General features: G+C 44.0%; 311 protein-coding genes, 6 tRNA genes, 1 other RNA gene, 4 pseudogenes and 1 riboswitch. Of the genes and pseudogenes, 182 read left to right on the top strand and 140 right to left on the bottom strand.

Annotation, left to right across the window (positions count from 1 at the left end):
• A partial coding sequence (locus MKHDV_RS00005; protein ID WP_256369997.1) for an MBOAT family protein occupies positions 1-907 on the top strand: 907 nt, incomplete at its 5' end.
• Positions 908-1,523: 616 nt separating this feature from the next.
• Here the strand turns inward: MKHDV_RS00005 and MKHDV_RS00010 are convergent.
• The 3 genes from MKHDV_RS00010 to MKHDV_RS00020 form a co-directional block, all read right to left on the bottom strand.
• Positions 1,524-1,600: transfer RNA gene (locus MKHDV_RS00010), tRNA-Met, on the bottom strand.
• A gap of 25 nt (positions 1,601-1,625) precedes the next feature.
• A tRNA-Met gene (locus tag MKHDV_RS00015) sits at positions 1,626-1,702 on the bottom strand.
• Between the two features lie 105 nt (positions 1,703-1,807).
• Positions 1,808-2,617, bottom strand: coding sequence for an undecaprenyl-diphosphate phosphatase (locus tag MKHDV_RS00020; protein ID WP_160710957.1), 810 nt, complete (start codon positions 2,615-2,617; stop codon positions 1,808-1,810).
• A gap of 157 nt (positions 2,618-2,774) precedes the next feature.
• On the opposite strand from MKHDV_RS00020, the gene MKHDV_RS00025 reads away from it, so the two are divergent.
• From MKHDV_RS00025 to MKHDV_RS00200, 36 genes are all read left to right on the top strand, one after another.
• Positions 2,775-2,960: a hypothetical protein gene (locus MKHDV_RS00025; protein ID WP_160710959.1), complete on the top strand. Its 186-nt coding sequence runs from the start codon at positions 2,775-2,777 to the stop codon at positions 2,958-2,960.
• Between the two features lie 39 nt (positions 2,961-2,999).
• Positions 3,000-4,163 (top strand): LptF/LptG family permease, encoded by a 1,164-nt coding sequence (locus tag MKHDV_RS00030; RefSeq protein WP_160711560.1) that lies wholly within the window; start codon positions 3,000-3,002, stop codon positions 4,161-4,163.
• On the top strand, positions 4,151-5,266 hold the full coding sequence (locus MKHDV_RS00035; protein WP_160710961.1) for an LptF/LptG family permease: 1,116 nt from the start codon (positions 4,151-4,153) through the stop codon (positions 5,264-5,266). Before MKHDV_RS00030 ends, MKHDV_RS00035 begins: the two co-directional genes overlap by 13 nt.
• A gap of 59 nt (positions 5,267-5,325) precedes the next feature.
• Positions 5,326-6,150 (top strand): hypothetical protein, encoded by an 825-nt coding sequence (locus tag MKHDV_RS00040; protein WP_160710963.1) that lies wholly within the window; start codon positions 5,326-5,328, stop codon positions 6,148-6,150.
• Between the two features lie 27 nt (positions 6,151-6,177).
• Positions 6,178-8,217, top strand: coding sequence for an elongation factor G (gene fusA / locus MKHDV_RS00045; protein WP_160710965.1), 2,040 nt, complete (start codon positions 6,178-6,180; stop codon positions 8,215-8,217).
• Positions 8,218-8,398: 181 nt separating this feature from the next.
• On the top strand, positions 8,399-8,920 hold the full coding sequence (locus MKHDV_RS00050; protein WP_160710967.1) for a DUF2062 domain-containing protein: 522 nt from the start codon (positions 8,399-8,401) through the stop codon (positions 8,918-8,920).
• Complete coding sequence (gene otsB, locus MKHDV_RS00055; RefSeq protein WP_160710979.1) at positions 8,898-9,692, top strand: trehalose-phosphatase; 795 nt, start codon at positions 8,898-8,900, stop codon at positions 9,690-9,692. Before MKHDV_RS00050 ends, otsB begins: the two co-directional genes overlap by 23 nt.
• 138 nt (positions 9,693-9,830) lie before the next feature.
• A complete protein-coding gene (locus MKHDV_RS00060) occupies positions 9,831-11,261 on the top strand; it encodes a trehalose-6-phosphate synthase (RefSeq protein ID WP_160710981.1) in 1,431 nt (476 codons plus the stop codon).
• Between the two features lie 24 nt (positions 11,262-11,285).
• Entirely contained in the window at positions 11,286-12,104 is an 819-nt protein-coding gene (rsmA, locus tag MKHDV_RS00065) for a 16S rRNA (adenine(1518)-N(6)/adenine(1519)-N(6))-dimethyltransferase RsmA (RefSeq protein ID WP_160710983.1), read from the top strand.
• Positions 12,105-12,278: 174 nt separating this feature from the next.
• Positions 12,279-12,551, top strand: coding sequence for an HU family DNA-binding protein (locus tag MKHDV_RS00070; protein ID WP_160711562.1), 273 nt, complete (start codon positions 12,279-12,281; stop codon positions 12,549-12,551).
• A gap of 15 nt (positions 12,552-12,566) precedes the next feature.
• The gene (locus MKHDV_RS00075; protein ID WP_160710985.1) at positions 12,567-12,749 is read left to right on the top strand and encodes an RnfABCDGE type electron transport complex subunit D; all 183 of its coding nucleotides are present in this window, start codon (positions 12,567-12,569) and stop codon (positions 12,747-12,749) included.
• Between the two features lie 158 nt (positions 12,750-12,907).
• Positions 12,908-13,111: a 30S ribosomal protein S21 gene (gene rpsU / locus MKHDV_RS00080; RefSeq protein ID WP_020001651.1), complete on the top strand. Its 204-nt coding sequence runs from the start codon at positions 12,908-12,910 to the stop codon at positions 13,109-13,111.
• Positions 13,112-13,217: 106 nt separating this feature from the next.
• On the top strand, positions 13,218-13,661 hold the full coding sequence (locus MKHDV_RS00085) for a GatB/YqeY domain-containing protein (protein WP_160710987.1): 444 nt from the start codon (positions 13,218-13,220) through the stop codon (positions 13,659-13,661).
• 4 nt (positions 13,662-13,665) lie between these two features.
• Positions 13,666-15,966 (top strand): endonuclease MutS2, encoded by a 2,301-nt coding sequence (locus MKHDV_RS00090; RefSeq protein WP_160710989.1) that lies wholly within the window; start codon positions 13,666-13,668, stop codon positions 15,964-15,966.
• A gap of 35 nt (positions 15,967-16,001) precedes the next feature.
• Positions 16,002-17,789: a DNA primase gene (dnaG, locus tag MKHDV_RS00095; protein ID WP_160710991.1), complete on the top strand. Its 1,788-nt coding sequence runs from the start codon at positions 16,002-16,004 to the stop codon at positions 17,787-17,789.
• On the top strand, positions 17,776-19,548 hold the full coding sequence (gene rpoD / locus MKHDV_RS00100) for an RNA polymerase sigma factor RpoD (RefSeq protein WP_160710993.1): 1,773 nt from the start codon (positions 17,776-17,778) through the stop codon (positions 19,546-19,548). The genes dnaG and rpoD overlap by 14 nt, the downstream gene beginning before the upstream one ends.
• Positions 19,549-19,606: 58 nt before the next feature.
• A complete protein-coding gene (locus MKHDV_RS00105) occupies positions 19,607-20,272 on the top strand; it encodes a thermonuclease family protein (RefSeq protein WP_160711007.1) in 666 nt (221 codons plus the stop codon).
• Positions 20,273-20,340: 68 nt separating this feature from the next.
• Positions 20,341-21,423 carry a GGDEF domain-containing protein gene (locus MKHDV_RS00110; protein WP_160711009.1) on the top strand — a complete coding sequence of 361 codons (1,083 nt, stop codon included), beginning with the start codon at positions 20,341-20,343 and terminating at the stop codon, positions 21,421-21,423.
• Positions 21,424-21,493: 70 nt separating this feature from the next.
• Positions 21,494-21,635, top strand: a riboswitch (FMN riboswitch).
• 106 nt (positions 21,636-21,741) lie between these two features.
• The gene (ribB, locus tag MKHDV_RS00115; protein ID WP_160711011.1) at positions 21,742-22,386 is read left to right on the top strand and encodes a 3,4-dihydroxy-2-butanone-4-phosphate synthase; all 645 of its coding nucleotides are present in this window, start codon (positions 21,742-21,744) and stop codon (positions 22,384-22,386) included.
• A gap of 291 nt (positions 22,387-22,677) precedes the next feature.
• Positions 22,678-23,136, top strand: coding sequence for a C-GCAxxG-C-C family protein (locus tag MKHDV_RS00120; protein WP_160711013.1), 459 nt, complete (start codon positions 22,678-22,680; stop codon positions 23,134-23,136).
• Entirely contained in the window at positions 23,133-23,747 is a 615-nt protein-coding gene (locus MKHDV_RS00125; protein WP_160711015.1) for a TetR/AcrR family transcriptional regulator, read from the top strand. The genes MKHDV_RS00120 and MKHDV_RS00125 overlap by 4 nt, the downstream gene beginning before the upstream one ends.
• Before the next feature lie 945 nt (positions 23,748-24,692).
• A complete protein-coding gene (gene tssB / locus MKHDV_RS00130) occupies positions 24,693-25,247 on the top strand; it encodes a type VI secretion system contractile sheath small subunit (protein WP_160711026.1) in 555 nt (184 codons plus the stop codon).
• Positions 25,248-25,286: 39 nt separating this feature from the next.
• Entirely contained in the window at positions 25,287-26,762 is a 1,476-nt protein-coding gene (tssC, locus tag MKHDV_RS00135) for a type VI secretion system contractile sheath large subunit (RefSeq protein ID WP_160711028.1), read from the top strand.
• A 2-nt stretch (positions 26,763-26,764) separates the two neighbouring features.
• Positions 26,765-27,199 (top strand): type VI secretion system baseplate subunit TssE, encoded by a 435-nt coding sequence (gene tssE, locus MKHDV_RS00140; protein WP_160711030.1) that lies wholly within the window; start codon positions 26,765-26,767, stop codon positions 27,197-27,199.
• On the top strand, positions 27,199-28,962 hold the full coding sequence (gene tssF, locus MKHDV_RS00145) for a type VI secretion system baseplate subunit TssF (RefSeq protein WP_216846822.1): 1,764 nt from the start codon (positions 27,199-27,201) through the stop codon (positions 28,960-28,962). The genes tssE and tssF overlap by 1 nt, the downstream gene beginning before the upstream one ends.
• Complete coding sequence (gene tssG / locus MKHDV_RS00150) at positions 28,926-29,930, top strand: type VI secretion system baseplate subunit TssG (RefSeq protein WP_160711032.1); 1,005 nt, start codon at positions 28,926-28,928, stop codon at positions 29,928-29,930. The genes tssF and tssG overlap by 37 nt, the downstream gene beginning before the upstream one ends.
• A gap of 11 nt (positions 29,931-29,941) precedes the next feature.
• Complete coding sequence (tagH, locus tag MKHDV_RS00155; RefSeq protein WP_160711034.1) at positions 29,942-31,291, top strand: type VI secretion system-associated FHA domain protein TagH; 1,350 nt, start codon at positions 29,942-29,944, stop codon at positions 31,289-31,291.
• Between the two features lies 1 nt (position 31,292).
• Positions 31,293-31,778 carry a type VI secretion system lipoprotein TssJ gene (gene tssJ / locus MKHDV_RS00160; protein ID WP_160711036.1) on the top strand — a complete coding sequence of 162 codons (486 nt, stop codon included), beginning with the start codon at positions 31,293-31,295 and terminating at the stop codon, positions 31,776-31,778.
• A 4-nt stretch (positions 31,779-31,782) separates the two neighbouring features.
• Positions 31,783-33,117, top strand: a complete 1,335-nt coding sequence (tssK, locus tag MKHDV_RS00165; RefSeq protein WP_160711038.1) for a type VI secretion system baseplate subunit TssK — start codon at positions 31,783-31,785, stop codon at positions 33,115-33,117.
• A 2-nt stretch (positions 33,118-33,119) separates the two neighbouring features.
• Positions 33,120-33,911 (top strand): type IVB secretion system protein IcmH/DotU, encoded by a 792-nt coding sequence (icmH, locus tag MKHDV_RS00170; RefSeq protein ID WP_160711040.1) that lies wholly within the window; start codon positions 33,120-33,122, stop codon positions 33,909-33,911.
• A 10-nt stretch (positions 33,912-33,921) separates the two neighbouring features.
• A complete protein-coding gene (gene tssH, locus MKHDV_RS00175) occupies positions 33,922-36,690 on the top strand; it encodes a type VI secretion system ATPase TssH (protein WP_160711042.1) in 2,769 nt (922 codons plus the stop codon).
• 5 nt (positions 36,691-36,695) lie between these two features.
• Entirely contained in the window at positions 36,696-38,237 is a 1,542-nt protein-coding gene (locus MKHDV_RS00180) for a sigma-54-dependent Fis family transcriptional regulator (protein ID WP_160711044.1), read from the top strand.
• 2 nt (positions 38,238-38,239) lie between these two features.
• The gene (gene vasI, locus MKHDV_RS00185) at positions 38,240-38,959 is read left to right on the top strand and encodes a type VI secretion system-associated protein VasI (RefSeq protein ID WP_160711046.1); all 720 of its coding nucleotides are present in this window, start codon (positions 38,240-38,242) and stop codon (positions 38,957-38,959) included.
• A 9-nt stretch (positions 38,960-38,968) separates the two neighbouring features.
• Positions 38,969-40,375 carry a type VI secretion system protein TssA gene (gene tssA / locus MKHDV_RS00190; RefSeq protein WP_160711048.1) on the top strand — a complete coding sequence of 469 codons (1,407 nt, stop codon included), beginning with the start codon at positions 38,969-38,971 and terminating at the stop codon, positions 40,373-40,375.
• A 16-nt stretch (positions 40,376-40,391) separates the two neighbouring features.
• On the top strand, positions 40,392-43,937 hold the full coding sequence (gene tssM / locus MKHDV_RS00195) for a type VI secretion system membrane subunit TssM (RefSeq protein WP_160711050.1): 3,546 nt from the start codon (positions 40,392-40,394) through the stop codon (positions 43,935-43,937).
• A 48-nt stretch (positions 43,938-43,985) separates the two neighbouring features.
• Complete coding sequence (locus tag MKHDV_RS00200) at positions 43,986-45,221, top strand: type VI secretion system ImpA family N-terminal domain-containing protein (protein ID WP_160711051.1); 1,236 nt, start codon at positions 43,986-43,988, stop codon at positions 45,219-45,221.
• A 134-nt stretch (positions 45,222-45,355) separates the two neighbouring features.
• Here MKHDV_RS00200 and cimA read toward each other — a convergent pair whose 3' ends face one another.
• From cimA to MKHDV_RS00235, 7 genes are read right to left on the bottom strand one after another with little or no spacing between them, the layout of a single operon-like run.
• Positions 45,356-46,975: a citramalate synthase gene (gene cimA, locus MKHDV_RS00205; protein WP_162859815.1), complete on the bottom strand. Its 1,620-nt coding sequence runs from the start codon at positions 46,973-46,975 to the stop codon at positions 45,356-45,358.
• A gap of 16 nt (positions 46,976-46,991) precedes the next feature.
• Positions 46,992-48,206 (bottom strand): aspartate kinase, encoded by a 1,215-nt coding sequence (locus MKHDV_RS00210; RefSeq protein ID WP_160711053.1) that lies wholly within the window; start codon positions 48,204-48,206, stop codon positions 46,992-46,994.
• Positions 48,207-48,264: 58 nt separating this feature from the next.
• The gene (gene tsaE / locus MKHDV_RS00215) at positions 48,265-48,756 is read right to left on the bottom strand and encodes a tRNA (adenosine(37)-N6)-threonylcarbamoyltransferase complex ATPase subunit type 1 TsaE (RefSeq protein WP_160711054.1); all 492 of its coding nucleotides are present in this window, start codon (positions 48,754-48,756) and stop codon (positions 48,265-48,267) included.
• Positions 48,757-48,763: 7 nt separating this feature from the next.
• Complete coding sequence (locus MKHDV_RS00220) at positions 48,764-49,231, bottom strand: CBS domain-containing protein (protein WP_160711055.1); 468 nt, start codon at positions 49,229-49,231, stop codon at positions 48,764-48,766.
• Positions 49,225-50,775: an NAD(P)H-hydrate dehydratase gene (locus MKHDV_RS00225; protein WP_160711056.1), complete on the bottom strand. Its 1,551-nt coding sequence runs from the start codon at positions 50,773-50,775 to the stop codon at positions 49,225-49,227. Before MKHDV_RS00225 ends, MKHDV_RS00220 begins: the two co-directional genes overlap by 7 nt.
• A gap of 25 nt (positions 50,776-50,800) precedes the next feature.
• Positions 50,801-51,175: a holo-[acyl-carrier-protein] synthase gene (locus MKHDV_RS00230; RefSeq protein WP_160711057.1), complete on the bottom strand. Its 375-nt coding sequence runs from the start codon at positions 51,173-51,175 to the stop codon at positions 50,801-50,803.
• 24 nt (positions 51,176-51,199) lie between these two features.
• Entirely contained in the window at positions 51,200-51,925 is a 726-nt protein-coding gene (locus MKHDV_RS00235) for a pyridoxine 5'-phosphate synthase (RefSeq protein ID WP_160711059.1), read from the bottom strand.
• A 390-nt stretch (positions 51,926-52,315) separates the two neighbouring features.
• On the opposite strand from MKHDV_RS00235, the gene MKHDV_RS00240 reads away from it, so the two are divergent.
• Positions 52,316-53,650: a UDP-glucose/GDP-mannose dehydrogenase family protein gene (locus tag MKHDV_RS00240; RefSeq protein WP_160711061.1), complete on the top strand. Its 1,335-nt coding sequence runs from the start codon at positions 52,316-52,318 to the stop codon at positions 53,648-53,650.
• Between the two features lie 258 nt (positions 53,651-53,908).
• Here MKHDV_RS00240 and MKHDV_RS00245 read toward each other — a convergent pair whose 3' ends face one another.
• The gene (locus tag MKHDV_RS00245) at positions 53,909-54,136 is read right to left on the bottom strand and encodes a hypothetical protein (protein ID WP_160711063.1); all 228 of its coding nucleotides are present in this window, start codon (positions 54,134-54,136) and stop codon (positions 53,909-53,911) included.
• Positions 54,137-54,337: 201 nt separating this feature from the next.
• On the opposite strand from MKHDV_RS00245, the gene MKHDV_RS00250 reads away from it, so the two are divergent.
• The 11 genes and pseudogenes from MKHDV_RS00250 to MKHDV_RS00300 all read left to right on the top strand — a co-directional run bounded on the left by MKHDV_RS00250 (position 54,338) and on the right by MKHDV_RS00300 (position 69,101).
• Positions 54,338-54,814, top strand: coding sequence for a chemotaxis protein CheW (locus tag MKHDV_RS00250; RefSeq protein ID WP_160711065.1), 477 nt, complete (start codon positions 54,338-54,340; stop codon positions 54,812-54,814).
• A 125-nt stretch (positions 54,815-54,939) separates the two neighbouring features.
• Positions 54,940-58,401, top strand: coding sequence for a transcription-repair coupling factor (mfd, locus tag MKHDV_RS00255; protein WP_160711067.1), 3,462 nt, complete (start codon positions 54,940-54,942; stop codon positions 58,399-58,401).
• Between the two features lie 9 nt (positions 58,402-58,410).
• Positions 58,411-59,439, top strand: coding sequence for a peptidylprolyl isomerase (locus MKHDV_RS00260; RefSeq protein WP_160711069.1), 1,029 nt, complete (start codon positions 58,411-58,413; stop codon positions 59,437-59,439).
• A gap of 176 nt (positions 59,440-59,615) precedes the next feature.
• Complete coding sequence (locus MKHDV_RS00265; RefSeq protein WP_160711071.1) at positions 59,616-60,548, top strand: peptidyl-prolyl cis-trans isomerase; 933 nt, start codon at positions 59,616-59,618, stop codon at positions 60,546-60,548.
• Between the two features lie 55 nt (positions 60,549-60,603).
• Entirely contained in the window at positions 60,604-61,497 is an 894-nt protein-coding gene (locus MKHDV_RS00270) for a RodZ domain-containing protein (protein ID WP_160711073.1), read from the top strand.
• 5 nt (positions 61,498-61,502) lie between these two features.
• Positions 61,503-62,241: pseudogene (gene recO, locus MKHDV_RS19115) on the top strand (DNA repair protein RecO).
• 68 nt (positions 62,242-62,309) lie between these two features.
• Positions 62,310-63,191 carry a glycine--tRNA ligase subunit alpha gene (glyQ, locus tag MKHDV_RS00280; protein ID WP_160711075.1) on the top strand — a complete coding sequence of 294 codons (882 nt, stop codon included), beginning with the start codon at positions 62,310-62,312 and terminating at the stop codon, positions 63,189-63,191.
• 18 nt (positions 63,192-63,209) lie between these two features.
• Positions 63,210-65,300 carry a glycine--tRNA ligase subunit beta gene (gene glyS / locus MKHDV_RS00285; protein ID WP_160711077.1) on the top strand — a complete coding sequence of 697 codons (2,091 nt, stop codon included), beginning with the start codon at positions 63,210-63,212 and terminating at the stop codon, positions 65,298-65,300.
• A 143-nt stretch (positions 65,301-65,443) separates the two neighbouring features.
• The gene (gene rpsT / locus MKHDV_RS00290; protein ID WP_160711079.1) at positions 65,444-65,710 is read left to right on the top strand and encodes a 30S ribosomal protein S20; all 267 of its coding nucleotides are present in this window, start codon (positions 65,444-65,446) and stop codon (positions 65,708-65,710) included.
• A 537-nt stretch (positions 65,711-66,247) separates the two neighbouring features.
• The gene (trkA, locus tag MKHDV_RS00295; protein ID WP_160711081.1) at positions 66,248-67,645 is read left to right on the top strand and encodes a Trk system potassium transporter TrkA; all 1,398 of its coding nucleotides are present in this window, start codon (positions 66,248-66,250) and stop codon (positions 67,643-67,645) included.
• Positions 67,646-67,652: 7 nt separating this feature from the next.
• Positions 67,653-69,101, top strand: a complete 1,449-nt coding sequence (locus tag MKHDV_RS00300; RefSeq protein WP_160711083.1) for a TrkH family potassium uptake protein — start codon at positions 67,653-67,655, stop codon at positions 69,099-69,101.
• 114 nt (positions 69,102-69,215) lie between these two features.
• On the opposite strand, the gene MKHDV_RS00305 is transcribed toward MKHDV_RS00300, so the two are convergent.
• From MKHDV_RS00305 to MKHDV_RS00335, 7 genes are all read right to left on the bottom strand, one after another.
• On the bottom strand, positions 69,216-71,171 hold the full coding sequence (locus tag MKHDV_RS00305) for a mechanosensitive ion channel family protein (RefSeq protein WP_160711085.1): 1,956 nt from the start codon (positions 71,169-71,171) through the stop codon (positions 69,216-69,218).
• Positions 71,172-71,334: 163 nt separating this feature from the next.
• A complete protein-coding gene (locus MKHDV_RS00310) occupies positions 71,335-72,009 on the bottom strand; it encodes an adenylate kinase (RefSeq protein WP_160711087.1) in 675 nt (224 codons plus the stop codon).
• Positions 72,010-72,092: 83 nt separating this feature from the next.
• On the bottom strand, positions 72,093-73,112 hold the full coding sequence (tilS, locus tag MKHDV_RS00315; protein WP_160711089.1) for a tRNA lysidine(34) synthetase TilS: 1,020 nt from the start codon (positions 73,110-73,112) through the stop codon (positions 72,093-72,095).
• Between the two features lie 24 nt (positions 73,113-73,136).
• Positions 73,137-73,472, bottom strand: a complete 336-nt coding sequence (locus MKHDV_RS00320; RefSeq protein WP_160711091.1) for a hypothetical protein — start codon at positions 73,470-73,472, stop codon at positions 73,137-73,139.
• A gap of 48 nt (positions 73,473-73,520) precedes the next feature.
• On the bottom strand, positions 73,521-74,828 hold the full coding sequence (hemA, locus tag MKHDV_RS00325; RefSeq protein ID WP_160711093.1) for a glutamyl-tRNA reductase: 1,308 nt from the start codon (positions 74,826-74,828) through the stop codon (positions 73,521-73,523).
• Positions 74,829-74,833: 5 nt separating this feature from the next.
• A complete protein-coding gene (gene ccsA, locus MKHDV_RS19120) occupies positions 74,834-75,307 on the bottom strand; it encodes a cytochrome c biogenesis protein CcsA (protein ID WP_371415986.1) in 474 nt (157 codons plus the stop codon).
• A gap of 333 nt (positions 75,308-75,640) precedes the next feature.
• Positions 75,641-76,330, bottom strand: a complete 690-nt coding sequence (locus tag MKHDV_RS00335) for a bifunctional precorrin-2 dehydrogenase/sirohydrochlorin ferrochelatase (protein ID WP_160711095.1) — start codon at positions 76,328-76,330, stop codon at positions 75,641-75,643.
• Positions 76,331-76,520: 190 nt separating this feature from the next.
• Between MKHDV_RS00335 and MKHDV_RS00340 the strand changes: the two genes are divergently transcribed.
• Entirely contained in the window at positions 76,521-77,741 is a 1,221-nt protein-coding gene (locus MKHDV_RS00340; RefSeq protein ID WP_160711097.1) for a glycosyltransferase family 9 protein, read from the top strand.
• Complete coding sequence (locus MKHDV_RS00345; RefSeq protein ID WP_160711099.1) at positions 77,734-78,759, top strand: glycosyltransferase; 1,026 nt, start codon at positions 77,734-77,736, stop codon at positions 78,757-78,759. Before MKHDV_RS00340 ends, MKHDV_RS00345 begins: the two co-directional genes overlap by 8 nt.
• Before the next feature lie 93 nt (positions 78,760-78,852).
• On the opposite strand, the gene ispD is transcribed toward MKHDV_RS00345, so the two are convergent.
• From ispD to MKHDV_RS00390, 9 genes are all read right to left on the bottom strand, one after another.
• Positions 78,853-80,034, bottom strand: a complete 1,182-nt coding sequence (gene ispD / locus MKHDV_RS00350) for a 2-C-methyl-D-erythritol 4-phosphate cytidylyltransferase (RefSeq protein WP_160711101.1) — start codon at positions 80,032-80,034, stop codon at positions 78,853-78,855.
• 84 nt (positions 80,035-80,118) lie between these two features.
• Positions 80,119-80,484, bottom strand: an RNA gene (rnpB, locus tag MKHDV_RS00355) — RNase P RNA component class A.
• A gap of 10 nt (positions 80,485-80,494) precedes the next feature.
• Positions 80,495-81,256 carry a zinc ribbon domain-containing protein gene (locus tag MKHDV_RS00360; RefSeq protein ID WP_160711103.1) on the bottom strand — a complete coding sequence of 254 codons (762 nt, stop codon included), beginning with the start codon at positions 81,254-81,256 and terminating at the stop codon, positions 80,495-80,497.
• Between the two features lie 54 nt (positions 81,257-81,310).
• On the bottom strand, positions 81,311-82,315 hold the full coding sequence (locus MKHDV_RS00365) for a Nif3-like dinuclear metal center hexameric protein (protein ID WP_160711105.1): 1,005 nt from the start codon (positions 82,313-82,315) through the stop codon (positions 81,311-81,313).
• Between the two features lie 398 nt (positions 82,316-82,713).
• Positions 82,714-82,899 carry a hypothetical protein gene (locus MKHDV_RS00370; protein WP_160711107.1) on the bottom strand — a complete coding sequence of 62 codons (186 nt, stop codon included), beginning with the start codon at positions 82,897-82,899 and terminating at the stop codon, positions 82,714-82,716.
• A gap of 430 nt (positions 82,900-83,329) precedes the next feature.
• A complete protein-coding gene (locus tag MKHDV_RS00375) occupies positions 83,330-83,935 on the bottom strand; it encodes a DUF1641 domain-containing protein (protein WP_160711109.1) in 606 nt (201 codons plus the stop codon).
• Between the two features lie 11 nt (positions 83,936-83,946).
• Complete coding sequence (locus MKHDV_RS00380; RefSeq protein WP_160711111.1) at positions 83,947-85,185, bottom strand: NAD(P)/FAD-dependent oxidoreductase; 1,239 nt, start codon at positions 85,183-85,185, stop codon at positions 83,947-83,949.
• 240 nt (positions 85,186-85,425) lie between these two features.
• Positions 85,426-85,836 (bottom strand): Rrf2 family transcriptional regulator, encoded by a 411-nt coding sequence (locus MKHDV_RS00385; RefSeq protein WP_160711113.1) that lies wholly within the window; start codon positions 85,834-85,836, stop codon positions 85,426-85,428.
• A gap of 344 nt (positions 85,837-86,180) precedes the next feature.
• The gene (locus MKHDV_RS00390) at positions 86,181-86,606 is read right to left on the bottom strand and encodes an Rrf2 family transcriptional regulator (protein WP_160711115.1); all 426 of its coding nucleotides are present in this window, start codon (positions 86,604-86,606) and stop codon (positions 86,181-86,183) included.
• Between the two features lie 614 nt (positions 86,607-87,220).
• Here MKHDV_RS00390 and MKHDV_RS00395 point away from each other — a divergent pair.
• Positions 87,221-88,324: a site-specific integrase gene (locus tag MKHDV_RS00395; protein WP_160711117.1), complete on the top strand. Its 1,104-nt coding sequence runs from the start codon at positions 87,221-87,223 to the stop codon at positions 88,322-88,324.
• A 49-nt stretch (positions 88,325-88,373) separates the two neighbouring features.
• Here the strand turns inward: MKHDV_RS00395 and MKHDV_RS00400 are convergent, their stop codons facing one another.
• The 8 genes from MKHDV_RS00400 to MKHDV_RS00430 form a co-directional block, all read right to left on the bottom strand.
• A complete protein-coding gene (locus MKHDV_RS00400; protein ID WP_160711119.1) occupies positions 88,374-88,646 on the bottom strand; it encodes an AlpA family transcriptional regulator in 273 nt (90 codons plus the stop codon).
• 2 nt (positions 88,647-88,648) lie between these two features.
• On the bottom strand, positions 88,649-88,837 hold the full coding sequence (locus MKHDV_RS00405; protein WP_216846823.1) for a hypothetical protein: 189 nt from the start codon (positions 88,835-88,837) through the stop codon (positions 88,649-88,651).
• Positions 88,838-88,841: 4 nt separating this feature from the next.
• Entirely contained in the window at positions 88,842-89,066 is a 225-nt protein-coding gene (locus MKHDV_RS00410) for a hypothetical protein (protein ID WP_160711123.1), read from the bottom strand.
• On the bottom strand, positions 89,066-89,512 hold the full coding sequence (locus MKHDV_RS00415) for a hypothetical protein (RefSeq protein WP_160711125.1): 447 nt from the start codon (positions 89,510-89,512) through the stop codon (positions 89,066-89,068). The genes MKHDV_RS00410 and MKHDV_RS00415 overlap by 1 nt, the downstream gene beginning before the upstream one ends.
• Before the next feature lie 11 nt (positions 89,513-89,523).
• Positions 89,524-89,757 (bottom strand): hypothetical protein, encoded by a 234-nt coding sequence (locus tag MKHDV_RS00420; protein WP_160711127.1) that lies wholly within the window; start codon positions 89,755-89,757, stop codon positions 89,524-89,526.
• A 78-nt stretch (positions 89,758-89,835) separates the two neighbouring features.
• Positions 89,836-89,964 carry a hypothetical protein gene (locus MKHDV_RS19065; RefSeq protein ID WP_256369998.1) on the bottom strand — a complete coding sequence of 43 codons (129 nt, stop codon included), beginning with the start codon at positions 89,962-89,964 and terminating at the stop codon, positions 89,836-89,838.
• A gap of 347 nt (positions 89,965-90,311) precedes the next feature.
• Positions 90,312-91,376: a hypothetical protein gene (locus MKHDV_RS00425; protein ID WP_160711129.1), complete on the bottom strand. Its 1,065-nt coding sequence runs from the start codon at positions 91,374-91,376 to the stop codon at positions 90,312-90,314.
• Positions 91,377-91,504: 128 nt separating this feature from the next.
• Positions 91,505-92,098 carry a helix-turn-helix domain-containing protein gene (locus tag MKHDV_RS00430; protein ID WP_160711131.1) on the bottom strand — a complete coding sequence of 198 codons (594 nt, stop codon included), beginning with the start codon at positions 92,096-92,098 and terminating at the stop codon, positions 91,505-91,507.
• A gap of 29 nt (positions 92,099-92,127) precedes the next feature.
• Here MKHDV_RS00430 and MKHDV_RS00435 point away from each other — a divergent pair, with 29 nt between their 5' ends.
• The 7 genes from MKHDV_RS00435 (at position 92,128) to MKHDV_RS00465 (ending at position 95,334) form a co-directional block, all read left to right on the top strand.
• Complete coding sequence (locus MKHDV_RS00435) at positions 92,128-92,376, top strand: helix-turn-helix transcriptional regulator (protein WP_160711133.1); 249 nt, start codon at positions 92,128-92,130, stop codon at positions 92,374-92,376.
• Between the two features lie 46 nt (positions 92,377-92,422).
• Positions 92,423-92,878 carry a hypothetical protein gene (locus MKHDV_RS00440; protein WP_160711135.1) on the top strand — a complete coding sequence of 152 codons (456 nt, stop codon included), beginning with the start codon at positions 92,423-92,425 and terminating at the stop codon, positions 92,876-92,878.
• Between the two features lie 3 nt (positions 92,879-92,881).
• Complete coding sequence (locus tag MKHDV_RS00445) at positions 92,882-93,106, top strand: hypothetical protein (RefSeq protein WP_160711137.1); 225 nt, start codon at positions 92,882-92,884, stop codon at positions 93,104-93,106.
• Positions 93,107-93,667: 561 nt separating this feature from the next.
• Positions 93,668-93,973 carry a hypothetical protein gene (locus tag MKHDV_RS00450; RefSeq protein ID WP_160711139.1) on the top strand — a complete coding sequence of 102 codons (306 nt, stop codon included), beginning with the start codon at positions 93,668-93,670 and terminating at the stop codon, positions 93,971-93,973.
• A gap of 39 nt (positions 93,974-94,012) precedes the next feature.
• Positions 94,013-94,366 (top strand): helix-turn-helix domain-containing protein, encoded by a 354-nt coding sequence (locus MKHDV_RS00455; protein ID WP_216846824.1) that lies wholly within the window; start codon positions 94,013-94,015, stop codon positions 94,364-94,366.
• Positions 94,367-94,550: 184 nt separating this feature from the next.
• Positions 94,551-94,988: a hypothetical protein gene (locus tag MKHDV_RS00460; RefSeq protein ID WP_216846825.1), complete on the top strand. Its 438-nt coding sequence runs from the start codon at positions 94,551-94,553 to the stop codon at positions 94,986-94,988.
• A 40-nt stretch (positions 94,989-95,028) separates the two neighbouring features.
• Positions 95,029-95,334: a hypothetical protein gene (locus MKHDV_RS00465; protein ID WP_160711145.1), complete on the top strand. Its 306-nt coding sequence runs from the start codon at positions 95,029-95,031 to the stop codon at positions 95,332-95,334.
• A gap of 221 nt (positions 95,335-95,555) precedes the next feature.
• Here MKHDV_RS00465 and MKHDV_RS00470 read toward each other — a convergent pair whose 3' ends face one another.
• Positions 95,556-95,816: a hypothetical protein gene (locus MKHDV_RS00470; protein ID WP_160711147.1), complete on the bottom strand. Its 261-nt coding sequence runs from the start codon at positions 95,814-95,816 to the stop codon at positions 95,556-95,558.
• Between the two features lie 130 nt (positions 95,817-95,946).
• On the opposite strand from MKHDV_RS00470, the gene MKHDV_RS00475 reads away from it, so the two are divergent.
• The 5 genes from MKHDV_RS00475 (at position 95,947) to MKHDV_RS00495 (ending at position 99,397) form a co-directional block, all read left to right on the top strand.
• Entirely contained in the window at positions 95,947-96,516 is a 570-nt protein-coding gene (locus MKHDV_RS00475) for a hypothetical protein (protein WP_160711149.1), read from the top strand.
• A gap of 831 nt (positions 96,517-97,347) precedes the next feature.
• Positions 97,348-97,971, top strand: coding sequence for a tyrosine-type recombinase/integrase (locus MKHDV_RS00480; RefSeq protein WP_160711151.1), 624 nt, complete (start codon positions 97,348-97,350; stop codon positions 97,969-97,971).
• Positions 97,968-98,168, top strand: a complete 201-nt coding sequence (locus MKHDV_RS00485; RefSeq protein ID WP_160711153.1) for a helix-turn-helix domain-containing protein — start codon at positions 97,968-97,970, stop codon at positions 98,166-98,168. The genes MKHDV_RS00480 and MKHDV_RS00485 overlap by 4 nt, the downstream gene beginning before the upstream one ends.
• A gap of 4 nt (positions 98,169-98,172) precedes the next feature.
• Positions 98,173-98,364 carry a terminase small subunit gene (locus MKHDV_RS00490; protein ID WP_160711155.1) on the top strand — a complete coding sequence of 64 codons (192 nt, stop codon included), beginning with the start codon at positions 98,173-98,175 and terminating at the stop codon, positions 98,362-98,364.
• A 496-nt stretch (positions 98,365-98,860) separates the two neighbouring features.
• A complete protein-coding gene (locus tag MKHDV_RS00495; protein ID WP_160711157.1) occupies positions 98,861-99,397 on the top strand; it encodes a hypothetical protein in 537 nt (178 codons plus the stop codon).
• A 186-nt stretch (positions 99,398-99,583) separates the two neighbouring features.
• On the opposite strand, the gene MKHDV_RS00500 is transcribed toward MKHDV_RS00495, so the two are convergent.
• The 5 genes and pseudogenes from MKHDV_RS00500 to MKHDV_RS00525 all read right to left on the bottom strand — a co-directional run bounded on the left by MKHDV_RS00500 (position 99,584) and on the right by MKHDV_RS00525 (position 105,340).
• Positions 99,584-100,063, bottom strand: coding sequence for an AAA family ATPase (locus MKHDV_RS00500; RefSeq protein WP_160711159.1), 480 nt, complete (start codon positions 100,061-100,063; stop codon positions 99,584-99,586).
• Positions 100,020-101,960 (bottom strand): annotated as a pseudogene (locus tag MKHDV_RS18785) (AAA family ATPase). Before MKHDV_RS18785 ends, MKHDV_RS00500 begins: the two are co-directional and overlap by 44 nt.
• Positions 101,961-102,521: 561 nt before the next feature.
• Positions 102,522-103,583: a hypothetical protein gene (locus MKHDV_RS00515; protein WP_160711165.1), complete on the bottom strand. Its 1,062-nt coding sequence runs from the start codon at positions 103,581-103,583 to the stop codon at positions 102,522-102,524.
• Positions 103,584-103,652: 69 nt separating this feature from the next.
• On the bottom strand, positions 103,653-105,017 hold the full coding sequence (locus MKHDV_RS18790; protein WP_160711167.1) for a phospholipase D-like domain-containing protein: 1,365 nt from the start codon (positions 105,015-105,017) through the stop codon (positions 103,653-103,655).
• Positions 105,018-105,085: 68 nt separating this feature from the next.
• On the bottom strand, positions 105,086-105,340 hold the full coding sequence (locus MKHDV_RS00525; protein ID WP_160711169.1) for a hypothetical protein: 255 nt from the start codon (positions 105,338-105,340) through the stop codon (positions 105,086-105,088).
• Positions 105,341-105,640: 300 nt separating this feature from the next.
• Here MKHDV_RS00525 and MKHDV_RS00530 point away from each other — a divergent pair, with 300 nt between their 5' ends.
• Genes MKHDV_RS00530 through MKHDV_RS00610 form a run of 17 tightly spaced genes read left to right on the top strand, consistent with a single transcriptional unit; the run spans position 105,641 to position 124,236 of the window.
• On the top strand, positions 105,641-106,165 hold the full coding sequence (locus tag MKHDV_RS00530; protein ID WP_160711171.1) for a hypothetical protein: 525 nt from the start codon (positions 105,641-105,643) through the stop codon (positions 106,163-106,165).
• Positions 106,166-106,465 carry a hypothetical protein gene (locus tag MKHDV_RS00535; protein WP_160711173.1) on the top strand — a complete coding sequence of 100 codons (300 nt, stop codon included), beginning with the start codon at positions 106,166-106,168 and terminating at the stop codon, positions 106,463-106,465.
• Positions 106,466-106,467: 2 nt separating this feature from the next.
• Positions 106,468-106,971 carry a hypothetical protein gene (locus MKHDV_RS00540; RefSeq protein WP_160711175.1) on the top strand — a complete coding sequence of 168 codons (504 nt, stop codon included), beginning with the start codon at positions 106,468-106,470 and terminating at the stop codon, positions 106,969-106,971.
• On the top strand, positions 106,959-108,482 hold the full coding sequence (locus MKHDV_RS00545) for a terminase (RefSeq protein WP_160711177.1): 1,524 nt from the start codon (positions 106,959-106,961) through the stop codon (positions 108,480-108,482). The genes MKHDV_RS00540 and MKHDV_RS00545 overlap by 13 nt, the downstream gene beginning before the upstream one ends.
• Before the next feature lie 2 nt (positions 108,483-108,484).
• Entirely contained in the window at positions 108,485-108,673 is a 189-nt protein-coding gene (locus tag MKHDV_RS00550) for a hypothetical protein (protein WP_160711179.1), read from the top strand.
• A gap of 1 nt (position 108,674) precedes the next feature.
• Complete coding sequence (locus MKHDV_RS00555; RefSeq protein WP_160711181.1) at positions 108,675-110,408, top strand: portal protein; 1,734 nt, start codon at positions 108,675-108,677, stop codon at positions 110,406-110,408.
• Positions 110,401-110,634, top strand: a complete 234-nt coding sequence (locus MKHDV_RS00560) for a hypothetical protein (protein WP_160711183.1) — start codon at positions 110,401-110,403, stop codon at positions 110,632-110,634. Before MKHDV_RS00555 ends, MKHDV_RS00560 begins: the two co-directional genes overlap by 8 nt.
• Positions 110,634-111,374 (top strand): hypothetical protein, encoded by a 741-nt coding sequence (locus MKHDV_RS00565; protein ID WP_160711185.1) that lies wholly within the window; start codon positions 110,634-110,636, stop codon positions 111,372-111,374. Before MKHDV_RS00560 ends, MKHDV_RS00565 begins: the two co-directional genes overlap by 1 nt.
• Positions 111,375-111,426: 52 nt before the next feature.
• Positions 111,427-112,344, top strand: coding sequence for a major capsid protein (locus tag MKHDV_RS00570; protein ID WP_160711187.1), 918 nt, complete (start codon positions 111,427-111,429; stop codon positions 112,342-112,344).
• Between the two features lie 12 nt (positions 112,345-112,356).
• Positions 112,357-112,746, top strand: coding sequence for a hypothetical protein (locus MKHDV_RS00575; RefSeq protein ID WP_160711189.1), 390 nt, complete (start codon positions 112,357-112,359; stop codon positions 112,744-112,746).
• A gap of 12 nt (positions 112,747-112,758) precedes the next feature.
• The gene (locus MKHDV_RS00580) at positions 112,759-113,202 is read left to right on the top strand and encodes a hypothetical protein (protein WP_160711191.1); all 444 of its coding nucleotides are present in this window, start codon (positions 112,759-112,761) and stop codon (positions 113,200-113,202) included.
• A 53-nt stretch (positions 113,203-113,255) separates the two neighbouring features.
• Positions 113,256-113,834, top strand: coding sequence for a hypothetical protein (locus MKHDV_RS00585; RefSeq protein ID WP_160711193.1), 579 nt, complete (start codon positions 113,256-113,258; stop codon positions 113,832-113,834).
• On the top strand, positions 113,821-115,551 hold the full coding sequence (locus MKHDV_RS00590; RefSeq protein WP_160711195.1) for a hypothetical protein: 1,731 nt from the start codon (positions 113,821-113,823) through the stop codon (positions 115,549-115,551). Before MKHDV_RS00585 ends, MKHDV_RS00590 begins: the two co-directional genes overlap by 14 nt.
• Positions 115,552-116,007 carry a hypothetical protein gene (locus MKHDV_RS00595; RefSeq protein ID WP_160711197.1) on the top strand — a complete coding sequence of 152 codons (456 nt, stop codon included), beginning with the start codon at positions 115,552-115,554 and terminating at the stop codon, positions 116,005-116,007.
• Positions 116,008-116,010: 3 nt separating this feature from the next.
• A complete protein-coding gene (locus MKHDV_RS00600) occupies positions 116,011-116,562 on the top strand; it encodes a hypothetical protein (RefSeq protein ID WP_160711199.1) in 552 nt (183 codons plus the stop codon).
• Between the two features lie 12 nt (positions 116,563-116,574).
• Positions 116,575-118,302 (top strand): hypothetical protein, encoded by a 1,728-nt coding sequence (locus MKHDV_RS00605; RefSeq protein ID WP_160711201.1) that lies wholly within the window; start codon positions 116,575-116,577, stop codon positions 118,300-118,302.
• A 3-nt stretch (positions 118,303-118,305) separates the two neighbouring features.
• Complete coding sequence (locus tag MKHDV_RS00610) at positions 118,306-124,236, top strand: hypothetical protein (RefSeq protein WP_160711203.1); 5,931 nt, start codon at positions 118,306-118,308, stop codon at positions 124,234-124,236.
• 11 nt (positions 124,237-124,247) lie between these two features.
• On the opposite strand, the gene MKHDV_RS00615 is transcribed toward MKHDV_RS00610, so the two are convergent.
• Positions 124,248-124,604: a hypothetical protein gene (locus MKHDV_RS00615; RefSeq protein ID WP_160711205.1), complete on the bottom strand. Its 357-nt coding sequence runs from the start codon at positions 124,602-124,604 to the stop codon at positions 124,248-124,250.
• Positions 124,605-124,670: 66 nt separating this feature from the next.
• Here MKHDV_RS00615 and MKHDV_RS00620 point away from each other — a divergent pair, with 66 nt between their 5' ends.
• Genes MKHDV_RS00620 through MKHDV_RS00630 form a run of 3 tightly spaced genes read left to right on the top strand, consistent with a single transcriptional unit; the run spans position 124,671 to position 127,936 of the window.
• Complete coding sequence (locus tag MKHDV_RS00620) at positions 124,671-127,274, top strand: hypothetical protein (protein ID WP_160711207.1); 2,604 nt, start codon at positions 124,671-124,673, stop codon at positions 127,272-127,274.
• A 9-nt stretch (positions 127,275-127,283) separates the two neighbouring features.
• Entirely contained in the window at positions 127,284-127,601 is a 318-nt protein-coding gene (locus MKHDV_RS00625; RefSeq protein ID WP_160711208.1) for a hypothetical protein, read from the top strand.
• A complete protein-coding gene (locus MKHDV_RS00630) occupies positions 127,595-127,936 on the top strand; it encodes a hypothetical protein (protein WP_160711209.1) in 342 nt (113 codons plus the stop codon). Before MKHDV_RS00625 ends, MKHDV_RS00630 begins: the two co-directional genes overlap by 7 nt.
• Positions 127,937-128,072: 136 nt before the next feature.
• Here the strand turns inward: MKHDV_RS00630 and MKHDV_RS00635 are convergent.
• The 16 genes from MKHDV_RS00635 to MKHDV_RS00710 form a co-directional block, all read right to left on the bottom strand.
• A tRNA-Ile gene (locus tag MKHDV_RS00635) sits at positions 128,073-128,148 on the bottom strand.
• 192 nt (positions 128,149-128,340) lie between these two features.
• Complete coding sequence (locus MKHDV_RS00640; protein ID WP_160711211.1) at positions 128,341-129,066, bottom strand: protein phosphatase CheZ; 726 nt, start codon at positions 129,064-129,066, stop codon at positions 128,341-128,343.
• Positions 129,067-129,328: 262 nt separating this feature from the next.
• Positions 129,329-129,838 carry a hypothetical protein gene (locus MKHDV_RS00645; RefSeq protein ID WP_160711213.1) on the bottom strand — a complete coding sequence of 170 codons (510 nt, stop codon included), beginning with the start codon at positions 129,836-129,838 and terminating at the stop codon, positions 129,329-129,331.
• A 14-nt stretch (positions 129,839-129,852) separates the two neighbouring features.
• Positions 129,853-130,284, bottom strand: a complete 432-nt coding sequence (locus MKHDV_RS00650) for an NIL domain-containing protein (RefSeq protein WP_160711215.1) — start codon at positions 130,282-130,284, stop codon at positions 129,853-129,855.
• A 20-nt stretch (positions 130,285-130,304) separates the two neighbouring features.
• A complete protein-coding gene (ybgF, locus tag MKHDV_RS00655; RefSeq protein WP_160711217.1) occupies positions 130,305-131,216 on the bottom strand; it encodes a tol-pal system protein YbgF in 912 nt (303 codons plus the stop codon).
• 3 nt (positions 131,217-131,219) lie between these two features.
• Positions 131,220-131,492 (bottom strand): PLD nuclease N-terminal domain-containing protein, encoded by a 273-nt coding sequence (locus MKHDV_RS00660; protein WP_371415989.1) that lies wholly within the window; start codon positions 131,490-131,492, stop codon positions 131,220-131,222.
• Between the two features lie 9 nt (positions 131,493-131,501).
• Complete coding sequence (gene lspA, locus MKHDV_RS00665) at positions 131,502-131,972, bottom strand: signal peptidase II (protein WP_160711219.1); 471 nt, start codon at positions 131,970-131,972, stop codon at positions 131,502-131,504.
• A 308-nt stretch (positions 131,973-132,280) separates the two neighbouring features.
• A complete protein-coding gene (gene ileS / locus MKHDV_RS00670) occupies positions 132,281-135,094 on the bottom strand; it encodes an isoleucine--tRNA ligase (protein WP_160711221.1) in 2,814 nt (937 codons plus the stop codon).
• A gap of 174 nt (positions 135,095-135,268) precedes the next feature.
• Positions 135,269-135,520: a HypC/HybG/HupF family hydrogenase formation chaperone gene (locus tag MKHDV_RS00675; RefSeq protein ID WP_160711223.1), complete on the bottom strand. Its 252-nt coding sequence runs from the start codon at positions 135,518-135,520 to the stop codon at positions 135,269-135,271.
• A gap of 67 nt (positions 135,521-135,587) precedes the next feature.
• The gene (locus tag MKHDV_RS00680; protein WP_160711225.1) at positions 135,588-136,076 is read right to left on the bottom strand and encodes a HyaD/HybD family hydrogenase maturation endopeptidase; all 489 of its coding nucleotides are present in this window, start codon (positions 136,074-136,076) and stop codon (positions 135,588-135,590) included.
• 235 nt (positions 136,077-136,311) lie between these two features.
• Positions 136,312-138,000 (bottom strand): nickel-dependent hydrogenase large subunit, encoded by a 1,689-nt coding sequence (locus MKHDV_RS00685; protein WP_160711227.1) that lies wholly within the window; start codon positions 137,998-138,000, stop codon positions 136,312-136,314.
• A 37-nt stretch (positions 138,001-138,037) separates the two neighbouring features.
• Positions 138,038-138,991: a hydrogenase small subunit gene (locus MKHDV_RS00690; protein ID WP_160711229.1), complete on the bottom strand. Its 954-nt coding sequence runs from the start codon at positions 138,989-138,991 to the stop codon at positions 138,038-138,040.
• 273 nt (positions 138,992-139,264) lie between these two features.
• Positions 139,265-139,738 carry a NiFeSe hydrogenase maturation protease gene (hysD, locus tag MKHDV_RS00695; RefSeq protein WP_160711231.1) on the bottom strand — a complete coding sequence of 158 codons (474 nt, stop codon included), beginning with the start codon at positions 139,736-139,738 and terminating at the stop codon, positions 139,265-139,267.
• A gap of 246 nt (positions 139,739-139,984) precedes the next feature.
• Positions 139,985-141,463 carry a NiFeSe hydrogenase large subunit HysA gene (hysA, locus tag MKHDV_RS00700; protein WP_162859816.1) on the bottom strand — a complete coding sequence of 493 codons (1,479 nt, stop codon included), beginning with the start codon at positions 141,461-141,463 and terminating at the stop codon, positions 139,985-139,987.
• A 40-nt stretch (positions 141,464-141,503) separates the two neighbouring features.
• Positions 141,504-142,460 (bottom strand): NiFeSe hydrogenase small subunit, encoded by a 957-nt coding sequence (gene hysB, locus MKHDV_RS00705; protein ID WP_160711235.1) that lies wholly within the window; start codon positions 142,458-142,460, stop codon positions 141,504-141,506.
• A 672-nt stretch (positions 142,461-143,132) separates the two neighbouring features.
• Positions 143,133-143,303 carry a hypothetical protein gene (locus tag MKHDV_RS00710; protein ID WP_160711237.1) on the bottom strand — a complete coding sequence of 57 codons (171 nt, stop codon included), beginning with the start codon at positions 143,301-143,303 and terminating at the stop codon, positions 143,133-143,135.
• Positions 143,304-143,594: 291 nt separating this feature from the next.
• Here MKHDV_RS00710 and gluQRS point away from each other — a divergent pair, with 291 nt between their 5' ends.
• On the top strand, positions 143,595-144,641 hold the full coding sequence (gene gluQRS, locus MKHDV_RS00715; protein ID WP_160711239.1) for a tRNA glutamyl-Q(34) synthetase GluQRS: 1,047 nt from the start codon (positions 143,595-143,597) through the stop codon (positions 144,639-144,641).
• A gap of 114 nt (positions 144,642-144,755) precedes the next feature.
• The gene (locus MKHDV_RS00720) at positions 144,756-145,133 is read left to right on the top strand and encodes a pancreas/duodenum homeobox protein 1 (protein WP_160711241.1); all 378 of its coding nucleotides are present in this window, start codon (positions 144,756-144,758) and stop codon (positions 145,131-145,133) included.
• A gap of 118 nt (positions 145,134-145,251) precedes the next feature.
• Here MKHDV_RS00720 and MKHDV_RS00725 read toward each other — a convergent pair whose 3' ends face one another.
• The 4 genes and pseudogenes from MKHDV_RS00725 to MKHDV_RS18805 all read right to left on the bottom strand — a co-directional run bounded on the left by MKHDV_RS00725 (position 145,252) and on the right by MKHDV_RS18805 (position 146,985).
• A complete protein-coding gene (locus MKHDV_RS00725; protein ID WP_160711243.1) occupies positions 145,252-145,830 on the bottom strand; it encodes a TetR/AcrR family transcriptional regulator in 579 nt (192 codons plus the stop codon).
• A gap of 371 nt (positions 145,831-146,201) precedes the next feature.
• A complete protein-coding gene (locus MKHDV_RS18795; RefSeq protein WP_254060375.1) occupies positions 146,202-146,399 on the bottom strand; it encodes a hypothetical protein in 198 nt (65 codons plus the stop codon).
• 36 nt (positions 146,400-146,435) lie between these two features.
• Positions 146,436-146,486 (bottom strand): annotated as a pseudogene (locus MKHDV_RS18800) (hypothetical protein); the annotation flags it as partial.
• Between the two features lie 25 nt (positions 146,487-146,511).
• Positions 146,512-146,985 (bottom strand): 1-acyl-sn-glycerol-3-phosphate acyltransferase, encoded by a 474-nt coding sequence (locus MKHDV_RS18805; protein WP_254060376.1) that lies wholly within the window; start codon positions 146,983-146,985, stop codon positions 146,512-146,514.
• A gap of 311 nt (positions 146,986-147,296) precedes the next feature.
• Between MKHDV_RS18805 and ettA the strand changes: the two genes are divergently transcribed.
• The 6 genes from ettA to MKHDV_RS00760 all read left to right on the top strand — a co-directional run bounded on the left by ettA (position 147,297) and on the right by MKHDV_RS00760 (position 158,495).
• Positions 147,297-148,982, top strand: coding sequence for an energy-dependent translational throttle protein EttA (ettA, locus tag MKHDV_RS00735; protein WP_160711245.1), 1,686 nt, complete (start codon positions 147,297-147,299; stop codon positions 148,980-148,982).
• A 207-nt stretch (positions 148,983-149,189) separates the two neighbouring features.
• On the top strand, positions 149,190-152,621 hold the full coding sequence (locus tag MKHDV_RS00740) for a metallophosphoesterase (protein WP_160711247.1): 3,432 nt from the start codon (positions 149,190-149,192) through the stop codon (positions 152,619-152,621).
• 55 nt (positions 152,622-152,676) lie between these two features.
• Positions 152,677-153,714, top strand: coding sequence for a pentapeptide repeat-containing protein (locus tag MKHDV_RS00745; protein WP_160711249.1), 1,038 nt, complete (start codon positions 152,677-152,679; stop codon positions 153,712-153,714).
• 453 nt (positions 153,715-154,167) lie between these two features.
• Positions 154,168-155,379 (top strand): pentapeptide repeat-containing protein, encoded by a 1,212-nt coding sequence (locus MKHDV_RS00750; protein WP_160711251.1) that lies wholly within the window; start codon positions 154,168-154,170, stop codon positions 155,377-155,379.
• A gap of 334 nt (positions 155,380-155,713) precedes the next feature.
• Positions 155,714-156,925: a pentapeptide repeat-containing protein gene (locus MKHDV_RS00755; protein WP_160711253.1), complete on the top strand. Its 1,212-nt coding sequence runs from the start codon at positions 155,714-155,716 to the stop codon at positions 156,923-156,925.
• A 262-nt stretch (positions 156,926-157,187) separates the two neighbouring features.
• Positions 157,188-158,495, top strand: a complete 1,308-nt coding sequence (locus MKHDV_RS00760) for a pentapeptide repeat-containing protein (RefSeq protein WP_160711255.1) — start codon at positions 157,188-157,190, stop codon at positions 158,493-158,495.
• Between the two features lie 118 nt (positions 158,496-158,613).
• Here the strand turns inward: MKHDV_RS00760 and MKHDV_RS00765 are convergent, their stop codons facing one another.
• The 5 genes from MKHDV_RS00765 to MKHDV_RS00785 form a co-directional block, all read right to left on the bottom strand.
• The gene (locus tag MKHDV_RS00765) at positions 158,614-159,162 is read right to left on the bottom strand and encodes a BON domain-containing protein (protein WP_160711257.1); all 549 of its coding nucleotides are present in this window, start codon (positions 159,160-159,162) and stop codon (positions 158,614-158,616) included.
• A 26-nt stretch (positions 159,163-159,188) separates the two neighbouring features.
• On the bottom strand, positions 159,189-160,403 hold the full coding sequence (locus MKHDV_RS00770) for a replication-associated recombination protein A (RefSeq protein WP_160711259.1): 1,215 nt from the start codon (positions 160,401-160,403) through the stop codon (positions 159,189-159,191).
• Between the two features lie 13 nt (positions 160,404-160,416).
• A complete protein-coding gene (locus MKHDV_RS00775) occupies positions 160,417-161,148 on the bottom strand; it encodes a 16S rRNA (uracil(1498)-N(3))-methyltransferase (RefSeq protein ID WP_160711261.1) in 732 nt (243 codons plus the stop codon).
• A gap of 93 nt (positions 161,149-161,241) precedes the next feature.
• Positions 161,242-162,330, bottom strand: coding sequence for a glycine cleavage system aminomethyltransferase GcvT (gene gcvT, locus MKHDV_RS00780; protein ID WP_160711263.1), 1,089 nt, complete (start codon positions 162,328-162,330; stop codon positions 161,242-161,244).
• Positions 162,331-162,382: 52 nt separating this feature from the next.
• Complete coding sequence (locus MKHDV_RS00785; protein ID WP_160711265.1) at positions 162,383-164,116, bottom strand: hypothetical protein; 1,734 nt, start codon at positions 164,114-164,116, stop codon at positions 162,383-162,385.
• 330 nt (positions 164,117-164,446) lie between these two features.
• On the opposite strand from MKHDV_RS00785, the gene MKHDV_RS00790 reads away from it, so the two are divergent.
• Genes MKHDV_RS00790 through MKHDV_RS00800 form a run of 3 tightly spaced genes read left to right on the top strand, consistent with a single transcriptional unit; the run spans position 164,447 to position 167,345 of the window.
• The gene (locus MKHDV_RS00790; RefSeq protein ID WP_160711267.1) at positions 164,447-165,502 is read left to right on the top strand and encodes a GAF domain-containing protein; all 1,056 of its coding nucleotides are present in this window, start codon (positions 164,447-164,449) and stop codon (positions 165,500-165,502) included.
• Entirely contained in the window at positions 165,503-166,525 is a 1,023-nt protein-coding gene (locus MKHDV_RS00795) for a rod shape-determining protein (protein ID WP_160711269.1), read from the top strand.
• Positions 166,526-166,571: 46 nt separating this feature from the next.
• Positions 166,572-167,345: an inositol monophosphatase family protein gene (locus MKHDV_RS00800; protein WP_160711271.1), complete on the top strand. Its 774-nt coding sequence runs from the start codon at positions 166,572-166,574 to the stop codon at positions 167,343-167,345.
• Between the two features lie 24 nt (positions 167,346-167,369).
• Here MKHDV_RS00800 and MKHDV_RS00805 read toward each other — a convergent pair whose 3' ends face one another.
• Entirely contained in the window at positions 167,370-167,927 is a 558-nt protein-coding gene (locus MKHDV_RS00805) for an NUDIX domain-containing protein (RefSeq protein WP_160711273.1), read from the bottom strand.
• Here MKHDV_RS00805 and rimI point away from each other — a divergent pair.
• From rimI to MKHDV_RS00825, 4 genes are all read left to right on the top strand, one after another.
• Complete coding sequence (gene rimI, locus MKHDV_RS00810; protein WP_160711275.1) at positions 167,917-168,420, top strand: ribosomal protein S18-alanine N-acetyltransferase; 504 nt, start codon at positions 167,917-167,919, stop codon at positions 168,418-168,420. The two genes, MKHDV_RS00805 and rimI, sit on opposite strands and share 11 nt — an antisense overlap.
• A gap of 17 nt (positions 168,421-168,437) precedes the next feature.
• The gene (gene tpiA, locus MKHDV_RS00815; RefSeq protein WP_160711277.1) at positions 168,438-169,187 is read left to right on the top strand and encodes a triose-phosphate isomerase; all 750 of its coding nucleotides are present in this window, start codon (positions 168,438-168,440) and stop codon (positions 169,185-169,187) included.
• Positions 169,188-169,227: 40 nt separating this feature from the next.
• On the top strand, positions 169,228-169,530 hold the full coding sequence (gene secG / locus MKHDV_RS00820; RefSeq protein ID WP_160711279.1) for a preprotein translocase subunit SecG: 303 nt from the start codon (positions 169,228-169,230) through the stop codon (positions 169,528-169,530).
• Between the two features lie 53 nt (positions 169,531-169,583).
• Positions 169,584-169,669: transfer RNA gene (locus MKHDV_RS00825), tRNA-Leu, on the top strand.
• 89 nt (positions 169,670-169,758) lie between these two features.
• Here MKHDV_RS00825 and MKHDV_RS00830 read toward each other — a convergent pair.
• On the bottom strand, positions 169,759-171,066 hold the full coding sequence (locus MKHDV_RS00830) for a phenylacetate--CoA ligase family protein (protein ID WP_160711281.1): 1,308 nt from the start codon (positions 171,064-171,066) through the stop codon (positions 169,759-169,761).
• A gap of 437 nt (positions 171,067-171,503) precedes the next feature.
• On the opposite strand from MKHDV_RS00830, the gene rsfS reads away from it, so the two are divergent.
• Genes rsfS through MKHDV_RS00845 form a run of 3 tightly spaced genes read left to right on the top strand, consistent with a single transcriptional unit; the run spans position 171,504 to position 173,676 of the window.
• Positions 171,504-171,887, top strand: a complete 384-nt coding sequence (gene rsfS, locus MKHDV_RS00835; protein ID WP_160711283.1) for a ribosome silencing factor — start codon at positions 171,504-171,506, stop codon at positions 171,885-171,887.
• An 11-nt stretch (positions 171,888-171,898) separates the two neighbouring features.
• Positions 171,899-173,431 (top strand): 2,3-bisphosphoglycerate-independent phosphoglycerate mutase, encoded by a 1,533-nt coding sequence (gene gpmI / locus MKHDV_RS00840; protein WP_160711285.1) that lies wholly within the window; start codon positions 171,899-171,901, stop codon positions 173,429-173,431.
• A gap of 2 nt (positions 173,432-173,433) precedes the next feature.
• Complete coding sequence (locus MKHDV_RS00845; protein ID WP_160711287.1) at positions 173,434-173,676, top strand: hypothetical protein; 243 nt, start codon at positions 173,434-173,436, stop codon at positions 173,674-173,676.
• 87 nt (positions 173,677-173,763) lie between these two features.
• Here MKHDV_RS00845 and MKHDV_RS00850 read toward each other — a convergent pair whose 3' ends face one another.
• Positions 173,764-174,189: a hypothetical protein gene (locus tag MKHDV_RS00850; RefSeq protein WP_160711289.1), complete on the bottom strand. Its 426-nt coding sequence runs from the start codon at positions 174,187-174,189 to the stop codon at positions 173,764-173,766.
• A gap of 509 nt (positions 174,190-174,698) precedes the next feature.
• Between MKHDV_RS00850 and MKHDV_RS00855 the strand changes: the two genes are divergently transcribed.
• On the top strand, positions 174,699-176,183 hold the full coding sequence (locus MKHDV_RS00855; RefSeq protein ID WP_160711291.1) for a sodium-dependent transporter: 1,485 nt from the start codon (positions 174,699-174,701) through the stop codon (positions 176,181-176,183).
• Between the two features lie 22 nt (positions 176,184-176,205).
• Positions 176,206-176,307, top strand: coding sequence for a MetS family NSS transporter small subunit (locus MKHDV_RS00860; protein ID WP_160711293.1), 102 nt, complete (start codon positions 176,206-176,208; stop codon positions 176,305-176,307).
• Positions 176,308-176,785: 478 nt separating this feature from the next.
• Here MKHDV_RS00860 and rho read toward each other — a convergent pair whose 3' ends face one another.
• The 15 genes from rho to MKHDV_RS00935 form a co-directional block, all read right to left on the bottom strand.
• Complete coding sequence (gene rho / locus MKHDV_RS00865; protein ID WP_160711295.1) at positions 176,786-178,219, bottom strand: transcription termination factor Rho; 1,434 nt, start codon at positions 178,217-178,219, stop codon at positions 176,786-176,788.
• Positions 178,220-178,435: 216 nt separating this feature from the next.
• Positions 178,436-178,945, bottom strand: a complete 510-nt coding sequence (locus tag MKHDV_RS00870) for a CarD family transcriptional regulator (RefSeq protein WP_160711297.1) — start codon at positions 178,943-178,945, stop codon at positions 178,436-178,438.
• Positions 178,946-179,041: 96 nt separating this feature from the next.
• Entirely contained in the window at positions 179,042-179,647 is a 606-nt protein-coding gene (gene pth / locus MKHDV_RS00875; protein WP_160711299.1) for an aminoacyl-tRNA hydrolase, read from the bottom strand.
• Between the two features lie 81 nt (positions 179,648-179,728).
• Positions 179,729-180,316, bottom strand: a complete 588-nt coding sequence (locus MKHDV_RS00880) for a 50S ribosomal protein L25 (RefSeq protein WP_160711301.1) — start codon at positions 180,314-180,316, stop codon at positions 179,729-179,731.
• Positions 180,317-180,373: 57 nt separating this feature from the next.
• Positions 180,374-181,321: a ribose-phosphate pyrophosphokinase gene (locus MKHDV_RS00885; RefSeq protein WP_160711303.1), complete on the bottom strand. Its 948-nt coding sequence runs from the start codon at positions 181,319-181,321 to the stop codon at positions 180,374-180,376.
• Positions 181,322-181,359: 38 nt separating this feature from the next.
• Positions 181,360-181,435: transfer RNA gene (locus MKHDV_RS00890), tRNA-Gln, on the bottom strand.
• 3 nt (positions 181,436-181,438) lie between these two features.
• Entirely contained in the window at positions 181,439-182,326 is an 888-nt protein-coding gene (ispE, locus tag MKHDV_RS00895) for a 4-(cytidine 5'-diphospho)-2-C-methyl-D-erythritol kinase (protein WP_160711305.1), read from the bottom strand.
• Position 182,327: 1 nt separating this feature from the next.
• Positions 182,328-182,867: an ATP-dependent protease subunit HslV gene (hslV, locus tag MKHDV_RS00900; protein ID WP_160711307.1), complete on the bottom strand. Its 540-nt coding sequence runs from the start codon at positions 182,865-182,867 to the stop codon at positions 182,328-182,330.
• Positions 182,868-182,965: 98 nt separating this feature from the next.
• Positions 182,966-184,429, bottom strand: coding sequence for a M48 family metallopeptidase (locus MKHDV_RS00905; protein WP_160711309.1), 1,464 nt, complete (start codon positions 184,427-184,429; stop codon positions 182,966-182,968).
• Between the two features lie 2 nt (positions 184,430-184,431).
• A complete protein-coding gene (gene cysS / locus MKHDV_RS00910) occupies positions 184,432-185,889 on the bottom strand; it encodes a cysteine--tRNA ligase (RefSeq protein ID WP_160711311.1) in 1,458 nt (485 codons plus the stop codon).
• A gap of 16 nt (positions 185,890-185,905) precedes the next feature.
• On the bottom strand, positions 185,906-186,340 hold the full coding sequence (gene rpiB / locus MKHDV_RS00915; protein ID WP_160711313.1) for a ribose 5-phosphate isomerase B: 435 nt from the start codon (positions 186,338-186,340) through the stop codon (positions 185,906-185,908).
• Between the two features lie 36 nt (positions 186,341-186,376).
• Complete coding sequence (locus MKHDV_RS00920; RefSeq protein ID WP_160711315.1) at positions 186,377-186,685, bottom strand: hypothetical protein; 309 nt, start codon at positions 186,683-186,685, stop codon at positions 186,377-186,379.
• Between the two features lie 103 nt (positions 186,686-186,788).
• On the bottom strand, positions 186,789-187,598 hold the full coding sequence (locus MKHDV_RS00925; RefSeq protein ID WP_160711317.1) for a hypothetical protein: 810 nt from the start codon (positions 187,596-187,598) through the stop codon (positions 186,789-186,791).
• Entirely contained in the window at positions 187,599-189,278 is a 1,680-nt protein-coding gene (locus tag MKHDV_RS00930; RefSeq protein WP_160711319.1) for a tetratricopeptide repeat protein, read from the bottom strand.
• Positions 189,279-189,328: 50 nt separating this feature from the next.
• Complete coding sequence (locus tag MKHDV_RS00935; RefSeq protein ID WP_160711321.1) at positions 189,329-190,384, bottom strand: RNA polymerase factor sigma-32; 1,056 nt, start codon at positions 190,382-190,384, stop codon at positions 189,329-189,331.
• Between the two features lie 224 nt (positions 190,385-190,608).
• Between MKHDV_RS00935 and MKHDV_RS00940 the strand changes: the two genes are divergently transcribed.
• The 8 genes from MKHDV_RS00940 (at position 190,609) to MKHDV_RS00975 (ending at position 199,866) form a co-directional block, all read left to right on the top strand.
• On the top strand, positions 190,609-193,023 hold the full coding sequence (locus MKHDV_RS00940; protein WP_160711323.1) for a homocysteine S-methyltransferase family protein: 2,415 nt from the start codon (positions 190,609-190,611) through the stop codon (positions 193,021-193,023).
• A gap of 5 nt (positions 193,024-193,028) precedes the next feature.
• A complete protein-coding gene (locus MKHDV_RS00945) occupies positions 193,029-193,514 on the top strand; it encodes a TlpA disulfide reductase family protein (protein WP_160711325.1) in 486 nt (161 codons plus the stop codon).
• Positions 193,515-193,519: 5 nt separating this feature from the next.
• Complete coding sequence (locus tag MKHDV_RS00950; protein WP_160711327.1) at positions 193,520-194,011, top strand: N-acetyltransferase; 492 nt, start codon at positions 193,520-193,522, stop codon at positions 194,009-194,011.
• Positions 194,011-194,541, top strand: a complete 531-nt coding sequence (gene hpt / locus MKHDV_RS00955; protein ID WP_160711329.1) for a hypoxanthine phosphoribosyltransferase — start codon at positions 194,011-194,013, stop codon at positions 194,539-194,541. The genes MKHDV_RS00950 and hpt overlap by 1 nt, the downstream gene beginning before the upstream one ends.
• A gap of 30 nt (positions 194,542-194,571) precedes the next feature.
• Positions 194,572-195,387: a DUF3426 domain-containing protein gene (locus MKHDV_RS00960; protein WP_160711331.1), complete on the top strand. Its 816-nt coding sequence runs from the start codon at positions 194,572-194,574 to the stop codon at positions 195,385-195,387.
• A 6-nt stretch (positions 195,388-195,393) separates the two neighbouring features.
• Positions 195,394-196,743 carry a DNA repair protein RadA gene (radA, locus tag MKHDV_RS00965; protein ID WP_160711333.1) on the top strand — a complete coding sequence of 450 codons (1,350 nt, stop codon included), beginning with the start codon at positions 195,394-195,396 and terminating at the stop codon, positions 196,741-196,743.
• Between the two features lie 167 nt (positions 196,744-196,910).
• A complete protein-coding gene (locus MKHDV_RS00970) occupies positions 196,911-198,869 on the top strand; it encodes a chemotaxis protein CheW (RefSeq protein ID WP_160711335.1) in 1,959 nt (652 codons plus the stop codon).
• Between the two features lie 346 nt (positions 198,870-199,215).
• Positions 199,216-199,866 (top strand): NAD(P)/FAD-dependent oxidoreductase, encoded by a 651-nt coding sequence (locus MKHDV_RS00975; RefSeq protein ID WP_160711337.1) that lies wholly within the window; start codon positions 199,216-199,218, stop codon positions 199,864-199,866.
• Between the two features lie 98 nt (positions 199,867-199,964).
• Here the strand turns inward: MKHDV_RS00975 and MKHDV_RS00980 are convergent, their stop codons facing one another.
• Both MKHDV_RS00980 and crcB read right to left on the bottom strand, forming a co-directional pair.
• Complete coding sequence (locus MKHDV_RS00980; protein ID WP_160711339.1) at positions 199,965-200,273, bottom strand: DUF190 domain-containing protein; 309 nt, start codon at positions 200,271-200,273, stop codon at positions 199,965-199,967.
• Positions 200,274-200,282: 9 nt separating this feature from the next.
• Positions 200,283-200,657 carry a fluoride efflux transporter CrcB gene (crcB, locus tag MKHDV_RS00985; protein WP_160711341.1) on the bottom strand — a complete coding sequence of 125 codons (375 nt, stop codon included), beginning with the start codon at positions 200,655-200,657 and terminating at the stop codon, positions 200,283-200,285.
• 44 nt (positions 200,658-200,701) lie between these two features.
• Between crcB and MKHDV_RS00990 the strand changes: the two genes are divergently transcribed.
• The 4 genes from MKHDV_RS00990 to aat all read left to right on the top strand — a co-directional run bounded on the left by MKHDV_RS00990 (position 200,702) and on the right by aat (position 204,889).
• Entirely contained in the window at positions 200,702-201,301 is a 600-nt protein-coding gene (locus MKHDV_RS00990; protein ID WP_160711343.1) for a class IV adenylate cyclase, read from the top strand.
• 91 nt (positions 201,302-201,392) lie between these two features.
• Positions 201,393-201,704, top strand: a complete 312-nt coding sequence (locus MKHDV_RS00995; RefSeq protein ID WP_160711345.1) for an ATP-dependent Clp protease adaptor ClpS — start codon at positions 201,393-201,395, stop codon at positions 201,702-201,704.
• Between the two features lies 1 nt (position 201,705).
• Positions 201,706-203,985, top strand: coding sequence for an ATP-dependent Clp protease ATP-binding subunit ClpA (gene clpA, locus MKHDV_RS01000; RefSeq protein ID WP_160711347.1), 2,280 nt, complete (start codon positions 201,706-201,708; stop codon positions 203,983-203,985).
• A gap of 199 nt (positions 203,986-204,184) precedes the next feature.
• Positions 204,185-204,889, top strand: coding sequence for a leucyl/phenylalanyl-tRNA--protein transferase (aat, locus tag MKHDV_RS01005; protein ID WP_160711349.1), 705 nt, complete (start codon positions 204,185-204,187; stop codon positions 204,887-204,889).
• Positions 204,890-204,962: 73 nt separating this feature from the next.
• On the opposite strand, the gene MKHDV_RS01010 is transcribed toward aat, so the two are convergent.
• The gene (locus tag MKHDV_RS01010; RefSeq protein WP_160711351.1) at positions 204,963-205,454 is read right to left on the bottom strand and encodes a hypothetical protein; all 492 of its coding nucleotides are present in this window, start codon (positions 205,452-205,454) and stop codon (positions 204,963-204,965) included.
• A 183-nt stretch (positions 205,455-205,637) separates the two neighbouring features.
• On the opposite strand from MKHDV_RS01010, the gene uvrB reads away from it, so the two are divergent.
• From uvrB to MKHDV_RS01035, 5 genes are all read left to right on the top strand, one after another.
• Positions 205,638-207,650, top strand: coding sequence for an excinuclease ABC subunit UvrB (gene uvrB / locus MKHDV_RS01015; RefSeq protein WP_160711353.1), 2,013 nt, complete (start codon positions 205,638-205,640; stop codon positions 207,648-207,650).
• Positions 207,651-207,663: 13 nt separating this feature from the next.
• Entirely contained in the window at positions 207,664-208,710 is a 1,047-nt protein-coding gene (locus MKHDV_RS01020; RefSeq protein ID WP_160711355.1) for a TrkA family potassium uptake protein, read from the top strand.
• Positions 208,711-209,104: 394 nt separating this feature from the next.
• A complete protein-coding gene (ligA, locus tag MKHDV_RS01025) occupies positions 209,105-211,453 on the top strand; it encodes an NAD-dependent DNA ligase LigA (RefSeq protein WP_160711357.1) in 2,349 nt (782 codons plus the stop codon).
• Between the two features lie 93 nt (positions 211,454-211,546).
• Positions 211,547-212,326, top strand: coding sequence for a 4-hydroxy-tetrahydrodipicolinate reductase (gene dapB, locus MKHDV_RS01030; protein WP_160711359.1), 780 nt, complete (start codon positions 211,547-211,549; stop codon positions 212,324-212,326).
• Positions 212,326-213,975, top strand: coding sequence for an NAD+ synthase (locus MKHDV_RS01035; protein WP_160711361.1), 1,650 nt, complete (start codon positions 212,326-212,328; stop codon positions 213,973-213,975). The genes dapB and MKHDV_RS01035 overlap by 1 nt, the downstream gene beginning before the upstream one ends.
• Positions 213,976-214,031: 56 nt before the next feature.
• Here MKHDV_RS01035 and MKHDV_RS01040 read toward each other — a convergent pair whose 3' ends face one another.
• Positions 214,032-215,954 (bottom strand): molybdopterin-dependent oxidoreductase, encoded by a 1,923-nt coding sequence (locus MKHDV_RS01040; RefSeq protein WP_160711363.1) that lies wholly within the window; start codon positions 215,952-215,954, stop codon positions 214,032-214,034.
• 233 nt (positions 215,955-216,187) lie between these two features.
• A complete protein-coding gene (locus MKHDV_RS01045; RefSeq protein WP_160711365.1) occupies positions 216,188-216,619 on the bottom strand; it encodes an ACT domain-containing protein in 432 nt (143 codons plus the stop codon).
• Between the two features lie 320 nt (positions 216,620-216,939).
• Here MKHDV_RS01045 and MKHDV_RS01050 point away from each other — a divergent pair, with 320 nt between their 5' ends.
• Both MKHDV_RS01050 and MKHDV_RS01055 read left to right on the top strand, forming a co-directional pair.
• Entirely contained in the window at positions 216,940-217,986 is a 1,047-nt protein-coding gene (locus MKHDV_RS01050) for an FAD-dependent oxidoreductase (RefSeq protein ID WP_160711568.1), read from the top strand.
• Between the two features lie 23 nt (positions 217,987-218,009).
• Entirely contained in the window at positions 218,010-218,513 is a 504-nt protein-coding gene (locus tag MKHDV_RS01055; protein WP_160711570.1) for a 4Fe-4S dicluster domain-containing protein, read from the top strand.
• Between the two features lie 176 nt (positions 218,514-218,689).
• Here MKHDV_RS01055 and bcp read toward each other — a convergent pair whose 3' ends face one another.
• Positions 218,690-219,163 (bottom strand): thioredoxin-dependent thiol peroxidase, encoded by a 474-nt coding sequence (gene bcp / locus MKHDV_RS01060; protein WP_160711367.1) that lies wholly within the window; start codon positions 219,161-219,163, stop codon positions 218,690-218,692.
• Between the two features lie 194 nt (positions 219,164-219,357).
• On the opposite strand from bcp, the gene MKHDV_RS01065 reads away from it, so the two are divergent.
• Positions 219,358-220,614 (top strand): histidine-type phosphatase, encoded by a 1,257-nt coding sequence (locus tag MKHDV_RS01065; RefSeq protein ID WP_160711369.1) that lies wholly within the window; start codon positions 219,358-219,360, stop codon positions 220,612-220,614.
• A 221-nt stretch (positions 220,615-220,835) separates the two neighbouring features.
• Here MKHDV_RS01065 and MKHDV_RS01070 read toward each other — a convergent pair whose 3' ends face one another.
• Positions 220,836-222,152 (bottom strand): M23 family metallopeptidase, encoded by a 1,317-nt coding sequence (locus MKHDV_RS01070; RefSeq protein ID WP_160711371.1) that lies wholly within the window; start codon positions 222,150-222,152, stop codon positions 220,836-220,838.
• A 308-nt stretch (positions 222,153-222,460) separates the two neighbouring features.
• The gene (locus MKHDV_RS01075; RefSeq protein WP_160711373.1) at positions 222,461-222,886 is read right to left on the bottom strand and encodes a CBS domain-containing protein; all 426 of its coding nucleotides are present in this window, start codon (positions 222,884-222,886) and stop codon (positions 222,461-222,463) included.
• A gap of 180 nt (positions 222,887-223,066) precedes the next feature.
• On the opposite strand from MKHDV_RS01075, the gene MKHDV_RS01080 reads away from it, so the two are divergent.
• From MKHDV_RS01080 to MKHDV_RS01140, 13 genes are all read left to right on the top strand, one after another.
• A complete protein-coding gene (locus MKHDV_RS01080) occupies positions 223,067-223,711 on the top strand; it encodes a protein-L-isoaspartate(D-aspartate) O-methyltransferase (RefSeq protein ID WP_160711375.1) in 645 nt (214 codons plus the stop codon).
• 4 nt (positions 223,712-223,715) lie between these two features.
• The gene (locus MKHDV_RS01085; RefSeq protein ID WP_254060378.1) at positions 223,716-224,237 is read left to right on the top strand and encodes a YqaA family protein; all 522 of its coding nucleotides are present in this window, start codon (positions 223,716-223,718) and stop codon (positions 224,235-224,237) included.
• Between the two features lie 142 nt (positions 224,238-224,379).
• The gene (locus MKHDV_RS01090) at positions 224,380-225,282 is read left to right on the top strand and encodes an Mrp/NBP35 family ATP-binding protein (protein WP_160711377.1); all 903 of its coding nucleotides are present in this window, start codon (positions 224,380-224,382) and stop codon (positions 225,280-225,282) included.
• Between the two features lie 231 nt (positions 225,283-225,513).
• Positions 225,514-226,068, top strand: coding sequence for a CDP-diacylglycerol--glycerol-3-phosphate 3-phosphatidyltransferase (gene pgsA / locus MKHDV_RS01095; protein ID WP_160711379.1), 555 nt, complete (start codon positions 225,514-225,516; stop codon positions 226,066-226,068).
• Positions 226,069-226,133: 65 nt separating this feature from the next.
• The gene (locus MKHDV_RS01100) at positions 226,134-226,406 is read left to right on the top strand and encodes a hypothetical protein (RefSeq protein ID WP_160711381.1); all 273 of its coding nucleotides are present in this window, start codon (positions 226,134-226,136) and stop codon (positions 226,404-226,406) included.
• A gap of 2 nt (positions 226,407-226,408) precedes the next feature.
• Complete coding sequence (locus MKHDV_RS01105) at positions 226,409-226,720, top strand: septum formation initiator family protein (RefSeq protein ID WP_160711383.1); 312 nt, start codon at positions 226,409-226,411, stop codon at positions 226,718-226,720.
• Positions 226,717-227,628 carry a M48 family metallopeptidase gene (locus MKHDV_RS01110; RefSeq protein ID WP_160711385.1) on the top strand — a complete coding sequence of 304 codons (912 nt, stop codon included), beginning with the start codon at positions 226,717-226,719 and terminating at the stop codon, positions 227,626-227,628. The genes MKHDV_RS01105 and MKHDV_RS01110 overlap by 4 nt, the downstream gene beginning before the upstream one ends.
• A gap of 30 nt (positions 227,629-227,658) precedes the next feature.
• Positions 227,659-228,435 (top strand): hypothetical protein, encoded by a 777-nt coding sequence (locus MKHDV_RS01115; protein ID WP_160711387.1) that lies wholly within the window; start codon positions 227,659-227,661, stop codon positions 228,433-228,435.
• Between the two features lie 276 nt (positions 228,436-228,711).
• Positions 228,712-229,734: a class 1 fructose-bisphosphatase gene (gene fbp / locus MKHDV_RS01120; RefSeq protein ID WP_160711389.1), complete on the top strand. Its 1,023-nt coding sequence runs from the start codon at positions 228,712-228,714 to the stop codon at positions 229,732-229,734.
• 31 nt (positions 229,735-229,765) lie between these two features.
• Positions 229,766-230,851, top strand: a complete 1,086-nt coding sequence (gene tsaD, locus MKHDV_RS01125) for a tRNA (adenosine(37)-N6)-threonylcarbamoyltransferase complex transferase subunit TsaD (RefSeq protein ID WP_160711391.1) — start codon at positions 229,766-229,768, stop codon at positions 230,849-230,851.
• Between the two features lie 164 nt (positions 230,852-231,015).
• Entirely contained in the window at positions 231,016-231,339 is a 324-nt protein-coding gene (gene trxA, locus MKHDV_RS01130; protein ID WP_020001787.1) for a thioredoxin, read from the top strand.
• Complete coding sequence (trxB, locus tag MKHDV_RS01135; protein WP_160711393.1) at positions 231,339-232,262, top strand: thioredoxin-disulfide reductase; 924 nt, start codon at positions 231,339-231,341, stop codon at positions 232,260-232,262. The genes trxA and trxB overlap by 1 nt, the downstream gene beginning before the upstream one ends.
• Entirely contained in the window at positions 232,255-232,986 is a 732-nt protein-coding gene (locus MKHDV_RS01140) for an outer membrane protein assembly factor BamD (RefSeq protein WP_160711395.1), read from the top strand. Before trxB ends, MKHDV_RS01140 begins: the two co-directional genes overlap by 8 nt.
• 222 nt (positions 232,987-233,208) lie before the next feature.
• Here the strand turns inward: MKHDV_RS01140 and MKHDV_RS01145 are convergent, their stop codons facing one another.
• Positions 233,209-233,898 (bottom strand): Crp/Fnr family transcriptional regulator, encoded by a 690-nt coding sequence (locus MKHDV_RS01145; RefSeq protein ID WP_160711397.1) that lies wholly within the window; start codon positions 233,896-233,898, stop codon positions 233,209-233,211.
• Between the two features lie 231 nt (positions 233,899-234,129).
• Between MKHDV_RS01145 and MKHDV_RS01150 the strand changes: the two genes are divergently transcribed.
• Positions 234,130-235,779 carry a tetrathionate reductase family octaheme c-type cytochrome gene (locus tag MKHDV_RS01150; protein WP_254060379.1) on the top strand — a complete coding sequence of 550 codons (1,650 nt, stop codon included), beginning with the start codon at positions 234,130-234,132 and terminating at the stop codon, positions 235,777-235,779.
• Positions 235,780-235,789: 10 nt separating this feature from the next.
• A complete protein-coding gene (locus tag MKHDV_RS01155; protein ID WP_160711399.1) occupies positions 235,790-236,401 on the top strand; it encodes a cytochrome b/b6 domain-containing protein in 612 nt (203 codons plus the stop codon).
• Between the two features lie 373 nt (positions 236,402-236,774).
• On the opposite strand, the gene MKHDV_RS01160 is transcribed toward MKHDV_RS01155, so the two are convergent.
• From MKHDV_RS01160 to MKHDV_RS01205, 11 genes are all read right to left on the bottom strand, one after another.
• Positions 236,775-236,850: transfer RNA gene (locus MKHDV_RS01160), tRNA-Gln, on the bottom strand.
• A gap of 249 nt (positions 236,851-237,099) precedes the next feature.
• The gene (locus MKHDV_RS18650; protein WP_216846830.1) at positions 237,100-237,258 is read right to left on the bottom strand and encodes a hypothetical protein; all 159 of its coding nucleotides are present in this window, start codon (positions 237,256-237,258) and stop codon (positions 237,100-237,102) included.
• Between the two features lie 251 nt (positions 237,259-237,509).
• Complete coding sequence (locus MKHDV_RS01165; protein WP_160711401.1) at positions 237,510-238,160, bottom strand: S24 family peptidase; 651 nt, start codon at positions 238,158-238,160, stop codon at positions 237,510-237,512.
• 279 nt (positions 238,161-238,439) lie between these two features.
• Positions 238,440-238,883, bottom strand: a complete 444-nt coding sequence (locus MKHDV_RS01170; RefSeq protein ID WP_160711403.1) for a hypothetical protein — start codon at positions 238,881-238,883, stop codon at positions 238,440-238,442.
• Entirely contained in the window at positions 238,870-241,584 is a 2,715-nt protein-coding gene (mutS, locus tag MKHDV_RS01175; protein ID WP_160711405.1) for a DNA mismatch repair protein MutS, read from the bottom strand. The genes MKHDV_RS01170 and mutS overlap by 14 nt, the downstream gene beginning before the upstream one ends.
• 141 nt (positions 241,585-241,725) lie before the next feature.
• Positions 241,726-242,823, bottom strand: a complete 1,098-nt coding sequence (locus MKHDV_RS01180) for a lipopolysaccharide assembly protein LapB (RefSeq protein WP_160711407.1) — start codon at positions 242,821-242,823, stop codon at positions 241,726-241,728.
• A 23-nt stretch (positions 242,824-242,846) separates the two neighbouring features.
• Positions 242,847-243,059, bottom strand: a complete 213-nt coding sequence (locus tag MKHDV_RS18810; RefSeq protein ID WP_254060380.1) for a LapA family protein — start codon at positions 243,057-243,059, stop codon at positions 242,847-242,849.
• Positions 243,060-243,244: 185 nt separating this feature from the next.
• The gene (locus MKHDV_RS01190) at positions 243,245-243,730 is read right to left on the bottom strand and encodes an HIT domain-containing protein (protein ID WP_160711409.1); all 486 of its coding nucleotides are present in this window, start codon (positions 243,728-243,730) and stop codon (positions 243,245-243,247) included.
• Positions 243,731-243,935: 205 nt separating this feature from the next.
• Positions 243,936-246,605: a CBS domain-containing protein gene (locus MKHDV_RS01195; RefSeq protein WP_160711411.1), complete on the bottom strand. Its 2,670-nt coding sequence runs from the start codon at positions 246,603-246,605 to the stop codon at positions 243,936-243,938.
• 2 nt (positions 246,606-246,607) lie between these two features.
• Positions 246,608-247,525 (bottom strand): site-specific tyrosine recombinase XerD, encoded by a 918-nt coding sequence (gene xerD, locus MKHDV_RS01200; protein WP_160711413.1) that lies wholly within the window; start codon positions 247,523-247,525, stop codon positions 246,608-246,610.
• Positions 247,526-247,540: 15 nt separating this feature from the next.
• On the bottom strand, positions 247,541-248,434 hold the full coding sequence (locus tag MKHDV_RS01205; protein ID WP_160711415.1) for a sulfite exporter TauE/SafE family protein: 894 nt from the start codon (positions 248,432-248,434) through the stop codon (positions 247,541-247,543).
• Between the two features lie 266 nt (positions 248,435-248,700).
• On the opposite strand from MKHDV_RS01205, the gene MKHDV_RS01210 reads away from it, so the two are divergent.
• From MKHDV_RS01210 to MKHDV_RS01225, 4 genes are all read left to right on the top strand, one after another.
• Positions 248,701-250,257, top strand: coding sequence for a methyl-accepting chemotaxis protein (locus MKHDV_RS01210; protein WP_160711417.1), 1,557 nt, complete (start codon positions 248,701-248,703; stop codon positions 250,255-250,257).
• Positions 250,258-250,478: 221 nt separating this feature from the next.
• Positions 250,479-251,645: an LL-diaminopimelate aminotransferase gene (locus MKHDV_RS01215; RefSeq protein ID WP_160711419.1), complete on the top strand. Its 1,167-nt coding sequence runs from the start codon at positions 250,479-250,481 to the stop codon at positions 251,643-251,645.
• 8 nt (positions 251,646-251,653) lie between these two features.
• Complete coding sequence (gene folK / locus MKHDV_RS01220) at positions 251,654-252,130, top strand: 2-amino-4-hydroxy-6-hydroxymethyldihydropteridine diphosphokinase (RefSeq protein ID WP_256369999.1); 477 nt, start codon at positions 251,654-251,656, stop codon at positions 252,128-252,130.
• 22 nt (positions 252,131-252,152) lie between these two features.
• The gene (locus tag MKHDV_RS01225; protein WP_160711424.1) at positions 252,153-252,452 is read left to right on the top strand and encodes a transcriptional regulator; all 300 of its coding nucleotides are present in this window, start codon (positions 252,153-252,155) and stop codon (positions 252,450-252,452) included.
• Between the two features lie 923 nt (positions 252,453-253,375).
• Here MKHDV_RS01225 and MKHDV_RS01230 read toward each other — a convergent pair.
• Genes MKHDV_RS01230 through MKHDV_RS01240 form a run of 3 tightly spaced genes read right to left on the bottom strand, consistent with a single transcriptional unit; the run spans position 253,376 to position 256,698 of the window.
• Positions 253,376-254,290, bottom strand: coding sequence for a lysophospholipid acyltransferase family protein (locus MKHDV_RS01230; RefSeq protein WP_254060381.1), 915 nt, complete (start codon positions 254,288-254,290; stop codon positions 253,376-253,378).
• Between the two features lie 9 nt (positions 254,291-254,299).
• A complete protein-coding gene (locus MKHDV_RS01235; RefSeq protein WP_160711426.1) occupies positions 254,300-254,932 on the bottom strand; it encodes a lysophospholipid acyltransferase family protein in 633 nt (210 codons plus the stop codon).
• Positions 254,932-256,698: an ABC transporter ATP-binding protein gene (locus MKHDV_RS01240; RefSeq protein ID WP_160711428.1), complete on the bottom strand. Its 1,767-nt coding sequence runs from the start codon at positions 256,696-256,698 to the stop codon at positions 254,932-254,934. Before MKHDV_RS01240 ends, MKHDV_RS01235 begins: the two co-directional genes overlap by 1 nt.
• A 122-nt stretch (positions 256,699-256,820) precedes the next feature.
• Between MKHDV_RS01240 and yedF the strand changes: the two genes are divergently transcribed.
• Together yedF and MKHDV_RS19125 are read left to right on the top strand one after the other, a co-directional pair.
• Positions 256,821-257,423 carry a sulfurtransferase-like selenium metabolism protein YedF gene (yedF, locus tag MKHDV_RS01245; protein ID WP_160711430.1) on the top strand — a complete coding sequence of 201 codons (603 nt, stop codon included), beginning with the start codon at positions 256,821-256,823 and terminating at the stop codon, positions 257,421-257,423.
• A 3-nt stretch (positions 257,424-257,426) separates the two neighbouring features.
• Entirely contained in the window at positions 257,427-259,523 is a 2,097-nt protein-coding gene (locus tag MKHDV_RS19125) for a pseudouridine synthase (protein WP_371415990.1), read from the top strand.
• Between the two features lie 52 nt (positions 259,524-259,575).
• On the opposite strand, the gene lolA is transcribed toward MKHDV_RS19125, so the two are convergent.
• From lolA to MKHDV_RS01270, 4 genes are all read right to left on the bottom strand, one after another.
• Positions 259,576-260,208 carry an outer membrane lipoprotein chaperone LolA gene (lolA, locus tag MKHDV_RS01255; protein WP_160711432.1) on the bottom strand — a complete coding sequence of 211 codons (633 nt, stop codon included), beginning with the start codon at positions 260,206-260,208 and terminating at the stop codon, positions 259,576-259,578.
• Positions 260,209-260,222: 14 nt separating this feature from the next.
• Positions 260,223-262,592, bottom strand: a complete 2,370-nt coding sequence (locus MKHDV_RS01260) for a DNA translocase FtsK (RefSeq protein ID WP_160711434.1) — start codon at positions 262,590-262,592, stop codon at positions 260,223-260,225.
• Positions 262,593-262,817: 225 nt separating this feature from the next.
• Positions 262,818-263,381: an elongation factor P gene (gene efp, locus MKHDV_RS01265; RefSeq protein WP_160711436.1), complete on the bottom strand. Its 564-nt coding sequence runs from the start codon at positions 263,379-263,381 to the stop codon at positions 262,818-262,820.
• A gap of 45 nt (positions 263,382-263,426) precedes the next feature.
• On the bottom strand, positions 263,427-263,882 hold the full coding sequence (locus tag MKHDV_RS01270; RefSeq protein ID WP_160711438.1) for a type II 3-dehydroquinate dehydratase: 456 nt from the start codon (positions 263,880-263,882) through the stop codon (positions 263,427-263,429).
• 133 nt (positions 263,883-264,015) lie between these two features.
• Between MKHDV_RS01270 and yihA the strand changes: the two genes are divergently transcribed.
• A complete protein-coding gene (gene yihA, locus MKHDV_RS01275) occupies positions 264,016-264,747 on the top strand; it encodes a ribosome biogenesis GTP-binding protein YihA/YsxC (protein WP_160711440.1) in 732 nt (243 codons plus the stop codon).
• Between the two features lie 677 nt (positions 264,748-265,424).
• Here yihA and MKHDV_RS01280 read toward each other — a convergent pair.
• The 3 genes from MKHDV_RS01280 to MKHDV_RS01290 form a co-directional block, all read right to left on the bottom strand.
• Positions 265,425-269,000, bottom strand: a complete 3,576-nt coding sequence (locus MKHDV_RS01280; protein WP_160711442.1) for a PEP/pyruvate-binding domain-containing protein — start codon at positions 268,998-269,000, stop codon at positions 265,425-265,427.
• A 206-nt stretch (positions 269,001-269,206) separates the two neighbouring features.
• Positions 269,207-272,911, bottom strand: a complete 3,705-nt coding sequence (locus MKHDV_RS01285) for a pyruvate carboxylase (protein WP_160711444.1) — start codon at positions 272,909-272,911, stop codon at positions 269,207-269,209.
• A gap of 63 nt (positions 272,912-272,974) precedes the next feature.
• A complete protein-coding gene (locus MKHDV_RS01290) occupies positions 272,975-273,865 on the bottom strand; it encodes a biotin--[acetyl-CoA-carboxylase] ligase (RefSeq protein WP_160711446.1) in 891 nt (296 codons plus the stop codon).
• 73 nt (positions 273,866-273,938) lie between these two features.
• Between MKHDV_RS01290 and MKHDV_RS01295 the strand changes: the two genes are divergently transcribed.
• The gene (locus MKHDV_RS01295) at positions 273,939-275,042 is read left to right on the top strand and encodes a hypothetical protein (protein WP_160711448.1); all 1,104 of its coding nucleotides are present in this window, start codon (positions 273,939-273,941) and stop codon (positions 275,040-275,042) included.
• Between the two features lie 81 nt (positions 275,043-275,123).
• Here MKHDV_RS01295 and MKHDV_RS01300 read toward each other — a convergent pair whose 3' ends face one another.
• From MKHDV_RS01300 to MKHDV_RS01365, 14 genes are all read right to left on the bottom strand, one after another.
• Complete coding sequence (locus MKHDV_RS01300) at positions 275,124-276,038, bottom strand: manganese-dependent inorganic pyrophosphatase (RefSeq protein WP_160711450.1); 915 nt, start codon at positions 276,036-276,038, stop codon at positions 275,124-275,126.
• 136 nt (positions 276,039-276,174) lie between these two features.
• Positions 276,175-276,768 carry a hypothetical protein gene (locus tag MKHDV_RS01305; protein ID WP_254060382.1) on the bottom strand — a complete coding sequence of 198 codons (594 nt, stop codon included), beginning with the start codon at positions 276,766-276,768 and terminating at the stop codon, positions 276,175-276,177.
• Positions 276,769-276,892: 124 nt separating this feature from the next.
• Complete coding sequence (locus tag MKHDV_RS01310) at positions 276,893-277,348, bottom strand: PTS sugar transporter subunit IIB (RefSeq protein ID WP_160711452.1); 456 nt, start codon at positions 277,346-277,348, stop codon at positions 276,893-276,895.
• 3 nt (positions 277,349-277,351) lie between these two features.
• Complete coding sequence (locus MKHDV_RS01315) at positions 277,352-277,786, bottom strand: PTS sugar transporter subunit IIA (RefSeq protein ID WP_160711454.1); 435 nt, start codon at positions 277,784-277,786, stop codon at positions 277,352-277,354.
• A 29-nt stretch (positions 277,787-277,815) separates the two neighbouring features.
• Positions 277,816-278,706: an RNase adapter RapZ gene (gene rapZ / locus MKHDV_RS01320; protein WP_160711456.1), complete on the bottom strand. Its 891-nt coding sequence runs from the start codon at positions 278,704-278,706 to the stop codon at positions 277,816-277,818.
• Positions 278,707-278,718: 12 nt separating this feature from the next.
• Complete coding sequence (locus MKHDV_RS01325) at positions 278,719-279,168, bottom strand: PTS sugar transporter subunit IIA (protein ID WP_160711458.1); 450 nt, start codon at positions 279,166-279,168, stop codon at positions 278,719-278,721.
• 8 nt (positions 279,169-279,176) lie between these two features.
• Entirely contained in the window at positions 279,177-279,713 is a 537-nt protein-coding gene (gene hpf / locus MKHDV_RS01330) for a ribosome hibernation-promoting factor, HPF/YfiA family (RefSeq protein ID WP_160711460.1), read from the bottom strand.
• Between the two features lie 53 nt (positions 279,714-279,766).
• A complete protein-coding gene (rpoN, locus tag MKHDV_RS01335) occupies positions 279,767-281,194 on the bottom strand; it encodes an RNA polymerase factor sigma-54 (protein ID WP_160711462.1) in 1,428 nt (475 codons plus the stop codon).
• Positions 281,195-281,393: 199 nt separating this feature from the next.
• A complete protein-coding gene (gene lptB / locus MKHDV_RS01340; RefSeq protein WP_160711464.1) occupies positions 281,394-282,116 on the bottom strand; it encodes an LPS export ABC transporter ATP-binding protein in 723 nt (240 codons plus the stop codon).
• Positions 282,117-282,644 carry a lipopolysaccharide transport periplasmic protein LptA gene (lptA, locus tag MKHDV_RS01345; protein WP_160711466.1) on the bottom strand — a complete coding sequence of 176 codons (528 nt, stop codon included), beginning with the start codon at positions 282,642-282,644 and terminating at the stop codon, positions 282,117-282,119. It abuts the gene before it with no gap.
• Positions 282,644-283,231: an LPS export ABC transporter periplasmic protein LptC gene (gene lptC, locus MKHDV_RS01350; protein ID WP_160711468.1), complete on the bottom strand. Its 588-nt coding sequence runs from the start codon at positions 283,229-283,231 to the stop codon at positions 282,644-282,646. Before lptC ends, lptA begins: the two co-directional genes overlap by 1 nt.
• Positions 283,232-283,753, bottom strand: coding sequence for an HAD family hydrolase (locus tag MKHDV_RS01355; RefSeq protein WP_160711470.1), 522 nt, complete (start codon positions 283,751-283,753; stop codon positions 283,232-283,234). It lies immediately after the preceding gene.
• Positions 283,743-284,567, bottom strand: coding sequence for a 3-deoxy-8-phosphooctulonate synthase (gene kdsA, locus MKHDV_RS01360; protein ID WP_160711472.1), 825 nt, complete (start codon positions 284,565-284,567; stop codon positions 283,743-283,745). The genes MKHDV_RS01355 and kdsA overlap by 11 nt, the downstream gene beginning before the upstream one ends.
• A gap of 197 nt (positions 284,568-284,764) precedes the next feature.
• On the bottom strand, positions 284,765-286,399 hold the full coding sequence (locus MKHDV_RS01365) for a CTP synthase (RefSeq protein ID WP_160711474.1): 1,635 nt from the start codon (positions 286,397-286,399) through the stop codon (positions 284,765-284,767).
• Between the two features lie 279 nt (positions 286,400-286,678).
• Here MKHDV_RS01365 and MKHDV_RS01370 point away from each other — a divergent pair, with 279 nt between their 5' ends.
• The 3 genes from MKHDV_RS01370 to surE all read left to right on the top strand — a co-directional run bounded on the left by MKHDV_RS01370 (position 286,679) and on the right by surE (position 288,868).
• Complete coding sequence (locus tag MKHDV_RS01370; RefSeq protein WP_160711476.1) at positions 286,679-287,488, top strand: phosphoribosylformylglycinamidine synthase subunit PurQ; 810 nt, start codon at positions 286,679-286,681, stop codon at positions 287,486-287,488.
• A 70-nt stretch (positions 287,489-287,558) separates the two neighbouring features.
• Complete coding sequence (locus MKHDV_RS01375) at positions 287,559-288,014, top strand: hypothetical protein (RefSeq protein WP_160711478.1); 456 nt, start codon at positions 287,559-287,561, stop codon at positions 288,012-288,014.
• 53 nt (positions 288,015-288,067) lie between these two features.
• Complete coding sequence (gene surE / locus MKHDV_RS01380; protein WP_160711480.1) at positions 288,068-288,868, top strand: 5'/3'-nucleotidase SurE; 801 nt, start codon at positions 288,068-288,070, stop codon at positions 288,866-288,868.
• A gap of 36 nt (positions 288,869-288,904) precedes the next feature.
• Here surE and MKHDV_RS01385 read toward each other — a convergent pair whose 3' ends face one another.
• Both MKHDV_RS01385 and MKHDV_RS01390 read right to left on the bottom strand, forming a co-directional pair.
• Positions 288,905-289,741 carry an MBL fold metallo-hydrolase gene (locus MKHDV_RS01385; protein ID WP_160711482.1) on the bottom strand — a complete coding sequence of 279 codons (837 nt, stop codon included), beginning with the start codon at positions 289,739-289,741 and terminating at the stop codon, positions 288,905-288,907.
• A 148-nt stretch (positions 289,742-289,889) separates the two neighbouring features.
• Entirely contained in the window at positions 289,890-290,972 is a 1,083-nt protein-coding gene (locus MKHDV_RS01390) for a DUF1254 domain-containing protein (RefSeq protein WP_160711484.1), read from the bottom strand.
• Positions 290,973-291,510: 538 nt separating this feature from the next.
• On the opposite strand from MKHDV_RS01390, the gene wtpA reads away from it, so the two are divergent.
• From wtpA to MKHDV_RS01410, 4 genes are all read left to right on the top strand, one after another.
• Positions 291,511-292,494 (top strand): tungstate ABC transporter substrate-binding protein WtpA, encoded by a 984-nt coding sequence (wtpA, locus tag MKHDV_RS01395; protein ID WP_160711486.1) that lies wholly within the window; start codon positions 291,511-291,513, stop codon positions 292,492-292,494.
• Between the two features lie 41 nt (positions 292,495-292,535).
• Positions 292,536-293,327, top strand: coding sequence for an ABC transporter permease (locus tag MKHDV_RS01400; protein ID WP_254060383.1), 792 nt, complete (start codon positions 292,536-292,538; stop codon positions 293,325-293,327).
• A complete protein-coding gene (locus tag MKHDV_RS01405; RefSeq protein ID WP_160711490.1) occupies positions 293,324-294,382 on the top strand; it encodes an ABC transporter ATP-binding protein in 1,059 nt (352 codons plus the stop codon). Before MKHDV_RS01400 ends, MKHDV_RS01405 begins: the two co-directional genes overlap by 4 nt.
• Positions 294,383-294,455: 73 nt before the next feature.
• Positions 294,456-294,674, top strand: coding sequence for a hypothetical protein (locus tag MKHDV_RS01410; protein WP_160711492.1), 219 nt, complete (start codon positions 294,456-294,458; stop codon positions 294,672-294,674).
• 54 nt (positions 294,675-294,728) lie between these two features.
• Here the strand turns inward: MKHDV_RS01410 and MKHDV_RS01415 are convergent, their stop codons facing one another.
• Complete coding sequence (locus MKHDV_RS01415; RefSeq protein WP_160711494.1) at positions 294,729-295,826, bottom strand: linear amide C-N hydrolase; 1,098 nt, start codon at positions 295,824-295,826, stop codon at positions 294,729-294,731.
• Between the two features lie 157 nt (positions 295,827-295,983).
• Positions 295,984-296,616 carry a queuosine precursor transporter gene (locus MKHDV_RS01420; protein WP_160711496.1) on the bottom strand — a complete coding sequence of 211 codons (633 nt, stop codon included), beginning with the start codon at positions 296,614-296,616 and terminating at the stop codon, positions 295,984-295,986.
• A 159-nt stretch (positions 296,617-296,775) separates the two neighbouring features.
• Here MKHDV_RS01420 and queF point away from each other — a divergent pair, with 159 nt between their 5' ends.
• Entirely contained in the window at positions 296,776-297,279 is a 504-nt protein-coding gene (gene queF, locus MKHDV_RS01425; protein ID WP_160711498.1) for a preQ(1) synthase, read from the top strand.
• 83 nt (positions 297,280-297,362) lie between these two features.
• On the opposite strand, the gene MKHDV_RS01430 is transcribed toward queF, so the two are convergent.
• Positions 297,363-297,899, bottom strand: coding sequence for a dihydrofolate reductase family protein (locus tag MKHDV_RS01430; RefSeq protein ID WP_160711500.1), 537 nt, complete (start codon positions 297,897-297,899; stop codon positions 297,363-297,365).
• Positions 297,900-298,209: 310 nt separating this feature from the next.
• Between MKHDV_RS01430 and MKHDV_RS01435 the strand changes: the two genes are divergently transcribed.
• The 12 genes from MKHDV_RS01435 to MKHDV_RS01490 all read left to right on the top strand — a co-directional run bounded on the left by MKHDV_RS01435 (position 298,210) and on the right by MKHDV_RS01490 (position 310,228).
• Positions 298,210-299,316: an NADH:flavin oxidoreductase gene (locus tag MKHDV_RS01435; RefSeq protein WP_160711502.1), complete on the top strand. Its 1,107-nt coding sequence runs from the start codon at positions 298,210-298,212 to the stop codon at positions 299,314-299,316.
• A 30-nt stretch (positions 299,317-299,346) separates the two neighbouring features.
• Complete coding sequence (locus MKHDV_RS01440; RefSeq protein WP_160711504.1) at positions 299,347-299,913, top strand: TetR/AcrR family transcriptional regulator; 567 nt, start codon at positions 299,347-299,349, stop codon at positions 299,911-299,913.
• 567 nt (positions 299,914-300,480) lie between these two features.
• Complete coding sequence (locus tag MKHDV_RS01445) at positions 300,481-301,104, top strand: outer membrane lipoprotein carrier protein LolA (protein WP_254060387.1); 624 nt, start codon at positions 300,481-300,483, stop codon at positions 301,102-301,104.
• Between the two features lie 149 nt (positions 301,105-301,253).
• Positions 301,254-301,928 (top strand): hypothetical protein, encoded by a 675-nt coding sequence (locus MKHDV_RS01450; RefSeq protein ID WP_160711508.1) that lies wholly within the window; start codon positions 301,254-301,256, stop codon positions 301,926-301,928.
• 207 nt (positions 301,929-302,135) lie between these two features.
• A complete protein-coding gene (locus tag MKHDV_RS01455; RefSeq protein ID WP_160711510.1) occupies positions 302,136-302,966 on the top strand; it encodes a phosphate ABC transporter substrate-binding protein in 831 nt (276 codons plus the stop codon).
• 369 nt (positions 302,967-303,335) lie between these two features.
• Complete coding sequence (locus MKHDV_RS18815; protein ID WP_254060388.1) at positions 303,336-303,839, top strand: PstC family ABC transporter permease; 504 nt, start codon at positions 303,336-303,338, stop codon at positions 303,837-303,839.
• Positions 303,832-304,704, top strand: a complete 873-nt coding sequence (locus tag MKHDV_RS01465) for a PstA family ABC transporter permease (RefSeq protein ID WP_160711512.1) — start codon at positions 303,832-303,834, stop codon at positions 304,702-304,704. Before MKHDV_RS18815 ends, MKHDV_RS01465 begins: the two co-directional genes overlap by 8 nt.
• Positions 304,695-305,468 (top strand): phosphate ABC transporter ATP-binding protein, encoded by a 774-nt coding sequence (locus MKHDV_RS01470; protein ID WP_160711514.1) that lies wholly within the window; start codon positions 304,695-304,697, stop codon positions 305,466-305,468. Before MKHDV_RS01465 ends, MKHDV_RS01470 begins: the two co-directional genes overlap by 10 nt.
• 261 nt (positions 305,469-305,729) lie before the next feature.
• A complete protein-coding gene (locus MKHDV_RS01475; RefSeq protein WP_160711516.1) occupies positions 305,730-306,425 on the top strand; it encodes a heavy metal response regulator transcription factor in 696 nt (231 codons plus the stop codon).
• Positions 306,403-307,818, top strand: a complete 1,416-nt coding sequence (locus MKHDV_RS01480) for a heavy metal sensor histidine kinase (RefSeq protein WP_160711518.1) — start codon at positions 306,403-306,405, stop codon at positions 307,816-307,818. Before MKHDV_RS01475 ends, MKHDV_RS01480 begins: the two co-directional genes overlap by 23 nt.
• A gap of 122 nt (positions 307,819-307,940) precedes the next feature.
• A complete protein-coding gene (locus tag MKHDV_RS01485; protein ID WP_160711520.1) occupies positions 307,941-308,312 on the top strand; it encodes a hypothetical protein in 372 nt (123 codons plus the stop codon).
• Positions 308,313-308,599: 287 nt separating this feature from the next.
• A complete protein-coding gene (locus tag MKHDV_RS01490; protein WP_160711522.1) occupies positions 308,600-310,228 on the top strand; it encodes a glycosyltransferase family 39 protein in 1,629 nt (542 codons plus the stop codon).
• Positions 310,229-310,714: 486 nt separating this feature from the next.
• Here MKHDV_RS01490 and MKHDV_RS19130 read toward each other — a convergent pair whose 3' ends face one another.
• The 4 genes from MKHDV_RS19130 to MKHDV_RS01510 all read right to left on the bottom strand — a co-directional run bounded on the left by MKHDV_RS19130 (position 310,715) and on the right by MKHDV_RS01510 (position 315,579).
• Positions 310,715-310,897, bottom strand: a complete 183-nt coding sequence (locus MKHDV_RS19130; RefSeq protein WP_216846831.1) for an AAA family ATPase — start codon at positions 310,895-310,897, stop codon at positions 310,715-310,717.
• Between the two features lie 149 nt (positions 310,898-311,046).
• Complete coding sequence (locus MKHDV_RS01500; RefSeq protein WP_160711524.1) at positions 311,047-312,735, bottom strand: arylsulfatase; 1,689 nt, start codon at positions 312,733-312,735, stop codon at positions 311,047-311,049.
• 17 nt (positions 312,736-312,752) lie between these two features.
• Positions 312,753-313,082: a hypothetical protein gene (locus tag MKHDV_RS01505; protein ID WP_160711526.1), complete on the bottom strand. Its 330-nt coding sequence runs from the start codon at positions 313,080-313,082 to the stop codon at positions 312,753-312,755.
• 157 nt (positions 313,083-313,239) lie between these two features.
• Positions 313,240-315,579: a tetratricopeptide repeat protein gene (locus MKHDV_RS01510; protein ID WP_160711528.1), complete on the bottom strand. Its 2,340-nt coding sequence runs from the start codon at positions 315,577-315,579 to the stop codon at positions 313,240-313,242.
• 261 nt (positions 315,580-315,840) lie between these two features.
• On the opposite strand from MKHDV_RS01510, the gene MKHDV_RS01515 reads away from it, so the two are divergent.
• On the top strand, positions 315,841-317,157 hold the full coding sequence (locus MKHDV_RS01515; protein WP_160711530.1) for an OmpP1/FadL family transporter: 1,317 nt from the start codon (positions 315,841-315,843) through the stop codon (positions 317,155-317,157).
• A 44-nt stretch (positions 317,158-317,201) separates the two neighbouring features.
• Here MKHDV_RS01515 and MKHDV_RS01520 read toward each other — a convergent pair whose 3' ends face one another.
• Complete coding sequence (locus tag MKHDV_RS01520) at positions 317,202-319,025, bottom strand: sigma-54-dependent Fis family transcriptional regulator (RefSeq protein WP_160711532.1); 1,824 nt, start codon at positions 319,023-319,025, stop codon at positions 317,202-317,204.
• A 633-nt stretch (positions 319,026-319,658) separates the two neighbouring features.
• Here MKHDV_RS01520 and MKHDV_RS01525 point away from each other — a divergent pair.
• The 14 genes and pseudogenes from MKHDV_RS01525 (at position 319,659) to MKHDV_RS01590 (ending at position 340,370) form a co-directional block, all read left to right on the top strand.
• Complete coding sequence (locus tag MKHDV_RS01525) at positions 319,659-320,546, top strand: dihydrodipicolinate synthase family protein (RefSeq protein WP_160711534.1); 888 nt, start codon at positions 319,659-319,661, stop codon at positions 320,544-320,546.
• A gap of 114 nt (positions 320,547-320,660) precedes the next feature.
• Positions 320,661-321,863, top strand: a complete 1,203-nt coding sequence (locus tag MKHDV_RS01530; RefSeq protein WP_254060384.1) for an FAD-binding oxidoreductase — start codon at positions 320,661-320,663, stop codon at positions 321,861-321,863.
• An 11-nt stretch (positions 321,864-321,874) separates the two neighbouring features.
• Positions 321,875-322,879, top strand: coding sequence for a proline racemase family protein (locus MKHDV_RS01535; RefSeq protein ID WP_160711536.1), 1,005 nt, complete (start codon positions 321,875-321,877; stop codon positions 322,877-322,879).
• A gap of 63 nt (positions 322,880-322,942) precedes the next feature.
• On the top strand, positions 322,943-323,245 hold the full coding sequence (locus tag MKHDV_RS01540; protein ID WP_160711538.1) for a (2Fe-2S)-binding protein: 303 nt from the start codon (positions 322,943-322,945) through the stop codon (positions 323,243-323,245).
• Between the two features lie 2 nt (positions 323,246-323,247).
• Positions 323,248-324,624, top strand: a complete 1,377-nt coding sequence (locus MKHDV_RS01545) for an NAD(P)/FAD-dependent oxidoreductase (RefSeq protein ID WP_160711540.1) — start codon at positions 323,248-323,250, stop codon at positions 324,622-324,624.
• A gap of 61 nt (positions 324,625-324,685) precedes the next feature.
• A complete protein-coding gene (locus MKHDV_RS01550; RefSeq protein ID WP_160711542.1) occupies positions 324,686-326,296 on the top strand; it encodes an L-serine ammonia-lyase, iron-sulfur-dependent, subunit alpha in 1,611 nt (536 codons plus the stop codon).
• A gap of 84 nt (positions 326,297-326,380) precedes the next feature.
• Positions 326,381-327,376 carry a TRAP transporter substrate-binding protein DctP gene (gene dctP, locus MKHDV_RS01555; RefSeq protein ID WP_160711544.1) on the top strand — a complete coding sequence of 332 codons (996 nt, stop codon included), beginning with the start codon at positions 326,381-326,383 and terminating at the stop codon, positions 327,374-327,376.
• 169 nt (positions 327,377-327,545) lie between these two features.
• On the top strand, positions 327,546-328,094 hold the full coding sequence (locus MKHDV_RS01560) for a TRAP transporter small permease (protein ID WP_160711546.1): 549 nt from the start codon (positions 327,546-327,548) through the stop codon (positions 328,092-328,094).
• Positions 328,082-329,385, top strand: a pseudogene (locus MKHDV_RS01565) (TRAP transporter large permease). The gene MKHDV_RS01560 and the pseudogene MKHDV_RS01565 overlap by 13 nt, the downstream one beginning before the upstream one ends.
• A gap of 41 nt (positions 329,386-329,426) precedes the next feature.
• A complete protein-coding gene (locus tag MKHDV_RS01570; RefSeq protein WP_160711548.1) occupies positions 329,427-331,364 on the top strand; it encodes an aldehyde ferredoxin oxidoreductase family protein in 1,938 nt (645 codons plus the stop codon).
• A gap of 50 nt (positions 331,365-331,414) precedes the next feature.
• Entirely contained in the window at positions 331,415-331,639 is a 225-nt protein-coding gene (locus MKHDV_RS01575; protein WP_160711550.1) for a hypothetical protein, read from the top strand.
• Between the two features lie 693 nt (positions 331,640-332,332).
• Positions 332,333-333,244: an SdiA-regulated domain-containing protein gene (locus MKHDV_RS01580; protein WP_160711552.1), complete on the top strand. Its 912-nt coding sequence runs from the start codon at positions 332,333-332,335 to the stop codon at positions 333,242-333,244.
• 1,212 nt (positions 333,245-334,456) lie between these two features.
• Positions 334,457-338,437 carry a DUF748 domain-containing protein gene (locus MKHDV_RS01585; RefSeq protein ID WP_160711554.1) on the top strand — a complete coding sequence of 1,327 codons (3,981 nt, stop codon included), beginning with the start codon at positions 334,457-334,459 and terminating at the stop codon, positions 338,435-338,437.
• Positions 338,438-339,077: 640 nt separating this feature from the next.
• Positions 339,078-340,370: a sensor domain-containing diguanylate cyclase gene (locus MKHDV_RS01590; RefSeq protein ID WP_160711556.1), complete on the top strand. Its 1,293-nt coding sequence runs from the start codon at positions 339,078-339,080 to the stop codon at positions 340,368-340,370.
• A 148-nt stretch (positions 340,371-340,518) separates the two neighbouring features.
• Here the strand turns inward: MKHDV_RS01590 and MKHDV_RS01595 are convergent, their stop codons facing one another.
• Positions 340,519-357,834 (bottom strand): tandem-95 repeat protein, encoded by a 17,316-nt coding sequence (locus MKHDV_RS01595; protein WP_371415994.1) that lies wholly within the window; start codon positions 357,832-357,834, stop codon positions 340,519-340,521.
• Positions 357,835-357,851 lie beyond the last annotated feature (17 nt).

Consider the following 357,851-nt stretch of genomic DNA (forward strand, 5'->3'; position numbering starts at 1 on the left):
ACTTTGCTTCTTTACGTTGGCATCAGTGTTAATTTGGCAATTCTTTTGTACTACAAGTACGGTATGCTTATTATTGGGGGATAGCTTGCAGGCAATTAACGTCTTGCTTCCTAATACCTTAGAGTCTAGCGAAGTTAATATATCTTTGCCACTAGGTGTAAGTTTTTATGTTTTTCAGGCTGCAAGTTATCTTATTGATGTTTATAGAAAAGAAGTGGCACCCTCTAGAAATATAATCAATTTTGGTTGTTATTTGACAATGTTTCCTCAATTAGTTGCTGGGCCCATTGTTCGATATTCTCAAATTGCTGATGAACTTATCACTAGGCATATTTCTCTAGATAATTGTGCCTATGGTATTTCACGTTTTATTATTGGGTTAGCAAAAAAAATATTGATAGCAGACACGCTTGGTCGAGTTGCCGATGCTGCCTTTACCGTTCCTAACGGTGCGTTGAGTGCAGAAGGTGCGTGGATTGGCCTTATTTGCTATGCATTTCAAATATATTTTGATTTTAGCGGATACTCAGATATGGCCATTGGGATAGGAAGGATGTTGGGATTTACATTCCCTGAAAACTTTAACTACCCTTATTCTGCAGACAGTATTCAAAATTTTTGGAAACGTTGGCATATGTCTTTGTCAACATGGTTTCAGGATTATCTTTATATTCCCCTGGGAGGAAACCGCAAAGGGACTTTGAGAACGTATCTCAATCTTATAGTTGTCTTTCTGCTTTGCGGGTTTTGGCATGGCGCAAACTGGACTTTCATGGCGTGGGGAGGGTATTATGGGGTGTTCCTTGTGCTAGAAAGAGCTTTCCCCTCGTTTTATAAGCGGATCCCCAAATTATTAAAACATATTTATGTAATTGTGATCGTTTTTGGAGGGTGGGTTCTTTTTTAGATCTGAAAGATTTATAGATGCGATGTTTTATTATAAGTCATTGTTGGGACATTATGCTGATTCTTTTGAAATGAACAGCGTTTGGCTACAGTGGCATGGAGATGATGTAACGATTGCTCTTTTTTTTGCTTCTGTTTTCTCTTTCCCTATAGTTTCCCTTGTTAGTAAGGTATTAAAAAGAAAAGAGCATGTTTTACATTTTAATAAAAACTATTTTGAATTAACAAGATACATACTTCTTATACTCATTTATCTCGTAACATTTATGCCTCTTTATGGAGCCAGTTATAATTCTTTTATTTACTTTAAATTCTAATCTTAAAGATTTCGTTTTGAGAAAATTAAATTGGCTTACTTTTGCAGAATATTGATTACTTCACGGTTAAAACTCTAATTTTAACTGCCAGCTTGACAGTGAGGCTCACCGTTATCGTTGGATCGTTGTGACGAGAAAAGGGGATATATGGTATTAAGATGCGCTTGAAGCACGTCTTAATACCTTCATAAAAAGTGACATCGAGGATGCTAGAATTATTACTGACACAGGGTGGGGCGACGTCTTAAGAAAAACGAAAAAAGGGTCGTAGATTTTCATCTACGACCCTTGTCTTTTCTTTGGTAGCGAGAGAGAGAATTGAACTCCCGACACTGCGGATATGAGCCGCATGCTCTAACCAACTGAGCTATCTCGCCATCAAAATTTATGGGGAACAAGAAGTGGTAGCGAGGGAGAGAATTGAACTCCCGACACTGCGGATATGAGCCGCATGCTCTAACCAACTGAGCTACCTCGCCATCTCTTGTACGCCGCACTTCGTTGCGACGGAAAAGTGTTTAAGGAAATATCAAACACAATGCAAAGTGTTTTTAAAAAAAAGTTACTTTGGAAGCAAAAAAAGTCTAAGTCCAGAAAAGGTATACTAGTGGTGCGATAATTAATCGGTACCACGCGAAAGGTCTGAACGTCATCTTGCCAACAAGTGTGATGAATGTCTTAACTGCAATTAATGCTGAAAGAAATGAGACTATGAATCCTACAGCAAAAAAAGGAATATCGGCAGTAGTGAATAGTTGATAATTTTTTAATACGTCATAGCCGGTTGCAGCGAACATAATAGGGACGGCAGCTAAAAAAGAATATTCCGCGGCAAGAGTACGACGTGCTCCGAGGAGCATACCGCCCATAATGGTTGCTGCAGATCGGGAAAAGCCAGGCCAGAGGGCGAGGCACTGAAAGCAGCCGATACCGAAGGCAAGTTTTGGAGTAACTTCATCCAAAGTGTGGAATGTTGCTTTTTCCAAATCGTGCGCAGGAGCATACTTTTCGACAAAAAGGATAAAAACTGCACCGACAGCTAGAGCAAAAGATACCGTTACTGGGTTAAACAGGTATGTTTTAATATACCCACTGAGAAGTAACCCAAGAATACTGGCAGGGAGCGATGTGAGAAAAAGCATCCACAAGCCACGCATGCCTGAAAAAGGAATTTCCGGTGTGTTTTTCAGTAATCCTAAAAATCTGTTAAGGTAGAGTATTACAACGGCAAGGATGGCTCCAAGCTGGATGAATACTTCAAAAACTTCCGCTTTAGGACCTGTATAATCGAGAAGGTGTCCTGCGATAATGAGGTGTCCGGATGAAGATACCGGCAAGAATTCTGTTAAGCCTTCAATAATGCCGAGAATAACGGCGGAAAAGAGTTCTGTCATATATATGTCGTATGTGTGTTAGGGTTAATGGCAACAATTGCAGAAAAATACAGTATAGTAGAGCTAGTTGCAAGGTGTTGGTTAGTAAGTTAGATTGCCATGTTTTTCCATGTTAAAGGATTAGGTTGTATCTACCACCAATAACGGGGAGTCGCAGATGACTACAATTATGCCGCAAAGTGAGCTTGTTAGGAAAGCTGCTGCGTATATAGAAGAGCACCGTAAAGAGTATCCGAAAAATTTAAATAAATTGTTGGATAAAGCGGGGATGCGATTTAACCTGAGTCCTAAGGAAGCAGAAATGCTTAAAGATTTTTTTAAACAATCAGAAAGTGACCACTAGGGGGCTGTTCTGTTTAGAGTCAGTTTAGTTCACAGGCAGATTTTTAAGGAGCATATATCCATTTTCTGTCTGGCTATGTTTTCTTTGGTTTTTCTAATCGTAATCGGAAAGGTATTACAGCTTAGAGAGCTGTTTTTAGGACTTGATGTCGGGATACTCGAAATGCTTAAGCTCTTCGGGTTCTTGATTCCTGCCGTTCTGCTTATGATTATTCCCATAGCAACTATGCTATCTGTGTTTCTTACGTTCTTACGTATGAGTTCAGATAGAGAGCTTGTCGCGTTGAAAGCCAGCGGCGTAAGCTTGTACCAACTTCTACCTGCACCTGTTGTGTTCGCGTCGCTTTGTACGTTGCTTACGCTTTGGGTTTCTATGTTTGGCATTTCATGGGGGATGGATAATTTTCGAACATCCGTCTTGGAACTGGCTCAAACTCGCGCAAAAGTTGTTTTGCAGCCGGGTGTGTTCAATAAATCTATCCCGAATTTGATGATTTATTCACGCAGCTCAAGCCTTGCCACAGGTGAACTGGAACACGTATTAGTTCAGGATACCAGTAGGGACTCCGGCGGTGTAACTATTGTTGCTCCGACTGGTAAGATTATTTCTGATACAAAGATGGGTGAAATTCGTTTTGTATTGAATAACGGAAAGCTTTATCGTCAGGATAATAATGAGATTAGTGTGCTCGGCTTTAATCGATACACTGTTCGGTTAGCCTTATCACAACTTGTAAAAGGTGTGCATTTGGGCAAACTTCGCCCTTCCGGCATGTCATATCCTCAGCTTCAAGCGATCAAAAATGATCCATCTCTCGCAGAAAGTGAGTCTTTTATTCGTAAAACAGACGTGGAGATACCAAAGCGCTGGGCAATGCCTTTTGCCTGCCTTGTACTTGGCTTATTTGCAATGCCGCTTGCCTGTGCCTTTGAAGGCATGCGTCAGCAGATGGGGGTCGTTATGGCTCTCGGTAACTTCCTTGTTTACTACAGCCTGCTTTCTATCAGCATGAAAAGTGGTGAAGGGGGCAGTGGTATTTCTCCGTCGATCAGCCTTTGGATTCCGAACATCCTTTTTGCCGGTTTGGCTATTGCAGGGCTGTATTTTACTGCAAAAGAACGAACCATAAATCTTACATCTATGATCACACATGTGATGTTTTTACGACGCAAGGATAAAGGGGGCGGAACATGTCGCTCTTAAGTCGCTACATGCTTAAGCAGAATCTTTTTTTGATGCTGCTTATTCTGGGTATTGGCACCGCGGTATACTTGCTGACAGATTTGTTTGAAAAATTGGATGACTTTCTTGAAGTGGGACTCGGTTTTTCTACTGTTGCTCTGTACTTCATCTGTAAGCTTCCACTTATTGTCTCGCAGATTCTTCCTGCGGTATTTTTGCTTTCCTGTACTGTCCAGTTGTGCGTTATGTCCCGTAACAAAGAACTTGTTGCGTTGCAGGCTGGCGGTGTTTCCTTTATCTCACTTGCCCGTTTTATCGTGTACATGGGGTTATTCTGGGCTGTACTTCAGCTTGGATTTTCACAGTATCTCGGAGTCATGGGTGATGTTGAGTCTCGTCGTATATGGAATGAAGAAGTACGAGGAAAATCTTCTGCCAATGCAACAGTTCGTGATATCTGGTTCCTTGAGGGTGAGTATGTCATTAACTTGGACGTAGCTCATCTGAATGCTGAAAAAGCTGAAGGTGTCACTATTTTGCGCATCTTGCCAGATGGCGACACTATTCAGGAAGTTATTAAAGCGCAGAGTATGAAAGTACAGCCTGAAGGCTGGCTGTTGACCTCCGTTCTTCGTACAGAGCCGGGCAGTTATAGTGAGACAACAATGCCAGAATTGGTATTGCCTATAGAGCAGAGATTGGGTGTGTTTAAGACTGTAGCCGCGGATGCAGATTTAAATAGGCTGGCTTTATGGGAACTTGGTGCAGCGATTGACCGATTGGAAAAATCCGGTTCCAACGTTGAAGCTTTGCAAACAGCTTATCAGCAAAAAATTGCTTATGCGGCTGCGGTGTTGTTAATGGGACTGATAGCCTTGATGCTCCTTACTTGGAGAGACAGTCTTTATATTAATATATCCATCGGGCTTATTATCACCTTTGCATTTTATGCGCTCTTCACATGGTTTGGTGCTCTCGGTGAACGTGGTTTTGTTAACCCTGTGTTTGGCGCATGGTTTGCGAATATCTTGTTTGGCGTGATCACTCTTGGACGTGTTCTTTGGTATACCCGTTCCCGTGTGAAGAAAACGTCCTCCATGACGCTTTCCGGTAGTACCTCGTAATTCTTTTATTACCGTAATAATATTTGTCATACGCTTAAAAATGGGTGTATGGAGTTTGTATGTTTGAAAATAGCTTTTATCCTGAATGGTTAGAAGTGTTTATTGTTGATGATGAACGCTTTGGAGCCGCATACGATGCTGTGCCGGATAACCGTCGTGCATGGCTTAAGACTACAATTGCACGATTGCATGCGTTACATGGAACTCCTCAAGTAATGTGGGGAAGACAGGAAAACCATTGGCGGCAAGGACATATCTCCATTGCGGAAAGTCGTCCTGTAGATTGGACTGCCGTGGTCGTTGATTCTGCATATGCGTCAGGCGTGCGCCTTCTTGCCGCAGCAATGATGCCGTTGCTTAGTGGTGTAGAAGATATCCTTGTTGTCTTTTCTGGTGATGCACCAGTTGCCGCGGAGTGTCTTGCTGCTCTTGAGCTGGCAGGTATTGAAATGGCTGTACAGCTTGATGCTGAGAACACAGCTTTGTTTATGGCAGAGTTGTCAGCATCAGGCATTAGCGGCCGAATCCTTGCCCTTGGCGAAACAGCCAGACATGCAGTGCATCACGTTGGCATACTGGGTAATGGTCTTTCAGCATGGTTTGAGCCTCAGCATACGAGTCTTGGTGTCCTGTCTGGTGCTTCTTTTGATAGAGATTTGCTAGCATGGGCTCATCCGGATTTAAATATCGTTGATGTTGCGGCTGATGATCTTGCTTCGCCTTCTTCTTTTGCCGCTATTTGCTGTGAGGCTGATGTCGTAGATACTGTGGCAGATACTGTTCCTGTGTCATTAGGCGCAGGGCAGGAGGGTTGTTGGATCTGGCCGGATTTATTACCCCAGTGGTTTACGCATCGTCGCTTTTCTCTTCTTTCCGAAGTGTAACATCGCATTTGAGTGAAGGTAAAATTAATGAGTAAGAGCGCAAATTCCTATCTGAACAACTTGAGAAATATTGGCATCATTGCGCATATTGATGCCGGTAAAACGACACTTACTGAACGAATTCTGTTTTACACCGATAAGATTTACCGCATGGGTGAAGTGCATGATGGCACTGCAACTATGGATTTTATGCCGGAAGAGCAGGAAAGAGGCATTACGATCGCTTCAGCGTGCACTTCATGCGAATGGAACGATGGTGTAATTAACATTATCGATACCCCGGGACATGTAGACTTTACCATTGAAGTTGAACGCTCATTACGTGTGCTTGATGGTGCAGTGGGTGTTTTTTGTGCCGTAGGCGGTGTTGAGCCACAGTCAGAAACTGTATGGCGGCAGTCTGAAAAATTTAAGGTTCCCAAAATTGCGCTGATTAACAAAATGGATAGACTCGGTGCTGATTTTAACTCAGTGCTTGAATCTATGCGTGAACGTTTAAACGCTTCTCCATTAGTGCTTGTGGCTCCGATTGGCGAAGGTGATGAGTTCGCCGGTCTTGTAGATGTCTTAACGCTTGAACGTCTGGACTTTGATCAGGAAACAGAAGGGCGAGAGTACACTCGTACGTCTCTTGAAGGCGATGAATTGGCCTTTGCTGAAGAATGGCGTGAAAAAGTACTGGAAACCATTTCTGATTTTGATGATGAGATTATGGAGTTGTATCTTGGCGGAGAAGAAGTTCCGCTTGATTTAATCAAGGAATGCATCCGTAAAGCTACACTCAATCTATCCATCACACCTGTTTTTTGTGGATCTGCTTTGAAGAATGTAGGAGTGCAATGTGTGCTGGATGGTGTGTTTGATTACCTACCGGCACCACTCAATGTTCCTGCACCCAAAGCAATCAGACCTGCAACTGGAAAAGCAGAACAGCTTGTCGTTTCACCTGAAAGTCCGTTAGGTGCACTTGCTTTTAAAGTGTACATGGATGAAGGGCGTAAGATGGTGCTGGCCCGTATTTATTCTGGTACACTGCGGTCTGGTGATTCTGTGCAGAACATTACGCAGGGAAAAAAAGAAAAACCTGCTCGTCTCTATCGCTTGCATGCAAGCCATAGAGAGCAAGTTGAAGAAGCACGTGCAGGTGAGATTGTTGCTTTGGCTGGGATGAAGTTTGCAAAAACTGGTGATTCCCTTGCGACTGAAGAGAATCCATACCTGCTTGAAAATATTACAGGGTACCGACCTGTTATTTCCCGTGCTTTGGAGCCTGCCAATTCTGAAGATGCTGAAAAGCTTGATGAAGTGTTGGAGAAGCTGCTGCTGGAAGATCCTACATTGCAGTATGAGCAAAGTCCTGAAACCGGACAGCGTGTAATTTCCGGCATGGGTGAGCTTCATTTAGAAGTGATCGTAGATCGTCTTACTCGTGAATATCATGTTACACCGCGTGTTGGGAATCCTCAGGTTGTGTATCAGGAGTCAATCAGCGGTAAGGGGTCCGCCGTAGAAGAATTTGATCGTGAACTCGGAGATAAACGTCATTATGGGTATGCGGCCCTGACGGTTTCTCCCCGTGAGCGCGATGCTGGTAATATGGTGCGGTTCACTTTTGATATTTCAGAATGGCCAGAGGCATGGGTAGATGCTGTTGAGCAGGGCGTTAAGGACGGCTTGCAATGCGGTGTGATTAAGGGCTACCCTGTGCAGGACGTAGAAGTTGCTATTACAGAAATAAAACGCAACGATTGTTCATCTGAACCGGGATATCGAATGGCTGCGGGCATGGCTTTGAAGGCTGCGCTGAGAAATGCAAAGCCAGAGTTGCTTGAGCCGATAATGGATGTAGAGATTTCTGTTCCTGATGAAAATGTCGGGGACGCTATCAGCTTGCTTGGCGCAAAGGGCGCAAAAGTTGAAAACCTCTTTGACCGCGCAGGGCTGAAAATGGTGAAAGCCTTAGCTCCTATGTGCAATCTGTTTGGTTTTTCAACAGAATTGCGTTCTGCAACACAGGGGCGCGCTGGGCTTGTAATTCAGTTTTTGCGATTTGATACATTGTCGTAGAAATTAGAAACGAGGACAGATTTCGGACAAATTTGCACATTGCAACGTTACTTCAAAAAATTCAGATGCTCACATAGTTTTAACTATGCTTCGCTCCTGACTTTTTCTTGTGCCTTGCACTGCACACGATTGTCTCAATCTGTTTAAAAACAACTTTGTCAGTAACCTCGAGGAGTTTTTGGTGCGGTTCTGGGAATCATTTAAGCGAGCTATTAGATATAACTACTTACGTGTAATGCGTTTGAAAGTTTCAACGCATTCTATTGCGTTAGGTGTGGCTGCCGGTGTGTTTACGGGCTGTCTGCCTGTTTTGCCATTCCAAACCGTTGTGGCTGTTGCACTGGCGTTTGTGTTACGATGCAGTAAAATTGCAGCGGCAGCGGGAACATGGATTTCTAACCCGTTAAACTGGGTTCCTTTTTACACTGCTTGTTTCTTCATCGGTAATTTGATTATTCCTATTGATGTAGCCTTTGATCCTCACCATATGGAACTGAAAGAGCTGTTTGAACAAGGTGGTGGGATCGTGATCGTAATGATGACAGGGGGCTTGGTGATGGCTGTGCCATGTTCCATCCTCTCATATTTTATTACGTTCAGAGCCGTTACTCGTTTTCGTCAACGCCGCATGATACGCCTTATTAATCAATATAAGAGTAGGCATGGAGACCAGGGCAGTAATGATAAAAATTTGGACAGCTGAGGAACAGGCTGATTTTGGACAACAGTTAGCTGCCTGTCGCAGGGCAGTTATCTTTCTGGACTACGATGGCACGTTAGCACCTCTGGTGCCGGATAGAGATAATGCTCGACCATTTCCCGGTGTTCGCGAAGCGCTTGATCGACTTCTAGCGATTAAGCATTGTCGCACTGTACTTGTGAGTGGGCGCAGGGTGATGGAGCTTCAACCATTGTTGCAAAGTCGTTTGCCTTTTGAAGCGTGGGGCTCGCATGGTGGTGAACACTTGCGGGTAACCGGACAGATGGAGATGGCAACTATTTCTGAAGAAGCCCGTGAAGGACTACGCATTGCTGCCGAAAAGATTACAGGCTTGTTGGATGAACATGCTATTGAACGTAAGCCTAGCAGTGTGGCAGCTCACGTAAGCGGCGTTAATGCAGAACTTGTCCCACAGTATCTTACAGAGATTGATGAGCTGTGGGAGCCTGTTGCAGAAGAGTTTGGTCTAGAGCTTTTGGACTTTCATGAAGGGATGGAAATGCGTGTCCCGGGAATGAATAAGTCTCGTGCTATTTATTCTGTTCTTTCAGAAGAGCCTAAAAATGCTGTTAAGGTATATATTGGTGATGATGTGACAGATGAAGATGCGTTTCGTGCTCTTGATGATCAAAGTCATACCATCCTGATAGGGCGAGAGAAACGTACTTCTGCCGCAAGGTGGTTATTGCCTGAAAGACCTTATGGACGACATATTATTGATTTTTTAAACGCGACTGCATCTGCTCTTTCATAGCAGTCGTAATTTGACTTTTAGCCCCGTTCTGCATTTTGCAGTGCGGGGCTTTTTTCTTTTCATGTATTGGTAACTCTCATTGTTTCGTTCGATTAAGCTGGGTATTCTAATATGCTGAATAATCGTAAAGGAGTTTCCATGCCCCATAATTTTAAAGACGACCAAGGCCTTATTGTAGTTTCGAACAGGTTACCCGTTTCGTTGGAATGTGCTGATGGAACGTGTCACTCTTCTGTGGTTTCCGGTGGCTTGGTCACGGCATTGTCGCCTGTGTTGACTGCAAGTAAAGGCACATGGATAGGTTGGGCCGGAACACCGGATGCCGAAGGGGTTGATGAGGCTTTACGTCTTTTTTCTGAAGAAACAGGCTACAGATTGCTTCAAGTTGGATTAACGGCGGAACAAATAGACGATTTTTATTTTGGATTTACTAATCAAATAATCTGGCCGTTGTTCCATGCTTCGCAGTTCGAATGTGATTTTAATCCTGATTACTGGCGGACGTATTTGGATGTGAACGAACTGTTTGCGTTCCGGACTGTTGAGACTGGTAATGAAGATGATTATGTATGGGTGCATGATTACCATTTGATGCATGTAGCAAAATATATGCGGGAGGCCGGAGACTGTAGGCGTACGGGATTTTTCCTTCATATTCCGTTTCCTTCTGTTGATAGATTTAAGCATCTTCCTTGGCGGACTGAGTTGTTGCAGGCTTTGCTAGAATACGACCAGATAGGGTTTCAAACTTTACATGACAGGCGCAATTTTATTCAAGCTATTTCAGTGCTGACTCCCAAAGTTCGTGTGTCCGGTCGTGGGCAGGTCGTACACGCAAGAGTAGGGTCGCGCGTGGTTAAAATTGGTGCGTTCCCTATTAGTATCGATTACAAAAATTTTTACCAGACAGCCCGGTCAGCTGGTGTCCGAAAAGCTACACAGCAGGTACATAAAGCATTACCAAACAGAAGTATCATTCTGGGCGTAGATCGTCTTGATTATACCAAAGGTATTCCGCTTCGGCTTAAGGCAATGCATAGGTTGCTAACAATGTATCCGGAGTTGCAAGGGCAGGTAAGCCTACTCCAGATTGTTGTTCCTAGCAGGGCGACCATTCCATTGTATGCAGAGTTGAAAAAAGAAATTGAAAGGCTCGTCGGGCGGATCAACGGTGAATTCTCTGTGCCGGGGTACGTCGCGATTCATTATCAGTATCGTAATTTGTCTTTTGAAGAGTTGCTTGCGTACTATCGTGCTAGCAGTATTGCTTTAGTGACCCCGCTTCGTGATGGGATGAACCTTGTGGCCAAAGAGTACTGTGCGGCAAATGTTGAACGTACAGGAGTGCTCGTGTTGAGCGAATTTGCCGGTGCCGCAGCACAGCTTAGAAATGGGGCTATACTGGTTAATCCTTTTGATGTAGAAGGTGTTGCTGCTGCTATTCATCAGGCATATATGATGGATAAAAAAGAGCGGCAGGGACGGATGGATAGAATGCGGGAATCAATCCGCAAAAATGACATTTTTAAATGGGTAGACAGCTTTTTTGCATCTGCTTTTGCAAAGTAGCGTTGCCTGTCTGGATATACACACATGGCATTGGATATTAAGCAAGGACCTCGCGCAAAGAAAAGTTTGGGTCAGAACTTTTTGCAGGACAAAAATACGGCTAACCGTATCGTTGATGCGCTTCGCATAGAAGCTGAAGATCATGTTATTGAAATCGGCCCGGGGCCGGGTGCGTTGACGCATCTTATTCATAATCGCAAGCCGGCTTGGTTTACGATTCTTGAAAAAGATTACCATTGGGCTCATGAGCATAAGCGTTTGCCGCCTGCTGGTGATCCTGAATTGCAGGTTGTGCTTACAGATGCCTTGTTGTTCCCGTGGGAGAATTTAACTCCTGAAAAGCCATGGAAAATTATTGGCAACCTTCCATACAACATTGCATCTCCACTGATGTGGGATATTTTAAGTAAATCTACGGGATTGAAACGTGCTGTTTTTATGATTCAGAAAGAAGTGGGGGACAGAATTGTTGCTGCACCATCTTCCAAACAGTACGGGGCGTTGTCAGTCTGGTTGCAGAGCTATAGTAAGCCAAAGCGCGAATTTATTGTTCCTCCAGGGGTATTCCTGCCACGTCCTAAGGTTGATTCAGCGGTGCTGAGTTTTGTGCCGACTCCTGCCGAAGAACGTGATTTTGACCCTGATGCCCTTTCATGGTTACTAAAAGTAACTTTTCAGCAACGCAGAAAGCAATTGCAGAAGATTTTAAAAGGTTGCGTTGCTTCCGGTGCTGACGAAGCTTTTGAAAAAGCTGGCGTGCAAGGCTCTGCAAGGCCTGAGACGCTTACAACTCGCCAATTCCAAATATTGGCAGATGCGTTGAAAAGCTGCCCTAAGAAGTAGAAAACCCCTGTTTACAAGGGGCTAAGAGTGTATAAACCGTTGCATATGCTGAATGCATCTGGTATCGACTAACAAGTTTGGGCTTATATCTCAAATAACAGTAATATCTTTTGGAGCTAGAGTGTGTGCGCTTTGGCGAAAATTATTACAACCCCCAGAGAGGAGGACGTGACCGTGACCAAGGCGGAACTCGTAGAACGAATTGCTGAAAAAGCAAATCTCACTAAAGCAAATGCAGAACGCTCCCTGAACGCATTCCTTGAATCTGTACAGGATGTTCTTGTGGCTGAAGGTAAATTAACTCTTACAGGCTTTGGCACCTTCGTTGTCGAAGAGCGTAAAGAACGTTTGGGCCGCAACCCTCAGAGTGGTGATCCAATTATCATTCCAGAAACAAAAGTAGTAAAATTCCGTCCAGGAAAATTGCTTAAAGAAGCTGTTAAGTAGTAGGAGGAGGCTCTTATGCTGCACGGTGAAACTCTTCAGAGCGCATTGCCTCAGGATATTCCATGGTGGATGCCTGACCATTTCGTATTTTTCGGAGCACTCTACGCTGTTCTGTTCGTAATTCTTGGTGGACTGGGTTACGTAATTCTTAAGTCTATTCTTCATGCGAAGCATGAAAATCACGGACACAGTCACTAATTTTTGTTTGTTAGAAAAAGCCTACTGCTTGCAGTAGGCTTTTTTATGCGCAAGATATAAAAAATAACTTGCAAAAAAACAAATCAGGCCGTAAATTACGCTCTTGTCTTGGGCGCGTTTGCGTTTGAGGTATTAAGTAATGAAGGTGGTGATATTTCATGCCAGGCGTATATCTCGATGATGGTGATTACAACTTCGACATCGCGCTTCGACGCTTTAAAAAGCAGGTTGAAAAGGCAGGCATTCTTTCAGAAATGAAAAAACGTCAGCATTTCGAAAAACCTAGCGTAATGCGTAAGAAGAAGAAAGCAGCTGCCCGTAAACGTCTTCTTAAGAAGATGAGAAAGATGAACCAGTACTAGTACTAGTTCACCGCTACGGCGGGTGCATCTTATAGATGCTTCTTGGCGGGGATTCGTTATCGGATCCCCGCATTATTCTATGCAAAAATTACATAAGAGTGACAGCATGAGCCTTATTCAGCAGATCGATAAAGATTACATTACTGCCTATAAAGCCAAGGAGCAAGTTGCACTTGGTGTACTGCGTCATCTGAAAACTGCTGCGAAAAACATGCAGATTGACCTCAAGCGTGAACTTACCGATGAAGAAATGCTTGATGTTATGATGAAGCAGGCTAAACAGCGTCAGGACTCTATTGAACAGTTCCGCGCGGCGAATCGTGAAGACCTTGCTGCAATTGAAGCTGCAGAACTTGAAGTTTTGCAGACTTACTTGCCAAGCCAGCTTTCCGACGTTGAACTTGAAGAACTTGTTACCAAAACCGTAGCAGAAACCGGCGCAGCCGGCATGAAAGATATGGGTAAGGTAATGAATGCCATTATGGCAGAGTACAAAGGTCGCGTAGACGGTAAGAAACTGAGTGCATCAGTTCGCGCAAAGCTCGCATAATTTTATGGAGCAGCGTACCATACACAATTTAGAGTTCCGTAAGGTGCTTGAGCGCCTTGCGGACTTTGCCGTTTCGGAAGCAGGCACCAATGCGTGTTTGTCAATTGCTCCCGTGTCCAATAGAGACGATGCACAAAAGGCTGCACAGTTTTTTAGACAAGGGCAGGAATGGACTCGTACCGTTACTGTGAAACTCTCTTCTTTTCCTGATCTTGCAGGAATGTTCCGCTTTATAGATACCCCGACTGCTGTGCTTGATCTCGACGATCTATGTGCACTGCGTCAGGTGCTTGTTCAAGCACGGGATCTGCGGGCTTCTATTCGTGTAAGCACAGACTACTCACCATGGCCACTCCTGCTGGAGATGGTGGATAAATTTCCTTGGCCGGAGCAATGCGCTTCCGGACTTTCCCGCTGTGTTGGGGATGATGGTCTTATCCGTGATAACAGTACCCCTGAGCTTTTGTTAATACGTCAGGAGATTCGTCGAATTCACCAGACGTGTACACGCAAAGCAAAGGATTTTGTTAATTCACACGGCATCCTACAATATCTTCAAGATGAATACATCACACTCGCGAGTGATCGCTATGTATTGCCACTTAAAAGCAATTTTAAGGGCAGGGTACAAGGGATCATTCACGACTACTCTCAAACTGGCGAAACTTGCTATTTTGAGCCGATGTTCCTTGTTGATCTCAACAACGAACTTGCAGAGCTGAAAAAGCAAGAACGCGAAGAAGAGCATAAGGTTTTTGAATTCCTGACAGGTCTTGTTCGTGCCAATTTTGGCGCGTTGCATGGCGTGTACGACCTTATGGTTCAAGTGGATGTTTTGCTTGCAAAATGTGCCTTAGCTTCCAAGTTTAATGGTGTTGCACTGGACTTTAGTAACGAAGGTAATCTGCATCTTGTTAATGCATTACATCCGTTACTTGCTCTGGCTGAAGGCGGCGCGCTGCCTGTTACGCTAGAGCTTCAGAAAGAACAGTTTGCTTTGCTTATTAGTGGCGGTAACGCGGGTGGTAAGACTGTGTGTCTTAAAACCATCGGTCTTATCGCGATCATGGCAATGAGCGGCTTACCTGTTCCTGTAAAAGAAGGCAGCTCCATACCATTTTGGAAAAATATTTTCGCTTTTATCGGTGACGAACAAAGCCTTGAAGAAAATGTATCTACATTTACTGCTCAAATTACAAACTTGGGTGCTATTTGGGATACTGCAGACGACAGCACGCTTGTAATTCTTGACGAATTTGGCGCAGGTACTGATCCTGCTCAGGGTGCAGCGCTTGCTCAGGCTGTTATCGACGAATTACTTGAGCGTGGGGCGTATATTTGTGCAGCGACACATTTCCCTGCGTTAAAGGCATACGCACTTTCGAACGATAAGGTTCGTGCAGCGTCTGTTCTTTTTGATCCAAGCACAAAGAAACCTTTGTATACTCTTGCATACGACCAAGTTGGTGCATCTCTGGCACTTGATGTGGCGCGCGAGCACGGTATGCCGGATTATGTATTACGTCGTGCTGAGCAGTATTTGCTTATGGATGGCGAAGATACTTCCGCGCTGATTGATCGTCTCAATACTTTGGCTGTTGAACGTGAACGCGAAATGAACAAGCTTGATGCAGAACGTGAACGTTTTGAAGAGCGTCGCAAAAAGCTTAGTGTTCGCTACGAGCGGGAACGTGACCAGCTGTTTGGAGACATCAAAAAAGAAGCACAGAGTGTTCTTAATGATTTAAAAACACAGAAGATTACCCATAAGCAAGCTTTGAAAGAGTTAGCAAAAACTCGTCAAAAGCTTGTTGAAGCTGACAAGACTGAACGTCCTAAGGCGGAGGCATTAGCTCCGCAGGAAATTAAGCCTGGTCAAACATTAAAATATAATCCTTGGAAGAAATCAGGGGTTGTTGAAGAAATTGATGATAAACGTGGAAAGGTCAAAATCAATCTTTCCGGCGTTGCTATGTGGGTTAATTTACATGACGTTTCTTTTGCCGAAGATGGAGCTACAATAGTTCAGACCTCTCAGGTTACCGTAAAAGCAGAGCGTAAAACATCTTTTAGGGTTGACTTACGTGGAAAGCGTGCTGATGTAGCTATAAGTGAACTTGACTCTTTTATCGATAAAGCTCTTTTGAGTAATACCGAAGAGCTCGAAGTTGTGCACGGAAAGGGTACTGGTGCGTTGCGCCGTGAGATTCATTCTTACCTTAAAAATGCCCCTGCCGTTGCATCATTCCGCCTTGCTCCTGCCGATTTAGGTGGTGACGGAATGACAATTGTTGAATTGCGATAATGTCTTCTGGGTATCGTAACGATTCTGGATCAGCCATGACAAATAGCGGTTTTTCTGCTGTAAAAGAAATTAAAGCTCGTCTGAATATTGCTGACGTTGCAAGGCGCTACATGGAGTTGCGTCATGCCGGAGGCAGATGGATGGGGCTTTGTCCTTTTCATCAAGAGAAGACGCCATCATTTTCTATCAATGAAGATGAAGGTTTTTACTACTGCTTTGGTTGTCAGGCTGCAGGCGATGTTATTGACTTTTTTTGCAAAGTTAATGGTTTAGAATTTCGAGAAGGTCTGCAGCAACTTGCAGAAGAAACCGGAGTTCAACTTACTGAATATAAAGCAGACCCGCGTGCGAAAGAAGAGCGTGATTTTAAAAAACAATGTTATACAATGTATGACGTTGCAAAAAATCACTTTCGACAAAATCTTTCAAAACATGATGCACGGGAATGCAGAGACTATATTAAAGGGCGTAAACTTACGCCTGAGATTGTAGAGAGCTTTGAACTGGGCTGGGCTCCTGATTCGTGGCAATCCCTTTCTGACGCATTGGTTGCGAAGGGAGTGACACAAAAGCAGGCTGCTGAGGCTGGTCTTTTGTCACGCAATGATCGTGGTCGTATGTATGACCGCTTTCGTGGCAGATTTATATTCCCGATCAAGAACCTTTCCGGACAAGTTATCGCTTTTGGCGGTAGAATCATTGGAAAAAGTGATCAAGCGAAGTATATCAACAGTAGCGATTCTGTAATCTATAAAAAAGGTGAGCATCTCTACGGACTTTTTCAAGCACGTAGAGCTATTTCCGCTACCAAAAGTGCCTTTTTAACCGAAGGGTATATGGATGTATTAACACTACATCAGTTTGGTTTTGAAAATGCCTGTGGGGTGCTCGGTACAGCTCTTACTCCGGATCAAGTCAAACGACTTGGCGGCTTTTGTTCTTCTGTTGATCTCATCTTTGATGGTGATGAAGCAGGGCGCAAGGCTGCATTAAAAAGTTGTGAGATGATTCTGACCAAAGGTATGAAGTGTCGAGTTGTTCTTTTACCGGACGGTGAAGACATTGACAGCTTTTTACATGAGCGGGGCGTTGAGGCGTTTGAAAAGCTTCTTGCCCAATCTCCTGATGGACTATCCTATTGCACTGCAACAGTTAGCATGTACGCACCGCGCGATGTAATGGATTGGACTACCCGTTTTTTAAGCAGCATGGAACAGCCTGAACTCTGTTCATTTTACGTGTCTCGAATCGCATCCGGACTGGGTCTGGATGAAAAGGAATTACGTCAGACTGTTGCTCCCAAAAAAGCCGCTCAGACTAAACCGCGCTCCTCCTTTCAACAGCGAGGGAAACGGGATAAGTCCGGTGGTTGGAAGAAAAAACAGGATGTTTTGCAGGTTTCTGCTCCGCGTCCTGTGTTAGCTGCTTCATTAGAAGAGCGAGTGTTGCAGTTTGTAGTACGTTACCCTCACCATGTGTCCACGTTGGAACAATATGGAGGGATAGAACTTTTACAGTCCTCATGGGCTGAGTCGCTCTGGAACAAAATTTCTGCTTACGGCAATGATGCCGCTGAGTACCTTGAAGGTAAAGAAAAAGTATTTTGGATTAAGCACCGTATTGTAGATACGGCTGCGATGCAAAAAGAACAGGAAGAATTGAACGATGTCTGTATGTTCCTGGAAAGAACTCGCCGCCAACAGCAAGGGCAATCCCTAGTCGCCGCAATGCGGCACATTACAGAGGGGGGCGAACAGGATGCAGAGATGGATTTTCTTCTGGCCTTAAAAGAATCCTTGGGGAGGTCCAATGGGGAATATTAAGGACATCCAGCAAATCAAGTCCTTGATTGCGAAGGGCAAGGTTAACGGGTTCCTGACCTTTGAAGAGGTCAACAAAGCGTTACCGGCTGAAGTGAATACTCCCGAACAGGTTGAAGAGATCATCGGGATTTTTGATCAGTTGAATATTGCTATTGTTGACAACGACAAAGCCAAGGATGAAGTTCCCGTTGCCGATGCTGACAACGATGACGACCTGCCTTCTGAAACCGTTATTGAATTTAACGAAGAAGAAGAAACTACCGATTACGCATCACGTAGCACAGACCCTGTGCGAATGTATTTGCGAGAAATGGGCGCAGTACCGTTACTCGATCGAGATGGCGAAGTAGTTATCGCTAAGAAGATCGAAATTGGTGAGCAGGATGTATTATATGCACTTGTAGAAGTGCCTGTGGCTGTTGAAGAGCTCGTAAGTGTTGGTGAAGACCTTAGAGAGAACCGTGTTAAGCTGAAGGACGTTGTTAAGACCATCGAAGAAGATGATCCTAGCGAAGACGAACTTAACCAGCGTGAACGCGTTATCAAGCTTCTGGACGAGATTCGTAACATCTACAAAAAGAAAAGAAAGATTTACGACAAGCTCGATGATTGTTGTACTCTAGATCGTAGAGTATACGGTTTGCAAAAAGAGATTATTCAGTACAAAGAAGATGTTGTAATTCGTCTTCGCGATATTAAACTGGAAAAAACTCTTATCGACCGTGTTATTGAGACTGTTGAAGACTACGTGCGACAGATGCATAACTGTCAGCGTGATCTTTCTGCATATATTCTTTCAACCGGTAAAACACAGTCTGAAATTCAGATTTTGTTTAAACAACTTGATGATCGTGAAGTGAATCCAGTTGTTGCAGCGGATGAACTCGGACTTACTGTAGATGAGTTATTCTCCTTTAAGGAAATGATTCTCGGTAAGATCGAAATTTTGAAGCGCTTGCAAGAAAAATGTTGTCATAACGTTACAGATCTTGAAGAAGTTCTTTGGCGTATTAAATATGGTAACACTGCAGCAATGCGCGCAAAGCAGGAGCTTATCCGCTCCAACTTGCGTCTTGTTGTAAGTATTGCAAAAAAATACACAAACCGTGGTTTACAGTTCCTTGATCTTATTCAGGAAGGTAACATCGGTCTTATGAAGGCTGTTGATAAGTTCGAATATCAGCGTGGTTACAAGTTTTCTACCTATGCAACCTGGTGGATTCGTCAGGCCATTACTCGCGCTATCGCGGATCAGGCTCGTACTATCCGTATTCCAGTGCACATGATAGAGACTATTAACAAATTGATCAGAACTTCTCGTTACCTTGTTCAGGAGCTTGGACGTGATCCAACACCTGAGGAAATTGCAGAACGCATGGACTATCCGATCGATAAAGTGAAGAAAGTCCTGAAGATTGCAAAAGAACCTATTTCTCTTGAAACTCCGATTGGCGATGAAGAAGATTCTAGCCTCGGTGATTTCATTGAAGATAAAAAAGCAGTTGCTCCAGCTGAAGAAGTGGTAAACACTAAACTTGGTGAGCAGATTGCGGGCGTTCTCGCAGACCTTACTCCTCGTGAGGAACAGGTGTTGCGTAAGCGTTTTGGTATCGGTGAAAAATCCGACCACACCCTCGAAGAGGTTGGTAAGTTGTTTAACGTTACTCGTGAACGTATTCGACAGATCGAAGCAAAGGCGCTTCGAAAACTACGCCATCCGGTTCGAAGTCAGACTCTTAAGTCTTACTACGAAAACTAGAAAAAAGGCGGCTTCAACTGAAGCCGCCTTTTTTTTTGAGCTTTTTATTGGAGTTCTCATGATAAATCGGACAATATGCCTTTTAGCAATTCTATGTTTGATTTGTGTTACAGTTTTAACGTCTTTTGCCGATACAGTTCACACTGTAGCTACAGTTATTGATGGTGACACTGTAATCCTTAAAGATGGAAGAAAGGTACGAATAGCTTTTATAGATACTCCGGAAATGGAATATAAAAAAAGAAAGCAACAGTACTTTTCAATTAAAGCTAAAAAATTTATAGTTGATACAGTTTTGGGACAGAACGTTACGTTACAAAGAATTACTGCTAAAGATAGATATAAAAGATTAGTCGCAATCGTTACGTTGCGTGACGGTCGAGACGTAGGAGCCTTACTTGTTCAAAAAGGCTTGGCTTTTGTGTATCCTCATGGTGTAAAACATCGGTCATATATAGATAAACTTGGAGAAATGCAGAAAAAGGCCATGAATGCAAGAGCAGGAATGTGGGATAAAGTAATTACTTACTTTGAAAGTGCTGGGAACGTTGTTGGTAATAGACGCAGTAAACGTTTCTTTGCATTGGATTGCAAAGTTGTTAAAGACATTGCAACTAAGAACAAAGTTCATTTTATGTCTGCTGTTGATGCACTTTATAATGGCTATGCACCAGCACGAATTTGTAAGCTATGGCCTCTAGATACAGATATTTTAGACAAATAAAAGTCGTATAGAGTGCCATACTTTTTATTATAAGAAAAAAATTGCTGAACTGTATTTGTAAGGGGGCGATGTTGCATTCTGATAACCCTTCAGAAAGAATTTGCCGTTTCGAAGTGGGTCATAAATATTGTGATCTGTTTGAGCGCTTGGGCGTTCCACGCGATGATCGTTGGCGTTCACTGCTTTCATGTCTGCGCAGCACCCAGAAATATTCATACTATTCTCAAGCACAAAAGAAATCTGTTGCAGATTTGTTAATCAAAACTCTTGAGAATGCAGATTTTTCAGAGGAAAACTATTGCTCTGTCTTGCGGGAATATCAAGCTATTTTAGCGAGTTCTTATGCAAAAAAACTAGAAGAAGCGTTAAAAGAGTCTGCCGATTTGGCCGACGATTTTCGGCGTAATGTGTACACTCACAAAGGTGCTGTCGAAGGCTTGGAAGAACAGAGTGTTGAAGCGGTTCGCAGTGGAGCAGATCCCGAGGATATTGTTGCTCAACTGAGAAGCACTTTTCAGGAAGTTATCTCTGTTATGAAAGAGGATGCAGAGCGCCTTGATCATATATGCAAGACAGATGGTCTTACAGGGCTCTTTAATCGCCGTGCTTTTGATGAAAGCTTGAAAGGGGGCATTAGTGCATGGGAAAGCAATAATACGCCGCTTTGCCTGCTTTTGTTGGATATTGACAACTTGAAGAATTTTAATGACCGTTTTGGTCATCGTATCGGTGATCAGGCATTGCAGACTTTTTCGCAAATTATGCAGGAAGTCGCACATAGGCGTCATGATGATGAAGATATCTGCTGCTGTAGATTCGGCGGCGATGAGTTTGCTATTTTGTTGTTTGGTGACGCAGCGTCAGATGTTATCGAAATAGCACAATCTATTAGAGCACGCCTTGAAACCTATGACTTTGTTATTCGGGACAATCAAGGGCGTATCATTAAGCGTAACGTACAGATGACCGTTTCGTGCGGTTTTGCATATTCACGTGATTTTGAGTTGGAAAATTTAGCTGCCCTTATGTTGGATGCCGCAGATTCTGCTCTTTACGAAGCAAAAGATCTCGGGCGAAATCGAATTGTTGAGTACACAAAAAAAGACAATAGTTGCACATTTACCGTCATCAGCGGCGGTGAGGTTGCATAAAATATAATAAAAATGGTTCCGGTCATGTTGACACAACGACAGGAACCATATAGCAATTTTCTTAACGCGAATTTATTCTCAGGGCAGGGTGTAATTCCCTACCGGCGGTAATCCTCATTAGGAAAGCCCGCGAGCGCTTCGTTGTACGAAGGTCAGCAGATCTGGTGTGATTCCAGAGCCGACGGTTAGAGTCCGGATGAAAGAGATTAAATGCAGCTTGCATTCCTTTTTTGGCAGCGTATATATGCTGCTCTATTCTTTTGCACTGCTTTTTACTTGCCCTGATTCTTGCGATTCTTAAACTTTTTGGAGAATTCAATGAATCAGTCATTACTTGATCAGTTTGGTACCTCAGAGGAACGTGTAAAAAGAGCTCTTGCTGCTTTGCAGCAGGGATCTGGTGTTATTGTTACTGACGATGAAGATCGTGAGAACGAAGGTGATATGATCTTTTCTTCAGAACACCTTACATCTGTACAGATGGCTTTACTCATTCGTGAATGTAGCGGCATTGTTTGTCTCTGCATGACTGATGATAAAATTAAGCAACTTGATTTACCAATGATGGTTGATGAAAACCACAGCCAGTTCCAGACTGCATTTACAGTATCTATTGAAGCCGCTGAAGGCGTAACCACCGGTGTTTCTGCAGCAGACCGTGTTCGCACCGTTAAAGCAGCATCCTGTGGTAGCGCTGATTCTTCGGTCCTTAATAGCCCAGGTCACGTATTTCCGCTTCGTGCCCGTGAAGGTGGCGTTTTAGAACGTCGTGGTCATACAGAAGCTACTGTTGACCTTATGCGCCTTTCCGGTCTTGGAAATTGTGGTGTGCTTTGTGAAGTAACAAATCCAGATGGTACTATGGCTCGTATGCCAGAGCTTGTTGAAATCTCAAAAAAATATGAGATGCCAATGCTTACCATCGAAGACTTGGTTGCCTACAGAAAAGAAAATAGCCTTTAGGGTGCAGCGCTAATCCCTACGACACAACGAGAAAGATCGGACTATGTCCGGTCTTTTTTTTTGTAGCGCACTCACCAAATGCGATGATGCTAATTTTTTCTGCAAGATTGTTCTAAACACTAAAAAGTCGAATATCCTGAGATGTCACGAATGTCTTTGCTCGGCAGAGTCGTAAATTATTGACATGACTTTCGAGGTTTGCAATATTTGTCACCAGTGGTGACTTTTGCGACACACTTCATATTGCGGGCACCATTGTTGGTATTAATTGCAGACTGTGAGGAGCCGAGAATGCCTAAAACTCGAACAGAAAAAGCTATTGCTTACCTTAATGATGGATTGATGTGTTCAGAGGCCGTTATTGCACCATATGCAGAAGAATTTGGTCTTTCTAAAGATGTTGTCTTGAAAATATCAAGCGGCTTTGCGGGAGGAATGGCTCAGGCTTTAACGTGCGGGGCTGTTTCTGGGGCTTTTATGGTAATTGGTTTGAGACATGGAGCGGGTGTTTCAAAAGACCAAGGTTCAAGGAATTTTTGTTTTCAACTTGTTAAGGAGTTTTCTCAGCGTTTTGAAAAAAGAAGAGGAACCATAGAGTGTCGCAAGATTCTTGGGATGAATGATATAAATCCTGATAATCCTGAAGATATGAACAGATTAAGAACTACTGGGATATGTGAAGGTGTTGTCCGCGATGCAAGTGACATTTTAGAAGAATTACTTTTTGAAAATAAGGTGGAGGGGAAATGAATAAACCAGCCAAACCAACAGGACGCAAGGAGCAGACTAAAGAAAAGTTAGTCAGTTCCGTTGGCAAAGTTCTTGCGAGAGATGGATTTAAAGGTCTCGGGGTAAATAAGGTTGCAAGAGAAGCTGGTGTGGATAAGGTGTTGGTTTATAGATATTTTGATGGACTCCCAAACCTAGTGCTCGAATACAGTAATACCTGTGATTTTTGGCCAACAGCAAAGGAACTACTTGGCTCCGAACCTGAAAGAATAAAAGCGTTTTCACCCGACAGACAAATCGCAGAATTTTTTAAATCATTTGTTGTGGCGCTCCGAAATCGCCCTGTGACATTAGATATTCTTGCGTGGGAAGTTCTTGAAAGAAATGAACTTACAAAGCAGCTTGAAGATATCAGGATAAGAACTGTTCTACAGTATTTTGAATATCTTGAGGATATTCCTGATGATGAAAATTTGACCGCAATTGTCGCTATTATGAGTGGAGCCGTAACTCATCTTCTTATTAAATCACGAATAACGGGTAGTGTTGGCGGGCTTGATATTGAAAAAGAAGACGGTTGGGAAAGAATAAACAGAGCAATAGAATTGTTACTGAAGGGTATATTTGAGTAATATTGATTTTACTCCGCACGGATGAGGAATAAAGCAGGTCGAAAATTGTGCATGTAATCTTGTTTTTTTAATACGTCTATGTGTTGAGTGGCAATGAGCGAGTGTTGTCTTAAATTTTCTTTTATCGCGGCGTTGCAATCTCGCGCATCGTTTTCTTTTTCAGCAACTTTCAACAGCATCAGATTACTATCAAATAACGTGCCAAGGTATATATTGATGTTGTTTTACGTTTTATAAAACTGAAAACAGGTAGTCAGCAAGTTCTTGCTTAAAAGCAGGCAACTTTTTGCTCATTGAGCAAGAAGTTGCCTGCTTTTTTGTTTTTATAGAATAGAATCGCTGATTTACAATTTCTTAGATTTTATATGACAATGAGAGAAGTTTTTTACCTGACTAATGTCCATATTATTCGGCTGTTTAAGTATTGTTTGATGGTTTGGATTAGAACTGAATTTTTCATTAAAAAAGCATTAAAAAAAACGGTTTTCCGAATAGGTTTTCTGAAAAAAAATTAAAGATTTATCGAAGTTTCTATTGATGTTTGATTTTTTTAAATGTAGAGGGCAGTTGTTGCTTCGATATAGAAGTTTAAATATCGATGTGGGTGTTTTTTTGGTGCATAAAATAGGAATTGAATTTTTTTGAAAAAGTAAGATTCATTTTCCTGTAGCACAGAACCAAGTGAAATATTTCAAATCGGTGTTGTAACTTTTTATATGTCTCATGCAATAGAAATTTAGATTGTACATCGTAATTACAACAATTCATTTTTTGACATGGTGAGCATTAGTTCTTTGTTGTCTAATGAGCCATACTGTTTATACGTACTTATTGCAGTTTGGTATTTGGTTTTTACGATGATGATCGTTTAATAACAACATGTTGTAAATTTAAAGGTGCAAATGCATCTTTCAATCACAACACTATGTCGATGGAGAACTTAATATGGCTAAAGAGGGAAGTGTAGCTCCGAAAGAGCGAATAAATATTAAATACGTTCCCGCCACTGGCGACCAACAAGAAGAAGTCGAATTACCATTGAAAATGGTTATTATGGGCGACTTTAAGGGGCATCCTGAAGATACTCCTATTGAAGAAAGACAGACCGTATCTGTAGATAAGAACACATTTTCTTCCGTAATGGCTGAAAGTGACCTCTCTTTAAGTGCATCAGTGCCTAACTTGATGGTTGATGAAGAAGGCGTGGACTTACCAGTTAATCTATCTTTCCGCTCATTAAGCGATTTTACACCTGATTCAATCGCAAATCAGGTTCCAGAGCTGAAGCAGTTGATTGAATTACGTGAAGCGCTTGTCGCTTTGAAAGGCCCACTCGGAAACATCCCTGCCTTCCGTACCAGAATGCAAGACTTGCTCTCCTCGCAGGAATCTCGCGAGAAATTGCTGGCTGAATTGCAGTTGGTTGGTGGTGGTGATGAAGCAGCTTCTGAAGCTGAACCTGCTCCGAAAGCTGAGCCTGCTCCTAAGAAAGACAAGTAGCCCGTACTGTAAGAAGATCAGTGCGAAGAGGATTATTCTATGTCCGCTCAAGTACAAACTGCTGCAGTAGAGAATGCTGCACCGGTAGGCCTTCTCGATGAAATTATGGCGCAGACCAAAATGGCGCCGAACGAAGAAGGCTATGATGTTGCTAAAAAAGGTGTAGCAGCATTTATTGAAAACCTTATCGGTACTAATAAGACAGAAGAGCCGGTAAACAAAACTCTCGTAGACCAGATGCTTGTTGAGCTTGATAAAAAGATCAGCTCGCAGATGGATGCAATTCTTCACGAAGCCAGCGTGCAGGAGATGGAATCTTCATGGCGTGGGCTTAAACTTTTAGTTGATAGAACTGACTTTCGTGAGAACATTAAGCTTGAATTGCTTCATGTTACTAAGAAAGAGTTGCTTGATGACTTCGAATTTGCACCGGAAACCGTGCAGTCTGGTTTATACAAGCACGTATACTCTTCCGGTTACGGTCAGTTCGGTGGTGAACCAATCGGTGCAATGATTGGTAACTACTCGTTCTCTCCAAGCACACCGGATATGAAGCTTCTTCAGTACGTAGCTGCTGTTGGTGCTATGGCTCACGCGCCGTTTATCTCCAGCGTTGCTCCGGACTTCTTCGGTATCGACTCTTATGAAGAATTACCGAACTTGAAAGATCTTAATACAATCTTTGAAAGCCCACGTTACACCAAATGGCGTTCCCTGCGTGAGTCTGAAGATTCCCGCTACCTTGGTCTTACTGCGCCACGCTTTTTGCTGCGCGTTCCTTACGATCCAGTCGAGAACCCTATCAAATCATTCAATTACCGCGAAACCGTTAGCGACTCTCACGAGAGCTACCTTTGGGGTAACACTGCATTTGCAATGGCATCTCGTCTTACAGACAGCTTTGCAAAATTCCGCTGGTGCCCGAATATTATCGGCCCTCAGAGCGGTGGTGCTGTGGAAGATTTGCCAGTGCATGTATATGAAGCACTTGGTTCCCTTCAGGCAAAAATTCCAACTGAAGTTCTTATTACTGACCGTAAAGAATTTGAACTTGCAGAAGAAGGTTTCATTTCCCTTACCATGAGAAAAGGCAGCGACAACGCAGCATTTTTCTCTGCTAACTCTATTCAGAAACCAAAAGTGTTTCAGAATACCAAAGAAGGTAAGGAAGCAGAAACTAACTACAAGCTTGGTACTCAGCTTCCATACATGATGATCATCAACCGCCTTGCGCACTACATTAAAGTGCTCCAGCGCGAACAGATTGGTTCATGGAAAGAACGCCAGGATCTTGAGCGCGATCTTAATACATGGATTCGTCAGTATGTTGCTGATCAGGAAAACCCACCTTCTGATGTACGTAGCCGTCGTCCGCTTCGCGCTGCAAAAATCGAAGTTTCCGATATCGAAGGCGATCCAGGCTGGTATCAGGTTTCTCTCGCAGTACGTCCTCACTTCAAATATATGGGTGCGAATTTTGAATTGTCCTTGGTAGGCCGACTCGATCAGGCATAGCAATGTCTCATCTTCGAGCTAAGAACAATTCTTACGGAAGCTTCTTTGAACGACTAGAAGCAGATGCATCAACTCGGTCGGTGACGCAATGTCCCGACCCCGTTGATGTGGTCGATTCCGTAAAGCGAAATATCGCACAGCTTCTTAACACCCGTATGGGCGAATCGCTAAGTGCACCCGATCTCGGGTTGATGGATTTTAATGACGCAACTCTCGGTAGTCAGGATTTGGCTGTACAGATTCGTCGGGCAATCCGTCATTGCATAGAGCGGTACGAACCGCGGGTGGAAGATATCGATATCAGAGTGTTACCGGACGCAACAACGCCGCTGAAGCTGAAATTTCATATTGTAGCAACAGTACGTTCTGGCGCTATGCACGACAAAGTGCAGATAGACCTCTTCTTGGATAGTAACAGATCATACAGAGTAAAGTAGTGCGTGACAGATATTTCAGAGATGAACTCGCTTTCTTGCGAGAGCAAGGTGCCGCTTTTTCAGAAGTGTATCCTCAGCTTTCCCGTTTTCTTAATGCCCGTACAACCGACCCTGATGTTGAGCGGTTGTTGGAAGGCTTTGCTTTTCTAACAGGACGCTTACGGGAAAAGGTGGAAGACGAGTTCCCTGAGCTTACGCATTCAATCATTAACATGCTCTGGCCTAACTACCTGAGGCCTGTTCCTAGCATCAGTATCGTACAGTTTACTCCTGATGAAAAAGCAATCAGCGAACGGCAGACTGTGGCGAAGGGAACTAGATTGAACAGTGTGCCTGTGTTCGGAACGACTTGTCAGTTCCGCACCTGTCACGAACTGGATATCTGCCCGATAGTACGTGAGAAGGTAACAACAACCACAACTCGTGAATCTTCGCATATTGATGTGGACTTACGAATTTTGGGCGATCTCAATGCTGAGAGCGTGGATTTTAATTCGTTACGCTTTTATTTAAGCGGTCAAACGTACAGTGCTCAAATGCTCTTTTTGTGGCTCAGCCACTATTTAGAGCGGATTGAAATTATTGCTGGAGACAATGTGTATTCATTGCCATCAAGCAATTTCAGAGCTGTAGGATTTGATCCTGCTCACTCCATTTTGCCGTATCCGAAGAACGTGTACGAAGGGTACCGTATCCTTCAAGAATACCTTGCTTTCCAGGAAGCGTTTTTATTCTTTGATGTACATAACTTCGGTAAAACGTTGCCGCCGGAAACAACTGGTAACGTAACAGTACGTTTTTGTTTTTCTAAAACACTTCCTGCAGATGTTCGTGTGCGTGATGAAAGTTTTGAGCTGCATTGCACGCCTGTCATTAACCTGTTTACGCATGATGCAGACCCTATCGATCTGAATGGTAAGAGTACTGAGTATAAAATCGTCCCTTCCAGCAGATTCGCTTCTCATTATGAGATCTTTAGTATCGATAAGGTTCGGGGATGGCAGGAAAATCAAACAGGCCGCGTTCGCGGTCAGGCGCGTATTTATACGCCATTTGAGAGTTTTCAGCACGAAATTGAACGCGCACAGGATCGAAACACACTCTATTACCGCGTACGAGTGAGAGATAGCATCCGTAACGACGGATTTGAACACTACCTGTCATTCGTACGTGGTGATGAGTCTGCCTGTATGAATTTTAGTGAAGCAGTGTCGCTGGAGTTGACGTGTACAAACAGGCAACTTCCGCTTGAATTAGGAAAAGGGGACATCTGTGTACCCACGGATAGTTCACCGTCTTATGCTGAGTTTTCCAACATTACAGAACCAACCGCACCCTTACGCCCAGTGCTGGATGGCAGTCTTCTTTGGACACTTATTTCCAACCTTTCTTTGAACTATATGTCGCTGCTGTCTAAAGACGCCTTGTGTTCTGTTTTGCAAGCGTATGACTTTCGAGCTTTGGTCGATAGACAGGCAGAGCGCATTTCCCGTCATAGACTGGATGGTATTGTGACCATTAATTCTTCACCGGTGGATAAGATTTTACGAGGGCTTCCAGTTCGAGGTTTGCGTTCGGAAATAACGCTTAACCAGTCTGCATTCGGGTCAGAAGGTGATTTGTATCTGTTCGGTACAATTCTCAGCCGATTCTTTGCACTCTATGCAAGCATCAATTCATTCCACGAATTGGTGGTGATCAACTCGGATAATCAGGAGACCTACACATGGGACACTCAGACGGGAATGCAGCCGTTGATTTAGATGCAAGCCCAGTGTGTGCCTTGCCGGAAAATGTCCGGTCATACAACTTTTACCAGCTTGTGGAGCTGCTGCACAAGCTGGATGGTTCTGATCCAGAAAGCGAAGAGTGGGAATCCACATGTCGCTTGCTGTTCAGTTCGAGTACCAGTCTGGGGTTTGCAGCTAGTGATGTGCAGGGGATTGAACGAATAAAAGGTGGGGCATGCCGTCTGGAAACAACGTTTCTTGGATTAAATGGGGCGCAATCACCACTACCGGGATATTATCTCGAAGAAATTTTAACAGAAGGAGACGAGGGACTTCGCAAGGAGTTTCTCAACTTCTTTAACCACCGACTTGTGTCGCTGGTGTACCGTATCTGGCGAAAATATAGGTACTATATTCGATTTAAGGATAATGCCTCGGATGCCTTCTCAGGCCAGCTATTTGCGTTGGTTGGATTGGCCGACAAGGGCATGCGAAGTGGAACTTCGATCAACTGGTGCAAAATGCTCGCGTATGCGGGGATGCTTGCAGGACGGAGTCGCTCTCCACAGGTTGTCTCCGGTATTGTAGGGCATTGTTTCGATTTACCGGATGTATCCATCTTGCAATGGCAGGTGCGTAATGTGCCTATTCCTGCAGAGCAGCGGTTGTTGCTTGGAAGAAAGAACATCCAGCTGGGTCAAGATACCGTTATTGGCAATTATGTGCGCGACTGCACAGGAAAATTTGTTATTTGTTTGAAAGACTTAACAATGGAACGGTTTAGGGATTTTCTTCCTATTGGGAAAGATTTTCAACCGCTCTGTACACTGATTGAATTTATTTTACGGGAACAGATGGCGTATGATTTGGAGCTTGAACTTAAACCGGATGAAGCGTTCCCGATTTGTCTCGATAAAAAGTACGGCGCGTTATTAGGCTGGTCTTCATTTATGGGTGACATAACGAAGAATCGGCGCGTGCGAATCCAGATTAGGCTTTAGAGGAACATATGATGTCAGAGCAACAATGTATCACATTAGTAGTCACGAATACTCAGGTGCTTGAAGCTGGGTTGTCCGCAACAAAAACATTTTACGCTAAGGGTGGCTCCATTGGTGCCAGTCCTGGTGATGACTGGAATCTGCGTGACAGGAAAGGGAAAGTTCGCCTTTCACATTGCAAAATTTCAGTTATTGATGGCGAATTTTGTATCACTGATACCAGTGATGCAACTTACGTAAACGGTGCTTCTATGCCTGTTGGCTGGGGAAAACATGCCCAGTTGAACGATAACGACACCGTTGCAATCGGTCCGTACGAAATGCGAGTGCATTTTGCCGATGAAGATGAAATTTTCGCTGGTAAAACTCGGTCGTTGAAGCAGGTTTTTGATGATTCTGATAACTCATCACTTTTAGCAGACGGCGTTGCGCAAACTTCGTTTGATTCAACGTTAAGTGATGATAGCGGCGCGGTGGATGATCCATTAGCTGCGCTGGATGAATTAGAGGGAATGCTTGCCACGGATTTAGATGATTTTTCATTGGATGAACCGAAAGCAGAAGATGATTCTGCGTTTCTTCTCGCAAAAGATCAGCAGTGGCAAGGTCATTCTGTGACTGTGCAGGCTGATAGTGATTATGAAACAAGTTCTGCCATTTCATTGCAACAGCAGGCATCACCAAAGGGGCGTGAAATGGATGAAAGTGCACTTGAATCAATAGAACAGGCTGTTGCCGGAAACGGGTATGGCACTGATGCTGGTTCATCACACTTTGTGGCCGGTCCTATGCTTCGCGGTCTGGGAGTCTCCATCGGTAAAAGCGAAAATCTTGCCGACATGCAAGTGCTTTCAGAAGAGATAGGGTGCTCATTACAGGCTGCTGTGAAAGGGCTTTTGAATCTGCACCAACAGGTTGAAGACAGTCGTTACGGTGTCATGAATAAAAACCTTCAGCCTATTGAAGATAACCCGCTCCGTCTTGGTCTTCCGTACGATGAAACTATTAAGACTATGTATGACGGCAAACGCAGTCTTGTACATCTTGCTGCTCCTGCCGCGATTGAAGAGAGCCTTGGCACAGTAAAGAATCATAATGAAGCTGTGCAGATTGCTACTGCGGAAGCGCTCTCTCAAGTGCTCCGTGCTTTTTCACCGGAAGTGTTGATGAAGCGTTTCACCAGCTATCGCCGTACAAGCTTGCATGAAAGTGAATCTCAGGAAGCGTGGGCATGGAGCATGTACAACAGCTACTATGCTGAGCTTATTTCAGAACGACAGAAAGGGTTTGAAAAGCTTTTCTGGGAAATTTTTGATCAAGCGTACGACAAAAAATTACGCGAAATGCAGATGGAGTCATAATATGAAGTTACGACTCATACTTATCATCTGCCTGCTCACTCAGCTGACAGGTTGTGGTTGGTTTTTCGGTGATGATGACGAATTGCCGCAGCTTCCTTCACAAATTTCGTATTGTGTTTTTGCAGATACAAAAGTGAACCAGAACGTCAGCGGTGAACCGACTCCAATTGGGGTGCAGATTTTCCAGCTGGAAGATGACTCGTTGTTTTTAGATGTCAGTTACGACGAACTTGTTGAAGAAGAGGACGATGCTCTCGGCAGCAGTTACGTTGATGATTCTGACTATCTTCTGGCTCCCGGACAGTTCAAGCATACAGAGTTTATTGAGATAGATGACGATACTCGTTTTATCGCTGTATTCGGCAAATATGCAGAGCCGAACAAAGTACAGTGGAAGAAGATTATCCCTGTTCAGCCTATCAATAAACTGTACCGCTTGATGGTGTATTTGGGACCTGACGAAGTAAAACTGAGCATAGTGGAATAATTATATGTCTGCACGAAATCGCGTTGTCTGGAACGAGGGGCTCTTTATTAAGCCTCAACATTTTCAGCAACAACAACGCTATAACGAATATTTACTCGATGCACGTGTCACTGCAGCAAGCCGCTATCTCTATGGTATTTCTGAGCTGTCGTTGAACCCTGAATATTTAAGTTTCGGTCGTATCGCTCTTGAAAGCGCATCAGGCATTATGCCGGATGGTACACCGTTTCGTATTCCTCAGGAAGATACTCTGCCGGAAGCGTTGGAAATTGCATCCAGCGATGTGGCAAGCCAGATTGTGTACCTGACCATTCCTCTCCGCAGTGACTCTATTACAGAGCTAACGTGGCCAGAAAGCAAAGGTGCCAGCCGCTTCGAAGTTCAAAAACATGAATCTCGCGATATCCATACTCCGCAAGGTGACTTAACAGTCATCGATGTAAGCCCAGTTCGACTACGGTTGATGCTGGAACAGGAAGATCGCAGTGCGTATGCCTCAATCGCAATCGCAAGAATTTTAGAAAAACGACCTGACGGCAGCGTCTATCTCGATCCGGATTTTATTCCGTGTCATCTGGATGTGTGCGCAGTCGCTATGCTGCATCGCTTCATTAGTGAAGTGGCAGGGCTTATGCGGGAAAGAGCACGCAATATTGCTCAACGTATTGGTTCCCCTAGTCAGGGTGGCGTTGCGGATGTTTCCGACTTTATGCTGTTGCAGGCACTGAACCGTATTCAGCCTCAGTTACAGCATCTTGCGAAACTGCGCAGTCTGCATCCAGAGCGATTGTACGAAGTGCTTTCTTCATTTTGTGGAGAGTTCGCGACGTTTACGGATGAAAGCAGAATGCCACCTGAGTTTCCCGGGTACAATCACGACATGCCGGTAAGCTCTTTTGCTCCGGTAATGTCTATGCTCAGACAGGCGTTGAGCATTGTGCTCGAACCGCGTGCTGTTTCATTGCAGCTGCAAAAGCGCAAGTTCGGTCTCATGGTTGCTCCTGTGCAGGACCCGTCTCTTATCAGCAAAGCCGATTTTATTCTGGCAGTACGTGCGCGTATGCCGCTTGATGAATTGCGTAAGCAGTTTATCCAGCAAACGAAAGTGGCTTCTGTGGAGAAAATTCGAGAGCTTATTTCTCTTCAGCTTCCGGGCATTCCGGTCACACCGTTGCCGGTTGCTCCTCGCCAGTTACCTTACCATGCAGGATACACATACTATCAGCTTGATAAAAGTAACGAAGCTTGGAACATGCTGAATAATTCAAGTGGCTTTGCTCTGCATGTCGCTGGTGATTTTCCAGACCTTGACCTGCAGTTCTGGGCTATCAGGAGTTAGTTATGAGTGAAGTGTCTGTAGAAAATCCAGAACAGCAAAAGCATTACGATAGTTTGCTGTTCGATGAAGTGAAAAATATTGATGCAGATCAGGACTACTGGTTTCAGTTGCGCGGAGAAAATATCAACCCGCTGATTGATGCTGCAACACCACTTATCGGAATGGCATTACGAGTTCGCCGAATGTCCAGTTGTGATGATATCGGTGAAATTTATAAGCATACTGTCGGAGAAGTGAAAGCCATTGAGGTGGAGCTGACGGAAGCAGGGTACGAGCATGCAGTTATTTTGGCGTACCGCTACATTTTCTGCTCATTCCTTGATGAGACTGTGATGAGTACCTGCTGGGGCGCGGAAAGCGTTTGGGCAGAGCATTCACTGCTTACCCGATTCCATAATGAGACATGGGGCGGCGAAAAGGTCTTTACGATCTTGTCTCGTTTAGAAAACGAGCCTGCCCGCTACAAAGATTTACTCGAATTTATTTATTTATGTCTGAATCTTGGGTTTGAAGGACGATACAGGGTTATGCCTCATGGTCGCGAAGAATATGAAAAGATCATCAACAGATTATTTCTTATGCTTCAGCGCCTTGAGGACAAGGAACCTCAGGATCTCACCAATGCAACAAACCATGTTGTGAGCACAAAATATCGGTTGAAAAAGCAAATGCCTATCTGGGTTTTGTTCGGTGGTTTTGTGTTGGCGTGGGGTGCTATTTTCGTCGTTTATTCCGTTCTGCTTCATGCAAAGTCTATGAACGTAATAGAGCAGTTAACTCAGGTTTTGAAGTAAGGAGTTGGTCGTGATACGAGTTGAGTTAAATACACTAATTAGCAAGTTAAATGCTCAGACAAAGTTGGCTCTTGAGCAGGCTGCTTCTCTTGCCATCAGTCGTCAGAATCCAGAAGTGACTATTGAGCATTTTATGACAACCTTGCTCGATAATCCTCTTTCAGATTTACGTATTCTTCTTTTGCAGTTTGAACTGGAGCATGAAGTAATTCGGCAGAAAATTGCGGACAGCATGAGCAGAGAAGTGAGCAACGATACATATCCTGCTTTTTCTCCGTTACTTGTTGAGCTGCTGCAGGATGCTTGGATGCTTTGTTCAACGGAATTGAATGTTACTGAAATTCGTTCCGGAGCAATCTTTCTGGCTGCTCTCATGCGTCCTGACCGCTACCTTCCATACAGCCTTATCGCTGCTCTTGATTCGATTAACCGCGAAGCGTTGCGCAAACATTTTGCTCAGCTGACTGCAGATTCATCAGAAACTGATGTTGTTTCAGACGGTAAGAAATCTGTGCCGATCATGGATGCAGATGCAACAGCTCTTGGTAAGTATTGCGTTAACTTTACAGAACTTGCTCGTAATGACGAACTTGACCCTGTGCTTGCTCGTGATGATGAAATTAGCCTGATGATCGACATTCTGTGTCGCCGTCGTAAAAACAACCCGATTATCGTTGGTGATGCCGGTGTTGGTAAAAGTGCGGTTGTAGAAGGCTTAGCATTACGGATTGTAGCTGAAAAAGTGCCGGCATCTTTGCGCGGCGTAGAGCTTCTTTGTCTTGATTTAGGCAGATTGCAAGCTGGAGCCGCTGTTAAGGGTGAGTTTGAAAAACGTCTTAAGAATATTATCGATGAAGTAAAAGACTCCGTTACTCCGATCATTCTGTTCATCGATGAAGCCCACACTCTTATTGGCGCAGGTAATCAGGAAGGCGGCGGTGATGCTGCTAACTTGCTTAAACCGTCACTGGCTCGTGGTGAGCTGCGTACTGTAGCTGCGACCACATGGAAAGAGTACAAAAAATATTTCGAAAAAGATCCGGCGTTATCCCGTCGTTTCCAGCTGATTAAGCTTGATGAGCCATCTGTCCCGCAGAGCATCGACATCATGCGCGGTCTGCATGGCGTATACGAAAAGGCACATAAAGTGCTTATTAATGATGAGGCACTTCGTGCCGCTGTTGAACTGTCCGCTCGGTACGTTTCCGGCAGACAGCTTCCTGATAAAGCAATTGATGTGCTTGATACGGCGTGTGCTCGTATCGCCATTAATTTGAGTGCGCCTCCTCGTCGTTTATCTGAAATTGAAACTCGTAGTTATCAGCGTCAGTTGGAAGTTGATATGTTGAACAGGCAGGCATTGCTTGGACAGCCGGTTGATGAAGAACATTTAGAAGGCTTGATTCAAGCAGGTCAAGCCGACCTCGCGGAGCAGCAATCCCTAACAGCAGCATGGGAAAAACAGCGCGCTTTGATTGAAAAAGTCATTGAGGTGCGTCAGGCAATTCTTGAGACAGATAGTGTTGAACGAAGCTCACAGGCAATGCGGAAGCCCCATTTTGACCTTGTGAGTAACTCCGACATTACAAGTGGGTCTGATGCACCAAGTGACGAAGCTGTGGGTGACACAGCGATCTCTGAGAATAGTACAATTTTACCGGAAGAGCTGGAAATGCTCCTGCCGGATGATGAAGCTCCTTCTTCTACAATGCTGGAGCTGCGTGCAGAATTAGATGAGTTGTATGTTGAACTCGAAACACTCTCACATAAAGATCGTATGGTGCATCAGGAAGTAGATGCTCAGCAGATTGCAGAAGTTATTGCAGACTGGACAGGCGTACCAGTTGATCAGATGAATACAGATGAGCTTTCCCGTATCACGAACTTGCCGGACATGCTTGGTGAGGTGATTAAAGGGCAGGATGTAGCCATTGAGCGTATTCATCGCCATATGTTGACTGCACGTGCTGATTTACGTCGCCCTGGTCGTCCCAAAGGTGCATTCCTTCTGGTTGGCCCGAGTGGTGTAGGTAAGACTGAAACCGTGTTGCAGATTGCAGAACAGCTCTATGGTGGCAAGCAATTTCTTACCACCATCAACATGTCTGAGTATCAGGAAAAACATACCGTTTCTCGTCTTATCGGTTCGCCTCCGGGCTACGTAGGATACGGCGAAGGTGGTGTACTTACAGAAGCAATTCGCAAGATGCCGTATTCTGTAGTCTTGCTGGATGAAGTTGAAAAAGCGCATCCGGAAGTACTGAACTTGTTCTACCAAGCGTTTGACAAAGGTGAGCTTGCAGACGGTGAAGGTCGCTTCATTGATTGTCAGAACATCATCTTCTTCCTCACGTCGAACTTAGGGTTCCAGACTATTGTTGATTATGCAGAATCACCTAATCTGCTTGAAGAAAAATTATATCCTGAGCTGGCAGGGTTCTTTAAACCTGCATTGCTTGCTCGAATGGAAACTGTGCCATACCTGCCGCTTGGTAAAGAGGTGCTTGAACAGATTATTCGTGGCAAATTAGCCCGTCTCGAAAATGTTCTTACCACTCGTTACAAAGCAGAAGTGTTTATTGACGATGCGTTGATCAGTGAAATTATGCGACTGGCAACCCGTTCTGAAAATGGTGCCCGAATTTTAGAGGCAATCATCGAAGGACAGGTTCTTCCCCCATTATCACTCGAATTGCTGAACAAGCTTGCTGCCAGAGAAGAAGTACAAACGGTACGTCTGACAGTTAAAGACGGCGTGTTTGTTGGTGAAGTGGAGTAGTGAACATGAATCAGTGGTTAGCAAGAGCCGTGAATCTGGCTGCTATTCGCGACACTGACGAACTCGTTGAAAAATATGCAGCAGAGCTACGCGAAGAGCTGGGCTTACATGCTGTTTGTGTGTTGCTTCCCAGTGCAGACGGGCGAAGGCTTGTTACGCAATACGAGGGAAATGAACTATCATGGGCGGTTGATGATTTTGAAAATCCATTTGCTCATGTTCTTCAGAACCCCGAACCAAAATTGCTTGATGAGAAAGATCGTCTGTACTGGTTGAGTGACGCGGCATTCTGCACGCTTATTAAAGACATAGGACACGGGGAAAGTGTCCTTATTCAGCCGCTGTTACCGGATACCCCGTCAGTGCACCTTCTTGTTGTGCTGATGGGAAAAACGATAGAACTGAGCAACCTGATGCAGTCGGAAACTTGGTTGGAATTCAGCAAGTTTTTTGCTTTGCAATGGCAGGTGGCTTCGGGAATAGAGCGACAGTTGGATAAAGAGTCAGTTCTCACCGAGTCAATAGCTCGTATCCGTCAGGAAGAGCGTGCCCGCGAAATGTCAGTACGAGTCCGTACTCAATTAATCGGGAATAGCGATGTTATGCAGCAAGTGCGAGAGCAGGTAATCACCGCAGCCCAATCCGGACTCACAGTGTTGATTCAAGGAGAGACGGGAACAGGTAAAGAACTTGCTGCGCAGGCAGTTCATAATATGTCTTCCCGTAGCAACAAGCCTTTTGTCGCTATCAACTGCGCAGCCATTCCTGAAAATCTTCTGGAAAGTGAACTGTTCGGGTACGAACGGGGTGCTTTTTCCGGTGCTGACAAAGCCAAAAAAGGGCTTTTAGCAGAAGCGGATGGCGGCACATTGTTTCTTGATGAGATTGGTGACATGTCCGTGATGCTGCAAGCTAAGCTGCTACGGATGCTGGAGACTCGAAAGTTCCGCCCTGTTGGTGCTAAAGATGAAATTCATTCAGATTTTCGTCTGGTAGCGGCAACACATGTTCATCTACGCGAACAAGTGGAAAGGAACCAGTTCCGATCTGACCTGTATTACAGACTTAATCAATATCCATTAGACCTTCCTTCTTTGGCTGAACGAAAAGAAGATCTTTCCGAACTCACGTTGCATTTCATTGATGCTTACAACAAAAGCCGCGGCACAGAAGTCACTGGCATACGGTACGCTGCGTTGAAATTTTTACGTGAGTACGATTTTCCCGGAAACGTACGAGAGTTGCGCAACTTAATTGAATTTTCATGTGCGCAGACAAACTCCGGTGAAGAGATAGATATTATGAGTTTCGGGAAACGTACGTTTCATAAGAAAACACGGGGTGGGAAAAATTCTTCTTCTAAGACTGAGAAAGAACATCCGTTTTCGCAAATAAAAAATCTACGACAAGCGTTGCTCAACTATGAAGCAGCGATAATTAAGTCACGATTAGAACTGTACGACGGTAACAAGACCAAGACAGCGGTAAGCTTGAATTTACCAAAGCGGACGCTGGCGCACAAATGCCGGAAGTTGGAGATTCAGTAACTATGAAAACGAAATCAATTTGGACTTGGGGGCTTGTAGGCGGGGCGTTTGTGCTCATGCTGGTGCTCGCAGTTAATCAGAAAAAGACTCCTGTTGATGATACGGTAATTGCTTCCGTCGAGAATCAGGAGAAAATCACAACAGCGTTGCTTTGTGTCCCGATTAAGGCCCGTCTTGCCCGCCTTGCATGTTTTGACAACGTATTTCCTGCAACGATCGATGAGCTGTTGGAAAAAGAAGAAGTTGTAATGAACGAGAAGCCGCAAGAATGGTTGCGTGCGGAGGCCAGTGAAGCACTGAGAAAGAAAGAAGAAGGGTTTCGCTCTAACAAAAAAGAAACAGAAGATGCCGAACCCAGTATATGGTTCACGGCCCGAGCTCAGAAAAGAGAAGGAAAGAAAGGCAAGCAGCCGATTTTGCAGCTTGGTTGTATTGACAAAATTAGCCGCGCTGAAATTCTCCTCGACGAGCCGATAAAAGATGGGCGCATGTTCATTACCGTTATGGGTGAAGAACCTTTCACGCAGCAATGGACAAGTGACGAATCCGGTTTGGTATTGCGTCCTGGACGCGGAATTCCTGCCATTCGTGCTATGAAAGCTATGCTGGAATCAAAACCGATAATTATTCGCTCTGACGTTACAGAGGTAGACGAACTTGCATTCGATAGCCGTGGTTTGAGCGAAGCAATTGTGCCTATGCGTAATATTTGCGGTTGGTAAGGTGTCAATATGGATATCAAAAAGTACCGTGAACAAATAACAAAGGCGATAGAGGGTGAAAGCCCTGTTGGAGACCGGCTGCTCGATGATACCCTTTTAGACTTTGTTGAAAACCAGATGATGAAGATTGGGTCTCTTTCTCATGCAGATGTGCAATGGGAAGAGGCTGAAAAGGGTGCTCTGACATTACTGGAGAATAAGACCAAGGACGTTAAAATCCTCACGTATCTCCTGCAATGTCTGCAACATCAGACCACACCGGAAAGATTTACACTTTCTGTGTATGTGCTGGCAGATTTTATGGATGCGTATTGGGATACATGCCATCCAGCTCCGGGGCCGCGCGGTGCGTTGCCTCGAAGAAAGTTCTACGGGCAGATTATACAGCGGACAGTGAAAGCTGCTGAAAGTCTGGATGGCAACAGTTTTGATTTCGATCAGAAAGAAGAGCTGGAAAAAGCCATCGTTGTTCTTACACAAGCTGTAAAAAAGTTTGAGCTTCCCGAAGATGGAGTAGAGGGTGTTGAGGCTGCGGTGCGGCGAAAGCTGTCCGGTGTTAGCCGACAGGACTCCGAATCCAATGCTACAGAAGGACAGTCGACTGCCATTGTAGAGCCTGCGTTTGGCGGCCCTACGAAAGTGGAAATCGATAGAAGCAGCGATAAAGCTGTTAGGCAGACCTTTTTCAAGGTTGCAGATCTTCTTTCTGATTTGGACGGCGGGCAGGCGTTAAGTTTGCGGTTACGACGGTTTGCAATTTGGTTCTCCATAGGTGCAGCACCGGATGCAGACAGTAGTGGCGAAACGCAACTTATGCCGGTTTCTGTTGACCGTGTGACAGAATATGAAGATCAGTTACAGCGTGGTGCTGATCTTGCGCTTTGGCGTAATGTTGAGAAGAGCCTTACCGTTGCCCCCTTTTGGTTAGATGGTCATTATTTGAGTTTTCGAGTTGCTAGTAAGCTGGGTAAAGAAGACTGGGCTGAAGCGATTCAGTCAGAGGCGCGAGCCTTTGTTTCCAGACTTCCATCACTCCTGCATCTTTCTTTTAAGGGCGGCAGTCCTTTTGCAGGAGTAGACGCGGCTCACTGGTTAACAGCTACCTCTGAAAAAAGCAGTGGTGGAGAATCTTCCGGCGGTTGGGAAGCAATGCGTAGTAATGCATTGGAACTGGCTAAGGAAGGCGGTGTATCTGTTGCATTGGCTCAATTGAATGAAGGGTTGGCGACTGCACGCGAGCCACGGGATAAATTTTATTGGCGCATGTTATCTGCTGATGTGATGCACTCACATCAACTCTCTGCCATTGCCCGTCAGGAATACGAAACATTGCTGGATCAAGTTAGCAAGGTTTCTGTCTCTGACTGGGAACCATCACTTATTCAGCGTTTAAAAACAGGTGCTGACGCAGTATAAGGTTAGGAAGTACGTTATGTTAGGTAAGATTTTTAAATTTTTGAAAAAAGCTGTCCCGGGGATAAAGTCTGCGATTCCAGTATTGCTTGTGTTGATTGTAATACTGCTCGTTATTGCAATATGGTGGGCTGGTCCGTGGCTTCAATATAATGAAGAGAATCCTCTACAGTCTGTTTTTGCACGGTCGGTAACAACAATCATATTTGTACTGTCCTGCTTAGCTGTCTGGGGTCTCGTTCAGTGGCGTACGCTTGCCGGTTACAAAGATGAGCAAGAACGTGAACTGGAGCTTCAGGAAGATCCAATTCAGCGATACGAAGAACGGCAGGAAGAAGAGCTGGATATGGTTATGAAAGGGCTTAAAGATAGCCTTAATAAACGTAACTATATGTATGCGCTGCCGTGGTATCTTGTTATGGGGCTTGAAAATGCCGGCAAAACGAGCCTTATCAACCGCTCTGGACATAACTTTGTATTTTCATCAGTCATGCGAGCCTCTGGCAAAAAGACTGAAAATCCATATTCCTTTGATTGGTGGATCGGTGATGATTCTGTTCTGATTGATCCTGATGGCGAACTGCTTACACAGAACGCGACCAGTGAAGGGGAAAACGGAGAGATGGAACGTCGTCTCTGGATGAACTTTCTTCAGTGGCTTGAAAAGACACGTAGTCGTCGTCCTCTTAACGGCGTAGTGCTGACACTTGATGTGGCACACCTTATTTCTGCAACAAACTCTGAACGACGGGCGTATGCGAGCTTGCTCCGTGCAAGAATTCGCGAACTTATGGAGACCTTATCCATCCGTCTTCCAGTCTACATTTGTTTGACTAAGCTTGATCTTTTGTACGGCTTTGAACCTTTCTTCCGCCACTATACTCGAGTGCAGCGTGAAGAGGTATTGGGCTTTACCTTTACTATGAATTCAGTGGAAGACCTTGATAGCTGGTTGCAAGAATTTGATACTGACTATCAGGGATTCATTACACGAATTAACGATATGCTTCCGGGAGCGCTTCTCAAGTGCTACGAATCAGAAGATAGTATTGCAATCTATAGCTTCTGCCGTCAGATGGCAGGACTGCACGACGTGTTGAAACGGTTCCTTGAAGAAACTCTTGGAAGCGATCAGTTCTCAACGTCAGCGTTGGTACGTGGTGTGTACTTTTCCTCAGTATACCAGCAAGGGGTTCCAACAAACGCGTATGTTGATGCAGCATCACGAAGATACGGTTTAGAGCATACAATCCATAGCGCTCAGCAAGCCAAGAACTCGACGACCTTTTTCACACAAAACTTGTTCGGACGTATTATCTATCCTGAAGCAGGGATTGCGTCGGATAACTTTAGAGTAGCTAAAAAGAAACGTCAGGTGATGCTTCTTTCTACCGTAATGTGCATTATTGTATCTGTTTTACTTGTTGGCAGTTGGCAGCGTTACTACATGAAAAACGTTGAACATGCTGATGCTGTGCTTGAGAAGGTAAAAGATTACAACGAGAAGTTCTCTCATGAAATTTTAATCGACAGTGGTCAAAATATCCTTGGGCCTCTGAACGCAATCCGTGAAGCAACGTTGAAATTTGGTTTCTTCCGAGACAAGTCTCATTACATATCTGATATGGGATTGTATCAGGGACATACCATCGGACCAGAAGTTGAACAGACTTATCTGAGCCTTTTGGAAAGCCGTTACCTTCCGGCACTTATGAAGCGTTCTGCCGAAGACTTGGCAGCAGCCGATACAGATGAAGGTAAGCTGGCATCCCTGCGCGTCTTCCGTATGCTTACGGATAAGAGTGGACGTTATAAAGGCTTTGTAGAGAACTACTTTGCCCGTAAGTGGCAGAAGAGCTATCCGGGTAATAAAGAGACTCAGGAAAAGCTGATGGAGCACCTTCAGTATGCGATGAAGCATACTGATCTGCAAAAGAAGCGTGATGCAGGTAATAAAGCAGCTGAGGTAGTGTTAAAACCATACGACACGCTAGTAGCAGATGTTCAGAGTGCATTAAATAAAATGCCTGTTGAGCAACGCGTTTACCGAAATCTTAAGCAAAATGCTTCAGCAGTACTTGGTGCACCGCTTAACCTTGCGACCTCAATTGGCCCAATTTACGATGTAGTATTCTCGACTCGCGGAAGTGATAATTCAGCATTGCAAATTCCTCGTTTACTCACTCGAAAAGGATATGAAACATACTTTATTCCTAAGTCCGATTCCGTTTCCGAGTTAGCACTTGTGGATAGTTGGGTACTCGGGCAGACCGCGACAATTAACTTCAGTGAAGAAGACAAACGTGCGCTGCGAGAAAAAATTAGAGATCAATACGTTTCTGACTACGTAAACACATGGCGTACTGCCATGAACAATATTGATACTAAGATTTTCCGAGACATTAACAGTGCAGCGTTGGTACTTGAAAATATTACAGGTAACTCTAATCCGTTTGCTCGTCTGCTGAATGTGTTGACGGAAAATACAAACTTGTTCCCGCCATTACCTGATGATGATCGGGCCCGTGAAGAGATGATGACATCTCCGCGATACAAAGTTGCAGCAATGATCGACAAACAGTTCGCAGGTGTGAACAGTTTGATCGTGAAAGACGACAGCAAACCTGCGTACATTGATGAAGTACTCGAAGCTGTGACTCAGCTTCAGTCTTACCTTAAATCAATTGCAGATGCGCCGGATATCGGTAAAGCCGCACTTGAGGCAACTAAGTCTCGTGTGAACTTGAATAGTGTTGACCCGATTTATGTGTTGCAGCGTATCGCAAGCGGTCTTCCACAGCCATTCGATACTATGATTACAAAAATGGCTGACGAAAGTTGGTTTGTGGTGAAACAGGAAGCAATTAAGCATTTGGAAGTACGCTGGTCTAACGACGTATACAAAGAGTACGTACAGAAGTTTGCAAATCGCTATCCGTTCAACCCTACAGCACCGAAAGACGTAGCCTTAATTGACTTTGAAAGTTTCTTTGGCCCTTCAGGTACCTTGAGTAAATTCTATGAAAACAACCTGAAACTGTTCCTTGATGAAAATATTATCTCTAAGGATACAGAAGGTGGTTCTTCCCTTATCAGGTCTGATGTGCTGGATCAGCTTGCAACTGCTCAGCGAATTCAACGTGCATTCTTTAACAACAAAGGTGTACTTGATGTTGAATTTACGCTTGAACCAGTCGAACTCAGTCCTACAAAACGCCGAAGCATCATCAACGTTGATGGACAGTTTGTAGAATACAGTCATGGTCCTCGTAAGTCAGTTGAGCTTATCTGGCCGAACACACTGCGCGCAGCATCAGCAAGTAAACTAACGCTGATTCCTGCAGAGGTTAACAAGTCTCCACGCAGTATTAATATTCAGGGACCATGGGCGTTCTTCCGTCTTCTCGACAAGGGTGAGATTGTGGGTACAAGTGTTACCAGTGTTGACTACAGATTCACCATTGATGGTGGAGCAGTTCGATACCGTCTGTACTCAGAAGCGGATAGCAACCCGTTCACATCGGCGTTGTTCAGATCATTCCGTCTTTCACCGACACTTTACTAAATCATTACACGGGGGCTTTATGCCCCCGTCTACATTTGTGAGTATGATGTGAGCAGTTTGTTTTTTTCTGAACTTAAAAAGTTCAAACTGGCTGATGATGAAGAGAGCCTTAGAGACACCTCTGCGTATCAGCAGGTACGTGGCGAGATTAACCGCAGGGTGAACCCGCTGACTGGTGGCATTGACTGGTCGATGGTATTCAACTTGTGTGAAGAAATTGGAAAGCGTGAAGGGTTTGATTTACTCCTCGCTGTTTATTACACGGTCGCGGCTGTTAAAATTCACGGGCTGCGTGGTTTATCAAACGGTTTAGAAATTCAAGCCGCGGTATTAACGCATCAGGGTTTGAATTCTACGTTTCCTGCGGCCAAAAGGATCGATCTTTTTAACTGGATGATAGGGCAGATAGGCAAAGAAATTCGCGCCGTAAAGCCGGGTATTACCCAGTTACGGGAGCTGTACCGTTGCGAACGTGCGTGTACGGCTCTGTACGATCTTTTAAAAGAAATTCAACCAGATAATGTGCCGGATTTGGAAGCTGTGGCATTCAATGTATTTGAGCATATTGATCGGTTGGAACATCCCGCTGTTCCTGCTCCGCAAATCATTAAGGTGTTCGCAGTTAAGAAACTAGCGCTTTTTTCAGCACTGTTGCTCGGTGTAGGAGTAGGCATTCTTTCTTTGCATTTCTGGCTTACAATGCCTCGACTTATGGACTCTGTGGTTGTCACTCAGCAGACACCAAAGATATTGACAAAAGAAGAAGGCGATAAGCTAGTTCGGGAGTTTGGTTCTAATATTATTTTGGAAAAACGCGATGAGTTGGCGGATCTCTATTCCGGTGCAACGCAGGGTATAATGGAACGTCCTGTCGGTGAGGACGTTTTGGAGACATTGGAGCGTAGTGAAAGCCTTCGGTATCTCTTTCCGGAAGACGTAGATGTTATCGTACAAAGCCTTGAAGTTGCGAGCTGGCAGCAGGTGCTGGAAGAAGATTTTCAAGCTCAGATGGCACGTTTTCGTGCTGCACGCACTCGTGCTGCGAATCTAGCTCGATCAGTTAAGCTTGGTAAGCTGAACAAGGCACGCAGACAGAGTAAAGAGTTAGAGAAATACGCTGTCAGCTTATCTCCTTTGTATGGCAGAACGCTTTATGTTGAAGAGCTGCTAAACCAAAATGACTATAGCGGCGCAGAAGGGGAATTAAAAAAATTATCTCGAAGCATGAACGCGTTATCTCTCAAGATTGCACGGCTTGAACGTCAACTTTCAAATGCATTATAACCATCTTGTTTAACACTTTTATGTTCTTGAAAATAAGCAGCGTATGTGAAGTGATTGCGACGAGAATTTGGTAAGCAAATAAAAAGGGCAGTCTCCTTAAGGAGACTGCCCTTTTCTATGTAATTAAAGCTTACTTACTGTTCAATATGAGCACGCTGTTCGTGTTCATCCTTATAAAGCTTGTAGGTGATGGAATCAGCCACAGCTTGCCAGCTCGCCTCTATGATGTTGTAGGATACACCTACAGTCACCCAGCGCGAAAGATGGTCACCGGATTCAATAAGAACGCGTACAAAGGAAGCTGTACCACCGCCTTCAGGATCTTCTGCTGTCATGACTCTAACTTTGAAGTCGAGCAGCTTCATCTCGGAGAGACGCGGGTAGAAGTTGCAGAGCGCTTTACGCAGTGCGTTATCCAAGGAGTTAACAGGACCACGCCCAGTTGCGGCGGTATGTTCCGTAACTCCTTCAACTTCAACTATTACTGAAGCTTCAGAAATAGGATCTAAATCCTGAGCTTCTTTAAGTTCGAGCACACGGAATTGGTTGAGTTTAAAGAACTCCCTTACTCCACGACGACCAAGCTTTTTGAGCAAAAGCAACTCTACAGAAGCTTCTGCTGCGGCATAGTCGTAGCCCATGCTGGAACGTTTTTTTAATTCATTGAGCAATCCTTTGACAACCGGCTCATCCTTATCCAAATGGAATCCGAATTTTTTAGCCATGTTGACAATGTTAGCTCGTCCGGCAAGTTCTGTGAGCAGTACTCGCTGTCTGTTGCCGACAATTTCTGGATCAATGTGTTCGTACAATGCTGAGTTTCGGTTAACCGCACTTGCGTGAACACCACCTTTATGCGCAAACGCTGACCTGCCGACAAACGGCTGGCGATCGAATGGCATTACGTTGGCTACATCTGTAACAAATGCTGATGTACTTGTTAACAGTGCCAACTTGTCCTTACCAAGAGTCGAGTATTCGTCGTTGAATTTCAACTCAAGCGTAGGAATGATAGAGCAGAGGTTCGCATTACCACATCGTTCACCGATGCCGTTAATGGTTCCCTGAATATGGGTAGCGCCTGCCTGCACCGCAGCAATGGAGTTTGCCACTGCCAACTCACAGTCATTGTGAGCATGGATGCCAAGCTTTGCATCAGGGAGCGCTTTAGCAATAGCCTGTACAATTCGATACACTTCATGAGGCAATGTGCCACCGTTTGTATCGCACAGACTAAGCGTTTGAGCGCCTGCTTTGTGTGCTTCTGTAATAGCAACAAGAGCGTATTCCTGATTCGCTTTGAAGCCGTCAAAGAAATGTTCGGCATCAAAGACCACATCGCGACCCATAGAACTGAGGAACGCAACAGAGTCATGAATAATTTTCAGGTTTTGTTCTAACGGAATTCGTAGCGCTTCGGTTGCGTGGATATCCCACGTTTTACCGAAAATGGTACACACATCTGATCCAGAACTAAGTAAATTACGTAGGTTCGGGTCGTTTTCCGCAGTAAAGCCTGGGTGATGGGTGCTCCCGAAAGCAGCAATTTTTGCATGCTTTAAGGATGTGCGCTTAATTTCATTAAAGAACGCCATGTCCACAGGGTTAGACCCTGGCCAGCCGCCTTCAATAAAATCTATACCAAGTTCGTCAAGCTTAAGAGCAATCTTAATTTTGTCGTCATTGGTAAGGCTGATGTCTTCTGATTGAGTTCCATCACGCAAACTTGTGTCGTAGATCTGAATTTTTTTCATGGCCCTTTCAACTTTGTTATTCTTTGCCGAGCCCGAAGGCATCGTGCAGCGTTCTTACTGCGAGCTCCGTGTACTTCTCCTCGATAAGGCAGGTAATTTTAATTTCTGAGGTGCTAATCATGAGAATGTTAATATTCTCTCTACGCAGAGCATCAAAAGCCTGTGCAGCCACGCCGGAATGGTTACGCATACCAACGCCGATGGCAGACACTTTACAAACATGTAAATCGTGCAGAACTTCTGCCGCATTTGTTTGTTTTTGAATATCAACCATGAGCTCGAGAGTCTTGTCCAGATCACCGCGCGGAACAGTAAATGTCATATCTGTTTTGTTATCACGGCTTGGGTTCTGAACGATCATATCAACAACAACACCGCCCTCTGAAAGCGGACCAAACAAGTTGGAAGCGATACCCGGCACGTCCGGAACATCGCGCAATGTAACGCGCGCCTGATCCTTGTCGTATGCGATACCTGAAACTAAAACGGCTTCCATGCGTGAATCCTCCTGAGTGACTAATGTGCCTGGGGCGTCTGTAAATGTTGAACGAACAAGTACTGGTACTTTGTACTTTTTTGCAAATTCTACAGAACGAATCTGTAAAACTTTAGCGCCCATGGAGGCCATTTCTAGCATTTCATCATAGGAAACGCGGTCCATTTTGCGAGCTGTACTTACGATATTAGGGTCGGTGGTGTATACGCCGTCTACATCGGTGTAAATTTCGCACTCACAGCCAAGTGCTGCGGCAAAAGCTACTGCGGATGTATCAGAACCGCCACGACCAAGTGTTGTTACGCGGGTTTCGTCGGTACAACCTTGGAACCCAGCAACAGCGAGAACATCGTGTTTTTCAAGTAAACCTTGAAGCTTTTCCTGATTTATCCCTAAAATACGGGCGTTTCCGTGTGCACAGTCTGTGCTTACAGGAACCTGAAACCCGAGTAGGGAGCGAGTGTTAGCTCCGGCATCATTCATGAGCATCGAAAATAGTGCTACTGATACCTGTTCTCCAGTGGAGACAAGAACATCAATTTCCGCCGGGTCAGGGGAGGTGGACCATTTTTTTGCTAGTCCTAAAAGCCGGTTGGTTTCTCCTGACATTGCAGAAAGAACAACCACTACTTTAAATCCCTTGGCACGAGCGGCAAGAACTTTATCACGTACTTTTTTCATGCACTCTAAAGTGGCAACGGAAGTTCCGCCGAACTTCTGAACCAGAATACGCATACTGATTCCTTTGTCGTTAGAAAGAGAATGAGAAGGGTAGAACAAGTCTACTAAATAATTATGGTGCTACTTGCATCGAGGTCACAAGTGGTTTTAATGCCTCGATTACACGGGTAGCTCCTGCCCCTTTTACCAAAATGTCAATTTGTCGTCCTTCTTCGCATGGAATCCAACAGAATTGCAACCATTCATTCGGGTATTCCCGCTCTGGAAGGTGCTCCGCCCATTCAACAAGCATGAGGGTCTGCTCTTCATCCAGCAGTTCATAAAACGACTCGTCAACACATCCGCCTGCCAGTCTGTAAAGATCATAGTGAGCGGTTTCGGGAGTGGTTGGGTACAGGTTATATACATTAAAACTTGGGCTGCTTACTTCAGCTTCGTCCCCACCGGGAAGATGCTGAACAAGAGAGCGAACAAGGGTTGTCTTGCCCGAGCCCAGTGTACCTTTAAACAATAAAGTTTGCACAGGATTCGTCGAAACGAGAGCCTGTGCAAGATATTTTCCCAGAAGTTCGGTCTCTTCTGTGTTTTTTACATAAAGAAGCACAGTTTGGTTACTCTTTGGGTTCTTCCTTAGGCAGGAGGGTGCGTAGAATATCTTCTTTTCCGACGATTCCTACCAATTTGCCATTTTTGACAACTGGCAGCGAATGGTAATTACTATCCACCATAAGCGTGGCGATTTCGTCAATAGGCGCTTCTTCTGTCACAGATGTCGGAGCCGGCGTCATTGCCTCTACAACTTTGCTGGCAGATATCTTTCTCATTTCCGCATCCATATCAGCATTGGAACGTAAAGGAATGATGCCGTCCAGTACTGTAAACAGTGAAGGAAGGTTAAGGCGCTTGTGTTGATTGATAAGATCGCTCTGGCAGATAATGCCAATAAGCGTTCCATCAGCTTCTACAACAGGCAGTCCGTTATATCGTTTTTCAACCATTATACGTGCTGCTGTTACAATATCATCATCCGGGGCAATCGTCTGTGGATTCTCTGTCATTAGGTCGTAGGCTGTTAGCATATGTACTTCCTTACGGCTTTTGGCAAAGCATGAGCGATTTCTTGTGGCAGATTTCCCCTGTGTGGGAATTCTTCTTCAAGAAACTCTCCAGCAAGCCCGTGTTCATAGACTCCAAGGCAGGCGGCTTCTCGTGCTGGAACTCCCTGTGCGAGGTGAGTTCCTAGAATTCCGGAAAGAACATCTCCAGATCCGGCAACTGCAAGGGCAGGTGTGCTGAACGGAGAAATAACAGTCGGCTTTCCTTGTTGCGCGACACAGCTTGCTGCTCCTTTCAGAATAACAGCACCTTTGAATGTGTCGTCAAGAAGTCTTGCAGATGTGAGCCTGTCTGCTTGAATTTCACTAATTGTTTTCCATGTTAGTCTTGCCATTTCACCCGGGTGAGGGGTGAGAATGTCACTGTCAGACAGTGAGTGTAAAAGAATTTTATCTTCAGCAAGATGATAGAGAGCATCTGCGTCAAACACTGTTGGCGGTCGACGCAATGCAATCAGTTCTCGTAAAAAATTAGCTGCTTCGTCTGAGCGTCCCATACCGGGACCGATGATAAGACTGTCTGAGTGTTGTATTGCCCGGATAAGTAACTCTGGGACATGGATAGGCCATTCATCAGATGTCCCGATATCAAGAGTTAATATTTCGGGTTGTTCTGCTTTAATTTCCTGTGTCAGTAGTGCGGGTGAAGCAATTGTTGCGTACCCGGCGCCAGAGCGCATGGCTCCTAGTGCAGATAAATGAGGTGCGCCGGTAAGTCCTTTTGAACCACCTATAATAAGCACCTTACCTGCGGAGCCTTTATGCATTGCTTCAGACAGAGGTCTGCGAAAAGCAAGCACGTTGTCTGTCATTCCTACGTGAGAAGCTGGGTGCGTGGTTTGCACCTGTGCAGGGATTCCAATGGGACGTACATGTAAGTTGCCAACCCATTGGTCGGTTTCCGGCATGACCAGTCCGCATTTAGCCGCTTCAAACGTTACCGTGGAATTGGCTCGTACTGCTATAGGATCAACGGTACCTAACGTTCCGTTTAAACCGGACGGGATATCCAAAGCAAGCACGAAAGCTTTTTTGCCCAGCGAATTTATGTGTTCGATGATGCTTGCTTTATCAGAAGACAATGGACCACGAAGCCCTGTGCCGAGTAATCCGTCTATAATAATGTCCGGTTGTTCGGCACGCAACAAGCGTGAAGCATTTTTAGGCGTAAGTAACGCGTGAGGTGTACCAATGTTTCTGGCAAGCTTGAAATGATAGCCAGTTGTTTTGTGATACTCTCGCACAGGTTTTGTATGAAGCAGTAGAACATCGGCACCAAGGTTATGTAGGTGTCTGGCAACAGCAGCAGCATCGCCGCCGTTATTTCCGCTTCCCATAAATGCGAGAACACGTTTGCCTGTTATGGACCCCGTCAGCTCGAGAAGCACATGAAGTGCTTCCCGGCTAGCGTTTTCCATAAGAATTTCTTCACGGATACCGAAAGCAGAAATTGCTTGAGTATCCCAGCTGTTCATTTCCGCCGGTGTCGGCAAGGGAATGTATGCCATTGAGCCTCCGTTAAACGGATGGTGACTATAAGGACTCGAGAATAACAACAGCAGATGCTGTATCTCTGCCATGCGTTAAGCTGACATGGTACCGCGTTGCAGATAAAGCGTCTGCAACCTCTGCTGCTTTGTTATGTAGAACTAGCGTTGGTTTGCCGGAAGGTTCCGATTGTATCTCAATATCCTGAAACTGAATGCCTTGCGTAAAACCTGTTCCAAGCGCTTTTACTGCTGCTTCTTTTGCTGCAAAACGAGCCGCAATGTAGGCTACAGGGTGCTTGGGCAGTGCCGCTTGTTCATTCGGGTGTAGGATTCTCGAAGTGAACCGGTCGCCATGTCGTTCAAACGATTTCTGGATGCGGTCCAGTTCTGTTGTATCAATACCAAGTCCGACAATCACCAAAAGCCCCACAGAATAGAATTGTTATTCAGCAAAAGAGCTGACGATATCGTTCATTTCACGCACAGCGCGATCCATACCTACAAGAACGGCACGGGAAACAATGGAATGACCGATAGAGTATTCAGTGATACCCGGAACATTCGCAAATTCGTACACGTTGGTGTAGTTAAGACCATGGCCAAGGTTAACCTTAAGGCCGAGGCGTTTAGCATACGCTACGCCTTTAATGATCTTGTCGCGTTCGAGCTGCATTTTTTCCGGAGTTTTTGCATCTGCAAAATGACCGGTATGAAGTTCGATGTATTCAGCACCACAAGCGTGAGAAGCATTAATCTGCTTTTCACTTGCTTCGATGAACAGGCTGGATTTAACGCCTGCTGCATGGAATGGTGCTAAGTATTCGCGGAAAAATTCTTCACGTCCTGCGACTACGAGGCCGCCTTCAGTGGTGAGTTCTTCGCGTTTTTCCGGTACAAGACAAATCATGTAAGGATTAATGCGAAGTGCAATCTCATGCATTTCTTCAGTGGCCGCCATTTCAAAATGGAAACGAGTATTCAGACAACGGGATACTAATTCGATATCGCGATCCTGAACATGACGACGGTCTTCACGAAGGTGCATAATGATGCCACGTGCGCCAGCAAGCTCTGCAAAATGTGCAGCAGTTATTGGTTCTGGCTCAACACCGCCACGCTGTTGCCTAAGAGTTGCAACATGATCAACATTAACTACTAAAACGGGCATATCTTCTCCTCATATAAGTAAACCCATATGTATCTAACCACTTTATATAAAGTCTCGAGCAAAGAAAACATAGTTTTGCGGACTCTACAGATTTTATACACTCTTTTACAATAAACTTCATGCATAAAGTGCAATGAATCTACGTGAAAAATTTGTAAGGGCATTGGTTTGACGGCAAGTACGTAATCGACATCGAATTCATTTACAAAAATAAATTCCCATCCGATGGGCGTAGGTACTTGTATTGGAAATTTTTATGTATTTCACAATTCTTTCCTGCACATAATTGACTGTTGAGATACAACTCAGTAAAGAGAGTGTCCATATTTACATGAAATCTGAATTTACATGAAATCTGACATCTCAGCAGGGATGAACTGGAGTTCGTTTATGAACGTTTGTATTGTTGGCACTGGTTACGTTGGTCTTGTAAGCGCAGCATGCTTTGCAGAAATGGGTAATGCCATCACGTGTGTTGATGTAAATCCTGAAGTTGTTAAGATGCTTTCCAATGGCCAGGTTCATATTTGGGAACCTGGTTTGGAAGAACTTGTGCAGCGTAACTATGAAGAAAAGCGACTCACCTTCACAACAAGCCTCCAAGAAGGTATTGAGAAGTGTGATGTTGTATTTATTACCGTTGGTACCCCGTCTAGCGACGACGGTTCATGTGATCTTTGCTATGTTGAGCAGGTTGCACGCCAGATTGGCGCGGTAATGACTTCCCCAAAAGTTATTGTTGATAAATCTACAGTACCTGTGGGTACTGCCGATTTCGTTACTTCCCTTGTACAGGAAGAACTTGATAAGCGCGGAGAATCCATTGGTTTTGCAGTTGTATCTAACCCAGAGTTCTTGAAAGAGGGCGACGCGGTTAGTGACTTTATGAAACCGGATCGTGTTATTGTTGGTACAGACGATGAAAATGCTGCTGCTGTTCTTGGCGAACTGTATGCTCCATTTGCCCGCAGTCGTGAAAAACTGATTGTTATGGGTGTTCGTAGTGCTGAAATGACCAAGTATGCAGCAAATTGCATGCTCGCGACAAAAATTTCTTTCATCAATGAAGTCGCAAATATTTGTGAACGTGTTGGCGCGGATGTTCGTGACGTTCGTACCGGCATTGGTTCCGATCACCGCATCGGGTATGAATTCATCTACCCGGGTGTAGGCTATGGTGGTTCTTGTTTCCCTAAAGACGTTAAAGCGCTGATCCACACTGCACACCAGTACGAGTACACTCCTGAGTTGCTCGAAGCTGTAGATAATGTGAACAAACGTCAGAAAAAACGTATGGCAGAGCGTCTTGTTGAATACTTTGAGCCACAGGGTGGCGTTGAAGGAAAAACATTGGCTCTGTGGGGCATCGCGTTTAAAGCAAACACAGATGACACCCGTGAAGCTGCTTCCTTAGCTATTATCGAAGAGCTTACCGCAAAAGGTATGCGTATTCGTGCTTTTGATCCTGTAGCAGGCGATAAAGTAAAAGAGCGTTTTGCGGATAACGACTTAGTAGAAATCGTAGATGAGCAGTATGCAGCACTTGATGGTGCACAGGCTCTGATGGTTGTTACTGAGTGGCACCAGTTCCGCACACCTGATTTTGATCGCGTGAAGGAACAGCTTACAGCACCTATTTTGTTTGATGGACGCAACCTGTACAATGCCGCAACAATGGCTGAGAAAGGGTTTGCGTACTTCTGCGTAGGTCGTAAAGCAGATTAAAACAAATTCGCACTCTGTTGCTTTTTTGAAAAAATCAGATGTTCACAGATAAGATGTGGTGTTTAATTCTGATTCTTTTCGTGCAATTGTACTTTCTTTATTCGTAAAGCCGTTGATAACGGCTAAAGATTGCACTGCACAAATTTGTTTTAGTTTAGGAAAAGCCCATCACCTATAGCGTGGTGACGATAAAGCCTTAAGAAAAGAAAAACCCTGCCGATGAGGAATCATCGGCAGGGTTTTTCTTAAGGAAAAATCTTATAGTTGAGCAGTAGCGGCACAGCGCCTGCAAGATCTCAATTGAAGTTCCTGTAGAATCAATTTTTCGTATTGCAACGAATCTTGATTATGCACAGGGGTGCCTTCTTTCAGAAAGCGTTCAAGAAATTGTGTTTCTTCCCAGAAATCAAGAAGTTCCTCGTCGCCAAGCGATTTAATCTGCATGGCAAGCGGCGTTTCTTCAGGGAATGGTAAGATGTTCGCCATCAATTTGGTACTCCTCGCGGATAGCGTTACACTCAATTGCTTTTGAGCGAGGTTATATTATCTAACACTCTGTTTTTTTACAACCGCTTTTATGGACGGTGGTATCGTCCTGTAGTTGCTTTGAATTGTGAGAACAGGTATGTGTCGATTTACTAAATTTTTCCCGTAATCGCTGCTCGGGAAAGTAAGGAGTTGTTCTGTATGAATGAGCCTCAGAAGAAGCAGGATGACGAGCTGATGCAACTTGTCACCTTTAGTATAGGTGAAGAGGAATTTGGTGTTGATATTCTTAAAGTACAGGAAATTATCCGTACTATGGAAATCACTAAAGTGCCCAAAGCTCCAGTTTTTGTTGAGGGGGTAATTAACCTTCGAGGAAAAGTGATTCCAATCATTGACCTAAGAAGGCGTTTCGGGCTTAGCTCCAAAGAGCATGACAAACACACCCGAATCATTGTAATCGAAATCAACAACATGATTGTCGGGTTTGTAGTTGATTCCGTGTCAGAAGTTCTGCGAATTCCAGCAGGCACGGTAGAACCGCCTCCGGCTGTTGTTGCAGGTATGGAATCTGAGTACATCAGTGGTGTTGGTAAGCTTCAGGATCGTTTGCTTATTTTGCTTGATCTTGACCGTCTGCTTTCTAACGATGATCTTGACGTGCTCGGACAGATTTAGTTTTTCCTTTGGGTTTTTTCGTCAAAAAAACGAATAACCTCTCTTGAAAAGCAAAAGCCGCCTGCCTTCCTTAGGGCTGGCGGCTTTTTCAGTTTATATATTCAATAATCCGGGAGCAGTGACGAGTGCTGTTTTCTGAAATCGTCAGAAAAATCCAGAATGAGAAAGATGCCGTTGTTCATGTTGCGCGAAGTGGTCCTGCAAGTCAGGCCAGATTAGCGCGCGTTTTACGTGACAGAGGCGAAAATGTGGTAGTGGTCGCACGTGATGCCAAAGAGTTTGCAGAACTGAATGGGCTGTTGCGTCTCTTTACACCGAATTGTTCCCGAGGACCTGCTCCACTGGCAACTCCGCAGTGGGATGATGAGTGGATTACTATTCCTCAGCATCCGGCAGGTACGTATGGTAAATCACGCTGGGCAGCACGAATGGCAAGTCTTTACGGGCTTGGTCTGAAACGCTCTGCACAGGGTGTGTTGCTTTCTATAGACAACTTCCTGCCTGCACTGCCTCCTGAAGATATCTTTTCTCATAATGAGCTTTTACTTGTCGTCAGTGACGAAACAGGTCCTGACCTCATTATCGAACAGGCCGTAGAATGGGGATACACACGTGTCCCGCTGGTAACTCAGCCGGGTGAAATTGCGTTGCGTGGTGATATTCTGGACATTTTTTGTCCCGGTTTCACGCTTCCTATTCGCATGGAATTTTTTGGCGATATTCTTGAAGAAATTCGACTTTTCGAACCTACCTCCCAGCGTTCCCGCGGGAATATCCAAGAGCTTGTTTTACTGCCGGCTGCTCCTGTTGTTCTCAATGACTCCAATGTTGCGCAAGCTTCTGTTTGGTGGAAGCAATTAGAAGCAGACGGTACGTTGGCTAATGGTCAATCCTCTGCCCTGCAACATGCTGCTGAAAATGGTGACTACACATTTCTTCCGGGTTGCTTCTACAAGAACGCAAGTTTTCTCGAAAGCTGGCTTCCAAAGGACGCTGTTTATGTTCTACCTTCAGAAGGTGGGCTAAGTGAGGCGCTGGAAGAGTCAGAACGCTCATGGGTGTCATTTCTTGATGAGCAGGCAGAAGAATATGGAGTGCGTCAGCCTGTAGGTAACGTACTTCGTTCCGCTGATCTTGCCGGAACCGTGTGGCACAAGTCTCGGCGAGCCCATTTTGAAGAATTGAAAATGGGGATAGAGATACAAGGCTCCTCATTACAGGAACGCAGTTATGGTGCGTTCCAGGATATTTTTCAAAAGCCGGAAGATGCAGAACGACCTTGGCATACGTTAGTAGCCCGCCTGCGTGAGTGGATGAAAGAGAAGCGACAGGTTGTGCTGAGCTTTGCCACAGATCGTAGTCGAACAAAATTTTTAACGCTTGCAGAACAAGACGGTCTGATGCCGCATATGTGCTACGACCCGAGAGAACGGGGACTGTTTGCACTGGTATCTTCTTTCAGGCGCGGTATTGATCTAGAGTGGGATAATATTCTTCTGCTCGGTGAAGATGTATTGCAGCCAAAAGTGGAGCGTCAGGCTCGTGCTCGTTCCGGTGCGTTTTCCGGTCTTAAAGACTACGACGACCTGAAGGTCGGCGCACATCTTGTTCATAGAGATTATGGTATTGCTACCTTCGGAGGACTTCTTCGTCTTGATTTAGGGGATGTGTCGAACGACTTTTTACTCCTGAAATACGCTGGTGAAGATAAACTTTATCTCCCTGTAGATAGATTGTCTCTAATTCAGCTCTTTAAAGGGCCGGATGGAGCATCACCGGCTTTAGATAAGCTTGGCGGTGCTGGATGGCAGGCAAGCAAGTCTAAAGCGCGAAAAGCCATTGAGAAAATTGCTCATGACATCATGGAAATGTATGCATGGCGCAGGCTTGCAAAAGGCTTTACCTATGGGCCTGTGGATGAGCTGTATCGAGAGTTTGAAGCTTCTTTCGGGTTTGAAGAAACACCGGATCAAGCCAGAGCCATTCAGGATGTTCTGGATGATATGCAAAAGCCGGAACCAATGGACAGACTTGTTTGTGGTGACGTTGGGTTCGGTAAAACTGAAGTTGCAATACGTGCTGCATTCCGTGCTGCATGCGAAGGCAAACAGGTTGCTTTGCTTTGTCCAACAACCGTTCTTGCAGAACAGCACTATCAGACATTTAAAAGTCGCCTTTCCCGATTCCCTGTGCATATTGGCTTATTAAGCCGCTTTGTCACCCGTACCCGTCAGAAAGAAGTTCTTTCTGCTGCGGCACGCGGTCAGGTAGATATTTTGATAGGCACACATCGTTTGTTATCAGATGATGTTGATTTGCCGAACTTGAGTTTGCTTGTTCTGGATGAAGAGCAACGTTTTGGTGTTCGCCATAAAGAGAAACTTAAGAAACTGAAACGTAATGTAGATGTACTAACTCTTACAGCGACACCTATTCCGCGAACACTTCAGCTTTCCATGTCCGGTGTGCGAGAACTTTCTGTTATTGAAACAGCACCGGTCGGGCGTAAGCCGGTTCAAACGGCTCTTATTGAGCGAGAAGCTCCGGAACTGAAAAGAGTGCTTGAGCGGGAAATCGCTCGAGAAGGTCAAGTCTTCTGGGTATACAATCGCGTAGAAGGCTTGGAACGTGTTGCCGAATATGTGCGGGAACTGGTTCCTAATGCCCGTATTGGAATGGCACATGGCAGGATGTCTGAAAAGAACCTTGAAGAAGCCATGCACCAATTCTGGCATGGTGAACTTGATGTTCTGGTATGTACTTCAATCGTTGAATCCGGCCTTGATTTTCCTCGGGCGAATACGCTTATTGTCGATCAGGCTCAAATGTTCGGACTCGGACAGCTTTATCAGTTGCGTGGACGAGTAGGACGTTCAGACAGGCAGGCATATGCGGTGTTTGTCGTCAATAATTTGGATAAATTGCCAACTCCTGCACGAAAACGATTACGTATCATTCTGGAGTTGGATTACCTTGGTGCCGGTTTCAGAGTTGCCATGGAAGATTTGCGTCTTCGTGGTGCTGGTAATATTTTGGGTGAGGCACAATCTGGTCAGATGGCTAAGGTTGGTCTGGATATGTACCTTGAAATGCTCGAAACGGAAGTAAAGCGCCTGAAGGGTGAAAAAGAAAGTGTTGTGGTTGAGACAGAAATTAATCTTGGCATAAACGCTCATATTCCAGAATCATATATTCCGGATGGCAGGGAGCGCTTGAAGTTCTATAAAGCTCTCTCTTCTGCGACTGACGCTGTCCACATGCAGGACGTTGAACTTGAAATACGCGACCGTTTCGGAGCGTTGCCGCCGGAGCTTGTGAGCTTCCTTGGCGTACTTGAGTTTAAACGCTTCCTTATGTCTATTCAGGTAGAGCGGGCAGATATTTTACGAGATAAAGTACGTCTTACATGGTCAGAGAATGCAGACGTTATTTCGCCTGCACTGCTTGTAGGGTGGGTAAACGATAATATAGACAGAGCAAAACTGACTCCGCCTGCAACGCTTGAGCTGCGCTTGAAAGGAGATGATGATTTGCGTACACGTCTAGCTAAGTTGAAAAAAGAACTTGAACCTCTTGTAACTGCATAAAGGTAACGAATGCGCCGACTCATATTATTGCTGACTCTCTTATTAGCTATTGCTGGTTGTACGCAGCACCCTGAAGAGAAAGGGATTGTGGCACGGGTGAATGGTAAGCCAATCTACTTGAAAGAGTTGGAAGCTCGCTATGACCTGAATAATCTTGGCTGGGTTTCTGGAGTTGTTCCGTCTGTTGAAGCTATGAGTGCAGAATACGGGAACGTTCTTTCGGAGCTTATAGTTTATAAGCTTGTGGGCTTTGCTTTAGAAAAAGAAGGTCTGAGTGTTTCCTCGGAAGATGTGCAAAAAGAAGAAGCATCTATCAGGGCGGATTACCCAGACGGCCTTTTTGAGAGAACGTTAACTGAAGAGTACATTGATATTGCTGTATGGCGATTGTTTTTAAAACGTCATTTGGAAATGAAATTGTTTTTTAATGATGTATTACGCCCGACAGTCTCTCTGACATATCAGGAAGCTGAAGGGTACTACAAAGATAATTTGTCAGAATTCTATATTCCAGAACGGGTACATGTATTGCTCGTGCGCGGTAATGATAGAACAAGCGTACAGCGGTCTTCTCTTTTATTAGAAAAAGCTGAAGATTGGAAAGTAGCAGCTAAGACATTGCCGGAAGAAATTACAGTGCGTGAACTAAAACTGAAAAAAGACCGTTTGCCAGTTCAGTGGGCTTCTACTTTGCAGCAGCTTCGTCCTAAAAGCAGTAGCAATATTTCCACGACTGCATACGGTTTTGAACAGTTAGTGTCACTTGCTGTTATTCCGGAGAAATTACTTGGACCGTCTCAGGCATATTCAGTCATTGAACGTATCTTGATTGACCAAAAAATGAATGAAGCATTTAGTGATTGGTTGGAAGGTCAGCTTGCTTCAGCTGATATTAAAGTCACTCCACTTTTATCAAAAAAGCTGGGTGGGAAAAATAACCAGAATGCTCATTCTAACTCTTCGCAAAAACAGGAAGAAGTTCAGGAAGAGCCAGACAGAGAACCTGAGTCTGAGGTTGGTAAAAGTTCCGACCCATAATGTTGAAATGAAATACAAAATTATTTTAGATAGTTTTAGTTTGAATTAGAGGGTCTGATTTTTCTCATTATTGCATAATTGCTTAAAAGGTAATACAGACCCAATGAGTAAGAACTCGCGCACCATGAGGGGAGCTGTGGTGTGTGAATGTTTATCACCTATATCGGGAGAATAGTATGGCCTCCAGATTTTTAATTGCGCTGGCAGCTGTTGTTATGTTTGCTGCACCTGTTTATGCTGAGCAGTTGGTTAATAAGATTGCGGCGGTTGTGAACGGTGACATTGTAACGTTATATGATTTGAAACAACTGGCAATTCCGGAACTGAAAAAAGCCGGAGTGCTCGGTCCTAAATACGCTGACAGCCCGAAAGTAAAATCTATTCTGAGCGACGTTCTTGATAACGTAGTGTCAGAAAAACTTTTTTTACAGGATGCAGAGCGTCGCGGTATTACCGTGAAAGAGGCCGAAATTGAAAACGAGTTGCGCAAAATTGCGCAGCAGCGCGGCATGACTCTCGAGAAGGCTAAAGAGCAGATCTTAAGCGAAGGTCTTACTATTGAATCTGTGAAAGAGCGAGTAAGAGCATCTATTATTCGCCAGCGTCTCCTTGGACTTATGGTAGGACGTAAAGTCGTTATCACTAAAGAAGAGGTTCAACGTTTTTACGATGAACATAAATCTGAATTTGCAGCAGACGGAAAAGTGGAAGTAAGCTTGCTTGTTTTTGCACCGACAGCTGATATTAAAGACGTTCACAGTGAGCTTTCTGCTGGTAAGATTTCATTCGAAGAAGCAGTTCAAAAATATTCTGTTGGTCCAGGCAAAGAGCAAGGTGGTTACCTTGGCGAGCTTGGTGTTAAAGATGTATCACCACAGATGATGGCTGTTGTTCAAGATATGAAGAATGGTTCTGTTTCTGATGTTTTGTCTCTTGGGTCTTCAAAGGCACTTATTAAATTGCACAGTAAGACCAAAGGTTCGCTGCGTTCGCTTGAAGAAGTAGCGCAGGAAATTGAAGCTAAGCTGAGAGCGCCTCGCCTTGAAGCAAGCTTTAAAGACTACGCTGAAAAACTGCGTAACAATGCCGTCGTAGACGTTCGGCTGTAAGTGGAGGTACAGATGTCTGAAATGCTGGAGCTCGGAACCCTGTTGCGTGAGGAACGTGAAAAAAAAAGGTTTATCTCTTGAGGAACTTTCTGAACGCATAAAATTGGCACCGCGCACGCTTGCATTTATAGAATCAGGTACTAAATCAGAACTGCCCCATGCAGTGTATGTGAAAGGATTTGTTAAGAGCTACGCAATGATTTTGGGACTTGATCCTGAAGAGCTTGGTGCAATAGTTGATGTTGCATACAGAGATGAGCTTGAAGAAGATATGGCAGAGCCTGTGTTAGCTCGTAGAGATAAGAAAGGATGCCCTGTTAAGCTCATCATCATTGTCGTGATTATTGCTGGCCTCGTTGCGGCGGGCTACTTCTATATGCAGTCTGGTACTGCCACGCTTGGTAATGAAGAAGCAACAGTAGAAGTACCTGTTCAACAGCCCCCTGCACAGCAGGAACAGGCTGAACAACCAGTAGGGCAGAATGCTGCTGAGGTTGTTGTGATTGAGCCAGCAGCTCCTTCCGTTCAAGTGGAAGAAGTTAGTCCGGAAGCAAATAGTAAAGCGACTAAGGAAACTGAAGTCGCTCCGGAGCCAGTAGTTGTTAACGAAACACCGGCCCTTGTTGTTGTAGCTCCTTCTGATGTCGTAGCACAAAAGGCAGAAGAAAAAGCTGCAGTAACAGAGCAGGCAAATAAAAAAGCAGATGTTGCAATGCGTTCTCTACGTGTTGAAGCAACTGCGGACTGCTGGGTTGAAGCAACCGGTGATGGATTTACCCGTAAAGAGTTTTTGCTTCGTAACGGACAGGGGTACACTGTTACCTTCCCGAATAATCTGTCTTTACGCTTAGGAAACTCTGGCGGAATTTCACTGACACTTGATGGTGCTCCATACTATTTCAATGGTGCGGACGGTAAGGTGCGTACAGTACATATTGCCGCTTCATAGTTCTGATGGAATTTACCGAAAAAGTTATCATCCTCCGTATCGGAAGATTTAAAGAAGCGGACCTTTGGGTCCGCTTTTTGTCTCCAACGCGAGGAATAATGAACGCGTTTGCTTTTGGCGGGTGCCGAAGCAGAAGGCGTTTTTGTGGTTGTTTGGACCACTTGAACCGCGTGCTGTTTCGGGTAAAAGGCAGCAAGCTTGCGACCTACTTTTCGCTTGAAGAGGGAACCTTAATGGATTCCCCGGAGAATCTTCGTGTCAGTCACGAAAGACTTGGGCTCGCAGTAAACTGTCAAAAATTTTTAGAAGCAATGGGTATATCTTTTGAAGGTGCACCTGCTGCGTATAGCCTTTTTTCCGAAATGCTGGTGTTATTGAATGAAGCAGAAGCGTTGGATAAGCTTTGGCCTATTTTTTTTTCGTGCTCGTTTTGCATTCGATCAAGGCTACAGTCCAGAGCTAAACATCTGTCAAATTTGTGCTAACGACTTGAAATATCCAGTGTTTCATGTTCAAGAAGGCGTGCTTACATGTGCGGCTTGTGCTCAGTCGCAAGGGCCAAGGTTCAGATTAAGTAAGGAATCTCTTGACGCTTTGCGATTTGTACAGGAAAATTCTCCGCTTCGTTGGTCAGAGCTGAATCTTTCTATGAGGGCGCGTAAAGAGCTTTCAAGAGCTATTGACGGCTTTATCCAATATCATATAGGTCTTTCTTGGGAAAACGGAATGTTTAGACGCGTTTAGCGCTACATACAGTTACCACAACAACTCGGCATAGGCCGTGTAGAGAATATAGTATTCAGGGGAAAAACATGAACTTCCAAGACGTTATCCTCACCCTGCAGGACTTTTGGTCCAAACAGGGCTGTGTATTGCAGCAGCCGTTCGACATCGAGTGTGGTGCCGGCACGTTTAACCCCGCAACTTTTTTGCGTGTTATCGGTCCGGAACCATGGAAGGCTGCATATGTAGAACCTTCCCGTCGCCCTACAGATGGTCGTTACGGTGAAAACCCGAACCGTTTGCAGCATTACTTCCAGTTTCAGGCTGTTTTAAAGCCTTCTCCTGATAATATTCAGGAAATGTATCTCGACAGCTTGCGTGCTATTGGTATTGATCCGTCAGCGCACGACATTCGCTTTGTTGAAGATGACTGGGAATCTCCAACCCTTGGCGCTTGGGGACTGGGCTGGGAAGTTTGGTTGAATGGTATGGAAGTAACTCAGTTTACATACTTCCAGCAGGTTGGCGGTATAGACCTGCATCCTACCAGCGTAGAAATTACCTATGGTCTTGAACGTATTTGCATGTACTTGCAGGAAAAAGAGTCAGTGTACGACCTTATGTACAACGACACTGTGACATACGGTCAGGTGTACCATCAGAACGAAGTGGAAATGTCGAAGTACAACTTCGAGCACAGTGATCCAAAGATGCTTCTTGAGCTGTTCAATATGTTTGAAAAAGAATGCAAGCAGCTTTGTGAAACTGGCCTTCCGCTTCCAGCCTACGATTACTGTTTGAAGTGTTCTCATACCTTCAACATGCTTGATGCGCGCGGTGCGATTTCCATTACGGAACGTACTGGCTACATTGGCCGTGTGCGCGTTCTTGCTTCTGCTGTTGCTCGTTTGTATGCACAGCAGCGTGAAGAGCTTGGTTACCCGTTAATGCCTGCAAAAAACAACGATTAGTCCATAGGAAGAATTGAGATGTCCTTATTTATTTTGGAAATCGGCACCGAAGAGCTTCCCGCCCGTTTTCAAAAGGGGTTGGAAAAAGATTTAATTACCCGCCTTTCTAACTTTCTCAAAGAATCCAATGTGGAATTTGATAAGGTAGAATCGCATGTAACCCCTCGTCGTGCTGCTGTAATGATCTATGACATTGCAGGAGTTCAGAAAGAAAGCGAAGAAGTTATCCCGGGTCCTCCTGTTCGTATTGCATATGATGCAGACGGCAACCCGACTAAAGCCGCCGCTGGTTTTGCAAAAACGCAGGGTGTTGACCTTGCTGATGCATTCCGTCTTGAGACTGACAAAGGTGAATACCTTGCAGTTCGCAAAAAGATGGGTGGCGCAAAGACTGCAGACCTGCTCGCAACATTTTGTCCAACTTTGATCGCACAGCTTCCTTTTGCAAAAAAAATGAAGTGGGGCGAACAGGAGTTCACCTTTGCACGTCCAGTTCGCTGGGTGCTTGCAATGCTCGACGATGCTGTTGTTCCGTTTGAAGTTGCAGAATTGAATTCCGGCAGAGAAACATACGGTCACCGTGTGCATGCTGCCGGTCCGTTTGCGATTGCAAACGCTGCTGACTACTACTCAACCATCGAAGAAAAATGTGCCGTTGTTCTTTCTGCAGAAAAACGTCGCGCTAAAATTATTGAAGAAGGTAATGTGCTTGCTGAGAAAGCAGGCGGACGCATTATCTGGAAAGACAGCCTTCTTGACGAAGTTCAGGGTCTTGTCGAACATCCTATTGCCTGTCTTGGTGATTTTGATGCTTCGTTCCTTGAGCTTCCACGTCAGGCATTGCTTACCAGCATGCAGAGTCACCAGAAAAGCTTTGGTGTAGAAGATGCTGAAGGCAATTTGCTTCCTCACTTCCTTACTGTACTGAACACTACTCCAAACGAAATGGAAGTTGTTAAAGTAGGGTGGGAACGTGTGTTGCGTGCTCGTCTTGAAGATGGTCGCTTCTTCTGGAATACTGACCTCAAGGCTGATGTTGATACTTGGCTTGCAAAGCTCGATAATGTTATCTTCCTTGCTCCACTTGGTAGCATGGGTAACAAAACTCGTCGTATCTCCGGCCTGTGTGCTGATCTTGCAACTAAAGTTGCTCCAGAGATTACAGCTGATGCAGAACGCGCAGGCCGCATCTGTAAAGCTGACCTTGTTGCTGAGATGGTTGGCGAATTCGACAGCCTTCAGGGCATTATGGGTGGTATTTACGCAGCGCGTAAAGGTGAGTCCGATGTGGTTGCGAAAGCGATTGCAGAACAGTACCTGCCAGCAGGTCCTGACTCTCCGGTACCATCTACTATGGGTGGCGCTCTGGTTTCCATGGCAGACAAAGCAGATACCCTTGCAGGTTGCTTTGGTCTTGGCATGATTCCAACCGGCGCTGCTGATCCATACGCATTACGTCGTTGCTGTCTTGGTATTGCACGTATTATTATTGAAAAACATCTTCGTATTTCTGCTGCTGAGCTTTTTGCCAGTGCACAGAACCGTTACGAAGGTGTTACTTGGAAGCTGGATGAGCAGGAAGCTCTTACCAAGCTGAATGAGTTCTTTGCTCAGCGTCTTAAGAACTACTTTACCAGCAAGGGTTATGAAACCCTGTTGGTTGAAGCTGTACTTGGTGCAGATTCTGACGACGTTTGGGCAGCTGACGCCCGTTTAAAAGCTCTTTCTGCGTACAGCAAAGGTGAAGGTTTCAACCAGGCTGTACTTACCTTTAAACGTGCTGCAAACATTATTCGTAAGCAGGGTAGCGAAGCTGGCGTAGAGCTCAGTGGCGCATACGATGCTACGTTATTTGAAAATGATGCAGAGAAAGCTTTTGCTAAAGCACTCGAGGACGTAGCTCCTAAGTTTGCTCAGCTCTGGGCTGAAGAAGATTTCGATGCTCTTTTCGCGTTGCTCGCAGAACTCCGTCCTGCAGTTGACGCATTCTTTGATAATGTAATGGTTATGTGCGACGACCAAAAGGTGCGCGCAAACCGGTTGAACTTGCTGAGTGCTCTTGTACAACAGCTTGGCCGCTTGGCTGATTTCTCAGCATTACAGATGTAGAGTTGTTTTTTTACTGGGATACGTTGATAAAAAAGGGTAATTAGTTGACACCGCGTAGCGATGCGCGTAATGAGCTATTTCCCGTGTTCCAGTAAGGTCTTTATTTTGAATCTTACTACCATATAGTTTTGGAGGAAATTACCTTGGCTAACCATAAATCTGCCATCAAGAGACATCGTCAGTCCCTTAAACGTGCTGCACTTAACCGTGCTATGAAAACTCGCGTACGTAACGTTGTTAAAGACGTTCGCGCTGCAGTTGTTGAAGAAGATATGACGAAAGCTCAGGAAGCTCTCCGCGTAGCTAACGGTATCCTGGATAAAGCTGCCACTAAAGGCGTTATCCACTGGAAAACCGCAGGCCGCAGGATCTCCCGTCTGAGCAAGGCTGTTGCTGGCATTAAAGCCTAGCCTGTCCTGCTTGACATTTCAAAAAAAGCCCGCTTTTTAGCGGGCTTTTTTTCTTTCAAATGTTTCTATTACTTTGCTTGGTTGATGTTGTATCTTGAATCTGGTAACTTTTCGTAATGAACCAGATTTCTTCATGTAAAGAGTGTTGATGTAATTGTGGCACTACTGGCAACGTCATTTTTACAGGTTGATGCAACTTCGTTCAGTTTACTGCGCTTGAGAAGGCTAGGGGGAAGCATACATTTATGTATGTAGGATTTGTTTTTTGAGACTAGTCCAGCCGTAGGCAAGCCTTCAAGTCTTATGGTAAATAGCCTAAGACGCGTTGTTCTGTGTGATTTGTACTTAATCTGAATTTGTTACGTCTGTTTCGATGCAGTTCAGTGGTAGATGTGATGTACATCTTTTATTGTGCTGTTGAGAATTCAATTAGCTGTGAGACATATTTTAGTGACAGGTATTTTTACGTGTGGTCACTGAATTGGGGCATGTGCCCCTAACTTTTTATGTCTCACGTTTTTGGGAGTTACTCTCTATATGCGTTTATTCCATCGGGAACCTAAGGTTGACCAGCTTAAAGTTGTTGTCGTCGGAGCTGGTGAAGTTGGTTATCATATTTCACACAGACTTGCTCAAGAACATAAACAAGTTGTTGTGATCGATCAGGATGAAAGTGCACTCAGAAGAATCTCAGAGGTTCTGGATGTGCAAACCATTCTTGGTTCTGGTTCCAGTCCAGAAGTTCTTAAAAATGCTGGTGCTGAAGATGCTGATATTTTTTTAGCAGTAACAGACAGCGATGAAGTCAATATTATCGCATGCTTATTTGCGAATATTATTGCTCCTAATGCAAAGAAACTCGCACGTATTCGTAACGAAGAATACGGCGAATACAGTAAAGAACTTTCAGAAAATCTCCTCAATATTTCTGCTATCATCAACCCCGAGGTTGAAGTGATTAAGAGTATTGATCGGTTGTTATCTATGCCGGGTGCCGTGGACTATAACGAGTTCGCTGGTGGTAAGATTAAACTGATCGGTGTTCGAATGGGACATGGTCCTTTGCTGGATCAAGCGCTTGTAAATTTTAGAAGCGTAGTTCCAGATATCAACGTAATTATCGCTGCGATTGTACGCGATGATGCGCTCATTATTCCGGGTGGTAGTGATACTCTTCAACAAGACGATATTGTTTACTTCGTATGTAAAGATACAAGTATTGAATCTGTGCGCAAGGCGTGCGGACGAAGTCTTGATCCGATAAAAAATGCATTCATTATCGGCGGTGGTAATATTGGTTTCCGACTTGCTTCATTGTTTGAGCAAAAGGGAATCCATACCAAAATTGTGGATTCGAATCCCGCCCGTTGTAGTGTTCTGGCTGAAAAACTTGATGCCCCGCTCGTTCTTTGTGGCGACGGTACTGATCAGGAATTTTTGCAGGAAGAGAACATTGCCGAAATGGATGTAGTTATTTCTCTTACATCAGACGAAGAAACTAATATTCTCACTTCTCTGCTTGCCAAGAACCTTGGCGTAAAGAAAACCGTTACCCGTGTGAACAAGCTTGCGTACCAGCCACTTATTAAAGCTGTTGGTATTGATCACTCTGTTTCACCGCGTCTTTCTGCTGTTAACTCTATTTTGCAGTACGTACGACAGGGCAAAGTGCTTTCTTCCGTTTCAATTAGTGGTGAAGGTGCTGAAGCTCTTGAAGCCATTGCTGAAAATAATTCCGAAATTGTCGGCAAACCGATTAAAGACCTTCCGTTTCCTAAAGGGACGCTGGTTATCGGTATCTTGCGTGACACAGAAGTCATTATTCCAAGCGGCGACAGCGTCATTCATCCTGATGACCGCATTATTATTCTGACTACTCCGGAAAACGTTGCACGAGTCGAGCAGGCTCTACTTGTAACGTTACAGTCCGTGTAGGTACCGTATGCGAGTTAAGTACTGCCTTTACATTATCGGAGCATTGCTCGGGGCTGTTGGCCTCACCATGTTCTTTCCTATTGGTTGGGCGTTATATTATCAGGATGAAGGTTTGGTTCCGTTACTGCTTTCCACAGTGGTCACACTTTGGAGTGGGGCCGCACTATTTCTGATGTTTCGTCCAAAGCAAAAGCTCGTGATGAACCACAGGGAAGGGATGGCGATTGTAGCCATAGGCTGGCTTGCTGCTGGTCTTGCAGGCGCGTTGCCATTCTACTTCGGGGCAGTCTTCCCAACATGGACAGATTGCGTCTTTGAATCTATTTCCGGCTTCACAACTACTGGCTCCAGTGTAATGACGGATATTGAATCTGTCGCGAAAAGCTTGCTCATGTGGCGTAGCTTAACGCACTGGCTCGGTGGTATGGGTATTATTGTACTTTCCCTTGCCATCCTGCCATTTCTTGGCGTTGGTGGTATGCAGTTGTATAAAGCGGAAGTTCCGGGACCAGTTCCTGATAAGCTTAAACCGCGCATTAAAGATACAGCAGCAGCATTGTGGAAAGTATATGTGTATTTTTCCATATTGCTTTGTGTGTTGCTTATGTTCGGTGGTATGAACCTGTTTGATGCCATTTGTCATACCTTCGGTACAATGGCTACAGGCGGCTTCTCCACTAAGAATACATCTGCGGGATATTACAATAGTGCGTATATTGACTGGGTAATTACCATCTTTATGCTCATTGCGGGAGCTAACTTCTCTCTGCACTTTAGAGCGCTGGCAGGCGACTTTAAATGCTTTTGGAAGGACTCTGAGTTCAGATTCTACATCGCAATTATCGTTGTGTTTACAGCAATAATCACCATTACAGTTTACGGGTCAAATTACGACTCATTCGCTGCTTCTTTACAGTATGCGGCGTTTCAAGTTGTTTCAATTTGTACGACGACTGGGTTTGCTACAGCAGACTATGAACTGTGGGCACCACTCGCTCAGGCGTTACTGCTGTTCCTTATGTTTTTAGGCGGCTGTGCCGGTTCTACTGGTGGTGGCATGAAATGTATGCGTATCCAGCTGCTGCTCAAGCAGGGGTATCATGAGCTGTTCAGACTTGTTCACCCCCGTGCTGTTAAGCATATTAAACTTGGCGGACGAACTGTTCAGGCAAGTGTTATGTCCGGTGTGTTGGGCTTTTTTGTTATTTATTTGGCAGTGTTTGTTATTTCCGGATTTTTACTTTCTGCAACCGGACTGGATGTTCTTACATCTTTTGCCGCAGTTGTTGCTTGTATCGGCAACATTGGCCCTGGGCTTGGCTCCGTTGGTCCTGCAGAGAACTTTGCTCATCTACCAGCGTTTGCAAAATGGGTATTAACTCTTTGTATGCTGCTAGGGCGTTTGGAAATTTACACGGTATTTATTCTGTTTGTTCCTGAGTTCTGGAAGAAATAAAAATGAAGCCTGAGGAATTATTCCTCAGGCTTTTTTTTGTTTTTTAGTCTCTCTATAAATAAAAATGAGTGTTTGATGTATGTTTTCTGTGTCAAAATTTGATGCAGAGGTTTGCTATCTCCTCATGACTTTAATGCTTTTTTCTTCCTTCTCTTTCTCATCTAATTTTTCTTTTTCTACTGTCTCTTCTTCAATTTTGTCTTCAAGCGGCAAGCCTGCAAAATCTTCTTCGTTGGTTGGTGGGTATTTCATTCTGTCGACGAGCTCATCGTACCGTTCCTCTGATGTGTCTGGATACGGATACTCGCTATCAGAATACTTCATCCCCCTGTCTACAGTGTCTGACGGAGCTATGTCTTTTTTATCCCGTGCAAGATAAACCGTCTGTGAAGGGTAGGCAAAGTCGGTACCGGCATTGTGTATTATGTCGCTTATCCTGAAAAGAAGATCCTGCCGAACATCGAGATAATCTTCCCATTCCAATTCGCCGTTAATGAATGTGTATACTCGTATAATTTGTGCGTATTCGTTGTATGAATCAAATTTTACGCGATGTAGATATTCAGAAAGCACTTTCGGATGTGCAATGAGCATTTCTCGAACTTGAGCTAATATCCAGCGCAGTTGTTTACCGGTGGTTTCTTTTCGTAAGTGGAGATACTCGCTGAAGCGGTAGAGATCTCTAAGTGAAATATTTACAAGCTGCATTTGTGAGAATACGGCGTTTGGGATTGATATCACTGTGCGGTCACCGGCACGTATGCGCGTTGAGCGTAAGCCAATATGCAGGACTTTCCCCCACTGATCTTCAAAGGCGCAGTACTCACCAATACGAACCGGTCGGTCGGCAAAAAGAGTTAGCCCGCCAATGATGTTTTCGATTGTAGGTTTGGCAGCAAGTGATACCGCAAGACCAATGACGCCCAAGCCCGTTACAATAGGAATAAGTGGCAAGCCAAGGTTTGATCCACCGTAGAATAAAATGCATATGGCGAGAAATATACTGCTCAAATAGGCCACAGTCCTAATGAGACTTGCATCAATAGATTGCGGATTAACATTTGGGTTTGCAATAAAGATGTTTGCGGCAAGGCTTGCTCCGACGATGATTGCCCATGCTGCACTGAGCCATTTTATGACGTCTAACATCCCTGTAGTATAATGTAGAGTTGTACCGGAAAGGTTAACAACTTCTTCAAGGAAGAACATGAGCAGGTAGGCCAGCCCTGTAAGCATAAGTGGAAGCGTTAATTTATAAAAGTCAGAGCGAATAGGGTGTTCTGGATCAATTCTGCGACTGCATACCCTGTAAACAATCCCAACGAATGAAACTAAAAATATGAAAGATAAAATCAGCATCATCCATTGAAAAATGGTTTCCCCGCAATAAACTTCTGCAGACATCCATGCTGGTATGTAATGAAACCATTTTGGTGGAAGCAAACTACCCGGTGTTGATATGTAGAATTGAAAGAAATCTTCAGTGTCGTGTGTTTTGTATGGAAGGCGTTTTGCCATTTCATATAAAATAGGAATCTTGGAAACAGTTTCCGCACTGAACAAGTATTCACCATTACGAAATCCGTTGGTGATAAGCATCATTTCAATTGGTGTATTAGGGATACGCCAGAATGGGATGTTTTTTGCACCAAAATTATTTTCTGCTGGCACCATGCCGAGATCAGGAAGATTAATTCTGTCTAGAATCTCTTTCAGTTGAATTACAACTTCTTTTGAGTATTCGTCCCTATAAACGCTGGGAACCTTAGAGAGATCTAAGCATTCGATTGCTTTTTGGAAATACAGATTAGCTTCTTCCTGTAGCTTAAGAATTTCAGGTGAGTGCGTGAAGATGTTTTCTGATTTCATATCAAGCACGAAAGCTTTCTGAAGGACTGCAAAAGCCCTTGTCATATTCGTAAGGTAGCTGTGTAGCGTTGCCTGAGGGCTAAACGTATTTGGTGGCGTTAACGGGTTATCCATCATTTTGCTGGCACTACATGGAGACGCGATAGCTAGCGAAAGAGTGAAGATGCAAGATAAGAATATTCGACAAAATTTTAAGGTCATTGATCGCCCCCTCATGCTGGTAGTCAAAGATAACACTCTTAAGGGTAGCTAAGTGTGGTACGCAAGACACAGTATAAGATAAGTTTGTTCAATGATTCTAATGCATAAAAAAGCCCTCTTACCTATCAAAGGCAAGAGGGCTTTATATACAAAAGTAGTATTACTAGGAGAGCTTTGAGATAAGAGTATCTTTGATAGATTCGATAGAACCTTCACCGTTGAGCTCAACGTATTTAGTTTCACCTTTTGCAGCGAGATCTTTGTAGAAGTATGCTGCAGCAAGGGTACCGTCACCGGTGTTGTAGTAGATATCATGACGTTTGTTGATTGCGTCTTCGTCCTGATCGTCTGCACGAGCAGTAAGAGCGCCACCACAGACACGACAAACTTCACCTTTAGGTTTGATAGGCTCAATAAAGATGTTGTTAGGGTGGTTGTTGTCATTTTCACAAAGACGACGACCCATGATGCGGTTCTTAGCAACTTCGCGAGGAAGAAGGATTTCAACAACGTGGTCAAGCTTGATGTCTTCAGCTTTAAGAGCTTCGTACAATTTTTCTGCCTGAACCATGTTGCGTGGGAAACCGTCAAGCAGCCAGCCTTTAGCGCCATCTACTTTCAAAGTTTCGAGAACCATCGGGATGGTGATTTCGTCAGGAACGAGGTCACCGCGGTCAATGTATTCTTTAGCTTTTTTGCCAAGCTCAGTTCCGCCACCGATGTGTTTGCGGAAGATAGCACCGGACTCAATGTGAGCCATGCCATCGTACTTTGTCTTAATAAGAGCGCCCTGAGTACCTTTACCACTACCGTTTGGTCCAAAAATGAGAATGTTCACCTCATTCCTCCTTGTCATTTATTTCACAAATGAAATACAGCAGGCTGTAACGTCTGTCAATCGCAGAGAGATAAAATAAATAATCATCGGTAGCTAAAATAGATTACACCCTTTCGAATAGTGGCAATTTTATTACCGGGAAACTGCACGATCTTGCCGCCAACGTTGGCCTGCCACGCTGTATCCAGCGCAAGCAGATTTTGCTGAAGCGGCTGTCCTTTGCCCATACTAGTCAATACTGCTTTATATACTCGCAGTCTTGTAGCTTGGGACATGGTGCGAAGATCTTCTTTGAGCAATGTCGGGGTCTCAATGTCAGTGTTTTCGAGGTGTTGCTCAATAATAGCTGCCCAGTGATCGGTATCAATCTGTGCAAGTTCCCAAAGAGAAGTTATTGCATCAAGAAAAGCAGGATTCTCTTTGCATAACAACGGGATAACTTGTGATCTTACGCGGTTGCGTAGGAAATTTGTGTCTACGTTTGATGCATCTTCACACCAGTTAAGGGAACATGCATTCGCAAACGAAATAAGTGTGTCTTTCGGTGTTGCAAGCAAGGGACGTAATATCTTGCGATTATTACATCTTCCTTCCATGCCACCCAAAGCAGGCCAGCCTGTTCCTCGAACAAGACGCATGACAACGTCTTCTGCAAGGTCATTTGCGTGGTGCCCTGTGACAATCCAGTCAGCATTTATTGTGCGGCGTGTTAACGTTAAAAACTCATATCGTAGCAAGCGAGCAGCTTCTTCAAGACCTAATTTGTGGAGGGAAGCGTGTGCTGCAACATCTTGAGAAGATACTGTTAATTCAATGTCTAGTGACGCACAAAGTTGACGGACATGTGCCTCTTCAGCACCGGCCTCGGGACGAAGCTGATGGTTGAAATGAGCTGCATGGATGGTGCAGTCATTTCTTTTTGCAAGGCATGTGAGAATGATGAGTAGGGTGCTGGAATCGACCCCTCCCGAAAGTGCAACAAGCAAAACAGAGTTTTTAAGAGGAGTATTTAACTTGTTTGTGATAAAATTCTCAATCCCAAGACAGATGTGCGCTGTCTTGGGATTGAGGTCTTGTAAACTTATGGGAAGTTGTCTGTTCATGATCTGTTTCAACAACAGCCTTTGTTAAACATAAATATCAAGCTCAGTGAGCATGTCATCAATGTATTTGATCATGTGTGCACGCAGGTCTTCAGAAGCGTAAGAAACGCATTCACAGCGAAGTTTATTCCGAGCACGTACGAGAAGCTCCAAGCGTAACGTTTTGCCGTCAATTTCAAGAGCCATACAGTGTGGGCCACATTCGTCTGTGTGTTCCTTCTGGACGTCGGAAAGCAGGTCTTGCGGACATGGAAGCCAGTAGATGCCTTCCATAGCACCAGTGAGTTCCATTTCGTTAAGTCGTCCGGCAATGGCTGCGATATTATCGCTAGTGAAATCTTCAAGCAGGTAGAGTCGCATGTGAGTATTCCTTTCTATTCGGCTGACAGCGTAAGTGCGGCAATAGGGCTAGCGTCTTCTGTGAGGGTGTGCCTTTTCAGTCACGTCATCCCTGTCCAGATTGAACATACGGCGTGTGATATCAATGTATCGATCACCAGCTTCTTCTTCCTCATAACGACGTTTGAGGAAAGAAATAGGCTCGTGGTTCACCTTTTTAGAAATGGAATTGATCATTTCACGTAAATGCATTTCCATTTCAGGCGTTGCGTCAGGAATATGCTTAAGCGTTTTAGCAAGCTCATCTTCCATAATTGCATCTGTTCTGGAAATCAGGTCAACAATGGTCGGCTGCAATTGAAGTGATTTTAGCCACTTATTAAAAGTGACGGTTTCACAGTCAACAATTGTGCGTGCCTTGTTGGCTTCTTCCTGACGCTGAGCAAGGTTTTCTTCGACCACTTCTTTGAGATCATCGATGTCATACAGGTACACGTTGTCCAGGCCGTTAACGTCTGGATCAATGTCACGCGGTACAGCAATATCGATGAAGAACATGGAACGGTTTTTACGCTTTTTCAATACCTGACGTATATCTTTAGCGCGGATAACTGCTTCATGAGCACCAGTGGAGGATATGATGATATCAACTTTTTCCAGCTGGTCGAAAAGTTGGTCAAACGGAATTGCTTCACCGTTAAATTGTTCTGCAAGGGCTTGTCCACGTGCGAATGTGCGGTTAGCAACATATACTTTGCTGATGCCGTTATTGAGCAGATGCGTTGCAGCAAGTTCTGCCATTTCGCCAGCACCGATAAGCATCGCACTGCGTTCACTCATGTCGCCAAAAATGCGTTTTGCCAGTTCAACGGCAGCATAGGAGATAGAAACAGCACTGGAAGCAACGCCAGTTTCTGTTCGCACTCGTTTAGCAACGGAGAATGCTTTGTGCAGCAGTCTGTTCAGCACAACACCAGTGGTGTCTTTGTCTACTGAGTCATGGTAGGCATCTTTGAGCTGTCCCAAAATTTGCGGCTCACCAATGACTAGAGAATCAAGGCTGGCAGCAACGGTAAACAAATGTGTTACCGCATCCAGCCCTTTGTGCTTGTAGATATACGGAGCAAGTTCTTCAACCGGAAGATTGCATACTTTTGCCCAGCATTCTAATACGTGTTCAATGGCGTTTTCGCCATCTGCAACAACGAGTAATTCGACTCGGTTACAGGTAGAGAGCGTAAGCGCTTCTTTAATACATCCATCAACAGGCACAACGCCTTCTTCAAGATGTTTGCAGTCTGTAAGAGCGAATTTTTCGCGGACTTCAACACCGGCGGTCTTATGGTTAAGACCAATGAGATAAATATCGCGATCCATATTGATTACTGAAGAAAGCTATGATGTGTTGATGTAAAGATATTAATGCCAATTAATGAGAACATGCAGATACCAAATATCCAAATAGCTGCATGTGCGGCTTTACGGCCGCGCCATCCCATCACGAGTCGCTGGTGGAACAGCCACGCGTAGACAAACCAGACACCTAAGGAAACAACTTCTTTAGGGTCACCGCTGAGTATTCTGCCCCATTCAATGCGAGCCCAGATAAATCCGGTGACGACACCCACGGTGTACAAAGGAAAACCGGCAACTACAGCAAGTTGGTTTACTTTGTCAAAAGTGGTTAATGCAGGCAGTTCTTTTTCAAAATCACTAAGTGGTTCTTTTGATTTGATTTTTCTTTCAAGGCGCGTGAACAAAATTCCCGCACCGAAGGCCATTGCCAGTAAGCCAAAGCTTAAAAACAATGTGCCAATGTGCAACCCGAAAAATGCGCCAGCCCATGCTTTTGGCAATTGTGATGCACCCTTCGCATGGAATGAACCAATAAAAAAGTACTAGTGCAAGCGGAGATGCGGTGAGTGACAAAAACGAAAGCTTGAATCGCCACCACAATAAAAAAGTAAATAAGTAGTAAGCTCCATGACAGCATGGAAATATAGTAACCGGAAGGCAATGCCCATCCGTTTATCGCCATGGCATACCCAAGTAAAACTGTGTGCAGTCCAAAACCGCAGATAGTCAGTGCGTTGGATAAGTGCTTAAGCTTTGGGTTTTTAACAATCGAACCGGTAAAAACGGAAAGAGCACCTAAACAATACAACGTAACGACGAGAATGGAGAATAGCTCAAACGAGCTCATGGAGTAACGCTCCTATGTTAGAATGCAATGTCTCCGGAAGGGTTGACCGTAAAATCGATTCAGCCGCAATCCGATCTTTTTTCTGAATGGCTTCTGCAATGTCAGATGAAACAAGGCTACGAAACATAGCTGTGTTCTGTGCAGTATCATTTGCCAGTTCAAGTATCAATGGACGAATCCGTCCCATAAGCGTGACAACAGGGGCGTATTTGTCGCCAACCTGTTCTTGAAGTTCTTTTTTTATCTTGCGAGAAAGTGCCGGACTTGCGCCGCCTGTAGATAGCGTAATCAGCAAGTCTCCCTTTTCTATATGTGCAGGCACGGTAAAAGTTCCCGCAGAAGGGTCATCAATGACATTGCACAGAATTCCCTGTTTCGCACATACGCTTGAAACTTTTTCATTAACAGCCCGATTACCGGTTGAAGCAAAAACAAGAGTTTTTCCTGTAACATCGCTTGCTTCAAAATCTCGCTGAGCGTAGGTAACGAGAGGGCTGTTAAGTAGTTGCAGCAATTCAGCATCGTTTACTTCTCCAATTGCAAAGGTGTCCAGAACAGTCACCTGTGCTGGATTTGCTTTAAGAAGAGTGGCAAGCTTACGCTGGCCGACTTTGCCGAGTCCTACAATAAGGCATTGCGTGCCATGAAGATCTAATAGAAGAGGATAATAGCGCATACATGTCTTATATATTGTGTGCAGCGTCTTGTAAAATACTGCCTTCAGTAAGTTTGCGATAAAAACATAGGATGGTTGCTCCTAAATGCTAGAGCGCTGCGCTCTGGCGGGGCTTCTGTACTTTTTGCACTGTGCGTAAGGCACTATTAACAACAACTGAACGAAATAATTTTTACCGTAATAAATCATTATGAAAAAATACTGCGTTATTCAATCAGGTAGCCTTACTGACTTACTTCAGACAAAACGGCTTATTCTTTCCTTGTGTCGAAAAGAAGCACAGGTGCATCTTTGTGTTGTCCCTGAACTGCAAGATGCAGCTGCCTTTTTGTATCCGGAAGTTGAGCTCCATCCATTTCCATTTAGTAAAGAATTTACGAATGTGGCAACGTCTGATTCTATTCCGGATCATCTAGATTTGGACTCCTTCGAAGCGGTGTACAATCTACACGGTTCTTCCAAGAATATGATGATGTCGACCCTTTTTTCTTCAGACGTCATGTGTGGCTATTGGCGACATAACGGGCGTGAGCATCGCAGTCCGTGGCTGACTTGTTTGTCTCGCGTGCACGGTCGGCAACGTTTTTTGAATACTATGGATATTTGGGCGCACCTTGTTCCGTCCCCAATTCCTTCCCATATGGTGAATCCTATAGCCATGCGTAAGGGTGGTGGAATAGGAGTTGTTTTACGGGATCTAAACGGTAGAGCCTTACCGTTATCCGTCCTTGCAGGATGTATTAATGCCGTTTGTACTGCCAGCAGAGAAACAGACGTAGTCCTTTTTGGCGAGAAAGCAGACGAGCAGCTTGTTGCTGAATTGCTTCCGTTGTTAAAAGAAAAAATTGCAGCAAAAACAGTAACTCGGTGCTTTGAAACTTCTTTTGCAGAAGATTTCGAGATTATTAGTACATTGGATATGCTGGTTACACCGGAATCCACACTAATGCACGCTGCCGCGCATGTTGGAACACCTGTTAATGCCTTTTTCCATTCATCAGCTTGGTGTATGGAAAATGGCCCTTATGGATTAGGCCATAGAGTTTGGCAAGCTGATACAGCATGCGCACCATGTATCCCAAAAGACGATTGTGCTGAAAATTTTGCATGCATGCATGTTTTCGGTGAAGAAAAGCTGCAACGTTTTCTCGCTGGAAAAATCGACGATGATTATCCACAGGGTGTGACCGGGTATGTTTCCATGCTGGATGAAGTTGGTGTGACGTATATGCCGGTTTTTGGAACAGAAGAACATGCGGTGGAGCGCCTTGCTCTACGTGGTATTGCTTCTGAGTTTGTCGGCATTACTAAAATCAGCAAAACAGTGCCGCAGGGCAGCAATAATTTTTATGCTGAGCAGGATTGGCTCATGCAAAGCTGCGTGAATGACGAGGAGATAGATGATGAGTAAGATTTTTGAACATATTTTGATCGTGCCTCCTCTCGATAATTCTACTTCTTGTATTGTTACAGGCTGCAAGGAAGCTTTGGAAAAGCAGGGGCACCATGTTGATGTTTTTGATACAAAAGCATGGCTGTCTGTATGTTCTGCGCTCCAGCATTTACCTATAACGCTTGAGCATCAGGACACACTAGCCGCACAAGGTTTCGATCTTATTGCCCGTGCAGTGAAAGCAGTGGCAGAATCAAAAGGGATAAAGATTGTACTCGGGTTTCCTCGGTCTCCCCTGACCGCAGATGTTCGAAAAGAGCTACAGACTCAGGCAATAACAACAGCGTGTTGGATGACTGAAGAATGCACTTCCTTCCCTTTTTGGCGTAAAGTCATTGAAGGGTACGATGTCGTCGCAACAATCCAGCATGAGCCGCTGATTAGTGAAGTTTCTGTGCTTGGTCATACATCCGTATATCTGCCGTTCGCGGCTAAAAGTGCATGTTGCACGCCGGTAAGCACGCATACAGCAGCTGAAGATATGATTGTAGTTCTTGGAGACGCTAGCGATAAGATTGCTAGTGCGTTAAGTTCATTCATAGGCAGAGGAATGGTTCTCTGGGGTGACGGCTGGGAGCGTTACGAACAGTTTATGCCATATTATCAAGGCAAACTGCAGTCTCTTACGCGGTCAGAACGTAAGGCCTTGTACAGAGATGCTGCCATTATCGTGAACATTCATTCAGCAAATATTGGTAGCGGTGATGCCGTAAATATGGAAACTTTTGCTATTGCCGCCTGTGGCGGGTTCCAGATTGTCGATAAACGGACACTTATGGAAGGCATGTTTTCATACGATGAACTGGTAATGTTTGAGTCACCAGAAGAGCTGTCTGAGCAAATTTCTGAATTTATCGACGATCGTAATGCTCGTTTGGAATATGCACGCAATGCACAGCGGCTTGTGTTGGCTGAACACACATATGAGCAACGGATGCATACACTAATACAAGCTATTGCAGATAGTTCGAAGTAGATTTTTGATGAACAAAAAAGGGGGTGTCCTAGTAAATAGGACACCCCCTTTTTGATTTTATGAAAGGTAATGTTTAGTCACGAAATAAACGTGTTAGCTGCGCAACGCCATAACGGCTGCTACGGCTTTTATGCCTTTTTTCTCACCGGTAAAGCCGAGCTTTTCTTCGGTGGTAGCTTTGACGTTTACTTGGTAATCGTTAAGCTTAAGCATTCGGCAGATATTTTTCTTGATCTGCGGTTTCCAAGGCACAAGACGCGGAACCTGTGCGATGATTGTGAGATCTACATTTGTGAGCTTGTAGCCTCGCTGGAGAAATTTGTCGTACACTTCGTTGAGGAGTACGCCGCTTGAAATATTGTCAAACTCTTCTGAAGAATCCGGAAAATGTTCACCAATATCGCCGTCACCCATGCAACCGAGGAGTGCGTCACACAGAGCGTGAAGCAGAACATCACCATCAGAGTGAGCCACAACCTGGGGGCCGCCTTGAATAGGGATGCCGCCAAGCTTCATAGGACGTCCTTCACCGTAACGGTGGACATCGTATCCCCAGCCGGTGACAGGAACGGGCATGGCAACCTGCTTAGATTCGATCATGGTAAGGTCTTCCGGATTTGTGATTTTGTAGTTTTTTGCTTCGCCTTCCACTATGGCAACGGTGAATCCAGCCTGTTCAGCAATGGAAGCATCGTCTGTTACTTCCCAGCCTTCTTCGTTGCATTTATCGTGCACCGCAATAAGCATTTTTTTGTCGAAGCCTTGCGGAGTCTGACAAGCTCGAAGAGTAGAGCGGTCAAGTGTGTGACTGATTGTGTTGTTTTCGGTCACTTTAATGGTGTCTGTTACTGGAATTGCAGGAATTACAGCTTGAGTACCAGCTTTGAGAGAATCAAGCAGTGTGTTTGTGAGCGCTGTGGAGAAGAACGGGCGAGCTGCGTCATGCACTAGTACGTGTGTGCATTCTGAAGGCAGTGCCTGTAGTCCGTTGTAAACCGAATCTTGTCTACGTGCGCCACCTGCTACCACTTTCCAAGGCAGACCAAGTCTGCGTCCAAAATCAAGCTTTGTCAGTGTTTCTGTTGCTTCTTCAATGTCTTCTTCAGGGAAAACAAAGAGGAGTCCACGCATGCGTGTTGTATGAGAGAAAGTGATTGCAGAATGCCAGAAGAGCGGAGCGCCTTTCCATTCCAAGAACTGCTTTTTAACGCCGTTAGTGGCTGCAGAGAGACGTGTGCCGGAACCGGCAGCAAGAATGATGGACCAACAATGCATGGGGAATTCCTTACATATTGTGCAGTGGTAGTAATAAAAAAGTATAGCATATAAAAAAAGGGTGCAAAGCACCCTTTTTTTAAAATATGGAGTCAGGACTATAAGCCGGGTTTTGTCTCCCTCTTGCGAGGGCGGTTATCATTCGTCTAGGGTTATGATTACTCATAACCTCAAGCAACCTACCCGAAAACAACGACCGGGCCGGTCGTAACTGTTTCCCTATTTGGTCTTGCTCTGAACGGGGTTTACCTAGCCTACCATGTCACCATGATACCTGGTGAGCTCTTACCTCACCGTTTCAACCTTACCGGCAGTAAACTGCTTAGGCGGTTTGCTTTCTGTGGCACTCTCCGAGGATCACTCCCCCTGGGCGTTACCCAGCGCTCTGCCCTTTAGAGCCCGGACTTTCCTCCCCGCACAAAAGTGCGCGACGATAACCTGTCCAACTCCAAAAATATGTTTACGCTTCTGCTGCGGCAGCTGCTGCTTTATCTGCTTCGCTTGCGAAGTGCTCTGACCAGTAGATCAGACGCTGGCAGTTAGGGCAGCTAAGGATCTGATGCCCCTTCTGAAGCTCAATGTAGCTCTGTGGTGGAATCGCAATGTGACAACCGTTACAGATCTGTTCTTTAACAGCAACAATAACTGGGTTGTCCAAACGAGAGCGGATAAATTCGTAACGACTAAGGATAGGAGTCGGAACTTCTTTACCTGCAACGTTACGTTTTTTATCAAGCTTATCGAGAACTTTGCTTGCTTCTTCGACACGCTGTTTGAGACTGGCTTTTTTCTCTTCCAAGTCTACTTTGATGATGCCGTAGCGTTCATCCATGTCTGCAACTGCCATCTGCTGGCGTTCAAGTTCTTCAGAGAGAGCAAATTTTTCTTCTTCACGAAGACGGTTAAGCTTCTCAAGGTTGTCCATTTCACGCATCATTGCGTGATACTCTTTGGTGTTACCAACGAGCATGAGTTTGGACTTACTTTTTTTAACTTTGAGAGCGTCGTTTTCGATCTCAGAGTTAATGCGTTTTTCCTGTCCTTTAAGATGATCAATCTTCTCAAGGAAGTTATTGCGCTGGTTTTCAAGCGCATCAAAGCGTGTCTGAAGAGCTTCAACTTCTTTTGGAGCTTCATCAAGTTCACTTGTGATACCAAGGATTTCATCATCAACAAGCTGCAATGCAACGAGCTGTTCGATTTGCTTTAGATACAGGCTCAAGGTTTTTTCCTCCTGAAAACCATAGGGTTCGGACTTGCCGACACTGTGAAATTTCTATTCTGCGAATGGACCGATCAAACGCATTGGATCCTGCGCGGGCAGGAAAAATATTTCTATGTCATCCAGTTCTCCTGCAAGCTGCAAGGCAAACTGGCGCATCATTTCTTCTTCAAGACTGAAATGCCCAACATCAAGAATGCATCCGGTTGTATCCAGAGCAGAATGATATTTGACATCACCAGTAATAAACACATCCGCACCCATAGCAAACGCTTTAGGGGCAAAATCACTACCAGATCCCGTACAGTAAGCAACTTTAGATACTGTTTCAGGAATAGGGCCGCTTTTTACCCAATAATCACGATCCACCACTGAGGCAAGTTGCTCAGCGAATATGCCAAAAGATACAGGTTTTGGCAAAGTGCCAATGGTGCCAAAGCCGAGGCTTCGAGACTCTGTATCAGGTGTAGAAGGTATAAAAATTGGCAACTCGTCCAAATCTGCTGCAAGCTGAGCAAGGACTGTGCTTCTGTGCTCTCTACTATATGTTACATTGATCATTTGATCAATGTGCCGCACGCTATGAATTTTCGGGTTGCTTTCCCATTCATAAAGCATAGAGCTTGCTGCGATGTCACGCGAAGGTGTAAATGCTATTGCTTCCGGTTCAAGCGTACAGGAAGTGCCAAGCAGTTTACAATTTTGCAGTTCAAGCGCGCGTGCTAACCATCCCGCCGGTCCTTCGGGGTTTGCATCAAGCGACGTATGTGCACTGTAAAGGCACATATCATTCTTAACGAGCGCTGATACAATTGAAAAATATGTATCAAGTTTGTTTAAGTACCGGGGCTTCATCAGCAACGGATGATGCGTGAGAACAAAATCTGCTCCCTGTGCTATAGCTGTCTGAATTGTATATTCAGTAGGATCAAGCGCAAGGGCAAGTCTTTGTACTTTTTTTCTTCGATTGGGAATCTGCACGCCACAGTTATCCCACGAAGCCGCACCGCAAAGTATAGCTGTATCTTCGATTTTTTTGATAAGGTCAGTTGTTTTCATGACTCTCTCTCAGCAAGTTAGAAAGGCGGTAAAATGTGTCGCCTGTAAAACAGCGTTAGTATCAACGAAAACTGAGAATAAATCCAGCAATAGGGAAAAAAAGCGGTGTTCTGCTTGCAGCAGTGTTTACGTCTTTTTTGGCAATGCTCTGACTTATTGTTGACCATATGCAATCGGCACCATTCTTTGCGTGTCGTAAAGCGGATGTGTGCTATGACATAACATATGAGGATGGTCAAGAAAAGTATGCAAACCGTGCTTTAACACCGGAATGAAAGTTGGAGATATTTACCGCGGAGAATGGGGTGTAGGAGTGAAATGCTTATGGATTGTCGGGGAGGGCATTTATAAAAGGAATGATCCTCCCGAAAACTTTTTTTCAAGAGGATCAAAGAAAATTACTGTCTTTTTTTACTCGGCTGCCACATGTCCCAATCCATTGGCCTGTTTACAGCGCTTTCGTCTTTTGTCTCATTCGCACAGTTAATGCGCTCAGCAGCTTTTTTAATCCATCGATCTTTGTTTTGTGGTTCCCAAAGGTCATTCCAATCTTTAGGGGCGTTTGCAGTTTTAGGTTGTACCATTTCCCTTTCCTCCTGGTTGAGCGTGCCCATGAACAGATTTTTTACAATCTGATAAATGAACGTTGTACAAAGTGGACAGTCGCCACCGTCTGTTTTTGTACAATGAGATTAAACCCTAAATCATACCAGCAAGGTATGATTTGAACACAAAAAAATATCTACACGCACATCATTCAAACTTCTAAATGATGTCAAATGGAACAATATGATAAAATGTATAGTTATCGCTGTTCCCAATGTGAATACTAAAAACTTACTGTATGTAAATGACGCTACAACATAGAAAAGTTTGCTTCAACCTTTTTCCTACTAAAATTGTAGGAATTAAAAAAACGAGAGCAAAACAGTCATTGTGTGACAGTGCTTATGCTCAATAAAAAAAGCCCTCTACGTAAAGTAGAGGGCTTTTTTAGCATCGGGATATTGTTTGTTATGCTTTTTCTTTACCGAGTGTGGAAAGAAGTTCCATAACGAGGCCAAGTGCCTGCTTGGATTCTTTGGAATGAAGTTTTCCAACCATGCCAAGCGGGCTAACAGGCTGTGCATTTTTGAGGTCAGCATCGCCCATTTTTTCAAGAAGTCCGGCAAGTACTACCAGACCATCGCCCATACGGCCGATTTCTTCTGGAGAGTATTGCTCGGTGATTTTGCCCATGGATTCAGTAAGTGCACCAATTGACTTGAATACACCTTTTTCGTCCAGTTCCTGAAACTTTTCGATTCCAGCAAGGAAAGTAGGCTTAATCATAGGCTCAGTAAGCGCCCAGATGTCTACGAGATCGTCAAGACGCTCAAGTGCCCATGTGATATTGCGTACGCTCATTACAAAGCGCTTCAACAGGGCAGTGATGTCATTGAGCTCGCAACGGTGCTGAAGAGAATCAAGTTCTCCGAGCATCACGTTGTGAAGCGTGTCCCGCATAATCGGGGTAACTGTAGCCCCCAAATCAGCCATGGTTTCAGCGCGACTATGCATCATGCTGATTTTTTCTTCCATGACCTCAAGGCGGGCTAAGATGAGTTCTTCGTTGGTCATTATAAGCTCCGCTATTTTTTGTTACGAACGTCGATTTTGCCAGCCATGTACATGTTTGGCTCAAATGGAAGTTCGTGACCTTTCAGCATGAGGTTGTAGTAAACCCAACGGAACATCTGTTTGCCGTAGTAGTTCATACGGGTGTCGCCGAGAAGATCGAATGGTCCAATACCTGGAAGCGGGAACTTACCTGGAAGTGGCTCAGTTTCGTAGTTAAAGTCGATAAGGGACGCTTTCTCGAGGCTGGTAACAATAAAGCAGTTTGAGTGACCATCAAATTTGTGGTGCGGTGCGTTACCGTTGATTTCAGCAGTGAGGTTTTCGCAAATGATGTCGCATTCGAAGTGAGCAACGGAACCAGCTTTAGAAGTTGGAACGTTGGTTGCGTCACCGATAACATACATGTTCTCGTGCTCTTCAGCTTTGAGAGTGTGGTTGTCGGTAGGTACGAAGCACATTGCATCACCAATGCCGGAATCTTCGAGAACCTGCTGACCGAAGTTAGGTGGAATAGATACGAGCAAGTCGTAGTTTCTTTCTTCACCCATTACGTCAACAAGAGCTTTGTTTTTAGCGTCAACGCTGTCCAAAACAAAGTTAGGTACGATGTTAATGCCTTTTTCTTTACAGAGGCCACCAAGAATTCGGTTAGCTACAGACTTGGTGAAAGCACCAGTAAGCGGGGTAACGAGTTCGATCTCAATGTTGTCACGAACGCCGCGCTTTTTGAAAAAGTCGTCAGCCATGTAAAGGAATTCAAGTGGAGCAACTGGACATTTGTACGGTGTCTCAGCAATGTTAAGAATAAGCTTACCCTTGGTGAATTCGTGCATTTTAGGCATAAGAGCCGCTGCACCATCAGGGGTGTAGAAATCGTGAATGTCGCCACGCCAGTCATCCATCATGCCTTCAACTTCTTCCGGCACAACGCGACAGCCAGTACCAACTACGATCCAATCGTACTCGTACTTGCTTTCTTTAGTGGTAACAACTTTGTTCTTAGGATCAATATTGGTAATGGTATCCAGTACGAAGTTAACACCTTTAGGGATAAATTCAGCCTTCGGCTTCACGCAATCACCTGGAGTGTACACACCGAAAGGCACGAACAGCCAGCCTGGCTGGTAGTGGTGCATCGGGTCACGGTCGATGATGGTGATATCCCATTCTTTCTCAGCAAGCTGCTTACGCATTTTTGCGGCAATCATTGTGCCGCCACAGCCTGAACCGAGAATAAGTAGTTTCTTCATGCCTGATCTCCTCTTACATATCAGTGAAGTAGTCTTACTTGCGGGTTAATTGCCCACCAGTAAGCGGTTACGTCATTTTTTAGACGATTTTTAAAGCAACATTATCTTCACGGAAAAAACGGGGACATGCGGCAACGCAAACGTTTTTTCCTGAATCTATTTACAATGGTGGGTAACATCGGAAGGGGGATGGAGTGTGTCGCATCTCGTGCTCCCTGCATGTCACCAAAAACAAAAAAATTATTGGCTGTAGCTTGAGGCGTGACTCTGCATCAGATCAGCAAGAGTAATTTTCTCAAGGGTGTCTTCTAATGCTTGCGCTACACTATCCCATGAACCAACAACCTGAGTCGGAATAACGGCATCATCAGTTTGCAGAGTAGGGGCAATTACTCCGCCTTCGATTACCCGTAAAACCTGTGCAAGGGTTACGTCTTCAGGGCGTCTGCAGAGGATGTGACCTCCGGCAACGCCGCGTACGCTTCTCACCATTCCGGCAGATTTTAATGAACGAATAATTTTTTCGATGAATTTAACAGAGATACCTGTTTTATTAGACAAAGTTGCAGCTGGAACTGGTTTGTTGCCATCCTGAAGAGCAAGATGAGCTAGCAGTAACGATGCATTATGTGCAGTTGTAGATATACGCATGACTTGCTCCTTGGGGCTGGTGTGTAGTCGCTGTTTAATTCCTACCTTTGTAATCCAGATTAATTTAATCCGGATTAGATAGGTCGGAAATAGCTGAATCAGAGGGGGGTGTCAACAAGGATTCAAAAAAATAGTGGTGCGTATTATAGGGAGTTATGGAGAACGGAATATGACAGAAAAGAAACTATTTGTAAGTATTGAGGAAGGTTACAGCGATGTTTAGAAGAATGAGGGATAATAAAAAACAACAACGCCCTGCTATAAGAAATAGCAGGGCGTTGTTGTTTATGCCGTATCAATAGCATCTTGCAATGCAAAAAACACGAAAGAAAAAGTGTTAAAGACTATTCAATAGGATGAACTTTTCCATCTATGATGTCCTGTAGAGATATTGAGTTCAGCTCGTTCTCTAAAACTTGGGAAGCTTTCATCCAAACGCTGCGAGTTGTACAGAACTCTTTGCGTGGACAGTCGTCGGCAAGTTTTTTGTCGCAACAAGCGGTAAGTCCTACATGTCCTTCCATTATGCGAATCACGTCACCTACAGAAATAGTATCAGGCGTTTTAGCAAGCATATGTCCGCCGGCAGCGCCGCGCATGCTTGTAATGAGCCCAGCTTTTTTGAGGGGACGCAGAATTTGTTCAATGAACTGAACGGAAACTCCGGAAGATTCGGATAGAGAAGTGGTTTTCAATGGAGAATCAGTGCCATGCCTTCCCAATTTTACTAAAATTCGAACGGCATAGCGAGTACGCGCAGAAAGCTTCATTAATTATGCCCCTTAAATTACGAAGTCTATTAATTGCGTGTCGATATTTGATGAGAGTACTACGTTAGTAAGTGCTTCTCGTCAAGGCAGGCTGCGGGTTTAACCCGATTCAACCTGTAATGAATATTGCTTAACAGTGTATACAGCTTTTACATCTGAGATCAATATTGCACATAAGTTGTAATAGGAATTTTCAGTATGTAGTGGGTGTGTCGGGTAAATGCAATGTTTGGTGACTTCCGTATGGTATGGCATAAAAACCTTACAGGCAACGTAGATAATGCTGTGATTGGTTTACCATACAAATAGTCTTTCGAATTTTTTCGAAGGGTTTAATGCAGGACAGTTGAGGGGGAGGTTTTGCTTTGAATTTTGGCCATAGAATACCAAAAAACGCTTGCGGAAATTTCCGCAAGCGTTTGAATGCTGGTGGGCCTAGCAGGATTTGAACCTGCGACCTGCCGGTTATGAGTGGGCAGGGACGTGCTTTTATGCTACGTTAAAACGGCTCTTGCCCTTGTTATATAAGGACGTTCCACGATGTAGCTCTTTGCCGTTTAAGTCCTGTATGTTACCTTTTTTCCGATTTTGGGTAGCAAGGAGGGTAGCAAAAAATGGCAATGACGAAACGGATTAAAACTCGTTATTCAGGAGTATATCAGCGTACATCTGAAAAGCGACGCCATGAAGGGCGTCCAGATGTTTGTTATGACATTACCTACAAAATAGGGTCAAGGAAAGTCTGGGAAAAGGTCGGGTGGAAATCGGAAGGTATAACGGCTGGTTTTGCTAGTCAGGTTAAGAATGATCGTTTGTCTGAAGTACGAAAAGGTAAGGCTCCTACTAAGACAAAGCATATTACACTGAACAAAGCGTTTGAGTTGTATTGCAAAACGCATCTCGCTGCTACAAAGTCGGAACGACGGATACGCAGCATGTATTGTTCTGGTGTTAAGCCTGTTCTGGGACATAAGATGATCGCCGAAATTTCTGTACGAGATATGCAACAACTTGCGACTTCTTTAGTTGGTCAAAAGGCCCCTGCCACTATACGGCATTACGTAAGCATTGTTCGTTCCGTATATAATAAATTGATAGAGTGGGGAGATTACACTGGCGAGAACCCAGCTCGGGCGATTAAGATTCCTCGTGTCGATAATGACCGCACTCGATTTCTTACCCGATCAGAAGCTTCTATGTTGCTGGATGAGCTTTGTTGCAGGAGTTTGGATACCTTCAGGATTGCATTAATTTCCTTGCACACAGGGATGCGCGCAAGTGAAATTTTTGGATTAATGGGAGAGAACGTTAATCTGTCTGAGGGATTTATATATATTAATGATACAAAGAATGCTTTAAGTCGTGTTGCGTACATGACAGATGCTGTGCGTAAGACTTTTGAAGATATTGAACCGCAGGCCGGAGAGATTGTTTTTCCTGCCCGACATGGTGACTTTCGCGAAGAAGTGCCAGATACCTTTGAAAGGGCCGTAAAAGAATTAGGGCTAAATGATGGCTTAGCAGATACACGCGATAAAGTCGTGTTTCATACGCTTCGGCATACATTCGCTTCTTGGCTTGTTTCTGAAGGGGTACCATTGAAAACAATTCAAGAGTTGCTTGGTCACTCCACCATTAGAATGACAGAGCGGTACGCAAAGCTTGCACCAGACAAAAAGGAAGAAGCTGCACGTTTATTGAATATGCTGCTGAAATAGCAAAAAGCCCGATGCGTAAGTATCGGGCTTTTTAGTGTTGGTTCACTTGTTAGTTGATTGTCTTTTGAATGCAGAAGTTGACGTATTGCTCTATGTCCTCATGCCTATATCGAACACTTCCGCCCACTTTTAGCCATGCGGGGGCGAGGCCGCGCATGCGTCTTTTTGCAAGGGTTGATTCGCTGACTCCATACAGTTCGGAAGTTTCTTTTACAGTGAGTAGTTTCTTTCGCTTGAGTACTTCAAGTCGTGCAGCTGGTGCGTATGCCTGTACAATTGCATTTTCATGAATTTGGGAAAGTTCTTCTTTGGTAAATTCCATAGTTAGCTCCAAATGTAACAGGCAGTGCTGCCGAGTGTTAGTGATGTTAAAAACATTTTCCAATCTTGGGTGGCTGCTTCGTAGCAAGCACCGAGTAGGGTGATAATGCTGCACGCTGCGCCGATACCAGGGAAGAAGGAAAGGGCCGCGATAAGAAGCAGCGTTTTGTCCTGTGTGGTGATGGTGTTCATAGGTTTATTGTCCATTCACAGCATTTAATGCAGCCGTCTTCACTATCTTTGAAACCGGAAACGGTTTGCCGCTGAAGCCATAACCGTTGGCTTTGATCATGTGCTTCCCGTCTACAATTTCGCTTTCTTCGCAGGTGATGGCTCTGATCTGCTTGCTTGGCTGCTGGATAATTACCCACGTATCTTTTGGGATAACTTCCGTCGGTAATGGTCGCTGACGTATCTGCATCAGAACCCCAACACCGGATCTGGTTGCCGGAACATGTCGTGAGCAAATTTGTCTGGTGGAATTGCTCCGGTAGCCCACGGGTCTTCAAACAGGGTGTACCCACTGGAAGAAGTGGTTTCACGATGTTTGACGAGGCAGGCGTTGCTGCAAATATTACTGCTAACGCCATGGGTAAATTTGCTGTCACACACGATGCAGCGTTTTTCATCTGTTCCGTGTCTGTTGTTTGCAGCATGGTTTGCCAATGCTGCACACGAACGGGAGCAGTAGATTTGATTTGCACGTTTTACGTAGTGTCTGCCGCACCACGGGCAGCTAACACTACGCTTTATGCGCAGTGCTTTACCTGCGCACTTGCGAGAGCAGTATTTTCCTCGTCCGGCTTCCTTGCGCGCAGGGCGAACATAGAACTCGGTTCCGCATATCTCGCATGGAACTACTGGCATAACATCCTCCCTTAGTTGTCAGCTGGGGAGCACAGGTTGCACCACACGAAACCCTGCCGTGTAGAATAGTTGTCACCAGAGCAGATAGGGCGGCCGCATGTATCGCAGCAGGCAACAACCGGAGTGTTGTTAACTTCTGCAACTTCCAAATGGTATGGGGCTTCTGCCAGATTGTTTTTGAAATGACTTGGCAGATTGTAGACTTTGCACACGCCATTCTGTGTTGTGATGGTCACGCTAATCATATCCTCTCCTTCCAGTTGGCAGGCACGGAGCCGAAGGAAGAACCCCGCACCTGCTTGCCATCCTGAGTTGGTTGAAAACTATATTGCCTCAGTAAGAAGTTCCCCAAGGCTGAGATAGGTCGCAAACACTAGGAGCATTATTCCCGCCATGCAGATACGGTTGATAAAACCGGTGCTTGGTAGTTGCTTTTCGCTGTACTCATTCATGCTGCTTCTACCTTGGTGATTAAGGTGTTGGATTCTCGCGCCCCGTAGGGCGGTTCCGTACATGGAACCGCCGAGCGCACTCTCCAAACAACAGGAGATTATCGGCTGCACACAACAGCCCTACGGTTCACGAAACAAAATCCTTTCCAGTAAGCCGAATCCCGTACTTCCCAGATTGGCACCCAAGACAAGACGGACTAACAACGGTGCTATGCTCGCGTTGCGTTTGGTCTTTTTCTTGCGGCGTAAAGAAAGTATGACTCAAGGCAACTTTTTATGTCAACGAAAAAATGACTCAAGGTAACTCATGATTTAAAAAATAGTGAAGAAAGAAAAATTTAGGATGATTAGTTCGAACTAGGTAAGGCCAGAGGGATAGTTCTATATTTTGGGAGGGTAGCGGCGGCAATAGCTAATGCTTCATGGACAGATTTTGAATTTGGACGTTGCTTACCAATTCCTTCGATTTTAGCGTCAAGAATTTTACCGTCAACAATTTCAACAGAAACTTGTAGGAACGCCGTTTGCGCTTTTTTTTGATCAACAGCTGCGTCTGTAATTCTTTTTAGTTCTTCTCGGTCATCAGGGTGAAGACCAGCTGTTGAAGCCCAAACGATTCTTTTATTAATCTTAATTTGAATTGTTTGCTTGTCATAGTTCTGGCAGTCAATCTTGTAAGCGCCATCTAGTTTAAAAGGCATGCTCTCAATTGCTTGTTCTTCAATTTTGTTTTGCTGAATTTTAAAACGAAGTTCCTGCCCAGATACTTTAGGTGCAGCACCAATTTTAAATGTTCCGGTATCTGAAATAATACCTGCTATGGCATTTGGGGTTTTAGAGTTGTTTTTGGCTGCATTAATAGCCTCTTTTACGATAGGGCTTTTTTGGGCGGCCAGTTCAAGTTGACGAATTGCAAATTTAGTATCTTCCACCTTAACGACAGAAAGATAATCTATGTACTTTCCTCCAAGGTTTGTAGCAAGGTGAGTTCCACAGCCTAATGCAAAGATGCCTAGTGCAAGTTTTAGAGCTTTCATTTTTTGCTCGGGGGCAAAGTTTTTCATGAAACTATCAAATGCACGAATCGCATTTGTGACCTCTGCGATTAATGATCCTTTCCGGAGTGTTGCTTTAATAACTAATTCAGGGTGGTATCGGAGAGAGTCGAGGGTTATCTTTTCGCCGGATATCTGGTTGTAAATTCCTAAAAAATCTTCTTGGATGGCTGTAATTAATTGGCTGATTCTATAATCAACAATGGTAGGGTCTTTGAAGTAAGGGTCATCGATTGTTATCGTAAAAGCTAAATTGCTATCAATAACAATATCATCAAAATGAACTGTTCCAGCTATGTCTGTTAACGTACTAAGTACTAGGCCAAAAGGTGTTTTGGCTTGGAAAGTTTTTGACATGTAAGACCCTTACGATCAGTCGGTTTGTTTGTGCTTACTATCTTTAGAGGGTATGAGTTGCAAGTGATGACGTGTTTTTAAACAGCACTGCCCCCGCGGCTTTGGTAAGCCTCCCCCTCGGATGACCCTTACGCTGATCGTGTGCTATCAGCTTTAGCAGTAGCTGTTTTTCTTTCTTGTTCCAGTTTTTTTGAGGCCCTTTTATGAATTAATGATTCTCCGACTTCTATCAGCGTGCAGATTGAAGTCATAATCGTCGGTGTAACTGGCAGCTCACCGTTAAAAACAGCATTAATTTCTAAAGCTTCAATTCCTGTTTTTTCAGCTATGTCTGAAATGGTCAGATCAGTATCTTTTGCAAATTCTACAAGAACATTTTTTATGACAAGGTCGTATGCTGTAATAGTTTGAATTTTCTTTTGTGCTTTTGCCGTGTTGCTAAAAAGTGTCTCATAGGGAAGATTTAGTGCGTCGGCATAGCGCAACATTGCTCCGAATGTAGTTCTTTCCCCACCTCGTTCTTCGCTAATCCAGCGTGAGACGGATTCTTTACTAACACCAAGCAGTTTACCAATTTCTTTTTGTGTGTGCCCTTTGGCTCTGAGGTTCATCACTTCTTTCATGATAATCCCCCATGCGTAGGCATTTTCTGGGTCGTACATAACCATACGATCTTTTTTACGTTCTTTTGAGTTGTCTTGTGGCAATTTTTGGCTTTGCATGTGAGGTGACTCATGGTATCTTTTTGTTTATGAAAAATATTATCGAACAATATCGGCAGAAAAGGGAACTAACTTTTGCAGCTCTTGGTCGAAGTTGTGGATTAACTGCTGCAGCCGTTCTTCGTCACTGCAAGGGAGAAAGAAAAATCGGTGGTGAAGCTGCGCTTCGGTATCATATAAAATTAGGCATTCCGCTTAATGAGCTGAGACCGGAGTTGTTCGCACAGGGAAGCCCGACAGGGATAACTCACTGTAGCAGCCTGAGTCAAAAAGGGTAGGCGAAATTTATTATAGAACTGTCTACCTTTTAAGGGAGCGTAGAAAGTGCCCAAGAACAATATGCAGCCGTGGGAATTGATGATTGATGCAAAGTTAGTTCTCGGAATGGGGCTGCTGAAAAAGATTTTTCAGGTTGGAGAAAAGCAGCTGTACAGGCAAATGCGCAATCCTGATCTTGATGGAGATAACGCTCGGCCTGTGATCGATAGGGTTCGTGTGCTGCTGCAAAACCTGCACGAAGTGGGCGGTGATGAAACCGCCCACGCAATCTTGCAGTTTTTAGCTTTGCCAGCTGGCTACACCTGTCTGCCCATAGAGCAGGGTTGCCCTACGTGTGATGATGTGAGGGCAGAGTGTTTGGAAGATTATCCAACTTTGGTGCAGCTGCACGAAGCCGTGCGCGATGGGCAGGATATGCGCGCGGTTCAAACCCTGCTGGATGAGCATGTGGATGAAGTGCGGCAAACTGTGACTTTATATGAGCAAGAGCAAGGAGAGTAGAAGATGACTATGAAGTTAACTGACTTGATAAAGGAAGTAGAAACTGCTGCGGCAGAGGCAACATGTGGTGAAATACATTGTTCCTCGGAAGGTAACATGTATGTTGCCTGTTTTTCCGTAACGGCAAATTTAGACGACGATGGCAACGTGTCTTCTGGCCTTGGCGGGAAATATGCCGCAACAGTTCAATTCAATGTGATGAAGGTTTTGGAGCAGGCTAGATCGTGATTCCGTTTTTTTTTGCAATCTCTTGTAGCAATGCGTTGTTTTTTCTTTCGAGATCATATGTTGCAATGATGCGACAGATGTTTCCATTTTCGTTAAATTTGCACTCTTCTACCGTGCATTCATGATCTCCAGTTCGAGTGTGAGGATTAACATAACCGTTTAGGCCTGATCGGCTGGGGAGGATTGTTTTAGCAAAAGGACATGTTTTAGACATACTCATGGGTGGTTCCTTGTTTGGATTCGGGTTTGATAGTCTGCCTAACTTTTTAATAAAAAAAGAAATTTTATCCAAGGAGAAAATTTAAAATAACAGTGTGGTGACAATTGCAATGCAGACACATTGCAGGGGTATGTGTTTAGTCTGCCGTTATCTACTCGGTAGCCTGCAAAAAATGCTAGTGAGCTTGTAGGAATATATACGTTGTACAGGTTTTGCTAAACATATGAGTGAAGTGCAGAAAAAAGTCCTTTGTACAACAATAGCGTTGCAGAAAGATAACTTTAGCCTTGGGCAAAAATATGCAATCCCCTTAAAAATCGAATTAATTTAAGGAGAAAGATATGAACGAAAAAGCATATGCATGGGCTTGGAATCAGGAAGTTGAAAGTGCAGAACAAAAAGTTTTGCTGCTGGCTTTGGCTTTTGAAGCGGATGAACACAATGTGTGCACCGTTTCGTATGAAGAGCTTGAAACAAAGACTGTGATGGATAGGTCATTACTTTCAGGAACAATTGAGCAACTTAAAATAATGGGCAAGATTTCCATTGCGGAAAGTTTCAGTACTGAGAAGGCAAACTTTATGTGCCAACTTGTCGGCGTGCAGGATGTTGATCAGTGGACAAGGATGGTAAACAGGGAAAAGTAATTCCCTGAATTTTGTAAGGACAGGAAGGCGGTTTTACTAATGAGTTTTGACGCAATGCGCTGGGTTTGGAGCCTACAAATTGTAAAAGGGACAGACAAGTTTGTTCTTCTATCTATGGCAGATAGGGCAGACGAACGGCACTGCTGTTATCCTTCGATGAGTAGGCTACAGTTTGACACTGGCTTAAATATTAAAACAATTGAGGCAGCACTGCGCCGATTAAGAGATGCCGGAATAATACAGAAAACAGGGCGTAAAATGGGCCAAACAAAAAGTACGCCCGAGTACCGATTAATTGGTGTGCGTGGGCGTGAAGAAGCCTTTAAAGAAACGAAGCACATTTGTAAAACCGCCACCTTTTCTGAACAGAAAAAAAAAGCACCCCCAAAATAGGAGTACCCCCAAAAACGGTGCACCCCCAATTTTACCAACAAGCTACCCCGAAATAGGGGGTGGGAGCTCCCCCAATTTTACCGAGAAGCACCCCCAAAATAGGGGGACAGAACCTATCATAGAACCAATCAGTAAACCTATCACTGAATCTTCCACTTCTTTCCCTGTGGGTGAAAGTTTTCCGTTGGCATCAACTCAGCAAATAAGTCAGCAGCAAATAATTTGCACTTTGCCGTTGAATGACGGTTCTGACTTCGAGGTGACTCAGGGCTTTGTCGCAGAGGTAGCTCCGCTGTACCCAAACGTGGATGTGGTTCAAGCATTAAGAGCCATGAAGGGGTGGCTTATTGGAAACCAGAAGCGCAGGAAGACGCGCAGGGGCATAAAGGCGTTTATTACTGGGTGGCTTTCCCGTGAACAGGATAAGCCGAAAGCAGTTGGGGCGGCTTATGAGCAAGGGCAAGCACCGCAGCCGAGGTCATACCGTGACTGTGTGGACTTGGAGCAGCGGCAGGAGAATGATTTCTTGAATCAGCTACAGGAGCAGCTTGATGGAAAACGTGACAGTGGAGCGAATTCGCTTGGAGCTGGGCAAGCTCAATCTGCGATTACACCCAACTAGCCGGTACCGCGTGGCAGAAATGACCGCGCTGGTGGAGATGATGCTTGAAGACTTAGCGCCGTACCGGATCAGCGATGTGGAATTCTGCGCAGTGATCTCCCGCTGGCGTGTGAAAAACAACTTTGTGCCTACTAGCCGTGATGTGCTCGAGCAGCTGGCAATTGTTCGCGAAGATATGAATTCGCATAAGCAGCTGGCCTTGAACGGTGCACCGGAATCGAGAGAGGAAGTGTTCTCTGAGGAGTACTGCGAGGCTGCATTGCAGAATATAGCCAGCATCCTTGGCAAGGTTAATGCCGCGAGTCCGGCAAAGAATACGCCGCGTCAGTATGGCAGCAGGGTGTAAGTTTTCGCCACCCACGCCGGAATCCATAGGCTGCATCAGCTGGGAACAGGCGAAAGGGTGGAAAGAAAAGTATTCGCACTTGAGGCCGTGCAAGCTAGTTGGCTGGAAATGGCGGTATGTGAGGGATTGTGTAGGGTGTGAGAATACTGTTTTGAAAGATGGGGTGTCAGGGAAGGTGTAAACCTTCCCTGGTTATTAACAAGAATGCATTAGTAAAGGGCCTACTGGAGACTTATTTTCAAAAACTCTATGAGCATCTGAATTATGACAGGGCTTAGATCATGCAGTAGCTTTGCATGATCCTGTCCCATGTTAGCGCCAAGCGTAGCCGCAAAACAAAGTGCATAGCTGCTAAAAAACACCCCTTTCCAAGATTTAAACTTGCTAGGTTTAGCCTTGGTAGTGGCTTCGTCGGCTTTTTCAAGACGTCGAAGGAGTTCCTCGAGGAGCAACTCTTGTTGAGCAATAGAGGGATCTACCATAGTGCTCGCCTCCTATTCTAGATTTCACCTGTTGGAGACAGGGAGTGATAAAAAATGTGCGGAGGTAGTTCTTTTAGAGTTCTATCTATTCTTAAAAATTGAGAAAATCAACTTATAAAGGGAGTTTTAAATGAGCCAAAATTTTCTTCCAGCGCATTTTGCGATCGAGGAGCTTATTCCACCGGTGGCGCTGTTGCCGCAGAACATGCAGCAGGTTTACGCGAGTAATCCGCAGAAGTTGTTTCGCTGCTTTGATCAGCTGGCACTAGTAACGCTTGATCGGCTGCGTAAGCGTTACGGCTCCTGCTTAGTGAATAACTGGAAGGCGTTTAGCCCAGAGGATGCGCTTGATCTAAGTAAAAAGCATATCTTCCGTTTCTCCGGCTTTCGTCCATGGGAGTGTGAAGAGGGCGCGACCTTATCTGAGCATCGAATGTTCCGCGCCTTTGATTGCAAGTTCCGCAACGTTTCACCGGCAGAGATCTGGGCCGACATGCAGGCAAAAACAAATGCGCCGGAGTTTGAACACATCCAGCGCATTGAAGCTTTCGACGGTATGAGTTGGTTTCACTTCGATACCGGCCAGCACGAGCGTTACGGTGAAGCTGTGCGGGTTATTGGGTATCGGGGGGATCGTGGCGGGTTAGGGGAGTATTTAAAAAGGCCAGCTTTCACGGAAGAGATAGAATATATTTCTTGATGAGATTATGACAGCATAAGTTGCAAGAATGAGAGGGAGAAAAAGATTTAATTTTTGTCGGTAAAAATAAAGTTTTTGAATGATGAGTAAATCTTTCTTGATAATGTTTTTTATCGGTAAAATTTGGTGGTGATATGCGAGGATGATTTCATCATCATGATCTTGTGGCCCATCTATATACGGGTTGTATTCGTCGTACTCAGGGTGACGCCCATGCCGGAATTCTTCTAATTCAGCATTTCGTGTTTGTTCAAGTTGTTTGATCTTTTTTTTTATATTTTGGATGAATTTCTTTTTTTATTTCATCATAGACTTCAACAAAATAGTTAAAGGCTAGATATAAGGTAATCATCCCAAGGACGCCTGAAGTTATCGTTCCGCCTTTTGCTAGAACGAACGTAATACAGAACTTTGCGACAGACGTAGAAGTGGTATCAAACATGAATTGAGGAGTGTGGCTCCAGAGAGCGCGGTTAACTATCGCTATGAGTGAAATTATAATTATATTTCTTCGTTGCTTAGCCTTTTCGACGCATGGGTCTATTAAATTGAAAATGGGGTAGGGCATTTGTTTCCTTCCTGAATTAAAACGTTGGTGATGAAATACTCCCAGTTTAACATTCTTAGCAAACATTAATTTCACATATCCACGGGGGGATAGAGGGCTTTGCAGGTATTCTTGAGGGTTCTTAAAGCAGGCTGAAATGTTTCACAGAGTTGATTCTATTCGTAGTCGATCTGTAGATTCTGGATTTAAATTTAATTCAGATAGTTAAGTTTGTTTTGCGTAGTCGGTTACTTTTTCGCTGAAATTTAGGAGTTCGTTGTTTTATGAAGGGATGTAGACCGCTTTCTGGTGTGGAAGTGAGAAGAGTGCTTGGTAGCTTTTCCGGCTGGGAAGAGCAGCGCGATAGAACGCTGTTCCTGCTGGGAGTGACGAGTGGTTTTCGTATTTCTGAGCTGTTGTCTTTGCGAGTGCGTGATGTTGTGCGGAGTAAGCGCGTGGTGAAAGAGATAGAGGTTAAGCGCGCCAATATGAAAGGCAGACACGAAAGCAGACAAATCTATCTAAACCGACAAGCGCAGCAGGCTATCTTGTCGCTGATCCACTCCATGCAGCAGCGCGGAGTGTGGAGTCACGACAGCTTTCTATTCAAATCAAGACAAGGGAAGAATAGCCCCATTACCCGGGTGCGGGCGTATCAGATTCTTTCAACCGCGTTTAGGCATGCGGGCCTGTCCGGAAAGCTTGGGACGCACTCCATGCGGAAAACCTTCGGCAACAATGTCTATGAACATATGCTGAACCTCGTAGCGAAAGGCGTAGGCGTGGATGCTTACCGCGAAACAGCCAAAGCTCTAGGCCACAAAAGCGTGGCGAGTGCAGAAAATTATCTGTCGTTTCGTAACGAACATCTACGGGCAGCAATTGACCAATTTGAGGTGTGCTTATGAGTGCAACGATAACGCTGACAGTCGCACAGGTCGCAGAGCGGTTAGGAATCAGCCCAAAGTATGTACGCAAGCTGATAAAGCGCGGAGAGCTAAAGGCCAGCAACGTAGGCTCGTCACATAAGCCACTTTATAGAATCCGTCAGCAAGCAGTAGAAACTCTTTTAGATGAACGCACAGTAACAGGAATTGAGGAGTAGCGAGATGACAGCAGTAGCACCGGTAATGCTCAAGAACATGCAGCAGATTTGTGAAGCATTCGGCAAGAGCCGCAAGACCATCATCAAATGGCGTACGGAAGGGGCACCGATCTTTAAGGACGGTGGTGTGTACGGGGCAGAGTTAAATGCAGTTGCTAGGTGGTTGGTGGAGCGGGGAAACAAATTTGCCTGTTAGCAATTGTACAGAGATTAAAAAATGCTAAGCCTTTTCCTTGATTTGAAAAGGCTTTTTTGCTTTTGGTTGAGGTGGTTATTAAAAAAGAAACGTGTGTGTGAATGAAAAAAGAGCGTAAGGGCTTACATGTGAAAGGGAGCGAGCGATAAAAGTAGAGAGTAGAAAAAAGTTGCCAGTGTTTTTCTTGTTCTACTTAAGTGGCATGGCGGAAGGACAACATTAAAAAAGTATCTGTAACTAGTAAGATAAAGACAATATAAAGTATTCTAGCCTTTTAAGCTTTTTGTAAATGTTTGTAGATTTGTTATACATCTTCACCGAATAATTTTTGAGGGGATTTGTAATGTTTCTATCACTCCCATCAAGTGCTGAATGTTTTTTAGCAGTTAATCAGAATGTGGCGTTTTAGCCTGAAATAATAATTAATTCTGTTGCAGTTCAAAAAAGCATGAACCACGCTTCGTACATAAAAATTAATAAGTTGGGAGAATAGGGAATGAAAAAGTTAATTGTCCTGTTTATTTTTTCACTGCTATTTTTACAAGGCTGTAGCACAAAAGTGTTTACTACCCATCTGGTGCCCGAAGAAGTTGCCTTCTGCCAGAATGAGACTGATAAGGGATTGAAAAAGATTACTGTTCAATCTCAAATTCCTTCTCAACTGATTATGATTGATGAAAAGAACTTTGCTTTAACGTTGCAGACTACTTTAGCGTTATCTGGTATTTTTGGTAATAAAGTCCCAAAATATCAGATTGATGCAACTCTTGTTGAGTTAGGTTCCTCAGGTGTATCTATAGAGTTTCCAACTGAGTTGAAAGTCCAATACAGAATCTATGCACCAACTGGAGAGCTCCTTGGCGTAAAAACAATTACCACAAACGGTAGAGCAAATGGTTTTGAAGCTCTTTTGGGATCAGTAAGAGAAAGGCTTGCCCGTGAGAGGGCAATTCGATCACAACTTGTTCGGTTTGTGCAGTATGTTATTGAAACGGTTCGTGCGAACGAATTGCGGATGAAGAAAGATAAATAGTTTTCTCGATCGAAACAAAAAAGCCCCTTCGTTTATGCAGAGGGGCTTTTTGTTTGTGAAGGGAGATGAATAAAGAACGTCCCCATCTTTAAAGACGGGGGCGTATATGGCGCTGAGTTAAATGCAGTGGCTAGGTGGTTGGTGGAGCGGTGCACTTAGGCTTTGTTTAGATAAGAAAGAGTTAGCCTACGCAGCTGGTTTTACCCCTATACTTTGGAGCAAGGAGTTATATTGCGGCTCATCTGCGTCTGCAATCTTTTGAAGCACATACTCTGCGGCGGTTTTCATTTCTGGTATACTTATGGGATTTCGTGCTCTGTCAAACTGATCTTCGGTATGAGAAAATTCATTTACTAATCTAAAAACAAGAGCTTTTTCGATTTTTTCTTCAGGAAAGAACCTATTAAATTTGGATTTCCAGTCGTCATTGCTCGGGAATTTAAAATATAGATAGCACTCAAGAAATTTTCTGAGATTGTTACCGAGGCTATGATAGTAGTTGTAATCTTGAGTTTCTGTGTCTTCCAGTGAGCATTTATGTATTTCTTCAAAGAGGTAGTTAAACTCTGTCGCGTGTAGTTTTAAATATTTAGGCATAGGCGAAAGATACGAACGAGTTCCATCATTTTGAAGTAGGAATAGAGATTTTTGATCTTTTTTTTTCACCAAGGGCAGGATTTCCTTTGGGAGGTTTGGTCATTGCCTTTAGGTACTTAAGAAAGTCTAGGTTGTGCGTTGATATGAAAAGTTGCTTGTATGTAGCCTCTTTCGCGATAACTGACTCTATTAAGCTGTAAATGAAAAAGACATGGTTACTGTCTAAACTTGAGATTGGATCATCAATCCAGACGATAGCATCATTGATTTTATCTTGTAGTGAACCTAGTTTTGCAATGAAGTAGCAAAATGCAATGAGAGAACATTCCCCTTCACTAAGGTTCTTTGCTGGAGAATCTCCTCGGTATAAACTAAATTTGGTTCCTTTTTCTTCATCCACACATTTAAGGGTAAGCGAAGAGTGCCCAAAAAAGTTATTTAAATATTCTGTTACCTTCTTCGCTCCTTCTTTTTCGTCACTTAACTGATCTTCTAGTAATTCAATCTCGCTATTCAGTTCTTTAAGATTTGTCTTGTAGTGAAGATACGTTTCTTTCAACTTACCTGTATTACTACATTCATTCTGGAGTTTTTTTTTCTTTTGCTCCAAGTGGACTAGAGGCAATAATCTTAAGTACCTCATTAAATCTTAGTTTTTTTCTTAGCTTTTTTTTTGTTTGTCTTCAAATTGAGCTGACAACTCATTATGCTGTTGCATAATTGATAAGAGCTTTTCTTGCTCAGTTGTTAAGTCTGATTGATTAAACGACGACGAAATTGGATCGAGTGGCTTGAAAATGTTATTCTTGCGTTGAACTAAGCTATCTTCGATTTTTCTTAAAGCGAGAATATAAGCTTGAAATGCATTATTGACATTCTTTTCCTGGGCAGTGAATTGCTCTGCCAAATTTTCAAAGAGAGCTGCTGCTGGTGGGGAAGGAAATGAGTCGAATTTTTCTTGTTCTTTTTTAATTAAATTTATTTGTGAAGAGAGCTCTTCTTGAACAATTTCTACTTCTTTAGAGAAATGATCATCAAATGTTGCCCAAAGTTTTTCGGGAATATCACCGCCGCAAAATACGCATATTTTTCTTTTACCCTTATGGTGTGTTATTCCGTCTTCAACCCATTTGTTTAGTTCAGTATCTTCAGCGAGTTCTTCAATGACCTTTTGAGCAGAGACCTTTTTACACAGCAGAGTATTAGCGTTACTTATTAATTTGCTATAGCTTGAGGGCGTTAGGTCAGGAATATGAAGCTCACCTTTATGTTTCGATTTCAAAATACAAGTTAAGTCATGACTACTTTCTTCTGTAAGGAGGCATTCGAATTTTTCTGTATTGATTTGCTTGAGATCGTTTTCTATCTGTTTTTTTGTGTAAATGCTTTTATCTAGAAGGTGCGGATAATCCTTTTTTAATGCTAATGCACATTTTTTTAAAACATCACCTATCTCTTGTTCTATTACTTTAATGCTCTTTGTATTATCTGAATATTCCTTACTGGCTAGATTAAAATCTTTTGCGATGCCTAATTCATCATTTCCAATTTCTTTGCGCAGCTGATCAATTTTTGATTGGATTTCAACGTTACCTCCCCCCAAAAGTGCAAAAGGTTCAATCTTGCTATCTTCATCTACCAAGAATTTTAAATTCTTATGAATAAAGTCCTTGTTGTATACATATGTGGATAACTTTTCTAAAGGAAAAGCAGTATCGGTATAGTGTTCAGCCTGATCGTCCTGTTTGATTTGAATTGAAATAGATGCTGCGTTGTATTTGTTGAGTATATCTTTATTTGAAATAGAATGTACTATCCTTGATAGTGTAGTTTTTCCTGCATAATTGTGACCATAGATAATATTCATTTTACTGAATTTTACTTCATTTCCATGGTCTGTGACAGTGCTGTTCCAATCAAAATTATTAAAGCATCCAAGATCAATTTTTGAAAATTTTTCTATCATGATTAGCTCGCGATTTTTTGAGTAGTGGCGATTTTTCCAACGTTTGCTAGTTAGTATTCGCTTACGCCTCTTCAATCTTTCTGTAAATATCGCATTGCAAATATGTCATTATGCTGGCTAATTACCTTGCTTTGCGTAAAAAGACGTCCAAGTTGTAAAAACAAGGACGTCTGATCTTTGAAAAAATTTGGAATTTTAGAGTTTTTGTCAGATGGTTGAAACTAGTTTTGAGTCGGCGTCCAGTTTGCCTTGTCCATACCTTTGCCACCTACCGTTCGAGACATATTATTAAAGCCTTTTTCATACAATGATTCGGGTGTTCGTTCTATTTGAATACTATTTGTCAACTTTGCGAATAAGTCGCCAATTGAGTCAATATTATTTGTGTTATTTGCAAGGATGATTTCTACAGTAGTCAGTTGGTCTTGTAATCGAATTAATTCTTTTGAAGTTTGTTTATATGCAGCAAATAAAAGCTGTATGATAAAGATCAATAACGACAGAAAAGCTATCCGAATAGCGACACTTTCCCAGTCAATTGGCTGGTATTCTTTTAAGCGCTCATTGAGTGCATTTACCTCCGTTGCAATTTTTTTTAAGGAGTAGGGGGTAATTTATTTTTTCTCCGGAAATAGAAAGAGTATCGATTTTTTCTAATTCGTTAATGATTTCGGAAGCGGTATTTTGATTAATTGACTGGTTGGACTTGGGTTGCCATACGGTAATGGTTTGTTCTGAACTTGTTGTTATTTTTTTTCGTTCTAACGTTTCAATTTTATGAGGATTTAGATTCGCTAACCTAGCTTTCATTATCTTAGTTTTTATTGAAGCAATTTTTGTATCCAGTCCATCCTGTTCAATGACTTTTGCGATTCTTTCAGTGTTTACGGATCGTGCCGCTGCGTTAATTTCTGACATTACTGAGTTTCCAGCAAAGTTACTGAAAAACCAAACTCCGATTAATAAACTGGAACATATTGCTACGATAATAAAAAGTTGTTTTAAATGTTGAATGCTAACTTGGGACTCTAACCTGAATTTTAAGTTAGCTAGCGATGAACATTCATCCGATGAATGTACTGGGACATTTGTTTTTGAGTGTTGTTTTGTGTTCAAGAAAGATTGAATTTTATAAATAGAGGTAGCAAGCGCGATAAGGAATAATGAAAAAAACGATAGCAGAGTGTAGGAAATTGCAATGTGAAGTAGTAGAGCGGTTAAATTGTAAATTCTGCCTAATTCAAAATCTGTATTGACGTAGTTTGTCATCCATTGAAATAGGTTAATGTTTATATTCCAAATTATGTTGAGTAGGATGAAAAGAAAGAAAAGTGAGAGTGCTTTGTTACTGTGAGAAGTTGTCCAACTAACTTCTTTTTTCTTTATAATTTTTACTAGTATTCTTAATGATATGAGTGATATAATGGAATAATAGATGATAGAGAAGCTTTCAATAATAATTTTATCGTATTCTGTAACATGTGTTTCAAGATTAAAGGTCGGTATATATTGCCATGTAAGACCGCCAGTGGAAAAAACGAGAATGATGATTGTGAGCCAAAATAACGAATTGTCAAACGCTGTCCCTGTACCAATTATTGAAGTTTTTTTTCTATGAAACACGACTAAGCCCTATATATTTCCTAGTGCAAGAGTAGATTCAATTTGCATGCTTCTAGTTACGTGTGTTTCTTAGACACTATGAATTGTAACATTATAGCCTAACGCGTGCAGTGCCTTACTTGTTCTACCATTTCGAGGGGGATATTGGTTTGGCATTGCCCAGCCAATGAGCTCTCCAAGAGCACTGATACCAAGGTGTGGTATTTTTTCGTTTTCATCATGAGTTGCAACAAAAAGCCTTTCAGGAACAGAGTCGATATCGCCTCCATATAAAATGTAATAGATTAGTTCTAATGGTGAATTCCCACTTGGAGTTCGTTGGCCGTATAGCCATTTGGTGAGAATTGGTAACCGTTCATCGAAGCTGAGTTGTTCTAGTTCAGAGGTAACACCATAAATTGACAGTTCCATTCTTCGTGCGTGGTTCATAAAAGCGTGCACTTTTGAAATCATTCTGCAAAATTCTTCTTCAGTCAAAAATAAAATTTTGTCGGGACTACATAGGTCTTTGACGATCGGAGCGTTTTCAAACAATGTTTCAGCTTCACTAGATGGAGCAGTTTGTTCAGTGCGCCACCAACTAATTACTTTATCTACCGCTGCATCAATGTCAGTGCAGTTTTCTGCATGAAGTTCTTGGTAAGGGTATCTAGAACCTTCACGAACCAAAATGTAGTAATATGCGTGTAGAAATTGATCCACCAGTGCGCCTGCCGGAACTTCTTGAGTTAACCAAGGTGGAAGATTGTCTGAGGTTGAAATTCGTTTTGCAAGCTGTCTTAGCTGCTGAAGAGTAGCATTCCATTCATCAAGAAATTTGTTTTTCCGTTTTTCCGTAACCGTTTTAGGGGTTACATTAGTTGGAAATTGGGCGTGGAAGGATTGGAAGTTGTTGTCAAAGTCATTATCGAGAGCCATATTTGTTTTTCGTCTTCTCTCTTGCTTTTTCTGGTGTCGCTCAATGTAGTTGTATATTTCTTCGGTCAACGGTTTTGAGTGTTCCTGAGTTGCTGTAAAAATATCGTTTAAATCTTGTTCAAGATTATTTTCTAAAATTTCTTCATGGGGATAAAAGGTTCCAACTTCCATATTTGAGTTCCAAGCCCGATCTGTGAGGTTGGCGGAACCTATATATGCCCCATATCCTACCCACCAAATTACCTTGGAATGCAAGTAGCCAAAGACAAGATTACAAGAATAATTAGCGCTACTTGATTTAAGAAAGTTCTTTAAAATTCCAAGTGAGATGGGGATTGATGAATCCATTCTTCCCCAATATGTGAGTTTGGTTCCAGATTTTTTGCATTCCTCAAAAAGTTCTGGAACATTTCCCGCGTAGGCAACAGCTGCCTTTACTTCTTCAGCTTCCCTGCATCCTGTTTTAATATGGTTGCGTAAGTATTGTCCGTTCATCCAATTGGCGATTATTTGCATTTAGCCCCCGTATGATTTTTACCAGTGTTTTAATTTGTCCCTACACGTAACGGTTTTATTTTTTATTACTATTCAGTGAAGTTAACCATCGCCAGCGTGAGTAGCGAATGAAAATCAGTAACATCTCCAACTGAAGAAGGGATGATGTTAAAACACAAATTATTCACTGCCTCATAATCCATTTCTTCAATGTCATCTAAAAGGTCATCTAAATCGTACGCTACATGCTCGTGATCAAAGACAGGTTCTAAAAGGTCGTTAAGAGTTTCTGCATCTGATTTTTCCAACGCCTGATCAATTTCAATTTGGATGTTTGTATCCATATTATTCTCCAATTATCTGCTAGTAATTTAAAATTGGGGTAAGGTATTGGCTAGAAAAAACATTGCCGAAATTTTCTTCCCCCCTGTCAATTCCCTCCAGCCTACCTTGAGGGTAAGTTCCCGCTTATCTCTCTTTAATCCCCTTGTAAATATCGTGTTATAATTATCCCTATCATTCTGGGTGATTGTCCGTGCGCTGTCGTGCGGTTGGTTTTCCTTCTTTCTGTCCGTTTTGGTGAGCAACACCGGACAATACCCACGAATAAAATCACTACCGATTTTACTATGCGGGGTAATTGTATGGATTGGAAAGATATCGCCAGCACGGTGGCAAAAGCTGCGCCTATTCTGGGTACTGTTCTTGGTGGCCCTGTAGGTGCTGTTGCCGGTGCAGCTGGTTCTCTTGTCGCGTCTATTCTTGGCTGTGATGATTCACCGGAAGCGGTAGAAAAGGCTATCTCTCAGAATCCAGAAAACTTGCTGAAATTAAAGGAGCTGGAAGCGCAGGAACAAGCGCGAATGCTCAAATGGAAACAGGCACAGCTTGCAGCTGAGCTTGCGGATCGCGATTCAGCGCGTCAGCGTGACATAGCTATTACCCGTGTAAAGGGCGGCAATCTTCGTGCTGACTTGTTGGCGCTTACTGCAATGGTGGCGTTAGTCGGGGTGATGGCTGCGCTCTTTATGTTTCCAGTTCCGGAAGGCTCTGCACGAGATTTACTTCTTGTTGTAACGGGCTGTCTTATCAACATCGTTAAAGAAGTGTATGGCTTCGAGTTCGGCTCCTCTCGTGGCGAACAAGAAGCAAGGCCGCAGGTGCGCTAAATGGGCGAAGCTGCGCGGCTTTCCATATCTTCTGAGAACTCCAATCTTTCATTTTTCCTTACTATCCTGCGGTATGTTGGTGTGGCTATGGTCGGTGCCTGTATGTTCTATGATCGACTTGTAGACGTAGAGGCACTGGCCACCGCCAACGCTAGCGCTATTACCGTTATCAAAGAAGATGTTGCGACAATCGGGCGCATTGAAGAGGCCGTGAAGTACCTGAAGCGGGACTCTGAATATCAGAATGGTCGCATTGACGACATCTATCGAATTCTCACCACCAATAGCGGTGGCAACTAGCTATGGCTGGCCGCAAGACTTCCTATAAGAAAAGCTACGTAGCCCAAGCGCGTGAAGCATGCGCTATGGGGGGCTTTTCTAATGCTAAATTAGGAAGGCTGTTCGGCGTAACAAAGAACACCATTTGGAAATGGCGCAAGAAGTATCCGGACTTTGACGCAGCCTGCAAACAGGGCTTTGAAGACTTTGCGATAGATGAGGCGCGTGGCTCTCTTATGAAGCTTGTGAAGGGCTTCAGTTTTACTGAGGTTACCAAGGAGGCGGTAACCAACAAGCTTACTGGTCAGACTTTGATGCTTGAGACAAAGCGTGTGCGAAAGCATGTGCAGCCAAGTGTTAATGCTGTGAAGATTGTTATGGATAGGGTTGATGCAGAGCAGGCCACCCAGCAGACAAGCGGTGAGTTGTCGGATCTGATTGCAGAGATCGATGGTGTAACCCGTTCGCTGACTCCAACAGAGCGTGGTTTGTTGCCTGAAGATGGAGACGCAGCATGTCCAGCATAATTTATGACGACATGAAGCGGAACCTCAGCAATCGTTTCTGGCGGCTGAATAATCTGTACAAGATTATCGACAAGAAGGGCGATAGCGTCCGTTTTACGCTGAATCCGGAGCAGACAAAGTTTGTGAGCGAGATGCACACCCGTAACAGCATCTTGAAGGCGCGACAGCTTGGATTCACAACCTTTTCCTGCATGTTCGGGCTTGATCTGTGTTTGTTCAATTCGAACACCAGCGTCGGCATTATCGCGCAAACTATGGATGATGTGAAAAAGATTTTTAGAAACAAGGTTCTCTACGCCTACAAGAACCTTCCTCCCTCTTTACGAGCGGTCACGGGGTTAGAAGCGCAGGCTGAAAACGCGCAAGAACTGTTGCTCGGCAATAACTCCTCCATTGCCGTCGGCCTGTCGTTTCGCTCTGGCACCTTACATTTTCTCCATGTCTCCGAGCTTGGGAAAATTGCTGCTCGCTTTCCGCAACGTGCAGAAGAGGTGCAAACGGGCGCGCTGCCTACCGTACCGACTGACGGAATTGTTGTGTTCGAATCTACGGCGGAAGGTGATTCCGGCCTGTTTTACGACACCTGTGACGTTGCCCAGCGCAAACAGCGCATGAACGAACCGTTAAGCTCGCTTGATTTCAAGTTCCACTTTTTTCCCTGGTATAAACGTGCGGACTACGTTCTACCCGCGCATACTGTGCGCCTTACACCGGAGCAGGACTCCTATTTCTTCAAGATGGAACAGGAGCTTTCCTACAAGTTTTCTCCAGAGCAGAAGGCGTGGTACGCGGTTATGTCCAACTCTCTGGGCGAAAAGATGAAACGCGAATACCCGACCACGCCGAAAGAAGCGTTCGAGCAGTCTATCGAGGGCGCTTACTACAGCAAGTACTTGGTGCAGGCCGAAGCACAGGGGCGCGTGTGCAATGTGCCGCATGAACCACTGCTGAAAGTCTACACCTCGTGGGACTTGGGCGTTTCTGACACCACCGCGATTTGGTTCTTTCAGTACTCACCATCCGGCGAGCGTCGATACATCAATTTTTATGAAAACAGCGGCGAAGGCTTGGAGCACTACGCAAAGGTGCTTGAGGAATACGCGGACAAGTACGGCTACCGCTACGCTGACCACATTGCCCCGCACGACATTCGCGTTCGTGAAATTGGCAACAAGGCAAAGAGCAGGCTGGAAAGCGCGCTTGAGCTGGGCATCAAGTTTATTGTGTGCCCAAGCGTTTCAGTGGCGGACGGCATTCAGTCTGTACGTAATATTTTGCCGAGCTGCTGGTTTGATAAAGCAAACTGTGCAGCCGGACTCAAGGCACTAAGGCATTACCGCAAAAAGTGGAATGACGAACGCGGGTGCTTTGAAAGCCAGCCGCTACACGATTGGGCATCAAACGGAGCGGACTCCTTTAGGTACTCAGCAATTGGATTCAAGCCACCAGTTCAAATACAGACACAAACACACGCGCAGTCTACACGCGGCAAGAAACGAGGCAGGAGGTAGCTATGGGGTCAATGTTTAGCGGTAAGCCAAGCACACCAAAGGTTCCAGACTACGAGGAAGAGCGCAAAAAAGAAGAAGCAAAGGCAGCAGATAAAAAGAAGTCCCTGCTTAATAAAGGGCGTAGTGGCACCATGCTTGGTGGTTCAACGGGTGATGATGCAAATATTAAGAAAGCAAAGTTAGGCGCGTAACATGAATCTGCTTGTCAAAGAATTACAGCAACGCCTTCGTGTTCTTAAACAGAGCCGCAAAAGTGCAGAAGAAGACTGGCAGGAGCTTGCAGAATATTTGCAGCCTCCGAAAGCCCGTTTTTTCAGTGACGATTCAACGGATGCTGAGAATCGCGAGCTGATCTGGAGTTCCATTCCAGAAGATGCGTTGCAACAGTTTGCAGCTGGCATTCATTCTTTGCTGACGAATCCTGCACAGACTTGGTTGCACACTGCTCTCACAGGGAAGGGGGCTGAAGAGCTTTCCTCAGATGTGACTGAATGGGCTTCTGAAATTGCAGGACTCATCATGGATGCTTGCAAGCATGAAGAGGCGGGCTTCGATTCCAAAATGAACGAATGTTATCTCGACTATGGAACATTTGGGCAGATGGGGTTGTTCGTTGAAGATCCAGAAGACGACTCGCCAATTCCGTTCTCTTCCATTTCTCCGCATGAGTGTTTCATTTCTGAGAACAAGCACGGGATCGTTGATACCTTGTTTCGGCGGTTGGAGCTCACTGTGCGACAAGTGCAGGAACGTTGGGGCAAGCGCAAACGTGGGCTTACCTCAGACATTTTTCAGAAGCGTACGTACTCGGATCAGGTGCAGCGCAAGATAGACCGCCAAGAATTGGAAGATAAGGTTTTCGTTTGGCAGGCCATCTACCCGCGCAAGCATGGTGAATGGTCTGAAGAAGCAACCATACCAAGCAAGTTCATGTATGCCTCTGTGTTCTGGGAAGAAGAAACTAACCAGCTTCTTTCCGAGGGCGGCTACAGAGAGCAGCCTTTCATGTTTGCGCGGTACTCGAAATTCTCCGGCGCAGAGCCTTGGGGACGTGGGCCAGCACATATTGCGCTGCCACATATCCGCTTGCTTCATGCACAGGAAGATTCCAAAGATGGTGCCATTCAATCGCAGTGTGAACCAGCCTATGCCGTTGATTCCGGCATGTACAAGGGTGGTATCAACACAGATTCAGGCGCAACTAACTTTTACGAAGCGAGCTCCGTAACCGGAGAGCGACACTACGGAATCTATCCAATTTCTTCCGGTGCAGATGTAAATGCAGTCCATATGACCACCAAAGAACGAGCTGGGGAAATCCGTTCGATCTTCTTTAACGATCAGCTACAAATGGTGGGTGGCCCGAACATGACGGCCTACGAAGTAGCTCTTCGTGATTCTAAAAAAATGATGTTGCTTCTTCCTATGTGGGGACGACTTGCAACGGAATTTCTTCCGATCTTCGTTAACCGCATGAACGGCATTCTTGAACGCCGTGGCGATATTCCAGAAGCACCAGACGTGCTGCATTCACTTATTGAACAGGGTGAAGTGTCCCGTTTGAAGGTTGCATATGTTTCCCCGATTACGATGGCGCAAAAGGCATCTGAGGCGCAAACATTCCAACGTGCGCTTGAGTACATCAAGCCTATGGTGGAGATGAACCCGCAAGTTATGGATAACTTCGATTTGGATGAGGCTGTTCGGGATTCGCAAGAGCTGTTTGGCTATCCTGCAAAGTATCTTGTTGACGCAAAAGAACGGGATGCTGGCCGCAAGCAACGGCAGGATATGGCAGCGCAGGCGCGAGACTTACAGGCAGGCAAAGAAGTGGCTGACACAGCCAAAACAGTTGGCGAAGCCGCAACAAATGCTGATGCGATTGCAGGAGCAGTTGAGCAGCTTCAAGGGGGAATGAGTGCGTAATTTTCGTAAGAAGCAGGGAGCGGAAAAACCACTTTCTGATGAAACAAGGCAGGCTATCCGCAGAGCGTTAAGCACACCAGACGGGAAAGAACTGCTGGAGTTTTTGAAGGTACGCGGCGGTGTAGATAGATCAACGTACCAAATTGGCAAAGAGCATGAAGCAATGATTCACCACGGGGCGCGTAAGGCGCTGGTGAAAGAAGTAATCTCAATTATGGAGGCGTAATGCGTAATTTCTGGAAACTCTTAATGATGATGTGCCTTCCGTGTCTGTCCTTTGCAGAAGATGGCGGGGGCGGCTCCGGTGATGATGCAGGCGGTGACGGTGGTTCTGGTGGCGCAGCTGATGACAGTGGCTCCGGTGGTGATGGTGGCGATGAAGGTGGTTCGAGCGGTGACGCTGGCGGTTCCGGTGATAACGGTGGCAGTGAAAATACACCGGACTACTCGACACCTGAAGGTTTTCTCACGTTTGCCCGTGAGAATGGCGCGTTTGATAGTGCGGATAAATACCAGATTCCCACAACCTTTGAAGGCGTAGAAGTTCCAGAACATCTTGCAGAATCTCTTGATTTTGAAGGTGATTCAAAGCTTTTCGCAGAGATTGCGGCAAACCGTGGACTCACTCAGCATCAGGCTGCTGGGGTGTACGAAGATTACGTAAAGGCTGTGCTCAAGGTTTCTGCTGAGTCTGAAGCCGCTTCTATCGAAGCGCAGAAGCCGGAAAACATCATGAAGCAGGTCTACGGCGATAAGGCGCAGGAAGCTATGCCAGCCCTAGAACGTGGTCTTAAGGCTTTGGGAATTGATGCATCCAAAGGGTTGCGCATTCAGCACGGTATGAAAGCTATTGCAGAACTCGGCAAGCTTGTTGGTGAAGATGGTCACTTCCGAAGTGAAGGAGCTGGGCAGAATAAAGATGAAGAAATGAGCACGGAAGACTGGCTGAAAGAAGCCATGAACTAGCCCGCACAGGGCATACCGTCTTTCATAACAGCGCAGATACGGAGGTATCAGCATGGGTAAAGAATTTATGATGGGGACTCTTAAAGAGTTGAGCAACGAGCACTGCAAAAAGCAGCCGAAACAGGTGGACACGATCACGGAAGAGGCGCCGATTCTTGGGACCATTCCGTTTGCACCTTCTTCGCATGAGCTTTGGCATAACCATGAAGAACTGGCAGGCGTAAAGGGCGCAGGCTGGGTAGACATGAACGCGCCACTGCCAGCCATGAGCGTTTCTGCTGACATTAAAAAGACCGACTTGGCAATCCTTGGCGGCGAAATTGAAGTGCCTCAAGACCGTGCCGTGGCCTTTGGCGGTAAAGAAAAATACTTCTCTAGCAAGCTTCCTAAAACACAGCGTGATTCCGGTATGAGCGCGGAAACTGCCATCATTTACAACAACTTTCTGCCTTACGCTTTGGAGCACAAAAAGGTTGTGGGCGCTGGTGCAACTGGTGATGGCTACACTATGATCGCTGTAACTTTCACACAGGACGAGCTTTGCGGCCTGTATTCTCCGGCAGGCTTTAAGATGGGAGCTGTCATGGATGCGGTGCCGATAAACAACGGTGCGCTCTACAAGGACAGCAAGGGCGTGCTTGTGTACGGGCTTGCGCTTAAAGCCTACATGGGGCTGCTGCTTGCGAACCCTCAAAAGATTGCCGCAATCACAAACATCGACAAAGCAAACAGACCTACAGCCGACATGATCGATGACATGCTTGCAGATTGTCGTGCGTCCAACTCTTCAAAGACCTTCATTTTCTGCCACCCTAAATGCCAGACGCTGCTTAACGAGCACAAAGGCAAGAGCATGCAGACAACAACGGATACCAAGGACATTAACCGCACGTTCACACACTGGAACGGCGTGGAAATCCAGACTTCATTCAACTTCACAGATGCTGGTGATCAGCACATCGACCTGTAGGAGAAGCTGCATATGCGTATGTTTGATAACAGACTCCCGCAATTCGGGGAGTATTTGGGTGAGGATGCCACATTGCCGAACACCGGAACAACCGTGTTGACGGGTGACCCTTCACCTATCTCTGGTTCCGCTGGTGGCACGGGTGTGACTGTGCGTTGTAAAACCGCTGTGTCCATTCCTGCAGGAAAGGTTCTGCACCTTGTGGTGAAGGACTGCGACACCGTGGACGGTACTTTTGTCGAAGTCTGTCGTGTGACCTTTCATGAAGGTTCTTACGTGGCTGGTGGGCATCTCGGTGAGGCCGTACTGCCTTCGCAGACAAAGCGCTTTGTTAAGGGCGAGCTTGTGTCCGACGGAGCCTGTGTCGGCAAAGTGGACGTCTACCCTTACGCAACACGATAGGAGGCATCCAGAATGCCACACTTCGTTGCTAAAAAACGCTGCTTTTATGACGGGCAGATGTGCGAGAAGGGACAGGTTGTGGAGTTCTTTCAACCTGTTTCCGCGCAGTCTTGGGGTGCGATGGATGAAGAAGGTAAAACGCTGTTGGTCTATCCGGAAGATGCGAAGAAAAGTCCCGAAGCCGTAGAGGTTTTCAGCGATGAATTCGAAGTACTTAAAGTAACACATGAAGTTTTATTTGCAGATTTTGAGAGCCAGAAGGAGCGGGTCAGCATCATCGAGCAGGAGCGCGACATAGCGCTTCAGTCTGTGGCGGAACTGCAAAATGAAAACAAGTCGCTAGCCAAAGCTGCGGAAGATGCAACTGCCCAGCTAGTTTCAATCGCAGAGTTGAAACAGATGGTGAAAGACAAAGAAAATAAAGATGTTCTCGAAGAGGCAATCGTAAAGCTCTAGCAGTTCAGTTTGAAAAGTGCAGGGGGAAAGCTCCCTGCACATAAGGAAACGCCATGTCAGACACATTGAATATTATCAACAGGGCGCTCGGTGAAGTGAATGCACCGGCGATTTCCGCACAAGATGACGGCTCTGCATATGCTGAAGTGGTTAACCGTTCTTGGACTCCTGCACGCAATGCTGTGCTTCGGGCGCACCACTGGCCTTGTTGCATGAAACGGGAAAAGCTCAACCGCAGCGAAGATTCCCCAGCATGGGAATATGAGTACGCACATTTTCTTCCAGTAGACTATGCGGTTTTAGTGAGTGTGCACCCTGAAACATCATATTCAATTGAGAGTGGTGTAATTCTCAGCAATGCGGAAAGCCTCTCTATCAAATACGTTTCCACTGAAACGAAACTGTTTGATGCGGCGTTAGAAGACGCGATTGTATATGAACTTGCTGCCCGTATCGCATTACCGATCAGTTCAAAGAAAACTTTGGCAGACCGGCTGGAAGTGAAAGCACAGGAAAAGTTGAAACGTGCGATTCATACGACTTCCAGAGAAAAGACACCTCAAGATGTTCGTACCCATCGTTGGAAAGAGATTAAGTTAGGTCGAGGCCGGAGACGTTATGCCCAAAATTAGACTGATTCAAACAAATTTCACCTCTGGGGAGTGGTCTCCTCGTCTTGCCGGCCACGTTGATTTACAGAAACGCGCGAATGCCTGTGAGGAACTGCAAAACGTCATTGTGTGGCCTCATGGCGGAGCAACTCGAAGAATGGGCACGATCTTTCGAGGCCATGCGAAGGAAGGCAGTAGCAATCCTCGGCTTAAAGATTTTTCCTTCAACGACATTCAAACATATGTACTTGAATTTGGTGATGGCTATGTGCGCTTTTGGCGTGATGGCGGACAGGTAATGAAAGACGGTGCTCCGCTTGAACTTGCGCTGCCATACACGGCGGTAGAAGTGTATGAACTTGGTTTTGCTCAATCTGCTGACGTGCTCTTTATGTGCCATGGAAACCACAAACCGCAAAAAATTATTCGTAGCGGTTCAGATGTCTTTGAGCTTGTTGAATGCATTTTCACAAACCAACCAGAGCAATGGGAGGTAGGAAACTGGCCTTCTCGAATTAATTTACATCAGCAACGTACCTGGTGGAGTGGATGCCCGAACCATCCTCAAAAGCTCTGGTTCTCAGCAACAGGTAATTTTTTAGAGATGGGCGGTGAAGCAAAGGAAGATGATTCTGGCGCAGGATTTAGTCTCGATTCTGATCAGGTGAACCAGATTCGGGGAATGGTGGCGGCTCGTAACATGGTTGTTCTTACCAGTGGTGGCGAATGGACGCTTAAAGGCTCCGGTAACGCTGCAATTTCTCCTACAGATGTGCAGGCCACACGATACAGCAACGTCGGTTGCGCTGCTAACGTACCACCTATGCTGATTGGCTCCGCTGTGTTGTTCATGTCTCGTGATCGCAAAAAGATGCGCGAGTTCATCTACAACCTTGAGCAAGACGGTTTTGTTCCCATTGAAGCCTCGTTGCTCTCTGAACATTTGCTACGTCCACAAGTGAAGCAAATGGCATGGCAGCAAGACCCTGACTCCATCGTTTGGAGTGTACTCGATGATGGAACTCTTGCAGCTATGACATACCTTCGAGATCAGCAGGTGTATGCGTGGCATAGGCACGAAACACAGGGAAAGGTGGTTTCCATTTGTGCTAACGGTGCAGAGGACTACACGGAGCTTTGGTTTGCTGTGGAACGAAATGGAAAAGTCTGCATCGAGCAAATGGCTTCCCCGTGGCAGGGCAATCGCTTGGATGATGTGAATTGTTTCTTTGTTGATTGCGGCCTGACGTATGAAGGAGAGCCGCTGCAGGAGCTTTCCGGCCTTGATCATTTAGAAGGCATGGAAGTGCAAGTGCTGGCAGATGGCGGTGTTCAAAAGGCGCGAACTGTAACGGGCGGGAAAATTACTCTTGATGCAGCTGCACGGAAGATTGTTGTGGGGCTTGGGTATTCATATCGGGTAACGCCATTACAGCCAGAAGGTGGACACCCAGAAGGCACAGGACAAGGTGCGATTAAGCGTCTCTCAAAAGTAATTATCCGAGTCTATAAGTCTGTTGGGATGAGCTACAAGGTTGGTGATGATAAAGAGCGCGATACGTTTCTTCGTAGCGTTAACAAGGCCATGAACAAGCCCGTTGAACCGCTAACCGACGATTTAGAAATTTCTTCAATTGGTACCGGCTGGCAGAACAACCCCAGAGTAACTGTTTTTGGTGACGATCCTCTCCCGTTTTCTCTCTTAGCTCTCATTCGAGAAGTTGAGGTTACAGCATAGATGCCAACAATCAGACCATTCAAAGCAGAAGATGTTTTGCAAATAGAGCTTCGTGCAAGTGATTGCAAAAATTTAGAAGGTATCGATTTAGTTGCGCATGGGAAAGAACTTGCACTTACACCTTATGCTTCAACACTTTTAACAGATGACGGGCATATTATCGCGTGTCTTGGTGGCTTCGTTTTTGGAAAAACCTCCATGGTCTTTTTACTTACGAGTACGCTTCTGGAACTGTACCCGCTTGTAACACTCAAGGTGAGCAAAGCGTATTTTGCACGCGCTATGCGGCATGGTGTTGTTCGCTTTGAAACGCTTGTTAATCCGGAAGATGCAAGGGCTGTTCGTTTTATTGAATATCTAGGTTTTGAGCGTGAAGGGCTTTGCAGAGCAACTGGTTACAATTTGATGGATAGGTACCTGTATGCGCGTATCTGTTTACCAGAGGAAGAGAGGTAAATTATGGCATCAGTTATGGTTGGGACAGCCGCAGCTGCTGTAGCAAGCACAGCGGGTGGTGCAGCGGCAGCAGGCACAGCCGCAGCGGGAACCGCGGCAGCCGCAGGTGCTGCAAGTGCGGCAGCAGCAGGTACAGCAGCCGCAGCGAGTTCTTTCGGGATAGCCGAAGGCTTGATGGCGGCAAGTGTTTTAGCCGGAATCGGTGGAACAGCTGCATCTATGAATAGCCAAAGAAATATGGCGGCCTCGCAAGCTGAGTACACAGAAAAAGTTGGTGCTTACAATTCTGCTTCCACAAAAGACCAGTATCGAAAGTTAATGTCCACCCAGAAAGCAAGCTATGGTGCAAGCGGTGTGCAGCTTGATGATGGTGGCACCCCTTCTGATGTGCTCGCAGAAACCATGGTGGACATGGAAATGGATGCTCTTGCCACGTATTACGGAGGCCAAGCAAAGGGTACGGCTTTTAAAAATCAGGCCAGAGCAAACAACACTGCTTCCATGTTTAACGGGTTAGCGCAGGCTGGTAGCGACGCGTATTCTCTTCTTCGATAGGCAGGAGTTCATATGGTTAAAATTCCCACCTCTAGCAAGCAATCACAACTCTCTGACGCACCTGTAACAAATCTTCAGCAAGGTGCTGCATTCGGGCAAGGCATCAACGCGCTTGGGAGAGTGGTACAGCAAATTGGCGAGAAAGAACGTACGCGGCAAGATAACGATCAGTTTTTAGCAGCAAGAACCAAGTATGATGCGTGGAATCTTGAGTTTGAAACACAGGCTGCACAAAGACAAGGTGAGTCTGCTGCGGGGCTTACACGCGATTTTCAGCAGGCAGAGCAGGAGAAGTGGCAAGAAATTTCTTCCGACTTAAACCCGCGAGTTGCACATGCTTTGGAGCAGCATCGCGGTGGGCAGCTGGGCAGCAAGAACAAGCTTCATGCCTTTGCAGAACATCAAGGGAAACTCACCGTTGCTAAGAATAACTTTTCCGGCTCGATGGCAGTGCTCAAGCAGGAGATGCTTGATACTCCGTATGACATAGATACCCACGTAGCTAAGGCAACGCAGAACTTTGATCTGGGTGTTTCCTCTGGCGCGGTTCTTCCCTCGCAGCGTGAGATGTTCATGGTTGAAGTTGCTGGTATGAAGAAAACAGCATGGCAAGCTTTGTACGATCAGGCTCCGGAAGAAGCTTTGAAGCAGACAGGAAAGTACGGCATCAGCGGTTCCATGAAATCTGTCTACGCTGAGAAGCATAAGGACAAGGTCACATCAACCCAGAGCCTTGCGATTACAAACGAGCTTGCTGGTAACGGTAAGAGTCTGAAGGAAAACCTTGATTACGCGCATGAAAAGTACGCGGATAATCCAGCATTGCATGACAAGGTTGTGCAGCGTTTGAAATTACGTGGTTCGGAAGAAACAACCGCAATTGCAGCAGCAGAGAAGGCCACGAAGAAAGATCTCGTTGCGCAGCTTTATTCAGTAGAAGTTGACCCAAGCAACAGGGGCGCGGCATCCGAACAGCTTATGAAAATTGTCGAGTCCGCACCTGTGCAGATGCGTGAAGAAATCTACAAAAAGGCAAACAGCATTTTGAATCCTTCCGAGTTAACAGACATGGTTAAGCTCGCAAAAGTAGAACAGTCTATCTTAGATAAAGATATTACGAAGGTAGAAGATTTGCGTCTGCAATACGATGGCATTTCGTTGAAGCATCAACAGCAGCTAGAAGAAACGCTTCGCAAGGTGAATAAGGATGAAGTTCCAGCGCTGACCATTGGAAAAGCAAACCGCATTCTTGCTCAGTTTGGATTCAAGCAGGATTTGAGCAACAAAGAAAAGATGCGAAAGTTTAATGATGCCCATGCGGTTTTGCAGTCGTTCTACAAAGAACGGAACCCTCGCAACTTGGTAGAAGAACAGGAAACGAACGTGTCCTTTCGTGAATACATGGAGCAGGAAGGTATCATTCCTGATGGTGGGACGCTCTGGGGGGATAAAAACCTTACCCGGGCTGAAGCAATTGCTTCTCAGAAAATTGCCGAGTTTTTGCCGGATGTAAGCGAAGAAAACCAGAGCAAAATTATGGTCACAACTAAGGCTCTGGGTGTTGATGTGAAAGATGAAAAGCAACTTCTTTCGCACAACAAAGCATGGCTTCCTGTGTATCAGCGTTTACCGGAAGAGCATCTTCAGCAGGTTGTGTCACTGCTTCAAGCAAAGAAACGAGTTGTTACTCCTCAGTCTGTTATGCAGGTGTACGCACGGTTAACACAAAAGAAGGGGTAACGGATGAATTCTCTAATGCCACTTGATATCACCAATGTTGATGATTCTATTTTTGAGGGAATTCCTGACACGGCCCCTACGGTACAGCTGCAACAGACTGAAAAGCTGAGAGTTGATGATTCAATCTTTGAAGGCATTCCGGCAAGTTCTGCACTTGCCATGCAGCAGGCTGCTACACGTAATCCGGATGTAGTTGCTGATGCTCAGAAAATTGCACAGCACAAAGGCATGTCTCCTAATCTGGTTGAAAAGAACTATGCGTATATGTCTGGGCAGGACAAAGCAGAGCGTATGCAGCGTCACCTTGAATGGGTTGGTGCAACAGACACAATGGCTTTTATGGCTGACCCCGCAAAAGCGAGTGTCGCGCATGATGATGTGGAAGCACTTGCAGGGATTGAGCAGAAGGCAAATGTATTTCGTGCTGTAGGTAAAACAGCAGGCCGCGCTGTTCCTAAACTCTTTCAGTCTGGGAACCAAGCGTTAGCATATTTCTCAGATGCCTTTGATAGCGCAGCGAAGGGCGTTGAGCAGCTTACTGGCTTTAAGCGTGGTGGATTGTTTGAGGAAGGGCAGGATTTCTTTCTTGCTCAGTCCAAGTACATAAATGATGAAGTCTTAAATTCTGAGCTGCTGGCAATTCCTGAGCATTTGCAGAAATCGTTGTGGGATAACCCACAGCTTTTAATGAACCCCGAATACCTTGTTACACAAGTTGGTGAAGCTGCTTCCAGCATGTTACCTATGGTTGCTGCATACGTTGCAACAGGTGGCAGTCTTGCTGTGCCTTCTGTCGTTGGTGGCTTGCAGGAAGCTGCATCGTTGTACGAAGATCTTGTACGTGATGATGTGGATCAGGCTAGCGCAGGGACAGCGGCAACCAGTTTTGGTGTAGTGGTCGGCTTGCTGAACAAAATTGGTCTTGAAGAGCTTACAAAGAAGATTCCTACCAAAACTATTGTGCAAAACCTTGCCCGACGTGCTGCTGCCGGTGGTGCTGAAGGGGTAACAGAATATCTTGAAGAGCCATTTCAAGCGGCCTTTTCTGCGATTGCAAAAGGCAAGGATATGGACGGCATTATTCAAGACGTTGTTGCCAGCCTGAAAAATGTGGATGTGATACCAGGAGCGTTTTTGCTTGGTGCATCCGGTGCTGTTTCAAAGACAGCAGAGCAAGTTGGTAAGAAGGCAGAAGCAGCCCATAAAGGAACTCAAAATGCTGCACGGCTAAGTGCTCTTTCTGAAGCTGTAACAGAGAGCAAGCTTGCAGAGCGTTCACCGGAAACATTGGGTGAATTTGTAGACTCTGTACTGCCTGAATCTGCCAAAGAGCAATTTGTTGATGCTGAACAGCTTGTGACGCTCTTTCAGGAAGGCTTGCAGCACGACACAGGCAAAGCCGTAGAGGAAGGCGAAGAACCAGCTTCCTTGATGGATATTGTTACTCGTTTGGAAGTTTCTCCGGAAGCGTTCAAAGAAGCCTTTGATCAGGGTAAAACCATCGCCTTGCCAGTGCGCTCCATTATGCAAAATTTAACAAAGAACGAACGCGACCTGCTTATTCCACATTTGAAAGCAGACCCTCTTGCCATGTCAGAAGCCGAAAGTGTGCAGCTGGATTGGCAGGGCGAAACAGAGCGCGTTTTTAATCAGTACGTAACTAGTACAGAACGGGACGATGCTCTTGCCTCGGAACAATCACGAGTTGTTGCGGGGTTGGTGGAACAGGGAGTGCATGAAGATGATGCCGCGCAGATGGCACATGTGCCACTTGCTTTTGCCCGTGCATGGGAAAGCTACGGCCTCGACGGTGTAGACTTTATGCAGCGCCTGCAGGTGGGTGAAAACGTCACTTCTGATGCACAGGCCGGACTCTGGCAGGACGAACGCGGTTCTTTGTCATTTCTTCCAGATAGCAAATACCTCATCAAGCTTGCTTCTACTTCAGACAATTCTACTTTTTTGCATGAGTGTGCTCATGTGTTCCTTGCTGAGATGTCGAGGGTTACTGGACAAGCGCAGGTTTTTGAACAGGAAGCCACATCACCAGCTTTAGAAGGGATGATTGAAAAAGAGGAACAGCTGGGCGTTCAAATGGACGAGGCTGCAAGCGACAGCGAAAACGCTCGTGATCCGGAAGGCGTGTTGTATGCAGACAAGGTTAAAGGCTGGGACACTATGGAGATCGGATTGCGCGTTATGGCAATTCAGTCTGATTTCTCTGCCAGCTTGAAAGCGTTGGAGCACGAGTACAACAAAGAGAAAGAGCGCCTTGGAACTGTTGTTAAGGCCGATCCCGTTCCCAATATTCCTCCTCAGCTGCAAAAGGACATGGCTATCCTGCGGAGCTGGTTAAAGCTCCCTGATGGGAGCGCACTCTCTACGGTTCAGCACGAAACCTTTGCCCGTGGTTTTGAAGCATATCTACGGGAAGGCGAAGCGCCTTCTATAGAACTGGCGCAGGTTTTCCATAAATTTCGTAAATGGCTTGTGAGCATCTATAAAGACATTAAGGGGCTAAACGTTCAAATTAACGATGACGTTCGCAATGTGTTCGACCGTATGCTTGCCACTGATGAGCAGCTAGCAGAAGCGCGATACGTGAACGAGATGGTTGCCGTAGAGCGCCAACGCCTTGTCGATATAGAGGCCGACGGGCAGGACATAGCCTATTTAGAAAAGTTTATGGCACAAACAGAGCGTGAAACTTCAAGCGCTATGGATAGGGCAACCCTGCGTGATCGTAACAAGCGTATGCGTAAAGCAAAGGAAGACGCACGGGCTGTTGTGGAAAATGAACCTGTGTATCAAGCAATCTTATGGATGAGTAAGCGTAGGGGCTTAGATGAAGCTTATATGCTTGAGTACTACGGGAAAGATACCGTTAAAGACCTTCGTCAGAAACACCGCGGGCTGATTAAAAAAGATGGCCTGCATGGTGATGATGCCGCAACTGAGCACGGTTATGATGACTCAGATGCGATGGTATATGCCATGGTTGATGCTCCTTCTTTCAAAGAGCGTGTAGATCAACTTGCTGACGAGTTTTTTGCGTATGAAGAAGCACAGACAAATCCGGATGAAATTGTTCTCGCTGGTGAGTCCTACGGGCTGTACTTGGAAAAATACAACGCCATGCTTGCCAAGCAGATTAGAAGCAAGACCTACAGCCCACGTGAGTACCTGCGTAGCTTTGTGAAGAACACCAGCGCAGCTACAAAAGTACGTGAGGCCATGCGGTATGATGTCCATCAGCATACCATGCGTAAGCATAGCAAGTTGCGTGAAGAAGCAGCTGTAGAGCGCAATGCAAATGCAGAGGCTTTTCATTTAGAAAAAGTGCGTATGGCTCATGAATTTATTGGCGAGTCTGTACGTGTGCGTGAGGAAGTAAAGAAGATTACAGACCGCGCTAAACGGTTCGCTAAAAGTAAAACAATGGATAACCATTACCGCGACCATATCCGCGTATTGGTTCAACGGTTTAATCTTGGTGGCAAATCTCTTGTGCCGGTTAGTCCGGATCATATGAGTAGCTTGAAAACACTCATAGAAAGCCAGAACGACATTATGGAAACCGCCCCGTCTTTCCCAGAGTGGCTTGTGGAAGGGAGTACGGCGGTGAACTGGGTTGATCTTACTGTGGATGAATTTCGCACTCTTGATGATCTCCTGAAGTATTTGCAACACCAAGGCCGCGAACAATCCAAAGAGAACGAGCGTGTATCTAAGGAGCGTATAGACAACGCAGCAGAGGCATGTACGAAGGATGCAGAAGGACGTAAGCGCAAAAAGCATGAATACGGAACAGTAATGCGCAAGGTGATGGATGCAAAAGACAAATTTGTGGCCTCCCTCGATACTCTTCAGTATCTCTTTTCATCTTTCGATACCGAGAATGACACCGGAAAAGACGGGGTGCGTGGCAACAATATTTCCATGATTTTTGATCCGCTGGTTGAAGCTCAAAATAACAAGTCTCGTATGTGGAGTGATATGCAGGTGAAAATAAAACCTGCACTTCGCCACCTTCGTAGGACAGCGCGGAAGTGGGAAAAGCAGCACGGCAAAAGCTTTACCCGTATTATGCTTACAGATGAGCTTCGCAAGCAGATTGGAGAAGGCTCAGATGTTCACCTCGAAGGACAGAAGTATATTGAACTTCCCGTGCCTGCCATTTTGCAGGAAGACAATCGTAAGTGGACTGCTGATTCTATTTTAGGGCTCATGCTGCAAACAGGTACGACTTCTAACCTTGAGCGAGTGTATGGCGGTTATCCTGACTTTAAAGAAAACCAAGTGCTTTCGTACCTGAAGAGTATGCTCACCCATGAGGATTGGGATGCCATTCAGCAAATCTGGGATGCCGTGGATACGTTGTATCCAGAAATAGACAAGGTGCATAAGCAGCTCAACGGTTTCAACATGTCCAAAACTGAAGCTTTGCCGTTTGGCATCGAGCGCGGCGGTAAGATTAAAAAGTATCAAGGCGGCTATTTCCCTGCGGTCTATGACAGCACATTGCCGCAAACTCAGTTTGTAAAGCAGTACACTGAGCTTGATGAGCTTATTTCCCGTGCTGAAGCAATTAACCAGACTCCTGCCGCACGTTCCGGCTTTACGAAGGGACGTAAAGCAAAGGCACCAGGCTTTCCGTTAAAGCTTTCTGTAAATGTTGCAGTAGAGCATTTGTACGACACTATTCACTACGTGACCCATGCAGAAGCGTTACGTTTTGCGGATAGGCTTACTCGTCATCAGAAGTGGGAGCGCGGGTATACAGATGTGATGGGTAGTGCTGCATATGATGCAGTACGTGGACATTTGAAGTCGATTGCAAAGCCGGAAAAACCAGTGCGTGATGTTTGGCAGCGTCTTGGTGAGGATCTGCGAACTGCTGCGACTCCGTTTATTCTTGGCTGGAACTTTGGCGTTGCTGCAAAGCAGGTGTTTTCCCTTCCTGGTGGTGTGCATGACATTGGTATGAAAGAGTTCTGCAAGGGACTGAAAACTGTCATGTCCACGAGTCCACGCAACCATATGAAATGGATTCATGAAGTGTCACCGTTTATGCGTGATCGCGCTAATTCTATGGACAGGGAACTTTCTGACATGGCGAATAAGTTCCGTACCGATGTGCGGACGATTGAAGTGTTCGGCAAAGAGTTGAGCCATCAAGACGCGGTTGATCTGGGCTTCTGGCCTATCCGTGTGGCAGACATGGCAACCACCTACACGCTGTGGGTGACTGCATACGAAAAGGCCATGCGTAACGGCAAGGACATGGAGCAGGCTGTCTTCTACGCGGACGATATTATTCGCAAGTCTCAGCCTTCCTCTCAGGCCATAGATCAAACCATGTGGCAGCGGCATCAAGGCGCAATGCGTATGCTCTCCATGTTTCAGACTTACACCGTCCGAACGTTTGGCGCACGACAGCGGCACCACTTTAGAGCCATGAAGGCCGGAAAAATGACGAAAGTAGAGTACGCCAAGTATGTTCTGTACGACCAGATTTTCCCACCTATCGCTATGCAACTGGCCTTTGCGCTTATGTGGGGCAATGCTCCTGATCCGGATGACGATGAGACGGTTCTCGATTTCCTTTTGGAGATGGGCGCAGGTGTAGCGATGTACCAGTTCGCAGGGCTTCCGCTTGTTTCTTCTGTGTTCTCTTCCTTTGATGCAGACAAGACACCGGCTATGACAGGAATAAAACTAGTGCAACGCTCTTTAAAAACAGGTTGGGCGTTTCTAGAAAATCCAGACGACAAACAAACCGAGCGAATGCTGTGGTCGCTGTTCCATCTTGGTTCCTACGCAACCCGTGTCCCTGCCTCCCAGCTTGCACGACGCTACAAGAAAGGCATGGAGCAACTAGAGAGCGGCGAGGGTACGATCATCAACCCACTAATTCCTGAACCTAACAAATAAATTATGCGTGGCTATTTGATGATGCTTTTTTTGCTTTCAAGATCTGATTTCGCGGATTCTAGAGCGCTTGAAACATCATCAACTGCACGTTGTGCCCCTTTTTGCACAGCGTTGGCTAGATCTTGAGCGTCAGAGTTAGCTTCGCGATTTACGCAATTGATATAGCTCTCTATTTCCGAAACGTAGGCGTTAAAATCCTTAACAGCAGAGTTATACGAGTCAACATCTGAAACAGTAAAAGAAGGTTTTTGGGGTTTTGAACACTTATGTTTCCAGTCGACAGATGAGTCTACATCTTGAGTTCCAAATGTGCCTGCATAGGTAGGCACAGCATAACTAAGTAAGAAAATAAGTAATAAATATCTCATGCGGTACTCCTTAAAAAAATATTTTAAAATTTTATCACAAACTACGGAAAGGACAAGGTGGATATCATGTTAGAGAACAACAAAAACGCTGTGACGGTTATCTACTCCGGCGGTGATATTCAGGTTCCGTTTCTTTTTTACGATCAAGATGATCTTGTGGTTTTGTATGAGATCACGCCGAAAACGTTAGGAACGGACTACACTGTTACCGGGGCCGGTAACGAGGCAGGGGGCAAAGTTGCGCTCGTCACCCAGCCTGCTAGTGGGACTCGGGTAACTGTGATCCGCAAGGTGGATTTTACCCAGCTGCTCCAGATTCCTGCAAACGGGATTATTCCTGAAGGTGCATTGAACCGTGCGCTTGATCGTATCGTGATGATGATTCAGCAACTGGAAGAACGGGCGAATCGTTCCGTTACGTACCCAGAAGGGACTGAAAAAACTAAAGTGGCAAACGCCGGTGAGATGCTGGACGCTATAGAACAAGCGCAGCTTGACATTAATAATGCTGTCAATGTTGCTACAGCAACACTTGAATCTTCAAATACTGCTCTTGTCGCATCGAATAAGGCTCTTGATGATGCAGAAGCAAAGCGAGTGCAGGTTAATAACGACGGCGATGCGCAAGTTGAGCGAATTCTTGCAGAAGGGAATAAGCAAGACAGTCGTGTTGAAACGGAAGGTGATAAGCAACATAGCCGTGTTGAAACAGAAGGTAACGAGCAAGCTTCGCGTATAACAACAGAAGGGAATAGCCAGTACAACCGTGTAGTGAGTCTTCGTGATTCTGCGGTTGCTCTTGTGGATACGCATAAGGTCGAGGGTGTATCTTCCGTTGACGCGGCAAAGCAACAAGCGTTGGATACTATTAGAGCTATGCCTGAGTATTTGCCGAATCATGAAGCGATACTACAAGCCCAAATTGAAAATATTTTTGGCGGTAAGGTTGTAGGCAAAAGCGGAAAGTGGAAATTTGTATCGTCAGATACGATTACCGCCACTGGTGTTGGTTACGTGCAAGGGTGGACAGTAGGGGCATTGACAGGGATTTCTTTTGCAGAAGGGGAGACACCTAACTGGAATGATTGTGTAAAAGAAACAATAAACGGATGGCGTAAGGTAGCGATAACATTTGGGGACTCTGGTGAACCATACGTAGTTAATCACATTTGGCGACAGCTTAGACTTCATCCCACGTATGGAGATGTGTGTTGGGACTTTACGACAGGCAAGGGTTATAAGGTTCTTGTTTGTTTAGAATCTATAGACCCTGCTGATCAGCAAGTAGGGACGCGTGATGTGACAGAGTATTTGCTTGGAGGTTGTTCTGCGGTTTACCCTAAATATGCAGGTAAAAAGGTAATAGAATTTAGCGCAGGGAAAATTTTTCTTAAAGCTCGAGCTTGCACATGGCGAGGCTCTGGTTACAATCCTCCAACTATTTCTCGTAATGATGTACTCACAATCGTTTTTCACCATGTATATAATCCGATAACACCAAAAATACGTATAGGTGTTAAGCAAGATTACGGTAATGACGACTCTCCGTGGGTCGTACTAGGTGATTTCTCAACTACATACGATGAATCCACTAAAACAGTTACTTGGAGTGGTGCATTATCAACCGCGCCGTGGGATTTTGAAGAAATGGATTACTACCTGATGATGCAGGGTGGTGAAGTTGTAGCCATGGATGGAGCAGATACAGTCTATGCTTCTATTGAATCTGCCGCTTATGGGTTAAACGATGAAGCTGCTATTTTTCGCTATCATGGTGAGTGGTTTACGGGGGGTGGAGGTCAGGCCACTATGTATGACAATGAATTTAGCTTACCGCCTGAAGCATCATCTATTATTCCTTTAAACTCATATGGCATTTTTAATGTTGGTTATTGGAAAGGTAAGGAGTGGAAGAGTCAGTTGTTGGGTGATGCACGGTTCGATGATGCAGGGACGACTGTTTCTCGTCTTGTTTTAAAGATGGCTGATAAAGTGGTGGGAGGGTTGTCTACATTAGAAGTCAGAAAAGCTGACGACACTTGGCAGGAGTTTACTATTGGTTATGAGGCAAACTCGCTTGAATATCGTTTTAATGAACAACAAAACTACGCAATAATAAATGTTGGTTCGTCATACGCTGTGCTTGGCTATACATCTGAAGAAGACATGAGGCGTAATGCTTCGGTACGTGCAAAGTACCAAGCCTCTGCCCGCGTTTGGCGTCCAGATCATTCTGACGTGAATTTTTCTACTCCTGATGAGAAGGTTTTATTTCTTGCAACCTATGGGCGCGGTACTGGCAGTCTGGTGCATGATTTAATTGGGCATGTCCCAACTGTTAATGGCGGAACAAACTCAAACTGGGCTGCAATTTTGGCAAGCGCTGATAATCATCTCGCTAGAACCATTGGAACTAGCCGCTATCAATCATTAAATCCACGCTATCCGGAACCTAATTCCATCGCTGTGCTTTTTAGACTCTTTCCGAGAGAAGGAACACTTTGGATGCAAGCTAGATTTAAGGAGCTTATTTATAATGGAGGCATGGATTGGGGCGATAATCACATTTTAGATGAAAACGGTTCTGATTATTTAACAACAACTACCGACGATAACGGAAATGTAGTACTTCAAGGTGTAATGTCTTACGATACCGGAATTCCGGCGTAGGGAGGAAATATGTTTTACCCTGATAACTTCTTACGAGTGCTCGGCAAAGGCGTGTCGGAACGTATTCAGCTCCTCGAACTTTGGAAGGATGTAGAATGCTATTACATCGATGTGAAGCTTTTAGATACCCCCGAAACAACTCCTTCCATTGAATGGATTAAGGCAACAGAGTGGTACGTAAACGGTGGGTATAGGGAATTGCGGGCTAAAGCCTATTTACCGATCGGTGAACAGCTCGATATGCAATTTCATGATAGACAGAACGGCACGACCTCTCACCCTGATCACATAGCTGCTGTAAAAGAAAGATGGAGCAAGCCTTGTTAGTTGTTTATTCCAACAAACTACTCAAGAAATGGCAGGCCGGATGCAGGGTGTTTTGTAACATTGTGGTAACTCGTCCAGACCATCGTGAGAACAAAGGGCTGCATGTACATGAACGCGAACACTGCAAGCAATGGAAGAAAAGACCTTTCTCCCACGATCTGCGGTACTGGTTAAGCAAAAAATACAGACTTGCTTGTGCGGCGATAGCGTATAAGAAACAAGCTGCTTGTTCTGGTAACATCAAAGGAGCGGCAGAGAGCCTTTCTCAATATTACCGGCTGGGCATATCTGCTGAAGAAGCAGAGAAAGAAATTTTGCAAGCTAAGACTGTGTAAACATAAGGAGCTTCGATCATGATGGATTGAAGCTTTTCTTATTTGATAGGTGGGTAGCAATGTATGCTTGGGTAGCATTAGGGTAGCAGAAAAGAAAAAAGGATTTACGGAATAATCCGTAAATCCTTGTAATCTCTGGTGGGCCTAGCAGGATTTGAACCTGCGACCTGCCGGTTATGAGCCGGAGGCTCTGCCAACTGAGCTATAGGCCCTCTATGTGCTGAGGAAGAGTAGCTAACACCTTGGTAACTCACTGTCAATTGCAAATCGTCAAAAAGTTACTATAGATGCACGTCTCAGCGTTTTTTCTTGTACAGTCTGTGGCTATTTATAAGCCCTTCTGAATTGATGCAGAAGGTAACATACAAGAAATACAGAAAAAAGTAATCCCCATCCTGTAAATTCTAAAGTCCAAGGGATGCGAGTAAATTATCTACGTCAGATTGTGATGAAACTTCGCTAGGTCCCTTGAGTTCTGAATTTTCAACTTTATCTGTAAGATCAGTCTGCTTAGACTGTGAATCTTTTTCGGCTTTTTTAACTGCAATGAAATCGCTGGTGGAGTAGAGATCAAATACTGTAGTTTTTAGGTTCTGTAAGGCACCGATGATGCGAAGGATGCGTTGTCCTGCGAGATCCTGAAAGCTAAGCGCAGTCATAATTTCATTCATATTCTGGCTTAGTTTGTCTTCAAGAGAAGTAAGAGCGGCTAAGTCCTTGTTGTCCGGCAGAGCGCGTTGTGCGCTTTGGAGATGAGCAAGGGCTAATTCACGCATTTGAATCTGCTGCTCAACAATGGTCATAATGTCATCGGTGGCATTCTCAAGAGTTTTATATACAGCATCCAGCTGCTCAGAAGCTTCTCCGAAAAGCTGTGTAGCTTTCTTTTCTTCAGAGGCATTTTGTTCTTGTTCATCTGGAGCAGTAATTTCTGAGTAAATAGACTGAAGACCCTCGTGCATTTCTACACTGAGTTTTTTGTAGAATTCACCTTCCAGCAATGACTGGGTCAGGTGCTCACTTAGGGTATTTTCTACACTGTTGGTAATGGTCTGGGTAATACTGTTCGCGAGCTGATTGGAAACGCGATTGAGAATTTCATCCATTACAGAAGTGTCTGAAGTATTCATAGAAAAGGTCCCCCTGAGGCGTCGTTGATGTGCAAAATAAAGAAATACTCTTAGAAACGGTGTAACTATGAATAATTATTGTCTGAAAAGCAACGGCTTATGCGTTGTTTTCCTGTTGCAAGCGGTGCTTGCAGGGGATTGGAGCATATTGTGATGTCGCGGGAGGCATATGGACATATAAAAAGCCCTCATGTTGAAATCAACACGAGGGCTTATTTATTACGATAACCAGTGCGCCTTTGTACGGCTGTGTGTACAGCTATTACGTAAGGCGCTGGGTTCGGATTTGTCTTCGTTCTTCAACAAAAACGTGATGAACGATTTTTTCTCTGTCTTCTGCGCTGATTCTGTCAAATTCAACGGTGGCAGTTTCATTGTCTGCCTTGCTGATACGCCCGCAAGCGCCTGCAACACTCAGTGGGAAGTCACTTAAGAAGACTAGCAACTCAATGTGCGTGCCTTCAGTTAATCCATGTGTGTTCTTGATGGTAAGATCCGCTCCGCTGAGCTCGATAACTTCAATTGGGCTTGGAAAGTCCATTTCAAGTTGATCATGTTTCAGATGAGAGAGAATAGCATCAAGTTTTGTATTCATGTTGAGCAGAAACGAAACCATAGCTTCCGGCGTATGCGAGTTCGTGAGTTCTTCAGCATCCGCTGCGGAATCAGAAAGACCGAAACCGGAAAAACGGGACGGCTCATCTTTATCTGTGAGAAGGCGTAAACGGCCTTTGAGGTACAATGAGATGGATGCAAATTCTCGTTTTTCCATAGACAACTCCGGTGTTAGATCATTCCGTTTTCAGCATCAATATGCATAGCGTTAACAGGGCAGACTTTTACGCACATGCCACAAGCGGTACAGTGATCAATATCAAACACGATAACGCGCTTTTCACGATCAACATAAAGAGAACCATTAGGACAGATTGCCGTGCACATACCACAGTGCATGCAGGAATCTTCATCGCGTGAGATTCGCTGAGTAACAGGTGTTACAACAATGCGGTTTTTTTCCAGATACTCGATACCCTTTAGGTAACTTTCTTTGGTTCCGATAATTTCAACGGTCATATGCCCTTCTTTACGAGGGGTGATCTGTGCTTTGAGAATGTTGAAAGATAGATCAAACATTCGGGTAAGGTCACAGATAACAGGTGAACCGGAAATGGTCGGCGGAAATGTAAGGTGAACGTTTTTACGGTACTCTTTTGTCATGATGTTAACCAATATTGCACTTACTGTTTAGCAAGTTCCTGCTTTGCGCGTTTAGCCTCAATTGATTTCGGGAATTTCTCTGTGAGCTGATTGAGGCGGAACTTACCGGCATTCTTTTTGCCTTGTTTAAGAAAACTGAGACCCTGTTTTAATAAGGCCTGAGGGTACTTATTGCTTTTAGGATATTTTTTAATAACATCCTCATAAGCCAGAGTTGCACGCGGGTAGTTTTTCATTTGAAAATATGCTTCACCCTGCCAAAACTTCGCGTTCGCAGCTAGTTTTGATTTGGGGTACGTTTTTTCATATTCACTCCACATGCGCTGTGCGTCTTGATAGCGGCGTTCATTGAATGCCTGTAACGCACTTTTGTATAATGCTTCTGCAAGGTCTTCAGGTGCTACTTTCTGGGGAGGAGTAGCTGGAACAACTGGTGCAGGTACCATTGGTGGGGTGCCCTGAACTACCTGTCCATTTTGAGTAGGAAGCATGGTTCCGGAGCCTGTAGGCTGCTGATTAACTGCCCTTGGCTGTACTGCTGTTGATGACACAGGAAGGTGGTTTTCAATACCTAGCTGTGAAGACATCATACGTATTGCACCTTCCATCTGCGCAATACGCTGCTTGATGCTTGCTACATCAGTTTCAAGAGTAGGCACAGTGCCTGTTTCGGTTTGTACATCTTCAAGTTGTCCTTCCAGTGTTGCTAAGGATACTTTCATGCCTTTCAATTCAGACCAGATATCAGCCTGTTCTGGACGAACAGTATCAAGTGCCTGTGAAGTTGAACCGAGTGAGTTGTTGAGTGCTAGAATTTGCTGCTCTTGTTGAGACAGCTTTCGTTCTAAGAGATTAACCTGTTCCTGTTTAACGCAAGCGAGCAGGAAGAGGGTACTGATACATACAAGAGTAACACGAATAGCAATTCGCATGGATTATCCTCTCTGTTGAGGTGGTTTCGCCCATGAGGCAAGTCCGGTGGTACGTCGAAAGCCGAATAGAAGGTAGAGTGTTCCACCTATAACTGGCAGCATTACGCCAGCCAGCATCCAGCCATATTTTTCCATTGGTGAAGAAAATTCATGTTTATAGGAATGCCAAATAGACCATAAATTAGGCAAAATGGGAAGAGTGAGAGCCAAGGCTAACAGCGCGGGATGCATATCAGACGCTGAAAATACGTTAAATATTGGTAGCAAATCAGTCACGGGTCCTCCCTATGGAATGTCCTTAAAGGTCAATAGCATTAAGCCTGCTCCAACACAGATGCAGATGTCTGCCACGTTGAATGCTGGCCAGTGGTAATTTTTATAGTAAAAATCGAGAAAGTCTATAACCGCACCGATTCTGATACGATCGATGAGGTTACCAACCGCCCCGCCGAGAATAAGTCCGAGTGCAGTAAAAAGAATCTTATTGGGCTTTGCTGAACGTGCCATGAGGTGGACAGCAATACAGGCAGCAATTGCCGCACCACTAAAGAGCCATATTTGCCAACTGGTTTCTGTGTTGTTCAAAAATCCGAATGCTGCACCGCGGTTGAGTACGTGCACCAGGTTAAAGAAATCAGGAATAACAGGGAAGCCACTCCAGAGAGGAATGTGTTGAACAGTAAGCCATTTGGTGAACTGGTCTGCAATAATGGAAAAAAGACCAATTCCGTAGACGATGAGATATCGAGTGCGCATGGAACCTCCAGGTACGGAAGCATATATAAAAAGAGCCTGCCGACGCAAGTCCGGCAGGCTCTTAAATTTATGACAAAATCAGTTGCCTCCGGTAATTGAGGGAAACTTAATAACTATTCTTCCCATAACTCTTGTAGATAGAGAAAGGGGAAGGTTGTTGTAGTAAGTTTTCCCTAGACTTTTTCCAACACTTTTACTTTGTAGAGCAAGAGGTGTGTGAGAAATCGTCATCGTAATAACGCATGCGAGAAATAAATTCTCGCGAGGGCTAAGGCAAAGCCTCAGCCCTCGGAGGCAAATGTATTTGATTACTCAGTTGTCTGAAGTACGTTAGTACAACGTGGACAAATAGTAGGGTGTTCGCTGTTGCTGCCAAGTTCGTTACTGTAAATCCAACAACGTTCGCATTTTTCGCCTTCAGCTTTTGCAACTGTGATCTTAAGACCTTCAACGATATCAGATGCAAAAGCATCTGCCGGAGCGTCTTCAAGAGCAGCTGTAGAAAGCTGGGAAACGATAAAGTTAGAACGTAAGTCAGTTTTCAGCGCTTCAAGTTTTTCAGCAATAGGTGCTGCCATGTACAAAGTAATGTGGGTATCCAGTGGATGGCCAACAATACCTTCTTTACGTACAGGCTCAATTGCTTTGGTCATTTCAGAACGAACCTGAAGCATGGTTTCCCAGTTTGCACGTTCTTCATCACTGATGGAGAACAACTGCAGATCTTTAGAAGAAAGAGCAAATACTGTTTCCACTTCCGGCTTGAGGCCTTCAGGGATGTATTTGAATACTTCTTCAGCGGTGAAGCTGAGAACTGGAGCCATGTTGCGAACAAGCAAAGTAACAATGTGTAGCATTGCAGTCTGTGCAGAGCGTCGCTCTTTGCTGTTTTCAGCAGAAGAGTAGAGGCGATCTTTCAGGATATCTAAGTAGAAAGAAGAAAGATCGGTTGTGCACAGGTTATGCAAGGTATGGTACACCTTGTGGAATTCGTATTCGGTGTATGCTGCCTGAATTCTTTCATGCGCACGACATACAAGGTCAACTGCGTAGCGATCGAGTGGTTCCATTTCTTCAAACGGAACAAGCGCATCAGCAGTAAGGTCGCTGATGTTGCCAAGCAGATAACGGCTTGTGTTACGAATACGACGGTATGCGTCAACAAGGCGGCTCAGAATTTCTTCTGAGATACGGATGTCTTCGCGATATTCAACAGAAGAAGCCCACATACGGAGAATTTCTGCACCGTATTTTTTGATAACTTCTTCTGGTTCGATACCGTTGCCCACAGATTTGGACATTTTCTTACCGTTACCGTCTACAACATAGCCGTGAGTAAGAACTTCTTTGTACGGAGGACATCCGCGTGTACCCATGGAGGCCAGCAAGGAGCTGTGGAACCAACCACGGTGCTGGTCAGAGCCTTCAAGGTACATATCAGCAGGGAAACTGAGTTCTGGACGCTGTTCTACAACTGCGGCAAAGCTTGTGCCGGAGTCGAACCAAACGTCGAGAATGTCTTTGCTGCGTTTCCAATGATGTCCGCCACACTTAGGACAAGCAAGACCTTCTGGTACGAGATCAGCAATATCTGACTCAAACCAGTAGTCACAACCTGTTTTATGTGCTGCAAATTTCTCTACGATGCTTTTAACCCAGTCGGTATCGTACCATGCTTCGTCACAGCTTTTACAAAGCAGTGCGATGATAGGTACGCCCCACATACGCTGACGGGAGATACACCAGTCAGGGCGGTTTTCAACCATATTGTAGATGCGTTCTTCACCCCATGTAGGAATCCATTTCACATCGTTACGGATTGCTTCAAGGGAGCGTTTGCGAAGATCGTTAGCTTCCATAGTGATGAACCACTGAGTGGTAGCACGGAAGATAACAGGCTTTTTACATCTCCAGCAGTGTGGGTAAGAGTGTTTTACCTTGGACTGCTTAAGAAGGTTGCCAACTTCTTCAAGTTTCTCAATTACCTTAGGGTTAGCTTCGGTAATAGTGAGACCTGCGAAGAACTCAACGGAGTCGAGGAAGCGAGCTTCGTCGTCCATTGGGGAGTAAATTTCAAGACCGTATTTCTGACCAACTTCAAAGTCTTCGCGACCATGACCCGGAGCTGTGTGAACACAACCGGTACCGGATTCGGTAGTAACATGATCACCAAGGCAGATTGGAGCTTCGCGGTCATAAATAGGGTGCTTAGCAATAATGCCTTCAAGCTGTTCACCAGTGGTGGTGCCGACTACGGCGTAGCCTTCCCATCCAAAGGTTTTAGCGTTTTCTTCAACCAGTGCAGAAGCAAGCAGGTAGAAGTCGCCATTTACATCAACAAGGCTGTATTCAAGCTCTGGGTGAAGAGCAATTGCCATGTTGTCCGGAATTGTCCACGGAGTGGTTGTCCAGATGATTGCAAATGTTTTTGCTGGATCAGCTTTAGGGAACACTTCCTTCACTCGTGCGTCGTTCATAGGGAAACGTACGTAGATGGAAGGAGATACGTGATCGTCGTATTCCACTTCTGCTTCTGCAAGAGCAGTTTTACAGGAAGCGCACCAGTAAATAGGCTTTTTGCTACGAGCAACAGAACCTTTTTCCATAAAGCGACCAAGCTCACGAGCAGTAGCTGCTTCGTAAGATGGGTGCATGGTGAGGTAAGGTTTTTCCCACTCACCGAGGACGCCAAGACGCTTGAATTCTTTACGCTGGATACCAACGAATTTTTCTGCGTATTCGCGACAAACTTTACGGAACACATGCTCAGGGATAGTTTTTTTCTTATCGCCGAGCTGCTGTTCTACTTTAAGTTCAATTGGGAGACCATGACAGTCCCAACCCGGAATATACGGAGCTCTTTTGCCCTGCATGTTCTGAGATTTAATGATAATATCTTTAAGAACCTTGTTCAGTGCATGACCAAGGTGGAGGTGACCGTTAGCGTATGGAGGGCCGTCGTGCAGGACGTACTCGCCATTCTCGCCGCTTGCAGCGAGCATTGCATCATAGGCTTTTTTGCTTTCCCATTCTTTGAGCATTTCTGGCTCTTTCTGGGAGAGGTTAGCCTTCATTGGAAATTTTGTTTTTGGGAGATGCAGCGTCTTTTTGTAGTCGCTCATGGGAATCTCTTCCTCCGGAAGTAACATTGCTGAAATAAGTCAGCCAGATTGATTTAAATGCCTGCTAAAGTCAAGAACACAGCTGTGATGAAGAAAAATAACTTATTTGTCAAAAGAAAAAAGTCCCCTGCAGTTATTCTACAGGAGACCCTTGGATCGCTATGTATTGATAAACTAAAAAGCGCCAGGTGTGTTTTCATTAATTCCTGCCATTTGTCTGAGCAAACGCAATGTCTCCTGAGCTTCATCAAAGTCCAGCTTTCGAAGAGCGAATCCTGCGTGAACAATCACGAAGTCGCCTATTTCTGCGGGGCTTTCTAAAAGCATGGTTGAGGTCTCAATGTACGTTTCACTTTGACCTACACGACATTTTGCCATGGTATCAGACTGAATTTCTACAACTTCAGCAGGAATTGCAAGACACATAAGCACTCCTAGGAACAGCGTAACGCTGATAATTCATCAAAATATACTTTGAATAGATTCCGACTGGCTACTTTACGAAAAATTTGCCGCCGGATTCGGTAATTTCCTGAAGCACAATGTCACACATTGAATCGAGTTTGCAAGCTACTTCTGATGAGAGATTTAGATTCATTGTTGCATAGTCACTGGGTTCCATCCCGATTACAACAGTATCAGGACGATTTCCTATTAATTCACAAAAAATGAGTGTGTCCACTAAGTCGGTTTGATGCATTGAGTTATTAAACCCAAGACTCTTGCGCAGGTCTTCACCTACCAGACGATATATCGAACCGGCCTCGTCTCCACACAGCACAGCATCAACAACAATAAGTTTGTCGTACTTAACAATGTGATCCATCAGCTTCATGCCAAGGGTGCCACCATCAAATACAGCAACGTTCTCTGAAAAATTATAGGAAGAAGATAACTGTTCTACAGCGCGAACTCCAAGACCTTCATCGGTGTACAGCGTGTTTCCTACGCCTAGAACTAGAATTTCAGGAGGATTAGTCATGGGTATTTTTCCTTTACTTCCGGCGGGCGAGTGTCGACCCTACAATCCATAAGAAGGCACTGCCCTTAGACCTTTGGTTAGGGTACTTCTTTGTCTCAGGTAGTCATCCTTTGGTGGATGTCTAGCTACCCGATAGCACCACTAGCCATAAAAAAAAGTCTTTGGAGAGTCCAGAGAACCTTTCTACAGAAAGGTTCTCTGGCTGTCGGAGACTCGCCGAAGGCAATAGCCTTACTTATCTAATCTTGAACTTATGAACTTGGTTTGTATCGCCATCGATAACGTGCACGCCACAGGCAATACATGGATCGAAGGAGTGTACAGTTCTGAGTATTTCAACAGGACGTGAAGCATCTGCCACAGGAGTGCCAACGAGTGCTTCTTCTACTGGTGACAGCAGATCGTTTGCACAGCGAGGGCCGAGGTTCCATGTGGAAGGTACAACAAGTTGGAAGTTGTCGATTTTTTTATCGCCAACTTTGAGCCAGTGTGAAAGGCCGCCACGAGGAGCGTTAACAAAACCAACGCCTTCAGCTTTATCAACCATTTCGATATCTTCGATGATCTGGTTTTTGCCTGCTGCGAGGTTACCTTCAAGCTGATCCAACATATCTACGCAATGCTCGGCAACAACTGCTGTTTCAATACCGCGAGCTGCGATACGGCCGAGTGTTGAGTAGAGGTTCTCAACTTTAATACCAAGTGTATTAATAACGTGGTCCACAAGTGGCTTCACTTTTGGATGACCTTTAGCGTAGGCAACGAGTACCTGTGCGAGAGGGCCTGTTTCCATTGCTTTATCTTCGTAGCGAGGAGCTTTCATCCAGGAGTAACGATCTTCACCGAACATATCGGTGTATTTAGGATCGGTTTCACCTTGGTAAGGATGTAATGCTTTATCGCCTTTGTACCAACTGTAACGTACGTGCTCAGCAATTTTACCCGGGTCGAAGTCTTTAACTTCACCGAACTTACGACCCATAACAATGCCGGCAGGGAAGTAGCGTGTATCCAGTTCCTGACCTTTTGTCGGGAATTCGCCGAAGGTGAGGAAGTTTTGGCAACCACCGTATTGTGTCCAGTCTTTATACTGTCCTGCAATAGCGATGAGGTCGGGGATGTATACTTGATCAATAAAGTTTTTTGTCTGCATGAGCAGATCGCGGAACTGTTTGATTTTTTCTTTTTCCAAAGATTTGTAACAAGTAACGCCGCCAACCTGCATGAACTGTGGATGCGGGTTCTTACCACCGAAGATAGCCATAGCACGGGCAGGAAGAAGCTGTATTTTAAGCGCTTCTAAGTAATGTGCTGTGCCGATAAGGTTGAGCTCTGGGCTCAAGTAGTACCCTTCGTGACCATTTAAGAAGTATGCGTTTGTGAATGGGCCAAGCTGGCCGCTATCTATAAACTTCTTAAGTGTGGCTTGAACAGCCTTGAGGTCTTCAGCTTTAGTTTTGCGTGGTGAGATCGAGTTAGCGAGGGCAGCAGCTTTTTTAGGATCTGCTTGAAGTGCACCAGCTACGTCAATCCAATCCAATCCGCAGAGGTGATAGAAATGCACAAGATGATCGTGCATGTACTGGCAACCCATAACTAGGTTACGGATAAGGGTAGCGTTTTCCGGAATAGTTACTTTGCAGGCATCTTCAGCTGCGCGGGTGGAAGCAAGGCCATGTACGTAGGTACAGACGCCGCATGAGCGCTGGGTAAAGTGCTGTGCATCTTCCGGTTTACGACCTTTAAGGATTATTTCAAGCCCACGGAATAGAGTAGAAGAACTCCATGCGTTGGCAATTTTACCATCTTTTAGTTCTACCTCGATACGAAGGTGACCTTCGATACGCGAGACAGGGTCAACAACAACTCTGCCGCTCTTGTTGCCCTGTGGGGTAATAGGGAATCCAGAGGAATTGCTTTTCATGTATCTTGCTCCTTGGGAAGACTATCGGTTCAAGCTGCTAGTTTTCATAGAACGGGGTCATTTCGTCCCAGAAGTCAGGTTCAGAGCAGCCAATGCAAGGGTGTCCAGCCTCAACTGGCCAGTTGACCTGATTGAATTTGATAGTAGGACAGTTGTTATAAGTGTCTGGTCCCTTACATCCTAATTCGTACAGGCACCAACCCTTGCGAGCTTCCTCGGAATTGAAGGAAGGAGCAAACTCTCCAGCATCAAAATGCGGTAAACGTGGGCACTGATCGTGAACGGTTGCCCCGAAGAATGGGACAGGTCTTTGCAGATCATCCAGTTCTGGTGCTTTGTGTTCTGTGAGATAGTATAAAATGGTGTGTACAAAGTTGTACGGGTTAGGAGGACAACCCGGAACATTGATTCCCACGATCTTTTGATCTTTAAGAACTTCGTTAACGCCTTTTGCGCCTGTTGGGTTAGGAGCAGCAGCCTGAATACCACCGTAGCAAGCACATGTGCCGTGGTTGATAAGAGCTTTAGCTTTAGGAGCAATTTTCGTTACAATGTCCAGCATGGTATGTCCGGCTACTTTACCGTACACGCCGCCGTCTTTAGTTGGGATACCGCCTTCAACGGCGAGGATGAATCCATTAGGATTGGCTACAGCTTGGTCGAGTGCTTTTTCAGCAGCTTCGCCCGCAGCGGCCATAATCGTTTCATCATAATCCAGTGAAATTGTGTCAAAGAGAATTTCTTGAATGTACGGTTCATGCGCACGAAGCAGGGCTTCGGTGCAGCCTGTGCATTCTGCGCAATGCAAATACACAACGGAAGGACGGAGTTTAGAGGTGAGAGCTTCGGCAATTTGGACACCGAACGCTGGGGCCATTCCAAGGGATACCGCAGCAGCAGTACAGTACTTGATGAACTGACGGCGGGAGACCCCTTTTTTTTCTAGTCGTTCGACGACATCTTCTTTGCCGAGACCTACAGAAATTTTCATACAACCTCCTTATAGGAAGGAAACGGTTTGCACCGTGGTGCTACACCAGACGTATAAACAGTGTTGACTTCATCCGTAACATATCAAAACAATAAAGAAGCCAACTGATATAATAAGCATCACCATAGCATAATTGATTTTTTTTTCATAATAGAAAAAAAGAATATCATTAGGTGATTAGTATAAGATTTTTCGAAAGGTGCAGAGAATTGTGTAGGGCACAAAAAAAGCCCCTGTACAGGGGCTTTTTCTTACTGGCAGTAAAATTAGGTACTAGTTCATTTCAACAATAATCTCGTTAATGCGTTTTCGGGCATGAGCTACGAAGTTGTCAAATTTAGGCTTGCAAGCATCGGAGAGACCAATGTTCCAAGTTGTGATGTCGTAGGGCTGCATGCCGATAATTTCCATTTTAGGACGAGAGCCGCAGCGCATTTCGCACATGCGCAATGAATCAAGCATATCAATATCGTGGATTGAAACACGTTGTTTTTCGTTAGAACGAATATCGTCTTCAGTTAGTTCGTAAATGGTACCGGGATCATGCTCTGCATGGATAACATCAAGAACAAGCAGTCTGTCGTAGCCTTCAAAAAAAGCGTAAATATCTTGAGTAAAGGTTCCCGCTTCCATAACAGTAACGTTTTCCGGCCATTCTTCTTGCCAAAGAATTTCAGCAGCATGAACGCCAACGCCGTCGTCTGTTAAAAGTGTGTTGCCAATACCTAAAACTAAAAGTTTTTTCATGATCAGTCCTTTAAGCAGCAATGTGAAAACTGTAAGAATGAATTACTCTATCAATAAAATAAACAGTGATACATGAGCAAGGCTTTTGTCTTAGCTGTCCGCTGGCTGAGACAACAAAGGGGGAGAAAAAAAGAGGAACCAGAAGGTTCCTCTTTTATTAGGCAATTTCAGGAGCGAGTCTTATTCGAACTCAACTACGGAAACTTTACCGGTCTCTGCGTTCATCACGTGAACGGCACAGCCCAGTCATGGATCAAAGGCACGAATGAGACGCGCCACGTTTACTGGATTGTCAATGTCCGGCACAGGAATGCCGATGAGAGCTTCTTCAACAGGACCACGTACACCCTTGTCATCGCGAGGGTTACAGTTCCAGAGAGTTGCAGAAACAATCTGGTAGTTGTCGATTTTGCTGTCTTTAACATTGAGGTAATGGAGCAGAGCGCCGCGAGGTGCTTCTGTAAAGCCAGTACCTTCTCCAGTTTCAGGGATTTCGAAGGCTGTGAAGGTTTCTTCGTCAGGCTTAACTTCTTTGAGCCAAGAGTCAATGAAATCAAGCATGTACCAAGTTTCTTCAGCACGCGCTACGTGACGACCCATAAGGGAGAATGCTGCATCTTCACCGAGGTCACGGAAGCGTTTTGCGTCCATGCCGAATTTTTCTTTCAGCATTTTCTGACCAACAGGTGAAAGTGGAGGGTTCTCAACCCACATACGTGCGAGAGGACCAACTTCACAAGCAACACCGTCGTAACGAGGAGCTTTAATAAAACTGTATGCGCCATCTTTATGAGGAGCAGGAACAGTTTCGCCTTCAGAGTAGTGCAGACCAGTAGTGGAGTCTTCAAACCATGAGTATTTTACATCTTCATGAATTTTGGAAGCATCAAACTTATGATCTTTACCATCATAGTATACGCCGGATTTCATCATGAACTTGGAGTAAGCATTATCAAGCGGGAATACACCGTATGCGATACATGCTTTATGTCCCTGTCCAACTTTGAACATATCAGGGTATACAGAACCAACAGTGTAAACCGTTGGAAGGTATTTGTTGTTAACAAAGTCACGAACTTTCTTGAAACGTACAGCGTACTCAAGAATGCGATCTTTGGTAGGCATTTCAGTTGCGCCACCAGCTACGAGACCTTGAACGTGAGGCATTTTACCGCCCCAGATAGCAACCATTTCGTGACAGACTGCACGTACGTCGAGTGCTTCGATGTACTGATCAACAGCAGCTGCGTTAACAGCTTTGAGATCTTTGTTGCGGTCTTCGAGCAGGTCGGATTTCTGGTAACGAGGTACAAACGGTGCGCTATCAGGACCTTGAACAAAGTCCTGTGCTGCTAAGTGGTAGAAATGCAGAATATGAGACTGCAGGTAGTTAGCACCGAGTACGAGGTTACGGGTAACGCGAGCATTGTTGGTGACTTTTACGCCAAATGCTGCGTCCTGAGCCATAATAGAAGCAGTTGCGTGTGCTGTAGGACATACACCACAGATGCGCTGAACGATCTGAGAAGAATCGCGAGGGTCGCGACCACGAAGGATCTGTTCGAATCCGCGGTACATACCGCCGGAAAGCTTTGCGTCCACAACTTTGCCGTTTTCAACGGTAACATCAGCTTTCAAATGGCCTTCGATTCGGGTTACCGGATCGATTGCGATGTGAGCTGTTTTACCGCTGGCTGCTGCTCCATTTCTTTTGCAACCAGACATGTTAATTCCTCCTTAGGAATGTATAAGGGCGCACAAGCCGTTAAGCAGGCTCGTAGAACGGAGACTTTCCGTCAGGGAAGTCTGGTTCAACGCAACCGATACATACAGCGTTCTGTACACACCAGTTGATACCGTTGTTCCACTTACGTTTGTAACAGTCAGAGTTGGTATCTGGACCTTTACAGCCGAGTTCCATGCGACAACCTTTTACGTCAGTAAACTTAGTTGCCATAATGTCTTCATCAAAATCATCAAGGTATGGACAGTTATCGTGAATGTTTTCGCCGAAGAATGGAACTGGACGTCCGTCATCATCGAGGATTTTAACTACTTCACCAAGACCATCAGCAAGACCATGCTTTTTGATAGCGTCAAGAGCAACCGTTACTGTTCCAACGATCCAGTCAGGATGCGGAGGACAACCAGGAATGTTCACAACAGGAGTTGCAATTTCTTCAGTTTCGAAGAATTCGCGCACGCCTTTAGCACCGGTCTGGCTACCCGCTGCTGCAGGAATGCCGCCGTATGCAGAACAAGTACCTACTGCAAGCACAGCTGCTGCCTTAGGGCCGAGTTCTTTCATTGCATCGACCATGGTAATTTCTCTGTGATTGGCTTCGCCGATAACACAGTACTTACCATCTGCTTCGGTAGGAATACTTCCTTCGACAACAAGGAAGAATTTACCGTCATACTTGTCTGCAATCTTGTACATGTGTTCGATTGCAGGCTCGCCTTCCCATGCCATCACTGTCGGATGGTATTCGAGGCTGATAACTTTGAGCAGAACATCTTTAATGTGTGGGTTAACAGAGTTCAGCAGAGATACGGAACAGCCCGTACAACCTGCGCCCTGTAACCATAAAACTGGAGGGCGTTCGCCGTTTAGTGAACCGGAAATCGCTTCACATACAGCTGGGTTGAACATTTGGGAAACCCCAAGTCCAGCCACAGTCCCTGTGCACAGTTTAACAAAATCACGCCTATTGAGACTCATCCCTGCCTCCTTGCATTTGGGCGTTTGTAAACCATAAGTATCAAACGAATCTATAACGTTGAAGAACAACAAAAGTCGTACATCCTGCTTGCAAAATGTGTCAATAAAATGCCGATAATTTATCCTATAATTCATAGAAAAAGTTGATAGTACGCAGTATGTGTAATGACTGTTTATTCAATCGTGATTGTTCGTGTTATAAAATACAAATAAGTGGCACGACTGGTTGAGTAACTAGTTTGGTGGGTAGCAAGATTTAAAACTAGGTATAGAAAAATCTGCTAGAAAAGATTGGAAAAACGGATGGGGTTTTGGTTAAAGATGAGATTGGATGTAAAAGAGATTGGATGTAAAAAAAAGCACCAAGACGGATGTCTTGGTGCTTCATATTTGAGTTACGTTGAAAATTGATTAGTTTCCTAAATCAGATGCTGGCGAATTTCTTTGCTTCTCTTCGCCTGTAAGAGGCATGGTGGAGCTTCCAGGTGGACACCTCCCTAAAACTTCGAATTCTATCAGTTAGGTTTCAAGGTGAACTAATAAACTTCAGCTTTAATGCTTATCTTGAGTTAACTATACCCCGAACTAATTTCTAGAGCAACAGTTTTTAATTTTAAATTAAAAACTTTATTTTCAGGGTGGTAATGAAGTGTTTTAGGAAGGAGGTTGCTGTTATTTTTTTGAACCGGTGCCGCAAAGTAAAACTTCAAATTGCTTTAGTTCTGCCGGGGTGATTTCTCTGTTTTCCATGACAAAGTAATCAGACTGTGTTGCACCTGAATAAATGCGATCTGACTCAGGGGTAGTTGTCGTGTTTTTTTGTTTACGATGTTTTTCTGGCATAGCTACTCCTTTTTTGTGGTGACTATACCATAGCTTTCTTCTCGGAAGAACATTCTGAAGGGGATGTATATGTTGTATATTGCCATATATGTTTAATTATCAATAAAAACAGTCAGGTAGTAGTGTGCTCTTTGTAAAGAAATCATGTGCACTCGGAGTGCTTCTAACCCCGAGGAAGGATTAAGAATGTCTACTCCAGAAGTCTTGTATTTCAATTAAAAAGAGATGATGAAGAAATTTACGTTGGCAATGATGGTTGACTTATCATGCACAGCATGATTTCAACTGTGCATGAGTTCTACAAGTAATCTTGCGAAAATCGCTGAAGAAATATGCCCAGCTGGCTTGGCGGCGCACAGTGCTGTTAAGGGGCGCTTTGCTCCATCACCAACAGGATACATGCATCTTGGTAATGCTTGGTCTTTTCTTGTGTGCTGGCTTGCTGCCCGAAAAGAGAACGGCAAACTTATCCTTCGTATAGAAGATATTGATCCAGATCGATCAAAGCCTGAATTTGTGAATGGCTTAATTGAGGATCTGCATTGGCTTGGCTTGGATTGGGATGAAGGGGCAGATATTGGCGGAGAGAACGCACCATATACGCAAAGCGAATCGACATCATTATATGAGCACGTGATTGATGCGCTTCAGAAGGATGGTCTTGTCTACCCATGTTTCTGTACACGCAAAGAATTGCGGTCGTTAGCGTCTGCTCCGCATAAAGGTGACTATGGGAGTGCCTATCCTGAGCTTTGCCTGCATCTTTCGGATGATGATCGAAGAGAGCGGGAGGCCACAGGTCGTAAAAGCTCCATGCGATTGCATTGCGAAAAAGATGAGATACACTTCACAGATGTTTTGCATGGCAATTGCTGCATGAGTTGGCGCGAATGCGGCGGAGACTTTCCCCTTAGGCGATCCGACGGTGTTTTTGCTTACCAGCTTGCCGTTGTCGTTGATGACATCAGGCAGGGGGTTACGCAGGTGGTGCGCGGGGAAGATATTTTGCACTGCACACCGCGTCAGGTTTACCTGTATGAACTATTCGGGTGCACGCCTCCAGAGTATATTCATTTGCCACTTGTGGTAGATCATGGTGGGGAGCGTTTAGCAAAACGACACGGACATTTTGAATTACGAAAGATGCGAGAGGCCGGAATTTCTGCAGAAGCAGTGATTGGTTATATCGCGTACCTTGGTGGAATTATCCCGACATGTAGATGTGTTTCAGCTCGTGAGCTGCTGCAAGACTTTTCTATAGGTTTGATCAATAGCAAAGAGCTGAAGCTTGGAGAAGAAGTAATAGCGCGGCTTAAAGAGCTTTCTGGTGCTTGCTGAGTTGGTCTAAAATCTATACGGTGCGTAAACGAGCAATTTTGAGCATTGTTATGCAATAAATTTGCTGTTGAAAAACAAGTTGGCACAATTCACAGAAAAGGTTGGGAGTTAGTTATGCAGTTGGATACCGTATTTTCTAAAGAAAAGCTGGAAGAATTGTTTCCGGCATCTAAAACTGATGAATTCTTCGATGCGTTATACGGAGAAGCAGAAAGTGGTGCTTACGATATTGAGCTTGCCTTTGTGAAAGCAACAGACTCAATGCTTGAATTCGCTTTTAATTTAAATCAGCGCAAAGGTGCGTGTCTTGCCTGTAATTTGACCTATGGTCTTCCTCAGGTATTTATGCGCCACCCTATTATTAATGTTAAGGGGTTAGTGGACAAGATCGCATCTATTGCTGGAAAAAATGAAGTGACTTTTGAGATTGGCAGAACTCAAGAAGAATCTAACGCGCGTCACATTATTCCGTTAGTGATAACCGCTGCATAGTAGATGTAGAAAAAATTTTCTTAGATACAACAACAGCACAACGTTGGATCTAAGCTAAAGCGCATAAAAAAAGGAAGAGAAAAATCTCTTCCTTTTTTTTATGGATTAGCAAAAATTGCTAGTCGCCCTGAATACTGCGTGAAATAAATTTGAGAACTTCATCGTAGAGGTTGGCTGGCGCATATGGTGTCAAAAGTCTGGTTCGAATTGCACCAACCAAGTTACAGGTGAGGACTGAAGTGGTTTCGTGAGCAGGTAAGTCTCTGATGGAGCCATCTTCAATGCCTCTTCGTACATGATACTCCAGTTCGCGTGGTACTTGATTAAATTTCTCGTACATAATGTCGCGATCTGTCTGAGTTTTCATGTCTGAGTAAGGAGAGCAGCGTACGAGAACAAGGAAGTGCGATTCCGGCATTACGGAGTAATCGAGATAGGTACGACAAAAATTCATAACAGAATCGTAACCGGTATCACCTTGCGCACATGCTTCTCTCAGCTTGATAATGAAGTCATCCAGAACATCCAGTCCAGCTGCAAGAAACAATTTTTCTTTGTTTCCATAGTGGTGTGTAAGTAGTCCAAGAGCCACTCCGGCACGTTCAGAAATCTTTTTAAACGTAGTCTCGGCGTAACCATACTCACCAAAGAGCTCTTTTGCAGCCAGTAGCAGAGCCTCTTTTTTTGTCATTGTCATAGCTTGACCCAGTAGTTTTAGGGTTAATCCAGTAGGGGGTCGCGGCAACTCGAAACCCTACCTTATAAACTGTTTGAGCACGCAATAACGCTTATCGTACAATTTTTTTTGCGTCAATGCATGAGAAAAAAATTCTGTATTACCATACAAAAATACACGTGCCAGTTGGTTATTAATAAAATGTAAAAAATGTAATATTCTTCGCTAGTTCCCAGAAACATAAGAATCTTTATCTATTTGGGAAAAGTGAATTGTGGTTATGCAAAAAAATAATGCCTGCTCCAAGTGCATATAAAAAAGTATGCGTAACTGAAGCAGGCTTTAATTCTCGTTTTTAGGAAATCAGAAAAATTGTTTTAGCACTCAATGTCTTATTTCTTCCATTTTTCCAAAGAACTTTCAATAAAGTTACACACGGATGCGTGTGCTTCTTTGCCGTTACCTTCAGCCATAACTGGCGTGCCGAATGCAAAGTGAACTTTTTTTGAAATATCAATTGGTCCAAATTCTTTACCCAGCTTGCTGTGTCCCCAGCTATCAGTCTTTAACGCCAATGGTACAATTGGCACTCCAGCTTTTTTAGCGAGTTTTACACCAATTGAATTGAATTTAGCGTGGTCGAACTCTGTGCTTCGCGTGGATTGAGGGAAGACAATAACCGATTTTCCTTGTGCAAGCTTTTCACACCCTTCGGTAAGTACTTTTTTTTAAATCTTCACGAGGATTCGTTCTATCAACCGCAATAGGGTTTCTAGAAGCCATAAGGTCTCCGAAGAACGGGTATTTCAGGAGGGAACTTTTTACAACAAAAGTGACAGGCTTATGCGGCTGAATAATCGCCGGAAGTGCGAAAGTTTCGAGTGTGCTCATGTGGTTGCCAATGAAGACACAAGGAGTGTTAAGTTCAGTAAAGGCTGAGAGGTTCTCAAAAGAAAGAGATACTCCGACTTTTTCTAGTGCTTTGATAATATATAGACTGGCTTTAACCCACGCCTGATCAGACGATTTCCCTAATTTTGCTTCTCTATTGGCGCAGAACGCTATTTTGGCCATTGAAGGGTAAAAGAAAAGAGAAGGCAGGCGGCTGGAAAGAAAGCCTTTTGTATCGCTCGGGGTAGTGTATGTGTTGCTGTACATTACAGGGTAGTTTTTCATGTAGTCTCCGGACAGTGGAAATATATTGGTCAATTCGTGTTTTAGTTAGCATAGAACCAATTAGTATTACAATGTGTTAGATTGTGTATAAAAACTAATTTTGAGTATGCTAAAGAAGGTTACGTTATTGGAAAGATGTGATTTCCTTTTCTGGACAATTCGCTGCAAATGCGCAAGAAGAGAAAAAAATATGTATCCATATTATATGAACCTTATTCTGCTTGTTTCAGAACGAGGAGAGAGTATGGAGCATAATGGCAATGAAAACGAGTAGCGAGCCTACAGTTTACTAATAGATTCAAGGTGGTAATATGAGTCAGAACGAGCCGGATAAGATTATTTATTCAATGGTTCGCGTGACAAAGCGTCACGGCCAGAAAGAGGTTCTTAAGAACATTTCTCTTTCATATTTTTATGGTGCAAAAATTGGTGTGCTGGGTCTTAACGGCTCCGGTAAATCTTCTCTTCTTAAAGTTCTTGCTGGTGTAGACACTACATTTGAAGGTGAAACTCACGTTTCTCCTGGTTATACTGTAGGCTACCTTGAGCAGGAACCTCTTGTAGACGAAACACGTACTGTACGTGAAGTAGTAGAAGAAGGTGTTGGCGACGTTATGACTATTATTAACGAGTTCAACGACATCAACGCTAAGTTTGCAGAACCGATGGAACCTGACGAAATGGATGCTCTCATTGAGAGACAGGCTCAGGTTCAGGAGCAGATGGACGCGAAGGGCGCTTGGGATATCGATTCCCGCCTGCAGATGGCAATGGACGCTTTGCGTTGCCCACCTGCTGATACTCCAGTGAATGTAATCTCCGGTGGTGAAAAACGTCGTGTAGCATTGTGTCGTCTCTTGTTACAGAGCCCAGACATTCTGCTTCTTGACGAACCGACTAACCACCTTGATGCAGAATCTGTTGCATGGCTTGAACGCTTCCTGCAGAATTTCCCGGGCACTGTTATCGCGGTAACTCATGACCGTTACTTCCTCGATAATGTTGCAGGTTGGATTCTGGAACTTGACCGTGGTCGCGGTATCCCTTGGAAGGGTAATTACTCAAGCTGGCTCGATCAGAAGCAGAACCGCCTTGGTCAGGAAGAGAAGAAAGAATCTGAGCGTCGTAAAACCCTGCAGCGAGAACTTGAATGGATTCGCATGTCTCCAAAGGGACGTCATTCCAAATCAAAAGCTCGTATCAGTGCTTATGAATCTCTTGTTTCTCATGAGTCTGAAGCTCATGGTAAAGATCTTGAGATCTACATTCCACCGGGACCACGTCTTGGCAAACAGGTTATCGAGATGAAAGACGTTACGAAGTCTCTCGGTGACAAGTTGCTTGTAGATGGAATGAATTGCATTATTCCAGCTGGTGCTATTGTTGGTATTATTGGTCCTAACGGTGCTGGTAAATCAACCACCTTCAAAATGCTTCTTGGTGAAGAAAAACCAGATGCAGGTGAAGTTGTAATCGGCGAAACTGTTCAGTTTGCTCATGTAGATCAGGGTCGTGGCTCTCTTGAAGCTGGTAAAACAGTATATGAAGTCATTTCTGGTGGCTACGAAACTGTAAAGCTTGGAACACAGGAAGTTAATGCGAGAGCATACTGCTCCCGTTTTGGCATCACTGGTTCTGACCAGCAGAAGAATGTTGATGTTCTTTCTGGTGGTGAACGAAACCGTGTACACCTTGCACAGATTCTTAAATCTGGTGCAAACGTAATCCTGCTTGATGAACCTACTAACGATCTTGACGTAAACACCATGCGTGCGCTTGAAGAAGCTCTTGAGAACTTCGCTGGCTCCGTATTGGTTATTTCGCATGATCGTTGGTTCCTCGATCGTCTTGCAACCCACATCCTTGCTTTTGAAGGCGACTCTCAGGTTGTCTTCTTTGACGGTAACTATTCTGAATACGAAGCTGACCGTAAGAAACGTCTCGGTAAAGAGGCTGATCAGCCTCATCGTATTAAGTATCGTAAACTTACCCGTTAGTAGTTAACTGCCTTTGTACATTACGTACAAATAGTTACTTAGAGAAAATGAAGCGGACTCGAAAGAGTCCGCTTTTTTTTTATGCTGTTGTTATGCAACGACTTGTTTATTTTTGAGTATATCTATATAGCTTTTTCTTTACCACAGAGGTTTTACTGTACTGTCTTTTTTTAAAATCGCATAAAACCATTGAAATAAGAGCATGTAATGAAAACGTTAACTAAATATTCTGTCGAGAGTAGTGCCCAATTGATGGAGATGGATCTACTGAATATAGAAGCGGCAGTAGAAGATATTTCTGATGCTGAACTGGCTTGCCTTCTCCGTACTGGCGAGAGAGGAGCAAGCTTAAAACGTTCATTGCGGCATGGCGAAGTTGTCTTGTTGTCTGAATCACCAGTAGTGCCTTTGATTTTGAAAGAAGGTAATTGTTATGTTCGGAATACAAAAGCAACAGACCATTGCATAGATAATATTTGGATAGAGCTTACTAAGCGTTTTTTGTTTTTGGCAGAACGGGAAATAAAAAATATAATTTCACGCATATCATCATTTGAATTTGATGAAGATATAGATCTAGAAGAATATAAGTCCGAACAGACTGTTAAAGATGTTGTTGATTACTGCCGTAAGATTACAATTGAAGACCATACAAGTAGTTATTTGCTTAAGTATGGTGACCGCTACAACGGGCTACCTTTTCAATTGTTATTAGAAAATGACGATATGATTGAAAAGGGTAAAGTTGCGAATAGTCTTTTCAGGACGCACAGTTATCCGAGAAGTGAAAATAGAAAATTCTTGCTTCTTCCTGATGAAGGGAAGTCGTCACCGTCGTCAACTGAAGCTTTTGGGACAAATAATAGCATTAAGTTTCCGACCACTAAGGCGTCTCTTCATGGGAAAGCGGTTACCGTGTATCCTCCAAAAGATGGAGATGTTGATATCAGATTAGCAAGGTTGCCATTTGATGGAGCGATAGTCATTCCTTCACTTGCTTGCCCAGTCCTTGTGAACCCGAGTCAGAAGGCTCCGGCTAGGCTGCTTTTGGCTTTGGATAACAAGTTTGAAACGATTATAAATCAAGATCCAGGGAAAGAAAAAGTGGGGGCAGTAGTTCTGGGTGGTAAACATTCTGTAATGGCTGTTCTTCAGCACATAACCGTGCAGGAAATGGCCGAGAAAACAAAACTAGAAGTCTCAGAACCACTCTTTAAGAAGTATGTTGATGGAATTGAGCATGTACAAGTGCGGCTCTTGGACAAACTTTCTGGGAAAAGACAGTTTGTTTCAAACGGTGACGGTGAAGCTTGGTGCGTTATTCGAGATACTAGTGCGACTGAGTTTCAAAAAGCTGGTTTAACTTGTTTGGTAGAAGTATGCATTAGTTCCAAAGGATTTAAAGGGACTAAGCTTGCTGAAGAGGGATTGCATGACCTAGGCTGGTTGAGCTGTACTAAAGAAGGTTTTGATCACTATAAGGCACATGATAGACAAGGAAGAAAGGATAATCCGGCAGATGTGGAACAGGTCTTCCATGAACCACAAGATACTCTACAGAAAAAATGGCTTGATAAAATTGATAAGGGGAAAAAAGGCCGTTATCAATTTGACGATTTAGAGAATGTATCCCGAGCAAGTTTACGTGAGCCTAATAATCCAGATGCAGGATTTGCAAGTACAAATGAAACGCCAATAATTCAACGTCATCCTGTTTATGTTCGTACTAAAAAGTATTTGAACCCTGGGCAATTATCCGATGTGCATGTTTCTTCTCGCCAAAATTTATTTTTAAGAAGCAAAGCACAGGTAATTCCAGGTGCAAGTGAAGAAGATTCACCATTTATCGGTGACATGGTGGGGAACAACTTCTTGGCGTTAAAAGACTTAATGGATCAGATGGGGGATAAAGATGGGCTTGGAGCTGAAAAGAAAATTGATTTGCTTGTAATTACAGGTGACCTTATCGACCATTGTGTGAACCTTGATCCAGAAAAGTCTCAAGCCACAAACACAGGTGGCATTTGGCGCGATGTTGATTTAGATTTAGTTAAGAATGATCATGAATTATATCCGAAATACATTGATGATACAGCGGTGTATGGTTTGTTCGAATATTTCATGGTTAAGTACCAAAAACCGATAATATTAGTATCTGGGAACCATGAAGCTTATGGAATTCCATATGGGATATCCCCACGTATTGGCAAAAAAACTCTTAACATAGATGTTAAAAAGGCAAATCCAGGCATTCCAGCTGATCATAACTTAACTATTTATGAAGCATGCTTAATGTATGGGCCTACGTATGGTGATATTGTCGAAAATAATAATTTTGATAAATCGAATTTATCATGGTTTTATCAAGTTTTTTCTCCTGTTAGCGATATGATTATCCCTTTTAATGACCAAATATTTCTTGGCTTAGAATGGGGTGATGATGAAGAATATCTTGAGCCTTTCATTCACCGTGGAGGAAGTCTTCCGCGTTCTCCCGAATCCTGTAATGCTGAGCAACTAAGCTTGATTCAGCAAGCGGCAAAAAATCAACAGGGGATAAATATTCTACTCAGTCATTTTACCTTTGTAAATTACGCCACGGATATTCCAGTAACAGAAGAGAAAGTAATTGATATCGATAATGTTTATTTTAATGAGCTTCAGATCATAGATATGGGGTTGGGATATGACGAAGTTGAACGAGCTCCTTACGGAGATGAAACCCACGCTGATGAAGGATCATTTTACAAACGGCGCAAGATTGTTTTTGAGGATCATATTAAAAAAGGGCACTTTAAGTATTGTCTCGCTGGGCATTCTCATCGTGCTGGATTATACTACATTAAAGGTGAACCTACAGGGGATACATGGACGGTTGCGGGAGTAGTTCCAGGGGATGATCAGCCTTCTGAAATTGAAGATTTGTCACCAAATGCTACGCGTATAGTTGTTTCTGGTAGTAGTGGTCCAGTATCTAAGCAAAATTTTGATAACGAACTGGCGGGACAGGGCATGTCTCCCCCGCAAGGTCTGTGGATTGATGTTGAGAATGATAAAATTGATCTTGTAAAGTGCTCATTGCAAGAGAGTAAGCCACGGTTTGCTGTGGCTGCGGAATATATGAAGCGTATAAAAACGAAAGAACTTTTTAGAGACTTTTATATTGTAATGGGAGAACCACCACTCAACACAATTCGTGAAGGCTATCAAATTGTTGTGTTGCATAAAGAATCTTCTATCGTCTTTGGAAAGGAATTTCCTAAGGCAGCTGTAAAAGAGATAAAACTGCATAAAATCGAAAAAGAAACTTTAGCATACCTTGGGAGTTGTTCAGTAAAAATTGTGGATGGTGTTGTGGCGTCAAGTGGTTCGGCAGCAAATTTCTTAGCTACATCTGTACATGAAATTGATGATGATGAAGTAATATTTTATGCGTCGCTACACTTTACTGAAAATTCCTTGGATAATAAAATTTTTAATGATTATTCTTTTGATGTTCCATTGTGCCTTCCTATGAAAATCATACAACGTTTAGTAGAAAAGTATGCAAGGTGGGATTTTTCTATTGGTGATGAGCATCCAGCAGATACGCTTGTAGATTTATTCAAAAAGGTATTGCCGAATGAATATGCAATATAAGATAATGATAGGGACGATATTAGTTGTAATGTTATTATTTGGAGTAAACGGTTGTATGAGTAAAGAACTTAAAAATGCTTTGAACAATGAAGATGCACAAGTGGTTTCACAGCTAGTACAGAATGATCCTGATGATATTTCTGGTGCTTCACTAAAAAATTATACGTTACGTGGGTTAGAATTGCATGATCTCACAATAACAAATGTGGATATGTATAATCTTGATTTACAAGGTGCAAAGTTAACCAACGTAACATTTGAAGATTGCACGTTGACTGGTGTTGATTTTAGTAGCAGTGAGTTTCATAATGTCCGGTTTATGGATACCACGCTCGAACCGATTGGCACCACAAGATATGATGTGAAGGAAACGACATTTAAAAATTCGTTGCTAGACAAAGTTGGATTTGGAGACGGAAGTAAATTGCTGGATGTGTTACTGCATTCATTGGCTAAAGGGTCTAGTCTTGCAATTGTTGATTGCACGATAGAGGTTGTGGTTGAGGGGCATTCCTATGTTTTTTACGACTCTTATCTAGAGAATTTATTGATAGACAGAACCAATGTGGAAGAAGGTGTTGCACTGTCCCTAGCAATATTTGGCGCAGAGAATGTTATAATTAAAAATAGTTCGTTAACAAACGTTGATTTCTATGGGGTTCAGGCTAAAAATTTACTTATTCAGAATAACCAAGATACTCTTTTGCGTGTTGGTGGTGAATTTGAAAATGTGAAAATTGTGGAGAATAACGACTCAAGGATAGTGCTGAATGGTGCAATAACTACAGTATATGCTAGCGATAATGGGGGGGGAAACAGTGGAGTATCTTTGAGAGGAGATATCAGCAAAGTGTTAGTGAAAGATGGTAGTGGACTTGGTGTAAGCTTTGCAAGAGGTGTGATGAAGACAGTGGAGGTGTTTAACTGTGATAATATGAGGTATTTAGAGCTGAAATCTGTGGTTATTGATGAGTTGAAGTTGATCACACTTGATGCAGAAGAAATAAATTCCACTGAAACAGTAATAAAAAAAATTATCTATAGAAAATGTAGCGTTGAAAGGGAGCAGTTGGGTAGAAAAGACTACAATTGATGAATTGTCTGTCGAAAATTTGTCTATTTCCTCAGATGTGTATTATAATAAATTGTTTGAAGAAACAGAAGGCTTTTGGAATGACTTGCTTTCAAAACAGTAAATTTTTTATTTTCGTATGCCCGTGCTAATTCTTCAACAGTTCTTGAGTTAAAGATTATGGGCTGTATCAGAAGGTAGAAATAGAAAAGGCAAACTCAATTGAGTCTGCCTTTTTTATTATTGGATCTGAATATACGGAGTGGCCAATCAAACTGTTGGAACTGCGTTCGCGTATTGAATAATTTTGCCTCTATTAAAAAAAGATAGATGGTGATTAAGCATTTGATGGGCTGCTGTGTTTTCCAGTGAAGACTGAACAGTACTCAATGGTAGATTCTGTAACGCGGGAATTTACTATTGGTTATAATTGCCTAATAGTATGTTGTTCTTGCGGTTAAAAAGGTGTTTCAAATGAAGATTCTGTATAGGTCGTTAGTAGGCGTGGGCTGTATTGTGGCGTTGTTATGTGGGCTCAATGGCTGCATGAGTCAGGAGCTAAAGACCGCGTTAAACAATGAAGATGCACAAGCGGTTTCACAGCTAATACAGAATGACCCCGATGATATTTCTGGTGCTTCATTAAAAGATTATAAGTTGCGTGGATTAAAACTGCACGATTTAATAATGAGAAATGTGAATATGTACAATCTTGACTTACAAGGTGCAAAGTTAACCAATGTAACATTTGAAGATTGTACATTGACTGGTGTTGATTTTAGTAACAGTGAGTTTCACAATGTTCGGTTTATGGATACCACGCTTGAACCGATTGGCACCACAAGATATGATGTGAAAGAAACGACATTTAAAAATTCGTTGCTAGATAAGGTTGGATTTGGAGATGGTAGTAAGCTTTTAGATGTATTAATGCATTCTTTACTTAAAGGATCTAGTATTGCAATTGTAGATAGTACAGTTGCTGTCGTGGTTGAAGATCATTCCTTTGTTTTTAATGATTCATATCTAGATAATCTACTTATTGACAGGACTGATGTAAAAAAAGGTGTGGCAATTTCTCTTTCGATACTAGGAGGAGGTAATGTTATTATAAGGGATAGCTCATTAATAGATGTTGATTTGTATGGGCTCGATGCTAAGAATTTTATTTTTGAGAATAATCGTAACTCACTTTTACGGGTTGGTGGTGAAATTGGGAATGTGAAGATAGCCAAAAATAGAAATACCTGGATTGCTATTAATGGGAAAATAAAAGAGATATCTGCCATTGACAATGGTGGTCGTGATAGCGGTGTAGGCTTTAGAGGGGAAATTGATAACGTTGTTGTTAGAGATAGCGATGAGCTTAGTGTAGATTTTGCTCGGGCAACTATAAAAAAGGCAAAAATATTTAATTGTAATAATATGAATGACTTAGAGCTTAGGCATGTGGTTGTCGAGGACTTGGAGCTACACTCTCTTGATCTGAAGGAGATTAATTCTGCTGAAACGTTAATTAAAAACTTATCAATAGACGATGTTGTATTGAAAAAGCGGAGTTGGGTGAGGGATACTAAAGTTTCTAATGCATCGATAAACAACTTTTCTATCCTTCCAACTATTAAGTATGATGAGTTATATGAAGAAACAGAAGGCTTTTGGAATGGATTGCTTTCAAAGCAGTAAGTTTTTTATTTCTGTACAGACATACTAATTTAGCAACAGTTCTTGGGTTAAATATTATAAGCTGTATCAGAAGATAGAAATAAAAAAGGCAAACTCAGTTGAGTCTGCCTTTTTTATTATTGAACCTGAATTGATGTCGTGACCCATAAAACTTTAGGAACTGTGCTCGCGTGTTGCATGATTTTTTGTTTCTACTAAAAAATGTTGGTGACTAAACATTCGATGGGCTTCTGTGTTTTTCTGTGAATATTGACAGTGCTTGCTAGAAGATTATGCAATGTAGAAATTAAGCCTGATAGTTTATTATTCAAGGCGCTCAAAAAAGGTGTTCAAGATGAATACGCAATATAAGTTTTTAATAGGGCTAGCCTTAATTGTGGCGTTGTTGTGTGGTCTAAACGGTTGTATGAGTCAGGAGTTAAAAACAGCTTTGAGTGACGGCGATGCACAATTGGTATCACAGATAGTACAGACTAATCCTAATGATCTTTCAGGTGCTTCACTAAAAGACTATAGGTTGCATGGGTTGGAATTGCACGATCTTACGATAACAAATGTGGATATGTTCAATCTTGACTTACAAGGTGCAAAGTTAACCAATGTAACATTTGAAGATTGTACGTTGACTGGCGTTGATTTCAGCAATAGCGAGTTTCATAATGTTCGATTTATGAATACCACGCTCGAACCGATTGGCACCACAAGATATGATGTGAAGGAAACGACATTTAAAAATTCGTTGCTAGATAAGGTTGGATTTGGAGACGGAAGTAAATTGCTGGATGTGTTACTGCACTCATTGGCTAAAGGGTCTAGTCTTGCAATTGTTGATTGCACAATAGAGGTTGTGGTTGAGGGGCATTCCTATGTTTTTTATGACTCCTATCTAGAAAATTTACTGATAGACAGGACTGATGTGGAAGAAGGCGTTGCACTGTCTTTAGCAATATTTGGCGGAGAGAATGTTGTAATCAAGAATAGTTCATTGACGAACGTTGATTTTTATGGAGTTGAAGCTAAAAATTTACTTATCAAGAATAATAGAGATTCACTTTTGCGCGTTGGTGGTGAATTTGAGAATGTGAAAGTCGTGGGGAACAGCGATTCTTTGATAGTGGTTGATGGTGCAATAACAACAGCATATGCAAGCGATAATGGAGGAAAAAATAGTGATGTGTCTTTTGGAGGGGATATTGGCGAAGTGCTAGTGAAAGATGGTGGTGGACTTAGTGTATGCCTTTCTCGAGGCAAGATTAAATCAGCAGTAGTGTCTAACTGCAATAATATGGTTTACTTAGAATTGAAATCTGTGATTATTGATGAATTGAAGTTGAGTACACTTGATGCAGAAGAAATAAATTCGGCTGAAACATTAATAAAAAAATTATCCATAGAAGATGTTGTCTTGAAAGAGAGAAGCTGGGTGAGAGATACCACGGTTGTGGATGTGTCTGTCGAAAATTTAACTATTTCTCCAGATGTGCGTTACGATGAGTCATATAAAGAGACAGAAGGGTTTTGGAATGACTTGCTTTCAAAGCAGTAAGTTTTTTATTTTCGTATGCCTATGCTAATCGTTCAACAGTTTTTGAGTCAAAGATTATGGGCTGTATCAGAAGATAGAAATAAAAAAGGCAAACTCAGTTGAGTCTGTCTTTTTTTATTATTGAACCTGAATTGATGTCGTGACCGATCAAACTTTAGGAACTGTGCTCGCGTGTTGCATGATTTTTTGTTTCTACTAAAAAAATGTTGGTGACTAAACATTCGATGGGCTTCTGTGTTTTCCAGTGAATATTGGAAAGTACTTGGTAGAAGAATCTGTAGTGTGGAAATTTGCTATTGGTGATGATTGCCTCGATAGTATGTCGTTTCTTGCGCTTAAAAAGGTATTCCAAATGAATCTGCGGTATAGGTTTTTAATAGGGTTGGTTGTAATATTTGCGCTGGTTGGCATGGACGGTTGCATGAGCCAAGAGCTAAAGACAGCTTTGAGCACTGAAGATGCACAGGTAGTCTCACAGCTAGTACAGACTAATCCTAATGATATTTCTGGTGCTTCATTAAAAAATTATACGTTACGTGGGTTAGAATTGCATGATCTCACAATAAAAAATGTGGATATGTACAATCTTGACTTACAAGGTGCAAAGTTAACCAATATAACATTTGAAGATTGTACATTGACTGGTGTTGATTTCAGCAACAGCGAGTTTCATAATGTCAGGTTTATGGATACCACGCTCGAACCAATCGGCTCTACTCCTTATGATGAAAAGGTAACAACCTTTAAGTCGTCCCTGTTCGATAAAGTCGGCTTTGGTGAAGGTAGTAAGCTGCTCGATGTTGAAATGCATTTTTTGAAGAAAGGGTCTAGTATTGCAATAGTTGAGTGTAAAATAGCTGCTGTGGTTGAGGGTAATTCTTTAGTGTTTTATAAGTCCAATCTTGATAATCTACTCATTGATAGAACTGATGTTGGAAAAGAAGTAACATTGTCTTTTTCGATACTCGGAGCAGGTAATGTCGTGATAAAGAATAGTTCATTAAAAGATGTTGATTTATATGGACTCAATGCTAATAATTTAATTCTCGAAAATAATCGCGATTCACTTTTGCGGGTTGGTGGTGAAATTGAAAATGTGAAGATAGTCAAGAATAGTAAGGCCTGGATTTCTATCGATGGAAACATAGCGAAGATATATGCCAGCGATAACAGTAGCGAAAGCGATCTGTCTTTTGGCGGAGAGATAGATGAAGTTATTGTGAAAGATTGCGATGGACTTAGTATTGGGTTTGTGCGGGCGAAAATAGCATCTGCAAATGTTTTAAATTGTAATAGGATAAGCGACATAGAATGGAATTCGGCAGTCGTTGAAGATATGTGTTTAAGCTCGCTTGATATAAATGAAATTAACTTTTTTGAAACATCTATTAAGAAATTATCGATAAAAGATGTTGAGTTGAAAAAGCGGAGCTGGATAAAAGATTCTGAAATTGCGGAAGCATCTGTGGAAAATTTGTCTATCCTCCCTACTGTTAAGTATGAAGACACATATAAAGATTCGTACAAAGAAACAGAAGTTTTTTGGAATGGATTGCTTTCGCAGCAGTAAGTTTTTTATTTCTGCGCAGCCGTGTCAATTTTCGACAAATCTCTTTGGGGAAAATATGTTGGGCTGTATCAGAAGATAGAAATAAAAAAGGCAAACTCAGTTGAGTCTGCCTTTTTTATTATTGAACCTGAATATACGAAGTGACTGATCGAACTTTAGGAACTGCGTTTGCGTGCTGAATAATTTTTTGTTTCTCTTTGTCAGAGGCGACAATACCTGTGAGAACAATGTTGCATTGTACAACATCAACAGAAACGTTGGTGGACCAAATTTCTTTGTCACCAATTAAAGTTTTTGTGAGTCCTGCGCTCATAGACATGTTGTCTGTGGTTCCGCAGAAGTCTTGCTGGTTTTTGAGAAGTAGGTACGGCACAACACTTTGGACACCTTCTGTGTCGCGTGCCGTAGAGATCACTAGGTTACGTTGTGCAAGGGAATCTACTTCACCGATAAGATATGCTTTCCCATTGTAGGTGTTGACGGAGATATCAAGGGAATTGATTCCTTTGCTCTCAACCATTTTGGAAAGGATAGTTGCTGTGATAACCGTGTCTGAATATTGTTTGCTTATGTTGCGCTCGTCCACGGCAGCATTGTACACGGCACACCCTGAAAGGGCGTAGCAAAGTGTAAGTATTACAGTAATACAAAATAGCTTCTTTAGCATATGTGTGTCTCCTAATGCTATGGGGATTAACGGAAGCTTTTTCTGGCACGAGCAAGCCACGCAGTTAGACGTGGTTCAACTCCTTGCTCTCGCTGCTGATAAAATCTGCGACCTGCGAGATCGTCAGGAAGGTATTGCTGGGGAACATACCCTTCTGGATAGTTGTGCGGATAAAGGTATCCCTTACCGTACCCCCACTCCTTTTGGAGTTTGGTGGAAGGGTTTCGCAGGTGCAGTGGAACAGGTTTGCTTCCATGTGCCCGTATCTCTTTTGCAGCGGCCAAGTACGCTGCATAGGTCGAATTACTCTTAGGTGCAAGCGCCAAATACGTTACAGTTTCGGCCAGTGGAATGAAGCCTTCTGGCATTCCAACAAACTCGGTAGCTTGCTGACATGCCACTGCTAGAGGTAGTGCGTTAGGATCTGCAAGGCCAACATCTTCCGAAGCGGAGAGTATTAGTCGTCGGCATATGAATCTTGGATCTTCTCCACCTTCAAGTAGGCATACTAGGTAATAGAGCGCTGCATCTACGTCGCTACCACGGATCGATTTGATCATCGCGGAGGCAAGTTCGTAATGGCTGTCTCCATTTTTGTCATGGCGTGCGAGTACGTCTGGGAGAACGGCTTTAAGTTGATCCGGTTCCCTTGATTCAGGTGGAAGTTGTGCAATATATTCCACAAGGTTTAGCATTGTACGTGCATCGCCGTGAGCAATTCCCGCAACCATTTCGTAAACAGTGTCGTCTAATTCAACACCACACGCTTCAGCACCTTTTTGTGCGAGTGTCTGAAGTGATGTATTGGGTAGTGGTTTTAATTTGAGTGTGTGGAGTCGGGATAACAGCTGACGTGTGACACTGAAAGACGGATTCTCAGTAGTCGTTGCAATGAGTGTAATTTCACCTGATTCTAAGATAGGAAGAAAAAAGTCCTGCTGAGCTTTAGAGAATCGATGTAATTCATCTAGCACGAGTACTTCAATGTCTTTCAGGGATTTTCGAAGCTGTGTTAGTCCAGCCTCCGGCGCACTTACTCGAAGCCACTTCAAGCCCGTGTGTTTGGCAAGTAAGAGTGCAAGAGTCGATTTGCCGCATCCTGGAGGGCCGAACATAAGCAAGCTAGGAAGTCGGTTTGCTTTAGTCAGCGCAGTGATACGTGCAGAAAGATGTTCCTGTCCTGAGAATTCTTCAAAAGAATTAGGGCGAATTTTGTCTGCAAGAGGTTGTTTTGCCTCCATAGACATCTCCTTGCTAACGTGCAGCATTGTTTACTTCACCTTTCCACCATGCAAGTCCGAGACACAGCAGGGCTGCTGTTTCCCAGCGTAAAATTCTTTTTCCAAGACTTACTGGCTTGGCGCCTTGGTTTTTGAAATATTCAGCTTCAGCATCGGAAAATCCGCCTTCCGGGCCGATAATGAAGAGTGTTTTTCCTGAAAGATCAAGCTGCTCGGAAGATAGAATGTCAGATGGTGACTGGCCTTCCCAGAGCATGAAAATATTATCAAAATCTTCAGCTCGGTTCATAACACCTTTTGATCCAGTAGGAAATGTTGCGAGTTCTGGAATCCAAGGATTGTCACATTGTTTAGCTCCAGCCAGCATTTGGCCTTCCCAACTTTCTTTAACTTCTGAGGGAACTTTGGATTGGGAACGGTCGGCCTGCCAGAACCAGAGTCCTGCAGCTCCGAATTCAACAGCTTTTTCAAAAATCCAGCCACGCCGCACGGATTTTCCCCAACCTATCGCAACATAATGCTCTGCCTTTGGCTTAGGGTGCTGAATGATTTCTTGCTGCTCAATAGATACCGTATGTTTATCCATTTCGGTAATGGTAAAGGTGCCTTCTTGTCCTTTACCGTCTAACAGACGAATAGTCTCGCCTGTTCGCATGCGTAGTACTTTAATCGCATGTTTAGCTTCTTGACCTTCAAGCACACAGTGCTCGTCCCATTTATCTGTTTCAAGAAAAAATGTTTTCATGAATTTCTATCTCATTATTGTATGTAGTGCCAATGGCAATAAAAAAAGGGAAGCCATTCGGCTTCCCTTTTAATTTATTCATTTGGATGCAGCTTAGTCAACAAGCTTCATGCGTGCAGTGCCATCTTTGTAGAATGGCAGTTCTGCTTTTGTTGCTTCAAGGGAAGTACGCGCGCCTTTAACGAGGAATTTTTCATTATCAGCAGCTTCAATTTTTACGTAAGCTAAGGCAACGGAATGTCCAACACTCGGGCAGTAAGAACCACTGGTAACGTGGCCAACTTCTGTGCCGTCTTCAAGTGTAACAACGTCATCGTGACGTGCGGAACGTCGACCCGGAATGGAAAGAGCGATAAGGAGTTCGGTTCCTTCACGGTCTTTACCTTTACCTACGTACTCTGCTTCAGAGCGAAGCATCCAGCCCATGCCGGCTGCGGTAGGGGAGTGAGTAGTGTCGAGATCCTGACCGTAAAGTGGGAGGCCCACTTCAAGGCGAAGGGTGTCGCGTGCACCAAGGCCAGCTGGTTCAACTTCTTCCTGAGCCATCAGGGCTTCCCAAAGTGCTTTTGCATTTTCGGAAGGAAGGTAGAATTCGTAACCCAATTCACCAGTGTAACCAGTACGGCTAATGATGACAGGCTGACCTTTAAATTCAACAGTGCGGAAGTTGAAATATTTGAGATCTCGCAGGGAGCTGTCGAATATTTTTTCAAGCACGTCGTAAGATTTAGGGCCCTGAAGGTCAATCTTTGCAGTCTGGTCAGACATATCTTCGAGAGTCACGTACTCAGGAAGACGTTCTTTTATCCAGTTAAAATCGCTTTTAATACAGGCAGCGTTGACGACGAGCATGTATTCGTCTTCTTCGAGACAATATACGATAAGGTCGTCAAGAATGCCGCCTTCTTTGTTCAGAAGAAAACCGTAACCGCACTTACCTGGAGCAAGTTTTTCCAGGTTATGTGTTACGATTTTAGAAAGAGCATCGCGAGAGCCTGCACCTACGAGAGCAAATTCGCCCATGTGGCAAATATCGTAAATTGAAGCTTGCTCACGGCAATGAGTGTGTTCAGCGATAATGCCTGTATACTGGATAGGCATTTCCCATCCGGCAAATGGAGCCATTTTGGCACCAGCAGCTTTGTGCCACGCGGTAAGCGGGGTATGTAAAGTTTTAGACACAGCATGTCCTCCCGAATCTGGTTACAGTGTTGTTGTTTTGTGGTTGTGTTTATTAAAGATCGAAACCTTCAATAGATTTGTTTCGAGATTTGCGAATTGCTTTAATGTCGTCAAGCAGCGAGACCAGTTTGCCGTATTCTTTTTTTATGCCTAATCCGTACCCCGAAAGATCGTCATCACGCTTGGTGATATAGTTACGGCATAAGTAACGGTCATTTAGTATAGTCTCAGTAATGCTGATCATAGAAGCAACTAGCTCGTCGAAATATGTTGCAATGTCGAACTTTAATTCTTGTAAAATACGAACGGCTTGATGAAGCATTTCTGCGTACGGGATTTTTTCACCCTTAATTTTACGCTTTTTCAATCGTTCAAGAATCATAACTTTTCGAGCTTGCTGGATATAGTTGTAGCGAAGCTGAACGTCTTGATAGAGGTTTTTGTGCCCGTCGAAAGACTCTTCATTTTCAGGATCGAACAGGTAGCCATCCAGAATTTTTACGACATTTGCGTAAAATTCGTCTGAGTAGCTTATGATGCGACGTTGGTGCTTCGATAGCCAAGAATATAAAAATTTAAGGCGCTTTTCTTCGGTGTCAGTGTTTTCAACAAGCTCAACTCGCTTGTACGTAATGTGCCCGACATATTCACCGCGTACGATATCGTTTAAACGCAGGATCATGTTTGTAGTATCTTTAATGATATTAAGATCATCAATGGCACGACCGGTAATTGGGTGGATAACTTCTTGTTTTGCTACAGAAAGAGCACGTTCTTGTCGAACGTTTTCCGGGTTGAATTTATGCTGCGTGTATGTAACGCGCAAAATTACAACATGCCGTTTTCTATTAACAAAGAAGCCACCTTCTTCTAAACGACGAATTACTTCGGTCTGATCTTCATCAACCTGTACAAGCGCAATTTTCTCCACAGTAGGATAGCGCCGTTTCTTGGTAGCAGAGGATATCGTCGTGATGACTCGGTCTGTTTGTCCAAGTACACGAACCATGAATTTTTCACCAGTCTTATGTAATCGACGAGAGAATAAGGCGCTTGAAGTTCGGCGTTCGGAACAAATGGTAAAACCGTAAAGCTCCATAAGATATTGATATACAAATGCTCTGTTGTTTTCGTATTTTTTATGGTTCCCAACTTCGAACTTTTTAGCTCGAAGTCCAAAACGTTTTATCTCTGGATCAAGATCAGAAGGGAAGGAACCGTACACGCCTGCAAGGTGAAAGAAGCCGGATGAATCTAATGCCAGAACATGCGCTCTATCCATTTCAAGAATGTAAGGGAGCAACTGGGGGTAATAATCCAGTACGGAGGTGTCCACCTTGCCGAATTCATGCTTGAAATTATCGTGCATTTTCCGTGGAATACGGTTTTGAATTGTTTCAATATTTTTTTCAATTGTGCAGTTTTCTAAAGGGCAGGCATAGCCGTCTGCCTTAAATGTCACATCCATTAATGAATGTAGAATATCAAATTGAAAAATTTCAGAAAAATATTGAAGTTCACGCTCGAAAGCTACTAACGAAAAACCGGGCAAATCTTTGTATTCGAAAAAATCGCTTTCAAATGAAGGTAGCAGTTCCCCGCGCTCAACAAGTGGATAGTCGTTGTTTTCAAAAAAAGGACGCAACAGACATTGCGTGATCTGGACGGCATCAAGAAAGTCCTTAAGTTCAGAAAGAGTAGTGATGCTGATAGGTTCGCTAAATGAAAAAGAGTCTTTCCATGGTAAACCGCATTCGCGGAAGGCGTCTTTCCAGTGTTTTGGCATTGGCAATTTGGCTGGCTGTCGTTAAAAAAAGTAAAATCTCTATTTACGCTAATAGTTCAATGTGCTTGCTAATCTTTGCATACTATTTTTTTTTTCTAAAAAAAACTCTAGCATTTCATAGAAAAAAACCTGTACTCTCATTGCTTGGCGTCTTATTAAAAAAATGATAATAAATTCTGAGGGCTTTATCTATATACAGAGCCGCAATGGTTAGCCCCTAAAAGGGTGGTTGGCCTATGTTCTATACGTAAAAAACGTTATAGGATGTTGCGCTGCAAAGTTATTATTTACATCTGCGCAAACCATAATATTTTGACTGGGTTATATTGGATGAATACAACCACTTGTTATGAAAGAATTTTAGGCATTATCTGCAGTGTCTTTGATGCATATTCTGCTGTATTAATTATGCCGGATCGCTCCGGTAGTCACTTCTCTGTGGCCAGTAGTTTTAGCCTTGGAGACATGGTGAATAAGGACGAGACTTTTTCTGCCGGAACAGGAAAAGGGCTGGTAGGGTGGATCATTAGTAATGAAGAACCCATGCTGGTTAATGACTTTGATACCAGACAGTATAATCTTGGGTATTATGCGCAGAATGAAGAAACTAAGATTAAAGCATTCATGGGGGTACCACTTAAAAATGGTGCCGGGGTGTTGTGTTTAGACAGTAAAAGACAGTATTCATTTTCCAGTAAAGATCAAAAGATTCTACAACTGTTCGGGGAGCTTGTGTACGAGGTACATTCCCGTTCTTTTGTTGTTGAAGAACAGGTCAACTTATCGCAGCAATACCATTGTTTGCAGGTGATTTATTCATTACGTAAGCATCTGAAAAAGTGGGACTCTTTTTTATCTAAGTTTTTAGTCCTTCTTTCAGATACCTCTCATTTTGAATATTGCAGTTTGGCGACAAGGGATGAAGGCGGTCAAAATTACCATATTGAGGGTGAAAACTATCAACTGCTACGGGGTGAAATGGGAGAAATTCCATATGGTAGCGGCTTGGTAGGCTGGGTGTTTAAAAATAGTACGCCTTTCTTTGTGGAAGGCGGCAAGGCTGCAAGTCAAACTTCTCCACTGTACGGAAAGAAAAAAGGTGTACCACAGTTTGTCAGCGTAATTTGTATTCCGCTGGAAATTGGGGGAATGACGCGAGGTGTGTTAACGCTTGCCAGTGAAACTTCCAAAGTTATTCCTGAAGAGCTTAAGACATTTTGCCAGATGGCATCTGAACATCTTTCTTTGTTTTTGGAGAATTTGTACCTGCGCAGCAAACTGTACGAGGCGCATCGACAGGTTGATGACCTGCAGCGCGCGGCAGCTTACGAACATGAAAATGAATCTCTATTTTCATTTTCATCTAAGACCCAAGAGAGCGAATAAATGCTAGGAAAACTCTTGAGCATGTTCGGAAAAGATCTGGCTATGGATCTTGGAACTGCTAATACGCTTCTATATACAAAAAAAGACGGCATCGTACTTAATGAACCGTCAGTTGTTGCAATTGATGTCGAACGCAACAGCGTGCTCGCAGTCGGGCGCGAAGCGAAAGAATTTCTTGGTCGTACTCCTCGACGTATCCGTGCAATCCGTCCGATGAAAGACGGTGTTATTGCGGATTTTGAGGTTACCAAGCAAATGATTTCATACTTCATTAAAAAAGTTATTACTGGCTTTAGTCTTGTAAAGCCGAACATTGTAATTTGTGTGCCTACTGGTATTACTCAGGTTGAAAAACGTGCGGTAATCGAATCTGCTCAACAGGCAGGCGCTCGTGATGTAAAGCTCGTTGAGGAGCCAATGGCTGCAGCCATTGGTGCAGCACGTCCTATTCATCAGCCAGTGGGAACTATGGTTGTAGATATCGGTGGCGGTACAACAGAAGTTGCTATTATCTCTTTATCTGCCGTTGCTTATGCAGAATCAGTCCGCGTGGCTGGAGACGCATTAAACAGCGCCGTACAAAGATATTTTCAGGAAGAGTTCCAACTTCTTGTAGGTGAAAACCAGGCTGAAAAAGTTAAAATGACTATCGGCTCTGCTTTTCCTTTGCCAGAACCTCTGGTAATGACTGTACCGGGAAAGGATATTGTGTCAGGAACTCCAACCTCTGTTGAAGTGACTGATGAAGATATCCGCATTGCACTTTCTGAATCAGTAAAAGCGATTGTTTTTGCTGTTCGTAAAGCGCTTGAAAAAACCCCGCCTGAGCTTGCAAGCGACATTGCGGAACATGGCCTGCTTCTGGCAGGTGGTGGCGCGTTGCTTAAGGGACTTAATGAGCTTATTATGCAAGAGACTGGATTGCAGGTTATTATTGATGATGACCCGCTTACCACGGTTGTTCGAGGTACCGGCAAGACGCTGGAAGATCGAACGAAATTCTCAGATGTGTACATAAACTAAATTACTAAGGCGACCCCAAGGTCGCCTTTTTATCTTGGAAGACACAATGGATTTAAAAAAGTTGTTACCGCAAGTTCGTGCTGCCGTTATTGAATCTGGTGCGCTTATTCAGGAAGCATGGGATAAGCCGCGTAAGGTTCGTTACAAAGGGCGTATTGATCTTGTAACGGAAACTGATGTTGCGGTAGAGAATGACGTGAAGGCAAGGCTTGCGAAGATTCTTCCTGAAGCAAGCTTTCTTGCTGAAGAAAGTGCAGCTGATGCTCCGCTGAATGATCTGACATGGGTGATTGATCCAATTGATGGAACAACAAATTTTACTCATCAGGTTCCGTTTGTTTGTACTTCTGTAGGGTTGTGGCATAAAGGCAGGGTTGTGTTGGGTGTTATTAACGCTCCAATCATGAATGAATGCTTTTATGCTGTGGCTGGTAGCGGTGCTTGGTGTAATGACAAGCAGATTTTTGTGACAACAAACGATAATCTCGAACAATCGCTGATTGCAACTGGTTTTCCGTACACAATCGCAGAAGATGCTGACGAGATTACAGATCGTTTACGCCGTGTACTGCAAGGTGCACAGGGGATTCGTCGTTTAGGCGCTGCTGCACTTGATTTAGCATACCTTGCAGCCGGACGTTTTGATGCGTTTTATGAAAAGGGCTTGAAGCCTTGGGATACCGCTGCGGGCTGGTTGCTTGTAAACGAAGCTGGCGGTTGGGTAACAGAATATGATGCTTCGAATGACTTCTCTTTGTACTCACCAAATATTTTGGCGAGCAATACGCTTTTGCATGCAGAAATGACAAAGCTTATGTAGCCCAGTGTTTGAATTGTGGTGATATTAGGCAGATGTCGTGAAAATGATGTTTGCACGAATAGCCCACACTAGAACGGGGGTAAGCATGCTTGGAAAATGCTCGTAGAGTGATTGCAGTTCTTCTGCATCCACATATAGTCCATCTTGGACTTCGTCAGGATTAGGCGAGAGCGTTTTTGTGCCGATATTCGCAGAATAGAGTGAAATCCATAATGTTGAATCGTCTATGCGTTCTTGCTGCGATTTTTGGTAATACAGAGAGACTGATGGAATGTTGAGCTCTTTACGGAGTACTCTTTCAGCTGCGGCTTCTAGTGCTTCGTCTGCACCAACATGGGTCGCTGCAGAAATATCCCACATGCCCGGTGCCAATGCTTTATTATCTGACCGTCGTTGCAGAAAAAATTTCCCTTGTTTATTATAGATAAGAACGAAGACAGATTTTATTGCAAGACGTTGCTCATGCGCGGTTGCTGAGGGCATGACCAGTAGAGGTTTGCCACTGCTGTCTACCACTTCAATATGACTCCCACGAGAAGCCGCATTGTCGGTGGACGTGTTTGGATATGTAATGTCTGACATATTTGCTAAGATAGGGCCGCTTGAAGCTAATGGATATGTTTTTTTTCGTTTAGAGAAAAAAGACAGTGCAGAAGTGGCGGCGCTTGAGAAAAAATGTTTTTCAACACCATGGACTGAAAAAGAATTCAGTCTGTCTTTTGACCAAAAGATTTTTAAAGTCTTCGGGTTGAAGAAAGATGATACATTAGTGGCCTATATTGCCATGTATCATACAGTAGATGAGTTGGAAATATTAAACATAGCCACGGATCCGAAACAGAGAAGAAATGGTGCAGGAAAGCGGTTACTTGCTCTTATGCTTTGCATTGGGCAAAAATTAGGTATACAACAGGCGTTTCTAGAAGTGCGCAGAACCAATATACCTGCCATCAATCTTTATGAACAGATGTGCTTCTCTCAAATTGGGGTGCGGAAAAAATATTATAGTGACACCGGTGAGGACGCATTACTGTATAAGTGTACCCTTGCGGACCTCCCCGATAGTCTTTGCTAAGTAAGGAGTAATGACCCATGAAAAAGCTTATGGCTGCAAACTGGAAAATGTTTAAGACTGCTCAAGAAGCTAAAGATACTGCAGCTGGGCTTGTTGAGCTCGTTGGCGAACTCTCTGAAGACAGAGAAGTTGTTGTATTCCCTCCATTTACCGCTCTACATGCTGCAGGTGAAGTTTTCTCCAAGCATGAAGGCTACTCTTTTGGTGGCCAAACTGTATGTGCAGCCTCTGAAGGTGCATTTACTGGCGAAATTTCCCCTGTGATGCTTAAAGACGCAGGTTGTACTTGGGTTCTTACTGGCCATTCTGAACGCCGTGCTCTTTTCGGAGAGACTAGCGAGCAGGTTGGTGAAAAAACAACTTTCGCTCTGAACAACGGCCTTAATGTTTGCCTTTGTATTGGTGAAACTCTTGAAGAACGCGAAGCCGGTGAGCTGGAATCTGTAATTGCTGAACAGCTTGAGAAAGGTTTGGCGACTATTCCGGACACAGAACCAGCACGTCTCGCTGTTGCATACGAGCCGGTTTGGGCTATCGGAACCGGTAAAGTAGCAGGTCCTGAAGAAATTGTAGAAGCTCATGCGATTGTTCGTGCTAAACTTCTTGATATTTTGGGCGGAAAAGCTAATACTACCCGCGTTCTTTATGGCGGAAGTGTAAAGCCAGAAAATGCTACTCAGATCATTACACTTGACAATGTTGACGGTGTATTGGTAGGAGGCGCTTCCTTGAAGGCTGAAAGCTTCAGCAAAATTGTTACTGCTTAGCAACCGATTCGGATTGATATAGCTCTTAGGAGGACGTTTCGTGGAAACCTTGATTCTGACCCTGCACGTTGTGGTCTGTCTTGCACTCATTTTGCTTGTTCTTTTACAGGCTGGTAAAGAGGGCATGGGTGTTATCTTTGGCGGCGGCAACCAGTCTGCGTTTGGCGGCGCTGGTGCAGGCGGTCTTCTAGTGAAGGTTACTGCAACTCTTGCAGCAATTTTCTTCATTACTTCTTTGAGCTACAACTACATTGCTAGTGATCGTACTTCTGATGAATCAACCATCATGAATATTCAGATCGAGCAGAAAGCTCAGCCTAGTCCTGACCAGACAACTAAATAAGTCGATAATGCGCGTTTAGCGCATCCTCAGTAACGCTTGCGTTACATATATGTGCCCAGGTGGTGGAATTGGTAGACACGCTATCTTGAGGGGGTAGTGGGCCACGCCCGTGGGAGTTCGAGTCTCCCCCTGGGCACCATGTACGTAAAGGGATCGCAGAATATATTCTGCGATCCCTTTTTTCGTTCTTATAGATAATAAAAAAGCCCGCGTATGCGGGCTATTTTATTATTCGGATTCGTTTCGTAAGTCGAAAACGCGTTTTGCTTTGCCTTGTGATCGTTCAATGGATCTTGGCTCGACCAGACGTACTTTCGTTGAAACACCGAGGAATTCTTTGATTGTTTTCTGGATGCGCATTTCAATCTGCTGGAGATTTTTAATAGCATCAGAGAAGAGTGATCCGTCAATCTCAACCTGTACTTCAACAGTATCAAGGTTGCCTTGGCGTTTAACAATGATCTGGTAATGCGGTGATGCTCCCTCTGTTTCCAGAATGATAGATTCAATCTGTGAAGGAAACACGTTAACGCCACGGATGATGAGCATGTCATCACTGCGTCCTGTAATACGGTTCATACGAACGTGGGTACGACCACATTTGCACGGAGTGTAGTTTAAGGACGTAATATCGCGTGTTCTGTAACGGATAAGCGGAATGCCTTCCTTTGTCAGGGTGGTGATAACCAGCTCGCCGGTTTCACCTTCTGGAAGCTGTTCGCCCGTTACTGGGTCAATAATTTCCGGCAGGAAGTGGTCTTCGAATATATGCATTCCGTCTTTTGCGACTGCACATTCAATAGAAACCCCAGGTCCCATAATTTCGGAAAGACCGTAAATGTTTACAGCATCAATGCCCATTTTTTCTTGTAAGTCATTACGCATTTCGTCTGTCCATGGTTCAGCGCCGAAAATGCCGACTCGAAGTGGAAGATCGCGCAAGTTGACACCTGCCTGCTGTGCTGCTTCATGTAGTACAAGCCCGTAAGACGGGGTGCTGCAGATTACGGTTGCTCCAAAGTCTTCCATTAGTGAGACTTGGCGCTTCGTTCCGCCGCCGGAAATCGGAATAACAGTAGCACCGAGGCGTTCTGCACCGTAATGCACGCCAAGGCCACCTGTGAATAATCCGTATCCATATGAGTTGTGGATGAAGTCGCTGCGGGTTGCACCGGCTGCCATAAATGAACGTGCCATAAGCTCGGCCCAGTTGTTCACATCTCGTTGAGTATATCCTACAACTGTCGCCTTGCCGGTGGTGCCACTTGAAGCATGGAGACGGACAATATTTTCTTTTGGAACAGCAAAAAGTCCAAACGGGTAGTTGTCACGTAGATCCTGCTTCTCAGTAAACGGGAGTTTAGCCAAGTCGCTGAGGCTTTTGATATCGGCAGGAGTAACTCCCGCCTTAATAAACTGTTCGCGGTACTGAGGAACATTTGCGTACACTCGTTCACAGAGATTCTGTAAACGGCGTAACTGAATTGCTTCTAACTCTTCGCGAGGCAGTGTTTCTTGCTCAACATTAAAAATCATACATGACTCCTGATACAAAAAGAATAAAATAACTACACGGTTCAAGAAAAGTAGTTACCAGATTGCTGGCTCTATCGTTCCTTGAATCTTATGGACCTAGCCAGCGCACTGGCTATATATATGTGCAAACATAGGAGATGCACCATAAGCGGGAGGTGGGTCAAGTCTGTTTTTCAAAATTGTCATTTTTAATGAAAATTCTCTTCCTGTTGTTAATTGCTTATAGGCAGTAAATAACGTAGGAAGGGGCAGGAATTTAAGGCTGGCAAAGTCGGAGACGTGTTTCTACTGACATTGCTGGAAGAGAATTTATCATCCTTTTGCAGCTGCACAGGTACTGTGAGGGGATTAAAATTATAAGCATTGCATGTGTTGCGTGTAGTAGCCTAAGATTTAGCCTGCATTATAAAAGCGCAGCCCTAACGAGTGGATAAAAAATGATTGGAAAGATTGAAAAAAAATACAGTACTGTTTCTTCACAGGAAAAAGTAGCTAAGATTATTGAATGGCTTGAAGCTAAAAAAGCTAGTGATGTTGTAGTTCTTGACCTTGAAGGTGTGAACTCCTTCACTGATGCTGTGGTTATTGCCACAGTAAAATCTGTTCGCCAGTCAAGAGCGTTAGCAGATGAGATTTCTAAGCTTGCAAAGGGTGAAAACTACGAGCACCTGCGCGTTGAAGGTAAAGACAGTAACCAGTGGGTTCTGATTGACCTTAACGACGTTCTTGTGAACATTTTCCAGGAAGACGCTCGTGGCGCCTTTAATCTTGAAAGCCTCTGGGCTGACGCTAAAGTTTTATACAAATCTGAAGCTGAATAGGAATACGCACTATGACACCAACCCTTTTGCTGATTCTTGATGGTTGGGGCATTGCTCCCGCTGGTGAAGGAAACGCAATTTCTCTTGCGAGCACGCCAACTCTTGACTGCTTAGTGGCTGATTATCCGATGTCCCGTCTTGCTTGTTCCGGCCGTGCTGTAGGCCTTCCGGAAGGGTTTATGGGCAACTCGGAAGTTGGACATATGAATATCGGTGCAGGTCGGGTTGTGTTCCAAGATATGACACTTATTGATGTTGCACTTGAAGAGAACAAGTTTCAGAAGAACCTTGTTCTTAATAATGTTATGACATCGGCGAAAGTGAAGGGCGGAACAGTTCATTTAATGGGACTGGTTTCTGATGGTGGTGTTCATAGTCACTTCAATCACCTCGTTGCTTTGCTTGAAATGGCAAAAGCAATTGAGGTTGATGTATGCGTGCATGTGTTCCTTGATGGTCGCGACACTTCTCCTACAAGCGGACTTGGTTTTGTAAAGCAGCTTCTTGAAGCTATAGAGCGTATTGGTGCAGGTCGAATTGCATCTATTTCCGGTCGCTACTATGCGATGGATCGTGACAAGCGTTGGGATCGCAACCAGCTTGCGTGGGATTGCTTTGTGCATGGCAAAGGCAAAACCACATCAGATCCATTGAAAGCTATTCAGGATTCTTACGACGAAGGAATCACGGATGAATTTTTCATTCCAACATCTATTATAGCAGAAGGCGGCGAGCCGATTGCAATGAAAGATGGTGATTCTGTTTTTATGTTCAACTTTAGAGCAGACCGTATGCGCCAGATTGCTCAGGCAATGTGCGTTGACAGTTTTGTTGATTTTGAACGTGGAGACTTCCCTAAGCTTTCTGCACTCGCCTCTATGACTTGTTATGAAAAATCTTTTGGGTTGCCTGTAGCATTCGCAAAAGATGATTGCCCTGATCCATTAGGAGAATTGGTAGCTAAACAAGGCGTGAAGCAGCTTCGTCTTGCGGAAACAGAAAAGTATGCTCATGTAACATACTTTTTCAACTGTGGCCGTGAAGAGCCTTTTGAAAATGAAGACCGGGAACTTGTCAGCTCCCCTCGTGATGTAGCCACATATGATCTGAAACCTCAGATGAGTGTTGAAGAGGTTACAGAGAAGCTTGTCACAGCGATTACATCTAAAGAATATTCATTTATCGTGTGCAACTTTGCCAACCTTGATATGGTTGGGCACACCGGAATTATTGATGCTGCAATCGAGGCGTGTGAAGCTGTTGATGCATGTGTTGCTAAGGTGCTGGATGCCGTCCATGCAAGCGGTTGGAGAGCACTTGTCACTGCAGACCATGGGAATGCAGAAGAGCTGCGTAACGCTGCTGGCAACACACACACCGCGCATACAACGAACCCCGTCCCGGTAGTACTTATTGATGAAAGTGCTTCGTGGAAACTTCGTGAAGATGGAATTTTAGGCGATATCGCGCCAACAATTCTTGATATGTGGAATATTGAGCAGCCTGCTTCAATGAACGGAAAAAGTCTTATCTGTAAGGACTAAGCATGAGCAATTCACAGAAACCGATTTCTCCTGTTAAGCCTGTCGGGATGGAAGTTATCTTCTTTTACCCTTGTCCACACTGTGACCGTAAAGTACCAATTATAGGTGCTGTACAACCATCAATGGAACGCTGTGATGCTTGCCAGAACATTTTTCCGATTGTTCCAGTTGACCGACGTACTCTTCAATATTTGAAGATATCGTTAGCAGACGGCGGGGCAGCAATTGATCCCGACTTTATGTAGAATCAGTTTTTCATTTAAAGAATAAAAAAAGCGGAACCTAGAAATTATCTAGGTTCCGCTTTTTTTATGCACAGTGTGCTTGTAAATTTACTTTTTCGCGTTGTTGTATGCTTCAGTAATTCTGTCCTTAATGTAGGCGCGCATTGCAGCATCGTCTTCATCAAGGTTAAAGCAGCACGCATCTTCACCCATCAGTCCGCCAGGTACCCAATCGCCAAGTTCATCCGCGTCATTGATCATATCTGCATAGAAGCAAACAGAAAGCCAGCGGTCTTCTGGATCATCATCTACTACATCTACAAGTACAAAAAGTTCGCGTTCAGTCTGCTTGTCGTGTTTTGCACGCAAAGAGAAGCTTACACCGGGTCTGCCCTTGAAGGATAGATTTGCACCTTCAAAAGAAAGCAGAAGGTCTTTGTAGCTTGCAAATGCCGCTTTTGTCTTAGCTTCAGATTCAGTCCAACCTTCAAGAAGGGCATCAAGCTCTTTACAATGGGAATTGTCAGTAAACATACATCTCTCCTGAATAGAGTGTCGTAACATTAATTACTAAAAGCACTAAAATTTCTCACGAGAGGGGCAGTGTGTCAATACTGATTCATCATTCAGTTGAATATCAAATTATGTATAATGTACGCATGTTAGGGATAATCCGATAATAAGAAAATAAACATTTTGGTTAAACAACTAGCCAGCTATAACAACTTTCGTACTGTAGCAAGAATTATTGATATAGGTAGTAATACAGACTGTTAGTGATTGTTTTTTCAATTTTGCTAATTCGCGTTGAACAATTCTGTAAGAAATGTGTAGACATTTTTGTGATCTAAACGTAGTTCGGACGTAACGAATGGGAAGTGAAAGCCCTGATGTAGGTTGCCGTTTTACAAATTTGAGATTTAGCACCCCGACGATTCTGCTAAAAATATCGTCTGCTGCTTTTGTATTCTTCAAATTGTAATGGTATATTTGCTGAAAGAAGCATTCACTATTTGAGTGTCAAATTTAGTCGAGGTGTTGCTATGGAAAATCGTGAACAGTGGGGATCCCGTGCGGGATTCATTCTTGCTGCTGTAGGCTCTGCTATTGGTTTGGGTAATATCTGGCGTTTCCCGTACATGGCGTACGAAAACGGCGGTGGTGCATTCTTTATTCCTTATATTTTTGCACTGCTGACTGCAGGTATTCCATTTATGATCATGGAATTTGGTCTTGGTCATAAATATAAAGGTTCTGCTCCAAAAGTTCTTGCCGCTGTTAATTCAAAATACGAATGGCTTGGTTGGGTACAGATTGTTATCGCAGCAATTATCGCAGTATACTACGCTGCTGTAATTGGCTGGACAATTAACTACCTTGGTTTCTCTTTTGATGGCGCATGGGGTGCTGACACTAAAGGGTTCTTCTTTGGTGAGTACCTTGGTCTTACTTCTTCTCCAACAGAGCTCGGCGGAATTCGCTGGCCTATTTTTGGTGCCTGTGCACTTACTTGGGGTTTAACTTGGCTTGCTTGTACTTCCGGTATCCGCGGTGGTATTGAGCGTGCTTGTAAGATTCTTATCCCGCTTCTTTTCGCACTCGTACTCGTGTTCATCGGTCGTGTAATCACACTGCCAGGTGCAACCATGGGTCTTGATTTCCTCTTTACTCCAGATTTTTCTAAGTTGACAGACTTTAGTGTTTGGGCTGCTGCATATGGTCAGATTTTCTTCTCGCTGTCCATTGGCTTTGGTATCATGATCGCATACTCAAGCTACCTGCCTAAGAACGCTGATATTTGTAACAACGCAGCGATGACTGTATTTATTAACTGTGGCTTCTCTATGCTCGCTGGTATTATGATCTTCTCAGTACTTGGTAGCATGGCTCATTCCACAGGTCAGGCAGTGTCTGATGTTGCTGGTGCTGGTGTAGGTCTTGCCTTCATCACTATCCCGGCTGCTATCAACACCATGCCGGCACCACTGTTCTTTGGCTCTGTGTTCTTCCTGTGCCTTACAATGGCTGGTGTTAGTTCTCATATTTCTATTGTTGAAGCTGTTACCTCTGCTTTGATCGATAAGCTTGGTTCTTCTCGTAGAACGGTAGTAACTGCAATCTGTATTGTTGGCTTTGCTCTGACGACAGTATTTACCACTGGCGCAGGCTTGTTGATCCTCGACATCGTTGATCACTTTATCAACAACATTTGTTTGCTCTTCGCAGCTCTTGTAGAAATTGTTCTTATGAGTTGGATTATCGGCCTTGATGGAGTACGTGATGATGTTAATAAGCATTCCGACTTCTCCGTAGGCAAACTTTGGGCATTTAGCCTGCGTATCATCACAGTACTTGTTCTCGGCTACACCTTCCTTTCTAGCCTCTACAATAAAGTGACTGTACCGTACGGTGGATACCCAATGACTGATCTTGTGATGTTCGGCTGGTCTATCTTGCCTCTCGCAATTTTGGTTGCAATCTTCCTTCAGAAGAAACAATCACATAAACAGTTCCAGCATTACTCTTAATAGCTTTTAAGGAGAAAATCCTATGACTACATCTGCAATCATTATGATGGTAATTGGTCTTGGCGTAACTTGGGGCGGAGCAGCATTCTGTATCTCCCTCGCTATCCGAAATCGCGAAGTTTAGATCGTAAGATCATATAGAAAACGAAAAGACGCTGTTCTAGAACAGCGTCTTTTTTTGCGTTTTGTTCATGAAACTAACGTTCTGTTTTCTACTACTAAGATACCAAGGGAGGTAGGGCTAATGTCATTCTCACGAAGTACTCCTGTCCCTCTAACAAAATTGTATATGAAGATTTCCGTTACTTTCATCAGAGGGATGATTCTAGGATTCTGATGGTGATCGTTGGACACTTCTATGGACTGTTGGTGTATACCTCATGGAACCGAGGACATAGAGGAAGCGAAGAGTAATCTTGTTGCATGGCATTCCTTACAAGAAAGCGATAACAATCCACCACAGATTGCAGGAAGTAGGAGTGTAATAGGGTAGAAAGTAAGCCAGAAGGAAGATCTGAGGAGGGGCTAATCTTGTGAAAGATAAAATTCAAATACAAAAAAACCTCGCCGAAGCGAGGTTTTTAGTTACGTCTAAGTCGTTCTTACTTATTCATAGAAATAAAGAACTCGTTATTGCTTTTGGTCTTGCGCATTTTGTTAAGCAAGAAGTCCATGCTGTCAATGGTAGACATTGGAGCAAGGATTTTGCGAAGAATCCAAATTTTGTTAAGCATTTCTGTACCAAGAAGGAGATCTTCCTTACGAGTACCAGTGCGGTTGATATCAATTGCCGGGAACACGCGTTTTTCAGCGAGATGACGGTCAAGGTAGATATCAAGGTTGCCAGTGCCTTTAAATTCTTCAAAGATGACTTCGTCCATGCGGGAACCAGTATCAATGAGAGCAGTGGCGATGATAGTCAAGCTACCACCTTCTTCGAGGTTACGTGCTGCGCCAAAGAAACGCTTTGGGCGTTGCAGTGCGTTAGCATCGAGGCCACCGGAAAGAACACGGCCGGAAGATGGGGTAACTGCGTTGTATGCACGTCCAAGACGAGTAATGGAATCGAGCAAAATAACAACGTCTTTACCACGTTCTACAAGGCGCTTTGCTTTTTCCTGAACCATTTCTGCAACCTGTACGTGGCGCTGTGGTGGTTCATCAAAAGTAGAGCTGATAACCTCAGCGTTCTTAACCGTACGCTCCATATCAGTAACTTCTTCAGGGCGTTCATCAATAAGCAGGATGATAAGATAAACATCCGGATTATTAGCATTGATGGAGTTAGCCAATGATTGAAGAAGAATAGTCTTACCAGTTCGTGGAGGAGCAACAATCAGACCACGTTGTCCACAGCCAATTGGGGCCATGAGGTCAATGACTCTGCCGGAAAGGTTTTCTTTTCCGTTTTCCATTACGAGCTGGCGCTCTGGATAGATAGGAGTGAGGTTATCGAAGAGAACGAGGTTGCGAGATTTTTCAGGTGGTTCAAAGCCAATTTCATTGACTCTGAGCAGGGCAAAGTAGCGTTCGCCTTCTTTAGGCGGTCTAATTTGACCTGAAACTACATCACCTTTTCGCAGACCGAAGCGTCTGATCTGAGAAGGGGAAACATAAATGTCATCCGGCCCAGGCATGTAGCTGTACATTGGCGAGCGTAAGAAACCAAACCCATCAGGAAGGATTTCGAGAACGCCCTCACCAAAGATGGCTCCATTTTGTGCAGCACATTTTTGCAGTAAAGCAAAAATAAGCTCCTGCTTGCGCATGTTGCTCGGGTTCTCAATTTCATACTCTTTGGCAAGTTCCATCAGCTCTGCTGCTGGTTTGCGCTTAAGTTCTGAAAGGTTGAGACCTTCACTTGGATCTGCATTTGGATCGGGAGTAAATTGAGGCGCTGGGGCTCTCCGTGATCTATCGCCACGGGAAGCAGCAGGAGGAGTTCTTCGTTTGCGAGCTGTAGGTCGGTCTGATGTTGACGCAGCCCTACGAGGTCTTTCCTGCTTCGCTTCTTCGACGTCTTTTCTTGTTGCCATATAGACTCAAAGGAATGGTTTAATTTGAATAGAAATGTACAAGCGTACATAGAGGAGCTATGAGACATAGCCGATGACATAGTTTGGGAAGTTTTGTGCGTCCCCCGACGGAAGGACAAAGACGTTGAGCAGTGTCAAATGGGGGGGACTGAAGAAAACGTGTAACGTATATAGAAGAAAGTAGCTTATCAGGAAAAAAATGACAAGAAAGTGTGACTATTTTTTTTCCTGTGCAGCAATTACGTCTGCAAACATTTCTTCAATTTGTTTTTGAACAGCGTCTTGGGTGGTGTCTGTAGCGTGGGCAACTTCAAGGGTAATGAGACCCATTGCCTGTTCTAATAAGCGACGCTCACCGAATGAAAGTTCTTTATCCTTACCGATAAGCAAAAGTTCTTTAAGGACGTATGCTACGTCTTCAAGAGCGCCACTTTTCAGTTTGTCGGAATACTCACGGTAACGGCGGTTCCAGTTCTGACCAGTATAGCCAGTGAACCCTGAGCGATCATCGAGAGATTTAAGAAGATCAAGAGCCTCTTCATGTGTGCACAGTGGACGCAACACATTGGTTGCGGTTGTAACTGGCACCATAAGAGTCACATTGTTGCTCAGTATCCGGATGAAGTAGAATTCAGCCTCGGTACCGCCAACAGTCTGAGTCTCGATTCTTTCTACTTTGCCTACACCCTGAGCTGGGTATACTACTAATTGATCCTGAGCGAACACAGCGAATCTCCTTGCAATATCTGCGTTACATCGTGAAACGCGAATCACACTCTAACGCAATAAGCACTAAGAGTCTATGGTTATCTAATCGAAGAATTAGGGAAGCTTAAAGGCGTTGGTTATTTTCACCGCTTCGTCAAAACCTGATGAAACAAACGCTTCAAGACCTTTACGGGCACCTTCAAGAACCATTTCTACGTCTTCGCTTTCGGTTTTAGTGAAGCGGTTAAGAACGTAGTTAGAAACGGATCCATGTTCCGGTTTGCCTATACCAAGACGCATGCGATTAAAATTGCGACTTCCAAGGTGCTGTTCAATGGAGCGTAATCCATTGTGTCCAGCGTGGCCGCCACCGATTTTAAATTTCATTCGCCCTAGTGGTAGGTCTAGTTCGTCATGCAGTACAATAACCTGTTCAGGTTCAATGTCGAAGTAGTTACACGCATGGCCGACAGCTTCACCGGAAAGGTTCATGTAGGTCATTGGCTTTATGATAAGCCAGAAGTTGCGGGATGTGCCTATTCTGCATTTCCATGCATCATATTTTTTCTTTCCGATGGAAAGGGGAGAGCATGCATCTGGCGAAAAACGCTGGGCATCTTTCAAAAGGTGGTCTGCAACCATAAATCCGAGGTTGTGCCGGGTATTGTCGTATTCTTTACCCGGGTTACCCAATCCAACGATTACTCCGGAAATATTCATAGCTATCCTGTTAAGCAATCCAATAAAAAGGAAATGGCCTCATACCGAAGCATGAGGCCAACGATTTCACAAGGAATTCGCTTAAGCTTCTTCTTCTTCGTCAGTTGCTGCAGAACCACGACCTGGTACTACTGCAAGTACTTTGAAGTCGTTATCGTAGTAAGCAGTAACGTTTTCTGGAAGTTCGATATCGCTAACGTTGAGGAATGTGTGGATGCTGTAATCAGTAACATCAACAACAATTTCGTTAGGGATGTCTGCAGGCTTAGCAGAAACAGTGATAACCTGACGGTATTCTTCAAGACGACCGCCGAGTTTAACACCTTTGGATTCGCCAGTTGTGCGAACAGCAACTTTAATGCGAATTTCTTTATCAGCATCTACGCCGTAGAAGTCAACATGCTGGAGACGGTTTTTGAACGGGTGACGCTCAAGTTTCCAGATAAGACATTCTTTAGTTTCGCCTTCGATATCAAGTTCGATAACGTTGGTAAGACCAGCTTTTTCGTAAAGCTTGATCAATGCCATTTCGTCCATCTGAACTGGAACGTTGTCACCGGAAGTGCTGTAAAAGATACCAGGAACGTTGCCAGCTAAACGAAGCTGACGGTTTGCACCTTTACCAAGACCTTCACGTTTTGCAACGGAAAAAGTAATTTTTTCTGACATGTAATAGCTCCTTTGAGGTTCCACCACGAGATGTTTCACTCGCTGCAGACACGTTCTTTATACGAAAAGAACGCTAACGGAGGATTCCGTATGGATATTATGAATTGCTTTAGCAAGAAGGCCTGCAATAGAGAGGACTTCAAGTTTATCGCAATGATCGAGTTTGTCGCCGAGCTCAATAGTATCGGTAACAAAAACTTTTTTGAAAGCTGAATTACAAAGACGGTCAATGGCTGGACCGGAGAGAACCGGGTGTGTAGTACACGCCATAACTTCTTTGGCACCGTTGCTCATAAGAACGTCAGCTGCAGCACACATGGTACCAGCAGTATCGATCATATCGTCGACAACGATGGCTATTTTATCTTTTACATCACCGATAACGTGCATTGCCTGAGCCTGGTTAGGCTTGTCACGACGTTTGTCGATGATTGCGAGGCCAGCGTTAAGACGTTTTGCGTAAGCACGCGCACGTTCAACACCACCAGCATCAGGAGAAACCAAAACGATCTCGCCTTTTTCGCTCTGAATGCCACGAAGGCGGTCAAGCATAACTGGCGCAGCGTAGAGGTTGTCTACAGGAGCATCAAAGAAGCCCTGAATCTGGCCTGCATGGAGGTCTACGGTTACAAGGCGGTCCATGCCAGCAGTAGTCAGGAAGTCCGCAACAACTTTTGCACTGATAGGCGCACGAGGAGCAACTTTGCGATCCTGACGTGCGTATCCGTAGTAGGGAACAACTGCAGTCACGCGGCCAACACTAGCACGCTTGAGGGCGTCGAGCATAAGACAAAGCTGCATGAGGTTATCGTTAACAGGCGCAGAAGTAGAGAGAACAACAAATACGTCGTCGCCTCGTACGTTTGCACCGATCTCGATGCGGCATTCGCCATCGCTGAAAGTTTCACAAAGGGTTGGAGTAAGCTCGCAGCCTAAGTGGCTACAGATAGCTTCTGCCAACGCAGGATTGGAAGAGCCGGTGAGGATTTTTAGATCGCCGTTCATGATACCATACTGGGGTTATAGTTAGTTATCTGTAAAAATGGTTGGGACGGCAGGACTTGAACCCGCGGATGTCGGGACCAAAACCCGATGCCTTACCAACTTGGCTACGTCCCAGTATTACAGATGGTGGATATATGTGGCAACGCCATCAGCCTCTAAGGCCGTTGCAGCACTAGCAGCCTGTTCCATCTCTCGATACAAAGCAAAGATGCTTGAACCGCTTCCACTCATAACAGCGCCTTCAGCGCCAAATGCCATGAGTTTGTCTTTGTACGCCCGCAGCTTCGGAAAGGCCGAGTATACCACCACTTCAAAACTATTAAAAAGCCACAAGGCACGAGAGGAGTGCTTTCTATCTTTTGACGTTGTAGTTGTCAAGATTTCTTTCTTATTATCGCTCATACGATCAGTTAGCATAGCCTTGTCCCAAGCCGCAAATGCCCACGGTGTGGAGATGCTGACGTCAGGACAAATAAGTACAAGAAAATATCCGGAAAGAGAGACATCAGACGGTTTGAGACGGTCACCGATGCCTGTTGCGTGTGCCGGAATATTGTTCAGGAAAAATGGTACATCTGCTCCAATTGTCGCAGCAAGGGCGTTGAGTGATTCCGGAGAAAGTGCATTTTTCGGACAATACTTATTGAGATAATTGAGCATAACTGCAGCATCAGAGCTTCCGCCTCCAAGACCCGCGCCATCTGGAATACCTTTTTCAACAGATATTTCAAGATCAGGCTTCCAGTCTGTTGCAGCACAATATTTCTCCCAGCATTTATACATAATGTTTTTTTCAGGAGGAATAGAGAGCCCCGGGCAATCAAGAAGAAGCCCGCTTCCAGCAGCGCCTTTAGAAATTGTTATTATGTCAAATGGCTTTGGAAGGGGAAAAAAGAGGGTATCAAGTTCATGGTATCCGTCTTCACGAACGCCAGTAATTTCTAAATGCAGGTTGATTTTGCATCCAGCGCGCAATGTTACCAAGTCTGGTTGTGTAAGAGGCATATTATGCACTAATGGTTTCGATCGTGAGATTCTCGTTGGTGAATACGCATATTTCTGAAGCAATCGCCATTGAGTGGCGGCAGATCTCTTCCGGAGCCATTTCGGTGTTACGCTGCAATGCACGTGCTGCGGAAAGGGCATATGCGCCACCGCTACCAATTGCTGCGATGTTGTCATCAGGTTCGATAACATCACCGTTACCACTGATGATGAAGATGTATTCAGCATCTGCAACGATCAGCATTGCTTCAAGTTTTCGTAGATATTTATCAGAACGCCAATCTTTAGCCATTTCAACAGATGCGCGTAACAAGTTGCCGCCAAACTCTTCAAGTTTAGCTTCGCAACGCTCAAACAAAGTAAATGCATCTGCTGTTGCTCCAGCGAAACCAGCGATTACTTTATCACGGTAGATGCGGCGCACTTTGCGTGCCTGATGCTTCATAACAATGGACTGTCCCAAAGTTACCTGACCGTCACCTGCTACTGCAACACCGTTAGCATTTTTTACCGCTAGAATAGTTGTTCCACGAAGTTCCATGACTAATCCTTATATTGTACTTGTCGAATATGAATCGAAGTTATTTAGATTGAGAGAGAATATGCTTTTTTTGCCAAAAGGCAGAGGCAAAATAAAAATTATTTCCAGTAGGCAGCTCGTTCATCTCGTTGCTTTTTAATTAATTCAAGAGCGGATGTCTGCTTTTGATTACTAGCAAGCGCTTCGGCTTTTTTGATATGATATGCTGTTTTCTTCGCGTCATTGCGGTACAGCGCGCTGTATGCAAGATGTAGGTGTCCATTAAATTGGTCACCGCTTTGTCCGAGCATTTTTCCATAGAAAAAATGTACTTCTGAATCTTCAGGTAGTGTCCGTAAAATTTTCTTGTAATAGGTGCCCGCAGATTTGGCATCACCTTTGTCGTTCAATAGACGGGCATAGAAGAACAGCGTCATCAAGTCTTCAGGGTTCCGTACGGCAGCCTTTTGGAGCAGGAAAATTGCTTTCTTAGTATCACCCTTGGTGTAGTGGAATTTGCCTGCCTCACGAAGAATTAAGTAGTCTTTTGGTGCGCCTTCTAATGCTTTATCAAAATATGTAGCGGCTTTTTTTACTTTGTTAATCCTTGCCGAGGCAATACCTTGCCCCATGAGAACGAGCGGTGTCTGTTCTTGATTTGCAAAATAGGAGAGTGCCGTTGACGCATCGGTGAACTGTGAACGAATGAGAGTTTGCACTCGTTTGAACCGCGCGTCATCTTCAGGGCGGTTTTGTAGTTCCATTGGCAAAGAAGCAACTCGGTCGGCGAGGTAGTTTTGACGTTCTTCTACGTCCGGGTGAGTTGATAAATAGGTCGGCATATTGGAGCCGGACTCCCATTTTCGTCTGCGGATTTTAGCAAAACTGCTGGAAAGCCCTTTGGGATTGTATCCTGCTTCAGTAAGATAAATAAGTCCCATTTGATCAGCTTCTCGTTCGTCAGCACGGCTATAATTGAGCAATGCTGCCTGACCTGCTGCCATAGAGCCGGTAATAAGACCACTGGCAACTTCACCCCCGTTGCCTGTTGTTGCACCAAGCACGGCACCAGCGAGCATCCCTACAAGGCTCATAATTTGAACTTTTTGCGATTTTTCAATGCGTTGTGCGATGTGTCGTTGTGTGATGTGCGCAAGTTCGTGAGCAAGAACACCCGCAAGTTCGGATTCGTGTTCCATTTCCAACAACATAGCTGTGTGGACAAACACGTAGCCCCCCGGCACAGCAAATGCATTAAGGGTATCGTTTACGATAACATTAATTTCAAATGGGAATGGTTGGGGAGGGATGTTTTTTTGGAGCCTTTTCAATATGCCGTTGGCATATGATACGATCTCTGGATCCTCAATAATTGGCATTCTGGATTTAATGAGAATGCTGAATTTTTTGCCAAGCTCAACTTCTTCTTTTACGCCGAAATCTCCGAACGCATCAAGAATATTAGCTTTTGCTAGATGGACAGGCGGTAATAAGACAGTAAGCACTGCAACAAAAGTGCACAAGAGGTTCTTCCAGAATGGAGTATTGTTCGTTGTGAAATAATGCTGCAGTGCTTTTTTCATAGTTAGATTACATCCCATACAGGGCCGGTAGGTGTATCGCGTACATCCACGCCCAATTCGGTAAGTTTTCCACGGATAGTGTCAGCAGCTTCAAAGTCTTTGTTCTTGCGAGCTTCGAGGCGCTGTACCATTAGTTCTTCAAGAGCATCAATGGAGATGTTTTTACGTGTAGCGCGCTTCATCTTGAGATCCAGCAGGAAGGACTCTGCATCAAGACCGAACAGGCCGAGCACTGCACTCCATTTGGTGAAATCAGCGGTAAAGCGTTCGAAGAGTTCTTTAGCATCTTCGGACTTGCGCATGCCTTTATCTTCAATGATACGGTTCATAAGACGCACAAGAGTAAAGATATGGCCGGTTGCACCAGCAGTGTTCATATCATCAGCCATAGCTGCATCAAATGCAGCGCACTGGTCTTCGTACTCTTTGAGAACATCTTCAGGCAGAGCAGCTTTGCTCCACTTGGATTTGTTGAGTTCGTTAAGAACTGCAAGCTTGGTTTCGTAAATGCGCTTAATGCTCTTTTCAGCTTCGTCCATAGCAATAAAGCTAAAGTCGATAGGACTGCGGTAGTGCTTAGTGAGCAAGAAGAAACGAAGCACTTCTGGAAGGTAGGACTCCAGAATGTCACGGATGGTTTTGAAGTTGCCAAGAGACTTGGACATCTTTTCAGAATCAATCTGTACAAAACCGTTGTGAACCCAGTAGCGTGCCATTTCTGTCTCGGAAGCAGCTTCGCTCTGTGCAATTTCATTTTCATGATGTGGGAAAATAAGATCAAGTCCGCCGCCGTGAATATCCAATGGCAACGGCATGTGACGATGACTCATTGCCGAACACTCGATATGCCAGCCAGGACGACCTTGTCCCCAAGGGCTTTCCCAGGAAGGTTCTCCCGGTTTTGCGCCTTTCCAGAGAGCAAAGTCGAGTGGATCTTCTTTTTCATCACCGGGTGTAACTCGTGCACCGGAGCGCATGTCATCAACATCACGACCGGAGAGTTTGCCATAGTCTTTGAATTCGCGAACACGGAAGTACACGTCTCCGGATTCAGTAGAGTATGCCTTGCCTTTTTCGATCAAGGTTTCACACAGTGCGATCATGTCACCGATGTGTTCAGTACATTTAGGCTCAATGTCAGCACGAAGAACGTTGAGAATATCCATGTCTTCATAGAAGGTCTGGATGTATTTTTCTGCGATTTCAGTGCTGCTCAAACCTTCTTCGTTGGCGCGTTTGATGATTTTATCATCAACGTCGGTGAAGTTACGTGCAAACAAAACTTCAAGACCAGTGCTGCGAAGGTAGCGAACCAGAACGTCAAAAACTACTGCAGATCGAGCGTGACCAATATGACAAAGATCGTATGCGGTAATACCACATACATACATGTTCACTTTGCCTTCAGTAAGAGGAGTAAAAATCTCTTTTTTGTGTGTCAGAGTATTATAGAGCTGCATGGTCGTAGGATTCCTTCTACGCTTTGTCGAACTGGTCAATGCGACGCTGGTGACGGCCGCCTTCAAATTCGGTTTCTAAGAAAAGTTCAGCAAGATTTATGGCAACACCAGGGCCAGTAACACGTTCACCAAGGCAAAGTATGTTTGCATTGTTGTGCTGGCGGGTAAGGCGGGCATGAAATTCGTTTGTTGCAAGCGCAGCACGAATGCCCGGAATGCGGTTGGCAGCCATAGACATGCCAATACCGGTGCCGCAAATAAGAATACCAAGCGCGTTTTCTTCCAGAACCTTTGTACAGACTTTCTCTGCGTACATTGGATAGTCTGTGCTTTCGGTGGAATAGCAACCCAAGTCTTCAACGTCGTAGCCTTTCTTGATAAGGTCTTCTACGATAACGACTTTAAGGGCAAAGCCACCATGATCTGCGCCGATAAATACTTTTTTAGACATTATTACCTCTATGTTACTGGCGGCGTAATCGCCGAGTTATGCTTCTTGCTTATGCGCTTCTTTTAGACGCGCAATTTCTTCTTTTAAAAAACTGATTTGCTTTGCAGCGCTGGTCATTTCAAAAGATGGGATAGCAGGTTTCTCTTCATTTTCTTCAAGATGGTACGAAGTCACCTTGCCGAGTGCTGCATACTCTTGCTCTAAGCGCTTTTCAAGCTGCTTTATTTCAAAAGAGTGAAGAATGTCAGAAAACATGCGTTTCATGTTCTGTTTCCAGACGGAAATACCAAAGCAAAGGTTTTGGAAAACAGATTTATCTTTTTCAGGTGTGGAAGTATCAGACATGATTTCCTCGTATAGTTTGCAATGCAATTGAGCATCTTACGGCGACGACTGTTTATTAAACGGGATAAATAGTCACTGCACAGTATAAAAGTAGTTCCAATGGTTATGGTCTCATTGCTTCAAGTTTGGTGTCAGGTGGCAACGTGAGCTCAAGAGCTTGTGCTTCAAAGGGGACGGCAGGATTTGAACGGTCTTTTATTAAAAAAAGTGCGCTTCGTTCAGTTCCGGCTATTACTCTGATCTTATCCGGCAGGCCATGGTCATATTCCTCAAAGGAAATAGACATGGATTTTCCTTTTTGTTCCCAGACAAGGGGAACTCCCTGTTTATTTAAGACAAGAATGCCATCAGTCAACTTTGGTGACGATTTTTTGTTCTCAGGTTGTGTAGGGAATGTATACGCAATATTAGTGGTCCCTTCAACATATGCAGTGTCGTACATTTTGGGGAACAGATCTGCGTAGTTGCCTCGTAAAAGAGCGACAATGTCTTGAACTGATATGGGTACAGGTAGGCCCATACGTACCAGTAGTTCCTGGCCTGAATCTGAGTAGACTGCGCGCTTGCTATCTGGTTCGAAAATCACAGACCGTGAATCACTGATACGTAAGCTTGCTACAACAGACCCAAATGGTCCGAGGATATCTATGCGGACAGGATTATTTCCGTTTCCCCACATTCTCAGTGAAGCTCTATTGCTTGAGTCCGGTGTTTTAAATCGGAAAGAGGCACTGATGCTGAAGGGAACTTCGGTTGATCTTCTTTCTGCACTTGCACGGTATTTCGCCCATACTTGTTCTGCTTCGGTCTGAGGCGCCGGCTGGTCTATGCGTAATTGGGGTGCATGTTGTGCACAGGCACTTAACAAAAGAATGACGGAAACCACAGAAGTCAAGCGAAGCAGTCTTTTCATTTATAAGTCCTTGAGTTTTTGTCTGATCAGCTCTGGGTTACTATGCCCTTTAAGTGCTCGCTGGTAGCCTTTTCGAGCTTCGGCATCATTTTTACGCTTTTTCGCAATATCACCATAATGTTCCCAAATTGTTGGGTCATTTGTACCAAGAGTTACGGCTTGAGTGATATATGTCCATGCGTTTTTGTAGTCATCGCGTAAATAATAAACCCACGCTAACGAATCAAGGATATAAGGCTGCCCCGGAGCAAGGTTTGCCGCGGTGCGAACCAGTACTAAAGCTCGATCTAGATCCTTGCCCTGTTCGGCAAGGGTGTAGCCGACAAAATTCAGCGCCTTGAAATATTCAGGATCGTCACTGATGACTTGTTCCATTATCTCAAGTGCACGTTTTTTATCACCAATAGTGTGGTAGATGGAGCCGTTGGTAAAGAGTAGTTCCTGATCATTAGGCCAAATGGCAAGAGCCTCTTTGATGGTTTTTAAAGCATCCTGAGGGCGTTTGGCAGCCATGAGTAATTCGGTTTCCAGTTCGAGAATAAAGCGACTTCTTGGGTCACGTTCCCGAGCTGCCTGTACCAATTCGATAGCTTCGCTCGTTTTACCTAGTTCATATAAAAGACGACTTCTAAATTCTAAACTTTTTGTCCAGCTAGGGTTGTCCTGCGGGATATTGTTAAGCAGTTCAAGCGCCTTGTTCAGATCTTTTTCATATTCGAAAGCAATAAGAGCAAGATGGAAGAACACTTCAACAGGCTGTTTGATTTCAGCAAACGGTTGAAGCATTATTTTAGCTTCTTTGTAAAACCCTTCGCTAATGAATATTGTAGCTGCTTCCAGCATAAACTCGTTAGACGCGGGGCCAATCTCTACAAGCTCAAGAGCTTTGGCAGGGTGGTTAAGCTTAAGATTCAGATTGATGAGGCGCAGCCAGCTTATCTCGTTAGAGGTGTCTGCGGTAATAAGCTGTTCGTACGCCTGCTCTGCAAGGATGTAGTCCTGTTTAAGTTCATACAGTCGTGCAAGCTCGGACCATGCTTCCAGCAGGCGACCTTTTTGTTCTGTCGCTGCAATCAGTTCTTTTTCTGCATCATCATACTTTTTTAATTGCATGAGTGCTTTGGCAAGAAAGAGGCGAGTAGTTGGAGAACGAAATTTTTCATCACTTTCCCGGAAGGCATCAACAGCTTCAGGGAATTTTCCGCTATCGAAGTACAACAAGCCGATTGCGCGATATGCATCGTCGGACTTAGGGTGTGCTTCGAGGTAATCTCTCATAACCTCAACGGAATCTTCCAGATTATTTTCCAGTCTGTAAGATTCTGCTTTAAGCAGAACAAGCTGAAAGTTCTCAGGATAAGCACGAGTGCCTTGAACAGCTACTTTACGACCTGTGATGGTCTTACCGTTGCGAAGGTAGAAGTTTATTGCTTCTACATACACTTCCGGTGGAGGAGAGAGGGTAAGGAGGGTAGAGAGTGCGTCTTCAGCTTTGCTGTAGTCGTTTTCTCTCGTTGCTTCCTCAAAGAGTAAGTAGTGATAGGTTGTAGCAGCTTCTGCGTTAAGAATTTCGGAAGTTGCAGACTGCGGTTCAGGCATGTTTGTGGCACATCCAGAGACGAGCAACAAAGCGCAGAAGGACATGATAACAGAACGAAAGCGCTTGTTATTTGTACGCATAGTAAGAATCCATAATTAGGGATAGAAGTTTGGGGTAGTTGGAAGCACCCCTAGCGCTGAATCCAATCTTTAGAAAAGTCTTTAATTTCTTTAAACAGATGATCCCGAATTTTTTGCAGCAATCGTGCTTCAATTTGTCTGACACGCTCTCGGGTAATCCCGAACTGTTCTCCGATTTCACGTAACGTAACCGGATCGTCAGACAAAAGTCGTTTGTGCAGAATCTCGAGTTCTTTTTCGTTAAAAGTATGTTCGATTTCGTTAATTTTCTGCGTAAGCATTTCTGCCATTTGTTGATCAGAAAGAATGTCTTCGATACCCGGTCCAAGAGCTGGAAGAAAATCCATTCTCGTGGCGCCGCCTGCATCATCACCAATAGGGATGTTGAGGGACATATCGGAAGCATCGAGACGCTGCTCCATTTCAACAACTTGTTCTTCTGACACGTTGAGTTTTTTAGACAACGTTGCAGCGTCTGGGTCGAACCCTTGTGAAATAAGGCGTTGGCGTTCTTTGTTCAGGTTGTAGAAAAGTTTACGTTGGGCTTGTGTAGTGCCAACTTTAACAAGTCTCCAATTATCCATAATGAACTTGAGGATGTATGCTTTGATCCAAAAAGAAGCATAATAGGAAAATTTGATGCCTTTATCAGGGTCAAATTTATTAACAGCACGCATAAGTCCAACGTTCCCTTCCTGAATAAGGTCAAGAACGTTTTGCATCCAGCGGCGTTGGAAGTCCATTGCGATTTTAACAACAAGACGGAGATGGGAGGAAACAAGACGAAAAGCAGCATCAGAATCGTTACTTTCCTGAACGCGTTTGGCGAGTTCAAATTCTTCATCGGGTTTCAACATAGGAAACTTGCTGATTTCACGCAAGTACATGCTCAGCGAGTCTGTAGACCGTGCGCGAGCCGTAGAGCTCTTGTCTACAAACACAGGCAGGGTGTCAGGCGTTTCTTTTTCGTCTTCTTCTGTAATATCGATAACAGGATCAATATCTAAGTTTTCCTCTTCTTCAGAGTCTTCAACATCAACAAGTTCAGCTTCGGCAGCATTATTGTCTTCAAGGGAATTCTTAGGTTTCTTTGTAGAGTTGGTCATAATCCTGTATTTATATAATACCTTTATAGCTTAGCATAAACGCTGTTGTTACACAGTATCTATGTCTGGTTAACCGTGTGAATACGTGCTATTTACCAATAACAAACTATATAGTTTTTGTTTGTTCTTTTCAATGTTTTTCAGTAGAGCATTACTTTCTTCAAATGATGATCTAACGTCCAACGTGGCGTATAATACCCTTATGATATGTTTAGGAGTTGTTTGTGGCGAATTTTCGTAGTGCCTTATCTTCTGGTAAGTTTGTATTTTTCGATGGTGCAATGGGAACAATGCTGCAAGCACGCGGGCTGACTGCCGGAGTAAGTCCGGAAGTCTGGTGTATGTCAAACCCTGATGTTTTACAGGGGATACACTGTGATTATGCTCGTGCCGGTGCTACTGTTCTTACCACCAATACCTTTGGCGGCACTTCTTTCAAGTTGCCAAAAGACATGGATGTTGTCGGTTTTAACCGCGAAATGGCTGCTGCTGCGAAACGTGCTGCCGTTGAATCTGGCAGAGAAGCATATGTAGCCGGTAGTGTTGGACCAACTGGACATTTTCTTCGCCCTTTGGGTGATGTAGAATTTGATAAACTGGTTGAAGGGTACAAAGAGCAAATTATCGGCCTTGTTGAAGGCGGTATTGATCTTGTTATCTGTGAAACCCACTTTGATGTAGCAGAACTTCGTGCCGCTGTTGTGGCAGTACGTGAAGTTTGCGATCTGCCCGTGGGTGCCTCTATGACATTCGAAAATGGGATGTCATTAACAGGCTCTTCACCAGAAGTTTTTGTAGAAACAATGCTTAATATGGGTGTTGATTTTGTAGCGACAAACTGTAGTGCCGGACCTGAACAGATGGTTTCAGTAGTACAGGAAATGCTTGAATATTCAACTGTGCCTGTTTTGGTTATGCCAAACGCGGGTCTTCCTGAATTAGATGAAGATGGTAACACTGTTTTCCGTCTTGATCCTGAATCCTTTGCAACTCAGACAAAAGTGTTTGCTGAGATGGGCGCACGCTGTCTTGGCGGTTGCTGCGGTACATCTCCTGAGCATATTACTGCTTTGGTTTCAGCTGTTGAGAACCTGACAGCAAAGCCTGTTCTTCGCGAGACAGACTGTTTTTGTATGACTTCTCGTTCTCAGGTTGTGCGGTTTGGTAAAGAACATCCTGCCCGCATTATTGGTGAGCGAATCAACCCGACCGGTAAAAAACAGCTCATTGCTGAACTGCAAAACGGACAATTAACTTCTGCCCTTATGTTTGCACAGGAACAGCTCGATTGTGGAGCACCAGTGCTAGATGTAAACGTTGGCGCACCAATGGCGGATGAAACCGTAATTTTGCCAGAGTTATTAGAGAAGTTGGTTTCTCAGTTCCCAGTTCCGCTTTCTATCGATTCCTCCAACATGGATGCGGTAGAAGCTGGTTTAAAAGTGTATCCTGCTTCTGCACTGGTAAACTCTATCAGTGGTGAAGAAGGGCGTTTGGAACGTCTGGGGCCGTTATGCAAAAAATACGGTGCACCGTTTATTATGCTTCCGCTTACAGGGAGTAAGCTACCTGTAGCTGCGAAAGATCGCATCGCTATTATTGATGATATGTTGGCACAAGTGGATGCTCTGGGTATCCCGCGTCGTCTCGTTATCGTTGATGTGCTTGCTCTTGCAGTATCTTCTAAGCCGGAAGCTGCGGTGGCGTGTCTTGAAACAGTAGAGTACTGTACAAAAATTGGTTTACCGACCACTATCGGTCTTTCAAATATTTCTTTTGGATTGCCTGCGCGGCCGTTGTTGAACGGAACCTTCTTAGCTATGGCTGTGGCCAAAGGCTTGAGTTCTTGTATTGCCCATCCAGGGAATCCGCAGATTTGTGAAACTCTTGCTGCTGCTGAAGTTCTGCTTGGCCGTGATGAAAACGCAGCACGTTTTATTGCTGGTTTTACTGATTGGAAAGCTGGTTCAGGTACTGTTGTCGCCGGAGGCTCTGTCGTAAGCAGTGCCGCTACAACTGTATTTGAAGCAGTTGTGAAAGGTAATAAAGATGTAATTATTGGTCTTATTGAAGCGGAACTTGAAAAGAAAGCAGAACCGTTTGAAATTGTGAACGGCATGCTTATTCCTGCAATTACCGAAGTCGGTATGAAGTATGAGCGTAAAGAATACTTTTTACCGCAGCTTCTTCGTTCTGCCGAAACTATGCAGCATGGTTTCTCTATTTTGCGTCCTTTGTTAGAAAAAGATGCAGCTGCAACTGTTCGCCCTAAAGTAATAATGGCTACAGTTGAAGGCGACATTCATGATATTGGCAAAAATATCGTGTGCTTAATGCTTGGCAACCATGGTTTTGATGTGGTTGACCTTGGCAAAGATATTAAAGCAGAAACAATTGTTGATGCAGCCGTTGAGCATGGTGCTAAAATTATTGGTCTTTCTGCATTGATGACAACGACAATGGTTCGTATGGAAGATACTGTTTCACTATTGAAAGCACGTGGCATGGAAGATGTGAAAGTAATGATAGGCGGAGCAGTTGTTACCGCAGCATTTGCTGACACAATCGGTGCTCACGGCTATTCTGAAGACGCTGTATCAGCTGTACGAGTTGCTCAATCTTTCTTAGAGGAGAAATAGTCAGCATGAAATCTATTAAATCCGTAATGCGTATTGCGTTATTGTGCATGGCGTTTGCCGTTGTTTTGGGTGTTCAATCTGCCGTGGCAGAGCCATTAAAAGTGGTAGACACACCAGAAGTAATTAAGCTTATTAATAGCGGCAAAGGCAAAGTTACTGTTGTGAACTTTTGGGCTTCATGGTGTCCTCCGTGTCGCGAAGAAATGCCGGATTTAAAAAAGACGCGTGCTGCCTACTCTGATGATGACTTACTGCTGCTCGGCGTTTCTGTAGATGAAAATGCAGATGCTGCTGAAAAAGCTGTGAAAGAATTTGAATTGAATTACCCAGTAGTTCGTGCTGAACGCGATGTTTATGAAACGTTCGCGATTCAGTCTATTCCACGTCTTCTTGTATATAATACTAAGGGTGAGCTTATTGTTGATCACGTTGGTCCTGTAACCTTCGAAGATTTAAAAAAGCTCATTGATGAAGTGTTAAAGGAAAAATAGAAATAATGTCTGAGCCGTTTATTCGCAAAGCACAAATGCGGGATGTGAAGGTAATTCATAACCTGCTGTTGACGTGCTCTACTCAGGGAGTCCTTCTTCCTCGTTCATTAACTCAGTTGTACAATAGTCTTCGAGAATTTAACGTTCTGGATCCTGGCGATGGGGGATCTATAATAGGTTGCTGTGCTCTTTCTATTGTTTGGGATGGGTTGGCAGAGGTTCGTTCACTTATTGTAGATGAAAATGCTCGTCGCGGCGGGCACGGACGTGATCTTGTTGATGCATGTTTAGACGAGGCTCGCAGATTAGGTATTTACAAAGTCTTCACACTCACCTATCAAGATGCCTTTTTTCAGAAACAAGGCTTTGTAGAAGTGTCGAAGGAAGTACTGCCTCAGAAGATCTGGGCAGACTGCGTCAATTGTCCTAAATTCCCAGAGTGTGACGAAATCGCCATGCTCTTAGAGATACAACCAGAGAATTCTGGAGAGAGTTAATGGAAATCAAGGAACTTACAGTAGTTTATAGCGAAGAACAAATTCAAGAACGTGTTAAAGAACTTGCAGTGCAGATCAACAAAGACTTCGAAGGTAAAGACCTTGTAGTTGTTTGTGTACTTAAAGGTGCTTTCATGTTTTTCTCTGATTTATTAAAGCATCTCACAGTTAAGCCCGAAATAGACTTTGTGCGCTGTGCCAGCTATGGCGACAGCACCAATAGTTCTAAAACAGTTTCTTTCACCAAAGACCTTGAGATCTCTATTAAAGGGAAGCATGTTCTTATCGTGGAAGACATTGTTGACACTGGTCATACTATCTCCTTCCTCATGTCTCAGCTTAAAGCTCGTGGTGCAGAATCACTTAAACTTGCTTCTGTTGTAGAAAAAGTTGAGCGCCGCGAAATTGATGTAGTTGTTGATTACCCGGGTTTTATTCTGGAAAAAGGGTTTATCGTCGGGTACGGCATGGACTACGCTGAAAAATATCGTGAGTTGGGAGCTATTTACGAAGCAACTGTAATCGAATAACGGTTTTTGAAAACGTAATTGGGAAGCGTTATGCACATTACCTGTCCAAATTGTTCTACCAAGTTTAGTCTTCCAGATGAAATGTTCAAAGATGGAGCTCAGGCTCGTTGCACTGTGTGCGATGAGGTCTTTCCTCTTATCCAAACTCCAGAGCACGATGTTGAAGTAGAACCCCAAGAAGAAATTGCCTTCTCTGAATCGCCTGAAGAAGAGACCATTGCACCTGAGGGTGACTTGGATGCTCTTATTGGTGATGAAGGTACATTTGGACTTGGCGAATCTAAGAAGAAGGAAAAGAAAAAATCCGGTAAGGGTTGTCTTATCTTTTTCTTGATTCTCCTTCTGTTGGGTGGAGCTTGCGCCGGTGTATGGTTCTTAGCACCAGACCTGGTCAAGAGTTTCCTTCCTATGCAAGAGAAAGCGCAGAATGTTCCTGCTGCGGCAGCGAACGATGTTTCCCGAATTTCACTCAAAAACATTAGTCAGTATTACATTACGAATGAGAAAATCGGTCAGATTTTTGTTATCGAAGGTGATGCAGAAAACCGTTTTGGTGTTCCTAAGGAACTTATCAAGGTTGAAGCAACACTATATGATACAACCAACGTATCTATTGCCAGCCAGCAACAGCTTGGTGGCTCCGGTGTTTCTTTATTTCAGCTTCAGGTATTAGCTAAAGAAGAGCTTGCTGATGCTTTGAATAACAAGGTTGAGATTTTAACAAACAACACCAATGTCATGCCTACTAAATCTGTCCATTTTATGGTCGTATTTTACGATCCGCCCAAAGGTGTTGCAGAGTTTGGTGTGAAAGTTGTTGAAGCTAAAAATCCTCCAGTTCAGTAGTATACAGTGAAGACTCGCGAAATATATATATGTTCCGCCTGTGGAGCTTCTGTTGCACAATGGCGTGGACAATGTCCGAAATGTAAGGAGTGGAATACACTTGAGGCCCGCACTGTTTCGAAAGAGCAGGCCAAAAGGCGTGGTTCCACTCCTTTAGTACCTTCAGGTTCTGCCATTATCCCCCTTAGAGATGTCAAAGAGGATGAGCATACCCCGTTCGGAACGGGAATGGCTGAGCTTGATCGAATTCTTGGTGCCGGTATTGTGCCGGGAGCTGCGCTGTTAATCGGTGGCGAGCCGGGTATTGGTAAATCAACTTTGCTGCTGCAAGTGGCAGGGGGCGTTGCTGAATCCGGTAAACAGGTGTTGTATGTTTCAGGTGAGGAATCACTTGGACAACTTCGTGCTCGTGCTGCTCGACTTGATGCGTTAGATGAAAATTTAACGGCTATTTCTACTTCCAAGTTAGATGATGTTTTGCCTGTTCTGGAATCCTCGAATCCTCCTGATTTGTTGATTGTGGACTCCGTGCAGACTGTGTCGTCTCTACGTGTGGAAGGTTTGCCGGGTAGTGTGACACAGGTGCGTGCCGTCTCCATTGAGCTTATTGAAACATGTAAGCGTGTTGGTGTTGCGCTGTTACTTGTGGGGCATGTTACCAAAGATGGACAACTTGCAGGGCCTAAGCTTCTTGAGCATATGGTTGATACTGTAATCTCCATTGAAGGTGACCGCAGACAAATGTACCGCATGTTGCGGATTATCAAAAATCGTTTTGGGCCGAATCAGGAACTGATTGTTTTTGAAATGGTGCATGACGGCATGCAGATTGTCGATGACCCTTCAACCTACTTTCTTGGCGCACGCGATCCAGAGCTTTCCGGAACAGCTGTTGTTATGGCTGTCGATGGACAGCGTCCGTTTGCTGTTGAAGTTCAGGCACTGGTGAGTCGCAGTTATCTTTCTATTCCACGTCGTACAGGACTTGGTTTTGATGTGAACAGACTGCACTTGTTGCTTGCCGTTTTAGAAAAACGGTTGCGTTTGAATTTTGCAGAAGTCGATATCTACGCAAAAGTTGGTGGCGGGATGAAACTGCAAGACCCGGGAATGGATCTTGCGTTGATTGCGGCTGTTCTTTCTTCTTTTTATGACCTTCCACTTCCCTCTAAGTCTGTATTATGGGGAGAGGTCGATTTGAACGGACAGGTTCGTCCTGTAGCTTCGCATGACATTAGGCAGCGTCAGGCTTCTAGACTTGGCTATCGTCCTATATTATGCCCTGAGGCAGAGCCGGAAACTGGACTGCGCACTATTGTTCAGTTGCAGGAAGCTCTTTTCAGTAAAAATGGATAGTAGCGTGTATTTAAATTTTATTGGTTAGATGCTTTGGTATGCAGCCATGCACCAAAATCTCTTTGAGAGTTTTGGTGTTTTTTTTGCCACTTTTTCTGTAATTTCTCATGGTTATGACGGATAAAAGTGTATAGTGTTACTTCCCCAAGAAAAAAAGGCAAAATGTAATGTTAGATGACATACATATACAGGGTGACGGCGCAGCTAGTTACCAGAATCAATCAGAGATGGCTGTTCATGCTTCTGCTGATGGTCAACTGTGCACAATGTATTATGTGCGACTTACGTTGCAATCTGACCTTACAAATGAAACTCCGGCTTCTATTTTTGCTGCACATGAAGAGCAGGGGACAATATTTTATTTGCCAGAGTTGACTGCGTTACCTGCGCTTGATGAATACACAACAGGTAAGCGATATTTACAGTATCACGTCTTAATCATTACGCCTCTACAGTGCGAGGCTGAGGCGTGTAGTACCGTGTTTGACTCACTTGGCTCTGCGGAATCTGTTCAGTTAGGCGTAATAGGCATCAAGCATAGCAAAGATGCCACTTCAGTTTTTTCTCAATATTTCTTGTCAGCTGTAGGGCGCGGCAGTGCCGATTTGATTGAAGTTTCAGAGGGGCTACAGGAACTTTTGGAGCCTTTGTTGGTAGCACAGGACTCTGTACTCGGCTTGAAAGAGAATCCAGAGGGTACATGCCAGTCTGAAGAAAGTACTGTATCTCAAAGTGCTCCCCGATCTGCAATTGAGAACGTGGTTGCAGTTGATTCTCTTATTTCTGAGGCGCAGGCTGAAGTGTCCGCTTCTTTGGTTGAAGCTTACGATTCAGATTCTGTATCACCAATGTCCGAAGTCGAGTTTTCGCTTAATCCTCCACGCGGTATTGATTCTGTCGCAGAGGCAGATCTTTCTGTTGAAGCTTCGAATGGAAGTAGCGCTCAGTATATTTCCAAAGTCTGTGATCATCTGGTTCCATTGGAAGAGAACAATTCCCATAGTATTTCTTGTTTTGAGTGGGGAAAATCTTCGGTTCTTGATTCTGAGAATTGTTTGGCAGATGATGCGCATATATCTGACTATTTTTCATGCAAAAAAACAGCAGAGACCAATGAACTAAGGTCAACGCAGCAGGAAGATAAGCTTAATAGACTTATTTCCCGTGTGAGTGAGTTGTCCGGTATGCAGTCTAAACTGTACGATTATGCTGTCACACAGGAAGATGATCTTCTTCGTAGCATGGCAGATGAGTTTGACAGGCTATACTGTGTGCTGCGCGATTCGGCACTAGAGTTGCGCATGGTTTCACTGGAGCCATTGTTGCATTCTGTGAAAGATTGGCTTGAAGATGCAGCTCAGTCCGTTGGGAGGCAGTTACAGCTGACCCTTCAAGGTGCTGATGTTCAAGTGGACGCTGTTGTTGCTGAGGCTGTGACTGATGCGCTAGCAACATATTTTTCTGCGAGTGTTCTTTCTGTAATTACAGATACTGAATTCGAATCTATTTCTCTTACCGTGGAATATTCAGGTACAGATGTCCTGTTGTTCATAGATCACTTTGGTTGTGGTGGTCAGGGTACAGAACAAAATCTTCAGATTTCTAAGGCATTACTTGGGTTGCAGGCAGAAATGTTGGCGCTGCATGGTGCTATGGCTGTTGGCTATAATGATCAGGGCAGAACGAGCATTAAAGTTAGTTTCCCTGTTACTCAGGCAATGATTGAAGGGCTTGTTGTACAATGTGGTGACGAGCAATATATTGTTCCGATGAATCAGGTTGCAGAATGCGTTGATTGCAGTCCTCGTATGGGAGTTGAAGCCAAAGAGAACAAAGTAGTTCTTGGCGGTGAATCTGTTCCGTATGTTCGACTCCGAGAATATGTTGATTTGGATGGTAAGGCAGAGCATGAGCAATGTATTGTGATCCAATCACTATCTGGTACATTCGGCTTGATTGTGGACGGAGTCGTGGGGGAATTACAGGCAGCAGTGAAGCCTGTTGGTGCTCTGTATAAAAATATCGAAATGATTTCAGGTGTATCTGTAAAAGCTGATGGTGTGCCGAGCCTAGTTGTGAACCTTCAGCACTTACAAACAGTTGCAGATTGCCTGATTATTAATTAAGAAAAGACACGACTGTGTATTCAAACAGTTTTGTAAAAATTAATTTTTTTGCAAAGGAATTAAGAAAATATTAAAAAAACAAACAGTTGAATGTTTGTTTTTTTGTATCAGTTGTACGGTGTTAAGAAAGGGTTAAAAAAGCAGAACTCTAACATACTAGAAAACAATTAAATTCTTTTTGCAAAAAATAAGCGTTAATCGCTTAACCAAGTATGGTTCCTAATAAGCGTAGACACTGGCGAAGCTGTAGTGTAAAAACCGCACCACAGCAGGAAGAACGAAAAGTTCTTTTAAAGCACAGTTATAATCATATTATAATAAAAATAACTATTAAGAAGGGCGTAATATGACTACTCCAGATGGTGCAATTTTACAGCGCGACAAAGAAACTTATGCAATCGTTCCACGTACCCCGGCAGGTATGCTTACTCCAGATGTTCTTGAGACCATCGCATACGTCTGTCGTAAGTACGAAGTGCCGATTATCAAAATTACTTCCGGTCAGCGCATGGCTCTTGTTGGCATGAAAGAAGAGCAGGTTGAACCAATTTGGGAAGAGCTTAAATGGAAAGTGGGCCGCGCTACTGAACTTTGTGTTCACTATGTACAGGCATGTCCTGGTACTGCAGTCTGTAAGCTCGGTGTGCAGGATTCTCTCGGGTTCGGTCTTGAACTTGAAGAAATCATGTACGGCAAGCCATTCCCTGCAAAAGTTAAGTTTGGTGTATCCGGCTGTCCAATGTGCTGTGGTGAAAGCCGCGTGCGCGATATCGGCCTTATTGGTACTAAAAAGGGTTGGGAAGTTATCGTTGGTGGTAACTCCGGTCCTCGTCCTCGTATTGGTGATACTCTTGCAAAAGATCTCACTCAGGATGAAGCTCAGGCTCTTATTGAAAAATTCCTCGACTACTACCGTGAAAATTCCGGTAAACGCGTACGTATCTCTAAGTTCGTAGAAAAAGAAGGCATCGACGCGATTAAAGAAGCTCTTTTATAGTTTCTGCCGAATAATAATTAAAAAAGCTCAAAGATATGCATTTCTTGCAGGTCTTTGAGCTTTTTTTTATTAAGAACTAGAGGTTGGTTGTACGACTGTTACGTCTTCCTGTAAAATAAGGCTTCTCCGGTGAACTGCTCTAATTTGGGAATAAAGCTTTGAATGTTCTCTTTTGTGTCGATAATTTGTATAAGAAGAGGAAGATCTTCTGAAATACGCAAGATGCCCACTGAATGTATCTTTTTGTCTCTGCCGTAGCTGTATAATCCACGGAAGACTGAAACTCCTGCAAGGTCAGCATCCTTTGCTTGTTCCATAATTACTTCGTAGAGACTTTCTCCTTTGAACTGATCTTTTTCGCTAATGTAAATACTGAGCCGCTGTACGGTTCCTTGTAAGTGATGCATTGAATTCTCCTATATAAGCCTGCCAAGAGCGAGTCCAAATTTAAGAAGGATAACTCCGGTGATAATCTGCCCTACAACATTTAAAAGAAAGTATGGCCACTGCGCAGAGTCCAGCAGAGCCGCTGATTCAAAAATGAATGTAGAGAAGGTTGTAAAAGCGCCCATAAAGCCGGTAAGAATTATTACACGAAATTCAGGCGAAAGAGAGAGTCTGTCTTGTGCATATGCCCAGATAAGACCGAACATGAAGCAGCCGATGACGTTGACGAGGTATGTGCCTATTGGAAAGCTGATGTTTATTGCACGTTGAAATACTCCTGAAAGTAAGTAACGGCTTAAACTGCCAAACCCTCCGGCGCAAAACAATAGAATGATTTTTGTCATGCTGTTTCCTTGATTATGATAACAAAAAACCTGGAAGTTACTATATGGCGTTCGAAATTGAGTTGAAATTTATACATGTTGACCCTTCATTGTTGCGCGAAAAACTATCAGCACTCGGTGGTTTGTGTAAAGGAAGACATCTGGAGCGGAATGTTGTTTTCGATACACCTGAGCGTGGCATGAAAGACAAAAGCAAGTTGTTGCGACTGCGGACAAAACAATGGAAAGGTCGTCATGAGACAGTTCTTACATTGAAACTTCCGCCGAAAGGTGACATTCCTTTAGATGTAAAAATATACGACGAACGCGAAACAAAAGTTGAGAGCTTTGACGGAACGTATGGTATCCTCGAAGGGCTCGGGTATGTTGGAGCCTTCCGCTACGATAAAATGCGTGAAGAGTGGAAGCTTGATAATGTAGAAATTTGCATAGATGAGCTTTCATTCGATACTGTTATTGAGTTGGAAGGCGAGCGCGATGATATTTTTGCATTAGCGGACAAGCTCTCCCTGTCGCTGGAGAATTCGTCTACTGCGACTTATCACGAATTGCATAGAGCATATCGAGAACGTGAAAATCTTGCTCCGCAGGATAGTTTTTATTTTTCTGATGATGAGTGTCAGCAGCTGCTGAAAAATCTATAGAGAAGGCAGTCAGTGGGTAATAAACCCTATGTGTGGGTTGTCATTACCCGTAGCTGACATTAACAATACTATTACATGTAATGGATTCATTATGGCTGAACATCATAGACCTGATTTCGATTCTGACATTCTGCTTGAAGAAGAGCTAAAAGAGCCTCGTAAGTTTCGAGTGCTCATGCATAATGATGACTATACCACAATGGATTTTGTCATTTTAATCCTTGTAGAAGTTTTCCGAAAGACCACTCAACAGGCAACACAGGTTATGTTGAATATTCATGAAAAAGGTGCCGGAGAATGCGGAGTGTACACCGCAGAGGTTGCTGAAACCAAAATTGCAATTGTCCGTGCCCGCGCAAAAGAAGCTGGCTATCCTCTAAAATGTTCAATGGAGGAGGTATAATATGCTGAGTATACATCTGGAACAAGCTATTGCTAATGCTGTCCACGAAGTACAGGAACGAAATCACGAATTTTTAACCCTTGAACATCTTCTTTACGGTATTGCACAGGAAGACCAAGGGTACTTTATTCTGGAACAGGCCGGTGCAGATGTGCCGTCATTGTTAAACAGAGTAGAAGTATTTTTCTCTTCGCATCTTGAGCCATTACCGGAAGATGTACCGACAGAGATTATTCGCACAATAAGCGTACAGCGAGTTTTACAGCGCGCAGCCCTGCAGATGCAATCATCCGGACGGGATGTTGTTGAGGTTGGTGATGTGCTGGCAGCGATCTTTGAAGAAGAAGATTCTTACGCTCTGTACTTCCTGCGTCATATGGAAGTGACCCGTTTAGACATTCTTGAAGTTGTCTCGCATGAGATGGACGGAAGCGAATGGGCAATGATGGGTGAAGAGGGTGAAGATGAGTCACACACAGATTCTCTTAAAGAATTTTGCGTTAATCTTACCGAAAAAGCTAAACAGGGTGAGATTGACCCGCTTATAGGCAGAAAGGCAGAACTCGAACGCACAATACAAATCCTTGCCCGCCGCCGTAAGAACAATCCGCTTTTAGTTGGTGAGCCGGGTGTGGGTAAAACCGCACTTGCAGAAGGTCTTGCCGTTCGTATTGTTGACGGTAATGTTCCTGAAGGCTTCCATGATGCCCATATCTATGCTTTAGATATGGGGTCACTGCTTGCTGGTACGAAATACCGCGGGGATTTTGAATCTCGACTTAAAGGTGTCATTCAGGATCTCAAAAAGGTTGAAGGTGCTATTCTCTTCATTGATGAAATTCACACAATTGTGGGTGCAGGTGCAACTACAGGTGGCTCCATGGATGCGTCCAACATCCTTAAGCCTGTACTTGCCAGCGGTGGAATCAAGTGCATTGGCTCTACTACCTATGAAGAGTATAAGAACCATTTTGAAAAAGATCGCGCATTGTCCCGTCGATTCCAGAAGATTGATGTTCCGGAACCGAGTAACGACGAGTGTATGTCTATTTTAAAAGGTCTTAAGCCTTATTATGAAGAGCACCATGGTGTACGTTACAGCCAGCCTGCAATTAAAGCAGCTGTTGAGCTTTCTGCACGGTATATCACAGAACGTTTCCTTCCTGATAAAGCTATCGATGTTATTGATGAAGCCGGTGCAGCATTTCGTCTGCATGGCACGCACCGTAAGAGTAACACCATTACTGCGAACGACATTGAACGTGTTATCGCAAAAATGGCACGTATTCCTGAACAGCGAGTGTCCACTGGTGATAAACACAAGCTGTCTGGTCTGGTAGATGATCTCAAAGGTGAGGTTTACGGACAGGACAAGGCTGTGGACATCGTAGGAAAGGCTATTCTACGTAGCCGTGCAGGGTTGGGTAGAGATGACCGTCCGACTGGTTCATTTCTTTTCTATGGCCCTACCGGTGTTGGTAAAACAGAGCTTGCTCGTCAGCTTGCAACACAGCTTGGTGTACAGTTCCTCAGATATGACATGAGTGAGTACATGGAGAAGCATGCGGTATCTCGTCTTATCGGGGCGCCTCCAGGCTACGTTGGTTTCGATCAGGGTGGTCAGCTTACAGATTCTGTACGCAAACACCCACATGCTGTTGTGCTGCTTGATGAGATTGAAAAAGCACATCCAGACATTTTTAATATCCTTTTGCAGGTTATGGACTATGCGACGCTGACCGACAACTCTGGTCGTAAAGCAGACTTCCGTAACATTATTCTGATCATGACATCCAACGCTGGTGCTCGTGAAATGGCAGCCAAATCCATTGGGTTTGGTTCTCAGGGCAAAGTTGACGTGGCGCAGCGCGGTTTAAAAGCTGTAGAGCGTACCTTCAGTCCAGAATTCAGAAACCGTCTTGATGCAATGGTTCCTTTCCATGGTCTCGGAGAGTCCATTATGGAACGTGTTGTAGACAAGTTTGTGGCTGAGCTGGAAGAGATGCTTAAAGCTAAGCGTGTGCGGATTGAATTAACAGATGCAGCTCGCAAGCGACTTGCAACTAAAGGGTACGATACTGCCTTTGGTGCACGACCAATGCGTCGAGTCATTCGAACTGGTCTTGAAGACGCCATTGCACATGAAGTTCTCTTTGGTGACTTACAGAAAGGCGGCATAGCGACCGTTGATGTTAAGGATGCGAAAGTACCGCAAGATGCAGATGATCTTGGTCTGAGTATGACTTTCTTACCGCTGAGTTCTAAAAAAAAGAACGCGTAACTAGATAGGCTGGCTGTGGTGAGGCTACAATTGAATTGAGGTTTATTGCCTTCGGTGGACAGAGGCGTTGTCTTGTATTCACAAGGAGGGGCTTTTTTCCTCTTTTAGCAAATTAAAAGAGGCATGCGTTCTAGCCTGCAGCAGTTCTGTGTTTTCGCTATGAGTTGTGCCAAAAGGTAATTTTTTCAATATAGAAATTATGACAGTATACTTACTTTCAGATGATGATGTAGCCTTCCCCAATCCTGCGTTAGCGGATGGGGAAGGCCTTCTTGCCGTTGGTGGAGATTTGCGTATGGAGCGTCTCGTTAACGCATACGCCAATGGTATTTTTCCTTGGTATGATGACGACTCCCCCATCCTTTGGTGGTCACCAGATCCGCGTTTTGTGCTGTATCCTAAGGATTTGCACATTCCACGCAGTTTACGACGTGTTATTAACTCACGTAAGTTTACCATTAAAATCGACACGGCCTTTGAAGAGGTTATGCGGAACTGTGCGACATCGCAGCGTCCAGATGAAGAAGGCACTTGGATTGTCGAAGAGATGATTCAAGCCTACTGTGAACTGAACGAAGCTGGGCTCGCACACTCTATTGAGACGTGGCGTGATGATGAACTTGTAGGCGGCTTGTATGGAGTTTCTCTAGGCAAGGTGTTCTATGGCGAATCAATGTTTTTCAAAGAGTCAGATGCGTCTAAAGTTGCTTTTGTATGGTTAGCTCAACTGCTCGTTGCGGCGGGGTTTGAGATGATTGATTGCCAGCAGGTAACTGACAACCTGGAGCGTTTTGGTGCGGTCTCCATATCTCGTGAAAAGTTTTTAAACACACTTCACGATGCGTTGGATGCCTCGACCATTCAAGGACAATGGACGTTCCCTGATGAGTTTTTTCCGTTATAAAGAAAAAAGCCCGGCTCTATAACGAGCAGGGCTTTTTTACTGTACGCCAATGGTTTTATTTTTTTAAAAAATTTTAGATAACATTAGGTTCATGCTGATCCAGATCATAGAAGGCTCTAAAGTTAAACTTAAGTGGGTATCCGGGCATGTTGTCGAATCTAATAAAGCCCATGCTTTTACCTTCTGGTACGGAAGCAAGGGGCATGGTACCTTGTGGAACAGGGAATGAGAGCGGTGCGGCAAAAATGCCTTCAAGTCTGGTGTGATACCGTTCTTCGAGGTAGCCGACAATGGCTTCCATTTCTTTTTTGGTAAAACTTTCAAGTACCATTTGTTTGGTATCTTCGAGTGAGCCATTCAGGTGTGGCTCGAGTCGATACTTCTCACAATCTGTATCAATACATTGATGTAGATTTGTGGCTTGTAGTTCAGCTTCAGGAATGTCAGAACGGAACAAGTGCGCCTGTACATTTTTGCGTCCCTTGAAGCTGCGTATAATGACGGACATAGTGTATATTCTGTCAGTGGGTTCATTACCGAGAGCAGACACAATGTCTTTCTGCATGTGGTTCCCTCCGCGTAAAATGGAATTCTCTACATCTTTGTATGATATGCGATTGTGGATGGTGCCGCAACTAAGTGATTAATTTTTGCATAAAGACGTTTTGGATAGGCTTACGTAAAAACTATCTAAGAATACCCTTAGCGTTTTGTGATTTAGCAGTAGAAGATACTATACGAGGAAGTAATGCAGGATACGCTGTTTACATTAGAAACTTCATTCACCCCGCAGGGCGATCAGCCGCAAGCTATTGAAGAGCTGACAACCAACTTGGAGCAGGGCGTGCAGGATCAAATTCTGCTCGGGGTTACCGGTTCCGGCAAAACCTTTTCTGTTGCACAAACTATTGCTCGTGCCCAACGTCCAGCGCTTATTCTTGCGCCAAACAAAACGTTGGCGGCTCAGCTCTATAACGAGTTTAGAGAATTGTTCCCTCACAATGCAGTTGAATACTTTGTGAGTTACTATGACTATTATCAGCCGGAAGCATATGTTCCGTCTTCAGATACATATATCGAAAAAGATTCATCCATCAACGACAACATTGATAAATTGCGCCATGCTGCTACCCATGCACTGCTAACTCGGCGTGATGTAATCATTATTGCTTCAGTTTCCTGTATTTATGGTCTTGGTTCACCTGAATACTATGCAAAGTTAGTTATTCCAGTAGAAGTTGGTCAGTCCCTTTCTATGGATGAAATAATCACACGCTTGGTCGAAGTTCAGTATGAACGTAATGACTATGACTTTCATCGTGGCACATTCAGGGTGCGTGGAGATGTGTTGGAAATTATTCCAGCGTATCATCATGAAAAAGCTCTGCGAATAGAATTTTTTGGCGATGACATTGATGCTATGCATGAGATTGATCCTATTACAGGGAACATTCTCGGAAGCGTTGGAAAGACTGTTATCTATCCAGCTAGTCACTATGTTTCTGATAAGGACAATCTAAAGCGTGCTGTTTCGGATATTCGCGATGAACTTCAAGTACGTCTTGCTGACTTCAAGGCAGGCAATAAGCTTGTAGAGGCGCAGCGTTTAGAACAGCGTACAATGCTTGATCTCGAAATGATTGAAGAGATGGGGTACTGTACAGGTATTGAAAACTATTCACGGCACTTGGATCGCCGCAAAGAGGGTGATCCTCCAGCATGTTTGATTGATTACTTCCCTAAAGATTTTCTGCTCTTTATTGATGAAAGCCACATCTCGGTTTCACAGGTGGGCGCAATGTATAAAGGTGACCGTTCGCGTAAAAGTACTCTTGTGGACTTTGGCTTCCGGCTTCCTTCTGCTCTGGATAACCGTCCTCTTGAGTTCAAAGAATTTTTGGAACGCATTGGGCAGACCGTGTATGTTTCTGCAACACCTGGGAAATGGGAGCTGGAACGTACCCAGGGACTTGTAGTTGAACAGATTATTCGTCCGACCGGTCTGGTTGATCCACAGCTTGAAGTGCGTCCTACGAAAGGCCAAATGGAAGATTTGCTAGGTGAGTGTAAAAGCCGCATTGCTAAGAATGAGCGTGTGCTTGTTACAACTCTTACAAAGCGCATGGCTGAAGATCTTACAGAGTACTTTAAGAGTATGGGCGTGAGCACCCGTTATCTCCACTCAGATATTGATACGTTAGAGCGCATGGCAATCATTCAGGCGCTACGCAGAAAAGAGTGTGATGTGCTAGTTGGAATTAACTTATTGCGAGAAGGGCTTGATATTCCCGAAGTTTCTTTGGTAGCAATACTAGATGCGGACAAAGAAGGCTTTTTGCGCTCTGTCGGTTCACTTGTTCAAACCTTTGGCCGTGCAGCACGTAATGCTAGCGGTAGAGTTATCATGTATGCTGATAAGATAACGAAGAGTATGAAGGCTGCAATGGGTGAAACGGAACGCAGACGCGAAAAGCAAGAGGCTTATAACGTAGAGCATGGTATTGTTCCGCAAACAATTATGAAGCGTATTGATACGCCGTTCGATTCCATTTCTTCTTCTGCAGCAGCAGAGAAAGATAAGAAGAAGAAAGGCATATCAATTTCACCGGATATTGAACACGACCCTAAAAAATTGGCTAAAATGATAGCTAAGCTTGAACGCGCGATGCGTGAAGCAGCAAAAGAACTAGAGTTTGAAAAAGCTGCTGAATTACGAGATCAAATTCACATCCTGCGGGAACATCTGCTCGAAACTGGTTAACCTGGGGAAATGCATGAAGTTGTTTTCCAAGTCTTTTATTGTCCGGCTGATTCGTCTTCGAAATCAGTTAGGAGTTTTCTGGCCCCTTATGGTCAGCCAGATATCCATACTCGGTGTCGTTGCTCTGGCTGTCTACGGCTATATGGAGCTTGAGGGATGGTCCATGTCAGACGCTGTCTACATGGTCGTTATTACGCTTTCTACAGTGGGCTTTGGTGAGGTTCAGCCTCTCTCTACTGAAGGTCGCATACTCACTTCATTTCTTATCTTGGCTGGCGTAGGTAACTTTGCTTTTCTTCTGGGTGCGTTTTCCCAGTTGTTGGTAGAAGGTAAGTTTTTTCATTTTATCGGGAGCCGTAGAGTGCTTAAAACAATCGCCAAACTCAAAGATCATTGTGTTGTTTGTGGCTATGGTCGTATTGGTTCTGTTGTAGTGGATGAGATTATGGCGGAAGGACAGGATGTCGTTGTCATTGAGAATGATCCAGAATCAGTTAAGACTCTTCAGGAAGAAGGTATTCTGTATATTGACGGGGACGCTACTTCTGATGACGTACTGGCCCAGTCAGGGGTGGCAAACGCTAAGAACCTGATTACAGCCTTGTCTGAGGATGCAGCGAATGTATATGTAGTACTTAGTGCTCGTGAGATGAGTCAGGACGTAAACATTGTTTCCAGAGCCAGTTCACATCAACGTGTGAGTAAACTTAAGCAGGCGGGAGCGAACTCTGTTATTTTGCCAAACCATATTGGCGGATTACGTCTTGCTCAGTCCGTTCTACGCCCGACTGTGACAAGCTTTATGGAGCTTGCTTACGGAAGAAGCACAATGGCTATCCAGATGGAAGAGCTTACAATAAGTGAGAAATCCTCTCTTGTAGGTAAGGATCTTATCCAGTCAGAACTTCGCCCGAAGTTTAACTTAATAGTCATTGCTATTAAGAAGGAAGGTCAGGATATGGTCTTTAACCCTGAGGGTCGCACTGTGCTGGAAGCTGGCAATACTATTATCGCTGTTGGGGCTCAAGAACAGCTTGATGAGTTCGCAAAGCTTTTATAAAAAGTTTTAAATTTCAATATGTAACGTTTTGTTGAATGCTGAAATCTATGGTTGTTTATATATATAAACACAAGGTGGAAATGGCATTTTAACCAATACGGATAATGCACTGTTTTTTGATGAATCTATATTTATGAGTGTAGAATATTATGGTATATCACCGTATTCTACACTCATTTTTTGTATGTAAAAAAGCATCAAAGATGAGGGAATCTCCTACTCAGCGAGGACAATGGACTGGACAATAAAGAGTAAGGACAGTATCCAGCGGTTCTAAAAAAGATTAGCCTACAGGGTGTTTGCCGTACTGGCATATAGAGCCTTTAAGGGTTGCATCTCTAAGATTTCGTTAACAAGCTGTAAGCCTTCTTACACAGATAAAATAAGGTGTCGTATGTCTGATTCTACCACGTTGTCTCATAATGAAGCTCAAGAACGAGTACTTCAGCTCCGTAAGGAACTCGAGCATCATAGTTATATGTATTACGTTCAGGATGCTCCTGAAATTACAGATGCAGAATATGATGTTTTGTTTCGAGAGTTGAAAGGACTAGAAGAAGCATACCCTGAACTTCTGACTTCTGACTCTCCGACTATGAAGGTTGGCGGAGAGGTGCTCCCAAGCTTACAGTCTCAAGATCATAGCTTACAACTGTACAGTCTGGATAACGCATTCAACGGAGAGGATTTCATTGCGTTTGTAGAGCGCATTAAGCGTCAGCAACCAGATGCAGATTTGTCCTTTTGGATTGATCCCAAGATGGATGGACTCGCTATGGAGATTATTTATGAAAATGGCTCCTTTACTGCTGCGTTAACTCGAGGCGATGGAACAACAGGTGAGGTTGTAACTCATACAGTGCGTACTATTAAGAACGTACCATTACGTCTGCGCGGAAAAAACGTCCCAACCCGTCTGGAAGTTCGTGGTGAAGTAGTTATCAGACGAGACGCATTTTCTAAACTGAATGAGACTCAGCGTAAGTACGGTAAGAAGGTTTTTGCTAATCCGCGTAACGCTGCGGCGGGGTCTGTTCGTCAGTTGGACTCATCTGTAGCTGCTGCTCGTCCTCTAATGTTCCTTGCTTATGGAATAGGCATTGTGGAATGGGAGGATAATGGACAGGAGTGGACTACACAACAAGCAATCATTAATGGATTGTCTGACCTTGGTTTTACTGTACCGCAGGATGCACAGCTTTGTGAAAGCCCAGAAGATGTAAACGCCTTGTTTGAACAGTTAGGTGAGAAACGTGACACACTACCATTCGAAATTGACGGTATGGTCGCAAAGCTGAATGATCTTGAGTTGCAAACAGCACTTGGGTTTACAGCAAGGTTCCCTCGTTGGGCAATCGCATTTAAGTTTCCTGCACAGCAAGCTGTTACCAGATTGGAAGAGATTACCATTCAGGTTGGTCGTACAGGCGTATTAACACCTGTTGCTGTTCTAGATCCCGTTGAGGTGGGTGGTGTTGTCGTATCACGTGCAACACTTCATAACGAAGACGAGATTCAGGCAAAGGGACTTATGGAAGGGGATATGGTTATCGTTCAGCGTGCTGGCGATGTTATCCCTGAAGTCGTTCGCGCTTTGGTAGAAAAACGTGACGGCTCAGAAAAAGAATTTACGTTTCCAAAAGAATGTCCTGTTTGTCATACCGATGTAGTACGTGAAGAGGGCGAGGCTGCATGGCGTTGTATTAACGTCACATGCCCAGCTGTTGTTAAGCGTTCTGTTTCACACTTTGTGTCTAAAGCTGGTTTAGATATTCAAGGTGTAGGTAAGAGCTGGGTAGAGAAGCTTGTAGACAAGGGGATGGTTAAACACCCTGTTGATCTATTTGAAATAAAGCGTCTTGACCTTATGCAGTTTGAAGGCATGGGGCCGGTTTCTGCTCAAAAGTTTGTAACCGCGCTTGCAGATATTAAAAAGTCAGCTCCCTTGTCCCGTTTTATCTGTGCATTAGGTATTCGACACGTTGGTGAGCAGACAGGGAAGGTCCTGGCAAAGACCTATAAAGATTTAGATGCACTTGCGCTTGCAAACGTAACAGAACTTCAAGAGCTTCCTGACGTCGGGGCAGAAATTGCTGAGTCTATAGTCGACTTCTTCGATAACGAAGCCAACAAGGCTATGCTGGAGCGTTTTAAAGCCATTGGGCTAGATCCTAAGCAAGAGGAAACTGTCGCAATCGATGAAGGCCATCCCTTTGCAGGTAAAACTGTTGTCTTTACCGGTTCACTTACAACAAAGCGTGCTGATGCTAAAGAAATGGCGGAAAGCGTGGGGGCAAAGGTTGTAGGAAGTGTTTCTAAAAAGCTTGATTATCTAGTCGCAGGTGAAAAAGCTGGAAGTAAGCTTGCAAAGGCAGAGCAACTCGGGATAATAATTTTGACGGAAGATGAATTCTTAGCAATGTATAAGAGTGAGTCTTCAATTCAGACTGTGGATTCTAATGCTGTGGCGGCAGCAGATGAGACCCCTTCAAGTATCACAGACCCATCACAGGATACTGCGAATGATTCTGTTGCAGATAAAGAAGAGAGAGAAGACGTTGCGGCGGAGCTCGCCGTTATAACAGAAGTTGTTTCTTCAGAAGAATCTGTAGCAGAAGAGAATACTGTAGAACCTGTGAAGGAAGAACCTTCTCAAGAGAAGGAAGATACAGAGAAGAAGGATGAAACAAAAAAGAAAAAACAGTCAGCAAATTCATCAGAGCAACATAGCCTGTTTGGATAATTGCTGGCAGTCTTCCACATTCAATATATTTTGAATGGACAAGGCACGAAAGTGTCTAAGGAAGAATAACCGTCGTACATTCGGAGGAATGACATGAGCGTATCTATAGTTGTAATGGGTGCTAATGGTCGTATGGGTACAACAATTGCGCGAATGGCGCAGGATAGCGACAAGTACGAACTTGCAGCTGTTGTTGAACGTAAAGGACACGAAGGCCGTCTTGATTTTTGGGGCTGTGAAGTTTCAAATGATCTGGATGATGTTCTTGGCAAACTTGATAAGGCCGTTGTTATCGATTTTACTATTCCTATTTCAAGTTTGGAAAATGCTAAGATTGCGGCAAAACATAACACTCCGATTGTAATGGGTACTACTGGCTTTACTAACGAAGAGCGTGCGCAACTTGAAGAGTTGGCTAAAACATCTCCTATGTTTTGGGCACCAAATACAAGTGTAGGCGTATATGCTCTTACTCAAATTTTGCCTGAACTTATCAAAATTCTCGGTGAAGACTACGATCTTGAAATGGTTGAATTACACCATAACAAGAAAAAGGACTCTCCAAGCGGCACGGCTATGCGTCTTGCAGAATGCCTTGCAGAAGCTAAAAAATGGGATCTTGATGAAGTTGCCAACTACCATCGTGAAGGTATGATTGGCGAACGTCCTAAAGAAGAAATCGGTATTCAGACAATTCGCGGCGGTGACGTTGTGGGTGTGCATACTGTGTACGCAATGGGCCCGGGAGAACGCATCGAAGTTACACATCATGCGCATTCTCGTGAAACCTTTGCGGCGGGTGCACTTCGTGCTGCTTACTGGCTTGCAGGACGTGAGGCAGGAAAACTTTATTCTATGTCGGATATTATCTAATGAAAGTAGCGCTTCTTCAGCTGAACCCTGTTGTGGGTGATGTTTCTGGCAATATTAATAAGATTGCCGAAGCAGTAAAAAAAGCTGCAAAAGACGGAGCACAGCTTTGTGTGACTCCTGAATTATCTGTATGCGGGTATCCTCCACGCGATTTGTTATTGCGTCAGGATTTTATTGACGGCTGTCAGGAATCTCTCAGCGCACTCGCTGTAGAGTTGAAAGATATGCCTCCTACCTTAGTCGGTGTGCCTATTCATAATCCGGATAGTGTAGGCAAACCTGTGTTTAACGCTGCCGCTTTGTTGGCAAATGGAACATACTCCATTGTAGCGCATAAAACATTGCTTCCTACCTATGATGTTTTTGACGAAAACAGATATTTTGAGCAGGGAAAGCTACGCGGTCTTGTGACCATTAATGGACGTAAAGTCGGCGTAACAATCTGCGAAGATATTTGGAACGACAAGTCCTATTGGAAGAACCGCAGGCAGTATACGCAAGACCCGCTCGGGGCACTTGTTGAAGACGGCGCAGACCTCATTATTAACCTTTCTGCATCACCATTTACGCTCGGCAAGCAGTTTGTGCGTGAGCAGATGCTTTCATCTATGGTTTGTCATTACGAGATTCCGTTCTTGTATGTTAACCAGGTTGGCGGCAATGATGACCTTATCTTTGCAGGCAAAAGTCTTGCTTACGCTTCTGATGGTACACTCATTGGCAAAGGCAACTCTTTTGAAGAAGACATCATTCTTGTAGACTTCGAGGCCAAATCGGGTCGAGTTGCGCATGAAGATGCTCGAGACGAAGCACAGGCATGGCAAGCACTGGTTCTTGGAACCCGTGACTACGTGCAGAAGTGTGGCTTTAAGAAAGTCGTGCTTGGTCTGTCCGGAGGAGTCGATTCTGCTTTAACGGCGGCCGTTGCGGCGGAGGCTCTCGGTTCTGAAAATGTTATCGGCGTGCTCATGCCGTCACCATATTCCAGTCAGGGCAGCATTGACGACTCTCTTGATCTAGCAAAGCGTCTTGGAATCCACACAGAGACAATTGAAATTGAACCAATGCTTACAGCGTTTCTTGGTTCCCTTAATCCTGTCTTTGATGGCGCAGATACAGATGTGACTGAAGAAAACCTTCAGGCTCGTATTCGCGGTAATCTACTTATGGCAATGTCTAATAAGTTTGGTGCATTGCTTCTTACTACGGGTAACAAGTCTGAATTGGCAGTAGGTTACTGCACTATCTATGGTGACATGGCTGGTGGTTTAGCTGTTATTGCAGATGTGCCAAAGACGCTTGTGTGGAAAGTTTGCCGTTGGGCAAATGAGAACTGCGGCGAAAAAATTCCTGTTGAGATCATCGATAAAGCTCCGTCTGCTGAATTGCGTCCGGATCAGAAAGATTCTGACTCTTTGCCGGAATACGAAGAGCTTGATGCTATTCTCCGTAAGTACATTGATGAGCGTTTGGGAAAAGAAGCGATCATTTCGCAGGGACATGCTCGGGAAGATGTTGAGCGAGTTTTGTGGCTTGTAAAGATTTCTGAATTCAAGCGCAGACAGGCTGCTCCGGGTTTACGCATTACTGACCGAGCTTTTGGTACAGGTTGGAGAATGCCGGTTGCGAGCCGCGTTAACCTTCCGTAGCAGACAAGAAAATACAAATAAAAAAAGCGTGAGTCATATGACTCACGCTTTTTTTTTTATTCACTAACTTCTAATCGAACTCGCTGGCTGTAATATGCGGCGTTTTCACCAATGTCGGTTACGTGGGCTTCGACAATAGTGTTGGCGCATCGGTTGAACATCATCCAACCACCACGGCGTACGATAATTGCTTCTTGGTGTACTGAAGTGTCAGCTACAGCCTGTACTAGTAGCTTGCCGATGGAGGATACTATGTGTGCCTGTCCATCCGGCTCAATTCTATATTGCTTAAGGGTCGCAGGATGTACATACGCTTTTAACTGCTCTTGCTGTTCCTCTGCCGGAATCTGTGAATGCTCATAGTCTTTATTAATGAGGGACAGCAATGAGAGAGGAAAGTCTGTGTCTATTTCTGGCTCGTCATGTAATGCAGACTCAGGTAAACAATATTTTCCGTCTGGATGACCGAATTGCAGGTTTTTAAAGGCTACTGCCGGTCTGTCTGTTGGAAGAAATCCTTGTTGCCGGATCTTTTCAAGCGGATTTTTTGTAAGATTAGTAACTTCTTTTGTATCCAGTGCTTGTGCCAGAATATTATCTATCTCAGGAAACGGAATAGATAGGCGATTTGCCAAATCTCTGGCGATGTCATAATCCGCACGTGCTTCTCCCTTCGGTTCGAATACTTTGGCACTATATTGAATATAGTTGTGGAAGTAAGAGCCGAGAACATCTTCTCGCTCATAGATAAGTGCGCAGGGCAGGATTATGTCCGCACGTTTTGCGGTGTCGTTCATAAAAGCATCCACAACGACAACCATGTCGATTGTACTGAACGCTTGTGTCATCTTTGTTGCTTCCGGTGTCTGGTTGATGGCGTTTGTGCCGTCACACCAGAGAAATTCTATGTCATTGGCATCTAAAATCTCATCAGCAAGCTTTGGAGTAAGTAATTTACGCGAGGTTTTGCTGCCGGAACGCCAGCTTGAGTCAAAGTTTCTGCCTGTACTGACTCCTCCGTAACTACCGGCACCTTTTTGCCCAACGTTACCTGAGAGCATGCAAAGGGCGTTAATATAGCGGACATTTTCTCCACCATAGATATAGCGTTGTAGACCCCATCCTATGATACTGGAAACAGCAAAGTTCTCTTTGCCGTAAATTTCGACAAGAGTGGAAAGTTCAGTTGAACTAACCCCACATGCGTCCAGCAGGTGTCGCTCATCGAGTGTTTTGATGAAACGAACAAACGTTGAACTGTTTGAAGTGCGATTAAGGATGTTGTCAGGGATTCCTTCGTTTGCGAGGCGCCTGATGACCGCAGCAGCAAGGTGGCGGTCAGTACCCGGTCTAATTTGAATATGTAGGTCGCTGACATGTATTCGCATACCTTCTTCAGGAGAAGCAGGGGAGATGCTGACTATTTTACAGCCTTTGTTTCGTGCATCTTTCAAGAGTGTCGCAGTGTGGATAGACGAACGCAGGACATCTCGTCCCCAGTTTACGATACAGTCGGCATTGAGAAGCTCTGTGTGACTATTCTGATCGAGAGCGCCAAAATCAAGAATACATGATTCCATAATTGCGTTGTCACATAGTGCTCCTCGGGTTCCAGAGGCACCGAGCTGCCCGAATAGATAGCGACTTGTGTCTGCGAGCACTCCATGGAATCCGTAGCCGCGCACATGAAGCATGCGATCAGGAGTGTTTCTTAGCGTAGAAATTTTATCAACAATTGTTGTGAGAGCTTTATCCCATGATACAGGAACAAAGGTTGACCCACTGCGCATAAGAGGGGTTGTGATGCGGTCTGGTGCGTTTATGCGCGCAAGGGCGTGCTTACCCTTTTTGCAGGTGTACCCCTGTGTTATTGGGTGTGCAGGGTTGCCTTTGATCGAATGATTACCATGCTCGTCGGTTGTAACAATTGTAGAGCAACCGTCAGGACAGTCCAACGTGCATGCAGAAATACGTTCCATTTGTGCTCTCCTTTAGGAAATTTTTCTACATTCTAAAGTTATTTCTTTGGAGTTGTATAAATAGCGATAGTGTTAACTGGCAATGGATATTGGTCTAACATTGTTACGTTAGTATCTCATTTAATTTTGTTGCAGTATTTTCAAAAAAGATTTGGCTAAGAGATTGAAGCATAGCCTATAAACGAGAAAAAGCCGGAAAGATCCGGCTTTTTTAAATTGCTAAGATGCTAAATCTATTGAGCGTGCAATTTTGTACCCGGAATGATAGGAATATTATTCTCAGATAAAATTTCAACGGCTTGATCTGTTTTGTCAAAGCGGAAAATCAAAGTTGCGTTTGTACTGCCTGGCATAACAAAAGCGTACATGTATTCAACGTTGATACCATTGTTACCAAGAGTATCAAGGATGTGGTTTAATCCGCCCGGCTTGTCTTCAACTTCCACTGCAACAACATTGGTTTTGCCAACAGTGAAGCCTTTATCTTTTAATACGGACTTTGCCTTTTCACTATTATCTACGATAAGGCGCAAAATTCCAAAGTCCGTTGTGTCCGCGAGCGAAAGGGCTCGAATGTTGATACCATTCGTTGCCAATGTGTTAGTTACTTCTGCAAGGCGTCCGGCCTTGTTTTCCAGAAAAACGGATATTTGTTCTACTTTCATGAGGATTGCCCCTTATTGTCTTCAGATACATAGAGATATACTCTATTTCTAGCATTTGAAGTTGTAGTGGGCAATATTTAATACAACTTTGTCAAAATTAGGTAGTAAATGTTCATTTTTTGAAGAACACCGCACCGAAGAAAGTCGCGGATTGTGCTGATTTTCACACAATTTCTTACTTGCCAGTACCCAATTGTGATGTATATTACAGAATTCAAAAGACAGATTGAGTATTCAATGAGCAGTGGTGGTAAATACTCATACGAATGAATTTAAGAATAGGGGGTGTATTAGTGTCTTCATTTTCGCACGCTGGTGTAATGAATTTTGGATTTTTGCAAACCAAGAATACATCCGCAATTGATAGAAGTGTTGGAATTATTGGTGCAGGGCCTTCCGGACTTGCTGCTGCCGGACTTTTGGCCAGTCAGGGATACGAAGTACATGTGTATGACAAGCTCCCAAAGCCAGGCGGTCTTATGGTGTTTGGTATTCCAAGCCATAGAATTCCTGCAGATCGTATTAATCGCGGGGTACGCGATTTAGAGCGCCGTCTCGGAGTTACTTTCAGAACAAATACAAAAATTTGTTGCAGTGCTCCCATGCATGAAGAAGAGGGTGACCATTTTGCTGCGGATATTTTAGGTCTCTCCGATTTAACAGACAATCATGATGCTGTGGTTGTTTGTTCTGGATCATGGAAATCTCGAAAGCTGACCATCGAAGGAAGTATGCTTGACGGTGTGTATTCCAGTTTGCAATTTCTTTTTCCTATTCGTGCCGTCAAATATGCACACAGCAATGTCTCTATGCCTGAAGTTAAAGGCAAAAAAGTTATTGTAATCGGCGCTGGGCATTCTGCGATTGATGTAGTGGATTCTGCTAGAACTCTTGGTGCAGAGGATATTACTCTTGTATACCGACGAAGCGTTTCCGAGGCTCCGTGTGGAAAATTTGAGATTGATCGTCTTCAGGAAATGGGCGTTTCGTGGCTCGAAAAACGTTCTCCAGAATCTATTCAAGGCGTAGGTTGTGTTGAAAAACTTATTGTGCGCAACAGTAAAACCAACGAACTGGAAGAACTGGATGCGGATATTATTGTAAGTGCTATTGGGGAGATTCCAACTCCGCCATTTCAAAAGGAACTTGGGTTGGAAAATGTGCGTAAAGGTGATGTCCGTTGGCTGAATATGACAGCAATGGATAACGTTTTTGTTGCGGGAGATGTGCTAACTGGTCCAAGTAAGATCGGTAAAGCTGTCTACAGTGGACTTCGTGCGGCGCGTTCTCTGACAAACTGGCTTGATTTGAAAGCACAGTCTCGAGAAGCGGAATATAACTTTGATGCGGATAAAATATCGCGGTAACGGCAGGAGCAAATGTGAATAGTATGCAAGAACAAAAGACACTGTTTGTTGATTACTCCAAATGTATCGGTTGCGAAACATGCGAAGCCGTATGTCGCTTTCTTCACGATACTCCGCGGATAGCCATGTCTCGCACTATTGAGGGTGAAATAGTCCCTTTATATTGTCAGCACTGTGAAAACGCAGCTTGTCAGCGTGTTTGTAAGCGTGGTGCAATTTCTCGTGATTCTCGCGGTGCTGTACTGCATGATCCTATGAAGTGTCGCGGCTGTGAAACAAAAGATTGTTTGATCGCGTGCCCGTATGCAGCATTTTTTGCTACATGTAAGGGCGTTGCTGTGGCAAAGTGTGATTTATGTAAAAAGCGCAGGGCAGAGGATATGCTTCCGGCTTGTGTCGAGATGTGTCCGTGTGATGCTATTAAATATGTTGATCGCGAAGATATTGCATCGTTGAAAACGTCTGCTTCAGAAGAAGCATTTAAGCGTGTGATGGCGCATATTCGTCCTAAAAAGTTTGTAGATTAATTTCTTGTTGGGCGTTTATCGTTTGCGACTCAATAATGAGAAGCACAAAGTAGTATCTGGTTACGTTAGTCTTCAAAGGTAGTTGTTTTCTAGATAGAAATAGTTGTGCAGATTAAGTTACAAATAGCATAAAAAATTTCGCAAAAAATGGTGGAGTGATATACTCCACCATTTTTTTATGCGTTTTTTTCAATGTATTCGAGCACCGTTTTTGCGTGGTCTGCTGTTTTAAATTTATTAAAGACTTGTTCAATTTTTCCATCCTTTCCGACAAGAAAGCTTATGCGGTGAATACCGTCATACATTTTACCCATAAACTTCTTTTCACCCCATACACCAAAGCGTTCTGCTATTTCATGTTGTTCATCAGACAGTAATGAGAAGGCCAGTAGTTGTTTTTTGGAAAATTTTTCCAATTGTTTTACGGGGTCTGGACTAATGCCGAGAATAGCAATTCCCATAGAATCAAATGTGTCTAGGTTGTCACGCAACCCTTGTGCTTGTGTGGTTCACCCCGTGGTTGATGCTTTGGGATAAAAGTAAACAAGAACACGTTCCTTGCCTTGAAAGTCTGCGAGACAGATTTCTTCTCCCGCTTGATTTGTTAAACAAAAGTTTGGGGCGGGATCTCCCGGCTTTAATGTCTTCATAGACGCTCCTTATTGCGTAACAGGCTTAATATGCCCCGAGATTGAAAAGGGGCTGCCTCTATTCTATAGCTTTCCAACAGGTCTTCGTATGGTATCATGAATTTGCATGTAAATCTCTATGGTAGAAATACTCTGTTTTTAGAGAGGCATAACATTGTAATGTTACAAATAAAAAAGACCATACGGTGTAGAATATGAGTAAGCGAAAAGTTAAAAAAATTGTGGTGTTGATGCGTCATGGCATTCGTGCTCCCAACCAAACAATGGAAAAATTGGCAGAATGGTCGCATAGAGAATGGCCTGTCTGGTCTGTTGCCCCCGGACATTTAACAGGCCGAGGACGAGAGTTGATAACTGCCTTTTGGCGTAAACATAAATTGGAAGAGCCATACAAGTCTTTGTTGTATGACGGGGGACGTTGCCTAACTGCTGACAATGTTTTTGTTCACGCAGATATAGATGAGCGAACGCAGTCGAGCGCAGCTGCTTTTGCTGCTGCAATAGCACCAGAGTGTTCACTCCCGTATTTTATTACTACAGATAAGGATAGTGATCCATTGTACCATCCTGTGCGTGGCAGCGTCTGTCAGCTCACTCGTGAGGTGGGGGAAGACGATATAATAAATTTTGTTGGGCATTCTTTTAGTAAGCTTGGAGATAAATTTTCTGAACAACTCGACTTTGTAAATGAATTGCTTGGACCAATGCCGCAAATAACGTGTAATGCGTACGGTGTTGAGCAAAGTTGCGAACTTAAGGATCTTCCGCCGCGCGTAAATTTTGCAAATAGCGGTAGAACAATAAATTTGCGTGGTGCGCTAGGTATTAAAGCAACACTTATTCAGAATTGGCTGCTTGAAAGTGCTGAATGGCCGGGTAAAGATCCCGGATGGGGAGAAATTACGCCGGACAAGCTTTCCAAGTTGCTTGTTGCTAGAGCTGCAATATTCAACAGCTTGAACAGAGCGAGTGGATATGCTCGAGACCGTGGCAGTGTTATTTTGAAGGTTATGACCGATGCTCTTACAGACTCACATTATGATCAGAGAGTTAATCAGGCTCAGCTCGTTGTGTTTGTAGGGCATGATACGAATATGGCACATGTCAGCGAATTGCTTGGTATGGATTGGGATTTAGAGGGCTTTGCGTACAATGATATTCCACCGGCAAGTTTTCTTCAGTTTATTCTTTGGGAAGAACCGTCAGGTGAGGAGGTTGTGACGGCAGAGCTTGTGGCACAACCTCTGCCCGTTATGCGAAGCAACCATCCTGAAAGAGTATTGCCTTATGAAATTGTAAAAGATCTGTCCTTCTGTCCTCGAGAAAAGGGGACACTTGAACCGCGTGTAACTAAATATTCAATCGAGAAGTTTTGTTCAGTAGTGGCAGATGTCATAAATCTGGATTGTGTCCCTAATATACCACCTCTTGTGAAAGGGGAGTTGAAATAGTCTTGTTTTTTACAAGTTAACATAATCATATAGGTTGAAAAGATGCCCCCTATGGCTGCTTATAGGAACACGACATCTTGTAATTTCCTAAAGGACAGAGCGGTCCCGAAAAGAAAAGGCATCAGGCTAGTAAGATATCTACTTGGGATTCATTGAAAAAGTTTTTGCATAAAAAAAGCCCGTACGAAATAATCGTACGGGCTTTTTAATGATATCAGCAGTTAGTTAAAGTTGAGTTTGTCAGTGATGTTGTACTGAATCCAACGATGGTCGAACCATTCAATAGGAGTTACAGGAACCCCAGAGACAATAACACCAAAGTGAAGGTGGTCGCCGCCAGACATACCGGTTGAACCGGAGATGCCAATTACGTCACCTTGGTTAACCACAGAACCTACGGTTGTTCTGATTTCAGTCATATGCGCATAAAGCGTCTGAAGGCCAAGGCCGTGGTCGATGACAACAACGTTCCCGTAAATTCCAAGGTTGCCTGCAAAAACAACGGTACCCTTGTTTGACGCCGGAATTGGAGATTGCTTACGGGAGGCAAGGTCGAGTCCCAAATGTGTCTGTTTGTCAACTACCTTGTCTTTGTACATGTAGCTTCGGCGGTCACCGAATCCAGCACGGGTAGCGGAGTTAGGGAAGCGCATGAACTTACTTTTCCATAAAATGGAAGAAGATGTTTGACGACCTATCTTAATAAGCATGTCACGATTTTCTTTACGAATTTTCTGGTTCACGACGAGAAAGCGTTCCAGATTGTTCGTTGCCTGAGGGGTATCTTTAGCAAAGGCTGGCATTTTGGTATTTAAGAACCGGTCGCTTAATCGAATCTTGTCGTGGCGGAATTTACGAGACAACGGATTGATTGAAAAAGGCTGATCATATACGTTGCCAGCAATATCTCTTGCAAACGCCGTTGGATTGTAATCCTTTTTCTCGATGCTCTGTGGGAAAGCAAAGAAGCTGATGTAGGTTCCATCTGCTTGTTTGTAACCCGGGAAAAACATCTCGTTAACTTTCACGCCTGAAGTATCAACAGGTTCAGAAACAGTATACGCAATAACTCCGGTGCCACCTTGCCAAATGTTTGGCGGAAGTGATTTTATAGCAATACTTGGAGGAGTGTTGTCCATTCTCATGGTAACTACTTTGCGAGTAGTGTTCCCTTTACCAAATGCTGCAAGGGATGTGTCAGTAGCAGTAATGATCATTTCAAATGCGCCATCTGAAACCTTAGCGCTTGAAAGAGGAACATTAAGTGTTATCGACTTGTTGCCCGGTTCAAATGATGTTGAATACAACGGAATGTTTTTAGAATTTTTGCGAACTGCGATGGAAAGATTTTTAAGCTCAGATGTGACATCATGCAGCGAAATAGTAACGCTGCTGCTTTTGTTTACACGAGCGTTTTCCTTATCGATAGCAACGATTGGACCCTGCTGGTCTTTAAATAAAAGCCAGCCAGCGATTGCACCGCCGCAAATGAGTGATAAGAATACAATGAAGAAGAAAGTTTTTTTAAGGCTCGCCATGGGCAGTCCCTTGTACAACGTTAATGTGGTGGAATGGGGTAATATAATTATATTACCTAAGACAGATATTTGATTGGTGCAGTTACAACTTTGCAAGTATGAAAGCGTGCGCCGACATTATGGTTATAGATAACCATAGCTCAAAAAATCGATTATTTCATAATATTTGTGAGTATGTCGGTGGAGCTGAGTAAAAAACTCAGCGTTCCATAAAGTGAAAAAGCACAGCAGTCGATGGGGACTTTACCCAGATACACTGAATCTAACAAGTCAAAGTATCAACTGCTATGCATATTGTAGGGTTTGACTTATGTGTCTAATGCATCCATTAGGTCAATTGTCAGACGCAAAAAATCTGCTTCTGTAAGAATTCCTACAAGTATATCCTTTTCTACGACTGGTAAACATCCGTATTTATGATTCAGAAGTAACTCCGCTGCATCACGTAGACTTGCTTGTGGTGCCACAGCAAAGACATCACTGCGCATTATTTCTGATACAGGGATAGAAGCTTCAATTTCGTCCTGCACATCTCTATCTATGTCCGCTAATTTGGAGAGGGTAGAGGACAATATGTCTCTATGTGTTATGATGCCGACAAAAATATTTCCTTTCTCGACAACTGGGATATGGCGAATACGTGCCAATTCCATTAGTGACTTGGCAGCCATTAAGGAATCGGATTTTTTGAGTGTGAACAAATTTGTGGACATCAGGTCTTGTACATGCAGCATAATGGTCTCCATTGATTTCTAATTTACACAATGTTCATTTGATGTTGCGGAGCGTCAAACCATGGATACAGTTGACTTGTGTAGAAAAATCTGATTCTCAAGCCGAACAGATATTGTATTTAGTGTACCGCGTGGTTGTTTTTCTGACTATGACTATTTCACCGTTAAAGGAATCTTATTTTGCCGTACGATTTGAAGCGTAACAGAGAAAGAATGGTTCGCGATCAGCTTGAGCAGCGCCATATCTCTGATCCGAACGTGCTACGTGCAATGCGTTCTGTCCCACGACATAAGTTTGTGCAGGATGCCATGCGGTTGAGCGCTTATGAAGATAATGCGTTGCCCATTGGTTATGGGCAAACCATTTCTCAACCTTACATTGTTGGACTTATGTCAGAAGCACTCGAAGCAGAACCTGGGATGAGTGTGCTTGAAATTGGCACGGGTTCCGGCTATCAAGCGGCTGTACTCTATGCAATGGGCTTACAGGTTTATTCTGTAGAACGTATTCCAGAACTACATTATGCTGCGGTAAAAAATTTTGCTGACCTCGGTTACACGTCTCCACAATTCAAGTTGGATGATGGTACGCTTGGCTGGCCGGAAAAAGCTTTGTTCGACCGGATATTGGTCACGGCAGGGGGCCCTGAAATTCCTAAACCCCTAGTAGATCAATTGGCTGACCCTGGAGTTCTTGTGTTGCCAGTAGGGCGAGCAAGGCGAACGCAACAACTTGTGCGAATACGAAAAAATAACGGTGACATCACATTGGAAAAACTGGGCAGCGTTGCTTTTGTAGATCTGGTGGGTACACACGGATGGTAACTTAATGAAGTTGATGTCTAAGTTGATGGACTGGGTTTCTAGATCGGCTCTTTCTCCTAAGGCAAAGTGGATTCTTGCATTTGTTGCATTTACAGAATCCATTATTGTTCCTCTTCCTCCAGATTTGCTTTTAATACCTATGGCGCTCACTCAGCGCAAAAAAGCATTTTATTTTGCGACAATTTGCACTGTCGGCTCTGTTTTTGGCGGAGTGATCGGTTATTATATCGGGTACCATTTTATGGACTATCTAGGCATGCCTATTGTCCGTTTTTATAATCTATCTACCGAATATGTTGCTATTAAAGAATGGTACGACACCTATAATGCATGGGCTGTTGCCGTAGCAGGGCTTACACCAATTCCGTATAAGCTTTGCACGCTGTCAGCGGGTGCTTTTAAAGTTAATTTTGGCATTTTTCTTTTTGCATCAGTTATAAGCCGTAGTTTGCGCTTTTTTGCCATTGCCGGTCTTATTTATATGTTTGGTGAGCGGGCACGATATTTTTTTGGAAAAACGATTTGATCTGGTTTTAATCGGTACCCTGATACTTGGTATTGCCGGATTTATAGCATTGAAATTTCTCTAATGGCTAATTTTGCTGCTTGATAGCTTGACTGATCGGGCAGACTGCTTATCTAGCCATTAAATATAAGGAGTTGCAAACATGTCTTCTTGCAGCGGTTGCTCCTCTTCCAAGGAAATTACTCCGGGGAAAGAGATTAAAGCGAGCCCAAAAAAGAATATTCAGGACGAAATGATTAACTGTACGTTGGATAAGATCCGTCACAAGTTATTCATCATGAGCGGTAAAGGTGGTGTGGGCAAAAGTTCCGTTACCGTTAACACCGCAGTAGCACTTGCTGCTAAAGGTTTTAAAGTAGGCATCTTGGATGTTGATATTCATGGTCCAAGTATTCCTGGCCTTCTCGGCATAAAAGATTCTGGACTTGAATCAGATCGTGGTGGCTTGTTGAATCCTGCAAAGGTTAACGACAATCTATATGTCGTTTCAATGGATTCTTTGCTGAAAGATAAGGACACTGCCGTGTTGTGGCGTGGTCCTAAAAAAACAGCAGCAATCCGTCAGTTTGTTTCAGATGTAAACTGGGGCGAGCTTGACTTTTTGCTTATTGATTCCCCTCCCGGAACTGGCGATGAGCATATGACTGTTCTTAAAACTATTCCGGATGCAACTTCTGTTGTAGTTACTACTCCGCAGGAAGTTTCTCTTGCAGACGTGCGAAAGGCTGTTAACTTCCTTCAGTACGCAAAAGCTAACGTGCTTGGTGTGGTTGAAAATATGAGCGGCCTTGCTTGTCCGCACTGTGGTGAGGAGATCGAGCTGTTTAAGAAGGGTGGCGGAAAAAAGCTTGCTGAAAAGTATGGTCTTGAATTCCTTGGTGCCATTCCGCTCGATCCTGCAACCGTAGTGGCTGCGGACAGAGGTGTTCCTGTTGTTATGCTTGAAGAAGAAACTGCTGCAAAAGCAGGTTTCCAAAATCTTGCAGACAACATCGTAAAAGCGCTTAACTGTAGCCTTGAGTCTGTATCTTCAGATCATTCATAGGTTAAGTTTTCGAAAGAAGCATACAGGGGGTTTCCCACTGTTATGCAGCACGAAATAAAAAACCATGACGGTCTCGTCATGGTTTTTTTATGTAAAAATATAAAAAAATACTTCAAATAACTCTAGATGCTATCAATATATTATTTTTTGGTGTCCTAGCAGTCTTTGCACCTTGTATGAACTGTGGTACACAGCGTTATCTTGAATAAACCAGCTAGAGGTAGAGCACACATGTTTAATTTGGCGAACAAGATTACCATGTTCAGAGTTTTGTTAGTTCCATTTGTGGTTGTACTCTTGTATTTCCCGAGTGAAACAACTTGTTTACTTGCATTTTTTCTTTTTTCCCTTGCTTCTTTCTCAGACCTTGTGGACGGCTTTATTGCCCGTCGTGAAGGTATGGTAACAAGCTTCGGAAAATTTCTTGATCCGCTTGCAGACAAATTGCTGATTTGCTCAGTACTTGTCATGCTTGTAGAACTTGGTTGGGCGCCAGCTTGGGTTGTTATTACAATCATTTGCCGAGAACTTATAGTAACTGGCTTACGTGCAATGGCTTCTGATGAAGGGATTGTTATTGCAGCAGATAAATACGGAAAAATGAAAACCGTATTACAAATGTTGGCACTTTCTCCTATGATTATTCATTACCCTTTGTTCGGGTATGATGTCGCCGTTATTGGCGAAATACTTCTTTACATTGCATTGATCCTGACTGTATTTTCTGGTGGGAACTACCTTTTCGGGTTTTATAAAAACTGGTTACAGCAGGACGAACAAAAATAAAATTTCTGCTGAGAGCATATGACAGAAGGTGCATCCCTTTTATGTTAGACTCGCAAGGAAAATACATGAGAGAACTTGAAGAATTGAAAAGCAGGTTGCGCAATTGCCTGCATACAATTCTTGAGCTGGAACCTGATCTTGACGACATTGAATTGAGTCATGATTTGCGGGATGAATTCGGCATGTTAAAAATGCTGATTGAGCGAATCAATGAGATGGAGCTAGTTGAAGATGATGTTGCACGTATTGAGTCTGCAACAGCTAACTTCTTGGAAGAACTGCAGTTCCCTATGTCGCATGTGAAGGTTACTGCTGAAAGGCGACGTTTTTTACAATAGTTATGCTAATAAAACGAATTTTGCTGGCGTTATCAGTGCTGCTTAACCTTACGCTAATAGTTTATCTGTTAGTGAGTGATAATGGGTTGAGCAATTATCAGACGCTCAAAGCTGACACGTATGCTTTTACTCAACGGCAGGACATGCTTGATGAAAAAGCGTATTTGTTGAGTCATGAAATACGACTTTTACAGAATGACTCAGAATACGTCGAAAAAATTATAAGAGCACGTCTTGGATTTGTTAAAAGCAATGAAATATTGTATATTTTTCCCGATAGCAAAATCAAGATTCCTGTTGGAGCGCGCGAATGATTCAAGCAAAGATCAAGTGGTATAAGGAAGTTTTGGAGCTCGATCCAGGTTCTAAGGTGTTTTTTCCACTTGCGCGACTTCTCGTAAAAGAAAGGGATCTTATTGAAGCTGTCTCTGTTTTAAAGGCAGGGTTAGAAAGGCATCCGGAGCATTTTGAAGCCCGTTTGCTACTGTTAAACTGCCTTGAACGGGTAGAAGATTTTGACCAGATTCATACAGAACTTGGGGCGCTTGGAGAAATTCTAAAGCGGTATCCGAGTTTTTGGAAAATTTGGGCAGGGTTACTTGCTGCTGAACCTGGCTCTCAAGATGCTGCGCTCGCAATGACTTTTCTTGCGGCGGCATTTGAAGAAACTCCGATTACTTGGCGTGATGTTATTGATAGGGGGCTTCAGGCTTGCCTGGAAGAGAATACTGACAATTTTCTTATTTCTCATCCCATATCAAAACAAAACTCTGCACCAGTTTCAGAATCTGTACCTGCCGACCACGATATGGAATCGGTAGAGGATGTTGCGGAAACTGTTGTGCCGGTTACATCGTCGCAAGATATTTCTCAGTTAAAAAGTTTAGCAGAACTAGAAGGTGAAATTCCGCTTATACGCAAACAGGAAACTGTTTTTAGTGGAACCATGGAAGGGGGGGAGTCCATTTCAGAACGCACTTTGTCTATGGCGCAAATCCTTGCGGACCAAGGTGATCTGAAAGGCGCTCTCGAGCTTTGTGACGAACTCACAGAGCAAGTAACAAGCAGGGAAGAGCTTGAGAATATTACTGAGCTTCGAACAAAGATTCTGGCAGATAAGAAAAACTCTGTGCCGGATGAATCTGAAACTGTTACAAGCAAGGACAGAATTGTCCACACGCTTGAAGCACTTGCAGAGCGTTTAGAAGCTAGAGCCTCGTAATTCTTTCCTTTATAGTTTCAGGAGATTGTATTGCATTATTCATTGAAATGTGGTGTTGCCTTGTGCGCGCTGCTAGTCTTATTAACTGGTTGCAAGCAAAGTGTTAACAACACATGGCGTGAGACTAAAGGGTACTATAATACATATTTGAATACCCCTGCTGAGCTTAAATTTTCTGAAGTTGATGTTGAAACAGCTGAAGAAAATTTGGCTGTTATGTATACCCCGATCGGGGAAGAGTTGGAAAAATTTGTTCGTGTTATTGACGGAAAAGATGTTTTCCCAGATCTCGCTTGGGTTGATGCAACCACGAAACGTTTTCCTTGGCTTTCCGGTGTTGCCGTTGTGAACCTTGAAGGCAAAGTGCTTATGCAGCGTCCCGCTGTAAGTATGAAGCCTTTAAATGTCGCTCCGCTTCTTGATGAAAATAAGAAGTACGGTTTCCGTAAGCTGCGTGGATATATTGACGAAACTCCACTTGGTAACGAAGCGTATGTCGCAATGCCATTTTTTGTTAATAATGAAATGAAGGGGCTTGTCGTCGCACATTTTGATGTACGCAGCCTTGTTGAACTTTCTCCTAAACCAGAAGAGCTTGTTATACTCGCTGGAGAGAAAGTCTTGTGGAGTGGTAAGTACCAGTTTGAAAGTACACCGTTTGCAGAAATCAACTGGCAGCAAATGCTCGGTGATGAAAGCTACGGAGTTGTCACTGAAAGCGGTAATTCTTACACTTGGCTTGTTCGATACCTTGGAGATATTCCAATTGTTTTTGGTACAGCCACACCTCAAGAGACCGCAAGCTAACTTGCACTCTGTATTGCTTTTAAGACTACAAACAAACTGTTTGACTCTATAAGTCATTATGCATAGAGCAAACTTTCATCCTGCATAATAACATGAAAGGGTACCTGTGTTGATGTTATCAATACAGGTACCCGTTTTGTGTCAGGAGAATAGTTGGTAACAGACTCAATGCTTTAAGCTTGAGCTATATTATATTTTTCGGGTAATTGACAAATCCCAGTTCCATTGTAGTATGAATAAATTAATTTATATTCATAGATAGTTAGGAGTAAACCCATGCGCCAAGTAACCGTTACTGAACATCTATTATTGCATCAAACAGAGACTCCTGATGCTTCCGGTAAATTTACTGCACTCTTTTATGATCTCATTTTGGCTGCAAAAACCATATCTAAAACAATGAATAAAGCTGGCTTGCTCGATATTTTAGGAGCAACCGGCGAGATCAATGTTCAGGGCGAACAGGTTCAGAAACTCGACGCGTATGCAAACCGTGTGCTTATCCATCGTATGGAGCGGACTGGTGTATTGTGTGCGATTGCTTCTGAAGAAAATGCTGATTTTATTCGTATCCCGGAGCAATACAAGCAAGGTGAGTACATTCTCATTTTTGATCCTCTTGATGGATCGTCCAATGTTGACGTTAACGTAAATGTCGGCACCATCTTCTCCATTTTGCGTCGTAAATCTCCTTCTAATAATGACGTTACATTATGTGATGTTTTGCAAAGTGGTGTAGAGCAGGTTGCAGCGGGTTATTTCCTTTATGGTCCTTCCACGATGCTCGTGTATTCAACTGGTGACGGCGTTCACGGCTTTACCCTTGATCCGAGTGTTGGTGAATTCTTGTTGTCTCATCCAGATCTTCGTATTCCTGAACAGGGCAAAGTTTACTCTGTGAATGAAGGCTATTACAAGTACTGGGATGATGCGACCCGTGAAGCTATTGAATTTTTCAAAGGTGAGACTAACCCGTTAGGCAAACCATATTCTGCACGCTACATTGGTTCTCTGGTTGCGGACTTCCATCGAGGTCTTCTTAACGGTGGTATCTACATGTACCCAGCAGACTATCGCAATCCTGGTAAGCCAAAGGGCAAGTTGCGCTATTTATGCGAAGCTTCTCCGCTTGCATACCTTGCAGAGCAGGCAGGTGGTGCCGCAACTGATGGTACGACTCGTATTCTTGAATTGCAGCCTGAAGAACTGCATGAACGTGTACCGCTTTTCATTGGTTCAAAGAACGATGTAAAAGCAGTGGCTGATATTTATAAAAAAAACCGTAAAGCAGCTAAATAGCTGTTAGCGGAACGGACTGCGGAATATTTGTATGCTCACTTTAGGTATTGAATCCTCGTGCGACGAGACTGCTTTTGCTCTTGTTCAAGACGGGGAGTTGGTAGATAGTGTAATTTCTACACAAATTGATATTCACGCACTGTTTGGCGGTGTTGTTCCAGAGATTGCCTCTCGTGAGCACTATCGGCTTATTGGGCACTTATACGATTCTTTACTTGCCAAAACAGGTATTGATGCAGAACAAATAGATAACGTCGCAGTCTCACGAGGTCCGGGATTGTTGGGAAGTCTGCTTGTCGGTGTTGGATTCGCAAAAGGTCTTGTTGCCGGAACAGATAAAAAGCTTATAGGTGTTAATCACCTACATGCACATCTTTTGGCAGCAGGTTTAGAACAGGAATTAAGACTTCCTGCCCTTGGTTTGCTTGTATCTGGCGGACATACACAGATATTCCTTATCCGCGCGGCAGATGATTTTGTTGAACTTGGTAAAACGCTGGATGATGCAGCAGGCGAAGCCTTTGATAAGGTCGCAAAAATGTTGAATATGCCATATCCTGGCGGCAAATATATTGACCAGCTCGCCAAGCTTGCTACGCCGGATAAAAAGCGATTTACCCGACCATATCTTGACAATAAGAATCTAAACTTTAGTTTCAGTGGGTTAAAGACTGGATTGAGTTTGTACATTGAAGCACACTCACATTTAAAGCTACCTAGTCTTAATGATATTGATGAGCTGTTTAATGGTACGCGAGATGTGACTGAGCTTGCTGAACTCTGTGCATCCTTTAACTTTACTGTTGCAGATACGTTGCGAGTTAAAATGCAACGTGCCATAGATCAACGTAAAGAACTGGGCGACTCCATCAATAGCATTATTGTAGCAGGGGGCGTCGCCGCTAACAGTGTAATCCGTGAAGCAATGACTGGTGTAGCTGATGGGCGAAATATTCCGCTCACACTGCCATCATTCGGGCTGTGTACTGATAATGCTTCCATGGTCGCATATATGGGTGAACAGCTTATTCTTAAAGGATACTCACACGGATTAGACTTGGATGCCATTCCTCGTGGTAGAAAGATTCCACAGGACTATCTGCATAGTTTATGTTAGAAATTAAAGTGTGAGGAACGAATAGTTACCTCACTCTTGACACTGTCTTACAGGCTTACTATTTATAGTTTTCAGTAAATATAACCTCCTGTAGATATTTACTGAGTTCTGAAAGCAATGGCCAATTGGCCAATTTTTAATGTTTAGTAAAAAAGGAGCGAACAATGGCTGCTCAAGTAACAGATAGCAATTTTGAAGCTGAAATTCTCGAATCTAAAATCCCTGCATTGGTGGATTTTTGGGCTCCTTGGTGTGGTCCATGCCGTGCAATGGGACCTGTAATCGACGAGCTTGCTGCTGAGTATGAAGGCCAGGTTCGTATCGTAAAAATGAATGTTGATGAAAACCCAGGTACACCGAGCAAGTACGGTATCCGTGCAATTCCTACGATCATTCTTTTTAAAGATGGTGAAGTGCTCGAGCAGGTAACTGGTGCAGTTTCTAAAAGCAGCATTCAAGATATGATTACCAAGAAGGCTCTTGGCTAATGAAAAAATTCGATTGCTTTGTAATCGGGGGCGGTCCGGCTGGAATGACGGCCGCCCTTTATCTTCTTAGGTCGGGGGTGACAGTGGCGATGGCTGAAAAGCTAACGCCGGGCGGACAAGTTCTGCAGACCGAGGAAGTAGAGAACTACCCGGGCTTTCCGAAAGGTATTAAAGGGTACGAACTCGCAGATGTTTTTGCAGAGCATCTCGAGGGGTACGAACTGGAACGGTACACCGAGCCAGTAACCTCTCTTATACATGCGCATGGTGCTAACAAACTTAAAGTGGGCGATCAGGAAATTATTGCCCGCTCAGTTATTATTTGCACCGGTGCACGTTACAAAAAGCTTGGTCTCCCTAACGAAGAATTTTTGACAGGCAAAGGCGTATCTTATTGCGCTTTGTGTGACGGTAATTTTTTTAGAAATCAAACAGTCGCTGTAGTCGGTGGTGGTAACTCTGCACTAGAAGAGTCCCTCTATCTGGCGAAGTTGGTAAAAAAACTGTATCTCATCCATCGTCGGGAAGGCTTCCGCGCTGCAAAGCATTATCAAGATAAGATAAAAGCCTCTCCTGTTATTGAAGTTGTCAAAAACACCATTGTAAAAGAGCTGCATGGTGAGAACGGCTTGACCGGGGTACTCGTTAAGAACTTGAAAACAGAAGAAGAGCAAGTGCTGCCAGTAGATGGCCTGTTTGTTTTTGTTGGCTATGAGCCAAACAAAGAACTGCTACCAGATGGTTTGCAGACAGACGAAACAGGATTCATTTTAACAGACATTGAGATGCGCACTAACTTGCCGGGCATATTTGCCTCCGGTGATTGCAGAGCAAAACAATGTCGTCAGGTTACTACTGCGGTTGGTGATGGTGCAACTGCAGCAAACTCTGCCTTCCTTTATTTGGAACAACTCAATGCGTAGAACGCTGCTTCGCTTTTTAGCTATTCTTCCACTGTTAAGTGTTTTATCCGGCTGCGGTGTTATTGACTATTTTTACTTGCCGCCTCCTGAAGATACAGCTCAGGAGATTTTTGAAGCAGGTAACGATGCTATGCGTGATAAAAACTACGCAAAAGCAAAAGAGTACTTTAACACCCTTAAAGACAAATATCCGTTTAGCCCGTATGCTGTGGAATCCGAACTTTCCTTGGCCGATGCGTACTTCCTTGATACCGACTACTTGTTAGCGGTTGATTCATACAAGGAATTTGAGTCATTGCATCCACGGCATAAAGCTATTCCATATGTGTTGTTCCAGATTGGTAACGCAAACTTAGAAAGTTTTGTTTCCATTGATCGTCCTCAGGATAACATTGCCGAAGGCTATGAGTACCTGACTCGTCTGCAGGAATCATATCCGGGTAACGAATATGCAGAAAAGGCTACACCTTTAATGCAGCGTGCTCGTAAGTTGATGGCAGCGCACGAAGTCTATGTTGCTGATTTTTACTGGCGACGTGAAAACTACGGCTCTGCATATGAACGATATAAGTTTGTGATGCAGCACTTTAAAGATGTTCCAGACTATCAGGAGTACGTAAAAGAACGTGCTCGACTTTCCTACCTCAAAAAGACTGAACAGGAAGCTGAGCTTCTTCGTGAAGAAGATCAAGGGTCTTGGAAAGATTATTTTGAGTGGTTGTAATACTCCGCTTTAATATGAGTTAAAAACTCCCACGTAACAAACGTTACGCGGGAGTTTTTTTATTAAATTCGGTATCATTGCTGTTCGTTTATGATTTGAAATGTCGATGCTAAGTTGGGAATCTCAAAGAATTCTTTAGCGATTCATCTAAAAATATTTGAAGTTTTACTGCCAGAAATATGTAAAATTTGTGGCAGATAGGGCTGATGTTTTCCCAAGTGCCTACAATCCTATCTCTGCACAGTGTTCAAGTTGCTTTCGATCTAAAATATGAACACTTCGTCCTTCTATTGCAATCATACCTTTTTCACTCATCCGTTTTAATGTTCTTGAGAGTGCTTCCGGTGTTGCCCCGATAACCTTTGCCAGCTCTTTATGTGACATCGGTAATACTACCATCTGTTTTTTTTCCGGAGAATTGTTCTGGGGTTCAAGTTTTGCAATGAATGTTGCTATGCGTTGAGGCACCTCCTGCAAAGAGAGAGTTCCCGCAAGTTCCATTGCATCTCTTAATCGTTCTGAAACTTTTTGAAGCATGGCGAATAGAAATGCTGAGTCTTTCTCTGCGGCGGCAAAAAAGCTTTGCTTTGAGATAGAGACTACTTTGCATGTAGTTAATGCGGCAGCAGTTACGGGGAACGGTTTTTTCCGAAAGGTTGAGCATAGGCAGAAAGGCTCACCGTCATGTAGGACAAAAAGTGTCTGCTCTTTTCCTTCTGGAGAACTTTTATATAATTTTGCTGTACCACTAAGCAAAATGTACAAGCCAGAAGGGGATTCACCTTCTCCGATAATAATGTCTTTTGCTTTGTAAGTCATTTCAATAGCACCATTAAGGAGCGTTGGAAAAACCTCGGCAGGCACCTGAGCAAATAGTGGAAGTTCTTGAAAAGCTTGTTCTAATGTCTTCATTTTTTGTGACCTGTTGATGTATGTCAATGCGCAATAATACAATTCATTGCATTTAATAAGTAAGTATCAAAAGTAATTCGGTGAGTTAAGGGCTCTTAGCGAAAGCAAGAGATTTACTCAGTGTGGCTTTGATTGTGTTGCAAGGAGTGCTTTGAGTGTTTGTTGCTGTGTTCTCTGTTAGTGAGCACGGTACTAATTTCTCCTCCCATTTGTGAGCTAACGGAGGTTGTTATGCTAACTAGGTTGAACACGTATTGTTCGCGATTTTTCCTAGTAATGGCTGGATGTTGTTGTTTCTATATTGTTTTTGTGGAGACATCTTTTGGTAATCAACTAACAAAGGAACCGGATAAAACGTATGGCGCGGAGCAAGCTCGAAAAGTTTCCCAACCAGCCAAGCGTTGGGTGACTACTGATCATAGCCGCCACACTGTTCTACAGCAGGAATTTGCCTCTCCGGAAGATGTAACCAAAGCATGTTTAACATGCCATAATGAGGCGTCACGTCAAATACATAAAACCATCCACTGGACTTGGACCGACCCAGCTGACAGTGAAAAGCTGATGGGAAAAAACGGGCTTACACTTAATAACTTTTGTATTTCAATTCATTCTAATGAATCACGTTGTACCTCTTGTCATGCAGGATATGGCTGGAAGGATGGACAATTTGATCTAAGTAAAGAGGAAGCGGTTGATTGTCTTGTTTGCCACGATACCACGGGGACTTACGAAAAATTCCCGACAAAGGCAGGGTATCCTGCGATTAAACCAACAAAATTTGGCAAAAAAACATTCCAGCCTCCTAACTATACAGTGATTGCCGCTTCGGTTGGTCGTCCGACACGAACCAACTGTGGTGTCTGTCACTTTTTTGGTGGCGGGGGAGATGGAGTCAAACACGGTGATTTAGATTCTTCATTGTTTAATCCTAGCCGTGAGCTTGATGTGCACATGAATGCTGAAGGGGCTAATTTTACCTGTCAGCGTTGTCATTCGACGGATGCACATTTCATAGCAGGTCGTACGTATAAACAACCAGCATTTACGGATCGCCGGAGCCTTATTGAAGATGACCTCGTAAAACGTATTTCGTGTGAATCGTGTCATACTGCCACGCCACACGCATTGGGTCATAAAGCGAATGATCATACAGATAAAGTTGCGTGTCAGACTTGCCATATTCCAGCATTTGCTCGAGTGAAGCCTACCAAAATGTACTGGGACTGGTCGACTGCTGGAAAAATGAAGGATGGCAAACCGTATAAAGTAAAAGGTGCACACGGCAAAGCATCGTATATGACGAAGAAAGGCCGTTTTGTATGGGAGAAGGACGTTCAGCCTGAGTATTTCTGGTACAACGGGAAAATGGATTACCTGCTCGTTACAGATAAAATTGACCCGAACAGTGTTGTGAAAGTGAATTCTGTTGAAGGTGACAGGAATGATCCTGATTCACGTATCACCCCGTTTAAAGTTCACCGAGGTAAGCAGCCCTACGATAGCATGAATATGACAATGGGAATTCCACATCTTTTTGGTAAAGATAAAGCAGCATATTGGAAAGGGTTTGATTGGAATAATGCTCTTGAAGTTGGAATGGCAGCAGCGGGTGTTCCATATAGTGGAGAGTATGGTTTTGTTGAGACAGAATACCATTACCCGATAACGCATATGGTCGCCCCTAAAGAGAAAACGCTTGCGTGTGATACGTGTCATGCAAAAGACGGCAGACTGGCGACGTTGGCAGGATTTTATATGCCAGGGCGTGATCGAAGTGGCCTTTTGGACTTCATAGGTTGGTTTACAGTGATTGCAGCACTTATCGGTGTTATTATACACGGCATTATGCGCATAATTAGTAAGCCGAAAGAGCAATAGGAGTACATATATGTCATCTACAAAATTATATCTGTACACACGATTCGAACGCTTTTGGCACTGGGCACAAGCTGCTTTGATAATTGTTCTACTTGTTACCGGCTTTGAGGTTCATGGGTCATTTTCCTTATTAGGATTTGGAACTGCAGTCACTGTCCATAACTTTTGCGCGTGGACTTGGCTGGTGCTTTATGCCTTTATTGTGTTCTGGATAATTACCACAGGCGAATGGAGGCATTACGTTCCAACGTTTGTGAAGATGTTTGAAGTTATCCAATACTACATGTCGGGAATATTCAAAGGTGAAGTGCACCCAGTACCCAAGTCTGAGCGTATCAAGCATAATCCTCTTCAGCGTATTACGTATTTAGGGATTGTTTCTTTGCTGGTACCATTTCAGATTGTAACGGGCTTTTTGTACTATGTGTATAATGATTGGTTAGCTTTTGGATGGGCACTTAATCTTTTTACGATTGCTATTTTGCATACCGCAGGTGCGTTTGCAATGCTGGCATTTTCTGTTGTGCATATTTATATGACGACAACAGGACATCATCCATTGTCGCACATTAAAGCAATGTTTACCGGCTATGAAGAGTTGGAAACGAAAGAGAAAATGTAATATCTGTTTAGCGGTTGGAGGGCATGGTTCTTCCAACCGCTTTGTTTTTTCGGGCTAGATGAATGTGACTGCCTTAGAAGACTTCTACAAATACTTGTTGGTAAAGGATTGGTTATTTTTTACGTCGATTGGAACTTTCTGTACTTTCATGAAGTGGAATAGCTGCAACGAGGCATGAGTGAGGGGATTGTCGCATGGAATTGGAGGCAGGTAATGTGACAACTTGAATTGTGTCGTGTCCATAATTTTATCAACAAAAGTACTTTGCTTTGGATGGAATGACAGCGTCGAAGCGAAGTGAATTGAAACAAAAAAAGCCGCCGGTATAACCGGCGGCTTTTTTGTCTTGAACTAATCAAGAGAAGTTGTCGTTTGGCTGGGACGGCAGGATTTGAACCCGCGGATGTCGGGACCAAAACCCGATGCCTTACCAACTTGGCTACGTCCCAGCACGACCAACAAGAGCGTGTATAGTGAGGAGTTCCGTTTCCGTCAAGCAGAAAGTAATTTTTTTTTTATATTTGTCGTTAGTTAGCTACTGTTCAAATAATATAAGATGCAAATAGATTGTGCTTATTTTTCCTATTTGCCTAAAATAATTATTTTTTTGGGAAAATTAAATTTTCAAATGTAGTGTATGCGAGCAAAGTAGAATTTTCACTGATAATTCTAGCTACTTGCATTGGCTACTCACTTTTTTAGCGTAGAGCATCAATGTGCAGTGGCTTATGACAATGCGGACAAATGATATGTGGGTTTTGTTTTGTTGCATCAAGCAATGTGTATGTCCAATTTCCAGAATGCTTCACGTAATCGACTAAAAGAACAAAACCACAAGTGCAGAATCTTTTTTGCATGACAGCCTCGTTGTTTATAAAAGTTAACATGTGGTGCGAAATAAAAGCCAGATGGGCTGGCTTTAGGTTTGTGGCAAACCTGTATGACGTAATGTGCTGTAAAAGTGTGATCCCTTTTGGGCACTTTTTTGCGTTTAGCATTGCCTAATCCACCATACTTGATGGTTTGCAGGTGGCCTGAGGGAACGTCACACAGGTTTGTCTCAATTTGAATAACTCAAAACTAAAATATGACCGAGTTGGCGAATGTGTTAATAGTCTCTTGCTGACCAGACAACCCTGCCGATAACTCTGAAGGAGAGGAGCTCGTCCCCTTGAATAATTATTGGTGTGTAGTCAGGGTTGTCGCTTGTCAGTGTTATTTTGCCGTGTTCTTTCTCAACACGTTTCACCATGATAGAATCATCGGTACCAACGGCATAAATAACATTTGGCCGAAGAGTTTGCTGAGATTTATCTACAAGGACGGTGTCGCCCTGACATATGTATGGTTCCATACTATCACCGACAACATCCATGAGTACCATAGCCGACGGTGTTCCCTTTTGCGCTAACCATGACTCTTTAAAGATATGCTCTTCAATAGGAGTTGCCTCAACGTCAAAAGAGCCATCACCAGCACAGAGTCGGGCAAAAACCTTAGGGACAGTGAACGTCGCAGTATTTTCAAGTAGATTAGGATCAATTGCTGCTTCTTGTTTTCCTACGCCGAATTCAAGCCAATCAGTAGAGAGCTGAAATGAGCGGGATAAAGCTAAAACCCATTTTTGTGGAATAGAGTTTCTACGTTTTGCCTGCGTAATAGCAGAACGATTTACTCCAAGGGCTTTAGCCAAATCATGCTGTGTAGTGATAGAGGTGGCTTTTTGGATACGTATAAAAAAAGTATGGAAATCGATCATAGTTCTCTCAAAAGTCATAACGACGTATAATTAGAATCACCAATCGGTGCGTGTTGATATATATAAACAGAGTGTGTTTTATCCGCAACTAGAAAAAGTACAACGTTAAAAAAGGTACAAAAAAATGCTCCTCTGTTTTTTAGAACAGAAGAGCATTTTTTTTACTATTTAGAATGGAACGAACAGTCGAATATTGTTTGTCGTTATTACTTGTGAAAGACTAACACTGTTCTATTCGTGCTTATTGTTTCATGAAGGTAGTACCTTTCCGTATACTTCTTAAGGCATTTCGACGAAGTATTCTTTACTTACTGCGTCAGGCATACCGAAGTACTTGCTCTTCGCCGTAACTTTTAGGCGGTAGAGAGTGGATATCTGAGTTGGACAAATTGTCGTGTCGAATTTGCCACCACCACTTAACAAGCCAAGCTCATTCGGTGCGAATGTAAAATCTTCTTCAGACTGGAATGGGCAACCCGGGCAGTCCGCAGTATCGCCAGCTTTTTGTAACTCAACGAGAATTTCGTCAACATTAGAGACATTGCCTGAAAGGTTGCCAGTAATATTAATGCATGGCCTTTGGACTGATGTTTTAATTGATTTCCATTTGAAAACATCTGCAGAGCTTGCCGGTGACGGGTCACTTTTGAATCCACAACCTGCTGCGGCAATTATGAGTACACAGGCTGCCATCATACATACAAGGCGCTTAGTTGGCGTCATTTCGTTCTCCCCACAAGAGTTTCCACTCTGTAAGTTTTTTTAATGCATCCATTGGAGTCATATTGTCAGTATCTAGGTCTTTCAATGCGGTCACAAGAGGATTGTCTATTGGTTCAGTGTTTACAGGCGGAGTCTTGGCTGTTTTTGTTTTAGCCGGAGTTTCCGGAATTCCCGGTAGTAAACTGGCCATGCTTGCAGCTTGAACCTGTTTTGAATTTTGTGAATTACTTTCAAGTGTTGAAAGGATTTCTTTAGCGCGTTTTACAACATTTGCAGGCACTCCTGCAAGGTTAGCTACTTCGATACCGTAACTTCTGTCTGAAGGTCCCGGTACAAGCCGGCGCAGGAAAACAATTTCTCCGCCCCATTCTTTAATAGCGATGTTCATATTGTGAACACCAGCAATTTTGCCTTCCAGCGCTGTGAGCTCATGATAGTGTGTGGCAAACAATGTTCGGATGCCATCAGATTTTCTACATAGTTCTTCGACAACGGCCCAAGCTAGAGATAGGCCGTCGAAGGTCGATGTACCGCGCCCGATTTCATCAAGGATAATCAGGCTGCGCTTTGTCGCCTGTCGCAAAATCCTGGCGGTTTCCATCATCTCAACCATAAAGGTTGATTGACCCTGAGCAAGGTTGTCAGAAGCACCAACACGAGAAAAAATTCTGTCTGCAACGCCAATGTTCGCTTCACGTGCCGGTACAAAAGAGCCCATCTGAGCAAGAATACAAATGATTGCCATCTGTCTTAGCACAGTAGACTTACCAGCCATGTTTGGACCAGTAATGAGAAGAAGCTTTCGTTTGTTGTCTACGCGTAGGTCGTTAGGAATAAAATTAGAACTTCCTTGAACTGCCTCTACAACAGGATGTCGCCCATCTTTAATGGAGATATGAGTTCCACTGTGTAGATCAGGACGAGCCCAGTTCCATTTGCGTGCTGCCTCAGCAAGGCTCTGCCAGTAATCCAGACCGGCTAGAAGGTCTGCCATAAACAGCAAACGAGAGCGTGCACCGACAATTGTTTCGCGCATTTTCTGGAAGAGCTTGTATTCCAGGCTCTTGCGTTTGTCAGTTGCGGCAAGAAGTTTTTCCTCTAATTCTTTCAACTTTGGTGTTGAATATCGTTCAGAGTTGGCAAGTGTCTGGCGTCGTACAAAATGTTCAGGAACTTTTGAAATAGATCCTTGTGGCACATCAAAGAAGTAACCGAACACGCGGTTATACTTTAATTTCATCTTTTGAATGCCAGTGGCTGCCTGTTCTTCCTGAAGCAATTCTTCAAGCTTGGATTCGCCATGCTCACTTAACTCAATAAGTTCATTCAGATCGTCGTGGAATCCATGCTTAAAGAGTCCACCTTCAGTAATGAGGGGAGGTGGATTGTCTACAAAAGCATCGTCGAGCAGGGTGTGATAATCTGCAAGGTTATCCCAATGCTTGAGCAATTTAGTGAGCCATGGAGGAAGGGTGAGTCGTTGCTCATCGTCCATGGTGGTGTATTGCTCTGACTCTGTTTGAACTTTTTCAAGAACGCTTCGAACGGTAGGCAACGTGCTTATACTTTGACGCAAAGCAACAAAGTCTTTTGGCGCAGCACGGTTAAGTTGAATACGTGTGCTCAGGCGTTCAAGGTCATATACAAGATCAAGAGCGGTGCGGATGTCCTTCCGAAGAGTGTCATTGGCAAAAAAGTATTCAACGGCATTCTGAGTTTCGGTAATTGGAGCAATGTCACGCCATGGGTGGCGCATACGTTCTGCAAGTAGACGACCGCCCATAGGAGTAAGAGTGTGATCCAGAACTTGCCAGAGTGTACCAAGACCTTTTCTGCCATCTAAGGTTTTAAAAAGTTCAAGGTTGCGCTCTGTAATCTCATCTAAGATGAGATGCTTTGAAAGGTTCAGTGGTTTGAATCTGGATAGGTGGGTAAGCTCGCCTTTCTGCGTTAATTTCAGATAGGTAAGCAGAGCACCACACGACCTAACAAGGTCGTTGCTCTTTTCTAATCCCAGAGCACCGAGTTCCACGATGTTTTGAGATTCTAAAATTTTTTCAGTATTTCGCTTAAGATCAAAAAAGGCTTTTGCCGGTTTTTTGAGAATGATTGTCTCAGTCAGAGAAAAAGACGGCGGCGGGGTGAGGTCATCAGGAATGATGAGTTCTTTCGGCCCCATTTTTTGTGCCCATTGCCATAACTCAGCCTGCTTTTTCAACTGGATGCCAGACCAATCTCCAGTGGAGTAGTCTACCCATGCAAGGCCGCCACTGTTGTTTTTTACATCCCAGCAGAGTGCACCTAGGTAGTTATGACCTTTGGCGACAAGGTTTACGTCTTCTACAACAGTACCTGGAGTTAATATTCGTTTTACTTCGCGTTTTACGAGTCCCTTTGCTTCACGTGGGTCTTCCACTTGTTCGCAAATGGCAACGTTATGACCTTTTTCTAGAAGCTTTGGCAGATAAGTTTCTACAGCATGATACGGAACTCCGCACATTGGAATGCGAAATTCTGAATTGGAGCTGCTTCTGCTGGTGAGCGTAATTTGAAGATCACGCGCGGCAACTTCAGCATCTTCAAAGAATAGTTCGTAAAAATCTCCCATACGATAGAACAGAAGACATTGCGGGTACTGGTCTTTGATATGAAGGTACTGTTCCATCATAGGAGTCAGTTTTGTAGGGCGGTTTGCAGTCATTATATATAATCGGGTGTCAAATGGTTTTGCGTAACAAACATGAATAATTTCGGCTTGTTCCCAGTATTGTATAAAGGTAAAAAATGGCGTCGCCCAGAGACAACGCCATTTTCTGAAACAATGTATAAATCGGCTGGAACGTTAATCTTGAAGATGAATTCTAAATGCTGCTGTGTGCCAATTTCGGCATTTTGGGCAGCTATAGAATGTTTCAAGGCGCCTGATACCGCAATGGCTACATACGAAACGCTTAACATTTCCAATTTGGTTTACAAAGAAACCAAGCTGATTTTTGAAGACAGGTGAAAGAGGTTGCTCGTTCATTGCAAGCCCCAGCAACTCCATACGTGCTGCCCAAAAATTGGGATTAAGCACCATGGTCTTTGCAAGCCATGCATTTGCCTCTTCGATATTTCCATCATAAATATGGAAACGTGCGCAGTAGTACTGAACGATAATATCAGGATCTTGCGTATCGAGAACTTCCACCACAATCTTGCATAGGTTTGTGGCAAAGTCGTCGTCGCATGATTCTGCATATTCATCAAGAGACGTGTAAATATGCTCAAGCATTAGAAAACGCATGCTTGGAGTAATATTCGTCAATCCATCTTTAAGAATCGAACTACATTTGCGGATCTCACAATTTTGTGCGGCAAGTGCAAATTTCGCAATCCAAGCTTCAACAGAGCCTTTGTAGATACGCAGGGCTTTGTTGAACGATTTACTAGCTTCACCTTCACTTCCGAGAGAGAGAAGTTCCTCACCATGGAGAACCATGTAATGAGACTGACCAATTTTGTGGCCTAGCTTTCCGTACAGTCTTGAGGCATCGAGGAAGTTGCCTACCTCGGCATATAAAACTGCAAGCGACTGAAGGATTTCTTCAGTGTCTCCAGCAATTCTTCTTGCGCGTTCAAAGGCTTGTAGTGCCCTGTCCATGAAGCCGCCACGACGGTAGTCATGACCAAGCTCGAGAAAGGCTCGAACACGGAATTCCTCATTAAGGCCAGGACGTGCAATCAAGTTGTTACGCAATTGCACGGCACGCTCAATATCACCTTGAGCACGGTAAAGGTTTCCAAGGGCTATGTAGATCTCAACAGCATCGGGATCATTTCGAACGGCTCGGGACAGTTCTGCAATAGTTTCCTTGGTATCTCGTTCACCATGTGGTGTTTCAAACGTAGCAAGAACAGATTTTCGCTTATTAGGAATCAATCGACTCAGCATGGACATTAGCTGCCCTCCGTAAGTTGCGCTTACGCCTCAGTAGCTTTTTCCGGGGTACCTTCAGATTCAGGCTCAATCTCAGGCAGATTTGCTTTTTCATCAAGAGGATTAGTGCGAAGAGCGTTTACTTCTTTTTCAAGTTTTTTAAGCTGCTTACGTGCTTTGCGTATTGCGGAGCCCAAGCGAACTCGTTCGAGTAAGAAGAAGAAAGTAACAGCAAAGGCGCCAAAAACAAAAAGCACCCAAAATGAGAAAGTAAATTGGAAGCGGAATGGTTTCCCAAGATTGGTACAACAGATCAACTTTCAGCGTAATGGCCTGAGAAAGTTCTGCTGTATTCTGTTGGAAGAAAACCATACAGAGGAAAAATACAACAACAAGCAAAAGTACCTTAATAAAACGCATAGACTACTCCTTATTACACACCCTACGGCAGGGCATCAAAGCTTGGTTTCAATTTAGCATAGGTACTCTGAAGATGCTCAGAGATAAGCCGGACATCGGCACACGTAGCCATGAATGAAGAATCACCATCCCATCGTGGAACAATATGATAATGAAGATGTTCGCGAATGCCGGCACCTGCGGAAGTGCCAAGATTGAGACCTATATTGATCCCAGTAGGGTTAAATGTTTCTTTCATAATTGTGGTGGATAGTTGCAGCAAGTCCATCAACTCATGGGCCACATCAGCAGCAAGCTTGGTAATACAGTTCGTATGCTCGTACGGCATTACCATAATGTGTCCCACATTATATGGATATTTATTCATGATGATGAAGTTTTTTTTGCCTCTGTAAAGAATGAGACGTTCTTCATCTTCGTCTGTGTGGTCAGGAATGCAAAATACGCATGTGTCAGGTTTGGGGCCTAGAATATAGTCAATGCGCCAAGGCGCCCACATATGTTGCATGATACGTCCTAAGTTCTTTCTGAATGAATCGGGGAAAATTATTCGGTTTACTCTTGAATGTTCAAGAATGCCGTACAATCCTATCATTATTATCCCTTGCCGATTTACACGGGAAGCGCCGGAAGAGCAAGATTTAGGTTGCAAAAAGAGTGTGCATGTTGCCATGCTTACTGTGTAAACTCATAATTTTTACAATAACTGTCTATTATTGCCTAGCTTTTAACATGCGGTATGCAAAGTCAAGTTGTTCCTGTCTTGTCTTTATTTTTTCATCAAGCATGGCGAATAAAGTCTTTCGTAACACTTCTCCGAACAAAGGACCTGGTGTAAATCCAAGTAATTGTAAGTCTGCACCTGTGATGTCGAGAGTCGTGTTGCGCAGATAAGCAAGGAAATGTGAAATATGTTTTTTCACTGCTTCAGATTTTGTACGCGCCATCATGTATAGTACCCCTTCAAGCGGTATTGGTACAAGCAGTTCGTAAAGTCGGCTGTAAGCTTCCGGAGGGATAGCGTTTATCAAGTTCGTTACAGATTTTACGGTGTCCCGCAGGGTTAAAAAGTCTGCGTATTGTTTGGGGGCAAAGTGTAAACGTGTAAGAACTTCCTCCACTGCATCAGCTTTTGATGCAGATGTGAGTCCAAGTAAGTAAATAACCCAAGGTTCGGGAGATGGTTTGGCATAGAGCATTCTGTACCACTCCATTACCTTTTCAATCTCTTTAAGCACATCTCGTTTTTTCGGAGAGAGCTCAAGCGCAGGATGAATGGATTGTAGAACAGTAAATTCATGAAGCCTGATGAGAGACTGATAAGGACTTACTTCGTTAAAGATAGATTGAAGCTCATGGAAAACTCGGGAGCCGCTAAGTTTAGTGATAAGCTTTAATTGTAAAGCATTCTTAATAAGCTTCGTAGTTTGTGGGCCGATGATAAATTCAAAACGGGTTTCAAATCTGATCGCACGGAGTATGCGTGTCGGATCTTCTACAAAGCTTAGGGAGTGAAGAACGCGAATTACTTTGTCGCGAATATCTTTCTGAGCACCAAAGAAGTCAATGAGCTTACCGAATTTGTCGTGGCTTAGCTGGATGGCTAACGCGTTGATGGTAAAGTCTCTGCGGTATAAGTCCATCTTGATGGAAGAAAGTTCTACCGTAGGTAAAGACGCTGGCTGCTCGTAATATTCGAGGCGAGCGGTTGCCACATCAAGTCGTTCTTCTTCGCCTGCCGCGTTCGTATATATAATGATAGCTGTTTTAAATTTTGTATGCTGGCGCACTCGTCCACCAAGACTGTGGGCAAGTTTTTTAGCAAATGCAATGCCGTCGCCTTCGACAACTAAGTCGAGATCTAGGTTTTTACGTCCAAGCAGTAAGTCACGCACAAAGCCACCAACAACATACACAGCCACGTTAAGCCTGTTTCCCAGATCTCCAGCCATAGTTAGCAATTCGAAGTGGTGTTCAGGCAAGCGTTCTTTCAGGAGCGGGAGTACATTGCGCTCTTTTTTATCTGAAAAAAGTTTGTCAGGTACTCGTGATGGTTCTTCAACCAGCGTGTTGATAAGGTCTGTACGGGTAATAACCCCCATAAGGCGTGTATCAATTACAACCGGAACAAGTCGCTGACGTTTGCCTACAATAATTTCCATGACAGGATACAAATCATCATCAGGGTTCACTGTCTGAACTTTTTTGTTCATATACGTGCTGGCAGGGGCATTACCTAGGCCATGCGAACAAGCTCGAACAGCGGTTTGGTACTCCAGATAGCCGCTGACAACGGGATTATTAGCACTTTCAAGCAACGGAATAGCTTTTAGGCCAAACCGGTTCATAATAGATTCTGCTTTGCACATGGAGACGGTTTCGTATTCAAATATGGCGGGCGCAGTCATGTGTTCACGCACAGTCTTTTCATAATGGATGGAAGAATAGAGTAGTCCGAAAAGTTCATCCTTTACTTCAGATAGTGGCTTGCTTTTTACAGAGGCTGATGCTGCAAAGTTATGACCACCACCACCTAGAGACTGACAAATTTGGCCAACATTGACAGAATGAATTTTACTTCTGGCAACGACTTGTACCCGGTCACTCATGCGGCACAGAGCAAAAAGAACTTTTACTTCTTGCATGTCGATCATTTTATGAGCGAGCAAAGCAAAGTCCCGCACGTAATGAGAAACTGATGTTTCTGCAATCACAACCGGGATGCCGTTAATGTCATGAGTCGTTGCAGATTCAAGCAGGCTGTTGAGGATGGAAATTTGTTCAACGGTCAGCTCACGAGTCGTGAGTTCTGAAATTGTGTTGATGTCCATACCCATTGTTTTCAGCCATCCGCCTGCTTCAAAGTCATGTTCCGTTGTGGAATTGAAGGAGAATGATCCGGTGTCTTCATAAACACCCAGTCCCAGCATGGTTGCTTCTTCTGGCGTAATGGAGAGCCCTTTTTCTTTAATCAACAGCGTGATGATTGAAGTAGCAGATCCCCAAGGTTTGACCACTGAGAGCGTTGCTGGCAGATCGTCATTTGAATCTGGATGGTGATCATACAGATGGATTTCTAAGTCCGGATTCTCTAGAGCCGGAGCAACATGGCTGATGCGTTCGCGTTGTCTAGTGTCTACAACGACAAGAGTTTTGACCGTGGAATAATCGATTTCTTTGGCATCTTTAAAATTGAAGAGATAAGTGGCACTTTCAATAAAGAAGTTTCGCAGGTTTGCTTCCTGTGATCCCGGGAAAACTAGAACGGCATCATCGTACAGCTTGCTTGCAGCAACAATTGCCGCAAGGCAATCAAAGTCTGCATTAGCGTGACCTGTGATTAGGACAGGAGCCGGAATAAGGGGCTTCGAATTAGAATTCACGCTTACATCCTTGAACGTGGGTGGTATTGCTTATGGATTTGTTTAAGTCTGTCTGCCTGAACATGTGTGTATATTTCTGTGGCAGAAATATCTGAGTGTCCCAACAGTAATTGAACGGTACGTAAATCTGCGCCGCCGTCCAGTAAATGTGTTGCAAACGAATGTCTAAACGTATGGGGAGATACATTTTTATGAACTTCGGCTTTTAACACGTAACGCTGTACCAGTTTCCAAATAGCTTGCCTGGTTAATCCTTTGCCGGATCGGTTAAGGAAAACAAAATTTTCAATTGGGGCAAAGTGTGGTCGCCAATCTCGCATATACAATTGCAAAATTTGCATGGCTGCATTGTGCATCGGAACTATTCGATCTTTAGAGCCTTTACCGTGTACACGCATCAATCCACTTTGGAGATCAAGGTCAATAGGCTTCAGAGTAACACACTCTGTAACGCGTAAACCAGAAGCGTAGAGTAATTCAAGAATTGCGCGGTCGCGAAATCCTAGTTTCTTTTTCATATCTGGTTGTTCAAGTATCGCTTGAACTTCTTCTACAGATAAAACGTCGGGAAGAGTTTTAGGAAGTTTTGGATTTTCTAAATATTGTACAGGGTTGGCGTTTAGATAGTTCTCGTCAAAACAGTATCGGAAAAATCCGCGAAGTGCAGACAGGTGGCGCGCAAGGCTGCGGCTATTTAATCCGCCTCGACGAAGGTGCATAATGTATAAAAAGATGGATTGATCAGTAACATCTTCAACCTTGTATTTTTTGTCTTCGAGAAAAACTAAAAAGCTGCGTAAATCAGTTTCATATGAAGTAAGCGTATTTTCAGAAAGTCCACGTGTGACAAGTAAAAACTGAAGATAGCTATCAACAAAAGGATGGCTGACTGGAAGTATTTCGTGAGGTTGCGTGTTCATTATGCGTGCCTGTAATTAAAAGAAATATTCCGAAATGTATTTACCTGCGGTGAACAGAATAAATACTGTGAGAATGACTTTAAGTGTATTGGCAGAAACATATTTTTGGCACAGCGCGCCAAGATACATTCCTCCAATTCCGCCTAGTCCGAATAATATGCCTAAAAGGTAGTCGGGAGCAATTACTTGTGCCGGATATATATATGAAAGGGCCTGATAAATTCCGACACCGGCAATAGACGTTACAAACGTTCCCATGAGACAAGCGCCAGCAACTGTATAAACTGGCAGCCCAAAGAATGTAATAAAAAATGGGGCAATAATTGCGCCGCCACCGATGCCGTAAATTCCACCTATGATCCCTACCACAAAGGTAAGAGAAAAAATACCGGCAGTAGGGGCAGTGTACGTTTCACCTTCAAAAGAATAAGCGATACGTTTTAAAGAAAACTCAAGAGTTTTTGTAGTGCCGATTGGAGGCGTTATGGCATCTGTTTCCAATGTTATTCTTTTTTTGAAACGGATTGTTTTAAAGAGACGAAAACCGACATAGAGCAGCACACCGCCGACAAATAATTTAAAGTCTGCGGTGTCGGGAAGGTATGTGATTCGAATAATAGCGCCGATGACAACACCGGGGAGGGTGCCTGCTATGACAGCCCATGTGAGTGGCCAAACCATTCTTCCTTCACGTATGTAGCGCAAGACGCCACTCGGAATAGCAATAATATTAAACAGTTGGTTTGTTGCACTTACAGAAGGCGTGGTGTAGCCAAGAACTGACATTTGGAAGGGAAGCAGCAAAAAAGCTCCTGAAAGCCCACTCATGGACGTGAAAAAGGAAATAACAAAAGCAACAGCTGGGGGGAATAGAGGGTGGACTTCAATGCCGGCAACAGGAAACAGCATAGGCTCTCCGCTGTTAGTGTAAAAGGTCAAAAGTATGAGCTAGGTTGTAAAGATTTTACACTATTCTCCGATAAGAGTGCAACATTTAGCGCCGAAGATTGCGTCATATGCTTTTGCAGTATGTCGTTTTCGTTTTGATTGTAATGGATGTGCGAACATTATGTATCTCAGCCGCGGCGTTATATGCAAACACTGATCTGTATCAGTACTATTTTCTAATAATAAAGTGTGCCATCGGCATTCGCCTTAAGTAAGGAAGAAATTGTATGTGGAATTCTAAAAAGATTCAATGTCTCGCAATGAGTGGACTTCTGATTCAACTCGTATCCGGTATTGTTATGTATAATACAAGTGGCACGATTCCACTTTATTTCTTTATTTCTGGCTTGCTGGTCGTCGCTGTCTTTTTCACTATGTATGTTGCTGGATCATACGTTGAGGCAGACAATGAAAAACTACAAAAATATATTTCAGAAATCTTGAAAGACAATTTTGATGCTCCTCATCCGCAGTTTTCAGCACAGGATGCAACCTTTGGATTAGTGAAGATGTTGATCGAGGAACTCAAACGCGAAAAAGGCGTTCTTCTTGGTGTTATTAAAGGGTTACCCGTCCCATATATTCTTGTCGATGCAGATGAAAAGGCATTGTTTACGAACCAGGAATGCTTAGACATGCTGGAAATAGACGGAGCTCCTGAAGCGCAGCATGGAAGTACTCTTGGAGAGATTTTCTATAATGACAGAACACGCGAAACCGCGGTTGGGAAGTCCATTAACAATGGAAAGGTATTTAAAAACCTCGAAGTAACAATTAATGGGCATAAAGGCGGACAGTGTCATGTGCTCGCGAACGTATATCCGCTATATAATATAGATGGTATTTGTGTTGGCGGGCTTTGTTTGTATCTTGATATGACACAGCTGAAAAAGCATGAAGAAGATTTAATGGGGCAGCATGAACTTATTGCGGCTTCTGCTGAAAAAATTGCAGTTATCACAGATAGACTTACTGCGTCCTGTTCCGAAATTTCCTCACAGGTTGATGAGTCTCTTAAGCTCTCGGTAACTCAGCAGCACGGTACAACAGATGTTGCAGCTGCAATGGAGCAGATGAATGCATCCGTTATGGATGTGGCTCAAAGTGCAAATGACGCATCCGGTTTAGCAGAATCAACCCGTGGTAGCGCAACACAGGGAGTTGAAGTAGTTCAACAGGCTCGAGCTGTTATTACGCGTGTGCATGAACATGCCGTTGAGTTGAAAAATGACATGCACGAGTTGGGCGGACATGCTGAATCAATCGGAGATATTATTAGCGTAATTAATGATATCGCAGATCAGACAAACTTACTTGCGCTGAACGCCGCTATTGAGGCAGCACGTGCCGGTGATGCTGGTAGAGGCTTTGCTGTTGTTGCTGATGAAGTTCGCAAGCTGGCAGAGAAAACAATGCAGGCAACAACTGAGGTTAGTAGAGCGGTTGATGCTATTCAGATTAGTGCAGAAAAATCTATAGGGTCTACAGAATCTGCCTCTGACGCGATTGATGAAAACACAAGACTTTCTGCTGATTCTGCAGAAGTTCTTGATACGATTGTTTCAATGGCAAATGCTACCGCAGACAGAGTTCGCGAGATTGCCGCAGCAGCTGGTGAGCAATCTACGGCAAGTGATCAAATTTCCGCCGCTGCAACACAAATAAATGGCTTAGCTAATGAAAATTCTGCAGCAATGAATGAATCAGCAACTGCAGTGAACGATGTAGCCCGCCTTGCATCTGAATTAACTGTACTTGTGGCTGAATTACGCGATATTAATTAGTAGAAAAAATTGGTTCACCATACAGTGAGAGCTATTAAAGTGTAGAAAAATCGTGGGCCGAGAGAAATCTGGTGCACTGGTTTATTGACCGATAATCATTCTCAAGGTATATACAGAAGCGTAAAAGCTATTTGATACGATTATGTAAGGAACAGAGCTTATGGCAGAGCTCTTTTTTCCCGACCGGTAACGGGATATATACCCTAAGGAGATGCAAAGCTATGGCAGAGTTCAAGCTTGCTGACCGTTTGGCCGCAGTGCCACCGTATCTGTTCGCACAGATTGATAAAGTTAAGGCTGAAGTAGCCGCTCGTGGTGTTGATATTATTAGTCTTGGAATTGGCGATCCGGACACTCCTACACCACAGTTTGTTCTTGATACCATGCGCACAGCGCTGGATGATGCGGCAAACCACCAGTATCCTTCATATGTTGGCATGAAAGAGTATCGTACCGCAGTTGCTGACTGGTACAAAACTCGTTTTGATGTTGACCTTGATCCAGATAATGAAGTGGTAAGCCTTATTGGCTCTAAAGAAGGTATTGCACATTTCCCGCTTGCTTTCGTTAACCCGGGCGATCTCGTCCTCGTGTGTACTCCTAACTATCCTGTATACGGTATCGCAACCGAGTTTGCAGGTGGTCAGGTTCAGTACGTGCCGCTTTTGGAAGATAATTCTTTCCTTCCTGATCTTGATGCTATTGATGAAGCCACTTGGGTAAAAGCTAAAGCTATCTTCATCAACTACCCGAACAACCCGACTGCAGCTACTGCGGATGAAGCGTTCTACAGAAAGCTGATTGATCTTGCAAAAGCATACAATGTTATTATTGTTGCGGATGCGGCGTACACCGAGATTTATTACGATGATAACAACAAGCCTCTTTCTATTCTTCAAGTAGAAGGTGGTAAAGATGTTGCGATTGAGTTTAACTCCTTGTCCAAACCATACAACATGACCGGTTGGCGTGTAGGTATGGCTTGCGGTAACGAGCAGCTTGTTCGTGGTCTCGGCAAGATTAAAGAAAATGTAGACTCCGGTATCTTCCAGGCTGTACAGCTTGCAGGTATTTCCGCGCTGCGTGATGGCGAACCATTTGTCGCAGGTCTTCGTGACATGTACAGAGGTCGTCGTGATCTCGTTGTAAGTGGTCTGCATAAAGCAGGCATTAAATGCAATATCCCAGATGCAACTTTTTATGTTTGGTCTCACGTTCCTGATGGATATACATCATCTACGTTTGTTACCAAAGTTCTGGAAGAGACCGGTGTAGTTCTTACTCCGGGTAACGGTTTTGGTACCCCGGGCGAAGGGTACTTCCGTATCTCACTTACCGTAGGTAATGAGCGCCTCGAGGAGGCGGTATCTCGTATTCAGAACCTGTAGTTGCATTTATCTGCCTTGGCTCAAACATGGGCGATACAGATACAAATCTTGCAAACGCGATAACTGCGATTGATTCGCTTGATGGCGTTTCAGTGTCGAAGAGTTCTTCAATTTTTCGTACTGAGCCACAAGAAAAGAAAGACCAGTCATGGTTTGCAAATCAGGTTGTCTCTGTTACGTGTTCAGAGTATGTAACTGCGCATGACCTTTTGAACAATTTGCTGGAAATTGAGAATACGCTTGGAAGGGTGCGCGAAGAGCGCTTCGGCCCGCGTGTGATTGATTTAGACGTATTGTTGTTCGGCAATGAAGTAATTGAATCGGAAGACCTTATTGTACCGCATCCGCGAATGACGGAAAGAGCATTTGTGCTTGTTCCGCTACATGAGATCGCACCGCAGTTGCAGTTTCCGGATGGTAGGGGGCTTACAGAAGTTCTCGGCAAGCTGGAATACAAGGTAGACGCTGATCAGATCTGGCAATAATTTATCGTAAGGGAGAGCTCGCGTGATTAAATGGGTAGTTCTTTTAGTTTGTGGCTGGCTGCTTTTTAAACTTGTTACTAATGACAACAAGAAGAAAACAGATAAAAAACACAAAGATATGGAAAAGAAAGTTGCAACTGGTGACATGGTAAAAGATCCAGTTTGTGGCGCTTTTGTTTCCCTTGATCAGGACATTCGTATCCGTGACGGAGAAACCATCCATCGTTTTTGTAGCTACGAATGTAGAGACAAGTTTTTAGCCCGTCTTGAAGAGTCAGGCCGAGCGATTTCTAAAGAAAGTAAAGAAGAGCCAGCTGATTAGTTAGCTATAGAAAGATGAACCGGAAGCCTTAAAGGGCTTCCGGTTTTTTTAGTCTTGTCAGGTCAGCATAATTCAACAGGGTCTGGCAGTTTGTTTTAAGGACATTTTTTTTGGAATTGAACGAACGTTTTCTTTTGGCAGAAAGAAAACGCGGCTACATTTTTTCTGACGTCATTTTTACGCTGCATGAAGCTATGAACATTTTTCAGAATTACACGGATGAAAACGTAGCTGATTGATTTGAAGAAAATGGCTTAAGTCATTCGAATCAAGTTTGAACAGTTTTTTCTGTTTTGTGATCACAATGTACTCTTTGGAAAATGAGACATTTTGAAGAGTGCAAAATAGAATGCGGATAGATAATTTGTAGTGTTAACGGTCTAAAGTTCAAATGACCATGCTCACAGCGACAGAGAGTCATTTAAGATCACAAGATGAGCAAACGGGTTAAGACTAAAAAATATGCGCTTAAAAAAGCGCAGAGAGAAGTTTGAAAAAATAAGATCTACAAGAAACAAAAAAGCGAGAGAGAATGGTGTGATTTCACACCATATTTTATGTCTCATAATGTATATTATGTTAACTTTAGTAAAAAAAGACTAAATTATTACAGAACGTTGTCTCTTTGTGGATAACTGTGAAACAACCGATAAATGTCTTTTTATTGTTTTGTCCAGAATACCCTTTTTAAGGCTTGTTTATTGAAAATGAGGGATACGGCTACGACCGTTAAAAAAAAGATGTGTCTGGGTGTGGCTCTATGCTGCTTATTGAATAAAAAAAAGGAAATCTTTGAACTGTTACTTCAAAGATTTCTTTTTTTCTATTCTATAGCCATTGCCTATTTTAGGCACAGAAAGCGTATGATTAGGCTTGAGATTGGCATTCTTGTTGGCAACTACAGGACGCTGTCTGGTGCTCTTTTAGTTTTGGTCATTCCGTGGAAGAATAAAATCGTCAGCCTTCGGCTGAGTTTTCCAGCGCTTGTGCATCCAGAACCATTGTTCTGGGTACTGACGTACTATGCGTTCAACTGCGTCTGTATAGAATCTGGTGATCTGTTGGATTTTTTCTTCACGGGTTCCCTCAAGATCTTCGGTACTGAGGGGCTCTTCAACAATGAACTTGTAGCCCCCCTCCTCGTTACGGACAAGGAACGCTGGCAAGATAACTGCTTTGCCCCTAAGGGCCAGGAAAGCGGGGCCTGAATTTACGGCGGCTATTTCACCTAAGAAATCTGTAAAAATGGCTTCTTTCCGTTTGGTGTTGTGATCAACTAAAAAGGCAGTGACTCCTTTCTTTTTAAGCGATCTTAAAACTCCAAACACTGCGTTTCTATGGGAAAGAATCTTAGCTCCACGCCCGCCTCTAAGTTTAAAAATGAGTTCGTTCATGTTTTCATTCTTATTGGTACGAACAACAATTTGCGGCTGTGCTCTGTGAGGGCCGACTGCTAATTCGCCTAAAATTCCTGCCATGATTTCCCATGCTCCCATATGCCCAGTTATGGCAATTATTGGTGCATCGGTCGCTACACAGACAGAAAATGGATGCCCTGCGTCCTGTGTTATAAGCTCACTAAAGAATTTTTTGTCTACTTTGGGAACTAGGAATATTTCAAGAAAAGAGCGGCAGTTATGCATAAAACTTTTTTTTGCAATGACAACGGCCTCTTCATATTCAACATTTAAATGCTGTTGAATAGCGTCTATAGCGAGTTTTCTTCGTTTGGGTAGACTATTCCACATTACGGTCCCTAATGCACATCCCAGCACTTTGGAGCTGTTGACGGTCATTTTGGAACCTAATGTGTAAATTGCTGAATATATTGGATTCACTATCTGTCCTTAAAGTAATGCTTTAAGTTTATCTTCTAAGCACTTACGTTCTTTTTCAAGATATTCTTCGTTAAGACTTCCTTCTGCCAAGTCATAAGGTTCACCAAAGAGGATCTTAACTTTTGAGAAAGGTAATGGCACTTGGAATTTGTCCCATGCTTTTTTGAAAACATACGAATTAGACATGGCTATTCTTACAGGAATAACCTTCGCCTTGCTTCTGTGGGCAATAAATACTGCACCTTCTTTAGCTTCATGGCGTGGCCCTTTTGGTCCATCGACCGTAATACAGCCAAGGTGACGGGACGTTTTCATGGTCTTAGCTACACGTAGTAATGCTTTTACGCCACCGCGGGAGCTGGACCCTCTACTGGTGAGAAGGCCAAGCTTCTCAAGAACCTGAGCAAGGATTTCTCCATCTGTACTTTGGCTTACAACGGCTATTATCTCAAGCTGTCTTCGAACATGCATGAGTGGAAACAGCTCATCGTGCCACAGACAAGCTATCATTGGTGCCTGTGCATCCCAGAGTTTATCTATTTTTTCACGCCCTACTTCTTCATATTTTAAAGTCTTACACCAGACTTTGTATAACTGAAAAAGCGTTGAAGAAATAAGGGGAATTGGCAATGGAATTTTCATTAAGCAATCTCCTCATGACTCTCAAACTGTAAGGTGTACAGTCGCTGGTATAATGGGCTGTTTGAAAGCAAGGACTCGTGAGTGCCCTCGTCTACAACTTCACCGTTTTTCATAACTAAAATTCTATCAGCAGAAATGATGGTGGAAAGACGGTGTGCGATCACAAGGCTTGTGCGATCCTTCATTAAGTTTTCCAACGCCAACTGAACTACTTTTTCTGATTCTGAGTCAAGCGCGCTTGTTGCTTCGTCTAGAATAAGTAATGGCGCGTCTTTTAATAAAGCGCGGGCAATTGTTAGGCGCTGCTTTTGGCCGCCGGAAAGACGTACGCCACGTTCACCTACGACAGTGTCGTATCCCTCTGGGAAGTCACAGATGAACTCGTGCGCAAATGCTGCCTTAGCTGCTTCTTCAATTGCTTCTTTACTGCACTCCTCTGAAGAGTATGCAATGTTGTCAGCAATTGTTGTATCAAACAGAAAAGCATCCTGAGATACGATTGCTACATTTTTGCGTAACGATTTGAGCGTAAGACTTCGGGAGTCTATACCATTTATAAGAACACGCCCCTCTTGCTGCTCGTAAAAACGAGGAACGAGGTTTACAAAAGTTGTTTTACCAGCGCCACTCGGGCCGACAATTGCAACTTTTTCGCCTTCTTTAATATGAATATGAATATCTTTAAGTGCGGGCTGACCGGTCTCATCATAGCTAAATGTCACATTATCGAAGGAAACTTCATGTACTCCTTCAAGTATTTGTGAACCATCCTGTTCTACATTGATATCTGGAGAATCGAGAATTTCAAATACACGTTCTGCGCCAGCAAGTGCTTTTTGAAGTGAGTTGTTTGCAGAGGTGAGTTCTTTGACCGGGTCATACAACATAACGAGTGCTGCAACGAATGAGAAGAATGTACCAGCAGTCTGCTGACCAGCGATTACCTGTGAACCACCGTACCAGATAACTAAACCAATACCGAGGGCTCCGATAAGCTCCATGATTGGTGAGGACATTTGTCCAACAACGGTTTGCTTAAGGGCTAGCTTGGCAATACGACTGTTTTCAATTCGAAAACCAGCCTTTTCACCCTCTTCATTGGCAAATGCTTTAACAACTCGAATGCCACTGAACTTTTCTTGAAGGAAAATTGTCATTGCAGAGATGAGGATCTGGTTCTTCTTGCCAAGCTTGCGCAGTTTTCTTCCGAAATGGATAAACGGGAATAAAGCAAGTGGTAAGACAAGCACTGCCCAAGTTGCAAGGTACGCATCCTGATAAAAAACAACAAAGAGCAAGGCAATCATTGTAAGGAATTGACGTGTTCCTTTAACTACCGCCGGAAGACTACCACGGATTTCGGCTACATCGTTGACGACACGTGACATGAGCATGCCCACCTGCTGTTCTTCGTAGAACTTGAGGGGAAGGCAGATAATTTTATCGAACAGTTCGTTACGCAGCTGTTCAAGCACCTTAAGACCACAGTAGGTCATAAAGTAGTTTTGTGCGTATCGCCCTGATCCTTTTGCAAGAACAAGAATGAAGTAAGCAAAGGGAATGATCATCAAATAGTCACTGTTTTTATTGATGAAAATGTCATCCAGTGCTGGTTTAATTAGGTACGCGGATGCCCCTGTTGTTGCGGCAACAACAGCCATAGCAATAAGAGAAATTGCAATGGATACCTTGTAAGGCGCAAAGTATCGTAATGTACGTTTTAGAAGTTTACCGCTGTTTTTAGGCAGTTTTTTACGTTTTGCCATGAGTTGGGTTTCTCCACGAAAGGCTCGTATTTAAATATTCGATGGTTTTTTTAAAACTATATTGCTTTTTTCGATTTGACGACTTGCGAGTCTGCGTATCTACTAGTATGAGGAGGCTCGCAATGAGTAAAACTGAATTAAATTGTCTTTCCCTGTCCTGTCCTCAGCCTGTCATCCAGTGCAAAAATTTGATCGAACAAGAAGCTCCATCTGTTTTTACTATATTAGTAGATAATGATGCAGCAAAAGATAACGTAGTACGGTTCCTTTCTGTAAAGGGATATTCTGCAAAATCCGACCAAATAGAAGGCGGTTGGCGAATATTAGCCACTGCCTCAGACACTGATATGTGTGAAATTCTTACTGACGACGATTTGGCTTCGGTAGACAGTAGTATATGCGTTTTCATTTCTTCGGCCACTATTGGCAGAGGTGATGACGTACTTGGTGCTAAGTTGATGAAGAACTTCTTAGCGACGTTGCCAGAACTTGGCAAGTCTTTGTGGCGTATTGTAATGGTCAATGGTGCTGTTACCCTCGCAACAGAGGATAGCCATGTTTTGGATGAATTAAAAGCCCTTGAAGCCACTGGAGTTGATCTTTTGGTTTGTGGAACATGTCTTGAACATTTTTCCATGCTAGAAAAAAAAGCTGTGGGCGAAACTACAAATATGCTGGATATCGTAACCAGCATGCAGGTAGCTGCAAAAGTTATACGACCATAATATATGTCAGAACAAAATAAAGAAATTTCGTCTCAAGAGACTGAAGACCGACGTGATAGTCGGACTGGCTTTGGTGATCGTTCCGAACGTAACCAATCAGGCAAAAATGTAGATCGTCGTGACGACGAGCACACCCCAAAAAAACGTAGCGAACGTTCCTACTTCGACAAAGGTGTATACCAAGGTCGTCCTATGGACGATGGTGACGGTGAAGGTAAACGCAATACTTTTAATGACCTACCTAGTCGTTCACCCTCTGGTAAAGATAACTACCGTCAAGGTGGTCGCAACAGTCAGGGACGTTCCGATTCTCGTGGGCGTGGTGATAACCGTGGCCGTAATGATCGCAATGATCGTGGCGAAAGTCGCACTCGTAATGGCTCATGGAGCCGTAAAGATCGTGAAGAACAGACCGGCTCAGACCGTCGCCCACAACGTGATGGTTTTAAAGGGCGTCCAGTAGAACGTGATGAGAATAGCCGTAATGCTGCTCCTCGTTCTGATCGTCCTGACTCCCGTCGTTCCGATCGCGATTTCCGTGGCGGAGACCGCCAGCGTGATAATCGCCGTGAAGATTCTCGTGGTGAACAGTCTGGATCAGACCGTCGTCCACAGCGTGATGGTTTCAGAGGACGTCCGGTAGAACGCGATGAGAATAGCCGTAATGCTGCTCCTCGTTCCGATCGTCCTGATTCCCGTCGTTCTGATCACGATTTCCGTGGCGGAGACCGCCAGCGTGATAATCGTCGTGAAGATTCTCGTGGTGGCCGTGACAACCGTGGTCGTTTCGAATCTCGTGATCGCGGTGAAAGTCGTGACCGCAATGAATCTTGGAACCGTGGCGAACGTGGTGAACAGTCTGGCTCAGACCGTCGTCCACAGCGTGATGGTTTCAGAGGACGTCCAGCAGAACGTAGCGAAGGTAGCCGTAATGGTTTTGATCGCTCCGATCGTTCTGATTCCCGTCGTCCTGATCGTGATTTCCATGGCGGAGATCGTCAGCGTGATAATCGCCGTGAAGATTCTCGTGGTGGTCGCGATAACCGTGGCCGTTTTGAATCTTCTGATCGCCGTGATTCAGGTCGTCCTTTTTCAGAAAGAAACGATAGACGTGATTCTGGCAAACGTGGCTTTGAAAGCCGCGGGCGCAGTGATCGCCCTAGCCGTCCACAGGAAGGCAAACGTGATGGCAACGAAGCATTTGGCAAGCGCCCTATGCGTTACGATGCAAGTGCAGAAGGCGCTCCTCGTAACAATCGTCCTGAAGCTAAGGGCAAACCAGCAGAGAATCGTCCTCCACGTCCAGAGAAAAAGCCATTTGTACCTGCGAAGCCAAGTGTACCAAACTTAAATGAGCCTTTGCGCATCAATAAAGCTTTGGCATTTGCCGGTATTTGTTCCCGTCGTGCAGCTGACGATCTGATTGCTCAAGGTGTAGTATTTGTTAACGGCGTAAAAGTAGAAGAGCCGGGATTAAAAATTATCCCAACTTCTGACGTGCTGGAAGTAAATGCTGAACGCGTTGTGTTTAATACTGAAAAAGCTGAACCGTTGTATGTTCTTCTTCATAAACCAGTTCAGACTGTTTGTACTGCGAATGATCCGGAAGGCCGCCCTACTGTTTTGGATATTCTTCCAGAAGAGTTTAAAGAGAAGCGTATTTTTCCGGTAGGACGACTCGACTTTTTCTCAACCGGTCTTCTTTTGTTGACCAACGATGGTGAGCTGACTCATAGACTCACTCATCCTAAGTGGCACCAGACTAAAGTTTATCGTGTACGTGTTCGCGGTGATGTTCCAGAAGAAGTTTTGGAAAAATTCCGTAGAGGCATGACTTTGGAAGAAGGCGAAAAACTTGCTCCGATTGAATGTAAAATTCTTGCACATGATGAAGGTAACACTCGAGTTGAAATGGTATTGACTCAAGGTATTAACCGTCAGATTCGTCGCATGTTCCGTGATGTTGAGTTGACTATTCTTAACTTACATCGTGTGAAGATTGGACCAATTCAGATTGGTGAACTCGATAAAGGTGAAAGCCGTGAGTTGACCCCGGAAGAACTTGCTGAACTTTATAAGGCTACCGGCCTAAGCAGCTAGTTTTGGCTACATAAGAAATAAAAAAGCGAGTGGAATTTCCACTCGCTTTTTTTTATTTTTTAGTATTATCTTCTACATCCACACCTACTGGTGGGGTGAAGTTGAAAACTAGATCATCCACTGGCTTGTCGAATTGAACATTCTTGAATGTGATGTCATTGATGTTTCCGTAGAAGTCAACAATGCGGAGTCGTGATATTATCCCAGATTCTTCATTTATCCAAATTTTGGCTTCGGTAAGATTCGCTGTGGGTTCCTTTGGGAAAAGAAGGTAGTTTCCTTTTGTCTCCCCATCTTCAACGTAAAAGTCGTTATCTACGTTTGCGTCTCCAAGCAAAAAGCGTAATGCATTTTGGCTTTCATCCGCAAGTTCGCGTGGATACTTGTATACAACTTCTTCATCTTCAAGATAATTCCAGACAGCATCTCTATTTACTATGAGCAATTCGTTGAAAGGCTTGTTTGTTACCCAACGAACTAGCTGAGGCCGTTTGATAACAAAATTTCCAGTTCGAACGTCTTTGCCACCACTATCTTTATGGATGAGGGTTTGCACAAAGTCAGCTGTAACTGTTTGAGCTTTTCCGTATGACTTTGTAAGAGATTCAAGCCCTGCATTCGCAGTTTCTGCGTTTACGAAAAAAAGACAAAACATTAGCAAGCTAGCTGTGATAATGCGATTCATATTGTGTCCTATATCTATCCGGTTGGTTGCTCTTTTTTTGCAAGCACTGTACGCGGCTTGCTACCGTCCGCCGGTCCAACAACACCATCCTGTTCCATTTGTTCAACAAAGCGGGCTGCTTTGTTAAAACCAATTCGGAACCTTCGCTGGATAAGAGAGATGGATGCTTTGCCATTTTCAATAACAAAAGCTACACACTCTCCGTATAATGGATCATCCGGTGTGCCATTGTTTCCGTTAGCACCACCATTCATTGAACCGGATACATTACCGGTTCCTTCCGTTGCCCATTCTACAAAGTCAACTTTGTACGAAGGTGGAAGTTGTTTTTTCCAGTGGGATACAACAGAAACCACATCGTCATCACTTACGAATGCTCCGTGCATTCGGGTGATTCTTCCTCCACCTGGTTTGAACAACATATCACCTTTTCCAAGTAAATGCTCTGCTCCAACGGTATCGAGAATAGTTCGTGAGTCGTGCTTGCCGGTAACTTGAAAAGAGATTCGGCATGGGAAGTTTGCTTTGATCAAACCTGTTACAACATCAACACTTGGTCGCTGAGTTGCAAGAATGAGGTGGATACCTGCAGCTCGAGCAAGCTGAGCAAGTCGAACAATGCTGATTTCCACTTCTTTTGCCGCTGTAAGCATGAGGTCTGCTAATTCATCAATGATGATGACCAGATATGGAATTGGTTGAAGATCAGCAAGGTTTTCCGGCTTCTCATCACCCATCTGTTTTAATTTAGTATTGTAACTTACTACGTTACGTACTCCCATACGGGACATTGCTTCGTAACGTCTATCCATTTCATATACTGCCCAATCCAAAGCATTTTTTGCTTGAGACATATCGGTAACAACAGGATGTACCAAATGAGGTAGGTCTGCATAAACTGCAAGCTCAATGCGTTTTGGATCTATAAGCAATAACTGTAACGAGTCCGGAGTCGTTTTGAATAGTAAACTCATCAATACTGAGTTGATGAACACACTTTTACCCTGACCCGTAGCACCCGCCACTAGTAAATGCGGCATTTTAGCTAAGTCAGCAGAGAAAGGAATACCCGAGATATCTTTACCAATTGCGAGAGTGAGTGGGTCTTTGGAGCGGACAAATGAATCCGATGCAAAGAGCTCTTTTAGAGAGACTAACTCTCTTATTTCGTTTGGTATTTCGATGCCTACAGAGTCTTTTCCGGGAATTGGTGCCTGAATTCTTACAGCAACAGCACTCAATGCCATTGCGATGTCGTTAGATAAGTTTGCAATCTTGCTAACTTTAACGCCAGGTGCAGGCTTGACCTCAAACATTGTAACGATTGGTCCTGGTGTAATTCGTTGAAGTTCACCTTGTACATTGAAGTCTTCAAGACATTCCATTACTAGGCGCCCTTTTGCTTCAAGAACTTCCCTCGGGGTTGTTTCAATGTCGTCGTCACTGTTGCTAAACAAATCGAGTACAGGCAAAAAAACTTTTTTGCTTTTCTTGCTGTTCGCCCTCTTTACTTCAGGAAAATCAAGCTCACCTTCGAATGGATTACTCTCACCTATTAATGATGCTTCATCGCCGCTTTTTACTGGTTCATCAATAATGACGGAGTTAAATTCAGCGGGAACAGCATCCATTGAAGCAATTTCGTCCCAGATTTCAGGTTCAGTTGTATCACTGGGAATGTCGAGTGCTGGTAACGTGGTGTCTGCTTCGTCAGTTTTTTTACCAAAGAGTGAGCGTCGCGCTTTCTTCTCTTTGCTGATTTCGGCTGATTTTTTAATCTTTGTTTTTTTCTTGGTTGTAATGGATTTTTTGAGCAGTGGTTTTTTCACACTGCCAATATGTTCTTTGAGCCATGCGAACATGCCCGCCCACGTGCCACCCATCATAAGCTGCACTGAACTTAATGTTATGAAAATCCAAAGTAACGTACTGCCTATTGGTCGTAAATAATACCAATTAACACCAAACAGTACGTCGCCCAGCAATCCACCGCCTTGGATTTCTCCAATAGTTAGTGGTACTGCGGAACTTAACGAACTGATGCTGATGCTGAATAATGCCAAGCCAAGCCAGCGCCACCATTCTATGCATATTTTAGCAAAAAAACAGCGGATGCCTGAAGCAAGAAACCCAAGTGCTAAAAGGTACGAGGCTAGACCAAACATATCGACAAGAAGTCCTGAAAGATATGCTCCAAAAAGTCCTGCAGCGTTGTGAATAGATTTAGGCGAACTTACGATATGGTTGAGGCTAGGGTCAGCCTGACTGAATGTCACTAGGCTGATTGTGAGCAAGATGCCCCAGAACGTGATGAATAATGAAAAAAGTTCGCGAGTTATACGTTGCGTATTCTTAATACCATCCTCCAGTAGGAGTGCTTCCAATTAATAGCAGAAATGATCAAAACATATCAGATATAAGTAGACGCTCTAACCTGCTAGTTTGTCTAGAATCTGATAACCTTGGTGTACTGTAGTCATATTACTGGAAGCAATCAACAGCATATTTTTCAATGTGTTAATATGAACAAATTTTTTCATTTGTAAAATAGCATAAAAAAAACGCACTTCATATGAAGTACGTTCTTTTTATACAGCAGGTAAGGGAACTTAAGAGTTTTCGCGACCAAGGTACTCACGAGTGCGAGTGTCAATTTTGATCTTGTCACCGATGCTGATAAACAATGGAACGTTTACTTCCAGACCAGTTTCGATGGTAGCTGGTTTAGTTACATTGGAAACAGTGTCACCTTTTGCACCTGGCTCAGTATGAGTAACTTCAAATACGAGTGAAGCAGGAAGTTCAAGGATAAGTGGATCGCCATTGTAGAGCATTACTTTTACTTCTTGACCATCTTTAAGGAAGTTTTCTGCTCCTTCGGAATTTTCAGAACTCATGTAATGCTGCTCATATGAACCGAGATCCATCAGAACAAGATTGCTGCCTTCCATGTAGAGGTACTGCATTGCTGCATGTTCAATATCTGGACGACCAACTTTTTCACCGGAGCGGAAAGTTTTATCAACTACGCGACCAGTAAGAAGGTTGCGAAGCTTGGTGCGGATCATTGCGCCGCCCTTGCCCGGTTTGAAGTGCTGAAATTCAACAATTTCGAAAGGAGTGTTGTCCAAAAGGATTTTGAGACCACGTTTGAAATCGGTGGTTGAGAACATGTATTCCTCCAAGTAGTTCCGATAAGATGACCGGAAAATTAAATTCTAATCTTTAAGGTGCTGAAACAGCGACTGCACGGCTAGTGCGTAACTCATCATGCCGAAACCTGCAATAACACCAATGACGTGTCGACCAATAAAACTTTTTTGCCGCATTGGTTCGGAGCGAGCAAGTACATTACTTAAATGCACCTCCACCACCGGCAATTCAATCCAAGCAAGGCAATCTGCTAAAGCAAGGCTTGTATGAGTATATGCACCGGCATTGAACACGATGCCATCGATACCCTCTTCTTTTGCCTGCTCAATTCGATCAATCAGTTTGCCTTCCGAATTATTTTGATAAAATTCAAGAGAAACGCTTTGGTAATTTTCACCGAGTACTTGCTGCACAAGTTCGGGTAAAATATCCATGGTGTTTTTGCCATAAATTTCCGGCTGTCGTTTTCCTAATGCTCCTAAATTCGGACCATTAAGGATCAATATGTTGTAACCGGCCATGCGTACTCCCTTTGTCTTTACACATTGCTTTTATACCATTAGAAATGGTGGAAACAAACGGGTAATATTTTCCAAAGCGCTGCTTGTTGTCAAGCTTGGCGTTGCCTTTACTAACTATTACCAAAGGCCTCTCATGCAACCAAATCTTATTTTAGAAGACACAATATATACGCTTGAGCAACTTCAAGAAGTTGATCTACCGCAAATTGCTCTCGCTGGACGTTCCAACGTTGGCAAGTCGTCTCTTATCAATGCGTTAGCAGGACGTAAAAATCTTGCGCGTATTAGTTCTACCCCAGGTAAAACCCAATCTATCAACTTTTATAAAGTTGAGCCTTGGCAATATTACTTGGTTGACCTTCCAGGGTATGGCTACGCAAAAGTATCTAAAGCTGATCGCCAGAAATGGGCGGAGCTTATTAACCAATATTTAATTTCTACACCGGGGCTTAAAGCCCTCGCTGTTCTCATCGATAGCCGTGTTCCGCCACAGCAGATTGATATTGAACTGACTAGCTATGCTAGGCAGATCGATTTGCCGCTTATTCCGATTCTCACAAAATGTGATAAATGTAAGCAACGTGAACGTGATGCGAAACAAAATGAATGGGCAAAAATTCTTGGTGGAATTAGACCAATCATATCTTCTGCTTCTTCAGGGCTAGGACTTGATAAAATCTGGCACGCCTTTGCAGAACATGCAATGGAACCAGAAGAATTTACTCGAATCGATGAAGAAGTAAAAAAAGTTAGAGCAGAGAAAAAAGCACAGCGCGCTGCTCGAGCTGAGAAACGTGAAAATGCTAAACCTAAACCTAAGGTAAAAAAAGCTCCTCTTTCTAAAAAGAAAAAGAAGAAAAAGTAGCGGCTGTTAGGGCTTTGCTCAAATTTTGCTACGTTGCTTTGCAGCGGAAAGCAAGAAATATTCAAGTGAGTTCGTATATAACGGACTCACTTTTTTTTGACTTACTTTTTTTATTAATTGAAGCGAAAGCAGTTGGGGGCAGTTAAGTTGATCCTATATAATTAACCGCGTCGCTTCTCGTTCTGAATGTAAAACACTGACAGGCTCGAATAGGAATTATTGTGTTTGAATTGGAAGAATATACAGTATTATATTTCTTCTATTGAAAGCATCCAAAATAAAAAACGGGTGTTCAAAAAAGTGTTATAAAAATAAGTTCTAACGAGTTATAAAAGATAATCAGGATTACACGTTGCGTAGATATGAAGTGCTGTTAGGCGTGGTGTGCGCGTGATTATGCATCTTGCAAGTTTTTTTTTGACGGATAATGCACATTTTTTTTTTATTTTTGCTGTGTTTAGAAGTTGTTGTGGCGCTCGAAAATGGAATAATTAACAAAAATTGATACTGTAAAGCTTATTATTTGGCGTGCTAGGTGCTTTTTTAATAAAAGATTAAGAGGTTTTTCTGTCCTCTATCCATTGTACGACTTGAGTTAGGTATTTATTTTGAAAAGAAAAAGGGGACGTATGCTACTGCATACGTCCCCTTCACACTTTACTTAATCAATTTTCGCTCTACCATTTCTTCTTGCGCTGTGCTTCAAGAGCAATAGCCTGCTCTTCAAAGTTAGCGAAGCCAGCCTGGTGAAGAGCATCAAGAACGGTTTCTTTCCAGTCCCAACCTGCATAAATTACAGGTTTGTGGAACTTAGCACGGAATTGCTCCAGTTCCTGACGGTAGAATTTTTCTTTTGGTGTTTCGATGGATTCACGAAGCTGTTCATGTAAACGAGCAATTTCGCCTTCGTACCAATCGAGAATGTCTTGAGCGTTTTTGTACTTCTTGAGAATGTGTCCGTATCCATTTTCATTTAACAGAGCACGAATTTTTACAAGGTACTTGTCGCCAAGCCACTGACCAAGTTGTTCGGTTTTAATGTTTTCCTGCTCTATTTCTGCCATGTCAATTTTTGTCTGGAAGTATGTATCAGGTACTACTGATGCGGATACGATTCCAGCAATTGCAACAAGGCCACGAAGCACGGTGCTGTTAGAAACACCCTGACCGCAGAAACCAACTTTTTTACCGTATTTTTGACCAGTGAAGATGGTGCACAGAATTGCCCAAACAACAGCAGGATCTTCTTCATCGTAGATGTGGGAAAGACTTGCGTTATCTCGGTCTGTTGCCAAAACCATCTGAGTCATATCGTTGGATCCGATGGAGAATCCATCAAATTCCTGAATGAACTGTTTTGCGAGAATAGCGTTACTTGGAATTTCAGACATGAGGATGATTTTGAGGCCATCTTCACCACGCTTAAGCTTGTGCACCTGCTCGAGGTAGCGGCGCATTGCTCTACCTTCTTCAAGAGTACGAACAAACGGAAGCATAATCTGAAGATTAGTTCCACCGTATACACCACGAGACAGTTTGAATGCTTCGATTTCCCAATCATGAATATTTCGGGAAACACCACGATAGCCAAGCATCGGGTTGTCTTCGAAATGTTCGAACAAGGAGCCACCAAGAAGGTTGCGATACTCGTTAGATTTAAAGTCAGTGGTTCTGTATATAATGTCTTTTCCGTAGAATGCCATAGCGAACAGTGCGAGTCCCTGTGCAAGGGTCTGCACGTAATGTTCTTTGCCAGAACGGTATCCGCGAGACTTAATAATCGTGCGGATATTTTCTGGAATGCTACGCATATCACGGATTTCTTTTTCCAAGCCGGAAGTCAGAGCTACTTCAACACGTACCTGTGTAACTTTATGGATTACGTCCATAACAACAGGATCAGTTGCAGCTTTTGCAGTAAACGCTTTTACGGATGCATCAATCTCTGCCTTGCGACGAGTGCTTTCTGGGTCAGTACCGGTGAGTTTCATCAACTCATCAGAGAAGCCCATAACAGCGGAGACGTGATCTTCAAGATTTTCAGAAGTCTTGAGAACGTCAAATCGACGGGTAGCAGTTTCCATGTATGCATCAAGCTTATGATCAAGTTCACGCATGCGACGGTGTACAGCAAGTACTTCGTCAGTGCCGCGTGGTTGTTCGTTTTCAGTAAGCTTTTCAATTTCTTCGGAAAGACCTGTCAAGTGGCCTACGTATTCACGAAGATTGAAGTCAACACCAACAATACCCAAGGCAAGCTGTTCTCGAAGTAGCTTTGTCAGCTGGCTTTCAAGATCGTGAACTTTTTTAGCCACTACTCTTTCAAGTTCGCCGGAGTCGTAAGCTTCGAGTGCTTTTGGATGGATGGAAATGTTACCAAGCATGAATTCTGCACGGAGCAGACCAACTTCAAAATCGGTTACATTTCTGAGTCGTGAAAGGAAGAGTGACTGTCCAACGTCGGCAAGGATAAGACCAACTTTGGTTTTAGTTTCAGGGAGCTTTGCAAGATTCATTTCGCCGCCAACCTCTTTAAGAGGAAGAAGACCGCGATATACCTTGCCGCGAGTACCATCAACTGTAATCTCTTCACCATCAAGGTTGCGAAGAACTTCAAGGCGCTGGATACCGATGATTGCTGGAATACCAAGCTCGCGAGAAGTAATAGCTGCGTGACTGGTGTCACCGCCAACATCTGCAAGAATGGAAGAAGCAATGCGCATTCCCGGAACCATGTCTGGGTCGGTACGTTCTGCTGCGAGAATGTCGCCTTTGATAATTTTGTTCAGTTCGAGCGCTGAACGGAGATATTTTACACGTCCTTGCCCTGCACCGCGGGATGCGCCGTTACCTTCGAGGATAACTTCTGCATTCGCAGCTGCTTTTTCATCCACCTCAAGGCGGCGCATGAAAATGGTATCTGGATGAAGATCGAACTCCTCGTTCCAGCGGGTTTCAGGACGAGCCTGTACAAACCAGAGTCTGTCAGCATCATCGATACAGAATTCTGTATCCATGATCATGCCGCCGTAGGCAATGGAAATGCCACGAACGCCACGTGCTACTTCTTCTGCTTGTGCAAGTGAAAGTGACCAGCGGAATGCTTCAAGATCAGGAACGTCCACCATTTTGGTGCCGCCCTTTTCTTTGTAGACAATTTTTTTATCTTTGCAACCCATCTGACGAATAACAACTTCTTGTTTATCGTCGCGCTGGAACACGTAGAATTTGTCTGGAGTTACCATGCCGCCAACTACTGCCTCGCCGAGACCGTAACTAGCATCAATGGAAACAAGATCTCTTCTGTCTGTGCCGCGACAACCTGTTGCAGTATCTGCAGAGAATGCAGTACCGGAAATAACAGGATTAATCATGCGCATAATTACAACAGAGAGAGAGGTGTTCTCAATGGCCCATTCTTCTTTTGCTTTAATAGCAATAGAATCATCGCCAGTAGCTTCTGCACGCGCCATTGCATCCAGAATAGCTTCACGACGGTAGGTCATTGAGCGAAGGTTATATGCAGATGCGCAATCCCAATGGTATGCTTCAATACATCTGTTTTCGCCAACGATGTTCAAGTACGTATCCTGAAGGCCAGCGAATGCTTTTTTACAAGAATCTTCGCCAGCTGCGGATGAACGAACTGCGACAGGAACGTCTTCAAGACCTGCTTCTTTACAAATAGCGTTGTATGCTTCACGTACGCAACCGGTTACACTGTCAGGCAACACTACAGAGAGGATGCCTGCCTGAACCAATACTGAACGTTTACGAAGCTGGTCAATACCTTCCGGAGAAGTTGCAAAACCTTCAACAACGTTGTTTACAAATGTTCTGGTCTTAAGCGTATTCTGAGTACCTTCTGCTTCTGCCTCTGCACGAATTTCTTTAGCGGTATTTCGTACAAATTTCTGCAAAAACTCAGGATCTTTGTTGATCTCAGGATCATTCCAGTCAATTCGGTTGTACTCTTTGTCAACCATGGAGCGAACAAGTGAAGCGTTCACTTTTGTTTCATCCATGAGCTGGTGGAAGGCTATGGAAGAGATTGCACGAAATTGCGGAGCCCGAATACCGTCAACCTGACTAATAATAGCGGTGTTGTAGTTTTTACCACCAACAAGAAGCTCAGCTACCTCGCCAATGGCTACAATGTCTTCACCAGTAAGAACCATTTTTTTCTGAAGTTCTTCAATCTTAGTCGCTTGTGCTTTAACACTCTTGGAATCGTCAGCCTTTTTCTTGGCCATCAGTCTTTCCTCCTGGAAGGACTTATCACTTTAAAAACCGGAAACTATAACTTATAGAGTAAAACTCTACGCCCATCGTTAGAATTAGATTTTGATAAACAACTTTTTTTATAGGCAATACCTACACGGTGGTTATTTAATGGAGAGTCCCTTTCAGGACTCTCCATATTCTCTAATCCTTACTCATGCCGAAGCATGAGACCCATCTACGCTTCCAGTTTTTCACCACAGAAGTGGCAGAATGCCATACCTTCCATGGAGAGCGGCTTCTGGCAAGCCTCATTGCTGCAACGGCGCGGGATTGGACCAAGCTCAATAAGCAGATCACCCTCTTTTACCGGAACCATCATTTTGGTTTCTTTGTAGTCAGCAGTTACCAGAACACGCTTGACCATAGCGTCAGCGGGACTAAGTACTGCTTTTTCCTGTTTCATAATTGAAACGTTGAAGAGCTCTTCACCCTTTTTAACTACATCACCCGGGTTAACATACATTACCCACAGGTCACCATTTGAAGGTGCAGCTATGTGAAGTGGATTGCTAGAGTCAGCTTTTTCGCTTCCTGCATTTTCCTCTTCATGTGGTGTTGCCACCTGAACATCATAACTCATTATATCAGAGTCGAGAACATAACGCACAACACATTTACCATTTTTAGCAGGTTCTGAAATGTGCAAAATGGTCATGGAGTGCGGCTTTGCATTATCGTCTACAAAGTGCAGTTCTCTACCGGTTTCAAGGCCTTCAAACCAAACATCGAGCGGTATATTGTTCGGGTTGCCGAAGTCGCGTTTGAAATGAACAGTCTTGAGTGCGTCTGCCGGATGGTTGAGGAACATAATGAATTCCTCTTCTGTCGGCTTACGACGAACCTGATTAATGAAATCAATTTCTTCTGCAGCAAGATTCATATCTTCCAATGTTGACAATGGAGATACTTCTGTACGGGTTGCAATAGCTTGCTTCCACTCTATACCGAATGCACTCTCGTATACCCAGTCTGCTGGGAAGCCAAGCGGAAGTTTACCAAACTTGCCGCGAAGCAGATTACGGAACGCATCGTTACTATCTTGATAGATAGCAAGACGTGCTTCCTTCATCTCTTCGCTTAATTCATGCTCTGAGAACTTGGTAACGTATTCAAGCACTTCCAACAAGTAGCGAACTTCTTCTTCGCCACCACGTTTGTACGCGTTGGTTACAGCAAGGAATGCAGTATTCCATGTGATCTGGGAACCAGGTGTCACGTCATGGTAACGTACAACTTTGCGTGTGCTAGCGAGGAATTTGAGCATGTATGGAAGAAGGTGAATGTAACCTTGCTTCAATGCGCCTTCCTGTGAGGAAGAAGTCGCACCGCCAGGCATCGCATGTTGTACAACATCATGGTCAATTCCCTGGAAGAATGGTGCGGTGTATTTGTCGTAATATGGCATGATCTGTTTGAGTGCAAAGTTGCATTCGCGGATCATATCTTTATTAAGATTAGTTTTGAGTCCAAGTTCATCTTCCATGTACGCCGCTGTGGAGAGTACTTCGCCCTGTCCATACCAACGAACTGCGGCACCAATACCGGTGTCAACAATGTGTGCACCGGCTTTTGCAGCAGCACCAACTGTCGGAACAAAAAGGCCGTCAGTGTAGTGTCTGTGGTAATGGGTAACAAGGGAAGGCCACTGTTTGCGGATTGCGGTCACAAGCTCGGTCATAAAGCGTGGTGGGCAAACGCCCGCCATGTCTTTAAGTCCGAGAATGATCAGCTCAGAGGCTTTTCTAGTGCTAACGCCTGCTACATCTGCAACCATAGAAAGGATTGCTTCAGTTACCTGCAGGTAGTGTTTAACATCAAAGCCTTTTGCCCATGAAAGTGAGATGGCTGGTTCAAAGACTACTTCACTACGGTTAAGAGCTACTTCTGCAAATGGACGCATGTTTTCTACATGGTTCAAGAAGTCGAAACATCTGATAACATCGTAGTGGTCACAAATCATCTCACCAGTTGCTCTCATAAGGTTCTTTGGCTGCGGTTTGTAGCCAAGAACGTTAGTTGAACGGATAAGTATTTGTTTTAGAGTCTTAGGAGCAAACTGATTCCACTCTTTGGCTTCTGTGAACGGGTAGGTCATGTTTGCAAGCATTGCTACATGGAAATGTGCACCGCCACCGTTTTCAATAGAGAAGAATCCGCAGTTATCAAGGTACGGGCCGATAATTTTGTCTTCTGCAAGACGGAATCGGTTGCCGCTGTTGGATTGCGTGAGGTCACGCGGAGTGGTGTCACAGAAATGTACGTAATCTGAGTCACGAACGAAATCCAACAGAGCCTTACGGTCACCCTGAGGGTACACAGGCGCTGCCTTTAAAACTGGAAGCTCAATACTAGGCAATACGGGTTTGAATTCGCCGACACGTGGTGTGTCTTTGGAACGGTATTCACCAAGCTGGATATGTGGGTTGGAACCCTTTGCAGAAATTTCTGCAACCAATTTGGAGATACGCTCTGCTTCAGGAGCAAGGTCTGTGTAGCAAAGCAGTTCAGGTGTATTACCAATAAAGTTGGTAGTAAAATCGCCCTGTCTGAACTTAGGGTGACGGATAACCTGTTTAAAGAACGGGATGGTAGTTTTAACGCCACCAATGGAGTATTCGTTAAGAGCACGTTCCATTGTTCCCAGAACTTTTTTCCAACCACGACCATAAGAAATAAGCAGTGCACCTGCTGAGTCGTAGTTAGATGGGAAATCGTAACCGGCAGACAAGTTGGAATCAATACGGATACCAGGGCCACCAGGAGAAATGTATCGAGATACAACACCACAGTTAGGTGCGAAATCATCCTGAGGGTCTTCGCAGTTGATACGTAACTGCATTGCCATCTGTGACGGCGGGAAGTCGTCTTCGTTAAGACGAAGTTCTGCACCGAAAGCAACAGCAATCTGTTCTTCTACAAGGTCGATACCGTAGCGGACTTCGGTAATACCATGTTCAACCTGCAGGCGGGTGTTAACCTCAATAAGGTATGGCTCACCGTCAGGAGTCACAAGGAATTCAACTGTAGCAAGAGAATCGTATCCAACAGCTTTGACAAGGCTGCGTGAATAGCCTTTGAGGCGTGCACGTAACTCTGGAGTAATAAGCTCAGAAGGAGATGGAGTAATTTCAACCAGCTTCTGATGGTTACGCTGAATACTGCAATCACGTTCGTCAAATGCGAACACGTTTCCGTGTTTGTCACTGATTACCTGGATTTCAATGTGTCGCGCGTTGGCTAAGAATTTCTCAATGTACAAACGAGGGTTACCGAAAGATGCCTGCGCCATAGTGGACGCTTTAACAAAAGCACTTTCCAGCTCATCCTGAGTTTGAATTAAGAAAATACCACGTCCACCGCCGCCGCCTTCTGCTTTAAGCATGATCGGAAAGCCGATCTCGTCGCAGAATTTACGTGCGCTAGGAATATCCACAGACCCTTCAGAGCCTGGAACAACAGGTACATTAAGTTTTTGTGCAAGAGCACGAACTTGTACTTTGTTACCAAGCAGGTTCATGGATTCCGCTGTGGAGCCAATAAAGATGAGCCCTTCTTCGGCACATCTTGTAGGGAATCTGTGATCTTCAGAGGCAAAGCCCCAACCCGGGTGAATAGCAACTGCGCCGCGTTTTTTTGCCAGACTAATAATTCTGTCAATATCAAGGTACGCTCGAGGGTCAGAACCAAGTAAAAGAAGTTCTTGAGCGGCTGATGCGGCAGGAGACGTTTTATCAATGTCCGTAGCCGTCATAACAGCTACAGCATCAAAACGCTCACGAATTGAGCGGCAAATGCGACGGGCAGGAATGCCCCTGTTGGCAACCAGAATTGGTTTGCCTTTCACTTCATCCAAAATCTCTTTAAACGTCTTAATCGCCATTCAATCCTCGTTATGCAGCGTCGGTGACTTTTTTGCAAATAAATAACCCATCGGGTGATCTAATCACGGGTGGAGGGAAACACTACCGGAATGAATGATCCTCTCTCCGTCCGACTGACGAAGGCGAAGACCACCATCTTGAGAAATACCCATTATCCTGCCCGACCGATTGGTTAGATCACTTCCGTGGATCCATACTTCTCGCCCCAGCCAAGTAAGTTGTTTTTCAACACTCGAAATTAATTTTGCGGTAGTATACTGAACAACCTGTGCGTTGTAGCAAAAATGCATGTAGTCTACAAGTGTCTGCCACACCTGTAATATGGGCAAAGTTTGTTCTTTTTTGCACAAACAGCTAGCAGGAACTGCCCATTCATTCCGCAAATGTTCTGTTGGAGGGTGTGAATGCACGTTTAGACCAATGCCAGCCATCAAAGTGCCGGCTCGTTCTTCCAGCAGAATTCCCCCAACTTTTTTATCATCTACCAAAATATCATTTGGCCACTTAATCTGTGCATTGTGACCAAGTTTTTGCAAAGCGCTTGCCAACAGAAATCCGATTGCTAGTGAACCAAGCTCGTTTGCAAAAAAATCTGTCGAAGGAAGTCGCATTGCAGCGTAAATATTCCCTTCTGGCGAGTTCCATGCTCTTCTTAATTGTCCACGCCCACTCTGCTGTCGTATGCCTAAGATGGAATCCCATTCTTTAAGCAAATGTTTTTCATTAAAAACACGTGCAACGTCCAGTGTTGAGCTACACATTCCGCACAGATAAATGTCTGCTGGGAAGTATGGGAGATCGGAACTATACATAGCAAGATTACCGTGAGTAGTTTGCTTCCATGACAACTCTTCTAATGATTTCCATCCCGCATGAGCGTTCGTAATCTGTTCAGGTGTAGTCTCAGAAACAATGTTGGCGATCTGGTCATGTAAAACAAAACAGGTATGCATATGCCGTCCGTAAGCTTTATGGCTCAGGTAGGTTTTTCTTGGAAACTATCTCAGCATGCAGTATGACAAAGATATGAAATTTTATTTAGTAGGCGGCGCAGTGCGAGATATGTTGCTTGGTATCTCTCCAAAAGAATATGACTTTGTATTCTCAGGAACCGTTAATCAATTTATAAGCTGCAATCCAACAGCACGCAAGGCTGGAAATGATTTTGGAATATGTATTCTTCACGGTATTGAGTACGCCCCTATTAGAGGAGCAACTATTGAGGAAGATCTTACATTCAGAGATCTTACAATAAATGCATTTGCTCTTGATGAAGAAGCTCGCCTCTATACTCTACCGCAAACTTTGCACGATCTCCAAAATAAAATTCTTCGACATGCCTCAGAAAATACTTTTTTGCAAGATCCGCTTCGAGTTTTTCGGGTAGCCAGATTCGCTGCTGAATTACCAGATTTCTCGGTTCACTCAGAGACTGTCGATATGATGCGGCATGTGGCGGCAGAAGGATTACTTGATAACCTTACTCCAGAACGAGTCGGGGCGGAGCTTATAAAGGCTCTGCAATCACCTGTCCCAGGAAGATTTTTAGAGGTGCTAAATGGCGCAGCCTGCTTGAATCCTTGGTTTACCGAGCTCAGTAAAATGTCGTTAATACCTGCTGGTCCTATACAGTACCACTCTGAGGACTGTCTTGCACATACCGTGAACACTGTTAATCGTTGTCGAAGTGATGTAACAGCCCGTTATATGGCGCTTTGTCATGATTTGGGAAAACAAGAGACCAGTGAGAAAGTTCTTCCACGTCATATAGGACATGAAAAGCGTGGGGAAAGTCTTGCAGAATGTTTAGGAAGGCGTCTTAAGCTCTCAACCCATCTTATTCGAGCCGGAGCTGTCGCGGCACGGCAGCACATGAAAGGTGCACAGTACCCCACTCTTCGAGCTGGAACAAAAGTTGATCTTATTTATTCTCTTCATAAGCAGCAAATCTTCGAAGCTTTTTTTATGATGGTAGAGGCTGATTCTGGCAATAATTATTTATTGCAGGCGCAAGCTGATCTTGAAATTTTACTTTCGGTATCACTGCCGCCTGATCAGCAGAATCTAGGCGAAGAATCTGGCCGCAAGCTACGTGAACTGCGATGTATGGCGTTAAGCACTCTTAGCTAGATGTTTGTTTAACTTGTTTGGATAAATAAAAAACCCCGAAGAGAAACTCTTCGGGGTTTTGAAATCAGAGCGGTTTACCTATTATTTGAAAGCTTTTTCAAAGTTAGGAACAACCTGTTTTTTACGGCTCATTACGCCGTCAAGCCATACGGATTCGTTACCAGCTACACCGAAAGCTTTTTCAACAACGGAAGCGTCATCAGAGCAGATGAGCATTTCGGAGCCTTCTTTCATGATGTCGGTGAGGAGAAGGAATACAGAGTGACGACCGTCTGCTTTAACTTTAGCAATTTCTTCTTTCAGGCCAGCTTTAACTGCGTCAAGAAGAGAAAGGTCAACAACTTCAAGCTGGCCGATGCCAACTTTTTTGCCGTTCATGTTAAAGTCTTTGTAATCACGGAATACGAGTTCTTCCATGGTTGCGCCGTCTACTGCTGACTTAACTTTGAACATGTCCATGCCAAGAGCAGTAGTGTCGGAAACGTTAGCCATTTTAGCAAGAGCTTCTACAGCCACTTTGTCAGCGTCGGTGCAAGTTACAGACTTGAACATTACGGTATCGGAAAGGATAGCGCAAAGCATGCCGCCTGCAATACCTGCAGGGATTTCAAGACCGTAGTGATCGTAGAAACCTTTGATTGCAGTACAGCTACAACCTACAGGCCATACCCACATTTCAAGAGGGTTTGAAGTGGTGATATCACCCAATTTGTGGTGATCGATTACGCCACAGATTTCAGCATCGTCGATGTCTGCAGGGAGCTGAGTTTTATCAGATGTATCTACGAGCCAAACTTTCTGACCAGCAACAGAAGTCACAACTTCTGGAGCAGCGAGACCAAATTTTTCAAGAACAAAAGCAGATTCAGGGGTAACTTCGCCCTGTGCTACTGCTTTCGCTTCGATGCCACGTTTATTAAGTGCATCCGCAACAGCGATTGCAGAAATGATAGAGTCGGTGTCCGGGTTCATATGACCTAATACGAGTACTGCCATGGTAATTTCCTCCAGAAATTGTTGTAACGCGTTGTTCACGCTTATTTCCAAACTGAGTTTGTGACAGATAGCACAAACGAAATCCGCTGCCAAGTAGTACTGTGCTACTTAGCACATTTTTTTTATCAGCAGAATTCTACAGATTGGTAATAAGCACCACGGCAAAGAGGAAAAAAAAGAAGGAATAATAAGCATGGCGGACTCTAAGTGAAAGAACACCTCCAAGTGCTGCAAAGAACCATAAGTAGCTCCAAGTAACACCAGAACATTCAATAATAGAGCCGTATACATCATATGCAATAGAGATAGTGCTAATTAGCACAAGCAGGTAGGTAAAGAAGAAAACAAAGTTCAAACCCAAGGTTTGGAGCAATGCTTTGCTAATAATTTTATGTAAAAAAAGTTGCTCGTCAACAACACTTTCTGGGTGTTTGAGTGCCAGCAATTCATTGTGATGAATATTGTGGCGTTGTCGTAATGTTTGTTCAAGGTATGGGCAAATTAAAGCCGCAGGCATGGACAGAACCATTGGGATGACGAGCTGTGATGGGAATTCTAATGAAAAAAAGCTGGCTGCGGCCAAAGTTGCAACCAGCGAGGCGGTTCCGTTGGGCGGTATGTATGTTCCAACCGGAAAAAGGTCGAGCCAGAAGAGCTCAAAGAAAATGGCGGCTGGGAGGGCTAGTTCCCACTCCCCTGTTATGATCGCCCAAAAAAAGCCGATGGCCAAGGGGCGTTCAACAAAACCTAAATTAACATTAGTTCGTAGCAGCGCTAGGATGGCAAAAAAAAAGCGTAGCCACTAAGCCAGGGAATTGAGGAAAATTGAATAACAGGAAAAACAGCATCCATTACTATAGCCCCTTGATCTGTAATGGTTGGTTTGGTACGCAGCGGAAATCGAGAATAATTTCATGATTAGCAAAAAATTTAAGGCATTCTTCATCATGGTCGGAAATAGCAATGTGGTCACAGAGTTGTTTTTTCCCCGGTGCATAATGCAGGTTCCCGATATTAATTGATTCAAAAGAGAAGCCAGCGTCATGGATGCGTTTAGCATCATCGCAATCTGCAACGATAATGAGCGTATCCTGAAGATTATTGCTCTGGGCGTAGGTCATAATTTCTGCAATGTGAATAAAATCAGCAGAAATTCGGCTAGGAATTGCGAGTGTAGCGATTTGTTGACGTAGCACATCATCCGCAAAATCATCATTTACGACGAGTAAATGTTTGGCATTAGTGTATGGAATCCAAGTTTCAATAACTTGTCCATGAATCAAGCGGTTGTCGATACGAATCCAAGCCATAATTTACTCGTTAACCTTACTACGCAGGATTTCACCAGCCATAACAATGCCCTTTCCACCAGCATCTTTTGCTTCAATAGCAAGACGGTCAAGCGCCATTGTACGACACCCAAATACTTTTAACAGCATTGGAAGGTTTACGCCTGTAAGAACTTCTAAATGTCTGGTTCCGAGTAAAGATAGACTCAAGTTTGTCGGAGTCCCACCAAACATGTCGGTCAAAATGAGTACACCGCGACCTTCGTCTACATTCTCAACCATGTTTTTAATGACTGTGACTGTTTCCGAAACATCTTTTTCGCTATCAACGCTTACAGTTTCGCAGGAAGGTTGTTTGCCCATGATAACTTCTGCCGCACTTAACAGTGCCGCACCGTAGTTGGTATGGGTGACAATAACTACACCAATATTTGTTTCTTCAGGAAATGTGGTAGACATGAGATTATATATAAGTGGTTAGCTTAGGCTTACGCCAAGTTAATATGACGATGCTCTTTGGAAACAGCAAAGTCAGATTTTTTCAAAAATTCGAAAATGGCCTCAGTTACCGCAACAGAACGATGCCGTCCACCAGTACAGCCAAAGGCTATGGTGATGCGATACCGCCCTTCTTTTTCCATTTGCAGAAGCGTAAAGTGCAATAAGTCTTCAAGCTTTTTTAAATACGTCTGCCCCATACTGTTCTCTAAAACGTAGGCAACAACTGGGTCATCTTGTCCACTGTATTTGCGTAGTTCAAGATTATGGTATGGGTTTGGTAAAAAGCGTAAATCAAAAATCATGTCTGCTTCAGAAGGAGTACTGTGCTTGAACCCAAAGCTCATGATATGAACTTTAAGACCTTTTGCATTGTTTTCTTCTGACTGCCATCTGCGTTGCAACACACGGCGCAAGTCATGAATGGAATACTCTGATGTATCAAAAATAAAATCTGCTTCTGAACGTGCAGGTGCCATAAGAGCACGCTCATTTGTCATGGCCTGTTCAAGGCCGATACCGTTTCCTTCAAAAGGATGCGGTCGTCTTGTTTCTTTGTATCGGCGCAGGATAATATCTGCACGTGATTCAAGAAATATGACAGTAGGCGAATATCCGGCTGCAACTAATGTATTAATAGTCGTTGCCCATTCATTTTTGAATGAGCACTGCCGGCCATCTACTCCAAGTACAATCCCTTTATAGCTCTCAAGTCCACAGCCTGTAAGAACTTCCATGAATTGCGATGTCATAGACATCGGAAGTCCGTCAATAGTGTAGTATGCCATGTCTTCAAAGACTTTTAGCGCGCTACTTTTACCAGCTCCGGAGAGTCCAGCAATAATGATTACAGGAATAGTACGTTGAGATGAAGAAATCATAAATTACTCATGTTACGCAGCAGATAAAAGGTTCCACAAAGTTTCCTGACTATCAGATTCCATAAATAATTGTTTGAAATCCTCATCTTTCAGGAGTCGCGAAATTTGGGCAAGGATGCGCAGGTGTGTACCTGCTACGTTTTCCGGAGCAAGCACCATGAAGAAAATCTTACAAGGTTTTTGATCAAGTGCATCAAAGTCCAGCCCATCGAAGCTTCGACCGGCTACTACTACTATTTTATCGAGTGCTGGAAGTTTTCCGTGAGGAATGGCAATGCCATTACCAATACCTGTGGTTCCGAGAGCTTCTCGTTCCATAAGCACGTTAAAAACTTCTTCAGCATCAAGGGATGGGTTTTTTTCAACGACAGGAGCCAAGAGCTCCGCCAGCGCCTCTTGTTTGGTGCTGGCGGTTAGCTCTGGCAATACAAGTTCTTTTTCTAGGTATTCACCCAGTTTCATTACTTTTCCTAGAAAACGGGGTCAATCAGTCCGAAATTGTTATCTTTTCGGCGGTAGATCACATTTACCCGTTCAGTTTCAGCATTTAGAAAAACAAGGAAGTCATAATCAAGTGCATCAAGCTGCATAGCGGCTTCGTCAAGATCCATCGGTTTCGGGATAAAATTATCCATACCAATGATGGTTCGTTCTGCCTCTACTGCTTCTTCTAGAGGCATGTCACCTTCTAGAACAAACTTCTCTGCACCCTTGCGTTTCGTTTGCAGTTTTTCCGTACGACGTATGATCTGTGCTTTAAGTTTATCGCGAACAAGATCAACGGTTGCATACATGTCTTCAGACTGTTCGGTAGCGGATAAAGTTAAGTTATCCGATACAAGTGAAATTTCGGCTTTGTGGCGGAAATTGTCAACAGAAAGTGAGACTTGCATTTCCAAGTGTTCAGGGTTCGGTAAGAATCTGCCAAGCTTGTTGAAGCGTCGTTTGGCATAAGCTTTTAGGTGATTGGAAGGCTCAAAGTTTTTGAATGTGAATGCGATGTTCATGGTGCCTCCTAATTGGATACTTTTGAAACCCTGTGAGTCAGCTGGTTTCGCTTCTAGAATACCACCTTTCTCTTGGATGATGAAGGGATATTCATTGCGGTACGGTATTTAGCTACAGTTCTTCGTGCAATGTTAACCTGCAGTTTTTCTTTCAAAATCTCACCGATTTTTTCATCGCTGAGCGGTTTTTTTGTATTTTCTTCACTAATAAGCTTTTTAATGAGTGCTTTTACGCTCTCCGATCCGACCTGACTACCATCATCAAGGCCAATTGCACTGTTGAAGAAGAACTTCAGTTCAAAAATACCGTGCGGGGTCGAAATGTACTTACTTGTGGTGATACGGCTTACCGTTGATTCGTGCATGCCAATATCATCTGCAATATCTTTAAGAATCAGCGGCTTTAACGATGTAACACCGTTAAGGAAGAATTCTCTTTGATATTTAACAATACTCTCAACTACTTTATATAAAGTTCGTTGCCGTTGGTACAGACTTTTTATCAGCCAGGAGGCAGAGCGCATCTTGTCCTGATAATAATCTTTTTCTTCAGCATTAGTAGTTTTCGGGAGTTGTTCTGTTAATTCACTGAGTTGTAATTGTGGTAAACCATCTTCATTGAGGACGATAACGAATTCTTTTTCGTACTCATAGATGTAAACATCCGGAGAAACATACTGTGCTTCTCCTCCACCGAACCGTGCCCCCGGCATAGGGTCAAGGCTCTGGATTACATCTAGGTACTCTCTGAGATCTTCAAGGGAAATTTTGTATTTTCGAGCAAGTGGTTTGTAACGACGCTTCTCTAGGTCTTCAAGATGATTAGTAATAATATCTACAAGAATTGGGTCACGGTCGTAATTGAGAGCTTTTACCTGAACGAGCAGGCATTCCTGCGGAGTGCGAGCAGCAACTCCAATAGGGTCAAATTGTTGAATATGCTCAATAAGTTGTTCGACTGTTTCAGTATCGCTTTGAGCAATCTGTGCCAGCTCTTCTGTAGATACATGTAAGTACCCATTAGAGCTGATGCTGCCAATGATGATTTCTCCAACGCGAATTTGCTCTTCAGAGAATGGAGAAAGCATTAATTGCCAGTACAGATGACCGTCTAACGTTGGAGCAGGAGCAAGACGAGCTTCAAATGAGCTCATTTCCTCTAGTGCTTCAGTTTCTCGCATTGAAACCTGTTTGGTGGTACTTGAGAAATCCCCCAGATAGTCTTCCCAGTCAGCGTTAGTAGAGAGCTCTTTGTCGTAAGCTTCCTGTTCATCTTTACGCTGCTCTTTAGCAGAAGTTTTGTCTGGATTAGCGGTTTCTTCCAAGGACTCTTCCAAAAAAGGATTCTCCAGCAACTCCTGCTGAACGGTTTCAGCAAGTTCCACGCGAGAAAGCTGCAGCAGTTTAATTGCCTGCTGCAATTGCGGGGTCATTACAAGCTGCTGGGCAAGCTTTAATTGTTGGCGAAGTTCAAGAGCCATATATAAGAATGTCCTATGTGGTTCGACTAGCTAAAAAGCTGAAATATAATGTACGAGTACTGCCTATCAAAAAACATTCCAAATCAGATAACTGACCTCTTTTTTGCCACATAGGAAAGTTATATGCAACCAAGAAAAAAGCCCGTTGGACGGGCTTTTCTTTATTGCGAGGGTGCAAATTATATTTTTTATCAAGATACTAGAGACTAAAATCTTCTCCAAGGTAGACGCTACGCGCCTTTGGGTTCTCAACTATCTCTTGCGGCGTACCGGAAAGAATTATTTGCCCTTCATAAACAAGGTTAGCTCTATCGCAAATTTTTAATGTTTCCCTAACGTTGTGGTCGGAAATGAGTACGCCCATTCCTTTGTCACGCAGTTTACGGATGATGTCCTGAATGTCATCTACAGCGAGTGGGTCAATGCCTGCAAATGGCTCATCGAGAAGAATAAACTTAGGGTCTCTGATTAATGCGCGGGCAATTTCAAGACGGCGGCGTTCACCACCGGAAATATGCATGGCATGGGTATCACGAATATGTGTGATACCGAATTCTTCCATCAGTTCTTCTTCACGTTTTTTCTGGTCATCACGGGAAAGTGCTGTTTGTTCCAAAATTAATTGCAAGTTCTGAGAGACTGTGAGTTTTTTGAAAACAGAACTTTCCTGAGGAAGATAGCTCAGGCCGATTCGTGCACGTTCGTGCAATGGCCAGTCTGTGACTTCCATATCATCTACACGAACCACACCGGCATTTGGTTTAACAATACCAATGAGCATGTAGAATGTTGTTGTTTTACCAGCGCCGTTAGGGCCAAGAAGTCCCACAATTTCACCCTGCTGCATTTGCAGATTGATATTGCGGACAACCTCACGCTTGCCGTAAATTTTGCAAAGTCCTTCAGCTTGGATAATAGACATTTATTCTTTTGCCTTACCTGGTGCTGAAAAAATTGCTTCAACAGGCTGGTTGGAAGAACCGAGTACTTCACTGCGGTTTTCTTTTACCCAGAACTTGATGACGTTGCCGGCGATAGTGTTTTTACCTTCACTTAATTTTGGTGAACCAGTCATAACAAGCAGTTCATCCTTGAGAGTATAAGTTGCGACATCACAGGTGCCTCGTCTGTTCTGCTCCATTTTGATGCGAACATTACCTTCAGAGACAATTTTTTCGATTTTACCCGGATTGACGTCACCAGTTGCATCGGATTTTTCTGCGTTCTTATCACTTTGCAGATAGACGGTAACTTTATTTGCCCACATATCAGCTTCTGGGTGTTTAACAATAACATTTCCGGTAAACACGACGGTTTGTCCGTCTGCGCTGTACGTCATTTTTTCAGAGGTGACTTTAACGTCATCTCCAGCGGGTGCTGCCATGGCGGCGGTGTTTGTGATTGTAAAGAGGCAAATAGATAACACCAGAATTCGGAACAGAGCTTTCATTATTTTTCTCCACCAGTCGCGTCGGTCAGCTGTTTAGCACGGAATTTTACAACTACATTACCGGTTGCTGTGATCGTATTTTCATTTAAATTCCAACTTGCATCGTCGGAAGAACCGTCAAAACCTTCACCAGTGAAGACAACATTACCTGTCATAATGAGCAGTTTCTTTTTATCTTCAAAAGTAAGCTCACTACTTGTAATTGTGCCTTTCTGGTTGGTTACTTTCACATCACCCCATAAGCGGGCGACACCTTTTTTTTGGTTAATGGTGCCGTTTGGTGCCACAATGTGCACTTGGTCACGGTCCGGTTGAACAAAGTACATGATGTCCGGCTCAGCAAGATCAATAATGCTCTTGTCTTTCTGATACCAGCCGTTAGTCGCTTTCAGCGTCCACAGTTCTTTGCCTGCTTCACCCTGCTTCAGCTCAATACCTTTTAAAGAAAGATCAACATTTGTTTTAGCATCATTACCAATGGCTTCACTTACCTTATCTGCAATTTCCTCTTCTACAGAGCTTTGCAGATAGAATAAGCCGCCGCCAAGTAAAGCTAACAATGCCCCCCAAATCAACCACTTTCTCATTTAACCACCTATAGAGTTAACAATACCCTCAAGTTTTCCTTGAGCGTTCATAATAAAATTGAGCGCTTCGCGAACAGCACCGTGCCCGCCAGCGGTTTTGGTTTCTAACACGGCGACCTCTTTTACTTCTGGCATTGCGTTTGCCACAGCAATTGGGAGCCCTACTTTACGCATTGGCGCTAAGTCAATCCAGTCATCGCCAACATAAGCAATTTGTTGCCACTCAAGATTGTATTTTTCTCTGATTTCTTCAATGCATACCATTTTTTTTAAATGACCGGCATAATAATCAGTAATTCCGAGATCGTTCATACGAGTCGCAACAGATTTGGCATCTAGCCCTGTGATTACTCCGATTACAAGATCGGAAGCTTGAGCGGCTTTAATACCAAGTCCATCAAGCACGTTGAACCGTTTGGTCACGTTGCCTTCATGGTCGTAGTATAGCCCACCATCGGTGAGCACGCCATCACAATCAAGGACAATGAGTTTAATATCCTTGGCTAGGCTCTTAGCATTCATAATTCATGCTCCAGAGTGCAGAAAGATCACGCAGAAGATGAGGTAATTTAGCAACAGGCCAGCTGTTAGGGCCATCGCAAAGTGCATTGTCAGGATCAGGGTGTGTTTCAATAAATACGCCGTTAACGCCTGCGGCAACAGCAGCTCGGGATAGGCGAGGTACAAAAGAGCGGTCACCGCCGGAAGTGCCACCCTGTCCGCCCGGAAGCTGAACTGAGTGTGTTGCATCGAATACTACAGGCACGCCGTAAGACTGCATGATAGGGAATGAGCGGAAATCTACAACAAGGTTGTTATACCCAAAAGATGCGCCACGTTCTGTGAGCATGATATTTTTGTTGCCCGTTGAGAATAATTTGTCCAGTGCTGGCTTCATATCCCACGGAGCAACAAACTGCCCTTTTTTAACATTTATAACGCGGCCAGTTTTGGCTGCGGCAATAAGCAGGCTTGTCTGGCGGCATAAGAATGCCGGAATTTGCATTACATCTGCGACTTCGGCAACAGGTGCAGCTTGTTCCGGTTCGTGAATGTCTGTTACGACAGGCAGACCGGTTTCTTCTTTAATACGTGCCAACCATTCGAGGCCTTTAGCGAGTCCCGGGCCTCTGAAGCTGGAAAGAGAGGTTCGGTTCGCTTTATCATATGAGCTCTTGAACACAGCTTTCAGTCCGGCTGCCTCTGCTGCTTCTTTTACAGCATGTGCTGTTTCCAAAGCAAGTTCAAAACTTTCAAGGGCGCAAGGGCCAGCAAAAACAAAAGGTTTTGTTGTCAGTTCTGCGTATAAAGCAGAACCGTTTTCGATATGTTTCATTGCGGTAATCCTATTTGGGAATGTAAAGCGTAAAATTACTCGAATAAATTGGGGATTGAAAGAGAAAATCGGGACATACTGACGCATGCCCCGATTTTAATCGCTAATAACCCTGTACATCGCAGTGCAGCAGCAAAAAGTCAAAATTTCTTTAAGTTGAAATCTTGTTTTTTCTGTTCGTTGCAGTGATGCAGGCGCTATTTTTTATTCGTTTTAGAAGCCTTAACGAACTCGCGGAAAAGCGGATGCGGGTTCATTGGTGTGGACTTGAATTCTGGGTGGAATTGACAAGCGAGGAACCAAGGATGGTCTTTCACTTCAACAATTTCAACGAGAGTTTCGTCTGGAGAAACACCAGAGAAGCTCATTCCTGCTTCTTCTAAACGTTTGTAGTATGCGTTGTTGAATTCGTAACGGTGACGGTGACGTTCAGAGATTAACTCTTCGCCGTACGCAACCTGAGCGTTGGTTTTTGGACGAATTTTACAAGGGTATGCACCAAGACGCAGTGTGCCGCCTTTGTCTGTACCTTCGTCACGTTTTTCAATTGCTTCTTTACGGAAATCGTACCACTCAGTCATAAGGTAGATGAGAGGTTCTTTTGCGTTTTCATCAAATTCAACAGATGTTGCTTCTTTAATGCCAACAACGTTGCGAGCATATTCGATTACAGCAAGCTGCATACCGAGGCAAATACCGAAGAACGGTATTTTTTTCTCACGTGCATAGTTGATAGCAAGCATTTTTCCTTCAATACCACGATGACCAAAGCCACCCGGTACGAGAATGCCGTCGAGACCTTTAAGCTTGGTAGCTACGTTCTTAGTATTAACTTCTTCAGAGTTAACGTACTCGAACTCAACTGTAACACGGTTAGCAAGGCCGCCGTGTACCAGTGCTTCATGAAGACTTTTGTATGCTTCTTTAAGGTCAACGTATTTACCGACGATGCCGATTGTTACGCTACCCTTAGGGTTGTTAAAGTTATGGATCAGGTTTTGCCAAGGGACAAGATCCGCGTTTTTCGCTGGAAGGCGAAGCATAATAGCAATTTTCTGGTCGAGGCCTTCGTCATAAAATGCGAGAGGTACTTCGTAGATGTTATCAACGTCTGCGCAGGAAAATACTGCGTCACGGTCTACGTTGCAGAAAAGAGCGATCTTGTGTTTGAGGTGTTCCTGAATTGGTTTTTCACAACGACAGATGATCATATCTGGCTGAATACCAATAGAACGAAGTTCTTTTACGCTGTGCTGGGTTGGCTTAGTTTTGTGTTCGCCTGCAGCTTTGAGGTAAGGAACCAGAGTAAGGTGGATGTACATGCAGTGTTCGCGGCCGAGGTCTGTGCGCAGCTGGCGAATCGCTTCAAGGAATGGAAGACCTTCAATATCACCAACTGTACCACCGATTTCGATGATTGCAACATCGAGATCGTCACTCGCAAGGCTGAGAACACATTTTTTAATTTCGTCAGTAATGTGCGGGATAACCTGTACGGTACCGCCAAGGTAGTCACCGCGACGTTCTTTGGTGATAACTTTGTGGTAAATGGAACCGGAGGTGTAGTTGTTCTTCTGAGAAAGAGGAACGTTGAGGTAACGTTCGTAATGACCGAGGTCGAGGTCAGTTTCAGCACCGTCATCCGTTACATACACCTCACCATGCTGAAACGGGTTCATAGTACCCGGGTCAACGTTGATATAAGGGTCGAGTTTCTGAATGGTTACATTTAAACCTCTAGCTTTAAGGAGGACACCAATGGATGCAGCTGAAAGGCCCTTCCCTAAAGAAGACAAAACCCCACCAGTAACGAAGATAAACTTAGTTTTCATTCTTTCTCGCCTACGACGTAGTTATTAAAAAATTAGTTCAATGACCAAAGTCACGTATATTTGTTTCGAACGTATCTCGTCCGTATACACTTTTTTTGAAGTTACGTCAGCCGTTGACTGTTATCGCCGACGCAACTATAACTATCAGTCCCGAATTATTAAAACGGTGACTATTTTTTTGCTTTCAAAAACCGTGAGTCACTACCCGAACTATTTGGATATGTAAAGCGACTTTTTGTAAAGCCCCGTGTTAATCTTTTTTTAGGAGAAACTTGAGCAATGACCCAGGTTAATACTCTGGTTATTACCGGCTATGGGACGAACTGCGAGGTTGAATGCGCGCACGCTGCAAAGATTTCTGGAGCGGATCGTGTTGAAATTAAGCATTTTTCTGACCTTATTTCCGGTGACACCAGTTTAACAGATTTCAATTTTTTGATTCTGCCGGGTGGTTTTCTTGATGGTGATGATCTGGGTGCTGCTCAAGCTGCCGCTAACCGCTGGCGGCATGCAAAAACAGAGCAAGGCGAACCGCTTCTCGATCAACTGAAAACCTTTTTTACCAATGGCGGCATCATATTCGGTATTTGCAACGGCTTCCAGCTGCTTGTAAAACTTGGATTATTGCCTGCGATTGACGAATTGTACTTTGAGCGCCAGGTTTCCTTATCACATAACGATTCTGCCCGATATGAAGATAGATGGGTACATCTTGCAGCTAATGCAAAAAGCCCATGTGTTTTTACAAAGGGTATTGAAACGTTGTACATTCCTGTGCGCCATGGCGAAGGAAAAATTATCGCTAAAGATGAAGCAACACTTACTGCTCTACAAGAAAATAACCTGATTGCTCTGCAATACATTGATCCGGACTCCGGTGAAGTTACGCAGGAATACCCAATGAACCCGAACGGTTCTCCTTTGGGCATTGCGGGTTTAACAGACCCTTCCGGACGTATTTTGGGCATGATGCCACATCCGGAAGCATATAACCACCCTACCAACCATCCAGGCTGGACTGCTGGTAAAGAAGCAGAACTCGGCACCGTTTTAGTTAAAAACGGCATAGACTACTTAAAGAGTCTGTAGCAGCTTTGTGATATAATATCAGTTGGCTCCGACTCTGGTCGGAGCCACTATTTTATTTTCAGGAGCGGATATGATTCCATGTTTTATTTGTAAAAAAGATTCTGTTGGAGGTTTTACATATGGCCTCCCCACCACTCCCTTGACCCAGCATGTCGGGTTATGTCAGGAACACAATACACTCGAAAATAAAAAAGCTGCAATATTACATTGGATTGAAACAACTCAAGCCAGTGTCACTGCATTTAATGAAGCCAATCTGGCGCGCTATGCAGAGCCTGTTGAGTATTCCTTAACGGTGTTCTACCTTGCAGGCGGTTCTGCTAATTTTCGATGCACAAAATGGAATGTGCCGGATAAAGCGACATTGCAAATCATGGGCATAGATGGTCGTAGCACATTTGTTCCTCTTACTCACATCGAACTATTTGAAGTTGTTCCAGTCAATGATCCCAATAAATTTACATCAAATACCGTTGCAAACGAAAGATACTCTGTCGTAGGGGGCGTTCCTACCTTACAAAGGTAGCCGTATATCTATTATAGCATAAACAATCGTTGGTTACAAAGGGGTGTTCAATTATGCAGTCACGTTTGCCTAGAATTTTAATTACAAATGACGATGGGGTGCATTCCCCCGGGATTTTGGCTGCTATTGAAGCTGTTTCATCTTTTGCAGAAGTCACTGTGGTTGCTCCGGCATCACAGCAGACTGCAATGGGGCGAGCTTATCGCGGTGATCCGGATGCTTGTTTAATCGAAACAACGCTAACCGTTTGCGGGGTTCCATATAAAGCCTTTTCATGTGAGGCATCCCCTGCACGTACTGTTGACCATGGCTTAAAAGTTTTGACTGGATATAAGCCCGATTTTATTATTTCCGGAATTAATTACGGCGAGAATCTTGGCTCAAGTATCACTAGTTCCGGTACGGTAGGCGCTGCAATGGAAGCGGCATATCGAGGTATTCCTTCTATTGCCGTTTCGTTGGAAACACCGATTAATACGCACCTTACGTACACCGAACAAAACTGGGCTGCCGCAACATATTTCTTACAGCATTTTACTAAACGAGCCATCTCAGAAGGTTTTCCTCGCGGTATCGATTTGTTGAAAATTGATGTGCCAAGTTGTGCATCTATTGACAGTTCATGGCGAGTAACCCGTCTTTCACAAAACTCTTATTATCGCTCTCTCCTTCCAAATGCCTGTATGGAGAGTCGTTTAAGAGATTCGGTGATAACCAAAGGACATATGCAAGATGAGCCGACAGATACAGATATTTACGCTATTTCTGTAGATAAGGTTGTTTCTGTCACGCCGCTTTGTCTCGATTTTACAGCTCATGGGAGCTTGAAAGACCTGCATAAGTGGGGAATTTAATAAAAAATGCTCTTCAGTATCACTGAAGAGCATTTTTTATTGAAATTTGAGAGCATCACCGGTTGTAATTGGTGTATTTTTCGGTAACCAGAAAGATCCCCATTTTCCTGTACAGTGGCAAGCATAGGAACGTCGTACTCCGGTATGTTGGAAGAATTTTCGGATTTGGTATAACTGAGGTATTGGCGCTGTTCGAAGGTGCAAGCCGCCAACAATTGCAGCGATTCTTTTTTCTCCAGTAAGCTCTTGCGCCCTTTCGATGATGTTGCAAATACCCGAATGACTGCATCCTGTTATTATGACCAGCCCGTCTTTTCCTTCCCAAACAATTCCCGTATCGTCGTAGAGAGAGTCATTGGTAAAGTGTCCGTTATGCTTGGCTATGCCGAATGAACCGCCACCCTTGAACTTGGGGTTTCTTGGAATTTCTCCGAGGAACAGAAATTTCGAGCCAATTTTCTGTGGTTCTCTTGAATCATGCATTACAAAGCTTGCTCGTACGGCAGCTTCATCTAGTCCAGCATCAAGTTTTTTTACTAGAACTGGGCATCCTCCGGCGACTTTCCCGACATGGCGTTCAATAAAGCAGTCTGGATGACATGTGAGGGTCGGCGGCTGTTCTCGATCTGCAATCAATTCGCAAAGTGCCGGAACACCACCAGCATGGTCATAATGACCGTGTGAAAGTGCGACGTGTTCAATGTCTTTCAGTGAGATACCTAGCGTCTCAGCATTTTTTAGAAATGCACCGTCAGTTCCGGTATCTAAAAGCACCCTTTCTGCACCATCTTCCAGAAGAATGGACAGCCCCTTTGCTGGAATAAGGTCATCCCTTCGCGATATATTTTCAATAAGAACAGTCAATGTAAGCATGCGTAACTTCCTTTATATGCAAAGAATAGTAATGTTATACTTTGGATGAGTAAACACTATTATCCTGTCGCTTAGTTTCTTTCTGCGAGTTGGCATGCTAGCTTTTGGCTGTTTATACTTTTGTTAGTCTGTTGCCTGTGTTGATTAGTTATAGACTTACCTGATCGGAGTTTTTTTCCAAAACGGGGAGTTTATATTTTTTAAAAGCTTCAACATCGGGTTTGTATGCTCGGATCAGGTAATTCCAACCATCTTTTGGTGTGTACAAAAAATTTGGTGCCAAGTTTTTGCAAATTGTATCACCAAAGACCACCGTAAATGTTCCATCATTATTCATAGATATATTATGATTTGAGCCAATTACGTTGTTGTCATCTGACATTAGATATTTGTCAGGACCGTAGACCGTGATTGAGAAAAAAGCTTTCGCTTGTATGGGCTGAAACGTTGCTGTGTAGCAAGTTTTACCCTTAAGTTTGGGATCGGAATATGGTTTATACATTGCATTTTCGTCTGCTGAAAGTCCCCACCCGCCTGCGGTTACGTATGTAAATTTTTCCCAGTCATGAACTAGATCTGTGCTTTTTTGCATCGCATTGAATGTGTCGGGCAATTTGTTGTATGCAGAAAGTAACGCCTCTCGTACTACCAACATTTTTTTTGTGTCGGGGCGAATCAGAGTATCTTCGTTTTTTGCTCCTTCAATGAAGTATTTGGGCTGCAATTTATCGACAACATACTGGACATCTTCTTTTGTTCCGTTGGTACCCATCCGAACTCCAACTGCTACAAAATCTGAATCAAAATCTGAAGCTTTGAATGTGTGACTTCCACCACCATAGAAATAAAATGGAGTCATGTGATTCTCAGTAATAATTTGTACAGAAAGGAACCTATCTTCAACTTCAGGTAGCTTGAGAGTGAAGCCATCTTGTACATTTACCGTTGCGATAGAATAGATCGTGTCGAGGTTTGGAGATACAACCCATTTATCTTCCGCGGTTGCGAGAGTCTTAAAGTGATGAAATTTATTCAGCTCTGCACGTTCAATAAAGTTTGCTAAAAAAGCTCTTGATTCTGCCTGAATATATTCTTTGGGCGACATTTCATATTTTTGGGGATCAACGGCCCATTTGCTTGTATCCATATTTGGGATTTCAGCAGCAGCAAAGGTAGAAAAACCGATGAAAAAGGTAACTAAGAATAGTTTAAATATGTTGTTGGTGCTCATTAGTGTTCCCTCATGAAATTCTTTCTTACATACGTACAAAAAAAGACACTTCAAAAGGCATCATATCTTTTGCTGGTGAAACGCGACAATGATACCCCCCCTATCACAGAAAGAAATGTAGTTAGTTTTTTGGGAGATTGATTCTAGAATGATCGTTGCTGTCGACTCTATCATTTTAGAATTTTTACTGATGAGTTGTGAAAATACATTTTTATTATGTGAGTTTTGAATAATTTTGTAATTTCTATTCAGTGTTAATCTTTTGATGATATTTATTCTGAATCAAATTGGTGTTTGCTCTTGTTTACGATTTCTAGTTTTGGATAATTATGGAGGAGCACTTACTAACAATGACAGTTTGATTTGGTTTGCCAAAATGCTTTTGTGTCAAATAGTTAGAATGAGAACTATACTTTTTCAGTAGTAAAACAAGCTGGTTGAATATCAAAATACCTTCATTTTTCCATTGACATACAAACTCTATGCGCTGATTTTACCCACATATTATTTAACGTATAATTTGTTTGTAGGGGTCGTTATGTGTAATAAATGGTTATTCCGTGTCTGTGCTTTGTTTTTGCTAGTTTTTGGTTTGATCTGCACTCCAAATATTTCGTTTGCTCAGCCTTCCGGAAAATTAGTGATTTTCCATGCGGGTAGTCTTTCTGTTCCTTTTGCCGCAATGGAAAAAGCTTTTGAAGCAAAATACCCAGAGGTTGATGTTCAGCGTCAAGCTGGTGGCTCTACTAAACTTGCTCGTCTTATTTCCGAAGTAGGTCAAAAAGCAGATATTATGGCATCTGCCGACTACGTTGTGATTAACAAAAACCTTATCCCGAAATATGCATCCTGGAACGTGCGTTTTGCATCTAACCAGATGGTGCTCTGCTACACTGATAAATCAAAATTTGCTGATACAATTTCCAGCAAGAACTGGTACAAAGTTTTACAGAACAAAGATGTAGTATGGGGACATTCTGACCCTAACCTTGATCCTTGTGGCTACAGAGCATGTATGGTGCTGCAGCTTGCTGAAAAATTCTATGGGGTCAAAGGATTAAACGACAAATTGGTTGCTAACCGCCCTGCTAAAAACGTTCGCCCTAAGTCCGTTGAACTTATTTCATTACTCCAGTCCGGACACATGGATTATGCTTGGGAATATCGCTCTGTTGCAGTGCAGCACGGTCTTAAATTTATTACTCTTGACCCGCACATGAACCTTGGTGATTACAAACTTACTTCGTTTTACAAAAATGCTGTTGTCAAAGTTACTGGTAAAAAACCGGGAACCTTTATTAACCGCAAAGGTAAGTCCATCACTTACGGTATCACCATGTTAGATGGTGCTAAAAACAAAGAAGCTGCTGAACTTTTCCTCGCGTTTATGCTTTCTCCAGAAGGCGGCATGCAAGTTCTTAAAGATAAGGGCCAGCCACCATTCATTCCTGCACGTACCACTGCTGAAGGTATGAATGATGTTCCGCTTTCACTTAGAAAATTTGTTGAAGTTCGTGACTAAGTATGAGCTTTGATCGCACTGGTCGGAGAAGGAGCTCGCTTTTGCGAGCCTTCTTCGGCTTTCTTCATAATTTTTGGTTTGCTTTCTCTTCTCTTTTAATCATTCTTTACATTGCCCTCCCGTTGGGAAAAACCATTACAGCTCCAACGATGGAAAGATTGTTGGAAACGCTGCGTGACCCCGATGTCATAGCTTCTGTGTGGCTCTCTATGTCTACCGCTGCTACGGCGGGGTTGCTTGCGCTTGTGTTCGGAACGCCACTGGCCTACTTACTTGCGCGTTCAAAATTTCCCGGAAAACGTATTGTTGAAAGTCTTATTGATCTGCCGATTATGATTCCCCACCCGGTAATAGGCATATCTATTCTTACTATTACTAATCCCAACACATACTTTGGCAGTATTTTAGAATCTCTCGGAGTTGAGATAATGGGGACGCGTACGGGGATCGTTAGTGTGTTGTTTTTTGTAGGACTGCCCTTTTATATTTCAGCAGTTAAGACAGGCGTTGAATCTATTCCCGTTCGTCTAGAAAAAGTTTCACGTTCTCTTGGCGCAAGTAAGGCGCAAACCTTTTTACGGATAACTTTACCTCTTTCGTGGCGTCATATGCTGGTGGGCATCATCATGTGTATGGCTCGTGCATTAAGCGAATTTGGTGCTGTGATTATCGTCGCGTACCACCCTATGATTGCACCAGTCCTGATGTATGAACGGTTTACAGCCTACGGTTTGGCATGGTCACAGCCTGTAGCTGTCATTCTTATTCTCGTCAGCTTGCTCTTTTTTATTGGTATGCGGGCAATACCATTACCGGATAGAGATCAAATATGATTGTAATAGATAATCTTTCCATAGAGCTGCCGAATTTTTCCGTATCGGATGTCTCGTTGCATATTCGCCGAGGAGAGTTTTTTGCGATTATGGGACCTACTGGTTCTGGTAAAACTCTAGTAATGGAAAGCATTGCGGGTATTGCTCCGCCGTACACTGGTTCTATTGCGATTAATGATGTGGATATCAGCAGTGCGCCGCCGGAAGATAGAAAAGTGAGCCTCGTGTATCAGGATCACTCACTATTCCCACACCTTACTGTGTTGCAGAATGTTATGTACGGCCAGCGATATCAGCAGATAAAAAAGGCTGAAGGGGAACGAATAGCACGAGATTTGTTGGAAACGCTGAATTTATCTCATGCGGTTGATCGGAAGCCTATGCGGTTGTCTGGTGGAGAGAAACAGCGTGTTTCTATCGCACGTGCACTCGCATGCAAGCCTGATGTGTTGCTGCTTGATGAACCTTTGTCGTCTCTAGATCCGCAATTTAAAGCCGATTTTCGTGCGGTATTGAAAAACATTCATACTCAGACAGGTATTACTATAGTTATGGTCACACATGACTTTGTGGATGCACTTACATTGGCGGAGCAAGCGGCAGTTATTCATAAAGGTAAACTTTGTCAGCAAGGAGCTGTGCACGATATTTTCCACCACCCTGTTTCGTCTTTTGTAGCAGATTTCGTGGGCATTTCTAATGTGCTTCCTGCTTCGTTTACTGAGAACTCCTGTCTACTTTTTGATGGAGCATTGCGGATTCCGTCTGTTCGGCACGAATCTATGACACAGGGACTTGTAGCGATTAGGCCGGAGCATGTTTCGGTTCGTGAGCAGGATACGTTTGATCCGGATTGGGTTCGTTTTACCGGTACATTAAAGCATCTTGATAAATATGGCTTAGCATGGCGCGGTATTGTTGAGTGCAAGGATCAAATATTAACGACAACACTTGATTCAAATGCTGTTTTCGCCAACACACTCCACCCCTCCATGACGGTTCATATTGGTTTCCCTGAAGCCGCAATTCACTATATGAGGGACGAGGCCGTTTAGATTCCTTGCGCTACGCAGACTTCTTCTGTATCCCATAAAAAGATTTCGTATTTTTTATTCAGGAGAAGTTTTTATGAAGGTTGTTAACCTATATCTCATGTTCACTGCTGCATGTATTGCTGGCGGCATATATCTGTTTCATCCCGAATTTGTGATGCAATATTTAGATACATTTGTAGTCGGCTTTGCAGCTCTTGCGTATTTTTTGTTTTTCCGTCCTTGGATGAAACAAAAACTGACTGGGAATAAGACTAAAAGAAACGAAACGAATGAAGATGATAAAAGCGAGTAGTGCTTCGGCACTACTCGCTTTTTTATAGGGAAGACTTTTAGTCTGTAAGAGTCGTTACTTTGCTTGCTTCGTTATGTCTTTGTATTCTGGTTTGGAGTTCCACATAGGAATGGTGAGTATTTGGTCGCTTTCAAGTGGTAACTTATCAAGTTGTACCATGCGAATATCTTGGTTGTCGTATGTTCTAAAATAGCAACGATGACGTTTCAGATCGTATACAGCCGTCCATTGTGTGTAGTCTGCAGAAACTGAATCGTCTGGCTTAATATCTACAGCCACTCCTTTTACAATAGAGATGTTGTTAATAAGCAGAAAAGCCTGATTGACAGCTTCATCCGCTGTTGCAATCGACTCTACAGAGTTGCTAAGCAAGGCCATACGTACGAATCGGGACGGTGGTGTGAAATCGCCGGGGAGCCCGACCATTCCAGATCCTTGTCCAATTGGTGCCACATTATAATCACGAATGGTTGTAGGGGCGCTGTTTCTCGAAGTTAGATTTGCGTAGTTTGATAGATTCTGCAGGTGCCATGCGAATGGTGGAGAATTTGTAAATACGTTTACGGGGTTGTCTGCAACTACAATTTTACCATTAATTGGTTCTACGACAATGGATTTTCCTGTTTTATCCATTATGATCCAATGCATAGGTAAGATCATTCCCATTTTTTTAAAAGTGACACCTACAAGCTGAATTTTAGAAATTGCTTTTCTTACTTCATCCAGAGTAGCACATGTTCCTAAAATGAATGCACCAAATGCTTGAGGTGCAATAATATTGGCGGCATCATTATCTGTCGCTTTTGGGAAGCTTGCAATTCCGGGAAACCAAAATCCCCCGAGATAAAGCTCCTTCTCATTTATGCCATCAACAAACATTTTTTCGCCAAAAGCGTTGGGGCCAAGAAATGCATATTTGTTTTGCCATGTCATGCCATCATTTCCGTCTGGTGCAGGGCTTACCCAGTCTTGCCCACGCGGTACAAATAGGATGTCGGACTTGAGAGGGGTACCAAATTCTAACGTACGGGCAAAAGCAACGGCTCCGTCTGTAGCTTGAGTTTTTACTCCAGTGCAGGCCTGAGCAATTGTTGCATTGGAAACTAAGATTGCACAACAGAATAGAACTAATAACCATTTAATCTTTAGCATAGTTTTACCTTTTATAGCTCTAAATTTGAGTCTTTGGGATGAATTGTAGCATAAAGTTTGGTTTTAGACCGATGAGTTCTAAGTGATTGGGCAAGAAAAAAGGCAGCACTGAGTGCTGCCTTTTATTGATCATAAATGAGTTTGCTTTGTTACGGTCTTATACGACCTCTGCGGCTTGAGTTTGTTTCCGCAATGCATGGCACAGTATGTACACTATTGGAGTATCAAGAGCAGCAATTGCTAATTTAACCAGCCATTGGCCGAGTATTACTTCGCCAACAGGTAAAATTCCCCAAAATGCGATAGTCACAAATATTGTTGAATCAATGAGTTGGGAGACAATAGTGGACACGTTATTCCGTAACCATAGGTGCTTGCTGTTTGTCTTTTCTTTAAGAAGATGAAAAAGCCAAATGTCGTGCTTTTGGCTTACGATATAAGCAACCAATGAAGCTGCAACAATGCGGGGAGTATTTCCGATAACAGCAGAAAAACTGTCTTGTCCGCCCCAGAAAGGAGCAGCCGGCCATGCAACAGCAATCCATGCAAGCGCGGATGTCATAACTAATGTAATAAAACCACATTGAACAATATCGTTGGCGCATTCTTTGCCCCAGACTTCACTTATCACGTCAGAAACAATAAAAGTCAGAGAGTATGCTAGCACCCCTGCTGGCACAGCAAATCCTGCAACCATAATAATTTTACTGGAAATAAGCGCCGCAACAACAAGTCCGCCAACAAACAGGCTTAACAGCAAAGCAAGCGCTTTGCGGTCAAAAGAATCCATACGTAAACTCCTTGGGATCAACAGTCCTAAAGATGGGCATAACAGCCCTTCGCGATCGGGAAAACAGCCCCGGGCGAATAAATTGCCAGTGCCCCCCTTGCCATTTGTGTTTTCCGAAGTCAAACTAACGTGCTTAATTAATGATAAGGAGAAGACAGCATGTCTATTACCAAAAGTCAGGATAAAACAGACCACCTTCAAGCATTAGGCAAGGGTGGAGAAACTACATATCAGCTCGATGGACCACATTCTGGAATTCTTGAAACATTTCCGAATAATTACCCTAATCGACCATACATTGTGAGCGTAGAATTTCCCGAGTATACCTCACTTTGTCCTATGACCGGCCAGCCGGACTTTGGCTTGATCATCGTGGAGTATATTCCTAAAGAACGTATTGTGGAGTCTAAAAGTATCAAGTTGTATTTCTTCGCATATCGTAACCACCAGTCTTTTATGGAGACCATAGCGAACACGATGCTTGAAGATTTTGTTGAAGCGCTTGACCCGCTTTGGTGTCGTGTGAAGGGGCTGTTCAGCCCGCGTGGCGCGACCACGTTGCATGTATTTGCTGAGCATTTTGATACTGGAGCTGATAATTTAGATGAAATTAAAGTAATAGTTTCAGAATGGAAGCAGGAAGCTAGCCGTCATTCTTCGTAATATTTTTTCTGATTATGATATGAAAAAGGGAGCAACACTGCTCCCTTTTTTATATCGAAGTTTTCTTATTATGTTCAAAGTGGTTATTCTTTTTTTCGCTTATAACGCGTTTGAACAAGTGCATTGAGAAGTACTTGAGTTTCCATATGTTCAAAAGAAAGATGTGCCGGGAGCATTCCAAACAGTTTCGTCCCTCCCCCAAGCAACATTGGAACTGTGGAAATAATGACTTCATCGATCATATCTTTTTTAAGAAAGCTCTGAATGACGTTAGCGCCATCAATATAGAGCCTACTAAATCCTCTTTTATTCAAGGCAGTGATGATGTCATTAATTTCACCCTGCATGATTTCTACGTTATCTTTGAGTTTGTCAGGGACAGAAGTTAAGGACGAGCTAAGAACAAATACTGGCTTTGAGTAATGCCATTCCCCACCAAATCCGAGTATTGTCTCAAATGTATTTCTTCCCATTATGACACAATCAACGCTCTGCATAAAATCTTGAAATCCAAAATCTACGTTTTCAGGATTTGGGATGCACTCAAGGAAATCCAATTTATTATTTCTGTCAGCAATGTATCCATCGATGCTTGCACCAATAAAAACGAAGTTTGGCATTTTCACTCCTGTCTATTTCTATATTTGCTTTTTCTTTTATTTTAAAGAAAGCAAGTTACCTTTTTCCTTTGAGTTCGTCAGGTTTTGATATTCTGGAACACGATTTTGATACATCGAAAAATTCAAGTCTTATCTCTTATTTGCCTAATTTGATGAAATTATTTCCCCTGTCTTAGTCGTTGCTCTTTTCTTTGACCTTGCTGCCTACCTTCTGGTAGGTAGAATTTAATCGCTGTTTTCAGCGTTGAAAAAGTATTTTGGACAAACAAGAAATCTACTTTTTGGTAGAAACAAATCAGGATAGGATATTATGAAAAAAATTTTTGAGCGTACCCAGATTGGTAAGATGTCATTAAAGAATAGACTGGTTCGTGGTGCCACATGGGAAAATCTTGCAGAATATGATGGGCGGATGACAGAAAAGTTGTCCACTCTTTATGGAGAGCTGGCTCAAGGTGGTGTCGGGATGATTATTACCGGTTATGCGTTTGTAATGCCGGATGAACAACCGAATCCCGGGATGATGGGAATATCTGATGACAAATTTATTGAGCAGTACAAAGCGCTCACCGATATGGTTCATGAACATGACTGTCGTATTGCTATGCAGATTGCATACGGTGGCTCTCAAACAAATTATCGAGTAGATGAGCGTACTATTTGGGGGCCTTCAGAGATACCTGACCCTGCTTTTGGCGTTACACCAGTTCCCATGACTAAGGCAGAGATCAATGATCTTGTTATTGCGTACGGTAATGCTGCGCAGCGCGTTGAAGCAGCAGGTTTTGACGGTGTGGAAATTCACGCAGCACATGGCTATCTGCTGAGCCAATTTTTAACTCCGCATACAAATCGTCGTACTGACGAATATGGTGGAAGCATCGAAAATCGATCACGCATTCTTGTTGAAGTGTATGCAGAGATTCGACGTCGTGTTGGCGATTTTCCTGTATTTCTTAAAATTAATGCTGAAGATTTTATTGAAGACGGTTTAACCTTTGAAGACAGTATGTACGTAGCGAAACTATTTGATACTTTGGGAATTGATATTCTCGATATCTCAGGTGGAACTTTTGCTTCGGGTAAAAAGATTCCCTGCCGTGGAAAGATCTCTGGGCCGGAAAAAGAAGCATACCACGCACAATATGCGGCTAGAATTGCCGAGGAAGTTAGCGTGACTGTTTTGGTGAGTGGTGGTATTCGTACGCCGCAGGTTATTGAGAATGTGTTGAACACAACGGGCATTCAGCTTGTCGGAATGGCAAGGCCTCTGCTTGCAGAGCCAGAATTGCCAAATCGTTGGCTTTCCGGTGATGAAGGTTCTCCGAAATGTATTTCTTGTAATGGCTGTTTCTCTCCAAAACCTAAGGGTAGCTACCCATGTGTGCTGCGCCCTTATGTAGCTTTTGAAGCATAATTTATTAATATTTAAATCAATAGTTACGCAATGCAAGATACAAAAAATACTATTCTAGATGTAGCTGAAGACTTTATTCGGCGAAACGGGCTTAATGCTGTAAGTTATAAGCATATCAGCGATGTTGTTGGTATTAAGAAAGCCAGCATTCATTACCATTTTCCGCAAAAAAAGGATTTGGTAAATGCCCTTCTTCTCCGTTGTGAACAAACATACGGCTGTGAGTATCAAAGCATTGTGTCCAGTGCCTTGTCTGCACCGGAAAAACTTCGCAAGATTGCGGATGTTTTCAAGCAAGGTACTGTTGCTGGAAAAGTTTGCCTAATGGGCGTTCTCAGTTCAGACCTGACATCACTTGATGAAAGCTCTCGGTTGATTCTAGAAAAGACCGCAGAAAGTACTGTTGCAACGTATGCAGCAATCTTCGAACAAGGACGGATAGAAGGATCAATGCATTTTGATGGTTCTGACTATAATGCAGCCTATGCCTTCTTTTCAATGCTCATTGGTGCACAGATTATGGCACGAGTAAAAGGTGGAGCTGAGGCTCTACAGGCTGCGTCTGATGCAGTGATTGACGGATATCTTAAAAATTAGCATTGCGAATACTATAAAAAAAGCCCCATACATTGTATGTAAGGGGCTTTTTTAAACTAATATGCTTTTCTACATGAATTTTTGTATGGAATTTTATGATGTGTGTTTTTATTTAGTTAATGAAATTAAATATAAGTTACTTCACAAATATCCTCTCGCTTCCCTGAATGCATAGGTATCGTTCTCTTTTATGTGAGAAAATGCAGCCTGATCTCTTTACATTATTGCTACTTTTTCATAGATAAATTGTGCTAATGGTTTAGTTTTTCTACAATATCATTGACAAAGAGCGCCGCAAGAGATTTTTAGCAGCTCCGCTACTTTATTTTTACGATGTTAAAGACAAAAAACGCGAAATTTCCTTTCGCCTGCTGGTTCTTTTGGCTTTTAACAGAGACGGTCAATAACCCTGCAAGATGATTTATCTGCAGTAGCCATGATCTTCACACCAAAATTAAAGGTAAGCATTCGTTTTACCGATTCTTTTTATAGCTTGTGGCTCGTTTTCACACGGAACATGCTGCTCATGGATGAGACACTCAAACTTTTTATTCCGGAAACAATGTGATGCGAACATTTTTTATGAGTTTATTGGTGCTGATTCTTTTGACAGCGCCCTCTACTTCGTTTTGCAAAGAGACCTCTCTTTTTGAACGTATCAAGCTTGCCAATGCAAATGTTTCAGTTATCAAAACAGCCTTTACCCAATGTACCAATCTGGCACTCTTCGATGAACCCTTGATGGTATCGGGTGATCTTATTGTCGAAAAGCCACAGAATTTACGCTGGGAGTATAGTCAGCCTACTTCATCAGGTTTTATTTTAAATACTGATGGTGGATTACAATGGAGCAGTACTGGAAAAAATTGTTCTGTTATGCGTACTGAACTTTCCCCTTCTCTTCGCATGATGGCTAACCAGATGTTGCGTTGGGTAAATATTGATGAAGAAGCTTTGTCTAAAGATTTTCACATTAAGGTTACCGAATCCGATAAGCCAACTATTATGTTGCGCCCTAAAGATGGCGACCTGGCAAGGTTTATTAAGTGCATTTCTATTGAGCTTCCTGCATCACTAATTGGTGTTAAAACTATCGTGGTTACTGAGGCGAATGACAGTTTAGTTACTTTAGCATTTCAGAAGGCAGAAATTAATCTGAAACTGGAACCGACTACATTTAAAAAGCCATAATCCTCTATTTGGGAAGGCTTATCTCGTTTAATGCATGGCATCCAAAAGATGTTTCATCTGGGATGGAATTAAATGCGATGATGGGGTCTGCTAGTATTATTTGCGCGCTTTTTGCTTTCCTAGCCTCACTCTCAAAGGAGACTTAGCTCATGAAATTCTTTTTGTGCACACTCGTGATCTTATTAGCAGGATGCGCTCAGACATTGCCACCGCCATTGCCTGCAATGCCTAATATGAAGCCTGAATTACTCGGACAGAACTGGCCGGAAAATGAAGCTCAATTTCAAGTAAGTGGTTCATTGTGTCTTTATTTCATTACTATCCCTGTTCAGGGCATAGTTTCTATGGAAGAAGATGGAAGTGCAGTTTCTATCGCACTACTAACGCAAATGGGTACTTCTATTTTTGAAGCTAGACTAACTCGTGACGGCTATGAAATGTTCACTGTTTCTCCAATGCTTAAAAAACATCCACAATTAGAGCCAATGCTTATCCGTATGGCAAAAGCTCTATATCTTCCAGAACCGGTTTCGACTGTGTGTACTTCAGAAGGTAAAAAGAATATCGCGCAACTTCGTTGTCCTGAGCAGAACATTTTATATAGCTATACGGTTGTTCCTCAACGGTCTGACAAGATTCAGCTTCGCCGCCGTATCAATGCAGAAAATGAAACTACTGTATATTTGAAAAATTGGCAGGATGAACATGGTACGACTTACCCTACCCGCCTTTATTACAAGGATGCAGGGTGTGGTTTTGTGGCGAAACTGTCGCAAAAGCCGATTTCTTGTCCTCAGAGTATTATGGCCGAAAAAGCTTCTTAGTTTTGAGCAAAGAGTCGTTAGCTAATTTAGCTCATGATGATGACAGTCACATCTGAAAATTAGGCAATAGTTATAGTCAGCTATGGATCGAGCCTGTCTATAGGATAGTGTGATAGTGATAGTTTTTTTCGATTTGATTTTATTCCGCATAATTACGTACAAGTACATCTGATTGCTCTTATGATCCCTAACTAGAAGGACTATCGGATGAAATTTACCTATAAAGTTTTTGCACTTCTATTCATATTTTCCTTATGCATCAGCATGCCTTCTCATGCATCCGGTTTGGATGTTTTTGCGAATCAGTCTGGCACAATAGCCATTGCAGGGGGCACCGCCCATATTCCTGTTATGAAGGCCGCAGCAAAGCGCATAATGATGAAAAACGCTGACATTCGCATCACTATTGCAGGTGGTGGTTCCGGCGTTGGGATTCAAAAGGTGGGTGAAGGTCTTGTTAATATAGGTAACGCTGGTAGAGCTGCTAGTAAGAAAGAAAAAGCAAAATACAACCTGACTTCTTTTCCATTTGCAATTGACGGTGTTGCCACAGTTCTTTCTGCTCACAACTCTGTAACTGCCCTGACTACAACGCAGATTCAGAATATTTTTTCTGGTAAAATTACGAACTGGAAAGAATTAGGCGGCGAAGATGCTGCTATTCATATTTACACTCGCGATGAAGCTAGTGGAACCAGAAGCGTTTATTGGAAAAAATTACTCAAAAAGGGAAAAATTGTTGATTCTGCGAATGTTGTAGCATCTAATGGCGCCATGAAAGTAGCTATCGCTCAAGATCCTCATGGTATAGGCTTTATTGGTATTGGCACATTAGACAGTACCGTTAAAGCCCCTGCTCTGGATGGCGTTAGTGTATCACAGGAAACAGCTAAAAATGGTACATACAAAATTGTTCGTAAACTTTACATGAATACGAACGGTACCCCTTCCGGCATTGTAAAATCATTCATTGACTATATTCTTTCAGATGATTGCACGGATATTATCGTTTCCAGTGGATATTTACCACTACACTAGGACGTGCCTTGCATAGCGTCAGAATCAGCCGTTTTATAACTAGCACTCTTTTTGTAGCAACCACTGTTTCCTGTATAGCAGTGGTTGCTATTTTCTCTTTCCTTCTTTATTTCTCCCTCCCCCTTTTTTCCCTGACCCAATTGCAGCATGTCTTTACGTGGTCATGGCAACCCTTCGAAGGAAATTTCGGTATACTCCCTATGATTATGGGCAGTGTATTGCTTTCCGTGTTTTCTTTAGTTCTAAGTTATCCACTAAGCTTGGGTGTTTGTTGCTATATTCACGGCTCAGATAAGTCTTTTCTACGTAAAGGAATGCTGATCCTCGTACAATTTATGACGAGCATTCCGACGGTCATCTACGGCTTTGTTGCTGTGTTTTTATTGGTGCCCTTTTTGCGTTCTTTTTTTCAGATACGGCACAGGTTTTTCCCTCCTCGCAGCCGGACTTATTTTGAGCTTACTTATTCTACCTACTATTGTGCTTATTTTACACAGCCAGTTCTCGCAGATTGAGCCGAAAATACGCTTAACAGCGAAGGCGCTAGGTATGTCTGAAGCACAAAAGTTTATCTACATTGTTTTTCCGAATGCTCGAAAAGGGATGCTTACAGCTGCTGTCCTTGGTTTTGGACGTGCTGTGGGTGATACACTTATTCCTTTGATGCTTGCAGGAAACGCCGTGAGTCAGCCGGAGTCTGTTTTAGACTCTATTCGTACTCTTACTGCACATATTGCCCTAGTTGTTGCGACGGATAGCCAAAGTGATGCGTATCTTTCGCTGTTTGCATGCGGGCTAGTCTTGTTTTCTTCTACTATTGCAGTGAACGTAGGGCTTCGATGGATTGCAGGTCAGGAGGCTTCTCATGAGTAGAATTAAAGAACATCTGCTTTCTATAGTTACGTATGCGGCTCCGATTATTGTTGTAGGAGCTGTTGTTCTGCTATTGGGGTTTCTTTGTGTTAAGGGGGTACCTTCATTATCCGTAGCTCTTATTTTTGGAGACGCCTCTCCCTATGATGTCTTGTTTAGTGGAGTACCTGTTTTTGATGGGATATGGCCAGCGTGTGTTGGGACACTGTACCTCGTATTGCTGTCTTGTAGCCTCTCGATTCCCGTTGGGATTATGACGGGGATCTATCTTACTGAATTCGCGCCAGAGAAGTTGAAAAGACCTGTTACGTTTTTGACAGATTTGCTCGCAGGTATTCCATCGATTATTATGGGACTTTTTGGTTTTTCACTTATCTTGCTTGCGCGGAAGACCATTTTTCCACAGGCTGTCACAGGGCTTTGGCTTTCTGCGTTATGTATTGCGGTGCTTATACTGCCCTATTGTATAAACTCTACCGTAATCGCACTTTCCAGTTTGCCTGAAGATCTCAAACTGATCGGACCATCTCTTGGCTTTAGTCCTGTACAAAGTACATTTTACATCCGCATTCCATTGGCTTTGCGCGGGATAATGAGCGGTGTAATTTTATCTATCGGTCGAGCCTCAGAGGATACTGCGGTCATCCTTTTAACCGGTGTAGTGGCAAACGCTGGGGTACCTCGGAATATTTTTGATAAATATGAGGCTCTGCCATTTAAAGTATACTATCTTGCTGCTCAATTTCAGAGTCAGGCAGAGCTGGCGCAAGGTTTTGGGACAGCCTTAATTTTGTTGTTACAGACGACTTGTCTCTTTCTGGCTGCTCATTACTTACGCCGAACAATGGAACGAAAATGGCTCTAACAAAAATTACACATCAAGCTATTCAAACAGAGAATGTCTCGATTGCTTTTAATGGACTGCCGATTGTTAAAAACCTTACGGCCTCATTTCCTAAGAACAAACTTTCTGTCCTTATCGGACGTTCTGGTTCCGGAAAGACAACATTACTACGCAGTTTTAATAGGTTAAATGAATGTCTGGAGGGAAGTCATACAACGGGAAAAATTACTGTGACTTTGAGTGATACAGAGCACGATATTTATTCCGGCACAATTTCGTGTGAAGAGCTTCGTCGTCGAGTTGGAATGGTATTTCAAACACCAAACGTACTGCCGACTTCCATACAGAATAACCTTATTATCCCGCTAAAGCTTGCCTTGCAGATTCAAGGTAGTGAAGCTGAAGCCCGTATGGAACATGCTCTAAAACAAGCTGCACTGTGGGGAGAGGTTAAAGATAGACTTAAATCTCCTGCCTCTCATCTTTCCGGTGGTCAGCAGCAGAGATTATGCATCGCAAGAGCGATGGTTTTGCAGCCTGAAATTTTATTATTGGACGAGCCTAGCGCTTCTTTGGATTTTCATGCAACCCGGACCATTGAGGATCTACTTGAATCTCTTTCGGCTGATTATACAACGATTGTTGTTTCTCACAGTCTGGCGCAGGCACAGCGTCTAGCAGATAAACTTTACGTGTTTTCTGCTGGTGAGCTGGTTCAAACCCTCTTGAAAGATGAGGTGCAAGATAGTTCTGTCATGCAGCGTACAATAGACAGCTTACTATAACTGGTCAGATATTTTCTCTGACTTCTGTGTGTGCCGCCCCGCTATTCCTTTTCATCATGCCTAAAACATACGTTTTATGAATTCTGACAACATTGTAATCAAATTCTGTACGCTATACCGATATTATTCGTGTATAGGCGACACTCGTGCTTTTAGTTTACAATCAAAGCCGGACGCGTTCTTAAGAGTAAACTCTTTTTTGAATAGATACGGGTTGTGAGGCTGAGATGCTTTTGAAGGTTAAGAATAGGAAAATATTGTATGTCCACCAACGCTACTAAAATTCTCTTGGTTGAAGATCAGGAAACTGCCGCCACATATATTGCCAAAGGCCTTCGGGAAGAAGGTTTTGTTGTGGATGTTGCCCATAACGGTCCAGACGGGTTGCACTACTTTTTGACTGAAGAATATTCGTTGGCGATTCTTGATATTATGTTGCCTGGTATTGATGGGCTTACCATTCTTGAAACTGCTAAAAAGGCAAATAGAAAATCAGCCGTTTTATTTCTTACTGCTCGAGATGGTGTAGAAGATCGTGTTCGTGGGCTTGAGCTTGGTGCGGATGACTATCTAGTTAAACCATTCGCATTTGCTGAACTATTGGCTCGAATTAGGGCATTATTACGACGTTGTTCACCTATTATTACTGCTGAAACGGACTTGATTGTCGGCGATTTAACATTAAATCTTTTGACGCATCAGGCATCGCGAGCCGGAAAAATTATCGAGCTTACTCCTAAGGAATTTGCCCTGCTGCAACTTTTTATGCGACGCAAAGGTGAGGTTCTCACACGTACCGTGCTTGCTGAACAACTTTGGGGAATTAGCTTTGATTGTGACACCAATGTGGTTGATGTGGCTGTAAGCAGGTTGCGAATTAAAATAGATGCTGATGCAACGCAGAAACTTATTCATACACAGCGGGGAGTCGGGTATGTTCTCAAAGCAGAAGGATAAGTTTAGCGTACTTCGTACCTGCTCGTTACAGGCTCGCCTTGCCATATCGTTTGCAATCATAACAACGATGATTGTTTGTGCGACATCTTTTTTGCTTTATTCCGGTCTCAAAGATCAGGTAAGAAATGAAGACAAGATGGAGTTTATCGAAGCCACCTCATTTATCCGTAAAGCTGTTAAAACTCTTTCTATTACAACCAATTCTGAAAGTTGGCAGCTTATTTGGGAATATGCCGTAAATGCTCATGGTCGATTGGGTGTTCGCGTCTTTTCTACAAATAAAGAACTTTATCTCACCACCCCGAATATTAATATCCCCCCGGATGTATTCTCTCTATCTGATCCTCCAAAGTATGGTGTCTGGATTGATCCCAAATCTAATATTGAATACCGAATTACATCGTTTCAGGTGGAAACTGAACCGGGACATGTCTGGCGAGTTGATGCTTCATATGATTTGAGTCCAACAAGCAGCCTTCTTAGCGCTTATCGATGGAATTTGATGGTACTTCTGCTTGCCGGAATATTACTTTCTGTTGCCATAAGCTGGTTTGTCAGTGGATACGGTTTGCGTCCGCTACGGCATGTAACAACTGCCATGCAGGGGATTTCTTCTGAGCATCTTTCGGAGCGCATAGGTGATCAGCCGTGGCCTAAAGAGCTTGCAGGGCTCGCTCAATCTTTTGATGCTATGCTTGAACGTCTGGAAAAGGCGTTTACAGTTCTAAGCCAATTTTCTGCTGATATTGCACATGAAATGCGCACGCCGGTAAGCAATATGCTTTCAGCTGCCAGTGTGACCCTTAATAGGGATAGAGATGCTGCAGAATACAAGCAAACATTGGAAACAATTGAGCTTGAGGCAACACATCTTTCTAAGCTTGTTGAAAACATGCTTTTTCTGGCTAGGACTGAACATATGCAACAGTCTTTGCATATTGAAAAATGCTCCATTGCTGAAGAGTTTCAATTTCAGCAAACGCTGTTGGAAGCTCTAGCAGAAGAAAAGCAAATTGAAATCAGATGGCGTGGTCAGGGCTTTGTGACTGCCAATAAAGATCTATTACGCCGTGCCCTACTCAACCTTGTAAGTAATGCCCTGCGATTTACTTCAGCGGGTGGGCTTATTCAGCTTGTATCAGAGCAACTTGATGGTTTTGTAAAAATTACGGTGTCTGATTCTGGAACGGGAATAGAGCCCCAGCACCTTCCACATATTTTTACCCGTTTCTATCGTGCCGATTCAGCTCGTGCTGACCGTTCGAATACAGGGCTTGGGCTTGCCTTTGTACAAATGATTATGACTGTGCATGGGGGCAGCGTTTCTGTTGAGACTGAAGTAGGGAAAGGAACCACGTTTACCCTGTTGTTTCCTACCATAACAACACTGTAATGTTTCTGTTTGAGATTTGAGGAGTACTTTTTTGTAGTTTGTTTCCATTGCATATGACCTGTTGCAAGAGCTTGATGTTAAGCAACTGTGTCGTTTTATCAAAAATGCTATGGAGAATCGCGATGAAAATGGCTCCCAAATTTGTAACAGTTGTTATCTTTATTTGTCTCAGCGTTGGTGCTGTGCTGACGGTGTTCGCCAGCGATAATGACCATTGGCCTGCACTTAAAGGTAAAATAGTTTCTGTTGATGCTAAACGTGCAGTTGTCACTATTAAAAATGTTCAGGGACAGCAGATGACGTTTCAGGTTCTGCCTACTTCCGAAATAAAAATAAAAAGTCATGGCCTGCTTAAATGGAACCGTGACGCAGCCTTTAAAGATCTTAATGTCGGACAGTGGATTACGTTAACCTATTACGGTTCCGGTGAAGTAAAGATAGCGAGGGACATAAAGATTTTTTTGGACGGAAAGGCCGTGAGTGCTTCCCTTTAATTTTAGTACTTATGATTCGGGCAAAATTAGCCTCGTACCGATAAGAAATGATGTCATAAATCAAAAAAGCCAGCAGACCCTCTGCTGGCTTTTTTGATTTTTCTAACTTTGAATAACAACTTTGTAATCCACCAGTAAGCTCTTTGAAATGTGCCGAAGAGTATCCTTCTTGAATATCGAAACAATGTTCCAGCTACATGGAGTTAAAGAGAAAAGTTATGCGCACAACGTTAGCTTTCTCTGTTTTCAACTCGATGGTAACACTTTATTCTTGTTGGATAAAATAAATGAGTATGCAAAGAGTTTGTACATATTTTGAAGCAAAACTACGCTACAGGTATGTTCCCTTATTTCTACTTGGTTTGTTGGTGATAATTACCACTACAACATATTTGAATCAGCTTGATCCCGACATAATGGAAGGAAGAAATTTTATAACAGCAAGTGAAATTGTGGAGACAGGGAATTGGCTTGTACCAAGACTTTTTGGCGAGTTACGTATCGCAAAACCACCACTTCCAACATGGATGACTTCAGCTGTAATGGTTTTGGCTGGCACTGATACAAACTTGTTTGTAAACAGAATTCCGTCTGCCTTTGCCGGACTGTTTTTAGCAATGGCTTTTTTTGGTCTTACCAAATCCGTGACAGGTTCTTCACGTATCTCAATAATAAGCACCGCAGTTCTGGCAACCAGTTATCTACATATATTTATGGTGCGACGAGGCACATGGGACATACATGCTGTTGCCTATATGACTGCAATGATATGGGCACTAGACGTATTGCTGAAATCCAAAGAATTTCGACCATGGCTATGCTTATTGGCAGGGGTGCTGTTTGGGCTGTCATTTTTGAGTAAAGGGCCTGTGGCTTTTTATGCGTTGTTACTGCCATTTTTATTTTCAGAACTAGTTGTTAACGATGCAAAAAAAATGGGCAGACAGTGGAAGAAGCTTCTTCTTGTAACTGGATGCGGAGTAATAATCTCTGTAAGCTGGTACCTCGTTATTATGCTAATGCATCCAGAGGCTATGGCGGCGATGTTTTCTCAGGAAACAGCAGCCTGGGCAGGAAGACATGTTCGAGTTTGGTGGTATTACTTACCTCAAGTTCCGGCGATGTTGGGACTCTGGGCTATTCCTGCGGTACTCGTTTGTATTCCGATGTTTGCTTTTTCGCGTTTGCAAGATTCCATTCCATATAAAAAACTTTTGCTTTGGACACTCGGAATTGTTGTACTCCTTTCTATTATTCCCGAAAAGAAAGTGCGTTACTTATTACCAGTCATTATTCCTTTGTCCATGCTTGTTGGCGGGTATTTGGATTACTGTTTAAAGCGTGGTTTTTCTTTTTCCGGCAGCAGAAGAATATTTCAACTTTATCTTGTATTAGGCGTGATAATTACACTTGCGGCGATAGGAATTATCTGGAGTTCTGGAGAAATCACCTCGCCAGCTTTAGCTCATGATCCTTCAGAATTACTTATCGTGGCCTGTTACGTTTTGCTGGCAGCGACACTATGTGTAACCTATATGTGTCGTAAGCCTAACCTACTTTTGGGATGTGTTTTTGGTTTGGTGGCTTTTGTTCTTATTACTACCCCGCCGCATATCAAAACCCTATTACCCAAGAGGGGAATACTTCCTATTCAAGATGTGCGTAGCTTTGTCGGAAAAGCTGAAAAAACTGTGCATACTCTTACGTCGTTGAAGCTCCAGACTCAGTGGGTTCTTGGTAAGCCTGCAACACGAATTGTTGCAAAAGATCTTACTACGCTCTCACCCGGAGAGCATATTGTTATAGCAGCTTACCCAACAGCTTTTCCAAAGAATGTACTTGTCGAAAAAGAATATTTAGCTCGATATATTAAGCGTGACCCCCTGCTGATATATCGGGTAACTGTCCAGAATTAGGCCTCTTTATGTTAAGTGCTCTCACAATATTTTGTGAGAGCACTTTTTTGCTGCAGAGTGTTGAAAACTGCATTGCAACAGAGTTTGGATTGCTGGGTTTTTAATAAGAAGATCAGTCTGGCTATTCGGGCAGAGTATCATCATTGTTTTTTGTTGATGCTCTGCGCGTTATGCTGAGCTATGGATAGCTCAAGGGAAGGAGCTTTTGTTGTAGGTAAGGCCTTTGAGGCAACGAGAAGAAAGGCAAGTAGGCACAAGGCGCAAATAATCCACAGCATAGCAGTATGGAAGAATGAGGTATTGCGCATGAACGTTCTCTCTTTTTGCATACTCTGTGATAATTTTATTGTGGATCAACTCTTTTAGATCTTGGCTTATACCACGTAACCACTGTTCTATGACAGTTTCATGTTAAGTAGTTCAAGCGCTGTTAAGAACTTTCGCTGAATCGCACCTTGGGTTTCCTTGGATTCACACTCTACTTCTTTATATGGAGCCCTGAGTGAAGATCATGGAGTGTTTTTCGGTATTGAGGATTTCACAGTCTGGAACATCTGAAGGCAAAAGGTCGGGCGTGAATTTTACACGCCCTATTATGACCTTTAATGCTTTCGCTAAGCTTTTTACTGCACGAATTATTGCGGTATTGGGAATACTTTCAAGAAGCACATAACCATTCGTAATAAGCCCAGTATAGTGTCTGTACTACAGAGTTCTGATCGTCTATTTATCTTGCGGTCTTTCTTTGAGCTGAACAATGGATATTACAAGCGCTTCCAGAAAATTTCCATACTTTGATGGTCGTTCATGCTATTGATTTATTTTTTCTTAATACCGGTACCTCTTGAACCACCGGGGCCAACGCCATAATCTTCATAGACTTCTTCACTGGCGTTGCCGATTGAGAAACTGTCTGGGCGTTGACTTGGTGGGTATTCTTCGTATGTTTTTAGTTCTTCAAAGATAAGAGCGTTGGCTTTGTAGAATACGAATAAGTGGTTGATGTACCAATTCCAATATGTGTTTGAGTTATAGTCTGCCCGTTCAAAGGGGTCACGACGCAGGTTAAATATTTTAGGAACTCGTAACCATATAAAAGGTTCGGCCCAGAGCGCTAATGTGTGTTTTCTTTGTTCACCGTAAATCACTTTCCAAGCGGTTGTGTGTACTTCTTTAGACTCTTTACCGATGCTTGATTTGCCAACTTCAGCCATGCTGCCGGAGCTGGTGTTGTAATCGGATTGGTCATAACGGATGGCCACAATTTGTGCATCCGCATTGAAGTAGATGAAGCTTTTGCGTGGAGACTCGTCTGTTTTACCTGCAAAGTAATCTGCTTGGTTAAATCCATCTAAATGGATTTTAAATTTCTTACCGTTCGCCCTGTAGCCTTTGAGAAGCTTTTCTTTAATATCTGGATCACCAGCAGCAGCAAGCAGTGTTGGCATCCAATCTAGTGCAGAAACAATACCATTTAAGACTTTGCCACCCTTCCAGTTACCTTGTGGCCAACGTACAAATGCTGGCACTCGGTAAGCGCCTTCCCAGTTAGTTTCTTTTTCTGATCGGTAGTATGTACTTGCTGCATCTGGCCATGCGTTGCCGTGAGGGCCGTTGTCGGTTCCGTAATAGACTATGGTATTATCTGCGATCCCTTTCTCATCAAGGTAATCAAGTAGCTTACCAACGTGCATGTCATGTTCCATCATGCCGTCATTGTAGAACCCCTGACCTGAAATGCCGATAAGTGAATCTTTAATGTAGGTGTAGAGATGCATACGGGTGGCGTTCCACCATACGAAGAATGGTTTGTTAGCAGCTACCGCTTCGTCCATGAACCTAATTGCCTGAGTGACTGTGTCATCATCAATCGTTTTCATGCGCTCTATGGTTAGCGGGCCTGTATCTGTGATTTTACCATTGGAGAAAGAGTGTAGAACGCCGCGTGGACCATAATTTTTCAAAAATTCTGGTGACCGAGGGTAATCAGGGTTCTGAGGTTCTTGCATCGCGTTAAGATGATATAGGATGCCATAAAATTCATCAAAACCATGATTCGTTGGTAACTGTTCATCTCTATCACCTAAGTGATTTTTGCCAAATTGTCCGGTCACATATCCCATATTTTTTAGGGCTTCAGCAATGGTCATATCGTCTGCTTTCAGACCGTCCGGTGCTCCTGGTAATCCGACTTTTGTGTTACCGGTTCGTAATCCGTTCTGTCCGGTAATGAAGGAGGAGCGTCCGGCTGTGCAGGATTGTTCTCCGTAATAATCTGTGAACGCGATCCCTTCATGGGCAATTCTGTCAATGTGCGGGGTTCTGTACCCCATACCACCACGGTTCCAGAAACTTATATTGTATATCCCTATGTCGTCACCCCACATAACCAGAATATTAGGTTTTTCTGCGGCATAAGAGATTGAACTACTTACAACCAATGATACTGCAAAAATACATAACACTGCTATTTTAGTAAGATTTTTACTAACGATGTGTTCAAACATACGAACTCCTTATGCCGTTATTTACTGAGAATGATAGTGATCAGTTCTTGTTTTTCTTTTTCTGTTAATTGTACCTTGTTTAATAATTCAATGAGGTTGGCTTTATCCTGCAGCGATGTGTTTGTGTTAGTTTGTGGCTGGATTGGTGGTGTGTATGGAGCCTGTGGACGCTGCATGGTACTATTGTCTGTCGGTAAATGCGGTGGGTGATTTTGCATGTAGCCTTGGATGCGGTTCATATTTTTCTGGACTGCATCCATTGGATATTCAGACGTGTTGTTTGCAACTACGTTGATGGCAAAGAGTAAGGGAAAAATGAATGCGCAACAAAATATGAAATATTTCATAGAGCGGCTCGTTATTTTACAGTGTTTTCTGGAAACGAAATTAGTGACAGATCGTCTTATTCTATTCTTCTACAAACAGTTTCCTAATGATATTTCATGTGCTTCATATGAGAAAAGCCCCCTTTTTTTAAAGGAGGCTTTTTATTTTTGCACATTGTTAATCATTAAGAACGTCTGTCAGTCTTTCTTTATCTTCTGGCGAAAGTTCTTCAGTGGAAAGAAGTTTCCGGATTTGCATCTTTACTTTCTGTTTTTGTTCTGTGCCTTCGGCAAGCTCGTAAAGAAGCAAATACGAATCAGAATATGTAGGCCACTTTTCGATTGAGGATAACAATAAATTGTATGCGGACTGTGTTTCCCCTGCTTCCTTCATGTAATATGCGAGGCTGAAGGTTGTGGCTGGATTGGGATCAATGTCGTATGCTTTTTGAGCGAACTCTATTGCATCTGAAGGTGATCGATAACTGATAATTGCTGCAAGATTCGATGCAGCTTTCCCAAACTCCGGATTTTGTTGCAAGACAACTTTTAGATGCTTTTCGGCTAAATCGTATTGCCCTTTTTCCGCTTCCAGCAAGCCTAGATTATAGAGAATTGTTAGGTTTTCAGGAGCAAGCGTATAAGCATTTGCAAGTAGTGTACTTGCTTCATCTAAATTGCCTAGATTTCCATGAAGTAATGCGCAGTTGACCATAGGCGCTATGGCAGCAGGAGCTAGCTCATTTGACTTGGTATATGCCTGAATGGCTTTTTGGTACTGCTTTGTTTTTCGATAATAGTTCCCGAGATTGTAATGCGTGGTCCATACATCGGGACGTGCATGAAGAGCTGCTAAATATTCACCCGTAGCTTTAGAAATTTGTTCTTTTAGAACTCCTTCCGCAACAGCATACGGTTTTCCAGCGAGTGAAGCTGCCGCACGGATTCTAACCAGTCGGACTTTGTCACCTGTGGAAGCAGCTAATACAGATATTGCATCATGGCTGTGCCAATCATCTAAAGTGGTACAAGCTGCACCACGTACCAGTGGAGAAGTATGTGAGGCGGCCTTGGCGATAGTTTCCCATTTTTCTTGATGCGGGCAATTGCGAAGTAAGCGGATTAAGGACGTAACAAAAATTTCGTTAGAAGACGGATCGTTGATGTATGTAAGCATTTCGGGAAGTCTGTCCCATTTGTTTTCACGCGCAGCTTCGATCAACGAAGCGCGGTGCAACACAGGGGCCTGATAGTCACGACTCCGCCATTTTCGGACATACGAATCTGCCCATTTTGCATCTTTGTCTGTGTGGCAAACGTTACATGCATTGGGGGAACCGAATTCAATAGTTGCTGCCGGTGTTGGCGGCAGCATGGAATGGTCACTTCTGTACATTCGAGCAAATTCAGTCTTAACCATGTGACAGGAAATGCACTTACTCCCAGCGCTGTCCGGTTTATGCATAGTGTGCTCTGCCACATTTTGTATTTTCTCTTCATGGCAGGGAGAACATGCTTTGTTCGGATTTTCAGCTTGTTTGAAGCGTCCGCTTGATGTGTGGCAATGCATGCATCCTAGTTCTCCGGATGTGACACATGGGCTTAAGCTCCATGTGGTTTGCGTATAGTTTTCTCCAAGATCTCGTCCATCCGGATACCAGTCGCTATCTTCGAGCGTGGTTAAGTCATAGTGGTCGTAAAAAGATTCGCCGGGAACAAAGTTTTTGGAGATTGGAGTCATTTGTGCATGGCATGGTGCACAAGAGTCCGTGTTTTGCTGTACTGTAAACTTCCCCTTCCCTCCGAGAATTTTCAAATCTTTGGGTACAGTCCCTTTGGCTGCTGCTTCAATACAGACTCTGACGTGTTCTGCTGAGGGACCATGGCATGTTTCACAGTTGATACCCGCTTCTTTCCATTCCGTGTCATAGGAGTCTGTTGCTTCGGTGTAATTAATGGAAGTTTGACTTACATGGCACCCATAGCAGGAAGTATTAAAAGTATAAGCTTGGTCTTGCCATGATACAGGGATGTCGGCCAAATGCCGAACCCCACTGGCAGACATGTCAAACCATTCTTTTGTCCTTACGTCATAGGCAATAGGGAGTGTTTGCAGTCTGCCCCGTTCCATTCTAGTTAAAAAGTAGTACACATATTTTCCGCCGAGTGCGTAGCTTATGGGATATGTTACAGAGCCTTGAGACGTCTTCTCTTCTATCGCCCCCGCGCCGTTAGTGTTTGTATAGAGAAAGGTGGCATCACCTATTGAAATAGCTTTTGATTGCGGGGAAAGCTGGTTTTTAGCGAAAGATTCTGTGAATGGTTGAAGCGCAGTGCCATGACGTGACGTTGCCCAGAGATCATAAAAGCGTGCGTGACAGTCTTTGCAGCTTTTAGATCCAGCAAATTGGCTATCATCGGCCAAAAGAAGATGAGGAATTCCTACCAGAAATATGCAGGCAAATGCTATTCTACAAAGCATTTTTTTGTGGCGTAACATCTTGCTTTCCATATCCATTCCAGCTCCTTTTGCTCAGTCAAAACAGGTCTTACATCACTCCAGTGAAACATTTACCATAGTTTTAGCAAGTTAAGAACATTATAATTGGTATAGTTGGCATTATGCCTGTGTGTTTTTTCTTTGGGGCTTTTGTTTCTGCTGTCGGGCTGTGAAGGAGAGAGGAAAAGGTAAATATAATCGTTCTGTAATGTGTTAAGGAGTAAAAATATTTTATCATATTAGGATATTATCTTAAAAAAATATTTTGAAGGCGGAGCTATGCAAGAAGAGAATAACATTCGGATTTTACTGCAAAGGTGCTGCGTGTGGCATCTTGCATTCGTGTGGATTCTAATTTTGTTATTCAGTGCTCCAGGCTCTGCCGAAGCTGGTGGAGTATGGCTTTATGAAATAGGCACACCGGACTTAGGCGTTGCTGCTGCTGGTCGTGATGCAACGGCACTGGATGCTTCTGTAGCGATCACTAACCCTGCTGCTATGACAAACCTTGACCGTCCGCAGTTAATAGCCGGACTTCAGGCTTTGTTTATTGATACTCAATTTTCCACTCAGGAAAGTGGATTTGGTGGCGGTGACGGCGGTAACGCTGGTGGGGTAATGCCTGCAGCAAGCTTTAGCTATGCGGATAAATTGAATGACTCCGTGTGGCTGGGAATAGGTATGGGGTCATATTTTGGGCTAGGGCTCAACTATGATGATGACTGGAGTGGAAGGTATTATGTAAAAGAAGCCTCCCTTCTAACTGCTGGTGCAACTGTAAGCATGGGGGCTGACGTTACAGATTCTTTTGCTGTGGGATTAGGGCTTAATGTTCTTGTTGCGAAGCTTTTAATGAAGACTGCTGTAAATAATCTTCCGTTAGAGAGTTCTGCCGCTGATGGCGAATTAAAAGCTGATGCTACAACCACTGGCGTTGGTGGTAATGTTGGTCTTTTCTATAAAATAACCCCTAACGTACGCACTGGCTTAACATATCGAACTCCTGTTCGATTAAAGTTTGACGATGCCATATCATTTTCCGGACTTGGCTCAATTCTCGAACAACAACTAGTAAATAGCGGGTTGCTTGGTAAGAATCTTGATATAACTTTTACAGTTCCACAGGCCATTTCTTTTAGTCTGCATTATGACTTCACGCCACGCTGGGCAGTCATGGGGAGCGTAAGTTGGCAGAACTGGAAAGAGTTTGGTGTGCTAGAAACTTCAATTGAAGATACCAATGTTTCTGATGCAACTATCGACCTGAATTACACTGACACATGGCATTTTGCGTTAGGTTTTCGAGGCCGTATTGCAGAACAATGGATATGGTCAATTGGCGCAGCCTATGACACTTCTCCCTGTTCGGAGAGTAACCGATCGCCCATACTGCCGTTGGATCGACAAATTCGTGTAGCGACAGGCATTCAATATGAAGTAGATGAGGATGTAACCTTGGGTGTCGCTTATGAGTATCTTGATGCCGGTAAAGCTAAAATAGACCGCGAAGGCGGCCCACTAACTGGCCCGTTAAAAGGTGAATACAACACAAATCATATTCAATATGTAGCAGTTAACATGCAGTGGAAGTTTTAATTGTACAACCTCATGTATGACTTGAAGGATTCAACTGCTTGATCCTATTCTTCCATCAGTCCAAATTTTTTCATATTGCGATACAGCGTTGTTCTTGCAACACCAAGCTCTTTAGCAACCTTGCTTAAGTTACCATTGTTCACAATCATAGATCGTTTAATAAGTTGCGAATACATGTCCTGTACGGACATGGTACTCAGCCCTACGTTTTCTTCAGCGCGTGGCAAAATGCTTTCAGGTAGGTGCTTAGGCACAATTGTTTTGCCGGAAGCAACGAGCAATGCACGTTCGCATACGTTATCCAGTTCTCGAACGTTTCCCGGCCAACGATATTCAGAAAGCACACTGATCGTTTCCGCAGAAAGTTCTGGAACAGGAAAACCTACCTCACGGCTTTGGCGTTTCAAAATATGATTTGCCAGCATCGGGATATCTTCCTTTCTCTCCCGTAACGGGGGAACTGTTAATTCCACCACATTTAATCGGTAGTATAAATCTTCTCTAAACTCGCCCTGTTGCACAGCCTCGTATAAATCTATGTTTGTTGCGGCAATAATGCGTGCATTGATTGGCGTTGGTTTTGTGTCTCCTATACGAATGATCTCCCGCTGCTGTAGGGCACGAAGTAATTTAGCCTGCATATCCAGTGGCAAGCTGTTAATTTCATCTAGAAAAAGAGTCCCTGCATTTGCGAGTTCAAATTTTCCTACCATGCCTTTTTGTCGTGCCCCAGTGAACGCACCGCCGACATAGCCGAACAATTCTGATTCAATCAAATCACGCGGGATAGCTGCACAAGAAATAGCAACAAAGGGACCATTGCGTTTTAAACTGCTGTTGTGGATTGCCTGCGCAAAAAGTTCCTTGCCTGTCCCACTTTCACCTGTGAGTAAAATGCGAGAATTTGTCCCTGCTGCACGTTTTGCAAGGGATATTTGATGCTGCATGGCAGGATGTTCACCCTTAATATCGCTGAAATTATATTTGGCATAGTTACCCCCTACCTGCTGTGCAATGTTGATCATTTGGCTGCGGGCGGTAATCGTCAAAGTCATCCCAACGGTTTCACCGCTTTGGAGTTTTGTGGGTAAAATACGGCACATGTGTTGCTGTACGCCTTTTGCTCCTACCAGACGAACTTCCAGGGATTCTGATAACCCGCTAGTAAGCAATGCCTTCATACGCCCTTTGTCATCTGGATGAATGATCTTCTCAATATGTTCTCCCACAAGCATCCCTTCGCGTAGCCCTAATATGTCCAGCATATGGATGTTAGCGTGCGTAATATACATTTCATTATCAATTGCGAGCAGCCCGTCAGATAAGGAATTATAAATGGAGGTGAGCATGGAGCCAAGGCGCTGCTGACTGATCATAAGGCGCGATTCACGAAGGCGTGTAGAGATCGTCGCCGCGGCAGCAGTTACAAGTGCCAATGTATGCTTCTGTTTATTGGGCATGTGACCTGAAACAGTTAAAGAGCCGACTACTTCTTCCATTTCGTCATGGATTGGTGCGGATGAGCACGTCCATCCATGGAAGTATTTATTGAAATGTTCACAGCCGCTTATCTGAACAGGTTTATTCTCAATCATAGACATGGTGAGTGCGCTTCCACCAACTTCTTCCACCATGCGTAGTGCACCCGGGACGTTGTAGCGGGTTTCGGCATGAGACAGAACGGGGGCATCACCTAATACTTTAAGTAAAAGCCCCGGTGCAGCAGCAAGGCTCGCGATAAAACCAGTCCCGCGGATAGAGATTTCTACCATTTGCAATACAGGATCGGCTGCGTTTAGGAAAAATTCATGCTCAGTTAGCAGATCATTCAGTTCATGTATTGGAAGAACACGAGTTACCGGAGGCACATTCGGATCAATATGGTTCTCTCGACTAATTTCCCATGAATGTAGGATGTGAGGTTGTACCGCGTCATGATCAAACGGGCTTTCTTCAATAAAATTAGCCCAGGCTGTACGAATTTTTTTGCTGTACTTCTCGTCGTCCTTTTTCTCTGTTCATGTCAGAGCCCTACCTTGTTGTTTCGTTTCGCTACAAATGCCGTCAATGTTGTTCAATCATAGTTCAAAAAGTTTTAATAATACGTAAATATTGAATATTTTTTATTGAAGAGCCTTGAGATATTGTGCCCTACGTTCAATTGTTAGAAATTTAAACATAGTCACCTGTAGCAAAGCAGTACAACTAGGACAAGCAATTGTTTTAACTGTATTGTTTCGCTACATATCTACTTGCTTGTCTTACTTCTTACCTCTTTTTTGACACTTCTAACTAACTGTTTAACCACACAATTTTTTATAAAAACTTGCAGCTGCAACGGTTTGCTGCCTATTCTCCGTCGCTGTCTTTTGTGTTGGCATATCTACTGCAATGGCAAAATCACAACGCTAACAGAGCTTCTCCAAATGGGTATGCACTCCACCAGTACTAATGCTGCCAAGAGAGAATCTCTTTTTGAACCAACCTCTAAGGAGCGCATAATGGCTGAACTACATGGCGTATTTGTTGTTATGACCACGCCGTTTACTGAAGATGGCGCAATTAACTACGAAGGCGCGCGCAGCAATATCAACTGGTATATTGAATCCGGAATTCACGGGTTACTTCCTGTTGGTGCTACGGGCGAGTTTGCAGCTTTGACGCTGCAAGAGCGTAAAGATTTTGCGGAATTTGCAGTTAAAACCGCAGCAGGACGTGTGCCTGTATGTGTTGGTACTGTTTCACAAAACGTAGAGACCGTACTTGAATTATGTAAACACGCGCATACCGTCGGAGCTGACGGCGTTATGTGTCTGGTGCCTCCGGGACTGCACCTTAATCAAGAAGAAGCATACGAATACTTTAAGCTGATATCTGAGAATGTCTCTTTACCTGTCATGGTCTACAACAATCCTTGGAGCTCTGGCGTAGATCTCGAGTTTGAAACGGTTGAACGTATTTCACAGCTTCCGCACATGGAATACATCAAAGAATCTACGGGTGATATTAAACGCCTCACGTTGCTTAAAGATAAATTAGAAGATGGCATTATTCCTTTCTGCGGGTGGGAAGACATGGCGTTTGAATCCTTTCTTGTGGGCGCACAAGGTTGGGTTTCAGTTCTCGCTAACGTTGCCCCTGCCCTTTCAGCGCAGTTGTTCGACCTTGTGAACAAAGAAAAAGATGTTGAAGCAGCATGGAATATTTATCGGGATGTTCTTCCATTACTTCGTTACCTCGAAGGTTCCGGAAAACTTTGGCAGGTCGCCAAATATGCAATGGACTTACAAGGTCAGTGCGGCGCTTTCTGTCGGGTACCACGACTACCTCTTAATGACGCGGAGAAGGCCGAAATTAAAGCCATTCTCGACGCAAAACCATTGCGCTAACAACATAGCACTACGATATACGTTCCGAAATGGGTTCGCTTCGGCGAACCCGCCTCCCAAATGAATCCCAGAGACGCTGGCTGATAATTGTTAGCAAACTAATATGGTGGATACATGAACATGTCACATGTTGCCGGAATGCAAAAACATACAAGTGCAGAAGTCGTAGTCATTGGCGGTGGAGCCATTGGTAGCGCCATCGCTTACCATCTTGCGAAGCAGGGAAAGGATGTCGCCATTGTAGAACGCGGCGAATTCCCTTGCGAAACAAGTAAGCGCTGTGATGGACACGTCGCCACTTACGATAGCCCTCCGGGATATTTTAGTAAGCTGTGCTACGCAGGGCTTGAGCTTTTTCCCCAAATTGCCCCCGATCTACCGTATGACATTCATTTTGAGCCAGAAGGGCTCGGGCTACTCATAGATGATGAGCGCGACATGGAAGCCGCCATTAGTAATTATGAAGGGAAGCTTAAAGAAGGGGCACCCGTCACATTATGGGATCAGACGGAACTACGCCTTCACGAGCCGAACATTGCAGACCGCGTACTCGCCTGTATTAACTTTACAGGAGATTCTAAGCTTAACCCGATGCGACTCACTTTCGGACTTATGTATCGAGCTCAGGAATACGGAGCAAAAATTTATCCGCAAACATCTGTTACTGGAATTTCACTTCAGAATGAAAAAGTAACAGCGGTTCGTACTTCACAGGGCACTATTACAACCCCAAATGTTGTTCTAGCCTGCGGCGCATGGACTCCAGAGCTTGGAAATATGGTGGGGCTCGACATTCCTATCCGCCCGAGACAGGGACAAATTCTCGTGACAGAGCGTGTTCAGTCCTTAGTCGGTAAGAACTATGCAGAGTTTGGATACGTAGCAGCAAAAGGTGGCCGGAAGCGCCTTTCTGCGACTCCGGAAATGGAAGCATATGGTGTTGCCTTTGTAACAGAGCCTACAGAATCGGACACCGTACTTATAGGCAGCAGCCGCAGATTTGTTGGAATGAACAGCAAGCCGGATGCCGCTGTAATGCGAACTATTGCTCAACGTGCGACTCATTTCTTTCCTGCTTATCGTCAGGCAAGAGTCATACGTTCTTATGCTGGCGTACGCCCTGCCACACCGGATGGAAAACCTATTATTTCAGATACCCGCATTTCAGGTATGTACGTTGCTTCTGGCCACGAGGGCAACGGCATCGGTTTATCGCTCATCACAGGTCAGCTAATGGCAGATATTCTGGAAGGGAAAACTCCAGTTTTTGATATCGCCCCGCTTACACTTAATCGCTTTTCAGCTTCAGATAAGTAAGGAGAACTCGCATGAGATCCAGCCATATCTTTAAAACAATAGATACCCACACAGCAGGCAATCCTACTCGTAATATTGTGGGCGGACTTCCAGAGATCGAAGGTGAGACCATGGCAGAAAAAATGGCCTACGCTGAGCAAAATCTGGACTGGATCCGCACAGCCGTTATGTGGGAGCCACGCGGTCATCGCAATATGTCCGGCACGATGTTTGTTGAACCTTGCCATCCGGATGCACACATGGGGGTACTTTTTATTGATGCCGCAGGTCACATGCCAATGTGCGGTCACAGCACCATCGGCAGTGTTACAGCTATGTTGGAATCCGGCATTGTACCAATGACTGAAGGCGTTACAGAAGTAAATATTGATACTCCCGCTGGTCTTATCCGCACAAAAGCGCAAATTACTGATGGCCATGTGGACAGCGTTACTTTCCGCAACGTTCCCTCCTTTCATTACTGTTCCGGCAATGTGGAGGTCGAAGGCTTTGGTAACGTGGCTTATGACGTAGCTTTTGGCGGCAATACCTACATTATAGTTGATGCAGATGACTTTAGTCTTGATCTTCGTTCCGGCAATCTTGACTCCATTATTTTTGCAGCGGGTAAAGTCGGTGACGCAGTACGGAATGCGGTTGATTTTGTGCACCCTGAACAGCCATTCATCAACATCATCACCCACGTTCAATTTTTTAGTAAGCCGGATGATCCGAAAGCTGATTTTAGAAACTGCGTTCTCTTTCTTCCTGATTCCGTTGACCGCTCCCCATGCGGTACCGGCACTTCCGCCCGCGTTGCATCCCTCTTCTCCACTGGCGATCTTGCGTTGAACCAGAACTTTATTCACGAAAGTTTCATCGGAACTCAGTTCACAGCGCGCATTATTGAGCCTGTAACTGTGGGAGACTGCAAAGGCGGCGTTCCTGAAGTAACCGGTTCGGCTCATGTCATCGGTAAACTTGAGCTTATGATTGACCCTGAAGATCCACTAAAAGATGGTTTTCACGTCTGCTAATGCGTTCAGGAAAGATCACTTTTTAGAAGCTTGAACTGTGCCTTTGGTCATCGGAGTGGATTAATGCCTACACTTGCTTTTCAACCGAACGAGACAGTCTCCATTTTATTTGAAGGAGCGTCTGTGCTCGTACCGTCAGGAATAACTGTTGCTGCCGCTGTTATGCTGGCTGGCAGTTCGCACATACGCACAACACCTATTAGCGAAGAAGAGCGTGCTCCATTTTGTCATATGGGCGTCTGTTTTGAATGTCTTGTTGAGATTGACGGTACTCCGAATATGCAGGGATGCCTCATTACGGTTGAAGATGGGATGAACATCAAGCGGCAGCTCGGTGCGCCGAAAATTACGTCATGTCAGGAATAGTTATGCAAGAACATTGGGACATCATAATTATTGGCGCAGGCCCGGCAGGCATGAGTGCTGCTATTGCAGCGAGTAGTAACAACGCATCTGTGCTTGTTGTTGACCGCTCTCCAAATATCGGCGGACAAATTTACCGCAATGTTGAAAACGTTTCTTCTGAATTGCAGGCGTTTCTTGGCAAAGATTTTTCCAAAGGCATACGCCTTGCTCAAGAGTTCAGGGCATGTCCTGCGAGTGTGTGTTCTGACACAACCGTATGGGGAATCGACTCGGGGATTGTGTATGTAAGCCGTAATGGTGTTTCATCTGCACTCCATGCAGATACGATCATTATTGCAACTGGAGCACTTGAACGTCCTGCACCGGTTGAGGGGTGGACTCTCCCCGGTGTGATGGGAGCAGGTGCTGCCGATTTATTGTTGAAAAACTCTGGCGTTATTCCGGATGGTCCTGTCGTTTTGTGCGGCAATGGCCCACTTCTACTGCAATCTGCTTTGCACCTTACAAAGCTTGGTGTGGAAGTTCGCGGAATGCTCTGCACTTCAGGTTCTCACAACTTGCTGCAGGCAAGTCTTCGTTTTCCTCTAGCCCTCTCCCGCCCTCTTTATTTTGCTAAGGGGGCAGGCATGATGGGGAACATCCTCCGTACTCGTATCCCGCACTTCTCCGGTGTGAGTAATATCGCCATATCGCAAGACTCTGAAGGGTTAAGCGTCTCCTTTACTTCTAAGGGACAAAGCAAGCAGCTTTCTGCAGCAACTGTACTTCTTCATGAAGGTGTTATCCCAGACACCAGACTATCACGACTTGCCGGATGTATTCATGACTGGAATCCGCTCCTCAGGTGCTGGACACCACGCACGACCCAATGGGGAGAAAGTTCGCAGGCCGGAGTTCGTATCGTCGGTGATAGTGCTGGTGTTTTGGGGGCAGAGGCTGCAGCAGCCTTGGGTACTCTTGCTGCACTGGATGTATGTCACAAAGCTGCATTTATCTCGCGAAAAGAACGTGATGAACAGGCAGAACATGCAAGCAGACTGCTAACACGCGTTCGGATTGCTCAGCCCTTGCTTGATCAATATTTTTGCCCGTCTCCTTCCGCATTATCTCCATCAGATGACACAATTGTTTGTCGATGCGAGGAGCTTACGGCTGGCACTCTGCGCAAATATATTCGTAACGGAAGCCTGACGCCGGATGGAGTGAAAGCTCAGTCCCGCAGTGGTATGGGGCAATGTCAGGGGCGAATGTGTGAACACGCAATTTTGGAGCTGATAGCGGAGGAGCGTGGCGTAGATCATGATCTTATTACGCCGCTCAAAATCCAAGCACCTATTTTTCCGATTCCACTTGGAGAACTTTCTGATCTTGATTTGTAGGCACTGGTTTGCTGACTGATGTAACCGCCGGTAATACGATAATGCTGCAAGGAGCCCTTTCATGTCTGAATCCGCTACACCTGTAAGTATTTTTAACGAAGTAATAGGTCCTGTAATGCGTGGCTGTTCCAGTTCGCATGTGGCAGCATCTCTTCGCATTGGGCTAATTGCACGGGATTGTGTTAACGGTGCGCCCCTGTCTGCTTCTGTTACCTTTGATAGCAAGGAAGCACTTGCGTACAGCTATGACGGCCAAGGCTCGGCTATGGGATTTGTGGGCGGCCTGCTTGGTTACACTCCAGATAGTGCACTGCTTCCAGATGCTCAAGCTCGCGCGGCAGAACTTGGTATTCCAGTTCGCTTTCTTGTTGACGATATTCCTACGACATCCCCGAACACATACCTCATTACTGTCGAAGAAAAACCACAGGATAACGAGGGGGCGATCCACGAGGAACCCGTAGCAATCACGCTTGAAGCAGTTTCCCTTGGCGGTGGCGCAATTGAGATTCAATCTATAGAAGGCGTATCAGTGAGTCTTCGTGGTGATACCTATGTCACGCTACTTTTTTGCGATTGTCCTAAGGGTATTGCCTACAAAGCATTACAAGAAAAAATCCCATCACTCCAAAAGGCTACTTTCTCTAAAAGCCGCTCCGGCATGTTGCACGTGCTTGAAAGTCTCCACCCTTTCACCGTGCAGCAACAGGCTGATCTTTCAAATGTAACCGCTTCACATCGCAGTCTATTCATTTCTCCGGTCATGCCAGTATTAGCCAATACCAACGAGTTACCGTTTCGAACCGCAAGAGAGATGCTTGAGCAAGAAGACGCATCAGGATTGCCACTCTATGAACTGGCAAGCAAATACGAATGCGCCCGTAGCGGTCAATCTCAAGAGCAATTACTTGAAATGATGAGGCACCTTGCAGACATCATGGAGAAAGGCATTTCTATTGGTGTAAGCGGAACAAGCTATGCTGACAGAATCTTGCAGTCACAAGCACCGCTTGCTCTCTCCCTTGCTGGAAATCCGTTGATTGGGGGTGCGATGCAACGAATAATCTCCTATGTGGCTGCGCTTATGGATTGCAAAAGCGCAATGGAAGTTATTGTTGCAGCCCCCACAGCCGGAGCCTGTGGTGTGCTTGGCGGTGCTGTCTGGGCTGCTGCTCATGAGCTTGAAGCTTCGTCTGAAGAGGTTGCTAAAGCTTTATTGGCTGCGGGGATCATAGGAGTATTTATTGCAGATAAAGCCACCTTTGCCGGAGAAGAAGGTGGATGTCAGGTTGAATGTGGTTCCGGCAGTGCCATGGCTGCAGCTGCACTTGTACAACTTTCAGGTGGCACAGCACAGCAGGCTGTAGATGCTGCTGCCCTTGCGCTCCAAAACGTGCTTGGGCTTGTGTGCGACACCATATGCGATCGCGTTGAATTTCCATGTATGGGGCGAAACATCATGGCCGCTGTTAATGCCTTGGCGTGCTCAGGGATGGCAACAGCAGGTTTTACCAATGTTATTCCGCTGGATGAAACCATTGCAGCCATGCGTGAAGTCGTAAACTACATCCCTTTGCAGTTACGTTGCACCGGGCTTGGTGGCCTTGCTCAAACCCCTACCGCACAGCGTTTATCCAAAACGTTCGTCTCGTCTTCAGGTTCCAATTGCTAGCTACATCTTTGTAGTCAGTTACCAGTTTAGATACTTGCTTTTTTATTGGTCATTCCATTTCAATCATTACATGTGGAGGAAATCATGAGGCGTTTTCTAACTTTGGCAACAGCAGCACTGGTTATGCTCTCCTTTATGGCGACATCATCTTTTGCAGTTACACTTAATTTTGCCGGTCACTATCCGGAAGAACACCCTTCTACCCAGTTGCTTTATCAGGCTGCAAAGGATGTTCAAAAGCAGACAGACGGACGCGTTAAGATCAAAGTTTTCCCTGCTGATCAGCTTGGGGATTACACATTACTCTTTCAGGACATCATGCGTGGATCTGTTGATATGGGACAGGTTAACCTTCCAAGCGAATACGACATTCGCCTTGAAGCACACTGCATTCCATACATTGTAAAGAGCTACGAAGACATCCCAAAGGTCTTTTCGTATGACTCCAATTTCAGCAACATTTTCAAACGTATTCTTGCTGATAAAAACATCGAATTTTTCGGATTTAACGTAATCGGTCTTATTGGCGTGGGTAGTAAAGTTGAACCGAAAGATCCGTTTATTCCTACCAGTGACAAAGGCATCCTTATTCGTGTGCCACCAATGAAAGTGTTCCAGATTTCCGGTAAAGAAATGAACTTCCGTACAACAACTATCAACTGGGCAGACATCTACAGTGCAATGCAGACAGGTGTTTGTGATGGCTGGATTGGCGGTACTCCTGACGTTAACTACCTTACCTTCAAAGATGTGCAGAAATACTACATTGCCTACAATAACTTTGTAGAATGTAACGCTTTTATTATGGGTAAGGATGCATACCAGAAGCTTGGTGCCGACGGCCCTATCGTACGCGATATCTTCAAAAAAGCTGCTGCTGAAAGCTACGCAATTGCTGAACAGCAGGACAATTACTACCTGAATAAAATGGAAGAAGCTGGATTGACTGTAATGCGTCCGACTCCTGAGCAGGCACAGGTTATGTCTGATTTCTTCCACGAAAAAATCTGGCCTCAACTCTACAAACTGTACGGTGAAGAGCTCTTTACTGCTGTACGTAAAGACCTTGGTGAAATCTAAATGTTATGCCCCTCTCTTGGTGAAGAGAGGGGCAGTACTTACAGAAATACCGGCCTGATAATGCACTGTACTCGTTGTCCAGAAGCTTCTGGACGTTGCCATACTCGATGCAGCAGCCAATCTGCCGTTTTTTAGCCACCAGTTACTGTTACAGGCAGGAGTTTTATTGATGATCTATAACATTCTAAAATACATATATGATGGATTATTAAAAATTGAACGGGCTATTCTTATAGTAACAAGCTTGCTTGTTGTCTTCATTATCAGTTGTGTCGTGTTTATGCGTTACGTTTTGCAAATTGATCTGTTCGCTTATGACGAACTTGTAATGATTGTTGCTTTTTGGATGTATTTCATTGGTGCTGCATACGGCAGCTATGAAGACAGTCAAATTAAAGCTGACATTATACAAGTGGCACTAGTAGACACTCGCCCTAAACTTGCTGCGTACATTAACCTTTTCGCTCGGTCACTGGAACTTTTTCTCGCTGCAAATATTGCTTATTGGAGCTGGTCATTGGTGTACTGGCAGTTCAAGTTTATGGGGCACACCATGGGTTGGGGCATTCCTATTCTGGTTCCGCAAAGTGCGATCTTCCTCGGCTTTGCACTTATGACGCTATATGCTGCGGTTCACGCTGTTAAAGCGTGGCAACGCATCAGCCGTAAAGAATACCCCATTTCAGACGCAGAGGAGTGCACAGAATGGACGTCCTAATATCAATCGGAATTCTAATCGGTACATTGCTTATCGGCATTCCTGTGCCTTTCTGCTTTACGGCCACAATCATGTGGATGGTGTTTACTGGTGATTACAATATCACCTCTCTGATTCCTGTTGGATACAGTAAAATGAACACCGTAGCCCTACTCGCTGTACCGCTGTTTATTATGGCGGGCGGGCTTATGGAAAAAGGGAAAATTGCAAAACCGCTTGTTGATCTAATCAAAATTTTGATCGGGGATAGAAAAAGCGGACTTGGTACCGTTGCTGTGTGTGCCAGCGCAATTTTTGGCTCCATCTCCGGCGCTGCTGCTGCCACTCTTTCCTGCATTGGCGCTGTGATGCTTCCGGAGATGAAAAAGGCAAATTATCCGGAAGGGCTTGCTGCGGCATTGCTCGTTAATGCTTGTCCATTGGGATTACTTATTCCACCAAGCTGTATTCAAATTATCTATGCATGGATTTCCTATCAGTCTGTACTCAGCTGTTTCCTTGCTACTGTTGGCCCTGGTATTATGCTCACAGTTCTACTTTGCATTGTTAATGCTGTGTTATTGCGCAATCAGGAAGGCATGATTCTGGCCGAACCAAGCTCCTTGGCAGATAAGCTTAAAGAAATGGGATCCCGTACTGGCGGTGCTGCTCCTGCACTCCTCATGCCTGTTATCGTGCTTGGTGGTATCTATGCCGGTGTCATGACACGACGGAAGCTTCCGGTATTGCAGTGCTCTACTCCATTCCTGTGGGCTTTTGGGTCTATAAAGGGTTGAAGAAGGATAACTTTACTCAAGTGCTGGTGCGTACCTCAGTTACCTCCGGCGTTGTAATGTGCATGTTGTTTGTTGTTATGATTCTAAGCCGCATTTACGTTATGGAAGATTTACCGGGAGCGATTCTTACCTTCCTGCAATCCGTTTCTGATAATAATCTTGTGATGCTGCTTATGGTCAACGTTTTTATGATCATCATTGGTATGCTTATGGATGACACAAGCGGAACATTGCTCTGTACACCAGTTTTACTGCCGGTTGTTACTCACCTTGGTATTCATCCTGTACAGTTTGCAGCAATTCTTGGTGTTAACCTTGGTATGGGACTTGTAACTCCTCCTACAGCACCTATGCTGTACCTTGGTGCTCGTGTTGCCTGCTGTAAGGTTACACAGATGCTCTCACCGACTTTCTATATGATTCTCTTTGCATGGTTACCAACGTTGATTTTGACCACCTATTGGTCAGACTTGTCTCTATTCCTGCCTCGCTATCTGCTTGGTGTAACTTTTTAGAGAGAAAGCATCTTGTTTGCGCTTTTAATGAGGAGTGAGTTATGGCGTATGGATACACAGGGAAAATTCTAAAAGTTAATTTGACTACACGGACACTCGCGGCTGATGAGCAGCCGGAGGCGTTTTATAGGCAATACATGGGCGGAAGTGCACTAAATATGCATTACATGCTTACAGATATGCGTGCAGGCGTAGAACCACTGTCTCCAGAAAATTTGCTATGCTTTTCTGTAGGGGTTACAACCGGTGTTGCCGTTTCAGGTCTTAGTCGTCTTACCGTTACTGCCAAATCTCCACTTACTGGATGTATCGGCGACAGTCAGAGCGGTGGTTTTTTCCCTGCGGAGTTAAAATTTGCAGGGTTTGATGCCGTCATCATATCCGGTAGGGCCGAATCTCCTGTGTATCTGGCTATCATTGATGGAAAACCAGAACTTCATGATGCCTGTAACTTATGGGGTAAAGAGACTGCAGAGGTTGAAAAAATTATTCGTTCCGAGCTTGGTGACGAAAAAATCAAGATTGCTCAGTGTGGCCCTGCCGGAGAAAAGCTGGTGCGCTTTGCTGCAATCATCAATAATGCCAATCGCGCCAACGGTAGAACCGGAATGGGTGCTGTGATGGGCAGTAAGAATCTGCGTGCTATTGCAGTTCGTGGTAAAAAACGTCCCGCAGTTATGGATGTCACTGGGGTTAAAGCCTTGGCAAAAGAAGGTGCAAGGCGACTTCCTGACAGTATGGTCGAAGGACTGGGGAAATACGGTACGGCATCCATTATTGAAGAACATCAGGAATGTGGGGGGCTTCCAACCCATAACTTCAACAATGGTGTGTTTGATGAAGGTTGGGAAGGTCTCTCTGGTCAGAAAATGTGGGATGAATATCGCCGCGGGCATGAGGAAGGCAAGCAGGATTCCCAAGGGCGTGATACCTGTTTCGGCTGTATTATTCGCTGCAAGCCGGTGCTTAAAATTGACGATGAAGATTTTAAAGTAGATCCGATTTATGGGGGGCCTGAGTACGAAAGCATTGCCACCTTTGGTTCGTATTGCGGGGTTTCCAGTATGCCTGCGGTTGCTGCCGCAAACCAACTTTGCAATGCATACGGGGTTGATACAATCTCTTGCGGTGCCACAATTGCGTGGGCAATGGAATGCTACGAAGCTGGCCTGCTGACAAAAGATATGACTGGTGGCCTTGAGCTTACATTCGGTAACGGACATGCAATGGTTGAATTAACACGTCAGATAGCGCTTTGCAGCGGATTTGGTGCAACGCTTTCTGAAGGTTCAGAAAAGGCAGCCAGTGCTCTTGGTTTTGGACATGAGTTTCTTATTACAAGTAAAGGTATGGAGACCCCTGCCCATATGCCACAGCTTAAACGTAGTCTTGCATTGGTTTATGCAACAAACCCGTTTGGCAGTGACCATCAAAGTCATGAACATGATCCTTTTTATGAGGGAGATGACTTTGCGGATTTTAAGAGCCGTCTTGCTGAAGTCGGTTTAGAAAAAGGTACACCAGAGTACGATCTAGGGCCGGAAAAAGTACGCTACACATGTGTTACACAGCGATATTTCTCCTTTATGGACAGCCTTTGTATTTGTCAGTTTGCATGGGGACCCTCGTGGGAATTGTATGGGGCAAGTGATGTGACAGCTCTTTTTAAAGCGGTCACAGGCTGGGATGTTTCAGTGCAAGAGCAGCTTGATGTCGGAGAACGTAGGTTGAATATGATGCGTGCATTTAATGCTCGTGAGGGTATTGGACGTGAGCGGGATACTTTACCGAAAAAGTTTTTCAAATCGCCGTTGTCCAGTGGGCCCACAAAAGGGCTTTGTCTTAAAAAAGATGAATTTGAAAGTGCTCTTAGTGAATACTATAAGCAAAGTGGTTGGGATGAATCCACAGGGAATCCAACCCGTGAAACTTATTCACGCCTGCGCTTAGACTGGATTGCAGACCAGCTTAATATTTAAGTATCTTACTCCCGCAGTTTTTTAAATTGCGGGATTTTTTTGGAGTGAATATGCCAGTAACAATCACATGCAAGGGGCTGCCCTCTTGGCCGAAGGAGCCTGTCACAATCATTATTGAGCAAGGATGGACAATCGCAGAGACTCTTGAGCTAGCGGGCATTACGAAAAAGAAGCACGGAATAATGGCTATTGTGAACGGGAAGCTTTGTTTACTAAGTACTCAGCTTAATTCACACGATAACCTAACCATCTATCCTAGAATGGGCGGTGGCTAGGTGTTGATCCGTCACTTTAACTTTTGTTTGAATAATAGTTCACTAGCAGTAAAAATCGCCACAATTATTGCTCCTAATCACCCTTTCATTTTCTAACATTTCAAATCGGTAATGTTCCAGTAATGCTTGAGCAAGCATCACTAAGCATTATGACCTCCGTAGAACAAAACGGAGGTCTTTTTTTGCTGCTGCAGCAGCGGGTATCGCAATCGCTTTTTCTTTTGCCGACAATGGTATTGAAATAACTCTTATTTGTGATGATGAAATTCTGCGTGTTGATTTTTCCTCTGTCACCGGAGGTGTGATTACCGTTGGAACTCCGAAAAATTTCACAGTATTCTTTTTCGGATTACTAATAGATACAGTTCGTTAAAAACGGTTAAGGTAAATTTGCGAGAAGCAATAGCTATTGCAGAGAACTCAGAAAATTGGTTCGCATACAAAGCGTATGTTGAATACTATGATAGTTGGGCAAACTATGAAATCCAGATGATAGTCAACAACAAGCCGCTTTAAATAATTATCGATCCAGAAATGGACGTATTGTTGGAAGACATAGAGGACGATTAGACAAGCGCTATAATCGTAAAAAATTGAAGTCCCCCCCCTCTTCTGATTGCATTCTCTATTTTTCAACTACGTCTTTTTCTCTTTATGGGACGTGAATTTATCTTCATATTAAGGACCTTACTTATGTTTCAAAAACGAAAATGCTGTAACAGCATATTGATCATTTCTGCTGCACTTGTTTTGATTTTAGTATGCCTTAGTTATTGGTTCGACTGGGATGACAAAGCTTATTATCGCTGGATGGATTGGCATGCTTCAGATGCACAAAAAGAAAGCGCGATTTGGCTTCCAGATTACCGTGTTGATGTGCAGGCATTGCAAATTCAAGATGTGGATAAGAACGTATCGGGAATTACATACGATTACGACAATGACACACTATGGATTATTACAAATCAACCTCAAGAACTTATAGAACTGAATATGACGTTTGCACCGGTGAGGAGAATTCTTTTAGAGAATTTCTCTGATACCGAAGCCGTTGCTTATGTTGGCAACAACACGTTCGTCATCGCTGATGAAAGGGATTTTTCCATAGTGGTTGCACCGATTAATGCTCAGACTAAAGCACTGAACCGTAAGAACTTGCGTTTTATTACACTCAAGCAAGGCGGTTCAGATAACAATGGGCTTGAAGGGCTTGCTTTTGATGCAAAAGCAAAAGTTATTTATGCAGTGCAGGAACGTAATCCATTAAAATTGATTTCGGTAACAGGTTTGGTAGAAGGTACACAAGGCGTCGCTGTTGGTGTGCCGGCTCATATCGATATTAACGATTTTAATCTTGATGACTTGTCTGGCTTACATTTTGACGCAAAAACAGGCCACCTCCTCTTGTTAAGCGATGAGGCAAAACTACTTGCTGAGGTAAATAATGATGGCCATGCCGTCAGCTATTTCGATTTGGAAGCAGGTTTTAATGGTTTGCACGAGGACATTCCACAGGCAGAAGGTGTTACACTTGATGCGCAAGGTAATCTTTACATAATCAGCGAACCGAACTTGTTTTACCGATTTACTAAAACCTCTCCATAACGAGTTTTGTTTCATAACGTTGGCGCACAACTTAATATATAAAATGCCCGCTCTCACATGCTATGAGGACGGGCATTTTCTTGTATACTCATCCTCTTTTTTTTCTTATTTGAGAGTCGTTTTTGATATACCGCTACATTGTTACCCAATTTTTTGATGTGTTTTGAAGTTGAATTTGTTGTTGAATAACAAATTTTTTGTCCCCATCTCTCCTATGCTCATAGTGCTTTTTCGACGGGGACTCTTGTTGTAATGATTGGCGCTTTCGTAATCATAACGTGTGTTGGGATCTTTCTTTTGTAGCGCTGGAACCCGCTTTTTTGCGCTGGGTTCTTTTCTCTTTACTCATTTTTGATTGGTGCCGTAGTGATGAGTTTGTTAATTCTTAAGAAATTTATTCCATTCTCTTCTAAGGATGTTGTAGATATTCATCAAAAAAGCTGGTTGCAAAGCTTTGGCAGCTTTCACAAGATTCCGAATATGTTGACCATGATGTCGAGGGCGGAACAAGCACACGTATAACTGCCATTGCAGGCTGGAGTACAAAGCTTGCCCTACTCCTAATGTATTTTGTTGTCCTTTGGCTGTTTTTTGGTTGCAAAGCATACTTATGAATTCAGCAGATTCTCGTAAGATTTCCTTGGATGCTCAGGCAATGGACAATATTTTTAGATGCTTGTCTCGGTCTACCAGCGTAGTACGTTAACAATAGATCTTGTGGTGTTAGTGTTATCTTTTTCAGGCATTCCTGATGACAGGAGAATAGTTATGTCGTTTAATTCAAAAGTGTCTCTGCCATACCTTTTTAGGGAGTATGGCAGAGGCACTTTTTTGATTACTAGGTGATTCGCAAAACTGTGATGCGGGTTCTACTTTTTGACTCTGTATATTTGTCAACCCAGCAAAAATTATACATAAATATAACACGAAGGATAGTGAAAAAATGCTGGACACCTATGCTCTCTACCTGATGAAAACAGGGAGTTTTTTCTCATCGTCAGGTAGTTATCTGTTGGCTGTTCACTTTGTTTCAGGTTAAGATTTGCCATGGAGCATCACCATTGCTGATTGATCTTTTTTCATGAACCAATTAGGAATGCCACTTTTCGACCAATGTAATCAGAACATGGCGTAACTATGAAAAAAAGAGCCGCTAATCTGCTTAAGCAGCTCTTCATAGCCCAGCCTTTACTTTTGCACTAAGAGGCTACAATGAACTGGAAATTTTTCGTTGCAACGAGACCGCGTAAGATTACAACTATCACTATAGGAACCCTGCTTTCACTTTTCCTGTTGTATGTTCTTGTAGGATTTCTTGTCATTGCGCCTGTCGCAAAGTGGCAGTTGGAGGAACAGCTCCCACCGCTGATTCAACGTAAGGTTACTATCGAAAAAGTACATCTGAATCCTCTTACATTGCGGGTAGTCTTCGATAAAATAGCCATTGAAAAGAAAGATGGTAATGGTAACCTATTCTCCGTCACTACTTTTGAAGCACAATTATCTGCTAAATCTATTTTGGCGCTTGCTCCAATTGTCGCACATGTACGAATAGTTGAGCCAAAAATAAATATCACTCGCTACAAAGATGATAGTCTTTCTATTGATGACATTTTAGAACATCAAGCCAAGTTGGCGGCGGAAGCTGCAAAAAATCCTGATCCTGATGAAGAGAAGAAAGACCAACGTATTTTCCCGTTTAAGGTTCTGAACTTGATTCTGGAAAATGGCGATATTGTGTTTAATGACGAGAAAGAAGACGCAGTTCAGACTATCAGTAAACTTTCTCTTGCTGTTCCGCTTGCTTCTTCGTTTGAAAGTGATTTTGACGAAGCGGTAACACCTAAACTTTCTATGCTTATCAACGGCACACCTTTTGATCTCGATGGATCAACCTATCCGTTTTCAAACAATCTTTTAACGAAGTTTTCTTTTGCTACAGACGAGATTCCTCTTGCCAGATATTGGAGATACGTCCCTATCGAGTCTCCAGTAGCTTTGACTTCCGGTGACATGAAAATTTCTGTTAACCTCGGGTTTAGCCGTCCTGTTAATAAGCCGATAGATTTGCATGTAGATGGTGTCGTAGAGCTTAAAAATCTTGCCTTAACGAAAAAAGATAAGGCCGAAGTTTTATCTATTCCGCATTTTACTTTGAAGCTTAAAGATTTTTCGCTGGCAGAGAGAAAAGTTTTTCTTGAAAGTATAGAGATTGATTCGCCTTATGTTGAAGTCCACAGACAAAAGGATAATTCAATAAATTGGGCAACATATTTTGTTCCTCAGAAGGATAAATCTGTAGAGGTTGCCCAAAAAACCGCGACCAAATCAGCCACCAAATCAGCCACCAAATCAGTTACAAAATCAGTTACAAAATCAGCGACCAAGCCTGCGACAAAAACTGCGGCTAAGTCAGCTACCAAATCAGCTACAAAAGTAACTGACAAGCCAGTGGGCAAGGTAAAGCCTACAGACGAAGTGAAGCCTACAGATAAGGTAAAAACTACAGGTAAAGTAAAGCCTGCGACCAAATCAGCGCCTGTAACTAAAGATAGTGTGCCTCCTGCCCCCCCGGGGGATGCAAAGACTAAAGATCAAGCAAAGACGGTAGCGAAAAGTGAACCAGTTCAGGATGCAACAAGCACTCCTGCTGCAGAAAAAAAGCCTGAGGGTGAGAAAGACCATTCCTTTACAGTGATTCTGGAATCATTCTCTATTAAAAAAGGGAAAGTTCTTTTTAAGGACAGCACTGTTCCTGGCACATTTTCAACCACGCTGGCTCCAATTGAAATTATCGTTAAAAACATAACAACAGAATCCAAGAGCTCTGCTGACGTTTCTGTTGTCGTGGGTGAGAAAAAAATGATTGAGGTTGTGGGTGGAGTGAGCCTTTCTCCTGTAACTGCCAACTTAAAAGCAACCATCAATAATTTAGGACTCGCTCAGTTTATGCCGTATATTGCGGCCGCTACCCCTGCCCAAATAGGTGGTGGCGTACTTAATGCAACTGCTGATATTCAGGTCTCTACCAGTTCGGCAGCTGAAGTTTTGGTTAATATTGCCAATGGTAGTATCAAACTTCAGGATCTTGCTTTGACAGGGAAAAATTTCAAAAAAGCCCCTATTATTCTGAAAACCCTCGCGGTCGACGGCGCAAATATTGACTTGAAAAAACAATCTGTTGCAATTGGGAATATTGGCTTCCTCGGGCCGGATATTACGATAACTAGAAGTAAAGATGGAATAGACATCATTTCTCTTCTGGTTGCAGAGTCCCCCGCTTCCGATGCAAAGCCTCTTACAAAAGCTCCCCAAAAAGCTTCAGGTGGTAGCCCTTGGAAATTGCGTATTCAGGGCGTTGCAGTAAAGAATGGTAAAATTACGCTCCACGATACAGCTCTTAAGAAAACTGTCATCACAAGTTTGAAAGACGTTGCGATAACAGCAAGCGACATTACGTTTGACAACAAGCCTTCTGCTTTTTCTGTTTCAACTGGTGTAAATGCAAAGAGTACCATTAAAGCAAAGGGTACCTTTGCTCACTCTCCCCTTGCGGTTGATGGCGATGTGAATGTTAAAAATCTAAATATTCCAGATTTCGCAGAGTATATTAATGAATACTCAGAAGTAACCATAAGCAAAGGTACTGTGGATGCCACTGCTAAGGGAAATCTTTCTGTTCCGGAAACTGGTGACACTCAAATTAAGGTAGCTGCTGATGTTACTGTTAAGAATCTTTCAGCGGACAGCAATTCTGTTAAGGAACACATTGGCTCTGTTCAGCAGATTTCTGTTAAAAAGGCTGAATTTGATTCTGCAAAAAATAGCGCTAACATCCAGTCAGTAGCCATCGTAAAACCTGAAACTAAAGTTGTTTTAGAGCGGAACGGGTCTACTAATATTGCACGCGCCGTCCAAGGGAAGCCTAAAGGCGGTGGCGCTCAGAAAGCACAGCAACGAAACAGAGGTGCTGCGATTCAAGCTACAACGAAACCATTCGGCATTTCGATTGGCTCAATTTCCATTAAGAATGGTGCTGTAACTTTTCAGGATGCATCTATTTCTCCTAATGTTGTACTTGATATTGAAAACATCGCGGTGACATATAAGCAGTTTAGTCTATCCAATAGAAAACCATCACCGGTTAATTTTTCAGCGACCTTACAGGGGCGAAAAATCTCTGCAACAGGCACTGTGAATCCTATGGCCTCGCCACTTGCGCTTAACATGATATTGAAACTGGACGACATTGGGCTGGATAAATTTAGTCCATATACCGTCAAGTACATTGCCTACCCTGTTAAAACGGGCTCACTGAATGCGCATGTAAAATTAAAAATTCAGCAGAATAAACTTAATGCTGAAAATAAACTTTTATTCGAAGACTTCACGCTCGGCGAAAGAAACGCGCAGTCAAAAGCACCGTCTGTACCTATTAAACTAGGTCTTTCACTTATGAGAGAACCAAATGGGAACATTCCGCTAACATTGCCAGTTACAGGCGACTTAAAAGATCCTAACTTCCATCTTAACCAGATTATTACAAAAACTCTGGTGAACATCATTGTTAAGGCTGCTGTTTCACCGTTTACCTTGCTAGGTTCACTAATTGGTGATGTTTCGCCTGAAGAGGCACAATACATTACCTTTAAGCCTGGTTCTGCGTTGGTTCCTAAGTCAGATATCAAAATGCTCACTAAGATTGCGTCAGTATTGAAAACAAAGACGTCTATTACCCTTGAATGTCTTGGACATTACAATACAGAGATCGATGTGAAAGGTTTGAAAGACCGTGCGCTTAGCATGGCTGTTAAAAAAGAATGGTATGACACTCTTTCAAGCGCCACAAAGAAAAATATTGATATTGAATCAGCGGCAATTCCAAGATTTAACTATGAGGAGTTTCTTAAGGCGGCGTACGAAAACGTCCCGGAAGGGAAAAATGACGGTCGCCCTGGCGGGGTCTTTGGATACGACGATCAGTCAGTGCAACAGATGGAAGAATATCTTCGCAATTCTGTGGACACTTCGCATGAAGCATTGCGCAAACTCTCACTTGATAGAGCTGAGGCTGTTCGTAAAGTGATCATTGGCAATTCTCCAAAATTGGAGAGTCGAGTGAAGGCTATTCAGGCGGGGGCAAGTAAACAGGACTCACATGCTACGTCTGTACAATTAAAATTAAAACAATAGATTTATCCATAGGTTGACTTGCACATCGAGAAGTCGAAAGGCTGCACACATTCACGTGGGTGCAGCCTTTTTTATATATTCTGAAAAGTAGAGAGGATGTGCATAAACAGACTCCCTACTCCAAGGATTATTGCTAGTACAAGCCAGAAAAATGTTTTGATGATATGTGTGATGCAGTTTTTTATTATAGAAAATGTGGGAGTGGCCGTTGTGGAATTGTAAAAGTCACTTTTGTTTATAATACTATTACAACACTGGACACACTTTTGTAACACCATGCTGTATCTCTCTCTTATTATGTAGAAAATATCTCTATATGTTTTAAGTATAGAATAGTCAATATATCTAGGCGGGGGAATATTGCCAGTTTACAATGTAACAGGCTTCATTAAAATATTTTCTACTCGCTTTATGCCGTATAAGCTATGCGTTATGTATACCTTTAAGGTGGAGAAATCATTTCATTGCTTTGGTTACACAATGTCGACTGATACAATTTTATTGTGCAATAGAATAGATCTATTGCTATCATGGCTATAACGCTGCTCAATAAACAATAAAGGACATGATTTTACTAACGGGATAATTTGAAAAATGATTTCCCGCCCTTTCTCCTGTAATTTATCTTTTGAGGAAGTATATGGATTTGAAAGAAGCCAAAATACAGATCGCTCACTTAAAAGAACAACTCGAAATAGAAAAAGCTCTTAATGATGTAGCCTTTGAGGCTATTGGGATTTTTGACGAAGACCTAAAATGTGTTGCTGCAAACGCAGAGGCCGTTCATGTTTTGGGCTATACATCAGAAGAGCTTTTACATCTTACTGCGTTTGATTTCCTGGCAAAGGAATCACATTCTACTGCAAAGGAAAATGCAAGCAAAGGACTTACCGAGCCCTACTTTGCCACTTGCAAACGCAAGGATGGCACGTTTTTCCCAGCTGAAGTCAGAGCGAATAATGTTATTTTAAAAGGTCGTAAGTTTCGCGCTACGGCCATGCGTGACCTTACCTTTAGTCGGGCAATGGAAACTGATTTAGCTGACGCGCTGTATGAATTGGAGCTTATTTTTAGCAACTGTAAAGTTGGTTTAATGCTTTTAACTGGCGGAAGATATCTACGGCGGGCAAATCAAGCTCTTGCAGATGTTTTAGGGTATGCGTCTCCAGACGAACTTAAAGGCATTAGCATGAGGCAGCTCCATATTTCGTTAGATAAATATGATGAGTTTGGTGAAACAATTTATCCAGAGCTCGCCCATGGGAAGCCTTTGAAATTTGAATATCAAATGCGTAGGCAAGACGGGAACACTATCTGGTGTTCCTTTACTGGGCAGGCTATAGATAGAAATGTCCCTGCCAATCTGTACAAAGGTGTATTGTGGGTAATTGACGATATTACTAAGCGCAAAGCCAAAGAAGAGTATCTGCTGAGGATGGCCACTACAGACGACCTTACAGGTGCACTGCATAGAAAAGAGTTTTTCCGTAGGATTGAATACCTCACGGACGATGTGGATCAAGAAAGTCTGAAGTGTTCAGTCTTGATGATTGATTTGGATAATTTTAAAAACATTAATGACACATACGGGCACGAAGCAGGCGATGCTGTTTTGCGTGACTTTGCTACGCTTTGCAGGGAACAGCTTAGAGATAATGACTTGTTTGCCAGAGTTGGGGGGGAAGAATTTGCAGTGTTTTTGCCTCAGACCACTCGCTATAAGGCAGTCCAAGTTGCTGAGAGGTTGCGCAAAAACTTTGCTGACAAAGATACCATCTATTGTGGGAACTTTGTTCGGTGCACTATAAGTATTGGCGTTGCCGGTGCTACTTCTGAGTATGTAGAGACTGAAGAATTACTTAGAAGTGCTGATCAGCGCCTCTACAAAGCGAAAGAGAGCGGACGAAACACCGTTGTTTTTTTCGATGAGTAATGAGCCGTTGAGCTAGTATACAAGGCGAATGAAAGTACATTCTCATCGTCTGAGTCTTACATAACATTACATAAACAAGGGCACTGTATTCAATGTGAACACAGTGCCCTCTTTCTTTTAGAAAACCACTTCCCTACCTATAGGAATACTAATTATTCTGGAGCAACATCTGAATGAGTGCCGCCTGATCATCAAGACCGGATGCATCCTGAATGGTGATAACCTGTTCAGGAGCTTCTGGGGCTTCAGATTTAACTGTAATCGTAAAGTTGCCACTATCGCCTGAGATATCCACGTACTCTTCGATATTGCTGGCAGAAAGATCAATTCGCTCTTCTGCGCCACCAAGGACACTGCTTATATCTATTGTATCGCCTTGAGTTGCATCAAAGTTGATAATTAGCACATCATCGTTGCCTTCTATATGGAACCTGTCTGTCGCGTCATTTTCGCCTGTGATGTCGTTAATGGAATTGCCGTCCAGAATGATAGGGCCACCGCCCATGTCGTCAGAGGAGCTGTATATGATGTCATCGATGGTGTCTTTTGTAATAAAGATATTCGTTTCCGAACTATTTCCTTCACCATCGTCGATGGTTAACTTCAATTCTGTTAGTCCGCTTGGCAAGCTTGCACCAGTGACAAGTGGTGTAATCTGACCACTTTCATTTACTGAGAAGTCGTCAGATGTAGAACCATCCGGATTTGTCAGGGTGTATGTCGAGTTTTCATCAAAGTCTGCAAGACTGGCAAGAACTCCATCCTGAGCTATATCATTATCAATATGAATTGTAGAACTCGTCGTCTGGAGATTTTCTGTCAAGCTGATGTCGTCAAGCATAACGCCAACCGTTGCGTTGGTAGCTTCATAAAATTCAACGGTAAGTTCTCCAGCACTATTCAGCCCCAAATCAGACACAGGGACTGTGATCTCCAATGTTTGCCATTCGTTACCGGAAACAACATTTTCAGCAATAAGTACAGTGCCAAGGAACACTGAGAACTGCTGGGTACTTAGAATATCTACTCGAGCTTTGTAGTCAAACTTAAGAGTTACGCTTTCACTGTCTGAATCAACGGTAACTGTCTGTTTCAAATTATTTTGAGTGATGTTATCGGCCGAAAGTTCAGCAATAGTATCATTTTCCTCGTTATTGTTTGATTCGCCCCAAAGCAATGAACCCGCCTGTTGCAATTCTACAACTCCAAAGTCATTAGTCCAATGTGCTGATCCATCTTCAAAATCACCATTCAACAGAAGCTCTCGAGACTGTGTAAGTCCTTGGAACTCTGGATTTGCGGCAATGTAGGTCGTACTGTCTGCAAACGTTGCGGAAAAGCCATCTAAATCTCCAGCGTTCACTTCGACTGTAATCTGATGGTTCGCATCAGCCGCCGTTAACGTGTAGTCGCTGCCTGTGGCGCCATCAATGGCTTCTTTGCTATCGCCTTCGCCTCGATACCATTGATATTCGGCAATGATATCACCATCAAGGTCAACAAGGTTGCTGATGTCAGCGATTAATAACCCGCCAACCTCTGCTGTTCCTTGTATTTCAACAGAGCCAGTTGTCGGAAGGTCAGCGTTGAGGATGTTAACACTAAACTCGCTGGATGTTTCAACAGAACTACCAGTGTCTTCGGTTGAAATTGCCCGAACAGTCACATCAAAGCTGGCATTGTAGCTTTCTGGAGATGTGAGCAGTAATTCGTTAGCACTCATACTGGAAACATCAGCTATTCCATTCTCACCTACGCTTAGAGTGATGACTCCATCTGTAATCACACTTCCTTTTGGAAGACCTTCAAGCATCACACTTAAAGACTCTGAGCCATCCAGATCAGCCAGACTGGCACCTACGTCCAGAACAATGGATTCACCACTCGTTATTGAAATAGCGGCATCGCTTTGTACATCGATGCTCACTGTTCCCACAGTAGTGTTGTCACCATCACTGATTTCATAGGTAAAGGTATCTACCCCTATGTATCCCTCTGCTGGAACGTAAGAGAGTGTACCATCCCCATTGTCAACAACAGTACCGTGCCCTGCTTGGGAGAAGTCTGTAATCTCCAGACTTGCGCCTTCAGGGTCGAATGCGTCGGCAAGTACGTTTTGAGTAGTAAAGCCGCCGTCCTGAACCTGAATTCTTACGTCATAGTTTTCTACTGAAGGTGCCCAATTGGATGGTTCCATATTCAGTTCAAAAGATGTGTGGGAATTGTTGGTTGCAACCCCGATTTGACCATTGTTTAGCGGAGTTCCAAAGTCGTGAGATATTTGTTCAACACCGTTGGAAAAGATTGTTGCAACACCGCCATCAATGTTTAGACTAATTTCATTAGGAACATCTGTATCTAGCTGAATGTATTCGGTTCTTGCAATCCTAGTATGTTCTCCATTCTCAACTTGTTCAATTTGCCATCTATCTGCACCAATACGCGCAACAGCCATTTTGTAGTTATTAGCATCTTGGTAGTCGAAGACAATAGCACCATTGTGCCACGGGCTATCGTCATGAGCGGTGACTACAATATTCAGCGTGAAGCTTTCATCAAGTGTTCCTGCAAAGTTGATAGGACTAACAGCCCAATCTCCAGCACCATCGCTAGTGACTTCTATTTCCGTGCCATTAATTTGCCAATCGTGATCATCGAGTTCAACCGAATGCGGTGTGCCGTCAAAGACATTGCTGTCGAATTTGATCATGGAAATGTTGTCATAATTAATGGTTGCAGTATTTCCTTCGTCATCAATCGTTACGGTCAATGTTCCAGAATCGTTATCAATGGATACGTTACTGCCGACAAATGAAGACAAATCGATTGTATTGTTCCCAATTCCACCGTGGACCGTATACGTTTCGCCAGCCTCAAGATTATCAAAAGAAAATACATCGTTAAAATCGGAACCGGTCGCTTCATTGGTTTCCCAACGATCTACGTCACCATTTACAGTTTGAGCATCATGGTTTGTTAAATCAAAGCTAACACCTGTGCTTGCTTCACTAAAGTCGGCAGTATCATTGAATACTGCGTCCGTATTGGCGACCTGAATGAAGAGTGAAGGCGCATCTGCAACAGCATTAACGGCTAGGATTCCGCTGGAAGAGACAGAGGTAGTACCGTCGTAGACGTCGTAGTTAACATTAATGCTACCGCTGAAGTTATCCGTAGGTGTGAAGTTCCATGTGCCGTTTCCGTTATCGACGAATGCCCCGTTTGTTGAGGTCAGGTTTACGACAGATAAGGTGTCACCATCAACATCGTTAGCATTTGCTAGGAGCTGGGTTTCACTAATAACGATTGTACCATCTTCAGTCATTGTTCCAAGATCAACATCTCTTGCTACAGGGGCATCATTAACAGCTGTAATGTCAAGATTTGCCGTTGCAGAAGCCGTGGCAGTGCCGTCTGATACTGCGAAGTCGAAAGGTACATTCTCACCATTGTAGTTTTCAGTTGGTGTAAAGGTATATGAACCGCCACCATTGTCTGTCAGTGTACCTACGTCTTCCGACAGGCTCACATTGGTAATAGTCAGGTTGTCTCCGTCTGCATCGGTACTTGAGGCTAGAAGGTCAGCATCAGTAAAGGTGAGTACTCCATCTTCAGCAATCGATCCAAGGTCAATATCGCCTACAACAACCACGTCGTTTACGCCTGTCACGTTAAGATCAATAGTTTGAGTCGAGGCTTCCCCGTTCTCATTGGTGACAGAAACAGACACGCTATCAGCACCATTGTAGTTTTCATCAGGTGTGTAGAGAATGTTACCCGCTGCATCCAAGGTAACTGTCCCGTGTGTTGCGGATAATGAGTTGCTGACAATTTCACCATTCACGTCATCGACGGTGGCAATTATCTGTGCAGTATCTTCTAGAAGAGTTGTTCCAACAACCGAGATTCGAGGAGCGTTATTAATGTTTTCAACAAAAACGGTTACTGTGGCCGTGTCTTCACCACCCTGCCCATCACTGATTGTGTAAGTAAAACTTGCTTCGCCATCAAAGTTAACTTCCGGAGTGAAGACTACATTGCCTTCTGCATCAAGAGCGACCTCTCCATGCGTGTCTGCCGTAGCAGTTACTTCGGTAATGGAGATCGAGTCGTTGTTTGGATCAGAGTCGTTGCCAAGTAATAGCGTATTGTCGATAACAAGTGGCGTTGCCTCAAACGTTGTGTAAGGATTATTGCCCATCTCAACATCGCCAGTAATAGAGAGCTTATATGGTCCACTTGTTTGTGCGCGATACGAACTTACCCGGATCTCGTAGTTGCCCGGATCAAGGTCGTTGATCTGTAGATAGGAGTCGTACGCATGGAGTGAACCATCCTCTCTACCAAGGCTGCCGCCATCATCATTGTATGCGATTCTGTTGCCATCATCGTCCCATACTTCAACCCATATATCCAATTCTTGCTGAGTTCCGCTACCATCTAGATCTTGGTAAACGTCGTCTTGATTCGAGTTATTATAATCAGCACCTTTTTCTGTAAGAGCATCTAGGATTAATTGTCCGCCATTATGCTGGAACTCGTAGACGTCCACAGCAGAATTGGCTCCAAGAATGCCGGTTACTGATGTGTCTTGTGTGTCGTATGTTTCCCAACTCTCACCGACTGCTTCAGGATTAAGATTGCCAGCCGTAATGGTCACGCTCTGCGTAGAGGTGCTTCCATCGGCACTGGTTGCAGTGGCCTCAAAAGTAAAGTCGCTGGCATCACCGAATTCAATTTCGCCACTAGTAAGAATTCTACCGTCTTCTCCTACTGTGAACGGGACGTCGTCAGGCAATGAATAGGTTACTGTGTCTCCATCTACATCCACTGCATTCAGGGTTATTCCCACATAGGTACCGGCCGGAACGTTTTCGCTAACAACGTTACTACCAGCATCAGTATCCGTAAGAGCCCCGACGTCATCATTTATGGCAGTAACATCAAGAGTCGCAGTAGCAGAAGTCGCGGTTGTGCCATCAGAGACAATGAAGCTGAATGGTACATCTTCGCCATTAAAGTTATCAGCTGGTGTGAAGGTGTAATTACCACCTCCATTATCTGTAAGTGTGCCCACGTCTTCCGACAGGCTCACATTGGTGACGATTAAGTTATCGCCGTCAGCATCAGAGCTTGAGGCAATAAGGTTGGCGGCTGTAAATGTCATTGCTGTATCTTCAGTAGTTGCGCCAAGGTCAATGTCGCCAACAATAGGCGCATCATTAATCGCTGTAACGTCCAAAGTTGCGGTAGCTGAAACCGTGGCAGTGCCGTCGAACACGCTGAAGGTAAACGGAATATCTTCACCATTGAAGTTTTCGGCTGGTGTGAAGGTATAAGTGCCATCGTCGTTGGTAAGTGTACCTACATCTGCGGACACGCTTACGTTGGTAACGGTCAAGTTGTCGCCATCAACATCAGAGCTAGAGGCAAGAAGGTCAGCGGCTGTAAATGTCACTGCTGTATCTTCAGCCGTTGCGCCAAGATCAATGTCCTCAACGATAGAGGCATCATTCACCGCTGTAACATCTAAGGTCGCGGTAGCTGAAACCGTGGCAGTGCCGTCGAATACGCTGAAGGTAAACGGAACATCCTCGCCATTGAAGTTTTCAGTTGGTGTGAATGTGTAGGTGCCATCGGCGCTTGTAAGTGTGCCCACATCTCCAGATACGCTTACGTTGGTAACGGTCAAGTTGTCGCCGTCAACATCAGAGCTAGAGGCGAGAAGATCAGCGGCTGTAAATGTCACTGCTGTGTCTTCAGCTGTTGCGCCAAGATCAATGTCCCCAACGATAGAAGCATCATTCACCGCTGTCACATCAAGGGTCGCAGTCGCAGAAACCGTGGCTGTGCCGTCGAATACACTGAAGGTAAACGGAACCTCTTCACCATTGAAGTTTTCGGCTGGTGTAAAAGTGTAGGTGCCATCAACGTTGGTAAGTGTACCTACATCTTCAGACACACTAACGTTGGTAACGGTCAAGTTGTCGCCGTCAACATCAGAGCTAGAGGCGAGAAGATCAGCGGCTGTAAATGTCATTGCTGTATCTTCAGAAGTTGCGCCAAGGTTAATGTCGCCAACAATAGGTGCATCATTAACCGCTGTAACGTCCAAATTCGCGGTAGCCGAAACCGTGGCTGTACCGTCGAATACACTGAAGGTAAACGGAACATCTTCGCCATTGAAGTTTTCGGTTGGTGTGAAGGTATAGGTACCATCGACGTTGGTAAGTGTACCGACATCTCCAGATACGCTTACGTTGGTAACGGTCAAGTTGTCGCCATCAACATCAGAGCTAGAAGCTAGAAGATCAGCGGCTGTGAATGTCATTGCTGTATCTTCAGCCGTTGCACCAAGATCAATGTCCCCAACGATAGAAGCATCATTAACCGCTGTAACATCTAAGGTCGCGGTAGCCGAAACCGTGGCTGTTCCGTCGAATACGTTGAAGGTCAACGGAACATCTTCACCATTGAAGTTTTCGGCTGGTGTAAAAGTGTAGGTGCCATCAACGTTGGTAAGTGTACCTACATCTTCAGACACACTAACGTTGGTAACGGTCAAGTTGTCGCCGTCGACATCAGAGCTGGAGGCGAGAAGATCATCGGCTGTAAATGTCACTGCTGTATCTTCAGCCGTTGCGCCAAGATCAATGTCCCCAACGATAGAGGCATCATTCACCGCTGATACGTCTAGTGTTGCAGTCGCAGAAGCTGTTGTTGTGCCATCAGATACGGTGAAGCTAAAAGGCACATTCTCACCGTTGTAGTTCGTGGTAGGTGTGAATGTGTAGCTACCGCCGCCGTTGTCTGTGAGAGCTCCCACTTCTGCTGATAGACTCACCTCGGTAACAGTCAGGTTGTCACCATCAACATCAGAACTTGAGGCTATAAGGTCTGCGTCAGTGAATGTGATTGTACCGTCTTCAGCTATTGATCCAAGATCAACATTTTCTGCAACAGGGGCATCGTTGATAGCTGTGACATCAACGTTTGCTGAAGCAGTAACCGTAGTTGTTCCATCAGAGACAGTGAACGAGATCGGCACGTCTTCGCCATTGAAGTTGGCGGCAGGTGTGAAGGTATAGCTATCACCACCGTTATTCGTAAGTGTACCCACGTTTGCAGATAAGCTTACATTGGTAACGGTCAAATCATTACCTTCAACGTCAGAACTCGAGGCAAGGAGGTCGGTGGCTGTGAATGTTATTGCGGTATCTTCAGCCGTTGTACCTAGGTCAATGTTTCCGACGACGGGTGCATCGTTTATTGCTGTGACGTCAAGGGTGGCTGTTGCAGAACCTTCTGTTACTCCATCAGATACGGTGAAGTCGAAAGGCACGTTCTCACCGTTGTAGTTTTCGGCTGGTGCAAATGTATATAGACCATTTCCAGTGTCCGTAAGTGTACCTACGTCGGCAGCCAAGGTCACATTGGTAACGGTCAGGTCGTCGCCATCAACATCAGAACTTGAGGCAATAAGATCCGCATCAGTGAATATTATTGTGCCATCTTCTGCTACTGATCCAAGGTCAACATCTCCAACAACGACTGCATCATTTACGTCTGTAACGTTAATGTTAATAGTTTGCGTCGAGATGCCTCCGCTATCATCAGTGACGGAAATCAACACACTGTCGGCGCCATTGTAGTTTGCGTCAGGTGTATAGAGAATGTTCCCATCCGTATCTAGCGAGACTGTTCCATGTGTTGCAGACAAAGAGTTGCTGACAATCTCACCATCAACATCGCTGGCGGTGGCAATTATCTGTGCTGTATCTTCTGTAAGAGTAGTTTCAACAACTGAGATCTGAGGGACATCATTAATATCTTCTACAAAGACAGTGACAGTGGCAGTGTCTTCGCCACCACGACCATCGCTGATGGTATATGTAAAGCTTGCCTCGCCGTTAAAGTTTAATTCCGGAGTGAAGACTACATTGCCTTCTGCATCAAGAGAGACCTCTCCATGTGTGTCTTCGGTGGCATTTACGTCAACTATGGAGATGGAGTCATTGTTTGGATCAGAGTCATTGCCCAGCAACAAGGTATTGTCGATAACAAGCTGAGTATCTTCGAATGTTGTGTAAGGATTTTCACCCATTTCAACATCACCCTGAATGGTTATTTTGTAAGGTCCGCTTGTTTGCGCACGGTATGAGCTGACACGAATTTCGTAATTTCCGGGATCAAGATTATTGATATCCAGATAGGAGTCATAAGGATGGAGAGATCCATCATCTCTGCCGCGGCTTCCACCGTCATCGTTGTAGGCTACCCTGTTGCCGTCGTCGTCCCATACTTCAATCCAGATATCCAATTCCTGTTGAGTTCCACTACCGTCGAGATCTTGATAAACGTCGTCCCGATTTGAGTTGTTTGAATCAGAACCTTTCTCAGTTAAAGCATCAAGAATCAGCCTTCCGCCATTATGCTGGAACTCATAGACATCCACTGCGGAGTTTGCTCCGAGAATGCCCGTTACAGAAGTATCCTGAGTATCGTATGTTTCCCAGTTTTCTCCAACCGCTTCTGGATTAAGGTTGCCAGCCTCAATGGTGATTGTTTGAGTTGAGGAGCTTCCGTCAGAACTGGTTGCTGTTGCTTCAAAAATGAAGTCTCGAGTGTCACCAAATTCAATTTCATTACTGGTAAGAATTCTGCCGTCGTCTCCAACCGTAAATGGAACGTCATCTGGTAATGAATATGTTACTGCGTCCCCGTCAACATCCACGGCGTTCAGGGTAACACCGACGTAAGTACCGATTGGTACGCTTTCATCAACAACGTTGCTACTAGCATCAATATCTGAAAGATCTCCGATGTCGTCATTCACATTCAGAACGGATATTGCAACTTGTTGTGTGCTTTCGCTGCCATCCTCAGATTGTGCGCGCACTACTAAGTTTTGATTAGCGTTCGCGTCATCAGCGTCAACATCAACAACCGCAGGGTCTGTAACTGTGATTACACCATCTTGATTGATGGCAAATCCTTGTACAGGGTTTCCGTTAGCGTCTTCTATTGAATACGTAATGCTTCCTGCGGTGAAATCTGCATCTTGAGCTGTAATCGTGCCCACGGTGCCGTCTGTTTCATTCATCGTGAACATAAAGTTTGCTGCTGCACTACCATCATTGTTTTGAGCAGGATCAAAGATTATTGGGTTATCGTTAACATCCTGAACAGATATGGTGATCTGTTGCGTATTAACACTGCCGTCTTCCGCTGTCGCACGGACAATCATATTCTGGAGTGAATTCGTGCCATCAGGGTCCATGTCTACAACGGACTGATCAGTAATGGTGATGTTGCCGCTCTGATCAATGGCAAAGCCTTGGACTGGATTGCCGCTAGCGTCTTCCAGTGAGTATGCGATGTCGCCTGCGGTAAAGTCGTTGTCAGCCGCAGTTATGGTACCCACATTGGCATCAGCTTCAGTGATAGTGAATGTGTAATTCGTTGCCGGACTGCCGTCATTGTTTTCAGCAGGAGCAAAGATAACTGGGTTATCATCTACATCCTGAACGGAGATGGTGATCTGCTGAGTATTAACACTACCGTCTTCAGCTACTGCACGGACAACCATGTTCTGGAGTGCATTCGTGCCATTAGGGTCCATATCCACAACGGACTGGTCAGTAATGGTTATATTGCCGCTCTGATCAATGGCAAAGCCTTGGACTGGATTGCCGCTAGCGTCTTCCAGTGAGTATGCGATGTCGCCTGCGGTGAAGTCGTTATCAGCGGCAGTGATGGTGCCCACATTGGCATCAGCTTCAGTTATAGTGAATGTGTAATTCGCTGCCGGACTGCCGTCATTGTTTTCAGCAGGAGCAAAGATAACTGGGTTGTCATCTACATCTTGAACGGAGATGGTGATCTGCTGCGTATTAACACTGCCGTCTTCGGCTGTTGCACGGACGACCATATTTTGAAGTGCATTTGTGCCGTCAGGGTCCATGTCCACAACGGATTGGTCAGTAATGGTAATATTGCCGCTCTGATCAATGGCAAAGCCTTGGACTGGATTGCCGCTAGCGTCTTCCAGTGAATATGTGATGTCGCCTGCGGTAAAATCGTTATCAGCCGCAGTGATGGTGCCTACATTGGCATCAGTTTCAGAGATGGTGAATGTATAGTTAGCTGCTGGGCTACCGTCACTGTTTTCAGCAGGAGCAAAGATAACTGGATTGTCATCTACGTCCTGAACAGAGATGGTGATCTGCTGCGTATTAACACTACCGTCTTCAGCCGTCGCACGGACAACCATATTCTGAAGTGCATTTGTGCCGTCAGGGTCCATATCTACAACGGACGGATCAGTAATGGTGATATTGCCGTTCTGGTCGATGGCAAAACCTTGTACAGGTTCACCGTTAGCGTCTTCCAGTGAATAGGAAATGTTGCCTGCGGTGAAGTCGTTATCAGCGGCAGTGATGGTGCCTACATTGGCATCAGTTTCAGAGATGGTGAATGTATAGTTAGCTGCTGGGCTACCGTCGCTATTTTCAGCAGGTGCAAAGATAACTGGGTTATCGTTTATATCTTGAACTGAGATTGTAACGTCTTGGGTGGTTACACTGCCATCATCCGCTTCTGCTCGAACAACCAAATTTTGAAGAGCGTTGATTCCATCTGGGTCGATGTCTACAACCGTAGAGTCAGTAACGGTAATAACTCCGCGTTGGTCGATAGCAAACCCGTTTGCCGGTGAACCATCGGGATTCTCCAGTGAGAATGTTATTTCGCCGGATCTAAAGTCAGCATCAGATGCTGTAATTGTTCCTACAACAGCATTTGCTTCAGTTATTGTGAATGTGAAGTTCTCAGCGTTGCTGCCATCACTATTCGTAGCAGTTTCAAACACAACATCGTTAACATTCACGTCTGGTGAAGATGTAATGGTTACTGGGATTGTGGTTTCAATTACTTCAGATGGAGTTGAAAGATCAGCGTCAGCACTGGTGGCTTGAACATCGAGATCATACGTAACATCAAGGCCTTCAACAGATTTAATATTAACCTGTTGTAAGTTGTATAAACCGCCAGTTGTACCGGTGAAACCGAAATGAACATTCGTGCTGTTCGCAAGATGTTGACTTAATCCCCCAGTTAATGTTGCGGTTTGTCCTTCAAAAGTAACAGTGAAAACTTCTGCTGTAGCATCCCAAGCGAAGGTGGCTTCGTGCCATAATCCGTCTTCGAGGTCTGACGTCTGGATAGCTTGTGAGTGATCAGAACCATGACGCAAATCTCCATCAGTATGAATCGAGACATGATCTTGCCAAGGGTCACCAAGGTCAGAGTTTCTATACGTGTCAAATTCGACAACAACTGCGTTGTCGATATTAGCGCCAAGAGAGCCGCCGTGGGTTGTATCTGCTGGGTTAAAACCATCTGGATGCAGCACGAAGGTGATACCATCTGCACCATTGGATGAGCCAAGGAATATATCTGTGGTAATACTGAAGTCTTGTGTCAGGTTAAGTGTTTGGTCAGACCATATTGCACCATCCTGTGACTGTGCCGCGTCAGTTAGCGTATAGATACCGTTTGATTCATATGCTGTACCTAAAGCACCGAAAGTTGCCACGCCGCCTTCGTTGTCCAGTATTACACCCTCTTTAACTGTGATTTCACCTGTCTGAGAGTCAATTTCAAATTTGTCGGTATGGTTTAACAATTCGTATGTAACATTTTCTGTGTAGTCGAAGTCTTTTGCTTCTACTTGAGTAACCACACGTGAGCCATCTTCTGGATTAACTGTTTCTTCAATAACTACCGGTTGAATTGTGCTGTCTGTAAAATCAACAACATGCTCGTTGATTGGCTCAACAGTGAGCTGTACAGCCTGAGTATTTTCGCTACCATCTTCAGATTGGGCACGAACGACAAAGGATTGGAGTTCATTTAAACCGTTAGGGTCAAGATCTACAGCATCCGGGTCGGTAACTGTGATGCTACCGTTTTGGTCAATGGCAAAACCTTCGAGCGGCGTGCCATCTGCGTTTTCAAGTGAATATGTGATGTCGCCTGCTGTAAAGTCAGCATCCTGAGCCGTAATAGTGCCAACAACTCCGACGGTTTCATTCATGGTGAACATGTAGTTCTGCGCAGGGCTGCCATCATTATTTTGTGCCGGGTCAAAGATGAGCGCGTTGTCGTTGATGTCTTGTACTGTAATAGAGATCGGTTGCGTGCTCACGCTACCATCTTCAGATTCAGCTCGTACCACGATATTTTGAAGTGCGTTTACACCGTCAGGGTCAACATCAACGATATTCTGGTTGGTAATGGTGATGTTGCCACTTTGATCGATGGCATAGCCAACTATCGGTGAACCATCCGCATTTTCGAGTGAATACGTAATGTTACTGGCTGTAAGGTCGTTGTCGCTCGCGGCAACGGTGCCCACCACTGAGTCGGATTCTGTGATTGTGAATGCGTAGTCCGGTAACTGTGATCCGTCACCACTTTCTGCTGGGTCAAAGATAACGGCGTTGTCATTCACGTCCTGCACCGCAATAGTAATAGGCCGTCCACTAATGCTGCCGTCTTCGGATTCAGCTTTCACAATTAATTTTTGACGTGAATTGCCTCCATCGGGGTCAACATCAATTACGGTTGGGTCAGTAACTGTAATGACTCCATTTCCATCAATTTCAAAGCCATCGGCTGGTGACCCATCCCTGTAGCTCAACGAATATGTAATCTCGCCTGCTGTGTAGTCATTGTCAGTCGCAGCAACAGTTCCCACAACAGAATCTGTTTCTGTAATACTAAAGACATAGTTTGATAACGGTGCTCCTTCATTGTCTTCGGCCGGAGCAAAAATTACAGCATTGTCGTTCACATCCAGAACGTTGAGAGATACTTCCTGTGTTGACTCACTTCCGTCATCTGCCTGTGCTCTCACAACAAAGCTTTGGAGAATGTTTTCACCATTTGGGTCGATATCCAGAACATCCGGATTGGTCACAGTGATGACACCATCCTGATCGATTTCAAAGCCACTGACGGGCGAACCATCGCTATTTTCTAATGAGTACGTAATGTCGCCGGATCTGTAGTCTGCATCTGTCGCATTTATGGTGCCGACTACTGTGTTTGTTTCAGTTACGGTAAAATTGAAGTCTTCAGCCGTGGTACCGTCACTGTTTGTCGGTGTATCAAATTGTACGTCATTAACGTTAACGTCTGGGGAAGAGGTTATTGTAACTGGGATAGTGGTTGTAATAACTTCGTTCGGTGTCGCAACGTTAGCGTCTGCACTAGTAGCTTGAACATCCAGATCGTAGACCTGATCAATCCCGTCAATAGAGAGGATATTTACTTGCTGTAAATTACCATTGTTCGCAGTTGAACCGGTAAAGCCAAAGTTGACTTCAGTACTATTTGCCAGATGTTGGGTTATGTCACCACTAAGTGTTGCAGTTCTTCCTTCAAAGGTAACTGTAAAGACCTCATTGGTTGCATCCCATGTGAAGGTCGCTTCATGCCAATCTCTATCTTCAATATTTGGAAGTTGTACAGGCCGAGATTCATGCGTCACATTGCCATCTGTATGGATAGCAATATGATCGAACCCCGGATCACCCTGTGAGCTGTCTTTATTTGTATCAAACTCAACAACAATGGCGTTATCTATGTTTGCACCAAGCTCTGAGCCACCAGAAGTTGTTGAAGGATCAACAACACCTGGGTGAAGTACGAAGGCAATTCCTTCGCCGCCGGGGGAAGCTCCGAAGTAAAGCTCAGAGGTAATGGAGAAGTCTTTTGTTAGATCAAGAGGTTGATTAGACCAGATGGCGCCGTTTTCCTGCATAGAAGCTTCAGTGAGCGTGAACACACCGTTTGACTCGTACGCTGAGCCAAGCGCATCAAGGCCGCCACTCGTTGCATTATCTAGAATGACCCCCTGCTTTACTGTGATTTCACCCGTTTGAGAATCAATCTCGAACTTGTCTGTGTGGTTAAGCAGTTCGTAGGTAACGTTTTCTGTGTAGTCAAAATCCTTTGCTTCCACTTGTGTTACAACGCGGGAACCGTCTTCTGGATTAACCGTTTCTTCAATTACAACAGGTTGGATAGTGCTATCAGTGAAGTCGAGTGCATATTCGTTAACTGGCTGTACCGTAAGTTGTACGGATTGCGTACTCTGACTACCGTCTTCTGACTGGGCACGGACAACAAAAGACTGGAGCTCGTTTAGACCATCCGGATCGAGTTCTACAACAGAAGGATCGGTAACTGTGATGTTGCCGTTTTGATCAATTGCAAAACCATTCAATGTTGAACCGTCTACGTTTTCGAGTGAATAGGTAATGTCACCGGCGGTAAAATCAGCATCCTGTGCCGAAACAGTTCCAACCACACCGGCGGTTTCATCCATGGTAAACATGTAGTTAGGTGCAATTGTGCCATCATTGTTTTGTGCAGGATCAAAAATGACAGGATTGTCGTTAACATCCTGAACTGAGACGGTAATTTGCTGGGTGTTGACGCTTCCATCTTCAGATTGTGCACGCACAACATACGTTTGTTGTGCGCTTACGTTGTTTGCGTCCACATCAACTACATTTGGATCTGTGATAACAATGTTACCGCTTTGGTCGATAGTAAATCCGTTTACAGGCGATCCGTCTGTATTTTCGAGTGAGTAGGTGATGTCACCGGCGGTTCGGTCAATATCCACCGCTGTAACGGCCCCCACAGCGGTATCCGCTTCTGTGACAGTAAATGCATAGTTGGGCACAGGTGTTCCATCACCACTTTGTGCAGGAGCAAAGGCGACAGGGTTATCGTTGATATCTGTCAAAGAGATAACTAACTGCTGTGTTGTGGATGCGCCGTCATTGTCATCGACTTTTACGTCGAGGGTAATGGTATCACTGGTATTTGGTGCATCGATATCAAATGGTTCACCGGCATTATTAAATGGTCCACCAGCTGTAACCTTTATTTCGCCTGAGTTTTGATTAATTACAAAACCATTTTGCTCAAGTGATCCGTCAGCAAAAGAAAATGTGAGATTTTCAGAATCGATGTCACTTGCTACAGCATGTGCAATAACTGTATCCGTCGGAAGGTCTTCTGGAATAACTATCGGTGCGGTGATGGTCGCAACTTCTATAAGGCTGATATTGTCAACAGCCATACCATGGTTGTCTCCGCCCTCTCCTGTTTCATAAAACGTAAGGACGTTGTCGCCAGCGCCAGCCGTAACCGCAACGTTTACTTCTACCCAGTCAGGCCCCGTTCCATCTGGCAGATCAATTGGCACTTCAATGCCATTCCATACAACTTTTAAGTCTCCTGAATCCGTATCACTGCTGTTAAACGCAGCAGCTTTATTTTTAATGAAGAACGTAAGTTGGTATGGCTCACCTTCGTCAATGATTGCGTCATTAATTACCTGCGTCATTCCAACGTTTCCGATACGTCCAGAACCATCAGGGCTTGCACCTAGATCCATGTAGTTTTCAGCATCGGCTGAGCCAAGGCCGCCGTGTGCTTCGTCATGAACTTCCATTTGATCTCGAGGGTCAATAGGATTTCCCTCAGCATCGAACTGAGTTTTGGTCCACCCTGGAAGTACGTTAAAGCCTTGCCATCCGCCTTCCGGAATTGACACACCGTCTGTATCTTCGAAGCTACCGTTAATAATGATGTTTGGATTCGTATTGGTTGGTACTTCAAATGTTAATGTTGGCGCATCGTTAACAGGGAGGACATCAATGGTTGCCGTTTCTGTTACGGTCGCCCCACTTGGGTCCGTAGCTGTCACATCAAAAACAAAATCTGTGTCGGTGTTTGGTGCCGGAGTAAAAGAATACGTTGTTCCAACTTCGATTTCGTTGCCAGACTGAAGTACCACGGTTAGCCCGCCAGCGCCTTCATATGTGACAACACCAAGTTGAACTGGATTTGGGGTATACGTCAGGGTTAAGTTATCGCCATCAACATCAACGATGTTCATATCGCTGATGATGGAAGCGGCCGTAAATGTAACCGGCACTGTCGCATCTTCTTCAATTGTGCCAATAAGAGCATCGGCGGCAGTAGGCACGTCGTTCACAGGGTCAAAGTTCGCACCGATGGTACGCTGAATGGATGCGCCTTCCTGATCCGTAATGGTTAGATTGAATTGGACATCACCGTTGAAGTTTTCAACGGGTTCAATGACGTATTGCTCATTAACAGCGTCGTATGAGATGTTTTGAATATTCGGATTGCTGGTAGTCAGGTCGAGAATGACATTCTGGCCGTCTTCAACATCATCAATGTTTAGGCTGGAGATGATTTCTGCACGGGTAATGTACAGGGTTTGGTCTTCCACACCCGTATCGAAATTAGTAGTCAGATCGGCAGTCGGCATGTCGTTCACAGGATCAAAGTTTGCACCGATGGTACGTTGGATTGATGCCCCTTCCTGATCGGTAATTGATAGGTTGAATTGCACATTACCGTTGAAGTTTTCAACGGGTTCAATGACATACTGCTCACTCACGGCATCGTATGAGATATTCTGAATATTTGGATTGGCTGTGGTCAGGTCGAGAATGACATTCTGCCCGTCTTCCACGTCAGCAATGTTCAGGCTGGAGATGATGTCTGCACGGGTAATGTACAGGGTTTGATCTTCCACACCCGTATCGAAATTAGCAGTCAGATCGGCAGTCGGTACGTCGTTTACAGGATCAAAGTTCGCACCGATGGTTCGCTGGATTGATGCCCCTTCCTGATCGGTAATTGATAGGTTGAATTGCACATTACCGTTGAAGTTTTCAACGGGTTCAATGACATACTGCTCACTCACGGCATCGTATGAGATATTCTGAATATTTGGATTGGCTGTGGTCAGGTCGAGAATGACATTCTGCCCGTCTTCCACGTCAGCAATGTTTAGGCTGGATATGATGTCTGCACGGGTAATGTAGAGGGTTTGATCTTCCACACCCGTATCGAAATTAGCAGTCAGATCGGCAGTCGGCACGTCGTTCACAGGATCAAAGTTCGCACCGATAGTGCGCTGGATTGATGCCCCCTCCTGATCAATAATGGACAGGTTGAACTGCACATCACCGTTGAAATTTTCAACTGGCTCAATGACGTATTGCTCATTCACGGCGTCGTATGAGATGTTTTGAATATTTGGATTGTCGGTAGTCAGATCAAGAATGACATTCTGCCCGTCTTCCACGTCATCAATATTCAGGCTGGAGATGATGTCTGCACGGGTAATGTACAGAGTTTGATCTTCCACACCCGTATCGAAATTAGTCGTCAGATCGGCAGTCGGTATGTCGTTTACCGGATCAAAGTTAGCAGCGATGGTACGCTGGATCGATGCCCCTTCCTGATCGGTAATGGACAGGTTGAATTGTATATCCCCGTTGAAGTTTTCAACCGGCTCAATGACATACTGTTCATTGACGGCATCGTATGAGATGTTCTGAATATTCGGATTGGCTGTAG

Source organism: Halodesulfovibrio sp. MK-HDV, assembly GCF_009914765.1.
In the GTDB taxonomy this organism is placed as follows: Bacteria; Desulfobacterota; Desulfovibrionia; order Desulfovibrionales; family Desulfovibrionaceae; genus Halodesulfovibrio.

Excerpts from the sequence above, each read along its gene's own strand:
- MKHDV_RS00020 (WP_160710957.1), bottom strand. The coding sequence starts at position 2,617 with ATGACAGAACTCTTTTCCGCCGTTATTCTCGGCATTATTGAAGGCTTA.
- MKHDV_RS00025 (WP_160710959.1), top strand. The coding sequence starts at position 2,775 with ATGACTACAATTATGCCGCAAAGTGAGCTTGTTAGGAAAGCTGCTGCG.
- MKHDV_RS00035 (WP_160710961.1), top strand. The coding sequence starts at position 4,151 with ATGTCGCTCTTAAGTCGCTACATGCTTAAGCAGAATCTTTTTTTGATG.
- MKHDV_RS00040 (WP_160710963.1), top strand. The coding sequence starts at position 5,326 with ATGTTTGAAAATAGCTTTTATCCTGAATGGTTAGAAGTGTTTATTGTT.
- fusA (WP_160710965.1), top strand. The coding sequence starts at position 6,178 with ATGAGTAAGAGCGCAAATTCCTATCTGAACAACTTGAGAAATATTGGC.
- otsB (WP_160710979.1), top strand. The coding sequence starts at position 8,898 with ATGATAAAAATTTGGACAGCTGAGGAACAGGCTGATTTTGGACAACAG.
- MKHDV_RS00060 (WP_160710981.1), top strand. The coding sequence starts at position 9,831 with ATGCCCCATAATTTTAAAGACGACCAAGGCCTTATTGTAGTTTCGAAC.
- rsmA (WP_160710983.1), top strand. The coding sequence starts at position 11,286 with ATGGCATTGGATATTAAGCAAGGACCTCGCGCAAAGAAAAGTTTGGGT.
- MKHDV_RS00075 (WP_160710985.1), top strand. The coding sequence starts at position 12,567 with ATGCTGCACGGTGAAACTCTTCAGAGCGCATTGCCTCAGGATATTCCA.
- rpsU (WP_020001651.1), top strand. The coding sequence starts at position 12,908 with ATGCCAGGCGTATATCTCGATGATGGTGATTACAACTTCGACATCGCG.
- MKHDV_RS00085 (WP_160710987.1), top strand. The coding sequence starts at position 13,218 with ATGAGCCTTATTCAGCAGATCGATAAAGATTACATTACTGCCTATAAA.
- MKHDV_RS00090 (WP_160710989.1), top strand. The coding sequence starts at position 13,666 with ATGGAGCAGCGTACCATACACAATTTAGAGTTCCGTAAGGTGCTTGAG.
- dnaG (WP_160710991.1), top strand. The coding sequence starts at position 16,002 with ATGACAAATAGCGGTTTTTCTGCTGTAAAAGAAATTAAAGCTCGTCTG.
- rpoD (WP_160710993.1), top strand. The coding sequence starts at position 17,776 with ATGGGGAATATTAAGGACATCCAGCAAATCAAGTCCTTGATTGCGAAG.
- MKHDV_RS00105 (WP_160711007.1), top strand. The coding sequence starts at position 19,607 with ATGATAAATCGGACAATATGCCTTTTAGCAATTCTATGTTTGATTTGT.
- MKHDV_RS00110 (WP_160711009.1), top strand. The coding sequence starts at position 20,341 with ATGTTGCATTCTGATAACCCTTCAGAAAGAATTTGCCGTTTCGAAGTG.
- ribB (WP_160711011.1), top strand. The coding sequence starts at position 21,742 with ATGAATCAGTCATTACTTGATCAGTTTGGTACCTCAGAGGAACGTGTA.
- MKHDV_RS00120 (WP_160711013.1), top strand. The coding sequence starts at position 22,678 with ATGCCTAAAACTCGAACAGAAAAAGCTATTGCTTACCTTAATGATGGA.
- MKHDV_RS00125 (WP_160711015.1), top strand. The coding sequence starts at position 23,133 with ATGAATAAACCAGCCAAACCAACAGGACGCAAGGAGCAGACTAAAGAA.
- tssB (WP_160711026.1), top strand. The coding sequence starts at position 24,693 with ATGGCTAAAGAGGGAAGTGTAGCTCCGAAAGAGCGAATAAATATTAAA.
- tssC (WP_160711028.1), top strand. The coding sequence starts at position 25,287 with ATGTCCGCTCAAGTACAAACTGCTGCAGTAGAGAATGCTGCACCGGTA.
- tssE (WP_160711030.1), top strand. The coding sequence starts at position 26,765 with ATGTCTCATCTTCGAGCTAAGAACAATTCTTACGGAAGCTTCTTTGAA.
- tssG (WP_160711032.1), top strand. The coding sequence starts at position 28,926 with ATGGGACACTCAGACGGGAATGCAGCCGTTGATTTAGATGCAAGCCCA.
- tagH (WP_160711034.1), top strand. The coding sequence starts at position 29,942 with ATGTCAGAGCAACAATGTATCACATTAGTAGTCACGAATACTCAGGTG.
- tssJ (WP_160711036.1), top strand. The coding sequence starts at position 31,293 with ATGAAGTTACGACTCATACTTATCATCTGCCTGCTCACTCAGCTGACA.
- tssK (WP_160711038.1), top strand. The coding sequence starts at position 31,783 with ATGTCTGCACGAAATCGCGTTGTCTGGAACGAGGGGCTCTTTATTAAG.
- icmH (WP_160711040.1), top strand. The coding sequence starts at position 33,120 with ATGAGTGAAGTGTCTGTAGAAAATCCAGAACAGCAAAAGCATTACGAT.
- MKHDV_RS00180 (WP_160711044.1), top strand. The coding sequence starts at position 36,696 with ATGAATCAGTGGTTAGCAAGAGCCGTGAATCTGGCTGCTATTCGCGAC.
- vasI (WP_160711046.1), top strand. The coding sequence starts at position 38,240 with ATGAAAACGAAATCAATTTGGACTTGGGGGCTTGTAGGCGGGGCGTTT.
- tssA (WP_160711048.1), top strand. The coding sequence starts at position 38,969 with ATGGATATCAAAAAGTACCGTGAACAAATAACAAAGGCGATAGAGGGT.
- tssM (WP_160711050.1), top strand. The coding sequence starts at position 40,392 with ATGTTAGGTAAGATTTTTAAATTTTTGAAAAAAGCTGTCCCGGGGATA.
- cimA (WP_162859815.1), bottom strand. The coding sequence starts at position 46,975 with ATGAAAAAAATTCAGATCTACGACACAAGTTTGCGTGATGGAACTCAA.
- MKHDV_RS00210 (WP_160711053.1), bottom strand. The coding sequence starts at position 48,206 with ATGCGTATTCTGGTTCAGAAGTTCGGCGGAACTTCCGTTGCCACTTTA.
- MKHDV_RS00220 (WP_160711055.1), bottom strand. The coding sequence starts at position 49,231 with ATGCTAACAGCCTACGACCTAATGACAGAGAATCCACAGACGATTGCC.
- MKHDV_RS00225 (WP_160711056.1), bottom strand. The coding sequence starts at position 50,775 with ATGGCATACATTCCCTTGCCGACACCGGCGGAAATGAACAGCTGGGAT.
- MKHDV_RS00235 (WP_160711059.1), bottom strand. The coding sequence starts at position 51,925 with ATGCCCGTTTTAGTAGTTAATGTTGATCATGTTGCAACTCTTAGGCAA.
- MKHDV_RS00240 (WP_160711061.1), top strand. The coding sequence starts at position 52,316 with ATGAACGTTTGTATTGTTGGCACTGGTTACGTTGGTCTTGTAAGCGCA.
- MKHDV_RS00245 (WP_160711063.1), bottom strand. The coding sequence starts at position 54,136 with ATGGCGAACATCTTACCATTCCCTGAAGAAACGCCGCTTGCCATGCAG.
- MKHDV_RS00250 (WP_160711065.1), top strand. The coding sequence starts at position 54,338 with ATGAATGAGCCTCAGAAGAAGCAGGATGACGAGCTGATGCAACTTGTC.
- MKHDV_RS00260 (WP_160711069.1), top strand. The coding sequence starts at position 58,411 with ATGCGCCGACTCATATTATTGCTGACTCTCTTATTAGCTATTGCTGGT.
- MKHDV_RS00265 (WP_160711071.1), top strand. The coding sequence starts at position 59,616 with ATGGCCTCCAGATTTTTAATTGCGCTGGCAGCTGTTGTTATGTTTGCT.
- glyQ (WP_160711075.1), top strand. The coding sequence starts at position 62,310 with ATGAACTTCCAAGACGTTATCCTCACCCTGCAGGACTTTTGGTCCAAA.
- glyS (WP_160711077.1), top strand. The coding sequence starts at position 63,210 with ATGTCCTTATTTATTTTGGAAATCGGCACCGAAGAGCTTCCCGCCCGT.
- trkA (WP_160711081.1), top strand. The coding sequence starts at position 66,248 with ATGCGTTTATTCCATCGGGAACCTAAGGTTGACCAGCTTAAAGTTGTT.
- MKHDV_RS00300 (WP_160711083.1), top strand. The coding sequence starts at position 67,653 with ATGCGAGTTAAGTACTGCCTTTACATTATCGGAGCATTGCTCGGGGCT.
- MKHDV_RS00305 (WP_160711085.1), bottom strand. The coding sequence starts at position 71,171 with ATGACCTTAAAATTTTGTCGAATATTCTTATCTTGCATCTTCACTCTT.
- tilS (WP_160711089.1), bottom strand. The coding sequence starts at position 73,112 with ATGAACAGACAACTTCCCATAAGTTTACAAGACCTCAATCCCAAGACA.
- MKHDV_RS00320 (WP_160711091.1), bottom strand. The coding sequence starts at position 73,472 with ATGCGACTCTACCTGCTTGAAGATTTCACTAGCGATAATATCGCAGCC.
- hemA (WP_160711093.1), bottom strand. The coding sequence starts at position 74,828 with ATGGATCGCGATATTTATCTCATTGGTCTTAACCATAAGACCGCCGGT.
- MKHDV_RS00335 (WP_160711095.1), bottom strand. The coding sequence starts at position 76,330 with ATGCGCTATTATCCTCTTCTATTAGATCTTCATGGCACGCAATGCCTT.
- MKHDV_RS00340 (WP_160711097.1), top strand. The coding sequence starts at position 76,521 with ATGAAAAAATACTGCGTTATTCAATCAGGTAGCCTTACTGACTTACTT.
- MKHDV_RS00345 (WP_160711099.1), top strand. The coding sequence starts at position 77,734 with ATGAGTAAGATTTTTGAACATATTTTGATCGTGCCTCCTCTCGATAAT.
- ispD (WP_160711101.1), bottom strand. The coding sequence starts at position 80,034 with ATGCATTGTTGGTCCATCATTCTTGCTGCCGGTTCCGGCACACGTCTC.
- MKHDV_RS00365 (WP_160711105.1), bottom strand. The coding sequence starts at position 82,315 with ATGAAAACAACTGACCTTATCAAAAAAATCGAAGATACAGCTATACTT.
- MKHDV_RS00370 (WP_160711107.1), bottom strand. The coding sequence starts at position 82,899 with ATGGTACAACCTAAAACTGCAAACGCCCCTAAAGATTGGAATGACCTT.
- MKHDV_RS00375 (WP_160711109.1), bottom strand. The coding sequence starts at position 83,935 with ATGACCAACGAAGAACTCATCTTAGCCCGCCTTGAGGTCATGGAAGAA.
- MKHDV_RS00380 (WP_160711111.1), bottom strand. The coding sequence starts at position 85,185 with ATGAAGAAACTACTTATTCTCGGTTCAGGCTGTGGCGGCACAATGATT.
- MKHDV_RS00385 (WP_160711113.1), bottom strand. The coding sequence starts at position 85,836 with ATGCGTATATCTACAACTGCACATAATGCATCGTTACTGCTAGCTCAT.
- MKHDV_RS00390 (WP_160711115.1), bottom strand. The coding sequence starts at position 86,606 with ATGAAGCTTTCTGCGCGTACTCGCTATGCCGTTCGAATTTTAGTAAAA.
- MKHDV_RS00395 (WP_160711117.1), top strand. The coding sequence starts at position 87,221 with ATGGCAATGACGAAACGGATTAAAACTCGTTATTCAGGAGTATATCAG.
- MKHDV_RS00400 (WP_160711119.1), bottom strand. The coding sequence starts at position 88,646 with ATGGAATTTACCAAAGAAGAACTTTCCCAAATTCATGAAAATGCAATT.
- MKHDV_RS00405 (WP_216846823.1), bottom strand. The coding sequence starts at position 88,837 with ATGAACACCATCACCACACAGGACAAAACGCTGCTTCTTATCGCGGCC.
- MKHDV_RS00410 (WP_160711123.1), bottom strand. The coding sequence starts at position 89,066 with ATGCAGATACGTCAGCGACCATTACCGACGGAAGTTATCCCAAAAGAT.
- MKHDV_RS00415 (WP_160711125.1), bottom strand. The coding sequence starts at position 89,512 with ATGCCAGTAGTTCCATGCGAGATATGCGGAACCGAGTTCTATGTTCGC.
- MKHDV_RS00420 (WP_160711127.1), bottom strand. The coding sequence starts at position 89,757 with ATGATTAGCGTGACCATCACAACACAGAATGGCGTGTGCAAAGTCTAC.
- MKHDV_RS19065 (WP_256369998.1), bottom strand. The coding sequence starts at position 89,964 with ATGAATGAGTACAGCGAAAAGCAACTACCAAGCACCGGTTTTATCAAC.
- MKHDV_RS00425 (WP_160711129.1), bottom strand. The coding sequence starts at position 91,376 with ATGTCAAAAACTTTCCAAGCCAAAACACCTTTTGGCCTAGTACTTAGT.
- MKHDV_RS00430 (WP_160711131.1), bottom strand. The coding sequence starts at position 92,098 with ATGCAAAGCCAAAAATTGCCACAAGACAACTCAAAAGAACGTAAAAAA.
- MKHDV_RS00435 (WP_160711133.1), top strand. The coding sequence starts at position 92,128 with ATGAAAAATATTATCGAACAATATCGGCAGAAAAGGGAACTAACTTTT.
- MKHDV_RS00445 (WP_160711137.1), top strand. The coding sequence starts at position 92,882 with ATGACTATGAAGTTAACTGACTTGATAAAGGAAGTAGAAACTGCTGCG.
- MKHDV_RS00450 (WP_160711139.1), top strand. The coding sequence starts at position 93,668 with ATGAACGAAAAAGCATATGCATGGGCTTGGAATCAGGAAGTTGAAAGT.
- MKHDV_RS00455 (WP_216846824.1), top strand. The coding sequence starts at position 94,013 with ATGAGTTTTGACGCAATGCGCTGGGTTTGGAGCCTACAAATTGTAAAA.
- MKHDV_RS00465 (WP_160711145.1), top strand. The coding sequence starts at position 95,029 with ATGCTTGAAGACTTAGCGCCGTACCGGATCAGCGATGTGGAATTCTGC.
- MKHDV_RS00470 (WP_160711147.1), bottom strand. The coding sequence starts at position 95,816 with ATGGTAGATCCCTCTATTGCTCAACAAGAGTTGCTCCTCGAGGAACTC.
- MKHDV_RS00475 (WP_160711149.1), top strand. The coding sequence starts at position 95,947 with ATGAGCCAAAATTTTCTTCCAGCGCATTTTGCGATCGAGGAGCTTATT.
- MKHDV_RS00480 (WP_160711151.1), top strand. The coding sequence starts at position 97,348 with ATGAAGGGATGTAGACCGCTTTCTGGTGTGGAAGTGAGAAGAGTGCTT.
- MKHDV_RS00485 (WP_160711153.1), top strand. The coding sequence starts at position 97,968 with ATGAGTGCAACGATAACGCTGACAGTCGCACAGGTCGCAGAGCGGTTA.
- MKHDV_RS00490 (WP_160711155.1), top strand. The coding sequence starts at position 98,173 with ATGACAGCAGTAGCACCGGTAATGCTCAAGAACATGCAGCAGATTTGT.
- MKHDV_RS00495 (WP_160711157.1), top strand. The coding sequence starts at position 98,861 with ATGAAAAAGTTAATTGTCCTGTTTATTTTTTCACTGCTATTTTTACAA.
- MKHDV_RS18790 (WP_160711167.1), bottom strand. The coding sequence starts at position 105,017 with ATGCAAATAATCGCCAATTGGATGAACGGACAATACTTACGCAACCAT.
- MKHDV_RS00525 (WP_160711169.1), bottom strand. The coding sequence starts at position 105,340 with ATGGATACAAACATCCAAATTGAAATTGATCAGGCGTTGGAAAAATCA.
- MKHDV_RS00530 (WP_160711171.1), top strand. The coding sequence starts at position 105,641 with ATGGATTGGAAAGATATCGCCAGCACGGTGGCAAAAGCTGCGCCTATT.
- MKHDV_RS00535 (WP_160711173.1), top strand. The coding sequence starts at position 106,166 with ATGGGCGAAGCTGCGCGGCTTTCCATATCTTCTGAGAACTCCAATCTT.
- MKHDV_RS00540 (WP_160711175.1), top strand. The coding sequence starts at position 106,468 with ATGGCTGGCCGCAAGACTTCCTATAAGAAAAGCTACGTAGCCCAAGCG.
- MKHDV_RS00545 (WP_160711177.1), top strand. The coding sequence starts at position 106,959 with ATGTCCAGCATAATTTATGACGACATGAAGCGGAACCTCAGCAATCGT.
- MKHDV_RS00550 (WP_160711179.1), top strand. The coding sequence starts at position 108,485 with ATGGGGTCAATGTTTAGCGGTAAGCCAAGCACACCAAAGGTTCCAGAC.
- MKHDV_RS00555 (WP_160711181.1), top strand. The coding sequence starts at position 108,675 with ATGAATCTGCTTGTCAAAGAATTACAGCAACGCCTTCGTGTTCTTAAA.
- MKHDV_RS00565 (WP_160711185.1), top strand. The coding sequence starts at position 110,634 with ATGCGTAATTTCTGGAAACTCTTAATGATGATGTGCCTTCCGTGTCTG.
- MKHDV_RS00570 (WP_160711187.1), top strand. The coding sequence starts at position 111,427 with ATGGGTAAAGAATTTATGATGGGGACTCTTAAAGAGTTGAGCAACGAG.
- MKHDV_RS00575 (WP_160711189.1), top strand. The coding sequence starts at position 112,357 with ATGCGTATGTTTGATAACAGACTCCCGCAATTCGGGGAGTATTTGGGT.
- MKHDV_RS00580 (WP_160711191.1), top strand. The coding sequence starts at position 112,759 with ATGCCACACTTCGTTGCTAAAAAACGCTGCTTTTATGACGGGCAGATG.
- MKHDV_RS00585 (WP_160711193.1), top strand. The coding sequence starts at position 113,256 with ATGTCAGACACATTGAATATTATCAACAGGGCGCTCGGTGAAGTGAAT.
- MKHDV_RS00590 (WP_160711195.1), top strand. The coding sequence starts at position 113,821 with ATGCCCAAAATTAGACTGATTCAAACAAATTTCACCTCTGGGGAGTGG.
- MKHDV_RS00595 (WP_160711197.1), top strand. The coding sequence starts at position 115,552 with ATGCCAACAATCAGACCATTCAAAGCAGAAGATGTTTTGCAAATAGAG.
- MKHDV_RS00600 (WP_160711199.1), top strand. The coding sequence starts at position 116,011 with ATGGCATCAGTTATGGTTGGGACAGCCGCAGCTGCTGTAGCAAGCACA.
- MKHDV_RS00605 (WP_160711201.1), top strand. The coding sequence starts at position 116,575 with ATGGTTAAAATTCCCACCTCTAGCAAGCAATCACAACTCTCTGACGCA.
- MKHDV_RS00610 (WP_160711203.1), top strand. The coding sequence starts at position 118,306 with ATGAATTCTCTAATGCCACTTGATATCACCAATGTTGATGATTCTATT.
- MKHDV_RS00615 (WP_160711205.1), bottom strand. The coding sequence starts at position 124,604 with ATGAGATATTTATTACTTATTTTCTTACTTAGTTATGCTGTGCCTACC.
- MKHDV_RS00620 (WP_160711207.1), top strand. The coding sequence starts at position 124,671 with ATGTTAGAGAACAACAAAAACGCTGTGACGGTTATCTACTCCGGCGGT.
- MKHDV_RS00625 (WP_160711208.1), top strand. The coding sequence starts at position 127,284 with ATGTTTTACCCTGATAACTTCTTACGAGTGCTCGGCAAAGGCGTGTCG.
- MKHDV_RS00640 (WP_160711211.1), bottom strand. The coding sequence starts at position 129,066 with ATGAATACTTCAGACACTTCTGTAATGGATGAAATTCTCAATCGCGTT.
- MKHDV_RS00645 (WP_160711213.1), bottom strand. The coding sequence starts at position 129,838 with ATGGAAAAACGAGAATTTGCATCCATCTCATTGTACCTCAAAGGCCGT.
- MKHDV_RS00650 (WP_160711215.1), bottom strand. The coding sequence starts at position 130,284 with ATGACAAAAGAGTACCGTAAAAACGTTCACCTTACATTTCCGCCGACC.
- ybgF (WP_160711217.1), bottom strand. The coding sequence starts at position 131,216 with ATGCGAATTGCTATTCGTGTTACTCTTGTATGTATCAGTACCCTCTTC.
- lspA (WP_160711219.1), bottom strand. The coding sequence starts at position 131,972 with ATGCGCACTCGATATCTCATCGTCTACGGAATTGGTCTTTTTTCCATT.
- ileS (WP_160711221.1), bottom strand. The coding sequence starts at position 135,094 with ATGAGCGACTACAAAAAGACGCTGCATCTCCCAAAAACAAAATTTCCA.
- MKHDV_RS00675 (WP_160711223.1), bottom strand. The coding sequence starts at position 135,520 with ATGTGTCTTGCAATTCCTGCTGAAGTTGTAGAAATTCAGTCTGATACC.
- MKHDV_RS00680 (WP_160711225.1), bottom strand. The coding sequence starts at position 136,076 with ATGACTAATCCTCCTGAAATTCTAGTTCTAGGCGTAGGAAACACGCTG.
- MKHDV_RS00685 (WP_160711227.1), bottom strand. The coding sequence starts at position 138,000 with ATGAAAAGCAATTCCTCTGGATTCCCTATTACCCCACAGGGCAACAAG.
- MKHDV_RS00690 (WP_160711229.1), bottom strand. The coding sequence starts at position 138,991 with ATGAAAATTTCTGTAGGTCTCGGCAAAGAAGATGTCGTCGAACGACTA.
- hysD (WP_160711231.1), bottom strand. The coding sequence starts at position 139,738 with ATGAAAAAACTTTTAGTTTTAGGTATTGGCAACACACTTTTAACAGAC.
- hysA (WP_162859816.1), bottom strand. The coding sequence starts at position 141,463 with ATGTCTGGTTGCAAAAGAAATGGAGCAGCAGCCAGCGGTAAAACAGCT.
- hysB (WP_160711235.1), bottom strand. The coding sequence starts at position 142,460 with ATGAGTCTCAATAGGCGTGATTTTGTTAAACTGTGCACAGGGACTGTG.
- MKHDV_RS00710 (WP_160711237.1), bottom strand. The coding sequence starts at position 143,303 with ATGCCAGAAAAACATCGTAAACAAAAAAACACGACAACTACCCCTGAG.
- gluQRS (WP_160711239.1), top strand. The coding sequence starts at position 143,595 with ATGAGTTCTACAAGTAATCTTGCGAAAATCGCTGAAGAAATATGCCCA.
- MKHDV_RS00720 (WP_160711241.1), top strand. The coding sequence starts at position 144,756 with ATGCAGTTGGATACCGTATTTTCTAAAGAAAAGCTGGAAGAATTGTTT.
- MKHDV_RS00725 (WP_160711243.1), bottom strand. The coding sequence starts at position 145,830 with ATGACAATGACAAAAAAAGAGGCTCTGCTACTGGCTGCAAAAGAGCTC.
- MKHDV_RS18805 (WP_254060376.1), bottom strand. The coding sequence starts at position 146,985 with ATGAAAAACTACCCTGTAATGTACAGCAACACATACACTACCCCGAGC.
- ettA (WP_160711245.1), top strand. The coding sequence starts at position 147,297 with ATGAGTCAGAACGAGCCGGATAAGATTATTTATTCAATGGTTCGCGTG.
- MKHDV_RS00740 (WP_160711247.1), top strand. The coding sequence starts at position 149,190 with ATGAAAACGTTAACTAAATATTCTGTCGAGAGTAGTGCCCAATTGATG.
- MKHDV_RS00745 (WP_160711249.1), top strand. The coding sequence starts at position 152,677 with ATGAGTAAAGAACTTAAAAATGCTTTGAACAATGAAGATGCACAAGTG.
- MKHDV_RS00750 (WP_160711251.1), top strand. The coding sequence starts at position 154,168 with ATGAAGATTCTGTATAGGTCGTTAGTAGGCGTGGGCTGTATTGTGGCG.
- MKHDV_RS00755 (WP_160711253.1), top strand. The coding sequence starts at position 155,714 with ATGAATACGCAATATAAGTTTTTAATAGGGCTAGCCTTAATTGTGGCG.
- MKHDV_RS00765 (WP_160711257.1), bottom strand. The coding sequence starts at position 159,162 with ATGCTAAAGAAGCTATTTTGTATTACTGTAATACTTACACTTTGCTAC.
- MKHDV_RS00770 (WP_160711259.1), bottom strand. The coding sequence starts at position 160,403 with ATGGAGGCAAAACAACCTCTTGCAGACAAAATTCGCCCTAATTCTTTT.
- MKHDV_RS00775 (WP_160711261.1), bottom strand. The coding sequence starts at position 161,148 with ATGAAAACATTTTTTCTTGAAACAGATAAATGGGACGAGCACTGTGTG.
- MKHDV_RS00785 (WP_160711265.1), bottom strand. The coding sequence starts at position 164,116 with ATGCCAAAACACTGGAAAGACGCCTTCCGCGAATGCGGTTTACCATGG.
- MKHDV_RS00790 (WP_160711267.1), top strand. The coding sequence starts at position 164,447 with ATGAATACAACCACTTGTTATGAAAGAATTTTAGGCATTATCTGCAGT.
- MKHDV_RS00795 (WP_160711269.1), top strand. The coding sequence starts at position 165,503 with ATGCTAGGAAAACTCTTGAGCATGTTCGGAAAAGATCTGGCTATGGAT.
- MKHDV_RS00800 (WP_160711271.1), top strand. The coding sequence starts at position 166,572 with ATGGATTTAAAAAAGTTGTTACCGCAAGTTCGTGCTGCCGTTATTGAA.
- rimI (WP_160711275.1), top strand. The coding sequence starts at position 167,917 with ATGTCTGACATATTTGCTAAGATAGGGCCGCTTGAAGCTAATGGATAT.
- MKHDV_RS00805 (WP_160711273.1), bottom strand. The coding sequence starts at position 167,927 with ATGTCAGACATTACATATCCAAACACGTCCACCGACAATGCGGCTTCT.
- tpiA (WP_160711277.1), top strand. The coding sequence starts at position 168,438 with ATGAAAAAGCTTATGGCTGCAAACTGGAAAATGTTTAAGACTGCTCAA.
- MKHDV_RS00830 (WP_160711281.1), bottom strand. The coding sequence starts at position 171,066 with ATGATTTTTAATGTTGAGCAAGAAACACTGCCTCGCGAAGAGTTAGAA.
- rsfS (WP_160711283.1), top strand. The coding sequence starts at position 171,504 with ATGATTGGAAAGATTGAAAAAAAATACAGTACTGTTTCTTCACAGGAA.
- gpmI (WP_160711285.1), top strand. The coding sequence starts at position 171,899 with ATGACACCAACCCTTTTGCTGATTCTTGATGGTTGGGGCATTGCTCCC.
- MKHDV_RS00845 (WP_160711287.1), top strand. The coding sequence starts at position 173,434 with ATGAGCAATTCACAGAAACCGATTTCTCCTGTTAAGCCTGTCGGGATG.
- MKHDV_RS00850 (WP_160711289.1), bottom strand. The coding sequence starts at position 174,189 with ATGTTTACTGACAATTCCCATTGTAAAGAGCTTGATGCCCTTCTTGAA.
- MKHDV_RS00855 (WP_160711291.1), top strand. The coding sequence starts at position 174,699 with ATGGAAAATCGTGAACAGTGGGGATCCCGTGCGGGATTCATTCTTGCT.
- MKHDV_RS00860 (WP_160711293.1), top strand. The coding sequence starts at position 176,206 with ATGACTACATCTGCAATCATTATGATGGTAATTGGTCTTGGCGTAACT.
- rho (WP_160711295.1), bottom strand. The coding sequence starts at position 178,219 with ATGGCAACAAGAAAAGACGTCGAAGAAGCGAAGCAGGAAAGACCTCGT.
- pth (WP_160711299.1), bottom strand. The coding sequence starts at position 179,647 with ATGAATATTTCCGGAGTAATCGTTGGATTGGGTAACCCGGGTAAAGAA.
- MKHDV_RS00880 (WP_160711301.1), bottom strand. The coding sequence starts at position 180,316 with ATGTCAGAAAAAATTACTTTTTCCGTTGCAAAACGTGAAGGTCTTGGT.
- MKHDV_RS00885 (WP_160711303.1), bottom strand. The coding sequence starts at position 181,321 with ATGAACGGCGATCTAAAAATCCTCACCGGCTCTTCCAATCCTGCGTTG.
- ispE (WP_160711305.1), bottom strand. The coding sequence starts at position 182,326 with ATGCCTCTTACACAACCAGACTTGGTAACATTGCGCGCTGGATGCAAA.
- hslV (WP_160711307.1), bottom strand. The coding sequence starts at position 182,867 with ATGGAACTTCGTGGAACAACTATTCTAGCGGTAAAAAATGCTAACGGT.
- MKHDV_RS00905 (WP_160711309.1), bottom strand. The coding sequence starts at position 184,429 with ATGAAAAAAGCACTGCAGCATTATTTCACAACGAACAATACTCCATTC.
- cysS (WP_160711311.1), bottom strand. The coding sequence starts at position 185,889 with ATGCAGCTCTATAATACTCTGACACACAAAAAAGAGATTTTTACTCCT.
- rpiB (WP_160711313.1), bottom strand. The coding sequence starts at position 186,340 with ATGTCTAAAAAAGTATTTATCGGCGCAGATCATGGTGGCTTTGCCCTT.
- MKHDV_RS00920 (WP_160711315.1), bottom strand. The coding sequence starts at position 186,685 with ATGTCTGATACTTCCACACCTGAAAAAGATAAATCTGTTTTCCAAAAC.
- MKHDV_RS00925 (WP_160711317.1), bottom strand. The coding sequence starts at position 187,598 with ATGAAAAGACTGCTTCGCTTGACTTCTGTGGTTTCCGTCATTCTTTTG.
- MKHDV_RS00930 (WP_160711319.1), bottom strand. The coding sequence starts at position 189,278 with ATGCGTACAAATAACAAGCGCTTTCGTTCTGTTATCATGTCCTTCTGC.
- MKHDV_RS00935 (WP_160711321.1), bottom strand. The coding sequence starts at position 190,384 with ATGACCAACTCTACAAAGAAACCTAAGAATTCCCTTGAAGACAATAAT.
- MKHDV_RS00945 (WP_160711325.1), top strand. The coding sequence starts at position 193,029 with ATGAAATCTATTAAATCCGTAATGCGTATTGCGTTATTGTGCATGGCG.
- MKHDV_RS00950 (WP_160711327.1), top strand. The coding sequence starts at position 193,520 with ATGTCTGAGCCGTTTATTCGCAAAGCACAAATGCGGGATGTGAAGGTA.
- hpt (WP_160711329.1), top strand. The coding sequence starts at position 194,011 with ATGGAAATCAAGGAACTTACAGTAGTTTATAGCGAAGAACAAATTCAA.
- MKHDV_RS00960 (WP_160711331.1), top strand. The coding sequence starts at position 194,572 with ATGCACATTACCTGTCCAAATTGTTCTACCAAGTTTAGTCTTCCAGAT.
- MKHDV_RS00970 (WP_160711335.1), top strand. The coding sequence starts at position 196,911 with ATGTTAGATGACATACATATACAGGGTGACGGCGCAGCTAGTTACCAG.
- MKHDV_RS00975 (WP_160711337.1), top strand. The coding sequence starts at position 199,216 with ATGACTACTCCAGATGGTGCAATTTTACAGCGCGACAAAGAAACTTAT.
- MKHDV_RS00980 (WP_160711339.1), bottom strand. The coding sequence starts at position 200,273 with ATGCATCACTTACAAGGAACCGTACAGCGGCTCAGTATTTACATTAGC.
- crcB (WP_160711341.1), bottom strand. The coding sequence starts at position 200,657 with ATGACAAAAATCATTCTATTGTTTTGCGCCGGAGGGTTTGGCAGTTTA.
- MKHDV_RS00990 (WP_160711343.1), top strand. The coding sequence starts at position 200,702 with ATGGCGTTCGAAATTGAGTTGAAATTTATACATGTTGACCCTTCATTG.
- MKHDV_RS00995 (WP_160711345.1), top strand. The coding sequence starts at position 201,393 with ATGGCTGAACATCATAGACCTGATTTCGATTCTGACATTCTGCTTGAA.
- clpA (WP_160711347.1), top strand. The coding sequence starts at position 201,706 with ATGCTGAGTATACATCTGGAACAAGCTATTGCTAATGCTGTCCACGAA.
- aat (WP_160711349.1), top strand. The coding sequence starts at position 204,185 with ATGACAGTATACTTACTTTCAGATGATGATGTAGCCTTCCCCAATCCT.
- MKHDV_RS01010 (WP_160711351.1), bottom strand. The coding sequence starts at position 205,454 with ATGCAGAAAGACATTGTGTCTGCTCTCGGTAATGAACCCACTGACAGA.
- uvrB (WP_160711353.1), top strand. The coding sequence starts at position 205,638 with ATGCAGGATACGCTGTTTACATTAGAAACTTCATTCACCCCGCAGGGC.
- MKHDV_RS01020 (WP_160711355.1), top strand. The coding sequence starts at position 207,664 with ATGAAGTTGTTTTCCAAGTCTTTTATTGTCCGGCTGATTCGTCTTCGA.
- ligA (WP_160711357.1), top strand. The coding sequence starts at position 209,105 with ATGTCTGATTCTACCACGTTGTCTCATAATGAAGCTCAAGAACGAGTA.
- dapB (WP_160711359.1), top strand. The coding sequence starts at position 211,547 with ATGAGCGTATCTATAGTTGTAATGGGTGCTAATGGTCGTATGGGTACA.
- MKHDV_RS01035 (WP_160711361.1), top strand. The coding sequence starts at position 212,326 with ATGAAAGTAGCGCTTCTTCAGCTGAACCCTGTTGTGGGTGATGTTTCT.
- MKHDV_RS01040 (WP_160711363.1), bottom strand. The coding sequence starts at position 215,954 with ATGGAACGTATTTCTGCATGCACGTTGGACTGTCCTGACGGTTGCTCT.
- MKHDV_RS01045 (WP_160711365.1), bottom strand. The coding sequence starts at position 216,619 with ATGAAAGTAGAACAAATATCCGTTTTTCTGGAAAACAAGGCCGGACGC.
- MKHDV_RS01050 (WP_160711568.1), top strand. The coding sequence starts at position 216,940 with ATGAATTTTGGATTTTTGCAAACCAAGAATACATCCGCAATTGATAGA.
- MKHDV_RS01055 (WP_160711570.1), top strand. The coding sequence starts at position 218,010 with ATGCAAGAACAAAAGACACTGTTTGTTGATTACTCCAAATGTATCGGT.
- MKHDV_RS01065 (WP_160711369.1), top strand. The coding sequence starts at position 219,358 with ATGAGTAAGCGAAAAGTTAAAAAAATTGTGGTGTTGATGCGTCATGGC.
- MKHDV_RS01070 (WP_160711371.1), bottom strand. The coding sequence starts at position 222,152 with ATGGCGAGCCTTAAAAAAACTTTCTTCTTCATTGTATTCTTATCACTC.
- MKHDV_RS01075 (WP_160711373.1), bottom strand. The coding sequence starts at position 222,886 with ATGCTGCATGTACAAGACCTGATGTCCACAAATTTGTTCACACTCAAA.
- MKHDV_RS01085 (WP_254060378.1), top strand. The coding sequence starts at position 223,716 with ATGAAGTTGATGTCTAAGTTGATGGACTGGGTTTCTAGATCGGCTCTT.
- MKHDV_RS01090 (WP_160711377.1), top strand. The coding sequence starts at position 224,380 with ATGTCTTCTTGCAGCGGTTGCTCCTCTTCCAAGGAAATTACTCCGGGG.
- pgsA (WP_160711379.1), top strand. The coding sequence starts at position 225,514 with ATGTTTAATTTGGCGAACAAGATTACCATGTTCAGAGTTTTGTTAGTT.
- MKHDV_RS01100 (WP_160711381.1), top strand. The coding sequence starts at position 226,134 with ATGAGAGAACTTGAAGAATTGAAAAGCAGGTTGCGCAATTGCCTGCAT.
- MKHDV_RS01105 (WP_160711383.1), top strand. The coding sequence starts at position 226,409 with ATGCTAATAAAACGAATTTTGCTGGCGTTATCAGTGCTGCTTAACCTT.
- MKHDV_RS01110 (WP_160711385.1), top strand. The coding sequence starts at position 226,717 with ATGATTCAAGCAAAGATCAAGTGGTATAAGGAAGTTTTGGAGCTCGAT.
- fbp (WP_160711389.1), top strand. The coding sequence starts at position 228,712 with ATGCGCCAAGTAACCGTTACTGAACATCTATTATTGCATCAAACAGAG.
- tsaD (WP_160711391.1), top strand. The coding sequence starts at position 229,766 with ATGCTCACTTTAGGTATTGAATCCTCGTGCGACGAGACTGCTTTTGCT.
- trxA (WP_020001787.1), top strand. The coding sequence starts at position 231,016 with ATGGCTGCTCAAGTAACAGATAGCAATTTTGAAGCTGAAATTCTCGAA.
- trxB (WP_160711393.1), top strand. The coding sequence starts at position 231,339 with ATGAAAAAATTCGATTGCTTTGTAATCGGGGGCGGTCCGGCTGGAATG.
- MKHDV_RS01140 (WP_160711395.1), top strand. The coding sequence starts at position 232,255 with ATGCGTAGAACGCTGCTTCGCTTTTTAGCTATTCTTCCACTGTTAAGT.
- MKHDV_RS01145 (WP_160711397.1), bottom strand. The coding sequence starts at position 233,898 with ATGAAGACATTAGAACAAGCTTTTCAAGAACTTCCACTATTTGCTCAG.
- MKHDV_RS01150 (WP_254060379.1), top strand. The coding sequence starts at position 234,130 with ATGCTAACTAGGTTGAACACGTATTGTTCGCGATTTTTCCTAGTAATG.
- MKHDV_RS01155 (WP_160711399.1), top strand. The coding sequence starts at position 235,790 with ATGTCATCTACAAAATTATATCTGTACACACGATTCGAACGCTTTTGG.
- MKHDV_RS18650 (WP_216846830.1), bottom strand. The coding sequence starts at position 237,258 with ATGCAAAAAAGATTCTGCACTTGTGGTTTTGTTCTTTTAGTCGATTAC.
- MKHDV_RS01165 (WP_160711401.1), bottom strand. The coding sequence starts at position 238,160 with ATGATCGATTTCCATACTTTTTTTATACGTATCCAAAAAGCCACCTCT.
- MKHDV_RS01170 (WP_160711403.1), bottom strand. The coding sequence starts at position 238,883 with ATGACGCCAACTAAGCGCCTTGTATGTATGATGGCAGCCTGTGTACTC.
- mutS (WP_160711405.1), bottom strand. The coding sequence starts at position 241,584 with ATGACTGCAAACCGCCCTACAAAACTGACTCCTATGATGGAACAGTAC.
- MKHDV_RS01180 (WP_160711407.1), bottom strand. The coding sequence starts at position 242,823 with ATGTCCATGCTGAGTCGATTGATTCCTAATAAGCGAAAATCTGTTCTT.
- MKHDV_RS01190 (WP_160711409.1), bottom strand. The coding sequence starts at position 243,730 with ATGCAACATATGTGGGCGCCTTGGCGCATTGACTATATTCTAGGCCCC.
- xerD (WP_160711413.1), bottom strand. The coding sequence starts at position 247,525 with ATGAACACGCAACCTCACGAAATACTTCCAGTCAGCCATCCTTTTGTT.
- MKHDV_RS01205 (WP_160711415.1), bottom strand. The coding sequence starts at position 248,434 with ATGCTGTTTCCTGTTGCCGGCATTGAAGTCCACCCTCTATTCCCCCCA.
- MKHDV_RS01210 (WP_160711417.1), top strand. The coding sequence starts at position 248,701 with ATGTGGAATTCTAAAAAGATTCAATGTCTCGCAATGAGTGGACTTCTG.
- MKHDV_RS01215 (WP_160711419.1), top strand. The coding sequence starts at position 250,479 with ATGGCAGAGTTCAAGCTTGCTGACCGTTTGGCCGCAGTGCCACCGTAT.
- MKHDV_RS01235 (WP_160711426.1), bottom strand. The coding sequence starts at position 254,932 with ATGAAAATTCCATTGCCAATTCCCCTTATTTCTTCAACGCTTTTTCAG.
- MKHDV_RS01240 (WP_160711428.1), bottom strand. The coding sequence starts at position 256,698 with ATGGCAAAACGTAAAAAACTGCCTAAAAACAGCGGTAAACTTCTAAAA.
- yedF (WP_160711430.1), top strand. The coding sequence starts at position 256,821 with ATGAGTAAAACTGAATTAAATTGTCTTTCCCTGTCCTGTCCTCAGCCT.
- MKHDV_RS19125 (WP_371415990.1), top strand. The coding sequence starts at position 257,427 with ATGTCAGAACAAAATAAAGAAATTTCGTCTCAAGAGACTGAAGACCGA.
- lolA (WP_160711432.1), bottom strand. The coding sequence starts at position 260,208 with ATGAATCGCATTATCACAGCTAGCTTGCTAATGTTTTGTCTTTTTTTC.
- efp (WP_160711436.1), bottom strand. The coding sequence starts at position 263,381 with ATGTTCTCAACCACCGATTTCAAACGTGGTCTCAAAATCCTTTTGGAC.
- MKHDV_RS01270 (WP_160711438.1), bottom strand. The coding sequence starts at position 263,882 with ATGGCCGGTTACAACATATTGATCCTTAATGGTCCGAATTTAGGAGCA.
- yihA (WP_160711440.1), top strand. The coding sequence starts at position 264,016 with ATGCAACCAAATCTTATTTTAGAAGACACAATATATACGCTTGAGCAA.
- MKHDV_RS01280 (WP_160711442.1), bottom strand. The coding sequence starts at position 269,000 with ATGGCCAAGAAAAAGGCTGACGATTCCAAGAGTGTTAAAGCACAAGCG.
- MKHDV_RS01285 (WP_160711444.1), bottom strand. The coding sequence starts at position 272,911 with ATGGCGATTAAGACGTTTAAAGAGATTTTGGATGAAGTGAAAGGCAAA.
- MKHDV_RS01290 (WP_160711446.1), bottom strand. The coding sequence starts at position 273,865 with ATGCATACCTGTTTTGTTTTACATGACCAGATCGCCAACATTGTTTCT.
- MKHDV_RS01295 (WP_160711448.1), top strand. The coding sequence starts at position 273,939 with ATGAAATTTTATTTAGTAGGCGGCGCAGTGCGAGATATGTTGCTTGGT.
- MKHDV_RS01300 (WP_160711450.1), bottom strand. The coding sequence starts at position 276,038 with ATGGCAGTACTCGTATTAGGTCATATGAACCCGGACACCGACTCTATC.
- MKHDV_RS01310 (WP_160711452.1), bottom strand. The coding sequence starts at position 277,348 with ATGGCTTGGATTCGTATCGACAACCGCTTGATTCATGGACAAGTTATT.
- MKHDV_RS01315 (WP_160711454.1), bottom strand. The coding sequence starts at position 277,786 with ATGTCTACCACATTTCCTGAAGAAACAAATATTGGTGTAGTTATTGTC.
- rapZ (WP_160711456.1), bottom strand. The coding sequence starts at position 278,706 with ATGATTTCTTCATCTCAACGTACTATTCCTGTAATCATTATTGCTGGA.
- MKHDV_RS01325 (WP_160711458.1), bottom strand. The coding sequence starts at position 279,168 with ATGAAACTGGGTGAATACCTAGAAAAAGAACTTGTATTGCCAGAGCTA.
- hpf (WP_160711460.1), bottom strand. The coding sequence starts at position 279,713 with ATGAACATCGCATTCACATTCAAAAACTTTGAGCCTTCCAATCACCTA.
- rpoN (WP_160711462.1), bottom strand. The coding sequence starts at position 281,194 with ATGGCTCTTGAACTTCGCCAACAATTAAAGCTTGCCCAGCAGCTTGTA.
- lptB (WP_160711464.1), bottom strand. The coding sequence starts at position 282,116 with ATGTCTATTATCCAAGCTGAAGGACTTTGCAAAATTTACGGCAAGCGT.
- lptA (WP_160711466.1), bottom strand. The coding sequence starts at position 282,644 with ATGAAAGCTCTGTTCCGAATTCTGGTGTTATCTATTTGCCTCTTTACA.
- lptC (WP_160711468.1), bottom strand. The coding sequence starts at position 283,231 with ATGAGAAAGTGGTTGATTTGGGGGGCATTGTTAGCTTTACTTGGCGGC.
- MKHDV_RS01355 (WP_160711470.1), bottom strand. The coding sequence starts at position 283,753 with ATGAATGCTAAGAGCCTAGCCAAGGATATTAAACTCATTGTCCTTGAT.
- kdsA (WP_160711472.1), bottom strand. The coding sequence starts at position 284,567 with ATGAAACATATCGAAAACGGTTCTGCTTTATACGCAGAACTGACAACA.
- MKHDV_RS01365 (WP_160711474.1), bottom strand. The coding sequence starts at position 286,399 with ATGAAAACTAAGTTTATCTTCGTTACTGGTGGGGTTTTGTCTTCTTTA.
- MKHDV_RS01370 (WP_160711476.1), top strand. The coding sequence starts at position 286,679 with ATGACCCAGGTTAATACTCTGGTTATTACCGGCTATGGGACGAACTGC.
- MKHDV_RS01375 (WP_160711478.1), top strand. The coding sequence starts at position 287,559 with ATGATTCCATGTTTTATTTGTAAAAAAGATTCTGTTGGAGGTTTTACA.
- surE (WP_160711480.1), top strand. The coding sequence starts at position 288,068 with ATGCAGTCACGTTTGCCTAGAATTTTAATTACAAATGACGATGGGGTG.
- MKHDV_RS01385 (WP_160711482.1), bottom strand. The coding sequence starts at position 289,741 with ATGCTTACATTGACTGTTCTTATTGAAAATATATCGCGAAGGGATGAC.
- MKHDV_RS01390 (WP_160711484.1), bottom strand. The coding sequence starts at position 290,972 with ATGAGCACCAACAACATATTTAAACTATTCTTAGTTACCTTTTTCATC.
- wtpA (WP_160711486.1), top strand. The coding sequence starts at position 291,511 with ATGTGTAATAAATGGTTATTCCGTGTCTGTGCTTTGTTTTTGCTAGTT.
- MKHDV_RS01405 (WP_160711490.1), top strand. The coding sequence starts at position 293,324 with ATGATTGTAATAGATAATCTTTCCATAGAGCTGCCGAATTTTTCCGTA.
- MKHDV_RS01410 (WP_160711492.1), top strand. The coding sequence starts at position 294,456 with ATGAAGGTTGTTAACCTATATCTCATGTTCACTGCTGCATGTATTGCT.
- MKHDV_RS01415 (WP_160711494.1), bottom strand. The coding sequence starts at position 295,826 with ATGCTAAAGATTAAATGGTTATTAGTTCTATTCTGTTGTGCAATCTTA.
- MKHDV_RS01420 (WP_160711496.1), bottom strand. The coding sequence starts at position 296,616 with ATGGATTCTTTTGACCGCAAAGCGCTTGCTTTGCTGTTAAGCCTGTTT.
- queF (WP_160711498.1), top strand. The coding sequence starts at position 296,776 with ATGTCTATTACCAAAAGTCAGGATAAAACAGACCACCTTCAAGCATTA.
- MKHDV_RS01430 (WP_160711500.1), bottom strand. The coding sequence starts at position 297,899 with ATGCCAAACTTCGTTTTTATTGGTGCAAGCATCGATGGATACATTGCT.
- MKHDV_RS01435 (WP_160711502.1), top strand. The coding sequence starts at position 298,210 with ATGAAAAAAATTTTTGAGCGTACCCAGATTGGTAAGATGTCATTAAAG.
- MKHDV_RS01440 (WP_160711504.1), top strand. The coding sequence starts at position 299,347 with ATGCAAGATACAAAAAATACTATTCTAGATGTAGCTGAAGACTTTATT.
- MKHDV_RS01445 (WP_254060387.1), top strand. The coding sequence starts at position 300,481 with ATGCGAACATTTTTTATGAGTTTATTGGTGCTGATTCTTTTGACAGCG.
- MKHDV_RS01450 (WP_160711508.1), top strand. The coding sequence starts at position 301,254 with ATGAAATTCTTTTTGTGCACACTCGTGATCTTATTAGCAGGATGCGCT.
- MKHDV_RS01455 (WP_160711510.1), top strand. The coding sequence starts at position 302,136 with ATGAAATTTACCTATAAAGTTTTTGCACTTCTATTCATATTTTCCTTA.
- MKHDV_RS01465 (WP_160711512.1), top strand. The coding sequence starts at position 303,832 with ATGAGTAGAATTAAAGAACATCTGCTTTCTATAGTTACGTATGCGGCT.
- MKHDV_RS01470 (WP_160711514.1), top strand. The coding sequence starts at position 304,695 with ATGGCTCTAACAAAAATTACACATCAAGCTATTCAAACAGAGAATGTC.
- MKHDV_RS01475 (WP_160711516.1), top strand. The coding sequence starts at position 305,730 with ATGTCCACCAACGCTACTAAAATTCTCTTGGTTGAAGATCAGGAAACT.
- MKHDV_RS01480 (WP_160711518.1), top strand. The coding sequence starts at position 306,403 with ATGTTCTCAAAGCAGAAGGATAAGTTTAGCGTACTTCGTACCTGCTCG.
- MKHDV_RS01485 (WP_160711520.1), top strand. The coding sequence starts at position 307,941 with ATGAAAATGGCTCCCAAATTTGTAACAGTTGTTATCTTTATTTGTCTC.
- MKHDV_RS01490 (WP_160711522.1), top strand. The coding sequence starts at position 308,600 with ATGAGTATGCAAAGAGTTTGTACATATTTTGAAGCAAAACTACGCTAC.
- MKHDV_RS01500 (WP_160711524.1), bottom strand. The coding sequence starts at position 312,735 with ATGTTTGAACACATCGTTAGTAAAAATCTTACTAAAATAGCAGTGTTA.
- MKHDV_RS01505 (WP_160711526.1), bottom strand. The coding sequence starts at position 313,082 with ATGAAATATTTCATATTTTGTTGCGCATTCATTTTTCCCTTACTCTTT.
- MKHDV_RS01510 (WP_160711528.1), bottom strand. The coding sequence starts at position 315,579 with ATGGATATGGAAAGCAAGATGTTACGCCACAAAAAAATGCTTTGTAGA.
- MKHDV_RS01515 (WP_160711530.1), top strand. The coding sequence starts at position 315,841 with ATGCAAGAAGAGAATAACATTCGGATTTTACTGCAAAGGTGCTGCGTG.
- MKHDV_RS01525 (WP_160711534.1), top strand. The coding sequence starts at position 319,659 with ATGGCTGAACTACATGGCGTATTTGTTGTTATGACCACGCCGTTTACT.
- MKHDV_RS01530 (WP_254060384.1), top strand. The coding sequence starts at position 320,661 with ATGAACATGTCACATGTTGCCGGAATGCAAAAACATACAAGTGCAGAA.
- MKHDV_RS01535 (WP_160711536.1), top strand. The coding sequence starts at position 321,875 with ATGAGATCCAGCCATATCTTTAAAACAATAGATACCCACACAGCAGGC.
- MKHDV_RS01540 (WP_160711538.1), top strand. The coding sequence starts at position 322,943 with ATGCCTACACTTGCTTTTCAACCGAACGAGACAGTCTCCATTTTATTT.
- MKHDV_RS01545 (WP_160711540.1), top strand. The coding sequence starts at position 323,248 with ATGCAAGAACATTGGGACATCATAATTATTGGCGCAGGCCCGGCAGGC.
- MKHDV_RS01550 (WP_160711542.1), top strand. The coding sequence starts at position 324,686 with ATGTCTGAATCCGCTACACCTGTAAGTATTTTTAACGAAGTAATAGGT.
- dctP (WP_160711544.1), top strand. The coding sequence starts at position 326,381 with ATGAGGCGTTTTCTAACTTTGGCAACAGCAGCACTGGTTATGCTCTCC.
- MKHDV_RS01560 (WP_160711546.1), top strand. The coding sequence starts at position 327,546 with ATGATCTATAACATTCTAAAATACATATATGATGGATTATTAAAAATT.
- MKHDV_RS01570 (WP_160711548.1), top strand. The coding sequence starts at position 329,427 with ATGGCGTATGGATACACAGGGAAAATTCTAAAAGTTAATTTGACTACA.
- MKHDV_RS01575 (WP_160711550.1), top strand. The coding sequence starts at position 331,415 with ATGCCAGTAACAATCACATGCAAGGGGCTGCCCTCTTGGCCGAAGGAG.
- MKHDV_RS01580 (WP_160711552.1), top strand. The coding sequence starts at position 332,333 with ATGTTTCAAAAACGAAAATGCTGTAACAGCATATTGATCATTTCTGCT.
- MKHDV_RS01585 (WP_160711554.1), top strand. The coding sequence starts at position 334,457 with ATGAACTGGAAATTTTTCGTTGCAACGAGACCGCGTAAGATTACAACT.
- MKHDV_RS01590 (WP_160711556.1), top strand. The coding sequence starts at position 339,078 with ATGGATTTGAAAGAAGCCAAAATACAGATCGCTCACTTAAAAGAACAA.